We start from the raw sequence: 424,778 nt of genomic DNA on the forward strand, positions 1-424,778 counted from the left end.
AGGAGTTCGCGGCTCGTCTTGTGTCCGAGTTGTTGAAGTGCGTGTGCCGCATTCGCGGGACTCGACCATCCAGCACGCGTGCGCCGGGTGTCAAGCGCTTCGTCATCACCGACCCCGTCGGAGCGAGTCTTACGAGCGAGGAGTTCGCGGCCCGTCTCGCGTCCGAGTCGTCGAAGCGCATGCGCCGCAGGCGCAAGTCTCGACGGCTCGGACGCGAGACATCAGGGGGCCGCGAACACGCCGCGCCCGCGCGGCCAAAAACTCAGTAGAGTTCACGGCATGCGGATCCCGTCGGCGATCATCACCGGTCTGGCCTTGGTATTGACGCTGTCGGCCTGCGGCTCGGACGGTGACTCCGATTCCTCGAACGCCCCGCTGCGCCCGCCGCCGAAGGTCGCGACGCTCGGCCCGTTCGTTGGTGAGTGCGGCCATGTCACCGATCAAGAGGTGCGCGATATCGCCGGGTTGAGCCAACTCGCGCGGGTCAACCGGAATTCGGTCGGCTGCAACTTCCAATCCGCCGGACTCGCTTCGCCGAGTGTCACTTTCGCGTCCTATCGGGGTAGCCCGATCGATCGCGAGAAGGCCTGGGTCTCCAATGTCGGGCGCGATCCGGAGACCATCGATGTCGGTGGCCGCAAGGGCTTCCAGGCACTCGATCCCAGCGGTTCGGTCTGCGATCTGGCGGTGCAACTCGATGACGATTTCTTCGAGTGGTCGATGTCCTACGGATTGTTCTCCGAGCAGGGCAATCCGTGTGACCGGACCCGCAAGCTGGCCGAGTTGACCGTGCAGCGGCTGCAGTGAGGGGAATGCGGATGAGTTCACGTCCTGGTCTGCGGGTTGCGGCGGCCGTCGCCGCGGTGCTCGCGGTCGCGATGTCCGCGGGCGGCTGCGGCAAAACCGTCAAGGGTTCGGCGCATCCGGCGGGCGGCAGCGGCACCACCACGATCAATACCAATTTCGACAAATTGCTGCGCGAATGCGAGGTGGTCGGGCTCGACCAGATCGGTGCGGCGGTCGGCAATGCGACGGTCGTTTCCCCGTCCTTCAACGGCGCGGTGTGCATGTGGGATGTCGAGGACGCGCCCGGCGGCTCGGCCATGGTGACCCTGAACTGGTATGAGGAAGGCTCGCTGAACAACGAGAAGTCCAATAACGACAAGCTCGGCTACAACACCGAGAACATCACCGTGCAGGGGCGGCGCGGTCTGAAGACGACGCGTCCGAACGATCCGGACTCGTGCGGGGTGAGTGCGGGCGCCGCTGACACCGGCATCATCGGCTGGTGGATCAACTATCATCCCGGCGGCCATCCCGATCCGTGCGCGGGTGCGCAGAAATTGGTCGAGCTGACGCTGAATCTGGCGCGGTAGCCTGGCAGGTGGTATCGGGCAGTAGGGCGTGCGAACCGACCCCACTTTGACCCCGTGTCGCGGTCACGAGTATCGTGGATCGCTGTGCCCGGAAGCATGCGGGCAAGTTCGTGCGTAAACGTAGGCCAGCGAGAGCGGCTGACCTTTCCGGCGTGCCCGGAATTCGGGATATGTCTTGCGTGCGACACGCCCGACCTCGGGACGCGCGAAACGTGGCCGGACGTGCGAGTGAAAGCTCGATGACCGCAGCGTGAACGACGGACCCGGAGGCGGTAGCTTGCGTGACCACGGAGGGTCCCGAGAGCGCTGCTAATTGAACACGGCGATGGGAGTGATGGGCCCGAAGGAGGTAGCGGAGCGTGACCACGAGGGCCCCACGAGCATCGCGAATTGAACACAGACATGAAGTTCCAGACACCGCGTTAACTAATTAAGGAAAGCCGGTCTATGCCAACCATCAACCAGCTGGTCCGCAAGGGTCGTCGCGACAAGGTCTCCAAGACCAAGACCGCGGCCCTCAAGGGGAGCCCGCAGCGTCGTGGCGTGTGCACCCGCGTGTATACCACCACCCCGAAGAAGCCGAACTCCGCGCTGCGTAAGGTCGCGCGTGTTCGCCTGACCAGCGCGGTCGAGGTCACGGCCTACATCCCGGGTGAGGGCCACAACCTGCAGGAGCACTCGATGGTGCTCGTTCGTGGCGGTCGTGTGAAGGACCTTCCGGGTGTCCGCTACAAGATCATCCGTGGCTCGCTCGACACCCAGGGTGTGAAGAACCGCAAGCAGGCCCGCAGCCGTTACGGCGCCAAGAAGGAGAAGAGCTGATATGCCACGCAAGGGCCCCGCACCCAAGCGTCCGCTGATCAACGACCCGGTCTACGGGTCGCCGCTGGTCACTCAGCTGGTCAACAAGATCCTGCTGGACGGCAAGAAGTCCACGGCCGAGCGCATCGTCTACGGCGCGCTGGAGCAGGCGCGCGAGAAGACCGGCACCGATCCGGTCGTCACCCTCAAGCGCGCGCTGGACAACGTCAAGCCTGCCCTCGAGGTGAAGCCCCGCCGCGTTGGTGGCGCCACCTACCAGGTGCCTGTCGAGGTCCGTCCGGGCCGCTCCAACACGCTGGCCCTGCGCTGGCTGGTCAACTACTCCCGCGCTCGCCGCGAGAAGACCATGGTCGAGCGTCTGGCCAATGAGCTCCTCGATGCCAGCAACGGTCTGGGTGCTTCGGTGAAGCGCCGTGAGGACACCCACAAGATGGCCGAGTCCAACCGGGCCTTCGCGCACTACCGCTGGTGACGTCTGCCCGGCCCGTCGTTTCCTGGGTCGGTAGGCACAGTCGGAAAGCGGCACTAACCTGCCGCTTCCGGCGTTGACATAGAGACGACCACAGGGTCGTCCCCGAAAATCCCAACTAGCTACGAGCGGGGAAGATTTCCGTGGCACAGGACGTGCTCACCGACCTGAACAAGGTCCGCAACATCGGCATCATGGCCCACATTGATGCGGGCAAGACGACCACAACCGAACGCATCCTCTTCTACACCGGCATCACCTACAAGATCGGTGAAGTCCACGATGGCGCCGCCACCATGGACTGGATGGAGCAGGAGCAGGAGCGTGGTATCACCATCACCTCCGCGGCTACCACATGCTTCTGGAACGACAACCAGATCAACATCATCGACACCCCCGGGCACGTCGACTTCACCGTCGAGGTGGAGCGGTCGCTGCGCGTGCTCGACGGCGCCGTTGCGGTGTTCGACGGCAAGGAGGGCGTCGAGCCGCAGTCCGAGCAGGTGTGGCGTCAGGCCGACAAGTACGACGTGCCTCGGATCTGCTTCGTCAACAAGATGGACAAGCTCGGTGCGGACTTCTACTTCACCGTGCAGACCATCAAGGACCGTCTCGGTGCCAAGCCGTTGGTCATCCAGCTGCCGATCGGCGCTGAGGACACCTTCGAGGGCATCGTCGACCTGGTCGAGATGAACGCCAAGGTCTGGAAGGGCGAGACCAAGCTCGGCGAGAAGTACGAGATCGAAGAGATCCCGGCCGACCTCAAGGACAAGGCCGAGCAGTACCGCCAGGAGCTCCTGGAGACTGTCGCCGAATCCGACGAGGCGCTGCTGGAGAAGTTTTTCGGTGGCGAAGAGCTCACGATCGATGAGATCAAGGGCGCCATCCGCAAGCTGACGGTCAACTCCGAGCTGTACCCGATCCTGTGTGGTTCGGCGTTCAAGAACAAGGGCGTGCAGCCCATGCTCGACGCCGTGATCGACTACCTGCCGACGCCGCTGGACGACGGTGGCACCGACGGTCACGTGCCGGGCAAGGAAGACGAGATCATCCACCGCGACGCCAGCACCGCTGAGCCGTTCTCCGGTCTCGCCTTCAAGATCGCCGTGCACCCCTTCTTCGGCAAGCTGACCTACGTGCGCGTGTACTCGGGCAAGGTCGACTCCGGTGCCCAGGTCATCAACTCGACCAAGGGTAAGAAGGAGCGGCTGGGCAAGCTGTTCCAGATGCACTCCAACAAGGAGAACCCGGTTGGCGAGGCCGTCGCGGGCCACATCTACGCGGTCATCGGCTTGAAGGACACCACCACCGGTGACACCCTGTGCGATCCGCAGAACCAGATCGTGCTCGAGTCCATGACCTTCCCGGACCCGGTCATCCAGGTCTCCATCGAGCCGAAAACCAAGTCCGACCAGGAGAAGCTGGGTACCGCGATCCAGCGTCTCTCGGAAGAGGACCCGACCTTCTCGGTCAAGCTGGACCAGGAGACCGGTCAGACCGTCATCGGCGGCATGGGCGAGCTCCACCTCGACATCCTCGTCGACCGCATGCGGCGCGAGTTCAAAGTCGAGGCGAACGTCGGTAAGCCGCAGGTGGCCTACCGCGAGACGATCACCAAGAAGGTCGAGAAGCTCGAGTTCACCCACAAGAAGCAGACCGGTGGCTCCGGCCAGTTCGCGAAGGTCATCATCGCCCTCGAGCCGTTTGTCGGCGAGGACGGCGCGACCTACGAGTTCGAGAACAAGGTCTCCGGTGGCCGCGTGCCGCGTGAGTACATCCCTTCGGTGGACGCCGGTGCGCAGGATGCCATGCAGTACGGTGTGCTCGCGGGCTACCCGCTGGTGAACCTGAAGGTCACGCTGCTCGACGGCGCCTACCACGACGTCGACTCGTCGGAAATGGCCTTCAAGATCGCCGGCTCGCAGGCCCTGAAGGAAGCGGCCCGTAAGGCCGGTCCGGTGATCCTCGAACCGCTGATGGCGGTCGAGGTCATCACGCCCGAGGATTACATGGGCGATGTGATCGGCGACCTGAATTCCCGCCGTGGCCAGATCCAGGCCATGGAGGAACGCAGTGGTGCCCGTGTCGTCAAGGCGCTGGTTCCGCTCTCGGAGATGTTCGGTTACATCGGTGATCTGCGGTCGAAGACCCAGGGCCGGGCGAACTACTCCATGGTGTTCGATTCGTACGCGGAGGTTCCGGCCAACGTGTCGAAGGAGATCATCGCCAAGGCGACCGGCGAATAACTCCGATGGGGGCAGGTGCAAGACTTGCCCTTATCAGCCGGGAGTCATGCACGACCCCCAATATGTAAACCGCACTGCTGCAACTGCACGCACCAACAAGTCCAGGAGGACACCAAGTGGCGAAGGCGAAGTTCGAGCGGACGAAGCCGCACGTCAACATCGGCACCATCGGTCACGTCGACCACGGCAAGACCACGCTGACCGCAGCGATCACCAAGGTGCTGGCTGACAAGTACCCGGATCTGAACGAGAGCTTTGCCTTCGATCAGATCGACAAGGCGCCTGAGGAGAAGGCTCGTGGTATCACGATCAACATCTCCCACGTCGAGTACCAGACGGAGAAGCGCCACTACGCACACGTCGACGCGCCGGGTCACGCCGACTACATCAAGAACATGATCACCGGTGCGGCGCAGATGGACGGTGCCATCCTCGTGGTCGCCGCCACCGACGGCCCGATGCCGCAGACCCGTGAGCACGTGCTGCTCGCCCGTCAGGTCGGCGTGCCCTACATCCTGGTCGCGCTGAACAAGTCGGACATGGTCGACGACGAGGAAATCCTCGAGCTCGTCGAGATGGAGGTCCGTGAACTGCTGGCCGCCCAGGAGTTCGACGAGGAAGCGCCGGTCGTGCGGGTTTCCGGTCTGAAGGCGCTCGAGGGTGACCCGAAGTGGACCGAGGCGATCGTCGAGCTGATGAACGCGGTCGACGAGTCCATCCCGGACCCGGTTCGTGAGACCGACAAGCCGTTCCTGATGCCGGTCGAGGACGTCTTCACGATTACCGGTCGTGGCACCGTCGTGACCGGTCGTGTCGAGCGCGGCATCGTCAACGTGAACGAGGAAGTCGAGATCGTCGGCATCCGCGAGAAGGTCACCAAGACCACCGTCACCGGTATCGAGATGTTCCGTAAGCTGCTCGACCAGGGCCAGGCCGGTGACAACGTCGGTCTGCTGGTTCGTGGTATCAAGCGCGAAGATGTCGAGCGTGGCCAGGTCGTCGTGAAGCCGGGCACCACCACCCCGCACACCGAGTTCGAGGGTCAGGCCTACATCCTGTCCAAGGACGAGGGTGGCCGCCACACCCCGTTCTTCAACAACTACCGTCCGCAGTTCTACTTCCGTACGACTGACGTGACGGGCGTTGTGACCCTGCCCGAGGGCACCGAGATGGTCATGCCCGGTGACAACACCGAGATGTCCGTCAAGCTGATCCAGCCGGTCGCCATGGACGAGGGTCTGCGCTTCGCGATCCGCGAGGGTGGCCGCACCGTCGGCGCCGGTCGCGTCACGAAGATCATCAAGTGATTTCCTGAATCGCTTTCGAACGGCGTCGCTCCGAAAGGGGCGGCGCCGTTCGGCATTTCGGGCGAAAGGTGCGTTCGAGCAGGCTGTTCCAGCTGTGGTTAATGTCGGGCAAAAGGGGGTAAAGACCGGTTGATCGGAGGGATGCTATGAGGAGTTCGGCGCTGGCCACCGCGCTCGACGTCACCGAGGGGACGTTGACGCACGGTATGCCGTATCTCGCGCTCGGAGCCGGGCGGCCGCTGGTATTCCTGCGCTGGTTCACCCCGGATCATGCCAATCCGACGGGATTGATGCGGCAGTCCGAAATCAAGACGTTGGCACCGCTCGCGGCGCATTTTCGGGTGTATGCGGTCAATCGTGCGCCCGGTATGGCCGAGGGGACGACGATGGCCGATATCGCCGCCGACCACGCGGATGCGTTGCAGGCCGAATTCGGTGCGCCGGTCGATGTTCTGGGCGTGTCCTCGGGTGGATCGCTGGCGCTACAACTCGCGGCGGATCAACCTGCCGCGGTGCGCCGACTGATCGTCGCCTCATCCGGCTACACCCTCGAAAACGCCACCCGCGCAGCCCAATTGGCTTATGGCGAGGCGGTCTATGCGGGTAAGCGTGCGCTGCACCATATGGCCGCCGTCGGCTCCACGTCGCCGATCGCGCAACGCATCGCATCGGCGGCTATGTGGTTGGCCGATCCCCTTGCGCGCCCGAAGAATCCGGCCGATACGCTGGCCTTCATCCGTGCCGAGGATGCCTTCGATCTATCCGGGCGCCTCGGCGATATCACCGCGCCGACCCTCGTTCTCGGCGGCGACCGCGACGGCGCCTACAGCACACAGACCTTCCGTCGTACCGCCGACGGAATCCCGAACTCGCGCTTGATCATTTACCCGGAAACCACTCATATCGGGGTCGTGAAGCGGTTCGTCTCCGATGTCGTCGCCTTTCTCGCCGACTAGCAGTTGCTCGGCGCCGGATCGCCGCGGAAGCGCGCGGCGAGCCAGGACAGCACCGAGGGAATGCCGAGGATGGCGGCACTCAGATGTTCGGGGGAGTAGATGAGTTCGGCCTGCAACGGCACGCCGGCCGCACAGTAGCGGCGGTTGACATCGAGGATCGACTCGGTCGGGATGAGCGCATCACTGGGCGAATGCCATTCGAATATCGGTATTTTCGGGATTCCGTCGAATAGTTCCAGACTGTTCTCCTCGAGCACGGCTCGGGCGTTGCGATCACCGACCATCGTCATACTGCTCGCGTAATCCCGGACGCTGTGTCCCGCGCCGGTGGTGAGGATTTCATTGGTGCAGCCGTTGGTGATGACTTTGCGTGCCGCCACCCCGCTGGCATTCAGATAATTGCTGATCGGAAACCGGTCCGGATATTCCCGTTCCAGCCCGATAGCGGCCGCCATCAGCAGTCCGAATGCCGGATGCGGGTTGAAGTTGACGCTTTCCAGCATTTTCACCAAATTCATCGGCACGCCACCGGTCGCGGCGCCCGCGATCTCGAGTTCCGGCGCGTACTTCGGTGCCATCGCGGCGGCGAATGCGGTGGCCATACCGCCGCCGGAATATCCGGCCATCGTGATTCGGCTGTGTGCGGCGGTGAGTTCGGGGACCCGGCGCACGGCGCGAATACCGTCCAGGGTGACCTGGCCGCCGAGCCGGGCCGCGCCGTAGGCGAAGGTCGGTCCGAGGTGATCGGGCAGCGCGATACTCCACCCGCTCAGCAGTAGGGCGTTGAGCAATATCGCCTCGCGGACCTGCAGATTCGGATCCGAGGTGTACAGCACGCGGGAAACCGCGCACTTGGCCCCGAGGCCGTTGATGATGTGCTGATAGGACAGCACCGGCCCATCGGGTTGATGGGAGCGCGGGGTCAGCACCGTGGTCGTCGCCGCGATCGGCCGGCCGGTGGAATTTGTCGAACGGAATTTGATCAGCGTGACGGTCGTATCGGGAAAGATCAATATTGGCGGCAACTGCCGCGTCGCGAGCACGTCACCCGGTTTCCTATTCGCCAAATCGGGTGGCGCCGCATAGAAGGTGTCCGGGTCCGGGTCCGGATAAATCGGTGCGGCCTGGGTCTCGGTAGCGCCGATGACTGTTGTCGAAGCGCCGACCAGGAGGCCGACAATCACTGCGCGCGTCGCGAGACCGGTGAGATCTCGAAGGATTCGATTGATCTCCACAATTGGAACTTGTATCACGCACCGTGCACCCGCATTGAGAAGGCGCGTCTTTCAGATTTCGGTGCTCAGCCGAGCTGAGTCATCCCCGCGGCGACGACCTGGGCGACATTGCAGATTTCATCCGCGGTCGGTAGCGGCAGCCCGTCGAGCGCATGCAGTCGGTCGCTGCTGGCAATGGCGAACATCGCCGAAACCCAGGCCGCTGCGCACGCGCGCAGAGTCCCGGGCTGGATCGGGGCGGGCGCGCTGGCCTGCAGCACCCGGGCGGTGACGTCGAGCAGTTGATCGCGCAGGCGGCGCAATTGGCGGCGGACGTCGGGATGGGTATCGGCTTCGCGCCACATGATCACCCGCAGCACCGACGAATGGTGATCGCGCAGATTGAGTGCGGCATCGAGATTGATCAGGCTGGCCGCCGGATCGCCCGGTGTGACCACGGTGCCGATATCGGCGATCGGCTGGGCCGGCACCCGCTCGGCCATCAGCGCGGACAGGATCGAATCCTTGGTGGGGAAGTAGTAGAAGACCAGCCCCTTGGGGACATCGGCGCTCTCGGCAATGGTCGCGGTCGCGGTCGCGTCGAATCCCTGTGCCGCGAAAAGTCGTTCCGCGGCATCGAGAATGAGCTGACGGGCGTCGCCGTCGACTTTGGCGCTACGACGACGCCCGACTCGCCGGGGTTTCGGCATCTGCATCAGTGATGCGGAGCCATGTCGTGCAACCGGTCCGACACCATCGGCAGCGCCGCCACCGCGACCACGACCGTCACCACGCCCACTACCCATGCGGTCCAGGATGCGCCGCGGTAGTCGGTGTAGTCCATCGCCCAGGGGGAGATGAACAGCAACGCGCCGAACAAGCCCATCGCGTAGTCGGCGGCCGTCAGGGTCGCGCGGTACATCTGCGCCAGGCCGGTGAGGGCGATGAGCACGCCCAGCACGATCAGCGTCCACATGGCGTTGTCGTTGTGGGTCACCCATAGGGGTGACAGCGCGGTGAAGACGCCCAGCACAACGGCCAAGAAGTCCTGCGCGCGACTTTCGGTGAACATGGTGTGCCTCCTCAGGCTCTGAATTGTTCTCCTCACCCAGATCTAACTCTGATTGACCGCCCGATCAATAGAGGGATGGATACGATTGCGCACCGATCGGTCGGTAAGGCGGAGTGACGGCCATCACGGCGAATCGCGACCAAGCGAAGGTTAGGGTTAGCTGCGTCACCATCAGTGACGGATGCCAACTCGAGCCGGCGCCTGCCAGGCACTACCGAAGGGAGGCTGTGCGTGAGTGAGCGCAGCGAGCGAACCACAGACACAGCCGGGGGCCCGGTCATGCCCGAGCCGAGCGCAAGCGAGGTGGCGGCATGAACGGGCCGATCGTAATCATCGGAGCTGGTCTGGCCGGTTTACGCACAGCGGAGGAGTTGCGCCGTGCCGGGTACGAGGGTGAGTTGATCCTCGTCGGCGACGAGTCGCGGCTGCCCTACGATCGCCCGCCGCTGTCCAAGCAGTTCGTGCGCGGCGAAACCGACGACACCACGCTGCGCCCCGCCGAATTCTTCGACGAGAAGCAGATCGTCCTGCGGCTGAATACCGAGGCGGTCGGCGTCGACATCGACGCCCGCCAGGTGCGCCTAGCCGACGGTGGCACGCTCGACTACGGCCAACTGATCATCGCGACTGGTCTGCGGCCGCGGCGCTTACCCGGGCTGCCGGATCTGCGCGGCGTGCACGTGCTGCGCGGCTATGCCGATGCCGCCGCCCTGCGCGACGAATTGTCCGGCGCGCGTACCGCGCTGGTGGTCGGTGCCGGATTCATCGGCTGTGAACTGGCGGCGAGCTTCCGAGCCAGTGGTGTCGAGGTCGTACTCGTCGAACCGCAGCCGACGCCGCTGGCCTCGGTGCTCGGTGCCGAAATCGGTGCGCTGGTCGCGCGCATGCATCGTGACGAAGGCGTCGATCTGCGCTGCGGAACGGGCCTGGACAGCTTCCTTTCCGATGACGACCGAGTGCGCGGCGCCCGACTCTCCGACGGCAGCGAGGTGGCCGCCGATCTGGTGGTCATCGGTGTCGGTTCCCGGCCGGTGACCGAATGGCTCGCCGATTCCGATATCGCACTCGCCGAACCGTCGGCCGGTGGCGGTGTACTCGCGGACGAGGTGGGCCGCACCTCGGTCGAGGGTGTGTGGGCGGTCGGCGATGTGTCGGCATGGCTGCACGAGACCGGTCAGCGCAAGCGCGTCGAGCACTGGACCAACGCCGGTGAGCAGGCGCGGCTGCTGGCATGTGCGCTGTTGGGCGCCGAACCGCCGACAGCGGCGCGAGTGCCGTACTTCTGGAGCGATCAGTACGACGTGAAGATCCAGGCGCTCGGCACCCCGAATGCCGATGACGAAATCCACATCGTCTCCGATGATGGCCGCAAGTTCCTCGCCTACTACTCGCAGAACGGCAATCTGACCGGCGTGGTGGGCGCGGGAAAGACCGCTCAGGTGATGAAGGTCCGCGCGAAGATCGCCGCGGGTGCGCCGGTCGCGGACCTGCTCGAGGCCGCCCAGCCGTAGTGATTATTCCGTTGTAATACGGTGGTCGGGTGATCGTCGCGCTCATCGATTCCGGGCTGGGGTTGCTGCCCACGGCCGCCTGGCTGCGCAAGCTGCGGCCCGATGTCGACCTGCTACTCCAGTTGGACCCCGATGGCGCGCCGTGGGGTCCCAAGCCGGAACAGTGGGTGACCGACCGGGTGGTCGACACGGCGCGCAGCTCGGTTCGGCTCGGCGCGGAAGTGCTCGTGCTGCCGTGCAATACGGCCAGCGTCACCGCCTTGGATGAGGTGCGTGCGGAGGTCGGGCCGGGGATTCCGGTCATCGGCACCGTCCCCGCGATCAAACCCGCCGCCGCGGTATGCAAATCGGTCGCGGTGTGGGCGACCGCCGCGACCACGGCCAGCCGATACCAAGCCGATCTGATCGCCCGCTTCGGCGGCGATGCGAAGGTGGTCGGTATCGCCTGCCATGGTCTGGCGGATTCGATCGACAGCGGTGATCTGGTCGCGGCCCGTGATTCGATCGCGCGCGCGGCCGAACAGACACCCGACGATGTGGAGGGTGTGGTGCTCGGCTGTACGCACTATCCGCTGGTCATCGATGCCATTGTGGCCGCACTGCCGGATGGTGTGCGACTGTTCGACAGTGCACAAGCTGTTGCGGCGCAGACGATTCGGCGCATGGAGGCGCTCGACCGGCCGACCACCGGCAATGGTGAGGTGCGGGTGTTCAACAGTGGGCGGCCGGGTGAATTGCCCACCAGCGCGGCGGCTTTCGAGTCGGGGCGGATTCTGGGTGCCCAGTAGCGCCCAGCTGCCGACCGCCGCCGATGTGCATGCGGCACTGGCCGAAGTCGCCGATCCGGCCGATGCCATTCATCTACAGCGGTTCTTCAAGACCGGGCGCGGTGAGTACGGCGAGGGTGATGTTTTCCTCGGTGTGCGCGTGCCGGTTACGCGATCGATCGCGAAACGCTTTGCGGCACTTCCGCTCGACGAGATCGACACACTGCTGGACAGTGCCGTGCACGAGGACCGGCTGGCCGCGCTGATCATCCTCAATGCCGAATTCGCCGAGGCGAGCAAACCGCGCACGCTCGATATCGATGCGCAGGCGGCAATGGTCGAACTCTATCTCGCCGCGGTGCGCCGAGGCCGGGTGAACAACTGGGATCTGGTCGACGTTTCCGCCGAAAACATCATCGGCCCTTGGCTACTCGACCGACCCCGCGACTTGGTCTTCGAACTGGCACGCGCGGACTCGCTCTGGCAGCGCCGGGTCGCACTGCTGACGACCTTCGCGTTCATCAAGGCAGGCGATGCCTCGACCACCTTCGAACTCGGCGAGCGACTCCTCGACGACCGCCACGATCTGATCCAGAAGGCGCTCGGCTGGATGCTGCGAGAGGTCGGCAAGCGTATCGATGAGCAACTGCTCACCGGCTTCCTCGACAAGCACGCGGCGCAAATGGGCCGCACCGCACTGAGTTACGCGACCGAACGCCTCGATCCCGCTCTACGTATCCACTACCGCAAGCTGTAAAGCGTTGCGCCCGATCAGAATTGGATGCGTAGGTGATCGGTGACCGGATGCGCCTGGCAGCCGAGGATATAGCCGTTCTCGATATCCTCCGGATCGAGGATTTCGGAATTGTCCATTTCGACCTTGCCCTCGAGTACCGTGCAGGCACAGGAACCGCATTCGCCCTCCTGGCAGGAGTACGGCACATCCAGACCCTTCGACAGCATGATGTCGACCAGGGTCTGCTTGCGCGGCCACTTCAGCTCGTGCACCTCACCGTCGAGTTCGACCTCGACGGTGGCCGCATCGGCCGCCTCCTCGTCGGTCACCTCGGCCGGCGCCTGATCCGCGAACGGATCTCCGGCAAGGGAATTGAACACCTCCGCATGGGTGCGTGAGCGCGGCACCTCGAGCCGGGCGAGTGCGTCGTGCACCCGGTCCATGAACGGCTTGGGGCCGCACATGAAGGCGTGGTAGCTCGCGTACGGCTCGACCAGGGCGGCCAAACCATCGGCGGTCGGCAGTCCCTGCAGGTGCTCGAGCCAGTGGATCACGGTGAGCCGCTGCGGATGTTTCTCGGCCAATTCACGCAGCTCGCGCGCGAAGATCACCGACTCGTGATCGCGATTGGCGTACACCAATACGATTCGGCCGCCGCCGCGTGCCAGCGCCGATTTCAGGATGGACATCACCGGTGTGATGCCGCTGCCTGCGCCGAACAGCAGCAGATCGTCATCGAGATCCTTCGGCGTGAAAACGCCGGAGGGCGGCAGCACTTCGATTGCGTCGCCCACTTTGAGGTTGTCGCATACCCAGTTCGACCCGTAGCCGCCGACGGTGCGTTTGACGGTCACCTTGGGCTTGTCATCGGTGTAGGGCGAGCTGGCCAGCGAATAGCACCGGGCCACCGACCCGGTCAGATCGCTCGGGATGCGCAGAGTGAGGAACTGGCCCGGCTGATAGCTGAAACGTTCGCGCAGTTCGTCGGGGACGTCGAAGACCAGCGAACAGGTGTCCGGCGTCTCGGCGATGACCGCGGCTACCCGCAGCACGACCGAACGCGAACCGTGTGGAACCTCGAGCGTGGTCATCTCGTCCTCTCGAACCGAACCAAAACTAGAACGTGTTTCAGTTTCATCGTACGTCGGGATCGGGCTGACGGACAAGCAGGGCCTCCAGACCCGCGATCAGCACCTCCATGCCGAAGTCGTAGGCATACTTTCCGCGCAGGTCGGGCATGTATTTCGTGGCCCGCGCCACCGACTCGGGCAGTGCGACATCGGCCAGCAGTTGCGGCTCTCTCGGGTTCACCCGGCGGCGACCGAACAGGTAGGTGTGGATCGTCGCGTACCCGGCGAGCACATTGCGATCGTGGAAACCGGCCTCGAACAGGATCTCCATGATCGCCGCGATCAGGTCGAGCTGTTTTCCCAGCATCTGCTCGATCAGCACATCGCCGAGTCCAGGATGCTTGCGCAGCTTCTCATCGATCTGGTCGATCAGATCGCGCAGCCGCTGCTGCCACGGTCCGAAATCGGCCGGTGGTTTGCGAACTCCGGTCAACGCCGCGGTCGCGACGAGATCGAGCAGCTCGCGTTTATCCGCGACGTAGTAGTACGGCGCCATCGGGGAAACGCCGAGCTCACGGGAGAGCCGTCGCATCGACAGCTTCTCCACACCGTCCGCACGCACCACCCGCAACGCGGCCTCGACGATCTCGGACTCCGACAGTGTTCGATTCGCGGTGCTCCCAGGCCCTACGTGGTTACGCATGCTGCCGCCTCCGGGGCCTCGAGCTCGCACTGCGGGGTATTGCCGCCGCAGCCGCTCGTCTGCATTCGTCCGACTCCCATGCCACCTCTACCACCGCGGGTCGAATCGCCCGTCACGTCCTGTTCAGCTGCTTGCCACCCGCAGTCTAGAGCCCGCGGCTGTGACTCGGTCGGTGTGCGTCCGCGCGGCCGCCGAGGGGGAGCTCCGCATCACCTGTTCCATTTTGTCAGTTCATGACGTTATTGTGTGATGACGGCTACACCAGTGGCCGCGGAACCCGGTCACATCTCGGAGGTAGGCATGCCGGAGTACGGATCCATCGGACACACCGATACCGACAACACCGGACGGATCGGGGCGGCCGAGTCCCGTTCGATCGAGGAAGCGCCGCTGGTCGAGGAGACCCTCATCGAAGAGGTCTCCATCGACGGTATGTGCGGCGTCTACTGACGGGCGCGGCGACCATGCTCGATCTCGATACCCGTTGGGAACTGCATCCGCGGGTGGCGCTGCGGCCGGAGTCCTTCGGCGCGCTGCTCTACCACTTCGGCACCCGCAAGCTCTCATTTCTGAAGAGTCCGCGGATACTCGAGATCGTGCGGTCGCTGCCCGCGCACGTCTCGGCACGTGCGGCACTGCGTGCCGCGGGCGTCACGGATGACTTGGCCGGACAGTACGTTCGGGCATTGGATCAGCTGGCCGACTCCGACATGATCAGGCAGGCCGCGCCGGGCAGCGCTGCGACACCCGCGGTCGCGCCGCTGCCGCTGGCCGGGCAACCGTCCGCCGTCACGGGTGGGCGACTGATCGACAAGTTCGAAAACGGTTTGGCCGCACCGATCTGCCTCACATGGGAGTTGACCTACGCCTGCAATCTGTCATGTGTGCACTGCCTGTCCTCCTCGGGCCGCCGCGATCCGCGCGAGCTGAGCACCGAGCAGTGCAAGGCGCTTATCGACGAGTTCGAGCGCATGCAGATCTTCTATGTGAATATCGGTGGCGGGGAACCCACTGTGCGCCCGGACTTCTGGGAGCTGGTCGACTACGCGACCGCGCACCATGTCGGAGTGAAGTTCTCCACCAACGGAGTTCGCATCACGCCCGAGGTCGCCGCGCGCTTGGCCGCGAGTGACTACGTGGACGTACAGATTTCGTTGGATGGTGCGGACGCCGAGGTCAACGACGCGGTGCGCGGGCCGGGTTCCTACGCGATGGCGATCAAGGCGTTGGAGAATCTCGCGGCCGCGGGATTCGCGGATGCGAAACTCTCCGTTGTCGCGACCAGGCACAACATCGCCCAGCTCGACGAGTTCAAGGCGATCGCCGACAAGTACGGCGCCACACTGCGTTTGACCCGCCTGCGGCCCTCGGGACGCGGCGCCGACGTGTGGGACGAACTGCATCCGCTGCCGGAACAGCAACGGGTGCTTTACGACTGGCTGGTGCGCAACGGCGAAGGCGTGCTCACCGGTGATTCGTTCTTCCATCTGTCCGCCTTCGGTCAGGCGCTGCCCGGACTGAATATGTGCGGCGCGGGCCGAGTGGTCTGCCTGGTGGATCCGGTCGGTGATGTGTATGCCTGCCCCTTCGCCATTCACGACAAGTTCCTCGCCGGAAATGTGTTAGTGGACGGTGGTTTCCGCACCGTGTGGCAGGAATCGGAGCTCTTCACCGAGCTGCGCGAGCCGAGCGGCGGCGGCGCGTGCTCCGGCTGCGCGCACTACGACTCCTGCCGCGGCGGGTGCATGGCGGCGAAGTTCTTCACCGGGCTGCCCGCCGACGGACCGGATCCGGAATGCGTCCAGGGCTACGGCGAGGCGGCGCTGGCCGATGCCGGGCGGATGATCCCGCGTTCGTCGGTGGACCACTCCCGGCGCATTGCGCCGAGCCGACCCGGCTCGCGTAAGTCGGGCCCGATTCCGCTGACGCTGTCGGTATCTCGGCCCGCGTCCGAACGCCTGTCACCGGATCGACGCCCTTCGCGGGCCTGTGACGAGAGTCCGCTGAACTGATGTCGGGCCGGTAGCCAGCCATGCGCTATCTCGTTGATCGACGATGGCTATCGAGTGGCAAATCAATGATTGCTCTTGTGTTGCCAGCTATCTTCGGCGGGTCGCTTGCGACCCGCCGAAGAACCGATTCGGCGGGAGTTCTCGCGCCGCACGGGCGGATTCGTGCGGAATTCCGTCCTTTTTTCCGGACTGATGGTGCCAATGCGCGAATCACCGCCTAGCATGCCAGGAATGCGCCATGATCGCCTGCCCGACGGATTCGGGGTGCGGATCGATCCACGGGTACGCGCATACTCCGGGGGACGCATCCTGATCGGGGGTTCACCCGCCCGATTGCTGCGACTTGCCCCGGAGGCCGCCGAGATGATCGGCGACGGGTACCTCGAGGTCACCGGCCCGAAGTCCGCCGTTGTTGCCAGACGGCTGCTCGACTCCGGCGTCGGTAATCCGCGTCCCCGGTTGCTGCCGTCCCTGGACGATGTGACCGTGATCGTGCCCCTACACAACAATGCCGACGGCCTTGCCCGATTGCTCGCGGTATTGCGCGGACACAATGTGATCGTCGTAGACGACGGTTCGGATCAGCCGGTCGAGATCCCGCGCAACCGCGGCACCCGCTGCCGGGTGACCGTGCTGCGCCACGACCGCAGACAGGGCCCGGCCGCCGCGCGCAATGCCGGCTTGCGGGCCGCGACAACCGACTTCGTCGCCTTCCTGGACTCCGATGTGGTCCCACGCAGCGGCTGGCTCGAGGTGATGCTCGGACACTTCAGCGATCCGGAGGTCGCGCTGGTCGCGCCACGGATCGTTGCGCTGGATCCGGAGTCGAACGCGCTCGCGCGCTATGAACACACCCGCTCCTCGCTCGATCTCGGACGGCGCGAATCGGCCGTGCAGTCGCGCGGACTGGTCTCCTATGTGCCGAGCGCGGCCATGCTGGTGCGCCGCAGGGCGCTGCTCGCGCAGGACGGGTTCGACGAGACGATGCAGGTGGCCGAGGACGTCGATCTGTGCTGGCGGCTCGAGCAGGCGGGTTGGCGACTGCGCTATGAGCCGGCGGCGCACGTCGCGCACGATCATCGAATCTCGTTCCGCGCCTGGTTCGGTCGCAAGCTGTTCTATGGCACCGGTGCCGCTCCACTCGGCGAGCGGCACACGGGCATGGTTACGCCGCTGTCGGTGCCGTTCTGGACGGTCGTCGCGACCATGCTGTTCGCCACGCTGACGAAGTGGGGATTGCTCGGCGGACTCATCACCTTGGTGACCGCGCTGGCCCGACTACGCCGGGTGTTCATCGGACTGGACAACCCGACCCGGATCGCTGCGATCTATCTGGCACGCGGCTATTTCGCGGGTATCTGGCGACTGGCCTCGGCAATGTGTCGGCACTATTGGCCGGTCACCATGTTGGCGATGATTCTGTCCCGGCGGGTCCGGCGCATCGCGGTCACCATGGCGGTCGCGGATGGTCTGGCCGACTGGTTCACCCATCGTGACGCGGGCGGGCTCGACCCGTTCCGCTACGTGGCCTACAAGCGGATGGACGATCTCGCCTACGGAACGGGCCTGTGGCTCGGCGCATTCCGCGCGCGCAGCCTGGAATCGCTCAAGCCGAGTACGCCCCGGAGCTGAATCGAACGTGTAATGGCTGTACCACCCGATGAGCTGATGTAGATGATCGACACACTGATCATCGGTGGTGGTACGGCCGGGTGTGTACTGGCGGCCCGACTGAGCGCGGATCCGGACCATCGGGTGCGGCTGGTGGAAGCGGGTCCGGTGTCGACCGATTCGGCGACGCTGCTCGATGCGACTCGGATGCCGATCGGACCCGAATCACCGTGGGTGTGGCGGTATCCCGTGACATTGGCTGGTGCGGTTACCGGGAATATCGTGCGCGGCAAGGTGATCGGCGGATCGGGTGCGGTCAACGGCGGCTACTTCGTGCGGGCGACGGCCGCGGATTTCGCCGCGTGGAGCAAGGAACTCGACGGCTGGTCCTTCGATGCGGTCCTGCCCGCCTATCGCCGACTCGAGCGCGACCATGATTTCGGCGATCAGCCGGGACACGGCGCGACGGGCCCGATACCGGTGCGTCGTGCCACTGCGCCTGCACCCCTGAGCTGCGAATTCGCCTCGGCCTGCACGGCACTCGGCCTTGCGCTGATACCTGATCTGAACGCACTGCCCGACGCGGGTTCGGCCGATGGTTTCGGGCCGGTGCCGTGCAATATCGAGCACGGCAGGCGGGTCGACACCGGGTCGGCCTATCTTGCGCCCGCCCTCGCGCGCCCGAATCTCACGGTGACCGCTGCGACGCTGGTGACCCGCATCCGTTTCCACGGCACGCGCGCCATCGGGGTGGACTACGTGCACGACGGCAAGGCGGGCGCGCTCGATGCGGGTCGGATCGTGTTGTGTGCGGGCGCAATCGAATCCGCCGCGCTGCTGCTGCGCTCGGGTATCGGCGATCCAGAACAGCTTCGGGCGCTGGATATTCCGGTGGTGCGTCCCGCGCCCGTCGGCGCAGGGTTCAGCGATCATCCGGAGATCGGCATCGACTACCGCTTCGAGCCGTCGGACCCGACTGCCGAGGGCATCCCGCTGGAATATGTGCTGGAACTCGAGGATGTCGAAATCCGTCCGTACGCCGTAACGTTTACCCCGTATACCCGACGTTTGGGTGTGGCGCTCATGCGCCCACGTTCCCAAGGCGTGCTCCGACTCCGCTCCGCCGATCCGACTGTGCCGCCGCACATCGATTACCGCTACTTATCGGAGGCCGCGGATCGGTTTCGATTACAGGAAGGGGTTGGCACGGCGCGCGAGATATTGCATGCGATACCGATGGTGCGCACGCCGGAATCGATACCGGACGACGGGTGGCAGTACGCGAATCTGGCTACTTCGCAACATCTGTCGGGCACCTGCCGAATGGGCCGTGCCGATGATGAGCGTGCGGTGGTCGATGAGCAATGCCGCGTGCACGGCACGACCGGTTTGTCCGTGGTGGATCTTTCCGTTGTTCCGGTGCCGCTGAGTCGCGGTCCGCAGGCGACGACTGTACTGATTGCCGAACGCGCCGCCGAATACCTCAGCCAGTGATCTGGAAGATGGGTAGGTCACATTTGTACGAGGTCTGAACGTGGTGTGAGCTGGCGGACAAACGAAGGCAACCGCCCTTACCCGGGTTATGAGCGCCGGTACAGTTCGGGGCGGAAAGAAAGGCAAATGGTCAGCAATCTTGCAGGTGGGCGGCCCCCACGGCACAGCGTCGAACCCGGCACTCAGCTCGGCGCACTGGAAGCCTATGCCGCACAAGCACACGGATATCTTAGCGCGGGTGGCGAGCAGCTGTCGCAGCTTGCCGGTCTGCTGCGTCCCGTTGTGCTCGAATCCTGGTTGCGCAGTGTGCGCGGCGGCGTCGATCCGATGGATCCGCTCGACGGGCGCGGGCTGCGCGGTGCGGATCTGCAGCGCTACCGCGACGCGCACCCGATTGCCACATTGATGCCGCTGATCGACAAATTGCTCGTACAGGACACGGCCAGAACGAGTTTGATCGTCGCGGTCGCCGATCAGTTCGGCCGCGTGCTGTGGGTGCACGGCAATCCCGATCAGATCGATGCCGCGGCCGAAATCGGGCTGCGCGCGGGCGATGATCTGAGCGAACGGCGCATCGGCACGAATGCCGTGGGCCTCGTGGTTCGCACCGGCCGGGCCGCGTGGATCCATGGGCCCGAACACTTTCTGCACCGGATGCATCAGATCACCGGTGCCGCAGCGCCGGTGCACGATCCTGACGGCAGGTTGGTCGGGGTGCTGATGATCGCCGGGGGCGTGCGGGTGGCCAAGCCGGAGATTCTGGCATTGGTGAAGGCGACCTCGACTGCCGCCGAAATGGATCTGCTGCTCACCGCGATGCGCGCGGGTCAGCGCGGGGCGGGGAGTTCGACCGGTGAAGTCGCGGCGGCTCGATTGGGTCTGGATGTACTCGGGTTGGGACAGCCACTACTGACCGTCGCCGGTGATCGAGTTCCGTTGTCGCAGCGGCACGCAGAGATACTGCTGCTGCTCGCCGAACATCCGGAGGGACTGGGCGCGGATCATCTCGCACTGCTGCTCGATGACACGGACCTGGATAACGGCACCATCCGCGCCGCCATGTCGCGGTTGCGCGCGGTGGTCGGGCCGGACGTATTCGGTTCGCGCCCTTATCGGTTGCGGGTGCATATCGCAACCGATATCGAGGCGCTGGGTGCGGCGCTCGATTCCGGCGATGTCGATACCGCATTACGGCTGTACGCGGGTCCGGTGCTACCGCGCTCGACGGCGCCGGGAATTATTGATATCCGCGATGAACTTCGGGTCCGGCTGCGTGCCGCGGTGCTCGGTTCCGGTGAGGCCGCGGTGCTGCGTCGGTGGACCGCATGTGCGGAGGGGCGCGACGATGCCGCGTCCTGGGTCGCCTATCGGGCGACCATAGATCGCGATTCGCCGCTTTATGCGCAGATCGAGGCCAAGATTCGGGTGCTCGATCGGCGGCTGGGCGCCGATGCAACGCGGATGCAACGTTCGCGCTCATAGTCTGCAGATCCGAAAGTGCTGTGGCTCACATTCGCGATCGAATTGTGGTCGCGAACACAGCTTTGCCCAGCTGCGTAGGCCCAGTTGAGCGCACTGGACGGCCGACCAACTTTTTTTAGTGCAAAAAGTTCCTTTTTATTAACGAAGCGCCTAGTCTTCGCAATGCGGATCACATCCGTGTGATGTAGCTGACACCGCCGCGGCGCCCGCACCGCGGCAGCGACGTTGGAGGAGCGATCAAGAGCTAGGCGCGAGCGGGGCGCAATCTGTTTCGATCCCGCGCGGGTGTCGTCCTGCCCCGCGCATTCGCCGAATCGTCTTGTGGTGGCGTCGAAGCCATGTGACAACACTGAACAGCGTTGCCGCAGCGGCTTATTCGTGCTGCCCGAAATCGTTCGGCCAGCTGTTTTACGCCGAACAAGGAGGCTCTGGTGCACGGTACGGAGTTGGGTGGGGCGCGACCGGACGAGGCCGCGCGCCCGGCGAGTGACTGCTTACCGGAGGCTTCGGACAACCAGCCGTTTCCGCTCGCACCGGCGCAGCTGGGGGTCTGGTATGCGCAGTTGCTCGATCCCGACGTGCCGATCAATGTGGCCCAATACGTCGATGTGCCGGGCGTGCTGGATCCCGCGATCCTGCAGGAAGTGACGGTCATCGCGGCGCGGGAATACGAATCGGTGCTGGTGCGCCTCGGTGAATCCGACGGCATGCCGTACCAGTGCGTCGATCCCGCGAATTCCGTCGATATCCAGGTGATCGACCTGCGCGAATATGCCGATCCGGTGGCCGCGGCACACGAATGGATGCGCGCGGATGCGAGCGCGCCGGTCGATATGCTGACCGATCCGCTGTTCGCCGGTGCCGTGCTGCGCGTCGCTGACCAGCGGTGTTTCTGGTATCTGCGGGCGCATCACATCGTGCTCGACGGATTCGGCGCGCTGACCAATACCCAGCGGGTGGCGCAGCTGTATACCGCCAGCGTGCTCGGCAACGACCCGCAGGCGGTCCAGCCGGGTGCGCTGACCGAGTTGGTCGACAGTGAACGCGCCTACCGGGATAGCTCTCGCTTCGAAACCGACCGTGCGCACTGGGCTGAACGGGTCGCCGGGCTCGACGCTGCGACCAGCCTGGACGGGCGGAGCGCACCGCGTTCGGCGACCAATCTGATCGCGCGCCGGGTATTGCCGGACGCGCTGATCGATCGGATGAATTCGCTTGCTGCGAACCAAGATTCGACGATCGCGGTGGTGCTGCTCGCGGCCTTCGCCGGATATCTCGGGCGGTTCACCGATCGGGACGAGGCGGTACTGAGTCTGCCGGTGACGGCGCGCACCACCGCGCTCATGCGGCAGTCGGCCGGAATGCTGTCGAATATCGTGCCGCTGCGGCTCGCGGTCGACGGCACCTGGGGGGATCTGCTGCGGGCCACCCGCGTGGAGGTGGCGGGTGCGCTGCGGCACCAGCGGTATCGGCACGAGGACATCCGCCGCGACGCCGAGCACGACGGGCGGCCAGCGCGCCGTGCGCTGTTCGGTCCGCTGGCCAACATCATGCTGTTCGGCAGCGAGTTGACGCTGGGCGATGCGGTCGGCCGGTACCACGTACTGTCCACCGGGCCGGTGGAGGATATGAGCCTCAATGTCTATTACGGCGAGCGCGACAGCGTGCACGTCGATTTCGAGGCGAATCCGAATCTCTATGCGGCCGATGACATCGCGCGCCATCAGACGCGGTTCGTGCGGTATCTGGAGCGGTTGCTGGCCACCGAGGTCGATACGCCGATGTCGGCGGTGGCCGTGGCGACCGAACTGGAACTCGAGGTCAGCACCCGGATCTGGAATGCGACCGGCTTCGATGTGCCCGCGGCGCTCGCCGGTGCGCCGACACTGGTTTCGATGTTCGAGGCGCAAGTCGCGCGGACGCCGGATACGGTCGCGGTGCAGTTCGCGGGTGTGCCGGACCTGACGTATCGAGAACTCGCGGCGCGCAGTAATCGGCTGGCACGGCATTTGATTGACCTCGGCGTCGGACCTGAGACGCTGATCGCGCTCAACATCCGTCGGTCGCCGGAGCTGGTGATCGCGATGTATGGCGTGCTTGCCGCGGGGGCGGCGTATGTGCCGCTGGATCCGGATCATCCGGCCGAGCGGACCGCGCACATTCTGGCGACCGCGCGACCGGCATGCGTGCTGACGACTGAGGCCACCGACCTTGCCGGAGTGCCGGTGATCCGTCTCGATGGGCTGGATCTCGCCGATTATGCGGATGGTCCGGTCTGGGATCGGGAACGTACCGCCGCGCTGCGGCCGAGTCAGCCCGCGTACGTGATCTTCACCTCGGGGTCGACCGGGCGGCCGAAGGGGGTGGTCGTCACCCACGAGGCGATCGTCAACCGGCTGGTGTGGATGCAACAGCAGTATCGGCTGTCGGCCGATGATGTTGTACTGCAGAAGACGCCCGCTACCTTCGATGTGTCGGTGTGGGAGTTCTTCTGGCCGTTGCAGATCGGGGCGCGGCTGGTGCTCGCCGAGCACGACGGTCATCGCGATCCGGCCTATCTGCGGGCGGTGATCACCGAATATAATGTGACAACAGCACATTTCGTGCCGTCGATGCTGGAAGTGTTTCTGGCACAGTCGGAGTGCACCGGACGTACGGCACTGAGAAGGGTCTTCGCGTCCGGAGAGGCGCTGCCCGCCGCGCTGGCACAGCGGCTGCGGGTGCTGACCGGTGTGCGGCTGCACAACCTGTACGGTCCCACGGAGGCGGCGGTCGACGTCACCTTCCATGAAGTGACCGATACCGATACCCTCTCGGTGCCGATCGGCGCGCCGGTCTTCAATACCCGGCTCTATGTGCTCGATTCGCGGCTGCGGCCGGTACCGGTCGGGGCTGCGGGTGAGCTGTATCTGTCGGGGGTACAGCTCGCCCGTGGCTATATCGGCCGCCCCGGGCTCACCGCCGATCGGTTCGTCGCGGATCCATTCGGGTCGGCTACCCGGATGTATCGCACCGGTGATCTGGTGCGCTGGACTACGCACGGTGAGCTGGAGTACCTGGGCCGCACCGATTTTCAGGTGAAGTTGCGCGGGCTGCGGATCGAACTCGGTGAGATCGAAGCCGTGCTCGGAACCGTCGATTCGGTGGTGCGCGCGGTGGTCGTGGTGCGCGATGACGCCGGGGTGGGCGAACAGTTGGTCGGCTATGTGGTCGAGTCCGAGCCCGGCACCGTGTCTGCTGGCCAACTGCGCACCGCGGCGTTGCGCGCGTTGCCCGCGTATATGGTGCCTGCCGCGTTCGTGGTGATGGACGCGCTGCCGGTGAATGCCTCCGGCAAATTGGATCGTGCCGCGCTGCCCACGCCTGAGCGGGTCGAATACACCGCGGTCACGACACCGGTAGAAGCTGTGGTCGCGCGGGTATTCGGGGCGGTACTCGGACACGATCACCTCGGGCGCGATGACGATTTCTTCGCCCTCGGCGGCAATAGTTTGGTGGCCACCCAGGTCGCGGCGCGTTTGGGCGCCGAACTGGGCTGTCGGCTCGGGGTTCGCGAATTGTTCACCGCTACCACGGTGTCCGCACTCGCCGAACTCATCGAGCGGGCGGGTGGATCCAGTGGCGTGCCGGTGCTCGCGCAGCTGCGGGCGCGACACCGGCCGCCGCTGGTTCCGCTATCTCCGGCGCAGCAGCGGATCTGGTTCCTCAATCGGTTCGAGACTTCCAGTGCCGGTTACAACATGCCGTTCGTGGTGCGGTTGCGCGGTTCGGTCGATATTTCGGCGCTGCGGCTGGCCTTGGCCGATCTGGTCGATCGGCATGAGGTGCTGCGCACGATCTTTCCCGCGGTATCGGACGGCGTGGCGGCCCAGCAGGTCGTGCTGTCCACGGACGAGGTTGTCGTCGTGGGGGAGCCGGAATCGATCGGTGTGGCCGAACTGGACGAAGAGCTGGCTCGGTTCGCGGCGCTCGGATTCGACCTGGGGCGCGAAATACCCATTCGGGCACGGATCTTCCTGGTCGATGACGAGAGCTGTGCGCTGGCACTGGTGCTGCATCACATTGCCGCGGACGGCTTTTCGATGCGGGTATTGGCACGAGATGTGATGTCCGCGTACGGATTCCGGCATTCGGGTGTTGTGCCGGAATGGTTACCGCTGTCAGTGCAGTACGTGGATTACAGTCTCTGGCAGCATGAATTGCTCGGCTCCGCGTCCGATCCGAACGCTGCGCTGGCCCGGCAACTGGAGTTCTGGACCGCCACGCTCGCCGGTGCGCCCGATCTGATCGAGCTGCCCGCCGATCGGTCCCGGCCCGCCGTCGCATCCGGACGCGGTGCGGTCTTCGGATTCGAAATTCCGAGCGAGGTGCACGCCGGAGTCGTGCAACTCGCTCGTGCCCAGGGTGTTTCGAACTTCATGGTGTTGCATGCCACGCTCGCCGTGCTGCTTTCGCGGCTGTCGGGCAGCGACGACATCGTGATCGGCACGCCGGTGGCCGGACGTGGTGAACGGGCGCTGGACGATCTCATCGGCATGTTCGTCAACACCCTGGTGTTGCGAACCGTAGTCGATACCGCCGCGCCCTTCTCGGCGCTGCTCGCGAGGGTGCGCGAGACCGATCTCGCCGCCTTCGGTCATGCCGAATTGCCATTCGAGCAGCTGGTCGATGCCATTAACCCACCGCGCTCGCAGGCGCGGCATCCGATGTTCCAGGTATTGCTCGCTTTCGACAATGCCGCGGACATCGCGTTCGAACTCCCCGATTTGTCGGCCTGCACCAGTAGGCTGGACACCGGAGTGACCAAATTCGATCTCCAGCTCACGGTCACCGAAGGCTTCGCCGGTGCCGGACTCGGGGAAGGTCCGGCATCGGCGGGGGTTCGGGCGGAGTTCACCTACGCCACAGATCTATTCGACAAATCCACTATCGCGGACTACGCGCAGTGGTTGGTTCGGTTGCTACGGGCGATTGTTGTCGATGCCGAGCTAGCGGTGGGGGATCTGCCGCTGCTGGATATGGCGGGACGGCAGCGTGCGATCGAGTGCGGAGTCGCGGAGTCGTCGAGTCGTGTTGCGACACTGCTGGCCTCATTCGAGACGCAGGTACGGCGGACGCCCGAGGCCGTCGCGGTGGTCGACGGGGATAGCGCGCTGACGTATGCGGAGTTCTCGCGGCGGGTGAATCGGCTTGCTCGGCGGCTGATCGCCGCCGGGGTCGGGCCCGAGACGCTGGTCGTGCTCGGTATGCGGCGGTCGGCGGACTTCGTTGTCGCGGCCTATGCGGTATTGACCGCGGGTGGCGGGTATGTGCCGGTGGATCCGGATCAACCAGCGGCGCGGCGGGCACAGGTCGTTTCCTCGGCTCAGCCGGTCTGTGTGCTGACTCGGGCGGGTGACGGGTGGTCGACCGGGCCTTCGGTCCGGGTGGCGGATGCACTGGATTGCTCCGGCTATTCGGATGCGCCCGTGCTGGATTCGGACCGGCTGAGTCCTTTGCGCGCGACGAATACGGCGTACGTCATCTTCACCTCCGGATCCACCGGCGCGCCGAAAGGTGTTGCGGTGCAGCATGCCTCGGTGGTCAATCAGATCGACTGGATTGCCGACGAATACGGCATCGGCGCGGACGATGTGGTTCTGTTCAAGACTCCGTCGACCTTCGATGTGTCGGTGTGGGAGCTGTTCGCGCCATTGGCGCGCGGTGGGCGCGTGGTCGTCGCCGCGCATGACGGGCATCGGGACAGTGCTTATCTTGCGGCGACCATCGCGGCGCACCGCGTGACGATGACCTCGTTCGTGCCATCGATGCTGTCGGTATTCGCCGATGCCACCGGTATTGCCGAGATCGCCTCGTTGCGTGCGGTTTTCGTAGCGGGTGAGGCGATGACCGGTGAAGCCGCGGCGAGCTTTGCCGCGGTGTGCCGAGCCGAACTGCACAACTTATACGGCCCAACTGAATTCACGGTGCACGCCACTTATGCGGCCGTCGATGCCGGCATGTCAGGGCCGGTGCCGATCGGTCGGCCGGTTCGTTCGAGTCAGTTGCTGGTGCTCGACGCCCGGTTGCGGCCGGTGCCGGACCTGGTCGTCGGCGAGCTATATCTCTCCGGCGTTCAGGTGGCGCGCGGGTACCACGGGCGGACGGAATTGACCGCCGAGCGGTTCGTGGCCGATCCGTATGGCCCGGCCGGTGCCCGGATGTATCGGACCGGTGATCTGGTGCGACGCAATCGGGCCGGGGATCTGGAATACCTGGGGCGCGGTGACTTTCAAGTCAAGCTGCGGGGGCAGCGGATCGAGCTCGGTGAGATCGAGGCGGTGCTCGTCGCTAACGACGATGTGCGTTCCGCGGCTGTGCGGGTATTTTCGCATGCCGCGGGTGAGCTGCTGGTCGCCTATGTGGTCGCTGCAATTCCGGAGACAGAACTGGCCGAGGTGCTCCGGGAGCGGCTGCGCGCTGTGCTGCCCTCCTACATGGTGCCGACGGCCTATGTCGGACTGGCGGAAATGCCGCTGACCAGCTCGGGCAAGTTGGATCGCAAGGCATTGCCGGATCCGGTGCCGACCGCCGGAAAATTTCGTGCGCCTGTCACCCCTACCGAGCATGCGGTTGCCGAGGTATTCGCGGCGGTGCTCGGTCTCGATCGGGTCGGGCTGGACGATGACTTCTTCGCGCTCGGCGGAAACTCCCTGGTGGCCACGCAGATTGCGGCGCGGATCGGGACGGTGGTCGATGCCGATATTCCGGTGCGGCTGTTGTTCGAGCATTCGACGGTGGTCGCCTTGGCCGCGCATCTGCCCGGTTCAGGGTCTGCGCGACGGGCGTTGGTCGCCCAGACCCGCCCCGATGTGGTGCCGCTTTCCTATGCGCAGCAGCGGATGTGGTTCCTCAATCAGTTCGATGCCGCCTCGGTTGCGAATAATCTGACTGCTGCGGTGCGACTGATCGGCGCGCTCGATCTCGGTGCGTTGACCGATGCGGTTGCCGATGTCATCGCCAGGCATGAGGCGCTGCGCACGAGGTATCCAGCGGTTGACGGTGTTCCGCGTCAGGAAGTGCTGCCGGTGGATGCGGTTTCGCTGGCGCCGGAACCGGTTGATGCCACGGAATTGGCTGATCGGATTCGAGCGTTGGCGGCGATGCCTTTCGCGATCGACCGTGAGGCGCCGGTTCGGCTCACGCTGCTGCGCACTGGGACCGAGCATGTGCTGGTTGTATCCATCCATCACATCAGTGCGGACGGTTGGTCCATCGCGCCGCTAACTCGGGATCTGATGGTCGCGTATGCCGCACGTCGCGTGGGTTCGGAGCCGAACTGGGTGCCGCTGCCGGTGCAGTACGCCGATTACACACTGTGGCAGCGGGAAACGCTCGGTGCGCAGGAGGATCCGGAATCTCTGATCGCCGAACAGATCCGGTATTGGTCGAACGAATTGGCCGATCTGCCGGATGTGTTGACACTGCCGGGGGATCGGCCCCGTCCGGCGGTCGCGTCGGGGCGTGGTGCGCGCTATGCCTTCACTATCGATGCCGCGACCCATCATCGGCTGCGTGATGTGGCCGAGGGCGCGAACGCCTCCCTGTTCATGGTGCTGCATGCGGCATTCGCCACGCTGTTGGCGAAACTCGCTGGGCAGCAGGATATTGCGATCGGGACTCCGGTCGCCGGGCGCGGTGCGGCCGCGCTGGACGGGCTCGTCGGCATGTTCGTCAACACCCTTGTGCTGCGGACCGATGTGCGGCCCGAACTGACTTTCGCCGAGCTGATCGCGGCGGTTCGCGACGGTGATCTGCGCGCCCTCGCACATGCCGATGTGCCGTTCGAGCGGCTCGTGGAGGTTTTGCATCCGGAGCGTTCCGCGGCACGGCATCCGCTGTTCCAGGTCATGCTCGACTTCCAGAACACCGCGCAGACCAGCCTGGAGTTGGCCGGTCTAGCCGCCTCGATGCTCGATATCGATACGCGAACAGCGAAATTCGATCTGCAACTGACGCTGTCGGCGGACGCAGCCGATATGGCAGCAACTTTCGAGTACGCCACCGACCTGTTCGATGCGCGGACGGTCGCTTCGTTCGCGACTCGACTGCAGCGCGTGCTCGATGCGGTCGCCGATCCACACGTGCGGATCGGTGATATCGATCTGCTCGCCGACGATGAGCGCGCGCTGATCCTCGACGCCTGGAATGCGACAACACATCCGGTGGATGTCGATGCAACGTTGGTATCGCTGTTCGAGGCGCAGGTCGCGCGGACTCCGGATGCCCCTGCGGTCACCTTCGAGGGCGAGTCGCTGGCCCACCCGTCGCCCGACCACCACCCCCCATCGAGTCGCTCCGCGACGCTGACGTATGCGGAATTCGCGGGTCGGGTGAATCGGCTCGCGCGGCTGCTGGTGTCCATCGGGGTTGGTCCGGAGACCACGGTGGCCATCGGTATGCGGCGGTCGGTGGATCTGGTCGTGGCGATTTACGCGGTGCTCACGGCGGGCGGTGCGTATGTTCCGGTGGATCCGGAGCATCCGGCCGAGCGTGTCGGCCATTCGCTGCGGATGGCGCGCCCGGGGTGTGTGCTGACCCGCTCGGAGGATGGGCTGGATCTAGGCACCGACCGTGCGTGGGCGGTGCTCGACGTGGATCTGTTCGACACCTCCGATTACTCGGATGCGCCCCTAACCGACGACGATCGGCTCGGCCCCTTGGTGCCGGGCAACACCGCGTACGTGATCTTCACCTCCGGATCGACGGGGCGGCCGAAGGGGGTCGCGGTTTCGCATGCGGCGATCGTCAATCGTCTGGTGTGGATGCGCGAAACCTACGCGCTGACCGGTGCTGATGTGGTGCTGCAGAAGACGCCCGCCACCTTCGATGTGTCGGTTTGGGAGTTCTTCTGGCCATTGCAGGTCGGGGCGCGGTTGGTGGTGGCGCGGCCGGATGGGCATCGTGATCCGGCGTATCTGGCGCGGGTTATTCGTCGCGAGCGGGTCAGCGTCGCGCATTTCGTGCCGTCGATGTTGGTGGTGTTCGTCGCGGAACCGGCTGTGGCTGAGTGTGATTCGCTGCGGATGGTATTCGTGTCAGGGGAGGCATTGGCCCCCAAGCCTGCTCATAGATTGCGTGAGCTGACCGGTGCGGCAGTACACAATCTGTACGGTCCGACCGAGGCAGCGGTGGATGTCACCGGCCACGAGGTCACCGATGCGGATGTGGATACCGTGCCGATTGGTGGGCCGGTATTCAACACCCAGGTCTATGTGCTCGATGCGCGGTTGCGTCCGGTGCCGGTGGGGGTTGCGGGCGAGTTGTATCTGGCCGGTGCGCAATTGGCGCGCGGATATATCGGACGACCGGATCTGACGAGTGATCGGTTCGTTGCGAATCCGTTCGGCGATGGTGCGCGGATGTATCGCACCGGGGATCTCGTGACCTGGCGTGCGGATGGGGTGCTCGAGTATTCGGGTCGCACGGATTTCCAGGTCAAGCTGCGTGGTCTGCGGATCGAGCTCGGTGATATCGAAAGCGCGCTGACCGCGATGGATTCGATTGCGCAGGCGGTGGTTGTGCTGCGGGATGAGCAGCAACTGGTCGCATACGTCGTCGCGGAAACGCAGGTCGATTCCGATGCCCTGAAATCTGCTCTGAGCATGCAACTGCCCGCGTATATGGTGCCGGCGGCGTTTGTCGTACTCGATGACTTTCCGCTGAATGCCTCCGGAAAGTTGGATCGGAAGGCCTTGCCGGCGCCCGTATTCGAGGCTGCTGTTTTCCGCGCCCCTGTCACGGCGACCCAGGAAATCGTTGCGCGGACCTTCGCTGAAGTGCTGAATGTCGAACTGGTCGGGCTGGACGACGACTTCTTCGCCCTCGGTGGAAACTCACTGAATGCCACGCAGGTCGTGGCCCGTTTGGGCGCGGCGCTGGATATGCGGCTGCCGGTGCGAATGCTGTTCGAGGCAGCCACGGTTGTGGCATTGGCGACCGCGACCGAGGCGCATGAGGGGCGCGGATATGTCGCGTTGAGCCCGCGCTCGCGCCCAGCGCGGATTCCGCTTTCACCGGCTCAGCAGCGTATGTGGTTCCTCAACCGATTCCTTGCCGACGATTCGGGCGATGCCGTGGACAACATTCCGGTGGCGCTGCGGCTCACCGGCGATCTCGATGTGGCGGCATTGTCCGCCGCGCTGGCGGATGTGGTCGCTCGGCACGAGACGCTACGGACGATCTACCCGGAAAGCCTCGATGGCGCGGTGCAAGTGATCATCCCCGCGGCGCAGGCTATTGCGGCTTTGCGGCCCGAGCTTGTCACCGAGGCGGAACTCGAACCGAACCTTTCCGCATTCGCGGCGACCACCTTCGATCTGACCACGACGGTGCCACTGCGGGCCCGACTGTTCACGGCTGGCAACGAACACGTGCTTGCGCTTGTGCTGCACCATATTTCGGCGGACGGCTTCTCGCTCGGACCGCTCGCCAGCGATCTCATGACCGCCTACGCCGCGCGCCGTGCCGGCACCGCGCCCGCATGGCCGGCATTGCCCGTGCAATACGCCGACTACACACTCTGGCAGGCCGAGACGCTGGGCGATGAAGCCGATCCGGAGTCGCAGGCGCACCGGCAGCTCGCCTTCTGGCGGTGTGCGCTGGCGGGTCTGCCCGAACAGTTGGAGCTGCCCACCGATCGGCCGCGACCTGCAGTCTCGTCATATCGCGGCGACACCCACCGGCTCCGCATCGACTCCGATCTGCACAGTGAACTGCGCGAACTGGCCCGCAAGCGGGAAACGACGCTGTTCAGCACAGTGCATGCGGCGCTCGCGGTGTTGTTGTCCCGATTGTCGGTCAGTGCGGACATCGCAATCGGCACGCCGGTCGCCGGTCGCGGTGACGCAGCGCTCGATGGGCTGGTCGGGATGTTCGTCAACACCCTGGTACTGCGCACTCACATCGACACCAGGGCGCGCTTCGAGACGGTGCTGGATACCGTTCGCGCACAGGATATCGAGGCGCTGTCGCATGCGGATGTGCCGTTCGAGCGGCTGGTCGAGGTCATTGCGCCGGCGCGGGCGCAGAATCGGAATCCGCTGTTCCAGGTGGCGTTGACCTTTCAGAACTTCAAGCTTGCGTCGCTCGAACTACCCGATCTCGTGGTGCGCCCGGTCGAATTCGATGCGGCGGCAGCCAAATTCGATCTGCAGTTCACGGTGGTCGAATCCGATGACGCCGGTGGCCGTGCCGATGGCATGGACATCGAGATCACCTATGCGACCGACCTTTTCGATGCGGGCACAATCGCGATTTTGGGTCGTCGGTTCACGCAGGTGCTGGCCGCCATCGCCGCGGATGCCACGGTGGTGGTCGGGGATATTCAACTGCTCAGCGCTGAGGAACAGCACCGCGCGCTGCACGAATGGTCCACTCCGACAAGGGCTTATGTCACCGCGACGGTCACGCTCGCCGAGAGGTTCGCGCTGGCCGTCGCGATCGATCCGACGGCCGTCGCGGTCCGCGCAGACGCCCGATCGTTGACCTATGCCGAACTCGACGCCTGGTCGAATCGGCTGGCGCGGCGGCTCATCGCGGCCGGGGTCGGACCCGACGCGCTGGTGGCGGTGGCGCTGCCGCGGTCGGTGGAACTCGTCGTCGCATTGGTCGCGGTGATCAAGGCGGGTGGCGGATATCTGCCGATCGATCCGAATTATCCGGCCGATCGGATCGAATACGTACTCGATGATGCCCGCCCGATCTGTGCGATAACCAGCGCCGGAACCGGATTGGCACCCGGCTGGTTCGGCGGGCCGGTAATCGATATCGCGGCCGGGAATCAGCGTTCGACCGCTATCAGCCAGGCGGAGCGACGTAGGCCGCTGAATCCGGCGCATACGGCTTACGTCATCTATACCTCCGGATCCACCGGGCAACCGAAGGGCGTGGTCGTCCCGCACCGCAATGTGTTGCGCCTGCTGGATAACACCCAGTGCCACTTCGAGTTCGGACCCTCGGATGTCTGGACGCTGTTCCACTCCTACGCCTTCGACTTCTCGGTCTGGGAGCTATGGGGTGCACTGCTGCATGGTGGCACGCTCGTGGTGGTCGACTACTACACCTCGCGCTCACCGGAGCAGTTCCTGGAACTGCTTGCCGAGGAACGGGTGACGGTGTTGAACCAGACACCGTCGGCCTTCTATCAACTGATTGCCCCGCCGCCCGCCGAACTCAGCTTGCGCTATGTGATTTTCGGCGGCGAGGCGCTGGAACCGCAGCGGCTCGGCGCCTGGTTCGCCAGGTATCCGCGCTCGCCGCGACTGGTGAATATGTACGGCATCACCGAGACCACCGTGCATGTGTCCTACCGGCCGATCGAGGTCGGTACCGGTTCGGCGAGTGTGATCGGTGGGGCCATACCCGGATTGGTCGTGCGGGTGCTCGATGCGCGGCTGCGGCCGGTGCCGGTCGGCGTGCCCGGCGAGATCTACGTTTCGGGTGGTCAGTTGGCCCGCGGCTATCTCGGACGGCCCGCGCTCACCGCGAGCCGGTTCGTTGCCGATCCGTACGCCGGGGACGGTGCCCTGGCGTATCGGACCGGTGACCTCGCACGGTGGACCGTCGACGGTGAGTTGGAGTATCTGGGCCGGGCCGACCAGCAGGTGAACCTGCGCGGGTTCCGCATCGAGTTGGGAGAGATCGAGGCAGCGCTACTGGACGCGAGCGCAACGGTGCGCGAGGTGGCGGTGGTCGTGCGCAGCGATCTGGTGGATGAGCCGCGCATTGTCGCCTATGTGGTCGGCTTCGCTGGGATCGATGCCGCTGACCTGCGACAACAACTCGCGCGGCGGTTACCCGAGCATATGGTGCCAGCCGCGATCGTGGGGGTGCAACGAATTCCCTTGACCGTCAACGGGAAGCTGGATCGGGCCGCGCTGCCCGCACCGGAGTTCGAGGCGTCGACCTACCGCAAGCCGGGGACGGTCGTCGAGGAGATTGTCGCGGGCGTCTTCGCGGATGTGCTCGGGATGGCCGAGGGCGGTCTGGTCGGTGCGGATGACGACTTCTTCGCCCTCGGCGGTTCTTCCCTGCTGGCCGCGAAGGCCGCGGCCCGCATCGGCGCGGCGCTCGGGCGCACCGTTGGGGTGCGTGCGCTGTTCGAATCGCCGCGGGTCGCCGACCTCGCCGCAGCGGTCGGCACGAGCGATCCGGCTGCGCCCAGGCCCGCACTGGTGGCGGGGGCACGTCCGGGCCGGATTCCGCTTTCCCCGGCACAGCAGCGGATGTGGTTGCTCAACCGGTTCGATCAGCACTCGATTGCCTACAACATTCCGGTGGCGCTGCGGCTCACCGGCGCATTGGATATCGCGGCGCTACAAGCCGCGGTCGCGGATCTGATCGGTCGCCACGAGTCGCTGCGGACTCGATTCCCGGAGATCGACGGTGCGGCGACTCAGCTGATCGTGCCCGTCGCGCAGGCGATTCCGTCGCTGTATCCGATCGATATTGCCGAAGACACCCTGTCGGAACGCGTTCGGGAGCTGGCCGCCACTACCTTCGACGTGACCGTCGATATCCCGGTCCGGATGCGGCTGTTCCGGATCGGGGGGCGCGCGGAGTTCGTATTGGCGGCGGTGCTGCATCACATTGCCGCCGACGGATCCTCGCTCGCGCCGTTTGTCCGTGATCTGATGTTGGCTTACCGCGCACGCTTGGATGACAGCGCACCCGGTTGGACGCCGCCCGCCATGCAGTACGCGGATTACGCACTGTGGCAGCGTGAACTGCTCGGCAGCGAGGACGATCCCGAATCGCTGTCGGCACAGCAGATCGCGTACTGGACCCGGACGCTTGATGGACTGCCTGATCAGCTGTCCCTGCCGACCGATTACCCGCGGCCCGCCCGGCAGAGTTTGCGTGGCGCGAAGGTGGAGTTCGCAATCGACGCGCGATTGCACAGCGCGCTCGTCGCGCTCGGACGACGCAGTGGCGCAACGCTGTTCATGGTTGTCCATGCCGCATTCGCCGCGCTGCTCGCTCGGCTGTCCGGCAGTTCGGATATCGCGGTCGGGACGCCGATCGCGGGTCGCGGCGATGCGGAACTCGACCATGTGATCGGCATGTTCGTGAACACGCTGGTGTTGCGGACTCGGGTCGATGGCGCAGACAGTTTCGATGCGCTGCTCGGGCGGGCCAGGGCGGCCGATATTGCCGCATTCTCGCATGCGGATGTGCCGTTCGAGCGCCTGGTCGAGGTGCTGAACCCGGAACGATCGACAGCGCGGCATCCGCTGTTCCAGGTCGGACTTTCGTTCCAGAATCACGAGCGCGGTGAACTGAAGCTGCCGGGGCTCGAAGTGAGTGAGCTCGAATTCGACAGTGGGGTAGCGCAATTCGATCTGCACTTGTTCGCTGTCGATCACTATGGTGCGGATGGCGCGCCTGAGGGTATCGATATCGCGCTCGGCTACGCAACGGACCTGTTCGAGCGCACCAGTGCCCAGCGGTTCAGTGAGCAGCTTTTGCGGCTGCTGGAAATTGTTGTCGCTCAGTCGGATACGGCTGTCGGTGCGTTGGATCTGCTGGGCGCGGAGCGTGCGCGGTTGCTCGAAGAGTGGAATCGGACCGCGCATTCGGTTGCTTCGGCGACGTTGGCGGATCTCATCGACGCCCAGGTGGCGCTGTCCCCTGAGGGCGTTGCGTTGATCGATGCGGCCACCGAATCAGTGCTCACCTATGCCGAATTCGACGCTGCGGTCAACAGGTTGGCGCGCAAGTTGATCGCGGACGGGGTCGGGCCGGAGGCGACCGTCGTGCTCGCCATGCGGCGCTCGGTCGAGTTGGTCGTCGCCATGTACGCGGTGGTACGTGCCGGGGGCGCCTATGTGCCCATCGCCCCGGACCATCCGGCTGACCGGATCGCGTATGTCTTCGAGACTGCCGCGCCCGTGTGTGTGCTCACTACCTCACGCGATGGCTTGCCAATCGAAACACCGCTTTCCGCGATGGAAGTGGATCACCTCGACCTGACGAACTACGCCGCAACTCCGATCGCGGACGACGAACGTGCCCGACCGTTGCGGCCCGAGCATCCGGCATATGTGATCTTCACATCCGGGTCGACCGGACTACCCAAGGGCGTCACCGTTTCGCATGCGGCGATCGTCAACCAATTGGCCTGGCTGCGTGACCGATTCGCGCTCGGGCCGAGCGAGTGCGCGCTGCTCGAGACTCCGGCGACCTTCGACCTGTCGGTGTGGGAGTTCTGGTCGGTCCTGACGACCGGCGGTCGCCTGGTGGTGACCGAGCCCGGCACTGAGCGCGACCCCGACCGACTGCTGGACCTGATCGAACGATATGGGGTGACGGTGCTGCACGCCGTACCGTCACTGGTCGGCATGCTGCTCGCGGTATCGGATGCGCCGCTGCCGAATTCACTGCGGCAGGTGCTCGCCATCGGTGAGGCGCTGCCTTTGGCCACCGCGATCGAATTCCGCCGTCGGGCCGGCGTGCGACTGTTCAACCTGTACGGCCCGACCGAGGCGGCCGTATCGATCACGGCCTTCGAAGTCGACGCGGACCCGATCCATCTCGTCCCGATCGGCGCACCCGTCTGGAACAGTCGGGTCTACGTGCTCGATGCACGGTTGCAGCCGGTGCCGGTGGGTGTGCCCGGCGAGTTGTATCTGGCCGGTGCGCAATTGGCGCGCGGCTATCAACGCAGGCCCGCGCTGACCGCCGACCGTTTCGTCGCGAATCCCTTCGCCATGGGTGCCACGATGTACCGGACCGGCGACATCGTCCGCTGGCGTTCGGAGGGCGTGCTGGAATACCTGGAGCGGGCGGACTTCCAGGTCAAGATCGGCGGCTTCCGGATCGAGCTCGGCGAGGTGGAGGCCGCGCTGCTGCGGCTGCCCGAGGTGCGGGCCGCGGTCGCGGTGGCGCGCGATGACGATCACGCCGGAGCTCGGCTCGTCGCCTATGTCGCGGTGCCGGACTCGACGGCGGATTTGGCCGGTGCGTTGCGTACTGCGGTGGCTACCGAGCTGCCCACCTACATGCTGCCCGCCGCGATTGTGGTGCTGGAGTCGTTGCCGCTCAATGCCAATGGCAAGGTCGATCGGGCCGCATTGCCCGAGCCGGTATTCGCCACGGCTGCTTTCCGCGCGCCGACCAGTGAGTTGGAGCGATTGGTCGCGGCCACCTTTGTCGAGGTAATCGGGGCGGCCGAGAAATCGGTCGGGCTGGATACCGATTTCTTCGCGCTCGGGGGCAATTCGCTGCTGGCGACCCGGCTTGCGGCGCAGCTGGGTTCCGCACTCGGAGTGCGGGCCCCGGTGGCCGCGGTCTTCGACGCGCCGACTGTCGGGTTGCTCGCCGCGCGACTGGCCGAACTCGGCGACGCCAGGCCCGCGCTTACCCGACGTCGCGGTACCACACCCGCCCCGCTATCGCTGGCACAGCAGCGGATGTGGGTGGTCAATCGGCTGGCTCCCGATTCCTCGGCCTACAACATCCCCGCAGCGCTGCGTCTGACCGGTGCACTGGATATCGCTGTCCTGCGCGCGGCCATCCAGGACGTGATCGAACGCCACGAAACCCTGCGTACCCGGTACCCGGATGCCGAACCCGAGCCGGTGCAGCAAGTGCTGGACGTTGCCGATGTCGACCTGCAACCGATCCTGTTGGCACAGGATGAAATCGACGCACGCATCGCTGAATTCGTCGCCGCCGGTTTCGATATCACCGCAGCACCACCGGTCCGCGCCGTATTGTTCCGCACCGACCACGATGAGCACGTGCTTGTCGTGGTGCTGCACCACATCAGCGCCGACGGCTATTCGGTCGCACCGATGACGCGGGATCTCATGCGTGCCTACGTCAGCCGGACCGCGGGCAATGCGCCCGACTGGGAGCCGTTGTCGATCCAGTACGCCGATTACAGCGTGTGGCAACGCGCGGTGCTCGGCTCCGACCACGATCCGAGCAGTCTGCTGTCACGGCAACTCGGCTATTGGACGACGGAATTGGCGGGCCTGCCCGAGGTACTTCCATTGCCGACCGATAGACCGCGTCCGGCGCGCCGGGATATGCGTGGTGCCACCGTTGGTTTCGAGGTCGACGCAGTACTTGCCGGGCGGATGGAAGCGGTCGCCCGCGCGCACGGCACTACGTTGTTCACCCTGATCCACAGTGCGTTCGCGGTCCTGCTCGCCAAGCTGTCGGGCACACCCGATATCGCCATCGGCGCACCGGTCGCGGGACGCGGCGAACGCGCGCTCGACGATCTGATCGGCATGTTCGTCAATACCGTTGTGCTGCGCACCGAGATCGATGCGCGCGCCCGCTTCGCGGATCTGCTTCGGCAGGCCAGGGATCGCGATATCGCGGCGCTGTCACATGCCGACGTGCCGTTCGAGCGGGTTGTCGATGCTGTGGGCCGGACCAGGTCCAGTTCCTATACGCCGCTGTTCCAGGTGATGTTCACCTTCCAGAACATGCCGTCCGGCCGAGTGGCGCTGCCCGGGCTCGGGGTCGAGGTGCTCGATCTGGCGCTGGTCGAGGCCAAATACGATCTGCAGCTCACCGGCATCGAGTTGTTCGATGCCGCCGGCGACCTGGCCGGATTGGATATGCGATTCGGTTACGCGACCGACATTTTCGATGCCGCGACGGTCCGACTGTTCGCCGAGCGGCTACTTTGCATATTCGAGGTAATCGCGCAAGACCCCGCCACCATCATCCGCGCCATAGACATTCGCGGTGAACAGCCACGTGACGAACAGGCGTCCCTGCCCACGCTGATCACCGCCGCCGCCGAAATCAGTTCCGGTGCCGTCGCTTTCACTCACGACGTACATACGGTGACCTTCGGCGAATTGGCCGCCAAACTCGCGACGGTCGCCAAGGCCATGGGCGCGACCGCGAAACCGGAAGCGCTCATCAATGTTGCCCTCGCCGGGCTGGTACCCGGCCTTTTGGTCGCCCTCGGCGGCAGTGGTCTCGCCACAGTCCTGCGGACCCTGCGCACCGAGGCGCGGGCCGTACTCGCCAACTCTGGTTCGGAAATCGATTCGGAAGGAATCAGCTGATGTCCCAGGCAGAATCGGTCGCATCCAGCAAACTCGGCAATCGTATTGCCGCCTACGATCATTCGGCACTGCGCCGAGCGTACGGACTCGACGATTTACCCATTCTGATCGATAAGGTCGCCGAATTGGACCCGGAGCGGGTCGCCTTGCGGTACGACCGGACCACCATCACCTACGGTGTGCTGGCCACCGAGATCATGGTGCTGGACGAGGCGATGGGTGGCGGTCTCGGTGCTGACGCACTGGTATCGGTCGTCGTCTCGAGTCAACTGCCCGCCCTGCTGGAGTCCGGAGACGGTGCACTCGGCACTGTGCTGGAGCAACTGCTCGATGATGCGTTGGCGGCGGCGGCCCATGTGCTGCCGTCGATATTCGCACCGATCGAGACCCTGGTCAGCGAATTCGAGGAGCAAGTGCGCCGGACGCCGGACGCGATTGCCCTCGAATACGCGGGTGCGACGCCGGCCCACCCGTCGCCCGACCACCACCCCTCATCGAGTCGCTACGCGACGCTGACGTATGCGGAGTTCGACGGCCGGGTGAACGCCCTTGCCCGGCGGCTGGTCGACCTGGGTGTCGGCCCGGACAGCCTGGTGGGGCTTGCCGTGCGGCGCTCGTTCGACCTGCTGGTCGGCATGTACGCGATCCTCAAGGCGGGCGGTGCGTATGTGCCGATCGATCCGGAGCATCCAGCCGAACGCATCGGTTACGTGCTCGAGGTCGCCGCACCGGTCCTGGTTCTCACCACGACCCACGATCAGCCGGAACTCGGACCGAATATCCCGGTACTGCGAATCGACGAGTTCGACACTGTAGCGGAAGAAGCGTCGATCGATGACCGGCCGCGGCTGTCGGCGGACAATACTGCCTACGTCATATTCACCTCCGGATCGACCGGCCGCCCGAAAGGTGTTGCGGTATCACATCGTTCGATCATGGCCAACCTGCGGTGGCGACAGCGGCTGTATCGACTACGCGGCAATGATGTGGTGCTGCAGAAGACGCCGTTCACCTTCGACGTCTCGGTGTGGGAGTTCTTCTGGCCGTTGCAGGTCGGTGCGCGGCTGGTGATCGCGGCACCGGATGGTCATCGTGATCCGGCATATCTGGCGCGCACGATCGCCGAACGTGGTGTCACCGTCGCGCATTTCGTGCCCTCGATGCTCGCGGTATTCGTGGCCGAACCGGAGATCGAAAGTGCGGCACGGACGCTACGTCGGGTATTCGCCTCCGGCGAGGCGCTACCCGCGGCTACCGCGGCCGCCTTCCGCGATATCAGTGGCGCGACACTGCACAACCTGTACGGCCCCACCGAGGCCGCCGTCGATGTCACCGCGCACGAAGTCACCGCCGCCGACAGCACGACCGTGCCCATCGGCGCGCCCGCCGATGACACCGAATTGCTGGTATTGGACGACAATCTGCGGCCGGTGGCCAGTGGCGTCGTCGGTGAGCTGTATCTCGCCGGTGTGCAGTTGGCCCGCGGCTATGTGGCCCGTCCGGGCCTGACTGCCGACCGCTTCGTGGCCAATCCCGAGGGCGCACCTGGTGACCGCATGTATCGCACCGGTGACCTGGTCCGCTGGCGCACCGATGGTGACGGCGGCCCGGACGAACTGGAATATCTGGGTCGCATCGACTTCCAGGTCAAGCTGCGTGGGCTGCGGATCGAACTCGGCGAGGTCGAGGCGGCGCTGCTGCGCAATGAGCACGTCGCGCAGGCCGCGGTGCTGCTGCATCGGCATGCGGGCGGCGATCACCTGGTCGGATACGTGGTGGCCGACCGCGGCGTCACCGTCGATCCGGCCAGCGTGCTGGAATCCACGCGCCGGCACCTACCGGACTACATGGTGCCGTCACTGGTGGTCGTCCTCGACGAAATGCCGATCAATGCCAATGGGAAGCTCGATCGGCGCGCACTGCCGCAACCGGTATTCGGATCGGCCGCATACCGGGAACCATCGACCGAGACGGAGGTGGCCGTCGCCGAGATCTTCGGCGAACTGCTGCAGACGGATCGGGTGGGCGCCGACGACGATTTCTTCGCGCTCGGCGGCAACTCGCTCATTGCCACCCGCGCCATTGCCCGAATCGGGGCCGCGCTCGGCATTACCGTCGACGTCCGCGATTTTTTCGACCGCCCGACGGTAGCGGCACTGGCCGGGCTGGCACGGACCGGAGCCGCACGACCGGCCCTCACGGCAGCCGCACGACCGCGGCACATTCCGCTGTCTCCGGCGCAGCGGCGCATGTGGTTTCTCAACCGGTTCGGCACGCACACCGAATCCGCGTACGTCTTCGATACCGCCGCTGTGGACAATATCCCGGTCGCACTTCGGCTACGCGGTGCACTCGAAGTCACCGCCCTGTCCGCGGCGATCACCGATCTCGTTGTCAGGCACGAGATTCTGCGCACGGTGTACCCGCAGACCGCCGACGGTCCGGCTCAGGTGGTGCGTCCGGTGCATGCCGTGTTCGACCTGTCGCCGAGCGATATGCCCGAGACCGAACTCGCCGCCGCTGTATTGGCCAGCGCGGTACAGGGATTCGATGTCGCCGAGGAGATCCCGGTCCGGGTGCGGTTGCTGCGCAGCGGACCCGAGGACCACACGTTGGTCCTGGTGGTGCACCATATCGCCGCCGACGGTGTCTCGATGGGCCCGCTGATGCGTGATCTCGTCACCGCCTATGCGGCCCGTCGCGCCGGACGCCGACCGGACTGGCCGCCACTGCCGGTGCAGTACGCGGACTACGCGCTGTGGCAGCGGCAGGTGCTCGGCGACGAGGCCGATCCGGAATCGGTGGCCGCCCGCCAGCTCGGGTTCTGGGCCGCTGAATTGGCCGATCTGCCCGCACAGCTGGATCTGCCCACCGATCGGCCCCGCCCCGCGGTCGCGTCCTACCGCGGGGCGACTCATGAGTTCGCCATCGACGCCGAGCTACGTGAAGCGATCGACCGGGTTGCCGCCCGCAGCCGCGCCACGCCCTTCATGGTGCTCCATGCCGCACTCGCGGTCCTGCTCGCGCGGCTGTCGGGCACCTGCGATATCGCCATCGGCACACCGGTCGCCGGCCGTGGCGATCGTGCCCTGGACGATCTCGTCGGCATGTTCGTCAATACGCTTGTGCTGCGTACCGAGGTGCGGTGCGAGCTGAGTTTCGCCGACCTCATCGCCTATGCGCGTGAGCGCGATCTGAATGCCTTCGCGCACAGCGATATTCCTTTCGAGCGGCTGGTCGAGGTGGTGAATCCGGCGCGTTCCCAGGGCAGGCATCCGCTGTTTCAGGTCGCGCTGTTCATGCAGAACATCGGGCCGGTCGCATTGACGATGCCCAGCCTGGACGCGGAGCTGGTCGATTTCGATCCCGGCTTCGCCAAATTCGATCTGCAGCTGACACTTTCCGATACCGACTGCGGCTACCGCGCCGAATTCACCTACGCCACTGACTTGTTCGACACCGCGACCGTGCGTGAGTTCGGTGTCAAGTTTCTCCGGGTGCTGCGCGCGGCGACCGCCGATCCGGATATCGCGGTCGGCGATATCGAACTCCTCGACGCGGGCGAACTCGATTACGTCACGGCCAGCTGGAACGCCAGCGGGCACAAGGTCGCCGATCGGTTTCTGCACGAAGGCCTCGACAGCCAAGTGCGCCGCACACCGAACGTCGTTGCCCTGGTTTCCGAGACCACCGAACTCACCTACACCGAACTGTCCGAGCAAGCCAATCGCCTCGCGCGCCTGCTGATCAGCACCGGCGTCGGCCCGGAATCGCTGGTGGTGCTCGCGATGCCGCGCTCGATCGAGTTGGTGGTCGCGATGTACGCGGTGCTGCGCACCGGTGGCGCCTACGTGCCGGTGGATCCCGAGCATCCGGCCGAACGCATCTGGCACATCCTCGATACCGCTCGGCCGCATTCGGTCCTCAGCACCCGCGGTACCGGTTTCATTCTCCCCGCGACCGTGCCCCCGAGCGTGCACCTGCACCATATCGACGAACTGGACCTATCCGAGTACTCGGCGGCGAAGATCGCCGATCGCGAGCGCCGTGCGTTGCTGCGGCCCGAGCACCCCGCCTATGTAATCTTCACCTCCGGATCGACGGGCCGACCGAAGGGCGTATCGGTCGAGCACCGCGCCATTGCCAACCAACTCGCCTGGATGCACGCCGAATATCGGCCGCGCGTCGGCGATGTCTATCTGCAGAAGACCGCGACCACCTTCGACGTTTCGCTGTGGGGCTACTTCCTGCCGCTGCGCGCGGGCGCGACCCTGCTACTCGCCGCCCCCGATGGCCACCGCGATCCGCGCTACCTCGCGGAAACCATTGCCAGCCATGGCGTCACACTGACCGACTTCGTGCCATCGATGCTCGCGGTATTCGCCGCCCATGCCGATGCGAGCGAACTCGATTCGCTGCGCGATGTTTTCGTCATCGGGGAGGCGTTGCCGCCGGAGACCGTCGCGGCATTCCATGCGGTGAGCGATGCCGCGCTGCACAACTTGTACGGCCCGACCGAGGCGGCGGTATCCATCACCTATCGCGAGGTCACGGTCGACGACGAGCTGGTGCCGATCGGCGAGCCGGAGTGGAATTCCCAGGTCTATGTGCTGGATGCGCGACTGCATCCGGTGCCGATCGGGGTATCCGGCGAATTGTATTTGGCCGGTGACCAGCTGGCTCGCGGCTATCACGGCCGGGTCGACCTGACCGCGGATCGTTTCGTGGCCAACCCTTTCGGCAGAGCGGGTGCGCGGATGTATCGCACCGGGGATCTGGTGCGCTGGAGCGCCGATGGGGAACTCGTCTACCTGGGCCGGATGGACTTCCAGGTGAAGTTCCGTGGCCAACGCATCGAGCTCGCCGAGATCGAGTCCGCGCTAATCGCGGTGCCGGAGGTGAGTCAGGCCGCGGTGCGGCTGATCGATGGCGACTATCTCGCGGGATACGTGATTCGTACGCCAGGCAGTGCTTTGGATCTGGATGCCGTCAAGGCCGGGCTTGCCCGGCGTCTGCCCGGATATATGGTGCCGACCACGCTGGTCGAGCTGACCGAATTCCCGCTCAACACCAGCGGCAAGCTGGACCGCACGGCGCTGCCGGTGCCGGTGCTGCGGCAGCAGAGTTTCCGTGCACCGACCAATGCGGCACAACGGCTGGTCGCCGCGGTATTCGCCGAGGTACTGCGGGTGGAACGCATCGGCCTCGACGACGACTTCTTCGCGCTCGGCGGCAGTTCGCTGGACGCCACCCAGGTCACCGCGCGGACAGGGGAGGCCATCGGCACGCGCATCCCGGTACGCGCGCTATTCGATGCCTCCACGGTCGAGGGATTCGCCGCCGCCGTCGACGCACGCAGCAGGGCGGGTGCGCCCGCACGGCCGCTGGTGCGCCGCGAGCGTCCTGCGCGCATTCCGCTCTCGCCCGCCCAGCAGCGGCTGTGGTTTCTCAACCGGATCGAAACCCAGGACGGCGGCGCGAGCGTTTACAACCTCCCGGTCGTGCTCCGGCTCACCGGCCGACTCGATGTCAGCGCGCTCGAGCGTGCGGTACTCGATGTGCTGTCCAGACACGAATCTCTGCGCACCATCTACCCGGACAGCGAATCCGGTCCATGCCAGTCGATTCTTCGCCCAGCAGATATCGGCCTGACCCTCAATCCGGTACCAGTCGAACGTGCCGATCTGACCGCTGCCATTACCGCGATCACGACCGCCGGATTCGATGTGACAACCGAACTCCCGTCGCGCATAGCGTTATTGAGCGTCGATCGGGTCGACGACCGGCGCGGCATCTCCGGTGACGAATACGTGCTGGTCTTCGTCGTCCACCATATCGCCGCCGACGCGCTATCGATGACGCCGCTGATCACCGATCTGGTGCACGCCTATCTCGCCAGATTGACGAGCCGGAGGCCGGATTGGCGCGAGCTGCCGGTGCAATACGCGGATTACAGTCTCTGGCATCGCGAACTGCTCGGCTCCGAGGAGCAGCCGGGCGATCCGGCATATCAGCAGTTGCGATTCTGGCGCGCCGCCCTCGACGGCATGCCGACCCAGCTCGCACTACCGACCGACCGGCCCCGTCCGGCGCTGCCCTCCAATCGCGGTGCCGCAGTGGATTTCGAGATCGAGCCGGAGTTGGCCGCCGCCCTTCGGGTACTCGCACATCGCAGCGGCGCAACTCTTTTCATGGTGCTGCACGCGGCCTTCGCGGCGACGATCGCCAGGCTGAGCGGCACCGGTGACGTGGCGATCGGCTCACCCGTCGGCGGTCGCGGCGAACGTCAACTCGACGCGCTCATCGGCATGTTCGTGAACACCGTGGTACTGCGGACCCCGATCGATGCCGCGGCCACCTTCGCCGAACTCCTTGCGGGCGTGCGTGCTCGCGATCTCGCGGCCTTCGCCAATGCCGATCTGCCGTTCGAGCGGCTTGTCGACGCCATGGCGGTGGACCGGAGCACCGGCGCGCACCCGCTGTTTCAGGTGATGTTCAGCTTCGGTACGGCACCGCGGATCGTCGCGGGCAGTCGGGCACTCGAGGTGCCGTGGCTGGCGGTGGAACCACTCGAATCACCTGATCCCACGGCGAAATTCGATCTGCACATGGTTGTGAACGAACGTGCTGGTGATCACGGGCTCACCGGGAGTCTGCGCTATGCCACCGATCTATTCGATGCGTCGACCGTGGCCGCGTTCGTCACCCGCTTCCGGCGCCTACTCGCCACCGTGTCGGGTGCGCCACAGATCCGGATCGGCGATATCGAGCTATTGGCCGCCGACGAGCGGTCTCTGTTGGACCGCTGGAATGAAACCGGACACGCAATTGACGAAACCGCGACGCTTGCTTCGTTATTCGACGCGCAGGTCACTCGTACCCCACAAGCACCGGCGCTTACCTTCGAGGGCACAACGCTGTCCTATGCCGAATTCGCCGGACGGGTGAACCGGCTGGCGCGATGGCTCATCGAACAGGGCGTCGGACCGGATTCCCTTGTCGCACTGGGTATGCGCCGTTCCGTCGATCTGGTGGTCGGCACGTATGCGATTACCGTGGCGGGCGGTGGCTATGTACCACTGGATCCGGATCATCCGGCCCAACGCACCGGCCACATCCTCGATACCGCTGCTGTGCTCTGCGTGCTGACCGCAGGCATGGATTTGGATATCGCGGCCACGCAGGTCCGTATCGATCGGCTCGACCTTTCCCAGTATTCGGCCGCGTCGATTACCGACGCCGATCGGCGCGCGCCGCTGCGGGCAGCCAATACCGCCTATGTCATCTTCACCTCGGGCTCCACCGGTCGGCCCAAGGGGGTCGCGATGAGCCACCGCGGCATTGTGAACCGGTTGTTGTGGATGCAGTCGGCGCATGTCGCGCTCGACGGCACCGATGCGCTGCTGCAGAAGACGCCGGTGACCTTCGATGTTTCGGTGCCGGAATTCTTCTGGCCGTTGCAGGTCGGTGCCCGGCTGGTGCTGGCTCGTGCGGATGGTCATCAGGATCCGGTGTATCTGGCGGAGCTGATTCGGCGCGAGTCGATTACGATCGCGCACTTCGTGCCGTCCATGCTTGCGGTCTTCGTCGCGGAGGATATCGACGTGCCCACCCTGCGGCACGTGTTCTGCTCGGGTGAGGCGCTGCCCGTGACAATCGCGCAGCGAGCGCGGGCTGTCACCGGCGCGTGTGTGCACAACATGTATGGGCCCACGGAGACGGCAGTCGAGGTCAGCGCATACGAGGTGACGGATGCCGATAGCGGTGCGCTGCCGATGGGCGGGCCGATCTGGAATACCCGTGCGTATGTGCTGGATGCGCGGTTGCGTCAGGTGCCTGTCGGTGTGCCCGGGGAGCTGTATCTGGCCGGAGCGCAGTTGGCTCGCGGCTACCTCGGTCGGGCCGATCTGACCGGTGAGCGATTCGTGGCCGATCCATTCGGTCCGGCTGGTACCCGGATGTATCGCACCGGCGACCTGGTCGTCTGGCGGGAGCGGGGTGTGCTGGAATTCCTCGGCCGCACCGACTTCCAGGTGAAGGTCCGCGGCCTGCGGATCGAACTCGGTGAGATCGAATCGGCATTGCTGTCGGTTGCCGGAATCGCTCAGGCCGTCGTCCTGGTTCGAGACGATCACGGTGGCCGACTGGTCGCCTACCTGATGGCGGACGGTGAACTCGATACCGACGGCGTTCGAGCCGTGCTCGCGCGTCGACTGCCCGCCTATATGGTTCCGTCGGTATTTGTCGTGTTGGATGAATTCCCGATCACTGCCTCCGGCAAGCTGGACCGAAAAGCCTTGCCCGCACCGGCTTTTACCGATATCGAATACCGTGCGCCGAGCGATCTCGCGGAAACCCTTGTCGCCGAGACATTCACCGTGCTGCTCGGCGTCGACCCGGTCGGCACGGATGACGACTTCTTCGCCCTCGGCGGCAATTCCCTCATCGCCACGCAACTCGCGGCCCGGCTGGCCAAAGCGACCGGCGCGGACGTACCCGTGCGCACCATCTTCGACGCCTCGACCGTGCGCGAGTTGGCGCGTCGAATCACGGTCGAACAGGAGTCGACACCTCCGGCCTTGCCGCCATTGACGGTTCAGGATCGCACCGAGCCGATTCCGCTGTCGATCGCCCAGCAGCGCATGTGGTTCCTGAACCGATTCGACGCCACGAGCGGTGGATACAACATTCCGTTCGCGCTGCGCCTCACCGGGGTGCTGAATGTGCCCGCGCTGGAACGTGCGATCGCCGATGTAATAGCCAAGCACGAGACACTGCGCACCATCTATCCCGAACACGACGGGGCCGCAACACAGGTCGTACTGCCCGCACGGACCAGGTTGGTGGAACTCGTCGCTCGTGCGGTGTCGACAGCGGAGTTGCCCGAACTCATCGCCACGGCGGCCCAGACCGGATTCGATGTCACGACCGAAGTTCCGCTGCGCGTCCGACTTCTGCGGCTCGACGACGGTGACTCCGGCATCAGGTCCCGTCAGCAGGTGTACGTACTGCTGTTCGTGGTGCACCACATCGCCGCCGACGGCTGGTCGTTCACGCCGCTGACCAGGGATCTGGCTACTGCCTACGTCGCCCGCTGCGCGGATGTCGCACCTTCGTGGAGTCCGCTGACCGTGCAGTACGCGGACTTCGCGATCTGGCAGCGCAATGCATTGGGCCGCGCCGACGACAAGAGTTCGCTGCTGGCCCATCAGCTGCGGTACTGGACCGGTCGGCTCGCGGGCGTTCCCGAGGTGTTGACGCTGCCCGCGGACCGGTCGCGGCCCGCGATCGCCTCCAACCGAGGTGGTGCCATTACCGGCCATCTGGATCGGGTATTGCACCAGGGCATCCAGCAGTTGGCGGCCGCGCATCGTGTGACCTCGTTCATGGTGCTGCACGCCGCGCTCGCGGTACTGCTGAGTCGCCTGAGCGCGAGCGACGATATCGTCATCGGTACGCCGGTCGCCGGTCGCGGCGACGAAGCCCTGGACGAACTCGTCGGCATGTTCGTCAATACCTTGGTGCTGCGGACCGAGGTTCGCGCCGACGCTACGCTCGGTGAGCTCTTGGCCACGGTCCGCACAGCGGATCTGGCCGCCTTCGAGCACGCCGCCGTGCCCTTCGAACAGCTCGTCGATGTGGTGAATCCCGTTCGCTCGCAGGCACATGCGCCGCTGTATCAGGTGGCGATGACCTTGCAGAACCAGTCCAAGCCGGATTTCCAACTGCACCGTTTGAATATTGCCGCGCTCGATATCGGCCCCGCGCCGATCCAGCTGGATCTGGACTGGACCCTGACCGACCGCTACGACGGCGACGGTGCGGCTGACGGCATTGATGTGCATTTGCACTACGCGCTGGACCTTTTCGACAAGGCAACCGTTGACGGGTTCCTGGCGGGGTTCGAGCGGGTATTGCGCGCCATGGTCCATGACGTGCGCACTCTCGTCGGCAATGTCGAGCTGATGTCGGTGGCCGAACGCGGACTGCTGCTGTCGGATCGCAATGCCACCGCCCGGCTACTGCCTTCCGAGACCCTCGACGATCTGCTGTCGGCCCGCGTGGCTGCGACACCCGATGCGGTTGCGGTGATCTTCGAAGGCAACTCGGTGACCTACGCGGAACTCGAAGCCAGGGTGAACCACATTGCGCGCTGGCTCATTTCGGTGGGCGTCGGCGCGGAAGCCATCGTCGGTCTCGCCGCGCTGCGATCGATCGACATGCTCGTGGCCATATTCGCGATCGTGCGCGCGGGCGGAGCCTACCTGCCATTGGATCCGACCCACCCGGCCGACCGGATCGCGCAGGTGATCGACAGTGCCGCACCGGCTCTGGTGTTGACCGTAGGCGGCGCGGAACTGCCCGACGTCGGTGACGTCCGCGTGGTCGATCTCACCGACCTCAGCGGTTTCGACGCCCCGCCGATCGCTAGAGCACCGCTACACCGCGAGAACACGGCGTATGTGCTGTTCACCTCCGGCTCGACCGGGCGGCCGAAGGGCGTCGCGGTGACCCACCGCGCCATCATGAATCAGCTGCGCTGGCTCGAATTCCGCTACGGCGTCACCGCGGCCGACCGCATCCTGCAGCGTGCCCCGCTGACCTTCGATGTCTCGGTGTGGGAGTGCTTCCTGCCGATCGCCGTCGGTGCGCCGCTGGTAATCGCCCGCCCGAGTGGCCATCTCGACCTCGCGTATTTTGCCGGGCTGCTACGCGAACACGGCATCACCATCGCCGAATACGTGCCGTCGGTACTCGCGGCACTCATCGGTGAGGGGATGGGTGATGCGCTGCGCTCCTTTCGCCATCTGCACTGCGGTGGTGAGGCGCTCACCCCGGACCTGCTCGCGGCAATCCGCGCACATGTCGGTGGCGCGGTACACAACGCTTACGGCCCGACCGAGGCGGCGATATCGGCGATCTATCACGAATTCACCGACGCCGACGGCGGTGATGTCGCCATCGGACGTCCGTGCTGGAACACCCGCGCCTATGTCCTGGACACACGGCTGCGGCCGGTTCCGATCGGTGTCACGGGTGAGCTGTATCTCGCTGGCGACCAACTGGCCCGCGGCTACCACGGACGCGCCGGACTGACCGCCGAGCGCTTCGTGGCCGATCCGTTCGGTGTGCCCGGGCGGTTGATGTATCGCACCGGCGACCTGGTGCGCTGGAACCGCGTCAGCGACTTGATCTACCTGGGCCGCAACGACTTCCAGATCAAGCTGCGTGGTCAGCGCATCGAACTCGGGGAGATCGAGTCAGTCCTGGCCGCGGTCGCGGGCGTGACGAATGCCGCGGTGATATCGACCCGCGACACCTCCGGCTACGACTGCCTGGTCGGCTACATCAGTGGGGCGGAATTGTCTCCGGATTCGGTACTCACGCAGGTGCGTGAGCATCTGCCCGGATACATGGTGCCCGCTCACCTGGTTGTGCTCGACGAGATGCCGCTCACCACGGTCGGCAAACTCGATCGCGCGGCGCTGCCAGCGGTCGAAGTCGCTGGTGCGGCAACGAAATTCCGTGCACCGAAGGAAGGCACCGAATCGGTGCTCGCCGCATTGATGGCCGATCTGATCGCCGGGCCGCGGATCGGCGCGGATGACGATTTCTTTGTGCGCGGTGGCAATTCACTATTGGCCATGCGGCTGGTCGCACGGGCGAACGCTGCCTTCGGTAGTGCGCTGAGCGTGCGTGAGATCTTCGAAGCACCGACCGTTGCCGAATTGGCTCTGCGGGTGACGTGCGCTGATGTCGTGCGGCCGGCGCTGGTGGCACGGGATCGTCCGGACCGTATTCCGTTGTCACTGGCGCAAACTCGGATGTGGCTGCTGAACCGGCTCGATCCGGATTCGGCCGTATACAACATTCCGATCACTATTCGCCTGACCGGTACGTTGGACGAAGCCGCCTTGCGCGCCGCGCTGGGCGACGTCGTCGCTCGGCACGAGTCGCTGCGCACCGTGTTCCCTGCGGACCACCTCGGTCCCGCGCAGGTGGTGACCGAATCGCTCGAATTGGAGCTGCGACGGGTCGAGATCACCGAATCCGATCTTGCCGCAGGGGTTGTCGGCTTCGCGGGCGTCGGGTTCGATCTGCGCAGTCGGATACCGGTGCGTGCCGAGCTGTTCCGGGTCGCTCCCAACGATCATGTGCTGGTCGTTGTGGTGCACCATATCGGCGCCGACGGTGTCTCAACGGGTCCGCTAGCGCGGGATCTGATGGTGGCATACAGCGCGCGCACCGAAGGTGTAGCACCGCAGTGGCAGCCACTGCCGGTCCAGTACGCGGACTTCACACTGTGGCAGCACGAGGTGCTCGGCTCGGCCGACGATCCGGACTCCGTACTGGCCCGCCAGATCGAGCATTGGCGCACCGAACTCGACGGACTCGCCCCGGTGCTGGAATTGCCCACCGATCGGCCGCGCCCCGCCGTGGCATCCGGTCGTGGCGCCGCGGTCGAGTTCGCCATCACCTCGGAGCTGACGGCCGCGATCGCCGGTCTGGCACGCGAACACGGGGTGTCGTCGTTCATGGTGGTGCACGCCGCCTACGCGGCATTGCTGGCCCGCCTGGCCCGGGTGGACGATATCGCGATCGGCACCCCCGTCGCGGGCCGGGCCGAGGCGGCGCTGGACGATCTGGTCGGCATGTTCGTCAACACCCTGGTGTTGCGCACCGAGGTGGCGGCCGAGGCGACCTTCACCGAATTGCTCCGGCAGGTTCGTGCCACCGACGTACGGGCCTTCGCGCATGCCGACTTGCCGTTCGAGCGGCTGGTCGATGAGCTGAATCCGATTCGTTCACAGGCTCATTCGCCGATTGTGCAGATATTGCTCACCTTCGAGCACCGCGACGATACGGTGCTGCGCCTACCAGGCCTCGAGGTAGCCGCATATCCGATCGATAACCAGGTCGCGCAGTTCGACCTCGCGCTGGAACTCGCTGAGGGCGACGGTACCGCGATGCGTGCGGCCATGCGCTACGCGACGGATTTGTTCGACCGGGCGACGATCGAATCGTTCGCGGCGCGCTTCGTGCGCCTTCTCGCGGCGGTCGTGGCCGATCCCGCCATACGTGTCGGCGATATCGAGCTGCTGGATCGCAACGAGCTGTCCCTGCTCGATCGATGGAACGACACCTCGTTCGCGTTAGACGGCTCGCAGACTCTCGTTTCGCTGTTCGAAGAACAGGTGCTGCGGACGCCCGACGCAATCGCGGTGACATTCGAGGGGCGCAGTCCGGTCCACCCGTCGCCCGACCCCCACCTCTCATCGAGTCGCTACGCGACGCTGACATATGCCGAGTTCGCAAGCCGGGTACATCGGCTTGCGCGATGGCTGGTCGGTCATGGCGTAGGCCCGGATTCGGTGGTCGCGCTCGGCATGCGGCGCTCGCTCGACTTGGTGGTCGGGATGTACGCGATCACTGTTGCCGGTGGGGCGTACCTGCCGCTGGATCCCGACCATCCGGCCGACCGGATCGCTTATGTACTCGAGACAGCGCGGCCGATGTGGGTGCTGACCTCCGGTGCTGATCTGGAAACTGTCGCAGCACGGCAGGTTCGAATCGATCGTCTGGAGCTGACGAGATATTCGCCCGCGCCGCTGACCACGATGGATCGGCTCGGTGTGCTGTTGCCCGGCCACACCGCGTATGTCATCTTCACCTCTGGTTCGACCGGCCGTCCGAAGGGCGTCGCGGTATCGCATGCCGCGATTGTCAACCGGCTGGTGTGGATGCAGACCCACTACGAGCTCCACGCCGACGACGCGATATTGCAGAAGACCCCGGTGACCTTCGATGTCTCGGTCTGGGAGTTCTTCTGGCCGTTGTGGATCGGCGCGCGGCTGGTACTCGCGCGGCCAGATGGTCATCGAGATCCGGCCTATTTGGCGCGCTTGATCGTCGATGAAGCAATCACGGTCGCGCATTTCGTGCCCTCGATGCTCGCGGTCTTCCTTGCGCAACCGCATGCGCGCGAATGTGTCACGCTGCGAGCGCTATTCGCTTCAGGTGAGGCGTTGCCTGCGTCAACCGCGCGGCGGGCCCGTGAGCTGACCGGTGCCCGCGTGCACAATCTGTACGGGCCGACCGAGGCAGCGGTCGATGTCACCTTCCACGAGGTGACCGATGCCGATGTGGAGTCGGTGCCGATCGGCAAGCCGGTATTCAATACCCGATTGCTGGTGCTGGATGCACGGATGCGCCTGGTGCCGGTGGGTGTGGCCGGTGAGTTGTACCTTGCGGGTGAGCAGTTGGCACTCGGCTATGTGCGTCGTCCGGAGCTGACGGCTGAACGTTTCGTCGCGAATCCGCTCCGCGGCGTGGGGGAGCGGATGTACCGCACCGGTGATCTTGTCCGCTGGAATACGAACGGTGAGCTGGAGTACCTGGCCCGCACCGACTTCCAGGTAAAGCTGCGCGGGTTGCGCATCGAACTCGGCGAGATCGAATCCGCGCTCACCGCACTGGATGTCGTCGATCAGGCCGTCGTTGTGGTGCGTACCGACGAGCGGCTCGGCGATCAGTTGGTGGCCTATCTGGTGGCCGACCCCTCGGTCGATATCGATGCCGTGCGCGCCGAACTGGATGCCGTACTACCTGCATATATGGTGCCGTCGGCCTTCGTCGTGCTGGACGCCTTCCCGCTCAATGCCGCCGGCAAGCTCGATCGCACGGCGCTGCCCACACCCGTCTTCGAGACCGTCACCTACCGTGCCCCCACTACCGAGACCGAACAAGCCGTCGCCGAGATCATGGGTGAACTGCTCGACATCGAAGGAATCGGTGCCGACGACAACTTCTTCGCACTCGGCGCAAACTCACTGATCGCCACTCAATTGGCCGCGCGGCTCGGTGCTGCACTGGATGCCGAAGTCCCCGTGCGGATGGTGTTCGAGGCACCGACAGTCGCTGGAATGGCGACCCGCGCTGCTCGGCTGACCGGCACCGGAGCTCGCCCGGAGCTCACCGCGCGTCAACGCCCGGACCTGATTCCGCTCTCGCCGGCACAGCAACGAATGTGGTTTCTCAACCGCTTCGATCCCGGCGAAACGGTCAACAATATTCCGGTCGCGATCCGGCTCACCGGTGATATCGACACCGATGCGCTCGCCGCCGCGTTGGCCGACGTGGTCGCCAGGCATGAAACCCTGCGCACCGTATACCCGGATGTCGATGGCGCCGGCTACCAGCGGATTCTGGACGCGGCGCACGTGCCCGAAATCGTCGCGCTGGATTCATCGGCCCTCGTGGACCTGGTTGCCACGCCTTTCGATGTCACCACTGAAATACCGCTGCGCGTCGGTCTGGCCACGCTGTCGGATCGCGAATACCTACTCGCCGTCGTGGTACATCACATCGCGGCGGATGGCTTCTCGATGGCCCCACTGGCCGACGATATCGCTACCGCATACGCGGCACGTGCCGCCGATGTCGAACCGACGTGGACGGACCTCCGGGTGCAGTACGCGGATTACGCCCTGTGGCAACGGGAGATCCTCGGAGCCGAGGACGATCCGGAATCGTTGGCCGCACGGCAACTGCGTTATTGGAGCCGCGTACTGGGCGGGATGCCCGCTCAGCTCGATCTGCCCTCGGATCGGCCACGTCCCGCCATTGCCAGCCACGCCGCCGCGAGCACCACCATCGGACTCGACGCCGCGATACGCGACGGCATTGCCACCATCGCCGTGCGATATGACGTCAGCCCGTTCATGGTCGTCCACGCCGCACTGGCCGTCTTGCTCGCTCGACTGTCCGGCATGGCCGACATCGCCATCGGCGCGCCGATCGCGGGCCGCGGTGCCGCCGAGCTCGACGATCTCGTTGGAATGTTCGTCAACACGCTGGTGCTGCGCACCGAGGTGGCGGGCTCGGACTCCTTCGCCGCCGTGCTGCGCCGCGTCCGCGATGGTGACCTGGACGCCTTCGCCAATGCCGATGTGCCGTTCGAGCGGCTGGTGGAGGTGTTGGATCCGCCGCGATCGCAGGCACGGCATCCGCTGTTCCAAATCGCGCTGTTCTTCCAGAATCTCGCACCCGTAACGGTGGAGCTGGCGGGTATCGCCATCGCTGAATACGAGATCGACTACGACACAACACGTTTCGATCTGCAACTGACTGTCGGCGACGATGCATTGCGCTTCACCTATGCCACCGACCTCTTCGACGAGTCGACCATCGCGACCTTCGCCGCGCGCTTCGTCCGGCTGCTCGGTGCGGTGATCGGCGATCCCGAACAGGTGGTCGGCGATATCGATCTATTCGCGACCGGTGAGCTGGAACGGGTGGTGACCGCGTGGAACGACTCCGCGCACACCGCATTCGTCGCGGAAATGCTGCTCGACGAATTCGAGCAGCAGGCTGCCGCGACACCGGACGATATTGCCTTGGTCTTCGACGCGACCACCATGACCTATGGCGAATTGGACCGCAGAACCAACCGGCTTGCCCGACATCTGATCGCGACCGGTGTCGGTCCGGAGTCATTGGTGGCATTGGCGATTCGACGTTCGAGCGAATTGGTGGTCGCGATATACGCGGTGCTCAAGGCGGGTGGCGCCTATGTCCCGATCGACCCGGACCATCCGGCACAGCGCATCGCCCACATCATCGACACCGCCGCACCTATCGCACTGCTCACCACCGAGCGTGATCGTCAGGACTTCGGATATGCCGGTGCGACAGTGTGTGTCGATACCATCGCGCTGGCTCACCATGCCGACGATCCGATCGCGGCGAACGAGCGGAGCGCGCCGATCCATCCGCAGAACCCGGCCTACGTGATCTTCACCTCTGGCTCGACCGGAAAACCCAAGGGCGTCAGTGTTTCCCACGCCGCGATCGTGAACCAGATGACCTGGATGCAGTCGGAATACCGGCTGACCGCCGACGATGTTTACCTGCAGAAGACGGCGACCACCTTCGATGTCTCGCTGTGGGGTTACTTCCTGCCGCTGCGCATCGGTGCGACGCTGGTGCTGGCCACCCCGGACGGCCACCGCGAACCTGGATACCTCGCCGAGGTGATCGCCGAATACGGCATAACCGTCACCGATTTCGTGCCGTCGATGTTGAGTGAGTTCGCGGGACAGGCCGAAACGGCCGATCTCGACACATTGCACACGGTATTCATCATCGGAGAGGCACTGCCCGCCGAGACCGTCCGGGCCTTCGGCGCACTGAGTTCCGCGCGCCTGCACAACCTGTACGGCCCGACCGAGGCCGCGGTGAGCATCACCTACCGCGATGTCACGGGCGAAATCGAGCGCACCGTCATGCCCATCGGCAATCCGGAATGGAACAGCCGGGTATACGTGCTGGATTCCCGGCTGCGACCGACGCTGCCCGGCGTCGCGGGGGAGTTATATCTCGCGGGCACCCAACTCGCCCGTGGCTATCACGGCAGGCCTGATTTGACGGCGGATCGCTTCGTGGCGAACCCATTCGGACCTGCGGGTGAGCGCATGTACCGCACCGGCGATTTGGTTCGCTGGGATACCAGTGGCGTGACCCCGGAACTCGTGTACCTGGGCCGCACCGACTTCCAAGTGAAGTTCCGCGGCCAGCGCATCGAGCTCAGCGAGATCGAGGGCGTACTCGCGGCCGTGCCAGGTGTTTCGCAGGCCGCCGCCAGCATGGTCGCCACGCATACCGGCGATCAACTCGTCGGCTACGTCGTCAGTGATGCACAGGGTGAAAGCGACCTGCGCGCGACAGTTTTGGCGGCCGCGATGGATGCTTTGCCGTCATACATGGTTCCGTCGGCGATTGTCGTGCTGGCCGCCTTCCCGCTCAATACCTCCGGCAAATTGGACCGAAAGGCACTGCCGGAGCCGGTATTCGACCGCGTCGCCTATCGTGCGCCGGTCACTCCGGCCGAAAGGTTGGTGGCCGAGGCATTCGAGGCGGTACTGGCACGGTCGCCGATCGGTGCCGACGACAACTTCTTCGACCTGGGCGGCAATTCACTGATCGCCACCCGGGTCCTGGCGCGGCTCGGCGAGCGGATCGGTCGTGTGCCTGTGCGGTTGCTGTTCGAGGCCCCCACCGTGCACGCCTTTGCGGCACGCCTGGCCGCCCAAGCGGGCGACCAGGTCGTACCGCTGATCGCCGGTCCACGCCCCGAGCGCATTCCGCTGGCACCGGTGCAGCGCGGCATGTGGTTCCTCAACCGGCTCGACCCGGACTCGGCGGCCCACAATATCCCGGTCGCGGTGCGCATCGGCGGCGAGTTGGACGAGGCGGCACTGTGTGCCGCGTTCACGGATGTGATCGCGCGTCACGAGGCACTGCGCACGGTATACCCGGCCGATGCGAATGGCATCGGGCACCAGGTGATCCTGCCTGCCGAACCGGCACCGGTATCCCTGGTGGTCGAGACCCCCAGCTCGGTGGACGAGCGCATAGCCGAATTCCTCAGTGCTGGTTTCGATGTCACCACTGAGGTGCCGGTGCGCGCGATTCTGCTGCGGGAAAACGCGGCGAGCCATGTGCTCGTCGCCGCGCTGCACCACATCGCGGCGGACGGCCATTCGATGCGGCCGCTGCTGCGAGACCTGTTGTCGGCCTACCTGTCCCGGGTTGTCGGCGGGCCCCCGGTCTGGCCGGAACTCGCCGCACAGTACGCCGATTACGCGCTCTGGCAGACGGCCGAGCTGGATTCGGTCGCGGCCGAACAGCTCACGTACTGGACCGAAGCGCTGCGGGATCTGCCGGAAGAACTGGCATTGCTCACCGATCGGCCACGTCCCGCCATCGCGTCCGAGCGTGGCGGCACGGTGCGTGCCCGCATTGGCAGTGGGGTCGGTATCCACGAAATTGCCGCGGCCCACAATGCAACACCTTTCATGGTGGTGCACGCAGCACTTGCGGTATTGCTGTCCCGGCTGTCGGGTTCCGCCGATATCGCCATCGGCACCCCGATAGCGGGTCGCGGCGCGGCGGCATTGGACGACCTGGTCGGCATGTTCGTGAACACCTTGGTGCTGCGCACCCATCCGGATCCGGCCTGCTCGTTCATCGATCTGCTCGACGAGACCAGAACAAACGATCTGGCCGCATTCGCCCATGCGACGGTCCCGTTCGAGCGCGTCGTCGATGAACTGGGCATCCCACGATCGCAGTCCAAACACCCGCTGTTCACCGTCGCGCTGAGCTATCTGAATGCCGGTGCGGCAGAGTTCACGCTGGCGGGCTTGGAACTGACTGCCGTCGAATTCGACGAGCCGGTGGCGCGCTTCGATCTCCAGTTCACCGTGGCGGCAGAACTCGACTCCGAAGGTCACCTGCCGATCGAACTCGACTACGCGACAGATCTTTTCGACGAGGCTACCGCCGCCGGGCTGCTGCGTCGGTTCGGTCGTGTCCTCGGCGCACTCACCGCGCATCCGTCCGCGCCGATCGGCACCATCGATGTGCTCACTCCGGCCGAACGTACCGAACTGCTCGGCAGGCGCGGCGATGAACCGGTTCCGCCGCGCACCCTCGCAGAGCTGATGACTGCGGCCGTCGCGATGAATCCCGATGCGCTAGCCCTGATTTCGGATGACCATGAATTGACCTACCGCGCACTGGACGAGCACTCGTCCCGCCTGGCCAGAATGCTGATCGGACACGGTATCGGTGCCGAAGACTTCGTCGCCGTGGCCATCCCGCGTTCCGCCGAATCCATCCTCGTGGTCTGGGCGGTGGCCAAGACCGGAGCCGCCTTCGTACCCGTAGACCCGACCTACCCGGCAGATCGAATCGCCCACATGCTGTCGGATTCCGGTGCCACGGTCGGTCTTACGCTCACCGCATGGCGCTCGGTATTGCCCGCAACCGCCGAATGGCTGGCACTCGACGCACCTGCCACGGCGGCCCGCATACGGCATTCGAGCGCGGCACCTCTCGCGCCCGATGAGCTGACGCGTCCCGTGCGCGTGGCCAATCCCGCGTGGATGATCTACACCTCCGGTTCCACCGGCACCCCGAAGGGCGTAGTTGCCACCCACGGCGGACTCGCGGGAGTGGCGCGTGCGCAGCGGGATCGCTACCAGGTCAACGCGACATCCCGCGTCCTGCATGTGGCTTCGCCCAGTTTCGACGCCTCCATGCTCGAACTCTTGCTCGCCCTACCCGCAGGCGCCGCACTGGTGATCGCACCCGCAGGTGTCTACGGTGGCGCGGAATTGACCGCGCTCATCCGGAATCGGCGGGTGACCCACGCCTTCATCACCCCGGCCGTGCTGCGGACGCTGGATTCGAACGAACTGCCCGAACTCACCCACCTGACCGTCGGTGGCGAGTCGTACGGCCCGGATGTGGTGCGACGCTGGGGAACAGGGCGGGCATTCCACAACACCTACGGCCCGACCGAGACCACGATCATCACCAATATCAGCGCACCGCTGCGGCCCGGTGAATTCGATCTGGGCAGCACCATTCACGGCATGTCCGCGGTGGTGCTCGATACCCGATTGCAACCCGTCCCGGATGAGGTGACCGGCGAACTGTACTTGCGCGGACCAGGCCTGGCGCGCGGTTACCACGCGCGGCCGGGACTTTCGGCGGATCGTTTTGTCGCCGATCCCTACGGGGTGGCGGGCGGGCGGCTCTACCGGACCGGTGATCTGGTGCGCTGGACCGTATCCGGCGCTATCCAGTACGTCGGAAGGGCCGACCATCAGGTGAAGGTGCGCGGTCTGCGTATCGAACTCGGTGAGATCGACGCGGTCCTCTCGGCCCATGAGAGCGTCGAATTCGCCGTGACCATCGGGCAAACCGATGCCACGGGCTCGGTTTCGCTGGTCGCGTATGTCGTCGCGAACGGAGCGATCGACACCGCTGAGCTCACGGCCTTCGCGGCGCGCTCACTGGCCGCCTATATGGTGCCCGCCGCCATCATGGTGCTCGACGAAATCCCGCTGACCCCGGTCGGCAAGGTGGACCGCAAGGCACTGCCCGCACCAGAGTTCCGTACCGCGACCTTCCGCGCGCCCGAGACGGCCGCCGAGCGAATCGTGGCCGAGGTCTTCGCCGAGGTGCTCGGCCTGGCCGTCGTCGGCCTCGATGACGATTTCTTCGCTGTCGGCGGAAATTCGTTGACGGCAACACAATTGGTCGCGCGGTTGGGCGCTCGATCGGACACGACGGTCGGGGTGCGACTCGTCTTCGAGAACTCGACCGTATCGGCCTTGGCCGCTGCCCTCGACACCACTGCGACGCGTGCACGTGCGGCCTTGACTCGACGCACCGACACCGATCCGATACCGCTCTCGCTGGCACAGCAGCGCATGTGGTTCCTCAACCGCCTCGACCGTCAGTCGACCGCATACAACATCCCACTGGCAGTGCGGCTCATCGGTGATCTCGATATCGCCGCACTCAATGCGGCCATCACCGACGTGGTCGAACGCCACGAGGTGCTGCGCACGGTATACCCGCAGCACGAAAGCGGCCCGGTACAGGTGGTCTTGCCGATGGCCGATGCGGGCGCGCCGGTGCTCGCCCCGATTCCGGTGCCCGTCGACGATCTGACCTCGGCGGTCGCAGATTTCGTAGCCGGCGGATTCGATGTGACCGGCTCGGTTCCCTTGCGCGCCAGGTTGTTCTGTCCGGTGGCAGGTCCGACAGGCCTCGGCGAATATGTGCTGGTAGTGGTCGTCCACCACATCGCAGCGGACGGCTCGTCATTGGTTCCGCTGGCACGTGACGTGATGACCGCCTACGCCGCACGTCGGCACGGCATGCCGCCGGAATGGATCCCACTGCCGGTGCAATACGCGGATTACAGCCGCTGGCAACGGGATCTGCTCGGGAGCGAGGACGATCCGGATTCGCTGATCTCCCAGCAACTCGGATTCTGGATCGAAGCCCTCACGGGCCTGTCCGCACAACTCACCCTCCCGACTGACCGCCCGAGACCTGCCATGGTCTCCACCCGCGGCCGCCATGTCGATTTCAGCATCGACGCCGACCTGCAGGCGAGGCTGGCGGAGTTGGGCCGGAACAGCGGAGCGACACTGTTCATGGTCGTGCACGCCGCTTTCGCGGTGTTGCTGGCCCGCCTTTCCGGCACCGCCGATATCGCCGTCGGTACTCCCGTCGCGGGTCGTGGTGCGGCCGAACTCGACGATGTTGTCGGTATGTTCGTCAATACCTTGGTGCTGCGTACCCAGGTGGACGCGGCCACCGGCTTCATCGAACTCCTGGATGGGGTACGCGCCGCGGATGTCGCCGCCTTCTCCAATGCCGACGTACCCTTCGAGCGGCTGGTCGAGGTGCTGAATCCGGAGCGCTCGACCGCGCGGCATCCGCTGTTCCAGGTCGGCTTCTCCTTCCACAACCAGGCCGAGGCGGAATTCGTACTGGACGGATTGACTGCCACCGCAGTCGATTTCGACTCCGAGGTCGCGCAATTCGACCTGCATCTGGTCGTCACAGATCGCTACCACCCGGATGGGAATGCGGCAGGCATGGCCGCATCGATCACCTACGCGACCGCGCTGTTCGACGAAGCCACGGTCGCCGGCTTCGCCGGTCGACTGCAGCGTCTGCTGTCCGCCATCTGTGCCGAACCACAGTTGCCGGTCGGTGATCTGCCGCTACTGGACACCGCCGAACGCGATCGGATGCTGTTGTCCTGGAACCGGATCGAACACGAATTCGCTCCGGCCACCCTCATTGCCGCCTTCGAAGCACAGGTCGTCGAGACGCCCGATGCGGTGGCAATCGTCGATGACGCCGTAACTGTCACCTATGGCCAATTGGCCGCGCGGGTGAATCGGCTCGCCCGTGCCCTCATCGGCCGTGGCATCGGCCCGGATTCGCTGGTGGCTCTGGCCATTGCGCGCAGTGTCGACCTACTCGTCGCCATGTACGCGGTGGTGACGGCGGGCGGTGCGTATGTTCCGCTCGATCCGACCCACCCGCTCGACCGGACCACGAGCGTACTCGCCGCCGCCGACCCGGCACTGGTGCTGACCTCGGCGCAACGGCCGGTGCTGCCCGAATCGATGGCGGACCACCATTCGGTGCTGGATATCTCGGTTGCCGCAGGCGTTCTCGACAACAGTCCGATTCGTGCTGAGGAGCGGCTGTCCACACTCACTCCAGCGCACACGGCATATGTCATCTTCACCTCGGGGTCGACGGGAACGCCCAAGGGCGTCGCCGTCACGCACTCGGCGGTCGCGCACCAATTGGATTGGCTGCAAACGGAATACGAACTGCACGCCGATGACGCGGCGCTACTGATGACCTCGGCGGCCTTCGATCTCTCGGTCTGGGAGTTCTGGTGGGCCTTGCGCACCGGTGCGCGAGTAGTACTGGCACCGCAAGGCGCACAACGTGACCCGGCCGGCGTGGTGGATCTGATCCGACGCGCCTCGGTCACCACGCTGACGCTGGTGCCATCGCTGCTGGCCATGTTGGCCGAGGTCAGCGGTGATCAGCGACTGCCGAGACCGCTGCGGCGACTACTCGTCATCGGCGAGGCACTGCCCGCCGCGACCGTCGACCGGATCGGCGCCCGCACCGCCGCCCGCATCGACAACCTGTACGGGCCCACCGAGGCAGCGGTCTCGGTGACCCGATTCCGCACCGAGGCCGGTATCCGCCAGACGGTGGTCCCGATCGGCACACCGGAACCCGGAAACCAGGTCTATGTGCTCGACGACCGACTGCATCCGGTGCCGGCGGGAGTGACCGGTGAGCTGTACCTGAGCGGCGCGCAGCTGGCCCGCGGCTACCACGGCAGGTCCGACCTGAGCGCGGAGCGGTTCGTGGCCAACCCATTCGGCGCATATGGCACCCGGATGTATCGAACCGGCGATATGGTCCGCTGGGGTGCGGACGGCAACCTCGAGTACGTCGAGCGCCGCGACTTTCAGGTGAAGATACGCGGCTACCGAATCGAACTCGCCGAAATCGAGCATGCGCTGCGCGCACGTCCGGCGGTCGCCGAGGCCGTCGTCATCGCCCATCGCGGCGACCAGCTGGTCGGGTATTTCACCGCCACCGAGGCGATCGATCCGAATGCGCTGCGATCCGCCCTGACCGAGACGCTGCCGAGCTACATGGTTCCGTCCGTGCTGATCCAACTGAATGCCCTGCCACTCAACACCAACGGCAAGCTCGACCGGACCGCACTCCCGGAGCCCGAGTTGGGCATACGGGAATTCCGCGCTCCGGAAACAGAGTTGGAGCTGCTGGTCTGCGCCGTCTTCGCCGAAGCGCTGGCGGTCGAGCGAATCGGCATGGACGACAACTTCTTCGAACGCGGCGGCAATTCTCTGCTGGCCACGCGACTGGCGACCCAGCTGAGTATCGCACTCGCCGAACAGATCCCGGTGGTGTGGCTGTTCGCCGCGCCGACACCTGCGGACTTGATCACCCAACTGGAACTGCACCACTGCGGCCGCGGCCGCGTCGACGCGCAAGCCGCCTTCGATGTCCTACTGCCCTTGCGCCCCGGCGGATCTCGCGAACCAGTGTTCTGCATCCACCCCGTCGGCGGTGTCGCGTGGTCGTTCGCGGGCCTGGCCGCACATATTGATTCCGAACGCGGCATCTACGGCATCCAGTCGCCGGTGCTGAATTCGGTGGCGGCGCTGCCGGATTCCATCGAGAACTGGGCGGGACACTATGTCCGCGAAATCCGCGCGGTACAGCCCGAGGGCCCCTACCATCTGCTCGGCTGGTCACTCGGCGGTGTACTCGCACATGCCGTCGCGAACCAATTGCAGGACCAGGGCCAACATGTCGCGCTGCTGGCCATGATGGACAGCCCGCTGCACACAACGGTGGACGGTACGGCAAGCGTTCCGGTGGCGGATCTGCTCGGCGGCCTGCTCGGCGAACAAGCCGAGGATATCGACACCGAACTCGATCGCACCCAGCTCGCCCGCCGTATCGCAGAACTCCCGGAACCGTTCGCATCCTTCGGATTCGACCGGCTCGACCGTCTGCTGGACGCGGGCACGCACGCACTGGAGCTCATCACCCGCTACCGCCCACGGCCCTATAAAGGCAATCTCGTCTACTTCACCGCCGCACTCGACGACCCGACCGGGGCCACCGGCGCGGCCAGCTGGTCCGACGCAGTCGACGGCACCGTGCACAACCACGCCGTTCAGGCCACGCACTGGCGCATGACCTCCGAATCCGCCCTCGCCCGCATCGGCCACGTCCTGACCAATGTCATGGCGCACGCCGAGCGGGCCTGAATGCTCCCACCAGGAAGGCCGATCAATGACCAACCCCTTCGACGACGATGACGCCCAGTTCTACGTCCTGATCAATGCCGAGGGCCAGCACTCCCTGTGGCCGATCTTCGCCGCCGTCCCCGGCGGCTGGACGGTCGCCTACGGCGCGGCCGCGCGCCGGTCCTGCCTGCAATACGTCGAATCCCACTGGCTGGATATGCGTCCGAATTCGCTGATTACCGCGATGCAACCCGATGCCAACTGAATAGGTAGGGCGCGCCGGTTCGTACATCCCCCCTGCCGACCGGTGCGCCCTGCCCCCTCATGCCCGGGTGCGTGCAGTATCGACGACCATCCGGGCCTGCTCGCGCCAATCAGCGACGGCACGACCTCGGAAACCTGACAGCGCGGTATCGAATTGTTTGGCGCGCTTGGTGACAGTGAGGCCGACGTAGGTGTGGCCATTGGTGATCGCGCAGGTCGCCACCGCGCACGCCTCGTCCACCTCGCCCGAGGCGAGCAGGGCGGTGGCGTGTTCGAAGCGGACCAGCGCGGGTTCCATGGTCTCGCTGGGGTCGTAGAGTCCGATAGCTCGCTCGGATGCCAGGGCGGTCTGCTCGGCGCGGCCCAAGCGGGAGTAGCCGATGGCCTGATAGAAAGCGAGCTTCTCCGGGCGGAAGGAAAAGATGCCGATCGAGAGTTGTTCCGCGGGCATATTTTCCAGCGCCTGCTCCGATCTGGAGATGCAGCGGACGAAGCCGTCGAAATTGCCGAGGCTGGCGTGCGCGCGGGCCGCCATTCCCCACAGCCAGGCCGCCGCCGGACCGTGGCCCGGATTTTCTTCGAGACGCGGGCCGAGTAGGTTCAAAACTTCCTTTGGATTATCGCTATAGGTCGGTAAATACGCCAATCCTGCCAGTGCGATGTCCTCGGAATAGCGATCTCCGATGTCCTGGGCCGCATGAATTGCGGTGGTGTACCACAATCGGGCCTGACCGAAATGTCCCTCATTGAACAGAATTTCACCGACCACATTCGCCAGGCGCCCGGCGGTACGGACCAGTCGGATTTGATGATGGGTCGCCTGTCGCTCCGCGAGACAGCCGCGGACCGCCCGGAATTGGTCGAGCGTGCTATGCAGCAACTCGTGCGGCGGGACCTGCACCACGCGGGCGCCGAGCGCCTCGACGGATTGCTCGAGCAGGCCGAGCCGCCGTTCGCTCATCGAACCCGCATCCAGGGTGGCGAGCATCTTCTCCGGTTCGCTCGCGACCATCTCAGCCGCCTGACCGGCCACGCCAGCGCCGATGCAGGCCAATAACAATCGCCTTCTCACGTCGTCATCCTCGACTTCCTTGTCGAGCCCGATGTCCCTACCGAGCTGTATCCGATCGAGCGCCACGCTCGTATCTTCGGTATCGCGGGCCGCCGTCGGGCCCGCGATCGCCCGCTCGAATCGCGCGACGACAACCGAATCGGCCTCCGATAGCACTCGATCGAGCAAACGCCTGCTTGCGGCATGCATCCGGGTTGTCCGGCCGTTCTCCCACAAGATCACGGTGCGCGGGGTGACGCCCACCAGGCGCGCGAACTCATAGCGACTTCGCTTCATCGCCACGCGAAGAGCGAGTACGTCTTCGCCGGTCCAGTCGACCTCAACCATAGGTCCCGCTCCCTTGTACCAGGCTGATTCAATCGAAAATTACTCGCATTTATCGCATTCGGCTCTGTTATCCACCGAATCGCAACGTGCACGCTGAAGCGGTACCCGGCACCGGTTTTGTGCCCCAAACCCTTTCGGGGGTGCCGGCTCTGACGGAGCCCGACGCACGGTCCCGACGCTGTCGGCGATCCACAGCGTTGACGGCGGGTTCCGGTGGGGCCGCCGGTGCTGGGTGCACTTATCTCTTCGGTGGAGGTGAACAATGGACGTTTTGCATTCGGATATGCGGGAATTGTGGCTCGTGCAGAGCCGCGACTGCAATCAAGAGCCGGTGGGACTGACCTATGACCGAGCGCGCTTCATTCTGTCCGTGCACGCCGGGCACGGTGCCCACTGCCGACAGTATCTGGCCGCCTCCGCATACTGCTTCCGGTACGCCGCCGATAAGTAGCCACTACCTTGACGAGGGGCTTGGTGCGGCGCTCGGTTACGCAGCGCCGCAACGGGTTCGAGTGCTCAGTGCTGTGTCCGCTCGGCGAAAATGTTGCGTGCCACGGTGATTCCGTTGAGGGCGGCCGGGAAACCGGCATAACCCGCCATCTGCGTGATGATTTCGACGACCTCGGTCTCGGTACCGCCGACATTCAGCAGGCCGTGGATGTGCACGCCCAGTTGCGGCGCCGCGGTGCCGAGTGCGGTGCACATTGCGACAGTGACCATTTCACGGGTCTTCAGGTCCAGGCCGGGACGCGAGTAGATATCGCCGAAGCAGTACTCGATGATGTAGCGCCCCAGATCCGGTGCGATATCGCGCAGGGATGCGATGACCTGTTCGCCCGCGTGCCCGTCGATCTCGGCGAGTTTGGCGCTCCCGCGCTCGAACCGGTCACCCGTCGGTGCCGGCGCCGGGTCGGCCGGTGTGGGGAGATCGGTACGGGCGTCGAACACTTCGCGCGCCGCACCGAGCCCGTTCAGCGCGGCAGGGAATCCCGCATACACGCTGACATGGATCAGCGTCTCCACGATTTCCTCCCGCGTGCACCCCACATTCAGCGCCCCGTCGATGTGGAACCGCAACTGCGGGGCGGCATTTCCCATCGCAGCCAGCGCCGACACCGTCGCCAACTGCCGCTGCCGCAACGTCAGCCCCGGCCGCGACAGTATGTCGCCATACCCGAATTCGACGGTCAGCCGCCCCAGGTCCGGTGCGATATCCGCGAGACTGTCCAGCACCGCGGGCCGCTCCTGCCCACCGACCTGCCGAAGCAGTTCCAGTCCGCGCTCGAAACGATCATTGCTGCTAGAGGCCTGTGTGTTGGTCATGCCCGAACTCTAAAAGTTGGAGTGTGCTCCAACGCAAGCTTTGACCCGTAGCGACTGTGCTGTGCCTCGGGATCGTGACGCACCGCGGTGTGAAGCCCTAGCTCGGCAAGGCTGTCGCACAGCTGGCGACCTGCTCGCACAAGTCGCAACCTATGTGCGGTGTTCACTCGATGTGCGCGACCTCGATCGCCGCAGGCCAGTCCCGATCTGACGACGATACTCTCGCACGCGCTTGGTCTATGTGGAGAATCGTTAGAAACATCGTGCCCGCTCGTTGCGGCCGTCGTGAACGGGTGATCTTGGAATATATGGGCACGAAATTGGTGCACACCACATCGCCGAAACATCCACTTGAGTGAAGAATAGTCAGTAACATCTTGCGACATCGCAGGGCGCCTGTGCGCGGCTCACGTGGACGTGGCAGGCCGGATGGTCGGGAGATTCAGCATGCGGACCAAGCAGTCGCGACGAACATTCATGAAGAACGCCGCCATGGCCGGGGGTGTCGCCGCCGCCATGACATTGGCGCCTACCGGCGGTCGGGCCGGCGCCCAGCCGGGGCGATCAGTGGCGATCTTCGGTGCGGGTCCCGCAGGCCTGACCGCCGCACACGAACTCGCCGAACGCGGCTTCGCGGTCACGGTGTACGAAAAGCTCGGCACCTTCGGCGGCAAAACCCGCAGCATCTATGCCGACGACCTACCCGGCGAACACGGATTCCGCAGCTTCTTCGGCTTCTATCACAATCTGCCCGATACGCTGCGCCGAATCCCCTTTCCCGGCAACGCGAACGGCGTGTGGGACAACCTGGTCCGCCTCAATGCGGCAATGATCGCGGGCATGGACCGGCACAATCTCACCGTCCCGCTGCCGTTCCCGCTGCCGTTGTCCCAATTCCCCATGACCCCGAAGGGATTCATCGACTCCGTCGCGTCGGTCTTCGAATCGCTGTTCCGGCTGCCGCTGTCCGAGGCGGTCTTCGCCGCGGAGCGCATGGCCGTCTACGTCTCCAGTAGCACCGAGCGCAAGTTGGGGCAGTGGGAGCGGATGACCTGGACCGATTTCGCGCGCCTGGACAACTCGTCTCGGGAATACAACCGCTTCCTCGGCGACGGCTTCATCCGCGAGCTCGTCGCCACCAAATCCCGTAACTGCAGCGCACATTCGATCGGTCTGGTAGGCGAGGAGTACGTGTGGTCGCTGCTGAACCTCAATAACGACAGTGACGGCAAGGGCAATGACCGCGTGCTCAACGGGCCGACCAGCGAGGCGTGGATCAATCCGTGGATCGACTATCTGCGCTCGATCGGCGTGACTTTCGAACTGGGCCAGCGTCTTTCGGGCTTCGACAGCGATGGCGCACACCTCACCTCGGCCACTGTCACCGACCAGGGCGGCGCGCGTCACCGGGTGGAGGCCGACTACTACCTCTCCGCGATCCCGCTCGACAAGTTTCCCGACGTGCTCACCGACGGTATGGCGGCGGCCGATCCGAACCTCGAGCGCATCCGAAACCTGCAGGCCGCCTGGATGGTCGGTATCCAATTCTTCCTGCGCAAACGCGTGGACCTGGCCAATGGCCACGTCGGCTACAACGACGCGCCCTGGGGCCTGACCTCGATCAGCGAGGCCCAATTCTGGCGACGGCCGCTGACCACCTACGGTGACGGTGCGGTCCAGGACGTGCTGTCCGCCATCATCTCCGAATGGGAAGAGCCGGGCACCTTCAACCGCAAGACCGCCAAGCAGTGCACCCCCGAGGAGATCGCCCGCGAAACCTGGGCGCAGATCAAGGCACACGTCAACGACGACGGCGAGATCCAGCTCGCCGACGATATGCTGCACTCCTGGATGATCGACCCGGCCCTCACCGACGCGGGCACGCCCGAAATCGCCTACGACGACGCCATCTTCATCCAGAACCCGGGCTCGTGGTCCGACCGCCCCGACGCCGCTACCGCGATCGACAACCTCTTCCTCGCAGGCGACTGGATCAAGACCGGTATGAATGTCGCCTGTATGGAGGGCGCGAATGAAGGCGGCCGCCTTGCCGCCAACGCCGTCCTGCACGCCTCCGGCTCGTCGGCCGGGCTGGCCACCGTCACACCTCGCTACACCATGCCCCTCTGGGAGCCACTCAAACTAATCGACCGCGAACTCTACAAAGCGGGCCAGCCCAACATGTTCGACCTCATCGACCGTCGCTACCCGATCCGGTAGCCGACCTTCCATCCACAGCGGAACGTTCGTGTGCGTCGGCGCCCACCTTCTCGGCCACGCTCGCGACGCGCCAACCTCGGCCCACCAGAACAACACCCACTGCAGCGGCCGCGAATGATGTGCTGCACCACAGCGCCGTGGTGGTTGCGACCGTGATGATTCGCCGCCGGTGACGGTCGCTGTGGCGGCCTTTCGTAGGCTCGCGCCATGCGCGTACTTGTCACGGGAGCGGCGGGTTACCTCGGCAGAGCTGTCGTTTCGGCCTTGACCGAGGCCGGGCACGAGGCTGTCGGCATGGTGCGCGCGCAGCGACCGGACATCGTGCATGCCAGCGCGATTCGCATTGCCGACTTGCTCGACCCGATCGCACTTCGACGGGCTGTCGACGGCGTGGATGCGGTGTGTCATCTGGCCGGGCTGACCCGGGTGCGGGAGTCGATGACCGACCCCCTCCGGTACTTCGGAGTCAATACCGTCGGGGCCATCACCCTGCTCGATGCCATGGCGGCCGTCGAGGTGCCCCGGCTCGTATTCGCCTCGACCGGCGCGATCTACGGCGATGTGAGCGGCCGACCGATCACCGAGGATCTGTCCGATAGCCCGCCGCACCCCTACGCAAGCAGCAAGCTGGCGGCCGAATCAGCCGTCGAAGCGCACCATGGCGCCACTGTCGTTCTTCGGCTGACGAATGTGGCGGGCGGTCGCGATCCGGACCCCACCCGACTCATCCCGAGGGTGCTCGGCGCTGCGGCACGGAATGAACCGTTGGAGGTCAACGGTGACGGCACGACGGTCCGCGACTATGTGCACGTGGCCGATGCCGCGAATGCGTTCGTGGCCGGGCTCGAACACCTGCCACCGCCGGGCGCGACCGAGCGATATGTCATCGGTAGCGGTCGGGGCACGAGCGTCCGCCAGGTGGTTGCCGCTGTCGAAAATGTATCGGGACGACGTGTGGCGCTCACTCATCGCCCCGCGGTGCCGGAGCCGAGTTCGCTGGTCGCTGATCCAGCCAAGGCGCTGCACCAATTAGGTTGGGTACCAAAGCATTCCGATATCGCGGCGATCGTCGACCAGATGTGGCACGCCTACTCCGGCTAAGTCTTGTCTCGAAGTGGCGGGCGTCCGTCGAGCCGAGGCGAATGGTGGTACTGCTCGACTGTCCGCAACCGTGTTTCGACTCGGCTCGACGTCTCGGAGCACGTTCTTGCGGATGTGGCGCAGATCGGCCATCGGTTCGTTGGTGTCGCTGTGGTGGGTGGCCTGGATTGCCGCATTGCTCGTCATCGAACGCTCCTGCCATCAAACCGGCCCATAGTAGGCTGGCCATCGGTTATGTTACTGAAGATTCTCAACGATACGAGCAAAGTATAGCTGGTTGTACTGGGTTCTCTCTTGAGATTCATCGAACTAAGTGTTCGCAAGTTCTTCCGTATCCGAAGGAATTGTGCGTAACATACGCACTCATACCCGACCGATCGCAGCGTGATCGGCCGCACTCGCACCGCAGCGATGCCTCGCCCGGCGCGTGTCCGGCTGTGCCGCTCAGGCGGCGGGGGAAAGGACATAGGCGCATGCTCAAGAAGCTGGATCGAATATTCAGCTACGAGATGAAGGTCTCCGAATTCCTCGGCACCATCATCATTCTCGCCATTCCATACGGGCTCGTCGGACTCATCTGGACGCTGACCCACACCAGCCATTTGCACCGCATGCAAGGCATCGACGTGGTCATATCCTTCCTCGGCTCGATCGTGTGCTGGCCGGTGCTCACCTTCTCGAATGTGTGCATGACCTGATGATGATCTTGGTCTGGCTCATCGACATCTTGGTGATCGGCGTCAAGATCCTCGGGGGGCGCATGAAAGTCAATCCGGTGCTGCGGATCGGGCTCTGGCTCGCAGTGCTCAGCACCGCCGTCGCCGGTATCGCCGTGGTCGGGTATCTCCTCGTCCTGCTGCAGCATCAACTCAGCGAGTCGGCATGAGCACCCGGGCCACTGAAAGTTCCACTGAGCCAACAGATCTAGAGCGGGCCGTGGAGGACCTGAAGGGACTGTGGCAACGGCATCCACAGCGCTCGTTGGAAACCTTGGGTCGCCAGGTTCGGCTCATGCGCGATGCTTTCGTCGAGATGCTGCGCGCGATGTTTGTGCGCCGCTTCCCATTCCACGAGTTCATCAAGCAGTGCGCTTTCATGGCAAGCGTTTCCGCGGCGCCGACGGTATTCGTCGCGATTCCGGTGGCGGTTGTCGTCTCGATCCAGGTCGGTGCGCTGGTGAATCAGGTTGGCGCGACGAGCTTTATCGGCGCGGTCAGTGGTTTGGGCATCATCCGCCAGGGTGCGCCACTTGTCACTTCGCTGATGATCGCGGGTGCGGTCGGTTCGGCCATCTGCGCCGATCTCGGCTCTCGCACCATTCGCGAGGAGATCGACGCGATGATGGTGATGGGTGTCGATCCGGTGCGCCGACTGGTCGCGCCGCGACTGCTGGCCGCGATTCTGGTCAGCATCCTGCTGTGCGGATTCGTGGTCTTCGTCGGCTTCGCCACCGGCTATATGTTCAACGTGTACGCCCAGGGCGGTACGGCGGGTTCGTTCATCAGTACCTTCGCCTCCTTCGCGGTGGCGAACGACCTGGTAATCGCCCTGGTCAAGGCCGCCATCTTCGGTGCGCTCACCGCGATCATCGCCTGCGATATCGGACTGCACACCAAGGGTGGTCCGGGTGGGGTCGCCAACTCTGTGAACGCGGCGGTGGTCAATTCGGCGCTGATGCTGTTCGCGACGAACATCATCATCACCCAGATCTACAACACGCTCTTCCCGGCGAAGGTGATCTGAGATGGGCACCCGATACACCCCGCCCGCGCTGCAGCCGTTTCGCGCGGTGGGAGCGGTGGCCGGCGTGCCGCTGCAGGCCAACCGGAGACTCGGCCACCAGGCGATCACCTTCGGCCAGGCGGTGGCGGCAATTCCGTTCGTGCTCAGGCACTATCGCAAGGAAGTGCTGCGGCTGACCGCCGATGTGGGCTGGGGCAATGGTTCGCTCATTGTCGGCGGCGGCACGGTCGGTGTGGTCATCATCCTGTGCGGATTCGGCGGGATCACTGTCGGCATGGAGTCCTACACCGCGCTGAATTTGCTGACTATGAATCCGCTGACCGGCGCGATCTCCGGTTTCGCGACGACGCGCGAAATCGGCCCGATCCTTGCGACGTTGGCCTTCGCCATCCAGGCGGGCTGCCGATTCACCGCGCAGCTGGGGGCGATGCGGATAGCAGAGGAGATCGACGCGCTGGAATCCATTGCCATCCGGCCACTTCCATATCTGGTCACCACGCGGATGATTGCCGCAACGCTGACCATCGTCCCGCTCTACAGCGTCGGCCTCGCCGTCGCGTACCTGATGACGAAGCTGGCCGTGCTATTCCTCGGCGGCACCTCCGCTGGCACCTACGACCACTACTTCTTCCAGTTCCTCAACGGTATCGATGTCTTGTTCTCGATCGTCAAAGTCGTGGTGTTCGTACTCATTTCGACTTTCATCCAGTGCTACTACGGCTATATCGCCACCGGTGGTCCGGAAGGCGTCGGCCACGCGGCCGGCCGCGCGATCAAGATGGTGATCGTCGTCATGGTGTTCGTGAATCTGTTTCTGACCCTTGCGATCTGGGGTATCGACCCCGGATTCCGGATTTCGGGGTAGGTGGCGATGCTGCTCGATCCAAGTGGACGTGGACCCACCGCACGTCAACTCACGCTCGCCGGAATCGCCATGACCATGGCGGCCGCATTACTGCTGTACCTGCTCGGACTGCGCTATACCGGCTATTTTCAGGACAAGGTCTCGGTCGTCGCCGTGCTCACCAGCACCGGCGATGGGCTGCCGACTCATGCCGATGTGAAGTTCCGCGGCATGGTCGTCGGTACGGTTGCCGGGGTCGATGTAGTCGCCAAGGGGAAACGTCAGGATGCCGCACTAGATCTGAAACCGGCTGTGGCTGGCCTGATTCCGGCGAATGTCACGGCGCGGGTGATCCCCGACAATATCTTCGGCGTCACCGCCATCGAACTCGTCGACAACGGGCACGCCACCGAAACCCTGCGCGCGGGCGCCCGAATTCCCGAGGACACCAGCGAAGGCACTACGCAGTTGCAGACCACGCTCAGTGTGCTGCGCGATGTGCTCGACCATATTCAGCCGGAGAAGCTGGGCCGCGTGCTCGCAACACTCGCCGATGCCCTCGATCCCGCCGCACGGGTGCCGGGTTCCACCATCGAACGCCTCGATACCTGGCTCACCCAGGTGCACGCGATTCCCGGTATCGGCGATCTGCTCGGCAACCTCGGCCGGGCCGTGACGGCGCTGAGCGTTTCGGCGCCAGAGCTGGTCGGTGTGCTGTCGGATTCGGTGACCACCGCACGCACGCTCACCGAGCGGCGCGACAATCTGGTCGCACTGCTGACCAATGCCAGCGGCGCGGTCGACTCGGTCAATTCACTATTCGCGCGGAATCCGGACGCCGGGAAGGACTTGGTCGTCGGGTTGGACGGCCTGTTCGGCGGTCTGGCCAGGGATCCGCAGGCCATCCCGGATACCGCCGCCAACTTCAATGCCGCGCTGCAGCGAGTGCGCACGACCTTCGGATTCGGACCGAGCCGACAGATGGTGTGGAAGATGGATGTCAGCTTCACTCCGTTCCAGCAGTACACGGCCAAGGACTGTCCGCATTACGGCACAATGGCCGGTCCGCGGTGCGGGGGCGGTACGGTGCCGGATGTCGCACCACCGCAGGAGTTTCCGCCGCAGCTGATGCCGCAGCGGTTGGCAGCCGCGGGGCCAGCGCCAGCGCCTGCGGCTCCGGCGCAGGGGTTACCGAGCGTTCCGGGACTGCCGAGCGTTCCGGGGCTGCCGAGCGTTCCGGGACTGCCGAGCGTTCCGGGGCTGCCGAGCGTTCCGGGCATCACCGCGCCAGCCGCTGCGACGGATCAATCTACCCAGCCGCATTCGGATCTGCGCGGACTCGATGCCGCCGCCGCGATCGTCGGCGGTCGGCCGACCACGGCGCAGTACCTGCTTTTGGCTCCGGTACTGGCCGGTGGTTCGGTGACCGTCTACGACACCGCACCGAACGAAGGGCGGTGAGTACATGAAGTCAGGGAAGGCACTGGTCGGATTCAGTCTGTTCGCCGTGGTCGCGGTGCTGTTGACCTACACGATCTGGTCGACGCTGCAACGTTCGGTAACCGGCGATACCGATTCGTACTCGGCCACCTTCACCGATGTGCTGGGCCTTCGTATCGGCGATGACATCCGGATGGCGGGTGTAAGGGTCGGGCGCGTCGACGCCATAGATTTCGACGGCGACTACAAGGCGCGCGTGGACTTCCGAATCCAGCACAATCAGCGACTGACCACGACGACGAAAGCCCTTGTGCGCTACCATAATCTGATCGGCCAGCGCTATATCGCCCTGGTTCCCGGCAAGGACGAGGGCGCGTGGCTGACTGCCGGATCCGCGATTCCCTTGGAGCGCACCGAACCGTCGTTCGATGTGTCATCGCTGCTGTCGGGTTTCGAACCACTGTTCAGTGTGCTGCAACCGGATCAGGTCAATTCGCTGTCGGAGACCCTGATCCAGGCCTTGCAAGGCAACAATGTCTCGCTGAGTGCCCTGATCACCCAAGCCGCCGAACTCGCCGGCACCTTCGGTCAGCGCGACAGGATTCTCGGCGATGTCATCGGCAATCTCAGCAGTGTGATCGCGGGCCTGGCTCATCGCAGCGGCGAATTGGAAACCCTTATCACGCAGGCGCGTTCGCTGGTGGAATCGCTCTACGCACAGGGTGAATCGCTGAAGTCGTCGGTCGATACGGTGGCGAGATCCACCGATTCGCTGGCGGCTCTGATCAATCAGGTGAAACCGAATCTGGCTCGGGCGCAGAACGATGCGTCCAGCGGTGTCGCGCTGCTGATCCTCAACGGCGCGTCCTTGGATCAGGCGGCGGTCGAGCTGCCGACCGTCCTCAATGGTCTCGCCCGATTCACCAGTTACGGCGCGTATGCCAATGCCTATATCTGCTCGCTGGACGTCTCGCTATGGGGCGTGCTGCTGCCACCCGGGCTGTTCTCACAGGTGGGCGGCAATTCTCATTCGGAGGTCTGCCGATGACGGCATTGATGCGCCCGGTGCGCAATCGCCTGTTGTGGCTGGGACTGCTCGCGGCCGGTTCGGTCGTTGTGCTGCTGGTCGGCTCGAGTGCGTTATCGCAGGCGCATTTGGGCGAAAAGACAATTCACGCGGAATTCGCGCAGGCAGCGGGTCTGCGATCGGGAGCATCGGTGGATGTCTCCGGCATCGAGGTCGGCTCCGTTGGTGCCGTACGACTCGACAGTGCGAAGGTCGTCGTGGATCTGAAGGTGCGCAAGGATCTTCGACTCGGCCCGGATGCCTCGGCCGCCATCAAGATGACGACAATTCTCGGCAAGCTGCACATCGAGTTGCTGCCCGGAAATGGAAAAGGACTGCCGGACAATCGAATTCCGCTGAAGCAGACTTCGGTGCCCTACAACCTCGGCAAGGTCATCCGGGATCCGAACTACAAATCGTCCTTCGAGCGTATCGAACGCCTGGATCCGGCGAAGCTGCGGCAGTCACTGGATGTGCTCAGCCAGCAGATGGGTGACTCCCCGCAGCTCACCGTCGAGGCGCTGAACAGCATCGGCGCGCTGGCCAAGGTGATCAATGATCGCCGCGACGAGGTGGACACCCTGCTGAAGAGCATGGATCAAGTGGCCCAGCTGGCCTCCGACAACCGCAATAGCGTGCTGCTGCTGCTCACCCGAGGCGAGGCCATCGGCAATGCTGTCGCACTGCGGCAGAATCTGCTCGAGCAATTGCTCGACAATGTCGCGAGCCTGTCGCGGCTGCTGCAGGAGATGGGCCTGGAGAACCAGGATCAACTCGGTCCGCTCATCCACAATCTGAACACCATGTCCGAGGGGCTGGAAAAGAACCGGGACAACCTCGATTCGCTCTACGAGATCATGCCGGTCGCATTGCGGCAGTTCAACAATGCCCTCGGCAATGGCCCCTACGGCGATGTGTGGGCGCCATGGGTATTCCCGGACAACTGGCTCTGCTTCGCCCAAGCCGTACAGGGGTGCAATTGATGAAGATGGGTACTTTGCTGAAATCGGCGGTGCTCGGCCTGGCAGTGATGGTGGCGACCGGTTGTTCGCTGCTGCCCGACAGCCTCACCGCACTGCCCGATCAGTACCTCGGCGAACACCTGCAGATCAGTGCCGATTTCGAGAATGTCGCCGGCCTGTACCCGGGCAATGACGTTGCGGTGCTCGGTGTTCCGGTCGGCCGGGTCGATACCGTGATCCCCAAGGGCAGCTATGTCGAAGTCACCATGTCCATCGGTAAGGGCGTGCGCATTCCGGCCGACGCCATGGCGGCGCTGATCTCACCGCAGCTGATCACCAATCGGCATGTGGAACTCGCCCCAGCCTATGAAGGCAATGGTCCGGTGCTGACCGACGGCCAGCACATTCCGCTCGCCCGGACCCGCACCCCGGTCGAACTCGACCGCATCCTGGAAACCTTCGATCAACTCGGCGCGGCCTTGAAGGGCGACAACGAAACCGGACCGATGGCCAGCCGGGTGCTGTTCCCGCTGCTCAATGGCAATGGCGACAAGCTGCGCGAAACGTTGGACGATCTGTCGTCGGCATTCGAGGTCACCCTCGCCAATGGCGACCAGATCTCCAATACCATCGTCAAACTCAATGAGATCACCGAGATAATTGCCCAGAACGACCAGACGGTGCGGGATTTCAGCGGTCGGCTCACCGAACTCGTGCAACTTATGGGGAAGCAGGCGCCGGGTTTGCAGGCGGTGATCACTCAGCTCAACGACTTCGTCACCAATACCTCGACCGTGGTCGGCCAGAACCGCGAACAACTGCTCGGTGCGCTCACCCGATTCACGACATTGACCGCCCAGATGCGGGCCAATGCCCGCGGGCTCACCGAAATCACCGATGTGACGCCGCTGTTCTTCCAGAACTTCTCGAACGCCGTGAGCCGTGAGAACAGGGCGCTGCGCCTGCACGGTCTGCTGGACAAGGCGGTGCTGGACGGTGAAGCGCTTTCGTTGTTCTGTGAGCGCATCCAGCTACGCCTCGACGGCTGCCGCACCGGGAAGATCCAGGACTTCGGCCCTGACTTCGGGTTGACCGCCGCGCTGCTCGGAATCACCAAATGAGGCCGGCACGTGCGGTTTTCGCCGCGGCGATTGTTGTTCTCGCCGCTGCGGGATGTGCCGTGACGGTCGATAATGTGCCGCTGCCCAAGCCGGGGATCGGTGGGCCGGGTTATGAGCTGCACGCCGTCTTCGAGGACGCACTCAACCTGCCCGCGAATGCACACGTGAAGATCGGCGGCACCGAAATCGGCATGGTCGCCAAGATCAGCACCACGAACTTTCTCGCCGATGTGGAATTGCGGATCCGGCAGGATATTCAGTTGCCCCGCGGCACCACCGCCGAACTGCGCCAGGCCACCCCGCTCGGTGACATGTTCGTCGCCATGACCCTGCCCGCCGAGCAGGAAAGCGCCGAGATGCTGCGTCCCGGCGACACCATCGCACCCGACCACACCGGCACCGGTGCGTCGGTCGAACAGTTGATGATGTCGATCTCCATGCTGCTCAACGGCGGTGGACTCAATCAGGTTGCTCGGATAGCCACCGAGATGAATTCGATGTTCGCTGGTCGGGCACCGCAGCTCGCACATCTGATCACCGAAATGACCGATGTACTCGCGGCACTCAACGCACGCACCGCCGATGTCGACAGCGTGCTGTCCGGGCTGAATGTGCTCACCGGCGAATTAGCCAGGCGCAAGGTGGAATTGGGTGCCGCTGCGGATACCTTTCCGCCGCTGATCGGATTGGTCGCCGAAAACAACAGAAGTATCGCCGAACTCGTCGCCAAGGTCTCGGTCACCATGTCCGCGCTCGGTGATTTCACCGACACCACCGGCCCGGAGTTCCTGAGCCTGTTCGACAGCATCCAGCGGCTGATGTCCGGCTTCACCCAGATGGGCGACAATCTGGCGGGCACGCTCGACGGTCTGCACGCCATCTATCCCGATGTCATGGCCAGCTACGACGGACCGGTGCTTGCGGTCGCCGCCACGGTCTCCTATCTCGATATCGGTGCCATCACCGACCCGAAGGGCAGCCGCTGGCCGGAAATCGGCGATGTACCGGCGTTTGTCGGCAGTCTGGCCGAGGTGATCCAGAAGGTCATCGGTCGGTTGCAGGGCGGTGCACGATGAATATTCCACTGTGGCACCGGCTGGTTCGGCATCGGATCGCGGTGGCCAATATCGGGCTGATCGTCGTGCTGATTCTCGGCATGTCCTATCTCGGTGCGGCCGTACTGCGGATCAACCCGCTGCCGAGCACCTACCGGGTCCGGGTCGAGCTGAAGGGTTCCGGTGGACTCGCGGCGAACAATGACGTCACTTTCCGAGGCAGTCGGGTCGGCAAGGTAGTCGACGTTCGGGTATCCGGTGACGGTGTGGCCGCCATCGCCGAAATCAACGACACCGCACGGATTCCGGTGGGCGGCACCGTCGCTGTCGGCAGACTCTCGGCGGCCGGCGAGCAGTACCTCGACTTCCGACCCGACTCCGATAGCGGTCCGTATCTGTCCGACGGTTCGATCGTCGACCGGTCGGCGACGAGCACACCGGTGACGGTGCAAGCGGTGCTCACGAATATGAGTGGGCTGATCGGCGGAATGAATCCGACGCGACTCAATGTGATCATCGATGAACTCGACAAGGCGCTGGCCGGTGGTCCGGATCGGTTGCGCAATATGGTCGCCGGAATCAGCCGGGCAATGTCGGGCCTGACCGATCTGCTGCCGCAGACCCAGCGGCTGATCCAGAACCTTCAGGTGATCGCCGAAACCACCACCCACGCCCAACCGGATCTGACCACGCTCACCACCGGCTCGAGCGCACTGTTCCAGCAGCTGACCGTGGCCGATCAGGAAGTGCGCGAATTCCTCGAACTCGGGCCGGACCAATTGGCCACCCTCGGCGGCATCGTGCACGACACGCAGGACCCGATGACCAATCTGATCACCAACTTCGTCGCCATCACCAAGGCGGCCAAGCTGCGTCAACCGGCCATCGAAGCGCTGTTCCCGGCATTGCGCGAGGGTTCGCAGGCCATCGGAATTCCGGCGCACGACAACGCCTTCAACACAATGGTCGATCCGTGGCCGCGGCCGACCTGTGATTACGACACGATCCCCGTGGTGCCGACCGACAAGACCGTCGATACCAGGGTGCGGCTCTACAACTACTGCGTCACCACCAATCCCGCACTGCAGGTACGCGGTTCGGCGAATGCGCCGCGCCCGAATGTGCCGGACAACGGTTCCGGTCCGCCACCCGGCGTCACCGGCAATGAACTCTCCCGACCCGCACCTGGCAGATAGGAACGAGAAGCTATGAGCGAGCCAACGATCGATACAGCCGATAACGAAATCGAGAATGCGCAGGCCGAGGTGCCGGAGGCTACCGTCTCGCTCGGCAAGGATATCGACGCGGATGCGGCGTCGAATGTTGACGCCACGCCAGATGTGGGTTCGAAAGTGCCTGCAGCCAAACGGTTCGGATTTCTCCGCACGCCCAACAATCGCACCGCGATCGGCTACCGCGCTGCCGCCGCACTACTGCTCGTCGCCGCAGTAGCCTCCACGGTGTTCTACTACCTCCAGAACAAGGACAACAGGGCCATTGTCACCGCCCGCGAGGACGCCCGCCTCGCTGCCTGCCAATACGCCCCTGTACTCGCCGACTACGACGCCAAGAATCTCGACAAATACTTCGCCGCAGTGCTCGACGGCGCCACCGGTGACTGGAAGAAGCAATTCGACAGCACCAGCAAAGAATTGCGTGATGTGCTCACCCAGGGCGAGGTGATCTCGAAGGTCAACGACGTCCAGTGCGCAATCAAATCCGGCGACACGAATTCCGCCGAGGCGATCGTGGTAATCGGCCAAACCATCACCAGCATGGGCACCCAGGGCAAGCCGGCCCCCGGTCAACTGTCCATGGTAATGCGCCTGGAAAAGGTGGACGGGCGCTGGCTGGTCAACAAGGTGAACTCACCCCTTGCCACGCCGCCACGCTCCTAACCCGGGTATGGCGGGAGGCCCGACGCCGAAACCATACCGATCGTTCAGTACCTGGTCGATCCGGCGACTGCGCGCCCCACCTGGGCAAATCAGACCGACCTGGACAGCCGGGGCGGTCGAGGTTGTCGATACCATGGCGGCATGAGTGTCGACAATCGCCGTACGGCGCGCAAGGCGGTCAGCGGCGACTCGGCACCGCGGGAGATTCGGCGTAGGCCGAAGAATCGGCGGGCCCAGATCGCGGCGGCGTCGGCGGCCGCGTTCGGCGCGCTGGGCTATCACGGTGTGAGCATGGAGGACATCGCGTCCGGGCTCGGGATCAGTTCGGCGGCGCTGTATCGGCACTATCCGAGCAAGTACGCGCTGTTCCGGGAGGAGTTACTGCGGGTGGGCCGGGCCATGACGGAGTCGGTCGAGCTGCCGGAGGCGGCGGGCCGGGGGATGGCAGCCGACGGAGTCGGCGGGGTGGGTGAACGCTGGACGTCGGAGCGACGGCTGCGTCAGGTCCTCGACGCCCTGATCGCGGTCACGATCGAGAATCGGCCGACGGTCACCCTGGTGCGGTGGGAGGGTCGCTATCTCGAGCCGGAGGATCTGACGGTCCTCACCGACCAGCAGCTCGCCGTCGTCGGCGCGATCGGTGTGCAATTGGCCGCATTGCGACCGGAGCTCGCCGAGGACGAGCTGCGGGTGCTGCGCGCCGCCCTGCTCAGCGTGATCACCAGCATCGCCGATCACCATGCCAGTCTGCCCGCTAAATCCCTTGCCCGACTGCTGAATTCGGCCTGCTGGTCGATTGTGCCCGCCGAGCTGCCAGCGCTGGAAGCCGATGCCGAACTGCCGGTGGCAGCGGAGATTCCGGATTCGTTCAAACATGAGCTGTTGCTGCGCAAGGCCGTCGAACTTTTCCATGATCGCGGCTACCCGAATGTCAGCGTCGAGGAAATCGCCACTGCCGCAGGACTTTCCGCCGCTTCGGCGGTGTATCGGTTCTATCGCGGAAAGAGTGATCTGCTCGCGGCCGCGTTCCGACGTGCCGCCGACCGGGTTTCCGGTGCGATCGGCCCGGCGGTAGCGGCGGCGGCCGACGCCGAAGAGGCGCTGACCACATTGATCGAACAGTACGTCGAGGGCTCGTTCTCCGAGCGCGCGTTGACCTTCGTGTATTACACAGAGTTCCAGCATGTTCCGAGCGATGAGCGCACGGTGCTGCGGAATATCCAGCGGCTCAGCGTCGAAGAGTGGGCGCGGCTGCTGCGTGATGTCCGACCGGAGCTTTCACCCGCCGAGGCCCGCTTCCTGATCCACGCCGCCTTCGCGTTGGTGGTCGATTTGGGGCGCAACTTCAGTGCCGAACCGATCGCTTCCCCGGCCCGGGTTCGATTGCTCATGCAGATGGTTCTGTTCGGCCGCCCGGCCCGCTCGTAGTCCGCGCCCCGCGTCAGCTCGATATGCTGCCCGCCGCTTTTGCCGAGTATGTTAGTGAGTATTCTACGCGCGTTTAGCGGAGTGACGCCATGTAAGAGCATATTTTTGTGATCCTCTATTCAATACGATTTCAGCACTGGGAAGAGACGCCGAGCAAGCGTCCGGTTGGGCTAACATCGCGGGATGGATGCCGAGGATCGTCGCGCGCCGGAGGACGCGACCGCAGGCCGCGCCGCGCAATCGCGGGAGGTGCGCCGCCGCCCGCGCAACCGACGGGCGCAGATCGCCGCCGCCTCTGCCGAGGCCTTCGGCGCATTCGGCTACCACGGCGTGAGCATGGAGGATATCGCCTCGCGCCTCGATATCAGCTCTACCGCACTGTATCGGCACTATCCGAGCAAATACGCCCTGTTCCGCGAGGAGGCGCTGCGGCTGGCCGGGCTGAGCACCGAGGCCGTGCGCCTGCCCGAACAACTGCGTGACCGGCCGGCCGCCGAACGCCTCGACCACATCCTCGATGCCCTGATCGCGGCCTCCATCGCGAATCGCCGCAGCGCCGCACTGCTGCGCTGGCAGAACCGGTATCTGGAGGATCCCGATCGCCAGACCCTCATCGATCACCTGATCACCACCGATGCAGTGGCCCGCGAACTGCTGGCCGAGACCCGACCCGAACTGCCCGACCGTGATCGGGCGGTGCTCTCGGCCGCCGCGATGAGCGTGATCGGCAGCATCTCCGATCACCATGTCGCAGTGCCGGTGCGCGCGCTGGCGGCACTGCTGCGCTCGGCCTGTCATGCGGTGACCGCTTGTGATCTGCCCACACCCGGCGATGACACCGAATCCCTTGGCGTGAAGGAGGTTCCGTTCACCTTCAAACACGAGCTGTTGTTGGTGCGGGCCATCGAGCTCTTTCATGAGCACGGGTATCCCAATGTGAGCGTGGAGGATATCGCCAATGCCGCGGGCATGCCCGCCTCGTCAGCGGTGTACCGCTTCTACCGCAGCAAGGGCGATCTGCTCGCAGCCGCGTTTCGCCGTGCGGCGGACCGGGTTTCGGCGGCCATCGGACCTGCCATCGCCGCATCGGATACCCCGGAACAGGCACTGAGCACTCTGATCGAGCTGTACGTGCAGGGCTCGTTCGCCGAGCGCGAGCTGACCTTCGTGTACTACGCGGAGATCAGCAATGTGCCGCCGGAGGTTCGCACCGTACTGCGAAATATCCAGCGGCTCAACGTAGAAGAGTGGGCCAAGCTGCTCATCGGAGTCCGGCCGGAGCTATCCGCGGCCGAGGCGCGTGTGCTGGTGCACGCCGCACTGGCACTGGTGGTCGACCTCGGGCAGTGGCTCGGACCGGAAAACCCGCTGTGCTCGCAGCAGCGAGTTGCGCACCTCATGCGGGTCATCCTCTTCGGCCGCTAGGTTTGCGACAACGCGTCCACGACCGGGCGTTGCGATCGTCCGCCGGTTCAGTTCTCGGCAGTAGGACGACGGGCTAATACGGGGAGACCGTCATGGAGGTAGGCGATGCGGTTGCTGTCCGTAGCTTTTAAGGCAGCGCTGAACGACAATGCCCCTGATTGCTCGAAAGCAACCGGGGGCTGTGGTCTATGTCGGACTTGTCAGAGTCCGAGAGTCGCGAGCATCCAGTCGGTTGCCGCTTCGCGGTCGTTCCCGGGAATAGCGCGGGTGGCGTAGTGCGGCTTGCTGACCCAACGGCGAGAACCCGGGCCGGTCATCGGTCGCACGACCCAGCGGCCGAACTCTCGGCGAACGCCTTGGTACCCGCCGCCCGCGTCCTGCGGATGTAGCTTCCGCCGACGCGGCAATTCCAGCGACAGCGCACGCACCAAACCGGCTACCCGCTCGCGCGTGCTGACTGGGCCGATGTACTCGGCGTAACGGCGTCCATTCGGCAGATCCATGTCATCCCCTTCTATCCGCATTCGGCCGCTGTGACGACCCGTGAATCGGAGACGGTTTCGATTGGCCCGTATTGTTTGCCCTGGATGGTACCGCTCACCGACGAGACGATCCGCCAGTATCCGGCCGAACAAGGCGCGCTGGCCGTGTAGGTCTGGCGGGTCCACGGTACAAGGCTGGTTCGGATGTGCTCACCCACGGAATCCCAGCCACCAGACGAATTGCGGCGCTGCAAGCTCAGGTAGTAGTTATGCGTAAGACCAGGATCGCCATCGGCAGGGAGATCGCATTTTGCCCAGCCGTAGCCTTCGATCTTGGGCGGCAAAACCGTCGGTGTGGTCCAAGGGCTGAAGCCGTTGTCACATATGGTCTTCTTCGCCTCTGTGACCCATGGTTGGCTCGGATCGGCGCTCGCGACGTCGCCGGAAATCAGCGTCGCACCGAGCAATGCGGCGATGACGCTTAGTCGAGAAATGTTGTACTGCAAGGACTTTCCCCTATCGCGCAAACTTCTCTATCGATAACGCTGGTCGGCTGGATCGTGATTGCATCGGCTTTGTCTAGGTCGGTGTCCGGGTCCGATATCCAGCCGTCCTCAACCCCGCTCAGCGAGCCGTCCGCAGCCTGGTAGATCGGGTCGCTATCGATCGGAGCAATGGCGAGCTTCTGAATAGTCTCTTCATGGAACTGCGCGAACAACGCCCGTACCGAAGGAGCTATCTCCCGTGAACGAGACGGAACGAGACGGAACGAGATCGGACGGCATTTTCACGCCCCCAATGGATTTGGAAGACCCCTTGTACTGAGCAGCACGGCCCAGTAGTCATCGCGCAGGATGTTCCACAGGTCTTCGTGCTCTGGAAGCATCTCCCGGGCATCGGCCAAATCCGGATACCCGTCGAACATGATCGTTCCGGGTTGCGCTCCGTAGAGCGGTGTCTTAGACGGCACTCGGTAAGCGGTGAAATGCTCAGTAGGAAACTGCACACGCAGGACACGCGGCATACGCGCTACCAACTGCCACACCGCGACCTTGTGACCGTCCTCGGTTTGCGCGGTCCGCAACTCAACTCGACGCATCACGCCTCCCTGTTGGTGCGCCCGGTGCCGGGGACTCCGAACCCCGGCACCGGGACGATTCATCAGGGTCGGTCTGGTAACTCCACTGATTGACCGCAACGACGAACAGTTCGATCACTTCGGCGGGAGGCGGTTGCCACCAGCCTTGACGCTCGGGCCGTGGTAGGCCGACGAACGGGTTTCGCTGCGGCAGAACACAATCAGGCTGTGACCGTCGTTTGTTCAACACGGGTGCTCTCCTCCGCTCGGCCGCATCCTTGGTAGGCACCCCGTGACCGGCTGGCGTCACATGTCACGGGGCCGACTCCGACGCTACGAACGACTGACCGGCGGACACCAGAATTGTGCCAATACTTGCCAATGTCTGTGCGATTTGGGTGCATGCTGTCATGGGAGAAGGGAACATGGTCGAATGTGCTGCAAAGAGCAGCACACTTATAGACAGGAGTTGCGGCCATGCGCTTGCGTTACCTCGGCAAGGGTGGATCGAATCATGACGGCTGTCCGACGCTGTTCGCCACCGACGAAGGCTCGTACGTCGTCCTCGGATGGCGGACCGATCAGGCGGAAACTGTGGAGATCCCGCACCTTTTGGTCGGGTTCGCTGAACCTCGCACATACATCGGGGCACCGATGAGGGATACCGGACGCGGCACCTTCACTCTGTCCGGCCGACTGGTCACCGACCAGGAGACGCTGGATCAGATGACCATGGAAGACTACGAAACAGCTATCGAGGTTCCGAAGGCAGAAAGGATCTATTTTGGAATTCCGGCCGACTCGTGAAATTCTGACGGAATCCAGACACGAAGCATTCCATTTGGAGGTCCGGGACTCGTACGGAGTGCCATCGGAAGACGAGCCTTTCCAAAAGTTCTTGACCAATGAGCCATTCGATTATCGGAAATGGTACGAGGGCTGGTCTAATTTCGTTCAGGAACTTGTGACACGCGGGGTATCGTTCAAACGGGTTCGCGTAGTCACTGTTCCGCACAGCGACTACCAGCGCTGGTCGCTCACGATGGCAGCGTTCAACGTGGAAGCTGGCGAGGAGATTCGTTATCTTCCCCGTCATCTTGCCGGGGAAGTACCAAAAGATGATTGGTGGTTGGTCGACTACCAAACTGTGGCATTCAACCTTTCCGATATGGACGGCCGCGCGGTTGGCGGGTCGGCGGTAACCGACGATCCGGCGATTGTCTCGTACTGTCGGGGTGTCCGGGATCGACTCTGGAATTCGGCGACGCCGTACGACGAGTATGCGCGGGTGATTTCTATCCAGTGACCAGCTCAGTTCAGGAAGCGCGGGAAGCTCTCGGTAAACGTCTACGGGAAATTCGGCGACGCGCCGGAATGTCCGGCCGGGAGCTCGCCCGCCTCGAGGGCTGGCACGAGTCGAAGGTCAGCAAGTACGAGTACGCGCGACTGCATGTGTCAGATATCGTCGTCCGCGCTTACTGCCGTCACTGTGACGCCAGTGATCAGCTCGAAGACCTCCTGGCCACGCTGCATAACATCGACAGTGCATATGGTGAGTGGCGTCAACTGCTCGGTACAGGCATGAAGCGTCGGCAGCAGCAGACGATGAAGGTCGAATCACAAGCTACGTTCATTCGGAACTGGGAGTCAGCCGTAGTGTCGGGCCTACTCCAAACGGCCGATTACGCAACAGCGATCATGAGAAACGTCATAGCGTTCTATCAGATTCCCGACGATTTGGACGAAGCCGTTTCAAAGCGAATGGAGCGGCAACGTGTCCTTTATCAAAAGGGTAAACGATTCCATATACTGATGGCTGAACAGTCGCTATATACCACCTTCGGGAACGATCAGGTGATGATTGGCCAGCTCGACCGTTTATATTCGGTAATCGGTATGCCTCGAGTGACTCTGGGAATTGTTCCAAACACTGCCGAAGGCTTGGTTGTGGTGGATAACTTCTTTATGTTCGACAACCGAATGGTAAAGGTTGAAGGCCATACGGCAGGCATCACCATTACCCAGCCACGGGATATTTCTCTCTATGGTCGGGCGTTCGATATTCTCGCTAGGCAATCCGCAACGGGTGAAGCGGCGCGGACACTCATTCGGAAGGCTATCGAAACCCGGTCTGGATAGCCCTCTCCCCAGCCGTATCCGGGTCGGATATTCGACAGCGCAGCCACGGTCAGTTTGCCGGTTCAGTTCCGGGCCGGGCGGACGGCGGCGTACCAGTCGAGCAGGTCCGGATTGTCGACCGCGCTGCGTTCAACGACGCGCGTCGGGTCCGCGCCTTGGAAGAGCTTTTTGATGGGGACCTCGAGTTTCTTACCGGTGCGGGTGTGCGGAATGCCGGGGGCGACGATGATTTCGTCCGGGACGTGGCGAGGGGAGACCTCGGTGCGGATGGTGGTGTTGATGCGGGTTTTCAGGTCGTCGGTGAGGGCGGTGCCCGGGGTGAGGGTGACGAATAGGGGCATCCAGTAGCCGCCGTCGGGTTGTTCGGCGCCGATGACGAGGGCCTCGGTGATTTCGGGGAGGCGCTCGACGGATTGGTAGATATCGGCGCTACCCATGCGGATGCCGTGGCGGTTGAGGGTGGAATCGGAGCGGCCGTGCACCACGATGCTGCCCCGTTCGGTGATGGTGATCCAGTCGCCGTGTCGCCAGATGCCGGGGAACATGTCGAAATACGCGTCGTGGTAACGGATTCCGTCCGGATCGTTCCAGAAGCGTACCGGCATGGACGGCATCGGCTTGGTGATGACGAGTTCGCCGACCTCGTCACGAACCGACTTGCCGTCGGCGTCGAAGGCCTCCAGCGCGACACCCAGGTAGGGCGCGGAAAGCTCGCCCGGCCAGGTCGGTACGGTCCGCGCGCCGCCGATGAAGGCGGAGACCACATCGGTGCCGCCGCTGATCGAGGCAACCTGCACGTGGTCACCGACATTGTCGCTCAACCACATCGCCGATGCGGGTGGCAGTGACGAACCGGTGATGCCGACCTGCCGCAGCGCGGTGAGGTCGTGGTCGGTGCGCGGCACCGAACCCGCCTTGATGCAGGCGAGCACGTAGCCCGGACTGGTGCCGAGTACGGTCGCGCCGACCTGGGATGCGATGTGCCACAGTGCATCCGGGGTCGGGTAGGTGGGGCTGCCGTCGTAGCAGACAATGGTCGCACCGACCAGCAGTCCGGCGACCTGGAAGTTCCACATCATCCAGCTCGGGCTGGTGTACCAGAAGAAAGTGTCGTTGGGTCCGATATCCGCTTGCAGCGCAACGGCTTTGAGATGCTCCAGCACGACTCCACCATGCCCGTGCACGATGCCCTTGGGCAGTCCGGTGGTGCCGGAGGAAAACACGATCCACAGCGGATGGTCGAAATCGACCGTCTCGGTTTCGATGACAACGGCCTCGGTATTGGCGGCCGCCTCGGTCCAGGCCAGTGCGTCCGGAACCGGCAGGCCCAGCTGGGAGACGGCGACCGTGGTCTGCACGGTGTCGAGTCCCGCCCGCAAGGCCGCGATATCGTCGCGCTTGTCATGCGTTTTACCGCCGAACCGGTAGCCGTCGGCGGTGATCAGCACGGTTGGTTCGAGCTGGCCGAGCCGGTCCAGCGCCGCCTTGGGCGAATAGTCCTGACCGCAGGCGCTCCACACCGCACCGATGCTCGCGGTAGCCAGAAAGGCGATCACCGCCTCCGGAATATTCGGTAGGTATCCGGCCACCCGATCACCCGGCCGCACGCCGAGCGAGCGCAGTGTGCGCGCGAATGCGGCTGTGCTGTCGATTAATTCGCTCCAGGACACCTCCCGCGCCGGAGCATCCTCGGTCACTGCGATGATGGCGGGCCGATCGGTGCGAAATTGTCGTACGACCTGATCGACATAATTCAGCCGAGTGCCCGGAAACCACTGCGCGCCAGGCATTTCGGTACTTTCCAGCACCTCGCCCGCGATCGGACCGAGCTCGAAGTAATCCCACAGTGCACCCCAGAAGCCGGGCAGATCGTCGACCGACCACTGCCACAGCGACCGGTAATCCGGCGCGGAATGTCCGGTGCGGGCAGCCACGAACCCGGCGAAGTCGGTGATGCTCGCCTCCGCGATATCAGATTCGGTCGGCATCCATTGTGGTTGCACCGCATTACCTCCTGGCTGAGTTTCGAAAAATCAGGTGTGGTTCGCGCGCCGCACGATCTGCTCGGCATGGCGCAGCACCGGGGCATCGACCATACGGCCCTCGAATGCGAAAACGCCCCGATGGTTCGGGACTTCGTCGAGTACCCTTCGAGCCCAGTCGATTTCGTCATCGGACGGGGCGTAGGCCGCCCGGATGACCGGCACCTGGCTCGGATGGATCGCCACCTTGGCGTCGAAGCCGCTCGCGACCGCGTCCACCGCTTCGGCGCGCAGCCCTTCGAGATCGCGGATATTCAGATACACCGAGTCCAGCGCGAACTTGCCGTACGCCTTGGCCGCGAGCAGCGTCGTCGACCGAACATGGCGTGCCACATCGCGATAACTGCCATCGGCATGCCGACTGGAGTTGCCGCCGAGCCCGGCGACCAGATCCTCCGCACCCCACATGGCCCCGATCGCATTGCGCGCCGATACCGCTTGTCCGACAGCCATGGCGCCGAGCGGCGATTCGACCAGCGCGATCACCTCGTAGTCGGAGAGTGAGTCGAGTTGTTCGGCGGATTCGGCTTTCGGCAGCATGATCCGTCGATACTGGGTCCGCGCCAATGCCGCGAGATCCGATTCGTGTTCATCGGTGCCGACGGCATTGATCCGCACCACGGTGGTCTCGGGGTCCAGCTCGGTCCCGACGAGTGCCTTGCGCGCGGCGGCTTTATCCCCGGCCGCGACCCCGTCCTCGAGATCGAGGATCACCACATCGGCCGCCGCGGCGGCTTTTTCGTAGCGTTCGGGGCGGTCGGCCGGGCAGAACAGCCAGGCCGGTCCGGGGATTTGCCAACTCATGCGGGCTCCTTGCGCACCAATGTCTTGCGTACCGCAGTCGCCACGATATCGCCATGCTGGTTGCGAGCGGTGTGCGCGAAGGTGAGGATGCCCTCGCCCGGACGGCTCTTGGATTCGCGCTTATCGGTGACCACCGTCTCGGCATACATGGTGTCGCCGTGGAACAGCGGCTTCGGGAAGGCGACTTCGGAGAAGCCCAGATTGGCCACGATCGTGCCCTGGGTCAGCTGCGCGACCGAGAGGCCGATCAGGGTGGAGAGGGTGAACATCGAATTCACCAGGCGCTGGTGGAACGGCGGCAGCTGATCGCTGAAGGCCGCGTCCAGGTGTAGTGCCTGGGTGTTCATGGTCAGCGTGGTGAACAGAACGTTATCGGCCTCGGTGATGGTCCGGCCCGGTCGATGCTCGTACACCACACCGATCTCGAACTCCTCGAACCACAGGCCGCGCTGCACCACCCGGCGTGGGGCGTCCGTCTCCGTCACAGGCCCAGCTCCCGTCCGATCAGCATCAGCTGTACCTCCGTTGTGCCCTCGCCGATCTCCAGGATCTTGCTGTCGCGATAGTGCCTGGCCACAGCGTATTCGTTCATGAAGCCGTAGCCGCCGAAGATCTGGGTGGCATCGCGGGCGTTGTCCATGGCCGCCTCGCTGGCCACCAGCTTCGCGATGGAGGCTTCCTTCTTGAACGGTTTACCCGCCAGCATGAGTGCGGCGGCGTCGTAATAGGCGGTGCGCGCGGCGTGGGCGCGCGCCTCCATGCGGGCGATTTTGAAGGCGATGGCCTGGTTGCGGCCGATGGCCTGACCGAAGGACTCGCGCTCCTTGGCATAGCGCACGCTCTCGTCCACGCAGCCCTGGGCCGCGCCGACCGACAGCGCCGCGATGGCAATGCGGCCCTCGTCGAGAATGCGCAGGAAGTTGGCGTAGCCGCGACCGCGCTCGCCGAGCAGATTCTCCTCCGGCACCCGCACGTCGGTGAAGCTCAACGGATGCGTATCCGAGGCATTCCAGCCGACCTTGTTGTAGGCCGGTTCAGCCACGAAGCCGGGGGTGTCGGTGGGCACGAGGATGGTCGAGATCTCCTTCTTGCCGCCCGACTGTCCGGTCACCGCGGTCACCGTCACCAGTTTGGTGATATCGGTGCCGGAGTTGGTGATGAACTGCTTGCTGCCATTGATGACCCATTCGCCGCTATCGGCGACCGCGGTGGTCCTGGTGCCACCCGCATCGCTGCCTGCACCGGGTTCGGTGAGTCCGAAGGCGGCCAGATTGCGGCCACTCGTCAGCTGCGGCAGCCATTCCTGCTTCTGTTTATCGTTGCCGAAGCGATAGATGGGCATGGCGCCCAGCGAGACACCGGCCTCGAGCGTGATCGCGACACTCTGATCGACCTTGCCGAGTTCCTCGAGCGCCAGGCACAGCGCGAAATAGTCGCCGCCCATACCGCCGTACTCCTCAGGGAACGGCAGGCCGAACAGGCCCATATCGGCCATACCCGCGACGACCTGGTACGGAAACGTATGGTTCGCATCGTGTTCGGCGGCTACGGGCGCGACTACCGACTTGGCGAAATCGCGCACCGTCAGTGCTAGGTCGCGATAGTCCTCGGGCAGTGTGCCGGTGGACAGAAAGTCACTCATGCGGAAATTCCTTCTCGCTCAGCGTTCGGGTTCGGTGGAGGCCGCGGCGATGCGCACCAGCGGCTGGTCGAGGCGGACCTGAACCCCCGGTTCGACCAGGACTTCAACGGTGCCCGCGACCGGCGCGGTGAGCGTGTGCTCCATCTTCATGGCCTCGACCACGACGACCGGGGTCCCCACGGCGACGGTGGCGCCGTTGGCGACCGGTACCGCGATCACCGAACCCGGCATGGGACTGCGGATTTCGGCGTCGCCGACATGTTCGGCGCCACCGCGGACATTCACCTCGGCAACCTCGCGCAATACCGCGACACCGGAGGGGCCGGCCACCCAGAGCTGTCCGTCGTGCTCCGCGACACGGTAATCCCGGCGCACACCGTCCAGCGTCAGGACCAGCCTGCCGTCGGTGAAATCAGCAGTGAGCGAAACTGGTTCGCCGCTGTTGAGGTGCACGTCGGCCGCGTCGGGCGAGCCGGTCAGGTAGACGTGCTCGGTGCGGTCACCGCTGGCGAGCCTGATGGTGGTCGGCGCGGGCGTGCCGATGCGCCACCCGGACGGGATATCCCACGGATCGCTCGCCGCCGCAGGCCAGCGCCGCAGCCAGTGATAGGCGGCGCCAGCCATGAACTCCTCGTCCCCGACGGTGGCGGGCCGGAAGTCGCCGACACGACGATCCAGCAGACCGGTATCGAGCTTCCCCGCGGCCACATCCTGGTCGGCCAGTAGGAAGCGCAGGAACTCGATATTGCTGGTGACCCCGAGCAGAACGGTATCGCTCAGTGCTCGATCGAGTTTCGCGAGCGCGGTATGGCGATCGGCGGCGTGCACGATGACCTTCGACAACATCGGATCGTAATCGCTGCCGACGACGGTGCCGATGCGTAGGCCCGAATCCACCCGCACACCAGCGCCTTCGGGCTCGGACAAGTCGAGCACCGTGCCGCCGGTGGGCAGGAAGCCGCGACCGGGATCCTCGGCATAAACGCGCGCCTCGATCGCATGTCCGACCAGCCGCAGCTCATCCTGGTCCACCGCGAGCTTCTGCCCGGCCGCGACGCGTACCTGGCACTCCACCAGATCGATCCCGGTGACCAGCTCGGTGACCGGATGTTCCACCTGCAGACGGGTATTCATCTCCATGAAGAAGAACTCGTCCGGCCGATCGGCGGAGACGATGAATTCGACCGTGCCCGCACCGACATAGTCGACGCTGCGTGCGGTATTGCAGGCTGCCGCGCCGATGCGCGCCCTGGTCGCGGCATCCAGCAGTGGCGACGGCGCCTCTTCGATGACCTTCTGGTGCCGCCGCTGCAGGCTGCATTCGCGTTCACCGAGGTGGATCACGTGGCCGAATTGGTCAGCAAGGATCTGCACCTCGATATGGCGTGGCCGGGTGACGAATCGCTCCAGGAACAGGGTGTCGTCACCGAATGCCGCGGCTGCTTCGCGTCGGGCGCTGGCCAGCGCGGCGGGCAATGCCGACGGCTCCTCGACCAGTCGCATACCCTTACCGCCACCACCGGCGGATGGCTTGACCAGTACCGGATAGCCGATATCGGTTGCGGCGTCGATCAATTCGGCATCGCTGAGGCCAGGACGGGCGATACCGGGGACCACGGGCACATCGAACGCGGCGACGGTGTTCTTCGCCGCGATCTTGTCGCCCATGATCTCGATCGCCTTGGCGGGCGGCCCGAGGAACACAATGCCCGCCTCGGCCAGCGCGGACGCGAAGGCGGCATTCTCGGAAAGGAATCCGTAGCCCGGATGCACGGCCTTGGCGCCGGTGCGCACCGCCGCGGCGACCACCTTCTTGATATCGAGATAACTTTCCCGGGCCGGAGCCGGACCCAGGCGCACTGCGATATCCGCCTCGCGCACGTGCCTGGCCTGCGCGTCCGCGTCGCTGTAGACCGCGACCGAGCGAATGCCCATGGCGCGCAAGGTGCGGATGACCCGCACCGCGATCTCGCCGCGGTTGGCGACGAGCACGATGTCGAAATCGACGGGATGGGATTTGTTCATCATCGCGATCACATCCGGAAGACGCCGTAGGAAACGGGTTCGAGCGGTGCCTGCGCACACACCGAAAGGGCAAGTCCGAGTACGGTTCTGGTGTCGGCCGGGTCGATGACGCCGTCGTCCCAGAGCCGCGCGGTCGAGTAGTACGGATTGCCCTGATGTTCGTACTGTTCCCGAATCGGCGCCTTGAATGCCTCCTCGTCCGTGGCCGACCACGGCTGTCCGCTGCTGTCGAGTTGATCCCCGCGCACCGTCGACAGCACCGAGGCGGCCTGCTCACCACCCATTACCGAAATCCGCGCATTGGGCCACATCCACAGGAAACGCGGTGAATACGCGCGCCCGCACATCGAATAGTTGCCCGCGCCATAGGATCCGCCGATCACCACCGTGAGTTTCGGCACCCGCGCACACGCGACCGCGGTGACCATCTTGGCGCCGTGCTTGGCGATACCGCCCGCTTCGTAATCGCGCCCGACCATGAAACCGGTGATGTTCTGCAGAAACAGCAGCGGAATCTTGCGCTTATCGCACAGTTCGATGAAATGCGCGCCCTTCATGGCGGATTCGCTGAACAGCACGCCGTTATTGGCGATGATGCCGACCGGATGGCCATGGATGCGGGCGAATCCAGTGACGAGCGTCTTGCCGTATTCGGCCTTGAATTCGTGGAATCCGTCGCCACCGTCGACCAGCCGATGGATGACCTCGCGAACGTCGTACGGCGTGCGCGGATCGACCGGGACAACGTCGTACAGTTCTGACTCCGGCTTCGCGGTCGCGACAGTCGGCGTCACCTCCCACGGGCTGGCCGGGCGCGGGCCGAGCGTGGCCACAATGCGGCGCACAATGCGCAGCGCGTCCTGATCGTCCTCGGCCAGATGATCGGTGACTCCCGAAGTGCGCGAATGCAATTCGCCACCGCCCAGTTCCTCGGCGGTAACCACTTCCCCGGTCGCGGCCTTCACCAGCGGCGGTCCGCCGAGGAAAATCGTGCCCTGATTGCGCACGATCACCGCCTCGTCGCTCATCGCGGGCACGTACGCACCACCGGCGGTGCAGGAACCGAGTACCGCGGCGATCTGCGGAATTCCCTTGGCGCTCATGGTCGCCTGGTTGTAGAAGATGCGCCCGAAATGCTCCCGGTCCGGGAACACTTCGTCCTGGCGCGGCAGGAACGCACCGCCTGAGTCGACGAGATACACACAGGGCAACTGGTTCTGCAATGCGACCTCTTGGGCGCGCAGATGCTTCTTCACCGTCATCGGGTAGTAGGTGCCGCCCTTGACCGTGGCGTCATTGGCCACGATCACACATTCCCGCCCGGAAATCCGCCCGATGCCGGTGATGATCCCGGAGCCGGGGCATTCGTCGTCGTACATGCCGGTCGCGGCCAGCGGCGAGAGCTCGAGGAACGGGCTGCCCGGATCGAGCAGCTGATCCACCCGCTGCCGGGGCAGCAGCTTGCCGCGGGCCACATGTCGCTCGCGCGCCTTCGCGGGCCCGCCGAGCGCCGCAGCGGCCAGCCGGGCGCGTAGATCCTCCAGTAGCGCCCCATGTGCCGTGCGGTTGTCGACCCCGACCTGTTCGGTCACCGTCATCACGCCGTCCTGCCATCCAGTTAGTCGCCGATAACTGGAATTCAGGTTAATGTTGATTAACCGAGATGTCCAGGTGTGCTGAAAGGAGGGCGTGTGACCAGCACCGACCCCGGCACGCTCACCCGCAGGGAAAAACTGAAGATGCAGCGCAGGGAGCAGTTGCTCGATGCGGGTGCCCGGCTCATCGCCGATCGTGGGTTCCTCGGCATGCGCCTGGACGACCTCGGCGCGGCCGTCGGGATCAGCGGCCCGGCGGTCTACCGGCACTTCCCGAATAAGGAGGCGCTGCTGGTCGAACTGCTTATCGGGGTCAGTCAGCGGCTGCTCGCGGGTGGGAAGGCGGTGGTGGCGCGGACCGGGTCGGCGCGGGAGGCGCTGGACGGGCTTGTCGATTTCCATCTGGACTTCGCGCTCGGCGAGCCCGAACTCATCCGGATCCAGGACCGCGACCTCGAGAACGTGCCGGTCGGGCCCAGACGAGAACTGCGGCGCACCCAGCGTCAGTATGTCGAGATCTGGGTGACGGTGCTGCGGGAGTTGCATCCGGAACTGCCGGAGGAGACCGCGCGGGTGCAGGCCCATGCGGGCTTCGGCTTGATGAACTCCACGCCGCACAGCGCGACCAATGCCACCGCCACCCGGGCCCGGCCGGTCCTGCGACAGATGGCGCTGTCCGCATTGGGCTAGGCCCGCCGGAATCACCGGGCGGTCCACCCGCCGTCCATGGTGTAGGACGCGCCGGTGACCATGCCCGCGTTGGGTGAGACGAGCCAACCCACCAGTGACGCAACCTCTTGCGGCTCGACCAGCCGCTTGATCGCACTCTCGGTGAGCAGCACCCGCTCCAGCACCTGCTGCTCGTCGATGCCATGTGCCTTGGCTTGATCGGCAATCTGCTTGTCCACCAACGGCGTTCGAACATATCCGGGATTGACGCAATTGCTCGTGACGCCGTGACGGCCGCCCTCGAGCGCCGTCACCTTGGACAGGCCCTCCAGAGCATGCTTGGCCGTCACGTACGCGACCTTGTATTCGGACGCGCGCAATCCATGTACCGAGGACAGATTGATGATCCGGCCGAAACCTCGCTGGTACATCCGCGGCAGTGCCGCGCGGATGAGCAGGAACGGCGCTTCGACCATGAGCGTCATCAGGTTCCGGAATCGCTCCGGCGGGAAGTCCTCGATCGGGTTGATGCTCTGTACACCGGCGTTGTTCACCAGGATGTCCACGTCCAGGGTGAGATTTTCCAGTGCCGCGACGTCGAGAAGATCTATGGCCCAGGCTTTTCCGTCGATATCGCTCGCGAGTGCCTTCGCGGCCACGTCATCGATATCGGCGATGGTGACGATGGCGCCGCGCGCGGCGAGTTCTCTGGCGCAGGCGGCGCCGATGCCGCTGGCGCCGCCGGTGATCAGGGCGGAACGTCCGGTCAGATCACTCATGCCTGCGCCTCGCTGGCGCTCGGCTCCGGCATGACGGTTTCGGCCGGTGTATGTGCCGATTGCGCGGCAAGGTTTTCCGCGTCGGCGGTGTCGATGCTCTCCAGTGTTATGCCCTTCGTTTCGCGGGCGAACAGGACGGCGATCGCGGTAATCGCCGCGGCCGCAGCCAAATACAGGGCGATCGGTACCGCCGACCCATAGGTATTGAGCAGGCGCACGGCGATGATCGGGGCGAGCGATCCAGCTACGATCGAGGTGACCTGATAGCCGAGGGAGACACCGGAATACCGCATCCGGGTGGGGAACATCTCGGCCATGATCGCGGGCTGGCCCGCATACATGAAGGCGTGGAATACCAGGCCGATAATGATCGCGGACATGATGATCGCGTTATGGCCGCTGTCCATCATGGGGAAGGCGAAGAAGCCCCAGGTGCCCGCGGTGAGCGCGCCGGCCAGGTACACCGGCCGTCGGCCGAAGCGATCGGAAAGGCTGCCCGCCAACGGAATCATGACCAAGTGCACGGCATGTGCGGCCAGCAGCCACCAGAGGATGACCTTGGTATCGACGTGCACGTGCACCTTGAGATAGGTGATGGTGAACGTGACCACCAGGTAGTAGAGGATATTCTCGCCGAATCGCAGCCCCATGGCGGTGAACACACCGCGCGGGTAGCGCCGCAGCACCTCGACGACACTGAGCGAATTGGCCTTGATCTGTTCGATTTCCTGCTGTGCCGCAACGAAAATGGGTGCGTCGGTGACCTTGGTGCGAATGTAGTAGCCGACCAGCACGACCACCGCGGACAGCCAGAACGCCACACGCCAGCCCCAGCTGAGGAAGGCGGCGTCGGACAGCGTCGAGGTCAGCGCCAGTAGTGCGACCGTCGCCAACATATTGCCCACCGGCACCCCGGCCTGCGGCCAGCTAGCCCAGAAGCCGCGCCTGGAGTTCGGACTGTGTTCGGCCACGAGCAGTACCGCGCCACCCCATTCGCCGCCGACCGCGAAGCCCTGAATGAATCGCAGGACGACGAGCAATGTCGGTGCCCAGTAACCGATTTGGGCGAAGGTCGGTAGACAGCCCATGAGGAAGGTCGCGCTTCCGACGAGCACCAGACTGAACTGCAGCAGCTTCTTGCGGCCGTATTTGTCACCGAAATGTCCGAAGACGACACCGCCCAAGGGGCGTGCGGCGAAACCGACGGCGTAGGTGATGAAGGCGGCGAGGATCGCGTCGAGATCGCTGGTGTCCTTGGCGAAGAACACCTTGCTGAAGACGAGCGTCGCGGCCGTGCCGTAGAGGAAGAACTCGTACCACTCGACGACGGTGCCCGCCATGGACGCGGCCACCACCCGCCTCAGCCCGGCCGGTACCCCGCCGGGATCGTTTCCCGTCGGCCGCATCGCATCGCGCACACTCATCGAACATCTCCTTCATGACCGGGGCCACATCTGGCAAGCAGATGTGACGGCCCCCACATTTCGTGGTCAGCACGAGTATTCGTGCACATATCTTCGGCCGCAATAACCAGTTGTGCAGTGCGCATCTGCAAGAATGCAGATATGAGTTCGGCCGCACCGGGTGCCAGCCGCCCCAGCGCGGATGATCTGCTGGTTCTGCTCGCCGTGGGGCGCTCCGGGCGCTTCGTGTCGGCGGCCGAGGAGCTGGGGATCAACCACACCACCATCTCGCGCCGCATTGCCGCACTGGAGCAGACGCTGGGTGGGCGGGTACTGACCCGGGTGACCGGCGGTTGGGAGTTGACCGATCTCGGGCGCGAGGCGTTGGCGGCGGCCGAGGCAGTGGAATCGGCGGTCAAGTCCCTGGCTACCGATGCCGACGGCATGCGGGTGCTGGAGGGTGTGGTTCGGATTTCGGCGACCGACGGGTTCAGTGCCTATATGGCGGCACCGGCCGCCGCGGAGGTGCAGCGGCGGCATCCGAAGATCTCGGTCGAGATCGTGGCGGCGACTCGGCGTGCCTCCCAGCAGCGGTCCGGTCTGGATATCGAAGTTGTGGTGGGTGAGCCGCAAGTGCACCGCGCAAGGGCTATTCGGTTGGCCGATTACTGTCTCGGTCTCTATGGTTCCCGCGACTATCTCCGTGAACACGGAACACCGACGGCCATAGGGGATCTCGCGCGCCACTCGTTGGTCTACTTCATCGATTCCATGTTGCAGGTGGACGAGTTGGACCTGGCTTCCAGCTTCCGACCCGCCATGCGTGAATCCGTCACTTCCACAAATGTTTTCGTGCACGTCGAAGCAACCCGCGCAGCTGCGGGCCTCGGTTTGCTGCCATGCTTTATGGCCGATCGCCACGACGACTTGATCCGAGTGCTTCGAAAGGAAGTCTCCATTCGCCTCACCTATTGGCTCGTCACTCGCACCGAGACATTGCGCAGGCCCGAGGTGGCGGCGGTCGTCGAGGCGATACAGGTTCGGGTGCGGGATCAGCGGAATGTGCTGCTCGGCTTATCGGCGTAATCGGTTGACAGCCTTCGTGATGTCGTCAAGGGTCGGGTATCCGTGCGGTCCGGCAGGGGCGGGCTCGCGCGGAAAATCCCGGCGGACGTGCAGGTTTCAGGCGGCGTGGCCGTTGGCCCGGTCGAGGGAGAGGGTGCCGTCGACCATGCGGTAGACAGCGTTCATCTGATGTAGGTGGGTGTGGTCGTGGGTTACCAGGAGGGTGGCGGCTTCGTGGGTGCGGGACACGGTAAGGATCAGGTCGATTATGGCGGTGCCGCGTTCGGTGTCGAGGGCGCTGGTTGGTTCGTCGATGACCAGGAGGGCCGGGTCGTTCATCAGGGCACGAGCTATGTTGACGCGTTGGCGTTGGCCGCCGGAGAGTTGCGCGGGGCGTTTGGAGTGTTGGTCGGCCAGGCCTACGGCGTCGAGTAATTCCATTGCCTTGGTGCGGGTTCCGCGGCGTCGGATGGGAGAGGTGAAAAAATGCTGGCCGAGGTGGGACATGGCCTCTAGTTGTTCGACGGCGGTCAGCGCGGGGATGAGGTTGGGGTGTTGGAAGACGATGCCGATGGACGAGCGGCGTAGGGCGGCGGCCTTGCGGCGCGTCAATGTGGCGAAATCCACGGTGCCGTAACGTGTTTCGAGGGTCACCTCGCCAGAGTCGGGGCGGATCAGGGTGGAGACTACCGCGAGGAGGCTGGATTTCCCGGAGCCGGAGGGGCCGGTGATCGCGGCGATGGTGCCGCCGGTGACATGCAGGTTCACGTTGTTCAGTGCGGTGAGGCGGCCTGCGCCGTCCGGGTAGGTGAGGGTTGTTTCGTTGACGGTGAGAGCGGTTTTCGTCATGGTCGCGGTGGTCATGCGGGTCTCCGGAGGTCAGCGGGTCGCACCGAGTGCGGTCAGCGGGTCGATGGTGAACAGGAAGCGCAGGGCGATGGCCGCGCCGACCAGGCCGAGGAAAATCAGGACCGCCGCAGGGAACAGGGTTGTCGAAGGGCTGAGTACGAATGGCAGTCCCTCGCCCATGAATGTTGCTGCGGTGACCGTGATTCCGAGTCCGACCGCGACACCGGCGATCAGTACGATCGCCGCTTGGGCGAGGGCGTCGCGGACCAACGATCCGGATGTCGCGCCGAGTGCCTTCAGGGTCGCGATATCGGGCATGCGCTGCACCGTCCACACGGTGAAGAATGCGCCGATCACCAGCGCCGAGATGGCGAACAGCAGCACCGTCATCAGTGTCAGCGAACCGTTTTCGGCTTTGTAGGAACCCAACGCCGACAGCGATTCGGAGACACTGGTCGAGGTCGTATGCGCAGATGCGTTGGCGGAGGCGGTATTCGGGATGCCGGATACCGCGAGCACCGTGGCGGCGCCGCCGCGGGGACTCACCGATTGCCAGTCGGCGAGTGTCATCCAGGCGACGGGGGTGTGGCTGTACCAATCGTCGCCCTGGACCGCGGCCACGCGGAAGGTGCCCGCGCCGAACGTGACGGTGTCACCGGTGATGGCATCGAGGTCCTCGGCCGCGCCGGAGCTGAGCACGACAGTGCCGGAATCGGTTGCGACGCGGTTGCCGAATGCGGTTGCGGTGGTCCCGAACAGCGCGACCTGGGCGGGTTTCCTTGCACCCTGACCCGATACCGCGCCCTGCGCCCGGCTGATGCCGATCGGGTCAACGGAACCCGCGGCCGCCTGCCAGACCTCGACCTGTTGCTCGGTCAGTGCGGAGGTGTCGAAGGAGGGATCCGCGCCGTTATCGGCGAAGACAATGGCATCGGCATGGATCGCCTCGATGGCCGAGATGTTCTGGTGCGCGAGTCCGGTGGTGAGACCGCTGAGGAAACTCACCAGCAGCGCCACCAGGGTGACGACCAGCGTGATGAGCAGAAAACGGCCGCGTGCGGCCCGCAGATCCCGGAGTGCGACGAACATGCCACCACCCTGCCGCGCTCCGAGGTCACCGCCATCGCGCATGCGGAGGTATGCGGCCCGATCGAAGGTTGTTCGGTGTTTTACGCCTTTCGATGGATGCCGCCCGGATAGCCGCACATAAGCTGACAACGTGCATTCGTCGCCGCTCACCCCCGTCTTCACCGCGCTGCGGTTGGGGCTGCATGTGCTGGTGACGACGCTGGCCGTGGTGGTCGCGGCGCGTGCACTGCTGCCGGGTGCCGGACATCCGCTCGGCGTCCTCACGCTGACCGCGGCGTTCTCGGCCGTGTACTTCGCCGGTGCGCTGGTCGGCCGCCACCCGGCGGGGATCCGCATTTGGTTGGCGGCGCTGACGGTGCTGTGGCTCGCACTTGTGGTGCTCGCACCCGATGCCGGATACCTCGCATTCGGTGTGTTCTTCCTCTACCTGCACCTGCTACCACGGCCGTGGAGTCTGCTTGCGGTCGGTGCGGCCACCGTGGTGGCGGTGATCGGTTTCGGGGTGCACCGCGGCTGGTCGGTTGCGGGTGCGATCGGGCCGATTATCGGCGCGGCCGTGGCGGTGGGGATCGGGCTCGGCTACGAGGCGCTGTTCGGTGAATCCGCCGAACGTCAGCGCCTGATCGACGAATTGCTCAGTACCCGAGCAACTCTCGTGGAACAGGAGCGCACGGCGGGCAAGTTGGCCGAGCGTGAGCGGCTGGCGCAGGAGATCCACGACACCGTCGCGCAGGGGTTGAGCAGCATCCAACTACTGCTGCACGCCGCGGAGCAGTCGGCACCGGAGCATCCTGCGCTGCAACAGATTCGCCTCGCCCGCGAGACCGCGGCGGAGAACCTAGCCGAAACCCGAAGGCTGATAGCGGAATTGACCCCCGCCGCGCTGGAGGGGCAGAGCCTCGCGCAGGCGCTCGAGCGCATCTGTCAACGCGCCGAGACTCCCGGACTGCTTGCCCAGATGGTCGTCGAGGGCACGCCGGAGCGCCTGCCGATGCCCGTCGAGGCGGCACTGGTTCGGATCGCGCAGGGGGCGGTCTCGAATGTGGTGCGCCACGCGGACGCGAGCCGGATGCGATTGACCCTGACCTATGCCGACACCGATGTGTACCTCGACGTGGTCGATGATGGCATGGGCATCGATCCATCGGTGCTCGACCGCGCACCGACGGGGACCTTCGGTCTGGCCGCCATGCGCAGTCGCGTCGAACAGCAGGGCGGCACAATGGCGGTCGAGTCGGAACCCGGCCACACCGCGGTCACCGTCTCGTTTCCGCTGGAGGCCGTATCAGCGGAATACCGCTCGGTCACAGACCTGTCGGCAGCGGCATCGAGTCCCGCGAAATCCGCGCCCGTGCCGAGCGACCCCGACTTGTCCGCGGCGGTTCAGGCCGCGGCTGAATCCGCGTCCGCGCCGAGTGAATCCGTCCCGCCCGCAGCGGTCCGGACTGCGGCGGAATCCGGGCTTTCGCCGAGCGGGCCCAGCACGCCCGCAGTGATACAGACTGCGGCCGAATCCGCGTCGCCGCCGAGCGGGCCCAGCACGCCCGCAGTGATACAGACTGCGGCCGAACCCGCGTCGCCGCCGAGTGACACCGACCCGCCCGCAGCGGGCATACCAAATGCGACGGACCAGGAGCACCCCACGTGATCCGCCTCCTCCTGGCCGACGACCACGCCATCGTGCGCGCGGGCCTGCGCGCACTACTCGAGAGCAATCCCGACATCACCGTCCTCGGTGACACGCAGACTGCGGAGGCCGCCGTCGCGTTCTGCGCGACCACCCCGGTCGATCTGGTGCTCATGGATCTCAGCTTCGGACCCGGCCGCTCCGGCGTCGACGCGACCGCCGAACTACGTGCGCTCGAAAAGCCGCCCAATGTCCTGGTCGTCACCAACTATGACACCGACGCCGATATTCTCAGCGCCATCGAGGCGGGGGCCTGCGGCTACATCCTCAAGGACACCCCGCCGGTGCAACTGCTCGCGGCGGTGCGGTCAGCGGCCGCGGGGGAGAGTGTGCTGTCGCCTGCGGTGGCCTCCAAACTGATGATCCGCGTGCGCCGCGCCGATACCACCCTGAGCCCGCGCGAAATCGAGGTGCTGCGCCTGGTCGCCAACGGCAGCTCGAACCGAGAGATCGCCAAGGATCTGTTCCTCAGCGAAACCACCGTCAAATCCCACCTCGTCCACATCTACGCCAAACTCGGCGTGCGCTCCCGGACCTCCGCGGTCGCCCGCGCCCGCGAACAAGGCGCCATCTAGCGAGCGATCAAGATCAGGTGGAACTGGCGGCGGCAGCGCCGGAGGCGGTTTGCGGCCACAGTTTCCACGTGATCATCTGTCCGGTGCTGTGGGGGTTCTAGGGTTGGGGCATGGCCTCACTTTCGGATCCCAAAGTGCGCGACTTTCTGACCCATGCCAATCGAACCGGAAAGGTGGCATTCGTGGCCGCCGACGGACGGCCGGTGGTCACCCCGGTGTGGTTCGTCCTCGAGGGGGACGAACTGGTCTTCAATACCGGCAAGGCCACGGCCAAGGGCAGGGCCTTCGCCCGCGATCCACGCATCGCGGTGGTGGTCGACCTCGAGCAAGAGCCGTATTCCTCCATTCAGATCCAAGGCACCGTGACACTGTCCGAGGATCCCGACGAACTGCTGCGCACCGCCACCGAGATCGCCGGCCGCTATATGGGCGCGGATCGCGCCGAAGAATTCGGCAAGCGCAACGGCGTCCCGGGCGAACTAGTGGTTCGGGTGCACCCGGACAAGGTGATCGCCCACTTCGACGCGACGGCCTAGCCCTAGACTCTCCCGCATGACCGTGCACTTCATCGGGGCCGGGCCGGGCGCGGCGGACCTGCTGACCGTTCGCGCGGTAGAGCTGCTGCGCACCGCCCCGGTCTGCCTCTACGCGGGCACCTATCTGGACCCCGAGGTGCTCGCGCACTGCGCCCCCGATACCGAACTGATCGACACCCAACACCTGGACATCGACCAGATCACCGAGCATCTGGTGCGCGCGCACCGCTGCGGTAAGGACGTCGCCCGCCTCTGCTCCGGCGACCCCTCCATATATTCGGCCCTCACCGAACAAACCCGCCGCCTCGACGCGGCGGACGTGCCATGGGACATCACCCCCGGCGTCCCCGCCTATGCCGCCGCGGCCGCCATGCTCGGCACCGAGTTGACCGTCCCCGAAGTGGTCCAGTCGGTGGTACTCACCCGCACCCGGGCCCGCTCGACCGTCATGCCCGAAACCGAGGCACTCACGAACTTCGCCCGGACCCAGGCCACGCTGGTGCTGCATCTGGCCATTACCCGGATCCGCCCCCTGGCCGCCGAGCTGATTGCGGACTACGGCGCCGATTGCCCGACCGCCGTGGTCTATCGAGCCAGCCAACCCGATCAATTGGTCTTGCGCGGAACTCTCACCGATATCGCCGACCAGGTCGAATCCGCGGGGCTGCGCCAAGCCGCCGTCATCCTCGTGGGCCGCGCCCTCACTCCGAATCTGTCCTGCGCCCAGTCCCATCTCTATGACCCCGCCCGCGATCGTCACCGACCTTCGCAAGCAGTGTGAGATCGGTGACAGGTTCCCAGCAAACTTGCGATGATCCCGCTGCCTGGGGTGATGTTTTCCAGCTATGGGAGCTGATTGGTCGGGCGGCGAGGACGACGGTAGATTGTTTCGGTGATCTGCATTGAACTTCCCGGCGGAGCCGGTCGGTGGGTGGCGGGCATGGTCGCGCCCATGTAACAAGGTCGGCCTGGCGGGCAGATAGTGCCAATGAACATTTTTTGCTTGATTGATGAGAACTGAACGCGGGAACACAGACGCCACGCTGGCATAGGTGCGCGTCCACGTCCCGGTGTTCATCGGGGAGCGCTCGTGTGGTGTTCCGGAAGCGAGGTTACGGTTGGACCGGCGGGATTTCGGCGGAAACGGCGAAACTGGTGGCGAACGGGCGCACGCTGCTTCGAGGGAGTCGAGTGAGCCGTTTCCGCTGTCCCCGGCGCAGCTGGGCATCTGGTACGCCCAGCACGTCGACCCGCAGGTGCCGATCAACATCGCGCAGTATGTCGACCTGTACGGCGACCTCGACCTTAAGGTCCTGCGCGAGGCGCTGATCAGCTCCGGGCAGGAGCGCGGCTCCGGCATGCTCTGCATCACCGAGATCGACGGCCAGCCGTATCAGTGGATCGACTACACGATTCCGGACCGGGACAAGGTCTACTACGTCGACTTCCGCGGCGAGGCCGATCCCGAGGCCGCCGCCATGGCGTGGATGCGCGCCGAGTACAGCGCCCCGCTGAACCTGCTCGAGGATCGGCTGCTGCGCTTCGCGGGCCTGCAGGTGGGCGATCACCACTGGTACCTGTACCTGCGCGCGCACCACATCGTGCTGGACGGCTTCGGCGCGGTGACCAACCTTTCCAGGGTGGCCGAGTGGTATACCGCCCTGTTGAACGGCACCGAGCCCGCACCGGCCAATGCCGCGCACCTGCGCACGCTCCTCGAGCAGGAGATGACCTACCGGGACAGCTCCCGGTTCCAGTCGGACAAGAAGTACTGGGCCGAGCGGGTCGCCGGTGTGGAGGACGGCACCAGCCTTGCGGGCCGGTCCGCGGGGCCGGCGCCGATCAACACGCTCAGCAGTGTGCTGCTCTCGGACGAGCGGAACGCGGTGCTGGAAGCGGCTGTGGCGCGCCATGATTCGTCGCCAGCCGGGTTGCTGCTCGCCGCGTTCGCCGGATATCTGGCGCAGTGGACCAGTTCCGAGGACGTGATCCTGAGCCTGCCGGTGACCGCGCGGACCACCGCCGTGATGCGCCGCTCCGGCGGCGTCTCGTCCAATATCGTGCCGCTGCGGCTGCGGATCGGGCACGAGACCACCGTGGCCGACGTGCTCAAGCAGGTCCAGGTCGAGGTGACCGGCGCACTGCGCCACCAGCGCTACCGGCATGAGGACATCCGCCGCGATGCGGCCGGTGACGGAGTGGTGACCAGGGAGTTCTTCGGTCCTTGGATCAACATCATGCTGTTCCAGGACAAGATCAGCATGGGCTCCATGGTCGGCACCATGGTGGTGCTGTCCACCGGCAGCATCGAGGATCTCGGCGTCAACTTCTATCAGTCCGAGGGCGGTTCGCGCGCGCGCATCGACTTCGAGACGAACCCGAACCTGTACTCCGAGGCGGAGACGCGGCGTCAGCACGAACGCTTCCTCGAATTCTTCGACCGCTTCCTGCGGGCAGAGGCGGATGCGCCGGTATGGGGCCTCGAGCTGACCACGGCGGCGGAGCGGGAGCTGACCGTCGCGGAGTGGAACGACTCCGAGCAGGACGTCCCGGAAACCACCCTGGCAGCTCTGCTGGATGCGCAGATTCAGTTGACCCCGGACAACGTTGCCCTCGATTTCGAGGACGCCACGCTGACCTATGCGGAATTCGCCGCGCGGGTCAACCGGCTGGCACGCTTCCTGATCGACGACGGTGTCGGCCCGGAATCGCTTGTCGCACTTGGTATGCGACGTTCGCTCGATCTCGTCGTCGGCATGCACGCGGTACTCAAGGCCGGCGGCGCGTATGTGCCGATCGATCCGGATCATCCGGCCGAGCGCACCGCCTACATCCTCGAGTCCGCGGCACCGGTCTGTGTGCTGACGGTCTCCAGTGACGAACTCGAGCTGCCGGAATCGGTGCGCCGGGTGGAAATCGACACCCTCGACGTATCGGCGTACGACGCTGCGCCAGTGACGGATTCGCAGCGGCTCGCACCGCTGCGTCCGGACAACACCGCATATGTGATCTACACCTCGGGTTCGACCGGCCGCCCGAAAGGTGTTGCGGTAACCCATCATGCGATCGTCAACCAGCAGCTGTGGATGCTGGACGAGTACCGCCTGAGCGCCGACGATGTGTACCTGCAGAAGACCGCGACCACCTTCGACGTATCGCTGTGGGGTTACTTCCTGCCGCTGCTGGTCGGCGCGAAACTTGTTGTCGCGACCCCGGACGGGCACCGCGATCCGCTGTATGTCGCCGAGATGATCGAGCGGCACGGGGTCACCGTCACCGACTTCGTGCCGTCCATGCTGACGGTCTTCGTCGCCCATGCTACCGCCGCTCAATGTGCCACGCTGCGTGCGGTTTTCGTGATCGGTGAGGCGCTGCCGCCGGAAACCGCCGCGAAATTCAGGGAGATCACCACTGATTTCTCCGGTCGCTCCGCAGGCTCCGCTCCCGCCGGTCTGCACAACCTCTACGGCCCCACCGAGGCCGCGGTTTCGGTCACCTACTGGGAGGCCACTGCCGCCGACACGGTCACGGTGCCGATCGGTATTCCGGAGTGGAATGTCCAGGTCTACGTGCTGGATTCGCGGCTGCGCCCGGCAGCGGTCGGTGCACCGGGTGAGCTGTATCTGGGTGGACGTCAGCTGGCGCGCGGTTACCGCGGTCGCCCGGATCTGACCTCGGATCGGTTCGTCGCCAACCCGTTCGGTACCGATGGCGAGCGCATGTACCGCACCGGTGACCTGGTGCGCTGGAATGTCGCGGGCACCCTGGAATACATCGGCCGCACCGACTTCCAGGTCAAATTCCGCGGTCAGCGCATCGAGCTCGGTGAGATCGAAACCGATCTGCTCGCCCACCCTGCCGTCAGCCAGGCCGCGGTGCTTGTGGTCGATACCGCGACCGGTCAGCAGCTGGTCGCCTATGTCGTACCCGCGCCGGGGCAGTCGATCGAACCGATCGAGCTCACCCGGTTCGTCGCGGAAAAGCTGCCGAGCTACATGGTGCCCGCGGCGATCATGGTGCTGGACGCGTTCCCGCTCAACACCTCTGGCAAGCTGGATCGCAAGGCTCTGCCGGAGCCGGTATTCAGTGCGGACGCGGCCGTCTTCCGCGCGCCGCGCACCCCGGCCGAGCAGATCGTGGCGGCCATCTTCGCCGACGTGCTCAGCCAGGAACGTATCGGCATCGACGACAACTTCTTCGATCTGGGCGGCAACTCGCTGGTCGCCACCCAGGTGGTGACGCGGATCGGCGCAGCATTCGGCACCCGCATCGGGGTGCGCGCACTGTTCGAGACCCCGACCGTGGCCGGTCTGGCCGCACGCGCCGAATCGGCGCCGCCCACCGAGCGGCCACGTCCGGCCCTGGTAGCCCAGCAGCTGCCCGAGCAGGTGCCGCTGTCGCTGGCACAGCAGCGGATGTGGTTCATCAACCAATTCGACTCCACGCTGCCGACCTACAACCTGCCGTTCGTGGTGCGGCTCGGCGGTCGCGTCGATCTCGACGCGATGCGGGCCGCGCTCACCGATGTGCTGACCCGTCAGGAATCGCTGCGCACCATTTTCCCCAACTCGGGCGACGGTGCCTATCAGCAGGTGCTGCCGATCGAAGAGGTCGACCTCAGTATCACCGTGCAGCCAATCGAGGCGGCTGAACTCCTCGACGTGCTGACCGAATTCGCCTCCGCCGGCTTCGATGTCTCGACCGAACTGCCCATCCGGGTGCGCCTGTATCAGATCACCGGTGCGTCCTCCGATGACACCGCCGACTACGCGCTCGCATTCGTCGTGCATCACATCGCGGCGGACGGCGTCTCGTTCGGCCCGCTCGCGCGCGATGTCACGACCGCGTATCTAGCCCGCGCAGCCGGGGAAGCGCCGGCTTGGGCACCCCTGCCGGTGCAGTACCGCGACTACACCCTGTGGCAGCGCGAATTGCTCGGCGCCGAAAGCGATCCCGACTCCATGGCCGCCCGCGAGATCGCCTACTGGCGTGACGCGCTGGCCGGGCTGCCGGATCAGCTGGACCTGCCCACCGATCGGCAGCGTCCGCCGGTGCAGAGCTTCCGCGGCGCACAGTTCAATTTCGATATCGATGCCGAACTGCACACCCGGCTGAACGGATTGGCCCGTGCCGAGGGCACGACCCCGTTCATGGTGCTGCACGCCGCGCTCGCGGTGCTGCTGGCCCGACTGTCCGGCACCACCGATATCGCCATCGGCACCCCCATCGCCGGACGTGGCGAACAGGCCCTCGACGACCTGATCGGCATGTTCGCCAACACGCTCGTGCTGCGCTCGGACGTCGATCCGGGTCGGTCCTTCACCGAATTCCTTGCGCGCACCAGGGAAATCGACCTCGCGGCGTTCGCATACAGCGACGTTCCGTTCGAACGTCTCGTCGAGGTGGTCAACCCGACTCGGTCGCAGGCGCGGCATCCGCTGTTCCAGGTGATGCTGTCGTTCCAGGAGATGTCGCACGGCACGCTGGAACTGCCGGGACTGTCGGTGTCGGCCGCCGAGGTCGAAGTCAATATCGCCAAATTCGATCTGCTCTGGACGCTGACCGAACATCGCGGCAATCAGGGCGAGCCCGCGGGCGTTTCGGTTGCCGTCTCCTACGCCACCGACCTGTTCGACCACGCGACGGTGTCCTCGTTCGCTGATCGACTGGTGCGGATTCTGCGCGGTGTCACCGTGGATCCGGCGGCGATCGTCGGCGATATCGATCTGCTCCACGAACGCGAGATCGAGCTGGCCCGCGACGGCTGGCACGGCGAGCCGCGTGCGATCGAGGCGGCCGGGACGGTCAGCGATCTGTTCACCCGCCAGGTGGCCGCGACACCGGATGCGATCGCCGTGGTCGACCGCTCCGTCGACGGCTTCACCCCCGCCGTCGGTACATCGTTGGCCCACCCGTCGCCCGACCACCTCCCATCGGGTCGTTCCGCGACGCTGACGTATTCGGACTTCGGGTCTCGGGTGCACGCGCTCGCGCGCTGGTTGATCCAGGCCGGTGTCGGTCCGGATGTCCCGGTCGCGCTCGGTCTGCGGCGCTCGCTCGAACTGATGATCGCGATCCATGCGGTGCTCGAGGCCGGTGGCACCTATGTGCCGCTCGATCTCGATCAGCCTGTCGAACGCATCGCCCATGTGCTCGATACCGCGGCCCCGGCCTATGTGCTGACCACGTCGCGGGATCGATTCACGCCGGAGGGCTTCGAGTCCCTCGTTATCGACGAGCTCGATCTTTCCGGGATCTCCGATGCTCCGGTGACCGATGCCGAGCGCGTATCACCATTGTGCCCAGAGCATTTGGCGTACGCTATCTTCACCTCGGGCTCCACCGGTCGCCCGAAGGGCGTCGGCGTATCGCATGCCGCGCTGGTGCACCAGATGCGCTGGCTCATCAGCGAATTCGGTATCGGCGCGGACGACGTGGCGCTGTACAAGACTCCGGCGACCTTCGACGCGTCGGTGTGGGAGCCGTTGGCTCCCTTGCTGACCGGTGGCCGGACCGTCATCGCCACCCACGACGGCTACCGCGACACCCAATATCTGACTGAGGTCATCGCTGCCGAACAGGTCACCATCACCTCGTTCGTGCCGTCATTGCTGACCGTATTCGCCGGCACCGTCGATCCGGCGGCACTGAGCTCGGTGCGCATGCTGCTGGTCGGCGGTGAGGCCTTCACCGGTGAGGCGGTGGAGGCGTTCCGAAAGCTCGGTCGTCCCGATATCACCCTGATCAACCTTTACGGCCCAACGGAATTCACCGTCAATGCCACCCACGCGGTTGTCGGCGAGGTTGTGCGCGGTGCGGTGCCGATCGGTGCACCGGTCTGGAACACCCAGGCCTACGTGCTGGACGCGCGGCTGCATCCGGTGCCGCCGGGTGTCGCGGGTGAGCTGTACCTGTCGGGTCCCCAGCTGGCGCGCGGCTATCTCACCCGTGCGGATATGACGGCCGACCGTTTCGTCGCAAACCCGTTCGGCCCCAGCGGTTCTCGCATGTACCGCACCGGTGACCTGGTGACCCGCGATGCGGCGGGGCAGATCGTCTACAGCGGTCGCACCGACTTCCAGGTGAAACTGCGCGGTGTCCGGATCGAGCTCGGCGAGATCGAAGCCGCCTTGCGCGCGCATCCTTCGGTTGCGCAGGCGGTCGCGCTGGTCCGTTCCGACAGCAGGCTCGGCGACCAGTTGGTCGCCTATGTAGTGCCGACCGAGGCCGAGCCGGAGGCCGGATTCGATGTCGCGCTGCGTACGCATCTGTCCGCCATGGTGCCCACTTATATGGTGCCCGCGGCGTTCGTGACGCTCGAGGCGATGCCGCTCAATGCGAACGGCAAGCTCGATCGGCGCGCGCTGCCCAAGCCGGTCTTCGAGGTGCACACCTTCCGTGCGCCGAGCACGCCGATCGAGGAGATCGTCGCCCAGATCTTCGGTGAGGTGCTCGACCTGCCCCGGGTCGGCGTGGACGACGACTTCTTCGACCTCGGCGGCAACTCGCTGATCGCCACCCAGGTCGCCTCGCGCATCGGCACCGCACTCGATACCCGGGTGCCGGTGCGGATGGTGTTCGAGGCGTCCACGGTGGCCGCGCTGGCGGCTCGGGTGGAATCGCATGCCGGTGCGGGTGCCCGCAGTGCGCTGGTCGCCCGGGAACGTCCGGAGGCAGTGCCGCTCTCGCTCGCGCAGCAGCGCATGTGGTTCCTCAACCGCTTCGATACCGCATCGGCGGTCAACAACATTCCGGTCGCCATCCGGCTCTCTGGTGATCTCGATGTCGCCGCACTGCAGGTCGCGGTCATCGACGTGATCGACCGGCACGAATCGCTGCGCACCGTCTTCCCGGAGACCAAGAGCGGTCCCGTTCAGGTCGTGCTCGACGCGGCGCAGATCGTGCCCGATCTGACCCCGTACCGGGTCACCGAGGAGACTCTGGTCGAGCATCTGATCGACCTGGCCTCCATGGCATTCGATGTCACCGACGAAGTGCCTTTGCATGCAAGGCTTTTCGAGATCAGCGAGTCCGAGTTCGTACTCGGTATGGTGGTGCACCACATTTCGGCCGACGGCTGGTCGATGGGGCCGCTGGCGCGTGACGTCATGGTGGCGTACGCGGCGCGCACCTCGTGGGAGTCGCCCGCCTGGTCCGCGCTGCCGGTGCAGTACGCGGACTACGCGCTGTGGCAGCGCGAGGTGCTCGGCTCCGAGGATGATCCGAATTCGCTGATCTCCAGCCAGATCCGGTACTGGACCGAACAACTCGCCGATCTGCCCGACGAACTGGTGCTGCCGTCGGATCGCCCGCGTCCGGCGATCGCCTCCTACCGTGGCGGTACCTACGCGTTCGTGATCTCCGCCGAGACCCAGCGTGCGCTCATCGATCTGGGTCGCAAGCACAACTCGTCGCTGTTCATGGTCATGCACAGTGCGCTCGCGGTGCTGCTGGCACGGGCCAGCGGTACCGGCGATATCGCCATCGGCACCCCGGCCGCCGGTCGTGGTGAGGCCGCGCTGGACGACCTGATCGGCATGTTCGTCAATACGCTCGTATTGCGCACCGATGTCGCGGGCTCGGCGAGTTTCGCCGATCTGCTCGCCCTGGCCAGGGAAACGGACCTGCAGGCATTCGCCCATGCGGATCTGCCGTTCGAGCGTCTGGTCGAAATTCTCAACCCGGCCCGCTCGCAGGCGCGCAACCCGCTGTTCCAGGTGATGCTGGCGTTCCAGAACGTCAAGCAGGCAAACCTCGAACTGCCCGGACTGTCGGTCAACGGCATCGATTACGACGCGCGACTGGCCAAATTCGATCTGCAGCTCACCCTGCAGGAGACCCAGGAATCGGGCGAGGCCGCCGGTATGTCGGCCGAAATCTCTTATGCCCTCGATCTTTTCGACGAGGACACGGTGGCCGCCTTCGCGCGTCGCCTGGATCGGATCCTGGCGGCCATCATCGCCGATCCGACCGTGCCGGTCGGCGACATCCAACTGCTCGACGATCAGGAAACCGCGCTGGCGGTAGTCGGTTGGAACGACACCAGTCACGATTTGCTGCCGCGTCGTCAGCCCGGCCGTGCCCCGCGTCGTTCCGGCGTTCGCCGAAGTGGCGGGCTCACCCTGGTGGGCGAGTTCGCCGCGCAGGCCGCGGCCACGCCGGATGCGGTCGCGATCGTGGATCCTGCGACGGGTGATTCGCTGGACCCGTCGACCGACCTGCACCCCTCATCGAGTGGCTCCGCGACGCTGACGTATGCCGAATTCGGTGCCCGCGTGCACCGGTTGGCGCGGCGGTTGATCGAGGCCGGTGTCGGCCCGGAAAAGCTTGTCGCCCTCGGCCTGCGGCGTTCGGTCGACCTCGTGGTCGCGGCGTATGCGGTGCAGGAGGCGGGCGGCGGCTATGTGCCGTTGGACCTGGATCAGCCCACCGAGCGGATCAGTTATGTACTCGAGTCGGCGGCACCGGTCTGCGTGCTGACGAACTCGCGGGACAACTTCGAAAGCGGTGGGCTGCCAACGCTTTCCATCGATGACCTGGATCTGTCCGAGTACTCGGATGCGCCGGTCACCGATGCGGAGCGGATCGCGCCGCTGCGGGCGGAGAACACCGCGTATGTGATCTTCACGTCCGGTTCGACCGGTCGCCCGAAGGGTGTGGCGGTACCGCACGCGGCTGTCGTCAACCAGATCCGTTGGATCACCGGTGAATACGGCATCGGTGCCGATGACGTCGTGTTGTTCAAGACCCCCGCCACGTTCGACGTGTCGGTGTGGGAACTGTTCGGCCCGTTGAGTACCGGTGGCCGGATTGTCGTCGCGAGCCCGGACGGGCACCGCGACCCGCAGTACCTCGCGGAAGTCATTGCGGCCGAACGGGTTACGATGACTTCCTTCGTGCCCTCGATGCTGACCGTCTTCGCGGGCAGTGTGGACGCTGCCGGTGGTGCGGCACTGGAATCGTTGCGCGCATTGCTGGTCGCGGGTGAGGCCTTCACCGGTGACACCGTCGCCGCGATTCGCAAGGTCAGCTCCGCCGAGCTCTACAACCTCTACGGCCCGACCGAATTCGCGGTGCACGCGACGCACGGCCCGGTGGCGCAGGGGCTGATCGGCGCGGTGCCGATCGGTCTGCCGGTGTGGAATGCCCAGGCGTATGTGCTCGATGCCCGACTGCATCCGGTCGCACCAGGTGTCGCGGGTGAGTTGTATCTGGCCGGTGCGCAGCTGGCGCGCGGCTACTTCGGGCGTACCGATCTGACCGCGGATCGCTTCGTGGCCAACCCGTTCGGCGCCTCCGGATCCCGGATGTACCGCACCGGTGACCTCGTGACCCGCAATGCCGACGGTGCGATCGTGTACCTCGGCCGCACCGACTTCCAGGTGAAGCTGCGCGGTCTGCGTATCGAGCTCGGCGAGATCGAAACCGCGCTCACCGCACACGATTCGGTGGCACAGGCGGTCGCGCTGGTTCGCACGGACGCGCGGACCGGTGATCAGTTGGTGGCGTATGTGGTGCCCGCCAATGGCGGCACGGTCGATCTCGACGAGCTGCGCGCGCACCTGAGCGAGCAGCTGCCGTCGTACATGGTCCCCGCCGCGATCGTGGTGCTCGACGCCATGCCGTTGAATCCCAACGGCAAGCTGGATCGCCGCGCGCTGCCCGAACCCGTCTTCGAGGCCAAGGAATTCCGCGCACCGTCGACCCCGATCGAAGAGATCGTCGTCGACATCTTCAGCGATGTGCTCAGCCATGAGCGCATCGGCATCGACGACAACTTCTTCGATCTGGGCGGCAATTCGCTGGTCGCCACCCAGGTGGTGGCGCGGCTGGGCGCGGCACTGGATACCCAGGTGCCGGTGCGACTGCTGTTCGAGGCGCCGACCGTCGCCGCACTCGCCGCGCGCATGGAGGCCAGTGCCGGGGCCGGTGCCCGCCAGGCGCTGACCGTGCGCCCGCGGCCGGAGTATCCGCCGCTGTCGCTCGCGCAGCAGCGGATGTGGTTCCTCAACCGCTTCGACGCCGATTCGGCCGCCGACAATATTCCGGCGGCGGTGCGCCTGCAGGGGCATCTGGATCTGCCCGCGCTGCGCGGCGCCATTGCCGATGTGATCACCCGGCACGAATCGCTGCGCACGATCTACCCGTCCCATGAGGGCGTGGCCTACCAGCAGGTGCTTGCGGCCGCGCAGGCGATTCCGGAGCTGGAGATCATCCCGGTCGCCGAAAGCGAATTGGGCAGTGCCCTTTACGAATTCATCGGTCGCGGTTTCGATATCACCACCGAATCCGTGCTGCGAATTCGGCTCTACCAGGTCGAGCGTGCGCCGCTGAGCAGTAAGAAGTGGCGCGACAACACGCAGCACCATGTGCTCGCAGTCGTGGTGCATCACATCGCGGCCGACGGCTTCTCGATGCGTCCGCTGGTCCGCGATCTGATGTCGGCCTATATCGCGCGCAGTTCGGAATCCGCGCCGGTCTGGCCGCCGCTGGCGGTGCAGTACGTGGATTACGCACTGTGGCAACGCGAAACGCTCGGCTCCGAGGACGATCCGACCTCACTGATCTCCGAACAGCTCGGCTACTGGCGGGAAACCCTGGCCGGACTGCCCGAGGAACTGCGTCTTTCGCCCAAGCCACGGCCGGTCGTCGCTTCGTATCAGGCGCGCACGCACCGATTCCAGCTGCCCGGTGCGCTCGTGGAGGCACTGAACCGCCTCGCGCACGAGCACAACACCACGCTGTTCATGGTGGTGCACAGCGCATTCGCGACCCTGCTCGCGCGGCTCAGCGGTTCGGATGACATCGCCATCGGCATCCCGGTTGCCGGTCGTGGTGAGCAGGTTCTCGACGACCTGGTCGGCATGTTCGTCAACACCTTGGTGCTGCGCACCCAGGTCGATCCGACCGAAGCGTTCACCGATCTGCTCGCCCAGGTGCGCGAACGCGATCTGCAGGCTTTCGCGCACGCCGATGTGCCGTTCGAGCGGTTGGTCGAGGTGCTCAACCCGGCCCGCTCGCAGGCGCGGCATCCGCTGTTCCAGGTGATGCTGTCGTTCCAGAACCTCGGGCGCACCTCGCTGGAGCTGCCCGGGCTCGCGGTTTCCGAGCTCGGCATCGATCCGCCGACGGCCAAGGTCGACCTGCAGCTCACGCTGAGCGAGGGTGCGGAATCGGAGATGGCCGCCGAACTCGTCTATGCCACAGATCTTTTCGACGATCGGTTCGCGGAGGTGTTCGCCGAGCGGTTCGTCCGGGTGCTGCGCGGTATCACCGCCGCACCGGCGATCGTGGTCGGCGATATCGACCTGCTCGACGACACCGAGCGGGCCCAGGTGCTCGGCCGGTGGAACGAGACCGAATTCCCGGTGGACGCGGCGCTCACCTCACCGGTCGGCGATGCGGCCGCGACGCTGGTTTCGCTGTTCGAGGCGCAGGTACTGCGCACGCCGAACGCGTACGCGGTCAGCTACGAGGGGACGACTCTGTCCTATGCCGAGTTCGCAGCCCGGGTGCACCGGCTGGCGCGCTGGCTGAAGCAGAACGGCGTCGGCCCGGAATCCTATGTGGCTCTTGGTATGCGGCGCTCGATCGAGTTGGTCGTCGGCATGTACGCGATCAATGCCGCCGGTGGTGCCTACGTGCCGCTGGATCCGGATCATCCGGCCGAGCGCATCGATTACATCCTGGAGACCGCGCGACCGGTCTGCGTGCTGACCGCGGGCACCGATCTGGAGACCACGGTGTCACGCCAGGTCCGCATCGATGAACTCGACCTGTCGGAGTTCTCGGATGAACCACTGACCGACGCGGATCGGCATCGTCCGCTGCGTCCGGGCAATACCGCGTACGTGATCTTCACCTCGGGTTCGACCGGTCGGCCGAAGGGTGTCGCGGTCTCGCACGCCGCGATCGTCAACCGCCTGGTGTGGATGCACGCCGAATACGGTCTGTCCGCCGAAGATGTTGTGCTGCAGAAGACTCCGGCGACCTTCGACGTGTCGGTGTGGGAGTTCTTCTGGCCGTTGCAGGTCGGCGCCCGCCTGGTCGTCGCCAAGCCGGACGGCCACCGCGATCCGGCCTATATGGCGCACCTGATCGTCGACGAGCAGGTCACCACGGTGCACTTCGTGCCGTCCATGCTCTCGGTATTCGTCGCCGAGGACCGCGCGGCCGAATGCACCAGTCTGCGTAATGTTTTCGCCTCCGGTGAGGCGCTGCCCGCCGTGGCCGCGCAGCGCCTGCGCCAGCTGACCGGCGCGCGACTGCACAACCTGTACGGCCCGACCGAGGCCGCGGTCGACGTCACCTTCCACGAGGTGACCGATGCCGATATCAGCTCGGTGCCGATCGGCGCCCCGGTGTTCAACACCCAGGTCTACGTGCTGGATTCGCGGTTGCGTCCGGTGCCGGCGGGCGTCCCGGGTGAGCTGTATCTGGCGGGTGCGCAGTTGGCGCACGGCTATGTCGGCCGCCCGGACCTGACCACCGAGCGTTTCATCGCGAACCCGTTCGGTGACGCGGCGCGCATGTACCGCACCGGTGACCTCGTCATGTGGACACCGCGCGGTGAACTGGAGTACCTGGGCCGCACCGACTTCCAGGTGAAGCTGCGCGGTCTGCGTATCGAACTCGGCGAGATCGAATCGGCGCTCACCGCACAGGACGCGGTGGCGCAGGCGGTCGTGCTGGTGCACTCCGATGAGCGGACCGGCGATCAGCTGGTCGCCTACCTGGTCGCGAATCCGGACCGGGCCGTCGATATCGAGACCGTCAAGAACACCCTCGGTGTGCAGTTGCCCGCCTACATGGTGCCTGCGGCCTACGTGGTGCTCGACGAGTTCCCGCTCAATGCCTCCGGCAAGCTGGATCGCAAGGCGCTGCCCGCACCGACGTTCGCGGCCAAGGTATTCCGCGCGCCCACCACCCCGGTGGAGGAGATCGTCGCGGGCACCTTCGCGGAAGTACTCGGTCTGCAGGGCGTCGGACACGGCGTCGGCCTGGACGACGACTTCTTCGAACTCGGCGGCAACTCGCTGATCGCCACCCAGGTGGCGGCACGCCTAGGTGCGGCACTGGATACTCAGATCCCGGTGCGCGCGCTGTTCGAGGCCCCGAATGTCGCGGCACTGGCCGCGCTGGTGGAATCGGCCGCCGGTGAAGGTGGTCGGGCACCGCTGACTCCGCAGCCGCGCCCCGAGCTGGTCCCGCTATCGCTGGCCCAGCAGCGGATGTGGTTCCTCAACCGCTTCGACAACCGCACCGCCGTCAACAACATTCCGGTTGCCGTGCGGCTCACCGGCGAGGTCGATATCGCCGCGCTGAATGCCGCCATCGGCGATGTGTTGGCCAGGCACGAGGCGCTGCGCACCATCTACCCGGAGGTCGAAGGCACCGGTTACCAGCACGTTCTGCACACCGATGAGGTGCGCTTCGAGCTGGCCGCCGAGGCGATCGCCCCCGGCGCGGTGCCCGCGCGCATCGTCGAGCTGGCGAGTGTGCACTTCGATGTGACCAGTGAGGTGCCGTTCCGGGCCAACCTGCTCAGCATTGATGAGCACACCCACGTCGCGGTGCTCGTCATGCACCACATCAGTGGTGACGGTTTCTCGCTGCGGCCGCTGCTGCGCGACGTGGTGCTGGCCTACACCGAGCGCAGCCGCGGTGAGGTGCCCACCTGGGCGCCGCTGGATGTCCAGTACGCCGACTACGCGCTGTGGCAGCGCGCGGTGCTCGGCAGCGAGGACGATCCGGAATCCGTCGCGGCACAGCAGCTCGCGTACTGGACCGAGCAGCTGGCCGATCTGCCCGATCAGATCGAACTTCCCGCCGACCGCTCGCGGCCCGAAATCGCCTCCAATGCCGGTGGCACCCATGGCTTCTCGATCGATGCCGAATTGCACGCCGCACTGGCCGAACTCGCCCGCGCCCGTGGCGTCACGCTGTTCATGGTCATGCACGCGGCACTTGCGGCTTGGGCGGCCCGGCTGTCCAACAGCACCGATATCGCCATCGGCACCCCGATCGCGGGCCGCGGTGAACGCGCGCTCGACGATCTGGTCGGCATGTTCGTCAATACGCTGGTGCTGCGCAATGAGGTCGAGCCGAGCGCCAAGTTCAGTGATCTGCTCGCGCAGGTGCGCCGCACCGATCTGGCGGCCTTCGCCAATGCCGATGTGCCGTTCGAGCGGCTGGTCGACGTGATCAGCCCGGCCCGGTCGCAGGCGCATCACCCGCTGTTCCAGGTGGCACTGACCTTCGAGGCCGCCTCGGCCGCGGATATGGGCACCGTCGCGCTGCCCGGTGTCGAGCTCTCGGTGGTCGAATTCGATCCCGGCACAGCCAAATTCGATGTGCAGCTGACCGTCGGCGAGACCGCCGACGGTGCGCTGGGCCTGTCGTGGAATTACGCCACCGAGCTGTTCGATCCGGAGACGGTGGCGTCCTTCGCCGATCGCCTTGTCCGGATTCTGCAGAGTGTGGTCGAGGATCCCGAGATCGTCATCGGCGATATCGATCTGCTCGGTGAGGCCGAGCGGCTCAATGTGTCGCAGCGCTGGGTGTCGTCCGGATTCGACAGTCTGGCGCGCACGGAGGGCGCCGGGAGCGCCGCAAGACGACACAGCGCGGCGCGATTCAACGCACCCGGTACCACCCTGGTCGACCTGTTCGAGCAGGCGGTGGCCGCGCATCCGGACAATACGGCGGCCAAATTCGGCATCGAATCGCTGACCTACGCGGAGCTGGATCGGCGCGCGAATGTGTTGGCGCGCAGGCTGATCGCCGACGGCGCCGGCCCCGAGTCGCTGGTCGCGGTGATCCTGCCGCGCTCGCTGGATCTCGTGGTTGCGCTGCTCGCGGTGGTGAAGACCGGTGCGGGCTACGTGCCGGTCGATCCGACCTACCCGGCCGACCGCATCGCCTACGTACTCGCGGATTCGCGTCCGACCAGCGTGGTCCTCGATTCCACGGTCCAGGTGACGGTGCCCGCCGAGCTGCCGACCGTGGTGCTCGACGGGTTCGCGGTGGAGACCGGCAATGTCGAGGACGCCGACGACGCCCCGATCACCGACGCCGACCGTCTCGCGGCGCTGACGCCGGACAATGTCGCGTACGTGATCTACACCTCCGGCTCGACCGGACGCCCGAAGGGTGTGGCGGTCGCGCACCGGAATGTGGTGCGGCTGTTCGCCAATACCGATCGCGACTTCGGCTTCGGCCCCGGCGATGTGTGGACGCTGTTCCACTCCTACGCCTTCGACTTCTCGGTCTGGGAGCTGTGGGGTCCGCTGCTGTTCGGCGGCACCCTGGTGGTCGTCGACTACTACACCTCGCGCTCGCCCGAACAGTTCCTGGAACTGCTGCGGGTGGAACAGGTCACGGTGCTCAACCAGACGCCGTCCGCGTTCTACCAATTGGCCGAGGCGGATCGCAATGCCGCACCGGATGCCGACCCGCTGGCCTTGCGCTACGTGGTGTTCGGTGGTGAAGCCCTCGAACTGCGCAGGCTTTCGGATTGGGTTGCCCGACACGGCGACGGTGCCGGTGGGCGCTCCGCAGGCTCCGCGCCTGCCGCTCCGCTGCTGGTCAACATGTACGGCATCACCGAGACCACGGTGCACGTGTCCTACCGTGCGCTGGACGCCGCGACCATCGCGGCCGCCTCCGGCAGTGTGGTCGGTCGTGCCATCGCGGGTCTGCGCGTGTACGTCCTCGATAACCGGCTGCGGCCGGTTCCGGTCGGCGTCGCGGGCGAAATGTATGTCGCGGGACCGCAGTTGGCCCGTGGCTACCTCGGCCGCTCGGACCTGACCACCACCCGCTTCGTCGCGAACCCGCTCGCCGACGCGGAGGCCGCGGGCACGCGCCTGTACCGCTCCGGCGACCTCGCGCGCTGGAACCGCTTCGGCGAACTCGAATATCTCGGCCGCGCCGACGATCAGGTCAAGGTGCGCGGCTTCCGCATCGAACTCGGCGAGATCGAATCCGCCATTCTGGCCCAGCCGGGCATTGCCCAGGCCGCGGTCATCGTGCGCGAGGATCAGCCGGGCGATCAGCGGATCGTGGCCTATGTGGTCGCCGAACCCGAGGTGATCCCGGACCTCGATGTGGTGCGCAGTGGTGCGGCGCAACGACTTCCGTCCTATATGGTGCCCGCGGCACTGGTGCGGCTCGAGTGGATTCCGTTGACCGTCAACGGCAAGCTGGACCGTCGCGCGCTGCCCGCGCCCGCGGTGCAGGCCAAGGCCTTCCGTGCCCCGGTGACACCGGTCCAGGAAACCGTCGCCGCGGTCTTCGCCGATGTGCTCGACCTGCCGAGGGTCGGTGTCGACGACGACTTCTTCGATCTCGGCGGCAACTCGCTGATCGCGACCAGGGTGGTCGCCCGGATCGGCGCGGCGCTCGGCACCACCGTCCCGGTGCGTGCGCTGTTCGAGGCCTCCACCGTGGAAGCGCTCGCGGCCCGGGTGGAATCGCATGCCGATGGCGCCGCGCGCGCCCGGCTGGTCGCCCGCCCGCGCAAGGCCGACGAACTCGTGCCGCTGTCGTTCGCACAGCAGCGCATGTGGTTCCTGAACAAGTACGACACCACATCCGCGGCCTACAACCTCCCGGTCGCCATCCGGTTGACCGGTGCGCTCGATATCGAGGCGCTGCGACTGGCGGTGGCCGATGTGGTGCGCAGGCACGAATCGCTGCGCACCCGCTATCCGGAGCACGGCGGCACCCCGGTCCAGGTGATCGTGCCCGCCGACGCGATCGCGCTCGACCTGCAACCGGTTTCGGTCGATCCGGCCGAGCTGACCGCGGTGGTGACCGAATTCGTGACCGCCGGATTCGATGTGTCCGAACAGGCTCCCCTGCGGACCAGGCTCTTCTCCGCCGGTGCCGATGAGCATGTGTTCGTCGTCGTGGTGCACCACATCGCGGCCGACGGCTTCTCCATCGGCCCGCTGACCCGCGACGTGATGCTCGCCTACACCGCGCGCGCCCAGGACGCCGCGCCCGGCTGGGCGCCGCTGCCGGTGCAGTACGCGGACTTCGCCATCTGGCAGCGCGAGGTCCTCGGCAGCGAGGACGATCCGAATTCGCTGATGGCGCGTCAGGTGGCGCACTGGCAGCGCGCACTCGACGGCGTCCCGGACGAACTGCCGTTGCCCACCGACCGGCCGCGCCCCGCGATCGCCTCGCATCGCGGTGCGACCCTGCAAACCGAACTGCCCGCCGAACTCATCGCGGCGCTGGAAGATATCGCTCGCCGACGCGGTGCCTCGCTGTTCATGGTCATGCACAGCGCGCTCTCCGTGCTGCTGGCCCGGCTGTCGGGCACCGACGATATCGCCGTCGGCTCGCCGATCGCGGGACGCGGTGAGCAAGCACTCGACGACCTCGTCGGCATGTTCGTCAACACCCTCGTGCTGCGCGCCGGCATCGATCAGTCGGAGCCGTTCACGGCGCTGTTGGACCGGGTGCGCTCGACCGACCTGGATGCCTTCGGCAATGCCGACGTGCCGTTCGAACGGCTGGTGGAACTGCTCGCGCCGGAACGTTCGCAGGCGCGCAACCCGCTGTTCCAGGTGATGCTCGCATTCCAGAACCTGGAGCGCACCGCACTCGAATTACCGGGTCTTTCGGTGTCCGCACTGGACCTCGAAGAGAATGTGGCCCGCTTCGACCTGCAGTTCACGCTGTCGGAAACCGGTTCCGGCGGAATGACTTTGGCGCTCACCTACGCCACCGAGCTGTTCGACGTGTCGAGCGCCGAGCTGATCACGCAGCGTTGGCGGCGAGTGCTGGAGGCCATCGCCGCCGACCCGACCGCCCCGGTCGGTGTCATCGATGTGCTCGACGCGCAGGAGCGGGCCGAGCTGATCGCCCGCACCGGTGCGCCCGCGGTGCCCGCGCGCACCCTGCCCGAGCTGCTGGCCGAGGCCGCCGCGATGGATCCGAAGGCGACCGCGGTGGTGTTCCAGGGGACACGTGTGTCCTATGGCGACCTCGATGAGCGGTCGAACCGGTTGGCGCGCTTGCTCATTGCCGAGGGCATCGGTACCGAGGATCTGGTCGCCGTCGGCGTGCCGCGGTCCGCGGATTCGGTCTTCGCAGCCTGGGCGGTGTCGAAGGCGGGTGCGGCATTCGTGCCCGTCGACCCGAACTACCCGGCCGAGCGCATCGCCCACATGGTCACGGATTCCGGTTCCCCGGTCGGCCTGACGGTCGCGGCGGTTCGCGATGGCCTGCCGGATTCGGTGCGCTGGCTGGTGCTCGACGAGCTCGACCTGGACGGATTCGACGGCGGTCCGGTCACCGACGCCGACCGGGTCCGCCCGCTGCGGCCGGCGCATCCGGCCTACGTCATCTACACCTCGGGCTCCACCGGTGTGCCCAAGGGCGTGGTGGTCACCCATGCCGGACTCGCGAACTTCAGCGTCGAGCAGATCGTGCGCTACGACCTCGATTCCGGTTCGCGCGCACTGCATTTCGCCTCGCCGAGCTTCGACGCCTCGATCCTGGAGCTGCTGCTCGCGGTCGGCGCGGGCGGCGCGCTGGTGGTGACCCCGCCCGGCGTGTACGGCGGTGAGGAACTGTCCGAGCTGATCCGCACCGAGCGGGTCACCCACGCGTTCATCACACCCGCCGCGCTGGCCACCTTCGATCCGACCGGCCTGGACTCGCTGCGCGTACTGGTCGCCGGTGGCGAGGCGGTTCCGGCGGATCTGGTCGCGAAATGGGCGGTGCCGCTGGAGAACGGGTCCATCCGCAGCTTCCACAATGGTTACGGTCCGACCGAGACCACCATCATGACCAATATCAGCGAGCCGCTGGTGGCCGGTGACACGGTGGTGATCGGTGCGCCGATCCGCGGCATGCAGTCGCTGATCCTGGACGCCCAGCTCCGGCCGGTGCCGGTGGGTGTCGCGGGTGAGCTGTATCTGTCGGGCATCCAGTTGGCGCGCGGTTATCACGCCCGCGCCGGGCTGAGCGCCGAACGCTTCGTGGCCAACCCGTATGTCGCGGGTGCGCGCATGTACCGAACCGGTGACGTGGTCCGCTGGACGCGCACCGGTGAGGTCGAATATGTGGGCCGCTCCGACTTCCAGGTCAAGGTGCGCGGCTTCCGCATCGAACTCGGTGAGATCGACGCGGCGCTGGCCTCGCACCAGAGCGTCGATTTCGCGGTCACCGTCGGCCACAAGGGTGCCGCGGGCGCGACCTCGCTCGTGTCGTATGTGGTTGCGGTACCGGGTCATCCGATCGATGTCGCCGAGCTGACCGCGCACGTCGAGGAACGCCTGCCCGCGTACATGGTGCCGTCCTCGGTGATGGTGATCGACCATATTCCGCTGACCCCGGTCGGCAAGCTGGACCGTAAGGCGCTGCCGGAGCCGGTCTTCGCGACCGAGGTGGTCTTCCGCGCACCGCGTACGCCGATCGAGCACACAATTGCGGAGGTCTTCGCCGAGGTGCTCGGTGTCGAGCGTGTCGGTGTCGACGATTCGTTCTTCGCACTCGGCGGCGACAGCATCGTGTCCATCCAGCTGGTTTCGCGGGCCAAGGCGCGCGGTGTGGTCTTCACCCCGCGGAATGTCTTCGAGCAGCGCACCGTGGCCGGACTCGCCGCGGTCGCCGAGACCGCCGACAGCACCGAAACCGCCGTCGAGGCGCTGGCCGAGCTGCCCGGTGGCGGCATCGGCACCATGCCGCTGACTCCGGTGGTCCGGTTCATGGCGCAGCGGCAGGGTTCGTTCGGCCGGTTCAACCAGACCATGGCACTCGAATTGCCGGTCGGTATCGATCGCGCTGGCATCGCGAAAACCGCTGCCGCCGTGGTCGACCGCCACGACATGCTGCGGGCGCGGCTGTACCGCGAGGATGACGACTGGATCCTCGAGACCGCCGAGCCGGGCACCATCGATGTGGACGCGCTGATCGATCACACCGAATTCGATGCGAATATCGACGATGCCGGACTGTTCGAAATCGCTTCCGCCGCATTGGATACCGCGCTGGATCGACTCGATCCGGCTGCGGGCGTGGTGATTCGGTTCGTCTGGCTGGACCCCTCGGACGGCAGCCGCGGCGGCCGCCTCATCGTGGCCGCCCATCACCTCGTGGTGGACGGTGTTTCCTGGCGCATCCTGGTGCCGGACTTCGTCGCCGCGTGGGGTCAACTCACCGCGGGTCAGGAGCCGCAGCTCGTCGCGCCCGCGACCTCGATGCGCGCCTGGGCGGACGCGCTGCGGCGCGAGGCCGAAAGCGCGGGGCGGGTGGGCGAACTCGACTACTGGCGTTCGGTGGTCGCTACGGCGGATCCGCTGCTGACCGAGCGTGCGCTGGATCCGACCGTGGATACCTCGGGTGCCATCGAAAAACTGCAGGTCGAGGTGTCCGCCGAGGTCACCAAGGCGCTGCTGACCACCGTGCCCGCGCTGTTCCACGGCGGCGTCAACGACGGTCTGCTCACCGCGCTCGCCCTGGCGACCGCGAAGTGGCGCGCGGGTCGCAGCACCGCCCGCACCGACGATGCGTTGCTGATCCGCCTGGAGGGCCACGGCCGCGAAGAGGGCATCGTGCCCGGCGCGGATCTCTCGCGCACCGTCGGCTGGTTCACCGCGATCTTCCCGGTCCGCTTCGATCTGTCCGGCATCGATATCGATGCCGCGCTGGCCGGTGGTCCGGCGCTCGGCAAGGCCGTCAAGGCGGTCAAGGAGCAGTTGCTCGCGGTGCCGGACAAGGGCATCGGCTACGGCCTGCTGCGCTACATGAACGAGGCAACCGCCTCGGAACTGCCCGTCGAACAGCCGGGCCAGGTGAGCTTCAACTACCTGGGCCGCGTCTCCGAGGGCGATGTGCCCGAGGCGCTGCGCGGCTTCGGCTGGATCCCGGCCGCCGAACTCGGTGCGCTCGGTGGCGCCTACGACGCGGATATGCCCGCGATGGCGCCGCTGGATATCAATGCCATCGTGGTCGGCGACAAGCTGACCGCCAATATCGGCTACCCGAGCACCCTGCTCGATGCCGCGCAGGTCCGCGAATTCGGCGAACTGTGGACCACCGCACTGGAAGCGGTTGCCCGGCACGCCAATTCGAATGGCGCGGGCGGGCACACCCCGTCCGACTTCACCCTGGTGCGCTCGGCGCGGGGCGGCGCGGGGCGGGAACTGACACAGCGCGATATCGACAACTGGGAGCAGCGCTACCCGGCACTGGCCGATATCTGGCCGCTGTCCGCACTGCAGGCCGGTCTGCTGTTCCACGCGCGCCTGGCCGCCACCTCGGTGGACGTCTACACCGCGCAGGCCGTACTGACGCTCACCGGCCGGGTGGATCCGATCCGATTGCGTTCGGCCGCACAGGCTCTGGTGGATCGCTACGAGAACCTGCGCACCGCATTCGTCACCGATAACGACGGCAACCCGGTGCAGGTCGTCCTCGACAGCGTCCGCGTCGCCTGGGCCGAGCACGACCGGACCGAATCCGGTGACGCCGCCGATCTCATCGCCGCCGACCGCATGCAGCGCTTCGATCTGACCGAGCCGCCGCTGATCCGCTTCACGCTGATCCAAACCGCCCGGGCGGGAGCGGCAGCCCGCGTAACCACGGAGGGACCCGCGGCTGCCCCATCGGATACCGACAGTTGGCAGTTCGTGGTCTCCAACCACCACATCCTGCTCGACGGCTGGTCCATGCCGCTGCTCATGCGGGATCTGCTGGTGCTCTACGCGGCGCACGCCGATGCCAATGTGCTGCCCGCGGTGCGCTCCTACCGGCACTTCCTGGAATGGACCGGGCAGCAGGATCATGCGGCCTCGGTGGCCGCGTGGACCACCGCGCTGCGCGGTGTCAGCGAACCGACGCTGCTGTCGCGTCCGGACGCGAGCCGCGAGATCACCGCGCTGTCCGGCGAATACTTCTTCGAGATGGACGAGCAGGCGACCGCGCGACTCACCGCACTCGCCGCTTCGCTCGGCGTTACGCCGAATACCGTGCTGCAGGTCGCCTGGGGCATTCTGATCGGCCGGATGACCAGCCGTGATGATGTGCTGTTCGGCACCACGGTGTCCGGCCGTCCGGCACAGCTGTCCGGCGTCGAATCGATGGTCGGTCTGTTCATCAATACCGTTCCGGTGCGGGTGCGCTTCGATCCGTCGGAATCGGTGGAGCAGTTGCTCACCCGGACCCAGGGCGAGCAGGCGGATCTGCTCGATCACCACTACGTCGGCTTGGCCGATATCCAGTCCGCCGCCGGAATCGGCGGTCTGTTCGACACGCTGGTGGTCTTCGAGTCCTACCCGGTGGATGCCGAGGGCATACGGGCGCAGGCCGCCGATATCGACGGCATGGCTGTGGTCGATATGCAGGCCGCCGACGCCACGCATTATCCGCTGACCCTGATCGCGCAGCTGGACTCCCAGCTGCGGGTTCGCGCGGGCTACCTGCGCGACCTTTTCGATGAGCAGACAGTGCGTCGCATCGCCGATCGCCTGGTGCGGGTGCTCACCGCGATCACCACCGAACCCGCTGCAGCGGTGGGCGATATCGAACTGCTCGATACCGCCGAGCGCGAACTCGTGGTGTCGGGTTGGAACGACACCGCGCACCAGGTGGACGAGGCGGCCACGCTGGTCTCGATGTTCGAGGCCCAGCTCGCCGCGACTCCGGACGCGACCGCGCTGACGTTCGAGGGGACAAGTCTGACCTATGCCGAGTTCGGCGCCCGGGTCTACGGCTTGGCGCGCTGGCTCATCGAACGCGGTGTCGGCCCGGAATCGTATGTGGCCCTCGGTATGCGGCGCTCGATCGATCTGGTGGTCGGCATGTACGCGGTGGCCGTGGCCGGTGGCGCGTATGTGCCGCTGGATCCGGATCATCCGGCCGAGCGCACGGAATACATTCTCGCCACCGCCGATCCGGTCTGCGTGCTGACTTCCGGTGACGATCTGAAGATCGATACCGCCCAGGTGCGCATAGATCTGCTCGACCTGTTCGGGTTGTCGGACGAGCCGGTGACCGAGGCGGAACGGCGTGCGCCGCTGCGCCCGTCGAATACCGCGTACGTGATCTTCACCTCGGGTTCGACCGGACGTCCGAAGGGTGTGGCGGTCAGCCATGCCGCGATCGTGAACCGTCTGGTGTGGATGCAGTCGGCCTACGGGCTGACCAGCACCGATGCCGTCCTGCAGAAGACGCCCGCCACCTTCGACGTTTCGGTGTGGGAGTTCTTCTGGCCGTTGCATATCGGTGCGCGGCTGGTCATCGCGAAGCCGGACGGGCACCGCGATCCGGCCTACCTCGCCGAGATCATTACCGCGGAGCGGGTCACCGTGACCCACTTCGTGCCGTCCATGCTGTCGGTCTTCGTGGCCGATGCGGCCGCGGCACGGTGTGATTCGCTGCGACTGGTTTTCGCCTCCGGTGAGGCGCTGCCGCCCAAGCCCGCGCATCGCCTGCGCGAGCTCACCGGTGCGGCGCTGCACAACCTGTACGGTCCGACCGAGGCCGCCGTCGACGTCACCTTCCACGAGGTGGTCGCGACCGATACCGACACCGTGCCGATCGGTGCGCCGGTCTTCAATACCCAGGTCTACGTGCTGGATTCGCGACTGCGGCCGGTTCCGGTCGGTGTCGCGGGTGAGCTGTATCTGGCGGGCACCCAGTTGGCCCGCGGCTATGTCGCGCGCCCGGACCTGACCAGTGATCGGTTCGTCGCGAACCCGTTCGCCGCCGACGGCGCGCGCATGTACCGCACCGGCGACCTGGTGGCCTGGACGGCCGACGGCGAGCTGGACTACCTGGGCCGCACCGACTTCCAGGTGAAGCTGCGCGGTCTGCGCATCGAACTCGGCGAGATCGAGCAGGCGCTCACCGCGCTGGACGAGATCGCCCAGGCCGTCGTCGTGGTGCGCAGTGATCAGCACACCGGCGACCAGCTCGTCGCGTATGTCATCGCGACGCCGAACCTGCGGCTCGATATCGAGACGGTGCGCGAGGACCTGGCACGGCAGTTGCCCGCGTACATGGTCCCGTCGGTTGTCATCGTGCTCGACGCCTTCCCGCTCAACGCCTCCGGCAAGCTGGATCGCAAGGCACTGCCCGCACCGGTGTTCGAGGCCGCGGTATTCCGCGCGCCGACCACGCCGGTCGAGGAGATCATCGCGGCCACCTACGCCGATGTGCTCGGCCTGGAACGCGTCGGCCTCGACGACGACTTCTTCGCACTCGGCGGCAACTCGCTGAGCGCCACCCAGGTCGCCGCCCGGCTCTCGGCCGCATTGGATACCGATCTCGGTGTCCGTGAACTGTTCGAGGCCTCCACGGTGGCCGCGCTCGCGGCCCGCGCGGAGTCCCGGGCCGGTGCCGGTGGGCGCACGGCCCTGGTGCCGCAGCAGCGCCCCGAGCGGGTGCCGCTGTCGCTGGCCCAGCAGCGCATGTGGTTCCTCAACCGCTTCGATCCGGAATCGGCCGTGGACAATATCCCGGCCGCGGTGCGGCTGTCGGGTCTGCTCGACCGGCAGGCACTGCAGATCGCGGTGGCCGATGTGCTGGCCCGCCACGAATCGCTGCGCACCTACTACCCGGAATACGACGGCACCGCCTACCAGCAGACCGTCTCCACCGCCCGGGTGATCCCGGATCTGACGCCGATCGATGTGACCGAGGCCGAACTGCCGCAGCGCGTTGCGGAGGTCATCCTGACCGGCTTCGATGTCACCGTCGAAGTCCCGTTCCGGGCCAAGCTGTTCGAGATCAGCCCGACCGAACATGTGCTCGCCCTGGTGGTGCACCATATTTCGGCCGACGGCTTCTCTATGGGCCCGCTCACCCGCGACGTGATGACGGCCTACGCCGCCCGCGTCGAGGGCGGCGAGCCCTCGTGGCGTCCGCTCGAGGTGCAGTACGCCGACTTCGCGCTGTGGCAGCGCGCGGTGCTCGGCGCCGAATCCGATCCGGAATCGGTGATCTCGGCGCAGATCGAGTTCTGGTCCAGGACGCTGCGCGGGCTGCCCGAACAGCTCGACCTGCCCGCCGACCGGCCGCGTCCGGCGGTGGCATCGGGCCGCGGTGCCACGCACGTGTTCGAGATCGATGCCGAAACCCATGGCAAGCTCACCGAACTCGCGCGCACCAGGGGTACGACACTGTTCATGGTCGCGCACACCGCGCTGGCCGTGCTGCTGTCGCGGCTGTCCGGCGAGGAAGACATCGCCATCGGTACGCCGATCGCCGGACGTGGTGAGCGCGCGCTCGATGATCTGATCGGCATGTTCGTCAACACCCTGGTGCTGCGGACACCGATCGACGGCGAGGCCACCTTCACCGAGTTGCTGCGCACCGTGCGCGCCATCGATATCGGCGCGTTCGGACATGCCGACCTGCCGTTCGAGCGGTTGGTGGAGATCCTGAACCCGGTCCGCTCGCAGGCGCGCCATCCGCTGTTCCAGGTGATGCTGTCGTTCCAGAACACCGGCCAGAACAGCCTGGAACTGCCCGGACTCACGGTCAGCGGTGTCGAGCTGCCGATCGATGTGGCCAAATTCGATCTGCAGCTGGTGCTTTCGGAGCAGACCACGACCCCGATCAGCACCTCGAACGGTGCCGGTGCCACCACGGTCGCTCCGTCGGGTATCGCGGCCGAATTGATCTACGCCACCGACCTTTTCGACGCGAACACCATGGCGGCGTTCGGGCAGCGGTTCAACCGACTGCTGCAAGCCGTGGCGGCCGAACCGGATCGGGCCATCGGCGATATCGATCTGCTCGATGCATCCGAAGCCGAACTGGCACTGCGTGGTTGGAACGACACCGAGCGCGACCTCGGTACGGTCGGCACGCTGGTCGACGAATTCGCCAGGCAGGCCGCTGCGACGCCGGATGCGGTCGCGATCGTGGATCCGGCGACGGGTGATTCGCTCACGTATGCCGAATTCGGTGCTCGTGTGCACCGGTTGGCGCGTCGCCTCATCGCGGATGGGGTCGGCCCGGAGAGCCTGGTGGCCCTCGGTCTTCGGCGTTCCGTCGACCTCGTGGTCGCGGCGTACGCCGTGCAGGAGGCCGGTGGTGGTTATGTGCCGCTCGACCTCGATCAGCCCGCGGAGCGGATCGGCTACGTGCTCGATTCCGCCGCGCCGGTGTGTGTACTGACCACCTCGCGTGACGACTTCGACGGCACCGGCCTGCCCACACTCGTCATCGATGACCTGGATCTGTCCGAGTACTCGGACCAGCCGGTCACCGATGCGGAGCGGAATGCGCCGTTGCGGCCGAGCAACCCGGCGTACGTCATCTTCACCTCGGGTTCGACCGGTCGGCCGAAGGGTGTGGCCGTGCCGCACGCTGCCGTCGTCAACCAGATCCGTTGGATCACCGGTGAATACGGCATCAGTGCCGATGACGTCGTGCTGTTCAAGACCCCTGCCACCTTCGACGTGTCGGTGTGGGAACTGTTCGGCCCGTTGAGCACCGGTGGCCGAATCGTGGTGGCCGGCCCGGACGGCCATCGTGATCCGCAGTACCTGGCCGACGTGATCGCGGCCGAACGGGTCACCATGACCTCGTTCGTGCCCTCGATGCTGAGCGTCTTCGCGAGCAGTGTCGACGCGGCCGTCGGCAGTGCGGCCCTGGCATCGCTGCGCGCACTCCTCATCGCCGGTGAGGCATTCACCGCCGATGCCGCGACCGCCATTCGCCGGGTCAGCTCGGCCGAGCTCTACAACCTGTACGGCCCGACCGAATTCACCGTGCACGCGACCCACGGCCCGGTGGCCGAGAAGGTCGAAGGCGCGGTGCCGATCGGCCTGCCGGTGTGGAATTCGCAGGCGTACGTCCTGGATTCGCGCCTGCACCCGGTAGCGCCGGGTGTCGCGGGTGAGTTGTATCTGGCCGGTGCGCAGCTGGCGCGCGGCTACTTCGGCCGCACGGATCTCACCGCGGACCGCTTCGTGGCCAACCCGTTCGGCGCACCGGGCGCTCGCATGTACCGCACCGGCGACCTGGTCATCCGCAATGCCGACGGTGCGATCGTGTACCTCGGCCGCACCGACTTCCAGGTGAAGCTGCGCGGTCTGCGTATCGAGCTCGGCGAGATCGAAACCGCGCTCACCGCACACGATTCGGTGGCGCAGGCGGTCGCGCTGGTGCGTTCGGATGCCAGGACCGGCGATCAGCTGGTCGGCTACGTGGTACCCGCGAACGGCGCCACCGTCGACATCGACGCGCTGCGCAGGCACCTGACCGCGCTACTGCCGTCCTACATGGTTCCAGCGGCGCTCATGGTGCTCGACGCCATGCCGCTGAACCCCAACGGCAAGCTCGACCGCCGCGCACTGCCCGAACCCGCCTTCGAGGCCAAGGAATTCCGCGCACCGTCGACCCCGATCGAAGAGATCGTGGCCGACACCTTCGCCGAGGTGCTCGGTCTGTCGAGCGCGGACGGCGCGCGTCCGGTCGGTCTCGACGACGACTTCTTCGACCTCGGCGGCAACTCGCTGATCGCCACCCAGGTGGTGGCCCGCCTCGGCGCCGCACTCGACACCCGCATTCCGGTGCGGCTGCTGTTCGAGGCGCCGAATGTGGCCGCGCTCGCCGCGCGGATGGAGGGTCAGCAGGGCACCGGCGGACGTCGGGAACTGACGGCCGGACCACGGCCGGAACAGATTCCGCTCTCGCTGGCCCAGCAGCGGATGTGGTTCCTCAACCGCTTCGACAACCAGACCGCCGTCAACAACATCCCGCTGGCGGTGCGGCTCACCGGCGCACTCGACACCGATGCGCTGCGCATGGCCGTCGCCGATGTGATGGACCGGCACGAGGTGCTGCGCACCGTCTACCCGGAGACCGCCAACGGTCAGGGTGTACAGGTCGTGCTGCCCACCGGTCAGGTCCACCTCGACCTGACGCCGGTCGTGGTGTCGGAGGCCGATATTCGTGATCGCATCAGCGAGTCGGTGCTGACCGGCTTCGACGTCACTGCCGCGGTTCCGGTGCGCGCCAAGCTGTTCCGGCTCGAGGCGCCAGCGGGAGCGGAGCCTGCGCAGCGACCAGAAAATGCGGGAGCGGAGCCTGCGCAGCGACCAGGAAATGCGGGAGCGGAGCCTGCGCAGCGACCAGAAAGTACAGACGGCTCGTCGACTGAAACCCACGTGCTGGTCTTCGTGGTGCACCACATCTCCGGTGACGGCTGGTCGGCGCGTCCGCTGGCCCGCGATGTGATGGTCGCCTACGCGGCCCGCAGCCGTGGCGAATCGCCCGCCTGGGCGCCGCTGCCGGTGCAGTACGCCGACTTCGCGCTCTGGCAGCGCGACACCCTCGGCTCCGAGGACGATCCGGAATCGCTGATCGCCCAGCAGGTCGCGTACTGGTCGCGGAATCTGGCCGGACTGCCCGATCAGCTGGATCTGCCGTCGGATCGTTCGCGTCCGGCCGTAGCGTCCAACCGCGGCGATGTCTACGAATTCGGCATCGACGCGCAGTTGCTGACCGAGCTCAACGCACTGGCCCGCGCGAACGGCGCGAGCTTGTTCATGGTGGTGCACGCGGCCTTCGCGGCACTGCTCGCGCGCCTGTCCGGCAGCGACGATATCGCCATCGGCACTGCGGTCGCGGGGCGCGGCGAGGCCGTGCTCGACGATGCGATCGGCATGTTCGTCAATACGCTCGTGCTGCGCACGCCGATCGATTCCGGTGCGTCCTTCGCCGACTTGGTCGCGCGGGCACGGGAAGCCGATCTGGCTGCCTTCGGCCACGCCGACCTGCCGTTCGAGCGCCTGGTCGACATCCTCAACCCGGCCCGTTCGCAGGCGCGGCATCCGCTGTTCCAGGTGATGCTGTCGTTCCAGAACACCGGTGAGGCATCGTTCGCGCTGCCCGGTCTCGAAGTGGCCGGTGTGCCGCTCGACGTGGTGACCGCGAAGTTCGATTTGCACCTGAACCTCGCCGACCGGCTCGACGCCGCCGGGAATGCGGACGGCATGACCGCCGAATTCGCCTACGCCACCGATATGTTCGACGCGAAGACGATCGCCGGCGTCGCCCAGCGCCTCGTCCGCCTGCTGCATGCGGTGGTCGCGGATCCGGCCGTCGCGGTCGGTGATGTCGATCTGCTCGATGCCACTGAACGCGCCATGGTGCTCGAAAAGTGGAACGAGACGGCCCATGTCGTCGATGCCCAGGCCACCCTGGTCTCGATGTTCGAGGAGCAGGCGGCGCGGAGCCCGAAGTCGATCGCGCTGAGCTTCGATGGGACCACCATCTCCTACGGCGAATTCACCGCGCGGGTGAATCGCCTTGCCCGGTACCTGGTTTCGCTGGGTGTCGGACCCGATTCGATGGTCGCGCTCGGCATGCGCCGATCCTTCGAGCTGGTGATCGGCATGTACGCGGTGAGCGTGGCAGGCGGCGCGTATGTGCCGCTGGATCCCGATCATCCAGTCGACCGCACCCGGTATGTGCTCGACACCGCGCAGCCGGTCTGCGTGCTGACCACCGCCGCCGACGAGTTCGACGCGGGCTCGACGCCGACGCTCGAGATCGAGGCGCTGGATCTCTCGGCATACTCCGACGAACCGCTGATCGATGCCGAACGCCTTGCGCCGCTGCGGCCTTCGAATACCGCGTACGTGATCTTCACCTCGGGTTCGACCGGTCGTCCGAAGGGTGTGGCGGTCAGCCATGCCGCGATCGTCAACCGTCTGGTCTGGATGCAGGCCGAATACGGGCTGGATCGCGGCGATGTGGTGCTGCAGAAGACGCCGGCGACCTTCGATGTGTCGGTATGGGAATTCTGGTGGCCGCTGCAGGTCGGCGCGCGCCTGGTCATCGCGAAGCCGGACGGCCATCGCGATCCGGCCTACCTGGTCCAGACCATCGCGCAGGAGCAGGTCACCACGGTGCACTTCGTGCCGTCCATGCTGTCGGTCTTCGTGGCCGACGATCGGGCGGGCGAATGCTTCGACCTGCGCAATGTATTCGCCTCCGGTGAGGCGCTGCCGGCGGTGACCGCACAGCGGTTGCGCGAGCTGACCGGTGTCTGGCTGCACAACCTGTACGGCCCGACCGAGGCCGCCGTCGACGTCACCTATCACGAGGTGACCGATGCCGATACGGTCTCGGTCCCGATCGGTGCGCCGGTATTCAACACCCAGGTGTACGTGCTGGATTCGCGGCTGCACCCGGTTCCGGTCGGCGTCGCGGGTGAGCTGTACCTCGCGGGCACCCAGTTGGCGCGCGGCTATGTGGCCCGTCCGGATCTGACCGCGGATCGCTTCGTGGCCAACCCGTTCGGCACCGGCGAGCGCATGTACCGCACCGGTGACCTCGTCACCTGGACGGCCAACGGTGAGCTGGAGTACCTGGGCCGCACCGACTTCCAGGTGAAGCTGCGCGGTCTGCGCATCGAACTCGGCGAGATCGAGTCGGCGCTCACCGCGCTGGAACCGATCGCGCAGGCCGCCGTTGTGGTCCGCTCCGACGACCGCCTCGGCGATCAGTTGGTCGGGTATGTGATCGCGGCGGCGGATCGTGCGATCGACATCGACCAGGTGCGCGCCGAACTCGCGGGCGAGCTGCCCGCGTACATGGTGCCGACGGCCTTCGTCGTACTGGATGCGTTCCCGCTCAATGCTTCCGGCAAGCTGGATCGCAAGGCACTGCCCGCACCGGTATTCGAGGCGAAGGTGTTCCGCGCACCGTCGACTCCGATCGAGGAGATTGTGGCGGGCGTGTTCAGCGACGTGCTCGGTGTCGCGCGCGTCGGTTTGGACGACGACTTCTTCGAACTCGGCGGCAACTCGCTGCTGGCCACCCAGGTGACCGCGCGCATCGGCGCGGCACTGGATACCCAGCTCGCGGTCCGCGATCTGTTCGAGGCGTCGACCGTCGCGGCGCTGGCGGCCAAGGCCGAACACAATGCCGGATCCGGCCGCAGCCGGCCGCGACTGGTCGCGGGGGAGCGCCCGGCCCGAGTGCCGCTCTCACCCGCGCAGCAGCGGTACTGGTTCCTCAACCAGTTCGATACCACCACCTCGGCCGTGGACAATATCCCGCTCGCCGTGCGGTTGTCCGGTGCGCTGGATGTGGCGGCGCTGGAGCTGGCGCTCGGCGATGTGTTCGCCAGGCACGAGGTGCTGCGGACCACCTACCCGAGTTCGGCCAGTGGCCCGCACCAGGTGATCCTGCCCGCCGATCAGGCCGTGCCGGAGCTGACCGTCACCGATATCTCGGAATCGGACCTGGTCGCCGCGGTGATCGAATTCGCGCTCACCACCTTCGATGTCACCGTGCAGGTGCCGCTGAAGGTCGGGCTGTTCCGGCTCGCCGAACAGGAGCACGTGCTGGCGTTCACGGTGCACCATGTCGCGGCCGACGGTTCGTCGATGGGTCCGCTGGCTCGCGATGTCATGGCAGCGTATGTGGCACGGGCCCAGGGTGAGATCCCGCAGTGGCAGCCGCTGCCGGTGCAGTACGCCGACTACGCGCTGTGGCAGCGTGCGGTGCTCGGCTCCGAGGAGGATCCGGAATCGCTTGCGGCACAGCAGGTCGCCTACTGGCAATCCGCGCTCGCGGGTATGCCCGATCAGCTGGAACTGCCCGCCGACCGGCCGCGCCCGCGCGCGCAGTCGTTCCAGGGCAAGGCGATTCGCTTCGAGATCGAACCGGACAAGCACGCCAAGCTGCACGAGCTGGCGCGGGCAAATCACGCCTCACTGTTCATGGTTGTGCACGCGGCGCTGGCCGTATTGCTTTCGCGCCTGTCGGGTACCGACGACATCGCGGTCGGCACCCCGATCGCGGGTCGCGGTGAACGCGAACTCGACGATCTGATCGGTATGTTCGTCAACACCTTGGTGTTCCGGACGATCATCGAGCCCGGTGATACCTTCGCCGACCTGCTCGCCGACGTGCGCGAGCGGGACCTGGAGGCATTCGCCAACGCCGATGTGCCGTTCGAGCGGCTGGTCGAGGTGCTCAACCCGGAGCGTTCGACGGCGCGCAATCCGCTGTTCCAGATCGGACTTTCGTTCCAGAACCTGGCCGAGACCACCTTCACGCTGCCCGGCCTGTCGGTGAGCGCGGTGAACTTCGATTCGCAGCTGGCCAAGACCGATCTGCACGTCACGCTGTATGACCGCTACGCCGAGGACGGTACGCCCGCCCAGATCGTCGCCGAATTCGGTTACGCGACCGACCTGTTCGACGAGGCGACCGTGCAGGGCTTCGCCGACCGCTTCGTATTGGTGCTCGATGCCGTACTGGCCGACGCCGACGTGCGGGTCGGCGAGATCGATCTGCTCTCGCCCACAGAGAACACGCGAATTCTGCGCGCCTGGAACGACACCGCGCACTCACTCGACATCGACGCCTCGACCACGCTGGCGTCGCTGCTGGACGCCACGGTTGCGGCGAGCCCGGATGCGGTGGCGCTGGTAGCCGAGGACACGACGCTCACCTACGCCGAGTTGGACGCCAAGGCCAACCGCCTGGCGCGCCACTTGATTACGCTCGGTGTCGGCTCGGAGGATCGAGTGGCGCTGGCCATTCGGCGTTCGGTGGATCTCGTGATCGCGATGTACGCGGTGGCGAAATCGGGTGCGGCGTATGTGCCGATCGATCCCGATCAGCCCACCGAGCGCACCGACTACATCCTGCGCACCGCGGCACCGGTCTGCGTGCTGAGCACCGGTCGCGATGATTTCGGCAGCACCGTGGCCGAAGTGGTGTCGATCGACGAGCTGGATCTATCCGGCGTCGCGGACGGTCCGATTTCCGACGGTGACCGGCTGCGGCCGCTGGCGGCGGCGAATACGGCGTACGTGATCTTCACGTCGGGTTCGACCGGCCAGCCGAAGGGTGTCGCGGTGCCGCATGCGGCGATCGTGAACCAGTTGCTGTGGAAGACAGCCGAATTCGGCCTCGGTGCCGATGACGCAGTGCTGCTCAAGACCGCGGCCACCTTCGACCTGTCGGTCTGGGAGTTCTGGTCGGCCGCGGTCTGCGGTGGCCGGTTGGTCATCGCCGATGCCGATGGTCACCGCGATCCCGCATACCTCAACGAGCTGATGCGCTCCACCGGCGTCACAACGCTGCACGTGGTGCCGTCGATGCTGGACGCGCTGCTCACCGAATCCGCTCGCCGTCTGCCGCAGTCGCTGCGGCGGGTGCTGGCGATCGGTGAGGCGCTGCCCGCGACGACCGCGCAGCGATTCCGGCGGGACAACGCGGCCGAGCTGTTCAACCTGTACGGCCCCACCGAGGCCGCGGTATCGATCACCGCGCACACCGTCACCGATGCCGACACGGTTTCGGTGCCGATCGGTGGTCCGGAGTGGAACAGCCAGGTGTACGTGCTGGATTCGCGGATGCGTCCGGTTCCGGTCGGTGTCTCCGGTGAGCTGTACCTGGCCGGTGCGCAGTTGGCGCGTGGTTACTTCGGGCGCGTTGACCTGACCGCGGATCGTTTCGTGGCCAACCCGTTCGGCACCGGCGAGCGCATGTACCGCACCGGTGACCTGGTGGCCTGGAACAGCGAGGGCGGGCTGGAGTATCGCGGCCGCACCGACTTCCAGGTGAAGATCCGCGGTTTCCGGATCGAGCTCGGTGAGATCGAGGCGGCGCTGCTGCGTCAGCCCGAGGTTTCGGCCACGGCGGTGCTCGCGCACACCGACCCGAATCTGGGTGACCGGCTGGTCGCTTACGTGGTGCCCGAATCCGATGAGATCGACAACGTGCGCCTGCAATCGGCGCTGGCCGCCGAGCTGCCGTCCTACATGGTGCCGTCGGTCTTCCTCACCCTCGATGCACTGCCGTTGAACGCCAACGGCAAGCTCGATCGAAAGGCGTTGCCGGAGCCCACCTTCGAGAAGGCGGTGTTCCGCGCGCCGGTCACCCCGATCGAGGAGATCGTCGCCAACACCTTCGCCGAGGTGCTGCACCTCGGATCCGGCGAGCAGGCACAGCGGCTGGGCCTGGATGACGACTTCTTCGCGTGGGGCGGTAATTCGCTGCTCGCGACCCAGGTCGCGGCCCGCCTCGGCGCGGCGCTGAACACCCGCGTCCCGGTGCGACTGCTGTTCGAGGCGCCGACCGTCGGCGCACTCGCCATCCGGGTGGAACAGCAGGCCGACGGGCGCGGACGGCACGCGCTGGTCGCCGGTCCACGGCCGGAACATATTCCGCTGTCGCTGGCGCAGCAGCGGATGTGGTTCCTCAACCGCTTCGACACCCAGTCCGCCGCGTACAACGTTCCGATCGCGGTGCGGCTGACCGGCGCGCTCGATGTGGCCGCACTGCGCGCCGCCATCGCGGATCTGGTGCGCAGGCACGAGGTCCTGCGCACCATCTACCCCGAGACCGAGTCGGGTGCGGTACAGCTGATTCTGCCGGTAGGACAGGCGATTCCGGAGCTGGACATCCGGACGGTCACCCCGGATCAGGTCGAATCCGCCGTAGTCGAGCTGATTTCGGCGCCATTCGACGTCACCGCCGAGGTGCCGGTCCGGGTGCGGTTGTTCGAGATCGACACCGAAAGTTCGGCTCCGGAGTACGTGATCGCGATGGTCGTGCACCATATCGCCGGTGACGGTTCCTCGATGGGACCGCTGACGCGCGATCTGATGACGGCGTACGCGGCGCGCTCGGCCGGTGTCGCACCCAACTGGGCGCCGCTGGAGGTCCAATACGCGGATTACAGCATCTGGCAGCGTGAACTGCTCGGCAGCGAGGACGATCCGGATTCGCTGATGTCCAAGCAGGTCGCCTACTGGCGCGGCGCGCTGGCGGATCTGCCGGAGCAGCTGGATCTGCCCGCGGATCGTCCGCGGCCCGCGGTGCAGTCCTTCGCGGGTGGCACCGTCGAGGTGCGCATCGACGCCGATACCCATCGTGGTCTCAGCGGCGTGGCGCAGGCCGAGGGTGCGACGCTGTTCATGATCGTGCACACGGCACTGGCCGTGCTGTTGTCTCGACTGTCCGGCACCGACGACATCGCGATCGGTACGCCGATGGCGGGTCGGGGTGAGGCGGCGCTGAACGATCTGATCGGCACGTTCATCAACACGTTGGTGTTCCGTACCCGGCTGAATTCGGCCGAGCCGTTCGCGGATCTGCTCAGGCGGCAGCGCGAAACGGATATCCAGGCGTTCGCCAATGCCGATGTGCCGTTCGAGCGGTTGGTCGAGGTGCTGAACCCGGCACGGTCGCAGGCGCGGCATCCGCTGTTCCAGGTGGGTTTGTCGTTCCAGAACCTGGCCCAGACCTCCTTGGAATTGCCGGATCTCACGGTCTCGGGCGTGGAGTTCGATACCCACATCTCTCAGTTCGACCTGCACCTGATCCTTTCCGACCTGTACGACGAGTCCGGAGCTCCTGCCGGCATCGCCGGCGTATTCACCTACGCCACCGACCTGTTCGACCGGAGCACGGTCGAAGGGTTCGCGGACCGGTTCACCAGGCTGCTCGGCGAGATCATCACCGCGCCGCGCGCGGCAGTCGGTGACCTGGAGCTGCTCACCGCGGTGGAGCGGGAACGGATGCTGGGTGGCTGGAACGCCACCGCGCATCCGGTGCAGCCCGAGCTGTTGCTCGACGGGTACCGGCGCGCCGCAGCGGCGCATCCGGATGCCGTCGCGGTGGTGTTCGAAGGCGCCGAGCTGACTTATCGGGAATTCGACGACCGGGTGAATAGCCTTGCCCGCCTGTTGATTTCGCGGGGTGTGGGTGCCGAGTCGCTGGTCGGCCTTGCCGTTCGGCGGTCGTTGGATCTGGTCGTCGGCATGTACGCGATCGTCGCGGCCGGTGGCGCGTATGTGCCGCTGGATCCGGATCATCCGGCGGAGCGGATCGCGCACATCCTGGATACCGCCCAGCCCGCGTGCGTGGTCACCACCGCGGCCGACGCGGTGCCGGTTCCCGCGGATATCCCGGTGCTCGAGCTGGATTCGCTGGAGCTGGACGGGTTCTCCTCCGCACCGATCGAACCCGGTGAGCTGCTGCGCCCGGTCACCCGGGACAACCCGGCTTACGTCATCTTCACCTCGGGTTCGACCGGTCGTCCGAAGGGCGTCGCGGTGTCGCACGGGGCGATCAACAATCAGATCGAGTGGATGCTCGCGGAGTACCCGCTCGGCCCCGATGACGTGTACCTGCAGAAGACCGCGACCACGTTCGACGTGTCGCTGTGGGGCTACTTCATGCCGCTGCGCGCCGGCGCGCAGCTGGTGGTCGCCACCCACGACGGCCATCGCGACCCGGCCTACGTGGCGGATGCGATTGCCGCGCAAGGGGTTACGGTCACCGACTTCGTGCCGTCCATGCTGACGGTGTTCGCCGCACAGTTGGCAGCGGGCTCGCTGCCGACGCTGCGGGACGTGTTCGTGATCGGTGAGGCGCTGCCGCCGGAAACGGTGACGGCGTGGCGGTCCGTTTCGGATGCGGTGCTGCACAACCTGTACGGGCCGACGGAGGCCGCGGTGTCGGTGACCTACTGGCCCGCGCGTGAGACGGATGCGCGCACCGTGCCGATCGGTCTGCCGCAGTGGAACACCCAGGTGTTCGTGCTGGATTCGCGGTTGCGGCCGGTGCCCGCCGGTGTGGCCGGTGAGCTGTATCTGGCCGGTGATCAGCTGGCCCGCGGTTACGTCGCGCGCCCGGATCTGACCTCGGATCGCTTCGTGGCCAACCCGTTCACGACCGGTGCGCGGATGTACCGCACCGGTGACCTGGTTGTCTGGCGCGAAGTCGCGGGCGCGGGTCATCGCCTGGAATACCTGGGGCGCACCGACTTCCAGGTGAAGTTCCGCGGCCAGCGGATCGAGCTCGGCGAGATCGAGACGGCGCTGCTGGCCCATGCCGCGGTGAGCCAGGCGGTGGCACTGGTGGCGGCGTCGGCACTGGGCGACCAGTTGGTCGCGTACGTGGTTCCCGCGCCGGGGCAGTCGATCGACCAGCGGGTGCTGCTGGCCGAGGTATCGGATGTGCTTCCGGGCTATATGGTTCCGGCGGCCATCGTGGTGCTCGACGCCTTCCCACTGAACTCCAGCGGCAAGCTCGACCGCAAGGCGCTGCCCGAACCGACGTTCACCACTCGCGAATTCCGTGCCCCGGCAACGCCGGTGGAGGAGATCGTGGCGGGCGTCTTCGGCGATGTGCTCGGTATCGAGCGCGTGGGTGTCGACGACGACTTCTTCGCCCTCGGCGGCAACTCGCTGGTGGCCACCCAGGTGGTCGGTCGCCTGAGTGCCGCGATCGGCGGCCGAGTGCCGGTGCGTGCGCTGTTCGAGGCGCCGACCGTGGCGGCCCTGGCGGTGAAGCTGGAGCAGCTGTCCGGTGTTGGCGAGCGGCGGCCACTGGTCGCCGGTCCGCGGCCGGATCCGGTGCCGTTGTCGCTGGCACAGCAGCGGATGTGGTTCCTGAACCGCTTCGACACCGAGTCGGCGGCCTACAACCTGCCCATCGCGGTCCGGTTGACCGGTGCGCTGGATGTCGACGCGCTGCGTGCGGCCATGGCGGATCTGGTCGGCAGGCACGAGATTCTGCGGACGGTGTACCCGGAGACCGCGGGAGCCCCGGCACAGGTGATTCTGCCGGTGGCGCAGGCTGTTCCGGCGCTGGAGCTGCGGCCGCTCGTGGCCGCGGAGCTGGAATCCACGGTGATCGCGGTGATGGCGGCGCCGTTCGACGTCACCGCCGAGGTGCCGGTGCGGGTGGAGCTGTTCCAGGTGACCGACGCACCGACCGCTGTGTCCTCGGGTCGCTCCGCGGGCTCCGCTCCTGTGTTCTCGGGTCGCTCCGCAGGCTCCGCTCCTGTGTCCTCGGGTCGCTCCGCAGGCTCCGCTCCTGTGTCCTCGGGTCGCTCCGCAGGCTCCGCTCCTGTGTCCTCGGGTCGCTCCGCAGGCTCCGCTCCCGCCCCGAACGAGTACGTGCTCGTGCTCGTGGTGCACCACATCGCAGGTGACGGTTCGTCGATGGGCCCGCTGACCCGGGATCTGATGACGGCGTACGCGGCCCGCTCGGTCGGCGAGTCACCCACGTGGACGCCGCTGCCGGTGCAGTACGCGGACTACTCCATCTGGCAGCGCGAGCTGCTCGGCAGCGAGGACGATCCGGAGTCGTTGGCGGCCAAGCAGATCGCCTACTGGCAGTCGGCATTGGCGGATGTGCCGGATCAGCTGGATCTGCCCTCGGATCGCCCGCGGCCCGCCGTGCAGTCCTTCACGGGCGGCAAGGTGGAGCTGAGCATCGACGCCCAAACGCATCGTGAGCTCGTCGCTTTGGCCCGGGCCGAGGGTGCGACGCTGTTCATGGTCGTGCACACGGCGTTCGCGGTACTGCTCTCGCGGCTGTCGGGCACCGATGACATCGCGATCGGTACACCGATGGCGGGCCGCGGTGAGGCCGTGCTCGACGATCTGATCGGCATGTTCGTCAACACCTTGGTGTTCCGTACCCAGCTGGATCGCGGCGAGCCGTTCACCGAGCTGCTCGGGCGTCAGCGCGAAACGGATATCCAGGCGTTCGCCCATGCGGACGTGCCATTCGAGCGGTTGGTCGAGGTGCTGAACCCGGTGCGGTCGCAGGCGCGCCATCCGCTGTTCCAGGTGGGTCTGTCGTTCCAGAACCTGGCGCGGACCACGCTGGAACTGCCCGGACTCACGGTCGCCGGATTCGATATCGACACCCAGCTCTCGCAGTTCGATCTGCACCTGATCGTCGCGGACAGCTACGACGAGGACGGCACGCCGTCGGGCATCGGTGGGTACTTCACCTACGCCAACGACCTGTTCGACCCGGATACCGTTCGTGGCTTCGCCGATCGCTTCGCACGCGTTCTCGCCGAGATCATCGCGGCGCCGCGCGCGGCTGTCGGCGATCTCGAGATCATGGCCGCGGACGAGCGCCGCGAACTGGTCTCCGGCTGGAATGCGACAGCGCAGCAGGTGGATTCGTCCGCGACGCTGGCCTCGCTGCTGGATCGAACCGTGGCGGCCACGCCGGATGCGGTGGCGCTGGTCGGCGACGACGGCACCGCCCTCAGCTACGGCGAGCTGGGCTCTCGGGTGAACGGACTTGCCCGGCACCTGATTTCGCTGGGTGTCGGACCGGAGGCACGGGTGGCGCTCGCACTGCGCCGCTCGGCGGACCTGGTGGTCGCGATGTACGCGGTGACCCAGGCCGGTGGCGCGTATGTGCCGCTGGATCCGGATCAGACCGGTGAGCGGACCGACTACATTCTCGAGACCGCTCGGCCACTGTGTGTGGTGACCAACGCCGACACCGATTTCCAGACCTCGGTGACCGACGTCGTTCGGATGGACGCACTCGCGGACCTCCAGGACGCGCCGATCGCCGACGCGGAACGGATCGCGCCACTGCGCGCGGCGAATACGGCGTACGTGATCTTCACCTCGGGTTCGACCGGTCGCCCCAAGGGTGTCGCGGTGCCGCATGCGGCGATCGTCAACCAGTTGCTGTGGAAGACGAGCGAATTCGGTCTCGGTGCAGAGGACGCGGTGCTGCTCAAGACCGCGGCCACCTTCGACTTGTCGGTGTGGGAGTTCTGGTCGGCGGCGGTTTCGGGTGGCCGACTGGTCATCGCGTCGGCCGACGGACATCGCGATCCGACCTACCTCAATACGCTGATGCGCGATACCGCCGTCACCACTTTGCATGTGGTGCCGTCGATGTTGGATGCCCTGCTGATCGAATCGGACGGACAGCTGCCCGATTCGTTGCGCCGGGTGCTCGCCATCGGTGAGGCGCTGCCCGCCGCGACGGCGCAGCGGTTCCGGGAGTCGAACGGGGCCACCCTGTTCAACCTCTACGGCCCGACCGAGGCCGCGGTCTCGATCACCAACCACGAGGTGACCGATGTCGATACCGTCTCGGTGTCGATCGGTGCCCCGGAGTGGAACAGCCAGGTGTACGTGCTGGATTCGCGGTTGCGTCCGGTGCCGGTGGGTGTTTCGGGTGAGTTGTATTTGGCCGGTGCGCAATTGGCGCGCGGCTACTTCGGGCGTGTCGATCTGACCGCGGAGCGGTTCGTGGCCGACCCGTTCGAATCCAGTGCTCGGATGTACCGCACCGGTGACCTGGTGGCCTGGAATGCCGCCGGTGAGCTGGAGTATCGCGGTCGCACCGACTTCCAGGTCAAGATCCGTGGTTTCCGCATCGAACTCGGCGAGATCGAGGCGGCGCTGCTGCGACAGACCTCGATCAGCTCGGCCGCGGTGCTCGCGCATACCGATCCGGCACTCGGTGACCGCCTGGTCGCCTATGTGGTCCCGACCACCGGCGAACTCGATAAGAGTGCGGTCCAGTCGGCGTTGGCTGCGGAGCTGCCCTCGTACATGGTGCCGAGCGCCTTCCTCGAGCTGGAAGCTCTGCCGCTCAATGCGAATGGCAAGCTCGATCGAAAGGCCCTGCCGCAGCCCACCTTCGAACAGGCCGCATTCCGCGCGCCGGTCACCCCGGTGGAGCAGATCGTGGCCGGTGTGTTCGCCGATGTACTCGGCATCGAACGGATCGGTGCCGACGACGACTTCTTCGCACTCGGCGGTAACAGCATCCTGTCGATCCAGCTGGTATCGCGGGCGAAGACGCTCGGTGTGGTGTTCTCCGTGCGCGACGTCTTCGAACAGCGCAGCGTCGCCGGACTCGCAGCCATCGCGACCTCGGCCGCGGATCTGCGGCAGGCGACCATGGCCGAGCTGCCCGGTGGTGGCATAGGTGAGATCCCGCTGCCGCCGAGCATCGCCGCGGTGCTGGCGAACGGCACGGCCTACCAGCGCTTCTCCTACGAGACGGCGGTGGCGCTGCCGAGCGAACTCGACGGGGATCGGCTGCGTGCGGCGATCGCCGCACTGGTCGACCGGCACGATGCGTTGCGCACTCGTTTGCGCCGGGTCGAGGAGGTCTGGGAATTCGAAGCGCTCGAGCGCGGTGGGATCGATATCGATGCCCTTGTGCACGAGGTCGCCTTCGATACCGACCTCGACGACGACTACGGCTATGACGAGCTCATGCGGCGCGCCGACAACGAACGCGCGGCCGCCGCGGATCGCCTCGATCCGGCCAACGGCGTGATGGCGCAGTTCGTGCGCTGCACCGCCGACCGTCTCGACGGCGGCAACTTCATGCTGATCGTGGTCCACGGCTTCGCTGCCGATCCGAAGTCCCTCGACATCCTGACCGGCGATCTGCTCGACCTGATCGCCGACGACCAGGTCGCCCTGCCGGAGGTCGGTACCTCGCTGCGGCGTTGGGCCTACGGCCTGACCGAGCAAGCGAATGGCCGCGCCGCCGAACTGCCATTCTGGCAGGAGGTTTCGGCCACGCCCGAGCCGCTGCTCGGCGCGCGGGCCTTCGATCCGGCGCTGGATACCGTCGCCACCACGCGACGGGTGCGCATCGAGGTGCCGGCGGATATCTCCGAGGTACTGCTCACCACGGTGCCTGCGCGGTTCCACGGTCGCGTGCCGGATGGGCTGCTGTCGGCGTTGGCCATGGCGCTGGTGCGCTGGCGTGGCGAAGAGCAAGGATCGGATGTGCTGATCCGGCTCGACGGTGACGGTCGTGCGGCGGTCCGCGGTGCCGAATTGTCGCGCACCGTGGGCGCTTTCACCTCCGTCTACCCGGCCCGGCTCGGGCTGGGCGGGATCGATCTGGCCGAGGCGTTCGACGGCGGCGACGCCGCGGGTGCGCTCATCAAGTCGGTGAAGGAACAGCTGCTCGCGGTGCCGGATCAGGGCGTCGGCTACGGTCTGCTGCTCAGGGCGACGGCAGTCGGCGGAGCCGACGGGGTGGGTGAACAACTGCCGCTGGCGGGTCAGGTCGGCTTCCGGTACCAGGAAGCGGCGATCAAGGCCGAGCGGGATGCCACCATGCCCGCGACCGGAGCGCTCGATGTCGCCGTGACAGTCGGCGATGAGGACGATGGTCCGCGGCTGCTTGCCACCTTCGAGTTCCCGGTCGGGCTGCTGTCCCCGGAGCAGGTGCAGGAGTTGGCGGAGCTGTGGGTTGCCGCGCTCACCGCGCTGGCCGAGCACGCGCAGCGGCCGAATGCCGGTGGCCATACGCCGTCGGATCTGCCGCTGGTGCAGGTCGGTCAGGCCGATATCGAACTGTGGGAACAGACCTACCCGGGCCTCGACGATGTCTGGCCGGTCTCGCCGCTGCAGTCCGGCCTGCTCTTCCACGCGCTGATGACCACGGCCAGCGTGGACGTCTACACCATCCAGGCGGTGGTGCAGTTGGCCGGAACGGTGGATGTGGCACGGCTGAACGCGGCCGCGCAGGCGATCCTGGATCGGTACCCGAATCTGCGCACCGCATTCGTCACCGACTCCACCGGACAGGTGCGGCAGGTCGTGCTCGATCGGGTCGAAGTGCCTTGGCGCGTGGTGGATCTCACCGAACTGCCGGAGGCGGGGCGGGCCGAGGAACTGCGTCGCCGGGTCGAGGCCGACCACGCCGAGCGCTTCGATATGACCACCCCGCCGCTGGTGCGCTACACGCTGTTGCGTACCGCCGCCGAGGAATGGTCGCTGGCAATCACCACGCACCACGTGCTGCTCGACGGTTGGTCGATGCCGCTGCTGATGCGGGATCTGCTGGTGCTCTACGCGACGCGCGGCGACCAGTCGGCACTGCCGCAGGTCTCCTCCTACCGTGACTTCCTGGACTGGCTCGCCACCCGCGATCAGGACGCGTCGTTGCGGGTCTGGGCCGATGCCTTCGACGGTGCGACCGAACCGACCGAATTGGCCGCGCCCGCACGGACGGTCGAGACCTACGAGACCGCCAAGCTGATCACCCAGATCGACGCCGACCGCACCCGTCAGCTGACCAAGCACTGCGCCGAACTCGGCATCACGGTCAACACCCTGGTGCAAGCGGCCTGGGGCATCCTGGTCGGCAGGCTCACCGGCCGCGCCGATGTGGTGTTCGGCGCCACGGTGTCTGGTCGGCCCGCCGAGCTGACCGGCGTGGAGTCGATGGTCGGTCTGTTCATCAATACGCTCCCGGTGCGGGTGCGCATCGATGACCGCGCGACGATCGACGATCAGCTGAAGCGGTTGCAGCGTGACCAGGCCGAGCTGCTCGATCACCACTACGTCGGCCTGTCCGATATCCAGCGGGCCGCCGGAATCGCCTCGCACTTCGACACGCTGTTGGTGTTCGAGTCGTACCCGATCGATCGGGAGGCGATCGCCGCGGCGAGTTCGATCGACGGCATGGCGGTGACCGATGTCGGTGTGGAGAGTGCGACGCACTATCCACTCACCCTGCAGGTGACCGCGGAGTCCACTCTCGAATTCACCCTCGAGTACCTCATCAGCCGGTTCAGCGCCGATGAGGTGGAAACCTTGTCCACCAGGCTGATTCGGGTGCTGGACGCGCTGATCGGCGATGCGGCCGGGCTGGTCGGTGATATCGATATCCTCGATACCGATGAGCGGGCCCGCCTGCTCGTCGAATCCGGTATCGCGGCAACGGCTCCCGCACCGGAACCGGTGGGCCGGGTCGGTGCGCGCACGGTGTCGAAGGTGCTCGCCGAGGTGGTCGAGGCGGATCCCGAGGCGCCGGCGCTGCTGGCGGACGGCGACGAAATCGCCTACCACGTCCTGGATCGCCGTTCCTCGCAGCTGGCCCGGGTGCTCATCGCACACGGTGCCGGACCGGGCGATGTGGTGGCCCTGGCGCTGCCGCGTTCGGTCGATGCGGTGGTCGCGGTCTGGGCCATCCAGAAGGCCGGTGCCGCCTGCCTGTTCGCCGGTGACCTGACCGCCGCCGAAATGGCCACCGCCGGAGCTGTTTTCGGTATCACCATGGAACCAACCGACGGCTCGATCAACTGGCTGGTCCCGAGCGATCCGACGGTCCGAGCTGAACTGGCCGCCGCCCCATCGCACCCGGTCTCCTACGCCGATCGGGTCCGCCCGCTCGCCGAGGAACACCCGGCCTTCGTAGTCCTCACGGCCGACGGCACCCCCCGCGCCTTCAGCCAAACCGAGGCACTCGAACAGGCCGAACAGGTCCGCTCGGAATACGACATCGACTACGAATCGACAACCTTCACCACCGCCATCTCCGGCCGAGCCGCACTCCTCGAGTTCCTGACCGCAGCAATATCCGGTGCACTGTCAGTGCTGCCCGGCGCGGACGAGATCGCGGCAGACCTGGCCGACGGAGAGGTCACCCACTGGTTCGTCACCGTGGGCGAGTCGACCGAGGCGGCGGACGAGGACGTGCGGATCGTGATCGTCGAGTAACCGGGACCGCTCTGCGCGGTACACGAAGGCAAGGGCCCCGAACCTCGAACAGTCGAAGGTGCGGGGCTTTTGCACGTGCATAGCGTCGGATAGTCCAAAGCGTCAGGCGCACGGTGCGTTCGGTCGCGGCGGGGAAAGAACTGCCGAGTCGGATGCGGCTCAGCTCCACGCGGGCTGCCATGGCCATTTTCCCCCACGGATGATGCGACACCCGCGGACTTGTGACCGCCGCAAGGCCACGCACTTACACCTGGATATGCATCAAGGGTTGATGCTGGGTCGGATCATGAACAGCGGGAAGCGCCGCCGCGAGATCAGAAGAGGCGCCGGAATCACCGGACGGAACCTCGCCGCTTTGGCGGGCTAGACTCGTACGGGACCGAGCGGACGTCGTTCGCTCCCGTTCGATGAGGTTGGAGGTGGTTCCATTGGCAATGCCCGCTCCTCGGTCCGACCATTGGACGGCCGCGGACCTCGATCACATTCCCGAAGACGGATTACGGTACGAGGTGCTGAATGGCCAGCTCGTCGTGAACGCTGCTCCTAAGCCGCGGCATCAGTGGCTGATCAAATGGCTGGTGCGCGCTCTCGACGACGCACTGCCTCCCGGATACGTAGTGCTGGAAGGCGTGGGAGTGCTGATCGGCGACGACGAGCCCATTCCCGACCTCATGGTGGCGGCTGGCGCGATCGACTGGGACGACCGCGGGGTCGCCGCCGAACAGGTGAAGCTGGTCGTCGAAGTTGTCTCCAAATCGACGACTATGCAGGATCGCATGGTCAAGCCCGTGCTCTATGCCGCAGCCGAAATTCCAAACTACTGGCGCGTCGAGATCAACCCGTTCAAAGGCCAGCTCACTGACGAAAAGTTGCCGGTCCTGTTCGCACATGCCCTCGGGCCGGAGGGCACCTACGAACGGACGCACCGGGTGGCGGCTGGGGAGTCCGTCACCCTGCGCAGTCCCTTCGAATTCACCGTGGATCCGGCGTCACTGATGCCCTGAGCCGCCTTTATCGTTCGGCGATGGCATGCTCCTCGGCGAAGACCTTGCGGCAGACCGGGGCACAGAAGGCGTAGTCGGTGCCGTCGTGGGTCAGGGTAATCTGGGCGGTGGCCCATTCGATAGTCATGCCGCAGACCGGATCGATCGTGTAACCCTTCGGTGCTTCGGGTCGCACGCCGGAGTCCCGGAAGTCCTGTGTCATCAGCCGGGTGATGTCGGTGGCGGTCATGGAGCGGCCCAGCGCACCGATCGCGTGTTCGCGGACGCCGACGATCTGCACGATGCAATGCGGACGACGCAGGAGCCGGTCCGGATCCGCTTCGGTATCGGCGATCGCACGGGTGACTATCGGGATGATGTGGTCGCCGAATTCGCGGTTGTTGCTCCATGATCCGGGAACCGTGATCCGCACGACATAGCGCGGTTCGACCGTGATGTCCGGGCCGCCGGTAGCCCAGACCTGCGGCTTGTGCACTACTACATGCGTCAATTCGCGTGCCATATCGAGCACCGAGTCCGGCGCGGATTCGCCGGTGGTCAGCTCGTGTAGCACCCGGTCGGCCAGTTGTTGCTGCCGTTCGATGTCCATCGTCTCCTCGGAGACGAACAATTCGACGGTCATCATGATTGGGATTCCTTCGGCAGGTTCATCGACGCGTCGGCGGGGACCAGGGCTAGAAGTTCGTCGACCGACCACTGATCGTCGGCGTGCTTGCCGAGTTTGCTTGCCAGTATGCGGCCATCGGAGGCTATGAGGAAGTCGCCGGGCAGACCGAGGCGTCCACCCTCGGGTTTGCCCGGGGGAGCGGGCTTTTGCTTGCGCAGTACGGCTACCGTCGCCTGGGTCGCGGCGCGGACGATGGTCGGCCAGGCGCGCGGGTCGAGCAGGGCGCGCGGTGCCGATTCGATGCCGAACTCGCGGTACAGGTTTCGCTCGGGATCGGCGACCAGGTCGAATGGCAGATCGCCCGCATAGGTGCGCAATTCGGCTGCGCTGGAATGGAATACGACGACCTCACGGATGTTCGCGGCCAAGATTTCGGCGTGCCGTACGGCGAACGAGCGCAGGTGCAGATTGCACACCGGACAGCCCGCGAAACGTCGAAACTGCAGGTGTATCAGGCAATCCGGATCGGGGACCGGAATCTCGGCGTCGGCAATGGTGAGCAGCGTCCGGTCGGTCACGGTGCGCGGCAATGGCATGGGGACTCCTTCTCATAGGTGTACAAGGTACGCCTACAGCCAGTATGCGCGTACCTTGTACGCTGTCAACCCGTGCCCCGCCCTCGCTCGCTGACCAGCCCCGCCATCGCGGCCGCCGCCGTCGCGGTGCTCGACCGCGATGGCCTGTCCGGCCTCACCATGCGCGCGGTCGCGAAGGAACTCCGCATCGCCACCATGGGCCTCTACCGCTATGTCGCCGACCGCGACGAACTCGAGCTGCTGGTCGTAGACCATCTCCTGGCCGATATCGACCTCGCGCCACCGACCGCCCCGGACTGGCGCGACCGCGTCGCGGCCCTACTCGACCGCATGCGCACGACGGTATCCGCCCATCCGGCAACAGTCCCGCTGGTTGTGCGCCACCGCCAGTCCGCCCCCAACAGCCTGCGCTGGATCGAGGCGATGCTGACCATCCTCACCGATGCGGGCTTCACCGGCACCGGCCGAGTCCTGGCCCAACGCACCCTCATCGCCTTCCTACTCGGCCACCTCCAGAACGAGCACTACGGCCCACTCTCCGGCGCAGGCACCGCCGCCATGACCCGCCTCCCCCCAAGCGACTATCCACTCCTCGTCCAAACCGCCACCGACGCCCAAAATATCGACCCCAACACCGAATTCCACCTCGGCATCGAAATCGTCCTCCGCGGTCTGTCCCCTGAGCCCCGGTGACTACCGCCAGAGCTGTTGCCGCGCATCGATTCGCGCGCCGCGCACGTTTTCGCCCGGCGAATTCGTGCGCGGCGCGAGAAAATGTGCGCGGCGTCATTGGGCGGCGCTAGTTGGTGAGGCCGGGGATGGATATGGTTGTTCCCATGATGTGGTGACCTGCGTCGTTCAGGTGCAGGCCGTCGCCGCTGTCCAGGTCGGGGTGGATGAAGTCGGGGTCATTCGGGTCTTCGACGGCGGCGGCGACGTCGAACACGGCATCGAAAACGCGGGTGGTGCGCAGCCATTCGTTGACCGCGCGGCGTACTACTCGGCCCTCTTCGACATTGAGGTCCGGATAGATGACACCGGCGAAGGGGCCGATGGTGTTGGCGTACACCGCGAGTCCGGCCGCATGCGCGCGCCCGGCCAATTGCCGGAAACCGGCGATGAGTGCATCGGCCGATGACGTGCGGTTGTCGAGGATCAGATCGTTGATACCGAAGTTCAGGACAACATGGGTGACTCCGGGAACCCCGAGCACGTCGCGGTCGAAACGGGCCAGACCATGTTCGCCGATCTGGTCGGTCAGCAAACGGGTCCCGCCGATGCCCTGATTGAGAACCCAACCGCTGGTGAGACGTTCGTTGAGGACGTCGACGGAACGATGGTTCGCGCCGGGTGTGGACCCGACGCCTTCGAACCAGGAGTCGCCGAACGCGACGATGATCGGCCCATCTGTCGGGGTGAGCACGTCGACACCGGTCACATAGAAGCGTGAGGTCGTCTCCTCGGCTCCGGATAGCGCGAGTGCGGTGACCTGATCGCCGGCGGCCACGAAACCGGATTCCATCGGCAGGTGCGAAAAGGGTGCCAGGCCGGTCTCTTTCGGCAAGTAGATACTCAGCACCAGATCGGTACCGGCAGTCGTCGCGAAATCGACTGGGTCACTGACGATATCGGCTCCAGCTGGAATGGAAACTGAAGCCTCGCCGTCGAAGCGCAGCTCGGTATCGCTCTCCGCGACGATCTCGGCCCCGGACTTGCGCACCGCGATCCGTGCCGCACCGATGGTCACCGGTGTCGAACCATAGCGGTTCGTCAGCCGCACCCGCAGCTGCTCGCCGGCCCCGACCAGGTGCAGCACCTGACGCACTGTCTCATCGGCGAAGCCGCGCGGCTCGGCCAAACGAATCCGCTCGGCGGGGTCGACCAGCGTAGAACGGAAGCCAGCGACCCAGCGCGAAGAGGTAGTCATCGGAATCTCCATTTAGTTGCGGTGAGGAATATTGCGATGACAACAATCTAGCGCATATGTTCCGCATGTCAACTATCCCCATCGCAACTATCTCGGCTAAGCTCGCCACCGTGGACGCAGAACTCTTCGACGACCCCAGGCTCACCACCATGGGCCTGCTCTACGAGGCGTACGACGGCCTGACCCGCAAGTTGGAACCGACCTGGAAGAAACACGGTCTGTCCGGCCTCGATGTCAACGCACTCATGCGCTTGAGCCGCTCACCGGACCGTCGCCTGCGGATGACCGACCTCGCCGCCCAGACCAACCTGTCCACCAGCGGCGTCACCCGACTGGTCGACCGCCTGCAGCGCAACGGCCTCGCGCGCCGCGAACTCGACTCGGTGGACCGCCGCAGTTCCTACGCCGTGCTCACCGCCGCCGGTGCGACCCGCTTGGCGCGCGTACTCCCCGACTACCTCGAGGTCATCGAGCGCTGGTTCACCGGTCTGCTGCCGCCCGACCAACTCGATGCCTTCGTTACCAGCCTGCGCGCCATCCGTGATCAGGTGAACCCGGAGGCCACTGCGCGCGAGGCCGACTAAATGTCGGCCTCGGTTGTTATGTTGCGCGACATGACGACCACGACGCATATAAACCCCGAGACCTTGCCGAACAATCCGGCGTTTACCCAGGTGGTGCGGGTTTCGGCGGCCACGGACACCATCTACGTGGGCGGACAGAACGGTATCGATGCGAACGGCCGGTTGGCGGGCCCGGACCTCGCGGAAGCCCGGCAGGCATTGGCGAATCTGGTGACATGCCTCGAAGCCGCGGGCGCAGCATCGAACAAGTCGTGAAGTGGACGATCCTGATCGTCGACGGCCAGCCGCTGCAGGACGGATTCGCGGCATTCGGCGAGGTGTGGCGTCGACGGCCGAATCCGCCCGCCATCACCGTCGCCAAGGTGGCCGCGCTCGCCGTGCCAGGCGCGGTTGTCGAGATCGAGGCCGTCGCTGCCGTTCCGGTGTGATCGCTAGTCGATCGCCGCGGCGAGACGATTGGTGAGTTCGCGTACGTGGGCGATCAGCTCGGGAGGTTCGTGGATTCGGCAGGCGAAGCCGAAAGTCGCTATGTAGACGGCGAGTTCGTCCAGGGAGTTGGAACCCGTGCGTAGGAGGCAGCTTCGATCGTCGATGGCCTCGATGACGCCGACGGTCGGGGCAATGCGTTCGGCTGCGACCTTGGCCGGCACATACAGTGTCACGCGGGCGGCATAGCGATAGGGGGAAGTTGTTGTGCCGCTGGTTATGTAGTGCGCCAGGTCGGTCTCGGGTGGCTCGCGCGGGGTGAAGCGGGGGCCGGTGGGAACGCGGGGTTGTAGGCGGTCGACGCGATAGGTGCGCCAGTCCGCGCGTTCGATATCCCAGGCGATGAGATACCAGTGCCGACCGGTGTGCGCCAAACGATGCGGTTCGACGGTACGCAATGATGTTGTCCCGCCGTGTGTTCGGTAGTCGAAGCGCAGGCGGTGATTGTCGCGGATGGCACCGGCGACCGCGGTCAGCACATCGGGATCGACGGTCGGGCCGGCGGAAGGCACTGTGACAGTGACCGATTGGAGCAGACTGACCCTATGCCGCAGCCTCGACGGCAGCACCTGCTCCAGTTTGGTGAGCGCGCGCAACGAACTGTCCTCGATGCCCGCGATGGTGCCACCCGCCGCGGTTCGCAGCCCGACGGCAACGGCCACCGCCTCATCATCGTCGAGCAGCAGCGGCGGCAGTTTCGCACCCGCCCCGAGGCGGTACCCCGCGACACCGGCGGTTGCGTCGACCGGATAGCCGAGGTTGCGCAACTTGTCGATATCGCGGCGCACTGTGCGCACATCGACCTCGAGGCGTTCGGCGAGTTCGGTACCGGTCCAGTCCCGAGGCGTCTGCAGTAGCGACAGCAATCGCAGCAGGCGCGCGGAGGTTTCCAACATGACGAAAAGTCTGCCCCAAAGCTAGGGCAGAGTCTGTCCTAAGCGGGTCATAGCGTGGTTTTCATGAGCACAGAGATTACTCCGTTCCGCATCGAAATCCCGCAGCAGCAGCTCGATGACCTGCGCAATCGTCTCGACAATGCGCGCTGGCCCGCACCGCTGCCCGGCGACGGCTGGGATACCGGCGTGCCGACTACCTGGCTGCGCGAACTGGTCGACTACTGGCGCACCGGCTACGACTGGCGCGCCGCCGAGGCCCAGCTCAACGCCTATCCGCAATTCACCACCGAAATCGACGGACAGCGCATCCACTTCCTGCACGTCCGCTCACCCGAGTCCGATGCCCTGCCCCTGCTGATGACACACGGCTGGCCAGGTTCGGTCGTCGAATTCCTCGACGTGATCGGACCGCTCACCGACCCGCGTGCCCACGGCGGCGATCCCCGCGATGCCTTCCATCTGGTCATTCCATCGCTGCCCGGATTCGGCTTCTCCGGACCCGTCAGCGAAGTGGGCTGGACCAGCGCGAAGATCGGCGACACCTGGGCCGAACTCATGCGCCGACTCGGCTACGAGCGCTATGGCACACAGGGCGGCGATATCGGCGCTGCGGTGAGTCCGGAGGTGGCCCGGAGCGCGCCGAAAAATGTGATTGGCGTCCACACCAATGGCGGCCCGGATCCGATTGCGACCCATCAGCTTTCCCAGGACGAGTTGGCCAGCTTGACCGATCTCGAGCGCGACCGGATCGACCGCATCCAGGCATTCCTGCGGGAGGAGATCGGCTATATCGCGATTCAATCCACCCGACCGCAGACCGTGGCCTACGGACTGGTCGATTCGCCGATCGGTCAGCTCTCCTGGATCATGGACAAATTCCGGGAATGGACCTATCCGCGAAACGTGGACCCGGACAAGATCATCGACCGCGACCGGCTGCTGACCAATGTGATGCTGTACTGGCTCAACGGCACTGCGGGTTCGGCCGCATTCGTCGGCTACGCGCAGCGCGCCGGCTGGGGTACGAGTAAATCGAATTCCGGAGTGCCCACTGCGGCAATCGTTTTCGCTCAGGACGTCGGAATTCGGCGCTATTGCGAGACCCAGCACACAATGACCCGCTGGGTCGATGTGGATCGCGGCGGACATTTCGCGGCCCTGGAGGAGCCCGTGCTGCTGCTGAACGACATCCGCGAGTTCTTCCGCGACCTGCGCTGAAAACCTGGGCCTGTTCCGGCATGTCGTGGCCGGAGCAGGCTCACAATCAAAGGCAGCAGGACGGTGGCAATGCAGAGGTGAGCGCCATGAGCGAGCCGAGACGGATTACTCAGCAATATCGGGAAGAGTTCTGGCGACGCTGCGGCTGGTCGCCGGATTTGCCCGAGGTGGAACGACGCCATATCGAGGACCTCTGGGATGACGAGTCCATCGATATGGCGGAGCTGTTCGGCTGGTAATGCGCGATCAGGCGGTGAGTTCACCCGCCTGCAGCCAGGAGTCGCGTTCGGCGGCAAAGGCTTCGGCCTGTATCGCGCGGAAGCGGTCGATGGATTCGGCATTGTCGGACAGGAACTTCCGATAGTCGGCGAGTGCGAACGCGCCGTCCTCGACCTGCACCTGTACCTTGCCCGCCGCGAAATCGGCGCGCAGGTCCAGGAGTTCATCGGCTTCGACCGGATGCCAGCGGATCCGGTCGAAATAGCGCAGCAGCCAAGGCGATTCGTCGCTCGCATCACCGGGGTGGCGGTGATTCCAGACTTGGGTTGTGCGGCCGACGAATTGGTAACCGCCGGGACCTTCCATTCCGTAGATGCACAGGTACGCGCCGCCGATACCGACGGCATTTTCGGGGGTCCAGGTGCGGGCCGGGTTGTACTTCGTGGTGACCAGCCGGTGGCGTGGATCGGTCGGGGTCGCGACCGGTGCGCCGAGGTAGACGTCGCCGAGACCGAGGACCAGGTATTCGGCCCCGAAGACGGTCTCGTAGACCTCCTGTACCGAAGCCAAACCGTTCATGCGCCGGATGAATTCGATATTCCACGGGCACCAGGGTGCGTCCGCGCGCACCCCGTGCATATAGCGGGTGATCGCCTCCCGCGTGGCTGGATCGTCCCAGGACAGCGGCAGGTGCACGGTGCGGCTCGGCACTACGAGCTGATCGGCGGCGGGGATGTGCTGTTCGGCTTCGGTCAGCAGATCGAGCAGGACGGGGACCGGCATCACCGTCGGATCGACTCGGACCTGCAGCGAACGGACACCGGGCGTCAGTTCCGTCACGCCGCGCACACCGGCCCCGAGTAGATGCTCATGCAACGCGTGTACACGGGCGCGCAGACCGAGATCCAGCGTCATGGCGCCGTATTCGACGAGGACGCCGTCATCTCCCTGACGGCGGTAGGTCACCCCGGTCTCGTCGTCGACATCGGCGCGACGCAGTACACCGTCATCGCCGTCGCCGCCGGGGGAGAGCACGGTGGGCCAGGCGGCGCGTCTGGCTGTGCCGAGTTCGCGAACGGAGGCGGCGCGGGCGCTGCGGATCGGGACGAAGCGCACGATGTCGCCGGGGGCGAGTTGGCCGAGCTTCCACCGGTCGGCCGCGACCACCGTCACCGGGCAGACGAAGCCACCGAGGCTGGGGCCGTCGGGGCCGAGTAGGATGGGTGTATCGCCGGTAAAGTCCAGTGCTCCAACCGAATACGGAGTATCGTGGATATTGGAGGGGTGTAGTCCCGCCTCGCCGCCATCGGTTCTGGCCCATTCGGGTTTCGGGCCGATCAGTCGCACTCCGGTGCGATCGGAATTGAAATGCACTTCGTAGTCGGTGCCGATAATCGTGTCGAAGTCTTTGCGGGTGAAGAACTCCGGCGCGCCGTGCGGGCCTTCGGTGACAGCCAATTCCCACCGCCGCGTCAGGACCGGCTGCTCCTCCATCGGCACCGCGGCCGCCACTCGGCCCCGATGTGCGCCGAGCGGGAGCATTTCACCGGCACGCAACGCATTCCCCGCGCTGCCGCCGAATCTGCCGAGCGTGAATGTGGCTGCGCTGCCCAGATATTTGGGCAGCTGAATACCCCCCGCGATCAGCACGTAGCAGCGCATGCCCGGTCCACGCACCGAACCGATGTCCAGCGTTGCTTCCGCCGGAACCAGCACCGTTCGCCACTGCTGGACACCGATCCCGTTCACGGTGACATCGGTCGGTGCGCCGGTGACGCACACCCATGTCGGCGCGGAAAATTTCAGCGCGGGACCGTCGAGTGTGCATTCGAGGCCCGCAGCGCCCTCGGGATTGCCGAGCACGCGGTTGCCGAGCCGGAACGACAGATCGTCCATCGGGCCCGAAGGCGGAACTCCGACGTGCCAATATCCGATACGGCCCGGCCAATCCTGCACCGTGGTAAGCATTCCCGGCCGAATCACCTGCGCTGCCTGCTCTGGACATGCGGCACGCGCAGTGTCGGCCGCGTTTATCACACCCACGCCGTGGCCCACGACTTCGCCATGTTCAACCGCTAGGTCGGCAACGGTCATCGGGTCACCACCATCCGAACGGGAGTCGGATCGAATCCGTTGCAGGGGTTATTGATCTGCGGGCAATTCGACACCAGCACCAACGTGTCGATCTCGGCGCGCAACGTGACTTTCTTTCCCGGAGCAGATAATCCGTCGACAATGCCGAGGGTGCCGTCGGCCTCGACCGGGACATTCATGAACCAGTTGATATTCGACACCAGATCACGTTTGCCCAGGCCCCATTTCAGCGCCTCGGTGAGGAAGTTCTCCACACAGGCGTGCTGGTGGCGGGTGTGATGGCCGTAGCGCAGCGTATTGGACTCCTGGGAGCAGGCGCCCGCGATGGTGTCATGGTTGCCGACCTCGTCGGCTAGCACGGTCATGAGCGCGGTGCCGGCATCGGTGCGCAGCACGCTTCCGGTGCCGAGGAAGATATTGCGTTGTGCGGTAATGGTGGCCTGCGCGCTGTAGCGGTCGGTGTGGTCGGCAGCCGAATACAGCAGACAGTCCACCGCCTGATTGCCGTGCAGGTCGATGATTTCGAGTTGTTCGCCCGCGCCGACCACGGTCGACCACGGCGCGCATGCCGGCACGGTTTCGTCGAGCACAATGGTGCGGGTCGGTGCCGAGATCATGCCCCTACCTCCACAGTCGCGGCCGTCCAGGCCTGTTCGGTGTTTTCGACCGCTCGCAGATATTCCGGGTCGGAATTGTGCTGCACGGCAAGCTCGTCCGGTGCGGCCCAGGCGACGATGTCGAGATCTGATGCGGGCCGATCATCGAGCGGGTGTGTGGTGTCAGTGACGAGCAGGATCACCGGCAGATGGATGAGCAGGTCGACCGAGGAACCCGCCGCGGCGCTGCCGGTGGCGCTCAGCGCACCATCGGATTCGACGCGGACGCCGCGGAAGAAGGACACGGTCGGCGCAATATCCCGTGGCTCGAGACCCTGTTTTGCGCCCGCGAGTCGCAGCAGTGCACGGCCTTCGGGCGTCGGGCCGCACAGGGCGTCGTGCTGGCCGGACGTGTCGGCGACAATGGTGGCCAGCACCCGGCCCTGATCCGACAGCAGTGGATGTCCGATACCCAGATATGCCTGCCACGGCACTTTCACGGTATCGGCCACATTGAGCCGCTCCCACGGTGCGTCGGCACGCAGCAACAACACGTGCGGGCATGCGGCTCCGGCGGGATCGCGCAAACGCAGTCTGGTCCCGCGACCGAGTACGACATTCGCGTAACCACCGGCCGGAATGCGTTGAGCGAAGGTTATTCTCGCCGCCGCGACGTCATCGGGTAACTCCGGTCCGGCGATGGTCGCGGTGGCTGCTTGGGATCTCGCGTGCGCGCGAGCCCCGAGAGCGGAGGCGGTGCTGGTCATCGGTGGTTCCTAAGATCGTAGGTGTCTGGGTGCCGGTGCTTTGGATGCCGAGGGTGGCGGGGGTGTGCCTGATCGGTGGTCGCCTGTGGTGGGTCTCGAAGGACTGGCTTCCACACTGTTCTGGACGCTTCGCTTGCTGATCGACAGCTGTCGTCGTTCATGGTTTGTCGGCGGGGATGTCCACGTGCTCGAACCGGTGTCAGATGCGGTGCGTTGCGAGTGTTGGCCGGTGGTGGGGCGCGCGGTCAGCAGGTGCGCCACTCGGCGGGTCGGTGTGCGGTGGTGGTGTCGAGACCACCACCGCACACCTCATCAGGCGGGTTGGACCGCGGGTTCGAGGCTTTCAGTGCTCGGCTTCGCATTGACGATTCGATGCACGACAACACCGACGGCGACCACGATCACCACGAAAAGCGGTGCGGCCCAAAGCATCCACCAGCTGCCACCATTCGGCGTATAGACCTCGGCACGCGGCCAGGCCAGGTTCACCGCCATCGCGATGCCCCAGACGACGGCTAGCGCGTTGATCGGGATTCCGAAGCGCCCCAAGCTGAACAACCCGGCGTCACCGCTGTCCCAGCCCCTGATCCGCCGTATCAGCAGCGGTACGGTGACCAGCAGATATGCCAGATAGAGCGTCACGATGCAGACACTGGCCAAGGTCGCGAAGATCGCCGCATTGCCGAGATTGAGCACCAGCAGACCGATACCGAGTACGCCGATGATCACCGCGGGCAGCACCGGTGTGCCGAAGCGTGGATGCACCACGGCCAGCCGACGGGCGAAGGGCAGCTTGCCGTCGCGCGCCATCGAGAACATCAGTCGCGAGCCAGCCGTCTGAATTGCCAAGGTGCACACTGTAATCGCCACCGCGACACACCCGAGCAGCACCTTACCCGCCGGGCTGTCCAGCTTCGAGGTGAGCACATAGGCCAGGCCCTCGGTGCCCAATGAACCGTCGTCCAGACTCGGTGCCGCCATCAGCGCACCGAGCAGCAGCAGTCCACCGCCGAGTGCGGAGACAGCCAGCGCGGTCAGAATGGTGCGCGGCGCGACCCGGCGCGGATTCTTCGTTTCCTCGGAAAGCTCTCCGGCGGAATCGAATCCGACCATTACATAGGCCGCCATCAGGCCGGAGACGAGGAACGCGGCCCAATACGATCCGGGCGCGGCCTGATCGGTTTGCAGCACCACGCCCGGCCCGCGCTCGGTGTGGGTGAAGAACAGCGCGATGATGGCCAGCACGCCGATGATCTCCACGGTGACGCCGATCGAATTGATGCGCGCCATCAGGTCGATACCGATCACATTGATCACCGTGGTGAGCACCAGCAGGATGCTGCCGAGCAGTACCGCATTGGTGGCGCCGGAGGTCGAGGTGAGCGCGGTGTCCTCGCCGACGATCTGGAATCCGCTCCAGATCGATGGCAGCACTACCTGCAGCGCGATCGCCGCCGCGGCGGCAGTCACAATCTGCGCGATGACCATCATCCACCCGGCGAACCAGCCGATGACCTCGCCGCCGAGCCGACGCGACCACTGGTAGATACAGCCCGAAATCGGGTAGCGCGCGGCCAGTTCGGCGAAATTCAGCGCGACCAGGAACTGTCCGACGAACACGATCGGCCAGGTCCAGAAGAACGCGGCCGCACCGAACGAATAGCCGAAACCGAAGAACTGGAAGATCGTGGTGAGGATGGAGACGAAGGAGAATCCGGCCGCGAATGAGGCATAGCGGCCGAGTTTGCGGTGCAGCACCGGCTGATAGCCGAAGCCGGCCAGGTCGGCATTGTCCTGGCTGTCGGGCTGTGGGAGGACGGGGGCGGGAGAATCGACTTTGGTGGCCATGGGGTTTCCTTCGCGAGCGGCCAATACCTATCGCATGACAGTTTTGCGTTCGCGATCGCGCTTTCGGTGTCCCTGGTGTATCGCTTCCGCGATCGCCGGTAACTTCTGCGTTGCCTGGATTTCTATCGAATGACAGAAACCTCACACGTGTGCAATCGTGCTGCGAACATCAGACCGGTCGATCGCTGTGGCGGCGGTCGACCGCATCGAACGCGGTGTCAGAATGACGTCGTGGCAAATCTCGGTCCCGGCCGTCCCCGACTCGACCAGCGCCCCCGGCGCGGTCGGACGCCACGCGCCGAGATCCTCGACGCCGCCGGAGAACTGTTCACCACCAATGGCTATGCCAATACCTCGACGCGTGCGGTAGCGGATGCGGTCGGTATCCGCCAGGCGTCGCTCTACCACCACTTCGCGTCCAAGGACGACATCCTCGACGCTCTGCTCGCCGAAACCATCGCAGGCCCCTTGGATCTCGCCGAACGCCTCCGCGAGGTGCCGGAGCCGGCACGCATCCGGCTATACGCGCTGGCCTGGTTCGACGTGCGCCAGCTGTGCGCATCGCGGCGGAATCTCGGTGCGCTGTATCTACTTCCGGAACTGCGCACCGAACGCTTCGCCGCCTTCCGATTACGCCGCGACGAATTACGCGGGCACTACGAAATTTTGGCCGCGATGGTCGCTGCCGATGCGGGGGTGCCGGGGGCGGAGGGCCTGCCGTTCCGGCTCGTAGAGACGGTGATCAATATCCGCTCGGATGAGGGCAGCGCACCCGCCCACGCCGAACGCGCCATTCCGGACGCGATTATGCGTATGCTCGGCTGGCGCGGTGATCTGGACGGCCTGCACACCGACGCGACCGCCCTCCTCCAGCGTCTGACATTCTGAATCGCCTGCGCGTCAGGACTTTTCGTCGACGGCCACCCATTCTGCACCCCAGCCGTACGCCAGATCGACGCCCTGGTTGAGGAAGATCGACGGATCGGTCGGACGACGGCAGGAATACGGCGCACCACCAGCTCACCATTGATGTTCTCGATGAGCGCCAGCACCATGCGCCGCGAATCACTAGTGCAACCGTCGACACTCATCTCGATCGGCGGAGAATCCACCGGATACAGCGTTGCGGTGGCCCGCACGCCGCGGACCCGTGCCCTGCTGGAACGGCGGGGTTGATGGGCGGCCGGCCATGGCAGGTGCCAAGTGTTGATTGTGACCTGCATCACCTCGCTTTACGGTGCGCCGGGGCTGTCTCGTCTTGTGGTCGACAGTGATTGCGAGAAGGGATAGGCAAATGCACAAGATGGTGATTCTGGGCGCGGGCTACGCGGGCATGTCGGCGGCCACGAGCTTGGCGGCACGCACCAAGCGACGCGACGATGTGCAGATCGTCCTCGTCAATGCGACCGCACGCTTCACCGAGCGGCTGCGGTTGCACCAGACGGCGTCCGGACAGAACCTGGCCGAGTTCGATATTCCGGCATTGCTCGAGGGCACCGGCGTGGAGTTCGTAGGTGGCTGGGTCACCGGCATCGACGCGGCCGCACGCACCGTCCGCATCGACGACGAGCGGGTGCTCGAATACGACACGCTGGTCTACGGGTTGGGCGGGGTCGCCGACACGACCGCGGTACCTGGCGTCGACGACAACGCCTACACACTGAACAGCGTGCACGACGCCGAGTTGCTGGCGCAGCGACTGGCCGGGCTCGGCGCCGGGACCGTGGCGGTCTGCGGCAGCGGGTTGACCGGCGTCGAGACCGCCGCCGAGCTCGCCGAGCGATACCCGGACCTGGACGTTGTATTGCTGGGTCGCCACGAGCCAGGATCGACGCTGGGCGCGCAGGCCAAGGCCTATGTGAACGACGCTCTGGCGCGACTGGGGGTACAGGTGCGCTGCGGTGTGGAGATCGTCAAGGTGTTGCCGGACACCGTGGAACTCGTCGGCGGAGAGAGCATTGCGGTCGACGCCGTGCTGTGGACGAGCGGAGTGCGGGTTTCCCCGATGGCGGCTGCGGCGGGGCTGGCCGTCGACGAGCACGGCCGGATCGTCACCGACGCCGCGCTGCGGTCGGTGTCGCATCCGAACGTCTACGCCATCGGCGACGCGGCCGCGATCGGACAGGGCTACGGCGTGATGCACGGCACCTGCCAGAGCGGTATGCCGACCGGCGTGCACGCGGCGGTATCGATCGTGCGGGAGCTGAAAGGCAAGCAGCCCAAACCGTTCCGGTTCGGCTACTACCACACCCCGGTGAGCCTGGGCCGCCACGACGCGGTGGTCCAGTTCACCAAGCCGGACAACAGCCCCCGCAGGCTGCGGCTGACCGGCCGGCGCGCCGTCTGGTACAAGGAGACGGTGAGTGCAGCGCCCTGGCCGACCTTCGGTCGGATTCTCGAGTTCCCCACTTCCGGTGCGGTGTGGCCGCAGGGCGGGCGGTACACCCGGTGACCGCCGCATCCGCCACGGTTGCGGTGTTCACCGAGCATCGCAACCTGCTGTTCTCCGTCGCGTACCGCATCCTCGGCACCGCAGCCGACGCCGAGGATGCGGTGCAGGACGCCTGGATCAAATGGTCCGCTGCCGATCGTTCCCAGGTGAGCGACCCGAAGGCCTACCTGGTACGAATCGTGTCGAACCTGGCGATGGATCGGCTGCGGTCGGCCACCAGCCGCCGCGAGACCTACGTCGGCCCTTGGCTTCCCGAACCGATCCTCACCGGTACCGTCGATGACGCGACCGCCGCCGAATCGGTTTCGATGGCCCTGCTGGTGGTGCTGGAGACGTTGACCCCGCTCGAACGGGCCGTATTCGTCTTGAAGGAGGCGTTCGGGTTCAGCTATGTCGAAATCGCCGACGCCGTAGAGCGTTCCGAAGCAACGGTGCGCCAGGCCGCGCAGCGAGCCCGGAGCCATGTGCAGGCGCGGCGGCCGCGGTTCCAGGCCGACCGCGACCGCCAACGCGAGGTCAGTGAGCGGTTCTTCGCCGCCGCGATGGGCGGTGACATCAACACCTTGATGCAGTTGCTCGCGCCGGACGTGACGTTGTGGACCGACGGCGGCGGCAAGGTGCGCCAGGCGCTGCTCCCCGTCAGCGGCGCGGACACGGTCGCATCCTGGTTCGCGTCCATGGGCACGCGCACCTACCAGGGTGTCGAGCCAGCCGACATGACCGCAGAGATGGTCGAGATCAACGGCGGGCTCGGCGTCGTGTTCAGCGGCGGTGGGCGCGTCATCGCCACCGTTACCCTCGATGTCGACGCCACTGGCCGGATCACCGCGATCCACAATGTCGCCAATCCCGACAAGCTGCACGCCATTGCCACCCGGACCGTCCATCCGACCTGAGGCCGCCTGCCCGCGGGTAGTGCAGTGGGTGACCAGGGCCGGTCGCCGATGATGCGGTGGAGTCGATCCTCGACGCAGCAGATCTGGTGCGGGTGGCCGGCTCCGCGGATCACCCACCCCTTGAAATCAAGCATCTAGCCTTTGCCGCGTGTGGCTTTGAACTCGAAGCCCCAGTTGTACATGCGTGCGATTTCGCGGATTCCGCCACCGGGATGCCCTGAGGGCGGCCGGACGAAGGTGCCGTCGCGACGAACGATGAACTCGCCGTTGACATTCTCGATATGCGCGAGGATCACGTCGCGCGAATTGTCCTGGCAGCCGCTGATGATCATTTCGATCGGCGGCGAGTTCACCGGATACAGCGTGGCGGTGGACTGCACGCCCTGGAAGTTGTTCGCACCCTCGTAGATCGAGGCGAAGACCAGAATCCGGCGGAACTGCGCGGTGTAGTCGAGATTGATATCGAGATTCTCACCGGTTGTGCTGCTACCGGTGCGGTCATCTTGGTCGAGCCGGATGAACGGCGGGCGATCCAGCGCGCCGAACGAACGGTCCAGGGCGCGAACGGATCCGATCCGCCCGTCGGCCAGTTCGAAGAAGCAGCACAGATCGAGATCGAGCGCATTGGCGCGCTTGCGGCCGAACAGGCCACCGCCCCCGGTCTGCGCGGTGGTCCAATTCAGGTTGACCCGCATGGTTCCCGAGGTGGCGCCGTGCTTGGTCAGCGAAACCGTGGGCGCTTCCTTCGTCAGCGAAACCTTGCTGAGGTTGACCGGCGCGCCGGGAGCCGCAGCAGCTGCGGCGAATTGGCTGGACCCGGTCGGCGGCGCATAAGGCTGCGGTGGTTGATTCGGCGGCGCATAGGGCTGCGGCGTTCGGTCCGGTGGATAAGGGTTCTGCGACGTCGGGCTCGGCGGATACGGCTGCGCCGGATTCGGCGGATATCCGGGCGGTGCCGCAGGCGGATACGGCGGAGGTGCCCCGAACTGCGGTGGCGTCTGTTGCTGCGGTGCGGACGGTGCGCCGAACTGCTGCGGCTCGGGCGGTGCCCCGAACTGCGGCGTGTGCTGCTGCGGTGCGGGCGGTGCCCCGAACTGTGGTGGCGTGGGCGGCGGCGTGTGCTGCTGTGGCGGCGGTGCGCCGAACTGCTGTGGCGTATACGGCTGCGCGGGCGGCGGTGGGTAAGCCGGTTGCGCGTTCTGCTGCGGCTGCGCTGCGGGCGTGTGCCCCGGCCCCGGATCATCAACCGAAATCCCGAAATCGGTAGCCAGCCCGGCCAACCCGGTCGCATACCCTTGACCGACCGCCCGGAACTTCCACGCCCCCTGCCGTCGATACAACTCCCCGAGCACGAATGCGGTCTCGGTACTGGCCCCCGTGCTGTCGAACCGCGCCGCCTCCGCGCCACTCACCGCATCGAGCACCCGCACATACAGCCCATGGAATTGCCCGAATGTGCCACCGTCCGCGGATGCCGCAATAACAATCGTGTCGACCTGCGCTTCGACTTGCGCCAGATTCACCGACAACGTGTCGATAACCGTCGGTCCCGGCCGCTTCCCTTCGTGCCGGACCGCACCGGACGGATGATTCGGCTGGTTATAGAAGACGAAGTCGTTATCCGCCCGCACTTTCCCGGAGACGAGCAGCAGCGCGGAGGCATCCGCATCCGGAACCCCTGGACCTGACTGCCACCCCAGCTCGACGCGGACTGAAGACATCGGCACCGCGACATTGGCGCCCTTCATCATCGACACATCTGCCAAGGTATACGACCTGAGCGCACCCTGTCTCGGTCACCGCGCGCCCCGGCTATCAGCGGGTGGGCGGCGCGATCTGCCAATGTTGTTGCAGCGCACCGGCAATTTCCGGCAGCACCGTGACCGGCACGCGCTTGCGCCGCAACATGGCCCGAATCTCGTTGACCTGCTCGCGTTTGCGCATGTCGTACGCCCCGGCGACCGGCCGCCGCACCGGCGGGATGGACAGCAGCACGAGTTCGCCGTGCCGCTCGTCGCCACCGATCAGATCCAGTGCGAGTGACCAGCGGGCCCGCTCGTCGAGTGCGAACCGTCCGGCCACCACCCGCTCCCAGTCGATACTGGATTCCCGCCACGGGGTGCGCTGGTAGATCGCCCCGTCGGTGAGTACGACGACATCGCGTCCGAACAGCGCGACAAGCAATGCGATTCCGGCCACCGCACCGGCCAGCAGCCCGGTGAAGATCCGGTTGACCCCGAATCCCTCCACGATCGCACCGCAGACCAGCACGGTGACCGCGATTCCGACCATCCCGTACAGCATTGCTCGCCGGGTCGGCACCACACCCGCACGCACCATCGTCATCTCGACCTCCTGCATACCGCACCCCAACCTAGTCGGTCGGTTTACTGCCGGCTTCCCGATGCGGGCGGGTCGACTATCAGGACGCCAGCGCGACTGCCGCCTCGCCGGTGTAGACGAGGAACTGCAGACTCTGCTGGAAATACAGCTGCACCGATTGCGCATCGTGGGTCAGGTAGCCGATGGACAGATCTTGGCCGAGCTGCAGATCGAAGTCGCCGCCGCGCGTGGTCAGTACGAACGCGCCGTCGATGGCCGGGGCCCAGATGATCTCGCCTTCCGGGATGAGGCGTTCGATATGGGTGCGGATCGGGTGGCCGTGATCGGAGGTCTCGCTGACCGCCGTGTACAGGTCCGCGCTCAACAGCACCGAATACGGGCCGTCGACGCCCGCCAGCCGCAGCGCGCTCAGTGCCTGCGCGACGGACTCCGGCACCAGCCGTGGGTCGCTGGGCAGTGTGATCGGGGAATTGGACGAACTCGCCCGAATGCCGGTGATATTCGCGGCCTGATAGCCCTCGAAGATGGCCCGGTCCTCGGCGAAGGCGATCTTGCGCGCGGCTTCCTTGACCGCATCCAGATCGGTGTCCTGCGCGCCGCGCTCGACATCGTCGAGTTCCTCGCGCGACAACGTGAACGGCACCCGCAACTCGACCAGCGGCGCGACCACCCGTTGCCGGGCCTGCACACCCTCATCCGGTGCGGTGATGACGGTGGTGCGGCCGAGGCCGACCGCGGAGTAGTCGGTGCCGTGCGGTCCGGACAGATCGACCACCCGGCGACCGGCGATATGACGCTTGAAGGTGCGCGTCGCCTCTTGCTCGATGGCGGTCCATGCCTCGGCGGTGATCGGCGCGAGTTCGCGATGGAGGTTGTTCATGATTGCATGCTCCTTTTCAACGTGCCGATACCCAGAGAACCGTTACTGCCAACACTATTCGGCGATAAAGATTCCTCGAGCGCTGTCGCCGCCACCCCCGGTGCGTCGGGGAGGTCGTCGAAGAAGTCGAGTGGCGGTGCGAAGAACAGCGTGCCGGTCACCGCGATGGAGAAGTCCAGGATCCGGTCATAGGCGGCCTCCTCCGTCCCGATGAACATCCGGGACAGCATGGTTTCGGTGACGCTCGGCGTGGCCGCGTAGGCGACGTAATAGGTGCCGAATTCGCCGTCCTTGATGCTGCCGAAGGGCATATTGGCGCGCAGGATCTTTCGTTCGTTGCCTTCGTCATCGGTGACGGTGTTCACCGCGACATGCGAATTCGCGGGCTTATCCGCATCGGAGAGCTCGAAATCGTCGAGTTTGGTGCGCCCGATCACCCGCTCCTGCTCCTCGACCGAGAGCGCCCGCCACTGCGCCATGGTGTGCAGATACTTCTGCACGATGACATAACTGCCGCCGGTGAACTCCGGATCCGCATCGCCGACGAACGCCGCGCTGAAGGCCGTGGAGCCCTCCGGGTTCTCCGTGCCGTCCACGAAGCCGAGCAGATCGCGCTGCTCGAAATACCGGAATCCGACGGTCTGATCGACGATGGTGACCGCGCCGGCGAGCCGGTCGTTGATCGTCATCGCCAATTCGAAGCAGGCGTCCTGGAATTCGGATTTGATGTGGAACAGAAGATCGCCCGGCGTGGTCGGCGCGCTGTGGTGCGTGCCGACGAATTCGGGCAGCACATGCAGTTCGGCGGGTCGTGGGCCCGTGAAAAGGCGATCCCACGCCTCGGAGCCGATTGATGCGACGCAGGTGAGCCCGGCGCCGGGCAGCCGAAAACCGACCGAACGACGTATTCCGGAGAGATCGGCGAGCAGGTCACGCACCGCCGCCTCGCCACCCTCGTCGATCGTGGCGACGAGGAAGATCGCGGCCGGCGTGAGCGGTTCGAGGATCGGCTGCGGCTCACCCATGCGCTCCACCCTAAAGGGCGGCAGCGACAAACCGGCCGAGCGGTGCGTTACATCGGCTACGACTTGGCAACTGTCAGCAGGAATGCGACGTCGTCGACGGCCTTGACGCTGTGCCGCGCCTTGGGGATGACCAGCAGGTCTCCGGCCGATCCCTTCCATTCGTTGGCACCGCTGATCAAGGTCAGTGTGCCGCTGAGTACCAGCAGAGTGGACTCTCCCGCATTGTCGTGTTCGGCCAGGCTCTGGCCCGCCGACAGACCGACCACGGTCTGTCGCAGCGCATTGGCATGACCGCCGTAGATGGTTTGCGAACTGCGCCCGCTCGTGGCGGTGCTGGCCAACTTGAGCTGTTGGCGCGCGACCGCAGTCAGCGATTTTTTGTCCATGGACCACCTTCCGCAGATGCAATCAGCCAGATCAGGGCTGGTGACACGGGCTGATATCCAGGAGTATGCCCGACCGGCGGGCGACTTGTGTCCGGTTTGGTCGCCGCGACGGTATGCGGCGTGTTCGCCGCTGGTCGGTGCTCGAAGGAGGTTGCGCGGTCTCGAATGCCTGATGCTGAAGGTTTGCCGACTGGCTGGCTTACTTTCGGATGTAGCGACGAATCCGGAAGCGCAGGCCCGACTTCGACTCGTCCCACGGCTCGGTGTCCTCGGCGTGCCATTCGGAGCCGATGGCGGGTGCGTAGGCATCGCCGTCGACGGCGGTGTCCACCTCGGTGACCAGCAGGTCGGTCGCGAATTCCATGGCAGCTCGGTAGATTTCGCCACCACCGATGATCCAGACGTCCTGCGGTGCGGTCGCGGCGAGTGCGTCCGACAGCGATGCGGCGCGTTCGGCACCCGCACCCGACCAGTCGGGCTGCCGGGTGACCACGATATTGCGGCGGCCATCGAGCGGGCGGAATCTGGGCGGCAGAGAATCCCAGGTGCGACGGCCCATGATGACCGGATGACCCATGGTGACGGCCTTGAAATTTGCCATATCCTCGGGCACGCGCCAGGGGATGGTGTTCTCGAAGCCGATGACTCCATCGGGAGTCTGTGCCCAGATCAGACCGATGGTGCGCACATGCCCTCCCGTCGCCCGACCAGCACGCCGCAACGAATCACTACGCGATGCCGCGTTCATACCGCAACCCGCGCCTTGATCGCTGGATGGTGTTGATAGCCAACCACTTCCACATCTTCGTAGGCGTAATCGAACAGCGTCGGCGCGGGCCGCAGGTTCAGCATCGGGAACGGGTAGGGCTGCCTGCTCAACTGCTCGGTGACCTGCGCGACATGGTTGTCGTAGATATGGCAGTCGCCGCCGGTCCAGATGAAATCACCGGGTTCCAACTCGGTCTGCTGCGCGATCATGTGCGTGAGCAGGGCATAACTGGCGATATTGAACGGCACGCCGAGGAACAGATCCGCACTGCGCTGGTATAGCTGGCACGACAGCTTGCCGTCGGCCACATAGAACTGGAAGAACGCGTGGCACGGTGCCAGCGCCATCTTGTCGAGGTCGGCCACATTCCAGGCCGAGACGATGATGCGTCGGGAATCCGGATTGGTGCGCAGGGTGTGCAGTACTTCGGCGATCTGGTCGATATGGGTGCCGTTGGGGGTGGGCCATGATCGCCACTGCACGCCGTAGACCGGTCCGAGTTCGCCGTGCCGATCCGCCCATTCGTCCCAGATGGTGACACCGTGTTCGTGCAGCCAGGCGACATTCGAATCGCCGCGCAGGAACCACAGCAATTCGTAGACGATCGACTTCAGGTGCACCTTTTTGGTGGTGATCAGCGGAAAGCCCGCGCCGAGGTCGTAGCGCAGCTGGTGGCCGAAGATGCTGCGGGTGCCGGTGCCGGTGCGATCCGCCTTCGCGGTACCGGACTCCAGGACCAGTCGCAGCAGGTCTTCGTACTGGGTATCAGCATTGTTGGCCACGCCTGGCGAGCTTACCCATGTCGTGCCTGGCAAGCTCGAGCCATGCGCAAGCTCTACGTGATCGGCATCGGTGCCGGGGATCCGGACCAGGTGACGGTCCAGGCGATCAAGGCAATGCGGCAGGTCGAGGTGTTTTTCGTCATCGGCAAGGGTGCCGAGAAGCAGGAACTGGTCGATGTGCGCACGTCGATTCTCACCGAACACCTCGATCACCCGTACCGCATCGTGGAGATCGTCGATCCGCCGCGCGACCGGGATCCGGCCGATTACCGGGGCGTTGTCGAGGACTGGCACGATCGCCGTTCGGCGCTGCTGGAGGATGCGTTCGCGCAGGTCGACGGGGTCGGCGGCATTCTCGTCTGGGGTGACCCGTCGCTCTACGACAGCACGCTGCGGATGATCGAACGGGTGCTGGCTCGTGCTGCCCAGAGCTTCGATTACGAGGTGATCCCGGGCGTCACCAGTGTGCAGGCCTTGGCCGCTCGGCATCGGATGGTGCTGCATCGCATCGGCGAGCCGGTGCACATCACCACCGGGCGTCGGTTGCGCGAGGATGGGCTCAGCGGTTCGACCTTGGTGATGCTGGATGGTGACTGTTCGTTCTCGGCGGTGCCCGGCGACGACGTGCACATCTGGTGGGGTGCTTATCTGGGAATGCCCGATGAGACGTTGATCGAGGGGCCGCTGCGTGCGGTCGAGCAGGAGATCGTCGAGCGGCGCACTCGACTGCGCGCCGAAAAGGGTTGGATTATGGACGTTTATCTTCTGCGTCCGGGCTCCTGAAGCGCGACCGCCTTCACGGTGGCGAGGACGGGTGTGGTTTCCAATGTATGGATAGCCTCGAAAGCGCCGAGGCGCTGGTTGAGGTAGCGGTGCAGGGCCGTGGGATCCGAGCACATGGCTTGGGCGACAAGGTTTGTCGGGCCGGTGGTGGTGGCGGCGAAAGCCAGTTCGTCGTGCTCGGCGAGCGCGGTCGCGACGTGGTCGAGCTGTGCTGGTGCCACCGACATCCACAGCAGCGCTTGGGTGGTCGCGCCGAAGCGAGCGTCGTCGAGTTCGACATCGAAGAAGATCGCTTCTGCTGCTCGTAGTTCCGCGAGCCGTCGGGTGACGGTGGCTTGCGACCAGCCGGTGGCCGTGGCGAGTTGGGCCAAGGTCGCGCGGCCGTCTTGTTGCAGGGCATTCAGTAGCGCGGCATCCCCCAGCCCCGCTCCTTCCGTACCTGGGCCGAAAACCACCGCACCGACTTCGCCCCCGCCGCCTAGCCCGCCCCGCCCAGATAGGTTGCCGCGCTGTCAGGTCCGGCCAGCTCGCCGAGCGCAGTCGAAACGCCGCATCATGCGCCCCGCGGCACCGCCATGTGACTGCGCTCAACGGATCTCGATACCTCACAAGCTATCTGGACGCGGCACAAGCGCCTCCACTCCTGCCCGGGCGAGCTGCCCTGCTGCGGGCCGCCTGCTGTCGCGCGTCGGCCCACGCGCGTCGCCCCGGTGTGCCGGCCCAGGGGTGCCGGACTGCTCGCCGCTCGGCGTCGAGTGCCCGGCGATCAAGATCAGATGGCGTGCCATCGCCCGAGTCGCCCGCGCCGCCATATCCACCTGATCTTGATCCTGAACTGCGCCGATGTCAGTGGGGCCGGGTAGCCTGAGGGTCGTGCCTGAGCTACCGGAAGTGGAGGCGTTGGCGCAGTTCCTGCGGGAGCACGCGGTCGGCGCCGTGGTGGGGCGTGTCGATGTGGCGGCCTTGAGTGCGGTCAAGACGTTCGATCCGCCGGTTACGGCGCTGTCCGGTCGAGATGTGACCGGGGCGGGGCGGTGGGGGAAATTTCTGGGGATGGAGTGCGACGGGCTCTGGTTGATCACCCATCTGTCGCGCGGCGGGTGGTTGCGGTGGATCGATGAGCCCAGCCAGACACCACCCAAACCGGGCGGCAAGAGCCCGCTCGCGCTGCGGGTGCACTTCTTCACCCCCGAAGGCATGACGCCCGCATTCGACCTGACCGAGGCGGGCACCAAGAAACGGCTCGCGGCGTACATCGTCGACGATCCGAAACTCGTGCCCGGCATCGGGCGCCTCGGTCCGGATGCACTCGAGGTGACCGAGGAGCAATTCGCCGAGATCCTGCACGGCGCATCACAGCGCGTCAAGACCGCGATCGTCGACCAGTCGCTGCTGGCCGGAATCGGGAATGCCTACTCCGACGAGATCCTGCACACCGCCAAGATCTCACCCTTCGCCAGTACCAAAACCATGTCGGCTGAGACCATTTCGGTGCTGTACGACGCCATGCGCTCGGTGCTGGCCGATGCGGTACAGCGCTCTGTCGGCCAGGACGCCGCTCGCCTGAAGGGCGAAAAACGTTCCGGCATGCGGGTACACGCCCGCACCGGACTACCGTGCCCGGTCTGTGGCGACACCGTCCGCGAGGTCTCCTACGCCGAGCGCTCGTTCCAGTACTGCCCGACCTGCCAGACCGGCGGGAAGGTACTCGCCGACCGCCGCATGTCACGCCTGCTGAAGTAGGTCAGATCAAAGTCGGTACCCGGATTCCCTGCCAGGCAATACGTTTGGCCTGGTCCGGATCGTTCTCCAACCGGGTGATCTCGTCGATGATCAGCGTGGTGCGCCGGTCCTCGGTATAGGCGGGCCACGAGGGGAGTGGTCGCCCGGTCCGCGCGAATGCGAGCCAATTGTCCTGGAACTGCCGGGTGACCGACAGCATCCCACGGCGCCCGCCCGCCGCGGTGAAGGTCCGGCCGATCGGCGAATTGGCCGCACCGAAGACCGGGATCAGCTCCGTGGCATGGGTCGCGCCGACCCCCGCGAGACGCAGTGCGCGCGGGGCGAAGTCGTAACGGTAGGAATAGGTGGGTGCGTAGCGACTGTGCCCCGCCGCGACGGTTACCGATGGCCGCCAGAACACGTAATCACCACCGGCACGAACGGCGACCTTCGCATCCGGATAGCCGGGATAGGCCGCGATGACCCGGGATTCGAGTTCCGCGCCGCCGTCTCGGGTGAGCAGGGCATGTAGGCGATCCGGGGTGGTCGGCAGTTCATCGGCGAACTTCGCGAACAATGTGCCCTCGTCGCGGTTGGTGCCGATGATGAGCGGAACCTGGTGTGCGGCACCGCTGGTAATCGCATCGATCGGGGACTGCCGCAGATATTCGCCGTCCACGACGGGCGCGATCGGGAACAGTCCCGGGCGCTCCCGCAGCACTTTATCGCTGGTCTTGTCGACCGCGCGCCGAATGTCGTTGGCACCGACCGTGATCAGCGTCTTCGCGGCGGTATCGGGTGTAGCGCCGAGGGCGTCTATACATCGCCGGGCGAACGCGCGACCGTCCTCGGCACTCATACCCCAATCGGCGGGCGGACTCTGTGCGATGCCGCGATGGAACAGTCCCTTGGCCGCGGGCGTGGCCAGCAGCGCGAGCACCGCATGAGCACCGGCGGATTCGCCGAAAATGGTGACATTGCCGGGATCTCCGCCGAATGCGGCGATATTGCGCTGCACCCACTCCAGCGCCGCGACCTGATCGCGCAGGCCCAGGTTGCTGTCGAAAGGTCGTTCGGGCGTGCTGAATTCACCGAAATCGACGTAGCCGAAGGCGCCGAGCCGGTAGTTCAGCGACACCACGATCACATCGCCGCCGACCGCCAGTCGGGCACCGGAATACAGACCGAGCGCCGAGGTGCCGATCAGATATCCGCCGCCGTGGATGAAGACCAGCACCGGCCGGGGTGTCGAGGATGGTTCGATCGGTGCGACGACATTGAGTGTCAGGGCGTCTTCGCTGGTCGGTTGATACCGGCGCGGACCGATCCTGGCACCGGAGCGATGCTGCATCGCGGCGAACCCGAATGCGGTGGCCTCGCGCACACCAGCCCACGGCGCCACCGGCTGCGGCGCTCGAAATCGCAGGTCGCCGACCGGTGGCGCGGCATAGGGCAGGGAGCGCCAGCGCAGTACATGACGGCCGCGGTAACCGCGGACAACTCCGTCGGCGGTCGTGATTTCGGACATCTTTCCGATGGTAACTACGAGCGGCGGGCCTCCAACAGACGCAACCAGAGCTCGCTCACCGTCGGATAGGCCGGCACTGCATGCCACAGCGTCGCCAACGGGACCTTGCCGACCACGGCAACGGTCGCCGCGTGGATCAGCTCGCCCACCTCCGGTCCGACGAAAGTGGCCCCGAGCAGCGTGTCGGTCGCGGTATCGATGACGATTTTCGCGCGTCCCGCGTAATCGTCACGTGCCAGCGACGATCCGGCGACCGCGATATCGAGTTCCACGGTTTCGACCGCATAGCCCGCTTTACGCGCCGCCGCCTCGGTCTGTCCGACGGACGCGACTTCCGGTGCGGTGAATACCACCTGCGGCACCTGCCCGTGATCGGCGGTCGCCGCATATCGCCCATCCGCAAGCGGACGCCCCTCGGCCCGCGCGGCAATGACATCACCACACACTCTGGCCTGGTATTTACCCATATGCGTAAGCGCGGCACGGTGATTCACATCGCCGACCGCATACAGCCAGTCACCGTCGACACCGCGCACCGTCAATCGGTCGTCCACCTCGACATAGCCGTCCGCGAGCCCGACCGAGCCCACACCGAGTTCCGCCGTCGCCGGTCCGCGTCCGGCAGCGACCACGATCTCGTCGGCCTCGATCTCGCTATCGCCGATCTCGACGGTCACCACACCGCCGTGAATCCAGCCCTCGCCGGAGTCCTTCGCGTCGGCGCGCGTCACCCGTGTGGGTTGGGTGCCGAATCGAACCCGCACACCGGCATCGGACAGCGCCGCGGCCACACGTTCCCCCGCGAACGGTTCGGCATTGCCCAGCAACGCATTGCCGCGAACCAGCATCGTGATCTCACTCGCGCCCAGCGCGGCGAGCCAGGTGGCCGCCTCACACGCGACCACACCGCCGCCGATGATCACCACGCGGCGCGGAACCTCGTGCAGATTGGTCACATCTCGGGAAATCCATGGCAGCGCATCGCGCAATCCGGGCACATCGGGAACCGCGGCCTTGGTGCCGGTGGCCAGCACCACCGCGTGGCGGGCGCGCAGCCGGCGGCCGTCGACCTCGACCAGTCGCTCGCCCGCGAGCCGTCCCGTTCCGCGGACCACCTCGATGCGATTATCGGTGGCCCAGTCGACCTGCGAGCTGTCGTCGTGCTTGTGCGTGAAGGCATCGCGCCGCTTCAACACCGCGTCGACATCGAGCCCGCTCGCGGTGATTCCGGCCATGGCCTTGGCCCCGGAGAGCACATGGGCCGGTCGCAGCAGCGCCTTGCTCGGCATGCACGCCCAATACGAACATTCACCGCCGATCAGTTCCCGCTCTACGATCACGGCCGTGCGCTCGCTGTCCGCGATGGCGTAGGCGGCGGCGTTCTCGCCCGCCGGCCCACCACCGATCACGATGACGTCGTATTCGGCGGCGGAATCCGCGGTCACTGCAGATAACCCTCGACCTGACGGGCCGGGTTCTCCTGCGCCTCCTCGGGCGTGGCACCGGCGTCGATGCGCGCCCGGCGCTGGCGCAGCAGATCCCAGGCTTGATCGAGCATTACCTCGAGTTCGGCGAGTTGCTGCCGCTCCTTTACCGGATCGACAGCACCGGCCGTCGCCTTGGACCGCAACTCGTGCTCACGATCGACCAGATTCTTGATACGCGCCAGGATGTCCTGTTCGGTCATGGGGACCATGCTACGACCGCGTCGGCGCGGTCACGGTCCTTCGGGAATCGACCCGGGCCCGATCGGCTCCGGAACGGCTGGTTCTGCGGGCACGAAAAAGGCCCGATCCGAATGCTGCGGACCGGGCCTGATGCTCTAGTTCTCGCGCGACTATGCGCGGTCGAACTCGCCGTCGGAAACGCCTGCGGTGAAGGCATCCCATTCGCCGGGGGTGAAGACGAGTGCGGGGCCAGCGGGGTTCTTGGAGTCGCGGACTCCGACCAACCCGCCGTCGAGATGCGCGACTTCGACGCAGTCGCTTCCTCCCGCGCTATAGGTGCTCTTGAACCAGAGCGCTCCAGACAGGTCGGCACTCACCGGTTGAATTCGCCATCGTGCACGCCAGCGGTGAACGCATCCCACTCGGAAGGGCTGAAGACTAGCGCCGGGCCGGTCGGATTCTTGGAGTCGCGGACACCGACCTGGCCGCCGTCGAGGAATGCGACCTCGACGCACTCTTGGCCTCCCGCGCTACGAGTGCTCTTGAACCAGCGCGCATCGGACAAATAAACGATCACCCGAAAACTCCTTCGCTAGCTGCCGCAACATACTTCTACTTGCCACAGCGTCCAACGCGGCGTGCTGGATCGTTGCAGATGCCTCACGGTACGCCGTTAGGTCCACTTCCTTCTCAAGGTACATATCCCCGATCGGCTCGCGAGCGACGGGTTCTGCGGGCACGAAAAAGGCCCGATCCGAATGCTGCGGACCGGGCCTGATGCTCTAGTTCTCGCGGGACTACGCGGGGTCGAACTCGCCGTCGGAGACGCCTGCTGTGAAGGCGTCCCATTCACCGGGTGTGAAGACAAGTACGGGGCCAGCTGGGTTCTTCGAATCCCGAAGCCCGACCGTGCCTTCATCGAGGAATGCGACCTCGACGCACTCCGAGTTCCCGGCACTGCGGGTGCTCTTGAACCACTTAGCCCCCGCCAGGCGGTTGATGTCCACTTTCACGAATCCCTTCTTGCCACCTGCCGCAGCAGGGCCCTGCTGGCCACCACGTCCAGCGCAGCGTGCTGGATCATCGCGAACGCCTTACGGTACTTGTCGACGTCCGACTCTCCTTCAAGGTACGCATCACCGGTGAAGTTCTCGACATAAATCACAGTCGGATCGGCTACGCCCTTTACATCCGGCTTGAAGTCCAAAATTACGAACGGACCTACCGCCATCCCGAGTGGGAATCCTGCCTTGAACGGAAGTATGCGGATCGAGATGTTCGGCCTGGTGCTGAGATCGGCGAGATGCCGTAGCTGGGCCGCCATGACCGCTTCGTTGCCGACCATCGAGTGCACCGCCGACTCATGCAGTACCAAGTCGACACTGACCGGGGACTTCTTGCGCGTAATGATCTTCTGGCGCTGCAACTTCAGCTCGATTCGACGATCCTGCTCCTCTTCGGAGTCCTTGGGGAAGTAGATCCGATTGAGTGCACGGGCATAGTCAGCCGTCTGAAACAGGCCTGGCACCAGGTCGGGCCGAAAGATCTCCATCGCGTGTGCGTCTGTTTCCAGCCGCATGTACACGTCAAGGTTCTGGCGGATCAAGTCATTGAAGGTGTTGTACCAAGTCTTCTCGGCGACCTGATGCGCCAGATCGATCATCGCGGCGACTTTGTCCTCGGTGATTTCTAGGACCTCGCCGAGTGCGGTCAGATCGCGGTCCAGAACCTTGCCGGGTTCGCCGCGTTCGAGGCGTGAATACTTGCTGTGGCTCCACTGCATCTGACTCGCCACTTCCGCCTGCGTAAGCGAGGTGTTCTCCTCGCGTTGCCTGCGGATGAAGCGCCCCAACTGGCGGCGTGGAAGTGAGGCTCGGGGTGGATCTGTGGTCACGTCAGCTCCTCGGCACTCTCGAAATGGCAGTAATCGCCAGCCAGAATGGCATCTGTCGTGGGGTTTGACCCAAGTTTCGCGGGATTGTCGTAATGACAATGTCATTACGCCGGGTTGGTGGTGTGCTAATCGGGTGCCCCGCGAGACGAATCGCGTTCCCCCGTCAGGGGTTTCAGAGCCGGGCGCACCCAAACAACCATCGATGCACGGAGGTCGGTACATGCCGAGCCGAGATCTTCCGAAGCGAGCCAAGTTTCAAGGGCCACAGCCCACGGTCTACTGCGATGTGCCGACCGAGGTGCTCGAGCGCTACCTCGAAGCCCTCCTGATGTGGGCTCCTCCCGAACGGCCCAGTGGCGCAGCGACATCGGGTGTGAGGTGGCGATGAACCCGAATCTGTTGCGTACCACGCAGATACCGGCGGGGAAGGTTGCGGTGTGGCAACTGGTCAACCGTGCTGCCCGCATACTGCGTGTTCAGCTCACCGGCGAGGCGTTCACCGCGTATCGCATGCCGTCGCGAACGCCGCTGCCGGGTGTGCAGCCCGGAACAATCATCTTCGACGCGGATCCCGATCTGGTCGACGCCCGGGAGTTGCTGCCCCAGCACGGCGATTTGTGGGACGCGGTCCGCGAGGAGTACTGGGCCGTCCTGCTGAACATGGCGAACGGTCCGGCCTCGCGGTCGGGGATGTGATCGCCGTGTTCGAACTTCGACCGTGGCGTGGCGAGATAGCGCCCTCGGTTAGGGATCTCCTCGCGGTATTCCACAATGACACGCCGCGAAAGCTCGAACTGGCCCCGACGGACAGCGCACCGAAACTCCACACATCAGACGGCAAGGTTCTCGCGGTCGCCGCAGACGGATGGCCCGACGACCATGGGGAAACGTAACCACGCGCAGATCGCCCAGCTGGCATGGTCCCAACCCTCCGCGCCGTACACCAGCACCGCGCCGTCGGTGGCGGCGATCGTCTCGGCGCCGCGCACCTTTTCGCGCGCCACGCACGAGTTCGCGGGAGATACCGTGCGCGGCGCGCGAATCGGTGCGCGGGGCCAACCCTCCGCGCCGTACACCAGCACCGCGCCGTCCATGGCGGCGATCGTCTCGGCGCCGCGCACCTTTTCGCACGCCACGCACGAGTTCGCGGGAGATACGGTGCGCGGCGCGCGAATCGGTGCGCGGCGCCAGCAGGGCGCAGGGCTTGGCCGCGGGCGTCGTCCAGTGCGGCCAGGCGTTCGGCGGCTTCGCGCCGTGCCTGCTCGAGTGCGGCCGTCGACTCGGCTCGCACGGTCGCGAACGCAATCAGGCCGTCGCGCAACCCTGCGGCGGACGGCTCGTACGGTGAACGGTCCCGGGTTCGGGGTGGAGACACCCGGCGGTGACTGCTGGGGTTCGTGCCGAGGACGGGCAGACCGGATGGCCGGGTATGCCCCCGCGGGGCAAGGTGCTAGGGCTGTGTAAGGCAGTCTCCGGCAATCGGAATCGCGGTACGCAGCTCAGCCCAGTTCAGTGCTGTGTAGCCCAGCGCGATGCCGAAGGTGTGCGGACCAACTGCTGCTGCGAGTGGATGTTGTTGTGCCACAAGGTGATGACGGGACAGTCCATCCATCGCCACACCGCGCGTTCGGCCCGCTGCCACGGCAAGCTGTTCGGCTTCGCCTGAATCCAGTGGCACCACCACGTGTGAACCCGCGTCGTCGCCGAGTACTTCGAGTCCACGGCGGCGCAGCTCGTCCACGACCAGGGCTCGACGTGGGGGGACCGCGCGGCGTAGTCGGCGCAGGTGGCGGGCGAGATCGCCGTGGCGGGCGAATTCGGCGAGTACGCGCTGGCCCGCCGGACTCGGGCTGGTGCCGGTTCGTTCACGGTGCGCGACAACGGCTTCGGTGATATCCGGGGCCGCTACGAGCCAGCCGATGCCCAACGTCGGCGAGAGGATCTTGCTCGTTGTGCCGAGATGGATGACGACGTCCGGAGCCATCGCGGCCAGCAGCGGCAAAGGGGCAGTGTCGTAGCGTAATTCGCCGTCGTAGTCGTCCTCGATGATGAGTAAGCCCGCGCGCCTGGCGAATTCGACGAGTTGCACGCGACGTGCCGCTTGCATACGGGTGCCGAGTGGAAATTGATGTGCAGGAGTGCAATACACCGCCTTGATGCCGTGCGGCAGTCGGTCGACGCGCAGGCCGTCGGCATCGATCGGCACCGGTAGTACCCGGACACCGGCCGCTACGAACGCGCCTGCGGCCCGCTGGTAGCCCGGGTCTTCCATGGCAATGGCGTCGCCGGGGCGGAGCAAGGCGGCCGCGAGTTCGCCAACGGCCGAACTGGTTCCGGCCGTAGCGAGCACCACGGACTTGCTGCCCGCACCGAGCCCGCGGTGGCGCAGCAGGTGTTCGGCGACTGCCGCGCGGTATTCCGGTTCGCCGCCGCGGTCCTTGCGGATGATGGGCGGTTCGTCTGCGGCCGCGCGCCAGGCACGTCGCCAGGCTGCCTGGTCGAGGGCCTCGATGCAGGGCGCGCCGGGGCCGAGATCGAGCAGATCCGGCGCGTGCTCGGCGGTGCTGTGTGTACTCGGTCGTGCGGGCGGTTCGGCAGGGGAGGTCGTCAGGTAGGTGCCCGAGCCGCGGCGGCCCGCGATCCAGCCCTCGGCGTGCAGTTGGTCGTAGGCCGCGGCGACCACCGTGCGACTCACGCCGAGGCGCTGGGCCAGCGCTCGCGACGAGGGGAGTCGATCGTCGGCACGAAGGAGTCCGTTGCTCGCCGCGGCGCGCAGGCCTTCCGCGACCTGAACCGATAATGGCTGCTCAGCATCGCGGTCGAGGACGAGCGGAAGTTCATCCAGCATCGCGCACCTCCCGAATTGGACTCTTCGAATTTCCATGAATTGGCTATTTCAGAATGCCACTTTTGCCTCCAGGCTAGAGGTATGACGAACTCTCGGCCGCCGCTTTCGCCTACCTCACGTACCACCCTGACACGTTCCAAGGAGCGTGGCCGGACCGACCGAGCCGAATTGGATGCGGTCCTCGACGCCGGACTCGTGTGCCACCTCGGCGTGCTGCTCGACGGCAGTCCGGTGGTGCTCCCGACCGTCTACGGCCGCGACGGCGACACGCTGTACCTGCACGGCTCGACCGGTGCCGGAAACCTGCGTGCGGCGCTGACCGGCGATATCTCCATCGCCGTCACCCTGGTCGATGGCATCGTCTACGCCCGCTCGGCCATGCACTTCTCCGCCAACTTCCGCTCGGCAGTGGTGCGCGGCCGCGCCGTCGAACTCACCGACCCCGATGAGCGCATGCGCGCGCTGCGGGTCATCGTCGAACACTCCGCACCAGGTGCGTGGGATCGCGTACGGCAGCCGAACAAAAAGGAAATGGCCGCCACCATGGTCCTCGCCCTCGACCTGACCGAGGCATCGGTGAAGGTCCGAACCGGTGGCCCCAAGGACGACGCCGCCGATATCGAAACCGGCGGCGTCTGGGCAGGCGTGCTGCCCTTGCGTCAGGTCTGGGACGCCCCGATCCCCTCGGACGATCTAGAGCCGGGCATCGAGGTACCACAGGAAGTACTCGATCGAACCGATATGGCCTCGGTCCCCGTCCGTTGACCCAACCTGTCCACTGAAATCGGCACGCACTCAGTCGATTCGGCATGCCGACGCCCGTACTCGGCATATGGCTCGACCGGCAGATGTACGGACTCGACAACCGAGGCAAACGCCACACAGCCCTGGCCTCGATTGGTCACCTCCGCGAACTGGCGCGAGGACCACGTCACCCTGCTCACCGCCACCCACGGCCAAGCCGTGGTGCTCGCCGAATAGTTCGACGAGAATTGACAGTCGAACCGAGATCGACTGTCGGACGGCCAGTTACCACGATTCGATCAGTGGTGCAGCATGCTCGCGCCGCTGCCATTCCGCGGTGAGGCGACCGAGACGGTCCGGGGCGGCGATGCCGCGCACACCTGCGATCTTGTCGTCACGGATCTCCAGGACCACGACGCCCGCGACCCGGTCGTCGAGCGTGGCGAGCATGGCCGGGCAGCCGTTGACCACGACGGCATGGATCGAGGGCGAGCCACCGGCGAGTCGCCGCTTGGCCGCAGACGGTTTGAAACCGGCCCGCACGGCGCTGGCGATCCGTTCCGGGGTCGCGTACCGGATCAGCTTCCCGGCCAGCCCCAGCCCGGCGCTGTCGGAAATACCGGTCGCATCGTCGGTCAGCAGCGCGACCAGCCGTTCGGTCCGGCCCGAGGAGGCGGCATCGACGAATGCCTCGACAATTCGACGCGCGGAGGCATGGTCGATGTCAGTGCCGTTGCCGGCGGCGGCGATTCGACGCCGGGCTCGGTGGGCGTGTTGCTGACTCCCGGACTCGGTGATGCCGAGAATCTCGGCTATCTCGGCGTGGCTGTACGCAAAGGCCTCGCGCAGCACGTAAACAGCCCGTTCCACCGGTGACAGACGCTCCATGAGCGTCAGCACCGCCAGGGTCACCGATTCGCGCTGCTCGACGGTATCGGCCGGGCCGAGCATCGGGTCGCCGTCGAGGAGCGGTTCGGGCATCCAGGCGCCGACCGCGCGTTCGCGCCGCACCTTCGCCGAACGGAGCCGGTCGAGCGCCAGGTTGGTGACGATCTTGGTCAGCCATGCCTCGGGCACCTCGACGTACTCCCGGTCGGCGGCCTGCCACCGCAGGAACGCGTCCTGCACCGTGTCCTCGGCGTCGGCGGCCGAGCCGAGCAGACGGTAGGCGAGCGAGGCCAGCCGATTCCGGCTGGCCTCGAAACGCGCCACGGTGGCAGTGTCCATGAGCGCGACTTTATGCGGCGACCACGTCGGCCGATTGCTGTCGGGTGGTGGCCAAGCGGTACTTGTGAGTCGGCCTTCCGAAGGTCGGGTGGCTGATGGCCCAGCCGCTGGCTGCCACGATTGCCGCCTTGACGTGCGCCGCCGACCGTCCGCACAGGGCCCCGGACTTCGACCGACCGCCACCGTCGACCAGCTGGAAGATCCCGTCCTCGCGTCCGAGGCTGATGTGGTTGCCGAAGTATGTCAGCGCGGTCGCCTTGATCTTGCGTCCGGTCCGGTCCCCGACGATCGCGGCCGTCGCCTGCGTGCCGGTGTACCCCGCGGAAGCGCAGGACATCGGCAGCGGCCGACCGTTGTCGCCGATGACGAAGGCGCTGTCACCGGCAACGTAGACATCCGGGTGCGAGACCGACCGCATCTGACGGTCGACCGTGATCTGGCCGTTGGGTGCCACCGCGAGGCCGCTGGCGGCGGCAATCGGGTGGATGGCGAAACCGGCGGCCCACACGGTCGCGTCGGAGGCGAAAGCGGTGCCGTCGGCGGCGAGCGCCGCCGCCTCCTCGACGCACTCGATGGTGGTGTGCTCATGGACCGTGATCCCGAACCGGTCGAAGGCACGCAGCAGGTGACGGCGGGCCTTCGTGCCCAGCCAGCCGCCTAGTTCGCCGCTGGTGGCGAGGCTGACCCGAAGTCCTGGACGGGATTCGGCGATCTCGGTGGCGGCCTCGATCGCGGTCAGGTTGCCCCCGACTACCAGCACGTTTCCGTCCTCGCCCAGCTCATCCAGGCGTGCGTGCAGGCGCAGCGCGGACGGCCGCGCGGCCACGGGGAAGGCGTGCTCGTCGACGCCCGCAACGCCGTGGTCGGCGGCGGTGCTGCCGAGCGCGTAGAGGAGGGTGTCGTATTCGAGCCGGTCGATCCCCTTCTCGTCGGCGACTGTGACAGTCCGGTGCTCGACGTCGACGTTGGTTACCCGCGCCAGTCGCAACCGGATGCCGGTGCCCGCGAAGACCTCCGCCAGCGGCCGGTGCCGCAGATCCCGTCCGGCGGCGAGCTGATGCAGGCGCAGCCGCTCGACGAAATCGGGTTCGGCGTTGACCACGGTGATCTCGAAGTCGTCGCGGTGGAGTTGGCGGGCCAGGTACCCGGCGGAGAAGGCTCCGGCGTATCCGGCCCCGAGGACGACGATGCGGTGCTTCATGGTTCGCTCCTGTCTGGTTCGCGTGCTTCCTGAACGAGACAGCCCCCGAACTCCTGACAGCACTATCCAGTGACATGGATCACCCTCGAGGCCGGGCATCGTCAGGCTTCGGGCCGCACCTCGATGCCCAGCGTGGCGCAGGCGCCGTCCACGGCTGCCCGACGGAGTTCGTCCTTCGGCACGTCGGCGAACTGGATCGTGCAGTCCTGGAGGCCGCCGAAGGCGATCACGGCCCGGGTGGCCTGCTCCAGTGTGGGTTCGGGGCCGCACAACAGCTTCACCAGCCGGCCGCGCCAGGCCAGCACCAGGTCGATCAGGCCCAGGTCGGCGAGGGTGGTCAGCTCGGCGAGCATGAGCACGATGTCTTTGCGGTGGCGGTAGTGAAAGTCGAAGTAGCCCTCGAGTAGTGCGCGGGGTTCGACCTCGCTCAGCGCCTCCTGCCCCTCCAGGAACGCCTCTTCCTCGTCGATGATCGGCTGCACGATACTGCGGACCAGTTCCTCGCGTGAGGAGAAGTGGTAGTAGAGCGCCGGTTTGGTGATGCCCAGCCGGTCGGCGATCTCCTGCAGGCCGGTCCGATGCACACCCTGCTGCGCGAAGAGCTCGCGGGCGACCTCTTGGATCCGCTGCTTGGTGTCGGAAGGACGAGGCATGCCGCGAGCCTATCTTACTTAACGATAGGTAAGTTACGGTGCTACGCTTACTTATCGTTAAGTAAGGAGATTTGCTCATGCGGATTCTCATTTCCGGTGCCAGCGTCGCCGGTCCGGTGTTGGCGTACTGGCTCACCAGGCACGGCTTCTCGGTCACCGTTGTCGAGCGCGCGCCGGCTCTACGCAAGACCGGCGGCCACGCGGTCGACCTATTCCGGCCCGCGATGGACATCTCGGAGAAGATGGGCGTGCTCCCACGCGTCGAGGAGCGGGCCACCGGCACGAAGCGAATGAACCTCTACCGGGAGGGCGCACGGCGTCCCGTCGGGGTGGACCTGTCCAAGATCTTCGGCGCCACCTCCGACCGACACGTCGAGATAATGCGTGACGAGTTGAGCGAGATCTACTACGACGCCGCGAGCGAGGACGTCGAGTATGTCTTCGGCGACTCGATCACCGCGATCTCACCCGAGGGCGAGGTGCGATTCGAGAACGCCGCACCGCGCCACTTCGACCTCGTCGTCGGCGCCGACGGGCTGCACTCCAACGTGCGTCGCCTCGTCTTCGGCGACGAGTCCCGCTTCAGCACCTTCACCGGGGCCTACCTCGCGGTGGTGACCCTGCCCAACGGCTTCGGTGTCGACGGCGAGCTCCGCATCCACGTCGGCGTCGGCCGTACTGCCGGCATGTACGCCGCGCGGCACCTCGGCGACGCGCGGGCGTTGTTCCTGTTCCGCGGCGAGCTCGACTACCACCACCGTGACGTGCCCCGGCAGAAGGACTTGCTGCGCAAGGCGTTCGATGGCATGCACGCCGAGGTGGACCGCTGGCTGGACGAGCTCGACCGCACCCCGGCGTTCTACTTCGACTCGATCACCCAGCTCCGCATGGACACCTGGTCGCGGGGGCGGGTGACACTCGTCGGCGACGCGGGCTACTGCCCCGGCCCGGCCGTAGGCGGCAGCACCAGCCTGGCCGTCGTCGGCGCGTACATCCTCGCCGGGGAACTGGCGCGGGCGGGCGGCGACCACGAGCGCGCCTTTCCCGCCTACGAACGCGCGATGGCCGAGCACGTGCGCGGCAGCCATGCGGTCGCGCTGAACGCGGCGAAGACCCTGATCCCCACCTCCCGACTCGGCGTGTCAGGACTGGTCCAAGGTGCCCGCCTGATTTCCGCCCTGCCCGCGGGACCCAGCCGCGCCTTCGTCCGCCTCACCACCAAGAGCGCACGCCTCTACAACTCGATGACCCTGGATGACTACCCGCCGTCGCCCGCCGCATCAGGAGACCAGGTCGGCCTCGGCAGCGGGCTCGGATTGGAGTAAGGAGCCCTCACCGCCAGCCCGGCTTGCGGACCTGCGCGCACCGATCGGCACTACGGGGTCGGCGGTCACCAGCGGGTGATCGGGAGGCCGAGGGCGGTTGCGGTTTCGTGTGCCAGGGTGTGCAGGGTTTCGGGGGTGTCGATATGGGCGGGGTCGAGGCTGACGATGGCGAGGGTGTAGGTGTCCGCGATGCGGCAGAGATAGCCGGATAGTCGGGTGCGGGGGAGGCGGTCCGCGGTGAGGCCTGGGTGGATGGCGCGGGCGGCGACGCCGATGCAGCGGTGTGGGCCGAGGGTGCGCAGGGAGTCGGGGAGTGTTCCGATATTGGAGCACAGGATGTCTCGTTCACCGGCACCCTTGGACAAGGCGTAGGCCCAGCGGTCCGGAATCACCTGCAGCAGTTCCTCCGGCATCCCGCCGGGGCTGGACATGCGCCGCTCGTAGGCGATTCGCGCCTTCTCGCGAATGGTGGCCGGAGTATCGCCGCGCTCGATGGTGATCTCGGTCATCGCGAGGTCATTGTCGACGCGCGGCTCGTCGCGGGTGTCGACCGGAAGGCTGGCGTCGATCGTCGCACCGGAAAATCCACTGGCCCACAACATCTTCGCGATCAGCGTGATGAAGAGACTGTTGGCAGTACCGCCCTGCGCCGCAGCTGCCGACTCCCAGTCCGTAGCGGGACAGTGCAGTACGAAGCCGAAGGTCGACGCGCTATCCACACTTGCGCGTCCGGCGATCGACCTGCGTTCACGGGTCGACAACCCAGTTTCGCGAGTCGATGCCGTCCGGGCGGGACGTTCGGGGATCCCGTGACGAAGCGCGCGGAACGTGCCGCGCACAACAATCGACCACTGTCGCCAAGCGTCGGACCAATCCGATACTGGATCTCGGGCTGCCCGGCCCAGCCAGGCATTCACGCCTACATCGGATCGGTCTGCTCCCCGCGCGGTGGGTGTCGACGAGGCTCTCGACAGCATCATCGAATCGCCCGCATTCGATCGGTCGGGCAGCTCCGGATAAGCCGACTCGTCGGTGGCCGGATCGCTATCCGTCGGCGTGTTGCCGGTTGTTGGGACAGATCTGGCCGTGTCGTGCGTGGTGCCGGTCAACCGTTCGTTCTCGTGGGGGTGGTTCGATTCTGGTGTGGGCGGTGTCGCCTGGTCGTTCTCGCCGGAGCGTTTTGATTCCGGCGCAGAAGATTCCGTGGACGATTCGCTGACCGTCGATTCCACCGAATTCATACGTGACCAGGCATCCGGGGGACGCATTGCCCGCACCGGCGATGTGGTCGAGCCCGAGCCGCCCAGCGCATCATCGACCGCCAGCACAAGGGCTCTCCCGTCAGCGAGCGCGTGTGAGCAGGTCAGCGACACAATCGATCCGCCGTCGTCCAGGGCTGCGGTCGACAACCGCCAGCCCGGACCGTATTCGGGATCGAGGTCCGCGCCCTGCTCGTCGGCCCAATCGAGCAGGTCGGCAGCGGCGATCGTGCCGTCGGTGAACTCGAGCGGATGCGCCCGAATGTTCGCTCGCCAACTACGACGTGCACCCGGCACCCGAGGACGAATCACCCTGCGCCCCAACGGTCCGACCCGCAGTGCCGCGTGTACCTGCCGCAGTAACTCCGGATCGACGCGATCGGCGGTGCGCCACAGACCCTGGAGCGCGATCGGGGTGCCCAGCCCGCGATGCGTGCGCAGGAAGATCTCGTCGACGACGCTCGAGCGTCGGGCAGGCACCATTGTCAGGTACGCGTACCGTGACGGCCCGCACCGGCGGCGAACCGTTGCGCTCCGTCCAGCGCTCCGTCGGCCAGAGCCTTCAGACCGTGTCGGTATTCATTGAGCAGCGCAGCCTCCTCGTCCATACCGTCCTGCTCCAGCAGCGACAGGCGGTCCGAGCGCAGACAGGTTTGCGGCAGTGCGGCCAGTTCGGCGGCGAGTTGTTCGGCGGCGCTGCGGGATTCGCCATTCGGCGCCACCCGATTGATCAGCCCGATCTGCAATGCCTCAGTGGCGGCGACGGCGCGACCGGTGAGCACCATATCCATCGCACGTCCGGTGCCGACAATGCGCGGCAACCGAATCGTGCCGCCGTCGATCAGCGGCACACCCCAGCGGCGACAGAACACGCCGAACGTGCTGTCCTGCTCGGCAACTCGCATATCGCACCACAGGGCCAGCTCCAGTCCACCCGCGACCGCATATCCCGAGACTGCGGCGATCACCGGTTTGGACAGCCGCATTCGGGTTGGCCCCATCGGGCCGTCACCGTCCTCGGTGACCCGATTGGAGCGCTCGGTGCCGAGCGCCTTCAGGTCCGCGCCGGCGCAGAAGGTGCCGCCCTCGCCCCACAGCACAGCGACCGCCGCATCCGGATCGGTGTCGAATTCGCGGAATGCGTCGACCAGGGCGGCGGCGGTCGGACCGTCGACGGCATTGCGTGCCTCGGGGCGGTGCAGGATCACAGTGGTCACGGGCCCATTGCGTTCGATTCGCACAGTCACGAGCACGACCATACGCCGTCAGAAGTACCCTTGTGTAAAGAAATGAATTTGTGGTTCACTTCTTGTATGGCCTACCGCAGAACCCCTGCTGTGCAGGCCCGCCTCGATGCCCAGGCGGGCCTGATCGTGCAGGCTGCGACCAAGGTGCTGTCTCGCGCGGGCTATGCCGGACTGTCCATGGCAGCCGTCGCCGCCGAGGCCGGCGTGGCCACCGGGACGGTCTACAAGAACTTCAGCGGCAAGGCAGACCTGGTGAGCGCGGTATTCCGGAAGGTGGTCGCACACGAGGTGGCAGCGGTGGTCTCCGCAAGCGCCGCCGGAACTGCCGTGGAGCGGGTCACCGCGGCGGTGGAGACCTTCGCGGGCCGGGCGCTGAAGAATCCGAAGCTCGCCTACGTCCTGCTCGTCGAACCCGTCGATACCGTGGTCGACACCGAGCGTCTGCGTTTCCGTCGCGCCTTCGCCGAAGCTTTCGAATCCGCTGTCGCGGAAGGTGTTTCGCGTGGTGAACTGCCCGCGCAGGATGCCAAGACCAGCGCGGCCGCGCTCGTCGGCGCGATCGGTGAGGTCCTGGTCGGCCCGCTGGCCGACGCACCGCACAGCGAATCCGTTGTGCCCGAACTCATCAGTTTCGCGTTACGCGCACTCGGTGTGCGCGATGAATCCGACTCAGGAGTGTCCGATGTCGACGCATGAAGTCTTCAACCAGGTTCCCGATATCGTGCCCTTCGATGTCGCGCAGAACCCGGCCCTGCTCGAGGGGCTGCACCGCGAAGGCGCGGGCTGGGCCGAACCGGAAGTGCGCGAACTCGGCACGCTCGCAGGCGGATTCGAAGCGCAAGAGTGGGGCCGCCTCGCCAACGAATACCCGCCCGTCCTGCACACGCATGACCGCTACGGCAATCGCATCGACGAGGTCGAATTCCATCCGTACTGGCATGAGCTGATGAAAGTCGCTGTCGCGCATGGACTCCACGGCTCGCCCTGGCTCGACGACCGGCCGGGCACGCATGCCGCTCGCGCGGCCAAGTTCTACACCTGGGGTGTTGCCGACGCCGGGCATATGTGTCCGATCTCGATGACCTATGCCGTCGTGCCCGCGCTGCGCCACAATCCGGAACTCGCGGCCAAGTACGAACCGCTACTCGGTTCCCGCACTTACGATTTCGGCCTGCGTGAACCGTCGACCAAGGCGGGTCTGATCGCGGGCATGTCGATGACGGAGAAGCAGGGCGGCTCCGACGTCCGCGCCAATACCACCACCGCCACACCGCAACCCGATGGCAGCTACCGCATCGTCGGCCACAAGTGGTTCACCTCGGCGCCCATGTCGGATATGTTCCTCACCCTGGCCCAGGCACCCGGCGGCTTGTCCTGCTTCCTGCTGCCACGCGTCCTCCCGGACGACACCCGCAACCCCATCCGGATTCAACGCCTCAAGGACAAGCTCGGCAACAAGTCGAACGCCTCGTCGGAGATCGAATACGACAACGCCACCGGCTGGCTGGTCGGCGCGGAAGGGGCGGGTGTCAAGACCATCATCGAAATGGTCAATATGACCCGCCTGGACTGCGTCATCGGCTCCGCCACCGGCCTGCGCGTCGGCGCCGTCTACGCCGCCCACCACGCGCGGCACCGAGAAGCGTTCGGGGCCAAGCTGATCGACCAACCCGCGATGCGGAATGTGCTCGCCGACCTGGTGATCGAATCCGATGCCGCAACCACGGTCATGATGCGCCTGGCCGGGGCGACCGACCGCGCGGGCACAGATCCCGCCGAGGCTGCTCTGCGCCGAATCGCATTGGCGGTCACCAAGTACTGGGTATGCAAGCGTGCCCCCGCGCATGCGGCCGAGGCCCTGGAATGTTTCGGCGGCAATGGTTATGCCGAGGAATCCGGTATGCCCCGGCTCTACCGCGAGGCCCCGCTCATGTCCATCTGGGAAGGCTCCGGCAATGTCGCGGCGCTGGATGCCTTGCGCGCCATGGGCCGTCAGCCCGAAACCGTGGAGGCCTTCTTCAACGAAGTCTCCCTCGCCGCAGGCGCCGACCCCCGCCTCGACGATGCCATCGCCCGCCTCGGCAAGGAGTTGTCCGACCTCGACGAGATCGAATACCGCGCCCGTCGCGTCGTCGAACTCATGGCCCTGGTCCTACAGGGCGCGCAACTGGTCCGCCACGGCCATCCAGCGGTTGCCGACGCCTTCTGCGCCACCCGTCTCGGCGACGACTGGGGCATCGCCTTCGGCACCCTCCCCACCGGCGTGAACACCACCGACATCATCGCCCGCGCCCTCACCTGACCCGGCCGCTCCCGGTCATCCGTATGGGCACCGACGACGGTGCTGCAGCGCGCTACGGGCTACACGCGCCTCGTTAGCCCGCTGTGAGTGCCGGGGGCGGCCGGCTGTGAGTGCTCAGGTCAGGCTGCTGCCGGTGCTCGGGTCGGCGCGCTGCGGGCGCTCGGGTCAGCCTGCTGCACGTGCCCGCCGCTCGCGTCAGCCGACTACAGGTGCCTGCGCTCGCCCCGGCCCGCTGCGGCCCCCCGCAATCAGCGCGCGAGGGACGCGGGCTGGGCGCGCCACTGTCGCGGTGAGAGGTCGTTGTTGCGCCGGAACAAGCGGGTGAAATAGCCCGCGTCCGGAATCCCGACCCGTCGGGCAATCTCGCCCACCGGCAGGTCCGTCTCGGCCAAGAGACGGCGCGCCTCGGTCATTCGCCGCTCGGTAATCCACGCCTGCACCGTGCGTCCAGTGCGGCGGCGCACCACAGTGGTCAGATGCCCCGGCGTCATGCCGACCGCATCCGCCACGTCGCGCAGCGACAGCGGTGCGGTGTGCCGCTGGTCTATCACGTCGAAGACCTCGGCGAGCAACGGCTCACCGCTGCGCCGCAGATCACCCACCACATCGGCGGCCAGCCGCGCGAGGTCGATGAGCAGTAGCGTCAGATGTGCCGACGCCGCCTGCCGATATCCCTCCTGCCGCTGTGCCAGCTCGGCTTCGATAGCGGCAATCGTGCTGTCCCACAAGGGTCTTCGTTCCACCGGGAGCGCCAACTCCAGCACCCCACCCGAATGCTCGTGCAAGAACGGGAACAACAACGGATGCGCCCGCCACGCGGGCCAGGGCGCCCGCCCGGCATCACCGAGCGCCGCGGGATCGAAGAACACACCGACCGCACTTTCGAACCGATGCGGCGGCGCCGCCTCGATCACCTGACCTGCCGCGATGACGTACACCACGCCGGCGGACCGGACATACAGCAACACCGGAAAGTTGTGAATATGCGGGCGGTGGCCGCGTTCGGCATGGCGATCGAACCGCAGCAGTGACACCGGCGGCGTGACCTGATCGCTCCGGTAGTCGTACACCGGAACACCATGGCGGTGATGGACTATCCGGGTAGCCTCGATCATGACACCGAAAATAGTCCAAATTATGCAAACAATCACCCAATTATACGTCTGGATCTGCGGGCACCATGAGAATTATGACCAAAGATCATCCACATTCTGTAGTCAAAGCCATGGGAAACCGGCACGACTACCTGCCCGCGGCGGGTCGTGACGCACTGCTGCCCACCTACGATCTACTCACCCGCCTGCTCGGCATGTACAAACTCCACGAAACCCTGGTGGCGCAGGCTGAACTCACACCCGAGCATCGTGTACTGGAAATCGGTTGTGGCACCGGCAATCTCACGCTGAGAGTCAAACGTACCCAACCTGCCGCAGCGGTGATCGGCTCCGATCCGGACCCGCTCGCACTCGCCCGCGCCGAACGAAAGGCGCACGGGCTGAACGGAATCCGCTTCGAACGCGCCTACGCGCAGGAACTGCCCTATCCGGACGAGGAATTCGACCGGGTGCTGTCGTCGATGATGCTGCACCACCTCGACGCCGACATCAAAACCGCCGCACTAGCCGAGGCGCTGCGCGTCCTGCGCCCCGGCGGCAGCCTGCACATCGTCGATATCGGCGGCGAAGTGACCCCGGACGACGGCCTGATGGCCCGGATGCTGCTGCACACCCACCACACCCAGGACCACCTCGGCGACGGCATCCCCCGACTCCTGCGCGCCGTCGGCTTCGAGTGTGCCGTGGTCGCCTCGCAGCGCCATCGTCGCCTCGGTCGCGTCACCTTCTACCGCGGCACCCGCCCGAACTAGCCACCGACACGCTGGAGCACCCGCTCGACCAGCGCGGTATCGCAATGCTCGATCACCTCGGTGAGCCGACCGTTCGCGATCCGGAAGATGAAACAGTATGTCTGCTCGTACGGCTCGCCCCCGGCAGTGATGCCGTGCCCGCGAACCTGGGCGACGACCCTGTCGTCTTCGGCGATCACGAAGTCGGCCGCGCTGCGGTACTCGGTGAACTGGGCCATCAGGGGTCGCAGAAGTTCGTTCAACACAACCGTTTTCGGCTCCCAGATGCCCGACCAGGACCAGTTCCCCGGAAAGATCCAGCGGAAGTCCTCGGCCATTGCCGCACTCATCGCTCGGGTATTGCCCTGGGCCATCTGGTCGAAGATGTGCTCGATCAGTTTCTTGTTCGCCGCTGCGCTCATGCCCGCACCTCGCGGGCGCTCGGTTCCGGTATGACCGCACTGGCAGCTGTGTTGATAATTCGCTCGCTTCGCTTACTCATACACACGACGCTAGTACGGCCGAGATATGCGACAAGCGAGAGTCTCGCATATTTGGTATGAGTAAACAGCATGGGTGAGTTCACGATCGTCGGATTGAGGGTGGTCCAGGAGGCGGCACGGAGCGGGTCGTTCTCGACCGCCGCGGAGAATCTGGGCTACACGCAATCGGCGGTCTCCCGGCAAATCGCCCTCATGGAGCAGGCGGCCGGCCGGGCCTTGTTCGAGCGGCACGCGCGCGGCGTGCGGGCCACCGACGCTGGACGGATCCTGCTGCGCCATGCCGAAACGGTGCTCGGCGGACTCGGCTCCGCGCGGCAGGAACTCGACGAACTCACCGCGCGCACGCCCGCCACGCTCCGGGTCGGCGCATTCTCGACCGCCATGGCCGCGTTGGTGCCCCGGTCCATTGCCGCTACCGCGTCTCGACTCGCGCGAGTACCGCTGCGCGAAGGAACCAGTCCGCGATTGGTATCCGCCGTCGCGCGCGGTCGACTGGATCTGGCGGTGGTGACCGAGACGCGCAATATCCCCGCGGACACCGAGATCGAGCCACTCCTGGACGACCCACTGCTCATCGCGGTCGCACCGGACCATCCACTCGCGGACCGCACCAGCGTCACGCCCGCACAACTGCGCGGTGAGCGCTGGATCGCGGGCAGCACCGAGGTGAGCGGCACCCTGCTCGGCGCATGGCGCGACGCCACTTGGGAACCGGAGATCGCCTTCGTCGCCCGCGACTGGTTCGCCAAAATCGGTCTGGTCGCGGCCGGTATGGGCAGCACGGTGGTGCCCGGGATCGCGGTCCCGGTGCTGCCGCCAGGTATCGCACTGGTCCGAATCGACCATCCCGCCGCGGCTCGCACGACATCCGTCGTCCATCGCGGCGTGGACTCGGCCGGACAGGTCTTCATCGAGGCACTTCGGGACGCCGCCGCCGACCTCTCCGCCGAAGTCCGGCACCGACTTCGATAGCCGACTTACATAGCCACGCGCCCAAATTCGCGGCGGACCGACTCAGGCTGAGTACTGTGATTTCGATGACACGGACTTCCGTCGAAATGCCGTTGCGCTCGCTCGTCGAGCACCTGCGGATCCGGGCGGCGGGTTGCGCCCGACGGTACGTGCTCGGTATCGCGGGTCCGCCGGGTGCGGGTAAATCCACGCTGTCCAAGGCCATTCGCGAGGATCTGAACCACCGAGCCGGTGCCCGAATCGCCGAAATCGCACCGATGGACGGCTTCCATCTGCCCAACGCAGTACTGCGCGCGACGGCGAATCTGGAGCGCAAGGGCGAACCGCACACCTTCGACGTCGCCGCCTTCCTGGAAACCCTGCGCCGCCTGCGCGATACCCCACTCGGCGAGCCGGTGCCGTGGCCGACCTTCGACCGCGCCATCGAGGAACCGACTCCGGCGGGTGTCGTCTTCGATCGGCAGGAGATCGCCATTACCGAGGGCAACTATCTGCTGCTGTCCGACGGTGCCTGGTCGGGCGTGCGCGAATTCCTCGACGAGGTCTGGTATCTGGACGTGACCCGCGACGTGCTCGAACAACGCCTGCTGCGCCGCCACATTCGCGGCGGTCGCACCGCTCAGGCCGCGCAAACCAAGGTGCACAACAGCGATCTGCCCAATGCCGACCTGATCGCCGATACCAGGCTCCGAGCCGACCTCGTGCTGCGCCAGCGCGGTGGCCGCTACTACGCCGCCTAAGCGCGCACGAGCCCCGGCGAATCTCCCTCGCAGTGGCCACTACCGGTGTACGTGCGGCTCAGCGGTTGTCGCGGTACCAGCCGATCAGGGCGTCGGTGGAGGAGTCCCCTTGCGGCTGCGGCTCGTCCGGAGAAGTCAGCAAGGGGGCCAGCGCGAGCGCCTGCTGCTTGCCGAGTTCCACGCCCCACTGGTCGAAGCTGTCGATGCCCCAAATGGTGCCCTCTACGAATACCTGGTGTTCGTAGAGCGCGATCAACTGGCCGAGGACCGACGGTGTCAGCTGCGGCGCGAGAATCGTCGTGCTCGGCCGATTGCCCGGCATCACCTTGTGCGGCACCACCTTCGGATCGGTGCCCTCGGCCGCGATCTCCTCGGCGGTTTTGCCGAAGGCGAGCACCTTGGTCTGCGCGAACAGATTGCTCATCAAAATGTCGTGCATGCTGCCGGTGCCGTCGCGGGTGGGCAGATCATCGGTGGGACGGGCGAATCCGATGAAATCGGCCGGAATCAGCCGGGTGCCCTGGTGTAGCAGCTGGTAGAAGGCGTGCTGGCCGTTGGTTCCCGGTTCGCCCCAGAAGATTTCGCCGGTCGAGGTGGTGACCGGGGTGCCGTCGGCGCGCACCGATTTGCCGTTGGATTCCATGGTCAGCTGCTGTAGATAGGCCGGGAAGCGCGCCAGATCATTCGAATACGGCAACACCGCACGCGATTCCGCCCCGAAGAAGTTCGAATACCAGATGCCGAGCAAACCGAGCAGCACCGGACCGTTGCGGTCCAGCGGCTCGGTCGCGAAATGTCGGTCGACGGCGTGCATTCCGGCCAGGAATTCGGCGAAGCGCTCCTTGCCGATGGTCGCCATGACCGAAAGGCCGATGGCCGAATCCACCGAATAGCGGCCGCCGACCCAGTCCCAGAAGCCGAACATATTCGCGGTGTCGATGCCGAATTCGGCAACCCGCTCGGCATTCGTCGAGACGGCCACGAAATGCTTGGCGACGGCGTCCTCGCCGAGCGCGGCGACCAGCCAACGCCGGGCGGCGGTGGCATTGGTCAGCGTCTCCAGCGTCGAAAACGTCTTGGAGGCAACGATGAACAGCGTGGTGGCCGGATCGAGTCCGTCGAGTTTCGCGAGCAGATCGGCCGGATCGACATTCGAGACGAATCGGGCGCCGATCCCGGCATCGGCATAGTGCCGCAGCGCGCGGTGCACCATATCCGGGCCGAGGTCCGAACCGCCGATGCCGATGTTCACCACGGTCTTGATGCGCTCGCCGGTCGCGCCGCGCCAGGAACCCGAGCGCACGGTGTCGGTGAATTCACCCATCCGCCGCAGCACCTCATGCACCTCGGCGCCCGCGTCCGCGCCGTCCACGATGACCGACTCGCCCTCGGGCAGGCGCAGCGCGATATGTTCGACCGCGCGGTCCTCCGAGGTGTTGATGTGGTCGCCGTGGTACATCGCATTACGCCGCTCGGTCACCCCCGCCTCGTGCGCCAATTCGACCAGCAGGTGCAGGGTTTCCCGGCTGACGCGATGCTTGCTGTAGTCGATGTGCAGGTCTGCGACCTGCACGATCAGCTCGCGGCCGCGGTCGGGATCCTCGGCGAAGAATTCACGCAGATGTCGTCCGGCGACGGCACTGTGGTGCTCGTGCAGTTTCCGCCAGGCCGCCGATGCGGTGATGTCGCTGCTCACGTCCGCGAGGTTACAAGCACTCGTTCGGGCGCGCAGGCAAGGACCGCATACTTTCGCCCATGTTGTCCTGATGGCTACCCGTGTCGATGATTCGCGGGTCGCTCGAACGGGGCGGTGGCGAGCGTATGCGGCCCGCTCGAAGCTCGGTGATTTCGGATCGATGAGTCGAGGGTGCTGTGCGAGCATGCGGCTTAGGCTGGGGAACATGGTGTCCGAACGCGAAGTACTCCAATCCGTGCCGACGCAGCTGTGGATCGGCGGTCCCGTCGATGCCACCGGGGGCGGCACCTTCCCGGTGCACAATCCGGCCGACGGGCAGGTGCTGACCGAGGTCGCCGACGCCACGCCGGAAGATGCCGTGCGCGCGCTCGACGCGGCCGTCGCGGTGCAGGCCGAATGGGCGGCGACTCCGTCGCGGGAACGCGGCGAGATCCTGCGGCGAGTCTTCGAACAGCTGACCGCGCGCGCCGAGGAATTCGCGCTGCTGATGACCCTGGAAATGGGCAAGGCGCTGCCGGAGAGCCGCAACGAGGTGCGCTACGGGGCCGAATTCTTCCGCTGGTTCAGCGAGGAGGCGGTCCGGGTGCACGGACGCTATCTGCATGCGCCGTCCGGCACCGGGCGGATCATGGTGCACAAGCAGCCGGTCGGGCCGTGTCTGGCCATCACGCCGTGGAACTTCCCGCTCGCCATGGGCACCCGCAAGATCGGACCCGCGCTGGCCGCTGGCTGCACGATGATTGTCAAGCCCGCATCGGCCACACCGTTGACTATGTTGGCGCTGGCGAAGCTGTGCAGCGATGCGGGGCTGCCGGACGGGGTGCTCTCGGTGATCACCTCCAGCCGGTCCGGCGCCGTCACCCAGCCGCTGCTCGACGATCCGCGCCTGCGCAAGCTCACCTTCACCGGATCCACCGAAGTCGGCAAGAAGCTTGTGGAGAAGTCGGCGAACGGCCTGTTGCGCACCTCGATGGAGCTCGGCGGCAACGCGCCGTTCGTGGTCTTCGACGATGCCGATATCGACGCCGCCGTACAGGGCGCGATGCTGGCCAAACTGCGCAATGGCGGCGAGGCGTGCACGGCGGCCAACCGCTTCCACGTACAGAACGGTGTGCTGGCGGAGTTCACCACCAAACTCGTCGAGGCGATGTCGAATACGGTGACCCTCGGGCCGGGTACCGACCCGAACACCACGCTCGGTCCGCTGATCAACGAGGAGCAGCTCAATACCGTCAGCGAACTGGTCGACGACGCGGTGGCGGTCGGCGCGCAGGTCCGCCTCGGTGGCAAGGCACCCGGCGGCCCTGGCTGGTTCTATCCCGCGACCATCCTCAGCGAGGTACCCGCGAATGCTCGGATCCTGCGTGAGGAGGTCTTCGGCCCGGTCGCACCCGTTGTCGGCTTCGAAACCGAGGAAGAGGGCCTCGCCGCCGCAAACAACACCGAATTCGGCCTGGTCAGCTACGTCTATACCCGCGATCTCGACCGCGCCTTGCGCATTGCCGAGGGCATCGAATCCGGCATGGTCGGCATCAACCGCGGCGTAATCTCCGATCCCGCAGCACCTTTCGGCGGCGTCAAGGCCTCCGGCTTCGGCCGCGAAGGCGGTAGCGAGGGCATCGAGGAGTACCTGTCCACCAAGTACATCGCCCTTACCTGACCCGCGGACATGAAACGACCGCCCCGGGGTGAAATACACCCGGGGCGGCCTTGTGGAAGGCGGCGATCTTGCGAACGTCGCGTAGTTCGATTGGGCCGCTAGTGGCGGCCGTAGACGGTCAGTGGCCGAGTCGGCCGCGACCGAGGCGCAGCAACAGCATGGCGAGGGTGTGGCCCTCCTGGCCGAGTTCGCTGAAGCGCTCGAGCACCTTCATCTCACGACTGTGTACGAGGCGGGGACCGCCGGAGGCCATGCGCGTGCGACCGATGATCCGCGAGATCTCGGTGCGGCGCTTGATGGCGGCCAGGATTTCCGCGTCGAGCTGGTCGATCTCCTTGCGGAGCTTGTCGATCTCGGCCTCGGTGTGGGGCAGAGCCGAATCGGACCCGGTCGTCGTGGCGGGGGTGCTCATCATTCATCTCCTCGTGTCAGAACATGGATCGGCTGGTGAGCCGAGCTCGTTACCGATCGGTTCTTTCACCGTGCAGAACAAACCTGGTAGGTATTGCAATCCTCCCCCCAGGCAGCGCGCTCAGGTACAAAGTCCGCGATCACGATATCCGGCTGTAAGCCGAATCGGATGCTTCGCGGCGGTCGCGCAGGTCATATGGGCCAGTCTGCCATGGGGCCGAGGCAATGCAAAACACTTCATTTTGTAAATCTCCTGAGAAGGCTTGCACGTTGTGACGCCCGTGTCGACCCGGGGCGGTTCATCTGCAGTTCGCCGAATGGACACCGATGTCGACCGGGACTTCATCTCTGTCGGTGCCCGCCGGTAGCGTGGATGGACGATGGACATCACGGTGGCTCCCAAGACGCAGGCCGGGCGGACTCGGCATCCGGATTCAGCCCAGAAATCGCAGGTCGACGCTGTTCACGCCGAGGAGATGGGCGACTCTGCCGTGCCTACCGCGGCGGGGGTCCCGCACCCGGCCATAGATGATGCCTCGCGGCATGTCGTGGACGACAAGCACCGTGTCGAACAAGAAAAGCGCCGCGCCGAACGTGAGCAACGTCGCGCCGAGGAGGCCGAGCGACTGCTCGACGGCCTCAACCCGCCCCAGCGCGCCGCCGTCGTGCACACCGGTGCGCCGCTGCTGATCGTCGCGGGCGCGGGGTCGGGCAAGACCGCTGTGCTCACCCGCCGCATCGCCTACTTGCTCGCCGCCCGCGGGGTGACTCCGGGCCAGGTCCTGGCCATCACCTTCACCAATAAGGCCGCCGCCGAAATGCGTGAGCGGGTGAGCGGGCTGGTCGGTCCGCGTGCGAACAACATGTGGGTCTCGACCTTCCACTCCAGCTGCGTGCGCATCCTGCGCATGCAGGCCGCGCTGCTGCCCGGTCTGAATTCGAATTTCTCCATCTACGACGCCGACGATTCCCGGCGGTTGCTCACCATGATCAGCCGTGACTTCGATATCGACGTCAAGAAATATTCGGCGCGGCTGCTGGCCACCGCCATCTCGAATTTGAAGAACGAGCTCATCGGTCCGGAGCGGGCCACCGCCGATGCCGAAACCGACGAAACCGAACTGCCCGGGCTCGTCGCTCGCGTGTACACCGAATATCAGCGTCGGTTGCGTTCGGCGAACGCCATGGACTTCGACGATCTGATCGGTGAAACGGTGGCGCTGCTGCAGAACCATCCGCAGGTCGCCGAGTACTACCGCCGCCGGTTCCGGCATGTGCTGGTCGATGAGTACCAGGACACCAACCATGCCCAGTACATCCTGGTCCGCGAGTTGGTCGGGCATCATGCGCAGGAGCAGGCCGAAGACGCGGTCGCGCCGAGCGAACTGTGCGTGGTCGGTGATGCGGACCAGTCCATCTACGCCTTCCGTGGCGCGACCATCCGCAATATCGAGGAATTCGAACGCGATTTCCCGGATGCGGAAACCATTCTGCTGGAACAGAATTACCGCTCCACCCAGAACATCCTGTCCGCCGCCAACGCGGTGATATCGCGCAATGAGAAGCGCAGGGACAAGCGGCTGTGGACCGATTCCGGTGAGGGCGATCTGATCACCGGCTACGTCGCTGACAACGAGCACGACGAGGCCTCGTTCGTGGCGCGGGAGATCGACCGGCTGGTGGATGCCGGCGATGCCAACTACAGCGATGTCGCGGTCTTCTACCGCACCAACAACAACTCCCGCGCGCTGGAAGAAATCTTCATTCGCATGGGCCTGCCCTACAAGGTGGTCGGCGGCGTGCGCTTCTACGAGCGCAAGGAGGTGCGCGACATCGTCGCGTACCTGCGCGTGCTCGACAATCCGGATGACACGGTGAGCCTGCGCCGCATCCTCAACACCCCGCGCCGCGGCATCGGCGACCGGGCCGAGGCCTGTGTCGCGGTGCACGCCGAACAGCGCGGCATCGGTTTCGCCGAGGCACTGCGCGCTGCGGCCGATGGCAAAGTGGCGCTGCTCAATACGCGAGCGCAGCGCGCTATCGCCGGATTCCTCGATCTACTCGAAGAGGTGCGGGAGGCCGGTGCCCAGACGGATCAGGACTTCCCCGACCTCGGCAATATGGTCGAAGCGGTACTCGACCGCACCGGCTACCGGGCCGAGTTGGAGGGCTCCGACGATCCGCAGGACGGCGCCCGGCTGGACAACCTGAACGAATTGGTGAGCGTCGCGCGGGAATTCAGCTCCGAGGCATACAACAATGCCGAGGCCGCCCGGGAAGAGGGGCTGGTGCCGGAGGCGGCCGAGGGCGAACCAGATCCGGGCTCACTGGCCGCCTTCCTGGAGCGCGTCTCGCTGGTGGCCGATAGTGACCAGCTGCCCGAGGAGGGCTCCGGTGTGGTCACCATGATGACGTTGCACACCGCCAAGGGTCTGGAATTCCCGGTGGTATTCGTGACCGGCTGGGAGGACGGGCAGTTCCCGCATATGCGTGCACTCGGCGATCCCACCGAACTGGCCGAGGAACGCCGCCTCGCCTACGTCGGCATCACCCGGGCGCGGCAACGGCTCTACGTCACCCGCGCGGTGGTGCGCTCCGGTTGGGGGCAGCCGGTCTCGAATCCGGAATCCCGATTTCTGCAAGAGATTCCGGCTCACCTCGTCGACTGGAAGCGGTTGGAGCCGAAGGGGTCGCCGCTCACCCGCGGCATCCGCCGCCGCGGTGAGGACGACGGCCTGGAGCACGACTGGACCCGTGACGGCTGGAATCAGCGGCCGGGCGTCAACGATCGCGGACCACGCCGTCCCGCACCCGGCGGTGCCAGCCGCAACAATGCCAATCTCGTACTGGCTGTTGGCGATCGAGTCAGCGATGACAAGTACGGCCTCGGTCGCGTGGTAGCCGCCGAAGGCTTCGGGCCCCTGGCCACCGTCACCATCGACTTCGGTACCGCGGGCAAGATCCGGCTCATCCCGCAATACAGCCGAACCCTGGTCAAGCTCTGATCAGGGGCCTTCGACCCTGACCTATCGCCGGTGGTGTCGGTAGCGTGCGCGACATGGAAACCGTCGCGCAATACCTGCTGTGGATGCTTCCGATGCTGTGGCTCGGCATGGTGCTGGCCATCTCGTTCCTGGAAGCGCCGCTGAAGTTCCGGGCGCCGGGGATCACCGTGCCGCTCGGCCTCGGCATCGGACGGCTGGTATTCCGTGCGCTGAATATCGTCGAGACCGTCCTCGCCGCGCTGTTGATCGTGGCGACCCTGGTGGTCGCGCCAAGCGGTGCTGTTCGGGTCTGGCTGGGTGTCGCCGCCGCGATCCTCGCTATCCAGCTCCTCGCGGTCCGTCCACTGCTCACTCGCCGCTCGAACCGCGTGCTCGCGGGCGCGGAGTTGCCGCGCTCCCATGCTCACTACTGGTATGTGGGCTTGGAAGTGGTCAAGGTCGTGAGCTTGATCGGACTGGCGATCGCCGCCGCGCCGTAGCCCGGCATCAGTGAACCCCGCTGTCCAGCTTACGATGAAGGGACTTGCGGTGAAGGGACTCAGTCGCGCTGCGGACCCAAGCTGATACCGCGCGTGGCCAACCAGGGCAGCGGATCGACCTTGTCGACCCCGTTCAACCACACCTCGAAATGGCAGTGCGGGCCGGTGGAGAAACCGCGGTTGCCGATGGTGGCGATCTGATCACCGGCCAGCACGCGCTGACCCGCCGACACCGTCGCGGTGTCGATGTGGCCGTAGATGGTGACGGTTCCGTCGTCGTGCAGCAGTCGCACCCACATGCCGAAACCGGATGCCGGACCCGCTTCGATCACGGTGGCGTCGGCGACGGCGTAGATCGGAGTGCCGATCGGGCCCGCGATATCGACGCCGAGATGCTGTACGCCCCAGCGGGCACCGAACCCGGAGGTGAAATTGCCCGCGGCGAATTTGGTGAACAGTGGGCGGAGTTTCGAGGCCTCCTGCGCCGCCATATCGTCGGCGAACTTCTGCCCCTTTTGCAGCATGTCACCGAACTGACCGAGATTCGTCGGGGCCGAAACATTCAGCACCTGAGGCGAATCCGGCAAGGTATTCGGATCGGCCACACTGACCGACTGCGCCGCGATTTCGTGAATCTGTCCGGCGGCCTCGTAATCGACGGCCTGCGAAGGCTGTTCGGGCGCGGCGAAGGCGGCCTGTCCGGCGGCAACCACCGCACCAGCGGCAACGGCGACGACCGCGGCGCGGCCCTTGAGCGAGGCGGGGGGCGCGGGCATCCGATGCGCGCCACCATTACCGCGGTTCGCGCGGCGGCCCGGAATCACAGTGGGCCGTGCCGGCCCTTCCGGATCCTCGGGCTCCCAGGAAGCGTCGCTGCCATCCCACGATCCTTCGCCGTCCCAGGACTCCTCGGCGTCCCAGGACTCGTCTGCCTCCGGCGTCCATGACGCCTCGGAGTCGGCGTTCCAGGTCTCGTCGCTCTCGGGAGTCCAAGCATCGTCGGACGACCATGCACTGCCATCGGACCAGGAATTGCCTTGCGCCCAAGCCTGTGACTGTCCCCAGGAATCAACTTGCGGCGATGAATCGGCCTGCGGCTGTGCCCACGAAGCATCCCGCGACTGGCCCCAGGCCGAATCGGGCTGTGCCCAAGAATCGTTCGCACTCAACGAGCTGTCCTCATGTCCACCCGCAGCGTACCGATGCCCACCGGCACGCCGCGACGAAGTCCCGAAAGGATTTACCGCAGCACTGGAATGTTCACCGAACGACTCGTCCTCATCGGGCCGGTAAGGATGGCCGGAGCGAGCGCGATTTTCGGTTGCGAAGGTCGAGCGATGGTTCATCGGTGGTGCCACATCATCGAGCGAGAGATCACGGTGTCGAATTGCCTGATCAGAGGCGTTAAGGAACGGCTCTCCGTCTGCGGAGCGCTGTGCTGCGTCAAGCTTGCCGTCCTCCTAGTCGTGACCGTGTTGTGACATCGACCGCAATGACGGTAACGAAACGATTGCGAGGTCCGCAAGCGCTAGGTGCGATCAATCCAAACATGTGAGATTGATCACGGTAACGCACCGGAATAACTCACTGCGATCGGGGCACGCGGGTGAGACTGAGCGACGACGAACCGTAGTAGAAGGCCCTCGGTCAACCGGTTCGGCGGCTCTACCTGGCGCGCCGTCAGCAACCTACTGGCGAGTAGCCTTGGCCAGGCATTTTCCCGCCCTGGGCAACAGCCCGTGACCTGCGCCACTTAGGATGAATGTGGCCGTTTGGCCCTCCATGTGACTGGTTAAAGTCCGACCCGACCCGCTTCCGACGTCGGGCCGCCAACAAAGACGTTGTCATCACAACGCAGACGAGACGGTGAGTACATGGATCTCTTCGAATATCAGGCGAAGGAGCTCTTCGTTAAGCACGGAGTGCCTTCGTCCGAGGGCCGCGTCACGGACACGGCCGAGGACGCCCGCGCCATCGCGGCCGAAATCGGCAAGCCGGTGATGATCAAGGCCCAGGTGAAGGCCGGTGGCCGCGGCAAGGCGGGTGGAGTCAAGTTCGCCGCCACCGCGGACGACGCGTTCACGCACGCGCAGAACATCATCGGCCTGGATATCAAGGGCCACATCACCAAGAAGATCCTTGTCGCCGAAGCCAAGGACATCGCGGAGGAGTACTACATCTCCTTCCTGCTGGACCGCTCCAACCGCACCTACCTGGCCATGTGCTCGGTCGAAGGCGGCATGGAGATCGAAGAGGTCGCCGCGACCAAGCCCGAGCGCCTCGCCAAGGTGCCCGTCGACGCCGTCAAGGGTGTCGACCTCGCTTTCGCCCGCTCGATCGCCGAGCAGGGCCACCTGCCCGCCGACGTGCTCGACGCCGCGGCCGTGACCATCCAGAAGCTCTGGGAGGTGTTCATCGGCGAGGACGCCACCCTGGTGGAGGTCAACCCGCTGGTCCGCACCCCAGACAACGAGATCCTCGCGCTCGACGGCAAGGTGACCCTGGACGAGAACGCCGAATTCCGCCACGCGGACCACGAGGCCTTCGCGGACAAGGACGCGACCGATCCGCTGGAACTCAAGGCCAAGGAGAACGACCTCAACTACGTCAAGCTCGACGGCGAGGTCGGCATCATCGGCAACGGTGCGGGTCTGGTCATGTCCACCCTCGACGTGGTCGCCTACGCGGGTGAGAACCACGGCGGCGTCAAGCCCGCCAACTTCCTCGACATCGGTGGTGGCGCCTCGGCCGAGGTCATGGCCGCCGGCCTCGATGTCATCCTGGGTGACGCCCAGGTCAAGAGCGTGTTCGTCAATGTTTTCGGTGGAATCACCGCCTGTGACGCGGTCGCCAACGGCATCGTGAAGGCGCTGGAAATCCTTGGCGCCGAGGCGAACAAGCCGCTGGTCGTCCGTCTCGACGGCAACAAGGTGGACGAGGGTCGCAAGATTCTCGTCGATGCCGCGCATCCGCTGATCACACTTGCGCAGACAATGGACGAAGGCGCCGACAAGGCCGCCGAACTGGCAGCGGCCAAGTAAGGAAACCGGAAATGTCTATCTTCCTCAACAAGGATTCCAAGGTCATCGTCCAGGGCATCACCGGCGGTGAGGGCACCAAGCACACCGCGCTGATGCTCAAGGCCGGCACCCAGGTCGTGGGCGGCGTCAACGCGCGCAAGGCGGGCACCACCGTCGCGCACACCGACAAGGACGGCAACGCGGTCGAGCTGCCGGTGTTCGGCAGCGTCGCCGAGGCCATCAAGGAGACCGGCGCCGATGTCTCCATCGCCTTCGTGCCGCCGAAGTTCGCCAAGGACGCCATCATCGAGGCCATCGACGCGGAGATCCCGCTGCTCGTGGTCATCACCGAGGGCATTCCGGTGCAGGACACCGCCTACGCGTGGGCCTACAACGTGGAGAAGGGCAACAAGACCCGGATCATCGGCCCGAACTGCCCCGGCATCATCACCCCCGGCGAATCGCTGGTCGGCATCACCCCGGCCAACATCACCGGCAAGGGCCCGGTCGGCCTGGTTTCGAAGTCCGGCACCCTGACCTACCAGATGATGTACGAGCTGCGTGATTTCGGCTTCTCCACCGCCATCGGCATCGGCGGCGACCCGGTCATCGGCACCACCCACATCGACGCCATCGAGGCGTTCGAGAAGGACCCGGAGACCAAGCTGATCGTGATGATCGGTGAGATCGGCGGCGACGCCGAGGAGCGGGCCGCGGCCTACATCAAGGCCAATGTCACCAAGCCGGTCGTCGGCTACGTCGCGGGCTTCACCGCGCCCGAGGGTAAGACCATGGGCCACGCGGGCGCCATCGTGTCCGGTTCGGCCGGTACCGCCCAGGCGAAGAAGGATGCGCTCGAGGCCGCCGGTGTGAAGGTCGGCAAGACGCCGTCCGAGACCGCCGCGCTGGCGCGCGAGATTCTGGAGAAGGCAAGCGTCACCGCCTGATTCGCTGACTCACACGAAGGCCGCCATCCCAATTGGATGGCGGCCTTCGTCGTATTCAGTAGAAGTGGACTACCGAAGCGATCCCGAAAACGAGGCTGTATATCGCGAACGGCAACAGCGAATTCGATTTGAAGTACCGCTCCAGGAAGCGGACCGCTAGATACGCCGCGCCGCCCGCGACGATCGATCCGACCAGCACCTGACCGAGGATGCCCTCGCCTTGCGGCCCGGCCAGCGTTGGCAGCTTTAGCACGCCCGCGGCCAGAATGATCGGAGTGGCAAGTAGGAAGGCGAATTTCGCCGCGTCCTCATGATCCAAACCGCGCAGCAGGCCGCCGACCATCGTCATGCCGGAGCGGCTGATGCCCGCGAACAGTGCGCCTGCCTGCGAGACACCGATGATCAACGCGTCTTTGACCGATAGGTCGCCGAGGCCGGTCGGCTCCTCCACCGTCGCGACGAAATATCCCTCTTCGATGGCCTTGGCCCGCGCCTCGGCCTCGGCGAAGCGCCGGCCGTAGTCGGACAGCGTCGGCTGGCTGCGGCGACGCATCACCTCACCGGTGGCGAGCACGATTCCGTTCAATGTCAGAAATAGGCCTGCTGCAAGGGGTTTCGCGAACAAGGTGCGCAGCGGATGTTCCAGCAGCAAACCGAGAACACCGACCGGCACGGTCGCCAGGACCACCAGCCAAGCCAGGCGCTGTGTCGAAGTTTCGATCCGGCGAGTACGCAATGTGGTGAGGAAGCCGACCACGAGCTCGACCCAGTCGCGCCAGTAGAACACCAGCAGCGCGATCGCCGTCGCCACATGCAACCCGACCACGAACGCGAGATACGGTGTGCCGGAATCGGAATCGCCCTGGGTGACCAGATCGCTCCAGGACCCACCCAGCCATGCGGGCACCAAAACAGAATGACCTAGGCTGGAAATCGGGAACAGTTCGGTTATGCCTTGCAGTGCGCCGATCACAACGGCTTGCGGGTACGTGAGCATCGCCTGACAGCTTGGCACGCCCGCCCTGCCACGACACCGCACTGAAACAGACCTGTGTCCGTTTTGGAATGCTGGGGCGCACGGAGGGAAGTGCGTTCCCATCGGAGGTGGTAGCGCAGAATTGTTATCGGTCGGCGCCGATCCACACAGGACCAGCGTAGACGCCGTTTTTCGGTCGCCCGGCCAGTTGGTCACGGGTGACCTGGGCCAGCGAGTGCAGTAGCGTCAGGAGGAGATCCAGCCGTTCAGACTACGTACGACTCGACCTAGGAGACGACGACCATGTCATACCCGACCGGGGGCTCCGGGTACAACGCACCCGCGACGCCGCCCGCATCTTCCAGCTCCGGCCAGTCGGCTGGTATCGGCGCCGAGTCCACCGCAAAGGGCCTGCCGTTCTTCCTGGTGGTCGGCGTCGCCGTGCTCGGTGTGATCAACTTCCTGCTCGGTTTCCTCCCGTTCTTCGGTGAAAAGCCGCAGCGGGGCGTGGATGGTGACACGTTCAGCCTCTTCCAGTACTTCGGCGCGGCGGGACTGCTGGCGATCCTGCTACTCGGCGGACTGCTCGCCGGACTTTCGTTGCTGCCCAAGCAGAATTGGACCGGCGCCGCGGCCGCGGCATCGGCCGCCGGTTTCTTCGGCACGCTGTTCCTGTCCTTCGCCACGCCCGACACTTTGAAGCTCGAGCTGAAGTGGGGCGCGTACGTGCTGCTATTCCTGGCGCTCGTGCAGACGGCGGTCGCGGTCGTCGCGGTGCTGTTCGAAGCCGGCATCCTGACCCCGCCCGCGCCGAAGCCCGCCACCCCGCAGGCCCCGCCGAGCGGTTTCGGCTCCGGTGGTTACGGCCAGCAGGGTGCGTTCGGCCAGGGCCAGCCCTCGGCCTTCGGTCAGCCGGGGCAGTACGGTCAGGGCCAGCCGGGCCAGTTCGGCCAGAGCCAGCCGGGGCAATTCGGCCAGGGTGGTCAGTACCAGCCGCAGCAGCCCTACGGTCAGAGCCAGCCGAGCCAGCCGACCTACGGTCAGGGGCAGCAGCCGTCCTATGGACAGCAGCCGCCCTCCTATGGGCAGCAGCCCGGATACGGTGCGGCACAACAGGGTTCGCCCTACGGTTCCTCGCCTGCCGCGCAGCCGCGCCCGGATGAGAGTGCCACCCAGCACTTCGGGACCCCGCAGTCCGGACAGCAGTACGGCACACCGGGTTTCGGTCAGGGCCAGCAGGGTCAACAAGGCCAGCAGGGTCAACAGGGCCAACAGGGCCAACAGGGCCAGAACCAGCCGTTCGGCGGTGAAACCGGTTCGGACCCGTCCTCGGACGCCACTCACGCATTCCGTCCGGACGAGAACAAGTAATTCGTCGGCTCTCCCGGCGCATCCCAGACCGGGTCGGCGCGCCTGACCCGCTCGCGCCGGGGGAGCTGCCACGCTGAATTTCCATGAGCTCCTCGAGATCCTCTCTTGTTCGCCGGACCGCCGAGTCCCGCGGCGCGCCGGAACGTTCGGCGCGGAGCGACCGATCGACGCCGCGCACAGCCGCGGACGTTTTCGACGAGGCCGGATTTCTATCGCTGACCCCTGAGCGCGCCCGCGTGCTGCTCCTGGTTGCCGCCCGGCCGACGACCTACGCGCTCGTCGCCGTCGTCGTTCTCATGCTCGCCGCCCTGCTGTCCTCGGGCAGCAACCTGGCCGGTACTTCGGGCGCGATCGCCGCGGGTTGGCTTGCGGCACACCAGGTTCCGATGGTGATCGGCAAAACTTCACTCGAACTCCTACCGCTGCTGCCCACCGGCCTGCTGGTCTGGCTGACGGCCCGGGATTGTGCTCGCGCGGTCGAACCGGACAGTTCGCGCGCGGATCTCGGTTGGCTCGTCGGTGCGGCGCTGGCCGGACCGCTGCTGGTCACGGCCGTCTGTCTGGCGGTCGCTGAGGACGCCTCCGGTGTGGTCGCGTTGCAGCCGCCGAATACGCTCGCCGCCTTCGGCTGGGTCGGCGCCGTACACCTGGTCGGTGCGGCCGGTGGCATCGCCAGCCGGAACCGGCGTCGGCTGTTCACCGCGGCGCGGCTGCCGGACTGGGCGGTCGCGGGCATCTTCGGTGCCGGCCGGACGGTGGTGCGCCTGCTGGCCTGCGCCGCCGCGGTCGTCATCGTGTCCTTCTTCGCGCACTGGTCGCGCATCGGTGACACCTTTCACAGCGCAGGCAATGCGGCCGGGGTGCTCGGGCTGATCCTGCTCTCTCTGGCGTATCTGCCGAATGTGGTGGTCGCGACGGTCGGTGTGCTCCTCGGCTCCGGCGCACACTTCGGGGATGCGTCGATCAGCGTGTTTTCCGTTGTCGGCGGCCCGATTCCGGGCGTTCCGCTCATGGCGGTGGTGCCGACCGGCCCGGCCGAAGGCTGGTGGCCGCTGCTGCTGTTGATTCCGGCCACGGTGGGTGTGCTCGGCGGGCTCGATATCGGACGGACCTCGCACGATCGTGCCGCCGCACCGTGGGCGACTTTGAGCTCGGCTGCGCTCGCCACCGTGGGTTTGGTGCTACTCGGCGTGGTCGCGGGCGGTGACCTCGGGACCTTCGGCTACCTGGGGCTCAACCCGATCTTCGCGGCGGTGACCTTCGGGTGGTTGGCCGTAGCCGGATACGTGGGTCTGATGTTCGCGCGCTGGTTCGTCGTTCCCATCGGCGCACCCGTGCCCGCGTACAACGACGATTACGACGAGTTCTACGACGACAGTGACCACTACGACGATCATTACGAGGACGATCACTACGTCGATTACGACGACTACGACGATGAATACGAGGACGACGAATACGAGGACTACGTCGATCCCGACTTCGAGGTGGAACTCGAGGGCGAACTGGTCGAGGAGCACATCGCCCTCGCCACCTCGGGCGCCGCGGGCAGCAATACCGTGCCCGACATCGTCGATGCCGAAGTGGTCGAGGCGGACCTGCCGGAAAGTGACCGGGTGGACGGTCGTTAGGCTCTACCCGGCGGTGTAATACCGCCTCCGCCATTCGACCGAACCGCAGGAGTGGACCGCTGAGCTCACCCACCCCGCCGACTGCCGCCCCCCAGCCGTCTTCGAATGCCCCGTGGGTGCCGAGCGCGACCCCGGCAACCGTCGTCGTGCTGGCCTCCGGCACCGGTTCTCTGCTGCGCGCCCTCATCGAGGCCGCCGCCGCTCCGGAGTATCCGGCGACCGTCGTCGCCGTCGGGGTCGATCGCGTCTGCCAGGCCACCGAACACGCGGCCGTCGCGGGGATTCCGGCCTTCCGGATGGCAGTGCGGGACTTCCCCGATCGCGCCGCCTGGGATGTCGCGCTGACCGATGCGGTCGCCGCCTACGAACCCGACCTGGTGGTCTCGGCCGGATTCATGAAGATCCTCGGCCCGGTCTTCCTGGCCCGCTATGGCGGCCGGATCATCAATACCCACCCTGCGCTGCTGCCCGCATTCCCGGGCGCGCACGGGGTTCGCGACGCACTCGCCTATGGGGTGAAGGTCACCGGTTCGACCGTGCACCTGGTCGATTCCGGCATCGATACCGGGCCGATCCTGGCTCAGGAGGCGGTACCGGTGCTCGATGATGACGATGAGGCCACGCTGCACGAGCGCATCAAGGTTGTCGAGCGACGGTTGCTGGCGGAGGTTGTCGCCGCCGTCGCAACCAGAGGCATTGTCTCCGACGGACGAAAGGCAGTAATTCCAGATGAGCGGGTACTTCGGTGAGTGAGCGGAGCGAACGGCAAATCGACCCAGCTGAGCGCAAGGGGATTCACAGGGCGCTGATCAGCGTCTACGACAAGACCGGGCTCATCGAGCTCGCGACTGGGCTGAACGCCGCTGGCGTCGAATTGGTCTCCACCGGATCGACCGCGGGCAAGATCGCCGATGCGGGCATTCCGGTGACCAAGGTCGAGGATCTGACCGGATTCCCGGAGACCCTGGACGGCCGGGTCAAGACTCTGCACCCGCGGGTGCACGCGGGCATCCTCGCCGATACCCGCAAGGCAGAACATGTCGATCAGCTGGTCGAACTCGGTGTCGAGGCATTCCAGCTCGTGGTAGTGAATCTGTACCCGTTCACCCAGACCGTGGCCAGCGGCGCGAGCAATGACGAATGCGTCGAGCAGATCGATATCGGCGGTCCGTCCATGGTGCGTGCGGCCGCCAAGAACCATCCGTCGGTCGCGGTGGTCGTCGACAGCGGCGACTACGATGACGTACTCGCCGCGGTGCAGGCGGGCGGCTTCACCCTGTCGGAGCGGACCGCGTTGGCGGCCAAGGCTTTTCAGCACACCGCAAGCTATGACGTCGCGGTCGCGAGTTGGATGACGAGCGTGCTCGCCCCCGCCACCGAGCCGAATGAGACTGCGGCACAGCAGTTCCCGAGCTGGATCGGTGGCTCCTGGGAGCGCACCTCGGTGCTGCGCTACGGCGAGAACCCGCATCAGGCCGCCGCGCTGTACACCCAGAACGACGGCAGCCGGGGCCTGGCGCAGGCAAAGCAGTTGCACGGCAAGGAAATGTCGTACAACAACTACACCGATGCCGATGCCGCCTGGCGCGCCGCCTACGACCATGCCGCGCCCGCGGTCGCGATCATCAAGCACGCCAACCCCTGCGGCATCGCGATCGGCTCGGATCTCGCCGAGGCCCACCGCAAGGCACACGCATGCGATCCGGTGAGCGCCTACGGCGGTGTGATCGCGGCCAACGGTGAGATCACCGTGGAGATGGCCGAACAGGTCGCCGAGATCTTCACCGAGGTGATCGTCGCACCGTCCTATGCCGACGGCGCCGTCGAGGTTTTGCAGCGCAAGAAGAATGTGCGCATCCTGGTCGCCGAGCCGCCGCGGCGCGCCGGTGCTGAGCTGCGCCCCATCAGCGGCGGCGCACTGCTGCAGAGCCGCGATATCCTCGACGCCCCCGGCGACAACCCGGAGAACTGGACCCTGGTGGCGGGCGAGGCAGCCGATGCCGAAACCCTCGCCGATCTCGAATTCGCTTGGCGGGCCTGCCGTGCCGTGAAGTCCAATGCGATCCTGCTGGCCCACGACGGAGCCTCGGTCGGTGTCGGCATGGGCCAGGTCAACCGGGTCGATGCGGTCGGTCTCGCGGTGCAGCGCGCCGGTGACCGGGCCAAGGGGTCGGTCGCCGCATCGGATGCGTTCTTCCCGTTCTCCGACGGTCCGCAGCAGCTCATCCAGGCCGGTATCCGGGCTATCGTGCAGCCCGGCGGTTCGGTCCGCGACCAGGACACTATCGACCTCGCCCGCGAAGCTGGCGTCACCCTCTACCTGACGGGCTCTCGCCACTTCGCCCACTGAGTTACCCCTGAAGCGGGCGGAGACTACCGGCTCCCGCCCGCTCCGGTCTAGACCGCGCTGAGCACCTGTCGAGTTCCGACGGGTGCCTTCAGCGGCACTTCGAGGGTGCCGAAAACCGCTATCATAGTGCACATTCGGCCGACGGCATCGGCCCTTGTACCGGAGCGCAGTTCCACGGTGACCGTTGAATCGGTCTCGGTCACGCCGGCATCAACGCCGTAGCACTCCGGGGATCCGATCTCGAAGTTGACGGCGATCCGATCATCGGCCACCCGTGACCAGGACGTGAACGGAATCGGATGTGCGCCAACGATCGTCGGATCGGCGACGAACATCCGGCCCGCGTCGGCGGGTGTACCCTCGGTCGGCGTACTCTTCGCCGCACTGGTGGTCGTCTTCTGTTGTGTCCCACCGTTATCGGAGCCACCGCATGCGGTGACGGCGAGGCCGACGAACAATGCGACGGCGACTGCGGCGGGCCGAACTCGCGACATCCGATACATACCGACCACCCTAAACGACGCGCCGACGCCTCGAGTCGAGCCGTACCAGCAAATCAAGAAAATTGTCGGTTGGATTGTGCGACAAGATGATAGAGCGATGAAGCCCACACAGTGAACATTCTGCTAAGCCTGCGCGTAATACCTCCGCACCGCCCGCTCGCCCAGTAGATTCGGGGGCCGATGCGCGCCGAGCGGCACGCATCGAGTCGAAATGCTTGGCACAGTAAACCTTCGAAAGGAAGAACGTGGGCGACACGCTGCGCGTTGGTGAAGAACTCGGGCTCGGCCAGACTCTGGTCGGCGGTGCGTACACCCTTACCCTGCAGCCCGACGGCAATCTGGTGTTGTCGGAACCGGATGGAAATGTCGTGTGGTCCACCCTGACTCACGATCAAGGTGTCGAGCGGGCCGTGCTGCAGGAGGACGGCAACTTCGTGCTCTACAAGGGCGAGGGTGCCGCCTGGGCCACCGAAACCAATGGCCGGGAAGCGGACCGGCTGACCGTACAGGCCGACCGCAATGTGGTGCTGTACGGCAAGGACGGCAGCGCGCTGTGGGCCTCGGACACCCAGACCGACAACCCGCTGCCCGCCCCGGAGCCGGAGCCCCAGCCGGTTGCCGAGCCGGTCGCCGAGCCCGTCGCCGAAGAGGTTCCGCCCCCGCCGCCGGCCGTACAGACCTACACGGTCGAGCCGGGCGACACCCTGTGGGCGATCGCCGAGCGCTTCTATGGCGACGGCAACCGCTATCAGGAGATTGCCGACGCCAGCGGTATCGGCAACCCGGATGCCATCAACCCCGGCCAGGTGCTGACCATCCCGTAACACCCACCGTGACGAGTTGACGACGAAGGGCCCCGAGGCTGCGTCAGCTTCGGGGCCCTTCCGCGTCGGTGTCTATCGGCTTGTGAACGGCAAAAGTGCCATCTCGCGGGCATTCTTCACCGCGACGGCGACCTGGCGCTGCTGCTGCGGGGTGAGTCCGGTGACCCGGCGGCTGCGGATCTTGCCGCGGTCGGAGATGAAGGTGCGCAGCAGGTTGACGTCCTTGTAATCGACCGTCTCGACGCCCGCCGCGATCAGCGGGTTCTTCTTCGGGCGACGGGCCTGCTCGGCGCGAACCTTCTTAGAGGGTGCTCGCTTGACTGCCATGTGACGGGTTTCCTTCTCGAGATCAGTGGTGGTCTACCAGCTCGATTTATGCACACCGGGGAGTTCACCCCGATGGGCCATCTCGCGCACACGTACCCGGGAAAGTCCGAACTTCCGGAGATGACCGCGCGGTCGTCCGTCCGCGACGTCCCGATTGCGCAATCGTACCGGACTGGCATCGCGGGGCAGGCGCTGTAGCGCGGACTGTGCCGCGGCGCGGTCTTCCTCGAGGTGCTCGGCTTGCGGATCAACTCCGCGAGCTCCGCGCGCCGCGCCGCATGGCGGGCGACGATCTGTTTGCGCTGCTCATTGCGGGCGATCTTCGACTTCTTGGCCATCAGCGCTCCTCGCGGAACTCGACGTGCTTGCGCACTACCGGATCGTATTTGCGCAACACCATCCGGTCCGGATCGTTGCGCCGGTTCTTCCGTGTGACGTACGTATATCCGGTTCCCGCAGTGGATTTCAGCTTGATGATCGGCCGGATCTCGGTCGATTTCGAGGCCATGGTGCTCCCGTCAGATCTTGTCGCCGCGGGCTCGGATGCGAGCCACCACGGCCTCGATCCCATCCCGGTCGATGGTCTTGATGCCCTTGGCGGAGACGTTCAGCGTGATGCGCCGGTCCTCGCTGGGCAGGTAGTAGGTCTTGCGCTGGATATTGGGATTCCAGCGCCGGCTCGTCCGCTTGTGCGAGTGCGATACGGACTTGCCGAATCCCGGTTTGCGCCCGGTGACGTGGCAGTGGGCCGGCATGCGGACTCCTTCCAGTATTTGACAATCATTTTCGACAACAGCCGATCGACAATGTACCGTTGCTTGACAGCAAATGAAAATCATTTCCGATATGGCGGATCGGCACGTGTACTCACCGAGGCCACCGCACATGCCGAATTGGATACCGAAAGGGGTGCCGCGTGGAACCCGACCTACTCCCACCCGGGAGGCAGTCCGACCGGAGAACGCCCGTCGTGGTGCTCGCCGGATGCTCCGGAGCCGCCGCCGCGGGTGTGGCACGGTTGGCCGCCGCACTGTGCGAGACACCGGGCACCGTCACCATCCGCCACGACCTCAGTGAACTCGGTGAAGGCATCGTGCATCGCACGGTGCGCATCGGCGAGCAGGAGACCGCGACCGTGCTCGAATTGGCGCACGGCTGCGTCTCATGCACCCTGCGCATCGATCTGCTGCCGCTGCTGTGCGTGCTCGCTGCCCGTCAATCGGTGGATCGCATTGTGCTGGAACTGGATTCGGCCTTCGAGGCGGAAGCGGTATGCCAGGCGATCGAGAATATCGACGTCACCGGTGTGGTCGGTCGCGTCAACGGCCCCGCCGGTCGAGATGTGCGGGTCGAGGCCGTCCTCACCTGTGTGGACGCGCGAATCTGGTTGGCCGATGCCACCAGCGAGGACACCCTTGCCGAGCGCGGACTCGCGACCGCCGAGGACGACCGGACCGTGGCCCAGGTTGCGGTCGGTCAGGTCGAATTCGCGGATGCCGTTGTGGCACACGGCGATACCGGCGACCCGATCGATCGGGCTCGCCTCGCCGCGGTGCTTTCCCGGCTCGTGCCCGAAGCGCCGGTGGCCTGGATCGACGATATCGATCTGCTCGACTCAGCCGATATCGAGGCATTGCTCGCGCGCATCCCGGCCCAGTCGCGGCGCGGCCGCGTCTTCGATGCCCACGCGCCGCTGCTGCGCGGCCAGCCGCCGCTCGGCGCCGAATGCGGTGTCGTCCTTGTCGAATTCGCCGCGAGCCGCCCATTCCATCCGGCCCGCCTGCACGAGGCCCTCGACGTGCTCTTCGACGGAGTCGTGACCGCGCGTGGCCGGATATGGCTGGCCACCCAGCCGAACGAGGTGGTGTGGCTGGAATCGGCGGGCGGTGGATTGCGCGTAGGAGGCGCCGGATCGTGGCTGGCCGCCATGAGTCCGAGCGAGTTGGAACAGGCCGACCCTACGCGCCGGGCCATGGCCGCACTGCGCTGGGACGAGCAGTTCGGCGACCGCGACATTTCCCTGGTCATCCTGGCCCACGACGCGGACCCGGCCGAGATTCGGCGGGCCCTGCACTGGGCGCTGGTCGAGGACGACGAACTGCGCCTGGTGGAACGCGCACCCGAGCGGGTCGCGCAATGGGAGGACCCCTTCGGCGAATGGCATGCCGACCCCTGCGAACCTACCGGCCTGCCGATAGACGGCCAGGCGAAAAGCCCGAGAGGAGAAGCGAAATGATGACTGGCCGAAAAAGCGTCACAAGCCATCCGGACTACCACCCGGTGGTGTTCGAGGATTCGAGCACCGGAAAGCGGTTCCTGACCCGATCCACCGCCAGCAGCGCCCGCACCGTCGAGTGGGAGGACGGCAATACCTACCCGCTGCTGGTCGTGGACGTCACCTCCGATTCGCACCCGTTCTGGACCGGCGCGCACCGCGTGCTGGATACCCAGGGCCGGGTGGAGAAGTTCGAGCGCAAATACGGCAAGCGGGCCTCGTCCCGGCCCGTACGAGGGGAGGGCTGACATGGCGGTGCCCAAGCGCAGGATGTCGCGGTCGAATACCCGCAGCCGCCGCTCGCAGTGGAAGGCGACCCCACCGGCCCTGGTGCCGGTCAGTGTCGGTGGGGTCGTACACAAAGTGCCGCGCCGGCTGGTGCAGGCGGTGAAACGCGGACTCGTTGATCTAGAGCGACTTTGATGCCTGCGTAAGCACTACGAAGCTCGTCTCACGAGCGGCCCGTCTTGCGTTCGAGCCTTGTCGAGCACCACGTTTACGGTCATGCGAACTCCTTCGTACGAACCGGTATGTGCAAGCTGACGGTAACTCGCGCGCTGCTGGGTGGGACTGAACGCGCAGGGTCGATGGTCGATCGACCAGAACGGCTCGATGCCGGTCTCGGATCGGAACCGCTCGACAGCATGGCAATCGGAGAGCTATCCATGTGATGCATGTCACGTGGCGATTTTCTATTTCTGTGATTGCGATGCGGTAGCTCATTGATCAATTACGTACTGTGAGTTGGTTTTTCGTGTCCGTAAAAGTCCTGGCGCAGTGATGATTTCGTGCTCTCGCGCCGGTACCCTCATCCAGGAGGGCGGGTTCTCGGAACCCCGGTTCACCGAATCTCCGAGAACCCGCTCATCGCCAAACTTCCGGCAGCTAAGCCGATTTCCCCACTTCCCGGTTACCGGGCAAACCTGGCAAGTCCGACAATAGGGACTCCAGCCGGGCCAGTTGCTCACCCACGAAATCGGCCGGCCCCTCGATCAGTGAGAGCGGCCACGGCCAATGCGGCCCTGCCAACCGCTTGACCTCCTCGACCAGATCCGCGGTGGTCGCTTCGAGTTCGCTGATCTCCGTGCGCAATTCGCCGACTTGCGTACGCAAATCGGCCGATTCGTCCTCCAGCTCCTTGATCCGCTGCAGCGCCGCCGCCACACCATCGACCAGGGTGCGATGGCGGCCCTGGGTATCGGTGCCGAGCTGCGGCCAACCGGACAACTCCGGACCGCGCAGCTGGATCTGGATATCGCGCAGCACTGCCTCTTGTTCCGGCGTCACATCCGGTTCCTCCTGTACGAAGTCCCACTGGCCGAAATCTATTGTCTCGGACTCATTTACATCGCAGAGCACGCCGCCGACAACCACCTGCCGCAATGTTTGATGGATATTGCGCCTGGTCTCCACATTGGTGCCCGACCAGGCGTCGGTCTGCCACGACCAGGCCGCGACGCCCGCGTCCAGTGCCCGGCTGATCGACCAGAAACCGCCGTAGATACCCACATTCGCGGCGCCGAGCACGGTGGCCGCGCCTTCGAGATAGCCATTGATCGCCATCTGGTCCTGCGGCGCCGAATCGAAATCCGCGGAGAAGTAAATCGGCCGGTCCGAGCGCCCGCCACAGCGCAGCACCTGCGCCAAACCCGCACGGGCATCGATGATTCCGGCGCCGTAGCCGTCCAGCATCCTGGCCGCGGTCGTCTCCCAGTTCGACACGATGGAGATGCCGTTGGCCCGCAGGTCATCGGCCTCGGCGGGGGTCAATTGCTTGCCGGGTAGGGTCGGACCGCCCTCGGAGAGGTAGCGCACGACGAAATCGAAACCGGCCGCTCGGACGGCCGCGCCGCCGGGACGGCCCGCTGCGTAGTCCAGCCCCAAACGCATATCAGTAACTGTAGGGGGTGTCGGCGGCCGAAATCGGCGGCATCGCCGAACCCGCCAAAACCGTCGGTGCCCGGTGGTCGACTGGGGCCGTGGAGGTGCCTATTCGTCCGGCCAAGAAGTTCTACAGCGACGTATTCGGCTTCAGCTACACCGAATTCGACTTCGGCGACGCCGGGTACGTGGTGTTCACACCGCCGACCAGAACCGAGGGCGTCGGTGGCATCGCCGACGAGTCCGGTAAGCACGCCGACGGTATGCCCTCGTACTGGCTGGTGTGGTTCCAGCACGACGACGTGGACGCGGGGGTGGCGAAGACCACGGAATTGGGTGGCCGGGTGCTACAGGCGATAGCGGATTCACCCGCCGGACGCTCGGCCGTAATCGCCGGTCCGCAGGGCGAGGCGATCGGCATCATCGATCCGAGTAAGGCCGTCGGAGAGATGCCCGCACCCAAGGCCTGACCAGCGAGCTCCAGCCGGTTCAGCGCACCGACTGGAGCTCGGACCGATCCGAACGCAGCTCGGCCCGGCGCTTGGCCTCGAGCGCCGCCGCCGTCTCGCGCCGGTCCGGTGCGATCAGCACCGCACTGATCGGAACCGTCAGCGCGAGCGATCCGATAACGAACATGGGAAAGACGAACTCGAACAGGGTGAGTCCGTCCGGTGCCTTCGCGGTGGTATCGATGTTCGGATCGAGGGCCGCGACCCCGGCGTAGTACATGCCCGCCACACCGGCGGCGAACAGCAGTACCGTGGCCGCTCGCGCGAGCAGGCCATGCAGCGCCTGGAATGACCACAACGTGCCCACACCGGTGATCAGCGCGATCACCAGCGCGACCGCCGCGAGCCACGGGGAGATATCGACCGAACCCTGGATGCGGATGGACCCGAGTCCCAGATACAGGGTGAGGCCGATGCCGAACCCCATGACCAGGCCGCCCGGAATAAGCCGGGCCAGTTGCAGCCGACGGCCGATGACGATCAGCGCGACGAATACCGCCACGAACGACGTCACCATGGCCGCGATCATCTTGCCGCCATCGAAGCGCGCAGCGGTACCCGAAATATCGAGGCCGAGCAGCGCGACCGAGGTCGACAGCCAGGCCCCGACCCCGCCGAGCGCCACCGCGGCCGAGGTCACCCACACCAACCGGAACCGGGACGAACGCGCCGCGTGCAGTATGCATGCCAGGCCGACCACGGCGCCGAGCACCGAAACACCGAAGGAAAGTGCGGCGACCCAGTACCCCATCGAGAACTGGTCCACCGCAGCGCCGTTGTCCGCCGCAGCGAACAACCGGACGTCATGCATGTCGGGCGGTTCCTTCCAATTCGAGCGCCTTCAGTTGGGCGATCGCGTATTCGGTGACGGCCGCCAGCGCTTGGCGGACCTCCATGGCATTGCGCGCGTCGATATCCACGATGGGCACCCCCTCGCGCACCGAAAGCGCCTCGCGCAGTTCGGCGATCGGGAAGCGCGGCGCATCCGGGAACCGGTTGACCGCGATCAGGAACGGCAGGTTGCGCGCCTCGAAGAAGTCGACCGCGGCGAAGCTATCTTCCAGTCGCCGGGTGTCGATGAGCACCACCGCGCCGATGGCGCCGCGGATCAGGTCGTCCCACATGAACCAGAAGCGGCGCTGGCCGGGCGTACCGAACAGGTACAGCACCAGGTTGCCCGGCAGGATGATGCGGCCGAAATCCATGGCGACCGTGGTGGTTTCCTTATCCGGGGTATCGGCGAGATCGTCGATACCGTCGGAGAAGCGGGTCACCATGGCCTCGGTGCGTAGTGGGACGATCTCCGATACCGCGCCGACGAAAGTCGTCTTACCCGCGCCGAAGCCGCCCGCGACCACGATCTTGGTCGAGGCGACGCGAGTATCGGCATCGGCGGGTCCGGCGGTGCCGGATCCGGAGTTGCCGGGCTGCCCGTAATTTCCGCCTTGCCTATAGGGCACGGAGTCCACGCAAAGTCCTCTCCATAAGGGAACGGCGCTCGTCGAAGCTCGCCTCGTCGGTCAGGGTCGAATGCACGCGCAGCGCGCCGTCGACGACGAGGTCACCGACCATGACCCGGACCATGCCGAGTGGTCGATCCAGGTGGGCGGCGATCTCGGCGACCGACAGCCGGTGCGTGCCGAGCCGCAGGATCTCGGTGCGCAGATCGCCCGCCGGCCAGTCGAGATGCGCAGTGTACGACAGGGTTTCGATAACCGCTTCGAGCGGTAGGTCGACCGCGGGTTCGGTACGCCCGGAGGTCAGGGCGTACGGTCTGACGCGGGTGGTCGGCCGGTTCGGTCCGTGGCCGAATGGACTCGACATCGTTGGATCAGACGGCTGTCCGGGCGGTGGCCGTGACCACCGTGCCCACACGGTCGACGAGCAGTGCCATTTCGTAGCCGATCCGGCCGATATCGTGCGACTTGTTGGCGAGCACGGCCAGGTGCGACCCGTTGCCGACGCTCATCACCAACAGGTAGCCGCGCTGCATCTCCACGATCGACTGCATCACCTTCCCGCCGTCGAACAGCGATGCCGCTCCGGTGGACAGGCTGGCCAGACCCGCGGTCACCGCGGAAAGCTGTTCGGCGCGGTCCGCGGGTAGATTCGGACTGGTCGCCTGCAGCAGACCGTCCGCGGTCACCAGCACCGCATGCGACACCCCGGGCACATCCTTGGTGAAGCGGGCAACCAGCCAGTTGAGGTTCTCGTCCGTGGTGCTGTTCGGGTTGGTCATACAAGCCCTCCGTCGTTGTACTGCGCTTCGGCCCGCCCGCTGCGGACCCCACTGAGATGCCTGGTCAGGTTGTTCCGGATCTCCTCCGGATCGCGTATGCCGGGTTCCTCGACCGGCGCGAGGCCGCCGGGCACCAATTGCGCTCCGGGCCTGCGGATCGGCAGTCCGCCGACGGTACGGGCCTCGGCGGTCGGATGACTGGCCTGTTCGGCGGCCGTCCAGCCCGCATCGGCGGGGGAGGACCATGCCGACGGCGCGGTTTGCGACGTCGCGGGTTCGACCAACCACTCCGAGACCATCCGCTGATAGATCGGCGTGGGCGATTCGCCCTGCACGGGCTGTAGTCGGGTCGAGGTATTGGTCGCGGTTTCGGCCGAGACCGGCTGTAGTCGAGTCGAGGTCTGCTCGGGTTCGGTTGCGGCGGCCGGTCTTCTGGTCGGCAGCGACGGCCGTAGGGTCGGCTGTTGGCCGGTCGGGTACGGCTCGGCCGGCTCGTGGGAGACGATCGGGTTCGATCCGGTGTTCATCGGTTCGTCGGGTTGTTCGGCCCACAGATCGGTGACCGCGCCGAGGGGCACCTGCGGTTCCACATCGACGACCGAATTCGGTCCGGTGGCAGGCTCATCCGTCGGAGTCGGCGGCCCGAACGGTGCGCTGCGGGACCGGTCGTGCTCGCCGCGACGGCCGCTCGGATTCTCCGCGAATACGTCGACCGAGGTTTCGGTATGATCGTCGCCGGGTATTGGTACCTCAGGCGCGTCGGCAACGCGCATGGTCGGACGACGTTGTGGCAGACCGGAACTGGTGACCCCGAACCGGGATGGCTCACGCTGCGGTAGGCTCGGCACCGGCACCAGCGTGCGCGGCGGCTGCTGTTGCGAGGGGGCGGGCAGTGCGGCCATGGTCTGCGACTCGATGGCCCGCTGGTTCGGATCGGTCGCATCCAGGGGCGGCGCGACAAGTGCGCCGGGCAGGTGCACGCTTGCGGTGATGCCGGGCTGCTGTGCCATGGTCGAGGTGCGACGCAGGTTCACCGTGATGGTATGTCGCTTGGCGAGTCGGCCGACGACGAAAAGGCCCATGCGGCGGGCGGTTTCGACGGTGACCTCACCACCGGAGGCGAGCCGGTCATTGGTGAGCTGCAGATCCTCCAGCGACATGCCGAGGCCGCGGTCGGTGATCTCGATCAGGTAGCCGCCGTCGACCGCGCGCGCCACCATCACCGCGACCGGGGTGGTCGGCGGGGAGTAGCGCAGCGCGTTATCGATCAGTTCGGCCAGCAGATGTTCGATATCGACCGCGGGCTCACCGGCGACGATGCCGTCGGGCACCGCGCCGATTTCGACCCGCTGGTAGTCCTCCACCTGGGAGACCGCACTCCAGAGCATGTCCGATAGCGGCACCGGATGTAGTTGTCCGCGGCGCAGTGCGGTACCGGCGAGCACCAGCAGGTTGTCGCCGTTGCGGCGCATGCGGGTGGCGAGGTGGTCGAGGCGGAACAGGCTTTGTAGTCGTTCGGCATTGTCCTCGTCGTGTTCCAGATCCTCGATCAGCGACAGCTGCTGTTCGACCAGGGATTGACTACGGCGGGAAAGGGTTTCGAACATATTCCCGATCTGCAATCGCAGTCGGGCCTGATCGGCGGCGAGATTCAGCGCCTGCTCGTGGATTTCGTCGACGGCGCGGGCCAGCTGGCCGACCTCGTCGGTGGTGTGCACGCCGACCGGGGTGATCTCTGGGGTGGCGCCACCGCTGCGCACGACTGCGAGCTCGTCTGGCAGTTTGACATGCGCGACCTCGAGCGCGTCGCGACGCAGCCTGCGCACCGGGACGACCAGGGTGCGCGCGACGGCCAGCGCCAGCGCCAGACCGGCCAGCAGCATGCCGATGACGATCGTGGTCTCGCGCAGCGCACCGGTCTGCGCCTCGGTGGTCCGATGCGCCAGTGCTCTATCGATGGTGCCGGCCAGGGAATTGGTGGTCTTCTCGTAGGTGTCCGAGCTGATCTGTAGTGAATCCAGTACGGCCGGATTCGATGTCGGATCCCCGCCGTTCTGACTGAATGCGCCGAGGCGGATGCCGACCGCGTCCAGCAGTGGCCGCATATTCGGCGCATTGTCCGGCAGGATGATGCCGTAGGTATTGATCATGGTCATCTCGGCGCCGGCGGAGGTGAGTACCTTCGCGCGCACGCTCGGATTGTGGGCGGCATCGGGGGAGCCGACCATCATGCGCTGCTGGGTGAGCACGCGGCGAGCGTTCTGGATCGCGCCGATCTGCAGGAAGTAGCGCTGGATGACGAGGTCCTCGACCGAGGGCGAGAGGGCGTAGGCGTTGCCGATGCGAACCGCGATCTCATCGGCCTGCTCACCGACCATCATCGGCGATCCGTTGCGCAGGCTATTACGCATGGTGGTGCCGGTGGCGACAGCCGAGGCCAATTCGGAGGTGACCCGGGTGCTCACCTTGGTCGTGCGCATTCCGGCCTCGAGATCGGCGAGTGCCTGATCGAATTTCGTCAATGCCGCGTCGGTCGCCGGATCCGCGGTGTTACCCCAGGAGGCGGTCGCCGCGACCGCGAGTTGTTCGGTGGCCGTTCCGAACTTGACGATCGGGCGAATGATGATGACCTGTTCGGTCGCCGCATCCAACTGGGACATGGTGCGCAGTTCGTTGTTGATACGGAGCACGGCGAAGACGGTGGCCAGCAGCACGGGCAGGACCAGCACGATGCCAACCTTGCGAGTGACCGACCAGTTGGACAGACTGAATTGCCAGGACCGCGGTGCAGCTTCCATCCGCTTCCGTTGCCTCCGCTTCACGAGCTTGCACGTGTGCCCCCGGATGGCGCGTGGCTGTTCGGTTTTGATTCAACCCGCTGAGAACCAACTAGAGGTCTTCTTTTTACCGCAGGGAACATACCGCGCAGAGTGACTAACGGCAATCTGGGGCAGTCGCTCTGTAATTCACTCGAATATGGCTACTCAGAACGGGTTTCGGTGCCCAAAACGGTTGCCGGTTTCCGTCGAGATCTGTACGTGATCACAAACGTGCTGGTCGCTCGTCCAGCCCCTAGTGGGCCGCATCGATGCTGGGCACGGCGTGTCGAGCAGCGCGCTCTCAGTGGACTCTCAGTCGATGCGGTCAAACTGGGGGCATGCGCATTCTGGTAGTCGACGACGATCGTGCCGTCCGGGAATCGCTGCGCCGGTCACTGACCTTCAACGGCTACTCCGTAGAGCTCGCGGTCGACGGTGTGGACGCGCTGGAGAAAGCAACCACGCAGCGACCGGATGCCCTCGTACTCGACGTGATGATGCCCCGGATGGATGGGCTCGAAGTTTGCCGACGCTTGCGCAGCACCGGAGACGATCTGCCGATTCTGGTTTTGACGGCGCGGGATTCGGTTTCCGAACGGGTAGCCGGACTCGATGCCGGTGCCGATGACTATTTGCCGAAACCATTCGCGCTCGAGGAATTGCTGGCCCGATTGCGCGCGTTGTTGCGCCGCCGGGCCGCCGATCCCGGCGAGGTTTCCGAGACCATGACGTTCGCCGATCTGTCGCTGGATCCGGTGACCCGCGAGGTGACCCGTGGCGACCGGTCGATCAGCCTCACCCGCACCGAGTTCTCACTGCTGGAAATGCTGATGGCGAATCCGCGCCGAGTGCTGACCCGCAGCCGCATCCTCGAAGAGGTCTGGGGTTACGACTTCCCGACGTCCGGCAATGCGCTCGAGGTCTATATCGGCTACCTGCGCCGCAAGACCGAGGCCGAGGGCGAGGCCCGGCTCATCCACACCGTGCGCGGTGTCGGCTACGTGCTGCGCGAAACACCCCCGTAGGCGAGTCGACATCCCATGGCCAGAACCAATCCCAAGCGACAAGTTGTCGCGGCGCTCGGCGCATATCCCCCGGAACCGCCGGATATGCGCCCGCCCATGCCACTGACCAGATCGGTCTCCCTGCGCTGGCGGGTCACCCTGCTCGCGGCCTCGGTGGTCGCCATCGCGGTGGCCGTCACCTCGATCGCCGCCTATGCCATGGTGGCGCGCGCCCTGAATGCCGATGTGGATGCTCAGCTGAAGGCGCGCGCGAACACCATGATCAACAATAATTTCGACAGTTTGGGTTTTCAGTCGATCGTGCTGGCCGGCCTGTACTCCAATGATGTCGGAGTTGCGCTGATATACGCGAAAGACAAGGCGTATATGCCACCGCAGCAAACGATTCCACCGGTCGGCACCCAGGAACTCGCGGTCGCGAACGGTGAGTTGCCGTCGTCACTACGTACGGTGAGTAATCAGCGGGTACTTGCGGTGCCGACGCATTCCGGTGCGACGTTGGTCATCTCGCAGCGGCTGCAACCGACCCGCGAGGTATTGGACCGGTTGGCCTGGTTGTTGTTCGTCGTCGGCGGTTGTGGCGTTGTGCTGGCGGCGGCGGCGGGTACCGCGGTCGGCCGCACCGGGCTGCGCCCGATCGGACGGCTCACCGCGGCGACCGAACGGGTCGCCCGCACCGACGATCTGACACCTATTCCGGTGACGGGTGACGATGAACTCGCGAGGCTCACAGAGAGCTTCAACACAATGTTGCGCGCACTCGCCGAATCGCGCGGTCGGCAACGTCGATTGGTCGCCGACGCCGGACATGAATTGCGCACGCCGCTGACATCGTTGCGCACCAATATGGAATTGCTTATCGCCTCCAGTCGCCCTGGTGCGCCGCAGATTCCGGAGCAGGATATGGCCGAGCTGCGTGCCGATGTGATGGCTCAGATCGAGGAACTGTCGACCCTGGTCGGCGATCTGGTCGATTTGGCTCGCGAGGACGCACCCGAAACCGTTTATGAACGAGTGGATCTCGGCGAGGTGGCCGAGCGTGCGCTGGAGCGGGCCCGGCGTCGCCGCGGTTCCATCGAGTTCGCCGCGCAGTTGCAGCCCTGGTTCGTATACGGCCATGAGGCCGGCCTGGAGCGAGCGATTCTGAATGTGCTCGACAATGCCGCCAAGTGGAGTCCGGCGGGCGCGCAGGTGAAGGTCACCATGCGGGAAACCGGTCGGGGATTGCTCGAGCTCGATGTCGACGACGCCGGACCCGGCATTCCGAGCGCCGAGCGCGAGCTGGTGTTCGACCGTTTCTATCGGACCACGGCATCGCGTTCCATGCCTGGTTCGGGGCTCGGCCTGGCGATCGTCAAACAGGTGGTGACCAAGCACGGCGGCACGATCACCATCGAGACCTCCGAGCGCGGCGGCGCCTTGGTCCGGATCGTGTTGCCAGGTGCGGCGACCATGCTCGACGGGGCCGTCGATTCCGTAACCGATTGACGCCCTTCGAGACCCGGCCGTGATACCGCAGCGCGATGCGTGTTGGCGCCTCGGTCCGTATGGTATTGCCGAGTGAAGGCGGGAAGGCCGGTTCCGGTCCGTTCGCCGATATCTCGGAAAACTGAAAGCGGGGTCTCAGTTCGCTCTCAGTCGTCGTCGCCAAGCTGGTCGGAGACGTAAGGAGAAAAATGACCGAGGATTCCAAGGAAGGCGTGACGCCGCAGCCGGATCACGCCGATACCGTGCCCGGTCCGCATCCGACCCAGGAGATCCCGGTCGTTGCGCCGGGCGAGTCCTACGCGCGGTCCGGATACGGGCCTCAGGAACCGACACCACATCCAACGATCTGGCAGCAACGCATGTCGCAGAACCCGACTCAGCAGTTCCCGGGGCCCGAAGCCGGCCCGGAATACGCCCAGCCGTCCTACGCGCCGCCGCGCCCACCCGGCGGGCCGTATCCCGGCGCCGCATTCGCCGCCGAGCCGCAGCCCGAACCCGCGCGCCGCCCGGTCCGCACCGGCCTGGTCGTCGGCGCGCTCGCGCTCGCACTCGTCAGCGGTGGCGTCGGTGGCGCGGTCGGCTCGCTGGTCACCCGGACCGATAACGGGCACGCCACGGTGACCAATGCGCTGGACGCACCGAAGCCCAATGTCAGCAATGTCGCCAACGCACCGGCCGGCTCCACCCAGGCGGTGGCACAGAAGGTGCTGCCGAGTGTGGTGATGATCAAGGTCGCCAGCAACCGCGCACAGGGCGAGGGCTCCGGTGTGGTGCTGTCCTCCGACGGTCTGATCCTGACCAATAACCATGTCGCCTCCGGCGGTGGCGCCAACGCCAAAATGGAGGTCGCCTTCGCCGACGGCACCACCGCACCCGCCACACTGGTCGGCGCCGATCCGGTCTCCGATCTGGCCGTCATCAAGGTGCAGGGCAAGGACGGACTGACCCCGATCGAACTGGGTAGCTCGTCGAATCTAGCGGTCGGCCAGCCGGTCATCGCTATCGGCTCGCCGCTCGGGCTGGCCGGCACGGTGACCACGGGCATCGTCTCGGCACTCAACCGTCCGGTCTCCACCAACGGTGAGGGCACCCCCAGCCAGGTGCAGCCGGTCATCGACGCGGTCCAGACCGACGCCGCGATCAACCCGGGCAACTCCGGTGGCGCGCTGGTCGACGCCAGCGGCAAACTCATCGGCATCAATACCGCCATCGCGAGCCTCGGCGGCAGCGAGGCGACCGGTCAGCAGAGCGGTTCCATCGGCCTCGGCTTCGCCATCCCGGTCGATCAAGCCCGCCGGGTTGCCGACGAACTGATCAAGACCGGTCACGCCACCTACGCCCAGATCGGCATCAAACTGCGCCCGCAGGACTCCGCGGCACGGGTGCTGGAGGCGACGCCGGACGGTCCGGCCGCCAAGGCGGGCATTCCTGCCAATGCCATCATCACCAAGGTGGACAGCCGCACCATCGACTCGGGTGACGCACTCATCGCCGCGGTCCGTTCTCATCAGCCTGGAGACAAGGTGAAGGTCACCTACACCGATGAACAAGGTAACAACCCCAAGACAGTCGACGTGACGCTCTCCGGTGCGGCCGCGGACGGTGGCCGATGATGCGGGTGCTGCCCGGCGGATTGTCGGCACGACCGGGAGCCGACGCCCACCTCGTCGATCTGGACGCTACGGTTACCAACATGGAAATCGATGCTCCTGTCGCGGGGCGTGCTCTGGTGGTGGTCGTCGACGATCGAACGGCGCATGGAGGTGTGGACTCGCTCGGGCCGCTGGTCACCGAGCTGCTCACCGAGGCGGGTTTCCTGGTGGACGCTTCGGTATCGGTGCAGGCCGATGAGGTGGAGATCCGCAATGCGCTCAACACCGCGGTGATCGGCGGTGTCGACCTGGTCATCTCCGTCGGCGGCACCGGTATGTCCCCGCGCGATGTCACCCCGGAGGCCACCTCGCAGGTGCTCGACCGGGAACTGCCCGGAATCAGCGAGGCGCTGCGTTCCTCGGGGCGCGTCGCCGGTTCGCTCGATGCCGGCCTCTCGCGCGGTCTGGCCGGAATCTCCGGCAGCACACTGGTGGTAAACCTGCCGGGCAGCCGGGCCGCGGTCCGCGACGGCATGGCAACCCTCGGTCCGCTCGCCAGCCGAGTGATCGGCGAGCTGTCCGGATTGGCGGAATAAATTACCGCCGCGGACTCCTCCGACGACCCTCGTCCGGCGACACGCCGGGCGAGGGATGCGGCGCGTCTGGCAAAAATTTTCGGTGAGGTCCTTCCGGAGACGACCGGTGACGAGCGCGGCGACGAGACCGAATCGTTATCGGACGACTGGCTCCGGTCGCAGGTCCCACCCCATCACGGCTCCTGACCCATCTACGGTCCGGCCACGTACCATCGTTCGCGGTTGCGCCTACATCCACCGTGAATTCCTCACGGTGAGGTTTGCTAGACCTTCAAGTACGGTGCTGTCTCGTAGTTACCGACGGCATCGTTGCGACTGCGGCCGCCTTTTGGAGTTGCTCGGCTGGCGCTTCGTTCCTGTTTATGCACGTCAAGCAATATGAGCATTTGAGACGGTGTGAGCTAGATCACATTGATCTTAACGAAAACTTACGTTGCCAGACCGTTACTGGTCGGTTTAATCTCGCCACGAGCCACCCACGCTGCTGGACCTCGCGGGCCCGGGTGCGGCACGTACGTTTGTCGACTCGGCGGAACTCGGCTCGGTTCCGATGCCAGCACTGACCGTTGCGCCGAAATAACAGCCGGTTACACATCGGCAACAATCGGGGCACAAACTGAGCTGGGCCTGAGAGGACCAACGTCCAGCCTCGATGGTCGAGGTTGACTGTTAGAACCTGATGAGGGGAAGTATGAGCGAGAACCGCACCAACGGTCTGCGCCGCGGTGCCCGGATCGCGGGCGTCGGCGCTGCCGCGGCCGTGGCCATGGGCCTGCTTTCGACCGGTGCTGCCAATGCCGATACCTTCGTGCCGTTGCCGGACGGCCAGAAGAACGGCCCCGACGTGACGCTCGCCCGAACCGGTGAGCACGCCCTGATTTCGCCTTCGTTGGCAGCCAACGGTGCCGGCCGTGTGGTCTGGGTTTCGGGCAACGCCGTCGCGGATGTGAACGTTACGCCGGAAGGCACTGTCGGCCCGAACAACGGCGCCTCCGGTGCTCCCGGTACCAACAACTCCTCCACCCACGGCGCATCACAGCTGAGCACCGGCTACATCGTCGGCTGCCAGGTCAGCATCGCCAGCGATGCCATCTCCGCCGGTCTCTCCGGCGGTATCAACCTCTCGGGTGGTTCGCTCGGCGGTTCGATCGGCATCAACCTCGGCCCCGGCGAGGTGAAATTCGTGCAGATCGACTACAAGGACATTCTGAAGCCGGGTCGCTACTCGGTCGAGTACCAGGATGCCGAGATCGAGATCCAGGGCTGCGCGGGCTACGCCCAGGCGCGTGCCTACACCGTCGTCGAGATCATCGGTGACAACTACTCGAAGACCACCCTCTACGGGCAGCCGTTCAGCATCGGCTGACGTCGGTCAATCCACGAATATTCTTCTCGCTCAAGCGAATCAACCCTCGAGGGATTATTAGCATGATCAACCGTAAGAACGTGGCACGGGTGGCCGGTGTCGGCGCCGCTGCCACTGTCGCTCTTGGCCTGTTCTCCACCGGCGCCGCGAACGCCGATACCTTTGTGCCGCTGCCGGGTGGCTCGATCACCAAGACGCTGTCCGACGGCACCGTCGTCACCATCAGCCTGACCGGCGAATCCGCCAACATCAACCCGTCCATGGGCTCGACCCCGCTGCACCGCAACGCGTGGGTTTCGGGTAGCGCTCAGGTCTCGGTATCCGGTGACGGCGGCGGCTCGATCTTCCCGGGCTACACCGTCGGCTGCCAGGTGAACATCTCCGGTGGTGGCGCCACCGGTGGTGTCGAGGGCACCGCGGACTGGAGTGATGGTCAGAATGTCACCGGTGGTGTCGGCGCGACCAGTGGCGCCAACCTCACCCTCGGCCCCGGCCAGTCGCAGTCGTTCTACGTGCTCGATCTCGAGCAGGCCGACGACTTCGGCAATGAGGCGCACAAGAAGCGCAATAAGTTCAAGAACGGCAGTGGCTCGGTCACCTGGGCCGATGAGACCATCGGTCTGACCGGCTGTGGTGGCTACGCGCAGGCGCGGGCCTTCGTCAGCGTCGAGGTGGAGACCGACAACGTCATCACCTGGACCACTCTGTGGGGCCAGCCGTTCAGCCTCGGCTGATCGGCAGGGGCATCGCCCCCTGAAAACCCGAGCGGGCTCGTCGCATTCGCGGCGGGCCCGTTTTCGTGATGAAACCCCTTAGCGCCCAGCCAAATTCGCAGATCGTAGCGGATCGAACGGTAACATGTGCGAAATCTCACAGGAATTCGGCGCAAACCACTAATATTGGGCGCACCCAAGATCGTCCACCGACGAGATTGTCGGCAAACCGCTTGATGGCCAATGTCTTTCCAGCGAGCGGTGTCGGCATGAAAGGGTTTTCGGCCTCGGTACCCCGAGGGCGACCGCTAGAATCCGATGAGGGGAAGTATGAGCAAGAACCGCACCAGCGGTCTGCGTCGAGGTGTCCGCATCGCGGGTGCCGTTGTCGCCGCCGCTGCTGGGATGGGCCTGCTTTCGACCGGCGCTGCCAACGCCGATGTTTTTGTGCCGTTGCCGGACGGCCAGAAGCTGGGCCCGGGCGTGACCGTCAGCCGGACGGCCGAACACGCCTTGATTTCACCATCTTTGGCCGCCAATGGCGCAGGCCGAGTCGTGTGGGTCTCGGGTAACGCCAATGCCGATGTGTCCGTCACTCCCGAGGGCAGCATCGGCCCGAATAACGGCGCTTCTGGAGCGCCGGGTACGAATAACTCCTCGACGCACGGTGCTTCGCAGCTGAGTACCGGTTATATCGTCGGCTGCCAGGTCAGCATCGCCGATAACGCGATCTCGGCCGGTGTTTCCGGCGGCATCAACCTCTCGGGCGGTTCGCTCGGTGGGTCGATCGGGCTCAATCTCGGCCCGGGCGATGTCAAGTTCGTTCAAATCGATTACAAGGACATTCTGAAGCCGGGACGCTACTCGGTCGAATATCAGGATGCGGAGATCGAGATCCAGGGCTGCGCGGGTTATGCCCAGGCGCGTGCCTACACCGTGGTCGAGATCATCGGCGACAACTACTCCAAGGTCACCCTGTACGGAGCGCCGTTCAGCATCGGCTGACCGCAGTATCCGATTCGCGGCGTTCCCGGGCCCTACGTGGTTACGCATGTTGCCGCGTCCGGACCTGACGGCAACGCCGCGGGGATCTGTCGAATATCCACTCGCCGAATCGAATTCATCGAACTCAATCGCTAGGGGCAGTACCAATCATGATCGATCGTAAGTTTGTGGCGCGCGTCGCCGGGCTCGGCGGCGCCGCCGCGCTGGCGCTGGGCCTGTTGTCCACCGGTGCGGCCAATGCCGACACCTTTGTTCCGTTGCCGGGCGGCCAAATAGTCAAAACGCTGTCCGACGGAACGGTTCTCACCATCCGGCTGGTCGGCGAATCGGCCGATATCAATCCGTCCATGGGCGCAACACCGGTGCATCGCAATGCGTGGGTGTCGGGTAGCGCGCAGGTCGAGGTGACCGACGGCTGGAACGGCGCGATCTTCCCGGGTTATGTCGTTGCCTGCCAAGTGAATATCGACGGCGGCGGTGCCGAGGGCGGCGTCACCGGTGGTCTGGACTGGAGCGACAGCCAGAACGTCAAGCCGAAGGTGAGCGCCAGCAGCGGCGCCAACCTGAGTCTGGGTCCCGGCCAGGCGCAGTCGTTCTACGTGCTCGATCTCGAGCAGGCCGACGACTTCGGCAATGAGGCGCACAAGAAGCGCAATAAGTTCAAGGGCGGCAGTGGCTCGGTCACCTGGGCCGATGAGACGATCGGTCTCAGCGGCTGTGGTGGCTACGCGCAGGCGCGGGCCTTCGTCAGTGTCGAGGTGGAGACCGACAACGTCATCACCTGGACCACTCTGTGGGGCCAGCCGTTCAGCCTCGGCTGATCGAATATTTGAACGGGCCCGTCGCGTGTGCGACGGGCCCGTTTGCCTTGTGGCGCAGGGAATTGCCGTATGTGATTGTGGCGCAGTCGAATTCGGTGTTTATCTGTCGGGCAGGGGAATTCGATTAGAATTCGTGACGTCCGCCCCCGCTGCGCTGGCTGTCGGAGAGCAGGTCGCGGATTTGGATCAGCACCTCGGAATCGCTGAGTTTGGTGTCCGGGGTGGTGCCGAACCGCTTCTTCGCGTGCAGTGCGGGCAGCACCAGCACGAAGTACAGCACCGCCGCGATGACCACGAAATTGATGGCCGCGGTGATGATCGGACCCACCTGCACGAAGGTCGCCGGTTTGTCAGCAACTAACTGGAAACCGAGGCCGAGGTCATCGCGTTCGCCGAAGACGGCCAGAATCGGATTGATGATGCCATTGGTGAACGCGGTGACGATCGCGACGAACGCGGTACCGATCACCACGGCTACCGCCAGGTCGACGACGTTTCCGCGGAGTAGGAATTCCTTGAAACCCTTCAACATTGCCGATATCTCCTCTTCGGGTGGGAGCTGACTCGTTGTGCTCGGCGGTTCGGGCTGCCGTATCGACCGATGCTAGTTGACCTTGATGGCAAATGCTCGGCAACATTGCTCAATGAAAAACCACCGTCAGGGCGGTGCGCAGCGATGCGGCGGCCACCGCGGTGGCGTGTTCGGCGTCCATCGCTACCAACACCACGCGCTCGGGCGCGCCGCGCCGATCACCGGGATCCGATACCAGCACGACCGCGGCATTGATCGCGAGTAGCCGGGCGGGCCGAGTGCCGGGACCGCTCTGTTCCTCGGCCCCGATGACATCCACCCGGTCGCCCGTCCGCAGGATTTCCGCGACTGCCGTATCCGCCAGTCGAATGGGCACGATGCGGGCATCACCCGCCCCGGCGGCGACCGCCGCCAGTCGCGGTCCGACAATGCGCAGATCGGTGAATATCTCGCCGGTGCGCATTCCGCCGGTCAGCGTCGCGCCGACCAGAACGGCGACATCGTCGACCGCGCCCGCGGGCAGTGTGCCGGATTCGAGAGGTGTCGAGCGCAGATCGGTCGCCTCGAGCAGATGACCCGGCGGCAGATCGCGTCCGGCGACCAAGACCTCGGTGCGTGCGCTGCCGGGATCGCCGCGCAGGAACAGGACGATCGCGAGTGCGGTGAGGGCGGCTGCGAGCAGGCGTCGAGCGAGTAGCGCGTCCGCCCATGGCGGTCTGTTCCAGATAGTCGAGCGAAGCGAGTCGCCGCGGCCGAGATCGGCGAACGATCGGGTCGTGCCCGACGGAATGATGCCCAGGGGAGCCATGCCGGGGAGCCTATGGTCACCAGCACCGCGACTCGCCCGAGAAAAGTCTGTCCTGTGGATATCGACAGCCCTGGGGATAGCTCCCGCAGGGCTGCTTCTATCAGGCGGAACTCAGCTGGCGACGGCCGTGCTGGTGGTGCTGGAGCTGCTCGACGAGCCGGAATCCGAACTCGACGTGGAGCTGCTTGCACCGCTGTCCGACTTCGCGGGCTCGCTGGCGGTCGAGGAGCCGCCGCGGCTGTCGGTGCGGTAGAAACCGCTGCCCTTGAACACGATGCCGACCGAGTTGAAGAGCTTGCGCAGCTTGCCAGAGCACTCCGAGCAGACGCTCAGCGCCTCATCGGTGAAGGACTGAACGATGTCGAAGCGGTTGTCACACTGGGTGCACGCATATGAATAAGTTGGCACTGGATCCTCCGCAGGGTTCGTCAATCTGGCACTCTACAGCCGACAGTGCCAACACCGCTAATCGGCATTTCATTCCGCAGCCCCAGCGCTACCCAATCGATGCAGTCCGCCATGCGGGGTGAGTGCCCAGCCCATGCGCAGATCGTGTGGTTCCTCGGGGAGCCGGTCGAGCAGTTCGTCGTCGCGTACCACCGCGATAAACCGCGCCGTCGGCCGAGCCGCGGCCAGTGTTCGGTCGTAGTACCCAGCGCCGCGGCCGAGTCGAACGCCGCGACGATCCACCGCCAGCGCCGGGACCAGGACCAGCTCCGCCAGGGCGATCGCATCGGTTAGCACCTCACCCGCGGGCTCCAGCAGTCCGAATCTGGCGCGCCGCAGATCATCGGTGCTGATGAACTCGGCCCATTGCAAGGGACCCGGCGGCCCCGTGACCGGCAGCAATACCCGGGCGCCAGCCGCGCGCAGTGCCGTCAGCATCGCCGTCGATCCCGGTTCGTCGTGCATCGGCACGTACGCGCACACCCATGCGGGGACGTCGAGTCCGGCGACACTGTGGGCCAGCTCACGCGCCTCGGTTTCCTGGTCTGCCCTGGTCATCGCGGCCCGTCGAGCAGTAATTTCCGCCCGCCAGGCATGTTTGTCGCGCTCGCCGGGCATCTCCACAGTGATCACCTTAAGCTCACCGGGACCCGAGTCGGCGTGACGGCTGCTTCGGGCCGGTGACGGATGGATAGGGTAGGCGTATGACAGCAAAGGCCGGACAATCCGCGAATGGCGCAGTCGTGTCGTGTTTCCGCACGGCCGTCGTGCCCGCGGCCGGACTTGGGACGCGGTTCCTGCCCGCGACCAAGACCGTGCCCAAGGAGTTGCTGCCGGTGGTGGACACTCCTGGCATCGAACTGGTTGCGACGGAAGCCGCCGATTCCGGTGCGCAGCGGCTGGTCATCGTGACCTCGCCGGGTAAAGACGGCGTGGTCGCACACTTCGTAGAGGACTTGGTGCTGGAGAGCACACTCGCCGAGCGCGGCAAGTTCCAGTTGTTGGAGAAGGTGCGCAAGGCGCCCGCGCTGCTGGATGTCACCTCGGTGGTCCAGGACGAGCCGCTGGGCCTCGGTCACGCCGTCGCTCAGGCCGAGGGCGTCCTAGATGACGACGAGGACGCCATCGCCGTACTGCTGCCCGATGACCTGGTGCTGCCGTGTGGCGTGCTCGATGTGATGAGCCGGGTCCGGCGCAAGCGCGGCGGAACTGTGTTGTGCGCCATCGACGTTCCCAAGGATCAGGTCAGCGCCTACGGTGTCTTCGATGTCGCGCCGGTGCCCGATGCGGTGAACCCGAATGTGCTGCGGGTCAACGGAATGGTGGAAAAGCCCGCGCTTGCGGACGCACCGTCGACCTACGCGGCCGCGGGGCGATACCTGTTGGACCGCGCCATCTTCGATGCGCTGCGCCGGATCGAACCCGGCACGGGCGGGGAGCTACAACTCACCGACGCGATCGCACTGCTCATCGCGGAGGGCCATCCGGTCCATGTGGTGGTCCACCGTGGGTCGCGCCACGATTTGGGCAACCCGGGCGGTTATCTTCGTGCTGCGGTCGATTTCGCTTTGGAACGAGAGGAATACGGCCCCGCCCTGCGGGAGTGGCTGCAGCATCGGCTCAGTGCGGACTGGGACCCGCAGCTGACGACCTACGACTGATAGGCGCGGGCGTCGGGTTTCGCCGATAGTGGACCGTCGGGTACGAATGATGGTTCATCTGCGGTGTGAGCGACGGGCTCGGAGGCGGCAGCTCGCGTAACCACGCAGAGCCCCGGGAACACCGCGGATCGGGCAGAGCCGCGCGGGTTCGGTTGCGCGGTCGCGGAATCGGGTCGGCGACAGAGATCAGGAAGGGCTGGATGCGCTCGGTTGAGGATCAGCAGATCAAGGTGACGGCCGCGGCGGTCGCGCCCCGGCCGGTCCGGGTCGCGATCTCCGAGGCGCAAGGCCTGCTGTGTGCCGAGGACGTCGTCACCGAGCGGCCGCTGCCCGGCTTCGATCAGGCCGCCATCGACGGTTACGCGGTGCGCAGCGTCGATGTGTCCGCCGCGGGCACCGATATCCGTGACGAGGACGGCGAATTGGTCGATCTGACGCTGCCTGTCGTCGGCGAGGTGGTCGCCGGTTCCAAGCAGCCGATCCGATTGCAGCCGCGCCAGACCGTGCGGGTCGATACCGGTGCGCCGCTGCCGACACTGGCCGATGCCGTGCTGCCCTTGGATTTCACCGATGGCGGCCGCGCCAGGATCAAGGTGTACGAGCCGGTGCGATCCGGTGACTATGTCCGGCGTATCGGTGACGATGTGCAGCCCGGCGATGTCGCGGTGCGTGCGGGCACCATCATCGGTGCGCCGCAAGTCGGTCTGCTCGCCGCGGTCGGTCAGGACAAAGTGCTCGTGCATCCACGCCCGCGGCTGTCGGTGATTTCGGTGGGCGGCGAGTTGATCGATATCGATCGCACGCCTGGACCGGGACAGGTCTACGACGTGAATTCCTATGCGCTGGCGGCCGCCGCGCGCGATGCGGGCGCGGATGTGAACCGGGTCGGCATCGTGAGTTCGGATGCGCGGCGGCTGCGCGATGTGGTGGAGGGGCAGTTGGTTCGCTCCGAGGTCGTGGTGATCGCGGGGGCCATCGGGGGGTGGGCTTCGGAGCAGGTGCGCGAGGCACTCGAGGGGCTCGGTGAACTCGAAATCACTAGGGTCGCTATGCATCCCGGCTCCGTACAGGGTTTCGGGCGACTCGGGCGCGATGAGGTGCCGACCTTCCTGCTGCCGTCGAATCCCGTTGGCGCGCTGGTGGTTTTCGAAGTTATGGTGCGACCGTTGATCCGAATCGCGTTGGGGCGCAGACATCCCATGCGCCGGATCATTCGCGCCAGAACGATCACCCCGATCACCTCCATGGCCGGACGCAAGGGCTACCTTCGCGCGCAACTCATGCGTGATGAGGCTACCGGCGACTACCTGGTGCAGCCGTTGGGCGGCGGCACGGGCGGTTCGTCGCATCTGCTCGCCACGCTGGCCGAGGCGAACAGTCTGATCGTGATCGACCCGGACGACACCGAGATCAGAACCGGTGACGAGGTCCGGGTCGCATTTCTCGCACAGCGTGGCTGAGGCGTGGAGACGATGAATGTGTTCCGGGCCACGCAGCATCCCGGTTGGCCCGCGCATCTGGGGCCGGTGCGCGTCGCGGCCGGGGAGGTGACGTTGCGTCCGGTGCGGTTGCGCGATGCGGCGGCATGGAGCCGGATCCGGTTGCGCGACAGGGCGCATCTGGAGCCGTGGGAGCCGACCGGGCGCGGTGCCTGGGAGGCGCGCAACCACGTGTCGAACTGGCCGTCGCTGTGGTCGAGTCTGAAGTCCGAGGCCAGGCGCGGTGCGATGATTCCGCTCGTGATCGAGGTCGACGGCGCGTTCAGCGGGCAGTTGACCGTCGGCAATATCGTGCGCGGTGCACTGCGGTCGGCGTGGATCGGCTATTGGGTGGCCAAGGATTCGGGCGGGAAGGGTGTGGCGACAGCCGCGTTGGCGCTCGGGCTGGACCACTGCTTCGGGCCGGTCGGATTACATCGGGTCGAGGCGACCGTGCGGCCGGAAAACCTGGCCAGTCAAGCGGTTCTGCGCAATGTGGGGTTCCGCGAGGAGGGGCTGCTGAAGCGGTACCTGGATGTGGACGGGGCCTGGCGTGATCACCTGCTGGTCGGCATCACCGTCGAGGAGGTGGCGGGGACCGTCATCGATCGACTTGTGCGCGATGGGCGGGCCGCGCTGCCCTGAAATACTTGTACGCCCGTGCCGTTTTCGACGCGCCCGGCCGTTTTCGACGCGCGGCGCAAATGGTGGAACTGTGACAGGTGTGGCGTATGTGCACGGCGCGCCTGACCGAACTTGGTGCGACACGGAATTAACCTACGGACGTCGGAGGTGCGCCCCGCGCCCCCGGCATCCAGCCTGTGAGGCGGTGCCGAATACACCTCACGGCGGCCGGACGTCCGTCCGTCCGAGGCGTTTTGCGGCGAGCGAACGCACCGCGACGGGGCGCGGTGCGACCCGGTCGAAAGGTCGAGCGGACGATGCGGCGGGGACGGAGGTGCGGAGGCGAGATGCCGAATTCGATCCTGTGGATCGGCCTGGTAGTGCTCTGGGTCTTCGTGCTGTTCCCGATCCTCGCCGACCGGCACCCCAGGATCAGGCAGACGACCGACGCGGCGTTGGCGACCCGCGTATTGCACCGCGGAGGTTCCAAGCGGCGCACCAAGAGTGGCCCGGCCGCCGGCCACGACAGTGATCCGGATTACCGGCCGACCCGAGTGCAGAGAAAGCTTTCCCACAGCGATGATGCGGAGGACCGGATGACCCCACCGGCCGACGAGCAGGTCACCGAGGACGACGATCCCGCGGACAACCCGCCTGAAGCCGAGTCGGCGATATCTGATGCCGAAATCGACGAATTCGACGGTGCGGAGGGTGAATTCGACGACGATGCCGAAGAACTCGACGCCGCCGATTCCGACAATGCCGAAATCGCAACGGCCCGAACGGCTGCGAAGCAACCGGCGACCGCCGATGATGACCGGGTGGCTTTAGAGCACACCGAATCGACCGGTGCCCGAATCCCTCCGGCCCGGACAGCGGCGCCCGCTCGATTCGACGAATCCGACTCCGACGACTCGGATTTCGTGCCGACCCGGCGCGGCCGCGGCGGCTTCGACCCGGAAGCCGACGCCATCGCGCGCGCGGCACGCTACACCTTCCGCCAGCGCGCGGTCCTCGGCCTCGTCCTGGCCGTCCTCACCTGCGGCGGACTCTCGGTGGCGCTGAGCCCCATGTTCTGGTGGGGCTGCGGCGGCTCCGCACTCGTCCTGGTGACCTACCTGGCGTACCTACGCAAGCAGGTCCGCATGGAGGAGGAAATCCGCCGCCGCCGCCTCGCCCGCCTGGCCCGCAGCCGCGGCGAGCACATCGAGGCGGAACGCGAGGCAGAGCAGCGCGCCCAACAGCGCGTCATGGACCGCGACACCGCCCGCGCCCTGCGCCGCCGTTCCGTCCTCATCGAGGTGGACGACGAAGAACCCATGTTCGAACACCTGGAAACCTTCGACCCCGCCACTGCCCGCGCCCTGCGCCGCAGCGCCGCCGACATGCGCCGCGCAGCAGGCGCCTGACCCATCCGCACAGGTCAACCACACGATTCGGAGTCTGCCCACCCCGCCTGATACAGTGTCACAGCGCGGTTCCCCGGAGCCGCACGGGGCTATAGCGCAGTTGGTAGCGCGTCTCGTTCGCATCGAGAAGGTCAGGGGTTCGATTCCCCTTAGCTCCACAAATTGACAAGAAAAGCATTTTGATCAGGGGTTTGCCACCTTTCGGGCATAAGGCCACCCCTGGCCGGATACCGTGTATCACCTGGTCACTACCTGTTTTCGTGTTCTAGTAAGCGCCCCAAGGTGTGTGGTCGTCGGTGTTGATTACGTCTGTAGGCGCACTGTCAATACCGCGACCGCGAGCCGTGCTCGCCATGAGTGGGGTCTCACCTGGTCCTCGCGGATTGATGTCAAGACCGAGCCCGCCCGTGGGTGTCGCGGGTGCGGACGCCACGGTCACAGGACCGTTGATATGGCTGATCAACCCGCGCAGGGCGGCGGCGTCGGAGGCCGGGCCGCCCAGCGGATTGGCCGCCGCCACAACGGGATACCGATCCCTGCGGAGCTTGTCGATGACGTCGTTCCAGCTCGATCCGTCGGCGAACGCGCCGTGCACCAGCACGATCGTCGGTTTGGGCGCGTCCTCGGCCGGCCCGGCGTGGGAAGTGCTGCCGGTACATGCGACGGTGAGGCCACCGACGGCTAGCGCCACGGTGAGCGTGCCGGCGGCGCGTTGGGATGCCTACCTACCGGACAACGACAAATACCCCACGGCGTCAGCGGGTTTGACGATGCGCACCCGCACATCGCCGACCTCGGCGGGCACGGTCACCCATTGCACTTGAACCGGCGGCATCTCGATCGGCGCGGCCTGGATGTCGTCGAGTACTTTGCGGGCACCGTCGGGGCCGAGTTCATATAGGAACGGGGGATGCGCGGCAGTGGCGGCGAACTGCTGCGCCGACGCTTCGAGGCTGGGCTTCATCTGAATGCCTTTCTGTGTTGTCGTCATACCAAGGTCCGCGCAGCTCTCGAATTTCGTGACGGGACAACAGGAATGGCTTGCGCGGCCGCGCGGATATCGTCGACGAGCAGTCGTTCCAGGTGCGCTACAGCGCCACCCTGAGCGGCGGCGAGGAAAGCCCTCAGCAACTGACCGCAGGCTGCTCGATCGACGGGCTGATGACGTACCCCGGCGAGGTGTGTGCGGGCGCGCCGTCCGAGTTGCCGTGCGTTGGCCTCGCTGATGTCGAGCCGCTCGGCGATGTCACGGAACGAATAGTCGAATGCTTCACGCAGCACGAAGACGGCACGTTCGGTGGGCGACAATCGGCGCAGCAGGACCAGGACGGCATCCTCGAGGTCCGCTGACAGTTCGGCCACCGATGCCGGGTCCTCAGAAGTGACCACCTGTCCGGGTAGCCAGCGGTCGACAGGAATCTCCCGGCGAGCGCGGGCCGAACCGGCGGTATTGAGCGTGACTCGCGTGGTGATGGTTACCAGGAACGCGATCCGGTCACGCACCAGGGTCTGATCGGTGCCCTGCCACCGGAGCCAGACATCCTGGACGACGTCCTCGGCGTCGGTCGCACGACCCAGCATCCGGTATGCGATTCCGAACAGGCGCGGACGCAGGCCCTGGAAATCCGATACGTATCGGGCTGCCTCCGGCGAAGGTGGACCGGTCCGCGAGTCCGGCTCGGACATGACATCGGCGGTGCTCGGCATGCACATGGGGTCGTCCTTTCGTGGCTGCCTCGACCGCCACCTGACTCGGCGATCGAATGAACGGCGCAGGTAAGCCGCTCATTCACCGTCTCTCGGCGCGATGCCCGGTCGCGCCCTTGGCAATCCCGGGCGAATCCCCGGGGGACACTGGCCAGGGACACGTGTCTCTCGCATCCCTGCCCTGTGGCAGAGGCCACCGGGGACGGATCTCGAGCCCACGGCCACGAGGTGACATCATGAATGCGCCCGCGCCGACAGTGGTCGGGCTTCTCGAGTTCGGCGGTGGTGTGATGTCGCGCAGCGACGCTCTGCGTAGGCTGCAGGGCCGGCGTGCCGAGTGTGAGCCGCTGGACCGGTTGTTGAGCGACGCCGGTTCCGGCCGGAGTCGGACCCTGGTGTTGCGCGGCGAGGCCGGAATCGGCAAGTCCGCGTTGCTGGAGTACCTGGCCGGCAATGCGGAAGAATGCCGGATCGCGCGGGCCTCAGGTGTCGAATCTCAGATGGAGCTGGCGTTCGCCGGTTTGCACCAGCTGTGCGCGCCGATGATGGAGCATCTCGACCGGCTGCCGGCCCCGCAGCGGGAGGCCTTGGCCGTCGCGTTCGGTCTCAGTTCCGGGAGCGCGCCGGACCGGTTTCTGGTCGGGTTGGCGGTGCTCAGTCTGCTGGCGGAGGTGGCCGAGGAGCAGCCGCTGATCTGCGTGGTCGATGACGCTCAATGGCTCGATCAGGTGTCCGCGCAGACACTGGCCTTCGTCGCGCGCCGACTGTTCGCCGAGCGGGTGGCGCTGGTGTTCGCGGTGCGGACTCCGACCCCCGATGCGGGCAGTGATCCGCTGGCGGGTTTGCCCGAGCTGACGATCCGCGGTCTGCGCGACGGTGACGCACGCGCACTGCTGGAATCGGCGATCCCCGGGCGGCTCGACGAGCGGGTTGCGGACCGGATCGTCGCCGAGGCTCGCGGTAACCCGTTGGCGCTGTTGGAATTACCACGCGGCTTGACTCCCGCGGAGCTGGCCGGTGGGTTCGGTCGCCCGGACGCACAACCGGTGCCGAGCCGGATCGAGCAGAGTTTCCTGCGCCGGATCGAATCGCTTCCCGTGGCGGCGCAACGACTGCTGCTGGTGGCGGCGGCCGAACCGGTGGGTGACGTGTCGTTATTGCGGCGCGTGGCCGAGCGCCTCGACATCGGACCGGACGCCGTGGCGGCGGCCGAGGCCGCAGGACTCATCGAATTCGGTGCGCGGGTGCGCTTCCGCCATCCACTGGTCCGCTCGGCCGCCTACCGCGCGGCGGACCCCCACGATCGCCGAAATGTCCATCGCGCCTTGGCCGACGCGACCGATCCGGTGTCCGACCCGGACCGCCGGGCCTGGCATCGCGCCAGCGCGGTGGTCGAACCGGACGAGGCGGTCGCCAGTGAACTGGAACGGTCAGCCGAGCGCGCACAGGCCCGCGGCGGCGTCGCGGCCGCCGCCGCATTCCTGCGCCGAGCGACCGGGCTGACGCCCGACCTGAGCCGACGCGGAGTGCGAGCGATGGCGGCCGCGCAGGCCGCATTCGACGCCGGCGTCCCCGACGCCGCGCTCGAACTGCTTGCCGCGGCGGAGATGGGACCGCTGAACGAACTCCAGCGCGGACGCCTGGCACGGTTGCGCGGCCGGATAGTGTTCGCACGCAAGCGCGGAGGCGATGCGCTGCCGCTACTGCTCGACGCAGCAGTCCAACTGGAATCCAGCGATCCCGACCAGGCGCGCGAAGCCTACCTCGAAGCGATGGGATCCGCGGTTTTCGGCGGCCTCCGCAACGGCCCCGACCGCGTTCGCACCGTGGCCGAGGCGGCCCGCGCCGCACCACCGGGACCACACCCACCACGGCTGGTCGACACGCTACTCGACGGCTTGGCGGCGCGGTACGCCGAAGGCTATGTCGAGAGTGCCGCCGCGCTGAAGCATGCGCTGCGGGCATTCCGCAAGGATGCCGGTGGCAATGCCCATGACATCATGCGCTGGCTCTGGCTGACCTGGCCGGCCTCTGCCGACCTATGGGAGGACGAGACCTGGCACGAACTGAGCAGCTATGCACTCCGGACGGCACGGGAAACCGGGGCGCTCAATTTCCTCCCGCTGGCGCTCACCTACCGCGCGGCCGTGCATGTACACGCCGGAGAGTTCGACACGGCCGCGACGTTGATCGAGGAGTCCGACGAGATCACCAGGGCGGCCGGCAACTCGCCCCTCGGATTCTCCACGCTGCTACTCGTCGCCTGGCGCGGCGAGGACGCCCAGGCCGCGACGATGATCGAGGCGAAGTGTCGCTGGGCGTCCACCTGGGGCGAGGGGCGAGCGATCGGTATGGGGCACGGTTTGCTCGCGGTGCTGCACAACGGTTTCGGTCAATACGAGGCTGCCCTGGCCAGCGCTGAAGAGGCTTGCGAATACGATGAATTGGGGGGATTCGGTTTCGCGGTCGTCGAGTTGGTGGAGGCGGCGGTCCGCCTCGGCGCGCGCGAGACTGCTGAGGCCGCGGTGCGAAGACTCGAGGAACGAGTGGACGCCAGCGGCACCGATTGGGCGCTCGGCGTGCTTGCTCGATCGAGAGCGCTGGTCAGCGCCGGCGACACCGCCGATCAGCTGTACCGCGAGGCGATCGAACGCCTCGAACGCAGCCGGATCGCGGTCCACCTCGCGCGCACCCATCTGGTGTACGGCGAGTGGCTGCGCCGGGAGAACCGGCGCGTGGAAGCACGGGAGCACCTGCGGACCGCCTATGGCATGCTGAATCGGTTCGGCGCCAACGCTTTCGCGGAACGCGCCCGCCGCGAACTGCTGGCCACCGGCGAGTCGGTACGTCAGCCCGCCATCGAGGCCCGTGCGGCTCTCACCGCGCAGGAAGCGCAGATCGCACGGCTGGTCGGCGCAGGGCTCACGAACTCCGAAATCGGTGCCGAGCTGTTCATCAGTCCCCGCACGGTGGAGTGGCATCTGCGCAAGGTCTTCACCAAGCTCGATCTCACCTCACGCAAAGAGCTCCGCGGCGCGCTCGACAGCTGATCCATCGTGCGGTCCGGCTACCAGATCTGCCCGCCCGCCCGGACCAACACCTCGTTGATGGCCACCCGCCGCTCCCGTGTGACGATGTAGGCGATGGTGTCCGCGATGTCCTCGGTTCGCAGTGCATCGATGCCGCTCACCTGCACGCGGACCCCATCGCCGCCAGTTTGATCCACAATGCCGGGCGCGACCACACTGACCCGCACGCATTCGGGCAGCAGCTCCTGGCGTAGCGATTCGGTGAACCCGTTGAGGCCGAACTTTGTCAGGTTGTAGACGCTGCCGGCCGGGCGGGCCACCCGACCCGCCGGTGAGCCCACATTCACCAGATCCGCTACCCGCCGTGCCGATGTCGCGGCCGCGTCGATCAAGTAGGGGACGGCGGCGTGCGTAACATGCAGCAGCGCGGACACGTTGAGCGAGATCATCCGGTCCCACTCCTCGATCGGGGTATGCAACGCGGTATCGAACACCATGATGCTGGCGCTGTTGACCAGCACGTCCAGGCGGCCGAGCCGATCGTGCGCCTGCTCCACCGCCTGATAGGCGAGCTCCGGTTCGGTGATGTCGGCGGCCACCGCGATGGCGCAACCGCCCAGGCTCGTGAGTGCGTCGACGACCCGGTCCAGCCGGTCACCGCGGCGCGCGACCAGCGCGACGGCCGCCCCTTCACGGACGAGACGACGCGCGGTCGCCTCGCCGATGCCGCTGCTCGCGCCGGTCACGAGCGCGACCGCTCCATCCAATTGCCGATCTGACATGACTGCCTCATTTCCCCGGGTCGGGATGTATTCGGCGGGTGGCGCCGACCCGATCAGACTCGCGCGTCCAGGCCCCCGGTCGCCCCGGGGAGACCCCCTGGTTCTGCGGACCAGGGATTGACGCACAGCCGAAAGTGGGCGGTACGGGACCTTATTCGGCGAACGGCACCGCGCCCCGAAGCTGACGGCGAGAGGTGATCGACAACTTCGTGAAGACCTTGCGCAGATGCCACTCGACCGTTCGCGGGCTCAGGAACAACCGCGCACCCACCTCCGGGTTGGAGAGTCCCTCGGCGACGAGGACCGCGATCTGCCGCTCCTGCGGTGTCAGCTCATCGCTGGTGGCTTCGACGGTGCGCTTGCGGACCTTCTCACCACTGGCGAGGAGTTCGCGGCGGGCGCGTTCGGCGAATGCCGCCATACCGATCGAGACGAACATGTCGTAGGCGGTGCGCAGTTGCTCCCGCGCGTCGACGCGCCGGGAGTGCCGCCGCAGCCATTCGCCGTACAGCAGATGGGCGCGCGCCAGATCGGGGCGCAACAGTGTCCGGCCCAACCGCTCGACCGCCTCGCGATAGCGCTCGTCCGCGGTGTCCCCGTCGTCCAGTAGGGCTTGGCAGCGCGCCAAAACCCCTTGCGCCCAATCGGTATCGCACGCCTGCGCCGCCTCGGCGAGTCGAGCGAGTGCGTCGTGAGCGACCTGGTCTTCTCCCGTGCGCACGGCCGCCTCGATGAGCTCGGGCAGCACCCATACGGAGACGACCAGCTGAGCGATGTGAGTGCTGGCATGCGCCGCGGTGAGCGCCTCGTCATAGCGGGCGAGTCCGTTGTAGAGGACGGCCGCAGCCCAGTTGGCTGTGGTCACCCCTGTCAATTGGCCACTCGCTCCGGCCTCGTCGATGGTGGCGGCGATCAACGCCGACGCTTCGGCCTCTTTGCCCTGCATCGCGGTCAAAATGATCGTGGTGTACGGGGCGAGGGGGATGCCGGTGGCGGCGGCGATGCCTTCGGATTCGATGACGATTCCGGCCGCGGCGGCGAAGTCCCCGACCAGCGAGGTCGCCGCGCCCAGCGAGGCGAGGTAGATCGGGAGCTCGGTCAGGATGCCCGCGGCGCGCACCACTTCCGCCGCGCGACTGTAGGTTTCGAGCATGACCTGTTCGTCCCAGACCGCCGGGCTCAGCCCGCAGGCCGCCCAGCCCCACTTCAGTACGTCCGGTACAGGCAGGTCGACGAGTGCGGTCATCGCGGTACGCAAAGCGGTGATCGCGGTGCCGCGACCTTCGGTGACGAGTAGCGCACAGCCGTCGAGCACCAGATCGATGGGGCGCAGATTACCCTGCGGCGCAGGCAGTTTCTTGATCGCCTCGGAGATCGCGGCGAGGCTTTCGGCATCAGCCGCGCCCCAGGCCGCCGCGCCCCAGGCCAGCAGATAGGTCTCACGCGCCAGATCCGAATCGAAGGGTTCGAGCCGCCGCGCCGCCGCCAGCAGCATCGGCGGAGCTTCGCTGTTGAACCCGGCCGCGTGCGCGATCCGGCCACGCACCAGAAGAGCTCGCGCGCGCAGCAATTCATCCGGTGCGTCGAGTTCCGCGATGTCGACGAGACCACGGGCGGCATCGAGGTCGCCCGCGCGCACGCTGGCATCCGCGGCGGCCACCGCCCGTTCGGCGCGCCGCGCGGGATCGATGGTCAGGGCCACGGACCGCTGCAGGAATGCGGCCGCGGCGGCCAGTCCACCGCGCGCCTGGGCACGGCCGGCGGAACGCTCGAGCTCGGCGGCGACGAACTCATCCGGTTCAGCGGCGGCGGAGGCCAGATGCCAGGCCCGACGGTCAGGGTCGAGCTGCGGATCGGACACCTCCGCCAAGGCCAGGTGCACCGCACGGCGATCCTCGTCCTGGGCGGCTCGGTACACGGCCGAACGTACGAGCGGGTGACGGAAGGTCACTCGGATATCGAACGACAGCAGCTCCTCGGTCTCCTCGCCGATGGCCGCCGCCGGTGTGATGCCGAGACGCTCGGCGGCCCGCCACACCAGGGCGGGATCACCGACCGGCTCGGCGGCAGCGATCAGCAGGAGCAGTCGGCTCTGCTCGGGTAGCCTTTCGATCCTGGCCAGAAAGCTCTGTTCGATCCGGTTGGGCAGTGTATCGGTGTGCAGCAGGCCGAACCCACCCGCGAGCTGGGTGACGGTCCGCTCGCGGGGCAATTCCAGCAGCGCGAGCGGGTTTCCCCTGGCCTCGGCCACGATTCGATCGCGGATATGGCGGTCGAGCCGGGTGTGGGTCGCCGAATCCAGCAGGGCCTGCGCATCGGCCTCGCCGAGCCCGGCGACCTCCAACTCGGGAAGACCGAGCAGATCCTGACCCCGCCGGCGGGAGGCGAAGACCAGCGCGACCGACTCTGCGAGCAGCCGGCGGGCTACGAAGCCCAGCACCTGCGCGGAGGCCCGGTCCATCCATTGCGCGTCGTCGACGACACACAGCACCGGTGCGTTCGTCGAGGCGTCGGAGAGCAGACTCAGTACCGCCAGCCCGACCAGGAACCCGTCCGGCGGTGTGCCCGTCAGCATTCCGAACACGGTCTCGAGTGCGTCGCGCTGCGGTGCGGGCAGCGCATTGAGCCGATCGAGCAGCGGCACACACAGTTGGTGCAGGGTGGCAAACGCCAACTCCATCTCGGACTCGACGCCGACCGCGCGCAGTACCCGCAGGTCCGTCGCCGCATCCTCCAAATACGCCAGCAGCGCGGACTTTCCGACGCCGGGCGCGCCGTGCACGACGAGCACCCGGCTCTCACCCGTGCGGACCGCCGCGATCATCTGATCGAGGACCGCGCTCTCGGCTCCCCGGCCTACCAGTTCGAGCTGCCCCCGAAACGCCATCATCGCCTGCCTCCGCTGCGGTAGATCCGTGCCGGTTGGTCCAGCAACCGTGCAGACATCATCCTGGCTTGAACCATTTTAATTCGGAAGTCCTGCTCCGATTTCGCGGCGGCAGACGTGACGCCGCCGCGTCACAAATGACACCCGTTGCCTTGTCCTACTTGCAAACCCTCGGACCATGTCAGGAGCGGCCATCCATGACCACGACGCCGACCTCATTCCCCACCGGCGCGAGACCCGGTGTGCTCCTGCATGCCCGGATGCGCGGCAGGTCCGTCGACGAACCCCATCGCGCGTCGACGCAGCTCGAGTTGCTGTTCGACCTGACATTCGTGGTCGCGGTCGCCGCCATCGTCGCGCAGCTCGCGCACACCGTCAGCGCCGGTCATCCACTGCCGAGTGTGCTGCCGTTCCTTCAGGTCTTCTTCGCCATCTGGTGGGCGTGGATGAATTTCACCTGGTTCGCCTCGTCCTACGACACCGACGATGTCCCCTATCGCCTGCTGACCTTGGCACAGATGGCCGGTGTGCTGGTGCTGGCCGCGGGCGTGCCCGCCGCGTTCGGGCACGAGGACTACCTGGCGATCTCGCTCGGCTACCTGGTGATGCGCGGTGCCTTGGCGGCGCAATGGCTCCGAGCGGCACGGGAGGACCCGACGGGGCGACGGACCGCGCTGCGATACGCGGCCGGCATCGCGGTACTCCAAGTGCTGTGGCTGCTGCGCTTGCTACTGGCAGAACTCGGCGTATTCCACGGATTCACAACGCATCTGGCGTTCCTCGCGCTCGCGGCCGCGGAGCTCGCGGTACCGGTATGGGCCGAGCGCGCGCACGGCACCGCATGGCATCCGCACCATATCGCCGAGCGCTATGCCCTTTTCACGATCATCCTGCTCGGCGAGAGCGTGCTCGCGGTATCCACCGGTATCGCCGACGCCCTGGACAGCGGGTTCCGCCCATCGCTCGTGGTGACCGCGCTTTCGGGGCTGATCCTCTTGTTCGCGGTGTGGTGGCTGTACGAACTCGAACCGAGCGGGGAGGGATTGACCGAACGGCGAACGTGGTCATTCCTGTGGGGTTACACCCATTACGCGGTCTTCGCGGCCTTGGCCGCGCTCGGCGCCGGGCTGGAAGTCGCTGTGCGCAGCGGCGATACCGGATCGAGCTCACTCGTCACCGGTTACGCGGTGGCGCTGCCGACCGCGCTGTTCCTGGTGCTGTTGTGGGTGGCGCATGCGGGAATCACTGCGCGCACTCCGATTCGCGCACGAGTGCTGTTCGGTGCGGCGGCGGTGGTGCTCATCGCACCGGTAGCCACGGCCGGAATTCCGGTGGTGACGGTTGCGGTGGTCGCATTCGTCGCCGCGGCAGTCGTGGCGATCACCATCACTCCGCCGCGGGCCGGTTCGCGGCTGCCGCGGCGATTCGGGCGATCTTCTCGGGGTTGAAAACCCAGTAGATACCGTCGATACGCTCGTTGCCGGACGCGCTGATCGTGAGCCAAGCAACCGGAATGCCATCCCGGGATCAGCACCGAGGGGCGACCGTTGGCTTGGATTGACTCGGCAGCGGTTCCGGCCCAGAAACGCGAGGCGAACGCCGCCACGTATTTCGCCACCCGGGTACGCCCCAGCACCGGGATCAGCGAGACGTTGCGCAACTTGCCGCCGCCATCGGCGTAACTGGCGACATCGGTGGCGAACAACGCCTCCAGATCGTTGAAGTCACCGGACCGTGCGGCGGCGAGAAATGCTGCGAGCAAACGACGTTGATGTATTTCATCGACCGCCACCCGGCACTCGGTATCGATGCTCCGGCGCGCCCTGCTCAAGAGTTTGCGAGCGGTGGCTTCCTTGACATCGAGCACATCGGCGATTCGACCGAAGGGGTAGCCGAAGGCTTCCCGCAGCACGAAAGCCGCCCGCTCGGTCGGCGTGAGCCGCTCCAGTACCACGAGCATCACGGTCTCCAAGGCCTCGGCGGTTTCGGCGCCGAGCAGCGGATCGGCGCTGGTATCCACCGGCTCGGGAAGCCATGGGCCGATATAGGTTTCGCGACGCGCACGCGCGGTCTGCGTGGCGTTGATCGATAGCCGAGTGACCATGGTGACGAGGAAAGCGGTGGAATCGCGGACCGAATCGCGCTGCTCATACGACTGCCACTTCACCCACGCGTCCTGGACGATGTCCTCGGCGTCGGCGACGCTGCCCAGCATGCGGTAGGCGATGCCGAACAGCCGTGGCCTGATCGTGGCGAAGTCTTCCACCGCTTTGCCCGTTGTGTTGTCCAAGGACTCAGCGGAGCCAGTCGAGGTAATGGGTGGGTGCGATGATTGCGTCACCCTTGGTGGTGAGCACGTCCCCCGGAACGGCGGCGAACATTCCGGCGGTCTCATCGACCGTCACGCTGCGCTGATCTCCCTTGGTGGACAGCGTGATTCGGCCGAGCTCGGTAAGCGGATAGGTGTCGGGTCCACCGACATTCAGCACACCGTTGATCGGTGCGCCGACCGCCACCTCCGCCACGGTCGCGGCGACATCCGCCGCGGCGATCGGCTGAATCGGAGTACTCGGCAGGCGGACGGTCTCGTCATCGGCGGTCCAGGACAGCACCGAGTCGATGAACTCCATGAATTGCGTTGCCCGGACGATCGAATACGGGACCGGTCCGTTCGCGAGGATGAGCTCCTGCAACGCCTTCGCCCGGTAGTAGTCCAGATTCGGGACCTGATCCACGCCGACGATCGACAGGATGACGAAGTGCCGGACACCGGCCTTGTCCGCGGCCGCCACCAGGTTGTCCATCGACGTGCGGAAGAAGTCCGCGGACGCCGCATCGAAGGTCGGCGAATTCGTCAGGTTGATCGCCACATCATTGTCCGCCATCGCCTTGTCCACCCCCTCCCCGGTGATCACATCGACGCCCGTGGATATCGAGTGCGGCACCGCCTCGTGGCCCTGCGTGTTCAGCAGGTCCACGACCTTGGATCCGATCAATCCCGTACCACCGAAAACAGCGACCTTCATAGCTCCGGACCTTTCCCTGAATTCATTATTGATTGGTTGAAAATTTCGGCAATTCGATTGCGCGCCGGGATCATTCGACCAGCTTCCCGATAGTCGACACATCACGCATCAGGCGGGCTATTTCGGCTGGAACGTCGGGAATCATTTCCCGTTCGATGCGCCCGGACCCCGACCACACGAGGTTCACGCGCAACTCGGGATCGAGTTCCGGGTAGTCCGAACGATTGTGGCAGCCTCGCGTTTCGCGCCGTTCCAGGGCCGCGTCCAAGGTGGCGCGGGCGGCGAGCGCCGAGGATTTCAGATCGAAGGCATGCGCCAGATCCTGGAAGCCGGCGGGATCGGGGTGCACCCCGATATCCGTCATTCGTTCCTCGAGCCCGTCGAGTTCGGCTAAACCCTTTCGCAGCCCGGCGTCGTCGCGGACCACACCGGCATGCTCGGTCATCGTGTCGCGGAGCGTGCGCTGTAGGGCCCGCACGTTCTCCCGGCCGTCCGCCGCCAGCAGTTCGTCGACCTCACGACGGGCGTCGGCGAGCGCGCCCTCCGATCGCCGCTGCGCGGACAACGCGGTCGAGTACTCCGCCGCGGCCGCTCCGACGATCCGGCCGTAAACGAACAGTTCGATCAGCGAATTGCCGCCGAGCCGGTTGGCACCGTGCAAACCGCTGGACGCCTCGCCTACCGCGTACAGACCCTCGACACCCGTGCCGTGGTCCTGCGCCCGCACCCAGACGCCACCCATCGAATAGTGTGCGGTGGGCGCGATTTCGATCGGATCCCGGGTGATATCGAGCATCTGCAACTCGAGCATCGTCTGATAGACGCGCGGCAGCCGACGCATGATCGTCTCCCGGGGCAGGTGCGAAACATCAAGCCACACACCTCCGTTCGCTGTGCCTCGACCCTCTTTGATCTCGGTGTAGGCGGCCAGTGCGACGCGGTCGCGGGTCGATAGCTCCATCCGCTCGGGGTCGTATCGCTTCATGAAACGCTCGCCCACGGCGTTGCGGAGCACACCGCCCTCGCCGCGCGCGGCCTCCGAAACCAGTGTGCCGGCGGCATTCTCGGGCTCGATCAGCCCGGACGGGTGGAATTGCACCAGCTCCGGATCCCGGATTCGCCCGCCCGCCAGCACCGCGAGCCGAAAGGAGTCGCCGGTGTTCTCATCGCGACGCGAGGACGTGCGCCGCCAGATCCGGGTATGCCCGCCCGCGGCGAGGATCACCGCGTCGGCCCGGAACGTGTAGCGTGCGCCATTGTCGAGATCGAAACCGTACGCGCCGAAAACAACATTGTCCCGCACCAGGATTCGAGTCACATAACAGGTGTCGATGATTCGGATGCCGAGCTGCGCAGCACGGTTCACCAGCGTTCGCTGGATCTCCAGGCCGGTGTAGTCGCCCGCGAACGCGGTGCGCCGGAAGGTATGGGCTCCGAAGAACCGCTGCGAGATACGCCCGTCGGCCTCGCGGGCGAAGGGCATCCCCCACCGCTCCAGATCCTCGATTCCGCGCGCGGCATTCTCGGTGACGATGCGCACCGTATCGGGGCGGGCCAGCAGATAGCTCTCGGTGATCGTGTCCGCCGCATGCTGTTGCCAGCTGTCCTCGGGGTCCATCGTCGAGAGCGCGGCATTGATTCCGCCCGCGGCGAGTGTGGTGTGCGCATCGGCCTTGGGCCGTTTGCCGACCATCAGCACGTCGATGCCGCGCTCGGCGAGTTCGATCGCGGCCCGCAGGCCGCCACCCCCGGTACCGATCACCAGTACCGAGGTCGCGATCTGACGTTCGTCCGGGATCACTGGCGCGCCAGCCACTCCGACAGGTGGGTCTGCGCGATCTGCGCGTCCCGGCCGGGCAACAGGCTGTCGAGCTTCAGCACCGCACCGAAATACCGCGACTGCGGATCGGTGACGACCTCACGCGGATCCGAGCGGGCGATCAGCACGGTGCGGATCCACTGGTCCAGTCCGAACACCTCCGGGCCCGCGACCTCGACGGTCCCATTGCTCGGTGCGCCCGCCGCGGCGCGCCCCACCGCGGCCGCGACATCGGCCGCGGCCATCGGCCGCACGTTCGCGCCGGACAACCGCACCTCACCGCCGGCGGTTGCGGAATCGGCTATGCCACCGGCGAATTCGAAGAACTGCGTGGCGTGCACCAGCGAGTACGGCAGACCCGATCCCTTGATCAGTTCCTCCTGCGCCACCTTCGCCCGGAAGTACCCCGACTCCGGCAGCCGATCGGTACCGACGATCGAGAGGGCGACGTAGTGGCCGACCCCGGCTCCACCCGCGGCATCGAGCAGATTGGTGGTGGAGGTCCGGAAGAACTTCATGACATCGTCGTCGGCGAACGACGGCGAGTTGGAGACGTCGATGACCACGTCCGCGCCCTGCAGGACTTCTTTGACTCCTTCACCGGTGAGCGTATTCACTCCCGTATTGGGCGCGGCCGCAACCGCTTGGTGGCCGTGTTCGCCCAGCCGCGTGACAACCTTCGAGCCGATCAGCCCGGTGCCACCGATAACGACGATCTTCATGGTCATTCCTTTCGTTGACGCTGTGTGCGGGGCCGACGCGGTTCCCCTGTAGCAAGGACAGGACAGTCGGCGATTTTGTGACGGTGGCCGACCGGGCGCGCTATGCGCGGGGCGCTCGCCGATCGCGGCGCTGCTCGAGTTCGTCCTCGCTGACCGGAATCAGCATCGGCCGGCCCGGGGCGCAGAACATCGTCACCAGAAAGGCCGACTCGGCATCAGTGAGGTTATTGCCGTCGTGATAGTGGATGGTGTCGCCACCAGGCTCCCAGAATGTCTGCCCCGCCTTGATGATTCGCTGCGGCTCGCCCTCGAGCTCGAAGATGACCTCGCCTCTGAGGACATAGCCGTAGGCGGGGCCTGGATGCCGGTGCGGCGGGGACCCGGGGCTTCCCGGAGGGAGCGTGACGAGAATTGTCATGGCCTCGGCGCCGGCCGGGATCTGCGGCGCGCCGGAGACGTTCCCGATCACAGCGATTCGGGGGGCGAGTAGCTCGGCGTCCCGATTCTCGACCTGGTGGGCTGGTTCTGTACTCACGGTGATTTCCTTTCGAATCCGCTTGATCCGTCGTATGTGCGGCGGCGGGTGGGACCAGTCACGCTCTGCTTGACGCGTACTCCGGGGAGCCGTCTGAAACCCGGCGCTCCCGCTCTTATCTCGCGACTCGGCCGAACACATCGTTAGTTAGGACAAGACAGCAGGCCGGATTTGTGACAGACCGGTCGGTGCTCTACGCCCGCTGCTCGGGCGGTACGTACTCGAAGGTCGGTCCCGCGGTCATCGAGCCGACGCCGCTCGGCATCTTCATCAGCGCCTGGGCTTGCGACTTCAGCGCGTACATGGCCCCGACGGCATCTCGCATCTGGGCGGGACTGCCGTTGAAGGTGTCCTCCAGCAGGTACAGGAGCAGGCAGTACGTGTTGTTGAATTCCTCTTGTGCGCGGCGGATTTCACTGCCTTGCGGGTAATCGGTCGTGCGTGGATTCGGGCGCATCGGAAGAATCCCGGCCTGATCGATCTGCACCGCCTCGCCGGTCGGCCCGGACTGTGGGGTGTCACCGCGCTGAAACCGGCGGCCCTGCGCGAGTTCGACGAAGCGGTAGTAGTGCGCGACTTCGTCGCGTTCGGGATGGAAGACGTCCTTGTCGCCATCCCACACTTCGGTCCGTGCCGCGCCCTCACCCTGCTCGATGATCTCCGCCAGCGCGGACAGCGCGGACTTCAGATCGTGCACGGGGATGACCTTGCCGCCGCCGCTGTTGAAGTGCATCTCGTTCAGCTGGCGTCCCGGGTCGCCGCAGAAGACCACGTCTTCGCCGAGGGTGTCACACAGGACTCGGATACCGGCGTCGATGGCCGCGTAGAACTGCCCGATCGTTTCGTACTCATCGGATTCGGGCTGCGCGTCGGCCGAAGCCGGCTTTTCGATGGCCAGAAACTGTTCCAGCGCAATGGATCCGAACGGCACGAGGTTGATCTGCAACGACCGATCGCCGTGTGGCAGCGGGTGCGGATAGGCCGGAAGCAGTTCCGGTGCATCGATTTTCGGCTCGCCGCCCACGGCGTTCAGCAGATTCGCGGCCAATGCCAGATGCAGCATCTCCTCCACGAATACGCTGCCGATCACCTGTGCCGCATCGGTATTGCGTCCCGGCTCCAAGGAGTACAGCGCGCATAGGTAGGGCGGTATGGTCGCGTGTTCCAATTCGATCGCCCACTGCAGATGTCGGCGCAGATCCTCCAATGTCTGTATGGCTCGGCCAGTGCTGTCCATATCGAACCTCTTCTCGGCAAGTCGTCAGGTGTGTCAGCAACTTGGACAAGACATGCGGGCGAACCGTGACACGATCCGCTCCGCTCGGATCCGATGTGAGCGGCAACCCCTGGCCCCGATGTCACAGATCGGCGGCGTCCTCGGTCCTTTGTAAGGACCCGGCCGCACAGTGAGCTCCGTAAGGAAGGGCATTTTCGATGTCGAAGATCCTGCTGCAAACCACGATCACCCAGCGCACCGACGACTGGGACATCAGTCGCTTCACACTGTTGGCTGACGAACTACGCGCCGCGGGCCACGATGTCATCACGCGCAACCGAGTCAGCCGCGGCGAGAACGACCCGATTCTGAGCCGCCTCGACACCATGGACTTCGACCAATTATGGTTGCTGGCCGTGGATATCGGCGACGGCCTCACCGTTGCCGAGTCGCAGGCGATTGTGCGTTTCCGCGAGCAGGGCGGTGGCGTGCTCACCGCACGCGACCATCAGGACCTGGGCAGCAGTCTCCTCGGACTCGGCTCATTGGGCGAGGTCAACCATTTCCACATGAAGAACCCCGAGGCGAGCGGAATTCGCGACGACCAGGACACACCGGCCATCTCCTGGCCCAACTACCACTCCGGCGCCAACGGCGACTATCAGCCCATCTTCGCTGACAACCCGGCGCACGCCCTCCTGCGCACGAGCGCCTCCACCAGCGGCCACATCGAATGGTTCCCGGCCCACCCACACGAGGGCGCGGTAACAGCATGCGTGCCCCACGCCACCGTTCTCGCCCAAGGCCGAAGCAAAGTGTCCGGCCGCCGATTCAACCTCGCAGTCGTATTGGATGGAGAACTCACTGCGGCGGGCCGACCGATCGGCCGTGCACTCGCCGAATCGACATTCCACCACTTCGCCGACTACAACTGGGATCTCGATTGCGGCGCACCATCATTCGTCAGCGAGCCGCCCGGCACCCAAATCAAAGCCGACGCCTCCCGGCTGACCATCTACAAGAACTACGTCCACAACATCGCGACTTGGCTGCACCCAGGCGAAGCACCACGCTGAGCCCGCCTATCGACGGCCACCCCTGATCAGGTCGAATTCGGCTTCAACGGCCAGCTGGCCAACGAGAAGGCGCTGGTGTCCGGTCTCTGCGCGTGCTGAGTCCCCGTCGTGCCGGATTTGGTGCCCCACTTCGGGAGTGCCATACGGAAGCTTCACCGATCGGAGATGCACTGGCCAGATTCGCGAAGAGCGCAGGAGCCGGAAGCCTTGATGAGCCAGGTAGAGAGCGGGAAAGTTTGGGAGCCCTGGAAAGAAAACCTGCACTCGCCGGCCCCGCCCAACAGGTCATCCGCAATGTCATCCCGAAGGATTCGACGAACAGATCTAGTGTCTAGCAATATGTTTCATGACAGAGAGGCCGGTAGCGCCATAGATTCTGCCGCGTGAGCGAGCAGAATCCGCCGGCGGGGGCTCCGGTGAGAACCAGCCGAACCGCCAGCAACCTACATCCGATCAGGACACGCCTAGACCTGACCGCGCCACTCGAAGCAAAATCGGCGACATCGGACCGGCATGGATCACGGCGATATCGGGCCTTATCGTTGCTCTCACCAGTGCTGGGGTGTTCGTTGGGCGGGCTACGGCCCCGGACGCGCCACAACCTGCCAGCCCTACCTCAATAGCCGTTGTAGCACCAGCGACAAGCGCCTCAAGGGCAACCACTGCGTCCGACGTGGCTGCTGGCACAATACTGGTCGAGAATTGCCCGATTGTTCTTGCTAAGAACTACTACTACTTGCCCATCGGCAGGTTGTCCGAGTGCCCGTTCCCGGCCAAGGACCAAGTGCTTGGCGTCCAATGGGGATCACGCGGTGGCCACCCAATTCCTGGTTACGACACACCCTGCGCTGCAAGGGCGTTTAGGTCGTACACCATCTTCCTGGACTCAACCGCCAGGCGAGAGCGGCCGTCACTGGGCGAACGACACTTCACCCACGACCTGGGGTTCGACGCAGGCGCTCGGCGTGACCCAGGGGTGGGGTTGCGGGGGTGATGTGGAGGGCGCCTTGGTTGAGGTCGAGCATCAGCGCCCCGGGTGTTGTCTGCAGCTGGCTGCGTAACTGGTCGGGTATGTAGTCCATTGTGGCGATTCGGTTGCGGTAGCTGAGAAAACTGTGGCATCCGATCGCCTTGACTCCCGCCCGGCGGAGGCTGGTGACAGCGTCGGTCAATGTCCACAAAGCGTTTTCGGCGGGCTGGATGATGTCGATGGCGTCGAGGTGCCGTGACCGGATCTGTTCCGGGAAGAACTTCGCCGCGAAGTGGCGGTAGAGCACATACTCCGAAGCACCGGTCCATTTGGCGTGTTCAATCGTCGTCAGGAATGCCTCCCAGAACGGTCGCCGGTGCTGGTCTTCGACTCGCCGCATCAGGTCCGCGAGGATTTGTCTGTCGAACACCATGTGATGCTGCATCCCGCTGTACGGGTCGACCGGCCGCCATTCGGCGAGCAGCCGGGTCGCCGCGGTGATCGCGGAGTGGCGGTCGGGGATCGCGTGCTGGCGGGTGTCGAGGCGCCATTGCAGCGGATAGCCGAGTGCCAGATAGGATCTGCCGTCGTTTTCGACGAACACGACATCCTCGACGAGCGCGTAGTCCGCGTCGAGCACCAGCAGGTGCTGGACCGTACTCGCCAGGATGCGGAAGCAACTCAGTTTGATCAGCTGCTGGAAATACCAGGACGAATTCTGGTGATCACCGCCGGCTGTGCGCAGGGTCGCCTCGATGGCGGCCGGTGTCGGTGAGACCGCTTCCTCATCGATCCACTGCACCATATGGTCGGTCCGTACCTGTGCATGCAGGCGCGCGGATCCGACGATATTCACCGATCGGATCGGATTGCGACAGTGTGCCCTCAGCCCGGTGATACAGGCGTCGAGGCTGGGCAGATCCTTGGCTGCTACCGGGATCATGACCTCGATTGCCGGTAGCCGCGCAGTTCCGGTCACGTTCACGCTCCCCGTAGGCTGATCGTCGCCGGCAACGATAGCCAGGCCTCATGGCTCGAAAAGCGTTGGGCCCCCTGAGTATTTCATCACCGACACCGTCGCGACCACGCTGCGCGAAGCGCTCTGGTTCGACCCACCCCTGAAAACGCCCTGTGCCCTCAACGATCGGCCCTCTCGATCGACCGGAAATCTGCAATACGGCGCAGTGCGGAAACGCGGGAAGTCTTGCTGGGCTGGTGCCCCGTCCAGATAGGTTGCCGCGCTATCAGATCCGGCTCGCTTGCCGAGCGCAGTCGAAACGCTGCACTACAGACCCCGCGGCATCGCCGTATGACCGTGCCCGACGGATCTCGATACCTGACAAGCTATCTGACGCGGCACAAGCAAACAGGGCGCAGCCGTTACTGGCGTGCGATCGGCACGGTCGAAAGCGCGGGTCGCGGCAGTAGAGTGTGTTGTCGGACGCGGTCGCAAGGATGGCCTGTTCATCCGGACTGCGGCCGGCATCACGCTACCGCGACCGCTCATACAATCGATCGAATTGGTTTCCCAGCACCGTGTAAGTCTCCAACCACCCACTGCTGGCCGCGATCTCACACAGCGGGCCGGTCGCGATGAACAGAAATCTCAGATCGGGCAACCGGCTCATATCACCTCGCCGAATCAGTTCGGAATGGTCGGTGAGATCGTCCACGAGCTCCGCCGCATCCGTGTACCGAGATTGCCAGCTCATATCCTGTGGCCCGGCCTGCACGATCGCCATCACCTGATCGAGGATGTCGAGTATCTCCGCCGCCTCCGACTTCATCCCGCCAGCTTGGCATGCCCGAAGCTGGTCGACGAGCGCGGCCGCTGGCGCGGCGAGCTGCGCTGGGGTCTCGCGGCGATCCCATGCCTGTAGTACGCGCCCGCCGAATGACCGATGAGCAGGTGCGCAGTGGTCGACGCCGGATGCTTGCCGAGTTCTTCGGCATTTCAGCACCGGACAGAATGCGCGCATGAAACGGTGGTGGATCAGGCGCGACGCCGACGGCTCCCGACCGGTCAACCGGTCGGGAGCCACAGCCGTGCGATTTACACCAATTCGGGTACGCGGAGGTGGGCGATGGCCAGCTCACACTCGCACATGTCCATGACCTGCATACCGGCTTGGCGGGTGATTCGCTCGCGCAGGGCGGTTGCGTCCTCGCGATTGCGTTCCATGGCGTCGGCGCTGTCGAAGGTGACGCAGGAGACGCCACGGCCGGACGCGCGCTCGACCAAGAGACTCGCGCTGGAGAACCCGTCGAGGGATTCCATGCCGTGTAGAGCTTGGGATTTGTATGTCTCGATCGCCGCGTCCTGACGATCCGGGTTCGTCTTGACCCAGACAACGCGGGCGCAGGCGCCCTGCTTTGCGCGGTGGTCACGATGTAGGGCGGCGATTTCCCACTGCTCGATCTGGGTGCCGCCGCCGCCGAATGCCGCGGCCGCACGATCTCGAATGGGGCGGACCCGGTCGGCGCTGGCGGTCATCGCATCTTCGGTTTCCCATGAGGTAGTTACGATGCACCGGCCGGACTGGCGATCGACCAGCAACGATAGTCCGACACAGCCGGGTATGTCTTCCACAGCCGGCATTACCTCGTCGCGTACATGCGCAATCCCGGCATCGATAGCGGAGGGTTGCGCCTGAATAGTCGTAGAACGTGCGTACACGAGCGACTCCCTCGGGTGTTCAGGGCAGCGCCCCGCTGGCGCCACCGACATGTTCACACTGCCCCGCCGCGGCGCTCATGGCAATAGCTTCAGCACACTCTCTGCAACACCTGTTCATGACCGGAGACCGCCGCTGCCGCTGCCGGAGTTTGCGGTAGCTGGATCTGGGGTACTTCCGGCGCTGAACGAACTCCAGGCAACCGGCGGCCGTGGCAGTCAGGGAACCTGTCCGGCAAAAGGGATTATTATGTGGGACAAGCGGTTCGACCACACCACGCATCGGCAATCCGAGGGCGGCGAATTGGACAGCAGCACAGTCGCTTTCGCTGAGATCGCGGATAATCTGGTGCGAAATCTGCTCGATACCGGGCTGCAGCTCAACAAGATCGGTATCGAATTCGACAGGGAATCAGCCGCATCCGCGCAGGCGGATCGGACGCGCGATGCGATAAGCGACATCATCGACGATCTCGACCGCATCATTCGCGATGCCGGTCTGGCCGTGATCGCGGTGACTTCGGCGCTACCGAGGGCAGAGCCGGGCGCATCGCGGCACAAATGATCAAGGCCGGGCCGATATTCGGCGGCGTATAGCCAGCCACGCACGGGGTGTTGGCTGAAGACGACGCATTTGCCTCGCCGCTGTTGCTGTGATCGCGGGCCTGCCGCCCATGTCGGCATTGGCGGAGATCAATCGACTGTTGTTCGAGCCGAACGGGACGTATCTGCCATGGGGCCTATCAGCCGCCGCCGTCGCCGGAGCCGCATACACCGCCGATGCTCACCTGTCCGAGCGGCGGGGCCGAATGCATCCAATGATGTCATTGCCGAAATCACCGGGACAACCCATAGGCCCTGGCGATGACCTTCTCGATGACCGTGCGCGGCAATAGGCGGCGCAACGCGAACATCGCAGGTGCGTTGCTGCCGACCGCGTACAACGGCCGCGGACGGCTGGCCTCGACGGCGGAGACGATGGTGGCGGCAACCCGTTGTGGCGTAATGCCTTTGGCTTGCTGTCGATCGAGTGCGGTCATGAAATGGGTGAAATCCGCTGTGTGCGGGGAGTTCTCGTCGATGTACTTGGTGCGTCGCTCACGCAGCCCGGTATCGATCTGGCCGGGTTCGACGGTGGTGATCCACACGCCGAACGGTGACTCCTCGAATCGAGCCGCCGTGGCGAATCCCCGCACCGCTGCCTTGGTTGCGACATAAGAGGACCGGTATGGCATCGGAAAGCTGGCGAGCATGGAACCGACCATGACAACCCGGCCGTAACCTCGGCTCCGCATTTCGGGGAGCACTGCCTGGGTGAGCGTGACCGGCCCGAGCACATTGAGCTGGAACAGCCGCTCGACCGCCGCGGTCGGTAATTCGGCGAGCGGACCGGCCTGGCTCTCGCCCGCATTGTTGATCAGCACGTCGACACCGTCGAGGCCGTCGACGAATTCGGCGATCGACTCGGCATCGGTCAGATCGAGCGCGCGATAGTCGACATCGGCCACTCGGTCGGCGGCCGCGATCGACTCCGGATTCCGGCTCGTCCCGATCACTTGGAAGCCGCGCGCGACCAGGGCCGCAGCGGTTGCCTTTCCGATGCCGGAGGACGCACCGGTCACGACTGCCAATCGGGTCATAGGTTCTCCTCAGTCTTTCGCGCCCAGCTTTGAGTACCTCAGCTTTGAGTACCTCAGCTTTGAGTACCTCAGCTTTGAGTACCTCAGCTTTGAGTACCTCAGCATTGAATACCTCAGCATTGAATACCTCGGCGGCCAACGGTATGGGTGCGAAAGCCGGAGTGACAAGGGCTACTTCGTGTCTGCCGCAAGTTCGATCAAGCGGGCGCGGACAAGTCCGGGGCGTTCGTCGGCGACGAAATGTCCACAGCCGGTGACCGGTTCGAAGGTGTAGTCGTCGGCGCGGGCCGTTTCGGCGGCCGCCAGGGAGCGGTGGACGGCGGGGTCGTCTACGCCGAACAGGGCGCGGATCGGGATGGTGGCGCGGCGGCGTTCGGGATGACGTGCGGCATTCGGAATTTCGCGCAGCCAGAAGGTGCGATAGGTGTCGGTGGCGGCGCGGGCACAGACCGGATCGCGGAAGCGGTCGGCGAAGATGCGGATCACCTCGGGGCTGACCGTGCTGCGGTCGGTGATCGCCCCTCTGATCAGCCATTCGAGGAAGCGGGTGCGCTGCTGCAGCGGTACGCCCACGGTGGCGACCAGCGGCTGGTAAGTGAGCAGGCGCCAGATCTGTCGCATGACTGTCGTCGGCGGTACCCACGGATGGGCCATATTCAGCACCAGGTAGCCGCCGAAGCGGTCGGGTTCACGCAGCACCATGCGGTAGCCGATGTAACCGCCCCAGTCATGGCCGACGAGCAGCACCCGTCGCAGGCCCATCGCATCGAGGAGGGCTAACACATCGGAGGCCACTTCCTCCTTCGACCACCGATGCGGCGGTGCACCCGACCAGCCGTATCCGGGCAGGTCGGGGGCGATGATCCGCAGTCCTTCGGGCGGGTCGGCAAGCAGATTCCGGTAGGCGTAGTGGTGCTGTGGCCAGCCGTGCAGCAGCACGACCGGGCGACCGTCCTCCGGTCCGGATTCAGTGACGTGGAACCGGACATCGCGGGCTGTCACGAACGTCCGGCGCACCCCGGGGATGACTGGCGGTTCGGTACCGTCGGTAACAGGCATAACGCCCACGATAGTTCGCCGAGCGTCTGCGGAACCACCTTCTGCAGTCGGATTCGCACCACCGCCCGTGGTCGGATAGCGCTTCGTCGGACCACCATGAGGCGGGTCTGCTAGTCGTGCGGCCGCAGTGGCCATTTCGGCGATCTGAGGGTCGGTTCATCGGCGCGACCGTAGAGAAGGCCGCGCGTCACGCCGCTCGGTCCTCGCTCAGGACGGCAACCAGCACAAGTGAATCGAAAGCCGCTGGTGAGCAGTGGCCACCTTTGAACGCGCCGAACCCGCTCGGCGCTAAAACCAGGTGAATCCGGCGCTACCGACAAGGTAGTAATTCCTCATGCCAACTGAAACCGCCCCCGGTTTATTCGCCGGACAGGACCTCGCCGCGCGGGTCGAGCACGCCGAACGCACGCTGATCGAGGAGGGTGCTCGCGCGGCCGCCCGCCGGGACCCGCAGCAGCGAGTGCTGGTGCGGCCCATCGGCGGCGGCCTCGCGGTGTGGGCGGGCCCGGGTTCACCGCTGGACAAGGTGGTCGGCGTCGGAATGAACGGCGCTGCCTTCGATGACGCCGAGCTGGACGCGGTCGAACAAGCCTTCGCCGAGCGGGAAGCGCCGGTCCAGGTCGAGGTCTCCACGCTGGCCGATCCGACCGTTGTCGAACGCCTGACGCGGCGCGGCTATGTGCTGTTCGGCTTCGAGAATGTGCTGGGCTTGCGGCTCGAGCCGGGGCGGCAGGCGCGACCGGCCGAGGGCGTCGAGATCCGCGATGTCGGGCACGACGAATTCGACACCTGGGTGAATGTCGTCGTCGACGGCTTCGCCACCCCGGACACTCAGGGCGTCGCCTCCCATGAGGAATTCCCGCGCGAGGCCATCGAACGCGCCGAGCGGGACCTCACCGCGACGAATGGTTTCGTCGGCTCGCTCGCCATGATCGACGGTAAGCCCGTCGGTGGCGCGAGCTTGCGCCTCAGCGATGGCATTGCCCAATTATGCGGTGCGGCAACCCTTCCCGAATACCGCCGCCGCGGCGTGCAGGGCGCACTGCTTTCGATGCGCCTCGCCGCCGCGGCGGCCGCGGGCTGTGACCTCGCGGTGGTTACGACCCTGCCGGGTTCGAAGTCACAGCAGAACGTCCAGAAGCTCGGCTTCCAACTGCTCTACCCGCGCGCCATTCTCGTCCGCTAGTACCGGCCGAAGGCGAGCGCGACATTGTGCCCGCCGAAACCGAACGAGTTGTTGATCGCGTACTCGATCTCCTGGTTGCGCGCCTCGCCGTGCACCACATCCAGATCGATCTCCGGATCCTGGTTGTCCAGGTTCAGCGTCGGCGGCACGACGCCGTCGCGGATGCTGAGTACGGTCAGAATCGATTCCAACGCGCCCACCGCGCCGATCGAATGGCCGAGTGCGGATTTCGGCGCGTAAACCGAGGCGTGGTTACCGACGGCTTTGTTGATCGCATTGGCCTCGGCGGTGTCGCCGATCGGGGTCGCGGTCGCGTGCGCGTTGATGTGGGTGATGTCCTTCGGGGTCAGACCTGCGATCTGCATGGCCCGGGTCATCGCGCGTGCCGCGCCATCACCATCGGGCGCCGGAGCAACCAAATGGTAACCGTCGGAAGTGATTCCGGCTCCGAGCACGCGCGCGTGGATAGTCGCGCCGCGGGCCTTGGCGTGCTCCTCGGTCTCGAGGACCATCAGCGCACCGGCCTCGCCGAAGACGAAACCGTCGCGGTCGGAGTCGAAGGGACGCGAGGCGCCCTTCGGGTCGTCGTTGCGGGTGCTCATCGCGCGCATCATGGTGAAGGCCGCGATCGGGAGGACATCGATATATCCCTCGACGCCGCCGGTGACGACCATATCGGCGTCGCCCATCGCAATCATCCGCCATGCGTTGACAATTGCCTCGGACCCGGACGAGCACGCAGAGACCGGCGTGATCACGCCGGCCTTCGCCTTCAATTCGAGACCGACGACCGCCGACGGACCATTGGGCATGATCATCTGCACGGCCAGCGGCGAAATCTTGCGATAGCCACCATTTTTCAGCTTAGTGTTCGCATCGGTGATCGCATCGGCGCCACCGAGTCCGGTGCCGATCGCCACACCGAGCCGTTCGGGATCCACCTCCGGACTGCCCGCATTGCGCCACACCTCGCGTCCGAGGACCGTCGCGAGCTGTTCGACATAGGACATCCGACGCTGTTCGACCCGCGTCAGCAGGGTCTCGGGGCGAACCTTCAACTGACCGCCGATGCGGACGGGGAGGTCGTACTCCTCGACGAAGGGATCCTCCAACACGTCGATTCCGCTCTCGCCGTTGAGCAGTCCCTTCCACGTCGCGTCGACATCACCCGCGATCGACGTGGTCGCCGCGAGACTTGTCACGACGATATTCGGGAATCGCCCGTCGGCGGCAAAGAGGTTTCGCACGAGAGTCACTCCTGGTTTCTCTTCCGATAACGCAGTTTTCGGTGTCCTGGCGAGTGCCTTATCCGAATTGGACAGGCGTTCGACGGACTACGGCGGCCGGACATCGTTGTCGTACGGCATCGTCGCAGGCGTTCTACTATGCCCCCGAATGCGTTGAAATGCATTGCTGAGCTGGTATTTCCGCTGGACATCGTTTCCGGAAGAGCATACCGGCGCGGATTGATCACGGTATGCCCGTCATTACGAACCTTAGGCCCGGCGGTTGTGGGAAACCTCTAAAGTCGCAGGAAGCGCGCGCATCCGCAGGCGGTTGCAGCGTAGTGTGCTGGTCCACTGACCGGTTCTGTCCGGCCCATTCGGTCGCCTTACCGGCGCATCTATGCAATCTTGTTATTGCACAACGGCATTGAAAGGGTCGCCCCAGCGGCACGGTGAAGGGGTGTGGCGAGATCATGGTGTCGTCGAACACGGCCGAGTCCGGCGGCAATACCGCCGCGCAGAGTTCACCCACCCCGCCTGCTGCCATCCCCCGGCACGTCGGCACGCGCGGTAGTCGCGCGACCGATCCGCTGTGGCCGGGCATGCTCCCGCCTGGACCGGCACCGCATGTCCTCCCACCGGCGCGCCCACATCGCCGGAAGCGGCGTCCGGCGCGTCGGCCCTGGCTGGTCGGCAGTGCCGCAATATTCGGCACGTTGGCGGCGGTGGCGTTGGTGCTCGTGTACACGGCCGAGGCGAGCAATACCCGGCAGTCGACGGCCACGATCACCGATCCGGTGCTCGGTGGCGGACCGAACTGCGAGCCGACGCGCACCGAACAGTTGGTGCGCGGCAACGGAACCGGCTCGACCGATTCCGGACCGGATGTGATCCTGGCCTTCCAATACGCCTATTACATGACTCGCTCGGCCTCGGATGCCCGCGCACTGACCACACCGGATGCGGCGGTGTCCTCGGTCGCATTGATCGATGCGGGCATCAAATCGATTCCGCCCGGCACCCAGCACTGCGTAATGATCACCCCGATGCTCGACGGCCGCTTCGACGTCGTCATCACCGAATTCCGACTAGATGCGACAGTGCGCACCTATCGACAGTTCGTCAGCGTCACGTCCCACGAAGGCATCACCGTCATTACCAAGATCACCGCGCCGTCCTGACTCGCTGCTCAGCTCCGGCGGCCGGGAAGACCCGCGGCGGTCGCCGCGGCGGCCAGCACCGCCTCCAGCATGTCGGGGGTGAGCCGACCGGTGAAGGTGTTCTGCTGGCTGACGTGGTAGCAGCCGAATAGGTGCAGCGGCGCTCGGTCATCGACGGTCGGCGGCAGCACGACGTGAGCGCCGTGCCCGAATTTGGGACGCGGACGCGGCATAGTCCAGCCCGATGCGGCAAGCACCGGAAGCAGCGCCTGCCAGCCGAACGCGCCGAGTACAACCACCGCTCGCACTGTCGGTGTGAGCAGACCCAGTTCGGTCTTCAGCCAGTGACTGCAGCGATCCCGCTCGTCGGGTGTCGGCTTATTGTCGGGCGGCGCGCAGTGCACCGGCGCGGTGACTCGAGCGCCGATCAGCCGCAGCCCGTCGTCGCGGTGCACCGCCGTCGGTTGATTGGTCAGCCCGACGTTGTACATGGCGGCATAGAGGAAATCCCCACTGCGGTCGCCGGTGAACATTCGCCCGGTCCTATTGCCGCCGTGGGCGGCTGGGGCGAGCCCGACGACCAGCAGTCGTGCGTCATCCGGACCGTAGCCGGGAACCGGCCTGCCCCAATAGGTTTCGTCACGGTACGCGGCGCGCTTCTCCCTGGCCGCTCGTTCCCGCCAGGCGACCAGCCGCGGGCAGGCGAAGCAATCCGCGACCGCGGCATCCAGTTCGGCGATGGTCTCGCACACGATCACATGCTGCCGCAGGTATGTATCGATAGCCATCCGTTTGCGTACAGGTCGCACGACCAGTTCAACGCCGTGGGGAGGTGTGCATAACGGACCGGACACGTGAGCCGGACCACGCGGTCGAGTTGATAGCATGGCCTTCCTGGCCGTCCGGATGCGGGCAACGCCCCCGGGTTCACCTCGAAAGAGTCTTTCCATGCAGTTTGAAATCGTCGAGCGAGACGAAACGTGGGTTGCCGGGCTCCCGGTGCGCAGCCCGAAACGTGCGCTCGGGGAACTGCGTGACCACGACCTCGAGGCCGCGTGGGCGGCAGTGCTGCATCAGGAACTCGGCGGCCAGCTGGCCAGCGCGTACACCGATTACTCCGGTGAACTCGGTACCTACAACACCCAGATCGTCGGCTATGAGTGCGTGTCCTTCGGCGAGGTCACCCGCGGTCACCTGGTGGCGCGGCTGCCGCGCGGCACCTATGCCAGATTCTCCTCGGTCGGTAACTTCCCGCAGGTGATGACCGACCTGTGGACGCAGATCGCCTACGCCGAGGAACACAACCAGATCAAACGCACCTATACCGGCGATTTCGAGTGTTATCCGCACGCGTACAAGATCGATCTCTACCTGGCGGTCGAGGCGCGATGACATACGCGATCGTGGTGCGCCGCGAGGCCATCTACGGCGGTCTGGTGGTGCCGCGGGTACGTCCGAGTTTCAAGGTCAGCAATAGCGACCTGATCGAATTCCTCAAGGATCGGCTACGCGACCGCGCGGGCGCCGACCAGCCGATGTACACGGTGTACGTGCCGGATCCGGCCGGAAACTACAACGCCGTCGTATGTTTCGAGTACTCCGCTCCGGGCGCGGTTCCGGTCGGTGACGTACTGGTCAAGGTGCCCAAGGGTGTCTACGCTCGGTTCGAGCCGAACGGGGACTACCACGATCCGGTCGAGGATGTGTGGGCCCAGGTCGACGATGCGACGGCGTCCGCCGAGATCACCCGTGCGTACCGGGAGGAGATCGAGATCTGGCGTGGGCCGGAGTCGGTCGAACTGTTCATCTCCATCCTGGTCTAAGTTAGCCGTCTGTTAGCTACGTCAGTACCAACTGGTCTCCACGATCTATTCGATGGCATGTTCGAGTGTTCTGACCTGCAGTAATTTCGGCGCGGGCAATTAGTTTTCGGAAGATTAACCAGATATCTGGTCAATTCTTCAAGGATGACGGATACTGCCTTAGGCAAACTCACCTGATCGGCGAGTCATCTGGCGGGTCGGTCAGGCCGGCTCGATGACCGTGCAGATGTGCGGTAGCAAACGGAATAGGAACACCATGACTGTCGAAACAATCGCAGTCGGCCCGGGGGGCACACGCGATGCCGAGGTTTTGCGGTTCCGCGACATGCATTCCGGATATGTCTTTCATGTCGCTACTCCGCAGGCTCATCCCGATCTGTGGCGTCGTTATCTGCGCGGTGCGCTGCAGGTTTACCGGCACTACGGTGTGGATCACGCTTTGGAATACGACAGCGTTGTCGACGGCCGTTCGACTTCGTTGTTCTTCACCGCCGTAGATCCGTCCGGCGCCGTCGTCGCGGGATTGCGGGCACAGGGTCCCTACGGTGTGGCCGACGAAGTGCACGCACTGCGCGCCTGGGCCGGCCGACCGGGTGCCGCCGAGTTGCGCGCGATGGTTGCCGACCGGATACCGGAAGGTGTGGTCGAGGTGAAGGCGGTTTGGGTCTCCCGAGCGGCCGAGCACCGTGCCGCGCTCGCCGCGGCGGTCTCCCGCTGTGTCGTCCACGCCGCCCGACTGCTCGATGCCAGGTTCGGTTTCATCACCACTGCCACGCGAAATGTCGGACTGTACCGCTCGAGTGGTGGGTATGTCGCCGATCGGGTACCGGCTGTGCCCTATCCTGACGATCGCTATCAGACTATCCCGATGTGGTGGGATACCCGGACATATCGGTCATTAGCCACCAAATTGCAGAGTTCGTTGACAGCGCTGGAGCGTGCGGCGCTCGATGCCTGGCTGTCGCCGCATGGTCGAGCGCCCTCGAGTGGACCAGGGATCGGAGGATTGGCGCAGGTATGAACGGTGACCTCACCGCGGACCACCGCCCGCTGATTCTCGACGAAAATGCCTCAGTCGATGCCCCGATCCTCGTGCAATTACGGAAATCACCGCAGGTCCGCATTCTCGATCTGCGTGATGTGCTGCGCGCCGAACTCGCCAAGGTGCGTCGGCCGCCGCCGGACCTCGGGGGGCCGGAGACGGACCGATGGGTTTATTACCCGTGGCGGCGCGCGCTCGTCGGGTTGCCCGGTGAAAAGACATTTCGGGCAATTCGCTTGGACCGCAACCAGAACAAGCTCACCCGCGCCGAACAGGAACGCTGTGCCGGTCTCGCGATCGGGGTCGTCGGGCAGAGCGTCGGCCACGCGGTCGCTTACACACTGGCCCTCGAGGGCACCTGCGGCCTATTGCGCCTGGCCGACTTCGACGATATCGAGTTGTCGAATCTGAATCGGGTGCCCGGTGGGATCTTCGATATCGGCGTGAACAAGTCCATCGTGACCGCGCGCCGGATCGCCGAACTCGATCCGTATCTACCGGTCGAGGTCGCCACCGCGGGCATCGACGAGGACACCGTAGACACATTCCTGCATGGATTGTCGCTGGTCGTCGAGGAATGCGATTCGCTCGATATCAAATTCGCCGTCCGGGAAGGCGCACGCCGACAGCGCATTCCGCTGGTGATGGATACCAGCGATCGCGGCCTGCTCGATGTCGAGCGCTATGACCTGGAACCGGACCGTCCGCCGTTCCACGGTCTGCTCGGCGCGACCATGGGCGCGGATCTGCGCGGATTGTCCACGAAAGACAAGGCGCCGCACGTCATGCGGATTCTCGACCCGAAGGAGCTATCGGCCCGGATGGCCGCGAGTCTGGTCGAGATCGACGAAACCGTGACGACCTGGCCGCAACTCGGCGGTGACGTCCAATTGGGTGCGGCCATCGTGGCGGCGGCGGTGCGCCGGATCGGGCTCGGCCAGAAGTTGTCCTCGGGCCGGACCCGGTTCGATCTGGAACGTGGTCTGGACGAGCTGGCCGAACCGGAGCCCGGGTGCGAGAAGGTGTCCGACGAATTTCCGGTGGCCGAAGGCAGTGTGCCGGATCCGGACGGGTCCGCCGTCGAGAAGATGCTCGAATCCGCGCGGCGAGCGCCCTCGGGCGGCAATACCCAACCGTGGTACCTGCGCGTCGATGGCGATGAACTACGCATCGATCTCGTCCGAACCCGCTCGTCGGCACTGGATATCGGCTATCGCGCCAGCGCGGTATCGATCGGCGCGGCGCTGTACAACGCGCGCACCGCGGCCGCCGCGCACGGTCTACTCGGCGCGCACGAGTTCATCGAGAACAACTCCACCCCATTTTCCGCGGTGCTGCATCTGGGCGACGGCACCGATTCCGCACTGGCCGCGGACTATCCGTACACACTGACCCGCGAGACGAACCGACACCTCGGCGCGGGCGCGCCACTGGCCGATCACGTCCTGCCCGACCTGGCCGCGGCCGCCATCGATGCGTCGGTCCACGCCATCACCGAACCCGATGAGCTCGCCGCCGCGGCCGCACTGCTCGGTGAATCCGATCGCATCCGCTACCTGACCCCGCGCCTGCATCAGGAGATGTTCGGCGAACTGCGCTGGCCCGGTGAGGATTCGCGCACCGGGATCGATATCCGGAGTATGGAATTGGCCCCCGACGAGCAGGCCAAGATCCGCATCGGCGAGCGCTCGGATGTGATGGATCGGTTGCGCGAATGGTCCGGCGGTGCCGCGCTCGGCGAGTACACGCGCGACCGCGTGCTGTCGAGTTCGGCGGTGCTCGCGATAACTTTTCCGCGTCGATCCGGCGCAGAGTCGGTATCACTTGCCGATTACGCGCGCGGTGGCGCGGCCGTGCAGCGGGTCTGGATCGCGGCGCAGCGGCTCGGTCTTGCGGTGCAACCGGTCTCGCCTTTGTTCCTATATGCGCGGCACCCCGACGAGCTGAAAGGGATTTCCCCGGATTTCGCGGATACACTTACCTCACTTCAGGGCCGTTTCCTGGACCTGCTGGGAGTGCCTAAACATGAGATCATGGCATTGGTGCTTCGCCTGAGCTTTGCGACAGCAGCCACGGTCCGCAGTAGGCGGCTTCCAGTGCCGGGCGCGGGCAACCGCAGCTAGCGCGATCGGAGATAGGGTGCCTCGGCGAACGCTCGACTCATTGGTGACCCAGGTCGCCTCCGAGTTGATGGGCGTCGACGCCACAACGATGGTGGCGGCGAGTGAACGTGTGCTGGCCAGGTTGGTGGAGCATTTCGATGTCGATTTCAGCTACCTACGCCACACCGATCGAGAGCAGCGGGCGACCGTGCTCATCGCGGAATGGCCGCACCGTGGCGACATACCGGATCCGGACCCGCTGAAGATCGTGCATTTCGAGCACGCCGACTCGGTATTCCGGGAATTGGAACACGCCACCGAGCCGATCATCGTGCGGCCGTCCCAGCAATCCGCCGATTATCAGGAGACGATCCGGCGCTCGTCGGGTATACCGCAGGTCGCCATGGCCGCGGTGCCGTTGTTGTCGCGCGGCGAGTCGACCGGCGTGTTGGGATTCATCAAACAGGGCGATCGCGACTGGAGCACTCGGGAACTGAATGTGCTCAAGGCGATCGCCGCACTCTTCGCCCAGTTGCAGGCGCGCGTGGTGGCCGAGGAGCGATTGCGCTATATCGCCCTGCACGACGATCTGACCGGATTGGCGAACCGGCGGGCACTACTCGAACATATGGAGGAGCGGCTCAGACAGGGCAGTCCGGGACCGGTGGCCGCCTTCTTCCTCGATCTCGACCGGCTCAAAGCGCTCAACGATTTTCTCGGACATACCGCGGGCGACAACTTCATTCGCACGCTCTCCTCGCGATTGCGGGAGAATCTCGATCCCAATGACATGATCGCCCGACTCGGTGGCGACGAGTTCGTCATCGTGCCTGCCAAACCCATGGACGCGGTGGCGGCCGAGTTGGAAGCGACGCGGATCCAGCAGCTCATCGGACGGCGGGTCACCGTCGGCGGGGAATCGGTCAGCCGCGGCGCCAGCGTCGGTGTCGCGGTAGGTATTCCGGGGGAGACCACGGTCGCGGATGTGCTGCGCCGGGCCGATCACGCGCTGCTGTCGGCGAAATCGGGCGGCGGCAATGGGGTCGCGGTCTTCACCGACGCCATGCGCGCGCAGTTCGAACTGCAGGACGATGTGGAGCTGAATCTGCGCGGCGCGGTCTCCGACGGCTCGCTGCTGCTGCACTATCAGCCCGAGGTCGATCTGCGCACCGGCCGGGTGGTGGCGCTGGAGGCGCTGGTGCGCTGGTTGCATCCGACCAGGGGGCTGCTGCCGCCCGGTGCGTTCGTCACCGTTGCCGAGGCCACCAATCTCGCGGGTGAGCTGGGGCGCTGGGTGATTCGGTCGGCCTGCGCGCAATTCGCCGAATGGCGCAGGCGGGGGCTGGCGGCGAATGTGGTGATGCGGATCAATGTTTCGCCGGTTCAGCTGGTCAGCCTGGATTTCGTGGAGCGGATCGAGGATATTCTGCGGCTGTTCGGGATCGATGGCAGTTCGGTCTGCCTGGAGATCACCGAACATGTGGTCGTACAGGATTTGGCGCGCACGCAGGTCACACTGCGCGGACTCAAGCGAATGGGCGTACAGATCGCCATCGACGATTTCGGCACCGGATACAGCTCGCTCTCGCATCTGAAGGCGCTTCCGGTCGATGCGGTGAAGATCGACCGCGGCTTCGTGCAGCGGCTCGGTGCGAGCACGGACGACCTCGCGATCGTGAAATCTATTATCGGATTGGCCGGGTCGTTCGGGCTCGGTGTGGTGGGGGAAGGCGTCGAGACGCCGGTCGCCGCGCGGACCCTGGTCGGGCTGGGTTGCTACCGGGCGCAAGGTTTTCTGATCGCGCGGCCGATGCCCGCCGATGAGGTGGAGGCGCATCTGGCGGTCGGGCGCATTCCACTGGATCTCGATCTGCCTCGGGCGGGCCGGGGTACCACGCGCGCGTGACCGGCAGGTCCGGTCCGTGGCCGCTGATCGAGACGTTGGGCGATACGTCGACATTGGTCGCCGATGGGGCCGCGGATCAAGGATAGGGCCGTTGCGTTTCGCCGACACCGACTGGATTCCGGTGCCAGCCGAGCTGACGCCGGTGCGAGCGCCGGAGAGTGAGCACGAGGTGTTGCGTGTGTGGGCGTGATCTGTGAGCTGCTGATCGAAATGCTCGGCGAGGAGTGGTCTCGACGTCGAGGAGGGTCGCTTGCGACCTCCCGGGTGTTGGGCTACTGGGCCGTCGTACCCGTTAGCAGGGTCTTTCACGGGTGTTCATGCGGTGTTGGGCGCATCGGTTCCGGGAGGAACCCGATTCGCTGCACGATCGGCGATGTGCGCATCGTGCAACTGGCGAACTTCTACGGTCCGCGGTCGGGTGGGCTGCGCACCGCATTGCATCATCTGGGCGAGGGCTATGTGGCTGCCGGGCACGAGGTGGTGCTGATCGTGCCCGGACCGCGCCGGACCGAGGAGATCCTGCCGACCGGTGCGGTACGGATCACCCTGCCCGCCTTGGCGATTCCGTGGACTGGCGGTTATCGGGCGGCGGATCCGCGCCGGGTGGCCGATGTACTGGCCGGGTTGCGCCCGGACGTGCTCGAGGTTTCGGATCGGCTGACGCTGCGGGGCTTTGGACGCTGGGCGCGCACCCGCGACGTGGCGAGCGTAATGATCTCGCACGAGCGCCTGGACCGACTACTGGGCCAGGTCATGCCGGCACCGGTGGCCCGCCGATGTGCCGATATCGCCAACCGGCGCACTGCCGACGACTACGACATCGTGGTCTGCACAACGGAATTCGCGCGCGCGGAGTTCCTGCGCATCGACGCGCCCAATGTCGAACTGGTGCCGCTCGGAGTGGATCTGGAGCTGTTCAGCCCGCGTCGCCGCGACAATCGCTTGCGTGCCGATCTCGGCGTGCCCGGACATCCGCTGCTGGTGCACTGCGGCAGATTGTCGGTGGAGAAGCGGGTCGATCGCAGTGTCGAGGCCATCGGCGCGCTGCGCAAGGCGGGCATCGAGGCCAGACTGGTCGTCGCAGGGGAGGGGCCGCGGCGCGAAGCCCTGGAGCGTCGGGCCCGTGCGCTACCGCCACTGACCGGTGGTCTGCCTGCGGTGCACTTCACCGGATTCATCACCGACCGGGCCATGGTAGCCAAACTGCTTGCCACCGCAGATGTTTCGCTGGCACCCGGTCCGCACGAAACCTTCGGTCTCGCCGCGCTCGAGGCCTTGGCCGCAGGTACGCCGGTCGTCGCCAGCCGATCCTCGGCACTCGCCGATATCGTCACGACCGAATGCGGCGCGGTCGCCGCCGATCGCCCGTCCGCCTTCGCCCAGGCCGTCACCGATGTGCTCGCGATGCCGACCGCCGGTCGTCGCAGGGCGGCGCGCAGCCGAGCGGAGCAGTTCACTTGGCCTCGGGCAGTCGCGGGGATGCTGGCGGTGCTCGGGCGATAATTCGCGCCACAGGATCTCAGCCTGCACTTGCTCGCCGAATCCGTTGCAGCGCCGCCGATCGCCGGTCCGCCTTCGTCCAGCGGTCGCCGATGTGGTCGCGATTCCGATCGCCGGTGGTCGAAGGCCATAGCCGGGCTGTGCAGTTCACGTGGCCCAGGGCGGTGGCCGGGACACTTGCGGCGCACTCGCACTCCTGATTCGAACTCCCCGACTCGCTTGCACCGTATGAACCTGTTGCCGCGTACCCTGCGTGCAACCGATTCGGCCTATTCGAGATGGGATCCGGTGTGCTTGGTTTTGGGCGCAGGAAGACAGTGCGGGATGCGAAGGTGCTCGTCACCGGGGCGGCGAGCGGAATAGGCCGGGCGACTGCCCTGGCATCTGCGGCTGGGGGTGCCGAACTGGTGCTGACCGATATCAATGCCGAGGGCCTCGAGGATACGGTTCGCGCCATCAAGGACGCGGGCGGCACCGTACTCGCCGCGCGTGCCCTCGATATCACCGACTACGGTGCGGTCACCGCCTTCGCCACCGATGTGCATGCCCAATTCGGCAGCCTCGATATCGTCATGAATATCGCGGGCGCCTCCACTTGGGGCACCGTCGAGAATCTCGAGCATCGCCATTGGCGCAAGATGGTGGATGTCAACTTGATGGGCCCCATTCATGTGATCGAGAATTTCGTGCCGCCGATGGTCCGGGCGAAACGCGGTGGGGCACTGGTGAATGTCTCCTCGGCCGCCGGAATCCTCGCGCTGCCATGGCATGCCGCCTACAGCGCGGGCAAATTCGGTATCCGTGGCGTCTCCGAGGTCTTGCGATTCGACCTGCGGAGCCACGATATTTCGGTGCACGTGGTGGTGCCAGGTGCGGTGAACACCCCGCTGGTGCACAGCGTCGAGCTGGTCGGGGTCGACAAGGAAGACCCGAGGATAAAGCGACTCATCGCGGCGTTCACCAAGCATGCCGTATCGCCGGAACATGTTGCGGCGGAGATCCTTCGCGGTATCGAGCGCAATCGGTTCCTCGTCTACACTTCCTTCGATATCCGCTTCGGCTATTGGTGGGCCCGCAAATTCGCCTACCCCTACGAATTCGTAATTCGCCGCACCAGCGATCGATTCAGCAGGCTGCTGGCTTCGATGGGCAGTTGAGCGTCACATCGAGTACGCGGGCACCCGGTCCCTGTTCACCGAGACGGTCGTGTTCGTTGACCAATCGGCAGCTGCCCAGTGACAGGCAGCCGCAGCCGATGCAGCCGGTCAGGTTGTCGCGCAGGCGAGTCAGCTGGGTGATGCGGTCGTCGAGGTCGGCCTGCCACGCGGTGGACAGGGTCTCCCAGTCGCGCCGGGTGGGGGTGCGGCCCTCGGGGAGTTTGTCCAGTGCCGCACGGATTTCGCTCAATGGGATGCCGACCCGTTGGGAGATGCGGATGAAGGCGACGCGGCGCAGCGTTTCGCGGGCGTATCTGCGTTGATTTCCACTGGTGCGGCGACTCGAAATGAGACCCTCGCGTTCGTAGAAGTGCAACGCGGAGACTGCTACTCCGCTACGCTCGGACAGCTGCCCGGGGGTCAGCTCCTTCGCTCGCCAATCGGTTGTCGACATTACGCTCCTCCATTCACCTCAACAATACTTCAGGTTAGGATGTGCTGGGGTCGGAATCGCAAGACACCCAATTGCGTGCTCTTACGCCCTCGGCGAACTACGGTCGGATCATGGGAGCAGACGCGGTGCGGGCGGGGCACGATGGCGGTGCGGACGATAGGTTCGATGGTGTCGGCGAGCCGGGTGGTCGACTTGCGGTCACCTCGGAGGTGGGGACCCTGCGCACGGTGCTGCTGCACCGGCCCGGCGACGAATTGCGGCGGCTGACCCCGCGCAATAACGATCAATTGCTATTCGACGGCATTCCGTGGGTCGAGCGGGCCCAGCAGGAGCACGACATCTTCTCCGGTGTGCTGCGCGAACGCGGCGTCGAGGTGCTACTGCTGGCCGATCTGCTCGCCGAAACCCTCTCGGTCAGCGGCGCGGCCCGCATCCAGGGCATCTCCGGCGCGGTCGACGCGCGCAAACTCGGACATATGCTGGCCGACGAACTCGCGGCCTTCCTACGCGGCGTCCGGGCCCGGGATTTGGCCAATATCCTCATGGCCGGGATGACCTTCGACGAACTGCCCTTCGAAGGTGACAACACCTCGCTCGTGCGGCGGATGCACCACGGTGCGGATTTCGTCATCGATCCGCTGCCGAATCTGCTGTTCACCAGGGATTCGTCATTCTGGGTCGGCCCGAGGGTGGCGATCACCTCACTCGCCCTGCCCGCCCGGATGCGCGAGACATCGCTGACCGATCTCATCTACGCATTCCACCCGCGCTTCCTCGGCGTGCGGCGGGCCTACGAATCGCATACCGCGCCGATCGAGGGCGGTGATGTGCTGTTGCTCGCGCCGGGCGTGGTCGCGGTGGGCGTTGGTGAGCGCACCTCGCCGGCGGGCGCGGAAGCGTTGGCGCGCAGTCTGTTCGACGACGATCTCGCGCACACCGTGCTGGTCGTCCCGATCGCCCAGAATCGCGCGACCATGCATCTGGACACCGTCTGCACCATGGTCGACACCGATGCCATCGTGATGTATCCGGCGGTGCGGGATTCGCTGTGCGCGTTCACGATTCATCGCGAGGACGATTACGGCGGACGCAACGACCAGGCCCGGGTGAGTGTGCGCGGTCCCGACCCGTTCCTGCCCGCGGCCGCGGACGCGATGGGCATCGGCAAACTACGGGTCATCGATACCGGACTCGATGGCGTCACGGCCGAACGCGAGCAGTGGGACGACGGCAACAACACTCTGGCGCTCGCGCCCGGCGTGGTCGTGGCCTACGAGCGCAACGATATGACCAATACGCGGCTCGAGGATGCTGGCATCGAGGTGCTGCGCATACCGGGCTCCGAATTGGGTTCCGGCCGTGGTGGACCGCGATGCATGTCCTGCCCGCTGTCCCGAGATGACGTGTGAGCGTGCGATGTTCACCATTTCCGTGACCCACGATTCGTCGATTCCGCCCTACGAGCAGTTGCGGCTCGGTGTCATCGCGCAGGTGCGATCGGGCGAGTTGACGGCCGGGACGAAGATCCCGACGGTGCGAGCTCTGGCCGCGCAACTCGGACTCGCGCCGAATACGGTCGCTCGGGCGTATCGAGAACTCGAGGCCGATGGGGTGGTCGAAACCCGGGGCAGGCAAGGGTCTTTCATCGCATCCTCCGGGGACCCGACCAAGGATCTGGCGGGCCGCGCCGCGACCGATTACGTCGCCACCATTCGACGGCTCGGTCTCGATGATGAGGTGGCCCTGCAGTACGTCAGGTCGGCTCTGGAGGGTTAGTCATCAGCGCCAACTGGGCAGCCACAGGTGGTCGTGCCAGTTGCCGGGGGTGATCGGCAACGCGGTCAGAATCGGCCAGAGCCAGATGAAATTGGCGATCACCAGGCCGAGATAGATACAGACCGCGAGTAGTCCGAGGCTGCGTCGTTCACTGGGCACGGCGGGCCGGTAGGTGCCCGCCGGGCTTCGCGGTATTCGTACCGATCGGGCCGGGCCGAGGATATCGCCGCACACCAGCGCGATCCCCATCACCAGGAACGGCGCCAGCGGTACTGCGTAGAAGTAGTACATCTGCCGATCGAGGGTGAAGAACCAGGGAATGAGTCCGGCGCCGTATCCGGTGAGTACCGCCGCGTAGCGCCAGTCGCGACGGACCACACTGCGCCACAGCATCCAGCCCAGCACCGGGAAGGCGATCCACCAGATCGCCGGGGTGCCGATCAGCATCACGGCCTTCACACACTGGGTCTGACCGCAGCCGGTGACACCGGTGTCGGCGTAGTAGTAGAGCATCGGCCGCAGCCCCATCGGCCAGGTCCACGGCTTGGATTCCCAGGGGTGATGGTTCCCGGCCGAATTGGTCAGCCCTTCGTGGAAGCGCAGCGTTTCGCCGCTGTAGTACCACAGCGAGCGCAGCGCATTCGGCAGCCACGACCACCGACCGTCGCGACCGACCTGATTGCCGACCGCATAACGGAAGACACCGTCCTCACTGCCGAACCAGGCCCAGTAACTGGCCAGATATACGCCGAGCGGAATCAGCACCAACGAGTACAGCGCGGGCCCGACATCGCGCACCGCCGCACCGACCCAGGGCCGCCGCACACCATAGGCGCGCCGCGCGGAGACGTCGAAATAGACGCTCATGAGCCCGAAAGCGAGGATGAAATACATCCCGGACCACTTTGTGCCGCAGGAGAGTCCGAGCAGTACCCCCGCGCCGAAACGCCACCAGCGCACTCCTAGTCGCGGCCCCCATTCGTTCGCATCGATCCGACCCTCGTAGTCCACCTTGGCGATTCGTGCCCTGACCTCGTCGCGGTCCACGATCAGACAGCCGAAGGCAGCGGTGACCAGCACCCCCATGAAAATGTCGAGCATGCCGATGCGCGAGGAGACGAAGGTGAGTCCGTCGGCGATCAGCAGAATGCCCGCGATCGCGCCGACCATGGTGGAGCGCGCCATCCGGCGCACGATCCGGATGACCAGCAGTACCAGGATCGTGCCCGCCAGCGCCGCACTGAATCGCCAACCCCAGCCGTTGTAGCCGAACATCCACTCGCCCACCGCGATCAGCTGCTTGCCGATCGGAGGATGCACCACCAGCCCGTAGGCGGGATTGTCCTCGACACCGCCGCCGGTGAGGATCTGCCAGGCCTGTGGTGCGTAATGCTTCTCGTCGAAAACCGGGGTGTAGGCGTCGGTCGGATAGTCCAACATGATGAACCGCGTCAACGCCGCGATCGCGGTGAGTACCGCGGTGACCACCCACCCCTGCAGCTTGTCGAGCGGCCCGAAGTCGGGCGACGGACGCAGGGGCGCGGGGCTCGACCAAGAAGGCACCGCCCCGGCTACGGTCGCGCGCTGGTCGGTCACCTGGGTCACGCCCCGATCGTATGCTGTGCGCGCCGCCGTGACCCGCACCGGTGAGCGCGCCGCCGCGCGAATCACACCCTGAGCTGCATTCACGGATTTTTCCATGGGCGCCGCCATTCGATGCCGAGATCCACGGGGTGCGGCGGAGATGGGGATGGTATGGCGGTGGCAGACTGCGGCGTGGTCGGCCGCAGTGGCCCGATACGCTGCCTTGGAACTACGCGGTCGAGGAACGGGAGCATTGTGGCGGACCAGGTGGGTCGATTGGTGCTCGCGGCGACGCCGATGGGCGAGATCGGCGATGCCTCACAGCGGCTACGCGAGGCACTCGGCTCCGCCGATATCCTCGCGGCCGAGGACACCCGGCGCACCCGCGCCCTCGCAAAGGCCCTGGACGTGGCGATCACCGGGCGGGTCCTGCGCTTCGATGACCACGTGGAGTCCGCGAAGATTCCGGCGCTGCTCGACGAGATCGAAAGCGGCCGCACAGTGCTGCTGGTGACCGATGCGGGCATGCCGACGGTGAGCGATCCGGGCTACCGCATGGTGGTGGCCTGTGTGCAGCGTCAGCTCCCGGTCACCTGCCTGCCGGGACCGTCGGCGGTGACCACCGCCCTGGCACTGTCCGCGCTCCCGGTGGAACGCTTCTGCTTCGACGGATTCGCGCCGCGCAAATCCGGCCAGCGTCGAGAGTGGTTGCGCACCTTGCTCACCGAGTCGCGCGCCTGTGTGTTCTTCGAGGCGCCGCACCGGCTCGCCGACTGCCTGGCCGATGCGGTGCAGGTGCTCGGTCCGGACCGGCGGGCCGCGGTCTGCCGGGAACTGACCAAGACCTACGAGGAGGTCGTGCGCGGCACTCTCGGAGAACTCGCGGCCTGGGCGGTCGATGGGGCGCGCGGGGAAATCACCGTCGTCCTCGAAGGCGCCCAACCCGTGGCGGCTGATCCCGCCGATCTGGTCGACGAGGTCGAATCACTGACCGCCGAAGGTATTCGCCTCAAGGACGCGTGCGCTCAGGTGGCCGCCGAGACCGGCGTTTCCCGCCGCGAACTGTACGACGCGGTACTGACCGCACGCCGCGACGGCGGTGACAGTTCCTAGCGCGACTCGCCATCGTCGACACTCTCGGGCGGCCGGATGGGGAGTGTCATAGTGCTATCGATCACGGGTGCGACGATGATCGGGTCATGACCTCTTTGGAAAGCAAGGCGAAGGCGTTTCTCGAATTGCACGTGCCGGGCGATCCCGGTGTCTTTCCGACGGTGTGGGATGCGTGGTCAGCGAATGTCGCTGTCGCGGCAGGGTTTTCGGCGCTGACCCTGGGCAGTCATCCGGTCGCCGATTCGGTCGGGCGCAGCGATAAGGAAGGGATGACATTCGCGGAACTGTTGACTCGCGTCCGGCAGATCACCGGTGCGGTCGACGTTCCGGTCTCCGTCGATATCGAATCCGGCTACGGGCTCGAACCCGCCCAGTTGATCGAGGGGCTGCTGGATGCGGGCGCGATCGGCCTCAATATCGAGGACACGGTGCACAGCGAGGGTGGCCGGTTGCGCACGCCCGAGGAGCATGCCGATTTCGTGCGGGGGCTGCGGCAATTCGCCGACGCGGCGGGCGTGCACGTGGTGATCAATGCGCGCACCGACCTGTTCATGCGCGAGGACGGTGACGCGAGCGACCGCGTCGATCGCGCCATCGCGCGCCTGCGGCTTGCTGCCGCGGCGGGTGCGGATTCGCTGTTCCCGGCGGGTCGGCACTCCGATACTGATATGCGCCGACTGACCAGCGAATTGCCGCTGCCGATCAGCGCTGTCGGGCTGCCCGATAAGTCGGATAAGGCCGTCTTCGCCGAACAGGGCGTCGGCCGCATCACCTTCGGCCCCATGCTGCAATGGGCGCTGACCGCGGAGATCAATCGGCTGCTCGACCGCTGGAAGTAGCCCTCCCCGAGGGTCCGGCTCGAGCGAAGCGCTACCGCTTTATCGAGCGGTAGCGCTTCAGTAATGCGGTGATCTTCGCGTAGTCGGCCGCGCCATTGAGCTCTATCAGCAACTCGTCCGGGCACAGCTCGTAATAGTCACCCCAGTAGCGGCGCGTCTTGTTGTCCCAGATGCGGTAGCCGCCTGGAACGCCTCGTGCTACGTATCGCCTTCCGCTGATTTACTTCTTCGGCTCCACGTAGCGCGGGTAGACCGCTTCGGGCTCCGGCAATGAGGTGCCCGAGACCAGCGGGGTCGCGATATCGGCGAAGGTACGGTTCTGGCTGGCCAGCAGATCGAGGATCTTGCCAGCGGATTCGGGCATCACCGGCTGGACTAGGATGGCGACGATGCGCAGCAGTTCGATGGTCACGTACAGCACGGTCGCCTCACGGGCCAGCGACTCCTCGGTGCCGGTCTTGGCCAGCGCCCACGGCGCCTCCGCGGAGAAGTAGCGGTTGGCCTCGCCGAGCGTCAGCCAGATCGCCTCCAGCGCCAAATGCATTTGCTGGGCATCGAATTCGGTGCGGCAGCGCTCCAAAAGACCGTTCGCGCGGTCGAGCAGGGCGCGATCGGCCTCGGTGAATTCGCCCGGCGTCGGCACCACACCGCCGCAGTCACGCGCGACCAGCTTCAGGCTGCGCTGCACCAGATTTCCGAATTCATTGGCCAGATCGGTATTGATCCGCCCGACGATCGCCTCGTGGCTGTAGCTGCCGTCCTGACCATAGGAGATCTCGCGCAGCAGGAAGAAGCGCACCGCGTCCACGCCGTATTCGTCGACCAGCGCGAGCGGGTCGACCACATTGCCGACCGACTTGGACATCTTCTCGCCCTTGTTGTACAGGAACCCGTGCACGAAAACGCGTTTCGGCAATTCGATCCCGGCCGACATCAGGAAAGCGGGCCAGTACACGGTGTGGAACCGGGTGATGTCCTTACCGATGATGTGCACATCGGCGGGCCAGAAGCGCTGGAACGCAACCGATTCCGTATCCGGGAAGCCGACGCCGGTGATGTAGTTGGTGAGCGCGTCCACCCATACGTACATCACGTGATCGGGATGTCCGGGCACCGGCACGCCCCAGTCGAAGGTGGTGCGCGAAATGGACAGGTCCTTCAGACCCGCCTTCACATAACTCACCATCTCGTTGCGAGCCGTTGCGGGCGCGATGAATTCGGGATGTTCGTCGTAGAGCGCAAGCAGCTTATCCTGGTAGTTCGACAGCCGGAAGAAGTAGTTCGACTCCTCGGTCCAGGTGACCGGCGTCTTCGATTCGGTCGATATCCGGGTGCCGTCCTCGAGCAGCGACGTCTCTTCCTCGGCGTAGAACGCCTCGTCGCGCACTGAGTACCAACCCGAGTAGTTGTCCAGGTAGATATCGCCGTTGGCGAGCATTTGCTCCCAGATCGCGGCGCTGGCCACCTGATGGTCGTCATCGGTGGTGCGGATGAAGCGGTCGTAGGAGATGTCGAGCGTCTTGTCCATCGCCTCGAACACATCCGAGTTGCGCGCGGCGAGCTCCTCCACCGGCACACCCTCGGCGACCGCGGTCTGCTGCATCTTCTGCCCGTGCTCATCGGTGCCGGTCATGAAGAAGACGTCATAACCGTCGAGCCGCTTGAAGCGGGCGAGGGCGTCGGCCGAGATGTACTCGTACGCATGCCCGATGTGTGGCGCACCATTCGGGTATGCGATGGCCGTTGTGATGTAGAAGGCGGGACGGTCAGCTTCGCTCATGGTGCATCTACTGTAATGCGCGTGGATTCCGACGCTCACGTGAATATCCCCCGAGGTGATGGCCGCCGTCGCGCGCCGGAGCTGCCGGAACCGCTCGCACCGCTGGTGGACGCGCATACCCATCTGGACGCCTGCGGGGCCACCGATGCGGAGTCGACGGCGGTGATCGTGGACCGCGCGGCCTCGGTCGGGGTCGGCCAGGTGGTGACCGTCGCCGACGATTTGGCCGCGGCGCAGTGGGCCGTACAGGCCGCGAACTGGGATCGCCGGGTGTTCGCCGCCGTGGCGCTGCATCCGACGCGGGCGAATGCGCTCGACGACGCGGCCAAGGCCGAACTCGAGCGTTTGGCCGCCGACCCGCGTGTGGTCGCCATCGGCGAAACCGGTCTGGATTACTACTGGCCGGGCAAGTTGGCGGGCTGCGCCGATATCGAAGATCAGGTCGAAGGCTTCCGCTGGCACATCGACCTGGCCAAACGGCTGCGCAAACCGCTGATGATCCACAACCGCGAGGCCGACCACGATCTGCTGACGGTATTGCTGGACGAGGGCGCTCCGGAAACCGTGATCTTCCATTGCTTCTCCTCCGACACCAATATGGCGATGTCGTGTGTGGCGCAGGGATACGTCCTAAGCTTCTCGGGCACGGTGAGTTTCAAGAACGCGCATGAATTGCGCGAGGCCGCCAAGGTGGTGCCCGATGACCAGATCCTGGTCGAAACCGATGCGCCGTATCTCACGCCGCATCCATTCCGTGGCGCTCCCAACGAATCGTATTGCCTTCCCTACACCGTCCGCGCCTTAGCGGAATTGCGGGAACAAGATCCGGTGGCCCTCGCCGAAATCACCACAGCCAACGCCCGCCGCGTCTACGGCCTCTGAATTCGAGATCGGGTGGAATCGCGAGTGGCTCGCAATTTCACCTGATCTTGTTTCACATTTGGACGGGTAAATGTGTCCTAGGTCACTTCGGTCGGTACGTTTCGCGATTTACCTGCGGCGTCGATATTCGTTTGTGATATTGATACCCGCCGCTCGTAACACTACGGTTGTCGACCGCTGACCCCTTCGTTATCGTACTGTGACCATGTCTCCATTCACGAGGATCAACCAGTCCCGCTCGCCGCTGCTGTATGCGGCGGTCGCGGCGCTGCTGGTGACGCTGATCGTCGGTGCCGCGATGGCAATCGTGAACCGCAAGACGGTCACGGTCGTCGTGGATGGTCAGCAGATAACGCAGACCACCATGTCGCGCAACGTCAGCGGAGTGTTGAAGGCCGCGGGGTTCGATGTGAACGACCGCGACCTGGTCCGGCCCGCGCTGGCCGCGGCGATTACCGATGGCGCGACCATCACCTACAACCGGGCGCGCGAGGTCGCGGTATCGCTGGACGGCAAGGCCGAGAAGGTGTGGTCGACCGGTCTGACCGCGGGCGATGTGGTCGACCAACTGCATCTGCCCCGCGAAGTATTCGTTTCCCCGGCGCGCAACGAGAAGTTGCCGCTCGAAGGCGCCGCGCTGCAGATAGCAAGCCCGCGTTCGGTATCGCTGCTCGACGGCATCGGCAGTCCGGTCGATGTTCGACTGGCCGCGCCGACCGTCGGTGACTTCCTTGCCGTTGCCGGCATTCCGCTGATCGAACAGGACACCGTCGAGCCCGCGGCGATCACGCCGCTCACCGATGGAATGCGGATCGTGGTGACCCGTCAGCGCGTCGAGAACAAGGTCGAGACGGTGCCGCTGGATCCGCCGGAGAATGTGATCGAGGATCCGACCCTGAATATGAGCCGGACCGTGGTGGAGAGCCAGGGTGCGCCCGGCGTGCAGGACGTGACGTTCGCGGTCACCATGGTCAACGGCCAGGAGGTCAGTCGGCGGCCGATCGCCTCCAATGTGAAGGTGACGGCTCAGCCGAAGACCGTCCGCAAGGGTGCCAAGCCCGGCACCGAGGTGCCGCCGGTGCGTGACGGCGATATCTGGGATGCGCTGGCCCACTGCGAATCCACCGGGAACTGGGCCATCAATACCGGCAACGGTTACTACGGCGGCATCCAGTTCGACCAAAACACCTGGGAACGCCAGGGCGGTCTCAAGTACGCCCCGCGTCCGGACCTGGCCACCCGCGAGGAACAGATCGCCATCGCAGAAGTCACCCGCGCCCGCCAGGGTTGGGGTGCCTGGCCCGCCTGCACCAGCCGCTTGGGCATCGGCTGATCACAGCACCCTCCGAGGTGCGGGGGTGGAAAGTTGAGTTGATACGTTGTCGGGCGTGTCCGAACCCGATATTTCCGCTCGTGGGAGTGCTGCTCTGCTCGGGCCCGCTGAGGTGCGGGCGCTGGCCGAGCGGCTCGGCGTGCGGCCGACCAAGCAACTCGGACAAAACTTCGTGCACGATGCCAATACGGTGCGCCGGATTGTCGCGGCAGCCGGGGTGGAGCGCGCGGATACGGTACTCGAGGTCGGGCCGGGGCTCGGTTCCTTGACATTGGCGCTGCTCGATGTGGTTGATTCGGTCGTCGCCGTCGAGATCGATCCCGTGCTGGCGAAACATCTTCCGGTGACCGTCGCGGATCGCGCACCGGAACTGGCCGGACAGTTGACCGTCGTGCAAGCCGATGCGCTGCGGGTTCGTGCGGCCAACCTGCCCGCGGCACCGTCGGCACTGGTGGCGAATCTGCCGTACAACGTCGCCGTGCCGGTGCTGCTGCACCTGCTTGCCGAATTGCCCAGCATCACAACCTCATTGGTGATGGTGCAGGCTGAGGTCGCGGACCGCCTTGCCGCCGAACCCGGCGGCCGCATCTATGGCGTACCGAGCGTCAAGGCGGGCTTCTTCGGCACCGTGCGTCGCGCGGGCGCGGTGGGCACCCAGGTGTTCTGGCCGGTGCCACGCGTCGAATCCGGCCTGGTCCGCATCGAGCGCTACGCCGAACCGCCCTGGCCGATGGACGACGTACACCGCCGCCGGGTCTTCGAGGTCGTCGACGCCGCCTTCGCTCAGCGCCGCAAAACCCTCCGCGCCGCCCTCGGCAATTGGGCCGGTTCCCCCGCCGAGGCCGAACGCCGCCTGGTCGCCGCCGGAATCGACCCGACCGCCCGCGGCGAAACTCTGGACACCGCGGCCTTCGTCCGCCTCGCCGCCCAGCCGTAACTTTCCAGCCGTAACTTCCCAGCCGTAACTTCCTCCGGGCGGCGCCGCGTGGTTTCGCCTGGTTGCTATCGGATATCGACCCGCCGCAGTGATCTCTACTTTGCGGCTCGGGGGTCCATCTTGCCGGCGGTCGTAACTTCGTCCCGGGCGGTGTCGCCTGGCTGTCATCGGATCTCGGCCTTCCCCGCCGCGGTGAATAATCTGCTGGTAGGGCGGACTGGTCGGTTTCTGTTGCGGATGAGGCGAGATCATGCACCGCGTTATCCATACGGTTCGCTTGCTGCGGCATCGCCGAGGCGAAACAGATTGTGGATAACCAACTTTTGCCTTGTTGGTTGTGAAACCGGATTCATGTGCTGCGGCAATCAATTCATGCGTGTCGTCACACTCTGTGTGTCGAACAGAAAGTGCAGGTCATCGCGCTGAATGCCCAGCTCGGCCACGCGCTGGTCGGCGCATACGGTCAGGGGTGACCGCCACCCGAATGGTGTCCACCATCGGATGTGGATGGCGCTGTGGATGATTCGACGCGCGCGGTGAACTCGGCGGTATGCACGACGCCGCCGTGGGAGAAGTCTAGATACAGCCGAAATGTGCCCGCACTCGGGGTCTGGGCATGGAAGCCGACCTCCGGACCCGCTGGGGTGCGACCGATTTCGCCCTGCGGATGGACGTGCAGGTAGGCAAGGTCGTTGGCGCGCAAGACCACTAGATGTGCGTACGCGCCGAGATACGGCTCGAGATCTGTCACCGGCGCGCCGTCGCGGGTAATGGTGAAACGAAGTTCGCCGCCCGCGGTGCTCAGATCGCCCGCCATGTGCACTTGGTATCCGTCCACCGCCGCCATTCGGGATTCGGGCGGGAGTGGTTTCGACTCGGCCGGTCCCGCGACCGCGACGGTGCGACTCAGAACCAGATTGCCGTGCCCCTGCTCGGGGACGAAATCGGCGAAGACGCGGTAGGTGCCCGGCGCTGTCCAATTCCAAGCGATCGACCAGATGCCCGTGTCGTCCATGGTCGGATGCACGTGCCGATATCCGGTGGTATCGGAGCGGGCCACGATCAGGTGCAGCTTCTTGTCGTGCTGGGTGGTGAATCGCGTGACCGGAGCGCCATCCGGTCCGGTGATCCGAAAACGCAGGGCCCCGGATCGATTCGGGTCCGCGGGTGCGCTCAGGTCGGTCAGGGTGTAGCCCGATCGCGAATCCGACAGCCCGGTGTCCTGTTCGGTGTGCGCGCCGGGGTCCGGTGTCGACCCGGTCGGATCGCCCACCAGGGCGCCGATACCGAGCGCGACGCCGAACAGTGTGATGAGACCGCCGCCGACCGCGGCGAATCTCAGCCGGGCATGCATCAGACGGCGACCTCGTATCCCGCCTCGTCAACGGCGGCGACGATATCGGCGTCGGCGAGCGGTGCGGTGCTGTCCACCCGGACTGCACCGCTGGCGAGGTCGACGTCCACGCTGGTCACGCCATCGATCTTGCCGATCTCCGTCTTGACCGAGTTGACGCAATGTCCGCAGGTCATCCCCGTGACGGTGTAAGTGCTGGTGGCCATTTCCGACTCCTTCGCTCGCATTCGATCATACGGTGCGGGGGTATCCCCGACGCAAATGAACATACCCCCGGCGGGTATTGGGCGCAAGTGTGAGTTGCCTTTGCCGTTCCGGGATTCCGTTGACTGGTCGCTACGAATGTCCGGATAGTTCCCGGCCCGGTTGTATCAGCCGTGAACGGCGGAAGGCCAACCCTGCATGGCCATTTCGGCACCCCGCTGCCGCCGCGCGCAGGATACGGCGCACTACCGCCTCGGCGGTCGGCTCCTCGCCGAGCGCGCGTGGAATGAAGCTGCCGTAGCGCCGAAGACCTGTATCGCCTCGTTGAACAGCGTCGCCTTATCGCCGAAGGCGGCATACGGACTCGGTGCGCGGATGCCCATCGCCGCAGTCGGATCGCCGATCGAGGTCGCCTCGTAACCACGCTCCCAGAACAGCCGCAGCGCCGTTTCAGCGCGGCGTCGCGATCGAACGAGCGAGGACGTCCCCTGGTCGGTGGGTCACCGGACAGCGGATCGATGCCATCGGCGCAGCGCTGTGGTAACCGTCCGACGCGTGGGCGGTGAATGTCTCATCTCGAGCTGAGCACCTGTCGTACCCACGGGATAGGCTTGAGCACCGTGTTGTCAGTTGTGCCAAGTCCCGTCATCGTGCGCGCGCCGTCCAAGGTGAATCTGCACCTAGGCGTCGGTGATGTGCGCGCGGACGGCTATCACGATCTGACCACGGTGTTCCAAGCCCTCTCGCTCGGCGATGATCTGGAACTCGCACCCGCCGCCTCGTTGACCGTGCGGGTCAGCGGCGAGGGCGCCGACGATGTGCCGACCGACCGCACCAATCTGGTGTGGAAGGCCGCCGTGCGCGTCGCACATCTGGCCGGCCGCGCCCCGCTGGTGGAAATCGCCATCAACAAGGGCATTCCGGTGGCCGGTGGTATGGCGGGCGGCAGTGCGGATGCGGCCGCGGCGCTGGTGGGCCTGAACGAACTCTGGGATGTCGGGCTGACCCGCGACGAATTGTTCGCGGTCGCAACCGAACTCGGCAGCGATGTGCCGTTCGCGCTGCACGGCGGAACGGCGCTCGGTACGGGTCGGGGCGAGCGACTGCTTCCGGTGTTGTCCCGCAATACCTTTCACTGGGTACTGGCGCTGGCCAAGGGTGGATTGTCCACGCCCGCGGTCTTCACCGAACTGGACCGACTACGCGAGGTCGGCAGCCCGCCCCGGCTCGGTGAGCCGCAGGCGTTGATGCAGGCGCTGGCCTCCGGTGACCCGAAACAGCTCGCGCCCCTGCTGGGTAACGATTTGCAGGCAGCCGCGCTGTCGCTGAAGCCGGAGTTGCGGCGGACGTTGCGCGCGGGCGTCGGTGCGGGCGCGCTTGCCGGGCTGGTCTCCGGCTCCGGGCCGACCTGCGCATTCCTATGTGACAGCGAGGACGGCGCGGTGGCGGTCGCGGCCGAGCTCGCGGGTGCTGGTGTGTGCCGCAGCGTGCGCACCGCCAGTGGACCGGTGCCCGGCGCTCGGGTCATCAGCAGCGACACGTCTGGCAAGCGCTGATGTTTCGGCGGTTATGCAATGACGTCGGCGAGGCGGTCGACTTGATCGGCGTCGCGCCCGTAGCAGTAGAGCATGACCTCGTCTGCGCCGAGATCTTCGAATTGGCCGATGGCCGTGCGGATCTCCGCGGGTGTGGTGAGCATGCCGGCGAGCATGAAGTCGGCGCGACCGCTGAATTCGTAGTAGGCGCCCATCGATGCGCGGGCGTCTTCGATCAGGTTGGGCGCGCCGAGCGCGACATTGACCTGGGCGACAATGCGGGGCTCGCCGTCGCGGCCGTGCTCCTTCCACGAGCGGCGGGCGATGTCGAACAGGCCACCGGCCCACGACGGTGCGGCGGCGGCGAGAAAGCCGCCACCCCAACGACCGACGCGATCGATGGCGGCGGGCTGGAAGCCGCCGAAGAGTAGTTCGGGTCCCTCGGGACGCAGCGGCGCCGGACCGATCGGTCCGCAGTCGGTGCTGTACGGCTGGCCGGACCACAGGCGGCGCATGATCGCCAACTGTTCGTCCAGGCGACGGCCGCGCGAGCGCAGCTCGGTGCCGGAGGCGATGTGATCGTCCTCGCGACCGCCGACGCCGAGACCGAGCACCAGGCGGCCGCCGGACATGCGATCGAGGGTGGCGGCCTGCTTGGCGAGCAGCGTCGGCTCACGCAGCGGCGCGATGAGCACCTCGGTCTGCACCTTGATGCGGCTGGTGGCACCGGCGATCATGCCGAGTGCGACCAGGGGTTCGGGATTGTCGTAGACGAGCCGGTCGAGCAGACCGAGCGTGGAGAACGGACCCGCATCGGCGCGGTGGGCCCAGTCGAGCAGGGCGGCGGGATCGGAAATGGGCAGACCGAGTCCGACGTGCATGAGAACCTCCAGGTAAGGGGTAGTTGAAACCGTGCCGCCCCACTCACCTCGAACCCGAGGCGGGGCTCCCATTCTGCGGCTATGTCTCAGGAGCGCCGTAACATTGTTCGTAACGAACGCCGTTCGCTGCGCCCAACTCTAAACGAACGGCGTTCGTCACGCAAGTCTCAGTTGTGAGACCAGCCCGCACTCTTTGCCTGAGCAGGCCCTGGACACGGGGCATGAAGCGATGTAGTTACGTGAACGGATGCGGCCCTGACATCCGGCTGCGCACTGCGGTTGTCGAGGTTTAGGCGAGTGCGCTGGTCGCTAATCACGCCGAACATGTCCGCCGGAACGATCAGAACCAGCGCGGGGCGTGGCCGGGCCCGGGCGGAGCGTTCGGTGGGCCGACGGTGAGTTCTGCGTGCTCGGTACGCTTGCGCGGGGCGAGTACTCGCCCGGCGCTTGACTCGGAAGGATCCATGTCCAACCTGATCAATCTCGAACAGGTCTCCAAGAGCTTCGGCATCAAACCACTCCTGGACAATGTTTCGCTCGGCATCCACGCGGGCGAGCGAATCGGTGTCGTCGGCCTGAACGGCGGCGGCAAGACCACCCTGTTGGAGGTGCTGACCGGTCTGGAGCCGCCCGACAGCGGCCGGGTGAGCCGGGTCGGCGGGCTGCGCGTGGCGGTGGTCACCCAGCGCGGCGTACTTCCCGTGGGCGCGAGCATCGGATCCGTCGTGCTGGCCGGACTGGCAGATGACGCGATGCCCCCCGGCGCGAGCGACGGGCACGGAGGCGGTAGCTCGCGTGACCCCGGAGGGCCCCGAGATGAATACGGCGTCGCCGAACACGAATGGGCCGCGAATCCGCGCATCCGGTCGGTGATGGCGGGCATCGGCATCGAGGGCCTCGGTCTGGACACTTCGGTCGACAATCTCTCCGGTGGCGAGCGCCGCCGCGTCGCACTGGCCGCCGCGCTGGTTCGCGACCTGGATCTGCTCGTCCTCGACGAGCCGACCAACCATCTCGATGTCGAGGGCGTGCAGTGGCTGGCCCAACATCTGCTCGAGCGCCGCAGCGCCCTGGTGGTCGTGACCCACGATCGCTGGTTCCTCGACACCGTCGCCACCGACACCTGGGAGGTTGTCGGCGGCAAGGTCGAAAGTTATGAAGGCGGTTACGGCGACTGGATTTTCGCCCGCGCCGAGCGCGCGCGGCAGGCCGATGCCTCCGAGGCAAGGCGCGCGAATCTGGCGCGCAAGGAATTGGCCTGGTTGCGCCGCGGCGCGAAAGCCCGCACCTCCAAGCCGCGCTATCGGGTGGAGGCGGCCGAGGCGCTGATCGCCGACGTGCCGCCGCCGCGCGATAGCGTCTCGCTGGCCGCATTCGCGCGAAAGCGCCTCGGCCGCGTCGTCATCGAACTCGAGGACGCCACCCTCACCACCCCGGACGGCCGAGAGCTGGTACGCGACTTGACCTGGCGCCTGGCGCCTGGCGAGCGGGTCGGCCTGGTCGGTGTGAACGGCTCCGGCAAGACGACCCTGCTACGCACGCTCGCCGGCGCCGTCGAACCGGCTGCGGGCAAACGCATTCAGGGCCAGACGGTTCAGATCGGTTGGCTACGCCAGGAACTCGACGACCTACCAACCGATCTTCGGGTGCTGGAGGCAGTGCAGCAAATCGCGCAGCGAATCATGCTGGGCGATAAGGAAACCTCCGCAGGCCAGCTGGCCGAGCGCCTGGGCTTCACCCCGGCTCGTCAGCGCACCCCGGTCGGCGAACTATCCGGTGGCGAGCGACGCAGGCTGCAACTGACCCGAATCCTGATGTCGGAACCGAATGTCCTGCTCCTCGACGAGCCGACCAACGACCTGGACATCGACACCCTGCAACAACTGGAAGACCTGCTCGACAACTGGGCGGGCACCCTGGTCGTGATCAGCCACGACCGTTATCTGATCGAGCGCATCTGCGACTCCACCTGGGCCCTGTTCGGCGACGGAAAGCTCACCAATCTCCCCGGCGGCATCGACGAATATCTGAAGAAGCGCGCGGTATCGAGCTCCGCCGCAACGCGATCCACCGACTCCAAGCCCGCCGAAGCCCCCGCCACCGACTCGGCCGCCTACCGCGCCGCCCGCAAGGAGTTGGCCAAACTAGAGCGCACCATCGACAAACTCACCGAACGCGAGCAACGCCTGCACACTGCCCTCGCCGACGCCGCCACCGATCCGGACAAACTCATCACCCTGGGCGCCGAGCTGAAACAGGTCCTGGCCGAAAAGGAATCCACCGAGCAGCGCTGGCTGGAACTCGCCGACACCGCCTGAACCCCATCGTCGCTAGTCAAATGGTCGTTCCAAACCCCAGCCACAACAACCATTCGACTCGCCTCGACGGCGCTGGCCTAGCTGGTGCCGGAGACGCGGCCGTCCTGGACAACGACCGGCAGGCAGGTTTGGACGAAGTCGGCGCCGAAGCCGGTGAGCGAGATGCTGCGGTAGTAGACCTTGGTGCCGAAACCGGAGCGCTTCAATACTTCTCGGACCGGTGATTGGGCCTCGAGGAGTTGGTAGCGGTTCGGGTTGCCTACCGGCTCCTTGACGAATTCGATCAGGCCGAGGCGGCGCAGATTCGGCAGGTACTGCTGGATCCGGTTGGGGAAGCGCAGCCCCGCGTGCTCACCGATCAGATTGAGCCCGGAGATGATTCGCTCGACACCGATGCCGCGCGGTCGTCCGGCGCGAATATCGATCGAGGGCTGCGGACCGTCGAGGTGCAGGAAGCGCAGAATGCGTGCCTCGTCGGGGGTCAGCTCCTCGAGCATGCGCGCGAAGGCCGGGTGGGTTTCGTGGTGCTCACCCTGCGTGCTCGCCGACAGCCGCAGCAGCGCGGCCCCCTGCTCACGCAAAGTTGGAACGGCATCGGGCGCAGGCTGTTCGGGCGTCGCGGGCAGCCGCAATGCACGCCGCACGGCGTCACGAACCTCGGCCTCCGCCTCGGCGAGCACTTCCCGCGGGGGATTTCCAGCGATACTGCCGCGCACCACGGTGGCCCCGACGCCGAGGGCGGTGTCGATGCCCCATGCGGTCACCTCGGCCGCCGCGCTCACCGCGACCCGGGCTACCCCGGTGGTCGCGCGAACGGTCTTGCGTACCGAGCCGACCTGTCGTTTCTGCTCGACCGCGCCGAGCGGCAACCGCGCGATCTGCGTCGACTGCTCGGATGTCGACGACTCGGAAGTTCTTGGGGTTTCGGCCACTTCGGACTGCTCGGTTCGCTCGGAGCCCTGCCCAGCGGCCCGCAGATCGTCGCCGTCAGCTTCCGTCACAGCCATGTTGTCGCCACTCCCGTTCCGAAGATCAGGATGTGAGCGTATCCGGCGAAGAGCCCCAACACGCCGCCATGCAGAAAAAGGAGCCATTCGTCCTGTTTGATGGCCGCTCGCAGCATATCCACGAAGTCGGGGGGCGATAGTGCCGACATCTGTTTGGCGATGTAGTCGTTGATTTGCCTGCCCTGCTGGACGTTGAAGTCCGGATCCGCGAAGGCGATCGGCGCGATGGTCATCGCCTCGGTGGTCAGCGTCGACTGCAGCGAGTCGTACTCCCGGCTGCCGAGCATGAACTTCACCGCCGGTCGCGCCGGCCCGAGCGCCCGGTCCGCCGCGGGGCGCAGCGTGTCCTCGAGCATCTGCATGGTCCGGTCCGAGCGCGGGCCGTTCAGCAGTTCGTCACCGATATTAGCGACGGTCATCACCTGACTCGAGACCAATTCCGCGTAGCCGTCGGTGATTTCGAGCTGCCGCTTGATCAGCAGGCCCTGCCGCCACGGGCACCACCACTTCGGGTAGGCCGGCGCGAAGATCATATTCAGGCCGATCCAGTTGACCACCCAGCCGATGATGACGCCGCCGACCGGCAGCACCACCAGCGTCGACCAGCCGGTCATATGCAAAACAGCGACCAGCACCACGCCCATAGGTGCGCCGAAGTAGAAACCGAAGTTCTGCATGAAGCGCAGTTCCTTGGCGCCGAGTACCTGGAAAAGGGTGTTGAGCAGATGCGGCCGCGCCTGGAAATAACGGATGACCATCTGCTTGACGTCGAGCAGCTGATCGATATTGGCGCCCAATTCCTCGGTCAGCTCGCGCAGGATATCGGGCAGCTGCTGGCGGACCCGCGCGTGAATCATGTCGCGCACCCCGGTCGGCAGGTTGTACCAGAGCTGCGGATGTTCGCGGCGCAGGATTTCTTCGACTATGTCCTTGATCTGCGCGTCGGCGATAGTCGCGAGGTGTTCGGCGAGCTTGTCCGGCTCGAGCTCGCGATAGAAGTCGGCGACGCTGCCGAGTTTCGCCAGACCCTTGTCGACGGCGATGCTCGCCATTTTGTCCGCACGCGATGGCACGATGCCCTGCCAGCCAATTCTGCCGTCGTAGCTCAGCAGCGGCAGCACCTGAATTCGCTTGGGCAGGAATGGAAACAGCGCACGCAATCCAGGTAAACGAATACCGTGGAACGCGACCGGCTTGAACAACATCAGGATGCCGGTCCAGTTTGTGATGTAACCGATGACGCCAGTGAAAAGGGGGATAGTCACTAATTCCAGGAGGACCGTCGGATGCATCCCGAAAACACTCTCCAACACGACACCCTCCTGCCGATATACCGGTGACCGCCGCCTCACCGGCAACCCAAACTAGCACCCAGTCGGCAGACGGACCCTACTGTGCGGTCCAGACGCTGGTCCATCGCGAGTGTCTTGGGCCACAAGCGGATTGTCTGAGACATCAGTCACACTGTGTGTCCAGAATGTCGTAGTGTCAACCAGCGCCGGAGAGAATGACGACCATCACGCGACCGACAGCAGGGGTCGGCGCGTTTGCTGGCCCAATCGGCTCACGGTAAGGCAGACCTGGAAGGCTGGCGGGCAATAATCTGTGGGCGTATTCGTTCACTTGGCAATACATCGGAGAGAACGTGACAGACGACAGGACCGGACAGGACATAGCCCGGGCCGGTTCCCGCTCGGTGGAGCGCAGCTCGGATGTCGAACAGCGGCAGATCAGCAATGAGGCACGGCTGATTCGCGGTGTGTTCCGAGCGGCGGGGCTCGCGGCGGGCACCGTGGTGCGCGGCAGTCAGTGGGCCGTCGAAACGACCTACGAGGTGACCAAGGAGATCACCCAGGCCGCGCTCGACGGTGAATCGTCGGCGGATATCGCCGAGCGCACCGGTAATGCGTTGCGCTCCATCGCGCGCAGCGCGCTCGGCGTCACCGAGGGTTCGGTGCGCGAAATCGTCAGCTACGTACCGACTTCCAACGGCGCGCCGCAGCCGGCCCCGGTCGGCATCGGCGCGCCGTTGCGCTCGGCAAGTAGCGAAGAGTTGCGCCGCCGAGGCGATGCGCTGCTCGCCCGCTCGGCCGATGTCTACTTCACCGAGGACGTGCACCCCGCCTACGATCGCATCCTCGACGAGTTGGCGCCGGACGAGGCGCGCATTCTGCGGTTCATGGCATTGAACGGTCCGCAACCGTTGGTCGATGTGCGCACCAACCGTCCACTCGGCATCGGCTCGGAATTGGTGACCGGTGATCTCACTTCGGTACCGGAACAGGCCGGTGTCCGTTATCCGGATCGCGCCCGCACCTATCTGATCAACCTCAACCGCCTCGGTCTGACCCAGGTTTCCGATGATCCGGTGGTGCTCAGCCGGTACATGGTGCTCGAGGTGCAGCCGGTGGTCGAGGCGGCGCTGAAGAAGGCCGGACGCGCGCCCAAGATCGTGCGCAAGAGTCTGCGGCTGACCGAATTCGGCAGCGACTTCTGCAAGACCTGCTTCACCATCGGGAATTGACTCGCACGGCAGACCGGCGGTTTCGGCTCGAAGTGATAGCAATCTGATACAAATCTCCCAATCTCTGTAGCGCGGCGACTTCGAATGGGATTGTTGAGATATGGACCAGGATGCTGTGTCAGCGATCAGTCGCCTGAAGTTCAGGTACCTACGCACCCTCGACACCAAGTCGTGGGACGAATTCGCGGACACCATGGTCCCGGAGGCGACGGCCACCTACAGCGAATACCTGTCGTTCGAGTCGCGGGATGCGTTCCTGGCGTTCATGCGCAACACCCTGGGTCCGCACGTCATCACCGAGCACCGATGCGACCATCCGGAGATCGATGTCGACGGCGACACCGCCACCGGCACTTGGTATCTCGCCGATACCGTGCTCATACCGGCGCACAATATGCTGCTGCGCGGCGCGGCCTTTTACACCGATCGCTACGTTCGGTGCACGGACGGTCGCTGGCGCATCGCGCATACCGGATATGAGCGCACCTATGAGGTGGTGCTTTCGCTCAGCGATCTGCCGAGCCTGCGGCTGACATCGAGTCGCTGGGGGCTGATCGCGCGGGAGGACGGCATCGCGTCGGTCGAACGCAACCCCGGCGCCGCCGCGCCGCGGCGGGAGTCCGTGCCGGAGGCGGCCGAGCCCGAGGCTGGGTGAGCGCATCGGCCTGAACATCGACTCCGCGGGATTCCGCCGGAATCGGGACAGGAATTTGCGCTGAGGTCAGTCCGCCGTGGCGACCAGAGGCTCGAGCGTGAGCTTCGGATGCTCCTTCTCGATGTACTGCAACCGCCACTTGTCACTGAACAGCGCCAACAGCGCTCCATCGGAACGGGTGAACACCTCGACCCCGCGCTGCCGATCGAGTTCGGTCATCGACTCCGCATCGGTACGCCGGGCCAACGTGTATGGCAGGTGCTCCATATGCGTCTCGACGTTGAACTCGGCGAGCATCCGCGCGGTGACGACCTCGAACTGCATCGGACCGACCGCCGCGAGTACGGGGGAGGCATCACCGCGCGCGTCATTGCGCAAAACCTGCACCACGCCTTCGGAATCGAGCTGGTCGATCGCCTTGCGGAACTGCTTGTACTTACCCGCGCTCTGCGCCCGCAGCACCGCGAAATGCTCCGGCGCGAACGACGGGATCGGCGGGAACTCCACCTTCTTGTCCACGAACAGCGTGTGTCCGGGCGCAAGCGCGGTGGCATTCACGAGGCCGACCACATCACCCGGGTAGGCGGTGTCGACGGTGGAGCGCTCCCGCCCGAAAACGGTGAGCGCGTATTTGGTCGCGAACGGCCGACCGGTCTGGGCGTGCGTGACGACCATCCCGCGCTCGAATTCACCGGAGACGATCCGCATGAACGCGAGCCGATCCCGGTGTGCCGCATCCATTCCGGCCTGCACCTTGAATACCACCGCGCTGAACGGATCGGTGGTGTTGCGCTGCGTGCCGCCGATATCGGCGCGCGAGCCGGGTGCGGGCGCCAGCGCGACCAAGGTCTCCAGCAGTTGTCGCACACCGAAATTCAGCATCGCGGAGGCGTAGATGACCGGGGAGGTCTGCCCGGCCAGGAACATCTCCTGATCGTGGTCCTGCCCGGTGGCCGAGAGCAGTTCGCTCTCCTCGGCGGCGGTCGTCCACGCTTCACCCTCGCGCGCCTCGGCCGATTCCGGAGCGATCGATTCCTCCGGCGCGATGGTCGCGCCACCAGCGGTCCGGGTGAAGTGGATGTATTCGACGGCCGCACCCTCTGAGCCGCGACGCAGCAGTCCGCGGAAGTCACCGGCGATGCCGACCGGCAGGAACAGCGGTGTCGGGATGAGGCCGATCCGCTCGCTGATCTCATCCAGCAGTTCCAGCGGCGCGCGGCCCGGACGGTCCCATTTGTTGATCACGGTGATGACCGGGATGCCGCGATGGCGACACACCTGGAACAGCTTCAGTGTCTGCGGCTCCAGGCCCTTGGCGGCGTCGATGAGCATGACCGCGGCGTCGACGGCGGTGAGCACGCGATAGGTGTCCTCGGAGAAATCCGAGTGGCCGGGGGTGTCGACCAGGTTGATGACGTTGTCGATATCCGTGCCCGCGGCACGGTAGTTGAACTGCAGCGCGGTCGAACTCACCGAGATTCCGCGCGCCTTCTCCATTTCCATCCAGTCCGACACGGTGGACTTGCGTCCGGCCTTACCGTGGATGGCGCCGGCCTCGGAGATCATTCTGGCGTGCAACGCCAGCGCCTCGGTGAGCGTCGACTTGCCCGCGTCGGGGTGGGAGATCACCGCGAATGTGCGTCGCCGGGCGACCTCGGCGGGCAACCCACGCGGGGCGGGCGTGACGACACCCTCAGTGGAGGCGGTCAACTGCAACAACCTTTCAGACGGCCGATCGGCAACCGCTCCAGCGTACGCGACCGGGGTGACGGTGAGCCGGCCAGTCCGACCACCCGATTCAGCTGGACATAAACACTTGCGCTATGGTGTTCGGGTTGTCTCGGCGAGGGTGACCGCAGACGTAATGCGTTCACCGTGATCGACGCGGCTCGGCTCTCGGCCGTCCTCGTTCGGTCTTCGCCCGACGAGTAGACCAACCATTTGCCAGGGGGGATAACAGTCCCTGGCGCACTGTTGACAGCCCGGAAGAGCCGTAGGGAGTAGATCCAGTCATGTCCGACGCCAACCTTCTCGAAGCCGCCGTCCGCACGGAGTTCGGCAAGGGTGCCGCCCGCCGTACCCGTCGCGCGGGTAACGTTCCCGCCGTGCTGTACGGCCACGCCGCCGACCCGCAGCACCTCTCGCTCAACGCCCAGGCCTTCGCCGCCATCCTGCGCGAGCACGGCACCAATGCGGTGCTGAACCTCGTCATCGACGGCAAGAAGCAGCTCGCGCTGACCAAATCCGTTGTGGTGCACCCGATTCGCCGTTACATCGAGCACGCCGACCTGCTGATCGTCAAGCGCGGCGAGAAGGTCACCGCGGATGTGAACATCTCGCTGATCGGCGAGGCCGCCGCGGCCACCCTGGTCACCCAGGACGTCACCACGCTGTCCATCGAGGCCGACGCGCTGAACATCCCGGAATCCATCGAGGTCTCGATCGAGGGCGTCGAGGCGGGCACCCAGATCACCGCGGGCGAGATCGAGCTGCCGAAGGGTGTCACCCTGGCCGGTGACCCGGAGGCCCTGATCGTCAACATCATCGCGGCCCCGGCTTCCGCGCAGGAGACCGAAGAGGCCGCCGCGGCCGCCGCCGCGGAGTCCGAGAGCGCCGAGTAAGAACTCCCCGGCTCGGTTATCCGAATGACCGAATCCTCGACCGGGCCCGCGCTCGTGGTCGGACTTGGCAACCCAGGTCCCGAGTACGAGCGCACCCGGCACAATATCGGCTTTCTGGTCGCCGACGTGCTCGCGCAGCGCGTCGGCGGCCGTTTTGCTGTGCACAAGAAGTCCGGTGCGGATCTGTTGCAGGCGCGGCTGGACGGGCGTCAGGTATTGATCGCCAAGCCGCGCTCGTTCATGAATCTGTCCGGGCGCCCGGTCGCGGCGCTGGCGAAATTCTTTTCGGTGCCGCCGACCGAGGTGATCGTCGTGCACGACGAATTGGATCTGCCGTTCGGTCAGGTCCGGCTCAAGCGCGGCGGCGGTGAGGGCGGGCACAACGGATTGCGTTCGGTCTCCAGTGCCCTGACCACCAAGGAATATCTGCGCACCCGCATCGGCATCGGCCGTCCGCCGGGTCGCCAGGACCCGGCGGACTATGTGCTCAAACCGTTTTCGTCGGTGGAGCGCAAGGAAGTGCCGGTGCTCGTCGAACAGGCCGCGGACGCGGTCGAACTGCTACTGCGCGTGGGGCTCGAACCGGCCCAGAACCAATTGCACTAGTGCTACCGCGGTTCATCGCAGATGGATCGCGGTGGCGGAGCGGCGCAGCTTGCCCGAGGAGGTTTTGGGCAGGGCGCCGGGGCCGAGGACCGCGACGGTGCGGGGGCGGGCGCCGACCTCGGAGAACACCGCATGCACAATTTCACGTTCGATGCGCTTGACCTCGTCGGCATTCTGGTGGTCGTTGCTTTCCACCACGACGGCGAAGCTTTCGCGTTTCTCGCCCGCGTCCAAGCGAACCGCGACGGCATTGCCGGGACGCACACCCCTTACGCGCATGGCGGCACGCTCGATATCGGTCGGATAGATATTGCGCCCGCCCATGATGATGACGTCCTTGATCCGGCCGCACACCACGATCAGACCCTCATCGGTGAAGTAGCCGATATCGCCGGTGTCGAGCCAGCCGTCCGCATCCTGCGCCGGACGGAAGCCGTTGACCGTGACATAGCCGGAAGTGACGGCGGGACCGCGGAGTTCGATCACGCCGACCGAACGGGTCGGCAGCGGCTGGCGCTCGGCATCGACGACCCGCCCCTCGAGATTGTCGACCAGATAGCCGAGGGTGGGCATGCGGCGGATATTGCCGTGGTGTTCGTGGGCGGGCACGGCCTTGCCAAGCGCCTCCAGCAGATCGCCATCGATGACGTCGAGGACCTGCCCGTGTCCGGGATCCGGAACCGATACGGCCAGTGTGGTTTCGGCCATGCCGTAGACGGGGGTGAGTGCCATCGGATTGAGCCGGAAGCGTTCGCCGGCCGCGGCGAGTGCCTCCATGGTGTCCGGATCGACGGGTTCGGCACCATTCCACATATAGCGCACGCTGCTGAGATCGTAGGCGCCGTCCTCGGCCTGCTTGAGCCGGCGGGCCAGCAGCGAGTACGCGAAATTCGGTGCGGCCGTGACGGTGCCGCGGTATTTGTCGATCAGCTCGGCCCACAGCAGTGGACGCATCAGGAAGTCGATCGGCGTCACACAGACCACCTCGGCCCCGAATTGCATGGGAACGCTGAGGAATCCGACCATCCCCATATCGTGGAACAGCGGCAGCCAGCTGATCATCACATCCTCGTCGAGCTGGAACTTCACCCGATCGAACATGGCGTAGGCGTTGACGTAGAAGTTCCCGTGCGTGATCCGCACGGCCTTCGGCGATCCGGTCGAACCGGAGGTCAACTGCTGCAATGCGGTATCGGTCTCGACGGTCGGCACCGGATCGGTCTCCGCGCCATCGCGTAGCTGATCGATGCGCACCACGGTGATGCCGCGCTCGCGCAGCAGCGGTTCGGCGGCCTCGAAGGGCGCGCCGAGTACCACCGCGCGCGCGTCGATCATCGACAGCACGGTCTCGGTATCGCGCGCCCACACCACCAGATCCGTGCGCGGTGTCGGCTGATGCAACATGGTGATCGACGCGCCGCGCATCCAGATCGCCTGACAGGCCGGTGCGATATCGACCGGCATCCCGGCCAGCACGCCGACGGCGTCACCGTGTCCGATGCCGGCTTCGGCGAGTCCGCCCGCCATACGTCGTGCGATTCGATGGATCTCACCCCAGGTCTGCCGAAATGGCGCGTTTGGCTCCCCGGTCACCAATCCGCGATCCGAGATTTGTGCCGTTGCGTACATCTCGTCGGTGAACCTGCTCAAAGTCCAACTCCCTTGTCACCCCGATGCGGTAGCCGGACATGGGTGACCGGCCTGCTCCCCAACTATCCCGCCAATTCGTCCCCGCGTTAACCATTCCGAGGACATGCCCGTGTCGCGGTGGCGTTATGGGCGATTCGAGAAAGTTGCCGCGTAGCGATCGACGTAGTGCCGGCCGGATCGGGCGGCCAATTCCCGCATCAGTTCGTCGGTCGCGGCGCGAACCTGACACGTGTCCGGTGCCGGGTGGGTCGGGGTGGGCTGCGGGTAGTAGCGCGGCGCGCCGAAGCTGATGTGCACCTTGCCGAAGCGCGGCAGCCGGCGGCCGCGCGGATTCACCTTGTCGGTGCCCGAGAGTGTCGCCGGGATGACCGGAGCGCCGGTGGCCATGGCGACGCGTAGTGCGCCGGTGCGGCCGCGGTAGATGCGGCCGTCGGGGGAGCGGGTGCCCTCCGGATGGATGGCCCAGACGTCACCGGATTCCAGGATCCTGGTGGCGGCGGCCAGTGCGTCCGCGGCGGCGGTGCCGCCGGTGCGGTTCACCGGGACCTGACCCGCGACGGTGAAGAACCAGCGCTTGAACCGGCCTTTGAATCCGGTCCCGGTGAAGTACTCCTGCTTGGCCAGGAAGGTGACCCGGCGCGGCAGGGCCAGCGCGAGATACATCGAGTCGAGCATCGCGAGATGGTTGGCCGCGATGATCACCGGTCCGGTGCGGGGTACGTGCCGCAGTCCTTCCACTTCGGGGCGGCCGAGCAGCCGCAGCAGCGGACCGAGCAGAACGTGCTTGAACAACCGGTACCACACATGAGCCTCCGAGAAAGTTGCCGTAGACAATGTCTACCAAAGAGCGTAGACATTGTCTACGGTTGTTGGTAGAGAACGGCTACTTATGTGACGCAGTCGGGAAGGAGTGATCGATGAGCGCCGTAGACAATGTCTCCATGGTTGGAAGTGAGCCGTTGCGGGAACGATTGGTCGGCGCCGGGGTCGACATGCTCGAAGAGGTCGGCGCGGCCCAGTTGGGTCTGCGTGCGATCACCCGTGCGGCCGGGGTTTCCCACGGTGCGCCGCGCAGGCACTTTCCGACGCACCGCGCGCTCCTGGCCGCCATCGCGGCGCGCGGTTTCGCCGATCTCATCGAGCGATTCGCCAAGGTGGAGGTAGGCGCGAGCACGCCGAGGGAACAACTGGAACGGATGGCCGCCGAGTACGTCGAATTCGCCGGCGAGCGCCCGGAAATGTTCACGCTCATGTTTCGCCACGACCTACTCGAGGGCTCCGGCGAGAACCTCCGCGGGATCACTCTGCCGTTGTTCGAGCGCTTCGCGACGCTGGTTCGCGAGGCCGCCCCGGCATCGGACAGCCCAGAAAAGCGCGCGATCGCCCTGTGGACCAGCCTGCACGGCATCGCCGCCCTCCAGGCCAACCGCAGTTTGCGCCTAGTGGCCCCCACCGCCAACGCTCCGGCCCTCGCAACGCACGCAATCGACCTACACATCAGTTGACCGCGCACGACCGCTGACTACGTCGCACACCGAATGCCCAGTGCGACGTAACCACTACTTATGCCACCATGCGGTTGGTGCTCAGTGTCGGGGCGGCAGGGTGATCCTCGCCAGGTCTGTGGCGATGACGATATCGCCGGTGAAGTGCAGGGCCGCCTCGGCGCGGTGGGCGTCGAGGTCGCGGTAGCGTTGGGAGAAGTGGGTCAGGACCAGGGTGTGCACACCGGCTTCGGCGGCGACTCGGGCGGCCTGGCCCGCGGTCAGGTGGCCGTATTCCTCGGCGAGCTGGGCGTCGGCGTCCAGGAAGGTCGCCTCGATCACCAGCATGTCCACGCCCGAGGCGAGGGACAGCACGCCCGGGCACAGGCGGGTGTCCATGACGAATGCGAAGCTCTGGCCCGGCCTCGGCTCGCTGACTTCGGCCAGCGTGATTGTGCGCCCGTCGAATTCGATACTGCCCGTGCGCTGCAGTTGTCCGACCGCCGGGCCGTGCAGGCCGAATTCGGCGAGCCGCTCCGGCAGGATGCGCACACCGCTCGGTTCGGTGAGCCGGTAGCCGAAGGTTTCGATCGGGTGCGATAGCTCGACCGCCTCCAGGACGAACGGTGCGCCCGGTGCGTCCAGCGCACCCGGGTCGGCGATCGGATGCGGCCGAAGCTCGACGGTGCGATAGAACGAGCTGGCATTGCTCAGCCGATCGAAGAACACCGCACCCGATGCGGGGTAATACACATCGACCGGATGGGCGACCTTGTCCAGATTGATCCGCTGGATGATGCCGGGTAGCCCGAGGCAGTGGTCGCCGTGGAAATGCGTCACCGCGATCCGGGTAATGTCGGTGACCGACACGCCCGCGTAGGTCATCTGCCGCTGGGTGCCCTCGCCCGGATCGAAGAGGATGCCCTCCTCGCCCCAGCGCAGCAGATACCCATTGTGATTGCGCTGCTTGGTCGGAACCTGACTCGCGGTGCCGAGGACGACCAGTTCGCGAGGTGACATCTACAGCGCCGCGACCGCGCCGACGAACCGGTCCAGCTCCTCGAAACTCACGAAGCAGTGTGGCGAGGCGCGCACCACCGAATCCAGGCCACGGGCGGTCATATCCAGCAGCGTAGAGCTGGCATGGCTCGCCGTCACCGTAATATTCTGTGCCGCAAGGCAATCGCGTACCTCGACCGCCGATTTCCCGTCGACGGTGAACGAAACGATGCCGCTGTGCCGAATCCCGATGTCGCGCACCGTGACTCCGTTGATTTCCGGCAGCGATTTGCGCAGGTGTTCCGCGCGGACCGCGATCGCGTCGTAGACGTCCTCCGGTCCCAGCTCGAGCAGATATCGCACGGCCGCGCCGAGACCGAGTCGCGCAGCGACATCGCATTCCCAGAATTCGAAGCGACTCGCGTCGGGGACCAGGGCGTACTCCTGCGCACCGGTCCACTGCGCACTGTGCAGATCCAGTCGCTGCGGCTCCATCGACGCGGCCAATTCCGGTCGCACATAAAGGAATCCGGTGCCGCGCGGGCCGCGCAGCCATTTGCGGCCGGTGACCGAGAGTGCGTCGACATCGAGTTCGGCCACATCGATCGGCAGCTGCCCGGCCGACTGGCAGGCATCGAGCAGCACCAGCGCGCCGACCGAATGCGCGATCCGAGTGGCATCGGCGGCCGGGTTGACCAGACCGCCATTGGTCGGGACGTGCAGCACCGACACCAACTCGACCCGTTCGTCGACCATGTCGGCGAGTGCGTCGAGGTCGAGTTGGCCGCTGCCGTCGCTGGGAATCTGTTCGACCACCGCACCGGTTGCCTTGGCCCGCTGCAGCGCAGCAATGGCATTGCTCGCATAGTCGGCGCCGGAGATGAGGATACGGTCGCCGGGTGCGAGTGGCACCGAATAGAAGAAGTCTGCCCACGCGCGGGTCGCGCTATCGCTGAGCGCGATGCTGGTCGGATCGGCGTTGATGAGCCGGCCGATATCGGTTTTCACCGCGGCGAGGTCGTCGAGTCGCTCGTTCGCCGCGCGGTAGCCGCCGATTTCGGCCTCGCGTCGCAGATGCGCCACAACGGTATCGACGACGACTCGGGGCGGTAACGAGGAGCCCGCGCTGTCGAGGAAGACCAGATCGGATCCGGTGCCGTAGCCCGGTATGTCGGCACGTACGCGATTCTCGTCGAGCATGGCCTCGACAGTATCGCCGAAATCGGCGCATTGGGCTGTCGCACGAGTCGGCGCAGGTCCTGGCCACGGTGCGCGCGTCCCCCGCTGTGCATGACTACGAATTCAGATTCTTGTCACATTTCTTGTCGGTACCCCTCGCTACGCTGGTTTGGGTCGGTGCACTGGAATACGACCGACGCCCGAGGCGATACAGAACTACCTGAACAACTGTCGGCGGCACAGATGCGGCACAGCCACAGTTACCTGGTTTCACATGGTGGAGGTTGGTATGGCAGTCACGCTCGAGCATCCGAAGCGAGTGATCGCGCTGGAAAATGGCGAGCTCTCATCGCGGGCCGCGGCCGAGGCCTATCTCGAGAAAATCTGTTTCAAACTGGGCCCACCAACGCTCATCGGCGCCGAACTGGAATGGCTCACCGTGCAGGGTGAGTGTTCGTCGTCCGGCCCATCGGCCGCCCCCCGCCCGCAACTGGCTGCACTCGCAGATGCACTCGGACCCCATGCACCGCGGTCCATCGCCCCCGATTCACCGGCACTTCCGCTGCCAGGGGGCAGCCGGGTCACCATCGAACCCGGCGGTCAGATCGAACTCTCCAGTGCCCCGTTCGCCGCTGCCGCGCAGTTGTGCGAGGGTTTGCACGCCGATGCTCGGATGCTGCGCGATCTACTCGAATCCCGATCCATCCGCACCATTTCCGGCGCCGCCGATGCGGACCGCCGCCCCAAGCGGGTCTTGCGGTTGCCGCGCTACCGCGCCATGGAACAGTCCTTCGCAGGTATCGGCCCGTTCGGCAAATTGATGATGTGCAATACCGCGGCGACGCAGGTCAGCGTCGATGCCGGTGCGGACCGTGCCGAGGTCACCGGCCGGTGGAATGCGCTGTACGCGATCGGTCCCGCGCTACTCGCCGCGTTCGCCTGCTCGCCCGAATTGCACGGTGCGCCGGTGGGTGCGTGGGCATCGCAGCGAATGCGTACCTGGTTGCGTCTCGACCACGCCCGCACTCGTCCCGCGGTGCAGTCCTGGCCGGATCCGGTCAGCGGCTATGCGCGCTGGGCCCTGGATGTCCCGCTGCTGTGCGTTCGTCGCCCCGATGGCGTATCCGGCAATGGCAGCGGTATCAGCTGGGCAGCGCCGCCGGAGGCGACCTTCGCGGACTGGTTGTCCGGTGCGTTGGACGACGAGATCGGTCGGCGTCCCGATATCGGCGATCTCGACTATCACCTGACCACACTGTTCCCACCGGTACGGGCCTCCGGACACCTCGAGGTCCGTTATCTGGACGCCCAGCCCGATAACGACTGGACCGTCCCGATCCACGTCTTCGACGCTTTGCTGTCGTCTCCGGCGGTTGTGGCCGAGGCGACGGCGCTCGCCGCGCCACTCGCGGGCCGCTGGCTCGATGCGGCGCGCTGCGGGTTGGCCGATCCGGAGATCCGCGGCGTCGCGGTCGAATTGCTGACCCTGGCCGCGACACATGCGGCGAGTCCGGCGGCGGCCCACGAGATCGAATCCGCGGCCGAGCGATGTCGCAGCGGTCGCACCCCGACCGATGAACTCGTTTCGCGCAGTGCGGATCAGCCCGAGGACCACCACCCGTGACCGTGGCGCCGCAGCCTCGAATCGCCGACCAGAACGAGTTCGGGAGATACCCATCGTGACCATTCAGTACCCCGCAACGGATAATTCCGGCACCGAACAATTGCGTGACCGGATCGCCGAAGTGCTCACCCGCGCAAGGGATCGCACCACCGGCCTCACCACCCTCGATGAAGCAGAGCTGGTCGCCCAGCATTCGCGACTGATGAGCCCGCTCGTCTGGGATCTCGCCCATATCGGCAATCAGGAAGAACTCTGGCTGGTCCGCGATGTCGGCCGACGCGAAGCGGTACGCGCCGATATCGACGAGCTGTACGACGCTTTCAAACACGCGCGCGCCAATCGCCCCGAACTGCCGCTGCTCAACCCCACCCAGGCCCGCGGCTATGTCGGCACCGTGCGCGACAAGGTGTTGGATGTATTGGAAACCAATACATTACGCGGTGATCCGCTGGTCGACGGCGGCTTCGCATTCGGCATGATCGCCCAGCACGAGCAGCAGCATGACGAAACCATGCTCGCCACCCACCAATTGCGCACCGGCCCCGCCGTGCTTTCCGCACCCGACGCACCCTCGGCGGCGACCCCGGCGGGTGGCGAAGTCGTCATTCCCGCGGGCGAATTCGTCATGGGTACCTCGACCGACCCATGGGCACTGGACAATGAGCGTCCGGCGCATCCGGTTCATGTGCCCGGCTTCGCCATCGATGTCGCACCGATCACCAATGCGCAGTACCAGGCCTTCATCGCCGACGGCGGTTACGAGCGGGCCGAGCTGTGGTCCGAACGCGGTTGGGCGCACCGGCAGGACGCGGGGCTGGCGGCGCCGCAGTTCTGGGAGTGCGATCCGGCCGGGCACTGGTGGCGTCGGGCATTCGGCGTGATGACACCGGTGCGTCCGCAGCAGCCGGTGGTGCACGTCTGCTGGTTCGAGGCCGAGGCCTACGCCAACTGGGCAGGCAAACGCCTGCCCACCGAGGCCGAATGGGAGAAGGCGGCGCGCTTCGATCCGGAGACCGGCACGTCCCGCCGCTACCCGTGGGGTGATACCGAACCCGATTCCGCTACCGCGAATCTCGGCCAGCGGCACCTGGAACCCGCCGAGGTCGGTGCGTACCCGGCCGGTGCCTCTGCGACCGGTGTGCACCAGCTCATCGGCGACGTATGGGAATGGACCGCATCGGGTTTCGAGGCCTATCCGGGTTTCCGCGCATTCCCGTACGCCGAATACTCCGATGTGTTCTTCGGCGGCGACTACCGAGTCCTGCGCGGCGGCTCCTTCGGCACCGATCCGGTCGCCTGTCGCGGCACCTTCCGCAACTGGGATCACCCCGTCCGCCGACAGATCTTCTCCGGCTTCCGCCTGGCCCGCGACCTGCGAAAAGGCGAGAGCGAGTGAGCGTATCGAGTGCTGACGCACAGCCGAACCCGATCGGAGGGCGGTCGGCAGAGGTGCCGCAACGGCCTACCAGCGGCCCGGCCCGCCGAGCCCGCACCCGACACATGACGGTGGGAGGTGCGCACTGATGTGTCGTCAACTCGGTTACATCGGCCCTTCCGTGCGCGTGGGCGACATGTTGACGCTCGGTTCGCATTCCCTGCGAACCCAGGCGTGGGCGCCGAAGGATATGCGCGGGGGCGGGACGATCAATGCGGATGGGTTCGGGGTGGCCTGGTGGCGTGACGAGGATGGGGTAACCGTCAGCCGGTATCGCAACTCCGCGCCCATCTGGACCGATCCGGCGGTGGAAGAGGTACTGCCGCAACTGGAGTCGTGGGCGGTATTGGGGGCGGTTCGCTCGGCGACCATAGGTATGCCGGTCGAGCGGAACGCCTGTGCGCCGTTCACGCACGGCCGATGGGCATTCAGCCATAACGGGGTGGTGCCCGATTGGCGACGGGCGCTCAGCGCGGTCGCCGAGGAATTCGGCTCCACCGCAACCGAACTCGGCGCCGATCAGCTGTTCGACTCGGTGCGATTGCTGGAGGCCGAATCCGCGACCGATTCGGCGACGCTGTGGGTGCTCCTGCGCAGTCTGCTCTCGACCGACACTCCCGATGGTTCGTGGGCGGCGGCACCGGCGGCATTGCGCCTGCTGGTCGCGGCCGTCCTGGCCCAAGCCCCCGGCGCCCGACTGAATTTCCTGCTCGGTGACGGCAAGCAGATGTGGGCGACCACTGTCTATCACTCGCTATCAGCCCTGGTCACCGATGATTTCGCCATCCTGTCATCGGAACCCTTCGACGACGACCCGCGCTGGCAGCCGATTCCGGATCGCCAGCTGGTCAGCGCCCGTCCCGGCGCGCTGTCCGTCACACCGCTTCTCGACGTTCCAAGCACGAAAGGCTCGCTCCTATGACCGCACCGACGCTGGAGATCCACCTATCCGACGACGACCTCACCTCGGCGTTGCGCACGGATGCCAGGCTCGGCCTCACCGCGGATCCGAAATGGTTGCCACCCAAGTGGTTCTACGACGCCCGCGGCAGTGAATTGTTCGAGCAGATCACCGAACTGGCCGAGTACTACCCGACCCGCACCGAACGCGCGCTGCTGGAGCGGGTCGTCGGCGAGATCGCCCGCACCGCACAGGCCGAGGTCCTGGTCGAACTCGGATCGGGCTCGGCCGCCAAGACCCGGCTGCTGCTATCCGCGCTGACCGCCGAGGGGCCGCTGAAAACCTATGTTCCGCAGGATGTCTCGTCCTCGGCGCTGCGGGCTGCCGCCGCGGAGATCGCGGCGGAGTTTCCCGGCCTAGCGGTGCACGGCGTGGTCAGCGATTTCACCGACACCCTGCACAATCTGCCGCGCGGTGGCCGCCGGATGATCGCCTTCCTCGGCGGCACCGTCGGCAACCTCGTCCCCGCCGAGCGGGCCGAATTCCTGTCCAGCATCTACGAGGTGCTCGAGCCTGGTGAGCGGCTACTGCTCGGCGCGGGCCTGGTCATCGATCCCGCGGTACTGGTCCCCGCCTATGACGACGGGGCCGGTGTCACCGCCGAATTCAACCGAAATGTTTTGCATGTCTTGAACGGTCGCCTCGACGCCGATTTCGAGCCGGACAAGTTCGCGCACCTTGCCATCTGGGATGCCGAACACGAGTGGATCGAAATGCGCCTGGAGGCCACCGAAGAGATGACCGTGACAGTTCGCGAGCTGGACCTCACCGTCCAGTTCGCGCGCGGCGAGCAGATGCGCACCGAAATCTCGGCCAAATTCCGCATTGACGGATTCGACGCCGAACTGGCGGCGGCGGGATTCCAGACCGAACAGGTGTGGACCGATCCGGACGACCGCTTCGCCCTCGTCCTCGCCGCCCGCGGCTGAGCCCGACCCACCCCGCCGGCTTCGCCGGCTGCCATCCCCTAAGTCCGGGCGGGCGCACCACTGACCACCGCGCCCAGCCATTCGATGAAGGGCCGCATCGCCTCCCAGGCGGTGCGGACCTCCTTCGCGGCGCGCGGTTTGTCCAACCAGGCCGGTGCGCCGTATTCCTTACTGCAGGTCAACGATTTGTGCCGCAGCAGATCGATGCGCGGATGGTCGGCGTCATACCCTTTCGGCTTGGTCTTCAGCTGCTCGCCGCCGATGGTGAATCCGGCCTTGGTCAGCTTGGCCAGAATCGCCTCCAGTTCCGGCCCCCGGACCTCGTCATCGATGGTGGCGCGCAACTGGGCGATCTGGGCGGGGGAGCCCGCATAGAATCCGCCGCCGACGAAAAGTCCGGCCGCGCTGATCTGCACATACCAGCCCGTACCCGGTGCCACGCTGACCACCGCGCCCTGCGCCGTCTTGTAAGGCACCTTGTCCTTCGAGAAGCGCACGTCCCGGTACGGGCGGAAGATCTTGGCGGTCCCGAAGTCCGCCTCCAACTCCGCGGTCAGCGCGACCATCGGCGCCTTGACCGACTCCTCGTAGACATCCTTGTGCGCGGTCCAGAAGGCCTTCGAGTTATCGGCTTCCAGATCCTCGTAAAAGTCCAGCCCCGCGAGTGGGAACCCACCGAATCGACTCATGCTGACCACGCTAGCCTTGCCCACCCCGCCGACTGTCATCCACCTGGGACGCGTGTCCAGCACATCGTCATTCGGTGTCCGGGATCATGCTGCCGCTGAAGACGGCATAGACGAGGATGATTCCGATGACCAGGGAAATAGCGGATGCGATGGCGGCCCATTTGCCGAGGGATTCGCCCTTTTTGTGACCGATGATGCCCAGAATGATGCCGACCGGGCCGAATAGGTAGGGGCAGAACAGCAATGAAATGCCCGCGCAGACGAAGCCGATGATCGACAGGGGCTGGGAACCCGATCGCGGTTCCGGCGTGATGTACGGCTGGGGGGTGTAGGCGGGATAGCCGCCGGTTTCCGGGGTGGAATCGGTGATCGGCGGATAGACGGTGCCCGGCTGATCCCGGTCGTAGCGTGCCGACGCCTTGTCATTCCACGGTTGCTGTTGCGCCGACTCCGGCGACGGCTGCGGTTGTACGACGAGATCTGGTGCGGTTTCGGCGGCCGCAGGCTGGACCGGTGTCTGCGCGCCCGGCCCCGCACTCCACGGCTGCGCCGAAAAATCCGCGGCTGCGGGCTCGGCTGGAAGCGGCGCTGCGGGTTCGACGGGTTGCGACTCCCACGGTCCGCTGGTGGCCGGGGTGGCCCAAGCCGTGCCCGAGGGTTCGAGCGGCTCGGATTCGCCGACCGGTTTCTCCGGCGAGGCGTCGCCTCGCTCGGGCCCCTGCTGCGGAGTGGTCATCGAACTCTCCTCGTATCGTCCGATCGGCGGGGCGGCGGCTTATAGGTCCGAATCGTCGACGATCTCCATCGCGGCGACCTCGGCGGGCCGCTCGTCCTCCTCGGCGAGTTCGGATTTCCGACGATGCGGGGTCCACTCCTGTTCGAGTTCCTCGCCTATACCGAGGCGGCCGTCATCGTCATTTTCGCGATAGCGAATATGCAGGTCAGCAGGCGGATCCTCGACATTTCGCCGGTATGCGCGGATCTCGTCTTCCTGCTTATCGTCCCCCATGTCCATATCAAGCGGGTCACGGTCCATACCTCCAGTATCCCCCTCGACATCGCAGGCAAACGGGATCCGACGAGTGCGAACCCGTTCAGCTGAAGGCCCCGAGGAACCCGACGAAGGCGATGACCAGGATGACCGCGATGGCCAGCACCGCGCCATTGGCGATGGCCGCCCACTTGCCGAGCGATTCGCCCTTGTTGTGTCCGATGATGCCCAAGACGATGCCCGCCGGTCCGGTGATCACGATGGGCAGGCCACAGAACATCACCACCGACAGTGCGGTGGCCGCCAGGCACGAGAAGCTGATGATCGAGAAGATCGGGACATCGGATTGCCGGGGCGGTGTGTACGGCTGGTACGGATAACCAGGGTAAGCACCGGGCGCTTGCGGATAGCCGGGTGGTCCGACATACGGACCGGCTTGCGGGTAGCTCGGCGGGTACGGGGGCGGCGGGTAGGCAGTGGGCTGCTGATAACCCGCGGGCGGGGTATACAGGGGGGCCGTCTCCGGCGAAAACTGTTGTCCTGGTTGATAAGTCGGCATCGGATCGATACCCGGCCGCGCCGACCAGACCTTGGTCGCGTCCGCGTTGTCCTGCGGCTGGGCGACCTGCGTTGGATCGGCAGGTAGCGAGTCCTGCGATTTCCCGAGGTTGACGTTCGGTTCTGAATCTCGCGGCGCAGTCATGTCGGCTCCCCCTCCTCGGCTTGCCCTGTGTCCCATGGGTGTCCACCCGACAAGGCAATGGCGGCTCGGACAATGTCCGAGCCGCCATTTTACAAAGAGCGGTCAAGCGTTGCCGTTGAAAAGTCCGGTGACCGAACCGTTCTCGAAGACCTCGCGAATCGTACGAGCCAGCAGCGGCGCGATCGACAGCACGGTCAGCTGCGGGAACTTCTTCTCCTCGCTGATCGGCAGCGTATTGGTGACCACGACCTCCTTGGCACCACAGTTGGCCAAGCGCTCGGCGGCCGGATCGCTCAGCACGCCGTGCGTCGCGGCGATGACCACATCACCGGCACCGGCCTCCTTGAGCACCTTGACCGCGCCGGCGATGGTGCCACCGGTGTCGATCATGTCGTCGATCAGGATGCAGGTGCGGCCCTCGACCTCACCGACCACGCGGTTGGCCTTGATCTGGTTCGGCACCAGCGGGTCGCGGGTCTTGTGGATGAACGCCAGCGGCGAGCCGCCCAGCGAGTCGGCCCACTTCTCCGCGACGCGCACGCGACCGGAATCGGGGGAGACCACGGTGATGTGCTCGAGGCTGTAGTTGTTGCGCACGTACTCGGCCAGCTGCAGCTGGGCGTGCATGTGATCGACCGGGCCGTCGAAGAAGCCCTGGATCTGATCGGTGTGCAGGTCGACGGTGATGATGCGATCCGCGCCCGCTGTCTTGAGCAGATCGGCGACCAGGCGGGCGGAGATGGGCTCGCGGCCGCGGTGCTTCTTGTCCTGACGGGCGTACGGGTAGAACGGCAGCACCGCGGTGATCCGCTTGGCCGAACCGCGCTTGAGCGCGTCGATCATGATCAGCTGTTCCATCAGCCACTGGTTCAGCGGAGCCGGAAAGCTCTGCAGCACAAAGGCATCCGAGCCACGCACGGACTCCTCGAACCGCACGAAGATCTCGCCGTTGGCGAAGTCGCGCGCGGTCTGCGGGGTTACGTGGACGTCGAGTTCCTTGGCCACCTGCTCGGCCAGCTCAGGATGAGCGCGTCCCGAGAAGAGCATCAGGTTCTTCTGGTTGTCGATCCATGACGCGGTCACTGCTGTTTGCCATCCTTTTGCTCGATTGCCTGACCCGACATCTCTTTGCTCGCGATGGCTTCCGCCGCCGCCTGTGCCGCGTCCGTCCCCGGACGGTTGCGCTGCACCCAGCCCTCAATGTTTTTCTGCGGCCCACCTGAAACCGCGAGTGCCCCCGGAGGAACGCTTCTACGCAGCACAGTACCCGCCGCCGTATACGCCCCGTCACCCACCGTCACCGGTGCGACGAACATGGTGTCGCTGCCGGTCCGCACATGCGAGCCGACCACGGTGTGATGTTTTTTCACACCGTCGTAGTTGACGAAAACACTGGAGGCGCCGATGTTGCTGTGCTCACCGATGGTGGCATCGCCGACATAAGTGAGGTGCGGGACCTTGGAATGCGCGCCGATCGATGCGTTCTTGGTTTCGACGAATGCGCCGAGCTTGCCGGAATCACCGACAACGGTGCCGGGACGCAGATAGCTGAACGGCCCTATATTCGCACCGGGACCAATCACAGCCTGATCACCGTGAGTGCGAACAACGTGTGCGCCGTTGCCGACGATGACATCGGTGAGCGTGGAATCCGGTCCGATCACCGCGTCCTCACCGATGACGGTGCCGCCGAGCAATTGCACACCCGGTCGGATTTCGGCGTCCCTGGCGATTCTGACGTTCGCGTCGACCCAAGTGGTCGCGGGATCGATAATCGTGACACCGGCGCGCATATGCCGTTCGAGGATGTAGCGGTTGAGCGTCCGCGCGGCCTCCGACATCTGCACCCGGTCGTTGACGCCGGTGACCTTGGCCGAATCGAGCAGCCGCGCGCCGTGCACCGGATGTCCGGCCTCGCGGGCCAGCCGCAGCACATCGGTCAGGTACAGCTCATGCTGGGCGTTGGCGGTGGACAGGCGTCCGATCATGGTGCGCAGCACGGTCGCGTCGAAGGCGTAGACACCCGAGTTGACCTCGGTGATCGCCGACTGCGCCGGGGTGGCGTCGGCATGTTCGACGATTTCGGTGACCTGGCCGTCGGCATCGCGGACGATGCGGCCGTAGCCGTTCGCGTCGTCCGGCTCGAAGGTCAGCACGGTCACCGCGGAACGTTCGGTGTAGCTGCGGTGTTCGTCGAGCAGCGCGGACAGGGTGTGCCCGTCCAGCAGCGGCACATCGGCGGAGGTGACCAGCAGGTCGCCGGTGAAGTCTTCGGGAACCGCCGCGAGGGCGCACTGCACCGCGTGGCCGGTTCCCAGCTGTTGTTCCTGGATGGCGGTGGCGATGTCGCGGCCGAGGTCGGCGGCTACGGCGGCGACCGCGGCGCCGACTTGTTCCCGATCGTGTCCTACCACGGTGATGAGGAACGCGGGGTCGATCTCGTTGGCCGCATGCAGCGCGTGCGCGAGCATGCTTCGACCGGCCAGCGAATGCAGCACTTTAGGAGTCTTCGACCGCATTCGCGTCCCGGCACCGGCTGCGAGAACGACGACGGCGGTCTGCTGTGGCATGGATCTCCCTCGGCTGCCTGTCATCGTGCTTGGGGCTGTCGTCGTGCTTGGTCAGCGATGTGCGCGGCCAACGATAAGCCATCGTGTCGGTGTGCTCCGCCGCCAGGACTCGAACCTGAACTATCTGAACCAAAATCAGAGGTGCTGCCATTACACTACGGCGGATTGTCACACCGGCGGATCTGCGTAACCCGCCACTGCGCCAGCGGCACGGCATGAATCCTCGCATGAAGACCTCCCGTTCGTCGAACTGCTTCGCCGAATTAATGCGTACCCATCTCCGCAACCTGTTCACACCGGTCGCGTTATCTGGGCGAACGCCGAAATCGGCCGCTCGATCGCCGTGTTCGGCGGGGCGACGCGCGCGCGGGCGGAGCTGTCTGGAACAGTTGTCGGCAAAAGTTACGGGTCAGGCGCAGGGAGGCGGGGCGTTGTCTTCGGGTGAACCGCATCGAGTGTCCCGGCCGCGGATGACGGGAACTCAGCGGCGGCAGCAGTTGATCGAGATCGGTCGCGCTTTATTCGCCGAGCGGGGCTACGACGCGACCTCGATCGAGGAGATCGCGCAGCGGGCCCAGGTCTCCAAACCTGTGGTGTACGAACACTTCGGCGGCAAGGAGGGGCTCTACGCCGTGGTCGTGGACCGTGAGATGTCGATGTTGCTGGACATGATCACCTCCTCGCTCACCCAGAATCGGTCCAGAATCCGGCTCGAACAGGTCGCGCTCGCGCTGCTGACCTATATCGAGGAACGCACCGACGGATTCCGAATCCTGGTGCGCGATCAGCCCGCAGCTACCGCGGAGGGCCGCTACTCGAGCCTGCTGAACGAGGCCACCAATCAGGTCGCGCATATTCTCGGCGGCGATTTCGAGCAGCGCGGTTTCGATACCAGTCTGACCGGTTTGTACGCGCAGGCATTGGTGGGCATGGTTTCGACCGCCGCGACCTGGTGGCTGGACGAGCGCAAACCGTCGAAAGAGGTTGTGGCGGCACATCTGGTCAACCTGTGCTGGAACGGACTCAGTCATTTGGAAGCCCACCCGCAGCTGAGCTCGGAATGGCGCGCCGGTACGGGGGACTGACCGCAGTGGTAGCCAGTGAATTGCGCGGTATGCCGGTCCGGATGCTCGAATTCCCGGGCAGGCGCTCACCTGGTGGTACGGTTCACCCATCCTCAGGGTGCTGTTCGAGCGGTAAGTCGGTCTACTTCGGGATGTCGGTCTACTTCAGGATGGCTGGTTTTAAGGATGACAGGCGGATCTGATGGCTAGGCAAGCGCGCGCGGAGATCACCCGCGATTCCGTCCTTGCGGGCGCTGCCGATGTCTTTCTGCGCTTGGGATATGCGAATGCGAGCCTGAGCGAGATCATCGCGCAGTCGAACGTGACCAAGGGCGCCTTGTACTTTCACTTCGGTTCGAAGGAAGAGCTAGCGCGCGCCGTGGTCGACCAGGGCAATGAGCGCCTGGTCAGTTCGTGCCAGGGTTTCTTCGATCCCAGAGTGCCCGCGCTCGAGGCATGTATCGGGATCACCTATGTCGTCGCGGACCTATCGATGAACGATCCGATGGTCGGCGCGATGCTCAAGCTGACCCATCAGATCGGCGACTACCGCGGCGCCCAGGGCGACAATATCGCCAAGACCTGGGGCGATACCTACCGTGTGCTATCCGAACGGGCCATTGCCCAGGGCGACCTGGAGGCCGATCTGGACGCCGAGGTGATCGGCCTGCTGCTGCAGGAAATGACCGCGGGCGTGCACATCACGGCGGTCGGGACCGATTCGATCGATCAGATGGCAACCCGCATGGAACGGGCCTGGTACTTCCTGCTCCCGTCGATCGTGCCCCCGGAGAAGCTCTCGTACTTCCGCGAATTCGCCGCCCGCCGCCTACGCCGCTACGTGCCATAAAACTTGTCACAGCGCGTTGGTAGGTTGTGACGTGTCGACTGATTTCGTGAGCACATGGGTAACTCATCGGGGTACGCCCAGAACTCGACTTCCCGCTCGACCGCCGGCCCGCCTGCGACTGCGTTGTGGCACCTGACGACCGGCAAAAGAATCGGGGAGACGGGGGAGCCTAGACTCGGTTGGCCGTCTTGAAACCCCGCCTGAGCCCAGGAGCGTTCGATGTCCACCCACCGTCCACCTCTTGCCGGACTGGCCGCGGTGGCCGGGGCCGATTCGGCCCTGCGGACCGTCGCTGACCTGGTCGGAAAGTCGCCGGTCGAGCTGGTCGGGCCGTCGGCGGTGCGGCCGTTCGTCGCGGCGACGATTGCGGCCCAGCGGCCGCTGGTGGTGGTGACGGCGACCGGGCGGGAAGCCGATGATCTGACGGTCGAGCTGGAGGAAATCCTCGGCGCGGCGGTCGCGCAGTTCCCGTCCTGGGAGACGCTGCCGCACGAGCGGCTGTCACCGGGTGCCGACACCGTGGGCCGCAGGCTCGAGGTGCTGCGGCGGCTTGCGCATCCGGAGGACCCGGTATTTCCCGAGCCGCTGCGGGTCGTGGTGACGACCGTTCGCTCCTTGATGCAGCCGATGGCCGCGAGCCTCGGTGATATCGAACCGATCGTGCTGCGCGTCGGTGCGGAGTTCGATTTCGACGAATTGCTCTTGCGCCTGATCGAATTCGCCTACACCCGTGTCGATATGGTCGGCAAGCGCGGTGAGTTCGCGGTGCGCGGCGGCATCCTCGATCTGTTTCCGCCGACCGCGGATCATCCGGTGCGCGTGGAGTTCTGGGGCGACGAAGTGACCGAGCTGCGCCCCTTCGCGGTCGCCGACCAACGCTCGCTGACCGATCTGACGGTGGATGTGGTCGTCGCGCCGCCGTGCCGAGAACTCTTGCTCACCGCTCCCGTTCGCGATCGTGCAGCCGAGGTCGCGGTGGCCAATGCCGCCGACGCGGCGCTGGTCGAGATGTTGGAGAAGCTCGCCGAGGGCATTCCGGTCGAGGGCATGGAGGCCCTGCTGCCGGTGCTGCAGCCCGGCGAATTGCGGCTGCTCACTGAGGTTTTGCCGGAGGGCACCCAGCTGCTGCTGTGCGATCCGGAGAAGATTCGCACGCGCGCGGCCGATTTGGTACGCACGGGTGAAGAGTTCCTGGAGGCATCGTGGACCGCGGCTTCATTCGGCGGTGCGGCGCCGCTGGGCGGGCACGGACTGGATCTGGCCGCCTCCGGTTACCGCGCGCTGCCCGAAATCCATGAGAGCGCAAACGCACACGGTCTGCCCTGGTGGACTCTGAGCCCGCTGACCTCCGGTGATCCCGCCGAGGTCGTGCTGCCGGTGCTGGCCGGTCCGGTCGCGCGCGGCTCCGATGAGCTGGTGGCGACGATCTTCGCTTCACTGCGCGCGCATGTGCTGACCGGTGGCCGCGCGGTCGTGGTCGTCGCGGGTCACGGTACGGCGCAACGCATTCTGGAACGGCTCTCGGATGCCGAGGTGCCGGCGGCTGCTTTGGCAGTCGGCGCCGAACCTACGTCCGGACTGGTTGGTGTGCTGTGCGGTTCGCTGCACGACGGGTTGGTCTTCGATGACGCCGGCCTGGTGGTCGTCGCCGAATCCGACCTCACCGGCAACCGGGTCACCGCACCGGCGGAGGGGAAGCGACTACCGGCCAAGCGCCGCAACCAGGTCGACCCGCTGGCGCTGAATGCCGGGGACATGGTGGTGCACGATCAGCACGGCATCGGCCGGTTCGTGGAGATGATCGAGCGCACCGTCGGCGGGGCACGGCGGGAATACCTGGTCATCGAATACGCGCCAGGCAAGCGTGGCCAGCCCGGTGACCGGCTGTTCGTGCCGATGGAATCGCTGGATCAGCTCTCGCGCTATGTCGGCGGTGAGATGCCGAGTCTGTCCAAGCTCGGCGGGTCGGACTGGGCGAATACGAAACGCAAGGCGCGCAAGGCGGTTCGCGAGATCGCCGGTGAGCTGGTGCAGTTGTACGCTGCGCGTCAGGCCGCGCCGGGGCATGCGTTCGGTCCCGACAGTCCGTGGCAGAAGGAAATGGAGGACGCGTTCGCGTTCACCGAGACCGTCGACCAGATGACCGCCATCGCCGAGGTCAAGGCCGATATGGAGAAGGCGGTCCCGATGGACCGTGTGGTCTGTGGTGACGTCGGCTACGGCAAGACCGAGATCGCCGTGCGCGCCGCATTCAAGGCGGTGCAGGACGGTAAGCAGGTCGTCGTGCTGGTGCCGACAACCCTGCTGGCGCAACAGCATCTGCAGACGTTCACCGAACGCGTCGCCGGATTCCCGGTGACCGTCAAGGGTTTGTCCCGCTTCACCGATCCGGCGGAATCCCGCGCCGTCCTCGAGGGGATGGCCGAGGGTGCCGTCGATATCGTGGTCGGTACGCACCGGCTGTTGCAGACCGGTGTGCGGTGGAAGGATCTCGGCCTGGTCGTCGTGGACGAGGAACAGCGTTTCGGTGTCGAGCACAAGGAGCACATCAAGGCACTGCGCACGCACGTCGATGTGTTGACCATGTCCGCTACGCCGATTCCGCGCACCTTGGAGATGAGTCTGGCGGGCATCCGCGAGATGTCGACCATCCTGACGCCGCCCGAGGAGCGGCATCCAGTGCTCACCTATGTCGGCGGATACAACGACAAGCAGGTCACCGCGGCTATTCGGCGTGAGCTGCTGCGCGACGGCCAGGTCTTCTATGTGCACAACCGGGTCTCGTCGATCGATAAAGCGGCCAAGCGGATTCGGGATCTGGTGCCCGAGGCGCGGGTGGTGGTCGCGCACGGTCAGATGCACGAGGACATGCTCGAACAGACCGTGCAGGGGTTCTGGGAGCGCGAATTCGATGTGCTGGTCTGTACCACCATCATCGAGACCGGGCTGGATATCTCCAATGCGAATACGTTGATCGTGGAGCGCGCGGATGCTCTCGGTCTTTCACAGCTGCACCAGTTGCGAGGGCGCGTCGGCCGCAGTCGTGAGCGCGGGTACGCGTACTTCCTCTATCCGCCGGAGAAGCCGCTCACCGAGACGGCCTACGACCGGCTCGCCACCATCTCGCAGAACTCCGATCTCGGTGCCGGTATGGCGGTGGCCATGAAGGACCTCGAAATCCGTGGTGCCGGAAATGTGCTGGGCGCCGAGCAGTCCGGGCATGTAGCCGGTGTCGGATTCGACCTGTATGTGCGGCTTGTCGGTGAGGCGGTGGAGGCTTATCGGGCCGCCGCCGACGGTAAGCCGATTACGACCGAGGAGGTCAAGGAGGTTCGCATCGACCTCCCGGTGGATGCGCACATTCCGCCCGACTACATCACCAGCGATCGGCTCCGATTGGAGGCCTATCGCAAACTTGCCGCGGCGCAAGATGATCCGGCGCTGGCGTCGGTTGTCGAGGAACTTGTCGACCGGTACGGGCCGCTGCCCGTCGAGGTCGGCAGGTTGGTGTCGGTGGCGAAACTGCGCCTGCTGGCTCGCGAATACGATGTCACCGAAATCGCGGTCACCGGAACCACATTGAAGGTTTCGCCGATGAGTCTGCCCGACTCGAAGCAGATGCGGTTGAAGCGCCTGTACCCGAGTGCCGGCTATCGCGCGGCAAGTGGGGTTGTGCAACTGCCGCTGCCTCGGGTGGAGGACAGTGTGGGGGCGGACCGGGTGCGCGACGTCGTCCTGTTGCAATTCGTTGCCGACCTGTTGCTGCAGTTGGATGGCAAGCCGAAGGGCTTCGTCGAGCTGCGGGTCGCGACCGAGGCCACGGCGGCTCGATGAGTTCGGACCGCGACGAAGCCGTGCTGCGGGCCGCCCGGCATGCGGCGGCGGAGGCGGGGCGGGCGGCGGAGGCGGGGCGGGCCAATGGCGCCGACGATCACGCGGTGCCCGAACCTGGGCGGGCCTCGGCAGTATTCGGCCGAACTGATGCCGCCGTGGTGGCGGCGGGGCTGGCCGGGGCGGTCGAGGTGATGGACCGGCTATGGAATTTCGGCGGCTGGGAGGTGACCCAAACCCACGACTCGCTGCGTCCCTACCTGCTCGAGGAAACCTACGAACTCCTCGACGCCATCCAGCACAACGACGCCGAAACCATCAAGGAAGAACTCGGCGACCTGCTGCTGCAGGTGCTGTTCCACTCCCGAATCGCCCAGGCAGCAGGCGAATTCACCGTCGACGATGTCGCGGCCGCGCTGGTCGCCAAACTCGTCAACCGCAGCCCGCACCTCGCTGAGGAACCCATCGACCCGTCGGCCACCGTCGCGGAAAAGATCGCCGCCCAGGAAAAGGCCTGGGAGGAACGCAAATCCGCCGAAAAGTCCCGCCGCTCCTGTTTGGATGGCATAGCCATGGCCCAACCTGCCCTCGCCCTGGCCGAGAAAATCCGCTCCCGCAGCCTCAGAGCGGGCCTCCCCGAAGACCTGATTCCCGACACCCTCCGCACCGTCCACTTGGATGGCGAAGACAGCGCCGAAGAACGCCTCCGCAAAGCAACCTTGTCCTTCGCATCGGAAATCCGCGCCACCGAAGACGCCGCCGAAGCCGCACGCGGCGAGCGCGCACCTTTATCGGCTGCGGATTGGCGCAAGTACTGGTCGCAGTAGCCCGGCGTAGGGAAGCCCGGGACGCTCAAATCGGTATAGCGGCTTGATGGCTCAACCGCGGCCAGCGGGGCTATGGGGCGCGTAGCGTTTGCGATACGGAGTCGGCAGTCGGGGTATGGGCGAATCGGCGATGCCCGGGATCGGGAGGTGGCAAATGTTGAGCGTGTTTTCTTCGCCGGGCCATTATGTGCAGGGGCGGGATGCGACGGGGGCGCTCGGGGCGGAGATGACGCGGTTGGGGATCGCGGGGCCGGTGATGATTGTGGCGGGGGCGAGTGCGTATCGGTTGTTGGCGCAGACGTGGCGGGAGTCGCTGACCGACGCGAAGATCGAGTATTCGGTGCATCGGTCCGGGGGTGAGTGCAGTCGGGCGGAAATCGCGCGGGTGACCGCGGCCGTGCAGCAGAGTGGAAGCACGGTGGTGCTGGGGGCCGGTGGGGGCAAGGTACTCGATACCGCGCGGGCGGTGGCCGATGATCTGGAGCTGCCGATGATCAGTTGTCCCACGACGGCATCCAGTGATGCGCCCTGCAGTGCGTTGTCGGTGATCTATACCGACGCTGGGGAATTCGAGGCCTACCAGTTGGCGCGCCGGAATCCGGCAATGGTGCTGGTCGATACTTCCGCTATCGCGCAGGCTCCGGCGCGGCTGCTCACCGCGGGGATGGGTGATGCGCTCGCGACCTGGTTCGAAGCGCGGACCTGCAGTACCGCGCGGGTCCGGAATATGCGCGGCGGTGCCTCCACCCGCAGCGCAACCGCATTGGCCGAACTCTGCTACAACACTCTGCTCGCCGATGGAACCCACGCCCTCGCCGCGGTCGGCAACCATACCGTCACCCCGGCCCTCGAACGCATCGTCGAGGCCAACACCCTGCTGTCCGGCCTCGGCTTCGAATCCTCCGGCCTCGCCGCCGCGCACGCCATCCACAACGGCCTCACCGCCGCCCCCCAAACCCACCCATACCTACACGGCGAAAAGGTAGCCTTCGGCGTCCTCACCCAGCTGGTGCTGGAAGGCGCTCCCACCGAAGAAATTTCAACGGTCCTCGAATTCTGCGCATCGGTCGGCCTACCAACTACCTTGGCCGCACTCGGCCTGACCGACCCCGACAACCGAACCCTGACCGCCATCGCCACCCGCGCCACCGCCCCCGGCGAAACCATCCACAACGAACCCTTCTCCGTCGACACCCCCATGGTCCTAGACGCCCTCCGCACCGCCGACACCCTCGGTACGAAGTGAGCGCCGACGTCACAGCAGCGACGATCGGACCGTCGTCGAGGATGCTCACTCGCCGCTGAGGCCCTCCATACGGACTTCTCGGCTGGATCCGGCTCGACCTCGAGCCCTGATGACACCGAACTCTCACCTCCCCGCAAGCAGTTTGTCACCGTGGGGCGGGCAGTCTGTCAATACTGCTTCGCTATCCTGGCGATGGAACCCGAAGCCAATGGCGGGCGAATCCGCCGGGGAGGACGTTCGGTCCGGTGCCCACCAGCAGAGTCGCGGAGCACCCGCGACCGAATCACGTGCTGTTCCATTTCAGCGATACCCATTTGATCGGCGGCGATGACGCGCTGTACGGCGACGTGGACGCGGATCAGCGTCTTCGACAATTGCTCGACCAGGCCGCGGCCAGCCGCATCCGCCCGACGGCGATCGTCTTCACCGGTGACCTCACCGATAGGGGCGAGCCCGATGCGTACGAGAAGCTGCGCGGCATCGTGGAACCGTTCGCACGCCGATTGCGTGCGCCGATCGTCTGGGTCACCGGCAATCACGACGATCGCGGCGAACTGCGCAGGGCTCTGCTCGGTGAGCGTCCGTCGACGAAGCCGCTGGATCGGGTGCACATGATCGACGGCCTGCGCATCATCGCCCTGGACACCAGTGTCCCCGGCCACCACTACGGCGAGATCCGTGACGAACAGCTGGCCTGGCTGCGTTCGATACTCGCCGAGCCCGCTCCGTTCGGCACGATTCTGGCGATGCACCACCCGCCGGTGCCGTGTGTTCTCGATCTCGCCGTCACCGTCGAATTGCGCGATCAACGCAGGCTGGCCGATGCCCTCGACGGCACCGACGTGCGCGCGATTCTTGCTGGGCACCTGCACTTTTCGACCAGCGCCACCTTCGCGGGCATCCCGGTCTCGGTTGCCTCGGCGACCTGCTACAGCCAGGATCTGGCCGTCGCCGAGGGCGGCCTGCGCGGCCGCGACGGCGCGCAGGCCTTCAACTACGTGCACGTCTATCCGGATACCATTGTCCACTCGGTGGTCCCGATCGATCGCGGCCCGACTGTCGGCTCCCCGTCCACCCCGGAGGAGGCGGCGCGCAAGCTGGCCGATGAGGGCATCGTGATTCCGCCCGCCGCCCGCATTCCGCGAGTCATGCGGCGCCAGGCGCAGACTCCGGAAGATGACGAGGCCGTGCACTGACGCGTTCCCATGGCGCGCGGTCGGGGAAGTAGTTGGACAGGAACTCCGACACCGCGTGCACCCGGTCGGCCTCCGCGACCTCCGGGAAACTGCCGTCGTTTAGGCAGAAGAAGTCGACTTCCCGGTGTCGCGCGAGTCCGTCGAGCAGTGCGAGGCCACGTTCACTCGTGGTGTCGACATAGCGCATCCGCGCCGTCTCCTGCGGCACCGCGCGCCCGGTGAGCATCGCGTAGTAGTGGTACAGCGAGTTCGTCACCGAAATATCGGTGGCCGCACGGAATCTGCTCGCCCTGGTCCGGGCGAATTCAGTCGCGAACACTTGCTCCATTTCGAGCAATACGCTGCGCCGCAGCGGAACCGGTGTGTGTTCCAGATGCCGGGTGATGACATGTCCGAACCGCTCGGCAAGCAATTCCCGGTTCACCCGTGCGGCATTCTCGAAACCACTGCGCCGCTCGTCGTTTCGGCCTGGTCCGATCCGGGTGCCCGCCTCGATGAACCGACTCACACCGGCGGGGGAGAAAAACATCGACGGACGCACCGGCCGGGCGAAGAACATATCGTCGTTCGAGTACAGAAAATGCTCGCTGAGCCCATCGATATGCTGCAGTTGGCATTCCACCGCATGGGAATTGAAGGTGGGCAGCCCGCTCGTATCGCTGAAGTGATCGACCGCGCGCACCACCGTCACCCGCGGATGCTCGTCGAGCCATTCCGGCACCGCGGAATCGGTCGCGATGAAGACCCGGCGAATCCACGGCGCATTCTTGTACACCGAGCGCAGTGCGTATTTCAGTTCGTCGATCTGCCGGATTCGAGCGTCCGCGTCATCGCCTTCGCCGACCACGACTTGGGCCAGCATTCCCGCACGGCGCGCCCGGAATTCGGGATCGGTGCCATCGACCCAGGAGAACACCAGATCGATATCGAAGCCGACATCGGTCGGCTGGGGTGCGAACATATCGGTCAATGTCGGCCAATTGCGGTCGAACAGACGAACTTCCGTGCGTTCGACATCGGCGAGGTCGAAGACATTGCGGGTGAAGGCATTCGGCCGCGGGCATTCGACGGTGTCGCCGTGGTACTCCCACAGTTCCAGATCCACGTAATGTGCCGGATCGGCATCGCGACTCAACCGAAAGACATTGTGCTGCACCTCGGCACACGCGAAACCCGCGACGATCGCGGTGGCCGTCACCCGACGCACCATCTTCTGATGCGCGGCATCCGCTGCCAGTGCCAGCCGATGTTCACCATCGCGAATCAGCAGGAACGGCACCTCCGCGGCCGCCAACTCGCCGCGCAGATAACCCAGGTCGTCCAGCATCGCGGGTGAGACGACGAGATTGCCCGCCGTCGGCCACGCCACCATATCGACCGCTCCGGAATCCATTGCCCCTATATCAACCATGTGTCTGCTCCCACGTCCGAATATGTGCCGAAATGTCCTGTGGTGCCGCGCTATACCCGAGCACCGCTGCGGACGACGCCGTCGGCGCCGTCCTCGGCTGCCGCGCCCGGCGCGGCCGAATTCAGAAATTCGGGACGATGCCGTAGTGCAGGAACGAAGTGATCAGCCGAGTCTCAGACGATCGGTACACCATGTCGTTCTCACCTCACTCACGGCCGGACGCCATCGCGTCTGCTTGGGGGTAGTGCTGTCGGTACGGACACGGCACAGCGGCCGAGCAGGACCGGTAACAGCACGTCGGGCCGGACAGTCATCGGCCGGCGAAATGGAAAGCACCTGCTGAACAGAGTGCTGTCAGAAATAATGCATCGACTTGTGACGGCCCGTCAACCGGACAGCGCTGTGGTGTCCCGGACAGGTGGGTGGGCGAGGTTGTCCCTTTCGAATGAGGGTAGCCTCACCGCATAATCCTCGAGGATCCGGGGGCGAGACACTGCCCATCACCCGCGACGCCGTATCGGTGTCCTGAGAGGTGGCTGAGAGCACTTCGGACAAAGGTCGCAGCGTCAGCGAACAAGGGACACAGCACCTTAGACTTGCATGCAACGTGGCACAGCCCGCCGCGTTGCAGCGATCAAGAGGTGACGAACATGGCAGCCGGAGCGAGCCCCGTGCAACGTCAAGACCACTCTACGGCCGATCATCCCGAACTGGACGTACTCCCGGAATGGCCCCAGGAGACGATCGCGGTGCTGGTCACCACCGATCCAGCGCCGCATGCGATTCCGGTGTCCTGGCCGGTGCGCGCGGGCGATCGGCGGATTCTGCTCAGCCTGAAATTCGATCGCGGTTCGCTGGCCCGCTTGCGCGAACGGCCCGATGTCGCATTGCTGATTCTCGGCGGTGGCAATGTCGCGCTGTGCGCGCGCGGGCAGGCGAGTGTTGTCGCCGAGGAAATGCCCGGTGCGACAGACTATGTCGCGGTCCAGATCGATGTCCAAGTCATCGATGACCACCGGCAGTCGGCCTTCGCGGTGGCGCACGGAATCGAGCGCACCGTACTCGATGCGAGCGAATTGCATGCGCTCGAAGGGCGCGTACAGACATTGCGCGCCTGGGTCGATATCCAGAACTGAACCGGCACAAGCTGTCCGGTACAGAGTAATAATCGTGAAGAAAGGCGGCGCGAACGCGTCGAATGGAAGGGGATCATGAGCGTCACATTGGCCAAAGGCGGAAATGTCTCGCTGTCGAAGCAGGCCGCCAACCTCACCAAGGTTGCGGTGGGGCTCGGTTGGGATGTGCGAACGACCACCGGGGCCGATTACGACCTCGATGCGAGTGCGCTCGCCACCGGGCCGAATCAGCGCGTGCTGTCGGATCAGCACTTCGTGTTCTACAACAATCTGCGCTCGCCCGAGGGCACGATCGAACATACCGGTGACAATCTCACCGGTGAGGGCGAAGGCGATGACGAGGTAATCAATGTCGATCTGGCGGCGACGCCACCGACGATCACCAATATCTTCTTCCCGGTTTCCATTCACGATGCCGATGCGCGCGGCCAGTCGTTCGGCCAGATCCGCAACGCCTACATCCGCGTGGTCGACGCGACCACGGGCGCCGAGCTGGCCCGGTATGACCTCACCGAGGACGCGTCCACCGAGACCGCCATGGTGTTCGGGGAGTTGTACCGGTACGGCAACGAATGGAAGTTCCGTGCCATCGGTCAGGGCTATGCCTCCGGGCTCGCGGGTATCGCCCGCGATTACGGCGTCAACGTCTGATGGGCGTGCGGGTGGTCGGGATCGGTACCGGCCGCCCGCTGCGCCTCGTACAGCGCGATCGCGGCGCGGGTCTTGCGCTTGATCGCTTGTAGCACATCGAGATCCGGCAGGTCCGCGAACTGCTCACCCAGTACTTCGGGCAGATCGGAGTAGTGCAGCACGCATTCGTCGACGCCGAGGTTGGCGCAGGCCGCGAGCAGGTCCGGATGCAGATAACCCGCGACTGCGGTCCGCACACCCGCGGCGGCGGCCACCATGGTGACGCGCTCGATCGCGCGCAGTAGCGGCGGTACGGGACGAACCGGCCGCAGTGTGGCGCGGGCTTGGCCGAGCAGCAGTGAGGACAGATCGTTGCAGCCGATCACCACCCGTGACACCCCGGTGGTGACCACACGGTCGACCTCGAGCAGCAGCGACGGTATCTCGATCATGGTGGCGACCGGGCAGTCGCCGATCACGGCCCGGGTTTGCTCGATGGCCCATTGCAATTCGTCGACATAGGTGACGAAGGGGAAAAGTACGCCGATATCCGCGCCCTCGTCGCGCACCTGCGCAATGCCCTCGAGTTCGGCGACGAATGCGTCGGGAAAGCGACGGGCTCGGCGAATACCGCGCAGGCCGAGCAGTTTATGCGGCTCGTCGATGATCTCTTCGACGCCGCCCAGGATATTGCATTCGGCAGTATCGGCTTCCATGGTGCGATACCAGATCGTTGTTCCGTTGGCCCGCTTCGCAATATGGCGCAGATATGGCACGAGGTAACCCGAAACCGATTCGGGCGTCGGATATTTCCCGGCCGCGCGGAACACGTACTCGCCGCGCACCATCCCGACCCCGTCGAAGTGGTCGAGCAGTTCAGCGGAGATCCGCTCACAACTCAATGCCAGGCTCTGCCGCATTCCCCGCACGCTATCAGGTTGCCGCACAACACTTTCCGCCGCCCATTAAGTCCGGATTTTACGAGGTCAGGAAGGGGTGGGTAGGGATTGCGGAAGCCGGTGGGGGTGGGTGGAGGCGGCAGTGTCGAGTAGGGCGAAGTAACGGCGCAGCATCAGAATGGCGGTACTGGCCAGACCTGCGGTCAGACCCCACCAGACGCCCGCGGCGCCGAGGCCGAGCGGGAAGGCCAGCAGCAGCGCCGTGGGCAGGCCGACGAGCCAATAGCCGACCAGGGACAGGCGGAAGCCCGCCTTGGTTTCCTTCAGACCGCGCAGCAGGCCGGTGCCGATGTTCTGTGCGGCATCGAAGAATTGGAGCACGATGCCGATGAGCAGTAGTGAGCGGGCCAGCTCGACCGTCGCGGTGTCGCTCGGTTCCAGAAAGGGGCTCAGCACCAGCTTCGGCGCGGCAATATAGACCACGCCGGTGAGCGCGGCGACGATGCCCGCGTGCTGTAGCGCCAGCCAGGCCAGCGCGCGGGCGTGGCCGAATTCGTCACGCGCGACGGCGTGGCTGACCAGAATGGACGCGCCGTGGGACAGACCGATCGCGACCTGGAAGACGATATAGATGATCTGGTAGACCACATTGTGCGCGGCCAGCGCGGCCGGTCCGATACTGCCCATCACCAGGGCGAGCACGGAGAACATGCCCGCCTCCGAACCATAGGTGAGTGCGATCGGGGCACCGAGTTCGAGCTCGGCCCGGATAGTCGGCATGTGCACCGGCCACGGACGCAGCGGCAGGGTCGTGCCGAGCGTGGCATCGGCGCGCACCATCGCCGAGAAGACGCCGAAGGTGATCAGGTGGACCAGTGAGGACGCGATGCCGATGCCGGTCAGTCCCAGTGCGGGCAGTCCGACCCAGCCGTGCATGAAGGTAAGGGCCAGTACCAGATTCAGTGCCACCGAGCAGAGGGTGACCAGCAGCAGGGCCTGCGGGCGCTGCATACCGACGGTGTACTGCCGCAGCACTTGGAACCACAGACAGGGCAGCAGTCCGGGGGCGAGGGCGAGCATGAGCGGTCGCGCATCGGCGAGCACGCCTGTGTCCTGGCCGAGCCACTGCAGCGACCAGCCGAGTCCGATCAGCACCGCGCCGCCGATGATTCCGGCGAAGGTGGCGATCAGGAAGCTCGAACGGACGATATCGCGCACCTCACCGTCCGCGGACTCGCCGCGCTTATCCGCCGCACTCACCGAGGACGCGATTTGATTCCCGGTACCGGTGATCAGCCCGACGCACATGGTGCGAATCTGGTTGAACAGCACCATCGCCAGCCCGCCTGCGGCGACCTCGCGCACGCCGAGCGTGCCCATCAGCGCGATATTGGTCGTGGACACCGCGATCTGCGCGAGCTGGGTGAGCGCGATCGGTGCGGCCAGTGCGGTGAGCTGTCGCCCATCGGCACGGAAGGTGGACAGATTCACCATCGCACCTCCTCCGGTCGAATCGCTGAACCGAGCGTCATCAGTCCGATCGCAACTCGTCGCTGAGCATTTGAGTTAGGCAACCCTAATGGAGTGATCATTTCAGACGTACGGGGTGTCGCGCAACGATGATCGAAAACGCGCATGTGCTTCATCGCGCCTCGACGAGTTGGTGGCGGCGGGCGGGAGCGTAGCGGTCGAGCATGGCGTGCACTTCGCGTTCGGTGGCGGCGTCGAGCAGATCGCGTTCGCGCATCCACTCGTCGTCGAAGACGGTGTCGAGATATTTCTCGCCGCCGTCGCAGACGATGGTGACCACGGTCGAGCCGGGCGGGAACTCTTCGAGGCGGGTGAGCGCGGCGTGTACCGAGCCGCCCGCGGAACCGCCGATCATCAGACCGAGTTCAGCCGCGACCGCGCGGGCGGTCGCGAAGGCTGCGATATCGGAGACCTTGACGCCCTCGTCGAGCAGCGAATAGTCCACGGCGGTGCCGATGGTGGCGCCAGGCGGGGTGCCGGTGCCGGACTGCCAGTACGGTCCGCCCGGCCCACCGAAGGCGATCGAGCCGACGGGCTCCACACCGATCACCCGTGGCGTGCCACCGAGTTGGCGCAGTCGGGTCGCGGTGCCGAACAGCGAACCGCCGGTGCCCACTGCGGATAGCAGGATATCGACGCGCTCCACGTCCTCCAGCAATTCTTCGGCCACGGCGTAGTACCCGACCGCGTTCGCGTCGTTATTGTGCTGTTCGGTGAAGTACGCATCCGACTGTCCGGCCGCCATCGCCTCGGCCAGGTCTTCCCGCGCCGAGGTGGCCAGGTTGTCGTCGCCCTCATCGGCGACGAATACCAATTCCGCACCCATTGCTCGCATCGCGCGCAGCTTGTCCTTACATGCGTGGTGATCGACCACGGCGGTGAAGCGATACCCACGTTCGGCAGCGACTACCGCGAGGCCGAGCCCAGTATTCCCGGATGTGGACTCGATAATATGCCCGCCATCGCTCAGCAAACCTCGACGCTCCGCATCATCGATCATCGCGCGCGCCATCCTGATCTTGGCCGCACCCGTCGGATTGAACTGCTCGAGTTTGAGCAGCAGCCGGGTGCCGGTCGCGGTGGTCGCCAGTTCGAATAGCGGGGTGCGACCGATCAGATCCGTCACGCGCGTGACGAGCGGCATGGAGGTCTCCTCGTTCGGGCCGTAAGGAATATTGGTCGAATGGGGTGCCGGATTATCCGGCATCGAGCGTCCAACGGAGTCGATCGCCGGTGTCGTGCAGTACCACCTTCGGCGGAATCGGCAGTTCATGAAAGGCCGATTCGTTCGAATCCATTTGGTAACCGGCGGTATTCGGATAGATCAGCAGATCGCCGACCTCGGCTCGTCGCGGTAACGGGATGCGCCGCCAGCTGAGCATGTCGGACTCCAGACAGCTGGCCGCGCCGACGCAGGTCGGGGTGAGCTCGCCCGGATGCGAGGGCCACAGTATCGGATCGGGGAGGTATTCACTATCGAACCACTGCTCGGACAGGCTCAGGCTGGTGCCGTCGACGGTGAGCAGTTGGTAGCGGTGACCGTCGGCGTGGCGGGTCTTGGCGCCTTGCACCCGGAAGACGCTGGACCCGGCGCGGTCGAGCAGTGCCCGTCCGGGTTCGATGGCGAGCCGGAAATCGTTGTCGCGCAACCGTTGCGCAAGTGCGTTGTGCTCGAGAATGGCCGTGAGCATGGCCGGGCCCGGCGCCGGGAAGTGGTAGGGGTAGTACGAATCGAAGGACTTCCCCGCATAGAACCACCGGCCGTTCGCGTGTTCGGTGAACTCCGACCAGGCGCTCGCGGGCACATAATCGACGCCGAACCCACCACCGATGGAGATAGTGGTGGCCGGATGACCCAGTGTGCGGGCATCCAGACAGCGGTTGATCAATTCGTCGGCCTGTTCGGCGCGTGCGATGGCATCGTAGCCGGAAAGGTGGAAGCTGAAGCCATGCAGCCGAATTGATTCGTGGCCGACGGTGCCGGACGCGCCGATCACCGAGATCGCGCGATCCAATTCCGTGGCGGTCATGCCGAATCGGCTCGCGGATCCCTTGGGGAGCACGCGAAGTAGTACGCGAGCCGCGGCGGCCGGGGTGGTGCACGCGGCCAGCCTGTCGAGCTCGTCGAGGCTGTCCACGGCGATCAATGCGCGGTGCCGCACCGCCAGCCAGAGCAGATCGTCGGATTTGGCGGGACCGGTGACCATGAGCTCGCCACCGCGAACGCCCTGTGACAGTGCGGCATTCAGTTCACCGATACTGGAAACATCAACGCCCGCACCATATTCGGCGCAAGCACGCGCCACGCAGGCCGCCTTGTTGGCCTTCTTGCCGTAGTAGATGGAGCCATCCACACCGGCCCGCTCGAACGCACGCTGGAACCCGTTGATATTCACCGCAACTCGTGACGGATACATCACATGGAAGGGCCCACCGATCGCGAATGCGATATCGCCGAGCAGATTCGGATCGGCGAGAAGCCTGCGCTCCCAGTCGTCGGTGTGTGCTGGCAGGGCGGGTGCGCAGATGCTCAGCAGCCCCTGCACCGCCGCCAGCACGGCGGGATCGGGGGTAGCGCCGGTACTCGACGGATGGTCGCCGAGTTCGGCCTTGTCGCGGGTCGAGCCGTCGTCGAACAGCAGCGTGCCGTCGGGTTCGGCGGTGCCGGGGGCGCGCACCTTCTTGTCGAACTCGACGGCGCTGATGTCTAGTCCCACAGCGGCACCTCCGTGCCGCGGCCCTCGGCAATGGCTCGTTCGGCGAGTGCGTGTGCCACCGCGATATCGGTCAGTACCAGCCCGCTGTTGTAGACGAAGATTCGTTCGTCATCGGAGCGTCGGGCGACCGCGCGGCGGCTCAGGATCTGCGGCAGTTCGGCGTCGACGGTGCGCAACCTGCCGTCGGGACCGGCCATATCGGTGCCGGTCAGCGCCATTTGCTCGGCGCTGGTCGCGATTACCCGATCGGCGTCGACCAGAGTGGACGGCGCCAAGCCGTAGCCGACGAGCACGACGGTGGAACCCGGTGCGAGATCCTCGGATTCGATCGCGACCTCGGTGCCGGGCCCGGCCGTCGCCAACACCACATCGGCGACACCGGCGGCCGCGCGCGGATCCTCGACGGTCTCCAGCAATGCGTGCGGGTTGTATTCGGCGAGGTAATCGCGCACCGCCGCCAGACCCTCCGGGTGGGTGCCGTAGAGCATCAGCTTGCGCAGCTGCGGGTTGGCGGCGAGCAAGTGCGGCAGGGCGTTTCGGCCCTGAGTGCCGGTGCCGATCAGCAGCACGCTCTCCGCGCCACGGCGCGCGGTCTCGCGCACCAGCAGCGCCGAAACCGCCGGGGTGCGCAGCGCACCGACCCTGGCGCAGTCCATCATGGCGATCGGTGCGCCGGTGCTGTCGTCGTAGAGCGTGATGGTCGTGTAGTAGCGCTTGGTGCTGCGGTCGTGGCCGGGATCGAATTTGTAGGAGGTCTTCATCGCGACGACCCGGCGCCGGCCGTCGCGCCCGAGCATGGCGTAGGCCACCGACCAGCCGTCCGGATTCGCGACGCTGAGTTTGCGCGGATTATCCGAATCACCCGCGGCGAAGGCGAGATACGCGTCCTCCACCGCGCGCACTACATCGGCGGGTGTGATGGGCACGTCCGCGAGGTCGCTGCGGCTCAGCACCCGCAGTGGTGTGCTCCGGTCACGAGTGCTCAACGGTTCCTCGATCATGTTGTGTCGTATCCAGCCTTACTGCGTTCCGGGTGCTAGCCCGGTCCGGTACACCGTCGATCGCGAGCGGGTTGCTTGCCGCTCGGAACGGGGCGACGATCCGTTGCCCATAACCATTTTCGTCGGCCTCGGCCGCCCGCCGCCGACGTTCGGGCAGGCGGACATTGACGCGCTTGAGCCAGCGGTCGGTGCCGTCATAGCGCGCGCTGAACGGTACCCGACCGTGTACGGCCACGTCATTGTCCACCAGCAATAGCTCACCGGGGGTGAGAGCGGCGGTGACGCAGACGCGTTCGAGCTCTGCGGTGAGGCGCGCATACGCCAGTCGGAATTCGGTATCGGCATCGTCGAGCGGGGTGTATGCCGGATCGTAGCGAAGCGTCAAACCCGCTGTGTCATCGGCTGATTCGTCGCTCCACAGCGTTGGCAACGGCGGTGCGCAGTAGTGCTCGTGACCGGTGCCGTAGGAGACGTCGGGCAGGATCGGCAGGGTCGGCGTACCGAGTAGTCGGCGTTCGTCCTCGGAGAGTTCGGTCCGGCGCACCGAGGAGACGGTGGTGCCGACGCCGTCCGGATTGCGCAGACAGGCCAGCATCAGCAGGTTGGCCCGGTCCGGGTGGAATGCGTCCTCGGTATGCGGGCTGAGCAGGGTTTTGCTACTCGCACCGGACTGTTCGTGTTCGTGACCCGGCGAGGGCACGATGTTGTTGACCAGCCGGCCGCCCTGCTGACCCTGCCAGCCGAACGGTTCACCCGCGCTGCGGGCGAGCAGCAGCATCGCGATATCGAGTTCGAAGGAGCTCGCGCGGCGGTCGGATTCACCACTCCAGCGCGCCGCCTCGACCCAACTCGGCGGCGTCGGCCCGAATTCGGCATCGCTCAGAGGCAATTTGCCGACAACGGTGGCACCAACAGCGGTGGCGGGCGGGCGCATGGCGACGCGCACCGCGTCGGGCAACTCGCCGACGCGCGCATCGATTTGCGCGAGCAATGCCGGATCGGTCAGCGTGCGCGCGATATCGGCGGTGCCATCGGGCCGGGAGTCGAGCGTGATACATATCTCACGGGCGAGGGCGCGCACCGCGTGTCCGGCGGTACTCGGCAGCTCGCGCCGTTCGATATCCAGTGGGTGAAGCGTCTTACGTTCGGAGAGAACGCCTTTCACCTGGAATCCCTTCTTCGCATCGGGTCGAAAAGCGGGGGTATGACGATTCGATCTGCGAAGCTAGTGGCTCACGCCGCGTTAAGCAAGGCTTACCTAAGCGAGTCGGTAAAATAGCGCATCTGCATGACGGGGATCAGAGCCTGCCGCGGCTAGCTGTAGCTAATTTGCGGCATCGTCTTCGGGGTAGTGGCTGATAGCTGCGCTGCGGCAAAGTTCAACGCCCGGAGCCCTATTAGGCTAGCCTGTCCTAGCTAGATTCGCTAGGGTTCGCGGTCGCGCGCGGGTAACTCGTTGAGGTTCGAGGAAGGCAGCACCATGGAATGGAATCGACGACAACTCCTGCGATCGGGACTCGGTGTCGGTGCGGTGCTATTGGTCGCCGCATGTTCGGACGGCGGCAATTCGGGCGGACCCGCGCGGCGCGGTGGCACCCTGCGGGTCGGTGCGCTCGGCAGCGCGGCGCGCATCGAACGCGATCCGCATGCGAATCTCAGCAATGACAGCGATTTCCTCATCACCTCGCTGGTGTACGACGCGCTGACGGTACACGGCGCGAACCCGAATGTTGCTGCGCGCCTTTCCAGTCGGTGGGAAGCCGATGCGCAGCGACGCCGCTGGAGTTTCACCATCGCCGACGGTGCGACATTCCACGACGGGACCCCGGTGACCTCCGATGATGTGGTCTGGTCGCTGCGTCGGCTGCGGACCGTCGGCGGTGCGTCGAAAATGCCTGCCGCCGTGGAGGACATCACCGCAGACGGTCCGAACCGGGTCGTCATCGCCATGCCCGAGCCGAATTCCCAACTGCCGCTGCTGGTTCGGCTGATGACCTTCACAGTCAAGAAAGACACCACCGATTTCACCAAGGCCATCGGCACCGGGCCGTTCCGGTTGGAGTCCTATCAGGGTGGCAATGCCCGGCTGGTGCGCAACGATCGGTGGTACGGTCCGGCGCCACTGCTGGACGCGATCGAGGTCACCATGTTCGACAGCGTGACGGCACTGGGTAATGCGGTGCTCGGTGGGCAGATCGATCTGGCCTCGAATGTCGGTGCGATTGCGGGACGTACCGCCGAGGGGCGCGGTGATCTGCGGGTGGTGCGGCGGTCCAACGACACCATGGTCGGTGTGGCGATGCGGACCTCCGACGGGCCGTTCGCCGATGCGCGGGTGCGCGAGGCCATTCGGCTGGGTGTCGATCGCAAGGCCCTGGTCAATCAGGTGCATTCGGGGTACGGCACGGTAGCGAACGATATCCTCGGCACCGGTGATCCGTTGTACGACAACACCATTGCGCAGCGCAACCGCGATGTGGACCGGGCGAAGTCGCTGCTGCGCGATGCCGGATTCGATACCGGGCGCAGCTACCAGTTCCGTACCAAGGCCGAGGCCCCGGGGGAGGTCGAATCGGCGAAGGTGATCGCCACGCAGCTGGCGGATATCGGGCTGCACCTCGATGTCGTGACGCAGGAGTCGAATACCTTCTACGACCAGACCTGGTTGAAGGCACCGCTGTACACGGTCTCCTGGGGCACGAATGACTCCACACTGTTCTTCGCGACCAAGCTGATGTCCTCGGCATCCAACCGCAACGAAACCGCCTTCAAGGATGCCGAATTCGACGCGGCAACTGCGAAAGCCCTTGCCGCGGCCGATGACTCGGAATACGCGGCGGCCTGCCGTGACGTGCAGCGGATCCAGTACGCCCGCGGGGGTTATCTGGTCTGGGGCATGGCCGACGGTATCGATATCGCGACCTCCCGGGTGCGGGATGTGCCGACCCTCGGCGGCTTCGCCAGGGTGCAGTTGGAACGAGCCTGGCTCGCGGAGTGATCTCCTTCGCCCGACTCCTCATCCGGCGCGTCGTCCTGCTGGTCGCGCTGCTGGCGACGGTGTTCGCGGCCGTCGATCTGCTGCCGGGTAATTCCGCCCGTGCGGTGCTCGGCCGCGACGCGACCGCGGAGCAGATCGCGGCGAAGGAACACGAGCTCGGCCTCGACCGTCCGCTGCCGGCGCGGTTCCTCGACTGGATATCCGGTGTGGCGACCGGTGATTTCGGCCGCACCGCGCGCGGGCGATCGATCAATGAGCTACTGGCCGATAAGTTTCCGCCGACGCTGCTACTCGGCGGGCTCGCCTTCCTGGTGACGGTCTTCGCTTCGCTTCTGCTCGGCAGCTGGTGGGCGGCGCGGCGCGGCCGGGCTACCCGGTTGCTGCAGCCGACTACCACTGCGGCGGCGGCGATTCCGGAGTTCGTCATCGCGACCTTGTTGATCCTGGTGTTCTCCTTGGGTCTGGGTTGGCTGCCCGCCGTCACCATTACCGGGCGTTCCGGATTCCCGGCCAGTCCGGACATGCTGGTGCTTCCGGTGCTCGCATTGGCGATACCGCAGACCGGCTGGAACACCCGGGTGGTGCGCGCGGCGCTACTCGATTCCGCGCGCTCGCCGCATGTGGAAAGTGCGGTGCTGGAAGGACTTTCGACTACCGTCGTGCTGACCCGGCATGTGCTGCCGTTCGCGCTGCCGACGATTGTGGCGAGTTTCGCGACCACGGTCGGGATGCTGCTCGGCGGTGCGCTGGTCGTCGAGACCATCTTCAACTATCCAGGACTCGGTGCGGTGCTGGCGGGTTCGGTGGCCGATCGGGACACCTCCCTGATCGCCGCGGTGGTCGCGCTGACCGGGGTGGTCATCATGGTGATGCTGGCCATGGCGGACGGGATCCGGACCTGGGCATCGCGGGGGCGAATATGACCGGATTTCGACGTCCCGGAGGTCGCAAGTGAAGCGTTTCCTCACGGTATTGCCCGCGCTGGTGGTGGTTATCGCTGCTGCGCTCGGTCCGTGCCTGGCGACTCGACCTGCCGAGGAGGCGGTCGGGATACCGTTCGCGCGATCGGGTGCGGACACCTTGTTGGGTACGGACCGGCTCGGACGGGATGTGCTGGCGCAGCTGCTCTATGGCGGTTGGGGCCTGCTGTTGCTGGCGGGCGTGATCGCGGTCGCGGTGACCGGGTTGTCGTGCGTGCTCGGTGCGATCGCGGCATTGCGTCCCCGGGTCGGTGCGTTGATCGAGGGCGTTGCCGATTTCGCGATCCTGCTTCCGGCGGTACTCGGGATCTTGTTGGTGCTGACGGCATGGCCGGACGCCGGTGTCTACGGGCTTGTGGTGGTGGCGCTGCTTTTCGGGACTCCGTACAGCGCAAGAGTTTTCGCGGCGGCCGCTGCTGGTGTCGCGTCCAGCGGTTATGTCGAAGCCGCCCAAGCCGGCGGTGAAACTCTGCCGCACTTGGTATTCCGTGAGGTTATCCCGAATTTGCGCGCGGTATTGGCCGCGCAACTCGGTCTTCGCTTCGTAGAGGGCGTGTATGTGGTCAGCACCGCATCGTTTCTGCAACTGCCGACCACGCTCGGCGCGAGCAACTGGGCGGTCATGGTGCGCGAGAACTCCTCCGGCATGCTCCTCAACCCATGGTCCGTGCTGGCGCCGAGTCTGGCGATCGCGGTGGTCGCGGTCAGCGTGAATCTCGCGGTGACCTCGTTCGATCAGCATCGTCGGCGACGATGGGCTGTTCGCAGGTCGCACGGTTCCGAGTCGATGACCGGTACGGAGTCGCCGGTGGTGGGCAATGCTTTGGAGGACCAGAGATGAATGCGACTGTCGTCGTCGATGCGCTGACCGTATGCGGATCGAATGGTCAGGAATTGTTCGAGCCCACCAGTTTCAGCGTCGCGGCGGGCAAGGTAGCCGCCTTGACCGGTCCATCGGGATCGGGCAAGACAACCTTGATGCGGGCATTGCTCGGGCACTTGCCAGCAGGAGCCCGGCGATCCGCGGGGGCGGCCGTTGTGGCCGGACAGGATGTATTCGCGTTGCCTCCTGGAGCGCTGCAACGGTTCCGGCGTGATCATGTCGCCTATGTCGGACAAGATCCCGGCTCGGCCCTCAATCCGCTGATGCGGGTGCGTTCCCTGCTGAATGAGGTTCGCCACCCCGACGCCGCCGTGGCCGAAACCCTGGAACTGGTCGGCCTATCCGACGAGCATTTGCGCCGTCGCCCCGGCGAACTCTCCGGCGGTCAGCAGCGTCGGGTGGCCCTCGCGCGTGCGCTCGTTCGCCACACCGGGATCCTCATTCTCGATGAACCCCTGGCCGGGCTGCACGGTTCACTCCGTACCGATATCGCCCAGGTGCTTGCCGATATCGCCACCGAGCGCTCCGCCGCAATCTTGCTGTCCGGGCACGACACCGCGACTATCCATGCCATCGCCGATAACGTGATCGAACTAGGCGCGGTGCATTCCGAGGTAATCGCCCACACAGCTGTGCCGACATGTTCGAGTGCATCGAATTCATCGCAACCGAACGGGAGCGCCGCGTCGATCGTGAGATCGGCGATGGCACCGGAGGTGCCTTTCGGCCGAAACATCGACATCGCAAGCTCGGCTGCGCAGCCCGTAGGGCAGGGGGCGGTGGCAGTGCGCTCGAGGACTGTCGAGTCGGCTGCGCAACCGATGGAACCCATACTGCGCGCCCAGGATATCGGTGCCTCGATCGCCGGGCACGAAGTATTGGCGGACATCGATTTCGTACTGCCGGGCGGTGCGGCACTGGCGATCGTAGGGGCGTCGGGAGCCGGAAAGACCACTCTCGCGCGGGTGCTCGCCGGCCTGCACCGGGAAGCGACCGGATCGCTGGAACTGCGAGGCGAGTCGATCCCGGTCGGACCTGGCCGACGAGCTCGCAACGGCCGCAATGGTATTCAGCTGGTTACGCAGAACCCGCGGTCCGCGCTCAACCCCCGACGCACCGTCGCCCAGGCCCTGGGCCGCCCGCTGCGCCGACTCGCTGGGGTATCGAAACGAGGACTGGCGCAGCGTATTACCGATCTACTCGACTCGGTCGAACTCGCGCCGGATCTTGCCACCCGCTACCCGCACGAACTCTCCGGCGGCCAACGCCAGCGAGTGGCACTTGCCAGAGCGCTCGCGGCCGAGCCGGCCGTGCTGATCTGCGACGAGATCACCTCGGCCCTGGACCACAACACCGCTATCTCGATCATGACGCTGCTGGACCGCATCCGCGCCGAACACGGCACCGGCCTACTCGTAATCACCCACGATATGACCCTGGTCACCGGACACTGCTCGCAACTGGTCGTCCTCGACCACGGCCGGATTGTCGAATCCGGCTCGGCGACAGCGGTCCTCACCACCCCGGCGCACAGCGCGACCCGCGAACTCCTCGGTTAGGCGTTTCCCGTACAGCTTGTGCGTGATGCACGGTAGTTCTGCGAGGGCGAATCGACGGCTGCGTAATCGACGATCTGCTCGGTAATCTCGGATCACGGAGCGCATGACCACCGGGCATGCTGGGGTCTGCAAGGGGGAGGGATACATGACGTTGGGCTCGGCGCGACGCGTGCTTCGCGGGAATGGTCGTTCGGATCCGGATGATGGAGGAATGCTCGCGAAGCTGACCGGCGTATTGGTCGCCGCGATGGTGACCCTCGTGCTCGCCGGTTGCGGCGCCGAACGCAATCTGCCGCCCATTCCCGAGGGCATTCCGCCCGGTCCGGGTACGCCGCTGCCGCTGATCGATCTGGACGCGCCCGGCCGTACCGCCGTGCAGTTACGCGACTGGGCCGACGAGCAATCCGACAAACTCGGCATTCCGAGTGTTGCCCTGGAGTCGTACGGCTATGCCGCGGCGATCATGGGCCGGTCCCGGCCCGACTGCGGAATCGCCTGGACCACCATTGCCGGGATCGCCAGCGTGGAGAGTAAGCACGGCACCCATCGCGGTTCGGCGGTCGACGCGGATGGCACCGTGCGCCCGCCGATCATCGGCATCCCACTCGACGGTGCGCCGGGAGTGGCACTTGTCAAGGACACCGACAGCGGCAAGCTCGACGGCGATCCGGAGTTCGACAGGGCGCTGGGCCCACTGCAATTCATTCCGGAGACCTGGAAGCGCTGGGGTGTCGATGCCAATGGCGACGGTGTCGCGGATCCGCAAAATATCGATGACGCAGCACTCACCGCGGCCCGCTACCTGTGCGCGAGCGGTGGCGATCTGACCTCCGAGCGCGGCTGGCAGCAGGCTCTATTGACCTACAACCAGTCCAATGCCTACCTATTGACCGTCCGTGATCGCGCCGCCGCGTACAGCGTCGGGCGCCGGGCATGAGCACTCGTTGGAGCAAACAACGGATGCTCGTCGCGAGAGTGCGATGCGATTCGTCGGAGTGCCGGTTACTGCGCAGTCGTCGAGGACGCTAGGCTCGCAGGCGCACGGCCCTTCCCGTCAGACCTACCGTGCCAACAGCCGAAGGAGTGTCGTTTTCGTGGCCATCATCGAACAGGTCGGAGCTCGCGAGATCCTCGATTCTCGCGGAAACCCCACTGTCGAGGTCGAGATCGCCCTCGACGACGGCACCCTGACCAGGGCTGCCGTGCCCTCCGGTGCCTCCACCGGTGAGCACGAGGCCGTCGAACTGCGCGACGGCGGCGAGCGCTATGGCGGCAAGGGTGTGCAGAAGGCCGTCGAGGGTGTGCTCGACGAGATCGCGCCTGCCGTCATCGGTCTGGACGCGGTCGAGCAGCGCACCGTCGACCAGGTCCTGCTGGATCTGGACGGCACCCCGGACAAGTCCCGCCTCGGCGCGAACGCCCTGCTCGGCGTCTCGCTCGCGGTGGCCCGCGCCGCCGCCGAATCCTCGGGCCTGGAGCTGTTCCGCTATCTGGGCGGCCCGAACGCGCATGTGCTCCCCGTGCCGATGATGAACATCCTCAACGGTGGCGCGCACGCCGACAGCGGCGTCGACGTCCAGGAGTTCATGGTCGCCCCGATCGGCGCGACCACCTTCAAGGAGTCGCTGCGCTGGGGCGCCGAGGTGTACCACGCGCTCAAGTCGGTACTGAAGTCCAAGGGCCTGTCCACCGGTCTCGGTGACGAGGGCGGTTTCGCACCGTCGGTCGCGGGCACCAAGGAAGCGCTCGACCTGATCGGTGTCGCCATCGCGAAGACGGGCTTGAAGCTGGGCACCGATGTCGCGCTCGCACTCGATGTCGCCGCCACCGAGTTCTACACCGCTGGCAGCGGTTACAAGTTCGAGGGCAGCGTCCGCTCGGCCGCCGAGATGGCGCAGTTCTACGCCGAACTGCTCGCCGCCTACCCCCTGGTCTCCATCGAGGACCCGCTCTCGGAGGACGACTGGGACGGCTGGGTCACGCTGACCGATCAGATCGGCGACAAGGTGCAGTTGGTCGGCGACGACCTGTTCGTCACCAACCCGGAGCGCCTGGAGGAAGGCATCACCAAGGGCGCGGCCAATGCGCTGCTGGTGAAGGTCAACCAGATCGGCACGCTGACCGAGACTCTGGATGCCGTCGAGCTCGCGCACCGCAACGGCTACAAGACGATGATGAGCCACCGCTCCGGTGAGACCGAGGACACCACCATCGCCGACCTGGCCGTCGCGGTCGGCAGCGGTCAGATCAAGACCGGGGCCCCGGCCCGCAGCGAGCGCGTCGCCAAATACAACCAGCTGCTGCGCATCGAGGATGCACTCGGTGATTCGGCACGGTACGCGGGTGACGTCGCGTTCCCGCGGTTCGCGTTCGAAGGCTAGCCAGCCGCGGTGCGAGCGACGGGCCCGGAGGAGGCAGCCCTCGTAACCACGGACGGCCCCGGGAGCGCCGCAAGTTAGATACAGGAGCGGTATGACAGAGCGACGTGCGCGTGGATCCAGTCCGGCCGGACGTGGGAACCGCCGCACGTCGCGTTCTGCCAGATCGCGCCCGGCCGCCGAATCGCCGGCGGCCGCACCGAAGCGCACGACCCGCAGACGGTCCGAAGCCGCCGAGAAGGCCAAGCCGCAAAAGATAGGTCTGCGCTCCGGTAGGCACGAGGACAAGCACGATCGCACCATCCTCGGGCTATCCACCGGTAAAGCGGTCATCCTGGCCATCGTCGTGTGCGCACTCGCGCTGACTTTGGCCGTACCACTACGCACCTATTTCACCCAGCGCGCCGAGGCCGCGCACTTGGCGCAGGAGCGCATCGAACTCGAGGCCGATCTCGCCAAGCTGCGGGATCGCCGTGCGCAGCAACAGGATCCGGCCTATGTGCGCTCCGAGGCCAGGGACCGGTTGCGGCTGGTGATGCCGGGTGAGACGCCCTATATCGTCCAGGTGCCCGGTATCGAAGCGCCCGCGCCGCCCCCCGCACCGACCCAGTCGAAAGCGCCCGAGCCCTGGTACACCGAACTCTGGCGCAGTATTTCGCAACCGCAGCAGGCCCCCGCGCCCGCAGGGCTTCAGCACGCGCCGCCCGCCGCGCCGCAGCCAGCACCGGAAGGACCCAGGTGACCGCACCGAACGACCGCGATCTCGAGATCATCGCCAAGCAGCTGGGACGCGAACCGCGCGGCGTACTCGCCGTCGCCTACCGCACTCCGGACGGGCTGCCCGCGGTGGTCAAGACCGCGCCGCGGCTGCCCGATGGCACCCCGTTCCCGACCCTCTACTACCTGACCGATCCGCGCCTCACCGCCGAGGCGAGCAGGCAGGAATCCGCGGGCGTCATGCGGGAAATGACCGAACGCCTCGCCACCGACCCCGAATTGGCCGCCGCCTACCGCGCCGCCCACGAGAGTTACCTGGCCGAGCGCAATGAAATCGAATCCCTCGGCACCGATTTCACCGGCGGCGGCATGCCCGAACGAGTGAAATGCCTGCACGTCCTGATCGCCCACTCCCTCGCCAAGGGCCCGGGTGTCAACCCCTTCGGCGACGAAGCAGTAGCCATGGCGGCCGACAGCGGTCTGCGCGGCACCGCGGTCCCGGCCGACTGGCCGAAATACGAGCCACCTCACGCTCCGACCAACGGGCAATGACATGAGCGCGGCGCTTGAATTGACCACGGGCGCTGGGGCGAACATGCGTGCTGTGATCAGTGCGAATGGCGGGGCGTGTGCGGGTGCCGCAGTGGGTGTGGATGGTGCGCTGGGCGTGGGTGCCGCGGCGGTCGTGGGCACTGTGGTGAGCGTGGGTGCCGCGACCTCTGTGGGTATCGCGCCGCTTGTGGGTGCCGCGCCGCTTGTGGGTGCTGTGACCCGTGGGGGTGTCGCGCTGGGCGTGGATGCTGCAGCGGGCGTGGGCGCCGCTGTGGTGCGCGTGGATGTCGCGAGGCGTGGGGTGTCGCGAGGCGTGGGGTGTCGCGCTGGGCGTGGGTGCTGCAATGAGCACGGGTGCCGCGACATATGCGGGTGCTGTGACGTCTGCGGGTGCCGCGGTGAGCGTCCGCGATGCGCTGAGCGTGGGTGCTGCGGCGGGCGGCGTAGGCGCTGGGATGACTGGGCGCGCGGTGAGCGCGAGTGGGAAATGAACCGGTGCTGATATGAGCGGAGCTGAGCATGAGTAATCGGGTAGCGGCAGTCGATTGCGGGACGAATTCGATTCGACTATTGATCGCCGAGGTGCTCGGCGATGGGCGGTTGGTGGATGTGCATCGGGAGATGCGCATTGTGCGGCTGGGGCAGGGGGTGGATGCGACCGGGGCGCTTGCGTCGGAGGCGATCGAGCGCACCAGGGTCGCGCTCGCCGATTATGTCGCGCTGATGCGGGAGGCGGGGGTGAGTCGGGTGCGGATGGTCGCGACCTCCGCGACTCGCGATGCCGCCAACCGCGAGGACTTCTTCGCCATGGCCCGTGCCGAACTCGGCACCGTGGTGGCGGGTGCGGAGGCCGAGGTGATCACCGGTGACGAGGAGGCACGGCTGTCCTTCGCCGGTGCGGTCGGCGAATTGGCCAGCGAGGCAGGGCCCTTCGTTGTCGTCGATCTCGGCGGCGGCTCCACCGAACTCGTCGTCGGCGACAGCGATGGTGTGCGTGCCGCATTCTCCGCCGATATCGGCTGCGTACGCATTACCGAGCGGTGCCTGCCGGGCAATCCACCGACCGCCGAACAGGTTGCCGCCGCACGGGAATTCGCCACCGAGCGACTGGCGGAGGCATTCGCGAAGGTGCCGGTCGAAGGCGCGCACACCTGGGTCGGCGTAGCGGGCACCATGACCACTATCGCCGCCGTCGCCCTCGATCTGCCCGAATACGATTCGGAGCGTGTCCATCTCACCAGCCTCACCTTGGACCAAGTGCGCGAGGTCTGCGATCGCCTGATCGGCATGAACCACGACGAGCGCGCCGCCCTCGGCCCCATGCATCCCGGCCGTGTCGACGTGATCGGCGGCGGCGCCGTCATCACCGAGGTGCTCGCTTACGAACTGTCCCGCCGCGCCGACATTTCCGCCCTCACCGTCAGCGAACACGACATCCTCGACGGCATAGCCCTGTCCATCGCCTGACGCTCTATCGCGGCCGTCGCGCGACATATCCACTTCACGACGACCGTGAGCTGCTACGACGAGATCACGACCTGGTACCCCGCCCGGCCGCTTGCCGTCCGTCGCCCCTGCGCGGTCATTCCACCTTGTCGAGCGCGGCCGCCCAGGTGTTGCACGATGATGTCGAGGCGCTGCGGTAACCCGATTCGACCCAGCGCCGACTGTTCACCCCGGTGCCGTGGGTCGGATCCTCTTCGGTATCGGATTGGATATCGATCAGATCCGCGGCCTCTGCCGGGGGCAATATGCCGCCTGCCTGCGCTGCCGCCAGCATCACGCCCGCCAGGCACTGGGCTTGGAGTTCGATGCGTCGGCTGAGTTCCAATCCGAGCGGTGACTTCTCGCCCGCGGTACCGATATCTCGATCGGCGGTGCGCAGGATGCCGGTAGAGGACTGTAGGTGGTGGCCGTATTCGTGCATCACGACGAACATCAGGTACTGCCCGAGTTGCGAACCCCACCCCCGATGGATGGGGTCGTCGGTCGGCCAGTACACAGTGCCGCCGCAATAGAACGCCGGATCGGTGGACTGAACCTGTTTCGAGCATCCGGTCGTCACGTTGTCGACCACCACGAGTTGCAGCGGCGCGAGGGTCATACCCGCCGCGCGCAGCGCCGGATCCCAGGCCTTCGTCAGGCAGTCCAGTTCGGTCTGGACGAATTGCCGCTGACCCTCCGCGCTCATCTCGATCGGTGGCAGCTGACACCGCAGCGGAGACAAGCGCAACTCCGCGTGCAGGGTGTTGGCCGTCAGTGGCGGTTCCTGCGGTGCACCCTCAACGGGCTCGGCATCCACCGCGGATACCGACGCGCATCCGGAGCCGAGCACCGACACCAGCGCGCCGATCACGGCGAGCAGCAGCGCCGCACGGGCGCTCGAGCGCTTCATCAGGTTCCCCCGTCCAGCCAACAAACGAGGTTTCCCCGTCCAGCGAGGCGAACTTTACCGGCAGATTCTCCGGTTTTCTCGTCGAGTGCTGTGCGTCACCGATCGCGGCCGACGAATATTCGACATTGCCTGTAATTCGCTGAAAGAGCGCACTGGACGGGTACCTCCAAGGTGGAGGACCGGTTGGCGGATTGCTCCGGCGGCGACTCGCATGTCTGGACATATCGGCTGTGAGCAGGGAATTCCTGGTTCAGGATGCCGGAAAATTCCCGCCCATATGGGAGGGTCTGAGCATGTCCGACGCAGCAATGGCGGAGCAACCGGTTCGGGAGCGAAACCTATTCGGTCACCCCATCGGGTTGACCAATCTCTTCGGAGTCGAACTCTGGGAGCGCTTCTCGTTCTACGGAATGCTCACCATCCTCGGGTACTACCTGTACTACTCGACGACCGAGGGCGGACTGGGTTTATCGCAGAGCACCGGTGTCGGGATCGTCGGCGCGTACGGCGGGCTGGTGTATCTGTCCACGGTGCTCGGCGGGTGGATCGCCGATCGATTGATCGGTATGGAACGCACCGTCTTCTATGGCGGCGTTGTGGTCGTGGCCGGGCATATCGCGCTGGCGGTTCTGCCCGGAGTGAGCGGTGTCGGAGTCGGCCTGGTGCTGGTCGCGCTCGGCAGCGGCGGACTGAAGGCCAATGCCTCCTCGCTGCTCGGCACCCTCTACCGGCCGGGTGATCCGCGCTTGGACGGCGGCTTCACGCTGTTCTATCTGGGCATCAACCTCGGTGCGTTCGTCGGCCCGCTGCTCACCGGTCTGCTGCAACGGCATTGGGGCTTTCACTACGGCTTCGGTGCGGCCGCGGTGGGCATGGCGTTGGGGCTGACGCAGTACGTGGTGTTCCGGCGCAACCTCGGCACTGCGGGCAGGCATGTGCCCAATCCGTTGCCGCGCAACGCCGTCGGACCGATACTGGGCATCGTGGCCGGGGCGGCCATCGTGGTCGCGCTGGCATTGATCACCGGCCTGGTGAACTTGGACAACCTGTCCGAGGTCACCACCGTCGTCATCATCGGGGCCGCGCTCGCCTACTTCGTACTCATGCTGACCAGCGCAAAGGTAACGTCGGTCGAGCGCAGCCGGGTTCGTGCTTTCATACCGCTGTTCATCGCGAATGCGGTTTTCTGGTCGCTGTTCCAGCAGATCTTCACAGTCCTCGCGGTGTATTCCGATGAACGGTTGCGGTGGACCATCTTCGGCTGGACCGCACCGTCGAACTGGATCGGCGCGGCGGAGCCGGTGTGGATCATCTGCCTGTCGCCGCTGTTCGCGCTCATGTGGACCAAGCTGGGCAATCGTGCCCCGAGTACACCGCGCAAATTCGCCCTCGGCGTCATCGGCATGGGGCTGGCGTTCTGGTTGTTCGTGCTGTTCTCGGGGAGCAGTGGCAAATCGGTGCCAGCGCTGGCCGTGCTGCTCATCATGGGCGCATTCGCGGTCTCCGAGCTGCTGCTTTCCCCGATCGGTCTCTCGGTCACCACGCAGTTGGCGCCCGAGGCGTTCCGTGCCCAGATGATGGCGCTGTACTTCTTCTCCATTGGCATCGGAACCTCGATGTCCGGTACTTTGGCTCGGTTCTATGACGCGGACCACGAATTCGCGTACTTCGGAATCACCGGAGCAGTGGCGATCTGTGCCGGTCTGATCGTCGTCGCACTCACACCATGGGTGCGCCGACATATGGCCGGTGTGCACTAGGGAGAATCGACACAGCGGCGTGAGCGACGGGTATGGAGGCGGCAGCTTGTGTAACCCCGGAGGGCCCCGGGAGCGCCGCAATTGAATACAGCGGCGTGAGCGACGGGTATGGAGGCGGCAGCTTGTGTAACCGCGGAGGGCCCCGGGAGCGCCGCAATTGAATACAGCGGCGTGAGCGACGGGTATGGAGGCGGCAGCTTGCGTTACCCCGGAGGGCCCGGGGAGCGCCGCAATCGAATACAGAACCCGTCGACGACAGCAAGGAGACAGTGTTGGCGACCCCAGGAACTCGATGGGGCGGTCTGTTCCGTACCAAATCGGTCGAGCAGTCCATCCGGGACACCGACGAACCCGACTCGAAACTGCGCAAGGATCTGACCGCCTGGGACCTCACCATCTTCGGTGTCGCCGTGGTCGTCGGGGCAGGCATCTTCACGCTCACCGCACGCACCGCGGGCAATGTCGCCGGACCTTCGGTTTCCCTGGCCTTCGTCTTCGCCGCCATCGCCTGTGGGTTGACCGCGCTGTGCTACGCCGAATTCGCCTCGACGGTTCCAGTGGCGGGCAGCGCGTACACGTTCTCCTACGCCACCTTCGGCGAGCTCGTCGCATGGATCATCGGCTGGGATCTGATCCTGGAGTTCGCGCTCGCGGTGTCGGTTGTCGCCAAGGGATGGTCGCAGTACCTCGGTGAGGTGATGGGATCGCATTCGCCGATCGCGCATCTGGGGCCGATCGACTTCGACTGGGGTGCGGTATTTCTTATCGCGGTTTTGGGTGTGCTGCTGGCGGTCGGCACCAAGGTGTCCTCGCGGGTTTCGGCGGTGGCCGTCGCCATCAAGTTGAGCGTTATCGCGGTGGTTCTCGTCGTCGGCGCCACCTACTTCGACAAGTCGAACCTGACGCCCTACATCCCGTCGTCGCAGTCCGGTGCGGAAGGAGAGGGGCTGCACCAGTCGCTGTTCTCCTACTTCACCGGCGCCGGACACAGCACGTTCGGCTGGTACGGTCTGCTCGCCGCGGCCAGTCTGGTGTTCTTCGCGTTTATCGGCTTCGATGTCGTCGCGACGACGGCGGAGGAGACGAAGAATCCGCAACGCTCGTTGCCGCGCGGCATCCTCGGCTCGCTGGTCATCGTCACCATTCTCTATGTCGCGGTATCCCTGATCCTCACCGGGATGGTGCCCTACACCGCACTATCGGGCGACAAAGCAACGCTCGCGACGGCTTTCGCGCAACACGGCGCCACCTGGACCAAAAACATCATCTCCATCGGCGCGCTCGCCGGACTCACCACGGTCGTCATGGTGCTGTTCCTCGGACAGACCCGCGTGCTGTTCGCCATGTCGCGCGACGGACTGATGCCGCGTCAGCTCGCGCGCACCGGCAAGAACGGCACTCCGGTTCGGTTGACCATCGTGGTCGGTGTGGTCTGCTCCGTGCTCGCCGGTTTCGTGGACTTCGGCACCCTCGAGGAGATGGTCAATATCGGCACGCTCTTCGCCTTCGTCCTGGTCGCCATCGGCGTTCTCATCCTGCGCCGCACCCGACCCGAGCTTCCGCGCGGCTTCCGCGTGCCCTTGGTCCCGCTCATCCCCATCCTCGCCGTACTCGCCTGCCTCTGGTTGATGCTGAACCTGTCGGTCGAAACCTGGCTGCGCTTCCTCGTCTGGATGGTCATCGGCCTGATCGTCTACTTCGCCTACAGCCGCCGCCATTCCGTCCTCGCCAACGGACCTGGCGCGAACTCCTCCGACAGCACCGCACCGGTGGTCGCCCACGACTAGATGATCTGACTGTGCGATGGCGGCATTACTCTGGCCACCACCGGGGATGCGCTAGCCTGCAGAACGGAATTCCGGTACGGCAGTACGAGTCGGTACGCTGACCGGGCGCCCCTATAGCCCAATTGGCAGAGGCAGCAGACTTAAAATCTGCAAAGTGTCGGTTCGAGTCCGACTGGGGGCACGTGTCAGATCCACACTGGGCGCGACCGGCGGCTTCGCCGTTGCTGCTGTCGGGTTCGCCGGTGGCTGTCGACAGAGATGCGCTGACCGCTGCGATTTCGTGGGAGTAATCGGCAGGGAGAACGGCCTGCAGTTGCCTCGTTCGCGTCGTATAACCGTTCCATCCCGCTGGCTCCGTAGTCCCGGCACCGCTGGCGTCCCGGGCACTCCTGGTCGGAGCATCCGGGACGCCGAACATGCTGTCAGCGGTTCGCCAGGTCCAGCGGACGCGCCAGGTCTACTCGACGGGCGGCATTGGAGAGGGCGGTTACTACGCAAGTGCCGAGTTGGCCCGTGCGATCGTAGAGGACAGCCGAGCAGGCCGCTATGCCGTCGGCGGTTTCGAGTTCCAAGATGCTGGTCTGCAGAGTGTGGTGCTGGGATTCGAGTCGTGCCGCGGTCTCGCAGGCAGCCGGGCGAAAAGGGCCCGTCCAGGCCGGCATCCGGACTCGATGGTGCCGTAAGGCCAAGCCGCCGCTCTTGCAGTTCGTCCTCGTATATTGCTCGCCCGATAACGTCTTTTTGTCCAGATCGGCGTTCAGGGCATCAACCGCGCGAAATAAGAGTTGCAGTTAGCTATTCCCGGTGCGGACCGTTTTCGGCTCCTCTCAATCGGCACGATGGTTTCGCAGCGTAAATTCAGCGGCTCCTGAAGTCTTGACTTACCGCAGTGTTCAGCGGCGGCATTAGGGGCGGTTCCGAACCAGATGTCGTTAACTGTCAGCTTTCTTGTGGTGGAGGGTTTGTTCCAACGGTTCAGAGGCCTGATTCTCCGCAGGATTCGAGCTCTGCCTGGTGCTGGAGTACTCGAAGCAGGTCACGCAGTTGTTCGGGAGTCTTGAAGCCGGTCGCGCAGGTTGGACTATGGGTAGCCTAACCTGACTGACCTGCCGCGAATGTTAGCCAATCCATTGCTGTTCAACGCTCTGAACTGCAACTTCGTGCTCGAATGGCCTGTCAGATAACGTTATCGCTGTCTCAACAGAGTGGCACGTGTCTGCGGTATATTTGCCGTAGGGTGCCGAATGGCGCCCCGCTCCTTGTGAATTTGGCCCCTGGTCCCTGGGCCATGCACGACGGGCGACCGGACGATGGATGGATGGCTGAGACGTCCAACCGACGAGAACGCCGCGTAAGCGTCGGCGAGATCGTGTGCCGATCGCCTTGACGGTGCCTTCCTGAGCATGCGACCCGGTTGACGTCGCTATGTTGCAAATTCCACCACACTGATATCGGCAACTTTGCAGCAATAGAACTGATTTCCTGAAATGAGTGATATCAGCGGAGGTCGAGATGGACCAGTTCAAGAGCGGTATCAATAGCAATCCGGATCAGTCGAAAGTGCTGCAAAACGGCTCATTCCACTTTCCCGGCACAAATTCGGGAAACGGTTCCGCCGCGCGCTCCGACGGTAATGGATCCGCGCGACTGTCATCATTCGACATTCTTCCACTGACTGCGGCTCAGCGGGGAATCTGGTTTGCCCAGCACCTCGCGGAATCATCGCCGATATCTGTAGCCCAATTCGTCGAGATCGTAGGCGAGTTGGACGCGGAATTGCTTGCCGAGGCATGCAGAACCGCTGGTCGCGAGTTCGGATCCGGACACGTCCGCCTGATCGAGGTCGACGGAGAGCCAGGTCAGTTCGTCGACGAGGAACGCGGAGCTCAGGTGTCGATCATGGACTTGCGTCGGCACGCCGATCCGGTTGCGACTGCGCACGAAATCATGGTTCAGGATTATTCCGCCCCCCTGGACCTGCTGAACGACGACCTCATGACGAGCATCGTGTTCCAGGTCGGCGAGGACCATTTCCTGTGGTACCAGCGTGCACACCACATCGCACTCGATGGTTTTGCCGCGGTAACGATGCTGCACCGGATAACCGAGTTGTACAACGCTCGGGTGAGGTCCGAGGAAGCGCCGCCGTGCGCGGCGCAGGACCTGGGGGTCGTCGTCGAGCAGGATCTGGCGTACCGGGGTTCGGCACGTTTCGAAAACGATCGCAGATACTGGCTCGAGCACCTGGCAGGCGCGCCTGCCGTCGTCAGCCTGGCCGGTCGCGTAGGCAAGCCCACCATTCATCCGGCGCTGGTCAGCACAGAGTTGCCGGACGCCACCGCGCATCTACTGCGGAGCCAGCACGGCCAGAGCGTGACTCCGACCATCGTCGCGGCGTTCGCCGCTTATCTAGCGCGGATGACCGGGAGCGATGAAGTATTGCTGAGCCTGCCGGTTTCGGGTCGGCACTCTGCCGTGCTGCGCCGTTCCGGGGGGATGGTGGCGAATGTGGTCCCGCTGCGAGTTCGGGTCGCCGGCCGCAGCGTCGGTGAATTGATCTCCGCTGTGCAAAGCGAGTTGACCAGTGCTCTTCGGCGGCAGCGCTATCGCCAAGAGGACATATTCCACGATATGGGGATTGCGCGCGACGAGGCGCCATCCTTCGGGCCGGCCGTGAACCTCATGATGATCGAGAACGAGATTGTGCTCGGCAACACGACAGGCCGCCTGCACGTCCTCACCTCAGGACCTACCGCCGACCTCTTCGTCAATATCTACCCGGGCGCCGGCAGAGACAGTACACATATCGACTTCCAGGGAAATCCGAATGCATACACCCCTGAGGAGCTCGCGGGCCACCACCGGCGGTTCCGCATGTTTCTGCACGAGTTCCTCGCAGGGGGACAGGGATCTCCGGTCAGCCGAGTGCCGCTGCTCGAAGTTCAGGAACGGTCTGCCCTGCTGCCTGTGCGGGGGCCCGGCGGGGTCGAAACACAGCTGCTTCCAGAGATTCTGACCGAGAGCGCGAGCCGCAATCGTAGTGCGTGCGCGATCGCCTCGGCCGGGCAGACGATGACATATGGCGAGCTGGACACCAGGTCCTCGCAGCTGGCCAGGGATCTGATAGATCTGGGCTGCGGCCCGGACACGGCGGTGGCGATCATGCTGCGACGTTCGGTCGAATTGGTCGTGGCGACGTGGGCGGTCGCGAAATGCGGTGCGGCATTTGTCCAGTTGTCCCCCGAGTACCCGGCGAAGCGGATAGCACATATCGTCGCCGACAGCGGTGCGGCTGTGGCGATTACGGTCGACGCCCTGCGCGGGCGGCTCCCGCTGGCGATGCGCCATGTGGTGCTCGACGACCGTGCGCCCCTGGGCGAATGCGACGCCGCGAGCGCGCCGATTTCCGACGATGACCGTATCCGCCCACTACGGCCGTCCAACATCGCCTATATCACCTATACCTCGGGATCCACCGGAGCCCCGAAAGGCGTCCAGGTTACGCACGCCGGCCTCGCGAATCTGGTTGCCGACCGCGCCGCCACGTACGGCATCGACGCCACCTCACGCGTGTCATACGCCCTCTCGCCCAGTTTCGACGCCTCCCTGGAACAGTTTCTGACCTGCTTCGCGATCGGATCCACGCTGGTGATCGTGCCGCCGGAGGTGAGCGGCGGTGAGCCGCTCACGCAACTGTTGGCCGACGAGCACGTGACCCACCTGACGCTGACGCCCATGATGCTGGCAACTGTGGACCCGCGTCGGACGACGGATTTGCGGGTAGTCGTGGTCGGTGGCGATGTATGTCCACCGCACGTCATCGAGCGGTGGACGACACCGTCGGTGTCCATCTACAACGAATACGGTCCTACCGAAACCACCGTGACCGCCGTCGGCTCCATGCTGAGACCCGGCCGCGCCCATACGGTCGGTGGCCCCATCCGCGGCGTCTCGGCGATGGTGCTGGACCGAACGCTCCAACCGGTGCCAAAGGGCACCGCGGGCGAGTTGTATCTCGCCGGACCGGGATTGGCCCGTGGATACAGCCATCTGTGCGTCGAAACCGCCGCCAGGTTCGTCGCCGATCCGTACGGCGGCACCGGCGAGCGGATGTACCGCACCGGCGATATCGCGCGCTGGACCGGCGATAATGCCGAGCCGACGCTGGAATTGATGGGGCGCAGCGACTTCCAGGTCAAGATCCGTGGCTACCGGATCGAGCCGGGGGAAATCGACGCCGCGCTCACCACACATGAGGACGTGGATCGGTCCGTCACTGTGCCGGTGCTGAACAACATCGGCACGACGGTGCTGGCGTCCTATGTCGTCCCGGTCAGCGGTCGTCGGATCGATCCGCTCGAACTTCAGCGCTTCGCCCGCGCTTCGCTGCCGCCGCATATGGTCCCGGCGGTGATCCTCTCGTTGGACAGCCTGCCGGTCAATGCCTTCGGCAAGCTCGATCGCAGCGCTTTGCCGAGGCCCGAATTCGGGACCGCAGCGGTCGGGCGTGGACCAGCGACCGCCCGGGAAAAGACGGTCGCACGGCTGTTCACCGAGGTGCTCGGCGTGCCTCGAGTCGGGGCGGACGACAGCTTTTTCGCCCTCGGTGGCGACAGCATTCTGTCGATCCGGCTGGTGGCGCGCGCCAAGGCCGAGGGCCTGAGTTTCTCCACACAGGATGTCTTCGTGCACAAGACCGTCGCGGGCCTGGCAGCAACGGCGACGGAAGCCGGCGATAGCCCCGAGCTGGCCGAGTTGCCCGGCGGTGGTGTAGGGCCGATGCCGTTGTCGCCGATCATGCACGCGATGCTTCATCGGGGTCGTTACGACCGATTCGCGCAGGCCGCGCTCGTTCAGCTTCCCGAGGGCGTCGATCGAGCGGGCCTGGTGCGCGCAGTGGGATCCCTGCTGGACCGCCACGATATGTTGCGGGCGGTACTGCGCGGCGATTCGGCTAGTCGGTACGTCGAGGTGCTCGATCGGGAAGCGGTCGATCCGGACGCCGCGCTCGTCGATGTTCGGGTCGATCGACGTGACGCCGCCGAAATCGGTCGGCACTTGCAGAAGGCCGCGGATCGATTGGCCCCGGGCAACGGTGTGCTGTTTCAGGCCGTCTGGATTCAGGATCGCAACGGCTCGGGCCCCGACCTGATGTGGCTGGTGATCCACCATCTCGCCGTCGACGCGGTGTCGTGGCGCATCATCCTGGCCGACCTCGCGCAGGCCTGGTCGCAGGTTCGCGACGGCGGCGAACCGCATTTCGGCCCGGCCACCACCTCGTTCCGGCGGTGGATGCACGGTTTGGTCGAGCAAGCGCCGGGCCGGCGGTCGGCGGAGCTCGACCTGTGGAAAGGCCTACTCGAGCAAGGCGATCAGCTACTCGGATCGCGCCGTCTGGTCCCGGATCGTGACGTCGGGGCCACGGCGGGCCGGGTGCGTCAGCGCATCCCGGCAGCGGTTGCCGAAGCGGTTCTCACCACCATTCCGGACCGCTTCCACTGCAGTGCCAACGATCCGCTGCTGGCGGCGCTGATACTGGCACTGGGTGAGTGGCGGCGCCGGCGCGGTACGGCGGTGGCCGCAGAGTTGATCTCGCTGGAGGGACATGGCCGCGAGGAGCGGGCCGTACCCGGCGCCGATCTCAGTGCCACCGTCGGCTGGTTCACCACTCGGTTCCCGGTCCGGATCGAATGGGAGAACATCGACATCGATGATGCGCTCGCGGGCGGCTCGAGTGCGGGACTGGCGATAAAGCAGGTGAAAGAACAGCTGCGCGCGGTGCCCGACAACGGCATCGGCTATCAAATGCTGCGCTATCTCGATTCGCAGGGGAGCGCCGAGCTCGCAGACCTGCCCGAACCTCAGATCAGTTTCAACTACCTCGGCCGGGTGAGCGTCGGTGAACACTCGGTGCCCTGGGCACCCACCACCGAATTCACCGCACTGACCGCGACGAGCGATCCGGGGATGGCGTTGTCCGCCGTGCTCGATATCAATGCGATCGCCGAGGAGGGGCTCGACGGGCTCGAACTCAACGCGACCTGGGAGTTCGCCTCACAAGTGTTGGGAGGTGCGGAGGTCGACGAACTCGCCGGGCTGTGGGCTCTAGCCCTGGGGGCGCTTGCCGATCACGTCCGATCCGACACCACACCCGGCTTCACCCCATCCGACTTCCCGCTCACCGCGGTATCACAGGACGATGTCGACCACTGGCTGCGGGAATACCCGTCGATGACCGATGTGTGGCCACTCACCGCCCTGCAGTCCGGGCTGCTGTTCCACGCGATCTACGACCGGGACGTCGACGACGGCTACACCGTGCAGGCGGCGCTGACGTTTGCCGGGCAGGTGGATGCGCAGCGGATGCGGCGGGCCGCGCAGGTGCTCATCGACCGGCACGACAGCCTGCGGACCGCGTTCGTCGAAAGTGCCGATGGGCCACGTCAGATCGTGTTGCGCGACGTCGGGGTCGATTGGGGCGAGTCGAGTATCACCGACATCAGCGATGTCGGGCAGCAGGCAGAAGCACTTCGGCGACGCGCGACGGCGGCTGCGGCGCCGTTCGACCCGGCCTGCCCGCCGCTGATGCGTTTCCACCTCGTGCGCACCGGCGTCGATATGTTCCAGTTGCTGGTCACCAACCACCATCTCGTGCTGGATGGCTGGTCGATGCCCCTGCTGATCCACGAATTGCTCGCGCTGTACATATCCGATGGCGATACGGCCGAGCTCGCGCCCCCTCGTTCGTACCGAGAGTATCTGCGGTGGCTACAGATCCAGGATCGCGACGCCGCAACCGCCGCGTGGCGGGAGATGCTCGCCGGAATCGACAGTCCGACCCGGGTCACGGGCGGGCCGGATCGGACCGTCACCGCGCACGCCGGTGAAGTCGGTCTGCACCTCGACGCCGCGACCACCGCCGCGATTCTCGATTTGGGCCGCTCGCACGGCGTCACTGCCAATACGGCGTTGCAGGTGGCGTGGGCATTGCTGGTGGCCACCCTGACCGGACGGTCGGACGTGGTGTTCGGCAATACCGTGTCGCACCGCCCGGCGCAGATTCCGGATGTCGAGCGCATGGTCGGGCTCCTCGTCAACACGCTGCCCGTCCGCGTCCGGCTCCAACCCGACGAAACCGTCGGCGACCTGCTCGTCCGCGTGCAGTCCGAGCAGGCCGCGATGCTGGATCACCAGCACATCGGCTTGGCGGAGCTGCAACGGGCCACCGGTAATGCCGATATGTTCGATACCGCTACGGTGCTCGAGTCCTACCCGCTCGACCGGGAACTGTTGGCACGCAATCTCTCCGACGCCGGATTGCGGCTCGTCGAGATCGACACACACGATGCCACGCCGTATCCGCTGAGTTTGCAAGTGACCCCGCCGCAGTCGAGTCGTGCCGGACGACCGGATGCCGCCGACGAGCCCGGCACCTACACGGTGACGCTGAAATTCGCCACCGACCGATTCGATTCCGACGCTGCTCGCACGCTGCTCGAGCGCTTCGAGTTGCTGCTCACCCAGATCGTCAGCGATCCCGCCCGGAAGGTCGCCGCGGTCTCCTCCTGCTGGGATTCAGAACGCGCGGAACTGCTTTCGGTCGGCAGCGCGGAGCCGACCGCGCAGCTCGTGCTACGCGACATCCTGTCGGGGACCGCCCGGAGGTATCCGGATGCTGTGGCCGTTCGGTGCGGTGACACCAGGTGGACCTATCGTGAGCTGGAGCATCGCGCCGACGGGTTCGCTCGCCTGCTGGCCGGCCGTGGTGCTCGCGCCGAGTCGATCGTCGCACTGGCCGTTCCCCGTTCGGCCGAACTGGTCGTCGCGATCTGGGCGGTGGCGAAAACGGGTGCCGCCTTCCTGCCGTTGGATCCCGGCAATCCCGCCGCGCGCATCGAGGAGTTGGTGTCCGACTCGGGGACGAGTCTGGGCGTGACGACCAGCGCTGTGGCACCGCGGCTTCCGGACACTGTCGAATGGTTGATTCTGGACGCTTCGGCTTCGGATGCTTATGAGGATCTACCTCATCCGACGGGTGTCCCGGCCGGGGCCGACAGGCTGTCGGCCGACAACGCGGCATACGTGATCTACACCTCCGGATCGACCGGCAAACCGAAGGCGGTCCACCTCAGCCATCGAGGTCTGGCCGACCTCGTCGCGGCGCAAGTCGACGCCTTCGGTGTGGGTATGGATTCGATGGTGTTGCAGGTCGCGTCGCCAGGATTCGACGCGTGCATGTCGGAGTTGCTGTTGGCGCATGGCAGTGGCGCGTGCCTCGTGGTGGCGCCACCGGAGGTGTACGCGGGGTCCGACCTCGAGGAATTGCTTCGGTCGCAGCAGGTTTCGCACGCGATCATCACCCCATCCGTGCTGAATACGATGGATCCGTCCCGGACACCGTCGTTGACATCGCTCGCGGTCGTCGGCGAAGCGACCGGGCCGGACACCGTGCACCGGTGGGGCGCTGGGCGACGGCTGATGAATCATTACGGACCGACCGAGTGCACGATTTGGGCGACGGGGTCGGATGCCCTCGTACCCGGCGAGCCGGTGACGATCGGTGGACCGATCCGAGGCGCGTCCGCGATGGTTCTCGACTCGTGGCTGCGACCGGTGCCGGTCGGTGTCGCGGGCGAACTCTATATCGGTGGGCCCGGACTTGCCCGCGGGTACGTCGATCGACCGGGTGTGACCGCGTCGCGCTTCGTCGCGGATCCGCGATCCACCCGCGGCGAGCGGATCTACCACACCGGCGATTCCGTGCGCTGGGTGCGCGGACGCGCCGGGCTGGCACTGGAATACCTGGGCCGTTGCGATCAGCAGGTCAAGATTCACGGCCTGCGGATCGAGCCGGGGGAAATCGATGCCCACCTGGCCCGGCACCCGGACGTGGCGAGCGTCGCTACGGTTGCGGTGGAAGGGCCTGCCGGCGAACCGGTTCTGATGTCCTATGTCGTCTCCGCGCCGGGCGCTGTAGTAGATGTGGCGGCACTCGGCGACGATCTCGCGGGCAGGCTACCTCGTTATATGAATCCCGCGGCGATCGTGCGGCTCGACCAGATGCCGCGCACGCCAACCGGAAAGATCGATCGAAAAGCGTTGCAGCAGTGCGCCTTCGATTCCGACGCCGCAGGCGGCAGACCGCCGTCGACGCATACCGAGCAGGTCGTGGCGAAACTCTTCGCCGATGTGCTCCATCTCGACACTGTGTCCGCCGATAGCAACTTCTTCGCGCTCGGCGGGGACAGCATCGTCTCGATGCGGCTGGTGGCTATGGCGAGATCTGCCGGGCTCACGCTCACGCCGCGAGATGTATTCGAAGGCAAGACAGTTGCCGCCCTCGCCGCAATGGCGGGCGGCGATGCGGCTGCGGTGACAATCGAGGCACCCCCTCGACTCCCGGCGGCGGATCGTGCCTCGGGTTCTCCGCTCGTCGCGCTCACACAACCCGACATCGATCGGCTCGAGCGGCAGTTCCGCGGCCTGTCCGACGTGTGGCCGTTGTCGCCCACACAATCCGGGATGCACTTCCACTCGACGTTCGACCCGGATACCGGGGACAACTACACCGTCCAGACGATGATCGGATTTTCCGGCGCGGTCGACAGTGAGCGCCTGCGACGTGCCGCTCAGGCGGTGGTCGACCGGCACGATATCCTGCGGGCCGCCTTTGTCGAGACCGCGGCGGGGCCGTGCCAGATCGTGCTGGACCATGCCGAAATCCCGTTCCGGGAGATCGATCTCGCCGGTGGTGGCGATGCGGAATCCGCCGCCGATCCGGGATCCATTGCCGCAGCGGACGCGGCGGCGGGATTCGACCTGTCGGCTCCTCCGCTACTGCGCTTGACGCTGATCCGGCTCGATGCGGGGTCCTTCCGGCTGTTGGTCACGAATCACCATGTGATCCTGGATGGCTGGTCGATGCCGCTGCTGATGCGAGAACTGCTCGACTACTACGGATCTCCCGCACATATCGGCTCCGCTGGACCTGCTCCCTCCTACCGCGACTATTTGTCCTGGCTGGGTCGGCAGGACAGCGCAGCATCCAAAGCGGCATGGGCGCGAGCCTTTTCGAATGTCGACGCACCCACCCGGGTGTCCCGCGACGCCGGCGCGGCGGGCTCGGTATCCGCCGCCGAGGTCGGGGCCGACTTGACGGCGGATCGTTTCGGAGAACTTCGTCGAGTGGCGGCGGAGGCGGCCGTCACCATAAATACGGCCGTCGCCGCGGCCTGGGCCCTGAATCTGCGGGTACTGACCGGTGAGACCGATGTGATCTTCGGCTCCTCCGTTTCGGGCCGGCCCCCGGAGTTGCCGCTGGTCGATCAGACGCTCGGCATGTTTCTGAATACGATTCCCGTGCGAGTCCCGCTCGATCCCACAATGACGGTACGCGAGTTGCTGATCGGCATTCAGGCGCGGCACGCCCGCATGCTGGATCATCACCATATCGGCCTACCCGAGATTCACCGCAGCGTCGGTCTGCCCGAACTCTTCGACACCGCCATCACCTTCCAGTCGTTCCCGGTCGACCGGACGGCACTGCAGCAACTCGTCGATTCGGCTGGCCTGCGAGTGGACGAACTCAGCGGTGTGGACGCAACGCCGTACCCGCTGAGCCTGGTCGTGGAACCGAAGCAGTCCGAGCAAGGCGAGGCGCAGGGACTTCGGATCACCCTCCGATTCCACGACCGTGAGTTCGATACCGCGTCGGCGCGCCGCATCCTCGACCGCTTCGTCGAGTTGCTGTGCCGGATCGCCGCGAATGCCGATATGCGGCTGGGCGAGCTGCCGCTCGCCGAGGAGCCGGGGCCGACGTGGCCGGTTTCGGGTGCGCAGGCCGCGATCCCGGACACATTGGACCGGATACTCGCCGCTTCCGCCGCCGCCGAACCCGAAGCGATCGCCGTGCGGTGCGCCACGGCCACCATGACCTACCGGCAGCTCGACGAGCGATCCGCACGTCTGGCTCGGGTCCTGCTGCGGCACGGCGCCCGCGCCGGACAGGTCGTCGCCTCCGTGCTTCCGCGATCCCTGGCCGCGACGGTCACCCTGTGGGCCGTCGCGAAGACCGGTGCCGCATTCCTGCCGATCGATCCGACCTTGCCGTCGGAACGGATCGAATTTCTGCTTTCGGATTCGAAAACCGTGCTCGCGCTGACCGATACGTCCGCGGGGAAGCATCTTCCCGACGGCGTCGACTGGCTGATCCTCGACGAGGAGCACACGCGCGGCGCGGTGGACTCGGTTCCCGCCGTGCCGATCACCGATGCCGAACGCGGCGGACCGATTCGGCGGGATCAGATCGCGTACGTGAGCTACACCTCCGGGTCGACCGGTACGCCCAAGGGTGTACTCGTCAGCCATCGCGGCCTGGCCGATATGGTCGCAGCGCAGCGACGAATACTCGGCGTCGACCTGATGTCGGTAGTACTGCAGGTCGCCTCGCCCAGCTTCGACGCCTCGGTGTTCGAATTGTTGATGGCGCACGGCTCGGGCGGCCGGCTGGTCGTATCGCCCGCCGATGTCTACGCCGGCCCCGAGCTGGCGGATCTGATCGGGCGCGAACGTATTTCGCATGCCGTAGTGACCCCCTCGGCGCTGGCGACAGTCCCGTGCGACGGTCTCGACGGGCTGCGCGTGCTGGCGACAGCCGGCGAGCCGGTCGGGCCGGAACTGGTCGATCGGTGGGCGCCGTATCGCACCATGGTCAATCTTTACGGGCCGAGCGAAAGCACTATCTGGGCTACCGCGGGCGATGCACTCGTGCCCGGTGCCGCGATCACGATCGGCAGGCCGGTCGGCGCCGTCGCGGCCGTGGTCCTGGATACCTGGTTGCGGCCCGTGCCACACGGCGTCGCGGGCGAGTTGTACCTGTTCGGCACCGGTCTGGCCGATGGGTACGTCGCCAAGATGGCGTTGACCGCGGCGCGGTTCGTCGCATGCCCGTTCGGGGGGCCGGGGCAGCGCATGTACCGCACCGGTGACGTGGTGCGCCGCAGCGCCGATGGCGAGATGGAGTTCTTGGGGCGCAATGATTTTCAGGTGAAGGTGCACGGCACCAGGGTCGAGCTGGGGGAGATCGACGCGGTGCTGGGTGCGCGTGCGGATGTGACATATGCGGTCACTGTGGCGCGCCGCGATGGCGGGCGACCGGTGCTGCTGGTGTCCTATGTCGTTCCTGCGGCCGGGGCCGAGGTATCGGGCGAGGAGTTGCGTGCGGCACTGGCCGAGGCGTTGCCCCGGTACATGGTGCCGTCCGCGGTGCTGGTGCTGGATGAGGTGCCGCTGACCGCCAATGGGAAACTGGATCGCGAGCGATTGCCCGAGCCGATTGCCGTCGCGCGAGAATTCCGGGCGCCCTCGCCGGGGATAGAGGAAATGATCGCGCGAACATTCGAGCAGGTGCTCGATGTGGACCGGGTGGGAGTCGACGACGACTTCTTCGCGCTGGGCGGCGATTCGCTGAGCGCCTCGCTGCTGGTGGCGCGCATAGGTGCGGCCCTGGACAGGCGAGTGCCGGTGCGGTCGGTATTCGAGGCGCCGACCGTCGGCGGATTGGCCGCGCTCGCAGGAGCACTCAACGGTGGAGGCCGGTTGCCCCTGCTGGCGGGAGTGCGTCCCGACCCGGTACCGCTGTCGCTCGCGCAGCAGCGGATGTGGTTCCTGAACCGGTTCGAGCCGGACTCTGCGGCATACAACATTCCGGTGATGCTGCGGTTGTCGGGACGGCTGAATACCGAAGCGCTGGCGGCCGCACTCGCGGATGTGGTCGCACGTCACGAAGTTTTGCGGACGATATATCCGGAAACCTCCGGTGAGCCGCGACAGGTCGTTCTCGACGAGCCCGCGGTGCTGGTGGAGCCGGTGCGAGTGCCTGCGGATTCGGTCCCGGATGTGGTGGGTGAGTTCGTGCGGCGCGGATTCGATGTGACCGCCCGAGTGCCGATGCGAGTGGGATTGTTCGAACTGGGTGCCGAAAGCGACAGTGCCACAGCAGAATTTCTACTGGTGCTGGTGGTCCATCACATCGCCGGCGATGGTCAGTCGATGGGGCCACTGGCCCGTGACGTGATGGTGGCGTATACCGCGCGACTGGCCGGGCACGCGCCGGAATGGGAACCACTCGCCGTGCAGTACGCGGATTTCGCGTGGTGGCAACGGCAGATGCTGGGGGCCGCAGACGATCCGGCGTCGTTGATGTCCGCGCAACTGGAGTTCTGGCGCTCGACGCTCGCGGGCGCACCGGACCGGCTGGAACTACCCGCCGACCGACCACGCCCGGCGATCGCATCGCTGTCGGGCGGCCGGGTACCGGTGGAGATCGGTGCGCGGCTGCACGAGCGGCTGCTCGCGCTGGCACGGTCGCGGGGGTCGTCGCTGTTCATGGTGATGCATGCGGCGCTGGCAACGGTATTGGGGCGGCTCAGTGGCAGCGATGACGTAGTGATCGGCACCCCGGTCGCCGGGCGGGGCGAGCCTGGCCTGGACGAACTGGTGGGAATGTTCGTGAACACGCTGCCATTGCGGACCCGGGTGGACACGCGCGAGCCGTTCGCCGAGTTACTGATGCGCACCCGGGAGACGGATCTGTTGGCGTTCGAGCACGCGGACGTGCCGTTCGAGCGGGTCGTGGAGGAGTTGAAGCCGGAGCGATCGGCGGCACGGCATCCGTTGTTCCAGGTGGCCTTGGCGTTCCAGAACGTGTCGACGGTCGATGTGGCGCTGCCCGACGTCCGGGTGGCACGGGCGGATGTGGATACCGGGGCGACCCAGTTCGACCTCCAATTGGTGCTGTCCGATTCGTCCAATGCCGCTGTGGCGCAAGGTATCTCGGGGATGATGAGCTATGCTCGGGACCTGTTCGACGAGGCGACCGCGGCGGGAATTGTCCGACGGCTGATGCGGGTACTGGAAGCCGTCGCCGGCGATCCGGCCGTAGTGGTCGGCGACATCGACTGGCTGGAAGCCGACGAGCGCTCGGCGCTCACCTCGCGGATGGGGGAACACACGGTGGCGGCGCTGGAGCCGTCCGGATTGCTGCCGGAGGTGTTCGCCTCGGCCGTCCGGGACAACGGCGACGGTATCGCCATTGTCTCGGGGGATGCCACGTTGTCGTATGCACAGCTGGACGAACGATCCAGCCAGCTGGCGAGGATGCTGATCCGCAGCGGCGCCGGGCCGGAGAGTGCGGTGCTGGTGGCGGCAGCGCGGTCGATGGACTCCGTCGTCGCATGGTGGGCGGTGGTGAAGTCAGGTGCGGCATATGTGCCGGTGGACCCGAGCTATCCCGCGGGCCGGATCGAGCAGATGGTGGCGGATTCGGGTGCGACGCTGGGCCTCACGGTGTCCTCGGCGCGTGCCGAGATGCCCGATTCGGTGGACTGGATCGTGCTCGACGACGCGGCCACCGCCGCGCAGATCGACGAGTTGGCCAGCGGCCCGGTCGGCGATGACGAGCGGCTGCGACCACTGCGGACCTCGAACGTTGCCTACGTGGTCTTCACCTCCGGATCCACCGGGGTGCCGAAGGGCGTCGCCGTCACACATTCCGGCATCGCCGACTTCGTCTCGGCGCTACGCGCCGATCGCGAGCTCCGACACACATCCAGGGTGTTGCATTTCGCGTCGCCGTCGTTCGACGCCGCCCTGCTGGAGATCCTGATGGCGGTCAGCCGTGCCGGTGCGCTGGTCGTGGTGCCGACGCAGATCTACGGCGGCGCTGAGTTGACCGAACTCCTGCGCGCGCAGCGGGTTACCCACGCCTTCATGACCCCTGCCGCGCTCGCGTCGGTGGTTCCGGCCGGGCTGGACGACTTGCGGGTGGTGCTGTCCGGGGGTGACAAGGTCCCGGCGGATCTGGTGAATCGGTGGGCGGGCACCGACATCGCCGGCGCACGGAAGTTCCGGGAGCTGTACGGGCCGACCGAGGCCACGGTGGTTGCCACGGCGACGGGTGAGCTGCGACCCGGTGACCGGCCGACGATCGGTGCCCCGCTGCAAGGCATGCAGGCGCTGGTCTTGGATGCCCGGCTGCGGCCGGTGCCGGTGGGGGTGGCTGGAGAGTTGTATCTGGCGGGGTCGGCGCTGGCGCGCGGGTACCTCGACAAGGCGGCAACGAGTGCGCAGCGGTTCGTGGCGCACCCGTTCGGGGAACCTGGACGCCGCATGTATCGCACGGGTGATGTGGTGCGCTGGAATACCGATGGTGCTCTGGAGTTCCTGGGGCGCAACGATTTCCAGGTGAAAATCCGTGGCTACCGGGTCGAGCTGGGCGAGGTCGACGCGGTGCTGAGCGCGCGTGCGGAGGTGGCATACGCGGTCACGTTGCCGTGGCATGCGGGCACGGGTCCGGTGATGTTGGTTTCCTATGCGGTACCCGAAACCGGGGCGAGTCTGTCGGGCGAGCAGTTGCGGGCGGCGTTGGCCGAGGTGCTGCCGTCGTATCTGGTGCCCGCCGCGGTGATGATCCTCGATGCGATCCCCTTGTCGCCGAATGGAAAACTCGACCGCGCGGCCCTACCCGCACCCGTCGTCCAGGCCAAGCGATTCCGGGCCCCGGCTTCACCGGTGGAGGAAATAGTGGCCGGCGTATTCGCCGACGTCCTCGGCATCGGCGGTCCGGTAGGCGCCGACGACGACTTCTTCGAACTCGGTGGCAACAGCCTGGTGGCCACCCGGGTAGCCGCGCGGATCGGTGCCGCGCTCGACGCGACCATCCCGGCGTCGATGATTTTCGAGGCGCCCACGGTCGCGAGGTTGGCCGCGCGCGCCGAATCGCAGGCCGATACCGGTCGGGTGGCGCTGACCGCACAGCCACGGCCACAGCGAATTCCGCTGTCGTACGCACAGCAGCGAATGTGGTTCCTGAACCGGCTCGAGCCCGGCTCGGCCGCCTACAGCATTCCGATCGTGCTACGGCTGTCCGGACAGCTGAATCTCGACGCGCTGCGCGCGGCCATCGAGGATGTGCTGAACCGGCACGAGGTACTGCGGACCGTATACCCGTATGCCGATGGCGAGCCGTCGCAGGTTGTCCTGCCCGCCGCCGAGGCGATGGCGCCGATGACCGTGACCTCGGTCGCGGAACCGGAACTGGCCGAGTCGTTGTCGGCGTTCGTCTCGACGGTATTCGATGTGACGGTCGAGGCGCCGGTGCGGGTGCGGTTGTTCGAGCTCGGGCCGCAGGAGCGGGTCTTGGCCGTGGTGGCGCACCACATTTGCTGCGACGGGTCGTCGCTGGGTCCGCTGGCACGGGACATGATGACCGCGTACGAGGCACGCCTGATCGGGGAGACACCGTGCTGGCCGTCGCTGTCGGTGCAGTACGCCGACTACGCGATCTGGCAGCGGACGGTGCTGGGGACCGAAGACGATCCGGAATCGCTGCTACGCGCCCAGATCGACTACTGGACAAACGAATTGGCGGAACTCCCAGCTTTGCTGGAGCTGCCGACCGACCGACCGCGACCGGCCATGCAGACTTATGCGGGCGCGAGCGTGCCGATAACGGTCGGTGCCGATCTGCACGCGGGATTGCAGCAGGTCGCGCGAGCACATAACACGACGCTGTTCATGGTCTTCCACGCCGCGCTGGCGGCCGCGCTGGCCCGGCTGGCCGATACCGACGATATAGCGATCGGCACTCCGTATGCGGGACGCGGCGAGCCCGAACTCGACGATCTGGTCGGGATGTTCGTCAACACCTTGGTGTTACGGACCCGGTTGACCCCGGGGATGACGTTCACCCAGCTGCTCGAGCATGTGCGCGAGACCGATCTCGCCGCGTTCGGGCACGCCGATATTCCATTCGAGCGGCTGGTGCAGGAGCTGAACCCGGTGCGCTCGCGCGCCCACCATCCAGTCTTCCAAGTGATGCTGGCATTCCAGAACCTCGCCAGGGCGCAGTTCGAACTTCCGGGGCTCTCGGCGTCGGCCGCGTCGGCCGACAGCGACACCGCACTGTTCGATCTGCAGATCACGGTGTCGGATTCCTACGACTCCACCGGTGCCCCGGCCGGCATCAGCGGCGGGGTGACCTACGCGAGCGACCTCTTCGACCCGACGACAGTGACCACGATCGTCGATCGCCTGCTGCGATTGCTCGGCGCACTGGTGACCGATCCGGCACAGCCGGTGCACGAGGTGGATCTGCTCGGCGCCGATGAACGGGAAGCCGTTCTGACGCAGTGGAATTCGACCGATCGCAGGCTCCCTTCCGGCGAGACGCTCGCCTCGGTCTTCGCCCACTCCGTGGTGGCGTATGCGGACCGGCCCGCGGTGACGTTCGGCGAACAGTCGCTGACCTATGCGGAATTCGCGTCTCGCGTATACCGGTTGGCGCGGTGGATGATCTCCCGCGGAGTGGGTCCGGAGTCGTTGGTGGCGCTGCGCATGCGGCGTTCACTGGACCAGATCACCGCCATGTACGCGGTGCACGCCGCAGGCGGTGGGTACGTGCCGGTCGATCCGGACCTTCCGGCCGACCGCGTCGCGTACATGCTGTCGATCGCCGCGCCGGTGCTGGAGCTGTCGTCCCTCGATGGGCTGGAGCTGTCCGGCTTCGATGACGCGCCGGTCACCGACGCCGATCGGCTCGCATCACTGCGACCGCACAACATCGCATACCTGCTCTTCACTTCCGGGTCGACCGGGCGACCGAAAGGTGTTGCGGTATTGCATTATTCGGTGGTGAACCAGTTGCGGTGGGTCAACGAGACCTACGCCCTGATGCCGAATGATGTGGTGCTGCAGAAGTCCCCGGCCACGTTCGACATGTCGGTGTGGGAGTTGTTCGCGACACTGGCGATGGGGGCGCGGCTGGTGATCGCGCGAGCCGACGGGCACACCGACCCGGCCTATCTCGCCGAAACCATTGCCACCCAGCGGGTCACGATCGCCGCGTTCGTGCCGTCGATGCTGGCGGTCTTCGCGGACGCGGTGCCTGCCCAGTCGCTGGAGTCGGTGCGGACGTTCCTGGTGGGCGGTGAGGCATTCGGCCCCGAGGTGGCGGCGGCGGTGCGGCGGATAGTGCCCGGGGTCGAGTTGCACAACCTGTACGGGCCGACCGAGTTCACCGTGTGCGCGACCGCGCATCGGGTGACCGAAGCCGACAGTGGGAACATGCCGATGGGCACACCGGTATGGAACGCGCGGGCATACGTACTCGACAACCGGTTACATCCGGTACCACCCGGTGTCGCTGGGGAGCTGTACTTGGCGGGCAACCAGCTCGCGCGCGGCTATCAGTCCCGTCCGGGTCTCACCGCGGAACGGTTCGTGCCTGATCCGTACGGTGACGGCCAGCGCCTGTACCGCACCGGTGACTTGGTGCGCTGGCGCAACAGCGGCGAATTGGAATACCTGGGCCGCACCGATTTCCAGGTGAAGTTGCGCGGCCTGCGGATCGAACTCGGTGAAATCGAGGCGGTACTCGCCGAGCACCCGAGCGTCGCCCGGGCGATCGCCGTGATGCGCTCCAGCGGTGCGGTTGACCACCTCGTCGGCTACCTGGTGCCCGCCGCGGGCGCCACGGTCGACACCGCGGCGGTCTCGGCGCACGCGGCATCCGAACTACCCGACTACATGGTGCCCACCACGGTGATGGTGCTCGACACGGTGCCCCTCACCGCGTCGGGCAAGCTGGACCGCACGCGGCTACCGGAGCCGGTGCTCGCGGTAGCGGAGTTCAGGGAGCCCTCGTCCTGGCTGGAAGGGGAGGTCGCACAGGTCTTCGGGGCGGTACTCGGTATGGATCGGGTGGGCGCCGATGACGACTTCTACACATTGGGTGGTAATTCGCTGAAGTCGGTGCAAGTGGTGAGCGAGTTGCGCAAAAAACTCGACTACGAGGTTCCGATCAGCTGGATGCTGTCGGATCCGTGCCCGGCCGATCTGGCGAAGCGGATCGAATCCGGAATGCACTCCGGACCCGTCGTCGACCGATCCGTCGGCTTCGATGTGCTGCTGCCGATCCGGACCGCCGGGGAGCGACCACCACTGTTCTGTATCCACCCGGCCGTGGGCCTGTCGTGGTGTTATCGCACACTCGACCGGTATCTCTGCGACGGTCGACCGATCTACGGAATTCAGGCGCCACAAGTCGGCGGCGAGGTACCCGGTCCGACGTCGATCGAAGAAATGGCCGAACGCTACTTCGACGAGATTCGCGCGGTTCAGCCACACGGTCCCTATCACCTACTCGGCTGGTCGCTGGGTGGTGCGATCGCCCATGCCATTGCTGTCGAGATGCGCGCCGCCGGTGAACAGGTCGCGCTACTGGCACTGTTGGACGCCGAGGTGGGCGGTGTCGACGAGTCGACGCTCTCCGCCGTCACGGCCGGAGAACTGATCAGCAATCTCGGTCCGGTCATGGGCGTCGATTTCGTGAGTCCCGATGCGACCGCCGAGGAGGCCGCCGATCTGATCGAACGGCACCTGGGAGGCAACCTCGGTGTCGACGCCGCAAGGATCGAGCGCCTGACCGACGCCTACAACCTGGCGATCCGGGCGGCCAGTCGGTGGCGGCCTGCGGTCTTGGACAGCGACATGCTCTACTTCACCGCGACACGTGAAAGGCGATCCGACGCCGCGGGTCCCGAGGGATGGGCGCAGGTGGTCCGTGGGCAGATTTCGATTTTCGACATCGACGCGACCCACCTCGCGATGACCGAACCGGGTGCGATTGCCCAGATCGCCCGGATTCTCAACGCACGACTGGATCGATGACCGTTTTTATCTCGGCGAGGTGGTGGGGGCGCCGGATCCATCGGTTGAGCCGTCCGCTAGCGGGAGGGGCGTGGTGATGCCCACTATCGCCCCGACCGACGCCCCGAGCACCCCACCGAGCAGGGCCGCGGGTCCGGCTACGACGGCGACGCCGACGGCTGCGCCGAGGAGCGGGCCGACAACCAAGCCGGTCGGCATGAAGGGGATACCGGCGACGAACCCGGCGGCCGCGCCGACCATTCCGGCGGATATCGCGACGGGCGCGGAAACTCCAGCAGCGATGCCTGCGCCGATTCCCGCACCGACGGCCGCGTCGACAGCGGTGATGGTGCATCTGCGGGGATCTACGGGGACGTGCTCGCAGAGCGCCTGGATCGGCTCCTGATCCACGGCGGGCGGCGAGCCCGGCGCGTCCACCGCCTCGACCCGGGTCCAACTGTCGGCGGCGAGCGGATTCACTCGGCCGACAGCTCGATCGCCACGGCGCGTGTCGACCAACGGTGCGATGTCGACCGGCGACCGGCCGAGTAGATCGAGTTGGGCCGGCAACGGGAAAGGACTTTGCCCCTGCTCGTGCTGCCTCAGCGATAGCCAGTCCGCTGTCGTCGGTGGCGTGACAGGTGCTTGCGCGGTGACGTCCGGGGATGCGTTGGCTACTCCGGTTCCGAAAAGAACCGCCAGTGGCAACATGCTCGCAATCAATATTGGACGTGATCCACGCCTACGACCGGCTTCCGGCATTCCGTACCTCCTGGACGTCTATCTATTGGTGATTGTCGACCTCGAGTGTTTGTCGCATGCTGCGGCGCAGTTAGCTTAAGCGGCCCGCACAGCAGCGCCGGGGCGAATTGTCGAATCCTGTAGCAAATCCGTGGCTCGCTGTAACCGGTGCGCGACACGCCCGGCCAACTGAACGCAGCGGGCCAGCGCACCGCTACGATTGCCAGTCGTTAGCTATTTGAGTCTGTGCAAGCGATTTCGCCGCCGTTGGTGTACATCCGATTCGAAACAGGACCAACTATGCGACCTCCATCCGTCGTTATCGCGACCAGCGTGGTCGCGACCGTCCTGGCTGTCGTGGTGCTGTGGCCCGGTGGCACCGAGCCGAGCCGAGCGCAACCGCCGCCCAGTGCGGACATATCCGGCGCCGGAATTCACCTGACAGCATCGGTGGACAACGTCAGAGTGGACCCACCCGGCGACCGGACTCCGACCTACCTCATGACATTCGCGCATGCCGCGCAGTTGTCCGGCGACTACTCGCTGAGCGTGGAGGGCGCTGCGGTGACGTCCGGGCAGGCCGTCGCAGGGTTCGTCCTCGGCTGCGCGATCAGTGTGGATAACGGCTTCACCGTCGGAATCGATCCCAATCAGGGGTTGTTGGCCAGTATTTCCCCCGAGTTCAGCCCGGCGAACGTTGCCGCCCGCCTGCCGATTGCGACGTTCGCGCCGGTGCCCACAACGCCGAGTGTGACGCCCACGCCGGTGCCGAGGCCGATTGCGACGCCCACGCCGGTGCCTACAACGCCTAGTGCGACGCCCACGCAGGTGTCCACAACGCCGAGTGTGACGCCCACGCAGGTGCCAACACCGAGTGCCAGCACCGCGTCCCGAAGCGCCGCCGCCGCGTCCCGAAGCGCCGCCGCCGCGTCCCAGAGCGCCGCCGCCACGTCCCAGAGCGCCGCCACCACGTCCCAGAGCGCCGCAGCCACCTCGCCGAGTATCGAAACCACATCCCCGAGTATCGAAACGACAACCCCGAGTATCGAAACGACAATCCCGAGCATCGAAACGACAACCCCGAGCGCCTCCCCGCCCAGCGCGAGCCTCGGACCGACTGTCGGCGGGACCCTGGGCCTGGCAGAGGTACTGGAAGCCACTTTGGCGCCGGGCCAGATCACCACCGTCACGACAGTGACGGCCAACCTGGACGACAAGACTGTGTTCCCGTACCACTTCATCTTCAACAACGCCGCGTTGAACGTCGGCCAGTGTGCCTCACCGGTATCGGCCGTCCCTTTCATAACCGCCTCGGTGGGTACCCCGGTGGGGATTACGCAGACCACGGCCTACGGCAGCCAGTTCGTCTTCTGATCCGATTTCGCTGGTTTGAAGGGCCCGGCTCGGCGTCTTCAGCCGCCTCGAGCCGGGCACTAGGTGGTGCAGCCGCGTCGGGGAGAACCAATGCGCCCGATGGACGCTGGCTCAGGCTGTGAGTGTCACTTCGCTCCACAGGTCACCATTGACGGCGATTTTGCCGGGGACGACATCGGGGGACTCGTCGGCTCGTATGACGGTGTGCTCGTGACTCACCAGCGAATCGACCAGCGATTTCTTCGGAATGGTCTTCGCCCATCGCTTGACGAGTCCGAATGGAATCATCGCGTAACCGTCTGTCTGCCAATCATTTTCGACGAAACGCCGGGGCGTGGCATTGTGCGAACCGTGATGTCCGACCTTGTAGAAGGCCAGGCGGGAAACGAGATCGACATTGCGTGGATCGGACAGGACGTGCTCCCATGCGCCCTGCTGTGCGTCGCCCGGGAAAAGCAGCCTGGTTCCGGCGATATCCAGCACGAAGAAGACGCTGGTGTTGTTCACCGCGTTCTCCAGAACCGAGGCGGCGCGCAGCAGTCGATCGTCATCGTCGACGAGTTCGTCCAGCTCCAGCGCCGCCTTCGCTTGAAGCAGGCGGCTCGGCAAGGGAGTCCGCGCGATATAGCGCCGGTTGAACAGCGGTGTCGGCCCGCCGTCGGTCGCCGCGGACGCGCCCGCGCGTACCAGGGGCCACGATTGCTTCGCGGGCGGATCCATGCGCTTCAGGAATCGGGCATCGCGCGGCGGTCCGAGGATATGCGCGAGCAGCCCGACGCGATCCACGGCGATCGTATTCTCGGATTCGTTCTTGCTCGGCAGGTACCGCACCCGGTGAGGTGCGGCGAATCCGCTGAAATTGCGGCCGAGGAGACGATCGGTCGCGGCGGCATTGCCCTGCGAGTTCACCGCGAAGGCCTGCGCCTGTTCGACGGAGGTCGACATGCGATGCCCGTTGCCGCGCTGTTCGATGAGCGCGAGCAGACCGTTCGCGGCCTCGACCTGACCGCTGCGGATTCGTCGCGCGTCTTCGTCATCGGGATCCTCGACGAATGGCACCCACACCTCGTCCACGCTCACCTGCTCCCACTCCCGGCAGGCGAATCCGGTGATGTGATCGGCGTGGTGATGGGTGGCGACCACAATGTCGAGATGCGGTCGATGGTGCGGATCGGCCGCGGTGAGGTCGGCGATGATGGCCCGCACGGAGTCACGTATCGGGCGCGCCTGGCCCTGGCTGTGCACGCCGCAGTCGACCAGCATGCGCCAGGTTTCATTGTTGCGCCGCACGGTCACGGTGAAGGCGTCGCCGAATCCGACGTTGTACATCCGGATGGCAATGGTTGTCGGCGTTGACATGTCGCACCTACTGATCTGTTTGCGCGTGGATAGCAGCGAAGTCGAGGCGGTGGATCGCGTGCTCGGCGGTCCATGCGCTCAGTGCGTCGTCGGCTTCCAGTCGGTCGAACCATTCCCGCATCGCGGCCAGCCGCAGCTTGCCCGCTCGGTGGAACGCGATGGCAGTGTCGTCAGCCGCCGACGATTCGTCGCTGAACGGCAGCGGCTTGGCGATCACGTAGTCCACACTCCCGTCGGCGCTGACGACGAGCGCGGTTGCGGCGCGGATCACCGGTTGTTGCTTGCCTTGGCCCGCATCCTCGAGATCTGCGCGACGCTGCAGCAGCTGAATGGCCAATTCGGGACGCGGCAACCGGTCACCCGCCATTCGGTACGAGACGTGGATGCCTTCGCAGCTGATCTTGAAGTTCGGATCCAGCCCGATTCGGGCGGCATTCGAGTCGGCCCAGCCGATGAGCTCTTGGGCGACCTGCTCGAAAACCGAACGCCTGGTCGAGGAGTCGTCCCGACCGGAGGTGCCGTTGCCGTCGGGTACGGCGGGGGTACGCAATTCGCCCGGAATGCCGATCGGGTCCAGGTCCTTCGATGCGGACAGGATGACCCGGGACAAATCCACCTGGTGATCGCCGTCGCCGAGGTTCAACCGGGTGTCCGGCCGCTGCCAGACCAGCGCTTCATCGGTCAGTGAGGTGACACTTATCGGCCAGATGCCGCGCCGCCGCAGCGCCTCCACGAGGGTGCTGCGCAGGTGTTGCCGGTCCTCCGGATAGAGTCCGCGATCCGCGGTGACGATCGCCCGGACGACATCGCCGAAATTGACGTCCAGTACCGGGAGGTAGTCGAAACTCCGCACAACCATCCCGAGCATTCGATCCGCGGTCTTGACCGCCTCGTCCGCGATCCGAGATACCAGATCAGGGTGCAGACGACCCGGCGGTAGAACTCCGGTGCCGCCACTGGCGATCCGCAGCAGGTCCGCGATCGAGTTCTGGTAGGCGTCCAAGTACGCGTCGAATACCGCTGCGACGAAACACGCACCGCGTTCGTGTGGCTCCTGTGCCGCGCGAAATCGTTCGGGCGTGCGACTGCGGTCCTCTATCGCCGAACGCAATGCCGCGCCGCGTCCGGTGGATTCACCGAACTCCCTCGCCAAATCCAGCAGTCCGGCGCTCTTCTCGAGTTCTCCCGACGTGGTCGCGATTGCGTTGAGGACCACGTCGCGGTGGGCGAAATGCTGGAACAGCGCGATCAAGTCGGCGACGGCCTCGTGCCAGGCGAAGACATCGCGGTTGGTCCCTTCGTTGTACAGCCGCCGGATTCGATGCACGATCGCATGCGTCACCTCATGCGCGATGATGTCGCTCGACAGGCAGGTGAAGATGACCTGTCCGGGCAGATTCGCACCCGGATTATCGGCATCGGCTTGGTAGTAGCCGAATAGCAAGGCGCGGCGGCGCGGATCGAAATAGGCGTTGCGCCCCTCGAAGGCGTGCGGGACCAGACGCAGGATCTGGTCGCGGTGCCACCGGAATCGACGTCCCATGAACCGTTCGAACCGCTCGATCACACTCATCGCGACCGCGTAGACGACCTGTTGGTGCGCACGGGGGTCACTTTCGGTCGGACGAAGTCCGTCCTGCGCCAATATGTATGGATCGTTGAGGTCGACCGGCTCGTACCACGCGTTACGGCTGGCGTCGAAGTCGACCACCTGCACGAGTGCGCCGTCGGGGCCCGGCCCCCGGATGTGTTCGAACGGAATATCGAGGGTGAGGAACTGGCCGGACAGACGCGTGGACATCGGGTCGAATGCGAAGGTACGCAGCCTGCGTCGAGCAGGCGGACAGATTCCGTTCGCGTACTCCGCTAAATTCGCAGTTTCGTCCATTGTTCGTCCTCCCACCTGACATCTCGGGGGATTCGTTTTCCATACGTCGTGTCGCTCTCGCACCGTGACCGCACGCTCGCGTGCACCCGAGCACCCGCGGGAACCTTGCGTCGGTGGTAGGTGAGCAGGGCCCAGATCCAGCCCATCCGGTGCACGCTGCCGTTCGCATGTGCGGGGCTTATCGCGCAGGTATCCAGGTACGCCCCGGCGCGCAGCAGCAATCCGGCCTCGAGCGCACCGTCGGTGATCCACTTGAGCGCGATTTCGGCCAGCTTCGGATCGTCCTCGAAGGTGCCGCCGACGTCGGAGTGGACACCGGCGAACCAGGCCTCGGTGAGAATCGGCCGGTTTCCCTTCGGGGTGACCAGATATTCCTCATATGGACGACGCTTCTCATCGATCGAAACGGCATGGTGCGCCTTCACCACATTGGGCACCTGCCGGGTGAAAGGCCATTTGAGTTCCCAGCGCAGCAGTCCGGCCGCCTTGACCGTGTCCCATACGCCGAGGAATTCGATAGGAATCGAGAAACTGCCGTCGGTGGACTTCGAGCAGAAGGTGCGGGCGTATCGGCGAAGTTCCGGCCAGTTCGTGGTCTTGCGGGTGTAGGCGCTGACGACGTACTGCACGAGATTCTCACTGCCCGGACGCAAGAGGCCCGGCTCATGTAGTAGTCCGGCCAGCGCTCGCGCCGTATACGCGCCGCGGCTGAAACCGAATATGAACACTCGGTCGGCCGGCTGCCAGTGCGCTATTAGATAGGAGTAGGCCTCGGCGAGATTGGAACGCAGTCCGCTGCCGACCGCCAGCCCCAGCACTCGGGACACCCACCGGGCCGGTGGCGTCCAAGCGCCCTGAGCGCTGAACGTACCAACGCCCGGGTCGTAGTACGCGATTTGTTTCGTGGCATCGCTCAGGTCCAGCATCTCGAACAGGCGGACCACATTCGTGCAACCGCTGGCGCGGACCTGATTGCCTGTTCCGTCGAGACAGATGACGATGTTCTTACCGGTGGACACCCAATGAGTGTGGGCTCATCGAGCACGGAAGTATCGAGTAGTGCGGTACCTGACTTTCGCGCCGATCGGCGATCGATTTTCCGGCGTTTCGTCGGCCCTTGCATAGTTCGACCGGCACTCGGCCGAGAAATGGAATCGACCCCTCGACATGTATTCGAAGGGAACTGGATTCGCATATCCCTAGGGGGTGAAAACCGACTCCGATCCCGGAAACAAGTTATCGACATCAATCAAATCGGCGGAGCATCATTATAGCTATCCGGTGCCGTTTGTCGGGGAACGTCATGGAAATCGGAAATGATTGGAAGTCCAATGTTCGTCAAGAAATTGATAGCGACCGCCTTTATGGCCGTCGCGGCGACCAGCATAGCCACCGCCACCGCACATGGCGAGGGGATGCTGACCGATGTCAGCCTCAACGCTGCGGATGGCCCGATCGCCTACACAACGACCCTCGCAGCCGACCACACCAGCGCGCTGGTGAGCCTGGCCTCCGGCAGATTCATCGTCGCACCCGATGCCATCACGGTCCTCGCGGACAATGGCGCGGTAGTCGGCAGCATCCCGACGACACTGCGTACCGAGGCCGGACAAAGCCTCGCAGTGACACCGTCGCTGGACAGCACCAGCACGCAATTGACCCTCACGCCGGTCGGCGGACCGACAACTGAGGCTGTCAACTCCCAGAATATGCCCGGCGTGCACCAGGCCTGGGGACCGATTTCGATCACAGTCGGCGCAACCATCGGTTGCTTGGTCGGCGTTGCGATCGGAATCTGGTTCTTCCTGGTCGGCGCCATCTTCGGATGCGCGATCGGCGCAGCCATAGGTGCGGCGATCGGCTTCTTCTCGCCGTTCCCGTGATAGGTCGCGCATCGGAGATAATCGAACACAATGCAAGCGGGCCGGGCGCCTATTGGCCGCCCGGCCCTCTTGTGTCTGCTGCTCTCGTTGCGCGCGTGGGCGTTACCTGGTCAGTGCCGTTTCGCGGGCCGGTGGGCGGCGGGCGGCTGTCCTGGTTCGACGGACCATTCGGCGGCGCACCTGGGGGTCGTAGACGGCCAGGTCATCGTCGAAAGCCAGTTGTTCCCAGAGGAATATATTGGCTTCCGACGTCTTCTGGTCGGACGGCTCCGACGGATTTTCCGCTGCGGCGATATTCGGCTGGGGAGCCGAGATCAGGCGAACTGTGAAGCCTTGTTTGCGCAGGCTCATGGCACCGGCGGCCAATGCGGCAGCACACGCGGTTATGGCGCCGAGCGTCGCGGCGAAATCGAGACCAGCGCTGGCAATTCGGTGCTCACCGCCGAAGTCCGTTGCCGAATTATCACCGAAGAGCCAGCTGAAAATTCCGGTGCGGTTCGCGGATTCGGTGATTTCGCGCAGCTCCGGCACCTTGCCGTTGAGGTAGGCCAAGGCGGCGAGCACGAAAAGGGCGGCCGCACTGCTGCAGCCGAGCACCAGGTAGGAAAGCAGCCGGTTGCGGACCCGGAAATACATGACTGTCGAAACGACCGTACCGGCGACCGCCAGGGTGGTGAGGACGGCCCAGGTGCTGCTGATGCTCACCACGGATTGGAATGAGCCGGTGGTGAATCCGTCGATTCGGCCGAAGGCATTTGAGCTGACGGTGCCGTTCGGCCCGGTTGCCGAAATCCAGGGCTGGAACAACAGTAGGAAGGTGAGCAGACTCAGACCCGGGGCACATAGATAGCCCCAGTCGGATCGTAGGTCGAAACGTTGTGCGGTCACCTCGCCGATGAGATCGTCATCGTTCTCGGGGCGACCGAGCTGAACATCTTTTTCTTGCCAAGGCGTTGTGTGTGCCATTTCTAACCACACCTGCTGTGCCACTTCCGGATTCGAGGAAGCGGACGCTGCGGGGCATGTCCTCCTGGGACGAATAATAGGAATTGGTACAGACGACATCGTCTGTTAACAGGAAGTTACGTTAGGACTCCGCGGTCTGTCGGGCAACGTGACCCCATGCACACGAAGCTTGTGAAACAGCTGTGATCCGAGTGTCGCCGGTGCAGACGAATTCGATGAAACTTGCTCTCTCGTAGGCGTTTTCGCGGCCCAAATATCGCCCACGGCGCTGCGTCGGTAGGGCCTCGACGATCGCGCCGGTTGTGACCCGATAGACAGACGCCTCGGGATGCCTACCAGCGCATCGGGATCGAGCTATCCGCTGCGCACCAGCAACCGGTACCGACCCTCGAGCCCATCCAGCAGCGATTCGAGACCGACCTCGAATGCGTCCCGATCGATTCGCAACTGCCGCTCGGCGAGCAGATGCGCCTCGTTCAGGTGCGGATACTCCTCGGCATAGACCTCGGCGTCGGCGGGAAAGCCCGCGGCGAAGGAACCGAGCGAAGAACCGGTGAGGAAATAGCGCATGAGCGTGCCCACGGTCGTGGCCTCCCGGCGCGGCCAATTCGCCGCGACCAAACCGCCGAATACGGCATCGGCGATCCGTAATGCATTGGGCCGGAGGCCGGGGCCGCTCGCCAGTGCCGGGACGATATTGGGATGTGCGGCGACCGCGCTCCGATAGGAATGGGCCCAGCGGCGCAGCGCCGATCGCCAGTCCGGATTATCGGCCGAAAGTTCGCCGAACATCGAGGTATCCACCTCGCCGAGCACGGAATCGACCACCGCATCGATGATTTCGTCCTTGGTGCCGACGTGGTTGTACAGCGATGGTCCCTGCACGCCGAGTTCGGCGGCGAGGCGGCGGGTGGAAACCGCCGTCAGCCCATCCGTGTCGACAAGGGCCAATGCGGTCTCGATGATGCGCTCGTGGGTGAGCAGCGGTCGGCGCGGTCTGGCCATCTATCGCCTCCTCTCGGCGCTCGCATTCTTGCAGCAGCGCATAAAACTTGCGTCGCTAGTTTTCATCCCGTACGGTTGACCGAAAACTTGCGCTGCTAGTTTTGGAGAGCGATGACAAGATTCACCGGGCAGGCGGCATGAACGCGACACTGTCCTTGGCGAGCGTCCTGGCCGAACAGGCGAGACGGCGACCCGATCGGATCGCACTCATAGAGGGCGCGCGGCGGATCACGTTCGCCGAGCTTTGGCACCGGGCGCGGAGCCAGGCCGCCGCGTTGATCGAGTTCGGTGTGCGGCCGGGTGACCGGGTGGCGCTGATGTGCCCGAACACCGCCGAGTTTCCGGCCGCCTACTATGCGATTATCGCCGCGGGGGCGGTGGTGGTCCCGGTGCATCTGCTGTTGACCGCGGGGGAGGCCGAGCATGTGCTGCGCGACAGCGATGCCCGCCTACTGGTGTGTCATCCCTGGTTCGCGGAGGTCGGTCGAGCGGCCGCGACAGCTGCGGAAGTGCCGCTGGTCGAGCCGAATTCCCTTGATGCACAACCTATCGCGAACTACATCACGCGACGACCCGAGGATCCGGCCGTGGTGTTCTACACCAGCGGAACCACCGGCCGGCCGAAGGGGGCCGAGCTCAGTCACCTGAATATGGTGCTGAACGCGACGGTGAATGCCTTCGACGCCAATGATGTTCGCAGCGATGATGTGGCGCTCGGCGCGCTGCCGCTGTTCCATGTATTCGGTCAGACCGTCTCGATGAATGCGACCTGGCGGGCCGGCGCCACCCTGGTGCTTTTGCCACGCTTCGTGGCGGCCGAGGCGATCGGTCTGATGAAAGCCGAGGGCGTCAACACTTTTCACGGCGTACCGACCATGTATGTCGGTCTGATCGGTGCCGCCCGTGACTTGTCGGATCCACCGCTACTGCGGTTGTGCATCTCCGGTGGCGCATCGCTGCCTTCGTCGGTGCTGGAGGCCTTCGAGGACGTCTTCGGTGCGCGGATCCTGGAAGGCTACGGGCTATCGGAGACATCGCCGACCGCGGCGGTGAACCAGCCGGACTTCGGTGTGAAACCGGGGACGGTCGGACATTCGGTGTGGGGTGTGGATGTGGAGATCGCGGATCCGTCCGAAACGAAGCGGATTGCACTGCTGCCCGCCGGTGAACTCGGAGAGGTGGTCATCCGCGGCCACAATGTGTTCAACGGGTACCTCGGGAAGCCGGAGGTCACGGCCGCGGCGGTGGTCGACGGCTGGTTCCGCACCGGTGATCTGGGTATCAAGGATGCCGATGGCTATCTGACGATCGTCGACCGGATCAAGGACATGATCATCCGCGGCGGGTTCAATGTGTACCCGACCGAGGTCGAAGAGGCGCTACTTCGGCACCCGGACATCGCGGCGGTCGCCGTCATCGGAGTGCCGGATGAGACCTATGGCGAGGAGGTTTGCGCAGTCGTCGTGCCTGCGGCTGCGGTGACCGCCGAAGATGTGATCGCTTACGGGCGTGCGCATTTGGCCAAGCACAAGTATCCGCGGCGGGTCGAGTTCGTCACGGAACTTCCGCTCGGGCCCAGTCACAAGGTGCTCAAACGAGAGCTCAAAAGGCAGTTTGTCTGAAATTTCTTGTGCCAGCGATCCGGCATCCGGATTCGGTGTCACCTCGACGCCGGGCGGTGCGGTCGAGGTCCACACCGCTCGGCTGCGAAAGGTGTTGCACCGCAGGGTCACACCTCGAGGTCCGCTTCGATGGACTTGAGGCGGTGCCGAGCCAGCGCGAGATTCGCTCGGCCGCGGTCCAGGGCGATGTAGAGGAACAGGCCCTTGGACTTGCGGCCGGTCATCGGGCGGATGATGTGGTACTGACCGGTCAGCGTGATGAGAACATCCTCGATATCCTCTTTGATCTGGAGCTGTTCGATGGTCCGCAGCTTGGCGCGCACCACCTCGGTATTGCCCGCCGCGGCGACCTGCAGATCCAGGGCCTTGGAACTGCCGAGCATGCCGAGGGCCATGCCGCTGCCGTAATCGACGACGGCGGCGCCGATCGCGCCGTCTATCCCCATCATGTCCTTCAGCGCCAGATCCATATTCGTCATATCGGTTCCTTTCGATCGGTTTTCCAGGTCCGGTCTTTTCCAGAGTCGGTGGCGCTCAGGTGATCGGCGATGCCGCGGGCTACCGGGCGCGATTCCAGGTGCAGGCGGCCGACATTCACATCGGGTCCGGCGAGCACCATCAGCGAGGACCAGCCCGCCGCGTAGATCACCACGTGCCCGCCGCTGCCGTGCACCACGACCTCGTGGAACCCTCCGCCGTGCACGGTGGCGGCCAGCTGATACGACAGCGACAGATGGGCCGAGGCCAGCGCGGCCATCCGGGTCGGCTCGATATCGGGAGGTAGATCGTGTGCGACGAGCAGTCCGTCGCTGGAGGCGACGAGCGTGCCGATCAGATGAGGCAGACGATCGTGTAGCGCCTTCAGCTCCGCCAGCACCGCCGCATTCGGTTCGGGTCCGGACATCGCCACCTTCGTCCACCTTCCCATCAACTCGCCGAGCAGTTTCTTCCGCGCGGTCACGCAAGCTCCTCCAACGCCGCGCGGAGGCGGACGAGCACATCGCGATCGACCGGCTCCCAGCTCTGCGGTGCAGCGACCTGGGCCTGGCGCACCCGGCGCGGGAGGAATTGCCGCGGCTCGGTGCCCAGATCGGGCGGCTCGATCAGCCCCGCCGCGGTCAGCTCCCGCACCGCGACCAGCGCGCCATAGCTGGTTCGGCCGAGGTCGCGGGCGATGCCGGTGACGCTGCGCCTGCTGTCGGCGGCGGCGAGTACCTCGGTCTGGCCGCCGCTGAGCGTGACCCGTCTGCGCCGGACGCGGCGCACCGGCACGACGGGAGCGCGGTCGACCAGTTCCGCGGGCCATGGTTCGACGTCCGGATCACCCCGCCGGGCGCATTCGTGCAGCAGCACCTGCGGCGGAATGTGGCAGACCGGGGCCAACCAGTGCGGCGGCGCCGATCGGAATTCGGGAACGACCGGCGTGGCCAGCAGAAAGTAGGCGGCGTCGAAGACCGACAGCAACGCCAGGGTTTCCAGTCGCGGCAGGATCGGTACACCGCCCGGACCGCCGGCTGCGGCCAGTTGCCATTCCGCCGCGGTCGCCACACCCGCCGCGGTCGCGAGCCGTTCCAGATCGGTGGTGCGCAGGCAGTCGGCCGCGGTTATCGCGCCGTCCGCGAGGTGAAATGCGCCATCGCCCGCGCACAACACTCCGGTGCATCTTTGCTTTTCCAATCGCCGCAGTTCGGCCGCGACGTCAACGACCATCGGCGTCCTCGACCAATTCGCCGAGGATTGCGCGGAGTCGAAATCTCGCGATGGCCAGATTTCCGGTGTCCTCGTCGAACAGCACGTGTACGAAAAGGCGACCGTCGAAGTCGCCGTTCACCAGATTCAACAGGTGATAGCCGCGGGTGCCGCAGACGATGATCTCGGTGAGGTCGTCGTCGCGATCGGTCGCCAGCGCCGGACATCCGAGCACCGTGCGGACCACATCGGTGGTGGTGGCGGCGTCCTCGTGTTGATCGACGAGGTCGTGCCGTCCTGCCGCGGCGATCGCCAGACCGCTCGCGCTGTCAACCATCGTCACACTGCGCGCACCGGGAATGTCCATGATGCGTTTCAAGCAGTCGTCGATACCGATCACCGCGCCCGGCCTATCATTTCGGGGATTCCAGCGGTCCAGACGCTACACAGTGCGGACGGAGGATGGAAGGCGAATTCTTCAGATTTTTGGACGGGTGACGCATTTCCGCCGGGTGCGCGGGTAAGAATACCCTTCGGTATCAATACCTTTCGGTATGCAAATATCATGCGAGCTGGATATGGTGCAGAATCATCACTTTTCGATATTCGGTGACCGAATACCATTCGGTATTAATCCCTGTTGATGCCGAGGCGGCGAGAGTTGCTACGGCAGCGGTGCATCGGAATTTCGATCAGCAAACGTGTATGTCCAGCATAGCTACTGTCTGGCGAACGCTCGGCCAGGCGGCCCAACTGTGCGGGCGACGACGAAGCCCGGGTGGCGTTCGGGACGCAGCTGCGCCCGGATGCCGGGGCACGGTTTGGCGGGCACTCAGGACGCGACGGGGGGCGATCGGCACCTACACTGGCCCGCATGTCTGTGCCACGGATGCTCGCATTGTCCGCGTTCGCCCTGCTTATACCGCTTGCCGGGGCGGCTTGCTCGTCCGAAGGGGCCGGGTATAAGTCCGAGTGTCAGGTCAGTGGTTGTACGGTCACGTTCAAGCGTGGGGTGAATGCCAAGGCGAGTGTGCTCGGGGTCGAGGCAGAACTCGTTGCGGTGAAAGGCAATACCGTCACGTTGAAGGTTGGCGGTCAGCAGGTCGATATTCCGGTTGGGCAGACCCAACCCGCCAATGGGCTCAGCGCCACGGTGCAGGACGTCACCGATGACAAGGTCGTGGTTCGGCTCACCACCGGTATCAACGGAAATTGATCTCTAGCCGTCGGTGACGGCGTCGCCGATGGCTTGGTCGAGGATGGAAAGGCCGAGGGCCAGTTCGTCTTCGCTGGTGGTCAGCGGCGGGGCGATGCGGAAGACGCCGCCCATTCCTGGGAGCTGCACGATATTCATGTGCAAGCCGAGTTCCAGGCAGCGGCGCGTGACGAATGCGCCGAGTTCGTCTGAGCCCTGCTTGGTTTCGCGGTCGAGGACGAGTTCCAACCCGACGAGCAGACCGCGGCCTCTGATATCGCCGACTACGCTGTGCCGCTGGCCGATTCGCTCCAGGCCGCGACGGAGAAACATGCCCAGTTCCGCGGCACGCTCGTCGAGACCGTCGCGAACGAGGACATCCAGCACGGTATTGCCGACCGCCGCGACCAGCGGATCCGAGACGTGGGTGGTGAAGAACAGAAACCCGCGATGATGTGCCCGCTGCTCGATTTCGGCACTGGTGATCACGGCCGCGAGCGGCAGTCCCGCGCCCAGCGTCTTCGACAGCGTCAGGATGTCCGGGACGACGCCGTCGCGCTCGAATGCGTACCAGGAGCCGGTGCGGCACAGACCGGTTTGCGCCTCGTCCAGGATCAGCAGCATGCCACGCTCGCGACACTTGTCCCGCAGCGCGGCGAAGTAACCGGGTGGCGGTTCGACGACGCCACCGGAACTGAGAATCGGCTCGACCAGGCAGGCCGCGAGGCTCCCGACCGACTGCGCATCGATCAGATCGAACGCGAAGTCGAGTTGCCGCCGCCAGTCGAGTTCGCCGGCGACCGTGGTGAAATCGGGACGATACGAATGCGGCACGGGGATGGCGAAATTCCCCGGTGCCGCAGGGCCGTAGCCCTTGCGTCCCGCACTATAGGTGGCACTCGCCGCCGCTTGCGTCATACCGTGCCAAGAGCGCGCGAACGACACGATCTCGTGCTTTCCCGTGACCAGCTTGGCCATTCGGATAGCGGCCTCATTCGACTCCGCACCGGTGGTCAGCAGCAGAACCTTCGCCAGCGGTTCGGGCAAGGTCTCGGCCAGTCGCCGGGCGAGGTCGACGACCGGGCGACTCAGCATGCCGCTGAACAGATGGTCGAGCTCACCGACCTGGCGTCGGACCGTGGCGACGATATCCGGGTGTGCGTGTCCGAGAATCGCACTCATCTGCCCGGAAGTGAAATCCAGTATCTCCCTGCCACTTTCGGTGTATAGGAAGCTGCCCGCGGCGCGAGTGATGATTTCGCGGGTGAATTCGCCAGCGCCCGCATAGCGGACGAGGTGCCGATCGGCATCGGCCCAGAAGTCGTCGGTGGACAGTGCTGCGGAGGTGGGGGCGGCCATATTCCGACGGTAAGGGCCGTCCGAGCATCGGGTCCAGCTCACATTTCCGGCTGTGCTGTTCGGCTCGGCCGCACAACAATGGATCCATGTTGAACCCTTGGCGACTGCGTCTGCTCAGCCAACTCGACTCGCTCGGCACCGTCCGTGCGGTCGCACAGGCGGCTCACCTCAGCGCGTCCAGCGTGTCCCAGCAGCTCGCGGTGCTGGAGGCCGAAACCCGCACCCAGCTGCTCGAACGCACCGGTCGCCGAGTCCGGCTCACCCCCGCCGGGCTGATGCTGGCCCGCCGCGCAAGGACCATCCTCGATCAGATGGACGGCGTCGAGGCGGAGTTGCGCAGCCTCGGCGAGGAACCGGTCGGGTCGGTCCGACTCGGCGCATTCCAGAGCGCCATCCATTCGCTGTGCGTGCCCGCGGTGACGCGCCTCGCGCAGACGCATCCGCATCTCGATGTCGAACTGGTCGAACTGGAACCGCACGAGAGCATGCCCGCGCTGCGCGTCGGCGACGCCGACATCATCATCACCACAACCGATTTCGTCGAACATCCGCTCGGCTCGGATGTGGATATCGTGCCGTTGGCCACCGATCCGATCGTGCTCGTCCTGCCACCGGAGCGCGCCGCCCGCGGGCCCGCCGATCTCGCCGCCTACGCCGACGAGCCGTGGGCATTCGATATGCCGAAGTCGTATATGGCGAATCTGGCCACCCGGCTGTGCCGCGAATCCGGATTCGAACCGCGGGTGGTTTGCCGGTTCAGCAACTACATGATGACGCTGCAGCACGTCGAAGCCGGACTTTCGATCGCCATGCTCCCCGGCTTGGCGGTCGATCAACGCTATCGCGTCGCGACCCGGGAACTCGCCAATCCCGTCACCCGCACGATCACCGCAGTGATTCGCCGCGGTGCGCCGCCACGTGCCGCCGTCAATCTGGTGCTCGAGGAGCTGCGTCGGATTCGTGAGCTGCCGGTCGATCCGCGCCTATCGACGACTTTTCAAGCGTGACAGCGACTTTCGGGTGCTACATCCACCTGAGCATGCTCGAATCTGTCTTGACCGCAGGCGGCGTCATCGCAGCGAATCTGCTGCGCACATTAGATGGCTGGCGCATAGCCGAACTTGCGAACCGCGTAATCCGGCGGACGGGCTCACTTCGGAAATATGGCGCAAACCTGATAGGGCTATCGTCGAACTATGGGCGTTATGGGCGAACTGTTCCCCGGGCAGAAGCTGGCCGATGAAGGCAGCGAGGACAGCGATGGGCAGGTGCACCGTCCGCGCGTCGAGATTGATCTCGACGCCGGTGTGGTGCGGCTCGGTCCCACTGCGAAGTCGACTGATGAAACCGAATAAGGACTGTGCCGCAGGTCAATTTCGCTCGGGTAACTCGCGTCCGTCCGGCCCGCAGACGTCGGTGCCGCTGATGGTCTGAATGACCGGTTCTCGATCGGCCCCGGCTTGGTCCAGTGCTTGGGCGAAGACCTCGGGTGGTTGGGCGCCGGAGACGCCATATTTGCGGTCGAAGACAAAGACCAGGACGGCTCCGGCGCCCAGTTGCGCGGCTTCCTCTACCAGATCTGTTCCCACCGATCGAGGTTCCCACTGGAGGTGAGTTCGCGTGTTCTTCGCCACTTAAGCTGAGCTCATGGAGCAGCCGAACTCCTCCCGAGCTATCACATCTCGACACGGGACCGCTCCGGCGAGGGCGAGACAGACACAAGGCCGCGCCGCGGAGCTGGCGGAGCTCCGGGCGCGGCTGGGACCGCTCCGATGTTATTGGGGCCACATACTGGCCGCGGTCGGCAGTACGGCCACACTCATCCTGCTGTTCCAGTCGTGGATTACCGCACAGGGGCCCGACGGCAAGGTCGCCGCCAATGCCTTCGGTCGGCTCGAAATAACCACGAACTACCTGAACGTCTGGTCGCAAGCGAAGCCCAAAACCCCGTCGGTCACCGGCCTCTGGGCCATTCTCGCCAGCGCCGCCATCATCATCGCGCTCTGCGCCATCGTGCTGAACATCCGTCTTCGCACCGAATTCCTTGCCCGCCTGACGACCTTTTCGCTGGCATGTGCCGCACTTTTCGTCGTCTTCTGCCTGATCTATCTCAATGGCAAAGGCGCCGAACTCAAGGCGATGACCGGTCGCACCTATGACCTGGGCGGCCATATCGGACAGATACTGAACTGGGCCACCGGTAGAGGCAAACTCGTCGTCCCGGGCACCGGTACCTCCAACTACGCATCCGCCGGTCTCACCCACTGGGGATTTCTCGCCGTGGTGACCTCGCTCGGTTCGACCATGGCGGCCGTCGCCCAATGGCTGCTGGTGCGTCGCGCTTCCGACAATCCGCTCCGACTGTCCTGGCGAATGCCCATTGTCGTTTCCCGAGCATCCTCGAACGACACCTGAGGCAATTGGCTACCGAGCGAATGCCTTCCGCAGTGCCGTCGCCGCGTCGAGCCGGGCACGTTTGCTGTCGTCGAAGGGATGCCGGACGAATTCGTGGATCATCCCGGGATAGCGGGCGACCGTAACCGGAACCCCTGCCTGCTCGAGGCGCTGGCCGTACTCTTCGCCCTCGTCGCGCAGTGCGTCGTATTCGGCCGTGACAATCAGTGCCGTAGGTAGCCCGGCCAGGTCGGGGGCAAGCAGTGGGGAAACCCGCGGGTCGAGTTTCTCCTCGGCATTGTTCAGGTAACCGTCCATGAACCAGTGCTGGGCGTCGCGGCTGATATTGCCGTACTTGCCCGCGAACTCCGTGATGCTGAAATTCGTTCTGCGGAAATCGAGATCGGGATAGATCAGCAGTTGGAAGGTCAGCGCCGGACCGCCGTTGTCGCGTGCCATGTGCGCGACGACCGCCGCCAGATTGCCGCCTGCGCTGTCGCCGCCAACGGCAATGCGAGTGGCGTCGACACCGATGCTCGCCGCATGCTCGGCGACCCATTGTGTCGCGCTGTAGCAAGCGTTGGGTGCTGCCGGAAACTTGTGTTCGGGAGCCAGGGGATAGTCGACCGAGACGACGACACATTCCGCACCGTTGGCCAGACTGCGGCACAGTCCGTCATGGGTGTCCAGATCGCCGAGCATGAAGCCGCCGCCATGGAAGAACACCAATGCGGGGAAGGCGCCTTCCCCATCCGGGGTGTAGATACGGAGCTCGCCTATGCCCGGGACGGTTCGGTTCTCGACATTCGCGACGGGTTCCGGTTCGCCGAGTAGAGCGATCTGTCGGCGCCATCCTTCGCGTGCCTGCTCCGCGGTGAACGTGTGCACCGAGCCGAAATCGGCACGGGCGAGACGGTCCAGATAACCCTGAACTTGGGGGTGCAGCTCTTCTCTTGTTTCGCTCATTAGCCTATCGTCTGACTTGAAGCATGCTTCAAGTCAAGGAGTGATGATGCTCGATATTGCGGAAGTGGCCGCGCGGTCCGGATTGGCGCCGTCTGCGCTGCGCTACTACGAGAAGCGTGGGCTCATCGAATCCGACGGACGCAACGGTCTGCGGCGCACCTACCGGCCCGAGGTGATCGACCGCCTGGCGCTCGTATCCTGTGCTCGCGCAGCGGGTTTCACGCTCGCGCAGATCGCGCGATTCCTCGTGGCCACGCCCGCGGATGCCGAACTGCGCCGCCATATGGCGAAGAAGGCTCAGCAGTTGGACGAGGACATCGCTCGACTCGCTCGCATGCGCGACAGCCTCCGTCACGCCGCCACCTGCGCCCACCAACCGCTGGTCGAGTGCCCCGACTTCAAGCAGACGTTCGGTTCGGTGCGGGGAGCGAGCAGCGGGTCGTAATCCGAAATTCGCTGACGGGGTGGGCGACGCTGGGGCGGTGGCCGCCGACCCACCTGAAACAGGGCCCGGCGAGTACGACTCAGCCGGACCCTGTTTCGGCGCGACGTCAGGTGGCGCCGACCCCTCCGCGGCGCCAACTGCCGTTACGCGGCCGGTGTGGTCGGTACCGCGATGCGGCAGTTGGCGCCGGCTTGCCGCCGGTCTCGTTCGACGATGCGGGCGTGCAGCAGCACGACCGCCTTGGCCAATTCGAGGCCGAGGTCGGCGGCCCGGATAGCGGCGATTTCCATGGCGAGCACGTAGTCTTCGGGATCCGGATCGCTCAGGGTCTCGTCGAGGACCATGCCGGTCATGGCCTGCGTCCGTGTCAGTATTCGGCCGGGCAGCCAGCTCAAAACCCAGCCGCAGCCGGTGTAGCGGGCGGTTTCGGGGGTGATGTCGCTGGTGATCAACCAGTCGGTCAGCCTCAGTGTCATGACCCCTCCCTTGGTCGATCGAAACCATCTGTCCCGGAAAACGATCTCCGGATCAGATGTGACGCTGACAACAATGCTATGGATCGCCACTTCTGGATGTCAACTAAGCATAGAAGCTATCTGATGATATTTCTTGATCAATATTGCTTAGTTTCAAGCAGATTCGGAGTTGTGTATCCGTAATTCGCTCCTCGAGAGCAGCTTTGAACGACGCCATGCGCAATCAAGGTCACAGGTATCGAAGCCGCTTCGCGCAATATCCGCCCGCTGGTGCGCATTCCAGCGACCAACCAGAAAACTTCCAACATTGCTATCGCTGTTTTGCGACGTAACGTGGCTATGATGTCGTCGGATGACACATCGTGAGCATTGAAAAATCCGAGCGTGAGGATGGAGGCGCGGAATGGCTGGCTCAGCGCAGGACGGTGAGCAGGTCGGGGATCTGGTCCGTCGGCTCCGCACGGAACGCGGGTTCACCCAGGCCGCACTCGCGGCCAAGACTGGTTGTTCGCGCAGCCTGATCCAGCAGATCGAGAACGGGACTCGGGTGCCACCGCTACCGCTGCGCGAACGGCTCAGCCTGGCGCTCGGCCAGGAATTGCCCACGACCGACGGTATCGTCGAGGGGATCGCCGGCGGCGCCTATCACGATCTGCGCATGCGCTTCAATGTCCTGCTCGGCAAGGACCCTGAACTCGTCGAGCGGGCACTGGGCATCGCGGGCAGTCTGATCGATGCGACCTCCGCGCGGGAAGAGATCGAACCGCTGCGCATGATCGCCGATCGACAGTTGGAGCGCGCCGAGGAAATCCTGGCGCAGATCCCCTCGCGCAGCGCGACCGTCTGGGAATGGAATACCGTCAGTGACTGGCTGATCATCCTCGAGCAGGCCAAGGCGTCCGTGCGCGCGATCCACACCGCCGACCTGGGCACCATCGGCGGCGACGTCGGCGACGACTATCACGCCGCTATCCTGCGCCTGGCAGATACGACCCATCCGCCCCGAATCGATGTGAGACGCATGTATGTCCTCGACACGATCGAGGATGTCTGGCCCTATGACGACAAATTGTGGAAGCAGGCGCGTTCTGGTGTGGAGAGCGTACTGGTCAAGCGTGAGTACGCGCGCAATGCGCAGAGCATGCTCATCGTCGACGAAAAGTACGTCGCTGTCGGTGAATACGACTATTCCCGGCAGGCGCGCGTGGCGACCCGGTTCTCGGCCCTGAAGCACGATGTCGCATTCGCGGTGCGCCGGTTCGAGCGGCTCTATGAGCTCAAGCTCGCCGGTTCGGGCATTGTCGTCAACGATATCGTCGCATCACCGGCGCTGGCCGGTTATGAACGCCTCACCGAGGGCGATTGCCGCGATCTGTTCCGTGCGGCGCTGGAACAGAGTTGGCGCGAGATGACCGCGCCGGGAGAGCCGTCTTTCGAAAGTGAGGTGTCGTGACTCGGCAGGCTGACAACGATCGGCTGCCTTGGCGGACACCGGCACCCAGCCTGGCCGCCCGCACAAATCGCTCCGAGGAGCGGAAGCGGGAAGTGCGGCGGCATCTGGGTGCGCGACCGCAGTTCGCGGGGACGGGCCACCGGAGGTATTCGGATGTACTGGACGCCTACCACGGCGAGACGGGGCTGCCCCTGGCCGAAAGTGCCGTGGCCGCATTGGATCTGGCATGGCGCGAACTGATGCATACCCAACCGCCGGACGAATACGCCGACGGCACGCTCTATCACAAGCGCCAGCCGCTGGTATTGCGAGAGTTGGCAGCGCACAAGCTGTTCGGGCGATTGGCGCAGCCGGTCGACGGGATACCTGGAGTCCGGGTGGCGCCGGAGGAGGTCATCGTCTGCCCGTATTCGAGCACTATGCTGCTCGAGGAGGCGGTCGCGACGCTGGCTCGTCCCGGTGGTGTGATCGTGTATCCGGAAGGCCTGTACAAGAGTTCGGGCATTCATGTGGAGAAGTACGGTCTGCGGATGGAGGCTTGCCCGGTCGCGCCGGACGACTCCTTCAAGATCGACCCGGACCTGCTGGCATCCTGCCTGGACTACTTCGCCGAACGTGATGAACTGTGCGGGGTGCTGCTCACCCTGCCCGGGAACCCGGTGTTCACCGATTATTCGGCCGAGGAGTTGCTGGCGATCGGCCGGGTGCTGGTTGCCAGTGGGGTACCGGTCATCTGCGATATGGCTTTCGATTGCATGGTGGAACAGCACATTCCGATCGCCGCGGTAGCGATCGCATCCGACGACGGCGTGCGCCGGTTGTACGACCAGGTGCTCACCATTACCGGAAACTCCAAGGGCTACAACGCCTTCGGTCCGTGCAAATTGGGCGCGGCCTGTTCGGGCAACGCCGATTGGCTGGCCAGGATTCGCGAGCGGCTGACCATTTCCTTCCAGCGCGAGTCGACGCATCTGGCGCGGGCGATTGTCGAGTACACACCCGAGAGTTACTTCGCGCAGAACCGTGTACGGATGCTCGACCAGCTGGATCGCGCGCACAGCCACATCGACGCGATAAATACTCGCCTCGGCGCGAAAGTCATTCGGCCGCTGGGCAGTCGACAAGGCATGTTCCTCACCGTCGTCTTCGACGATGCGATCCTCGACGAGGCAGGTGTCGAAACCAGTGCGGAGATAGCGGATCTGTTGCTCGCTGGTGCCGGGATCGACAGCGTCGCCCTGGATCGGACCGGATCCGAGCGACGCGGTGTCCGATTCAATGTGCTCGCGCCGCGCAAGGCGCCGGGGCGCGAGTCGGCGGATCTGGTCGACGAATTGTTCGACCGGCTCGAACAGTTGCTGTCCGCGATCCGGAATGGGCTGACCTATCACAAGGTGCTGGCCGAGCGCGGTCTGCTCGTCATCGAACATGTTGCGGCACGATGATTGTCGGCGTTCTGCGGGAGACCGCTGCTGAGGAGCGGCGTGTCGCATTGTTACCGGAGGATGTGCGCGGGCTCGCGGGAGTGCGGGTCATCGTGGAGCGCGGTGCGGGCCGGTCCATCGGGTTCGACGACGCGGACTATGTGGCCGCTGGGGCGCAACTGGGCGAGCGTACCGAGATTTTCGCGCGCTGCGATGTTGTGGTGTGGGTGAAACCTCCTTCCTACCAATTGGATTCGGTACGCCCCGGTATGACTCTGATCGGATTCCAGGACCCGCTGCATCGCCGCGACCTGATTGCGGCACTTCGCGCACGCGGCATCGAGTCAGTCGGCTATGAAACCGTCCCGCACTCCCGTCCCGATATCGATGCGCTCTCCGCGATGAGCCGGATAGCGGGCGAGGTCGCCTACGAGCAAGCGCGACAACTCCTGTCGACCGAGGCGCCCGTGCGCGCCTTGATACTCGGCTGCGGGCAGGCCGGACTTTCCGCCATAGCCGCAGCGGCCGCCCACGGCGACGAGCCGACCGCGATGGGTAACCGCCAGGAGCAGGAATCCGCGGCAGTCCTGCGCGGTGCCAGGGCATTCCTGCCGAATCCGGATGGACTTCTCGCCCACCTCGCCACCGATCCGCCCGACCTCATTGTCTGCGCCGCCGTGCACCGCGGCTCCCACGGCCCGATGCTGCTGGACGCCACTGCACTGGACTCGCTCCGCCCTGGGACGGTGATCGTCGACCTCGTCGCCAAATCCGGCGGCAATTGCGTCGCCACCGTTCCGGATCGCACCATAACCCTCCCGAACGGCGTGATCGTCACGCATCGGTCGAACTACCCGACCCTGCGGCCAGTGGAAGCCAGTCACGCCTACAGCGCAGCCACCGCAGCCCTGCTGAAAAGCCGGATTGCGTTCAGCGCGGAACCGTGACCGGGTCGGTGCAGCTGGCTGCGGCGTCGACCAGTGAGCATGGCCGGGGTGCCCGAGTCGGGCGGTAATCGCCGGGAACACCGCTGTTGCGGGTGATCGCGGTGTAGGCGGGCACCGCGTCGGTGGGCTTGCGGGTGAGCGTCGGATCGGTCAGCACATCCACGGTATAGAGGCCGAAACGTGGTGTGTAGCTGCCCCATTCGTAGTTGTCGGTCAGGCTCCAGTAGTTGTAGCCGATGACGTTCATGCCGTCGGCCACGGCCCGCTGGATCCAGTAGATGGTGTCGCGCAGATCGTCGCCGCGGGTGTAGCCGTCGGCGCGCGGATCGCCGTTCTCGGTGGGCATGCCGTTCTCGACGATGTAGAGCGGCTTACCGGGGAACTGGCGCGAATAGTGTTGCAGCGCATAGTAGATGCCCTCGGGCTGCAGCGGGTTGTTCCAGAGCTTCGTCAGGTTGTCGATCTGTGCCGTCACGGTATCGGGGGATATGCCGTAGTAGTAATCGATGCCGATGTAGTCGAGTTTCGCGGCGATTCTATCGATGAACGGCTTGTTGACCACATCCTCGGCCGCCGGGATATAGGCCACATTGCTGGTTACCATGGCTTCGGGCTGCACCTGGTGGATGTGGTCGTAGATCGCGTTGTGCGCCAGGGCGAGTCGGTCCTGCATACCGGGCACATCGGTGATCTGGAGTCCGCCGTGGCGCAGTTCGTTCACGCCGTAGAAGGTGGGTTCGTTGAAGGTGACCCACAGTGGGTTGTCGGCGGCGTAGCGATCGACGACCGTACGGGCGTTGGCGAGCCAGTCCGAAACCATATCGGTGTTGTGCCAGCCCCCACGGTCGACCTCCCAACCGGGGAACACCCAGTGATCCAGCGTGATCATCGGCCGCATACCGGCGGCCTTGATCTTCCCGATCACATTGTCGTAGAAGTGGAATCCCTCCTCCGACCACACTCCCGGCCGCGGCTGTACGCGCGCCCATTCGACGCTGATCCGATACACCTTCACACCCAGGCCGGCCGCCAGATCGATATCGGAGGCGTAGCGGCTGTAGAAGCCGACCGAATCCCGGTACGGGTCATCGGTTTCGCCCGCCGCGACATAGCGGCTCCAATTGCTGTCCGGCGCATGGCCTTCGGACTGGTAGCCCGAGGCAGCGACACCCCAGAGGAAGTCCGGGTCGAGCGGCGCGACCTGTGCGGGCGGCTCCGGCCGCGCGAAGGCGGGGGAACTCGGCAGGAGTGCGGCGGCCAGAACGGCCACACAGAGGGTGCGGAGTCGCATCGGATGGTGCTCCTGTTCGTCGAGGTTGCCTCGAACAAAAAACGTACAACGCTCGGTTTTCGCTGGCAAGACCACCCTCGATTCGTGCCTACACTGACCCGATGGCGAAACGGGGCCCCTATGGCAAGGGCATAGAACGACGGGAGCAGATCCTCGATGCCGCGCTGCGCACGATCGCCGAACGCGGCTATTCGGCCACCTCCGTTGCCGAGCTGGCCGATGCGGTCGGGCTGAGCCAGGGCGGGCTGCTGCACTACTTCGGCTCGAAGGAGGAACTGTTCATAGCCGTGCTGCGCAAGCGCGACGAATCCGACGTCGCCACCGCATTGCATGGCTGCGCACCCGAGGCCTTCATCGAGGTGATCCGCCGCAACACCGAGGTCCCCGGGCTGATCGAACTTTTCACCCACATGCAGGCCGCCGCCTCCGACCCGACCCATCCCGCCCACGACTACATGCGGCAACGTTATAGCTTGGGCGTCCAAGCCTTCTCCTACGCGCTGCGCGAGATGCAAACAGCAGGCACCCTCCCCACCGATATCGACACCGACAGCGCCGCAACCATGTTCTTCGCCCTCGCGGACGGTCTCCAGGCCCGCTGGCTGATCGACCCGACCATCGACATGGCCGCCCAACTCGAACAGACCTGGCGTCGCTACATCGGAAATACGCCGCGCTGAGGCGCCGCACCCTAGTTACTGCGCCGCCCCCGAACTGTCGGGGACGTCGACCCGCTGCCAGCACAACGATGAGCCGCTGTTGTCCGGCTGGTTGCGGTGACCGCGAACGGATTACCTGCCGCCGTGCGGTGATCGGTGGTCATGGTCGTGCTCGGTGTCGGGGGAGCCGCCCATCATGCGCAACATCGGGATTCCGCCGGTGCGTACGAAGATCGTGACCAAGACCGCGGCGAGGAAGAGGAAGGCGATATTGAGCCAGGTGGTGTAGTTCCAGCGGATGCCTTCCGTCATCACCATGGCGTTGCGCTCTGTCGGAACGAGATTTGTTGTGCCGAAGAGGATTTCGACGAGATATCCGGCTCCGACCATGGCGGCGTAGAAGGTGCCCAGCAGGGTGAGGGTCATGCGGAGGCCGTAGTACTTGCGGTAGATATTGAGGATCGGGAGGATCAGCAGGTCGGCGTATATGAAGGCGATGACGCCGCCGAAGCTGATGCCGCCGTTCCACAGCACTGCGGCCAGCGGCACATTGCCGATCGAGCAGACGAAGGACAGGATCGCCACCAGCGGCCCGACGATCGGTCCCCAAATGGCTGATAGCAGTGGATGATCGGTGAGGAAGAAGTTCTGCCAGAACGTCTCCGGCACCCATGCGCCTATCGCGCCCGCTATCAGCAGTCCGATGACGAGGTCGCGCAGAATCGCGGCCCATTCCATCACGAACACATGCGAGAGGGCCGTTAGTCCCGGCCGCGACAGCAGCCGTCGTATGAAGGAGCCTTCGGTGGCGACCGCCATATCCATGGCGGCATGGCCTTCCATCGATCCGGCGAGTCCGCGGTCGGCTTGGTGACGCGCCTGCTCGACGAGCTCGGACCGCACGAACCATCGGAAGAGCACCGCGAGCAGCACGATCATGATCGGCCCGCCGGCGAATTCGGCCGCGGTGAACTGCCAGCCCATGAGCAGCGCCAGGATGACGCCGAGTTCGATAACGAGGTTGGTGGATCCGATTTCGAATGCCATCGCGGCGGTGAAATTCGCACCCTTGCGAAACAGTGAACGCGCCAGCGCCACGGCCGCATACGAGCACGACGAGGACGCCGCGCCGAGCCCGGCGGCGATGGCGAGGGTGCGCGGCCGATCGTCGCCCATCAGGCGCAGAATGGTCGACTTACGCACCACCGCCTGCACGACGGCGGACAGCGCGAAGCCGAGAATGAGAGCCCAGAGGATCTCCCAGGTCATCGACCCGGCCAGGGATAGCGCGTGCCCGATAGCGTTCACCACGCGAAGCTATACCCCTACCGGGCAACATTCATTCAGGCGCTGCGGAGGACGAGGACGGTGATTTCGCTCGGCGCGAAGACCCGGAATTGCGGACCCCAGAACCCGGTGCCACGGCTGGTGTAGAGCTGGGTGTGCTCGCCGTGGCGGCTGAGACCGGCGACTACCGGTTGCTCGAGGCGGACCAGATAGTGGAAGGGCCAGATCTGGCCGCCGTGGGTGTGGCCGGAAATCTGCAGGGCCACCCCGGCCGCGGCAGCTTCGATAACTTGCCTGGGTTGATGGGCCAGCAGGACGACCGGTGCGTCCGGGGCCCCCGCGAGGGCGCCGGGGAGGTCGGGCCCGTGCCCGGGCACGCTGACGCCGGTCGGGTCGTCGATGCCCGCCAGCACCAGCCGGTCGCCGCCGCGGGTGATCGTCTCGTGTTGGTTGTGCAGCGGCTGCCAGCCGATCGAGGTCATATGCTCGATCCAGCCCGGCGCGTCGCCGAAGTATTCGTGATTGCCGGTGATGTAGAACCGGCCGAGCGGAGCCTCGATCTTGCCGAGCGGATCGACCTGCGGATGCCGCTTCTCGACCGAACCGTCGGCGAGATCGCCCGCGTGGCAGGCGATATCGGGCTGCTGGGCGTTCACTACATCGACGACCTTCTCCGACCACCGCAACCGGTCCAGCGCGGCGTAGTGGGTATCGGTGATGACCACCATGCGCAGTCCGTCGAGTGCGGGTCCGAGCCCGCGGATCGCGACATCAAGGGTGCGGACCCGAGGCACCCGGCGCGCCTCGATCACACCCCACACCGACAGCGCGGCGGCGATCACGAATACCCCAGCGGCAACGATCCTGGAACGCGCCGGATCGTCCACGCCACCGGCGGCCAGTCCGAGCCCGACGATATTGCCGATCACCGACCAGCTGAATACCACCCACATCAGGCCGAGCAACGTGTCGCCCACAATGGAGGCCGCGTCGTGCTGCCTCGGTCCATGGCCGAGAAACATCGATGCGGGCAGACATACGAAACCCGCCAGAAAAACCGCCGAGCCGAGCCAGAACAGCGGCCCGTCGGTTGTGGCGCCGATCAAGGTCCACCACGGCACCAGGAAGAGCAGGGCGGGAATCGCCAGAAACAGGACGATACGCGGAACGTATTTCACAAAAGTTCATTCCTCGCGGGGGACGGCGCGGCGCACGGTCCCACCACCGGAGCACCATGGGTGCTAACGACGATAACAGCGTTAACGCAAGTGCGTCGGTACCCGGAATTCGGGCAGGTCAGCCATGGCAGGGGCGGCCGCCATACGACGGATCGAGTGCTTTCTGCACGACGTAGCCGACGGTGGGGGATTCCGGCAGCGCGCCATGGTTGAACTCATCGTCCGGGCACAGGTCCTGCACCCAGATATTGTCGACCGTGGCCCCGATTCCGGCGGTGAGAAAGGTGGCCTCGGGTGGAGTGACGACCCGATCGAGATGGCTGGCGATAACCGTGTACTTGACTCCGGGCTCGGTATCGCCTCCGGCATTGAGGCTGCGCAGGAATTCACTATCGATCAGTTGTTGTGACGCTGCCGTGCCCAGATATCTCGTGATCAGGCCGAGGATCGGCGCCTGCGCACTGCCGGTCGGCAGTAGGAAGCCGAGCCCTTCCGCGGTGGTGCCGTGGTTGGTCGCCGCGATGGTGACCAGATGGTCCACCTTGTTATCCGCCGGATTCCGCTGATCCGCACCGCCCTCGAAGCGCATGAACTGCCGCGCCAGCGGACCGCCCTGGGAATGTGCGACGATATCCACCTTCGGTGCACCGGTGGCCGCACGCACCTCAGCGACGAATCCCGCGATTTCCCTGGCCGAGTTGCGCATATCCGCGGTGCCGTAGACGCCGGGTTGCGCACCTCGGATACTGGAGATCGCGCGCCCGTAACTCAGCGAAAATACGCAGTAGCCCTGCGCCTTCAGCTGTGGTGCGAGCACATCCCAGGAATTCTGATTCCCCCAGGTGCCGTGCACCAGGACAACAGGTTGTGGATGCGCCGCCGACGGGCGGCAGGTCCAATCATTGGCACCGGCCGGTGGCACGCTCCCATCCGGACGGGCATCCTCGCCGTGTGCCGGAGCGCGCAAGCCGAAGAGGGTGCTGATAAGTACTGCGGGCACGATAATCGGTAGGAGAAGAGGCGAACTTTTCGCAAACACCGCAACGCTCCTTCGCTCACAAACCGGGACCTGCAAACGAAACACGCCATCGGCTCGGTGATCTGGGCCGAAACGGCTGACAATCCCTGGTTGATAACACGTCAGCGAATGTTGAGCAAATATGCTCGGTCGGCTGGCGAGTCGCGCAAATGCGGCTGGCACGATGATCTGTGTGGTCGCTCGAGAGGAACCCGCATCCATGCGCAGCACACCGCGTTCGGTAATCGCACTGCTCGCTGCGGCCCTGCTCGTGGCCCCGGCATGCGGGTCCGATAAGGCACCGGCGGTCGCGCGCGGCGAGGTTGTCAGCAGCACGCCGGTTGCACAGCTGTCGGCGGAACAGGCCACGACCTATCTGGGCGAGGCGAATATCGGCACTGCCGTACGCAATGGCGTCGATGCCTACCGCGTCGTCTACCGAACCGTCACTCCGGAGGGCGATCCGACAACGGCGAGTGGCCTTGTCGTCCTGCCGCGTACCGATTCTCGGCGGCTGCGTGTGGTCACCTATGAGCACGGCACGCTGGTGCGCAAGAGCGACGCGCCCTCGGTGAACGACACCCGCCTCGATCGGGCTCGCACCATCATGTTCGCCGCGGCGGGTTACGCGGCGGTCGCGCCGGACTACCTCGGCCTCGGCGAAGGCCCGGGCACACATCCCTACACCCACGCGCCCTCGGAGGTCAGCGCCTCGGTCGATCTGCTGCGCGCTGCCCGCATCGTGGCCGCCGGACAGCAGCGCGACCTCGACCCGGATATCCTCGTCACCGGTTTCTCCCAGGGCGGCCAGGCCGCGACGGCGCTGGGCAAGGCGCTACAGAGCGGTGACACCCCTGGCTTCGGACTTGGCGCGCTGGCACCGATCAGCGGCCCCTACGACGTCCAGCACGTCGAGACGCCCGGCGCTATCGAGGGTCGTGTCCTCCCGGCGGTCGCGGTCTTCTATCTCGCCTACTGGATCACCGCGATGAACCGGATCTACCACCTCTACGACCGGCCCGCCGATGCCTTCCAGGAACCCATTGCCGATCGCATCGAACAGCTCTTCGACGGACAGCAGAACGAGATCACCATCGGCACCGCCCTACCCGTGCGCCCCGAACTCTTGCTGACGCCGAAGTTCCTTGCCCTGGCACAAGATCCGACCGGAACCGCGCGCGAAGCGGTGGCCGCCAGCGACGGCACCTGCGACTGGACGCCGCGTGTTCCCGTCCACCTCTACGCCGCCACCGGCGATCGAAATGTGCTCTACGCCAATGCCGAACATTGTCGGCAAGCCATGCGCACCGACCGGGCAACCCTCACCGACCTCGGCGATATCGACCACTCCGCCACCGCCCGCGTCGCGCTCCCGCGAATCCTCGACTGGTTCCAACGCGAAATCCCGGCCACCTGACGGCCGAGCCGGCTCGAATCCCATGTTCACAGGGGGTGGGGGCGGGCTCACAGCGGACTGCCAGGAAACGCAAAGGGGGTCCACCGGGACGGCTGTGATACTCCCCAGGTGACAGCGACCAGTGCGCCGGCGTCCCTGCCCGAAACGACCCCACCCGATAAGAGCCCGCCCGCACCCGCGACAGCGCTGCCCCCGATACGGCGGTGGGAGCGCATCGGGTTGGCGGTGCTACTGATCGCGACGGCGGTGGCCTATCTGTGGAATATCACCGTCAATGCCATGGGCAACAGCTTCTATGCCGCCGCGGCCTGGTCGGGCTCGCGGGACTGGAAGGCGCTGCTGTTCGGCTCGCTGGATCCCGGGAATTTCATCACGGTCGACAAGCCGCCGGTATCGCAGTGGGTGATGGGACTTTCCGGTCAGCTGTTCGGGTTCAGCAGTGCGAGCATGCTTATACCGCAGGCGCTCATGGCCGTCGCGACGGTCGCGCTGATGTATGGCGCGGTGACCAGGGCGGCGCACAGCCGCGGCGCGGGACTGCTCGCCGGTACCGTCTTCGCGGTGACCCCGGTGGTCGCGTTGATGTTCCGGTTCAATAATCCGGATGCGGTGATGGTCCTGCTCATGACGGCCGGCGCGTACTGCACGATCCGATCACTGCGGCAGGCGAGTGCGCGCTGGCTGATGCTGGCCGGTGTCGCGCTGGGCTTCGCATTCCTGGCGAAGATGCTCGAGGGATTGATGGTGTTGCCCGCACTGGGCATCGCCTATCTGGTCGTCGCGCCGACCGAACTGCGCACGCGGCTGTGGCATTTACTGGCCGCGGCGGCCGCGCTGGTCGTCTCGTCCGGCTGGTACGTGCTGCTGACCATACTGTGGCCGGAATCCTCGCGACCGTATCTGGCTGGATCGACGAATAACACCTTCATGGATCTGGTGCTCGGCTACAACGGCTTCGCCCGCTTCCTCGGCCACAACCACAAGGGCGGCAACCGCTTCGAGCTGCCGCCCGGTTACGAAATGCCGCACAATGCCGGAGGCGGACCGGGCTTCGGCGGGTTCGGTTCGGGACCGGACCGGCTGTTCACCGGTGAAATCGCCTATGAAATCTCCTGGTTGCTGCCCGCGGCGATCCTCGCCTTCGTCCTGGTGCTGGCATCGCGGTGGCGCGCACCGCGCACCGATCTGGTCCGTGGCGCCGCATTGACCTTCGGCCTGTGGCTGATCATCGACGGCCTCGCCTTCTCCACCATGAAGGGCGGCATGCACGCCTACTACACCCTGGCGATCGGGCCCGCCGTGGCCGGAATGTTCGCACTCGGCGTGCACGAAATGTGGCGTCGCCGTGCCGACACCTTCGGTCGAATCGGTTCCGCCGTACTCATTCTCACTGCTGGTGTTTGGGCATTCGTTGTGCTGCAGCGGAATTCGGATTGGCAGCTGTGGTTGCGCTGGATGATTATCGCGGTCTCGGTGCTCGCTGCGGTCGGCCTGGTCGTCGCATCGGTTCTGGCCGCCGGGCGGCGGCGCCTACGGGACCGGGTGACCTCGGTGCTGGTGATCGCGGGCGTCATCGCCGGTCTGGGCGGTTCGACGGCATATGCGGTGGCGACGCTGCCGCAGTCGCATACCGGCGGCGGCCCGACGGTCGGCCCGGCCAAGGCGCGCAAACCCGATTCCCAGCAGCAATCCCCGATGGGCCGGATCATGGGCGGCAACTTCGCGGAGCCGCAAGTTGTCAGCATGCTGAGCGACACCACGACCCGCTGGTCGGCGGCCGTGGACCGCTCCTCGACCGCGGCCACCCTCGAATTGGCCAGCCGCACAGCCGTTATCGCGATCGGCGGCTTCACCTCCGAGGACCCGGTGCCAACCCTCGACCAGTTCCAGGAGCTGGTCCGCACCCACGAGGTCCGCTATTACCTGGCACAGGAGGTTCAACTGCCCGATTCCTGGCGCGTGCGCGACCAAGGCGATGCCGCGCCACCGGCTCCGGAAGACGAGCCGTGGCGACCAATCGGCAACAAGGACATCGGCGATTGGGTCGCCGCGCATTACCGGGCTGTCCACATCGGCAATGTCGCGGTCTACGACCTGGCCGCGACACCGAACTGAGGAAACCGCCGCGCCCAGGGTTCTAATTCGATTCGGGCACTGTTGATTACGGTGCTGAGCAAGCGATACCAACCCGCGATGATGATCAGCTCCAGGATCTGGTCGTCCTCGTAGCGTTCGGCCAGCCGTGTCCAGACGGCATCGGAGATATCCCCGGTGTCGTGCAGTTCGTCTGCCAGTCGAACGAGCATGCTGTCCGCTGCGGTCCAGGCCGGATCGTCGGCCGGACCGCTTGCGGCGGCGTCGATTTGGACGGTGGTCAGGCCGACGGCCGGACCCTGGACCACCGCGTGCACGCCCCATTCGTACTCGGCGCCCGCCCGAGCGCAGGTGCGATGGATGACGATCTCGCGCTCGCGCGGCGGCACTCGGCCGTGGCCGAGAATTCCGGCGCCGAGTGGCCGCATTCGCGAGAAGAGTTCGTCGTGCACGGCGAGCGTGCGGAACAGTGCAAGTGGCTCGAATGCGGCTTCCGGCGGCATCCACTTCTTCAGTTGCGCATCGATCTCCGGTGCGTAGGGCGGGCGCATTGGGGCGATTCGGGTGGTCATCGATCAAACCTCGCTAGACTTGTCGTCATGCTTCGAAAAACAGAGCAAGGACGATGCCAATGGTAGCTTCGGAATCCGAAGCAAGCAAGGCTCCGCTGGTCGGCAAGCCCGTGCGCGGTTCGCGCACCGGCCGTCCGATCATGGCGCTGCTGGATCTGCTCGGACGGCGCTGGACGCTGCGGGTGCTGTGGGAATTACGCGAGGGTGCGAGCGTCACCTTCCGCGAATTGCAGAGTCTGACCGGCGGGGTGTCGGCCAGCGTCCTGAACGATCGGCTACGCGAATTGCGCGAGGTGAACATTGTCGAGACCGATTCGAAGGGCTATCGACTCACGGCCGACGGCCGCGATCTGGTCGAATCCCTCGAGCCGCTTCAGGTTTGGGTTCAGCGCTGGTCCGACGAAACCTGAGGGTTGACGGAAGCGAGGAGAGTGAGTGTATAGTCACTCACATGAGTAGGCGCGGTGTTGTTCTTTCTACGTCGGAGATCCGGCGCGAGGCGGTGGTCGATGCCGCGATCGCGGAATTCGCGCAGACCGGATATCACGGGACGCCCATCAATACCGTTGCGGCGCGCGCGAATATCTCACCCGCTTACGTCTTCAAGCTGTTTCCCGGCAAGATCGCGCTGTTCGTCGCGGCGCTGGACCGGTGCTACGAGCTCGTGGAGCGAGCGCTGTCCGCCGGTGCCGCGCGGGCCGATGGCGCCGCGTCCGACGCAATCCTGCACGAAATGGGTGGGGCATATGCGGAGCTGATCGCCGATCGAAATCTGTTGCTGCTGCAGGTGCACGCGCAATCCGCGGTCGATATTCCGGAGGTCGCCGAGGCGGTGCGCCGCGGGCTCGAGCGCGTGACGACTTTCGCGAAGAGGCGCTCTGGCGCCGACGATGCGGCGGTGCAGCGCTTTATCGCCTACGGCCAACTCTGTCATCTGATCACCACGCTCGAGCTCGACGGTCTCGATACCGACTGGGCGCGAATGCTGAGTGCCGGTATCCGGCATGTCGACCCGACGAAATGAGGACAATTCGAAGTTATTGCAGCCCTGACGCCTCGCCCCTGCGGGGGCGCTTTTTTTCAACCGTGGAGTGACTGTTCAGTCACTCACTCTGAAAGGTAAACCCATGACCACCCTGGCAACCCAGATTCTCCTGCCCGGCCCCGTCGACGCGGCGGGCTTGCAGGTCACCCACCGTGAGCTGCCCGCACCGGCCGACGGTCAGGCCATGATCGCCGTCGAGGCCAGTGGCGTCTCCTTCGCCGAACAGCAGATGCGCCGCGCGAAGTACTACGACCAGCCGCCGTTCCCATTCGTGCCCGGCTATGACCTCGTCGGCACGGTCACCGCGATCGGCGCCGGCGTCGATCCGGCATTGCTCGGCCGACGCGTCGCCGCATTGACCAAGGTCGGGGGCTGGTCGAGTCATATCGTGCTGGCGGCAGCCGATCTGGTTCCGGTCCCCGATGGGCTGGATCCCGCGGCGGCCGAGACCTTTGTCGTGAACGGCATTACCGCATGGCAGATGCTGCATCGCATCGCCAAGGTTCGGGCGGGCCAGACCATTCTGGTGCACGGCGCAAATGGTGGCGTCGGCTCGACGCTGGTCCAGCTCGCCCGCCATGCCGGTATTCGGGTTATCGGTACGGCGTCCGCACGGCATGCCGAAGCCGTGGCGGCGCTGGGCGCGGAGCCGATCGACTACCGCGGCGATGTGGTGGCGCAGGTTCGGGTGCTGGCACCGGAGGGGGTCGACGCCGTCTTCGATCATGTCGGCGGTCCCGGGATCGTCGACTCGTTCGGCCTGCTCGCGCCGCACGGCACGCTGGTCTCCTATGGCACCGCGGTCACCAAGAATGATCCGGGCAACTCACGTCTTCCGGTGCTCGCGCTGGTGGGCCGACTGATCTGGTGGAACCTGTTGCCCAACAAGCGGAATGCGCACTTCTTCAATATCTGGGCGGGAAAGCGCGACCGTACCCGGTTCCGCGCCGCGATCGCGGCGGATCTCGGCGCGGTATTCGAGTTGGCCGCGGCGGGCAGCTTGCGTGCGCAGGTGGCCGCTCGTATCCCGTTGGTCGAGGCTGCACGCGCTATGGAGCTCGCCGAATCCGGCACCGTCACCGGCAAAGTCGTCCTTGTGTCTTGAAGTCCAGTAGCGGGTCACGCCCCGGTCGTCGAACCGGGGCGGACGATCATCAGGACGGTGACCACCGCCCACAGGAGGTTGAATATGCCGGTGAGCATGGCCAATTGGGCGGTGGCGGGGATGGTTTGCGGTAGGGCGGCGAGGATGCGGGATTGGTCGGGCAGGATCGCCAGGGCGAGGATGCCGGCGGCCACGCCGGTCAGAGCGATGGATGCGGTGAGCCAGATATCGCTGAGGACACCGAGACTGGCGGCGGTGGCCAGCCCGAAGACCGGCACGGCGAGGCCGATGGTGGCGTAGACGCTGCAGATGCGGTGCAGGTTGCCGGCGATGGCCAAGCGGTGCGGGTCGGCCTGGACCTGGCGGACGGTCGCGGGGAACATACTGGCCGCCACCGTTACCGGGCCGATGGCGATGATGGCAGCCAGAACATGCAGCGAGAGCAGAAGTTTCGTCACGGGCGGCGCTCAGACGGCGGGGGTGTGGCCGGTATTGCGCCAGACGGTGCCGCGGCGCTCGGGGGCGATGAGTTTCTCAACCGCATTCGCGATGCGCGGGTCGAATCCGTCGAATAGTACGAACTGGGCGAGCACCGTATCGGCTCCTTCATGTTGTCGGTGCTGCTGACGGTAATGATCGCCGAGCGGCGCGGGAACTGGCGGAATTGCCATATGTCAACGGATTCTCGCCAATGGGGCTGATCTGCAAAGACATGTAATGCCGCAGGTCACAAGCATTGGCGAAAAGCTACCGATGGCCTACGGTAGCCGCATGCACACCGTGGCCGTCCTCGCACTGGACCAGGTCCTGCCCTTCGACCTTTCCACGCCGATCGAATCCTTCAGCCGCAGCCGCCTACCCGACGGCCGCCCCGCCTACCGGGTCCGCGTGTGCGCGACCACGCCGACCGTCGAGACCGAACTGTTCACCATCAAGGCTCGCTGGGGATTGGAGGCACTGGCCGAGGCCGACACGATCGTCCTACCCGGATGCGCGGACCCCACTGTTGCGGTCCCCGACGAGGTCATCGAGGCCCTGCGCACGGCTGCGGCCAATGGCACCCGCATCGCCTCCATCTGCGTCGGCGCTTTTATCCTCGCCGCCACCGGTCTGCTCGACGGACTGCGCGCCACCACACACTGGCTCGCCGCCCCGACCCTCGCCGCCCGCTATCCCGCCATCGATGTCGACCCCGATGTGCTCTACGTCGACAACGGTCAATTCCTCACCTCCGCGGGTGCGGCCGCCGGTATCGACCTGTGCCTGCACATGATTCGGCGCGATCATGGCTCCGCCGTTGCCGCCGACGCCGCCCGCCTCGCGGTCATGCCATTGGAACGCGAAGGGGGACAGGCGCAGTTCATCGTGCACGACCAGCCGCCGACGCCGCAGGGTGCGTCGATGGAACCGCTGCTGCGCTGGCTGGAGGAGCACGCCGCGACCGCAATCACCTTGGAAGATGTTGCGGCCCAAGCCGGTATGAGTCCGCGCACGCTCAACCGGCGCTTCCGTGAACAGACCGGTACCACCCCGCTGCAATGGCTGCATCGCGCCCGCATTCGCCAAGCCCAATACCTGCTCGAAGCCACCGACCATCCGGTCGACCGCATCGCCACCCAGGTCGGCTTCGGTTCGCCCACAGCCTTCCGTGACCGCTTCAAACGGGTGGTCGGCACCAGCCCGCACACCTACCGCACCGCCTTCCAAAGCCGCTGACCCGACGGTTCATCCGCAGGCAGGTTGCCGACCGTCTGCTCCGACCCCTTCCTGCGGTGTTGATCGAAGCGCGGGACTGGCCGGAGCGGGTCGGAATCACCGCCCGCGGTGCACTTCTCGTGCTATCCGATCAGATCGTCGCCTGGCGTGCGCCGATCCCCCGCAGGGCCCGGCCAACGATCTCACTCGTGCGTTCGCACGAGTGTGCGGCCGCACCGTCGGTTAGCCGACCTGCCTGTTTCGGATCACCACGTCGGGGGCACCTTATAGGCATCAGGCATAAGCACCCAGCCTGACACCGAAATGTGAGGTAGCACCATGACAGCGGAAGGGCCGTGGGAAATTCCCCCGCTCGACGACGCTCCGGATATCGCCCGCGCGACCGAGACCCAGCCGGGAATTACGTTGGCGGACGCCAGAAATTGGCCGGGATTCATCCTGTTGATCATCGGCGGACTCGTCGCGATCGCCGCCGCGGTAATCGGTGTTCTCGGCTTTCCCGGTACCGCATTCATCTTCGCGCTCGTCGCCCTCGCCGCCTCCCTGACCGGTATCGCCCTCGTGCTCGTCGAGCGCCGCCGCCCGCAGCCGCGCACCTCAGACCAGCCCGCACCTTGGCAATCGACCGTCCCGCCCGGCGCCTGATTCATCCCCCGACATAGTTCCTCGACGTAGTTCCTCGGCGACCATTGCCGCCGTTGGCATCTGCCGATTTCGGCGCTCAGCGCCGCGGGCCGCTCGTCGGGTGGCGTCCTCGCTCAGCCGCGATTCGATACCGGACCGACGCGCTCGGCCGAGATCAGCTCCGGTGAATGCCCCTGTGCCACACCGGCGATGCGGCGAAGTCGACCGGCGGAACCACGAACTGCTCGAAGGCTTCTTCAACCGCGCCCACCAGAATTAGCCTGCGTCAGTAGGCTTTGCACGCATCCTCGGCGACGTTCTTGGTGGCGTTGAACTTATCGATCGCGGCATTGAGGGTATCGGTCGGCGCGCGCCGATCGAGCGTGTCGGCCAGGGCGTTGCTGTCGTCGCGGTAGCTGCGCAGCGGACCCGCGACGGCCAGCGGCACATCGGAGGTCATCTTCGAGTCGATGGTGCGCGCGTTGTTGCGCAGCGCGGTGACGGCGTCATTGGCCTTGGCGTTGGTCTCCGGATCGTTGACGCCCTTGCTATTGCTCGCGTCGATGTAGTCGTTGAAGGTATGGATCGAGCTGCTGTTCGCGCTGGTGAAGGTGTCGCACGCGGTGCCCGCCGCGCGTTCGGCCGCCGCCGCGCGTGAGGAGGATGCGGCCACCGACGATGCCGTGACCTCTGAAGCGTAGGCGGCCAGCTCGGTCTGGTTGACCTGCGCGCTGCCATTGATCTGCTTCGAGCACGCGCCGATGGTCAGGACGCCCACCGCGGTGGCCGCCGCAGCAGCGACGAGGCCGGTCCGCTCTAGTCGTCGCATGTCGGTTTCCCCTCTCTCCCCTCCGAACATCCGGCCGCTGGAGGCGCGTGGAAAGCCGGACCTAAAGACCGTACTTGCTCGCGACCGTCGACGTCAGCCGACCGGACCGGTATCGATGACCAACCGATATCGAACGGCCGAAAAACCACTGGTCACCGACCGTGCGGTCGGTGCGGAGCACACCGGATCGCGTACGTTGCGGCGTGCTCCGCGACGCCGCGTCAGCGCTGGCCGAGCAGCCCGCGCATGGTGCCGATTTCGGACTGCTGGGCGGCGACGATGGCGGTGGCCAGCGCCTTCGCATCCGGATTGATACCGCTGGCGAGTTCGGTGTTCGACATGGTGATCGCGCCGATGTGGTGCTCGATCATCATTTGCATCCACTGCCGGTCGAAATCGGCGCCGGAAGTCGCTGCCAGCGCGTTCATCTGCTCGTTCGACATCATGCCCGGCATATTCGAGGTGGTGGGCATTGTGGTCATAGGCATTGATGTCATGCCGGGCATCTCCATGCTGTGTCCGCCGTGCCCGGCCGTGCTCGGCGCGGGCTTACCGAAGCTCTCCAGCAATGTGGTGATCTGCTCCATCTCCGGGGACTGCGCCTGTTCGATACCCGCGGCGAGCGAGCGCACCTGCTCGTTCTGGGTGCGGCTGGGGACCAGTCGCGCCATTTCGACCGCCTGCGCGTGGTGCGGGTACATCATCTGCAGGAAGGTCACGTCGGCGTCGTTGAAATCGCTTCGGGCAGCGGGCTTTCCGGAGCTGGTCTGGCTCGACGACGAGCCGTGATCCATACCGGGCGTGGAGTTGTCATTGCTACAACCTCCGGCGAAAAGCGCTGCGGCGGTGGTAGTCGCGCCAATGGCGATGGTGATTCGGCTACGGGTGATGAACATGTCTGTGCTCCTGAGGAATTGCGAAATGAACGTTCTCGAGCAGGCGGTAGCCGCGTCCGCGGTTACGGGCGCGGTGGGCCTGTCAGATCCGCAGAATCGACAATTCGGCCAGTGACAGCACGGTCCACGGTGGTGCGCGTTCGCGTATCGGCCGCCACTGGCGCGGTTTCGACACACCGCCACCCGGTCGATCGAGGGTGATCCAGTAGAGCAGGACGAGCATCAGGGCGACCGCAGCGGCGGTCAGGGTGAAGACACAGGCGTGCATGCCGCCGTGTGCGTGGCCGCAACCGTCATCGGTGCAGTCCGGTCCGGCGGTCGCATGGTGGTCGACGGGCAGCGCCATGGTCGCCACCATGTGGTGGTCGTCGTCGGCGGGGGCGACCACGAAAACTCCGGCGTGCATGGCGACAACGCCTGCGAGCAGCACCAACACGCCTAGCATCCGGACAAGCCCGGTAGTGCGCGAAGGCGGCTGCGATTCGACCACAGCATCATTCTAGAGAGCGCCCCAGGGCAAGCTTCGATACCCCCTGGCCGTATCGGGCACGGCTAGGTACCCGCGATATCGATGACCAGTCGAGTCGGATTGGTCAGTGTGCTGACCTCGAAGGCTGGGCGATCGGCATTCACCCCGACGAATGATTGGGTCGTGCCCTCGAAGACGCCACTCCGGTACACCCCCGCGACTACCGGCGCGCTGGGATCGGTGGCCGGATCGGGACCCGAATACGGCGTCACGCCATTGTCGAACGGATACGCCGACCCGGTGATCTGTACCTCCAGAATCGAGCGGCCCGCGACATCGACGACCTTGCCGCTCCCGTCTTGGATGGCCTGCCCGGTGTATTGCACGATCCAGCCGGGCGTGCCCGCGCCGCTGAGTTCGTAGACCACCCGATCGAAGCCCGCGTGGTGCCCGATCCGGATATCGGTCACGGTCACGCCCGCGTCGCCGGACGGAGTGCCTCGCTTGGGCAGCGCATCCCGCGGCACGGTGTCGGGCGCATCGGTGAATGTGCCGGTCGTGGTCGGCGCGGCGGTCGTGGTGTTCGAGCTGGATCCGCCGTCGCCGCAGGCGACGAGCACTGTCGCCGCGGCGGCGACCAGCAGCACCATCCTGTTACGCATGTGGCCGATGGTATTGGCCGCGCCCTGCGCCGTCGGGGATTTGCGATGACCGGGTGTTTGGTATCGGAGTGTCGCCGACATGCCGGGGTGGCCGCGATCCATCGGCAACGATCTAGCACACTTGAGGTGTGGGAGATGTCGAGGACGTACTTGGCCGACTGCGGCGGTATCCGGATGTAGAGGCACTGAACCTCTACGCCGTGGATGCTGCCGACCGGCTGATTCTCGACGCCGCCGCCGAGGCCATCGATGCCGCTGGCAGCGGCCGGATCGCCGTGATCGGCGACGCCTACGGCGCACTCACCCTCGGCGCGATCGCCGGGCACGAGCTGCGCGATGTGCGGGTCCATCAGGACCTGCTCACCGGCGAACTCGCCTTGGCCAACAATGCCCGCGCGCTCGGTCTCGCGGACCGCTATGCGGCACATGCGCTTTCCAAGGAGTTGCTCGCCGACGCCGAAGTCGTGCTGTTGCGACTACCGCGCATGCTCGCCGGACTCACCGAGGTCGCCGACGCGATCGCCCGCTATGCGGATCCGGAGGTAGTCGTATTCGCGGGCGGGCGTGACAAGTATCTGACCAAGTCCATGAACGATGTACTGGCCGAATCGTTCTCGCAGGTGCGCGCGAGTCGAGGTCGGCAGAAGTCCCGCACGCTATTGGTGAGCGGGCCGAAACCTGTTGCCGCGCCGCCATTTCCGGTACGTGAGCGGATCGACGATATCGATATCGACGTGGTCGCGCACGGTGCCGCATTCTCCGGCGCCAAATTGGATATCGGAACCCGATTCCTGTTGCAGCATTTCAAGTGGATGAAACCCGATGCTCGCGATGCCATCGATCTCGGTTGCGGCACCGGCATTCTGGCGGTCGCGCTGGCCAAGGCGCGACCCGGCATCCGGGTGGTCGGCACCGATCAGTCGGCCGCCGCGGTGGCATCGGCACGGGCGACGGCGGAGGTCAACGAGGTCGCCGATCGGGTGACCGTGGTACGCGACGACGCCATGTCCTCGGCCGCCGACAACAGCGCCGATCTGGTGCTGTGCAATCCGCCGTTTCACGTCGGCGCCGCCGTGCACACCGGTTCGGCGATAAAGATGTTCGCCGAAACCGGTCGGGTACTGCGTCCCGGCGGCGAGCTGTGGACGGTTTACAACTCACATCTGAACTATCGCGGTGTGGTCCAGCGCATGGTCGGCCAGACCGAGGTGATCGGTCGCAATCGGAAATTCACGGTGACGCGATCCGTGCGTGGACTGCGCGACGTCCAGCGGTAGTAGAGTCCGATTTGTCCGTACCGAAGGGTCGCTCGGGAACTCGGCCGGATCGATACACGTTGGACAACCTAGTTGGATATCGAGCGACCGGCTCGCATGAGACGGCTCGGGACTGACGGCCACGGCGACGTGAGCCACGACTCCAGAAAGGCATTCACGGTGCGCACCACTAGCAATCCGGTTTTCAGACAGCTCCCTCGGCAAGAGGGCAGTGGCTATGCCAACTTCGGGTCAGGGGTGACGGGCGTGGGCCAGACGACCCAGCAGTACCCGCAGTACCCCCAATATCAGCAGGCCCCGACCACCCGGGCCATGACCATCGACGATGTGGTCACCAAGACCGCCATCACACTCGGTGTGCTCGCGCTGTCGGCGATCGTCTCCTACGGCCTGACCAACGCGAACACCGCACTGGCGCCGCTGTTCGTCATCGGCGGTGGCCTGATCGGCTTCGTGCTGGTGCTGGTCGCGACCTTCGCCAGGAAGATGGACAACCCGGTAATCGTGCTCTCGTACGCGGTCTTCGAGGGTCTGTTCGTCGGCGCGCTGTCATTCATGTTCACCAATATCGAATTCGGTGGCGTCGGCGGCAGTGCCATGATCGCGCAGGCGGTGCTCGGCACCTTCGGCGTCTTCGCGGGCATGCTCGTGGTCTACAAGACCGGCGCGATCCGCGTGACCCCGCGCTTCACCCGGATGATCTTCGGCGCGATGATCGGCATTCTGGTCCTGATCGTCGGCAACCTGATCGCCAGCTTCTTCATCGACGGCGGCCTCGGCCTGCGTGACGGCGGCCCGCTCGCCATCGTCTTCAGCCTGGTCGTGATCGCGGTCGCCGCCTTCAGCTTCCTACTCGACTTCGACGCCGCCGACCAGCTCATCCGCGCCCAGGCCCCGGAGAAGGCCGCCTGGGGCGTCGCCCTCGGCCTGACCGTCACCCTGGTCTGGCTCTACATCGAGATCCTGCGGCTGCTGAGCTACTTCAACAACGACTAGCCCGATCAGCGCGAAGGCGGTCACCGGTACGCCGGTGACCGCCTTTGTTTTTAGTGTGCGGTGCCGAATCTCAGACGAAAGCGGCCACCGGAATCCCGGTGGCCGCGGCCCAATTCGTGCCGGGAAACTAGCTCAAGCGCTCGATGACCATGGCCATGCCCTGGCCGCCGCCGACGCACATGGTCTCCAGACCGAACTGCTTGTCCTGGGTCTGGAGGTTGTTGATGAGGGTGGCGGTGATGCGGGCGCCGGTCATGCCGAACGGGTGGCCGAGGGCGATGGCGCCACCGGACACATTCAGCTTGTCGAGATCCATGTTCAGCTCGCGGGCGGAGCCGAGGACCTGGACGGCGAATGCCTCGTTGATCTCGTACAGGTCGAGGTCGTCGATGGTCATCTTGGCGTGCTTCAGGGTCTTGCGGACCGCCTCGATCGGGCCGAGGCCCATGATCTCGGGGGACAGGCCCGAAACGCCGGTGGCGACAATGCGCGCCAGCGGGGTCAGGCCCAGCTCCTTGGCCTTGGTGTCGCTCATGACGACCAGCGCGGCGGCACCGTCGTTGAGCGGACAGGCGTTACCGGCGGTAATGGTGCCGTCCGGGCGGAACACCGGCTTGAGCTGTGAGATCTTCTCGTAGGTGGTGCCGGCGCGCGGGCCGTCGTCGGTGGTGACAATGGTGCCGTCGGGCAGGGTCACCGGGGTGATCTCCCGCTCGAAGAAGCCGGACTTGATGGCCTCCTCGGCGCGGTTCTGCGAGCGCACGCCCCAATGGTCCTGCTCTTCACGGGTGATACCGGTGTACTGGGCGACGTTCTCGGCGGTCTGGCCCATGGCGATGTAGACGTCGGGCAGGATCCCGGTCGCGCGCGGATCGGTCCACACGTCCGCGCCGCCTTCGGCGCGCTTGGCGGTGCGGGCCTCGGCCTCACCGAACAGCGCGTTGTGAGTGTCCGGCCAGCCGTCGGCGGTGCCCTTCGGGAAGCGCGACACCGTCTCCACACCGGCGGAGATGAACACATCGCCCTCACCGGCCTTGATGGCGTGGAATGCCATCCGGGTGGTCTGCAGCGAGGAGGAGCAGTAGCGGTTCAGGGTAACGCCGGGCAGGGTGTCGTAGCCGAGTTGCACGGCAACGCTGCGGGCCATATTGAAACCGCCCTCACCGGCGGGCTGGCCGCAGCCCAGGATCAGATCGTCGATCTGCGTGGGGTCGAGCGCGGGAACCTTGTCCAGGGCCGCACGGACCATCTGGGCCGCGAGGTCGTCCGGCCGCATGCTCACCAGCGAGCCCTTTCCGGCGCGGCCGATCGGCGAGCGAGCGTAGGAAACGATGACGGCCTCAGGCATGAGGACTCCTTTGTCGGACGGTCAGGGTGCGCCAGGACGGTGTCCGAAACGCGGTCTTCGAACCGTTTGTTACTTGTGCGTTCGAATCGAATCTACGTCGCGTCCTGTTGGGCGGGAACCCGGGGTCGTCTCCTCGAGTGCCTCGATCAGGACCGGGAGCAACAGCGCGGCCGCCAGTTCGTAGCCCGCCGCAGAGGGGTGGAATCCGTCCTCGGAGAACAGCTGCTCGGGTGCGGCACGGAACTCCGAAGCGAGCCGATCACCCATTGCCACCGGGATGCCACCGGCCACCGTGGTCGCGACGGATTGCGCCCGGGCCAAGCGGACGCTCCAGTTTCGCACCACGGTCCGCAGCGGCTGTGGAATTGCCACGACGGTGCCGAGATTCGGACAGGTGCCGACCACCACGATGCTGTCGGAACGGCGCAGGCGGGCAACGGCGGCGGCGAGCCGGCCCGCGGAGGCGCGGATGGAGTGCTTCTTGGTGACGTCGTTGGCGCCGATGAGAATGACCGCGGCATCCGGCGGCGGACCGGCGATGAACATGGCGTCGACCTGTCCGGACAGGCCCTTCGAGGTCGCGCCGGATATGGCCTTGGTACTCAACCGGATTCGCTGCCCGGTGGCCTCGGCCAGGCCGCGGGCGATGCGCACGCCCGGAACTTCCTCGGGTGATATGCAGCCGACCCCGGCCGCGGTCGAATCGCCGAAGATCATCAGATGCACGTCGGCATGCAGACCGGTGCGCCACGGCTGCGGCGCGAGACAGCCCGCGGTGTAAACGCCGTCGGCCTCGGGCGGTTTCGAGGTATCGCGTCCGATGACCCCGCGCGCGACCCCAGCCTGTGCCATGAGCAGTCGATAGGTTGCCCACCATGCGGTCCCAGCGCCGGAACCGGCCACTACCGTCGCGGCACCCGTAACTGCCGCCGTCTTCCACCCGATGCGAGGAGCACTCACTCGAACGAATTTACCGATTTCACGCCGCTACGGCAGCCGGGCGGTGCGCCGAATTCGACGCAGTGTGGTCCGGCTTGGGCGCGGCTCAGGCGGGTGGGTCGCCGGGAACGTCGAACCACGCGTGCGCGGGGAGGCTCGCGGTATCGGTTGTGACGGTGACCTCGACGCGCCCGGGACCGGTGTCCTGGAACAGGGCGTACTGAATGCTGCCGTAGAGGCCGGTGACCACGTTGTTGTCGTAGCTGCCCGTCGCACCGGTGTTCAGATTGCGCCAGGAGACGGTGGTGTAGACCTCGCACAGCGGAGCCAGCGGATAGCCACCGGGCCCGAGACCCACTGCCGGATCCGCGCGCACATTCAGTACGGCCCGGCCCGGCCACTGCGCACTGGTATCGGCCCAGGTGCGGATGGTCGTCCAGCAGAGGCCGCCATGCGCCAGCGTCGGCACCTGTGGGAATTGCACGGTCGCGGCTTGGGCGGGCGCGGTCCCGACGACTCCGACGGCCACTGCCGCTCCGGCCAGAACTGTCGCGACGCGAGCGATGTTCGGCTGCTTCATGTTTGCGATCCTAGGGAAGTGATCACGGTCATGTGCGATTTGTCGCGCTAGACGCGCGCGCACCTATACCGACCCCTTCTGCAACGATAGGGGCATGCGCATCGCTGATCACGTCGTTGACCTCATCGGCAATACGCCGCTGGTTCGATTGAATTCGGTGGTGGGGTCCAACGCCGGCATTGTCGCGGCCAAGATCGAATATCTGAATCCGGGTGGTAGCTCCAAGGACCGCATCGCCGTGAAGATGATCGAGGCGGCCGAGGCCTCCGGCACACTGCGGCCCGGCGGCACCATTGTCGAGCCGACCTCCGGCAATACTGGTGTCGGACTCGCGCTTGTGGCGCAGCAGCGCGGCTACAAGTGCGTGTTCGTCTGCCCGGACAAGGTCAGTGAGGACAAGCGCAACGTGCTGCGCGCCTATGGAGCCGAGGTCGTGGTGTGCCCGACCGCGGTGCCCCCGGACCACCCGGACAGCTACTACAGCGTCTCCGACCGGCTGGTCCGCGAGATCGACGGCGCGTGGAAGCCGGATCAGTACTCCAACCCGGGCGGCCCGGACAGTCACTACGAGACCACCGGCCCGGAGATCTGGCGCGATACCGACGGCAAGGTCACGCACTTCGTGGCGGGTGTCGGTACCGGCGGCACCATCACCGGTGCGGGTCGGTATCTGAAGGAGGTCTCCGGCGGCAAGGTGAAGATCGTCGGCGCCGACCCCGAGGGTTCGGTGTACTCCGGCGGCACCGGTCGGCCGTACCTGGTCGAGGGTGTCGGCGAGGACTTCTGGCCCTCGGCCTATGACCCGGCCGTGCCGGACGAGATCATCGCCGTCTCCGATGCCGATTCCTTCGATATGACCCGCAGACTCGCGCGTGAGGAGGGCCTGCTGGTCGGCGGCTCCTGCGGTATGGCGGTGATCGCGGCCATCGAGGTCGCCCGCCGCGATCCGGATGCGCTCGTGGTCGTGCTGCTGCCCGACGGCGGCCGCGGCTACCTGTCCAAGATCTTCAACGACCAGTGGATGAGCTCCTACGGGTTCCTGCGTGATCGGATGGACGGCGCGGCGGAGCCCTTGGTCGGCGATGTGCTGCGCGGTAAGTCGGGCGCGCTGCCGGATCTGGTGCACACCCACCCGTCGGAGACCCTGCGCGATGCGATCGAGATCCTGCGCGAATACGGGGTTTCGCAGATGCCGGTCGTCGGCGCCGAACCGCCGGTGATGGCTGGCGAGGTCGCGGGCAGCGTGACCGAGCGGGATCTACTGTCGGCGGTCTTCGAAGGCCGTGCGCACCTGACGGATTCGGTCGCCCAGCATATGAGCCCGTCGTTCCCGCTGATCGGTTCGGGTGAACCGATTTCGGCCGCAACCAAGGCACTGTCGGATACCGACGCGCTGATGGTCGTCGAGGACGGCAAACCCGTCGGCGTGATCACCCGCCACGACCTACTCGGCTTCCTCAGCACGGGCTCCATCTAACCCCGACCTGGATCGAGATCAGGTGGAATCTATGGCGGCATTGGTCGAGAAGCCTCGCCACCAGTACCACCTGATCTTGATCTCACGCGGTGCGGCGCGGGCGCGAGTTGTCTTGGGCGGCACCGATTATGAGGTCGGTCCACTGATCGGCGAGTAGGGCCAGGCGGTACCAGGCGGCGTGCACGCGATCGTCGGAGACCTTCTCGGCGGTATGCAGTAGGTGGCTGGCGTGCACGTAGGCGGCGGCCATTCGATCCATGGTCGCGCCGATGGATTCGGCGCGGATATGCGCGGTCGACTGCCGCTGCGGCACTCGCGTGATCACCCAGGTATCGATGGTGGAGACGAGTTCGGCTCGGCGGCAATCTATTCCGGCCGTGGCGAGCGGATCGCCGTGTCGCTGCCGGTGCAGGTCGGCGAGTGCGTGCGCCAGCGGAATGAGTGGATGATTCTGCCCCGCCTCGATCGGATGTCCGCCGAAGGCGGCGACCAATTCGCGTTGATCCGGCAGTGCTCGGGCGCCCTCGATGATCGGGGCGTAACTACGCACGAACATGGTTGGCTCCCAAAGAGTTCGAGGCGGCGGGTAAGAGCGCGTGCATCGTGTACCTCCACGGACATTTCGATGCGATATAGCTTGCGCCTCGTCCCTTGGCAATTCGGTGACGCCGAGATGGCACCGCGATGACAGGCAGTAACAATGTTCTCTACGCGGTGTAATCCGGGTTGTGAAAGTAGGGCGACCAGTCTGCGATGGTGAATGTGCCAGTCGAGCACCAGGATTCGCAGATGTGGAGCGGGGGCGGTGAGCTCGCCCAGGCCTACCAACGCGGCCGCGAAGACGCCGCCCACCAACAACTCTGGATAAACCGAGTAAGCCGCCCGCGGCCAGGTCCCGCAACCCGACCATCCCATCCAGGACGACTACTCCCGCCAAGGCACCAACCGGTTCAAAGTTCTTCCGTGCCGACACTTCGAGCACCGCGGGGCCGAGCGAAGACATCTGCCGGTGCTGGTAACCGGGCAGCAGCTATGAAATGTCACGTTTCATTCAAGCGGCCGACCGGACAGCAAGGCTGTTACCGGAATGCATTCGAGTCGGTGAGCGCCTTGCCGAGCACCAACTGGTGCACCTCCGCCGTGCCCTCGTACGTGAGCACCGACTCGAGGTTGTTCGCATGCCGCAGCACCGGATAGTCCAGTGTGATGCCGTTCGCGCCGAGAATGGTTCGGCATTCGCGAGCGATGGCGATGGCCTCCCGGGTGCTGTTCAACTTGCCCGCGCTGATCTGCTCCGCCAGCACCTCGCCGCGATCCTTCAACCTGCCGATCTGCAGCGCGAGCAGCTGGCCCTTGCCGTACTCGAGCGCCATATCGGCGAGCTTCGCCTGGGTCAGCTGGTAGGCGGCCAGCGGCTTGTCGAATACCTCCCTGGTCCGTGCGTATTCGATGGTCGCGGCCAGGCAGTCGCGTGCCGCGCCGAGCGCGCCGAAGATAATGCCGAAGCGCGCCTCGCTCAGACAGGCGAGTGGGGAACTCAAGCCGCGCGACTGCGGCAGCACCGCATCGGCGGGCAGCCGGACATCGTCGAAGTCCAGCTCCGCGGTCACCGACGCGCGCAGCGACAATTTGCGATGCATTTCGCGCGCAGTGAATCCGGGCGCGTCCGCCGGGACCAGGAAGCCGCGCACCACCTGCTTGCCCTCGTCCTCGGTCTGCGCCCACACCACCGCGATATCGGCGACCGACCCATTGGTGATCCACATCTTGGAGCCGTTGAGCACCCAGTCGGTGCCGTCACGCTTGGCCCTGGTCCGCATGCCACCCGGATTCGAGCCGAAATCCGGTTCGGTGAGTCCGAAACAGCCGAGCGCGCGCCCGGCCGCCATATCCGGCAGCCACTGCTGCTTCTGCTCCTCGGAGCCGAACTTGTGGATCGCGGTCATGGCGAGTGAACCCTGCACCGAAACCATGCTGCGCACACCCGAATCGACCGCCTCGAGCTCCTGGCAGGCCAGACCGTACGCGGTCGCCGAGAGGCCCGCGCACCCGTAACCCTCCAGGTGCATGCCGAGCAACCCGATATTGCCGAGTTCCGGCGCGAGCTCACGGGCCGGAAAAGTCCCGGCCTCGAACCATTCCGCGATCTGCGGCCGCAACCGATGGTTCGCGAACGTGCGGACGGTATCGCGGATCTCGCGCTCGTCCTCGGTCAACAGGGCATCGATCGCGAACAATTCATCAACGCTCAGCATAAGCTCAACCTACCGCCGTCACCGCGCCGAAAGCCGGGTTCGGGCACAACCGATGATCCGGCCGATAGCCCGCCGATCGCCCGGGGTTAGGCTGACGCTATGAGTGAGCGCAGCGAGCGAGCAATCAACAAAGCTGAGCTGGGATTCTCCACCAGAGCCGTGCACGCCGGATACGAACCCGAAGCACGGACCGGTGCGGTGAACGTGCCCATCTACGCGAGTTCGACGTTCGCCCAGGACGGGGTGGGCGGGTTGCGCGACGGCTACGAATACGGCCGCACCGGCAACCCGACCAGGACCGCGCTCGAGGCGAACCTCGCCGCGCTCGAATCGGGCCGCTACGGACGCGCATTCGCCTCCGGCATGGCTGCCACCGACTGTGCGCTGCGGGCGACGCTGCGCCCCGGTGACCACATCGTCATCCCGGACGACGCCTACGGCGGCACCTTCCGGCTGATCGACAAGGTCTTCAGCCAGTGGGGCATCGAGCATTCGCCCGCGCACGTATTCAATGTCGACGAGATGCGCGCCGCGATCCGCCCGAACACCAAGCTGATCTGGATCGAAACCCCAACCAACCCGTTGCTGAGCATCGGCGATATTCCGGCGCTGGCCGAGGTCGCGCATATCGCGGGCGCGAAACTGGTGGTGGACAACACCTTTGCCACGCCATACCTGCAGCAGCCGCTGCTGCTCGGCGCCGATATCGTCACGCATTCGACCACCAAGTACCTGGGCGGGCATTCCGATGTCGTCGGCGGTGCGTTGATCACCAACGATCCGGAACTCGACGCGGCATTCGCCTTCCTGCAGAACGGTGCGGGTGCGGTGCCCGGCCCGTTCGACGCCTACCTCACCCTCCGCGGCACCAAAACTCTCGCGGTGCGGATGGATCGGCACTGCGACAACGCCGAGACCATTGCCGAATTCCTGACCAGGCATCCGGCCATTTCGCAGGTCATCTACCCCGGCCTGGCCGAGCATCCGGGCCACGCCATCGCCGATAAGCAGATGAAGCGCTTCGGCGGCATGATCTCGGTGCGGCTCAGCGGCGGCAAGGATGCGGCGCACGAGTTCTGCTCGCGCACCAAGATCTTCACCCTCGCCGAATCGCTCGGCGGTGTGGAATCGCTGATCGAACATCCGGCCGCCATGACGCACGCCTCCACCGCGGGCTCGCAACTGGAGGTGCCGGACGATCTGGTGCGGCTCTCGGTCGGCATCGAGGATGTCGGCGATCTGCTGGCCGATGTCGAGCAGGCGCTGGCGAACTAGATATGGAAACGAAGAGCGGCCGCATCCTTACTTCTCGGATGCGGCCGCTCTTCTTGGCTTCGGGCCTGCGATCAGCTGTGGTACGGCTCGGCGCTGACCAGCGTGACCTTCATGGTCTTGCCGTTGGGCAGCGTGTACTCACGGGTGTCACCGACCTTCGCGTCGATGAGCGCGCCACCGAGCGGCGAATTCGGCGAGTAGGTCTCGAGCTTGGAATCGTTGAGCCCCTCTTCGCGGGTCGCGATGAGGAATGTCTCGGTGTCGGATTCGTCACCGTCGTAATAGACCTTGACGACCGAACCCGGCAAGGCGACGCCGGACTTGGTGGGCGCGACGCCGACCTTGGCATTGTTCAGCAGCTCCTGCAGCTGCCGGATGCGCGCCTCCTGCTGACCCTGCTCTTCACGCGCGGCGTGATATCCGCCGTTTTCCTTGAGATCGCCCTCTTCGCGGCGCTCGTTGATCTCGGCGGCGATGACCGGACGATTGGCGATGAGCGCGTCGAGTTCACCCTTGAGCCTGTCGTGCGACTCCGGGGTCAGCCAAGTCACTTGCGTCTCAGTCATCTCGATCACTCCCTAGTAGTTGTTCCCGACCGAGGCCGGGTTCCCTGATCCGCTGCAGTGCCCACAGGGGGCGGGCACGCACCAGCCGACGGCTAGTGCCATCCTGGGGAAGTTCATCGAACCCCGACAGGCTTCAGGTCCGGCAAACTCACTAACCCGGAACTCACAGCGCTGGCCGCCAATGCAGCAAACACGGCTCCGAGCCCCGGAACCGTGTATCACGCCATTTTAGCATGAATCACAAACATGCAGGTCGGCGTTAATTTTGTGGATGCCTCGGTTGTTTATTGCCCGGGGTCAACCCGCCCGCAGATACTTCGGCACGTCATCGCTGCAGCCGTAGATGCTGCTCGACACCGGCCGCGCCGACGCGCGAACAATGGTCGTCAGCTCAACGGTGCCGCTGCCGGACGGCTCGATCAGCACCTCGCGACGGCCCAGTTCGGACCCGTCCCTGGCCATCGCGCGCACGAAACACACCACCGGCTGCTGCGGATCCTTGCGGGTGACCTTGAGATGGACCGAGATGGTGGAGTCGTCGACCACGGTGTAGCCGAGCTGTTCGGCGTCGATATCCTCCGGTCCGTACTTCTGGTAACCGACGTAGGCGACCCCGAGACCCGCGGCGAGCACGACCGCACCCAGTGCGAACGGAATCCAGCGGCGTGTCGGGCGTGGCGTGGTTCCGTACCGGTCGGCACGTCGGTCGATCGGCGTGTCACCGGGCGTTTCACTCATGCCGTCTCACTCCGGGGGGTACGTCGGAACAAAAGTCTGTCGAATGGAACTATAGGGACAGGCAGATCGGACCCCGGCGGCGGAGAGTACGAGGTATGACGGTGGTTGATGAGGTGGACGAGACGTGAGTGGCTTGCGGCTCATGGCGGTTCATGCGCACCCCGACGACGAATCCAGCAAGGGTGCCGCGACGACCGCACGGTATGCCGACGAGGGCCACGATGTCCTCATCGTCACGCTGACCGGCGGCGAACGCGGCAGCATCCTCAACCCGGCAATGGATACCCCCGGCGTGTTGGACCGGATCGATGAGATCCGGCGCGAGGAGATGGAGGCCGCGGCCGCCGCACTCGGCGTGCGCCAGACCTGGCTCGGTTTCGTCGACTCCGGCCTACCCGAGGGCGATCCGCTGCCACCGCTACCCGAGGGCTGCTTCGCGCTGGTCCCGCTGGAGGAGGCCGTCGAGGCGCTGGTCCGCGTGGTGCGCGAATTCAAGCCGCATGTGATGACCACCTATGACGAGAACGGCGGCTACCCGCATCCCGATCACATCCGCTGCCATGAGGTGTCGATGGCCGCATTCGAGGCGGCCGGCGATCCGGACCGTTTCCCGGATGCGGGCGAGCCGTGGCAACCGCTGAAGATCTACTACGACCACGGTTTCACCATGGCCCGCCTGGATGTCTTCGCCGCCGAATACGAGCGCATCGGTGAGCCGTTCCCGCTGCAGGAGTGGCTGGAACGCACCCGCGCCTACCGCCAGGGCCGCCCCGACGGCATGACCAGGGTGACCACCCAGATCGAGTGCGCCAAGTACTTCCCGCAGCGCGATGACGCCCTGCGCGCGCACGCCACCCAGATCGATCCCAACGGCGCGTTCTTCGCGATTCCGATGGAAATGCAGCAGCGGCTGTGGCCCACCGAGGAATTCGAACTGGCCAAGTCCAGGGTCGACTCCACGCTGCCCGAGACCGATCTGTTCGCCGGTATCGAAGACGAGCACCGGTGATGTTGGTTTTCCTCGCGCAATCTCCCGGCACGCCAACCGGACCCGAATTCGGCAAGGCGTCGCCGCTCGGTCTGGTGATCATTCTGTTGTTGCTCGCCGGGACCGTCCTGCTGGTGCGGTCGATGAACCGGCATATCAAGGGCCTGCCCGCGACCTTCGAGCCCGACCATCCGGAGCCGGATCAGGCGGCCGACGAGGGCACCGAACCCGGTATCGCCCGGGTCGACAAGAAGGACGTCGAGTCCGACGACGGGCCTGATAAAACTTGATTTCGCAGCGGCCGTCCGAGAAAGTCGGGCGGCCGCTGTTACATTTACCGCTCCTATTTCGTCATTGGGGTAGTCGCGGCACGATCCACGGGCCGCAGTTCTTGCAGGCACAACTGCGAAGTGAGGACCTACCAATGACATTCGAGGATCTGCGCGCTGAACTACCCGGCCGGGTACTCGTGCCGGGCGACCAGGGCTACGAGGCGGCGGCGCGGCCGTGGACGTTGACGGTTACCCAGCCGGTCGCCGCGGTAGTGCGGGCAAGTGACGCGGATGACGTCGCGGCGGTAGTGGCGCATGCGAGCCGGGCCGGAGTACAGGTGGTCGCGCAGCCGACCGGGCACGGCGCCGCGGGCGGCATCGAGGACGCGATTCTGCTGCGCACCGAGGGACTGGACAGCGTCGAGATCGATGCCGAGCGGCGGGTGGCGAAGGTCGGCGCTGGCGCGAACTGGGGCGCGGTACAGGCCGCGGCCGCGGCGCACGGACTGACCGGACTCGCCGGCAGCAACCCGGTGGTCGGCGTCACCGGATACACCCTCGGCGGCGGGCTGGGATGGTTCGGCCGCAAATACGGTTGGGCCTCGGATGCGGTGCGCGCCTTCGAGATCGTCGACGCCGAGGGCACGCGGACGCGGGTGACCGCCGACGATCCGGAACTGTTCTGGGCATTGCGTGGTGGCGGTGGCGATTTCGGGGTGGTGACCGCACTCGAATTCGACCTCTTCCCGGCTCCGGGGCTCTACGGCGGGCGGGTGATGTGGCATGGCGCGCGCACGGCGGAGGTCTTCGAGGCGTTCCAGGAGATCACCGCCGACGCACCCGACGAACTGTCGGTGTGGTTGCACCGGTTCCAGTTCCCGGATGCGCCGCCGATGGTCGCGCTGGATGTCGCCTACCTCGGCGATCCCGAGATAGGCCGGTCGCTGCTGACCCGGTTGGACACGATCGACGGGCCGCTCGCCGATAAGCGCGGCGCGCTGTCGGTGGCGAATCTCGGTGAAATCACCACGGAGCCAACCGATCCCAGCCCGGCGCTGTCGCGCGCCGAACTGCTCACCGACCTCGGCGACGCGGTTGTGAAGACCCTGCTCGACGAGCCGGTCGCACCGCTGGTCGATATCCAGATCCGCCATCTCGGCGGCGCATTCGCCAGGTCGCGCGCGGACGGTGGCGCGCGTGGGCCGGTCACCGAGCCCTATCTGCTCTACGCATTGGGACTCGGCCTTCCGCATATCGCGGCGGCCGTCAAGGCCAGGCGTGCCGAGATTGTCGACGCCATCGGCGCGCATATCAGCGGACTCAAGCCCTACACCTTCCTCACGCCGGAGGAGACGGCCGCCGCGGCATTCGACTCGTCGACGTTGGCGCGGTTGCGGGAGATCAAGCGGGCGCGCGACCCGCGGTCGGTGATCCGCGCCAACTATCCGGTTCTCGGATAACGGATTTCGCATAGGTCACTGCGGACCGTCGGCCCCGCTGGCGGTCCGCAGTGCCGGGCCGAACTCCGCAGTGCCGGGCCGAACTCCGCAGTGCTGGGCCGAACTCCGCAGTGCTGGGCCGAACTCCGCAGTGCTGGGCCGAACTCCGCAGTGCTGGGCCGAACTCCGCAGTGCTGGGCCGAACTCCGCAG

Annotated in this window: 314 protein-coding genes, 3 tRNA genes and 4 pseudogenes; 169 read left to right on the plus strand and 152 right to left on the minus strand. The window is 65.7% G+C overall.

Annotated elements, in window-relative coordinates; genetic code table 11:
• Window positions 1-279: 279 nt before the first annotated feature.
• The 7 genes from ACIBJI_RS01690 to ACIBJI_RS01720 all read left to right on the plus strand — a co-directional run bounded on the left by ACIBJI_RS01690 (window position 280) and on the right by ACIBJI_RS01720 (window position 7,176).
• Complete coding sequence (locus ACIBJI_RS01690; protein WP_364358168.1) at window positions 280-807, plus strand: DUF3558 domain-containing protein; 528 nt, start codon at window positions 280-282, stop codon at window positions 805-807.
• An 11-nt stretch (window positions 808-818) separates the two neighbouring features.
• Window positions 819-1,376: a DUF3558 domain-containing protein gene (locus ACIBJI_RS01695; RefSeq protein WP_364358171.1), complete on the plus strand. Its 558-nt coding sequence runs from the start codon at window positions 819-821 to the stop codon at window positions 1,374-1,376.
• 447 nt (window positions 1,377-1,823) lie between these two features.
• Entirely contained in the window at window positions 1,824-2,198 is a 375-nt protein-coding gene (gene rpsL / locus ACIBJI_RS01700) for a 30S ribosomal protein S12 (RefSeq protein ID WP_019049359.1), read from the plus strand.
• A gap of 1 nt (window position 2,199) precedes the next feature.
• Window positions 2,200-2,670 (plus strand): 30S ribosomal protein S7, encoded by a 471-nt coding sequence (rpsG, locus tag ACIBJI_RS01705; protein ID WP_040739280.1) that lies wholly within the window; start codon window positions 2,200-2,202, stop codon window positions 2,668-2,670.
• A gap of 140 nt (window positions 2,671-2,810) precedes the next feature.
• The gene (gene fusA / locus ACIBJI_RS01710; protein WP_327093961.1) at window positions 2,811-4,913 is read left to right on the plus strand and encodes an elongation factor G; all 2,103 of its coding nucleotides are present in this window, start codon (window positions 2,811-2,813) and stop codon (window positions 4,911-4,913) included.
• A 116-nt stretch (window positions 4,914-5,029) separates the two neighbouring features.
• Complete coding sequence (tuf, locus tag ACIBJI_RS01715) at window positions 5,030-6,220, plus strand: elongation factor Tu (RefSeq protein WP_364358176.1); 1,191 nt, start codon at window positions 5,030-5,032, stop codon at window positions 6,218-6,220.
• A 146-nt stretch (window positions 6,221-6,366) separates the two neighbouring features.
• Entirely contained in the window at window positions 6,367-7,176 is an 810-nt protein-coding gene (locus ACIBJI_RS01720) for an alpha/beta hydrolase (protein WP_364358179.1), read from the plus strand.
• On the opposite strand, the gene ACIBJI_RS01725 is transcribed toward ACIBJI_RS01720, so the two are convergent.
• From ACIBJI_RS01725 to ACIBJI_RS01735, 3 genes are all read right to left on the minus strand, one after another.
• On the minus strand, window positions 7,173-8,357 hold the full coding sequence (locus ACIBJI_RS01725; protein ID WP_396958953.1) for a lipase family protein: 1,185 nt from the start codon (window positions 8,355-8,357) through the stop codon (window positions 7,173-7,175). The genes ACIBJI_RS01720 and ACIBJI_RS01725 overlap by 4 nt on opposite strands.
• Before the next feature lie 119 nt (window positions 8,358-8,476).
• Entirely contained in the window at window positions 8,477-9,100 is a 624-nt protein-coding gene (locus ACIBJI_RS01730) for a TetR/AcrR family transcriptional regulator (RefSeq protein ID WP_397082700.1), read from the minus strand.
• Between the two features lie 5 nt (window positions 9,101-9,105).
• Entirely contained in the window at window positions 9,106-9,462 is a 357-nt protein-coding gene (locus tag ACIBJI_RS01735) for an SPW repeat protein (RefSeq protein WP_364358185.1), read from the minus strand.
• 311 nt (window positions 9,463-9,773) lie between these two features.
• Between ACIBJI_RS01735 and ACIBJI_RS01740 the strand changes: the two genes are divergently transcribed.
• Genes ACIBJI_RS01740 through ACIBJI_RS01750 form a run of 3 tightly spaced genes read left to right on the plus strand, consistent with a single transcriptional unit; the run spans window position 9,774 to window position 12,497 of the window.
• Complete coding sequence (locus tag ACIBJI_RS01740) at window positions 9,774-10,973, plus strand: FAD/NAD(P)-binding oxidoreductase (protein WP_364358188.1); 1,200 nt, start codon at window positions 9,774-9,776, stop codon at window positions 10,971-10,973.
• A 29-nt stretch (window positions 10,974-11,002) separates the two neighbouring features.
• Window positions 11,003-11,761, plus strand: coding sequence for an aspartate/glutamate racemase family protein (locus ACIBJI_RS01745; RefSeq protein WP_364358191.1), 759 nt, complete (start codon window positions 11,003-11,005; stop codon window positions 11,759-11,761).
• Complete coding sequence (locus tag ACIBJI_RS01750) at window positions 11,751-12,497, plus strand: DNA alkylation repair protein (protein ID WP_364358194.1); 747 nt, start codon at window positions 11,751-11,753, stop codon at window positions 12,495-12,497. Before ACIBJI_RS01745 ends, ACIBJI_RS01750 begins: the two co-directional genes overlap by 11 nt.
• Window positions 12,498-12,511: 14 nt before the next feature.
• Here ACIBJI_RS01750 and ACIBJI_RS01755 read toward each other — a convergent pair whose 3' ends face one another.
• Window positions 12,512-13,567, minus strand: coding sequence for a ferredoxin--NADP reductase (locus ACIBJI_RS01755; protein WP_364358197.1), 1,056 nt, complete (start codon window positions 13,565-13,567; stop codon window positions 12,512-12,514).
• 43 nt (window positions 13,568-13,610) lie between these two features.
• Complete coding sequence (mftR2, locus tag ACIBJI_RS01760) at window positions 13,611-14,249, minus strand: mycofactocin system transcriptional regulator MftR2 (RefSeq protein WP_364358200.1); 639 nt, start codon at window positions 14,247-14,249, stop codon at window positions 13,611-13,613.
• A 375-nt stretch (window positions 14,250-14,624) separates the two neighbouring features.
• On the opposite strand from mftR2, the gene mftA reads away from it, so the two are divergent.
• The 8 genes from mftA (at window position 14,625) to ACIBJI_RS01800 (ending at window position 64,383) form a co-directional block, all read left to right on the plus strand.
• Window positions 14,625-14,699: a mycofactocin precursor MftA gene (gene mftA, locus ACIBJI_RS01765; protein ID WP_245720762.1), complete on the plus strand. Its 75-nt coding sequence runs from the start codon at window positions 14,625-14,627 to the stop codon at window positions 14,697-14,699.
• A gap of 14 nt (window positions 14,700-14,713) precedes the next feature.
• Window positions 14,714-16,261, plus strand: a complete 1,548-nt coding sequence (gene mftC / locus ACIBJI_RS01770; RefSeq protein WP_364341341.1) for a mycofactocin radical SAM maturase — start codon at window positions 14,714-14,716, stop codon at window positions 16,259-16,261.
• Between the two features lie 231 nt (window positions 16,262-16,492).
• The gene (gene mftF, locus ACIBJI_RS01775) at window positions 16,493-17,893 is read left to right on the plus strand and encodes a mycofactocin biosynthesis glycosyltransferase MftF (RefSeq protein ID WP_364340748.1); all 1,401 of its coding nucleotides are present in this window, start codon (window positions 16,493-16,495) and stop codon (window positions 17,891-17,893) included.
• A 42-nt stretch (window positions 17,894-17,935) separates the two neighbouring features.
• Window positions 17,936-19,366 carry a mycofactocin system GMC family oxidoreductase MftG gene (gene mftG / locus ACIBJI_RS01780; RefSeq protein WP_364340750.1) on the plus strand — a complete coding sequence of 477 codons (1,431 nt, stop codon included), beginning with the start codon at window positions 17,936-17,938 and terminating at the stop codon, window positions 19,364-19,366.
• A 126-nt stretch (window positions 19,367-19,492) separates the two neighbouring features.
• The gene (locus ACIBJI_RS01785; RefSeq protein WP_364340752.1) at window positions 19,493-20,848 is read left to right on the plus strand and encodes a GAF domain-containing protein; all 1,356 of its coding nucleotides are present in this window, start codon (window positions 19,493-19,495) and stop codon (window positions 20,846-20,848) included.
• Between the two features lie 431 nt (window positions 20,849-21,279).
• A complete protein-coding gene (locus tag ACIBJI_RS01790) occupies window positions 21,280-38,922 on the plus strand; it encodes a non-ribosomal peptide synthase/polyketide synthase (RefSeq protein WP_364340754.1) in 17,643 nt (5,880 codons plus the stop codon).
• Window positions 38,922-64,139, plus strand: a complete 25,218-nt coding sequence (locus ACIBJI_RS01795) for a non-ribosomal peptide synthase/polyketide synthase (protein ID WP_397082703.1) — start codon at window positions 38,922-38,924, stop codon at window positions 64,137-64,139. Before ACIBJI_RS01790 ends, ACIBJI_RS01795 begins: the two co-directional genes overlap by 1 nt.
• Window positions 64,140-64,164: 25 nt before the next feature.
• The gene (locus tag ACIBJI_RS01800) at window positions 64,165-64,383 is read left to right on the plus strand and encodes an MbtH family protein (RefSeq protein WP_364340758.1); all 219 of its coding nucleotides are present in this window, start codon (window positions 64,165-64,167) and stop codon (window positions 64,381-64,383) included.
• A 57-nt stretch (window positions 64,384-64,440) separates the two neighbouring features.
• Here the strand turns inward: ACIBJI_RS01800 and ACIBJI_RS01805 are convergent, their stop codons facing one another.
• Window positions 64,441-65,781: a helix-turn-helix domain-containing protein gene (locus tag ACIBJI_RS01805; protein ID WP_397082705.1), complete on the minus strand. Its 1,341-nt coding sequence runs from the start codon at window positions 65,779-65,781 to the stop codon at window positions 64,441-64,443.
• A 262-nt stretch (window positions 65,782-66,043) separates the two neighbouring features.
• Between ACIBJI_RS01805 and ACIBJI_RS01810 the strand changes: the two genes are divergently transcribed.
• Window positions 66,044-66,232, plus strand: coding sequence for a hypothetical protein (locus ACIBJI_RS01810; protein ID WP_364340762.1), 189 nt, complete (start codon window positions 66,044-66,046; stop codon window positions 66,230-66,232).
• A gap of 65 nt (window positions 66,233-66,297) precedes the next feature.
• Here ACIBJI_RS01810 and ACIBJI_RS01815 read toward each other — a convergent pair whose 3' ends face one another.
• Window positions 66,298-67,104, minus strand: a complete 807-nt coding sequence (locus ACIBJI_RS01815; RefSeq protein ID WP_364340764.1) for a carboxymuconolactone decarboxylase family protein — start codon at window positions 67,102-67,104, stop codon at window positions 66,298-66,300.
• A 447-nt stretch (window positions 67,105-67,551) separates the two neighbouring features.
• Between ACIBJI_RS01815 and ACIBJI_RS01820 the strand changes: the two genes are divergently transcribed.
• The 15 genes from ACIBJI_RS01820 to ACIBJI_RS01890 all read left to right on the plus strand — a co-directional run bounded on the left by ACIBJI_RS01820 (window position 67,552) and on the right by ACIBJI_RS01890 (window position 83,407).
• Window positions 67,552-69,324, plus strand: a complete 1,773-nt coding sequence (locus tag ACIBJI_RS01820; RefSeq protein WP_364340766.1) for an FAD-dependent oxidoreductase — start codon at window positions 67,552-67,554, stop codon at window positions 69,322-69,324.
• A 207-nt stretch (window positions 69,325-69,531) separates the two neighbouring features.
• A complete protein-coding gene (locus tag ACIBJI_RS01825; RefSeq protein ID WP_396958906.1) occupies window positions 69,532-70,425 on the plus strand; it encodes an NAD-dependent epimerase/dehydratase family protein in 894 nt (297 codons plus the stop codon).
• Window positions 70,426-70,898: 473 nt separating this feature from the next.
• Complete coding sequence (locus tag ACIBJI_RS01830; RefSeq protein ID WP_364340770.1) at window positions 70,899-71,123, plus strand: hypothetical protein; 225 nt, start codon at window positions 70,899-70,901, stop codon at window positions 71,121-71,123.
• A complete protein-coding gene (locus ACIBJI_RS01835) occupies window positions 71,123-71,311 on the plus strand; it encodes a hypothetical protein (protein WP_364340772.1) in 189 nt (62 codons plus the stop codon). Before ACIBJI_RS01830 ends, ACIBJI_RS01835 begins: the two co-directional genes overlap by 1 nt.
• The gene (locus ACIBJI_RS01840) at window positions 71,308-72,168 is read left to right on the plus strand and encodes an ABC transporter permease (protein WP_364340774.1); all 861 of its coding nucleotides are present in this window, start codon (window positions 71,308-71,310) and stop codon (window positions 72,166-72,168) included. The genes ACIBJI_RS01835 and ACIBJI_RS01840 overlap by 4 nt, the downstream gene beginning before the upstream one ends.
• 1 nt (window position 72,169) lies before the next feature.
• Window positions 72,170-73,033: an ABC transporter permease gene (locus ACIBJI_RS01845; protein ID WP_364340777.1), complete on the plus strand. Its 864-nt coding sequence runs from the start codon at window positions 72,170-72,172 to the stop codon at window positions 73,031-73,033.
• Window positions 73,034-73,039: 6 nt separating this feature from the next.
• Entirely contained in the window at window positions 73,040-74,473 is a 1,434-nt protein-coding gene (locus ACIBJI_RS01850; protein WP_364340779.1) for an MCE family protein, read from the plus strand.
• A gap of 4 nt (window positions 74,474-74,477) precedes the next feature.
• Window positions 74,478-75,500: an MCE family protein gene (locus ACIBJI_RS01855; RefSeq protein WP_397082709.1), complete on the plus strand. Its 1,023-nt coding sequence runs from the start codon at window positions 74,478-74,480 to the stop codon at window positions 75,498-75,500.
• The gene (locus ACIBJI_RS01860) at window positions 75,497-76,501 is read left to right on the plus strand and encodes an MCE family protein (RefSeq protein ID WP_397082711.1); all 1,005 of its coding nucleotides are present in this window, start codon (window positions 75,497-75,499) and stop codon (window positions 76,499-76,501) included. Before ACIBJI_RS01855 ends, ACIBJI_RS01860 begins: the two co-directional genes overlap by 4 nt.
• Window positions 76,501-77,601 (plus strand): MCE family protein, encoded by a 1,101-nt coding sequence (locus tag ACIBJI_RS01865; protein ID WP_397082713.1) that lies wholly within the window; start codon window positions 76,501-76,503, stop codon window positions 77,599-77,601. The genes ACIBJI_RS01860 and ACIBJI_RS01865 overlap by 1 nt, the downstream gene beginning before the upstream one ends.
• Window positions 77,598-78,677, plus strand: a complete 1,080-nt coding sequence (locus ACIBJI_RS01870; protein WP_397082715.1) for an MCE family protein — start codon at window positions 77,598-77,600, stop codon at window positions 78,675-78,677. The genes ACIBJI_RS01865 and ACIBJI_RS01870 overlap by 4 nt, the downstream gene beginning before the upstream one ends.
• Complete coding sequence (locus tag ACIBJI_RS01875; protein WP_396958912.1) at window positions 78,674-79,852, plus strand: MCE family protein; 1,179 nt, start codon at window positions 78,674-78,676, stop codon at window positions 79,850-79,852. The genes ACIBJI_RS01870 and ACIBJI_RS01875 overlap by 4 nt, the downstream gene beginning before the upstream one ends.
• A 12-nt stretch (window positions 79,853-79,864) precedes the next feature.
• Window positions 79,865-80,554 (plus strand): hypothetical protein, encoded by a 690-nt coding sequence (locus tag ACIBJI_RS01880; protein WP_396958913.1) that lies wholly within the window; start codon window positions 79,865-79,867, stop codon window positions 80,552-80,554.
• Window positions 80,555-80,695: 141 nt separating this feature from the next.
• The gene (locus tag ACIBJI_RS01885; RefSeq protein ID WP_397082716.1) at window positions 80,696-81,982 is read left to right on the plus strand and encodes a TetR/AcrR family transcriptional regulator; all 1,287 of its coding nucleotides are present in this window, start codon (window positions 80,696-80,698) and stop codon (window positions 81,980-81,982) included.
• 183 nt (window positions 81,983-82,165) lie between these two features.
• A complete protein-coding gene (locus ACIBJI_RS01890; RefSeq protein ID WP_397082717.1) occupies window positions 82,166-83,407 on the plus strand; it encodes a TetR/AcrR family transcriptional regulator in 1,242 nt (413 codons plus the stop codon).
• Between the two features lie 200 nt (window positions 83,408-83,607).
• Here ACIBJI_RS01890 and ACIBJI_RS01895 read toward each other — a convergent pair whose 3' ends face one another.
• The 4 genes from ACIBJI_RS01895 to ACIBJI_RS01910 all read right to left on the minus strand — a co-directional run bounded on the left by ACIBJI_RS01895 (window position 83,608) and on the right by ACIBJI_RS01910 (window position 84,988).
• The gene (locus ACIBJI_RS01895) at window positions 83,608-83,910 is read right to left on the minus strand and encodes a hypothetical protein (protein WP_364340796.1); all 303 of its coding nucleotides are present in this window, start codon (window positions 83,908-83,910) and stop codon (window positions 83,608-83,610) included.
• Window positions 83,911-83,921: 11 nt separating this feature from the next.
• The gene (locus ACIBJI_RS01900; protein WP_364340798.1) at window positions 83,922-84,395 is read right to left on the minus strand and encodes a hypothetical protein; all 474 of its coding nucleotides are present in this window, start codon (window positions 84,393-84,395) and stop codon (window positions 83,922-83,924) included.
• A complete protein-coding gene (locus ACIBJI_RS01905; RefSeq protein WP_364340800.1) occupies window positions 84,371-84,607 on the minus strand; it encodes a hypothetical protein in 237 nt (78 codons plus the stop codon). Before ACIBJI_RS01905 ends, ACIBJI_RS01900 begins: the two co-directional genes overlap by 25 nt.
• Window positions 84,608-84,676: 69 nt before the next feature.
• The gene (locus ACIBJI_RS01910) at window positions 84,677-84,988 is read right to left on the minus strand and encodes a hypothetical protein (protein WP_397082718.1); all 312 of its coding nucleotides are present in this window, start codon (window positions 84,986-84,988) and stop codon (window positions 84,677-84,679) included.
• A 456-nt stretch (window positions 84,989-85,444) separates the two neighbouring features.
• Here ACIBJI_RS01910 and ACIBJI_RS01915 point away from each other — a divergent pair, with 456 nt between their 5' ends.
• The 3 genes from ACIBJI_RS01915 to ACIBJI_RS01925 are packed head-to-tail and all read left to right on the plus strand — an operon-like array spanning window position 85,445 to window position 87,106.
• The gene (locus tag ACIBJI_RS01915) at window positions 85,445-85,774 is read left to right on the plus strand and encodes a hypothetical protein (protein ID WP_364340804.1); all 330 of its coding nucleotides are present in this window, start codon (window positions 85,445-85,447) and stop codon (window positions 85,772-85,774) included.
• Complete coding sequence (locus tag ACIBJI_RS01920) at window positions 85,752-86,273, plus strand: DUF6879 family protein (protein WP_364340806.1); 522 nt, start codon at window positions 85,752-85,754, stop codon at window positions 86,271-86,273. The genes ACIBJI_RS01915 and ACIBJI_RS01920 overlap by 23 nt, the downstream gene beginning before the upstream one ends.
• Window positions 86,270-87,106: a helix-turn-helix domain-containing protein gene (locus ACIBJI_RS01925; protein ID WP_397082720.1), complete on the plus strand. Its 837-nt coding sequence runs from the start codon at window positions 86,270-86,272 to the stop codon at window positions 87,104-87,106. The genes ACIBJI_RS01920 and ACIBJI_RS01925 overlap by 4 nt, the downstream gene beginning before the upstream one ends.
• Window positions 87,107-87,168: 62 nt before the next feature.
• Here the strand turns inward: ACIBJI_RS01925 and ACIBJI_RS01930 are convergent, their stop codons facing one another.
• The 6 genes from ACIBJI_RS01930 to ACIBJI_RS01955 are packed head-to-tail and all read right to left on the minus strand — an operon-like array spanning window position 87,169 to window position 95,217.
• Window positions 87,169-89,094 carry an acetoacetate--CoA ligase gene (locus ACIBJI_RS01930; protein ID WP_397082722.1) on the minus strand — a complete coding sequence of 642 codons (1,926 nt, stop codon included), beginning with the start codon at window positions 89,092-89,094 and terminating at the stop codon, window positions 87,169-87,171.
• Window positions 89,095-89,139: 45 nt separating this feature from the next.
• Window positions 89,140-89,952 carry an HpcH/HpaI aldolase/citrate lyase family protein gene (locus ACIBJI_RS01935; protein ID WP_397082724.1) on the minus strand — a complete coding sequence of 271 codons (813 nt, stop codon included), beginning with the start codon at window positions 89,950-89,952 and terminating at the stop codon, window positions 89,140-89,142.
• On the minus strand, window positions 89,949-90,437 hold the full coding sequence (locus ACIBJI_RS01940; protein WP_364340814.1) for a MaoC family dehydratase: 489 nt from the start codon (window positions 90,435-90,437) through the stop codon (window positions 89,949-89,951). Before ACIBJI_RS01940 ends, ACIBJI_RS01935 begins: the two co-directional genes overlap by 4 nt.
• Complete coding sequence (locus tag ACIBJI_RS01945) at window positions 90,434-91,594, minus strand: acyl-CoA dehydrogenase family protein (RefSeq protein WP_364340816.1); 1,161 nt, start codon at window positions 91,592-91,594, stop codon at window positions 90,434-90,436. The genes ACIBJI_RS01940 and ACIBJI_RS01945 overlap by 4 nt, the downstream gene beginning before the upstream one ends.
• A gap of 18 nt (window positions 91,595-91,612) precedes the next feature.
• Window positions 91,613-93,622 (minus strand): biotin carboxylase N-terminal domain-containing protein, encoded by a 2,010-nt coding sequence (locus tag ACIBJI_RS01950; RefSeq protein ID WP_364340818.1) that lies wholly within the window; start codon window positions 93,620-93,622, stop codon window positions 91,613-91,615.
• 5 nt (window positions 93,623-93,627) lie between these two features.
• Complete coding sequence (locus tag ACIBJI_RS01955; RefSeq protein WP_396958929.1) at window positions 93,628-95,217, minus strand: carboxyl transferase domain-containing protein; 1,590 nt, start codon at window positions 95,215-95,217, stop codon at window positions 93,628-93,630.
• Window positions 95,218-95,358: 141 nt separating this feature from the next.
• Here ACIBJI_RS01955 and ACIBJI_RS01960 point away from each other — a divergent pair, with 141 nt between their 5' ends.
• Complete coding sequence (locus ACIBJI_RS01960; protein ID WP_364341343.1) at window positions 95,359-95,904, plus strand: TetR/AcrR family transcriptional regulator; 546 nt, start codon at window positions 95,359-95,361, stop codon at window positions 95,902-95,904.
• A gap of 11 nt (window positions 95,905-95,915) precedes the next feature.
• On the opposite strand, the gene ACIBJI_RS01965 is transcribed toward ACIBJI_RS01960, so the two are convergent.
• Entirely contained in the window at window positions 95,916-96,662 is a 747-nt protein-coding gene (locus ACIBJI_RS01965; RefSeq protein ID WP_364340822.1) for a 3-hydroxybutyrate dehydrogenase, read from the minus strand.
• Window positions 96,659-98,086 (minus strand): MFS transporter, encoded by a 1,428-nt coding sequence (locus ACIBJI_RS01970; protein ID WP_396958931.1) that lies wholly within the window; start codon window positions 98,084-98,086, stop codon window positions 96,659-96,661. Before ACIBJI_RS01970 ends, ACIBJI_RS01965 begins: the two co-directional genes overlap by 4 nt.
• A gap of 141 nt (window positions 98,087-98,227) precedes the next feature.
• Between ACIBJI_RS01970 and ACIBJI_RS01975 the strand changes: the two genes are divergently transcribed.
• Entirely contained in the window at window positions 98,228-99,151 is a 924-nt protein-coding gene (locus tag ACIBJI_RS01975; protein WP_364340826.1) for a LysR family transcriptional regulator, read from the plus strand.
• A gap of 96 nt (window positions 99,152-99,247) precedes the next feature.
• Here ACIBJI_RS01975 and ACIBJI_RS01980 read toward each other — a convergent pair whose 3' ends face one another.
• Window positions 99,248-99,979 carry an ABC transporter ATP-binding protein gene (locus tag ACIBJI_RS01980; RefSeq protein WP_396958956.1) on the minus strand — a complete coding sequence of 244 codons (732 nt, stop codon included), beginning with the start codon at window positions 99,977-99,979 and terminating at the stop codon, window positions 99,248-99,250.
• Window positions 99,980-100,009: 30 nt separating this feature from the next.
• A complete protein-coding gene (locus tag ACIBJI_RS01985; protein WP_396958933.1) occupies window positions 100,010-101,068 on the minus strand; it encodes an ABC transporter permease in 1,059 nt (352 codons plus the stop codon).
• 130 nt (window positions 101,069-101,198) lie between these two features.
• Here ACIBJI_RS01985 and ACIBJI_RS01990 point away from each other — a divergent pair.
• The 6 genes and pseudogenes from ACIBJI_RS01990 to ACIBJI_RS02015 form a co-directional block, all read left to right on the plus strand.
• Window positions 101,199-102,347: pseudogene (locus ACIBJI_RS01990) on the plus strand (sensor histidine kinase); the annotation flags it as partial.
• Window positions 102,348-102,712: 365 nt separating this feature from the next.
• On the plus strand, window positions 102,713-103,330 hold the full coding sequence (locus tag ACIBJI_RS01995; protein WP_396958935.1) for a LuxR C-terminal-related transcriptional regulator: 618 nt from the start codon (window positions 102,713-102,715) through the stop codon (window positions 103,328-103,330).
• 110 nt (window positions 103,331-103,440) lie between these two features.
• Window positions 103,441-103,866 (plus strand): PPOX class F420-dependent oxidoreductase, encoded by a 426-nt coding sequence (locus tag ACIBJI_RS02000; protein WP_364340832.1) that lies wholly within the window; start codon window positions 103,441-103,443, stop codon window positions 103,864-103,866.
• A 16-nt stretch (window positions 103,867-103,882) separates the two neighbouring features.
• Window positions 103,883-104,647 carry a precorrin-4 C(11)-methyltransferase gene (gene cobM / locus ACIBJI_RS02005; RefSeq protein ID WP_364340834.1) on the plus strand — a complete coding sequence of 255 codons (765 nt, stop codon included), beginning with the start codon at window positions 103,883-103,885 and terminating at the stop codon, window positions 104,645-104,647.
• A gap of 337 nt (window positions 104,648-104,984) precedes the next feature.
• A complete protein-coding gene (locus tag ACIBJI_RS02010) occupies window positions 104,985-149,129 on the plus strand; it encodes a non-ribosomal peptide synthase/polyketide synthase (protein ID WP_397083038.1) in 44,145 nt (14,714 codons plus the stop codon).
• Between the two features lie 434 nt (window positions 149,130-149,563).
• On the plus strand, window positions 149,564-150,133 hold the full coding sequence (locus ACIBJI_RS02015; RefSeq protein ID WP_396958938.1) for a Uma2 family endonuclease: 570 nt from the start codon (window positions 149,564-149,566) through the stop codon (window positions 150,131-150,133).
• Between the two features lie 7 nt (window positions 150,134-150,140).
• Here ACIBJI_RS02015 and ACIBJI_RS02020 read toward each other — a convergent pair whose 3' ends face one another.
• Together ACIBJI_RS02020 and ACIBJI_RS02025 are read right to left on the minus strand one after the other, a co-directional pair.
• Window positions 150,141-150,758: an ATPase gene (locus ACIBJI_RS02020; protein ID WP_397082727.1), complete on the minus strand. Its 618-nt coding sequence runs from the start codon at window positions 150,756-150,758 to the stop codon at window positions 150,141-150,143.
• On the minus strand, window positions 150,755-151,336 hold the full coding sequence (locus ACIBJI_RS02025) for a peroxiredoxin-like family protein (RefSeq protein WP_397082729.1): 582 nt from the start codon (window positions 151,334-151,336) through the stop codon (window positions 150,755-150,757). The genes ACIBJI_RS02020 and ACIBJI_RS02025 overlap by 4 nt, the downstream gene beginning before the upstream one ends.
• A 72-nt stretch (window positions 151,337-151,408) precedes the next feature.
• On the opposite strand from ACIBJI_RS02025, the gene ACIBJI_RS02030 reads away from it, so the two are divergent.
• Window positions 151,409-152,029, plus strand: coding sequence for a TetR/AcrR family transcriptional regulator (locus ACIBJI_RS02030; protein ID WP_397082731.1), 621 nt, complete (start codon window positions 151,409-151,411; stop codon window positions 152,027-152,029).
• Window positions 152,030-152,135: 106 nt separating this feature from the next.
• Here ACIBJI_RS02030 and ACIBJI_RS02035 read toward each other — a convergent pair whose 3' ends face one another.
• Window positions 152,136-153,263 (minus strand): GDSL-type esterase/lipase family protein, encoded by a 1,128-nt coding sequence (locus tag ACIBJI_RS02035; RefSeq protein WP_397082733.1) that lies wholly within the window; start codon window positions 153,261-153,263, stop codon window positions 152,136-152,138.
• 110 nt (window positions 153,264-153,373) lie between these two features.
• On the opposite strand from ACIBJI_RS02035, the gene ACIBJI_RS02040 reads away from it, so the two are divergent.
• Both ACIBJI_RS02040 and ACIBJI_RS02045 read left to right on the plus strand, forming a co-directional pair.
• Entirely contained in the window at window positions 153,374-153,847 is a 474-nt protein-coding gene (locus ACIBJI_RS02040) for a MarR family transcriptional regulator (protein WP_364340847.1), read from the plus strand.
• Between the two features lie 30 nt (window positions 153,848-153,877).
• A pseudogene (locus tag ACIBJI_RS02045) lies at window positions 153,878-154,275 on the plus strand (RidA family protein).
• A gap of 3 nt (window positions 154,276-154,278) precedes the next feature.
• On the opposite strand, the gene ACIBJI_RS02050 reads toward ACIBJI_RS02045, so the two are convergent.
• The gene (locus ACIBJI_RS02050) at window positions 154,279-155,229 is read right to left on the minus strand and encodes a YafY family protein (protein ID WP_364340849.1); all 951 of its coding nucleotides are present in this window, start codon (window positions 155,227-155,229) and stop codon (window positions 154,279-154,281) included.
• A gap of 63 nt (window positions 155,230-155,292) precedes the next feature.
• On the opposite strand from ACIBJI_RS02050, the gene ACIBJI_RS02055 reads away from it, so the two are divergent.
• Together ACIBJI_RS02055 and ACIBJI_RS02060 are read left to right on the plus strand one after the other, a co-directional pair.
• Complete coding sequence (locus ACIBJI_RS02055) at window positions 155,293-156,447, plus strand: epoxide hydrolase family protein (protein WP_364340851.1); 1,155 nt, start codon at window positions 155,293-155,295, stop codon at window positions 156,445-156,447.
• Window positions 156,448-156,533: 86 nt separating this feature from the next.
• On the plus strand, window positions 156,534-156,686 hold the full coding sequence (locus ACIBJI_RS02060) for a hypothetical protein (RefSeq protein ID WP_364340853.1): 153 nt from the start codon (window positions 156,534-156,536) through the stop codon (window positions 156,684-156,686).
• A gap of 7 nt (window positions 156,687-156,693) precedes the next feature.
• Here ACIBJI_RS02060 and ACIBJI_RS02065 read toward each other — a convergent pair whose 3' ends face one another.
• The 4 genes from ACIBJI_RS02065 to ACIBJI_RS02080 all read right to left on the minus strand — a co-directional run bounded on the left by ACIBJI_RS02065 (window position 156,694) and on the right by ACIBJI_RS02080 (window position 161,971).
• Window positions 156,694-158,760 (minus strand): 5-oxoprolinase/urea amidolyase family protein, encoded by a 2,067-nt coding sequence (locus ACIBJI_RS02065; protein WP_397082736.1) that lies wholly within the window; start codon window positions 158,758-158,760, stop codon window positions 156,694-156,696.
• On the minus strand, window positions 158,757-159,377 hold the full coding sequence (locus ACIBJI_RS02070) for an urea amidolyase associated protein UAAP2 (RefSeq protein ID WP_396958947.1): 621 nt from the start codon (window positions 159,375-159,377) through the stop codon (window positions 158,757-158,759). Before ACIBJI_RS02070 ends, ACIBJI_RS02065 begins: the two co-directional genes overlap by 4 nt.
• Entirely contained in the window at window positions 159,374-160,123 is a 750-nt protein-coding gene (locus tag ACIBJI_RS02075) for a DUF1989 domain-containing protein (RefSeq protein ID WP_396958949.1), read from the minus strand. Before ACIBJI_RS02075 ends, ACIBJI_RS02070 begins: the two co-directional genes overlap by 4 nt.
• Window positions 160,124-160,435: 312 nt before the next feature.
• Window positions 160,436-161,971: an amino acid permease gene (locus ACIBJI_RS02080; RefSeq protein WP_364340859.1), complete on the minus strand. Its 1,536-nt coding sequence runs from the start codon at window positions 161,969-161,971 to the stop codon at window positions 160,436-160,438.
• 231 nt (window positions 161,972-162,202) lie between these two features.
• Here ACIBJI_RS02080 and ACIBJI_RS02085 point away from each other — a divergent pair, with 231 nt between their 5' ends.
• From ACIBJI_RS02085 to ACIBJI_RS02095, 3 genes are all read left to right on the plus strand, one after another.
• Window positions 162,203-162,859: a TetR/AcrR family transcriptional regulator gene (locus ACIBJI_RS02085; RefSeq protein ID WP_397082738.1), complete on the plus strand. Its 657-nt coding sequence runs from the start codon at window positions 162,203-162,205 to the stop codon at window positions 162,857-162,859.
• 406 nt (window positions 162,860-163,265) lie between these two features.
• Window positions 163,266-164,423: an FAD-dependent oxidoreductase gene (locus tag ACIBJI_RS02090; RefSeq protein WP_364340863.1), complete on the plus strand. Its 1,158-nt coding sequence runs from the start codon at window positions 163,266-163,268 to the stop codon at window positions 164,421-164,423.
• On the plus strand, window positions 164,420-165,319 hold the full coding sequence (locus tag ACIBJI_RS02095; protein WP_364340865.1) for an RNA polymerase sigma-70 factor: 900 nt from the start codon (window positions 164,420-164,422) through the stop codon (window positions 165,317-165,319). Before ACIBJI_RS02090 ends, ACIBJI_RS02095 begins: the two co-directional genes overlap by 4 nt.
• A 134-nt stretch (window positions 165,320-165,453) precedes the next feature.
• On the opposite strand, the gene ACIBJI_RS02100 is transcribed toward ACIBJI_RS02095, so the two are convergent.
• The 7 genes from ACIBJI_RS02100 to ACIBJI_RS02130 form a co-directional block, all read right to left on the minus strand.
• Window positions 165,454-167,070 (minus strand): TerD family protein, encoded by a 1,617-nt coding sequence (locus ACIBJI_RS02100; protein WP_364341351.1) that lies wholly within the window; start codon window positions 167,068-167,070, stop codon window positions 165,454-165,456.
• Between the two features lie 64 nt (window positions 167,071-167,134).
• Complete coding sequence (locus ACIBJI_RS02105; protein ID WP_364340867.1) at window positions 167,135-167,665, minus strand: hypothetical protein; 531 nt, start codon at window positions 167,663-167,665, stop codon at window positions 167,135-167,137.
• Window positions 167,666-167,741: 76 nt separating this feature from the next.
• Complete coding sequence (locus tag ACIBJI_RS02110) at window positions 167,742-168,542, minus strand: family 1 encapsulin nanocompartment shell protein (RefSeq protein ID WP_364340869.1); 801 nt, start codon at window positions 168,540-168,542, stop codon at window positions 167,742-167,744.
• Window positions 168,539-169,567, minus strand: a complete 1,029-nt coding sequence (locus ACIBJI_RS02115) for a Dyp-type peroxidase (protein WP_364340871.1) — start codon at window positions 169,565-169,567, stop codon at window positions 168,539-168,541. Before ACIBJI_RS02115 ends, ACIBJI_RS02110 begins: the two co-directional genes overlap by 4 nt.
• 56 nt (window positions 169,568-169,623) lie before the next feature.
• Entirely contained in the window at window positions 169,624-169,953 is a 330-nt protein-coding gene (locus tag ACIBJI_RS02120; RefSeq protein WP_364340873.1) for a cupin domain-containing protein, read from the minus strand.
• Between the two features lie 199 nt (window positions 169,954-170,152).
• Complete coding sequence (locus tag ACIBJI_RS02125; RefSeq protein ID WP_396957335.1) at window positions 170,153-170,701, minus strand: dihydrofolate reductase; 549 nt, start codon at window positions 170,699-170,701, stop codon at window positions 170,153-170,155.
• Complete coding sequence (locus tag ACIBJI_RS02130) at window positions 170,698-171,504, minus strand: thymidylate synthase (protein ID WP_364340875.1); 807 nt, start codon at window positions 171,502-171,504, stop codon at window positions 170,698-170,700. The genes ACIBJI_RS02125 and ACIBJI_RS02130 overlap by 4 nt, the downstream gene beginning before the upstream one ends.
• Window positions 171,505-171,546: 42 nt before the next feature.
• Between ACIBJI_RS02130 and cobF the strand changes: the two genes are divergently transcribed.
• Window positions 171,547-172,287, plus strand: coding sequence for a precorrin-6A synthase (deacetylating) (gene cobF / locus ACIBJI_RS02135; protein WP_397082741.1), 741 nt, complete (start codon window positions 171,547-171,549; stop codon window positions 172,285-172,287).
• On the opposite strand, the gene ACIBJI_RS02140 is transcribed toward cobF, so the two are convergent.
• Window positions 172,263-172,742: an Lrp/AsnC family transcriptional regulator gene (locus ACIBJI_RS02140; protein ID WP_396957334.1), complete on the minus strand. Its 480-nt coding sequence runs from the start codon at window positions 172,740-172,742 to the stop codon at window positions 172,263-172,265. The two genes, cobF and ACIBJI_RS02140, sit on opposite strands and share 25 nt — an antisense overlap.
• A gap of 418 nt (window positions 172,743-173,160) precedes the next feature.
• Here ACIBJI_RS02140 and ACIBJI_RS02145 point away from each other — a divergent pair, with 418 nt between their 5' ends.
• Window positions 173,161-174,030, plus strand: coding sequence for an Fpg/Nei family DNA glycosylase (locus ACIBJI_RS02145; RefSeq protein ID WP_396957333.1), 870 nt, complete (start codon window positions 173,161-173,163; stop codon window positions 174,028-174,030).
• A 1-nt stretch (window position 174,031) separates the two neighbouring features.
• On the opposite strand, the gene ACIBJI_RS02150 is transcribed toward ACIBJI_RS02145, so the two are convergent.
• The 7 genes from ACIBJI_RS02150 to ACIBJI_RS02180 all read right to left on the minus strand — a co-directional run bounded on the left by ACIBJI_RS02150 (window position 174,032) and on the right by ACIBJI_RS02180 (window position 179,098).
• Window positions 174,032-175,537 (minus strand): carboxylesterase/lipase family protein, encoded by a 1,506-nt coding sequence (locus ACIBJI_RS02150; RefSeq protein WP_396957332.1) that lies wholly within the window; start codon window positions 175,535-175,537, stop codon window positions 174,032-174,034.
• 14 nt (window positions 175,538-175,551) lie between these two features.
• A complete protein-coding gene (locus ACIBJI_RS02155; protein ID WP_364340885.1) occupies window positions 175,552-176,982 on the minus strand; it encodes an NAD(P)/FAD-dependent oxidoreductase in 1,431 nt (476 codons plus the stop codon).
• Window positions 176,979-177,224, minus strand: coding sequence for a DUF2630 family protein (locus ACIBJI_RS02160; protein ID WP_364340887.1), 246 nt, complete (start codon window positions 177,222-177,224; stop codon window positions 176,979-176,981). Before ACIBJI_RS02160 ends, ACIBJI_RS02155 begins: the two co-directional genes overlap by 4 nt.
• Window positions 177,225-177,374: 150 nt before the next feature.
• Window positions 177,375-177,581, minus strand: a complete 207-nt coding sequence (locus ACIBJI_RS02165) for a DUF397 domain-containing protein (protein WP_364340889.1) — start codon at window positions 177,579-177,581, stop codon at window positions 177,375-177,377.
• Window positions 177,578-177,781, minus strand: coding sequence for a DUF397 domain-containing protein (locus tag ACIBJI_RS02170; protein WP_364340891.1), 204 nt, complete (start codon window positions 177,779-177,781; stop codon window positions 177,578-177,580). The genes ACIBJI_RS02165 and ACIBJI_RS02170 overlap by 4 nt, the downstream gene beginning before the upstream one ends.
• 220 nt (window positions 177,782-178,001) lie before the next feature.
• The gene (locus tag ACIBJI_RS02175; RefSeq protein ID WP_364340893.1) at window positions 178,002-178,217 is read right to left on the minus strand and encodes a DUF397 domain-containing protein; all 216 of its coding nucleotides are present in this window, start codon (window positions 178,215-178,217) and stop codon (window positions 178,002-178,004) included.
• Window positions 178,214-179,098, minus strand: coding sequence for a helix-turn-helix domain-containing protein (locus ACIBJI_RS02180; RefSeq protein WP_397082745.1), 885 nt, complete (start codon window positions 179,096-179,098; stop codon window positions 178,214-178,216). Before ACIBJI_RS02180 ends, ACIBJI_RS02175 begins: the two co-directional genes overlap by 4 nt.
• A 384-nt stretch (window positions 179,099-179,482) precedes the next feature.
• Here ACIBJI_RS02180 and ACIBJI_RS02185 point away from each other — a divergent pair, with 384 nt between their 5' ends.
• Window positions 179,483-179,794 carry a hypothetical protein gene (locus ACIBJI_RS02185; protein ID WP_364340897.1) on the plus strand — a complete coding sequence of 104 codons (312 nt, stop codon included), beginning with the start codon at window positions 179,483-179,485 and terminating at the stop codon, window positions 179,792-179,794.
• Window positions 179,795-179,928: 134 nt separating this feature from the next.
• On the opposite strand, the gene ACIBJI_RS02190 is transcribed toward ACIBJI_RS02185, so the two are convergent.
• Both ACIBJI_RS02190 and ACIBJI_RS02195 read right to left on the minus strand, forming a co-directional pair.
• Window positions 179,929-180,234 (minus strand): hypothetical protein, encoded by a 306-nt coding sequence (locus ACIBJI_RS02190; protein ID WP_364340899.1) that lies wholly within the window; start codon window positions 180,232-180,234, stop codon window positions 179,929-179,931.
• Between the two features lie 314 nt (window positions 180,235-180,548).
• Window positions 180,549-181,946 carry a PLP-dependent aminotransferase family protein gene (locus ACIBJI_RS02195; protein ID WP_364340901.1) on the minus strand — a complete coding sequence of 466 codons (1,398 nt, stop codon included), beginning with the start codon at window positions 181,944-181,946 and terminating at the stop codon, window positions 180,549-180,551.
• Between the two features lie 81 nt (window positions 181,947-182,027).
• On the opposite strand from ACIBJI_RS02195, the gene ACIBJI_RS02200 reads away from it, so the two are divergent.
• Window positions 182,028-182,711, plus strand: a complete 684-nt coding sequence (locus tag ACIBJI_RS02200; protein ID WP_364340903.1) for a pyridoxamine 5'-phosphate oxidase family protein — start codon at window positions 182,028-182,030, stop codon at window positions 182,709-182,711.
• A 264-nt stretch (window positions 182,712-182,975) separates the two neighbouring features.
• On the opposite strand, the gene ACIBJI_RS02205 is transcribed toward ACIBJI_RS02200, so the two are convergent.
• The 3 genes from ACIBJI_RS02205 to ACIBJI_RS02215 form a co-directional block, all read right to left on the minus strand.
• Window positions 182,976-183,917 carry a sigma-70 family RNA polymerase sigma factor gene (locus ACIBJI_RS02205; RefSeq protein ID WP_364340905.1) on the minus strand — a complete coding sequence of 314 codons (942 nt, stop codon included), beginning with the start codon at window positions 183,915-183,917 and terminating at the stop codon, window positions 182,976-182,978.
• A gap of 10 nt (window positions 183,918-183,927) precedes the next feature.
• Window positions 183,928-185,118 (minus strand): FAD-dependent oxidoreductase, encoded by a 1,191-nt coding sequence (locus ACIBJI_RS02210; protein ID WP_364340907.1) that lies wholly within the window; start codon window positions 185,116-185,118, stop codon window positions 183,928-183,930.
• A gap of 101 nt (window positions 185,119-185,219) precedes the next feature.
• Entirely contained in the window at window positions 185,220-185,771 is a 552-nt protein-coding gene (locus tag ACIBJI_RS02215; protein WP_364340909.1) for a TetR/AcrR family transcriptional regulator, read from the minus strand.
• A gap of 77 nt (window positions 185,772-185,848) precedes the next feature.
• On the opposite strand from ACIBJI_RS02215, the gene ACIBJI_RS02220 reads away from it, so the two are divergent.
• The gene (locus tag ACIBJI_RS02220; protein ID WP_364340911.1) at window positions 185,849-187,096 is read left to right on the plus strand and encodes an FAD-dependent monooxygenase; all 1,248 of its coding nucleotides are present in this window, start codon (window positions 185,849-185,851) and stop codon (window positions 187,094-187,096) included.
• 65 nt (window positions 187,097-187,161) lie between these two features.
• On the opposite strand, the gene ACIBJI_RS02225 is transcribed toward ACIBJI_RS02220, so the two are convergent.
• Window positions 187,162-188,838, minus strand: a complete 1,677-nt coding sequence (locus tag ACIBJI_RS02225; RefSeq protein ID WP_364340913.1) for a hypothetical protein — start codon at window positions 188,836-188,838, stop codon at window positions 187,162-187,164.
• A 2-nt stretch (window positions 188,839-188,840) separates the two neighbouring features.
• Entirely contained in the window at window positions 188,841-189,602 is a 762-nt protein-coding gene (locus ACIBJI_RS02230) for a crotonase/enoyl-CoA hydratase family protein (RefSeq protein WP_364340915.1), read from the minus strand.
• Window positions 189,603-189,668: 66 nt separating this feature from the next.
• Here ACIBJI_RS02230 and ACIBJI_RS02235 point away from each other — a divergent pair, with 66 nt between their 5' ends.
• Window positions 189,669-190,298 (plus strand): TetR/AcrR family transcriptional regulator, encoded by a 630-nt coding sequence (locus tag ACIBJI_RS02235; protein ID WP_364340917.1) that lies wholly within the window; start codon window positions 189,669-189,671, stop codon window positions 190,296-190,298.
• A complete protein-coding gene (locus ACIBJI_RS02240; protein WP_364340919.1) occupies window positions 190,285-191,904 on the plus strand; it encodes an acyl-CoA dehydrogenase family protein in 1,620 nt (539 codons plus the stop codon). The genes ACIBJI_RS02235 and ACIBJI_RS02240 overlap by 14 nt, the downstream gene beginning before the upstream one ends.
• Before the next feature lie 248 nt (window positions 191,905-192,152).
• On the opposite strand, the gene ACIBJI_RS02245 is transcribed toward ACIBJI_RS02240, so the two are convergent.
• A complete protein-coding gene (locus tag ACIBJI_RS02245) occupies window positions 192,153-193,019 on the minus strand; it encodes a helix-turn-helix transcriptional regulator (RefSeq protein ID WP_397082750.1) in 867 nt (288 codons plus the stop codon).
• Between the two features lie 74 nt (window positions 193,020-193,093).
• Here ACIBJI_RS02245 and ACIBJI_RS02250 point away from each other — a divergent pair, with 74 nt between their 5' ends.
• Window positions 193,094-193,771: a class I SAM-dependent methyltransferase gene (locus tag ACIBJI_RS02250; protein WP_397082752.1), complete on the plus strand. Its 678-nt coding sequence runs from the start codon at window positions 193,094-193,096 to the stop codon at window positions 193,769-193,771.
• Here the strand turns inward: ACIBJI_RS02250 and ACIBJI_RS02255 are convergent.
• A complete protein-coding gene (locus ACIBJI_RS02255) occupies window positions 193,768-194,172 on the minus strand; it encodes a nuclear transport factor 2 family protein (protein WP_364340926.1) in 405 nt (134 codons plus the stop codon). The two genes, ACIBJI_RS02250 and ACIBJI_RS02255, sit on opposite strands and share 4 nt — an antisense overlap.
• A 150-nt stretch (window positions 194,173-194,322) precedes the next feature.
• On the opposite strand from ACIBJI_RS02255, the gene ACIBJI_RS02260 reads away from it, so the two are divergent.
• On the plus strand, window positions 194,323-195,225 hold the full coding sequence (locus ACIBJI_RS02260; RefSeq protein WP_364340928.1) for a LysR family transcriptional regulator: 903 nt from the start codon (window positions 194,323-194,325) through the stop codon (window positions 195,223-195,225).
• Window positions 195,226-195,290: 65 nt separating this feature from the next.
• Window positions 195,291-195,965, plus strand: a complete 675-nt coding sequence (locus ACIBJI_RS02265) for a nucleoside/nucleotide kinase family protein (RefSeq protein ID WP_364340930.1) — start codon at window positions 195,291-195,293, stop codon at window positions 195,963-195,965.
• Window positions 195,966-196,023: 58 nt separating this feature from the next.
• Here ACIBJI_RS02265 and pgi read toward each other — a convergent pair whose 3' ends face one another.
• Complete coding sequence (gene pgi, locus ACIBJI_RS02270; protein WP_364340932.1) at window positions 196,024-197,661, minus strand: glucose-6-phosphate isomerase; 1,638 nt, start codon at window positions 197,659-197,661, stop codon at window positions 196,024-196,026.
• A gap of 205 nt (window positions 197,662-197,866) precedes the next feature.
• Here pgi and ACIBJI_RS02275 point away from each other — a divergent pair, with 205 nt between their 5' ends.
• The gene (locus ACIBJI_RS02275; protein WP_396957317.1) at window positions 197,867-199,321 is read left to right on the plus strand and encodes an NAD-dependent succinate-semialdehyde dehydrogenase; all 1,455 of its coding nucleotides are present in this window, start codon (window positions 197,867-197,869) and stop codon (window positions 199,319-199,321) included.
• 118 nt (window positions 199,322-199,439) lie between these two features.
• On the opposite strand, the gene ACIBJI_RS02280 is transcribed toward ACIBJI_RS02275, so the two are convergent.
• Window positions 199,440-199,733, minus strand: coding sequence for a chorismate mutase (locus tag ACIBJI_RS02280; protein WP_327093861.1), 294 nt, complete (start codon window positions 199,731-199,733; stop codon window positions 199,440-199,442).
• 379 nt (window positions 199,734-200,112) lie between these two features.
• Here ACIBJI_RS02280 and pcrA point away from each other — a divergent pair, with 379 nt between their 5' ends.
• Both pcrA and ACIBJI_RS02290 read left to right on the plus strand, forming a co-directional pair.
• The gene (pcrA, locus tag ACIBJI_RS02285; protein WP_396957316.1) at window positions 200,113-202,737 is read left to right on the plus strand and encodes a DNA helicase PcrA; all 2,625 of its coding nucleotides are present in this window, start codon (window positions 200,113-200,115) and stop codon (window positions 202,735-202,737) included.
• A 53-nt stretch (window positions 202,738-202,790) separates the two neighbouring features.
• Window positions 202,791-203,216, plus strand: coding sequence for a hypothetical protein (locus tag ACIBJI_RS02290; RefSeq protein WP_364340939.1), 426 nt, complete (start codon window positions 202,791-202,793; stop codon window positions 203,214-203,216).
• Window positions 203,217-203,275: 59 nt separating this feature from the next.
• Here the strand turns inward: ACIBJI_RS02290 and ACIBJI_RS02295 are convergent, their stop codons facing one another.
• Window positions 203,276-204,385, minus strand: a complete 1,110-nt coding sequence (locus tag ACIBJI_RS02295) for a M23 family metallopeptidase (protein ID WP_396957315.1) — start codon at window positions 204,383-204,385, stop codon at window positions 203,276-203,278.
• Window positions 204,386-205,090: 705 nt separating this feature from the next.
• Here ACIBJI_RS02295 and sucC point away from each other — a divergent pair.
• Entirely contained in the window at window positions 205,091-206,257 is a 1,167-nt protein-coding gene (sucC, locus tag ACIBJI_RS02300) for an ADP-forming succinate--CoA ligase subunit beta (protein WP_364340943.1), read from the plus strand.
• 11 nt (window positions 206,258-206,268) lie between these two features.
• A complete protein-coding gene (sucD, locus tag ACIBJI_RS02305; RefSeq protein ID WP_364340945.1) occupies window positions 206,269-207,183 on the plus strand; it encodes a succinate--CoA ligase subunit alpha in 915 nt (304 codons plus the stop codon).
• A gap of 55 nt (window positions 207,184-207,238) precedes the next feature.
• Here sucD and ACIBJI_RS02310 read toward each other — a convergent pair whose 3' ends face one another.
• Complete coding sequence (locus ACIBJI_RS02310; RefSeq protein WP_364340947.1) at window positions 207,239-208,180, minus strand: undecaprenyl-diphosphate phosphatase; 942 nt, start codon at window positions 208,178-208,180, stop codon at window positions 207,239-207,241.
• A 282-nt stretch (window positions 208,181-208,462) separates the two neighbouring features.
• On the opposite strand from ACIBJI_RS02310, the gene ACIBJI_RS02315 reads away from it, so the two are divergent.
• From ACIBJI_RS02315 to purH, 4 genes are all read left to right on the plus strand, one after another.
• Window positions 208,463-209,530, plus strand: a complete 1,068-nt coding sequence (locus ACIBJI_RS02315; RefSeq protein ID WP_397082756.1) for a DUF5336 domain-containing protein — start codon at window positions 208,463-208,465, stop codon at window positions 209,528-209,530.
• Between the two features lie 83 nt (window positions 209,531-209,613).
• Window positions 209,614-211,161: a DUF6350 family protein gene (locus tag ACIBJI_RS02320; RefSeq protein WP_364340951.1), complete on the plus strand. Its 1,548-nt coding sequence runs from the start codon at window positions 209,614-209,616 to the stop codon at window positions 211,159-211,161.
• A 59-nt stretch (window positions 211,162-211,220) separates the two neighbouring features.
• On the plus strand, window positions 211,221-211,910 hold the full coding sequence (purN, locus tag ACIBJI_RS02325) for a phosphoribosylglycinamide formyltransferase (protein ID WP_397083040.1): 690 nt from the start codon (window positions 211,221-211,223) through the stop codon (window positions 211,908-211,910).
• A complete protein-coding gene (gene purH, locus ACIBJI_RS02330) occupies window positions 211,907-213,511 on the plus strand; it encodes a bifunctional phosphoribosylaminoimidazolecarboxamide formyltransferase/IMP cyclohydrolase (RefSeq protein ID WP_364340955.1) in 1,605 nt (534 codons plus the stop codon). The genes purN and purH overlap by 4 nt, the downstream gene beginning before the upstream one ends.
• A gap of 47 nt (window positions 213,512-213,558) precedes the next feature.
• On the opposite strand, the gene ACIBJI_RS02335 is transcribed toward purH, so the two are convergent.
• Window positions 213,559-214,014, minus strand: a complete 456-nt coding sequence (locus ACIBJI_RS02335) for a hypothetical protein (protein ID WP_364340957.1) — start codon at window positions 214,012-214,014, stop codon at window positions 213,559-213,561.
• 245 nt (window positions 214,015-214,259) lie between these two features.
• On the opposite strand from ACIBJI_RS02335, the gene ACIBJI_RS02340 reads away from it, so the two are divergent.
• Entirely contained in the window at window positions 214,260-214,838 is a 579-nt protein-coding gene (locus ACIBJI_RS02340; RefSeq protein WP_364340959.1) for a LysM peptidoglycan-binding domain-containing protein, read from the plus strand.
• A 72-nt stretch (window positions 214,839-214,910) separates the two neighbouring features.
• On the opposite strand, the gene rpsR is transcribed toward ACIBJI_RS02340, so the two are convergent.
• The 4 genes and pseudogenes from rpsR to rpmB all read right to left on the minus strand — a co-directional run bounded on the left by rpsR (window position 214,911) and on the right by rpmB (window position 215,920).
• Complete coding sequence (gene rpsR / locus ACIBJI_RS02345; protein WP_040695439.1) at window positions 214,911-215,165, minus strand: 30S ribosomal protein S18; 255 nt, start codon at window positions 215,163-215,165, stop codon at window positions 214,911-214,913.
• A 33-nt stretch (window positions 215,166-215,198) separates the two neighbouring features.
• Window positions 215,199-215,503: pseudogene (rpsN, locus tag ACIBJI_RS02350) on the minus strand (30S ribosomal protein S14).
• Complete coding sequence (gene rpmG, locus ACIBJI_RS02355) at window positions 215,503-215,673, minus strand: 50S ribosomal protein L33 (RefSeq protein ID WP_364340964.1); 171 nt, start codon at window positions 215,671-215,673, stop codon at window positions 215,503-215,505. Before rpmG ends, rpsN begins: the two are co-directional and overlap by 1 nt.
• A gap of 10 nt (window positions 215,674-215,683) precedes the next feature.
• A complete protein-coding gene (gene rpmB, locus ACIBJI_RS02360) occupies window positions 215,684-215,920 on the minus strand; it encodes a 50S ribosomal protein L28 (RefSeq protein ID WP_364340966.1) in 237 nt (78 codons plus the stop codon).
• A 161-nt stretch (window positions 215,921-216,081) separates the two neighbouring features.
• Here rpmB and mrf point away from each other — a divergent pair, with 161 nt between their 5' ends.
• From mrf to rpmF, 3 genes are read left to right on the plus strand one after another with little or no spacing between them, the layout of a single operon-like run.
• On the plus strand, window positions 216,082-217,401 hold the full coding sequence (mrf, locus tag ACIBJI_RS02365; RefSeq protein WP_364340968.1) for a ribosome hibernation factor-recruiting GTPase MRF: 1,320 nt from the start codon (window positions 216,082-216,084) through the stop codon (window positions 217,399-217,401).
• Window positions 217,401-217,688 (plus strand): type B 50S ribosomal protein L31, encoded by a 288-nt coding sequence (locus ACIBJI_RS02370; protein ID WP_397083042.1) that lies wholly within the window; start codon window positions 217,401-217,403, stop codon window positions 217,686-217,688. Before mrf ends, ACIBJI_RS02370 begins: the two co-directional genes overlap by 1 nt.
• A 1-nt stretch (window position 217,689) precedes the next feature.
• Window positions 217,690-217,863 (plus strand): 50S ribosomal protein L32, encoded by a 174-nt coding sequence (rpmF, locus tag ACIBJI_RS02375; protein ID WP_364340972.1) that lies wholly within the window; start codon window positions 217,690-217,692, stop codon window positions 217,861-217,863.
• 462 nt (window positions 217,864-218,325) lie between these two features.
• Here rpmF and ACIBJI_RS02380 read toward each other — a convergent pair whose 3' ends face one another.
• Complete coding sequence (locus ACIBJI_RS02380) at window positions 218,326-219,330, minus strand: glycoside hydrolase domain-containing protein (RefSeq protein ID WP_364340974.1); 1,005 nt, start codon at window positions 219,328-219,330, stop codon at window positions 218,326-218,328.
• 17 nt (window positions 219,331-219,347) lie between these two features.
• On the opposite strand from ACIBJI_RS02380, the gene ACIBJI_RS02385 reads away from it, so the two are divergent.
• Complete coding sequence (locus ACIBJI_RS02385) at window positions 219,348-219,791, plus strand: VOC family protein (protein WP_397082760.1); 444 nt, start codon at window positions 219,348-219,350, stop codon at window positions 219,789-219,791.
• 19 nt (window positions 219,792-219,810) lie between these two features.
• Here the strand turns inward: ACIBJI_RS02385 and ACIBJI_RS02390 are convergent, their stop codons facing one another.
• The 5 genes from ACIBJI_RS02390 to ACIBJI_RS02410 form a co-directional block, all read right to left on the minus strand.
• Window positions 219,811-220,641: a hypothetical protein gene (locus ACIBJI_RS02390; RefSeq protein WP_364340978.1), complete on the minus strand. Its 831-nt coding sequence runs from the start codon at window positions 220,639-220,641 to the stop codon at window positions 219,811-219,813.
• Window positions 220,634-221,191: an ATP/GTP-binding protein gene (locus tag ACIBJI_RS02395; RefSeq protein WP_364341355.1), complete on the minus strand. Its 558-nt coding sequence runs from the start codon at window positions 221,189-221,191 to the stop codon at window positions 220,634-220,636. Before ACIBJI_RS02395 ends, ACIBJI_RS02390 begins: the two co-directional genes overlap by 8 nt.
• Window positions 221,192-221,279: 88 nt before the next feature.
• Window positions 221,280-221,654, minus strand: coding sequence for a DUF742 domain-containing protein (locus ACIBJI_RS02400; RefSeq protein ID WP_040695427.1), 375 nt, complete (start codon window positions 221,652-221,654; stop codon window positions 221,280-221,282).
• A 7-nt stretch (window positions 221,655-221,661) separates the two neighbouring features.
• Complete coding sequence (locus tag ACIBJI_RS02405) at window positions 221,662-222,069, minus strand: roadblock/LC7 domain-containing protein (RefSeq protein WP_364340981.1); 408 nt, start codon at window positions 222,067-222,069, stop codon at window positions 221,662-221,664.
• Window positions 222,066-224,867, minus strand: coding sequence for an ATP-binding protein (locus ACIBJI_RS02410; RefSeq protein ID WP_364340983.1), 2,802 nt, complete (start codon window positions 224,865-224,867; stop codon window positions 222,066-222,068). The genes ACIBJI_RS02405 and ACIBJI_RS02410 overlap by 4 nt, the downstream gene beginning before the upstream one ends.
• A 359-nt stretch (window positions 224,868-225,226) precedes the next feature.
• Between ACIBJI_RS02410 and ACIBJI_RS02415 the strand changes: the two genes are divergently transcribed.
• The 9 genes from ACIBJI_RS02415 (at window position 225,227) to ACIBJI_RS02455 (ending at window position 233,494) form a co-directional block, all read left to right on the plus strand.
• Window positions 225,227-225,913 (plus strand): response regulator transcription factor, encoded by a 687-nt coding sequence (locus tag ACIBJI_RS02415; RefSeq protein WP_364340985.1) that lies wholly within the window; start codon window positions 225,227-225,229, stop codon window positions 225,911-225,913.
• A gap of 15 nt (window positions 225,914-225,928) precedes the next feature.
• Window positions 225,929-227,401, plus strand: coding sequence for an ATP-binding protein (locus ACIBJI_RS02420; protein ID WP_396957304.1), 1,473 nt, complete (start codon window positions 225,929-225,931; stop codon window positions 227,399-227,401).
• 188 nt (window positions 227,402-227,589) lie between these two features.
• Complete coding sequence (locus ACIBJI_RS02425) at window positions 227,590-229,014, plus strand: S1C family serine protease (RefSeq protein WP_397082763.1); 1,425 nt, start codon at window positions 227,590-227,592, stop codon at window positions 229,012-229,014.
• A gap of 80 nt (window positions 229,015-229,094) precedes the next feature.
• Window positions 229,095-229,589: a molybdenum cofactor biosynthesis protein B gene (locus tag ACIBJI_RS02430; protein ID WP_157187336.1), complete on the plus strand. Its 495-nt coding sequence runs from the start codon at window positions 229,095-229,097 to the stop codon at window positions 229,587-229,589.
• A complete protein-coding gene (locus tag ACIBJI_RS02435) occupies window positions 229,590-229,775 on the plus strand; it encodes a hypothetical protein (RefSeq protein ID WP_083898204.1) in 186 nt (61 codons plus the stop codon).
• Window positions 229,776-230,280: 505 nt separating this feature from the next.
• Window positions 230,281-230,955 carry an MspA family porin gene (locus tag ACIBJI_RS02440; protein WP_397082765.1) on the plus strand — a complete coding sequence of 225 codons (675 nt, stop codon included), beginning with the start codon at window positions 230,281-230,283 and terminating at the stop codon, window positions 230,953-230,955.
• Between the two features lie 62 nt (window positions 230,956-231,017).
• A complete protein-coding gene (locus ACIBJI_RS02445; RefSeq protein ID WP_397082767.1) occupies window positions 231,018-231,689 on the plus strand; it encodes an MspA family porin in 672 nt (223 codons plus the stop codon).
• Window positions 231,690-231,998: 309 nt separating this feature from the next.
• Window positions 231,999-232,673: an MspA family porin gene (locus tag ACIBJI_RS02450; RefSeq protein ID WP_364340996.1), complete on the plus strand. Its 675-nt coding sequence runs from the start codon at window positions 231,999-232,001 to the stop codon at window positions 232,671-232,673.
• Between the two features lie 149 nt (window positions 232,674-232,822).
• Window positions 232,823-233,494: an MspA family porin gene (locus tag ACIBJI_RS02455; protein WP_364340998.1), complete on the plus strand. Its 672-nt coding sequence runs from the start codon at window positions 232,823-232,825 to the stop codon at window positions 233,492-233,494.
• A 124-nt stretch (window positions 233,495-233,618) separates the two neighbouring features.
• Here the strand turns inward: ACIBJI_RS02455 and mscL are convergent, their stop codons facing one another.
• From mscL to ACIBJI_RS02475, 4 genes are all read right to left on the minus strand, one after another.
• Window positions 233,619-234,026 carry a large conductance mechanosensitive channel protein MscL gene (gene mscL / locus ACIBJI_RS02460; protein ID WP_364341000.1) on the minus strand — a complete coding sequence of 136 codons (408 nt, stop codon included), beginning with the start codon at window positions 234,024-234,026 and terminating at the stop codon, window positions 233,619-233,621.
• Window positions 234,027-234,135: 109 nt separating this feature from the next.
• Complete coding sequence (locus ACIBJI_RS02465; protein ID WP_397082769.1) at window positions 234,136-234,834, minus strand: SAF domain-containing protein; 699 nt, start codon at window positions 234,832-234,834, stop codon at window positions 234,136-234,138.
• 111 nt (window positions 234,835-234,945) lie between these two features.
• On the minus strand, window positions 234,946-235,242 hold the full coding sequence (locus ACIBJI_RS02470) for an FmdB family zinc ribbon protein (protein WP_396957301.1): 297 nt from the start codon (window positions 235,240-235,242) through the stop codon (window positions 234,946-234,948).
• A 69-nt stretch (window positions 235,243-235,311) separates the two neighbouring features.
• On the minus strand, window positions 235,312-235,899 hold the full coding sequence (locus ACIBJI_RS02475) for a 5-formyltetrahydrofolate cyclo-ligase (RefSeq protein ID WP_397083044.1): 588 nt from the start codon (window positions 235,897-235,899) through the stop codon (window positions 235,312-235,314).
• Between the two features lie 86 nt (window positions 235,900-235,985).
• On the opposite strand from ACIBJI_RS02475, the gene ACIBJI_RS02480 reads away from it, so the two are divergent.
• The 5 genes from ACIBJI_RS02480 to ACIBJI_RS02500 all read left to right on the plus strand — a co-directional run bounded on the left by ACIBJI_RS02480 (window position 235,986) and on the right by ACIBJI_RS02500 (window position 240,611).
• Window positions 235,986-236,942 (plus strand): UTP--glucose-1-phosphate uridylyltransferase, encoded by a 957-nt coding sequence (locus ACIBJI_RS02480; RefSeq protein ID WP_364341006.1) that lies wholly within the window; start codon window positions 235,986-235,988, stop codon window positions 236,940-236,942.
• A gap of 200 nt (window positions 236,943-237,142) precedes the next feature.
• The gene (glp, locus tag ACIBJI_RS02485; protein WP_364341008.1) at window positions 237,143-238,402 is read left to right on the plus strand and encodes a gephyrin-like molybdotransferase Glp; all 1,260 of its coding nucleotides are present in this window, start codon (window positions 237,143-237,145) and stop codon (window positions 238,400-238,402) included.
• 12 nt (window positions 238,403-238,414) lie between these two features.
• On the plus strand, window positions 238,415-239,065 hold the full coding sequence (locus ACIBJI_RS02490) for a GNAT family protein (RefSeq protein ID WP_364341010.1): 651 nt from the start codon (window positions 238,415-238,417) through the stop codon (window positions 239,063-239,065).
• 326 nt (window positions 239,066-239,391) lie between these two features.
• Window positions 239,392-240,453: a gephyrin-like molybdotransferase receptor GlpR gene (gene glpR / locus ACIBJI_RS02495; protein WP_364341011.1), complete on the plus strand. Its 1,062-nt coding sequence runs from the start codon at window positions 239,392-239,394 to the stop codon at window positions 240,451-240,453.
• An 85-nt stretch (window positions 240,454-240,538) separates the two neighbouring features.
• Window positions 240,539-240,611 (plus strand) — tRNA-Ala (locus ACIBJI_RS02500).
• A 107-nt stretch (window positions 240,612-240,718) separates the two neighbouring features.
• Here the strand turns inward: ACIBJI_RS02500 and ACIBJI_RS02505 are convergent.
• Genes ACIBJI_RS02505 through ACIBJI_RS02515 form a run of 3 tightly spaced genes read right to left on the minus strand, consistent with a single transcriptional unit; the run spans window position 240,719 to window position 242,166 of the window.
• Window positions 240,719-241,144 carry a hypothetical protein gene (locus ACIBJI_RS02505; RefSeq protein WP_397082771.1) on the minus strand — a complete coding sequence of 142 codons (426 nt, stop codon included), beginning with the start codon at window positions 241,142-241,144 and terminating at the stop codon, window positions 240,719-240,721.
• A 30-nt stretch (window positions 241,145-241,174) separates the two neighbouring features.
• On the minus strand, window positions 241,175-241,444 hold the full coding sequence (locus tag ACIBJI_RS02510; RefSeq protein WP_364341031.1) for a hypothetical protein: 270 nt from the start codon (window positions 241,442-241,444) through the stop codon (window positions 241,175-241,177).
• The gene (locus ACIBJI_RS02515; protein ID WP_364341033.1) at window positions 241,441-242,166 is read right to left on the minus strand and encodes a sigma-70 family RNA polymerase sigma factor; all 726 of its coding nucleotides are present in this window, start codon (window positions 242,164-242,166) and stop codon (window positions 241,441-241,443) included. Before ACIBJI_RS02515 ends, ACIBJI_RS02510 begins: the two co-directional genes overlap by 4 nt.
• Window positions 242,167-242,396: 230 nt before the next feature.
• Between ACIBJI_RS02515 and ACIBJI_RS02520 the strand changes: the two genes are divergently transcribed.
• Window positions 242,397-245,210 (plus strand): AAA family ATPase, encoded by a 2,814-nt coding sequence (locus ACIBJI_RS02520; RefSeq protein WP_397082773.1) that lies wholly within the window; start codon window positions 242,397-242,399, stop codon window positions 245,208-245,210.
• Window positions 245,211-245,227: 17 nt separating this feature from the next.
• Here ACIBJI_RS02520 and ACIBJI_RS02525 read toward each other — a convergent pair whose 3' ends face one another.
• Window positions 245,228-245,971 carry an SDR family NAD(P)-dependent oxidoreductase gene (locus ACIBJI_RS02525; protein WP_364341035.1) on the minus strand — a complete coding sequence of 248 codons (744 nt, stop codon included), beginning with the start codon at window positions 245,969-245,971 and terminating at the stop codon, window positions 245,228-245,230.
• Window positions 245,972-246,122: 151 nt separating this feature from the next.
• Complete coding sequence (locus ACIBJI_RS02530; protein WP_397082776.1) at window positions 246,123-248,861, minus strand: AAA family ATPase; 2,739 nt, start codon at window positions 248,859-248,861, stop codon at window positions 246,123-246,125.
• Window positions 248,862-249,055: 194 nt separating this feature from the next.
• Between ACIBJI_RS02530 and ACIBJI_RS02535 the strand changes: the two genes are divergently transcribed.
• On the plus strand, window positions 249,056-250,306 hold the full coding sequence (locus tag ACIBJI_RS02535) for a low temperature requirement protein A (RefSeq protein WP_397082778.1): 1,251 nt from the start codon (window positions 249,056-249,058) through the stop codon (window positions 250,304-250,306).
• A 419-nt stretch (window positions 250,307-250,725) separates the two neighbouring features.
• Here ACIBJI_RS02535 and ACIBJI_RS02540 read toward each other — a convergent pair.
• From ACIBJI_RS02540 to ACIBJI_RS02565, 6 genes and pseudogenes are all read right to left on the minus strand, one after another.
• Window positions 250,726-251,253 (minus strand): annotated as a pseudogene (locus ACIBJI_RS02540) (sigma factor); the annotation flags it as partial.
• The gene (locus ACIBJI_RS02545) at window positions 251,153-251,884 is read right to left on the minus strand and encodes an SDR family oxidoreductase (RefSeq protein WP_397082780.1); all 732 of its coding nucleotides are present in this window, start codon (window positions 251,882-251,884) and stop codon (window positions 251,153-251,155) included. The gene ACIBJI_RS02545 and the pseudogene ACIBJI_RS02540, both read right to left, overlap by 101 nt.
• Window positions 251,885-251,954: 70 nt before the next feature.
• Window positions 251,955-253,700, minus strand: a complete 1,746-nt coding sequence (locus tag ACIBJI_RS02550) for an L-aspartate oxidase (protein ID WP_397082782.1) — start codon at window positions 253,698-253,700, stop codon at window positions 251,955-251,957.
• A complete protein-coding gene (locus ACIBJI_RS02555) occupies window positions 253,682-254,425 on the minus strand; it encodes an SDR family oxidoreductase (RefSeq protein ID WP_397082784.1) in 744 nt (247 codons plus the stop codon). Before ACIBJI_RS02555 ends, ACIBJI_RS02550 begins: the two co-directional genes overlap by 19 nt.
• Before the next feature lie 100 nt (window positions 254,426-254,525).
• Entirely contained in the window at window positions 254,526-254,900 is a 375-nt protein-coding gene (locus tag ACIBJI_RS02560; RefSeq protein WP_364341362.1) for a cupin domain-containing protein, read from the minus strand.
• A gap of 253 nt (window positions 254,901-255,153) precedes the next feature.
• Complete coding sequence (locus tag ACIBJI_RS02565; RefSeq protein ID WP_364341047.1) at window positions 255,154-256,197, minus strand: ferritin-like protein; 1,044 nt, start codon at window positions 256,195-256,197, stop codon at window positions 255,154-255,156.
• Between the two features lie 197 nt (window positions 256,198-256,394).
• Here ACIBJI_RS02565 and ACIBJI_RS02570 point away from each other — a divergent pair, with 197 nt between their 5' ends.
• On the plus strand, window positions 256,395-257,252 hold the full coding sequence (locus ACIBJI_RS02570; RefSeq protein ID WP_364341049.1) for a hypothetical protein: 858 nt from the start codon (window positions 256,395-256,397) through the stop codon (window positions 257,250-257,252).
• Window positions 257,253-258,181: 929 nt separating this feature from the next.
• On the opposite strand, the gene ACIBJI_RS02575 is transcribed toward ACIBJI_RS02570, so the two are convergent.
• The 3 genes from ACIBJI_RS02575 to ACIBJI_RS02585 all read right to left on the minus strand — a co-directional run bounded on the left by ACIBJI_RS02575 (window position 258,182) and on the right by ACIBJI_RS02585 (window position 260,899).
• On the minus strand, window positions 258,182-259,201 hold the full coding sequence (locus ACIBJI_RS02575) for a DUF6492 family protein (protein WP_364341051.1): 1,020 nt from the start codon (window positions 259,199-259,201) through the stop codon (window positions 258,182-258,184).
• 511 nt (window positions 259,202-259,712) lie between these two features.
• A complete protein-coding gene (locus ACIBJI_RS02580; protein ID WP_364341053.1) occupies window positions 259,713-260,009 on the minus strand; it encodes a hypothetical protein in 297 nt (98 codons plus the stop codon).
• Window positions 260,010-260,275: 266 nt separating this feature from the next.
• Window positions 260,276-260,899: an antibiotic biosynthesis monooxygenase gene (locus ACIBJI_RS02585; protein WP_364341055.1), complete on the minus strand. Its 624-nt coding sequence runs from the start codon at window positions 260,897-260,899 to the stop codon at window positions 260,276-260,278.
• Window positions 260,900-261,146: 247 nt separating this feature from the next.
• On the opposite strand from ACIBJI_RS02585, the gene ACIBJI_RS02590 reads away from it, so the two are divergent.
• The gene (locus tag ACIBJI_RS02590; RefSeq protein ID WP_396957299.1) at window positions 261,147-261,461 is read left to right on the plus strand and encodes a hypothetical protein; all 315 of its coding nucleotides are present in this window, start codon (window positions 261,147-261,149) and stop codon (window positions 261,459-261,461) included.
• A gap of 271 nt (window positions 261,462-261,732) precedes the next feature.
• On the opposite strand, the gene ACIBJI_RS02595 is transcribed toward ACIBJI_RS02590, so the two are convergent.
• Complete coding sequence (locus tag ACIBJI_RS02595) at window positions 261,733-262,536, minus strand: SDR family oxidoreductase (RefSeq protein WP_364341059.1); 804 nt, start codon at window positions 262,534-262,536, stop codon at window positions 261,733-261,735.
• Window positions 262,537-262,707: 171 nt separating this feature from the next.
• Window positions 262,708-263,595: an alpha/beta hydrolase gene (locus ACIBJI_RS02600; RefSeq protein ID WP_364341061.1), complete on the minus strand. Its 888-nt coding sequence runs from the start codon at window positions 263,593-263,595 to the stop codon at window positions 262,708-262,710.
• A gap of 334 nt (window positions 263,596-263,929) precedes the next feature.
• On the opposite strand from ACIBJI_RS02600, the gene ACIBJI_RS02605 reads away from it, so the two are divergent.
• On the plus strand, window positions 263,930-264,781 hold the full coding sequence (locus ACIBJI_RS02605; protein ID WP_364341063.1) for a GNAT family N-acetyltransferase: 852 nt from the start codon (window positions 263,930-263,932) through the stop codon (window positions 264,779-264,781).
• Here the strand turns inward: ACIBJI_RS02605 and ACIBJI_RS02610 are convergent.
• Window positions 264,778-266,028, minus strand: coding sequence for a KasA/KasB family beta-ketoacyl-ACP synthase (locus ACIBJI_RS02610; protein WP_396957296.1), 1,251 nt, complete (start codon window positions 266,026-266,028; stop codon window positions 264,778-264,780). The genes ACIBJI_RS02605 and ACIBJI_RS02610 overlap by 4 nt on opposite strands.
• 452 nt (window positions 266,029-266,480) lie before the next feature.
• On the opposite strand from ACIBJI_RS02610, the gene ACIBJI_RS02615 reads away from it, so the two are divergent.
• Window positions 266,481-267,188 carry a hypothetical protein gene (locus ACIBJI_RS02615; RefSeq protein WP_364341067.1) on the plus strand — a complete coding sequence of 236 codons (708 nt, stop codon included), beginning with the start codon at window positions 266,481-266,483 and terminating at the stop codon, window positions 267,186-267,188.
• An 8-nt stretch (window positions 267,189-267,196) separates the two neighbouring features.
• On the opposite strand, the gene ACIBJI_RS02620 is transcribed toward ACIBJI_RS02615, so the two are convergent.
• Window positions 267,197-267,955 carry a uracil-DNA glycosylase gene (locus ACIBJI_RS02620; RefSeq protein WP_364341069.1) on the minus strand — a complete coding sequence of 253 codons (759 nt, stop codon included), beginning with the start codon at window positions 267,953-267,955 and terminating at the stop codon, window positions 267,197-267,199.
• A gap of 160 nt (window positions 267,956-268,115) precedes the next feature.
• Between ACIBJI_RS02620 and ACIBJI_RS02625 the strand changes: the two genes are divergently transcribed.
• The 7 genes from ACIBJI_RS02625 to ACIBJI_RS02655 all read left to right on the plus strand — a co-directional run bounded on the left by ACIBJI_RS02625 (window position 268,116) and on the right by ACIBJI_RS02655 (window position 276,697).
• A complete protein-coding gene (locus ACIBJI_RS02625; protein WP_040695392.1) occupies window positions 268,116-268,559 on the plus strand; it encodes a GyrI-like domain-containing protein in 444 nt (147 codons plus the stop codon).
• Window positions 268,556-268,990, plus strand: a complete 435-nt coding sequence (locus ACIBJI_RS02630; protein ID WP_364341071.1) for an effector binding domain-containing protein — start codon at window positions 268,556-268,558, stop codon at window positions 268,988-268,990. The genes ACIBJI_RS02625 and ACIBJI_RS02630 overlap by 4 nt, the downstream gene beginning before the upstream one ends.
• Window positions 268,991-269,246: 256 nt before the next feature.
• Complete coding sequence (locus tag ACIBJI_RS02635; RefSeq protein ID WP_364341073.1) at window positions 269,247-270,011, plus strand: hypothetical protein; 765 nt, start codon at window positions 269,247-269,249, stop codon at window positions 270,009-270,011.
• Window positions 270,008-272,155 carry an Rv1355c family protein gene (locus ACIBJI_RS02640; RefSeq protein WP_364341075.1) on the plus strand — a complete coding sequence of 716 codons (2,148 nt, stop codon included), beginning with the start codon at window positions 270,008-270,010 and terminating at the stop codon, window positions 272,153-272,155. Before ACIBJI_RS02635 ends, ACIBJI_RS02640 begins: the two co-directional genes overlap by 4 nt.
• A 67-nt stretch (window positions 272,156-272,222) precedes the next feature.
• Complete coding sequence (locus tag ACIBJI_RS02645; protein ID WP_051182549.1) at window positions 272,223-274,040, plus strand: bifunctional diguanylate cyclase/phosphodiesterase; 1,818 nt, start codon at window positions 272,223-272,225, stop codon at window positions 274,038-274,040.
• Between the two features lie 375 nt (window positions 274,041-274,415).
• Window positions 274,416-275,543 (plus strand): glycosyltransferase, encoded by a 1,128-nt coding sequence (locus ACIBJI_RS02650; RefSeq protein ID WP_364341077.1) that lies wholly within the window; start codon window positions 274,416-274,418, stop codon window positions 275,541-275,543.
• A 275-nt stretch (window positions 275,544-275,818) separates the two neighbouring features.
• Window positions 275,819-276,697, plus strand: a complete 879-nt coding sequence (locus tag ACIBJI_RS02655; protein ID WP_364341079.1) for an SDR family oxidoreductase — start codon at window positions 275,819-275,821, stop codon at window positions 276,695-276,697.
• Here ACIBJI_RS02655 and soxR read toward each other — a convergent pair.
• Window positions 276,666-277,151 (minus strand): redox-sensitive transcriptional activator SoxR, encoded by a 486-nt coding sequence (gene soxR, locus ACIBJI_RS02660; RefSeq protein WP_040695381.1) that lies wholly within the window; start codon window positions 277,149-277,151, stop codon window positions 276,666-276,668. The two genes, ACIBJI_RS02655 and soxR, sit on opposite strands and share 32 nt — an antisense overlap.
• Before the next feature lie 110 nt (window positions 277,152-277,261).
• Between soxR and arcA the strand changes: the two genes are divergently transcribed.
• Complete coding sequence (gene arcA, locus ACIBJI_RS02665) at window positions 277,262-278,560, plus strand: arginine deiminase (protein ID WP_364341081.1); 1,299 nt, start codon at window positions 277,262-277,264, stop codon at window positions 278,558-278,560.
• Between the two features lie 7 nt (window positions 278,561-278,567).
• Window positions 278,568-278,927, plus strand: a complete 360-nt coding sequence (locus ACIBJI_RS02670) for a GntR family transcriptional regulator (protein WP_397082789.1) — start codon at window positions 278,568-278,570, stop codon at window positions 278,925-278,927.
• Window positions 278,928-278,930: 3 nt separating this feature from the next.
• On the opposite strand, the gene ACIBJI_RS02675 is transcribed toward ACIBJI_RS02670, so the two are convergent.
• Window positions 278,931-280,532, minus strand: a complete 1,602-nt coding sequence (locus ACIBJI_RS02675; protein ID WP_396957291.1) for a dolichyl-phosphate-mannose--protein mannosyltransferase — start codon at window positions 280,530-280,532, stop codon at window positions 278,931-278,933.
• Window positions 280,533-280,766: 234 nt separating this feature from the next.
• On the opposite strand from ACIBJI_RS02675, the gene rsmI reads away from it, so the two are divergent.
• Window positions 280,767-281,624, plus strand: a complete 858-nt coding sequence (gene rsmI / locus ACIBJI_RS02680; RefSeq protein WP_397082791.1) for a 16S rRNA (cytidine(1402)-2'-O)-methyltransferase — start codon at window positions 280,767-280,769, stop codon at window positions 281,622-281,624.
• An 86-nt stretch (window positions 281,625-281,710) separates the two neighbouring features.
• Window positions 281,711-282,463 carry an isocitrate lyase/phosphoenolpyruvate mutase family protein gene (locus tag ACIBJI_RS02685; protein WP_364341089.1) on the plus strand — a complete coding sequence of 251 codons (753 nt, stop codon included), beginning with the start codon at window positions 281,711-281,713 and terminating at the stop codon, window positions 282,461-282,463.
• Window positions 282,464-282,683: 220 nt separating this feature from the next.
• On the opposite strand, the gene metG is transcribed toward ACIBJI_RS02685, so the two are convergent.
• Window positions 282,684-284,243: a methionine--tRNA ligase gene (gene metG / locus ACIBJI_RS02690; protein WP_396957289.1), complete on the minus strand. Its 1,560-nt coding sequence runs from the start codon at window positions 284,241-284,243 to the stop codon at window positions 282,684-282,686.
• Window positions 284,244-284,258: 15 nt separating this feature from the next.
• On the opposite strand from metG, the gene ACIBJI_RS02695 reads away from it, so the two are divergent.
• The 3 genes from ACIBJI_RS02695 (at window position 284,259) to rsmA (ending at window position 287,395) form a co-directional block, all read left to right on the plus strand.
• Window positions 284,259-285,125, plus strand: coding sequence for a TatD family hydrolase (locus ACIBJI_RS02695; RefSeq protein WP_396957288.1), 867 nt, complete (start codon window positions 284,259-284,261; stop codon window positions 285,123-285,125).
• Between the two features lie 205 nt (window positions 285,126-285,330).
• Window positions 285,331-286,458, plus strand: coding sequence for a transglycosylase family protein (locus ACIBJI_RS02700; protein ID WP_364341091.1), 1,128 nt, complete (start codon window positions 285,331-285,333; stop codon window positions 286,456-286,458).
• A gap of 55 nt (window positions 286,459-286,513) precedes the next feature.
• Window positions 286,514-287,395: a 16S rRNA (adenine(1518)-N(6)/adenine(1519)-N(6))-dimethyltransferase RsmA gene (rsmA, locus tag ACIBJI_RS02705; RefSeq protein WP_397082793.1), complete on the plus strand. Its 882-nt coding sequence runs from the start codon at window positions 286,514-286,516 to the stop codon at window positions 287,393-287,395.
• A gap of 463 nt (window positions 287,396-287,858) precedes the next feature.
• Here rsmA and ACIBJI_RS02710 read toward each other — a convergent pair whose 3' ends face one another.
• The 3 genes from ACIBJI_RS02710 to ACIBJI_RS02720 all read right to left on the minus strand — a co-directional run bounded on the left by ACIBJI_RS02710 (window position 287,859) and on the right by ACIBJI_RS02720 (window position 289,396).
• Window positions 287,859-288,749 (minus strand): hypothetical protein, encoded by an 891-nt coding sequence (locus ACIBJI_RS02710; RefSeq protein WP_397082795.1) that lies wholly within the window; start codon window positions 288,747-288,749, stop codon window positions 287,859-287,861.
• Complete coding sequence (locus ACIBJI_RS02715; protein ID WP_364341097.1) at window positions 288,749-288,955, minus strand: copper ion binding protein; 207 nt, start codon at window positions 288,953-288,955, stop codon at window positions 288,749-288,751. The genes ACIBJI_RS02710 and ACIBJI_RS02715 overlap by 1 nt, the downstream gene beginning before the upstream one ends.
• 243 nt (window positions 288,956-289,198) lie before the next feature.
• The gene (locus ACIBJI_RS02720; RefSeq protein ID WP_397083047.1) at window positions 289,199-289,396 is read right to left on the minus strand and encodes a TetR/AcrR family transcriptional regulator; all 198 of its coding nucleotides are present in this window, start codon (window positions 289,394-289,396) and stop codon (window positions 289,199-289,201) included.
• Window positions 289,397-289,573: 177 nt separating this feature from the next.
• Here ACIBJI_RS02720 and ACIBJI_RS02725 point away from each other — a divergent pair, with 177 nt between their 5' ends.
• On the plus strand, window positions 289,574-290,509 hold the full coding sequence (locus ACIBJI_RS02725) for a 4-(cytidine 5'-diphospho)-2-C-methyl-D-erythritol kinase (protein WP_364341099.1): 936 nt from the start codon (window positions 289,574-289,576) through the stop codon (window positions 290,507-290,509).
• A gap of 11 nt (window positions 290,510-290,520) precedes the next feature.
• On the opposite strand, the gene ACIBJI_RS02730 is transcribed toward ACIBJI_RS02725, so the two are convergent.
• A complete protein-coding gene (locus ACIBJI_RS02730; RefSeq protein ID WP_364341101.1) occupies window positions 290,521-291,369 on the minus strand; it encodes an LLM class flavin-dependent oxidoreductase in 849 nt (282 codons plus the stop codon).
• Window positions 291,370-291,833: 464 nt separating this feature from the next.
• Between ACIBJI_RS02730 and ACIBJI_RS02735 the strand changes: the two genes are divergently transcribed.
• Entirely contained in the window at window positions 291,834-293,687 is a 1,854-nt protein-coding gene (locus ACIBJI_RS02735) for an ABC-F family ATP-binding cassette domain-containing protein (RefSeq protein WP_364341103.1), read from the plus strand.
• A gap of 77 nt (window positions 293,688-293,764) precedes the next feature.
• On the opposite strand, the gene ACIBJI_RS02740 is transcribed toward ACIBJI_RS02735, so the two are convergent.
• Both ACIBJI_RS02740 and ACIBJI_RS02745 read right to left on the minus strand, forming a co-directional pair.
• On the minus strand, window positions 293,765-294,694 hold the full coding sequence (locus ACIBJI_RS02740; protein ID WP_397082798.1) for an Abi-alpha family protein: 930 nt from the start codon (window positions 294,692-294,694) through the stop codon (window positions 293,765-293,767).
• Window positions 294,685-296,007 carry a hypothetical protein gene (locus ACIBJI_RS02745; protein WP_364341107.1) on the minus strand — a complete coding sequence of 441 codons (1,323 nt, stop codon included), beginning with the start codon at window positions 296,005-296,007 and terminating at the stop codon, window positions 294,685-294,687. The genes ACIBJI_RS02740 and ACIBJI_RS02745 overlap by 10 nt, the downstream gene beginning before the upstream one ends.
• Window positions 296,008-296,339: 332 nt before the next feature.
• Between ACIBJI_RS02745 and ACIBJI_RS02750 the strand changes: the two genes are divergently transcribed.
• Both ACIBJI_RS02750 and ACIBJI_RS02755 read left to right on the plus strand, forming a co-directional pair.
• On the plus strand, window positions 296,340-297,218 hold the full coding sequence (locus ACIBJI_RS02750; RefSeq protein WP_364341109.1) for a DUF4393 domain-containing protein: 879 nt from the start codon (window positions 296,340-296,342) through the stop codon (window positions 297,216-297,218).
• A 100-nt stretch (window positions 297,219-297,318) separates the two neighbouring features.
• Window positions 297,319-297,873, plus strand: a complete 555-nt coding sequence (locus ACIBJI_RS02755) for a nuclear transport factor 2 family protein (protein ID WP_364341111.1) — start codon at window positions 297,319-297,321, stop codon at window positions 297,871-297,873.
• Window positions 297,874-297,939: 66 nt separating this feature from the next.
• On the opposite strand, the gene ACIBJI_RS02760 is transcribed toward ACIBJI_RS02755, so the two are convergent.
• Window positions 297,940-299,583: a peptide chain release factor 3 gene (locus tag ACIBJI_RS02760; protein ID WP_397082800.1), complete on the minus strand. Its 1,644-nt coding sequence runs from the start codon at window positions 299,581-299,583 to the stop codon at window positions 297,940-297,942.
• Between the two features lie 302 nt (window positions 299,584-299,885).
• Here ACIBJI_RS02760 and ACIBJI_RS02765 point away from each other — a divergent pair, with 302 nt between their 5' ends.
• On the plus strand, window positions 299,886-300,494 hold the full coding sequence (locus ACIBJI_RS02765; RefSeq protein WP_364341113.1) for a 50S ribosomal protein L25/general stress protein Ctc: 609 nt from the start codon (window positions 299,886-299,888) through the stop codon (window positions 300,492-300,494).
• A gap of 24 nt (window positions 300,495-300,518) precedes the next feature.
• On the plus strand, window positions 300,519-301,100 hold the full coding sequence (pth, locus tag ACIBJI_RS02770) for an aminoacyl-tRNA hydrolase (protein WP_364341115.1): 582 nt from the start codon (window positions 300,519-300,521) through the stop codon (window positions 301,098-301,100).
• A gap of 12 nt (window positions 301,101-301,112) precedes the next feature.
• On the opposite strand, the gene ACIBJI_RS02775 is transcribed toward pth, so the two are convergent.
• Window positions 301,113-302,750 carry a fatty acyl-AMP ligase gene (locus ACIBJI_RS02775; protein ID WP_364341117.1) on the minus strand — a complete coding sequence of 546 codons (1,638 nt, stop codon included), beginning with the start codon at window positions 302,748-302,750 and terminating at the stop codon, window positions 301,113-301,115.
• Window positions 302,751-302,873: 123 nt separating this feature from the next.
• Window positions 302,874-303,554: a lysophospholipid acyltransferase family protein gene (locus ACIBJI_RS02780; RefSeq protein ID WP_364341119.1), complete on the minus strand. Its 681-nt coding sequence runs from the start codon at window positions 303,552-303,554 to the stop codon at window positions 302,874-302,876.
• Window positions 303,555-303,667: 113 nt separating this feature from the next.
• Between ACIBJI_RS02780 and ACIBJI_RS02785 the strand changes: the two genes are divergently transcribed.
• Window positions 303,668-304,255, plus strand: coding sequence for a TetR-like C-terminal domain-containing protein (locus tag ACIBJI_RS02785; RefSeq protein ID WP_364341121.1), 588 nt, complete (start codon window positions 303,668-303,670; stop codon window positions 304,253-304,255).
• Window positions 304,256-304,336: 81 nt separating this feature from the next.
• Here the strand turns inward: ACIBJI_RS02785 and ACIBJI_RS02790 are convergent, their stop codons facing one another.
• Both ACIBJI_RS02790 and ACIBJI_RS02795 read right to left on the minus strand, forming a co-directional pair.
• On the minus strand, window positions 304,337-305,254 hold the full coding sequence (locus ACIBJI_RS02790; protein ID WP_397082802.1) for a ribonuclease Z: 918 nt from the start codon (window positions 305,252-305,254) through the stop codon (window positions 304,337-304,339).
• Window positions 305,255-306,433: an aminotransferase class V-fold PLP-dependent enzyme gene (locus ACIBJI_RS02795; protein WP_396957283.1), complete on the minus strand. Its 1,179-nt coding sequence runs from the start codon at window positions 306,431-306,433 to the stop codon at window positions 305,255-305,257.
• 268 nt (window positions 306,434-306,701) lie between these two features.
• Between ACIBJI_RS02795 and egtA the strand changes: the two genes are divergently transcribed.
• The 4 genes from egtA (at window position 306,702) to egtD (ending at window position 311,361) form a co-directional block, all read left to right on the plus strand.
• Window positions 306,702-308,036: an ergothioneine biosynthesis glutamate--cysteine ligase EgtA gene (gene egtA, locus ACIBJI_RS02800; RefSeq protein ID WP_397082804.1), complete on the plus strand. Its 1,335-nt coding sequence runs from the start codon at window positions 306,702-306,704 to the stop codon at window positions 308,034-308,036.
• A 55-nt stretch (window positions 308,037-308,091) separates the two neighbouring features.
• Entirely contained in the window at window positions 308,092-309,432 is a 1,341-nt protein-coding gene (egtB, locus tag ACIBJI_RS02805; protein ID WP_397082806.1) for an ergothioneine biosynthesis protein EgtB, read from the plus strand.
• 127 nt (window positions 309,433-309,559) lie between these two features.
• On the plus strand, window positions 309,560-310,393 hold the full coding sequence (egtC, locus tag ACIBJI_RS02810) for an ergothioneine biosynthesis protein EgtC (protein ID WP_396957280.1): 834 nt from the start codon (window positions 309,560-309,562) through the stop codon (window positions 310,391-310,393).
• Entirely contained in the window at window positions 310,390-311,361 is a 972-nt protein-coding gene (egtD, locus tag ACIBJI_RS02815; RefSeq protein WP_397082808.1) for an L-histidine N(alpha)-methyltransferase, read from the plus strand. The genes egtC and egtD overlap by 4 nt, the downstream gene beginning before the upstream one ends.
• Before the next feature lie 38 nt (window positions 311,362-311,399).
• Here egtD and ACIBJI_RS02820 read toward each other — a convergent pair whose 3' ends face one another.
• The 7 genes from ACIBJI_RS02820 to ACIBJI_RS02850 form a co-directional block, all read right to left on the minus strand.
• Window positions 311,400-312,050 carry a DUF2461 domain-containing protein gene (locus tag ACIBJI_RS02820; RefSeq protein WP_364341135.1) on the minus strand — a complete coding sequence of 217 codons (651 nt, stop codon included), beginning with the start codon at window positions 312,048-312,050 and terminating at the stop codon, window positions 311,400-311,402.
• A gap of 67 nt (window positions 312,051-312,117) precedes the next feature.
• A complete protein-coding gene (locus ACIBJI_RS02825) occupies window positions 312,118-312,786 on the minus strand; it encodes a hypothetical protein (RefSeq protein ID WP_364341137.1) in 669 nt (222 codons plus the stop codon).
• Between the two features lie 39 nt (window positions 312,787-312,825).
• Entirely contained in the window at window positions 312,826-313,086 is a 261-nt protein-coding gene (locus ACIBJI_RS02830; RefSeq protein ID WP_364341139.1) for a hypothetical protein, read from the minus strand.
• 58 nt (window positions 313,087-313,144) lie between these two features.
• Window positions 313,145-313,744, minus strand: a complete 600-nt coding sequence (locus ACIBJI_RS02835) for a hypothetical protein (protein WP_364341141.1) — start codon at window positions 313,742-313,744, stop codon at window positions 313,145-313,147.
• Between the two features lie 102 nt (window positions 313,745-313,846).
• Window positions 313,847-314,827 carry a ribose-phosphate diphosphokinase gene (locus tag ACIBJI_RS02840; protein ID WP_364341143.1) on the minus strand — a complete coding sequence of 327 codons (981 nt, stop codon included), beginning with the start codon at window positions 314,825-314,827 and terminating at the stop codon, window positions 313,847-313,849.
• The gene (gene glmU, locus ACIBJI_RS02845) at window positions 314,824-316,314 is read right to left on the minus strand and encodes a bifunctional UDP-N-acetylglucosamine diphosphorylase/glucosamine-1-phosphate N-acetyltransferase GlmU (RefSeq protein ID WP_364341145.1); all 1,491 of its coding nucleotides are present in this window, start codon (window positions 316,312-316,314) and stop codon (window positions 314,824-314,826) included. The genes ACIBJI_RS02840 and glmU overlap by 4 nt, the downstream gene beginning before the upstream one ends.
• A gap of 94 nt (window positions 316,315-316,408) precedes the next feature.
• Window positions 316,409-316,479 (minus strand) — tRNA-Gln (locus ACIBJI_RS02850).
• 305 nt (window positions 316,480-316,784) lie between these two features.
• On the opposite strand from ACIBJI_RS02850, the gene ACIBJI_RS02855 reads away from it, so the two are divergent.
• From ACIBJI_RS02855 to ACIBJI_RS02880, 6 genes are all read left to right on the plus strand, one after another.
• Complete coding sequence (locus tag ACIBJI_RS02855; RefSeq protein ID WP_364341147.1) at window positions 316,785-317,399, plus strand: TetR/AcrR family transcriptional regulator; 615 nt, start codon at window positions 316,785-316,787, stop codon at window positions 317,397-317,399.
• Window positions 317,400-317,580: 181 nt separating this feature from the next.
• Window positions 317,581-318,228 (plus strand): TetR/AcrR family transcriptional regulator, encoded by a 648-nt coding sequence (locus tag ACIBJI_RS02860; RefSeq protein WP_364341149.1) that lies wholly within the window; start codon window positions 317,581-317,583, stop codon window positions 318,226-318,228.
• Window positions 318,229-318,447: 219 nt separating this feature from the next.
• A complete protein-coding gene (mfd, locus tag ACIBJI_RS02865) occupies window positions 318,448-322,062 on the plus strand; it encodes a transcription-repair coupling factor (protein ID WP_364341151.1) in 3,615 nt (1,204 codons plus the stop codon).
• Window positions 322,063-322,253: 191 nt separating this feature from the next.
• Window positions 322,254-322,886 (plus strand): MazG family protein, encoded by a 633-nt coding sequence (locus ACIBJI_RS02870; RefSeq protein ID WP_364341374.1) that lies wholly within the window; start codon window positions 322,254-322,256, stop codon window positions 322,884-322,886.
• Between the two features lie 154 nt (window positions 322,887-323,040).
• Entirely contained in the window at window positions 323,041-324,132 is a 1,092-nt protein-coding gene (locus ACIBJI_RS02875) for a glycerol dehydrogenase (RefSeq protein WP_364341154.1), read from the plus strand.
• 245 nt (window positions 324,133-324,377) lie between these two features.
• Window positions 324,378-325,328 carry a phosphodiesterase gene (locus tag ACIBJI_RS02880; RefSeq protein ID WP_397082811.1) on the plus strand — a complete coding sequence of 317 codons (951 nt, stop codon included), beginning with the start codon at window positions 324,378-324,380 and terminating at the stop codon, window positions 325,326-325,328.
• Here the strand turns inward: ACIBJI_RS02880 and ACIBJI_RS02885 are convergent.
• Complete coding sequence (locus ACIBJI_RS02885) at window positions 325,279-326,721, minus strand: stealth family protein (protein WP_397083049.1); 1,443 nt, start codon at window positions 326,719-326,721, stop codon at window positions 325,279-325,281. The two genes, ACIBJI_RS02880 and ACIBJI_RS02885, sit on opposite strands and share 50 nt — an antisense overlap.
• A gap of 668 nt (window positions 326,722-327,389) precedes the next feature.
• Here ACIBJI_RS02885 and ACIBJI_RS02890 point away from each other — a divergent pair.
• Both ACIBJI_RS02890 and ACIBJI_RS02895 read left to right on the plus strand, forming a co-directional pair.
• Window positions 327,390-327,875: a hypothetical protein gene (locus tag ACIBJI_RS02890; protein ID WP_364341158.1), complete on the plus strand. Its 486-nt coding sequence runs from the start codon at window positions 327,390-327,392 to the stop codon at window positions 327,873-327,875.
• A gap of 75 nt (window positions 327,876-327,950) precedes the next feature.
• Window positions 327,951-328,526, plus strand: a complete 576-nt coding sequence (locus tag ACIBJI_RS02895; RefSeq protein ID WP_040695304.1) for a TerD family protein — start codon at window positions 327,951-327,953, stop codon at window positions 328,524-328,526.
• Here the strand turns inward: ACIBJI_RS02895 and ACIBJI_RS02900 are convergent.
• The 6 genes from ACIBJI_RS02900 to ACIBJI_RS02925 all read right to left on the minus strand — a co-directional run bounded on the left by ACIBJI_RS02900 (window position 328,508) and on the right by ACIBJI_RS02925 (window position 335,817).
• The gene (locus tag ACIBJI_RS02900) at window positions 328,508-329,425 is read right to left on the minus strand and encodes a putative PEP-binding protein (protein WP_396957276.1); all 918 of its coding nucleotides are present in this window, start codon (window positions 329,423-329,425) and stop codon (window positions 328,508-328,510) included. The two genes, ACIBJI_RS02895 and ACIBJI_RS02900, sit on opposite strands and share 19 nt — an antisense overlap.
• Window positions 329,426-329,491: 66 nt before the next feature.
• Complete coding sequence (locus ACIBJI_RS02905) at window positions 329,492-330,898, minus strand: MATE family efflux transporter (RefSeq protein WP_397082813.1); 1,407 nt, start codon at window positions 330,896-330,898, stop codon at window positions 329,492-329,494.
• Window positions 330,899-331,046: 148 nt separating this feature from the next.
• Window positions 331,047-332,078 carry a cysteine synthase family protein gene (locus tag ACIBJI_RS02910; RefSeq protein ID WP_364341165.1) on the minus strand — a complete coding sequence of 344 codons (1,032 nt, stop codon included), beginning with the start codon at window positions 332,076-332,078 and terminating at the stop codon, window positions 331,047-331,049.
• Window positions 332,079-332,130: 52 nt separating this feature from the next.
• Window positions 332,131-333,492, minus strand: coding sequence for an alanine racemase (locus ACIBJI_RS02915; RefSeq protein WP_397083051.1), 1,362 nt, complete (start codon window positions 333,490-333,492; stop codon window positions 332,131-332,133).
• Between the two features lie 149 nt (window positions 333,493-333,641).
• Window positions 333,642-334,652 carry an ornithine cyclodeaminase family protein gene (locus tag ACIBJI_RS02920; protein ID WP_364341169.1) on the minus strand — a complete coding sequence of 337 codons (1,011 nt, stop codon included), beginning with the start codon at window positions 334,650-334,652 and terminating at the stop codon, window positions 333,642-333,644.
• Window positions 334,624-335,817: a TauD/TfdA family dioxygenase gene (locus tag ACIBJI_RS02925; RefSeq protein WP_364341171.1), complete on the minus strand. Its 1,194-nt coding sequence runs from the start codon at window positions 335,815-335,817 to the stop codon at window positions 334,624-334,626. The genes ACIBJI_RS02920 and ACIBJI_RS02925 overlap by 29 nt, the downstream gene beginning before the upstream one ends.
• A gap of 315 nt (window positions 335,818-336,132) precedes the next feature.
• Between ACIBJI_RS02925 and ACIBJI_RS02930 the strand changes: the two genes are divergently transcribed.
• The 9 genes from ACIBJI_RS02930 (at window position 336,133) to ACIBJI_RS02970 (ending at window position 346,186) form a co-directional block, all read left to right on the plus strand.
• Entirely contained in the window at window positions 336,133-337,650 is a 1,518-nt protein-coding gene (locus ACIBJI_RS02930; RefSeq protein WP_364341173.1) for an ABC transporter substrate-binding protein, read from the plus strand.
• Window positions 337,647-338,573 carry an ABC transporter permease gene (locus tag ACIBJI_RS02935; protein ID WP_364341175.1) on the plus strand — a complete coding sequence of 309 codons (927 nt, stop codon included), beginning with the start codon at window positions 337,647-337,649 and terminating at the stop codon, window positions 338,571-338,573. The genes ACIBJI_RS02930 and ACIBJI_RS02935 overlap by 4 nt, the downstream gene beginning before the upstream one ends.
• A gap of 28 nt (window positions 338,574-338,601) precedes the next feature.
• Window positions 338,602-339,471 carry an ABC transporter permease subunit gene (locus ACIBJI_RS02940; RefSeq protein ID WP_364341177.1) on the plus strand — a complete coding sequence of 290 codons (870 nt, stop codon included), beginning with the start codon at window positions 338,602-338,604 and terminating at the stop codon, window positions 339,469-339,471.
• The gene (locus ACIBJI_RS02945; protein WP_364341179.1) at window positions 339,468-341,072 is read left to right on the plus strand and encodes an ATP-binding cassette domain-containing protein; all 1,605 of its coding nucleotides are present in this window, start codon (window positions 339,468-339,470) and stop codon (window positions 341,070-341,072) included. Before ACIBJI_RS02940 ends, ACIBJI_RS02945 begins: the two co-directional genes overlap by 4 nt.
• 211 nt (window positions 341,073-341,283) lie before the next feature.
• Window positions 341,284-342,009 (plus strand): lytic murein transglycosylase, encoded by a 726-nt coding sequence (locus tag ACIBJI_RS02950; RefSeq protein ID WP_364341181.1) that lies wholly within the window; start codon window positions 341,284-341,286, stop codon window positions 342,007-342,009.
• A 157-nt stretch (window positions 342,010-342,166) separates the two neighbouring features.
• On the plus strand, window positions 342,167-343,453 hold the full coding sequence (eno, locus tag ACIBJI_RS02955; protein ID WP_364341183.1) for a phosphopyruvate hydratase: 1,287 nt from the start codon (window positions 342,167-342,169) through the stop codon (window positions 343,451-343,453).
• Window positions 343,454-343,544: 91 nt separating this feature from the next.
• Window positions 343,545-344,192: a septum formation initiator family protein gene (locus tag ACIBJI_RS02960; protein WP_364341185.1), complete on the plus strand. Its 648-nt coding sequence runs from the start codon at window positions 343,545-343,547 to the stop codon at window positions 344,190-344,192.
• Window positions 344,189-344,719, plus strand: a complete 531-nt coding sequence (locus tag ACIBJI_RS02965; protein WP_364341187.1) for a DUF501 domain-containing protein — start codon at window positions 344,189-344,191, stop codon at window positions 344,717-344,719. Before ACIBJI_RS02960 ends, ACIBJI_RS02965 begins: the two co-directional genes overlap by 4 nt.
• A 519-nt stretch (window positions 344,720-345,238) precedes the next feature.
• On the plus strand, window positions 345,239-346,186 hold the full coding sequence (locus ACIBJI_RS02970; protein ID WP_364341189.1) for a Ppx/GppA phosphatase family protein: 948 nt from the start codon (window positions 345,239-345,241) through the stop codon (window positions 346,184-346,186).
• Window positions 346,187-346,301: 115 nt separating this feature from the next.
• Here the strand turns inward: ACIBJI_RS02970 and ACIBJI_RS02975 are convergent, their stop codons facing one another.
• Window positions 346,302-347,114: a neutral zinc metallopeptidase gene (locus ACIBJI_RS02975; protein WP_364341191.1), complete on the minus strand. Its 813-nt coding sequence runs from the start codon at window positions 347,112-347,114 to the stop codon at window positions 346,302-346,304.
• 293 nt (window positions 347,115-347,407) lie between these two features.
• On the opposite strand from ACIBJI_RS02975, the gene ACIBJI_RS02980 reads away from it, so the two are divergent.
• The 3 genes from ACIBJI_RS02980 to ACIBJI_RS02990 all read left to right on the plus strand — a co-directional run bounded on the left by ACIBJI_RS02980 (window position 347,408) and on the right by ACIBJI_RS02990 (window position 350,842).
• Window positions 347,408-348,874: an oligopeptide:H+ symporter gene (locus tag ACIBJI_RS02980; RefSeq protein WP_364341193.1), complete on the plus strand. Its 1,467-nt coding sequence runs from the start codon at window positions 347,408-347,410 to the stop codon at window positions 348,872-348,874.
• 269 nt (window positions 348,875-349,143) lie between these two features.
• Window positions 349,144-350,661, plus strand: coding sequence for an amino acid permease (locus ACIBJI_RS02985; protein ID WP_396957266.1), 1,518 nt, complete (start codon window positions 349,144-349,146; stop codon window positions 350,659-350,661).
• A 107-nt stretch (window positions 350,662-350,768) separates the two neighbouring features.
• Window positions 350,769-350,842, plus strand: a tRNA-Leu gene (locus ACIBJI_RS02990).
• Window positions 350,843-351,083: 241 nt separating this feature from the next.
• Here ACIBJI_RS02990 and ACIBJI_RS02995 read toward each other — a convergent pair.
• On the minus strand, window positions 351,084-351,323 hold the full coding sequence (locus tag ACIBJI_RS02995) for a hypothetical protein (protein WP_364341197.1): 240 nt from the start codon (window positions 351,321-351,323) through the stop codon (window positions 351,084-351,086).
• Window positions 351,324-352,173: 850 nt separating this feature from the next.
• On the opposite strand from ACIBJI_RS02995, the gene ACIBJI_RS03000 reads away from it, so the two are divergent.
• Window positions 352,174-370,389: an amino acid adenylation domain-containing protein gene (locus tag ACIBJI_RS03000; protein ID WP_397082819.1), complete on the plus strand. Its 18,216-nt coding sequence runs from the start codon at window positions 352,174-352,176 to the stop codon at window positions 370,387-370,389.
• A 6-nt stretch (window positions 370,390-370,395) separates the two neighbouring features.
• On the opposite strand, the gene ACIBJI_RS03005 is transcribed toward ACIBJI_RS03000, so the two are convergent.
• The gene (locus ACIBJI_RS03005) at window positions 370,396-371,079 is read right to left on the minus strand and encodes a hypothetical protein (protein ID WP_364341201.1); all 684 of its coding nucleotides are present in this window, start codon (window positions 371,077-371,079) and stop codon (window positions 370,396-370,398) included.
• Between the two features lie 330 nt (window positions 371,080-371,409).
• Here ACIBJI_RS03005 and ACIBJI_RS03010 point away from each other — a divergent pair, with 330 nt between their 5' ends.
• Window positions 371,410-372,483: an MspA family porin gene (locus tag ACIBJI_RS03010; protein WP_396957264.1), complete on the plus strand. Its 1,074-nt coding sequence runs from the start codon at window positions 371,410-371,412 to the stop codon at window positions 372,481-372,483.
• 111 nt (window positions 372,484-372,594) lie between these two features.
• On the opposite strand, the gene ACIBJI_RS03015 is transcribed toward ACIBJI_RS03010, so the two are convergent.
• The 3 genes from ACIBJI_RS03015 to ACIBJI_RS03025 form a co-directional block, all read right to left on the minus strand.
• Window positions 372,595-373,842 carry a hypothetical protein gene (locus tag ACIBJI_RS03015; RefSeq protein WP_396957263.1) on the minus strand — a complete coding sequence of 416 codons (1,248 nt, stop codon included), beginning with the start codon at window positions 373,840-373,842 and terminating at the stop codon, window positions 372,595-372,597.
• A 7-nt stretch (window positions 373,843-373,849) separates the two neighbouring features.
• Window positions 373,850-375,643 carry a hypothetical protein gene (locus ACIBJI_RS03020; RefSeq protein WP_396957262.1) on the minus strand — a complete coding sequence of 598 codons (1,794 nt, stop codon included), beginning with the start codon at window positions 375,641-375,643 and terminating at the stop codon, window positions 373,850-373,852.
• Window positions 375,644-375,708: 65 nt separating this feature from the next.
• A complete protein-coding gene (locus ACIBJI_RS03025; RefSeq protein ID WP_364341209.1) occupies window positions 375,709-376,749 on the minus strand; it encodes a DUF2235 domain-containing protein in 1,041 nt (346 codons plus the stop codon).
• Window positions 376,750-377,046: 297 nt separating this feature from the next.
• On the opposite strand from ACIBJI_RS03025, the gene ACIBJI_RS03030 reads away from it, so the two are divergent.
• Entirely contained in the window at window positions 377,047-377,613 is a 567-nt protein-coding gene (locus ACIBJI_RS03030) for a hypothetical protein (protein WP_364341211.1), read from the plus strand.
• A 102-nt stretch (window positions 377,614-377,715) separates the two neighbouring features.
• Here the strand turns inward: ACIBJI_RS03030 and ACIBJI_RS03035 are convergent, their stop codons facing one another.
• Both ACIBJI_RS03035 and ACIBJI_RS03040 read right to left on the minus strand, forming a co-directional pair.
• Window positions 377,716-378,579 carry a hypothetical protein gene (locus ACIBJI_RS03035; RefSeq protein WP_364341213.1) on the minus strand — a complete coding sequence of 288 codons (864 nt, stop codon included), beginning with the start codon at window positions 378,577-378,579 and terminating at the stop codon, window positions 377,716-377,718.
• Window positions 378,580-378,933: 354 nt separating this feature from the next.
• Window positions 378,934-379,584 (minus strand): TetR/AcrR family transcriptional regulator C-terminal domain-containing protein, encoded by a 651-nt coding sequence (locus ACIBJI_RS03040; RefSeq protein WP_364341215.1) that lies wholly within the window; start codon window positions 379,582-379,584, stop codon window positions 378,934-378,936.
• A gap of 137 nt (window positions 379,585-379,721) precedes the next feature.
• Here ACIBJI_RS03040 and ACIBJI_RS03045 point away from each other — a divergent pair, with 137 nt between their 5' ends.
• A complete protein-coding gene (locus ACIBJI_RS03045; RefSeq protein ID WP_397082821.1) occupies window positions 379,722-381,206 on the plus strand; it encodes a long-chain fatty acid--CoA ligase in 1,485 nt (494 codons plus the stop codon).
• Between the two features lie 107 nt (window positions 381,207-381,313).
• Here the strand turns inward: ACIBJI_RS03045 and ACIBJI_RS03050 are convergent, their stop codons facing one another.
• Genes ACIBJI_RS03050 through ACIBJI_RS03065 form a run of 4 tightly spaced genes read right to left on the minus strand, consistent with a single transcriptional unit; the run spans window position 381,314 to window position 383,274 of the window.
• Window positions 381,314-381,685: a hypothetical protein gene (locus ACIBJI_RS03050; RefSeq protein ID WP_397082823.1), complete on the minus strand. Its 372-nt coding sequence runs from the start codon at window positions 381,683-381,685 to the stop codon at window positions 381,314-381,316.
• Window positions 381,682-382,167: a roadblock/LC7 domain-containing protein gene (locus ACIBJI_RS03055; RefSeq protein WP_364341221.1), complete on the minus strand. Its 486-nt coding sequence runs from the start codon at window positions 382,165-382,167 to the stop codon at window positions 381,682-381,684. The genes ACIBJI_RS03050 and ACIBJI_RS03055 overlap by 4 nt, the downstream gene beginning before the upstream one ends.
• Complete coding sequence (locus ACIBJI_RS03060) at window positions 382,164-382,916, minus strand: hypothetical protein (RefSeq protein WP_364341223.1); 753 nt, start codon at window positions 382,914-382,916, stop codon at window positions 382,164-382,166. The genes ACIBJI_RS03055 and ACIBJI_RS03060 overlap by 4 nt, the downstream gene beginning before the upstream one ends.
• Window positions 382,906-383,274: a hypothetical protein gene (locus ACIBJI_RS03065; protein ID WP_364341225.1), complete on the minus strand. Its 369-nt coding sequence runs from the start codon at window positions 383,272-383,274 to the stop codon at window positions 382,906-382,908. Before ACIBJI_RS03065 ends, ACIBJI_RS03060 begins: the two co-directional genes overlap by 11 nt.
• 495 nt (window positions 383,275-383,769) lie before the next feature.
• On the opposite strand from ACIBJI_RS03065, the gene ACIBJI_RS03070 reads away from it, so the two are divergent.
• A complete protein-coding gene (locus ACIBJI_RS03070) occupies window positions 383,770-384,111 on the plus strand; it encodes a hypothetical protein (protein ID WP_364341227.1) in 342 nt (113 codons plus the stop codon).
• Between the two features lie 3 nt (window positions 384,112-384,114).
• Here ACIBJI_RS03070 and ACIBJI_RS03075 read toward each other — a convergent pair whose 3' ends face one another.
• A complete protein-coding gene (locus ACIBJI_RS03075) occupies window positions 384,115-385,449 on the minus strand; it encodes an aspartate aminotransferase family protein (protein ID WP_364341229.1) in 1,335 nt (444 codons plus the stop codon).
• Between the two features lie 86 nt (window positions 385,450-385,535).
• Here ACIBJI_RS03075 and ACIBJI_RS03080 point away from each other — a divergent pair, with 86 nt between their 5' ends.
• Window positions 385,536-386,456 (plus strand): LysR substrate-binding domain-containing protein, encoded by a 921-nt coding sequence (locus ACIBJI_RS03080; protein ID WP_364341231.1) that lies wholly within the window; start codon window positions 385,536-385,538, stop codon window positions 386,454-386,456.
• A 198-nt stretch (window positions 386,457-386,654) separates the two neighbouring features.
• Window positions 386,655-386,804: a hypothetical protein gene (locus tag ACIBJI_RS03085; RefSeq protein ID WP_364341233.1), complete on the plus strand. Its 150-nt coding sequence runs from the start codon at window positions 386,655-386,657 to the stop codon at window positions 386,802-386,804.
• A gap of 15 nt (window positions 386,805-386,819) precedes the next feature.
• Here the strand turns inward: ACIBJI_RS03085 and ACIBJI_RS03090 are convergent, their stop codons facing one another.
• Complete coding sequence (locus tag ACIBJI_RS03090; RefSeq protein WP_364341235.1) at window positions 386,820-387,038, minus strand: hypothetical protein; 219 nt, start codon at window positions 387,036-387,038, stop codon at window positions 386,820-386,822.
• A 58-nt stretch (window positions 387,039-387,096) separates the two neighbouring features.
• Here ACIBJI_RS03090 and ACIBJI_RS03095 point away from each other — a divergent pair, with 58 nt between their 5' ends.
• Window positions 387,097-387,864: a hypothetical protein gene (locus ACIBJI_RS03095; protein WP_364341237.1), complete on the plus strand. Its 768-nt coding sequence runs from the start codon at window positions 387,097-387,099 to the stop codon at window positions 387,862-387,864.
• Between the two features lie 9 nt (window positions 387,865-387,873).
• Here ACIBJI_RS03095 and ACIBJI_RS03100 read toward each other — a convergent pair whose 3' ends face one another.
• On the minus strand, window positions 387,874-388,809 hold the full coding sequence (locus ACIBJI_RS03100) for an alpha/beta hydrolase (protein WP_397082825.1): 936 nt from the start codon (window positions 388,807-388,809) through the stop codon (window positions 387,874-387,876).
• 46 nt (window positions 388,810-388,855) lie between these two features.
• On the opposite strand from ACIBJI_RS03100, the gene ACIBJI_RS03105 reads away from it, so the two are divergent.
• Window positions 388,856-389,254 carry a MerR family transcriptional regulator gene (locus ACIBJI_RS03105; RefSeq protein ID WP_397082827.1) on the plus strand — a complete coding sequence of 133 codons (399 nt, stop codon included), beginning with the start codon at window positions 388,856-388,858 and terminating at the stop codon, window positions 389,252-389,254.
• A 143-nt stretch (window positions 389,255-389,397) separates the two neighbouring features.
• Here the strand turns inward: ACIBJI_RS03105 and ACIBJI_RS03110 are convergent, their stop codons facing one another.
• The gene (locus ACIBJI_RS03110) at window positions 389,398-389,730 is read right to left on the minus strand and encodes a hypothetical protein (RefSeq protein WP_364341242.1); all 333 of its coding nucleotides are present in this window, start codon (window positions 389,728-389,730) and stop codon (window positions 389,398-389,400) included.
• Between the two features lie 403 nt (window positions 389,731-390,133).
• Between ACIBJI_RS03110 and ACIBJI_RS03115 the strand changes: the two genes are divergently transcribed.
• Genes ACIBJI_RS03115 through ACIBJI_RS03125 form a run of 3 tightly spaced genes read left to right on the plus strand, consistent with a single transcriptional unit; the run spans window position 390,134 to window position 393,554 of the window.
• Window positions 390,134-391,183, plus strand: a complete 1,050-nt coding sequence (locus ACIBJI_RS03115; RefSeq protein ID WP_397082829.1) for a helix-turn-helix domain-containing protein — start codon at window positions 390,134-390,136, stop codon at window positions 391,181-391,183.
• Window positions 391,180-392,628, plus strand: a complete 1,449-nt coding sequence (locus ACIBJI_RS03120) for a pyridoxal phosphate-dependent aminotransferase (protein ID WP_397082831.1) — start codon at window positions 391,180-391,182, stop codon at window positions 392,626-392,628. The genes ACIBJI_RS03115 and ACIBJI_RS03120 overlap by 4 nt, the downstream gene beginning before the upstream one ends.
• Window positions 392,625-393,554: a hypothetical protein gene (locus tag ACIBJI_RS03125; RefSeq protein WP_397082833.1), complete on the plus strand. Its 930-nt coding sequence runs from the start codon at window positions 392,625-392,627 to the stop codon at window positions 393,552-393,554. The genes ACIBJI_RS03120 and ACIBJI_RS03125 overlap by 4 nt, the downstream gene beginning before the upstream one ends.
• Here ACIBJI_RS03125 and ACIBJI_RS03130 read toward each other — a convergent pair.
• Entirely contained in the window at window positions 393,538-394,845 is a 1,308-nt protein-coding gene (locus ACIBJI_RS03130; protein WP_397082835.1) for a family 1 glycosylhydrolase, read from the minus strand. The genes ACIBJI_RS03125 and ACIBJI_RS03130 overlap by 17 nt on opposite strands.
• 101 nt (window positions 394,846-394,946) lie before the next feature.
• Here ACIBJI_RS03130 and ACIBJI_RS03135 point away from each other — a divergent pair, with 101 nt between their 5' ends.
• Window positions 394,947-395,525 (plus strand): TetR/AcrR family transcriptional regulator, encoded by a 579-nt coding sequence (locus ACIBJI_RS03135; protein ID WP_364341252.1) that lies wholly within the window; start codon window positions 394,947-394,949, stop codon window positions 395,523-395,525.
• Window positions 395,526-395,636: 111 nt separating this feature from the next.
• Here the strand turns inward: ACIBJI_RS03135 and ACIBJI_RS03140 are convergent, their stop codons facing one another.
• From ACIBJI_RS03140 to ACIBJI_RS03150, 3 genes are all read right to left on the minus strand, one after another.
• Window positions 395,637-396,815 carry a permease gene (locus ACIBJI_RS03140; protein WP_364341254.1) on the minus strand — a complete coding sequence of 393 codons (1,179 nt, stop codon included), beginning with the start codon at window positions 396,813-396,815 and terminating at the stop codon, window positions 395,637-395,639.
• Between the two features lie 32 nt (window positions 396,816-396,847).
• Window positions 396,848-397,969: a metallophosphoesterase gene (locus ACIBJI_RS03145; RefSeq protein ID WP_396957257.1), complete on the minus strand. Its 1,122-nt coding sequence runs from the start codon at window positions 397,967-397,969 to the stop codon at window positions 396,848-396,850.
• 118 nt (window positions 397,970-398,087) lie between these two features.
• Window positions 398,088-399,008 carry an esterase/lipase family protein gene (locus tag ACIBJI_RS03150; protein ID WP_397082837.1) on the minus strand — a complete coding sequence of 307 codons (921 nt, stop codon included), beginning with the start codon at window positions 399,006-399,008 and terminating at the stop codon, window positions 398,088-398,090.
• Window positions 399,009-399,207: 199 nt separating this feature from the next.
• Here ACIBJI_RS03150 and ACIBJI_RS03155 point away from each other — a divergent pair, with 199 nt between their 5' ends.
• Both ACIBJI_RS03155 and ACIBJI_RS03160 read left to right on the plus strand, forming a co-directional pair.
• On the plus strand, window positions 399,208-400,404 hold the full coding sequence (locus tag ACIBJI_RS03155; protein ID WP_397082839.1) for a hypothetical protein: 1,197 nt from the start codon (window positions 399,208-399,210) through the stop codon (window positions 400,402-400,404).
• A 108-nt stretch (window positions 400,405-400,512) separates the two neighbouring features.
• The gene (locus tag ACIBJI_RS03160) at window positions 400,513-402,519 is read left to right on the plus strand and encodes an ArnT family glycosyltransferase (protein ID WP_397082841.1); all 2,007 of its coding nucleotides are present in this window, start codon (window positions 400,513-400,515) and stop codon (window positions 402,517-402,519) included.
• Here the strand turns inward: ACIBJI_RS03160 and ACIBJI_RS03165 are convergent.
• On the minus strand, window positions 402,492-403,070 hold the full coding sequence (locus tag ACIBJI_RS03165) for a carboxymuconolactone decarboxylase family protein (RefSeq protein ID WP_364341264.1): 579 nt from the start codon (window positions 403,068-403,070) through the stop codon (window positions 402,492-402,494). The genes ACIBJI_RS03160 and ACIBJI_RS03165 overlap by 28 nt on opposite strands.
• 59 nt (window positions 403,071-403,129) lie before the next feature.
• Here ACIBJI_RS03165 and ACIBJI_RS03170 point away from each other — a divergent pair, with 59 nt between their 5' ends.
• From ACIBJI_RS03170 to ACIBJI_RS03180, 3 genes are all read left to right on the plus strand, one after another.
• Window positions 403,130-403,480, plus strand: a complete 351-nt coding sequence (locus tag ACIBJI_RS03170) for a helix-turn-helix domain-containing protein (RefSeq protein WP_364341266.1) — start codon at window positions 403,130-403,132, stop codon at window positions 403,478-403,480.
• A gap of 41 nt (window positions 403,481-403,521) precedes the next feature.
• The gene (locus ACIBJI_RS03175) at window positions 403,522-404,094 is read left to right on the plus strand and encodes a TetR/AcrR family transcriptional regulator (RefSeq protein WP_396957254.1); all 573 of its coding nucleotides are present in this window, start codon (window positions 403,522-403,524) and stop codon (window positions 404,092-404,094) included.
• Between the two features lie 103 nt (window positions 404,095-404,197).
• Window positions 404,198-405,220, plus strand: coding sequence for a medium chain dehydrogenase/reductase family protein (locus ACIBJI_RS03180; RefSeq protein WP_397082843.1), 1,023 nt, complete (start codon window positions 404,198-404,200; stop codon window positions 405,218-405,220).
• A 14-nt stretch (window positions 405,221-405,234) separates the two neighbouring features.
• Here the strand turns inward: ACIBJI_RS03180 and ACIBJI_RS03185 are convergent, their stop codons facing one another.
• Together ACIBJI_RS03185 and ACIBJI_RS03190 are read right to left on the minus strand one after the other, a co-directional pair.
• Window positions 405,235-405,678 carry a hypothetical protein gene (locus tag ACIBJI_RS03185; RefSeq protein WP_397082845.1) on the minus strand — a complete coding sequence of 148 codons (444 nt, stop codon included), beginning with the start codon at window positions 405,676-405,678 and terminating at the stop codon, window positions 405,235-405,237.
• A 9-nt stretch (window positions 405,679-405,687) separates the two neighbouring features.
• Window positions 405,688-405,891, minus strand: a complete 204-nt coding sequence (locus tag ACIBJI_RS03190) for a hypothetical protein (protein ID WP_396957252.1) — start codon at window positions 405,889-405,891, stop codon at window positions 405,688-405,690.
• A 100-nt stretch (window positions 405,892-405,991) separates the two neighbouring features.
• Between ACIBJI_RS03190 and ACIBJI_RS03195 the strand changes: the two genes are divergently transcribed.
• Window positions 405,992-406,936, plus strand: a complete 945-nt coding sequence (locus ACIBJI_RS03195) for a GlxA family transcriptional regulator (protein WP_396957251.1) — start codon at window positions 405,992-405,994, stop codon at window positions 406,934-406,936.
• Window positions 406,937-407,254: 318 nt separating this feature from the next.
• On the plus strand, window positions 407,255-407,581 hold the full coding sequence (locus ACIBJI_RS03200) for a hypothetical protein (protein ID WP_397082847.1): 327 nt from the start codon (window positions 407,255-407,257) through the stop codon (window positions 407,579-407,581).
• Between the two features lie 265 nt (window positions 407,582-407,846).
• Here ACIBJI_RS03200 and ACIBJI_RS03205 read toward each other — a convergent pair whose 3' ends face one another.
• The 4 genes from ACIBJI_RS03205 to ACIBJI_RS03220 all read right to left on the minus strand — a co-directional run bounded on the left by ACIBJI_RS03205 (window position 407,847) and on the right by ACIBJI_RS03220 (window position 410,416).
• Window positions 407,847-408,389, minus strand: coding sequence for a hypothetical protein (locus ACIBJI_RS03205; protein WP_397082849.1), 543 nt, complete (start codon window positions 408,387-408,389; stop codon window positions 407,847-407,849).
• 221 nt (window positions 408,390-408,610) lie between these two features.
• On the minus strand, window positions 408,611-409,285 hold the full coding sequence (locus tag ACIBJI_RS03210) for a DUF305 domain-containing protein (protein WP_364341282.1): 675 nt from the start codon (window positions 409,283-409,285) through the stop codon (window positions 408,611-408,613).
• A gap of 82 nt (window positions 409,286-409,367) precedes the next feature.
• Window positions 409,368-409,775: a DUF6153 family protein gene (locus tag ACIBJI_RS03215; RefSeq protein ID WP_397082851.1), complete on the minus strand. Its 408-nt coding sequence runs from the start codon at window positions 409,773-409,775 to the stop codon at window positions 409,368-409,370.
• Between the two features lie 62 nt (window positions 409,776-409,837).
• Window positions 409,838-410,416: a hypothetical protein gene (locus ACIBJI_RS03220; RefSeq protein ID WP_397082853.1), complete on the minus strand. Its 579-nt coding sequence runs from the start codon at window positions 410,414-410,416 to the stop codon at window positions 409,838-409,840.
• Window positions 410,417-410,544: 128 nt separating this feature from the next.
• Here ACIBJI_RS03220 and ACIBJI_RS03225 point away from each other — a divergent pair, with 128 nt between their 5' ends.
• Together ACIBJI_RS03225 and ACIBJI_RS03230 are read left to right on the plus strand one after the other, a co-directional pair.
• A complete protein-coding gene (locus tag ACIBJI_RS03225) occupies window positions 410,545-411,693 on the plus strand; it encodes a methyltransferase (protein WP_364341288.1) in 1,149 nt (382 codons plus the stop codon).
• A 159-nt stretch (window positions 411,694-411,852) separates the two neighbouring features.
• A complete protein-coding gene (locus ACIBJI_RS03230; protein WP_364341290.1) occupies window positions 411,853-412,689 on the plus strand; it encodes a Bax inhibitor-1/YccA family protein in 837 nt (278 codons plus the stop codon).
• A gap of 127 nt (window positions 412,690-412,816) precedes the next feature.
• Here the strand turns inward: ACIBJI_RS03230 and ACIBJI_RS03235 are convergent, their stop codons facing one another.
• From ACIBJI_RS03235 to ACIBJI_RS03245, 3 genes are all read right to left on the minus strand, one after another.
• On the minus strand, window positions 412,817-414,037 hold the full coding sequence (locus ACIBJI_RS03235; RefSeq protein ID WP_396957249.1) for an acetyl-CoA C-acetyltransferase: 1,221 nt from the start codon (window positions 414,035-414,037) through the stop codon (window positions 412,817-412,819).
• Between the two features lie 69 nt (window positions 414,038-414,106).
• Window positions 414,107-414,997, minus strand: coding sequence for an SGNH/GDSL hydrolase family protein (locus tag ACIBJI_RS03240; protein ID WP_364341295.1), 891 nt, complete (start codon window positions 414,995-414,997; stop codon window positions 414,107-414,109).
• Between the two features lie 85 nt (window positions 414,998-415,082).
• Window positions 415,083-415,556, minus strand: coding sequence for a hypothetical protein (locus ACIBJI_RS03245; RefSeq protein ID WP_396957248.1), 474 nt, complete (start codon window positions 415,554-415,556; stop codon window positions 415,083-415,085).
• A gap of 94 nt (window positions 415,557-415,650) precedes the next feature.
• On the opposite strand from ACIBJI_RS03245, the gene ACIBJI_RS03250 reads away from it, so the two are divergent.
• On the plus strand, window positions 415,651-417,033 hold the full coding sequence (locus ACIBJI_RS03250) for a cystathionine beta-synthase (RefSeq protein ID WP_397082855.1): 1,383 nt from the start codon (window positions 415,651-415,653) through the stop codon (window positions 417,031-417,033).
• Window positions 417,034-417,115: 82 nt separating this feature from the next.
• On the opposite strand, the gene ACIBJI_RS03255 is transcribed toward ACIBJI_RS03250, so the two are convergent.
• Window positions 417,116-417,589: a DUF4254 domain-containing protein gene (locus ACIBJI_RS03255; protein ID WP_364341301.1), complete on the minus strand. Its 474-nt coding sequence runs from the start codon at window positions 417,587-417,589 to the stop codon at window positions 417,116-417,118.
• Between the two features lie 523 nt (window positions 417,590-418,112).
• Window positions 418,113-419,288 carry an acyl-CoA dehydrogenase family protein gene (locus ACIBJI_RS03260; RefSeq protein WP_364341303.1) on the minus strand — a complete coding sequence of 392 codons (1,176 nt, stop codon included), beginning with the start codon at window positions 419,286-419,288 and terminating at the stop codon, window positions 418,113-418,115.
• Between the two features lie 99 nt (window positions 419,289-419,387).
• Here ACIBJI_RS03260 and ACIBJI_RS03265 point away from each other — a divergent pair, with 99 nt between their 5' ends.
• Window positions 419,388-420,563: a cystathionine gamma-synthase gene (locus ACIBJI_RS03265; RefSeq protein ID WP_364341306.1), complete on the plus strand. Its 1,176-nt coding sequence runs from the start codon at window positions 419,388-419,390 to the stop codon at window positions 420,561-420,563.
• A gap of 71 nt (window positions 420,564-420,634) precedes the next feature.
• On the opposite strand, the gene greA is transcribed toward ACIBJI_RS03265, so the two are convergent.
• Entirely contained in the window at window positions 420,635-421,129 is a 495-nt protein-coding gene (greA, locus tag ACIBJI_RS03270) for a transcription elongation factor GreA (protein WP_040695247.1), read from the minus strand.
• Window positions 421,130-421,426: 297 nt separating this feature from the next.
• A complete protein-coding gene (locus ACIBJI_RS03275) occupies window positions 421,427-421,867 on the minus strand; it encodes a DUF4307 domain-containing protein (protein ID WP_364341309.1) in 441 nt (146 codons plus the stop codon).
• Window positions 421,868-422,009: 142 nt separating this feature from the next.
• On the opposite strand from ACIBJI_RS03275, the gene mca reads away from it, so the two are divergent.
• The 3 genes from mca (at window position 422,010) to ACIBJI_RS03290 (ending at window position 424,587) form a co-directional block, all read left to right on the plus strand.
• Window positions 422,010-422,876, plus strand: coding sequence for a mycothiol conjugate amidase Mca (gene mca, locus ACIBJI_RS03280; RefSeq protein ID WP_364341378.1), 867 nt, complete (start codon window positions 422,010-422,012; stop codon window positions 422,874-422,876).
• Complete coding sequence (locus ACIBJI_RS03285; RefSeq protein WP_364341380.1) at window positions 422,876-423,145, plus strand: hypothetical protein; 270 nt, start codon at window positions 422,876-422,878, stop codon at window positions 423,143-423,145. The genes mca and ACIBJI_RS03285 overlap by 1 nt, the downstream gene beginning before the upstream one ends.
• Before the next feature lie 134 nt (window positions 423,146-423,279).
• The gene (locus ACIBJI_RS03290) at window positions 423,280-424,587 is read left to right on the plus strand and encodes an FAD-binding oxidoreductase (RefSeq protein ID WP_397082858.1); all 1,308 of its coding nucleotides are present in this window, start codon (window positions 423,280-423,282) and stop codon (window positions 424,585-424,587) included.
• Window positions 424,588-424,778: the final 191 nt, after the last annotated feature.

It is taken from the genome of Nocardia sp. NPDC050408 (assembly GCF_044458905.1).
In the GTDB taxonomy this organism is placed as follows: Bacteria; Actinomycetota; Actinomycetes; order Mycobacteriales; family Mycobacteriaceae; genus Nocardia.

Excerpts from the sequence above, each read along its gene's own strand:
- ACIBJI_RS01690 (WP_364358168.1), top strand. The coding sequence starts at position 280 with ATGCGGATCCCGTCGGCGATCATCACCGGTCTGGCCTTGGTATTGACG.
- ACIBJI_RS01695 (WP_364358171.1), top strand. The coding sequence starts at position 819 with ATGAGTTCACGTCCTGGTCTGCGGGTTGCGGCGGCCGTCGCCGCGGTG.
- rpsL (WP_019049359.1), top strand. The coding sequence starts at position 1,824 with ATGCCAACCATCAACCAGCTGGTCCGCAAGGGTCGTCGCGACAAGGTC.
- rpsG (WP_040739280.1), top strand. The coding sequence starts at position 2,200 with ATGCCACGCAAGGGCCCCGCACCCAAGCGTCCGCTGATCAACGACCCG.
- ACIBJI_RS01720 (WP_364358179.1), top strand. The coding sequence starts at position 6,367 with ATGAGGAGTTCGGCGCTGGCCACCGCGCTCGACGTCACCGAGGGGACG.
- ACIBJI_RS01730 (WP_397082700.1), bottom strand. The coding sequence starts at position 9,100 with ATGCCGAAACCCCGGCGAGTCGGGCGTCGTCGTAGCGCCAAAGTCGAC.
- ACIBJI_RS01735 (WP_364358185.1), bottom strand. The coding sequence starts at position 9,462 with ATGTTCACCGAAAGTCGCGCGCAGGACTTCTTGGCCGTTGTGCTGGGC.
- ACIBJI_RS01740 (WP_364358188.1), top strand. The coding sequence starts at position 9,774 with ATGAACGGGCCGATCGTAATCATCGGAGCTGGTCTGGCCGGTTTACGC.
- ACIBJI_RS01755 (WP_364358197.1), bottom strand. The coding sequence starts at position 13,567 with ATGACCACGCTCGAGGTTCCACACGGTTCGCGTTCGGTCGTGCTGCGG.
- mftR2 (WP_364358200.1), bottom strand. The coding sequence starts at position 14,249 with ATGCGTAACCACGTAGGGCCTGGGAGCACCGCGAATCGAACACTGTCG.
- mftC (WP_364341341.1), top strand. The coding sequence starts at position 14,714 with ATGCTCGATCTCGATACCCGTTGGGAACTGCATCCGCGGGTGGCGCTG.
- mftF (WP_364340748.1), top strand. The coding sequence starts at position 16,493 with ATGCGCCATGATCGCCTGCCCGACGGATTCGGGGTGCGGATCGATCCA.
- mftG (WP_364340750.1), top strand. The coding sequence starts at position 17,936 with ATGATCGACACACTGATCATCGGTGGTGGTACGGCCGGGTGTGTACTG.
- ACIBJI_RS01785 (WP_364340752.1), top strand. The coding sequence starts at position 19,493 with ATGGTCAGCAATCTTGCAGGTGGGCGGCCCCCACGGCACAGCGTCGAA.
- ACIBJI_RS01795 (WP_397082703.1), top strand. The coding sequence starts at position 38,922 with ATGTCCCAGGCAGAATCGGTCGCATCCAGCAAACTCGGCAATCGTATT.
- ACIBJI_RS01800 (WP_364340758.1), top strand. The coding sequence starts at position 64,165 with ATGACCAACCCCTTCGACGACGATGACGCCCAGTTCTACGTCCTGATC.
- ACIBJI_RS01805 (WP_397082705.1), bottom strand. The coding sequence starts at position 65,781 with ATGGTTGAGGTCGACTGGACCGGCGAAGACGTACTCGCTCTTCGCGTG.
- ACIBJI_RS01810 (WP_364340762.1), top strand. The coding sequence starts at position 66,044 with ATGGACGTTTTGCATTCGGATATGCGGGAATTGTGGCTCGTGCAGAGC.
- ACIBJI_RS01815 (WP_364340764.1), bottom strand. The coding sequence starts at position 67,104 with ATGACCAACACACAGGCCTCTAGCAGCAATGATCGTTTCGAGCGCGGA.
- ACIBJI_RS01820 (WP_364340766.1), top strand. The coding sequence starts at position 67,552 with ATGCGGACCAAGCAGTCGCGACGAACATTCATGAAGAACGCCGCCATG.
- ACIBJI_RS01825 (WP_396958906.1), top strand. The coding sequence starts at position 69,532 with ATGCGCGTACTTGTCACGGGAGCGGCGGGTTACCTCGGCAGAGCTGTC.
- ACIBJI_RS01830 (WP_364340770.1), top strand. The coding sequence starts at position 70,899 with ATGCTCAAGAAGCTGGATCGAATATTCAGCTACGAGATGAAGGTCTCC.
- ACIBJI_RS01835 (WP_364340772.1), top strand. The coding sequence starts at position 71,123 with ATGATGATCTTGGTCTGGCTCATCGACATCTTGGTGATCGGCGTCAAG.
- ACIBJI_RS01840 (WP_364340774.1), top strand. The coding sequence starts at position 71,308 with ATGAGCACCCGGGCCACTGAAAGTTCCACTGAGCCAACAGATCTAGAG.
- ACIBJI_RS01845 (WP_364340777.1), top strand. The coding sequence starts at position 72,170 with ATGGGCACCCGATACACCCCGCCCGCGCTGCAGCCGTTTCGCGCGGTG.
- ACIBJI_RS01850 (WP_364340779.1), top strand. The coding sequence starts at position 73,040 with ATGCTGCTCGATCCAAGTGGACGTGGACCCACCGCACGTCAACTCACG.
- ACIBJI_RS01855 (WP_397082709.1), top strand. The coding sequence starts at position 74,478 with ATGAAGTCAGGGAAGGCACTGGTCGGATTCAGTCTGTTCGCCGTGGTC.
- ACIBJI_RS01860 (WP_397082711.1), top strand. The coding sequence starts at position 75,497 with ATGACGGCATTGATGCGCCCGGTGCGCAATCGCCTGTTGTGGCTGGGA.
- ACIBJI_RS01865 (WP_397082713.1), top strand. The coding sequence starts at position 76,501 with ATGAAGATGGGTACTTTGCTGAAATCGGCGGTGCTCGGCCTGGCAGTG.
- ACIBJI_RS01870 (WP_397082715.1), top strand. The coding sequence starts at position 77,598 with ATGAGGCCGGCACGTGCGGTTTTCGCCGCGGCGATTGTTGTTCTCGCC.
- ACIBJI_RS01875 (WP_396958912.1), top strand. The coding sequence starts at position 78,674 with ATGAATATTCCACTGTGGCACCGGCTGGTTCGGCATCGGATCGCGGTG.
- ACIBJI_RS01880 (WP_396958913.1), top strand. The coding sequence starts at position 79,865 with ATGAGCGAGCCAACGATCGATACAGCCGATAACGAAATCGAGAATGCG.
- ACIBJI_RS01885 (WP_397082716.1), top strand. The coding sequence starts at position 80,696 with ATGAGTGTCGACAATCGCCGTACGGCGCGCAAGGCGGTCAGCGGCGAC.
- ACIBJI_RS01890 (WP_397082717.1), top strand. The coding sequence starts at position 82,166 with ATGGATGCCGAGGATCGTCGCGCGCCGGAGGACGCGACCGCAGGCCGC.
- ACIBJI_RS01895 (WP_364340796.1), bottom strand. The coding sequence starts at position 83,910 with ATGGATCTGCCGAATGGACGCCGTTACGCCGAGTACATCGGCCCAGTC.
- ACIBJI_RS01910 (WP_397082718.1), bottom strand. The coding sequence starts at position 84,988 with ATGCGTCGAGTTGAGTTGCGGACCGCGCAAACCGAGGACGGTCACAAG.
- ACIBJI_RS01915 (WP_364340804.1), top strand. The coding sequence starts at position 85,445 with ATGCGCTTGCGTTACCTCGGCAAGGGTGGATCGAATCATGACGGCTGT.
- ACIBJI_RS01930 (WP_397082722.1), bottom strand. The coding sequence starts at position 89,094 with ATGCCGACCGAATCTGATATCGCGGAGGCGAGCATCACCGACTTCGCC.
- ACIBJI_RS01935 (WP_397082724.1), bottom strand. The coding sequence starts at position 89,952 with ATGAGTTGGCAAATCCCCGGACCGGCCTGGCTGTTCTGCCCGGCCGAC.
- ACIBJI_RS01945 (WP_364340816.1), bottom strand. The coding sequence starts at position 91,594 with ATGAGTGACTTTCTGTCCACCGGCACACTGCCCGAGGACTATCGCGAC.
- ACIBJI_RS01950 (WP_364340818.1), bottom strand. The coding sequence starts at position 93,622 with ATGATGAACAAATCCCATCCCGTCGATTTCGACATCGTGCTCGTCGCC.
- ACIBJI_RS01955 (WP_396958929.1), bottom strand. The coding sequence starts at position 95,217 with ATGACGGTGACCGAACAGGTCGGGGTCGACAACCGCACGGCACATGGG.
- ACIBJI_RS01960 (WP_364341343.1), top strand. The coding sequence starts at position 95,359 with ATGCAGCGCAGGGAGCAGTTGCTCGATGCGGGTGCCCGGCTCATCGCC.
- ACIBJI_RS01965 (WP_364340822.1), bottom strand. The coding sequence starts at position 96,662 with ATGAGTGATCTGACCGGACGTTCCGCCCTGATCACCGGCGGCGCCAGC.
- ACIBJI_RS01970 (WP_396958931.1), bottom strand. The coding sequence starts at position 98,086 with ATGAGTGTGCGCGATGCGATGCGGCCGACGGGAAACGATCCCGGCGGG.
- ACIBJI_RS01975 (WP_364340826.1), top strand. The coding sequence starts at position 98,228 with ATGAGTTCGGCCGCACCGGGTGCCAGCCGCCCCAGCGCGGATGATCTG.
- ACIBJI_RS01980 (WP_396958956.1), bottom strand. The coding sequence starts at position 99,979 with ATGACGAAAACCGCTCTCACCGTCAACGAAACAACCCTCACCTACCCG.
- ACIBJI_RS01985 (WP_396958933.1), bottom strand. The coding sequence starts at position 101,068 with ATGTTCGTCGCACTCCGGGATCTGCGGGCCGCACGCGGCCGTTTTCTG.
- ACIBJI_RS02000 (WP_364340832.1), top strand. The coding sequence starts at position 103,441 with ATGGCCTCACTTTCGGATCCCAAAGTGCGCGACTTTCTGACCCATGCC.
- cobM (WP_364340834.1), top strand. The coding sequence starts at position 103,883 with ATGACCGTGCACTTCATCGGGGCCGGGCCGGGCGCGGCGGACCTGCTG.
- ACIBJI_RS02015 (WP_396958938.1), top strand. The coding sequence starts at position 149,564 with ATGCCCGCTCCTCGGTCCGACCATTGGACGGCCGCGGACCTCGATCAC.
- ACIBJI_RS02020 (WP_397082727.1), bottom strand. The coding sequence starts at position 150,758 with ATGATGACCGTCGAATTGTTCGTCTCCGAGGAGACGATGGACATCGAA.
- ACIBJI_RS02025 (WP_397082729.1), bottom strand. The coding sequence starts at position 151,336 with ATGCCATTGCCGCGCACCGTGACCGACCGGACGCTGCTCACCATTGCC.
- ACIBJI_RS02035 (WP_397082733.1), bottom strand. The coding sequence starts at position 153,263 with ATGACTACCTCTTCGCGCTGGGTCGCTGGCTTCCGTTCTACGCTGGTC.
- ACIBJI_RS02050 (WP_364340849.1), bottom strand. The coding sequence starts at position 155,229 with ATGTTGGAAACCTCCGCGCGCCTGCTGCGATTGCTGTCGCTACTGCAG.
- ACIBJI_RS02055 (WP_364340851.1), top strand. The coding sequence starts at position 155,293 with ATGAGCACAGAGATTACTCCGTTCCGCATCGAAATCCCGCAGCAGCAG.
- ACIBJI_RS02060 (WP_364340853.1), top strand. The coding sequence starts at position 156,534 with ATGAGCGAGCCGAGACGGATTACTCAGCAATATCGGGAAGAGTTCTGG.
- ACIBJI_RS02065 (WP_397082736.1), bottom strand. The coding sequence starts at position 158,760 with ATGACCGTTGCCGACCTAGCGGTTGAACATGGCGAAGTCGTGGGCCAC.
- ACIBJI_RS02070 (WP_396958947.1), bottom strand. The coding sequence starts at position 159,377 with ATGATCTCGGCACCGACCCGCACCATTGTGCTCGACGAAACCGTGCCG.
- ACIBJI_RS02075 (WP_396958949.1), bottom strand. The coding sequence starts at position 160,123 with ATGACCAGCACCGCCTCCGCTCTCGGGGCTCGCGCGCACGCGAGATCC.
- ACIBJI_RS02080 (WP_364340859.1), bottom strand. The coding sequence starts at position 161,971 with ATGGCCACCAAAGTCGATTCTCCCGCCCCCGTCCTCCCACAGCCCGAC.
- ACIBJI_RS02090 (WP_364340863.1), top strand. The coding sequence starts at position 163,266 with ATGCACAAGATGGTGATTCTGGGCGCGGGCTACGCGGGCATGTCGGCG.
- ACIBJI_RS02100 (WP_364341351.1), bottom strand. The coding sequence starts at position 167,070 with ATGATGAAGGGCGCCAATGTCGCGGTGCCGATGTCTTCAGTCCGCGTC.
- ACIBJI_RS02105 (WP_364340867.1), bottom strand. The coding sequence starts at position 167,665 with ATGACGATGGTGCGTGCGGGTGTGGTGCCGACCCGGCGAGCAATGCTG.
- ACIBJI_RS02110 (WP_364340869.1), bottom strand. The coding sequence starts at position 168,542 with ATGAACAACCTCCATCGCGAACTCGCGCCGATCACCGCCGAGGCATGG.
- ACIBJI_RS02115 (WP_364340871.1), bottom strand. The coding sequence starts at position 169,567 with ATGGGTGAGCCGCAGCCGATCCTCGAACCGCTCACGCCGGCCGCGATC.
- ACIBJI_RS02120 (WP_364340873.1), bottom strand. The coding sequence starts at position 169,953 with ATGGACAAAAAATCGCTGACTGCGGTCGCGCGCCAACAGCTCAAGTTG.
- ACIBJI_RS02125 (WP_396957335.1), bottom strand. The coding sequence starts at position 170,701 with ATGAACGCGGCATCGCGTAGTGATTCGTTGCGGCGTGCTGGTCGGGCG.
- cobF (WP_397082741.1), top strand. The coding sequence starts at position 171,547 with ATGCGCAAGCTCTACGTGATCGGCATCGGTGCCGGGGATCCGGACCAG.
- ACIBJI_RS02150 (WP_396957332.1), bottom strand. The coding sequence starts at position 175,537 with ATGTCCGAAATCACGACCGCCGACGGAGTTGTCCGCGGTTACCGCGGC.
- ACIBJI_RS02160 (WP_364340887.1), bottom strand. The coding sequence starts at position 177,224 with ATGACCGAACAGGACATCCTGGCGCGTATCAAGAATCTGGTCGATCGT.
- ACIBJI_RS02185 (WP_364340897.1), top strand. The coding sequence starts at position 179,483 with ATGAACCCGAATCTGTTGCGTACCACGCAGATACCGGCGGGGAAGGTT.
- ACIBJI_RS02195 (WP_364340901.1), bottom strand. The coding sequence starts at position 181,946 with ATGCTGGATGAACTTCCGCTCGTCCTCGACCGCGATGCTGAGCAGCCA.
- ACIBJI_RS02200 (WP_364340903.1), top strand. The coding sequence starts at position 182,028 with ATGACGAACTCTCGGCCGCCGCTTTCGCCTACCTCACGTACCACCCTG.
- ACIBJI_RS02205 (WP_364340905.1), bottom strand. The coding sequence starts at position 183,917 with ATGGACACTGCCACCGTGGCGCGTTTCGAGGCCAGCCGGAATCGGCTG.
- ACIBJI_RS02210 (WP_364340907.1), bottom strand. The coding sequence starts at position 185,118 with ATGAAGCACCGCATCGTCGTCCTCGGGGCCGGATACGCCGGAGCCTTC.
- ACIBJI_RS02215 (WP_364340909.1), bottom strand. The coding sequence starts at position 185,771 with ATGCCTCGTCCTTCCGACACCAAGCAGCGGATCCAAGAGGTCGCCCGC.
- ACIBJI_RS02220 (WP_364340911.1), top strand. The coding sequence starts at position 185,849 with ATGCGGATTCTCATTTCCGGTGCCAGCGTCGCCGGTCCGGTGTTGGCG.
- ACIBJI_RS02225 (WP_364340913.1), bottom strand. The coding sequence starts at position 188,838 with ATGGTGCCTGCCCGACGCTCGAGCGTCGTCGACGAGATCTTCCTGCGC.
- ACIBJI_RS02235 (WP_364340917.1), top strand. The coding sequence starts at position 189,669 with ATGGCCTACCGCAGAACCCCTGCTGTGCAGGCCCGCCTCGATGCCCAG.
- ACIBJI_RS02240 (WP_364340919.1), top strand. The coding sequence starts at position 190,285 with ATGTCGACGCATGAAGTCTTCAACCAGGTTCCCGATATCGTGCCCTTC.
- ACIBJI_RS02245 (WP_397082750.1), bottom strand. The coding sequence starts at position 193,019 with ATGATCGAGGCTACCCGGATAGTCCATCACCGCCATGGTGTTCCGGTG.
- ACIBJI_RS02250 (WP_397082752.1), top strand. The coding sequence starts at position 193,094 with ATGACCAAAGATCATCCACATTCTGTAGTCAAAGCCATGGGAAACCGG.
- ACIBJI_RS02255 (WP_364340926.1), bottom strand. The coding sequence starts at position 194,172 with ATGAGCGCAGCGGCGAACAAGAAACTGATCGAGCACATCTTCGACCAG.
- ACIBJI_RS02260 (WP_364340928.1), top strand. The coding sequence starts at position 194,323 with ATGGGTGAGTTCACGATCGTCGGATTGAGGGTGGTCCAGGAGGCGGCA.
- ACIBJI_RS02265 (WP_364340930.1), top strand. The coding sequence starts at position 195,291 with ATGACACGGACTTCCGTCGAAATGCCGTTGCGCTCGCTCGTCGAGCAC.
- ACIBJI_RS02275 (WP_396957317.1), top strand. The coding sequence starts at position 197,867 with ATGGTGTCCGAACGCGAAGTACTCCAATCCGTGCCGACGCAGCTGTGG.
- ACIBJI_RS02280 (WP_327093861.1), bottom strand. The coding sequence starts at position 199,733 with ATGAGCACCCCCGCCACGACGACCGGGTCCGATTCGGCTCTGCCCCAC.
- pcrA (WP_396957316.1), top strand. The coding sequence starts at position 200,113 with ATGGACATCACGGTGGCTCCCAAGACGCAGGCCGGGCGGACTCGGCAT.
- ACIBJI_RS02290 (WP_364340939.1), top strand. The coding sequence starts at position 202,791 with ATGGAAACCGTCGCGCAATACCTGCTGTGGATGCTTCCGATGCTGTGG.
- sucC (WP_364340943.1), top strand. The coding sequence starts at position 205,091 with ATGGATCTCTTCGAATATCAGGCGAAGGAGCTCTTCGTTAAGCACGGA.
- sucD (WP_364340945.1), top strand. The coding sequence starts at position 206,269 with ATGTCTATCTTCCTCAACAAGGATTCCAAGGTCATCGTCCAGGGCATC.
- ACIBJI_RS02310 (WP_364340947.1), bottom strand. The coding sequence starts at position 208,180 with ATGCTCACGTACCCGCAAGCCGTTGTGATCGGCGCACTGCAAGGCATA.
- ACIBJI_RS02315 (WP_397082756.1), top strand. The coding sequence starts at position 208,463 with ATGTCATACCCGACCGGGGGCTCCGGGTACAACGCACCCGCGACGCCG.
- ACIBJI_RS02320 (WP_364340951.1), top strand. The coding sequence starts at position 209,614 with ATGAGCTCCTCGAGATCCTCTCTTGTTCGCCGGACCGCCGAGTCCCGC.
- ACIBJI_RS02335 (WP_364340957.1), bottom strand. The coding sequence starts at position 214,014 with ATGTATCGGATGTCGCGAGTTCGGCCCGCCGCAGTCGCCGTCGCATTG.
- rpsR (WP_040695439.1), bottom strand. The coding sequence starts at position 215,165 with ATGGCAGTCAAGCGAGCACCCTCTAAGAAGGTTCGCGCCGAGCAGGCC.
- rpmG (WP_364340964.1), bottom strand. The coding sequence starts at position 215,673 with ATGGCCTCGAAATCGACCGAGATCCGGCCGATCATCAAGCTGAAATCC.
- rpmB (WP_364340966.1), bottom strand. The coding sequence starts at position 215,920 with ATGCCGGCCCACTGCCACGTCACCGGGCGCAAACCGGGATTCGGCAAG.
- ACIBJI_RS02370 (WP_397083042.1), top strand. The coding sequence starts at position 217,401 with ATGACTGGCCGAAAAAGCGTCACAAGCCATCCGGACTACCACCCGGTG.
- rpmF (WP_364340972.1), top strand. The coding sequence starts at position 217,690 with ATGGCGGTGCCCAAGCGCAGGATGTCGCGGTCGAATACCCGCAGCCGC.
- ACIBJI_RS02380 (WP_364340974.1), bottom strand. The coding sequence starts at position 219,330 with ATGCGTTTGGGGCTGGACTACGCAGCGGGCCGTCCCGGCGGCGCGGCC.
- ACIBJI_RS02390 (WP_364340978.1), bottom strand. The coding sequence starts at position 220,641 with ATGCATGACGTCCGGTTGTTCGCTGCGGCGGACAACGGCGCTGCGGTG.
- ACIBJI_RS02400 (WP_040695427.1), bottom strand. The coding sequence starts at position 221,654 with ATGTCGAGTCCATTCGGCCACGGACCGAACCGGCCGACCACCCGCGTC.
- ACIBJI_RS02405 (WP_364340981.1), bottom strand. The coding sequence starts at position 222,069 with ATGACCAACCCGAACAGCACCACGGACGAGAACCTCAACTGGCTGGTT.
- ACIBJI_RS02410 (WP_364340983.1), bottom strand. The coding sequence starts at position 224,867 with ATGGAAGCTGCACCGCGGTCCTGGCAATTCAGTCTGTCCAACTGGTCG.
- ACIBJI_RS02415 (WP_364340985.1), top strand. The coding sequence starts at position 225,227 with ATGCGCATTCTGGTAGTCGACGACGATCGTGCCGTCCGGGAATCGCTG.
- ACIBJI_RS02420 (WP_396957304.1), top strand. The coding sequence starts at position 225,929 with ATGGCCAGAACCAATCCCAAGCGACAAGTTGTCGCGGCGCTCGGCGCA.
- ACIBJI_RS02425 (WP_397082763.1), top strand. The coding sequence starts at position 227,590 with ATGACCGAGGATTCCAAGGAAGGCGTGACGCCGCAGCCGGATCACGCC.
- ACIBJI_RS02430 (WP_157187336.1), top strand. The coding sequence starts at position 229,095 with ATGGAAATCGATGCTCCTGTCGCGGGGCGTGCTCTGGTGGTGGTCGTC.
- ACIBJI_RS02440 (WP_397082765.1), top strand. The coding sequence starts at position 230,281 with ATGAGCGAGAACCGCACCAACGGTCTGCGCCGCGGTGCCCGGATCGCG.
- ACIBJI_RS02445 (WP_397082767.1), top strand. The coding sequence starts at position 231,018 with ATGATCAACCGTAAGAACGTGGCACGGGTGGCCGGTGTCGGCGCCGCT.
- ACIBJI_RS02450 (WP_364340996.1), top strand. The coding sequence starts at position 231,999 with ATGAGCAAGAACCGCACCAGCGGTCTGCGTCGAGGTGTCCGCATCGCG.
- ACIBJI_RS02455 (WP_364340998.1), top strand. The coding sequence starts at position 232,823 with ATGATCGATCGTAAGTTTGTGGCGCGCGTCGCCGGGCTCGGCGGCGCC.
- mscL (WP_364341000.1), bottom strand. The coding sequence starts at position 234,026 with ATGTTGAAGGGTTTCAAGGAATTCCTACTCCGCGGAAACGTCGTCGAC.
- ACIBJI_RS02465 (WP_397082769.1), bottom strand. The coding sequence starts at position 234,834 with ATGGCTCCCCTGGGCATCATTCCGTCGGGCACGACCCGATCGTTCGCC.
- ACIBJI_RS02475 (WP_397083044.1), bottom strand. The coding sequence starts at position 235,899 with ATGCCCGGCGAGCGCGACAAACATGCCTGGCGGGCGGAAATTACTGCT.
- ACIBJI_RS02480 (WP_364341006.1), top strand. The coding sequence starts at position 235,986 with ATGACAGCAAAGGCCGGACAATCCGCGAATGGCGCAGTCGTGTCGTGT.
- glp (WP_364341008.1), top strand. The coding sequence starts at position 237,143 with ATGCGCTCGGTTGAGGATCAGCAGATCAAGGTGACGGCCGCGGCGGTC.
- ACIBJI_RS02490 (WP_364341010.1), top strand. The coding sequence starts at position 238,415 with ATGAATGTGTTCCGGGCCACGCAGCATCCCGGTTGGCCCGCGCATCTG.
- glpR (WP_364341011.1), top strand. The coding sequence starts at position 239,392 with ATGCCGAATTCGATCCTGTGGATCGGCCTGGTAGTGCTCTGGGTCTTC.
- ACIBJI_RS02510 (WP_364341031.1), bottom strand. The coding sequence starts at position 241,444 with ATGACGACAACACAGAAAGGCATTCAGATGAAGCCCAGCCTCGAAGCG.
- ACIBJI_RS02515 (WP_364341033.1), bottom strand. The coding sequence starts at position 242,166 with ATGTGCATGCCGAGCACCGCCGATGTCATGTCCGAGCCGGACTCGCGG.
- ACIBJI_RS02520 (WP_397082773.1), top strand. The coding sequence starts at position 242,397 with ATGAATGCGCCCGCGCCGACAGTGGTCGGGCTTCTCGAGTTCGGCGGT.
- ACIBJI_RS02525 (WP_364341035.1), bottom strand. The coding sequence starts at position 245,971 with ATGTCAGATCGGCAATTGGATGGAGCGGTCGCGCTCGTGACCGGCGCG.
- ACIBJI_RS02530 (WP_397082776.1), bottom strand. The coding sequence starts at position 248,861 with ATGATGGCGTTTCGGGGGCAGCTCGAACTGGTAGGCCGGGGAGCCGAG.
- ACIBJI_RS02535 (WP_397082778.1), top strand. The coding sequence starts at position 249,056 with ATGACCACGACGCCGACCTCATTCCCCACCGGCGCGAGACCCGGTGTG.
- ACIBJI_RS02545 (WP_397082780.1), bottom strand. The coding sequence starts at position 251,884 with ATGAAGGTCGCTGTTTTCGGTGGTACGGGATTGATCGGATCCAAGGTC.
- ACIBJI_RS02555 (WP_397082784.1), bottom strand. The coding sequence starts at position 254,425 with ATGAAGATCGTCGTTATCGGTGGCACCGGGCTGATCGGCTCGAAGGTT.
- ACIBJI_RS02565 (WP_364341047.1), bottom strand. The coding sequence starts at position 256,197 with ATGGACAGCACTGGCCGAGCCATACAGACATTGGAGGATCTGCGCCGA.
- ACIBJI_RS02570 (WP_364341049.1), top strand. The coding sequence starts at position 256,395 with ATGTCGAAGATCCTGCTGCAAACCACGATCACCCAGCGCACCGACGAC.
- ACIBJI_RS02580 (WP_364341053.1), bottom strand. The coding sequence starts at position 260,009 with ATGAAGTCGGAGGCGGCGGAGATACTCGACATCCTCGATCAGGTGATG.
- ACIBJI_RS02590 (WP_396957299.1), top strand. The coding sequence starts at position 261,147 with ATGTGGGACAAGCGGTTCGACCACACCACGCATCGGCAATCCGAGGGC.
- ACIBJI_RS02595 (WP_364341059.1), bottom strand. The coding sequence starts at position 262,536 with ATGACCCGATTGGCAGTCGTGACCGGTGCGTCCTCCGGCATCGGAAAG.
- ACIBJI_RS02600 (WP_364341061.1), bottom strand. The coding sequence starts at position 263,595 with ATGCCTGTTACCGACGGTACCGAACCGCCAGTCATCCCCGGGGTGCGC.
- ACIBJI_RS02605 (WP_364341063.1), top strand. The coding sequence starts at position 263,930 with ATGCCAACTGAAACCGCCCCCGGTTTATTCGCCGGACAGGACCTCGCC.
- ACIBJI_RS02615 (WP_364341067.1), top strand. The coding sequence starts at position 266,481 with ATGGTGTCGTCGAACACGGCCGAGTCCGGCGGCAATACCGCCGCGCAG.
- ACIBJI_RS02620 (WP_364341069.1), bottom strand. The coding sequence starts at position 267,955 with ATGGCTATCGATACATACCTGCGGCAGCATGTGATCGTGTGCGAGACC.
- ACIBJI_RS02625 (WP_040695392.1), top strand. The coding sequence starts at position 268,116 with ATGCAGTTTGAAATCGTCGAGCGAGACGAAACGTGGGTTGCCGGGCTC.
- ACIBJI_RS02630 (WP_364341071.1), top strand. The coding sequence starts at position 268,556 with ATGACATACGCGATCGTGGTGCGCCGCGAGGCCATCTACGGCGGTCTG.
- ACIBJI_RS02635 (WP_364341073.1), top strand. The coding sequence starts at position 269,247 with ATGACTGTCGAAACAATCGCAGTCGGCCCGGGGGGCACACGCGATGCC.
- ACIBJI_RS02640 (WP_364341075.1), top strand. The coding sequence starts at position 270,008 with ATGAACGGTGACCTCACCGCGGACCACCGCCCGCTGATTCTCGACGAA.
- ACIBJI_RS02645 (WP_051182549.1), top strand. The coding sequence starts at position 272,223 with ATGGGCGTCGACGCCACAACGATGGTGGCGGCGAGTGAACGTGTGCTG.
- ACIBJI_RS02655 (WP_364341079.1), top strand. The coding sequence starts at position 275,819 with ATGGGATCCGGTGTGCTTGGTTTTGGGCGCAGGAAGACAGTGCGGGAT.
- soxR (WP_040695381.1), bottom strand. The coding sequence starts at position 277,151 with ATGTCGACAACCGATTGGCGAGCGAAGGAGCTGACCCCCGGGCAGCTG.
- arcA (WP_364341081.1), top strand. The coding sequence starts at position 277,262 with ATGGGAGCAGACGCGGTGCGGGCGGGGCACGATGGCGGTGCGGACGAT.
- ACIBJI_RS02670 (WP_397082789.1), top strand. The coding sequence starts at position 278,568 with ATGTTCACCATTTCCGTGACCCACGATTCGTCGATTCCGCCCTACGAG.
- ACIBJI_RS02685 (WP_364341089.1), top strand. The coding sequence starts at position 281,711 with ATGACCTCTTTGGAAAGCAAGGCGAAGGCGTTTCTCGAATTGCACGTG.
- metG (WP_396957289.1), bottom strand. The coding sequence starts at position 284,243 with ATGAGCGAAGCTGACCGTCCCGCCTTCTACATCACAACGGCCATCGCA.
- ACIBJI_RS02695 (WP_396957288.1), top strand. The coding sequence starts at position 284,259 with ATGCGCGTGGATTCCGACGCTCACGTGAATATCCCCCGAGGTGATGGC.
- ACIBJI_RS02700 (WP_364341091.1), top strand. The coding sequence starts at position 285,331 with ATGTCTCCATTCACGAGGATCAACCAGTCCCGCTCGCCGCTGCTGTAT.
- ACIBJI_RS02710 (WP_397082795.1), bottom strand. The coding sequence starts at position 288,749 with ATGCATGCCCGGCTGAGATTCGCCGCGGTCGGCGGCGGTCTCATCACA.
- ACIBJI_RS02715 (WP_364341097.1), bottom strand. The coding sequence starts at position 288,955 with ATGGCCACCAGCACTTACACCGTCACGGGGATGACCTGCGGACATTGC.
- ACIBJI_RS02730 (WP_364341101.1), bottom strand. The coding sequence starts at position 291,369 with ATGCACGTCGGACTCGGTCTGCCCATTTCCGATCCCGCCGCCCTGCTC.
- ACIBJI_RS02735 (WP_364341103.1), top strand. The coding sequence starts at position 291,834 with ATGTCCAACCTGATCAATCTCGAACAGGTCTCCAAGAGCTTCGGCATC.
- ACIBJI_RS02740 (WP_397082798.1), bottom strand. The coding sequence starts at position 294,694 with ATGGCTGTGACGGAAGCTGACGGCGACGATCTGCGGGCCGCTGGGCAG.
- ACIBJI_RS02755 (WP_364341111.1), top strand. The coding sequence starts at position 297,319 with ATGGACCAGGATGCTGTGTCAGCGATCAGTCGCCTGAAGTTCAGGTAC.
- ACIBJI_RS02765 (WP_364341113.1), top strand. The coding sequence starts at position 299,886 with ATGTCCGACGCCAACCTTCTCGAAGCCGCCGTCCGCACGGAGTTCGGC.
- pth (WP_364341115.1), top strand. The coding sequence starts at position 300,519 with ATGACCGAATCCTCGACCGGGCCCGCGCTCGTGGTCGGACTTGGCAAC.
- ACIBJI_RS02785 (WP_364341121.1), top strand. The coding sequence starts at position 303,668 with ATGAGCGCCGTAGACAATGTCTCCATGGTTGGAAGTGAGCCGTTGCGG.
- ACIBJI_RS02790 (WP_397082802.1), bottom strand. The coding sequence starts at position 305,254 with ATGTCACCTCGCGAACTGGTCGTCCTCGGCACCGCGAGTCAGGTTCCG.
- ACIBJI_RS02795 (WP_396957283.1), bottom strand. The coding sequence starts at position 306,433 with ATGCTCGACGAGAATCGCGTACGTGCCGACATACCGGGCTACGGCACC.
- egtA (WP_397082804.1), top strand. The coding sequence starts at position 306,702 with ATGGCAGTCACGCTCGAGCATCCGAAGCGAGTGATCGCGCTGGAAAAT.
- egtC (WP_396957280.1), top strand. The coding sequence starts at position 309,560 with ATGTGTCGTCAACTCGGTTACATCGGCCCTTCCGTGCGCGTGGGCGAC.
- egtD (WP_397082808.1), top strand. The coding sequence starts at position 310,390 with ATGACCGCACCGACGCTGGAGATCCACCTATCCGACGACGACCTCACC.
- ACIBJI_RS02820 (WP_364341135.1), bottom strand. The coding sequence starts at position 312,050 with ATGAGTCGATTCGGTGGGTTCCCACTCGCGGGGCTGGACTTTTACGAG.
- ACIBJI_RS02825 (WP_364341137.1), bottom strand. The coding sequence starts at position 312,786 with ATGACCACTCCGCAGCAGGGGCCCGAGCGAGGCGACGCCTCGCCGGAG.
- ACIBJI_RS02830 (WP_364341139.1), bottom strand. The coding sequence starts at position 313,086 with ATGGACCGTGACCCGCTTGATATGGACATGGGGGACGATAAGCAGGAA.
- ACIBJI_RS02835 (WP_364341141.1), bottom strand. The coding sequence starts at position 313,744 with ATGACTGCGCCGCGAGATTCAGAACCGAACGTCAACCTCGGGAAATCG.
- glmU (WP_364341145.1), bottom strand. The coding sequence starts at position 316,314 with ATGCCACAGCAGACCGCCGTCGTCGTTCTCGCAGCCGGTGCCGGGACG.
- ACIBJI_RS02855 (WP_364341147.1), top strand. The coding sequence starts at position 316,785 with ATGACGGGAACTCAGCGGCGGCAGCAGTTGATCGAGATCGGTCGCGCT.
- ACIBJI_RS02860 (WP_364341149.1), top strand. The coding sequence starts at position 317,581 with ATGGCTAGGCAAGCGCGCGCGGAGATCACCCGCGATTCCGTCCTTGCG.
- mfd (WP_364341151.1), top strand. The coding sequence starts at position 318,448 with ATGTCCACCCACCGTCCACCTCTTGCCGGACTGGCCGCGGTGGCCGGG.
- ACIBJI_RS02870 (WP_364341374.1), top strand. The coding sequence starts at position 322,254 with ATGGACCGGCTATGGAATTTCGGCGGCTGGGAGGTGACCCAAACCCAC.
- ACIBJI_RS02875 (WP_364341154.1), top strand. The coding sequence starts at position 323,041 with ATGTTGAGCGTGTTTTCTTCGCCGGGCCATTATGTGCAGGGGCGGGAT.
- ACIBJI_RS02885 (WP_397083049.1), bottom strand. The coding sequence starts at position 326,721 with ATGGATTCCGGAGCGGTCGATATGGTGGCGTGGCCGACGGCGGGCAAT.
- ACIBJI_RS02890 (WP_364341158.1), top strand. The coding sequence starts at position 327,390 with ATGGCAGCCGGAGCGAGCCCCGTGCAACGTCAAGACCACTCTACGGCC.
- ACIBJI_RS02895 (WP_040695304.1), top strand. The coding sequence starts at position 327,951 with ATGAGCGTCACATTGGCCAAAGGCGGAAATGTCTCGCTGTCGAAGCAG.
- ACIBJI_RS02900 (WP_396957276.1), bottom strand. The coding sequence starts at position 329,425 with ATGCGGCAGAGCCTGGCATTGAGTTGTGAGCGGATCTCCGCTGAACTG.
- ACIBJI_RS02905 (WP_397082813.1), bottom strand. The coding sequence starts at position 330,898 with ATGGTGAATCTGTCCACCTTCCGTGCCGATGGGCGACAGCTCACCGCA.
- ACIBJI_RS02910 (WP_364341165.1), bottom strand. The coding sequence starts at position 332,078 with ATGCCGCTCGTCACGCGCGTGACGGATCTGATCGGTCGCACCCCGCTA.
- ACIBJI_RS02920 (WP_364341169.1), bottom strand. The coding sequence starts at position 334,652 with ATGATCGAGGAACCGTTGAGCACTCGTGACCGGAGCACACCACTGCGG.
- ACIBJI_RS02930 (WP_364341173.1), top strand. The coding sequence starts at position 336,133 with ATGGAATGGAATCGACGACAACTCCTGCGATCGGGACTCGGTGTCGGT.
- ACIBJI_RS02945 (WP_364341179.1), top strand. The coding sequence starts at position 339,468 with ATGAATGCGACTGTCGTCGTCGATGCGCTGACCGTATGCGGATCGAAT.
- ACIBJI_RS02950 (WP_364341181.1), top strand. The coding sequence starts at position 341,284 with ATGCTCGCGAAGCTGACCGGCGTATTGGTCGCCGCGATGGTGACCCTC.
- ACIBJI_RS02960 (WP_364341185.1), top strand. The coding sequence starts at position 343,545 with ATGACAGAGCGACGTGCGCGTGGATCCAGTCCGGCCGGACGTGGGAAC.
- ACIBJI_RS02970 (WP_364341189.1), top strand. The coding sequence starts at position 345,239 with ATGAGTAATCGGGTAGCGGCAGTCGATTGCGGGACGAATTCGATTCGA.
- ACIBJI_RS02975 (WP_364341191.1), bottom strand. The coding sequence starts at position 347,114 with ATGAAGCGCTCGAGCGCCCGTGCGGCGCTGCTGCTCGCCGTGATCGGC.
- ACIBJI_RS02980 (WP_364341193.1), top strand. The coding sequence starts at position 347,408 with ATGTCCGACGCAGCAATGGCGGAGCAACCGGTTCGGGAGCGAAACCTA.
- ACIBJI_RS02995 (WP_364341197.1), bottom strand. The coding sequence starts at position 351,323 with ATGCCGGCCTGGACGGGCCCTTTTCGCCCGGCTGCCTGCGAGACCGCG.
- ACIBJI_RS03000 (WP_397082819.1), top strand. The coding sequence starts at position 352,174 with ATGGACCAGTTCAAGAGCGGTATCAATAGCAATCCGGATCAGTCGAAA.
- ACIBJI_RS03005 (WP_364341201.1), bottom strand. The coding sequence starts at position 371,079 with ATGTTGCCACTGGCGGTTCTTTTCGGAACCGGAGTAGCCAACGCATCC.
- ACIBJI_RS03010 (WP_396957264.1), top strand. The coding sequence starts at position 371,410 with ATGCGACCTCCATCCGTCGTTATCGCGACCAGCGTGGTCGCGACCGTC.
- ACIBJI_RS03015 (WP_396957263.1), bottom strand. The coding sequence starts at position 373,842 with ATGTCAACGCCGACAACCATTGCCATCCGGATGTACAACGTCGGATTC.
- ACIBJI_RS03020 (WP_396957262.1), bottom strand. The coding sequence starts at position 375,643 with ATGTCCACGCGTCTGTCCGGCCAGTTCCTCACCCTCGATATTCCGTTC.
- ACIBJI_RS03030 (WP_364341211.1), top strand. The coding sequence starts at position 377,047 with ATGATTGGAAGTCCAATGTTCGTCAAGAAATTGATAGCGACCGCCTTT.
- ACIBJI_RS03035 (WP_364341213.1), bottom strand. The coding sequence starts at position 378,579 with ATGGCACACACAACGCCTTGGCAAGAAAAAGATGTTCAGCTCGGTCGC.
- ACIBJI_RS03040 (WP_364341215.1), bottom strand. The coding sequence starts at position 379,584 with ATGGCCAGACCGCGCCGACCGCTGCTCACCCACGAGCGCATCATCGAG.
- ACIBJI_RS03045 (WP_397082821.1), top strand. The coding sequence starts at position 379,722 with ATGAACGCGACACTGTCCTTGGCGAGCGTCCTGGCCGAACAGGCGAGA.
- ACIBJI_RS03050 (WP_397082823.1), bottom strand. The coding sequence starts at position 381,685 with ATGACGAATATGGATCTGGCGCTGAAGGACATGATGGGGATAGACGGC.
- ACIBJI_RS03060 (WP_364341223.1), bottom strand. The coding sequence starts at position 382,916 with ATGGTCGTTGACGTCGCGGCCGAACTGCGGCGATTGGAAAAGCAAAGA.
- ACIBJI_RS03070 (WP_364341227.1), top strand. The coding sequence starts at position 383,770 with ATGTCTGTGCCACGGATGCTCGCATTGTCCGCGTTCGCCCTGCTTATA.
- ACIBJI_RS03075 (WP_364341229.1), bottom strand. The coding sequence starts at position 385,449 with ATGGCCGCCCCCACCTCCGCAGCACTGTCCACCGACGACTTCTGGGCC.
- ACIBJI_RS03080 (WP_364341231.1), top strand. The coding sequence starts at position 385,536 with ATGTTGAACCCTTGGCGACTGCGTCTGCTCAGCCAACTCGACTCGCTC.
- ACIBJI_RS03085 (WP_364341233.1), top strand. The coding sequence starts at position 386,655 with ATGGGCGAACTGTTCCCCGGGCAGAAGCTGGCCGATGAAGGCAGCGAG.
- ACIBJI_RS03095 (WP_364341237.1), top strand. The coding sequence starts at position 387,097 with ATGGAGCAGCCGAACTCCTCCCGAGCTATCACATCTCGACACGGGACC.
- ACIBJI_RS03100 (WP_397082825.1), bottom strand. The coding sequence starts at position 388,809 with ATGAGCGAAACAAGAGAAGAGCTGCACCCCCAAGTTCAGGGTTATCTG.
- ACIBJI_RS03105 (WP_397082827.1), top strand. The coding sequence starts at position 388,856 with ATGCTCGATATTGCGGAAGTGGCCGCGCGGTCCGGATTGGCGCCGTCT.
- ACIBJI_RS03110 (WP_364341242.1), bottom strand. The coding sequence starts at position 389,730 with ATGACACTGAGGCTGACCGACTGGTTGATCACCAGCGACATCACCCCC.
- ACIBJI_RS03115 (WP_397082829.1), top strand. The coding sequence starts at position 390,134 with ATGGCTGGCTCAGCGCAGGACGGTGAGCAGGTCGGGGATCTGGTCCGT.
- ACIBJI_RS03125 (WP_397082833.1), top strand. The coding sequence starts at position 392,625 with ATGATTGTCGGCGTTCTGCGGGAGACCGCTGCTGAGGAGCGGCGTGTC.
- ACIBJI_RS03130 (WP_397082835.1), bottom strand. The coding sequence starts at position 394,845 with ATGCGACTCCGCACCCTCTGTGTGGCCGTTCTGGCCGCCGCACTCCTG.
- ACIBJI_RS03135 (WP_364341252.1), top strand. The coding sequence starts at position 394,947 with ATGGCGAAACGGGGCCCCTATGGCAAGGGCATAGAACGACGGGAGCAG.
- ACIBJI_RS03155 (WP_397082839.1), top strand. The coding sequence starts at position 399,208 with ATGCGCAGCACACCGCGTTCGGTAATCGCACTGCTCGCTGCGGCCCTG.
- ACIBJI_RS03165 (WP_364341264.1), bottom strand. The coding sequence starts at position 403,070 with ATGACCACCCGAATCGCCCCAATGCGCCCGCCCTACGCACCGGAGATC.
- ACIBJI_RS03170 (WP_364341266.1), top strand. The coding sequence starts at position 403,130 with ATGGTAGCTTCGGAATCCGAAGCAAGCAAGGCTCCGCTGGTCGGCAAG.
- ACIBJI_RS03175 (WP_396957254.1), top strand. The coding sequence starts at position 403,522 with ATGAGTAGGCGCGGTGTTGTTCTTTCTACGTCGGAGATCCGGCGCGAG.
- ACIBJI_RS03180 (WP_397082843.1), top strand. The coding sequence starts at position 404,198 with ATGACCACCCTGGCAACCCAGATTCTCCTGCCCGGCCCCGTCGACGCG.
- ACIBJI_RS03190 (WP_396957252.1), bottom strand. The coding sequence starts at position 405,891 with ATGGCAATTCCGCCAGTTCCCGCGCCGCTCGGCGATCATTACCGTCAG.
- ACIBJI_RS03195 (WP_396957251.1), top strand. The coding sequence starts at position 405,992 with ATGCACACCGTGGCCGTCCTCGCACTGGACCAGGTCCTGCCCTTCGAC.
- ACIBJI_RS03200 (WP_397082847.1), top strand. The coding sequence starts at position 407,255 with ATGACAGCGGAAGGGCCGTGGGAAATTCCCCCGCTCGACGACGCTCCG.
- ACIBJI_RS03205 (WP_397082849.1), bottom strand. The coding sequence starts at position 408,389 with ATGCGACGACTAGAGCGGACCGGCCTCGTCGCTGCTGCGGCGGCCACC.
- ACIBJI_RS03210 (WP_364341282.1), bottom strand. The coding sequence starts at position 409,285 with ATGTTCATCACCCGTAGCCGAATCACCATCGCCATTGGCGCGACTACC.
- ACIBJI_RS03220 (WP_397082853.1), bottom strand. The coding sequence starts at position 410,416 with ATGCGTAACAGGATGGTGCTGCTGGTCGCCGCCGCGGCGACAGTGCTC.
- ACIBJI_RS03235 (WP_396957249.1), bottom strand. The coding sequence starts at position 414,037 with ATGCCTGAGGCCGTCATCGTTTCCTACGCTCGCTCGCCGATCGGCCGC.
- ACIBJI_RS03245 (WP_396957248.1), bottom strand. The coding sequence starts at position 415,556 with ATGAAGCAGCCGAACATCGCTCGCGTCGCGACAGTTCTGGCCGGAGCG.
- ACIBJI_RS03250 (WP_397082855.1), top strand. The coding sequence starts at position 415,651 with ATGCGCATCGCTGATCACGTCGTTGACCTCATCGGCAATACGCCGCTG.
- ACIBJI_RS03255 (WP_364341301.1), bottom strand. The coding sequence starts at position 417,589 with ATGTTCGTGCGTAGTTACGCCCCGATCATCGAGGGCGCCCGAGCACTG.
- ACIBJI_RS03260 (WP_364341303.1), bottom strand. The coding sequence starts at position 419,288 with ATGCTGAGCGTTGATGAATTGTTCGCGATCGATGCCCTGTTGACCGAG.
- ACIBJI_RS03265 (WP_364341306.1), top strand. The coding sequence starts at position 419,388 with ATGAGTGAGCGCAGCGAGCGAGCAATCAACAAAGCTGAGCTGGGATTC.
- greA (WP_040695247.1), bottom strand. The coding sequence starts at position 421,129 with ATGACTGAGACGCAAGTGACTTGGCTGACCCCGGAGTCGCACGACAGG.
- ACIBJI_RS03275 (WP_364341309.1), bottom strand. The coding sequence starts at position 421,867 with ATGAGTGAAACGCCCGGTGACACGCCGATCGACCGACGTGCCGACCGG.
- mca (WP_364341378.1), top strand. The coding sequence starts at position 422,010 with ATGGCGGTTCATGCGCACCCCGACGACGAATCCAGCAAGGGTGCCGCG.
- ACIBJI_RS03285 (WP_364341380.1), top strand. The coding sequence starts at position 422,876 with ATGTTGGTTTTCCTCGCGCAATCTCCCGGCACGCCAACCGGACCCGAA.
- ACIBJI_RS03290 (WP_397082858.1), top strand. The coding sequence starts at position 423,280 with ATGACATTCGAGGATCTGCGCGCTGAACTACCCGGCCGGGTACTCGTG.